General features: G+C 39.6%; 408 protein-coding genes, 1 tRNA gene, 1 other RNA gene, 24 pseudogenes and 1 riboswitch (1 of these 435 cut by a window edge). Of the genes and pseudogenes, 184 read left to right on the top strand and 250 right to left on the bottom strand.

Features of this window, described 5'->3' with window-relative positions:
- The 11 genes and pseudogenes from ISX45_RS06980 to ISX45_RS06930 all read left to right on the top strand — a co-directional run.
- Positions 1–50, top strand: partial view of an acyl-CoA carboxylase subunit beta gene (locus tag ISX45_RS06980; protein ID WP_194520360.1) — the final stretch only. The gene continues 1,513 nt to the left of window position 1, outside the view; only the last 50 of its 1,563 coding nucleotides appear in the window; its start codon lies beyond the left edge, outside the window; its stop codon occupies positions 48–50.
- 26 nt (positions 51–76) lie between these two features.
- Positions 77–766 carry a CoA transferase subunit A gene (locus ISX45_RS06975; RefSeq protein ID WP_194520359.1) on the top strand — a complete coding sequence of 230 codons (690 nt, stop codon included), beginning with the start codon at positions 77–79 and terminating at the stop codon, positions 764–766.
- A gap of 5 nt (positions 767–771) precedes the next feature.
- Entirely contained in the window at positions 772–1,425 is a 654-nt protein-coding gene (locus tag ISX45_RS06970) for a CoA transferase subunit B (protein ID WP_194520358.1), read from the top strand.
- A gap of 45 nt (positions 1,426–1,470) precedes the next feature.
- Positions 1,471–1,662: non-coding RNA, 6S RNA (gene ssrS, locus ISX45_RS06965), on the top strand.
- 181 nt (positions 1,663–1,843) lie between these two features.
- Positions 1,844–2,284, top strand: coding sequence for a MarR family winged helix-turn-helix transcriptional regulator (locus ISX45_RS06960; RefSeq protein ID WP_181556187.1), 441 nt, complete (start codon positions 1,844–1,846; stop codon positions 2,282–2,284).
- A 3-nt stretch (positions 2,285–2,287) separates the two neighbouring features.
- Positions 2,288–2,926, top strand: coding sequence for an HlyD family secretion protein (locus ISX45_RS06955; protein ID WP_194520357.1), 639 nt, complete (start codon positions 2,288–2,290; stop codon positions 2,924–2,926).
- 9 nt (positions 2,927–2,935) lie between these two features.
- Entirely contained in the window at positions 2,936–4,618 is a 1,683-nt protein-coding gene (locus ISX45_RS06950; RefSeq protein WP_194520356.1) for a DHA2 family efflux MFS transporter permease subunit, read from the top strand.
- A gap of 165 nt (positions 4,619–4,783) precedes the next feature.
- Positions 4,784–6,778 (top strand): transglycosylase domain-containing protein, encoded by a 1,995-nt coding sequence (locus tag ISX45_RS06945; protein ID WP_194520638.1) that lies wholly within the window; start codon positions 4,784–4,786, stop codon positions 6,776–6,778.
- 108 nt (positions 6,779–6,886) lie between these two features.
- The gene (locus tag ISX45_RS06940; RefSeq protein WP_181556184.1) at positions 6,887–7,039 is read left to right on the top strand and encodes a DUF2639 domain-containing protein; all 153 of its coding nucleotides are present in this window, start codon (positions 6,887–6,889) and stop codon (positions 7,037–7,039) included.
- Positions 7,040–7,142: 103 nt separating this feature from the next.
- A pseudogene (locus ISX45_RS06935) lies at positions 7,143–7,328 on the top strand (NETI motif-containing protein); the annotation flags it as partial.
- Between the two features lie 454 nt (positions 7,329–7,782).
- Positions 7,783–7,998, top strand: coding sequence for a DUF6501 family protein (locus tag ISX45_RS06930; RefSeq protein ID WP_181556182.1), 216 nt, complete (start codon positions 7,783–7,785; stop codon positions 7,996–7,998).
- A gap of 70 nt (positions 7,999–8,068) precedes the next feature.
- Here ISX45_RS06930 and ISX45_RS06925 read toward each other — a convergent pair whose 3' ends face one another.
- The 4 genes from ISX45_RS06925 to ISX45_RS06910 all read right to left on the bottom strand — a co-directional run bounded on the left by ISX45_RS06925 (position 8,069) and on the right by ISX45_RS06910 (position 13,189).
- Positions 8,069–9,259, bottom strand: a complete 1,191-nt coding sequence (locus ISX45_RS06925; protein WP_220129503.1) for an MFS transporter — start codon at positions 9,257–9,259, stop codon at positions 8,069–8,071.
- Positions 9,260–9,438: 179 nt separating this feature from the next.
- Positions 9,439–10,578, bottom strand: a complete 1,140-nt coding sequence (locus tag ISX45_RS06920; protein WP_194520355.1) for a Ger(x)C family spore germination protein — start codon at positions 10,576–10,578, stop codon at positions 9,439–9,441.
- Positions 10,575–12,101 (bottom strand): spore germination protein, encoded by a 1,527-nt coding sequence (locus ISX45_RS06915; protein WP_194520354.1) that lies wholly within the window; start codon positions 12,099–12,101, stop codon positions 10,575–10,577. Before ISX45_RS06915 ends, ISX45_RS06920 begins: the two co-directional genes overlap by 4 nt.
- Positions 12,102–12,103: 2 nt before the next feature.
- Entirely contained in the window at positions 12,104–13,189 is a 1,086-nt protein-coding gene (locus tag ISX45_RS06910; RefSeq protein WP_194520353.1) for an endospore germination permease, read from the bottom strand.
- A gap of 311 nt (positions 13,190–13,500) precedes the next feature.
- On the opposite strand from ISX45_RS06910, the gene ISX45_RS06905 reads away from it, so the two are divergent.
- From ISX45_RS06905 to ISX45_RS06895, 3 genes are all read left to right on the top strand, one after another.
- Positions 13,501–14,433, top strand: a complete 933-nt coding sequence (locus ISX45_RS06905) for a DMT family transporter (protein ID WP_194520352.1) — start codon at positions 13,501–13,503, stop codon at positions 14,431–14,433.
- Positions 14,414–15,346, top strand: a complete 933-nt coding sequence (locus ISX45_RS06900) for a DMT family transporter (RefSeq protein WP_181556176.1) — start codon at positions 14,414–14,416, stop codon at positions 15,344–15,346. Before ISX45_RS06905 ends, ISX45_RS06900 begins: the two co-directional genes overlap by 20 nt.
- Before the next feature lie 132 nt (positions 15,347–15,478).
- Entirely contained in the window at positions 15,479–16,156 is a 678-nt protein-coding gene (locus ISX45_RS06895; protein ID WP_194520351.1) for a YetF domain-containing protein, read from the top strand.
- Positions 16,157–16,203: 47 nt separating this feature from the next.
- Here ISX45_RS06895 and ISX45_RS06890 read toward each other — a convergent pair whose 3' ends face one another.
- Positions 16,204–17,460, bottom strand: a complete 1,257-nt coding sequence (locus ISX45_RS06890) for an ATP-binding protein (protein WP_194520350.1) — start codon at positions 17,458–17,460, stop codon at positions 16,204–16,206.
- A gap of 200 nt (positions 17,461–17,660) precedes the next feature.
- On the opposite strand from ISX45_RS06890, the gene ISX45_RS06885 reads away from it, so the two are divergent.
- The 5 genes from ISX45_RS06885 to ISX45_RS06865 all read left to right on the top strand — a co-directional run bounded on the left by ISX45_RS06885 (position 17,661) and on the right by ISX45_RS06865 (position 23,509).
- The gene (locus ISX45_RS06885; protein ID WP_181556173.1) at positions 17,661–18,050 is read left to right on the top strand and encodes a GntR family transcriptional regulator; all 390 of its coding nucleotides are present in this window, start codon (positions 17,661–17,663) and stop codon (positions 18,048–18,050) included.
- Positions 18,043–18,942 carry an ABC transporter ATP-binding protein gene (locus ISX45_RS06880; protein WP_181556172.1) on the top strand — a complete coding sequence of 300 codons (900 nt, stop codon included), beginning with the start codon at positions 18,043–18,045 and terminating at the stop codon, positions 18,940–18,942. Before ISX45_RS06885 ends, ISX45_RS06880 begins: the two co-directional genes overlap by 8 nt.
- Positions 18,917–20,908: a DUF6449 domain-containing protein gene (locus ISX45_RS06875; RefSeq protein WP_228485659.1), complete on the top strand. Its 1,992-nt coding sequence runs from the start codon at positions 18,917–18,919 to the stop codon at positions 20,906–20,908. The genes ISX45_RS06880 and ISX45_RS06875 overlap by 26 nt, the downstream gene beginning before the upstream one ends.
- A 140-nt stretch (positions 20,909–21,048) precedes the next feature.
- Complete coding sequence (locus tag ISX45_RS06870) at positions 21,049–21,414, top strand: ArsR/SmtB family transcription factor (protein WP_194520349.1); 366 nt, start codon at positions 21,049–21,051, stop codon at positions 21,412–21,414.
- Positions 21,404–23,509, top strand: a complete 2,106-nt coding sequence (locus ISX45_RS06865; protein ID WP_194520348.1) for a heavy metal translocating P-type ATPase — start codon at positions 21,404–21,406, stop codon at positions 23,507–23,509. Before ISX45_RS06870 ends, ISX45_RS06865 begins: the two co-directional genes overlap by 11 nt.
- 104 nt (positions 23,510–23,613) lie before the next feature.
- Here ISX45_RS06865 and ISX45_RS06860 read toward each other — a convergent pair whose 3' ends face one another.
- On the bottom strand, positions 23,614–23,847 hold the full coding sequence (locus ISX45_RS06860; RefSeq protein WP_181556169.1) for a YczF family membrane protein: 234 nt from the start codon (positions 23,845–23,847) through the stop codon (positions 23,614–23,616).
- A 130-nt stretch (positions 23,848–23,977) separates the two neighbouring features.
- Between ISX45_RS06860 and ISX45_RS06855 the strand changes: the two genes are divergently transcribed.
- The 8 genes from ISX45_RS06855 (at position 23,978) to ISX45_RS06820 (ending at position 34,190) form a co-directional block, all read left to right on the top strand.
- Positions 23,978–25,582, top strand: a complete 1,605-nt coding sequence (locus ISX45_RS06855) for a spore germination protein (protein WP_194520347.1) — start codon at positions 23,978–23,980, stop codon at positions 25,580–25,582.
- 19 nt (positions 25,583–25,601) lie between these two features.
- Positions 25,602–26,810, top strand: coding sequence for a Ger(x)C family spore germination protein (locus ISX45_RS06850; protein WP_267240203.1), 1,209 nt, complete (start codon positions 25,602–25,604; stop codon positions 26,808–26,810).
- Between the two features lie 16 nt (positions 26,811–26,826).
- Positions 26,827–27,915 carry a GerAB/ArcD/ProY family transporter gene (locus ISX45_RS06845; protein ID WP_194520346.1) on the top strand — a complete coding sequence of 363 codons (1,089 nt, stop codon included), beginning with the start codon at positions 26,827–26,829 and terminating at the stop codon, positions 27,913–27,915.
- Between the two features lie 283 nt (positions 27,916–28,198).
- Positions 28,199–29,668, top strand: coding sequence for a SpoIIE family protein phosphatase (locus ISX45_RS06840; RefSeq protein WP_228485658.1), 1,470 nt, complete (start codon positions 28,199–28,201; stop codon positions 29,666–29,668).
- Positions 29,669–29,680: 12 nt separating this feature from the next.
- Positions 29,681–30,100, top strand: coding sequence for an ATP-binding protein (locus ISX45_RS06835; RefSeq protein ID WP_228485657.1), 420 nt, complete (start codon positions 29,681–29,683; stop codon positions 30,098–30,100).
- Positions 30,101–30,106: 6 nt separating this feature from the next.
- Entirely contained in the window at positions 30,107–30,544 is a 438-nt protein-coding gene (locus tag ISX45_RS06830; RefSeq protein ID WP_181556166.1) for an STAS domain-containing protein, read from the top strand.
- 129 nt (positions 30,545–30,673) lie between these two features.
- Positions 30,674–32,413 (top strand): ABC transporter ATP-binding protein, encoded by a 1,740-nt coding sequence (locus ISX45_RS06825; RefSeq protein WP_194520345.1) that lies wholly within the window; start codon positions 30,674–30,676, stop codon positions 32,411–32,413.
- Positions 32,394–34,190, top strand: a complete 1,797-nt coding sequence (locus ISX45_RS06820) for an ABC transporter ATP-binding protein (RefSeq protein ID WP_194520344.1) — start codon at positions 32,394–32,396, stop codon at positions 34,188–34,190. Before ISX45_RS06825 ends, ISX45_RS06820 begins: the two co-directional genes overlap by 20 nt.
- 37 nt (positions 34,191–34,227) lie before the next feature.
- Here the strand turns inward: ISX45_RS06820 and ISX45_RS06815 are convergent, their stop codons facing one another.
- The 3 genes from ISX45_RS06815 to ISX45_RS06805 form a co-directional block, all read right to left on the bottom strand.
- On the bottom strand, positions 34,228–34,884 hold the full coding sequence (locus ISX45_RS06815) for an MOSC domain-containing protein (protein ID WP_194520343.1): 657 nt from the start codon (positions 34,882–34,884) through the stop codon (positions 34,228–34,230).
- 13 nt (positions 34,885–34,897) lie between these two features.
- On the bottom strand, positions 34,898–35,902 hold the full coding sequence (locus ISX45_RS06810; RefSeq protein ID WP_194520342.1) for an LLM class flavin-dependent oxidoreductase: 1,005 nt from the start codon (positions 35,900–35,902) through the stop codon (positions 34,898–34,900).
- A gap of 130 nt (positions 35,903–36,032) precedes the next feature.
- Positions 36,033–36,692, bottom strand: coding sequence for a hypothetical protein (locus tag ISX45_RS06805; protein ID WP_181556161.1), 660 nt, complete (start codon positions 36,690–36,692; stop codon positions 36,033–36,035).
- A 141-nt stretch (positions 36,693–36,833) separates the two neighbouring features.
- Between ISX45_RS06805 and ISX45_RS06800 the strand changes: the two genes are divergently transcribed.
- The 18 genes from ISX45_RS06800 to ISX45_RS06720 all read left to right on the top strand — a co-directional run bounded on the left by ISX45_RS06800 (position 36,834) and on the right by ISX45_RS06720 (position 52,204).
- Positions 36,834–37,394 (top strand): thioredoxin family protein, encoded by a 561-nt coding sequence (locus tag ISX45_RS06800; RefSeq protein ID WP_181556341.1) that lies wholly within the window; start codon positions 36,834–36,836, stop codon positions 37,392–37,394.
- Between the two features lie 247 nt (positions 37,395–37,641).
- Positions 37,642–37,842 (top strand): cold-shock protein, encoded by a 201-nt coding sequence (locus ISX45_RS06795; RefSeq protein WP_181556160.1) that lies wholly within the window; start codon positions 37,642–37,644, stop codon positions 37,840–37,842.
- A 290-nt stretch (positions 37,843–38,132) separates the two neighbouring features.
- Positions 38,133–38,528 (top strand): gamma-glutamylcyclotransferase family protein, encoded by a 396-nt coding sequence (locus ISX45_RS06790; protein ID WP_194520341.1) that lies wholly within the window; start codon positions 38,133–38,135, stop codon positions 38,526–38,528.
- Between the two features lie 270 nt (positions 38,529–38,798).
- On the top strand, positions 38,799–39,146 hold the full coding sequence (locus ISX45_RS06785; protein WP_194520340.1) for a GNAT family N-acetyltransferase: 348 nt from the start codon (positions 38,799–38,801) through the stop codon (positions 39,144–39,146).
- Between the two features lie 45 nt (positions 39,147–39,191).
- On the top strand, positions 39,192–39,908 hold the full coding sequence (locus ISX45_RS06780; RefSeq protein WP_228485712.1) for an ABC transporter permease: 717 nt from the start codon (positions 39,192–39,194) through the stop codon (positions 39,906–39,908).
- 81 nt (positions 39,909–39,989) lie between these two features.
- Positions 39,990–40,091 carry a MerR family DNA-binding transcriptional regulator gene (locus tag ISX45_RS19545; protein ID WP_228485655.1) on the top strand — a complete coding sequence of 34 codons (102 nt, stop codon included), beginning with the start codon at positions 39,990–39,992 and terminating at the stop codon, positions 40,089–40,091.
- Positions 40,092–40,475: 384 nt separating this feature from the next.
- Positions 40,476–40,748: a TipAS antibiotic-recognition domain-containing protein gene (locus ISX45_RS19540; RefSeq protein WP_233414517.1), complete on the top strand. Its 273-nt coding sequence runs from the start codon at positions 40,476–40,478 to the stop codon at positions 40,746–40,748.
- Positions 40,749–40,975: 227 nt separating this feature from the next.
- Positions 40,976–41,860: a sulfite exporter TauE/SafE family protein gene (locus tag ISX45_RS06770; protein WP_181556156.1), complete on the top strand. Its 885-nt coding sequence runs from the start codon at positions 40,976–40,978 to the stop codon at positions 41,858–41,860.
- Between the two features lie 784 nt (positions 41,861–42,644).
- Positions 42,645–44,009 carry a glutamine synthetase family protein gene (locus ISX45_RS06765; protein WP_194520338.1) on the top strand — a complete coding sequence of 455 codons (1,365 nt, stop codon included), beginning with the start codon at positions 42,645–42,647 and terminating at the stop codon, positions 44,007–44,009.
- A 275-nt stretch (positions 44,010–44,284) separates the two neighbouring features.
- Positions 44,285–45,064, top strand: coding sequence for a sugar phosphate isomerase/epimerase family protein (locus ISX45_RS06760; protein ID WP_181556154.1), 780 nt, complete (start codon positions 44,285–44,287; stop codon positions 45,062–45,064).
- Entirely contained in the window at positions 45,055–46,002 is a 948-nt protein-coding gene (locus tag ISX45_RS06755; RefSeq protein WP_194520337.1) for a sugar kinase, read from the top strand. The genes ISX45_RS06760 and ISX45_RS06755 overlap by 10 nt, the downstream gene beginning before the upstream one ends.
- A gap of 1 nt (position 46,003) precedes the next feature.
- Positions 46,004–47,302: an MFS transporter gene (locus ISX45_RS06750; protein WP_194520336.1), complete on the top strand. Its 1,299-nt coding sequence runs from the start codon at positions 46,004–46,006 to the stop codon at positions 47,300–47,302.
- Between the two features lie 79 nt (positions 47,303–47,381).
- Positions 47,382–48,023, top strand: coding sequence for a bifunctional 4-hydroxy-2-oxoglutarate aldolase/2-dehydro-3-deoxy-phosphogluconate aldolase (locus tag ISX45_RS06745; protein WP_181556151.1), 642 nt, complete (start codon positions 47,382–47,384; stop codon positions 48,021–48,023).
- A 137-nt stretch (positions 48,024–48,160) separates the two neighbouring features.
- Entirely contained in the window at positions 48,161–49,174 is a 1,014-nt protein-coding gene (locus ISX45_RS06740; RefSeq protein WP_194520335.1) for a LacI family DNA-binding transcriptional regulator, read from the top strand.
- A 48-nt stretch (positions 49,175–49,222) separates the two neighbouring features.
- A complete protein-coding gene (gene hxlA / locus ISX45_RS06735) occupies positions 49,223–49,855 on the top strand; it encodes a 3-hexulose-6-phosphate synthase (protein WP_194520334.1) in 633 nt (210 codons plus the stop codon).
- 2 nt (positions 49,856–49,857) lie between these two features.
- Positions 49,858–50,409, top strand: a complete 552-nt coding sequence (gene hxlB, locus ISX45_RS06730) for a 6-phospho-3-hexuloisomerase (RefSeq protein ID WP_181556148.1) — start codon at positions 49,858–49,860, stop codon at positions 50,407–50,409.
- A 202-nt stretch (positions 50,410–50,611) separates the two neighbouring features.
- Entirely contained in the window at positions 50,612–51,565 is a 954-nt protein-coding gene (locus ISX45_RS06725; RefSeq protein WP_194520333.1) for an MBL fold metallo-hydrolase, read from the top strand.
- 381 nt (positions 51,566–51,946) lie between these two features.
- The gene (locus ISX45_RS06720; protein ID WP_181556146.1) at positions 51,947–52,204 is read left to right on the top strand and encodes a YiaA/YiaB family inner membrane protein; all 258 of its coding nucleotides are present in this window, start codon (positions 51,947–51,949) and stop codon (positions 52,202–52,204) included.
- Positions 52,205–53,031: 827 nt separating this feature from the next.
- Here ISX45_RS06720 and ISX45_RS06715 read toward each other — a convergent pair.
- Entirely contained in the window at positions 53,032–53,370 is a 339-nt protein-coding gene (locus tag ISX45_RS06715) for a YmaF family protein (RefSeq protein ID WP_194520332.1), read from the bottom strand.
- Between the two features lie 422 nt (positions 53,371–53,792).
- On the opposite strand from ISX45_RS06715, the gene ISX45_RS06710 reads away from it, so the two are divergent.
- The 4 genes from ISX45_RS06710 (at position 53,793) to ISX45_RS06695 (ending at position 57,121) form a co-directional block, all read left to right on the top strand.
- On the top strand, positions 53,793–54,149 hold the full coding sequence (locus ISX45_RS06710; protein WP_194520331.1) for a hypothetical protein: 357 nt from the start codon (positions 53,793–53,795) through the stop codon (positions 54,147–54,149).
- A gap of 290 nt (positions 54,150–54,439) precedes the next feature.
- Positions 54,440–55,237 carry an SGNH/GDSL hydrolase family protein gene (locus tag ISX45_RS06705; RefSeq protein ID WP_194520330.1) on the top strand — a complete coding sequence of 266 codons (798 nt, stop codon included), beginning with the start codon at positions 54,440–54,442 and terminating at the stop codon, positions 55,235–55,237.
- Positions 55,234–56,148 (top strand): ABC transporter ATP-binding protein, encoded by a 915-nt coding sequence (locus ISX45_RS06700; RefSeq protein ID WP_194520329.1) that lies wholly within the window; start codon positions 55,234–55,236, stop codon positions 56,146–56,148. Before ISX45_RS06705 ends, ISX45_RS06700 begins: the two co-directional genes overlap by 4 nt.
- Positions 56,141–57,121 carry an ABC transporter permease gene (locus tag ISX45_RS06695; protein ID WP_194520328.1) on the top strand — a complete coding sequence of 327 codons (981 nt, stop codon included), beginning with the start codon at positions 56,141–56,143 and terminating at the stop codon, positions 57,119–57,121. The genes ISX45_RS06700 and ISX45_RS06695 overlap by 8 nt, the downstream gene beginning before the upstream one ends.
- 30 nt (positions 57,122–57,151) lie before the next feature.
- Here ISX45_RS06695 and ISX45_RS06690 read toward each other — a convergent pair whose 3' ends face one another.
- Positions 57,152–57,571 carry an FMN-binding negative transcriptional regulator gene (locus ISX45_RS06690; RefSeq protein WP_309505675.1) on the bottom strand — a complete coding sequence of 140 codons (420 nt, stop codon included), beginning with the start codon at positions 57,569–57,571 and terminating at the stop codon, positions 57,152–57,154.
- Positions 57,572–57,632: 61 nt separating this feature from the next.
- Positions 57,633–57,764 carry an FMN-binding negative transcriptional regulator gene (locus ISX45_RS20055; RefSeq protein ID WP_309505674.1) on the bottom strand — a complete coding sequence of 44 codons (132 nt, stop codon included), beginning with the start codon at positions 57,762–57,764 and terminating at the stop codon, positions 57,633–57,635.
- Positions 57,765–58,321: 557 nt separating this feature from the next.
- Between ISX45_RS20055 and ISX45_RS06685 the strand changes: the two genes are divergently transcribed.
- The 3 genes from ISX45_RS06685 (at position 58,322) to ISX45_RS19535 (ending at position 60,561) form a co-directional block, all read left to right on the top strand.
- A complete protein-coding gene (locus tag ISX45_RS06685; RefSeq protein WP_194520327.1) occupies positions 58,322–59,155 on the top strand; it encodes a pirin family protein in 834 nt (277 codons plus the stop codon).
- Positions 59,156–59,706: 551 nt separating this feature from the next.
- The gene (locus ISX45_RS06680; protein ID WP_228485654.1) at positions 59,707–60,345 is read left to right on the top strand and encodes an MBL fold metallo-hydrolase; all 639 of its coding nucleotides are present in this window, start codon (positions 59,707–59,709) and stop codon (positions 60,343–60,345) included.
- 21 nt (positions 60,346–60,366) lie between these two features.
- Positions 60,367–60,561 carry a hypothetical protein gene (locus tag ISX45_RS19535; RefSeq protein WP_228485653.1) on the top strand — a complete coding sequence of 65 codons (195 nt, stop codon included), beginning with the start codon at positions 60,367–60,369 and terminating at the stop codon, positions 60,559–60,561.
- A 628-nt stretch (positions 60,562–61,189) separates the two neighbouring features.
- On the opposite strand, the gene ISX45_RS06675 is transcribed toward ISX45_RS19535, so the two are convergent.
- A complete protein-coding gene (locus ISX45_RS06675) occupies positions 61,190–61,825 on the bottom strand; it encodes an FMN-dependent NADH-azoreductase (RefSeq protein ID WP_181556138.1) in 636 nt (211 codons plus the stop codon).
- Between the two features lie 309 nt (positions 61,826–62,134).
- On the opposite strand from ISX45_RS06675, the gene ISX45_RS06670 reads away from it, so the two are divergent.
- The 4 genes from ISX45_RS06670 to ISX45_RS19885 all read left to right on the top strand — a co-directional run bounded on the left by ISX45_RS06670 (position 62,135) and on the right by ISX45_RS19885 (position 65,374).
- Positions 62,135–62,359, top strand: coding sequence for a DUF4062 domain-containing protein (locus ISX45_RS06670; RefSeq protein ID WP_194520326.1), 225 nt, complete (start codon positions 62,135–62,137; stop codon positions 62,357–62,359).
- Positions 62,360–63,511: 1,152 nt separating this feature from the next.
- Positions 63,512–64,261 carry an oxygen-insensitive NADPH nitroreductase gene (gene nfsA / locus ISX45_RS06665; RefSeq protein WP_194520325.1) on the top strand — a complete coding sequence of 250 codons (750 nt, stop codon included), beginning with the start codon at positions 63,512–63,514 and terminating at the stop codon, positions 64,259–64,261.
- A gap of 176 nt (positions 64,262–64,437) precedes the next feature.
- The gene (locus ISX45_RS06660; protein ID WP_228485652.1) at positions 64,438–64,806 is read left to right on the top strand and encodes a GNAT family N-acetyltransferase; all 369 of its coding nucleotides are present in this window, start codon (positions 64,438–64,440) and stop codon (positions 64,804–64,806) included.
- A gap of 436 nt (positions 64,807–65,242) precedes the next feature.
- The gene (locus ISX45_RS19885) at positions 65,243–65,374 is read left to right on the top strand and encodes a hypothetical protein (RefSeq protein WP_267240202.1); all 132 of its coding nucleotides are present in this window, start codon (positions 65,243–65,245) and stop codon (positions 65,372–65,374) included.
- A gap of 93 nt (positions 65,375–65,467) precedes the next feature.
- On the opposite strand, the gene ISX45_RS06655 is transcribed toward ISX45_RS19885, so the two are convergent.
- On the bottom strand, positions 65,468–66,049 hold the full coding sequence (locus ISX45_RS06655) for a beta-class carbonic anhydrase (RefSeq protein ID WP_181556134.1): 582 nt from the start codon (positions 66,047–66,049) through the stop codon (positions 65,468–65,470).
- 627 nt (positions 66,050–66,676) lie between these two features.
- Here ISX45_RS06655 and ISX45_RS06650 point away from each other — a divergent pair.
- From ISX45_RS06650 to ISX45_RS20235, 3 genes and pseudogenes are all read left to right on the top strand, one after another.
- Positions 66,677–67,279, top strand: a complete 603-nt coding sequence (locus ISX45_RS06650; protein WP_194520324.1) for an NAD(P)H oxidoreductase — start codon at positions 66,677–66,679, stop codon at positions 67,277–67,279.
- A gap of 357 nt (positions 67,280–67,636) precedes the next feature.
- Positions 67,637–67,771: a hypothetical protein gene (locus tag ISX45_RS19880; protein WP_267240201.1), complete on the top strand. Its 135-nt coding sequence runs from the start codon at positions 67,637–67,639 to the stop codon at positions 67,769–67,771.
- A 23-nt stretch (positions 67,772–67,794) separates the two neighbouring features.
- A pseudogene (locus ISX45_RS20235) lies at positions 67,795–68,057 on the top strand (NAD(P)-binding oxidoreductase).
- Between the two features lie 848 nt (positions 68,058–68,905).
- Here the strand turns inward: ISX45_RS20235 and ISX45_RS06640 are convergent.
- Positions 68,906–69,817: a pseudouridine-5'-phosphate glycosidase gene (locus tag ISX45_RS06640; protein ID WP_181556132.1), complete on the bottom strand. Its 912-nt coding sequence runs from the start codon at positions 69,815–69,817 to the stop codon at positions 68,906–68,908.
- Between the two features lie 3 nt (positions 69,818–69,820).
- A complete protein-coding gene (locus tag ISX45_RS06635) occupies positions 69,821–70,918 on the bottom strand; it encodes a carbohydrate kinase (protein ID WP_194520323.1) in 1,098 nt (365 codons plus the stop codon).
- Positions 70,919–71,274: 356 nt separating this feature from the next.
- Here ISX45_RS06635 and ISX45_RS06630 point away from each other — a divergent pair, with 356 nt between their 5' ends.
- From ISX45_RS06630 to ybaK (ISX45_RS06625), 3 genes and pseudogenes are all read left to right on the top strand, one after another.
- A complete protein-coding gene (locus ISX45_RS06630; RefSeq protein ID WP_194520322.1) occupies positions 71,275–71,577 on the top strand; it encodes an ArsR/SmtB family transcription factor in 303 nt (100 codons plus the stop codon).
- Between the two features lie 118 nt (positions 71,578–71,695).
- Positions 71,696–71,814 (top strand): annotated as a pseudogene (locus ISX45_RS20230) (LLM class flavin-dependent oxidoreductase); the annotation flags it as partial.
- A gap of 391 nt (positions 71,815–72,205) precedes the next feature.
- Positions 72,206–72,688, top strand: a complete 483-nt coding sequence (ybaK, locus tag ISX45_RS06625) for a Cys-tRNA(Pro) deacylase (protein WP_181556129.1) — start codon at positions 72,206–72,208, stop codon at positions 72,686–72,688.
- 473 nt (positions 72,689–73,161) lie between these two features.
- Here the strand turns inward: ybaK (ISX45_RS06625) and ISX45_RS06620 are convergent.
- Positions 73,162–73,443: pseudogene (locus ISX45_RS06620) on the bottom strand (acetone carboxylase subunit gamma); the annotation flags it as partial.
- A 589-nt stretch (positions 73,444–74,032) separates the two neighbouring features.
- Here ISX45_RS06620 and liaG point away from each other — a divergent pair.
- From liaG to ybaK (ISX45_RS06600), 4 genes are all read left to right on the top strand, one after another.
- A complete protein-coding gene (gene liaG, locus ISX45_RS06615; RefSeq protein WP_228485651.1) occupies positions 74,033–74,896 on the top strand; it encodes a LiaG family protein in 864 nt (287 codons plus the stop codon).
- A 974-nt stretch (positions 74,897–75,870) separates the two neighbouring features.
- Complete coding sequence (locus ISX45_RS06610) at positions 75,871–77,010, top strand: AimR family lysis-lysogeny pheromone receptor (RefSeq protein WP_194520321.1); 1,140 nt, start codon at positions 75,871–75,873, stop codon at positions 77,008–77,010.
- A 70-nt stretch (positions 77,011–77,080) separates the two neighbouring features.
- The gene (locus tag ISX45_RS06605) at positions 77,081–77,236 is read left to right on the top strand and encodes a hypothetical protein (protein ID WP_181556902.1); all 156 of its coding nucleotides are present in this window, start codon (positions 77,081–77,083) and stop codon (positions 77,234–77,236) included.
- Positions 77,237–77,787: 551 nt separating this feature from the next.
- Complete coding sequence (gene ybaK / locus ISX45_RS06600) at positions 77,788–78,270, top strand: Cys-tRNA(Pro) deacylase (protein ID WP_194520320.1); 483 nt, start codon at positions 77,788–77,790, stop codon at positions 78,268–78,270.
- Between the two features lie 273 nt (positions 78,271–78,543).
- On the opposite strand, the gene ISX45_RS06595 is transcribed toward ybaK (ISX45_RS06600), so the two are convergent.
- Positions 78,544–79,962: an amino acid permease gene (locus tag ISX45_RS06595; protein WP_181556904.1), complete on the bottom strand. Its 1,419-nt coding sequence runs from the start codon at positions 79,960–79,962 to the stop codon at positions 78,544–78,546.
- Between the two features lie 634 nt (positions 79,963–80,596).
- On the opposite strand from ISX45_RS06595, the pseudogene ISX45_RS20045 reads away from it, so the two are divergent.
- The 3 genes and pseudogenes from ISX45_RS20045 to ISX45_RS06580 all read left to right on the top strand — a co-directional run.
- Positions 80,597–80,889, top strand: a pseudogene (locus ISX45_RS20045) (LysE family translocator); the annotation flags it as partial.
- Between the two features lie 227 nt (positions 80,890–81,116).
- A complete protein-coding gene (locus tag ISX45_RS06585; protein ID WP_194520319.1) occupies positions 81,117–82,523 on the top strand; it encodes an amino acid permease in 1,407 nt (468 codons plus the stop codon).
- Between the two features lie 820 nt (positions 82,524–83,343).
- Positions 83,344–84,667 (top strand): annotated as a pseudogene (locus ISX45_RS06580) (TIGR00366 family protein).
- 668 nt (positions 84,668–85,335) lie between these two features.
- Here the strand turns inward: ISX45_RS06580 and ISX45_RS06575 are convergent.
- Together ISX45_RS06575 and ISX45_RS06570 are read right to left on the bottom strand one after the other, a co-directional pair.
- Positions 85,336–86,226 carry a transposase gene (locus ISX45_RS06575; RefSeq protein ID WP_407649721.1) on the bottom strand — a complete coding sequence of 297 codons (891 nt, stop codon included), beginning with the start codon at positions 86,224–86,226 and terminating at the stop codon, positions 85,336–85,338.
- Positions 86,227–86,832: 606 nt separating this feature from the next.
- Positions 86,833–87,980 (bottom strand): IS3 family transposase gene (locus tag ISX45_RS06570; RefSeq protein ID WP_194520318.1). Its coding sequence is split into 2 segments (ribosomal slippage): positions 86,833–87,731 and positions 87,731–87,980, totalling 1,149 coding nucleotides; the frame shifts between segments, so codons are not numbered across the junction.
- Between the two features lie 1,199 nt (positions 87,981–89,179).
- Between ISX45_RS06570 and ISX45_RS06565 the strand changes: the two are divergent.
- The 10 genes and pseudogenes from ISX45_RS06565 to ISX45_RS06520 form a co-directional block, all read left to right on the top strand.
- A pseudogene (locus ISX45_RS06565) lies at positions 89,180–90,100 on the top strand (methyl-accepting chemotaxis protein); the annotation flags it as partial.
- Positions 90,101–90,318: 218 nt separating this feature from the next.
- Positions 90,319–91,524: a phenylacetate--CoA ligase family protein gene (locus ISX45_RS06560; protein WP_194520316.1), complete on the top strand. Its 1,206-nt coding sequence runs from the start codon at positions 90,319–90,321 to the stop codon at positions 91,522–91,524.
- 1,010 nt (positions 91,525–92,534) lie between these two features.
- The gene (locus ISX45_RS06555) at positions 92,535–93,308 is read left to right on the top strand and encodes an NAD-dependent protein deacylase (RefSeq protein ID WP_194520315.1); all 774 of its coding nucleotides are present in this window, start codon (positions 92,535–92,537) and stop codon (positions 93,306–93,308) included.
- Between the two features lie 443 nt (positions 93,309–93,751).
- The gene (locus tag ISX45_RS06550; protein WP_194520314.1) at positions 93,752–94,930 is read left to right on the top strand and encodes an acyl-CoA dehydrogenase family protein; all 1,179 of its coding nucleotides are present in this window, start codon (positions 93,752–93,754) and stop codon (positions 94,928–94,930) included.
- Positions 94,931–94,987: 57 nt separating this feature from the next.
- Positions 94,988–95,752, top strand: a complete 765-nt coding sequence (locus ISX45_RS06545; RefSeq protein WP_181556912.1) for a beta-ketoacyl-ACP reductase — start codon at positions 94,988–94,990, stop codon at positions 95,750–95,752.
- A gap of 21 nt (positions 95,753–95,773) precedes the next feature.
- Complete coding sequence (locus ISX45_RS06540; protein WP_194520313.1) at positions 95,774–96,223, top strand: MaoC family dehydratase N-terminal domain-containing protein; 450 nt, start codon at positions 95,774–95,776, stop codon at positions 96,221–96,223.
- The gene (locus ISX45_RS06535; protein WP_194520312.1) at positions 96,220–96,621 is read left to right on the top strand and encodes a MaoC family dehydratase; all 402 of its coding nucleotides are present in this window, start codon (positions 96,220–96,222) and stop codon (positions 96,619–96,621) included. The genes ISX45_RS06540 and ISX45_RS06535 overlap by 4 nt, the downstream gene beginning before the upstream one ends.
- 184 nt (positions 96,622–96,805) lie before the next feature.
- Positions 96,806–97,978, top strand: coding sequence for a thiolase family protein (locus tag ISX45_RS06530; protein ID WP_194520311.1), 1,173 nt, complete (start codon positions 96,806–96,808; stop codon positions 97,976–97,978).
- A 110-nt stretch (positions 97,979–98,088) separates the two neighbouring features.
- Positions 98,089–98,658 (top strand): TetR/AcrR family transcriptional regulator, encoded by a 570-nt coding sequence (locus tag ISX45_RS06525; protein ID WP_181556916.1) that lies wholly within the window; start codon positions 98,089–98,091, stop codon positions 98,656–98,658.
- A 357-nt stretch (positions 98,659–99,015) separates the two neighbouring features.
- Entirely contained in the window at positions 99,016–100,713 is a 1,698-nt protein-coding gene (locus tag ISX45_RS06520; protein WP_181556917.1) for a long-chain fatty acid--CoA ligase, read from the top strand.
- A gap of 464 nt (positions 100,714–101,177) precedes the next feature.
- Here the strand turns inward: ISX45_RS06520 and ISX45_RS19520 are convergent, their stop codons facing one another.
- From ISX45_RS19520 to ISX45_RS19510, 3 genes are all read right to left on the bottom strand, one after another.
- Positions 101,178–102,422, bottom strand: coding sequence for a right-handed parallel beta-helix repeat-containing protein (locus ISX45_RS19520; RefSeq protein ID WP_228485649.1), 1,245 nt, complete (start codon positions 102,420–102,422; stop codon positions 101,178–101,180).
- 917 nt (positions 102,423–103,339) lie between these two features.
- On the bottom strand, positions 103,340–103,879 hold the full coding sequence (locus tag ISX45_RS19515; RefSeq protein ID WP_194520495.1) for an IS630 family transposase: 540 nt from the start codon (positions 103,877–103,879) through the stop codon (positions 103,340–103,342).
- Positions 103,858–104,415, bottom strand: a complete 558-nt coding sequence (locus tag ISX45_RS19510) for a helix-turn-helix domain-containing protein (protein WP_228485543.1) — start codon at positions 104,413–104,415, stop codon at positions 103,858–103,860. The genes ISX45_RS19515 and ISX45_RS19510 overlap by 22 nt, the downstream gene beginning before the upstream one ends.
- Before the next feature lie 218 nt (positions 104,416–104,633).
- Here ISX45_RS19510 and ISX45_RS06505 point away from each other — a divergent pair, with 218 nt between their 5' ends.
- From ISX45_RS06505 to arsC, 3 genes are read left to right on the top strand one after another with little or no spacing between them, the layout of a single operon-like run.
- Positions 104,634–104,978: an ArsR/SmtB family transcription factor gene (locus tag ISX45_RS06505; RefSeq protein WP_194520310.1), complete on the top strand. Its 345-nt coding sequence runs from the start codon at positions 104,634–104,636 to the stop codon at positions 104,976–104,978.
- A gap of 15 nt (positions 104,979–104,993) precedes the next feature.
- Positions 104,994–106,289 (top strand): arsenic transporter, encoded by a 1,296-nt coding sequence (locus ISX45_RS06500; RefSeq protein WP_194520309.1) that lies wholly within the window; start codon positions 104,994–104,996, stop codon positions 106,287–106,289.
- A gap of 18 nt (positions 106,290–106,307) precedes the next feature.
- Positions 106,308–106,727, top strand: a complete 420-nt coding sequence (arsC, locus tag ISX45_RS06495; protein ID WP_194520308.1) for an arsenate reductase (thioredoxin) — start codon at positions 106,308–106,310, stop codon at positions 106,725–106,727.
- A 922-nt stretch (positions 106,728–107,649) separates the two neighbouring features.
- On the opposite strand, the gene ISX45_RS06490 is transcribed toward arsC, so the two are convergent.
- The gene (locus ISX45_RS06490) at positions 107,650–109,266 is read right to left on the bottom strand and encodes a glutamate/serine transporter AimA (protein ID WP_194520631.1); all 1,617 of its coding nucleotides are present in this window, start codon (positions 109,264–109,266) and stop codon (positions 107,650–107,652) included.
- Positions 109,267–109,773: 507 nt separating this feature from the next.
- Here ISX45_RS06490 and ISX45_RS06485 point away from each other — a divergent pair.
- The 4 genes from ISX45_RS06485 (at position 109,774) to odhB (ending at position 115,925) form a co-directional block, all read left to right on the top strand.
- The gene (locus ISX45_RS06485) at positions 109,774–110,475 is read left to right on the top strand and encodes a SatD family protein (RefSeq protein ID WP_181556922.1); all 702 of its coding nucleotides are present in this window, start codon (positions 109,774–109,776) and stop codon (positions 110,473–110,475) included.
- 2 nt (positions 110,476–110,477) lie between these two features.
- Positions 110,478–111,344, top strand: coding sequence for a DUF3307 domain-containing protein (locus ISX45_RS06480; protein WP_194520307.1), 867 nt, complete (start codon positions 110,478–110,480; stop codon positions 111,342–111,344).
- Positions 111,345–111,784: 440 nt separating this feature from the next.
- A complete protein-coding gene (locus ISX45_RS06475; RefSeq protein ID WP_194520306.1) occupies positions 111,785–114,625 on the top strand; it encodes a 2-oxoglutarate dehydrogenase E1 component in 2,841 nt (946 codons plus the stop codon).
- A gap of 49 nt (positions 114,626–114,674) precedes the next feature.
- Positions 114,675–115,925, top strand: coding sequence for a 2-oxoglutarate dehydrogenase complex dihydrolipoyllysine-residue succinyltransferase (gene odhB / locus ISX45_RS06470; protein ID WP_194520305.1), 1,251 nt, complete (start codon positions 114,675–114,677; stop codon positions 115,923–115,925).
- Positions 115,926–116,248: 323 nt separating this feature from the next.
- On the opposite strand, the gene ISX45_RS06465 is transcribed toward odhB, so the two are convergent.
- Positions 116,249–116,866, bottom strand: coding sequence for a TetR family transcriptional regulator (locus ISX45_RS06465; RefSeq protein WP_194520304.1), 618 nt, complete (start codon positions 116,864–116,866; stop codon positions 116,249–116,251).
- 180 nt (positions 116,867–117,046) lie between these two features.
- Between ISX45_RS06465 and ISX45_RS06460 the strand changes: the two genes are divergently transcribed.
- The 6 genes from ISX45_RS06460 to ISX45_RS06435 all read left to right on the top strand — a co-directional run bounded on the left by ISX45_RS06460 (position 117,047) and on the right by ISX45_RS06435 (position 123,081).
- On the top strand, positions 117,047–118,015 hold the full coding sequence (locus ISX45_RS06460; protein ID WP_194520303.1) for a quinone oxidoreductase family protein: 969 nt from the start codon (positions 117,047–117,049) through the stop codon (positions 118,013–118,015).
- Between the two features lie 670 nt (positions 118,016–118,685).
- Complete coding sequence (locus tag ISX45_RS06455; protein WP_194520302.1) at positions 118,686–118,856, top strand: hypothetical protein; 171 nt, start codon at positions 118,686–118,688, stop codon at positions 118,854–118,856.
- A 407-nt stretch (positions 118,857–119,263) separates the two neighbouring features.
- Positions 119,264–120,535, top strand: a complete 1,272-nt coding sequence (locus ISX45_RS06450) for a DNA polymerase IV (protein WP_181556929.1) — start codon at positions 119,264–119,266, stop codon at positions 120,533–120,535.
- Between the two features lie 246 nt (positions 120,536–120,781).
- The gene (locus tag ISX45_RS06445) at positions 120,782–121,252 is read left to right on the top strand and encodes a GNAT family N-acetyltransferase (RefSeq protein ID WP_194520301.1); all 471 of its coding nucleotides are present in this window, start codon (positions 120,782–120,784) and stop codon (positions 121,250–121,252) included.
- A gap of 255 nt (positions 121,253–121,507) precedes the next feature.
- Complete coding sequence (locus ISX45_RS06440; RefSeq protein WP_323744673.1) at positions 121,508–121,855, top strand: GNAT family N-acetyltransferase; 348 nt, start codon at positions 121,508–121,510, stop codon at positions 121,853–121,855.
- A gap of 629 nt (positions 121,856–122,484) precedes the next feature.
- A complete protein-coding gene (locus ISX45_RS06435; RefSeq protein ID WP_194520300.1) occupies positions 122,485–123,081 on the top strand; it encodes a VanZ family protein in 597 nt (198 codons plus the stop codon).
- Positions 123,082–123,146: 65 nt separating this feature from the next.
- Here ISX45_RS06435 and ISX45_RS06430 read toward each other — a convergent pair.
- The 3 genes and pseudogenes from ISX45_RS06430 to ISX45_RS06420 form a co-directional block, all read right to left on the bottom strand.
- A pseudogene (locus ISX45_RS06430) lies at positions 123,147–123,413 on the bottom strand (transposase); the annotation flags it as partial.
- 247 nt (positions 123,414–123,660) lie between these two features.
- Positions 123,661–124,893: an MFS transporter gene (locus tag ISX45_RS06425; protein WP_194520299.1), complete on the bottom strand. Its 1,233-nt coding sequence runs from the start codon at positions 124,891–124,893 to the stop codon at positions 123,661–123,663.
- Between the two features lie 54 nt (positions 124,894–124,947).
- Positions 124,948–125,340 carry a VOC family protein gene (locus ISX45_RS06420; protein ID WP_181556933.1) on the bottom strand — a complete coding sequence of 131 codons (393 nt, stop codon included), beginning with the start codon at positions 125,338–125,340 and terminating at the stop codon, positions 124,948–124,950.
- Between the two features lie 286 nt (positions 125,341–125,626).
- On the opposite strand from ISX45_RS06420, the pseudogene ISX45_RS06415 reads away from it, so the two are divergent.
- From ISX45_RS06415 to ISX45_RS06365, 11 genes and pseudogenes are all read left to right on the top strand, one after another.
- Positions 125,627–125,740: pseudogene (locus tag ISX45_RS06415) on the top strand (ISNCY family transposase); the annotation flags it as partial.
- Positions 125,741–125,833: 93 nt separating this feature from the next.
- Positions 125,834–126,659 (top strand): annotated as a pseudogene (locus tag ISX45_RS06410) (ABC transporter ATP-binding protein).
- Positions 126,637–127,026 carry a hypothetical protein gene (locus ISX45_RS20040; RefSeq protein ID WP_323744662.1) on the top strand — a complete coding sequence of 130 codons (390 nt, stop codon included), beginning with the start codon at positions 126,637–126,639 and terminating at the stop codon, positions 127,024–127,026. The pseudogene ISX45_RS06410 and the gene ISX45_RS20040 overlap by 23 nt, the downstream one beginning before the upstream one ends.
- Positions 127,027–127,447: 421 nt before the next feature.
- Positions 127,448–127,639 (top strand): DUF1572 family protein, encoded by a 192-nt coding sequence (locus ISX45_RS06400; protein WP_194520630.1) that lies wholly within the window; start codon positions 127,448–127,450, stop codon positions 127,637–127,639.
- A gap of 622 nt (positions 127,640–128,261) precedes the next feature.
- Complete coding sequence (locus tag ISX45_RS06395; RefSeq protein WP_194520298.1) at positions 128,262–130,019, top strand: ABC transporter ATP-binding protein; 1,758 nt, start codon at positions 128,262–128,264, stop codon at positions 130,017–130,019.
- Positions 130,016–132,034 carry an ABC transporter ATP-binding protein gene (locus tag ISX45_RS06390; RefSeq protein ID WP_194520297.1) on the top strand — a complete coding sequence of 673 codons (2,019 nt, stop codon included), beginning with the start codon at positions 130,016–130,018 and terminating at the stop codon, positions 132,032–132,034. Before ISX45_RS06395 ends, ISX45_RS06390 begins: the two co-directional genes overlap by 4 nt.
- Positions 132,035–132,591: 557 nt before the next feature.
- Entirely contained in the window at positions 132,592–132,858 is a 267-nt protein-coding gene (locus ISX45_RS06385; RefSeq protein WP_181556934.1) for a hypothetical protein, read from the top strand.
- A 467-nt stretch (positions 132,859–133,325) separates the two neighbouring features.
- Entirely contained in the window at positions 133,326–134,387 is a 1,062-nt protein-coding gene (locus ISX45_RS06380) for a PQQ-dependent sugar dehydrogenase (RefSeq protein WP_194520296.1), read from the top strand.
- A 131-nt stretch (positions 134,388–134,518) separates the two neighbouring features.
- A complete protein-coding gene (locus tag ISX45_RS06375) occupies positions 134,519–135,295 on the top strand; it encodes a hypothetical protein (RefSeq protein ID WP_181556935.1) in 777 nt (258 codons plus the stop codon).
- Between the two features lie 105 nt (positions 135,296–135,400).
- Positions 135,401–135,622: a hypothetical protein gene (locus ISX45_RS06370; RefSeq protein ID WP_194520295.1), complete on the top strand. Its 222-nt coding sequence runs from the start codon at positions 135,401–135,403 to the stop codon at positions 135,620–135,622.
- Positions 135,623–136,387: 765 nt separating this feature from the next.
- Positions 136,388–137,080 (top strand): DUF2278 family protein, encoded by a 693-nt coding sequence (locus tag ISX45_RS06365; RefSeq protein WP_194520294.1) that lies wholly within the window; start codon positions 136,388–136,390, stop codon positions 137,078–137,080.
- Between the two features lie 103 nt (positions 137,081–137,183).
- Here the strand turns inward: ISX45_RS06365 and ISX45_RS06360 are convergent, their stop codons facing one another.
- From ISX45_RS06360 to ISX45_RS06345, 4 genes are all read right to left on the bottom strand, one after another.
- Positions 137,184–137,438 carry a hypothetical protein gene (locus ISX45_RS06360; protein WP_181556938.1) on the bottom strand — a complete coding sequence of 85 codons (255 nt, stop codon included), beginning with the start codon at positions 137,436–137,438 and terminating at the stop codon, positions 137,184–137,186.
- A gap of 12 nt (positions 137,439–137,450) precedes the next feature.
- Positions 137,451–137,846 (bottom strand): hypothetical protein, encoded by a 396-nt coding sequence (locus ISX45_RS06355; RefSeq protein ID WP_181556939.1) that lies wholly within the window; start codon positions 137,844–137,846, stop codon positions 137,451–137,453.
- Between the two features lie 417 nt (positions 137,847–138,263).
- On the bottom strand, positions 138,264–138,425 hold the full coding sequence (locus ISX45_RS06350) for a hypothetical protein (protein ID WP_181556940.1): 162 nt from the start codon (positions 138,423–138,425) through the stop codon (positions 138,264–138,266).
- Between the two features lie 443 nt (positions 138,426–138,868).
- Positions 138,869–139,723 (bottom strand): LysR family transcriptional regulator, encoded by an 855-nt coding sequence (locus ISX45_RS06345; RefSeq protein WP_181556941.1) that lies wholly within the window; start codon positions 139,721–139,723, stop codon positions 138,869–138,871.
- Between the two features lie 123 nt (positions 139,724–139,846).
- On the opposite strand from ISX45_RS06345, the gene ISX45_RS06340 reads away from it, so the two are divergent.
- The 6 genes from ISX45_RS06340 (at position 139,847) to ISX45_RS06315 (ending at position 146,272) form a co-directional block, all read left to right on the top strand.
- Positions 139,847–141,274: an NAD-dependent succinate-semialdehyde dehydrogenase gene (locus tag ISX45_RS06340; RefSeq protein ID WP_181556942.1), complete on the top strand. Its 1,428-nt coding sequence runs from the start codon at positions 139,847–139,849 to the stop codon at positions 141,272–141,274.
- Positions 141,275–141,319: 45 nt separating this feature from the next.
- Positions 141,320–141,829 (top strand): FUSC family protein, encoded by a 510-nt coding sequence (locus ISX45_RS06335; protein WP_194520293.1) that lies wholly within the window; start codon positions 141,320–141,322, stop codon positions 141,827–141,829.
- Between the two features lie 289 nt (positions 141,830–142,118).
- Complete coding sequence (locus tag ISX45_RS06330) at positions 142,119–142,910, top strand: aminoglycoside 6-adenylyltransferase (RefSeq protein ID WP_194520292.1); 792 nt, start codon at positions 142,119–142,121, stop codon at positions 142,908–142,910.
- A 245-nt stretch (positions 142,911–143,155) separates the two neighbouring features.
- Entirely contained in the window at positions 143,156–143,863 is a 708-nt protein-coding gene (locus ISX45_RS06325; protein ID WP_194520291.1) for a Type 1 glutamine amidotransferase-like domain-containing protein, read from the top strand.
- A 593-nt stretch (positions 143,864–144,456) separates the two neighbouring features.
- Positions 144,457–145,101, top strand: coding sequence for a hypothetical protein (locus ISX45_RS06320; protein ID WP_181556987.1), 645 nt, complete (start codon positions 144,457–144,459; stop codon positions 145,099–145,101).
- 298 nt (positions 145,102–145,399) lie between these two features.
- Positions 145,400–146,272, top strand: coding sequence for an aminoglycoside 6-adenylyltransferase (locus tag ISX45_RS06315; RefSeq protein ID WP_228485709.1), 873 nt, complete (start codon positions 145,400–145,402; stop codon positions 146,270–146,272).
- A 597-nt stretch (positions 146,273–146,869) separates the two neighbouring features.
- Here ISX45_RS06315 and ISX45_RS06310 read toward each other — a convergent pair.
- The 5 genes from ISX45_RS06310 to ISX45_RS06290 all read right to left on the bottom strand — a co-directional run bounded on the left by ISX45_RS06310 (position 146,870) and on the right by ISX45_RS06290 (position 151,892).
- Positions 146,870–147,118 carry a hypothetical protein gene (locus tag ISX45_RS06310; RefSeq protein ID WP_194520289.1) on the bottom strand — a complete coding sequence of 83 codons (249 nt, stop codon included), beginning with the start codon at positions 147,116–147,118 and terminating at the stop codon, positions 146,870–146,872.
- Positions 147,119–147,941: 823 nt separating this feature from the next.
- Positions 147,942–149,357 (bottom strand): MFS transporter, encoded by a 1,416-nt coding sequence (locus ISX45_RS06305; protein WP_194520288.1) that lies wholly within the window; start codon positions 149,355–149,357, stop codon positions 147,942–147,944.
- Positions 149,358–149,927: 570 nt separating this feature from the next.
- Positions 149,928–150,287 carry a winged helix-turn-helix domain-containing protein gene (locus tag ISX45_RS06300; RefSeq protein WP_194520287.1) on the bottom strand — a complete coding sequence of 120 codons (360 nt, stop codon included), beginning with the start codon at positions 150,285–150,287 and terminating at the stop codon, positions 149,928–149,930.
- Between the two features lie 142 nt (positions 150,288–150,429).
- Positions 150,430–151,254, bottom strand: a complete 825-nt coding sequence (locus ISX45_RS06295) for a class I SAM-dependent methyltransferase (protein ID WP_228485708.1) — start codon at positions 151,252–151,254, stop codon at positions 150,430–150,432.
- Between the two features lie 32 nt (positions 151,255–151,286).
- Positions 151,287–151,892: a hypothetical protein gene (locus ISX45_RS06290; protein ID WP_194520285.1), complete on the bottom strand. Its 606-nt coding sequence runs from the start codon at positions 151,890–151,892 to the stop codon at positions 151,287–151,289.
- Positions 151,893–152,580: 688 nt separating this feature from the next.
- On the opposite strand from ISX45_RS06290, the gene ISX45_RS06285 reads away from it, so the two are divergent.
- The 9 genes from ISX45_RS06285 (at position 152,581) to ISX45_RS06245 (ending at position 161,370) form a co-directional block, all read left to right on the top strand.
- Entirely contained in the window at positions 152,581–154,023 is a 1,443-nt protein-coding gene (locus tag ISX45_RS06285; RefSeq protein WP_228485707.1) for a 4-hydroxyphenylacetate 3-hydroxylase family protein, read from the top strand.
- On the top strand, positions 153,992–154,363 hold the full coding sequence (locus ISX45_RS06280) for an NUDIX hydrolase (protein WP_194520283.1): 372 nt from the start codon (positions 153,992–153,994) through the stop codon (positions 154,361–154,363). Before ISX45_RS06285 ends, ISX45_RS06280 begins: the two co-directional genes overlap by 32 nt.
- A 21-nt stretch (positions 154,364–154,384) precedes the next feature.
- Positions 154,385–155,581 (top strand): M24 family metallopeptidase, encoded by a 1,197-nt coding sequence (locus ISX45_RS06275; RefSeq protein ID WP_194520282.1) that lies wholly within the window; start codon positions 154,385–154,387, stop codon positions 155,579–155,581.
- 5 nt (positions 155,582–155,586) lie between these two features.
- The gene (locus ISX45_RS06270) at positions 155,587–156,633 is read left to right on the top strand and encodes a PLP-dependent cysteine synthase family protein (RefSeq protein WP_194520281.1); all 1,047 of its coding nucleotides are present in this window, start codon (positions 155,587–155,589) and stop codon (positions 156,631–156,633) included.
- A gap of 364 nt (positions 156,634–156,997) precedes the next feature.
- Positions 156,998–157,675, top strand: coding sequence for an orotate phosphoribosyltransferase (pyrE, locus tag ISX45_RS06265; RefSeq protein WP_228485647.1), 678 nt, complete (start codon positions 156,998–157,000; stop codon positions 157,673–157,675).
- Between the two features lie 85 nt (positions 157,676–157,760).
- Positions 157,761–158,210, top strand: a complete 450-nt coding sequence (locus ISX45_RS06260) for a DMT family transporter (protein ID WP_194520280.1) — start codon at positions 157,761–157,763, stop codon at positions 158,208–158,210.
- A 103-nt stretch (positions 158,211–158,313) separates the two neighbouring features.
- The gene (locus ISX45_RS06255; protein ID WP_194520279.1) at positions 158,314–159,402 is read left to right on the top strand and encodes a quinone-dependent dihydroorotate dehydrogenase; all 1,089 of its coding nucleotides are present in this window, start codon (positions 158,314–158,316) and stop codon (positions 159,400–159,402) included.
- Between the two features lie 631 nt (positions 159,403–160,033).
- On the top strand, positions 160,034–160,600 hold the full coding sequence (locus ISX45_RS06250) for an LOG family protein (protein WP_194520278.1): 567 nt from the start codon (positions 160,034–160,036) through the stop codon (positions 160,598–160,600).
- A gap of 311 nt (positions 160,601–160,911) precedes the next feature.
- Positions 160,912–161,370: a GNAT family N-acetyltransferase gene (locus ISX45_RS06245; RefSeq protein ID WP_194520277.1), complete on the top strand. Its 459-nt coding sequence runs from the start codon at positions 160,912–160,914 to the stop codon at positions 161,368–161,370.
- Between the two features lie 703 nt (positions 161,371–162,073).
- On the opposite strand, the gene ISX45_RS06240 is transcribed toward ISX45_RS06245, so the two are convergent.
- Positions 162,074–162,598: a class I SAM-dependent methyltransferase gene (locus ISX45_RS06240; protein WP_194520276.1), complete on the bottom strand. Its 525-nt coding sequence runs from the start codon at positions 162,596–162,598 to the stop codon at positions 162,074–162,076.
- Between the two features lie 762 nt (positions 162,599–163,360).
- Here ISX45_RS06240 and ISX45_RS19505 point away from each other — a divergent pair.
- Positions 163,361–163,588 carry a hypothetical protein gene (locus ISX45_RS19505; RefSeq protein ID WP_228485645.1) on the top strand — a complete coding sequence of 76 codons (228 nt, stop codon included), beginning with the start codon at positions 163,361–163,363 and terminating at the stop codon, positions 163,586–163,588.
- A 92-nt stretch (positions 163,589–163,680) separates the two neighbouring features.
- Positions 163,681–163,974 carry a class I SAM-dependent methyltransferase gene (locus tag ISX45_RS19500; RefSeq protein WP_228485644.1) on the top strand — a complete coding sequence of 98 codons (294 nt, stop codon included), beginning with the start codon at positions 163,681–163,683 and terminating at the stop codon, positions 163,972–163,974.
- Positions 163,975–164,138: 164 nt separating this feature from the next.
- On the opposite strand, the gene ISX45_RS20395 is transcribed toward ISX45_RS19500, so the two are convergent.
- Entirely contained in the window at positions 164,139–164,693 is a 555-nt protein-coding gene (locus ISX45_RS20395) for a DUF6803 family protein (protein ID WP_228485643.1), read from the bottom strand.
- A gap of 744 nt (positions 164,694–165,437) precedes the next feature.
- Here ISX45_RS20395 and ISX45_RS06225 point away from each other — a divergent pair.
- Positions 165,438–165,788 carry a pyridoxal-dependent decarboxylase gene (locus ISX45_RS06225; protein WP_228485642.1) on the top strand — a complete coding sequence of 117 codons (351 nt, stop codon included), beginning with the start codon at positions 165,438–165,440 and terminating at the stop codon, positions 165,786–165,788.
- Between the two features lie 826 nt (positions 165,789–166,614).
- Here ISX45_RS06225 and ISX45_RS06220 read toward each other — a convergent pair.
- The gene (locus ISX45_RS06220; RefSeq protein WP_228485641.1) at positions 166,615–167,202 is read right to left on the bottom strand and encodes a hypothetical protein; all 588 of its coding nucleotides are present in this window, start codon (positions 167,200–167,202) and stop codon (positions 166,615–166,617) included.
- A gap of 102 nt (positions 167,203–167,304) precedes the next feature.
- On the opposite strand from ISX45_RS06220, the gene ISX45_RS06215 reads away from it, so the two are divergent.
- The 5 genes and pseudogenes from ISX45_RS06215 to ISX45_RS20025 all read left to right on the top strand — a co-directional run bounded on the left by ISX45_RS06215 (position 167,305) and on the right by ISX45_RS20025 (position 171,328).
- Positions 167,305–167,658, top strand: coding sequence for a carcinine hydrolase/isopenicillin-N N-acyltransferase family protein (locus ISX45_RS06215; protein WP_228485640.1), 354 nt, complete (start codon positions 167,305–167,307; stop codon positions 167,656–167,658).
- A 94-nt stretch (positions 167,659–167,752) separates the two neighbouring features.
- Positions 167,753–168,664 (top strand): annotated as a pseudogene (istA, locus tag ISX45_RS06210) (IS21 family transposase); the annotation flags it as partial.
- Positions 168,661–169,416, top strand: a pseudogene (gene istB / locus ISX45_RS06205) (IS21-like element IS5376 family helper ATPase IstB). The pseudogenes istA and istB, both read left to right, overlap by 4 nt.
- Positions 169,417–170,278: 862 nt before the next feature.
- A complete protein-coding gene (locus tag ISX45_RS06200; RefSeq protein ID WP_323744661.1) occupies positions 170,279–171,064 on the top strand; it encodes a molybdopterin-dependent oxidoreductase in 786 nt (261 codons plus the stop codon).
- Positions 171,065–171,079: 15 nt separating this feature from the next.
- Complete coding sequence (locus ISX45_RS20025) at positions 171,080–171,328, top strand: molybdopterin-binding protein (RefSeq protein WP_323744671.1); 249 nt, start codon at positions 171,080–171,082, stop codon at positions 171,326–171,328.
- Positions 171,329–171,442: 114 nt separating this feature from the next.
- Here the strand turns inward: ISX45_RS20025 and ISX45_RS06195 are convergent, their stop codons facing one another.
- Complete coding sequence (locus ISX45_RS06195; RefSeq protein ID WP_181556579.1) at positions 171,443–171,637, bottom strand: hypothetical protein; 195 nt, start codon at positions 171,635–171,637, stop codon at positions 171,443–171,445.
- 89 nt (positions 171,638–171,726) lie between these two features.
- Entirely contained in the window at positions 171,727–172,332 is a 606-nt protein-coding gene (locus ISX45_RS06190; RefSeq protein WP_194520275.1) for a DUF3298 and DUF4163 domain-containing protein, read from the bottom strand.
- Positions 172,333–172,483: 151 nt separating this feature from the next.
- Between ISX45_RS06190 and ISX45_RS19495 the strand changes: the two are divergent.
- Positions 172,484–172,719 (top strand): annotated as a pseudogene (locus ISX45_RS19495) (hypothetical protein); the annotation flags it as partial.
- A gap of 63 nt (positions 172,720–172,782) precedes the next feature.
- Positions 172,783–173,598: a lipid II flippase Amj family protein gene (locus ISX45_RS06185; protein WP_194520274.1), complete on the top strand. Its 816-nt coding sequence runs from the start codon at positions 172,783–172,785 to the stop codon at positions 173,596–173,598.
- Positions 173,599–174,033: 435 nt separating this feature from the next.
- Here the strand turns inward: ISX45_RS06185 and cyoE are convergent, their stop codons facing one another.
- Positions 174,034–174,951: a heme o synthase gene (cyoE, locus tag ISX45_RS06180; protein ID WP_194520273.1), complete on the bottom strand. Its 918-nt coding sequence runs from the start codon at positions 174,949–174,951 to the stop codon at positions 174,034–174,036.
- Positions 174,952–175,073: 122 nt separating this feature from the next.
- On the opposite strand from cyoE, the gene ISX45_RS06175 reads away from it, so the two are divergent.
- Positions 175,074–175,688, top strand: a complete 615-nt coding sequence (locus ISX45_RS06175) for a TetR/AcrR family transcriptional regulator (RefSeq protein WP_194520272.1) — start codon at positions 175,074–175,076, stop codon at positions 175,686–175,688.
- A gap of 709 nt (positions 175,689–176,397) precedes the next feature.
- The gene (locus tag ISX45_RS20225) at positions 176,398–176,601 is read left to right on the top strand and encodes a YppG family protein (RefSeq protein ID WP_181556582.1); all 204 of its coding nucleotides are present in this window, start codon (positions 176,398–176,400) and stop codon (positions 176,599–176,601) included.
- A gap of 429 nt (positions 176,602–177,030) precedes the next feature.
- Here the strand turns inward: ISX45_RS20225 and ISX45_RS19875 are convergent, their stop codons facing one another.
- The 9 genes from ISX45_RS19875 to hmpA all read right to left on the bottom strand — a co-directional run bounded on the left by ISX45_RS19875 (position 177,031) and on the right by hmpA (position 186,026).
- Complete coding sequence (locus ISX45_RS19875; protein ID WP_194520628.1) at positions 177,031–177,114, bottom strand: YjcZ family sporulation protein; 84 nt, start codon at positions 177,112–177,114, stop codon at positions 177,031–177,033.
- 57 nt (positions 177,115–177,171) lie between these two features.
- Positions 177,172–177,312, bottom strand: a complete 141-nt coding sequence (locus tag ISX45_RS19870) for a YjcZ family sporulation protein (RefSeq protein WP_181556583.1) — start codon at positions 177,310–177,312, stop codon at positions 177,172–177,174.
- Positions 177,313–177,986: 674 nt separating this feature from the next.
- A complete protein-coding gene (locus ISX45_RS06155) occupies positions 177,987–179,228 on the bottom strand; it encodes a DHH family phosphoesterase (protein WP_181556584.1) in 1,242 nt (413 codons plus the stop codon).
- Between the two features lie 49 nt (positions 179,229–179,277).
- Positions 179,278–181,197 carry a vWA domain-containing protein gene (locus ISX45_RS06150; protein WP_194520270.1) on the bottom strand — a complete coding sequence of 640 codons (1,920 nt, stop codon included), beginning with the start codon at positions 181,195–181,197 and terminating at the stop codon, positions 179,278–179,280.
- Between the two features lie 10 nt (positions 181,198–181,207).
- A complete protein-coding gene (locus ISX45_RS06145) occupies positions 181,208–182,050 on the bottom strand; it encodes an ATP-binding protein (protein ID WP_373367408.1) in 843 nt (280 codons plus the stop codon).
- Between the two features lie 190 nt (positions 182,051–182,240).
- Entirely contained in the window at positions 182,241–182,615 is a 375-nt protein-coding gene (locus tag ISX45_RS06140; protein ID WP_181556587.1) for a replication termination protein, read from the bottom strand.
- A gap of 162 nt (positions 182,616–182,777) precedes the next feature.
- Positions 182,778–183,680 (bottom strand): formyltetrahydrofolate deformylase, encoded by a 903-nt coding sequence (purU, locus tag ISX45_RS06135; protein WP_194520269.1) that lies wholly within the window; start codon positions 183,678–183,680, stop codon positions 182,778–182,780.
- A gap of 72 nt (positions 183,681–183,752) precedes the next feature.
- Entirely contained in the window at positions 183,753–184,703 is a 951-nt protein-coding gene (gene msrA, locus ISX45_RS06130) for a peptide-methionine (S)-S-oxide reductase MsrA (RefSeq protein WP_194520268.1), read from the bottom strand.
- 84 nt (positions 184,704–184,787) lie between these two features.
- Positions 184,788–186,026, bottom strand: coding sequence for an NO-inducible flavohemoprotein (gene hmpA / locus ISX45_RS06125; RefSeq protein WP_194520267.1), 1,239 nt, complete (start codon positions 186,024–186,026; stop codon positions 184,788–184,790).
- Between the two features lie 182 nt (positions 186,027–186,208).
- Between hmpA and ISX45_RS06120 the strand changes: the two genes are divergently transcribed.
- Entirely contained in the window at positions 186,209–186,646 is a 438-nt protein-coding gene (locus tag ISX45_RS06120; RefSeq protein ID WP_181556591.1) for an Rrf2 family transcriptional regulator, read from the top strand.
- Positions 186,647–186,941: 295 nt separating this feature from the next.
- A complete protein-coding gene (speE, locus tag ISX45_RS06115; RefSeq protein ID WP_181556592.1) occupies positions 186,942–187,811 on the top strand; it encodes a polyamine aminopropyltransferase in 870 nt (289 codons plus the stop codon).
- A 216-nt stretch (positions 187,812–188,027) separates the two neighbouring features.
- On the opposite strand, the gene ISX45_RS06110 is transcribed toward speE, so the two are convergent.
- The 7 genes from ISX45_RS06110 to treP form a co-directional block, all read right to left on the bottom strand.
- The gene (locus ISX45_RS06110) at positions 188,028–189,191 is read right to left on the bottom strand and encodes an acyl-CoA dehydrogenase family protein (RefSeq protein ID WP_194520266.1); all 1,164 of its coding nucleotides are present in this window, start codon (positions 189,189–189,191) and stop codon (positions 188,028–188,030) included.
- Positions 189,192–189,266: 75 nt separating this feature from the next.
- Positions 189,267–190,766: an aminotransferase class V-fold PLP-dependent enzyme gene (locus tag ISX45_RS06105; protein ID WP_181556594.1), complete on the bottom strand. Its 1,500-nt coding sequence runs from the start codon at positions 190,764–190,766 to the stop codon at positions 189,267–189,269.
- A gap of 520 nt (positions 190,767–191,286) precedes the next feature.
- Positions 191,287–191,709 (bottom strand): acyl-CoA thioesterase, encoded by a 423-nt coding sequence (locus ISX45_RS06100; RefSeq protein ID WP_181556595.1) that lies wholly within the window; start codon positions 191,707–191,709, stop codon positions 191,287–191,289.
- A gap of 169 nt (positions 191,710–191,878) precedes the next feature.
- The gene (locus ISX45_RS06095; protein ID WP_181556596.1) at positions 191,879–193,291 is read right to left on the bottom strand and encodes a Na+/H+ antiporter NhaC family protein; all 1,413 of its coding nucleotides are present in this window, start codon (positions 193,289–193,291) and stop codon (positions 191,879–191,881) included.
- A 134-nt stretch (positions 193,292–193,425) separates the two neighbouring features.
- Complete coding sequence (gene treR / locus ISX45_RS06090) at positions 193,426–194,142, bottom strand: trehalose operon repressor (protein ID WP_181556597.1); 717 nt, start codon at positions 194,140–194,142, stop codon at positions 193,426–193,428.
- A 23-nt stretch (positions 194,143–194,165) separates the two neighbouring features.
- Positions 194,166–195,857 carry an alpha,alpha-phosphotrehalase gene (treC, locus tag ISX45_RS06085; RefSeq protein ID WP_194520265.1) on the bottom strand — a complete coding sequence of 564 codons (1,692 nt, stop codon included), beginning with the start codon at positions 195,855–195,857 and terminating at the stop codon, positions 194,166–194,168.
- A gap of 77 nt (positions 195,858–195,934) precedes the next feature.
- Positions 195,935–197,350 carry a PTS system trehalose-specific EIIBC component gene (gene treP / locus ISX45_RS06080; RefSeq protein WP_194520264.1) on the bottom strand — a complete coding sequence of 472 codons (1,416 nt, stop codon included), beginning with the start codon at positions 197,348–197,350 and terminating at the stop codon, positions 195,935–195,937.
- A gap of 276 nt (positions 197,351–197,626) precedes the next feature.
- Between treP and ISX45_RS06075 the strand changes: the two genes are divergently transcribed.
- The gene (locus tag ISX45_RS06075) at positions 197,627–198,376 is read left to right on the top strand and encodes a MerR family transcriptional regulator (RefSeq protein ID WP_194520263.1); all 750 of its coding nucleotides are present in this window, start codon (positions 197,627–197,629) and stop codon (positions 198,374–198,376) included.
- Positions 198,377–198,650: 274 nt separating this feature from the next.
- Here the strand turns inward: ISX45_RS06075 and ISX45_RS06070 are convergent, their stop codons facing one another.
- From ISX45_RS06070 to ISX45_RS06050, 5 genes and pseudogenes are all read right to left on the bottom strand, one after another.
- On the bottom strand, positions 198,651–199,025 hold the full coding sequence (locus ISX45_RS06070) for a PilZ domain-containing protein (protein WP_194520262.1): 375 nt from the start codon (positions 199,023–199,025) through the stop codon (positions 198,651–198,653).
- A complete protein-coding gene (gene parC, locus ISX45_RS06065; RefSeq protein WP_194520261.1) occupies positions 199,022–201,466 on the bottom strand; it encodes a DNA topoisomerase IV subunit A in 2,445 nt (814 codons plus the stop codon). Before parC ends, ISX45_RS06070 begins: the two co-directional genes overlap by 4 nt.
- Positions 201,466–203,442: a DNA topoisomerase IV subunit B gene (gene parE / locus ISX45_RS06060; protein WP_181556603.1), complete on the bottom strand. Its 1,977-nt coding sequence runs from the start codon at positions 203,440–203,442 to the stop codon at positions 201,466–201,468. Before parE ends, parC begins: the two co-directional genes overlap by 1 nt.
- A 163-nt stretch (positions 203,443–203,605) precedes the next feature.
- Positions 203,606–204,025, bottom strand: coding sequence for a CoA-binding protein (locus tag ISX45_RS06055; protein ID WP_194520260.1), 420 nt, complete (start codon positions 204,023–204,025; stop codon positions 203,606–203,608).
- A gap of 132 nt (positions 204,026–204,157) precedes the next feature.
- A pseudogene (locus ISX45_RS06050) lies at positions 204,158–206,274 on the bottom strand (thioredoxin domain-containing protein).
- Between the two features lie 186 nt (positions 206,275–206,460).
- Here ISX45_RS06050 and ISX45_RS06040 point away from each other — a divergent pair.
- A complete protein-coding gene (locus ISX45_RS06040) occupies positions 206,461–206,619 on the top strand; it encodes a hypothetical protein (protein WP_158077348.1) in 159 nt (52 codons plus the stop codon).
- Positions 206,612–208,144, top strand: a complete 1,533-nt coding sequence (locus ISX45_RS06035) for a recombinase family protein (protein WP_194520259.1) — start codon at positions 206,612–206,614, stop codon at positions 208,142–208,144. Before ISX45_RS06040 ends, ISX45_RS06035 begins: the two co-directional genes overlap by 8 nt.
- 279 nt (positions 208,145–208,423) lie before the next feature.
- On the opposite strand, the pseudogene ISX45_RS06030 reads toward ISX45_RS06035, so the two are convergent.
- Positions 208,424–209,613: pseudogene (locus ISX45_RS06030) on the bottom strand (IS3 family transposase).
- A 180-nt stretch (positions 209,614–209,793) separates the two neighbouring features.
- Between ISX45_RS06030 and ISX45_RS06025 the strand changes: the two are divergent.
- Both ISX45_RS06025 and ISX45_RS06020 read left to right on the top strand, forming a co-directional pair.
- Positions 209,794–210,990: an MFS transporter gene (locus ISX45_RS06025; RefSeq protein WP_228485639.1), complete on the top strand. Its 1,197-nt coding sequence runs from the start codon at positions 209,794–209,796 to the stop codon at positions 210,988–210,990.
- Between the two features lie 254 nt (positions 210,991–211,244).
- Entirely contained in the window at positions 211,245–211,874 is a 630-nt protein-coding gene (locus tag ISX45_RS06020; protein WP_194520258.1) for a hypothetical protein, read from the top strand.
- 610 nt (positions 211,875–212,484) lie between these two features.
- Here ISX45_RS06020 and ISX45_RS06015 read toward each other — a convergent pair.
- The 5 genes and pseudogenes from ISX45_RS06015 to ISX45_RS05995 all read right to left on the bottom strand — a co-directional run bounded on the left by ISX45_RS06015 (position 212,485) and on the right by ISX45_RS05995 (position 216,443).
- Positions 212,485–212,730 (bottom strand): hypothetical protein, encoded by a 246-nt coding sequence (locus tag ISX45_RS06015; protein WP_228485638.1) that lies wholly within the window; start codon positions 212,728–212,730, stop codon positions 212,485–212,487.
- A gap of 197 nt (positions 212,731–212,927) precedes the next feature.
- Positions 212,928–213,713, bottom strand: a complete 786-nt coding sequence (locus ISX45_RS06010) for a PhzF family phenazine biosynthesis protein (RefSeq protein ID WP_194520257.1) — start codon at positions 213,711–213,713, stop codon at positions 212,928–212,930.
- A 288-nt stretch (positions 213,714–214,001) separates the two neighbouring features.
- A complete protein-coding gene (locus tag ISX45_RS06005) occupies positions 214,002–214,409 on the bottom strand; it encodes a GNAT family acetyltransferase (RefSeq protein WP_194520256.1) in 408 nt (135 codons plus the stop codon).
- A gap of 132 nt (positions 214,410–214,541) precedes the next feature.
- A pseudogene (locus ISX45_RS06000) lies at positions 214,542–215,117 on the bottom strand (DJ-1/PfpI family protein).
- 579 nt (positions 215,118–215,696) lie between these two features.
- Complete coding sequence (locus ISX45_RS05995; RefSeq protein ID WP_194520255.1) at positions 215,697–216,443, bottom strand: MFS transporter; 747 nt, start codon at positions 216,441–216,443, stop codon at positions 215,697–215,699.
- A gap of 424 nt (positions 216,444–216,867) precedes the next feature.
- Between ISX45_RS05995 and ISX45_RS05990 the strand changes: the two genes are divergently transcribed.
- On the top strand, positions 216,868–217,614 hold the full coding sequence (locus ISX45_RS05990) for an enoyl-CoA hydratase/isomerase family protein (protein ID WP_003250473.1): 747 nt from the start codon (positions 216,868–216,870) through the stop codon (positions 217,612–217,614).
- 300 nt (positions 217,615–217,914) lie between these two features.
- On the opposite strand, the gene ISX45_RS05985 is transcribed toward ISX45_RS05990, so the two are convergent.
- Complete coding sequence (locus ISX45_RS05985) at positions 217,915–218,424, bottom strand: LysE family translocator (protein WP_194520254.1); 510 nt, start codon at positions 218,422–218,424, stop codon at positions 217,915–217,917.
- Between the two features lie 143 nt (positions 218,425–218,567).
- Here ISX45_RS05985 and ISX45_RS05980 point away from each other — a divergent pair.
- A protein-coding gene (locus ISX45_RS05980) for an IS3 family transposase (RefSeq protein ID WP_194520253.1) occupies positions 218,568–219,736 on the top strand; the annotation gives its coding sequence in 2 pieces (ribosomal slippage) (positions 218,568–218,835 and positions 218,835–219,736; 1,170 coding nt in all).
- A 272-nt stretch (positions 219,737–220,008) separates the two neighbouring features.
- On the opposite strand, the gene ISX45_RS05975 is transcribed toward ISX45_RS05980, so the two are convergent.
- The 8 genes from ISX45_RS05975 to ISX45_RS05945 form a co-directional block, all read right to left on the bottom strand.
- Complete coding sequence (locus ISX45_RS05975; protein WP_194520252.1) at positions 220,009–221,589, bottom strand: SagB family peptide dehydrogenase; 1,581 nt, start codon at positions 221,587–221,589, stop codon at positions 220,009–220,011.
- A gap of 221 nt (positions 221,590–221,810) precedes the next feature.
- Positions 221,811–222,872, bottom strand: a complete 1,062-nt coding sequence (locus ISX45_RS05970; RefSeq protein WP_228485637.1) for an IS200/IS605 family accessory protein TnpB-related protein — start codon at positions 222,870–222,872, stop codon at positions 221,811–221,813.
- A complete protein-coding gene (locus ISX45_RS19485; protein WP_228485636.1) occupies positions 222,838–223,380 on the bottom strand; it encodes a transposase in 543 nt (180 codons plus the stop codon). The genes ISX45_RS05970 and ISX45_RS19485 overlap by 35 nt, the downstream gene beginning before the upstream one ends.
- Before the next feature lie 220 nt (positions 223,381–223,600).
- Positions 223,601–225,544, bottom strand: coding sequence for a TOMM precursor leader peptide-binding protein (locus tag ISX45_RS05960; protein WP_194520251.1), 1,944 nt, complete (start codon positions 225,542–225,544; stop codon positions 223,601–223,603).
- Positions 225,544–227,508 carry a putative thiazole-containing bacteriocin maturation protein gene (locus ISX45_RS05955; RefSeq protein WP_194520250.1) on the bottom strand — a complete coding sequence of 655 codons (1,965 nt, stop codon included), beginning with the start codon at positions 227,506–227,508 and terminating at the stop codon, positions 225,544–225,546. The genes ISX45_RS05960 and ISX45_RS05955 overlap by 1 nt, the downstream gene beginning before the upstream one ends.
- A 73-nt stretch (positions 227,509–227,581) precedes the next feature.
- Positions 227,582–227,809 (bottom strand): hypothetical protein, encoded by a 228-nt coding sequence (locus ISX45_RS19480; protein ID WP_228485705.1) that lies wholly within the window; start codon positions 227,807–227,809, stop codon positions 227,582–227,584.
- Positions 227,715–227,975, bottom strand: a complete 261-nt coding sequence (locus ISX45_RS05950; protein ID WP_407649751.1) for a heterocycloanthracin/sonorensin family bacteriocin — start codon at positions 227,973–227,975, stop codon at positions 227,715–227,717. The genes ISX45_RS19480 and ISX45_RS05950 overlap by 95 nt, the downstream gene beginning before the upstream one ends.
- Positions 227,976–228,176: 201 nt before the next feature.
- Positions 228,177–228,632 (bottom strand): hypothetical protein, encoded by a 456-nt coding sequence (locus ISX45_RS05945; RefSeq protein ID WP_194520248.1) that lies wholly within the window; start codon positions 228,630–228,632, stop codon positions 228,177–228,179.
- A 5-nt stretch (positions 228,633–228,637) separates the two neighbouring features.
- Between ISX45_RS05945 and ISX45_RS05940 the strand changes: the two genes are divergently transcribed.
- A complete protein-coding gene (locus ISX45_RS05940; RefSeq protein WP_194520247.1) occupies positions 228,638–228,814 on the top strand; it encodes a hypothetical protein in 177 nt (58 codons plus the stop codon).
- Positions 228,815–228,972: 158 nt separating this feature from the next.
- Here ISX45_RS05940 and ISX45_RS19860 read toward each other — a convergent pair whose 3' ends face one another.
- Both ISX45_RS19860 and ISX45_RS05935 read right to left on the bottom strand, forming a co-directional pair.
- The gene (locus tag ISX45_RS19860) at positions 228,973–229,107 is read right to left on the bottom strand and encodes a hypothetical protein (protein WP_258561078.1); all 135 of its coding nucleotides are present in this window, start codon (positions 229,105–229,107) and stop codon (positions 228,973–228,975) included.
- A 204-nt stretch (positions 229,108–229,311) separates the two neighbouring features.
- On the bottom strand, positions 229,312–229,740 hold the full coding sequence (locus tag ISX45_RS05935) for a GNAT family N-acetyltransferase (protein WP_194520246.1): 429 nt from the start codon (positions 229,738–229,740) through the stop codon (positions 229,312–229,314).
- Between the two features lie 340 nt (positions 229,741–230,080).
- Here ISX45_RS05935 and ISX45_RS05930 point away from each other — a divergent pair, with 340 nt between their 5' ends.
- Complete coding sequence (locus tag ISX45_RS05930; protein WP_407649716.1) at positions 230,081–230,719, top strand: DUF2238 domain-containing protein; 639 nt, start codon at positions 230,081–230,083, stop codon at positions 230,717–230,719.
- A gap of 98 nt (positions 230,720–230,817) precedes the next feature.
- Here ISX45_RS05930 and ISX45_RS05925 read toward each other — a convergent pair whose 3' ends face one another.
- The 11 genes from ISX45_RS05925 to ISX45_RS05875 form a co-directional block, all read right to left on the bottom strand.
- A complete protein-coding gene (locus ISX45_RS05925; RefSeq protein WP_407649749.1) occupies positions 230,818–232,488 on the bottom strand; it encodes a DUF6044 family protein in 1,671 nt (556 codons plus the stop codon).
- 168 nt (positions 232,489–232,656) lie between these two features.
- Positions 232,657–233,688, bottom strand: coding sequence for a C45 family autoproteolytic acyltransferase/hydrolase (locus tag ISX45_RS05920; protein ID WP_181556623.1), 1,032 nt, complete (start codon positions 233,686–233,688; stop codon positions 232,657–232,659).
- 2 nt (positions 233,689–233,690) lie between these two features.
- Entirely contained in the window at positions 233,691–234,467 is a 777-nt protein-coding gene (locus tag ISX45_RS05915; RefSeq protein ID WP_194520243.1) for a MerR family transcriptional regulator, read from the bottom strand.
- A gap of 625 nt (positions 234,468–235,092) precedes the next feature.
- Positions 235,093–235,632, bottom strand: coding sequence for a GNAT family N-acetyltransferase (locus tag ISX45_RS05910; RefSeq protein ID WP_194520242.1), 540 nt, complete (start codon positions 235,630–235,632; stop codon positions 235,093–235,095).
- A 751-nt stretch (positions 235,633–236,383) separates the two neighbouring features.
- Positions 236,384–237,370 carry a carbon-nitrogen hydrolase family protein gene (locus ISX45_RS05905; protein ID WP_194520241.1) on the bottom strand — a complete coding sequence of 329 codons (987 nt, stop codon included), beginning with the start codon at positions 237,368–237,370 and terminating at the stop codon, positions 236,384–236,386.
- Between the two features lie 376 nt (positions 237,371–237,746).
- On the bottom strand, positions 237,747–239,498 hold the full coding sequence (gene cydC, locus ISX45_RS05900) for a thiol reductant ABC exporter subunit CydC (RefSeq protein ID WP_194520240.1): 1,752 nt from the start codon (positions 239,496–239,498) through the stop codon (positions 237,747–237,749).
- Complete coding sequence (gene cydD / locus ISX45_RS05895; protein WP_194520239.1) at positions 239,498–241,213, bottom strand: thiol reductant ABC exporter subunit CydD; 1,716 nt, start codon at positions 241,211–241,213, stop codon at positions 239,498–239,500. Before cydD ends, cydC begins: the two co-directional genes overlap by 1 nt.
- Complete coding sequence (cydB, locus tag ISX45_RS05890; RefSeq protein WP_194520238.1) at positions 241,213–242,226, bottom strand: cytochrome d ubiquinol oxidase subunit II; 1,014 nt, start codon at positions 242,224–242,226, stop codon at positions 241,213–241,215. The genes cydD and cydB overlap by 1 nt, the downstream gene beginning before the upstream one ends.
- A gap of 1 nt (position 242,227) precedes the next feature.
- Positions 242,228–243,634, bottom strand: a complete 1,407-nt coding sequence (locus ISX45_RS05885; RefSeq protein ID WP_194520237.1) for a cytochrome ubiquinol oxidase subunit I — start codon at positions 243,632–243,634, stop codon at positions 242,228–242,230.
- A 749-nt stretch (positions 243,635–244,383) separates the two neighbouring features.
- Positions 244,384–246,015 (bottom strand): bifunctional metallophosphatase/5'-nucleotidase, encoded by a 1,632-nt coding sequence (locus tag ISX45_RS05880; RefSeq protein WP_194520236.1) that lies wholly within the window; start codon positions 246,013–246,015, stop codon positions 244,384–244,386.
- Between the two features lie 967 nt (positions 246,016–246,982).
- Positions 246,983–248,020, bottom strand: coding sequence for an LLM class flavin-dependent oxidoreductase (locus ISX45_RS05875; RefSeq protein ID WP_194520235.1), 1,038 nt, complete (start codon positions 248,018–248,020; stop codon positions 246,983–246,985).
- 252 nt (positions 248,021–248,272) lie between these two features.
- Here ISX45_RS05875 and ISX45_RS05870 point away from each other — a divergent pair, with 252 nt between their 5' ends.
- Positions 248,273–248,890, top strand: a complete 618-nt coding sequence (locus ISX45_RS05870) for a sulfite oxidase-like oxidoreductase (RefSeq protein ID WP_194520234.1) — start codon at positions 248,273–248,275, stop codon at positions 248,888–248,890.
- Positions 248,891–249,571: 681 nt separating this feature from the next.
- The gene (locus tag ISX45_RS05865) at positions 249,572–249,853 is read left to right on the top strand and encodes a hypothetical protein (RefSeq protein ID WP_194520625.1); all 282 of its coding nucleotides are present in this window, start codon (positions 249,572–249,574) and stop codon (positions 249,851–249,853) included.
- Positions 249,854–250,514: 661 nt separating this feature from the next.
- Here the strand turns inward: ISX45_RS05865 and ISX45_RS05860 are convergent.
- From ISX45_RS05860 to ISX45_RS05825, 8 genes are all read right to left on the bottom strand, one after another.
- Entirely contained in the window at positions 250,515–250,940 is a 426-nt protein-coding gene (locus ISX45_RS05860; protein WP_181556635.1) for an OsmC family protein, read from the bottom strand.
- 512 nt (positions 250,941–251,452) lie between these two features.
- Positions 251,453–252,232 carry an IclR family transcriptional regulator gene (locus tag ISX45_RS05855; protein ID WP_194520233.1) on the bottom strand — a complete coding sequence of 260 codons (780 nt, stop codon included), beginning with the start codon at positions 252,230–252,232 and terminating at the stop codon, positions 251,453–251,455.
- A 64-nt stretch (positions 252,233–252,296) separates the two neighbouring features.
- Positions 252,297–253,076 carry a fumarylacetoacetate hydrolase family protein gene (locus ISX45_RS05850; RefSeq protein ID WP_194520232.1) on the bottom strand — a complete coding sequence of 260 codons (780 nt, stop codon included), beginning with the start codon at positions 253,074–253,076 and terminating at the stop codon, positions 252,297–252,299.
- 13 nt (positions 253,077–253,089) lie between these two features.
- On the bottom strand, positions 253,090–254,286 hold the full coding sequence (locus ISX45_RS05845) for an NAD(P)-dependent malic enzyme (RefSeq protein WP_194520231.1): 1,197 nt from the start codon (positions 254,284–254,286) through the stop codon (positions 253,090–253,092).
- 82 nt (positions 254,287–254,368) lie between these two features.
- Complete coding sequence (locus tag ISX45_RS05840) at positions 254,369–256,549, bottom strand: malate synthase G (RefSeq protein WP_194520230.1); 2,181 nt, start codon at positions 256,547–256,549, stop codon at positions 254,369–254,371.
- Between the two features lie 166 nt (positions 256,550–256,715).
- Positions 256,716–258,194, bottom strand: coding sequence for an FAD-linked oxidase C-terminal domain-containing protein (locus ISX45_RS05835; RefSeq protein WP_194520229.1), 1,479 nt, complete (start codon positions 258,192–258,194; stop codon positions 256,716–256,718).
- The gene (locus ISX45_RS05830; protein ID WP_194520228.1) at positions 258,194–259,552 is read right to left on the bottom strand and encodes a (Fe-S)-binding protein; all 1,359 of its coding nucleotides are present in this window, start codon (positions 259,550–259,552) and stop codon (positions 258,194–258,196) included. The genes ISX45_RS05835 and ISX45_RS05830 overlap by 1 nt, the downstream gene beginning before the upstream one ends.
- 1 nt (position 259,553) lies before the next feature.
- Positions 259,554–260,879: an FAD-binding oxidoreductase gene (locus ISX45_RS05825; RefSeq protein WP_407649715.1), complete on the bottom strand. Its 1,326-nt coding sequence runs from the start codon at positions 260,877–260,879 to the stop codon at positions 259,554–259,556.
- A gap of 1,028 nt (positions 260,880–261,907) precedes the next feature.
- On the opposite strand from ISX45_RS05825, the gene plsY reads away from it, so the two are divergent.
- Together plsY and ISX45_RS05815 are read left to right on the top strand one after the other, a co-directional pair.
- On the top strand, positions 261,908–262,471 hold the full coding sequence (gene plsY / locus ISX45_RS05820; protein ID WP_220129533.1) for a glycerol-3-phosphate 1-O-acyltransferase PlsY: 564 nt from the start codon (positions 261,908–261,910) through the stop codon (positions 262,469–262,471).
- 165 nt (positions 262,472–262,636) lie between these two features.
- Positions 262,637–264,004, top strand: coding sequence for an RsmF rRNA methyltransferase first C-terminal domain-containing protein (locus tag ISX45_RS05815; RefSeq protein ID WP_194520227.1), 1,368 nt, complete (start codon positions 262,637–262,639; stop codon positions 264,002–264,004).
- Between the two features lie 39 nt (positions 264,005–264,043).
- On the opposite strand, the gene ISX45_RS05810 is transcribed toward ISX45_RS05815, so the two are convergent.
- The 10 genes from ISX45_RS05810 to ISX45_RS19460 all read right to left on the bottom strand — a co-directional run bounded on the left by ISX45_RS05810 (position 264,044) and on the right by ISX45_RS19460 (position 269,908).
- Complete coding sequence (locus ISX45_RS05810; protein WP_194520226.1) at positions 264,044–264,616, bottom strand: YpmS family protein; 573 nt, start codon at positions 264,614–264,616, stop codon at positions 264,044–264,046.
- Positions 264,613–265,404 carry an SGNH/GDSL hydrolase family protein gene (locus ISX45_RS05805; protein WP_194520225.1) on the bottom strand — a complete coding sequence of 264 codons (792 nt, stop codon included), beginning with the start codon at positions 265,402–265,404 and terminating at the stop codon, positions 264,613–264,615. Before ISX45_RS05805 ends, ISX45_RS05810 begins: the two co-directional genes overlap by 4 nt.
- 65 nt (positions 265,405–265,469) lie before the next feature.
- Positions 265,470–266,045 carry an SCO family protein gene (locus ISX45_RS05800; protein WP_181556646.1) on the bottom strand — a complete coding sequence of 192 codons (576 nt, stop codon included), beginning with the start codon at positions 266,043–266,045 and terminating at the stop codon, positions 265,470–265,472.
- Positions 266,046–266,065: 20 nt separating this feature from the next.
- A complete protein-coding gene (locus ISX45_RS05795; RefSeq protein WP_194520224.1) occupies positions 266,066–266,908 on the bottom strand; it encodes a DegV family protein in 843 nt (280 codons plus the stop codon).
- Between the two features lie 123 nt (positions 266,909–267,031).
- Positions 267,032–267,283, bottom strand: coding sequence for a YpmP family protein (locus ISX45_RS05790; RefSeq protein ID WP_181556648.1), 252 nt, complete (start codon positions 267,281–267,283; stop codon positions 267,032–267,034).
- Positions 267,284–267,403: 120 nt separating this feature from the next.
- Positions 267,404–268,675, bottom strand: coding sequence for a threonine ammonia-lyase IlvA (ilvA, locus tag ISX45_RS05785; protein ID WP_194520223.1), 1,272 nt, complete (start codon positions 268,673–268,675; stop codon positions 267,404–267,406).
- Positions 268,676–268,763: 88 nt separating this feature from the next.
- Positions 268,764–268,994, bottom strand: a complete 231-nt coding sequence (locus tag ISX45_RS19475; RefSeq protein ID WP_228485635.1) for an amidohydrolase family protein — start codon at positions 268,992–268,994, stop codon at positions 268,764–268,766.
- Positions 268,957–269,487: an amidohydrolase family protein gene (locus ISX45_RS19470; protein ID WP_228485634.1), complete on the bottom strand. Its 531-nt coding sequence runs from the start codon at positions 269,485–269,487 to the stop codon at positions 268,957–268,959. Before ISX45_RS19470 ends, ISX45_RS19475 begins: the two co-directional genes overlap by 38 nt.
- Positions 269,488–269,526: 39 nt before the next feature.
- Entirely contained in the window at positions 269,527–269,772 is a 246-nt protein-coding gene (locus tag ISX45_RS19465; protein ID WP_228485633.1) for a hypothetical protein, read from the bottom strand.
- Positions 269,750–269,908: a hypothetical protein gene (locus ISX45_RS19460; protein ID WP_228485632.1), complete on the bottom strand. Its 159-nt coding sequence runs from the start codon at positions 269,906–269,908 to the stop codon at positions 269,750–269,752. The genes ISX45_RS19465 and ISX45_RS19460 overlap by 23 nt, the downstream gene beginning before the upstream one ends.
- Positions 269,909–270,008: 100 nt before the next feature.
- On the opposite strand from ISX45_RS19460, the gene trhA reads away from it, so the two are divergent.
- Positions 270,009–270,626: a PAQR family membrane homeostasis protein TrhA gene (trhA, locus tag ISX45_RS05775; protein ID WP_181556650.1), complete on the top strand. Its 618-nt coding sequence runs from the start codon at positions 270,009–270,011 to the stop codon at positions 270,624–270,626.
- Between the two features lie 18 nt (positions 270,627–270,644).
- Here the strand turns inward: trhA and ISX45_RS05770 are convergent, their stop codons facing one another.
- The 14 genes from ISX45_RS05770 to ISX45_RS05705 form a co-directional block, all read right to left on the bottom strand.
- The gene (locus ISX45_RS05770; RefSeq protein WP_194520222.1) at positions 270,645–271,091 is read right to left on the bottom strand and encodes a YndM family protein; all 447 of its coding nucleotides are present in this window, start codon (positions 271,089–271,091) and stop codon (positions 270,645–270,647) included.
- 107 nt (positions 271,092–271,198) lie between these two features.
- Positions 271,199–271,687 carry a dihydrofolate reductase gene (locus tag ISX45_RS05765; protein ID WP_194520221.1) on the bottom strand — a complete coding sequence of 163 codons (489 nt, stop codon included), beginning with the start codon at positions 271,685–271,687 and terminating at the stop codon, positions 271,199–271,201.
- A gap of 14 nt (positions 271,688–271,701) precedes the next feature.
- Positions 271,702–272,496, bottom strand: coding sequence for a thymidylate synthase (gene thyA / locus ISX45_RS05760; protein WP_181556653.1), 795 nt, complete (start codon positions 272,494–272,496; stop codon positions 271,702–271,704).
- A gap of 51 nt (positions 272,497–272,547) precedes the next feature.
- Positions 272,548–273,243 (bottom strand): anthrax toxin lethal factor-related metalloendopeptidase, encoded by a 696-nt coding sequence (locus ISX45_RS05755; RefSeq protein WP_194520220.1) that lies wholly within the window; start codon positions 273,241–273,243, stop codon positions 272,548–272,550.
- Positions 273,244–273,791: 548 nt separating this feature from the next.
- Positions 273,792–274,958 carry an LL-diaminopimelate aminotransferase gene (locus ISX45_RS05750; protein WP_194520219.1) on the bottom strand — a complete coding sequence of 389 codons (1,167 nt, stop codon included), beginning with the start codon at positions 274,956–274,958 and terminating at the stop codon, positions 273,792–273,794.
- A gap of 499 nt (positions 274,959–275,457) precedes the next feature.
- Complete coding sequence (locus tag ISX45_RS05745) at positions 275,458–275,589, bottom strand: YuzL family protein (protein ID WP_181556656.1); 132 nt, start codon at positions 275,587–275,589, stop codon at positions 275,458–275,460.
- A gap of 43 nt (positions 275,590–275,632) precedes the next feature.
- Positions 275,633–276,415 (bottom strand): class I SAM-dependent methyltransferase, encoded by a 783-nt coding sequence (locus tag ISX45_RS05740; RefSeq protein WP_194520218.1) that lies wholly within the window; start codon positions 276,413–276,415, stop codon positions 275,633–275,635.
- Positions 276,416–276,472: 57 nt separating this feature from the next.
- On the bottom strand, positions 276,473–276,907 hold the full coding sequence (locus ISX45_RS05735) for a BrxA/BrxB family bacilliredoxin (RefSeq protein WP_194520217.1): 435 nt from the start codon (positions 276,905–276,907) through the stop codon (positions 276,473–276,475).
- Between the two features lie 486 nt (positions 276,908–277,393).
- Positions 277,394–278,524 carry a conserved virulence factor C family protein gene (locus tag ISX45_RS05730; RefSeq protein ID WP_194520623.1) on the bottom strand — a complete coding sequence of 377 codons (1,131 nt, stop codon included), beginning with the start codon at positions 278,522–278,524 and terminating at the stop codon, positions 277,394–277,396.
- A 20-nt stretch (positions 278,525–278,544) separates the two neighbouring features.
- On the bottom strand, positions 278,545–280,437 hold the full coding sequence (locus ISX45_RS05725; RefSeq protein ID WP_181556660.1) for an ABC-F family ATP-binding cassette domain-containing protein: 1,893 nt from the start codon (positions 280,435–280,437) through the stop codon (positions 278,545–278,547).
- Positions 280,418–281,080, bottom strand: a complete 663-nt coding sequence (locus ISX45_RS05720; RefSeq protein ID WP_194520216.1) for an HD domain-containing protein — start codon at positions 281,078–281,080, stop codon at positions 280,418–280,420. The genes ISX45_RS05725 and ISX45_RS05720 overlap by 20 nt, the downstream gene beginning before the upstream one ends.
- A 159-nt stretch (positions 281,081–281,239) precedes the next feature.
- Complete coding sequence (locus tag ISX45_RS05715; protein WP_194520622.1) at positions 281,240–281,722, bottom strand: glutathione peroxidase; 483 nt, start codon at positions 281,720–281,722, stop codon at positions 281,240–281,242.
- Positions 281,723–281,782: 60 nt separating this feature from the next.
- Entirely contained in the window at positions 281,783–282,310 is a 528-nt protein-coding gene (locus tag ISX45_RS05710; RefSeq protein ID WP_194520215.1) for a hypothetical protein, read from the bottom strand.
- Between the two features lie 17 nt (positions 282,311–282,327).
- Positions 282,328–284,016, bottom strand: coding sequence for a formate--tetrahydrofolate ligase (locus tag ISX45_RS05705; RefSeq protein ID WP_194520214.1), 1,689 nt, complete (start codon positions 284,014–284,016; stop codon positions 282,328–282,330).
- A 141-nt stretch (positions 284,017–284,157) separates the two neighbouring features.
- Between ISX45_RS05705 and metA the strand changes: the two genes are divergently transcribed.
- From metA to ISX45_RS20220, 3 genes are all read left to right on the top strand, one after another.
- Entirely contained in the window at positions 284,158–285,066 is a 909-nt protein-coding gene (gene metA / locus ISX45_RS05700; protein ID WP_194520213.1) for a homoserine O-acetyltransferase MetA, read from the top strand.
- Positions 285,067–286,208: 1,142 nt separating this feature from the next.
- Positions 286,209–286,337: a hypothetical protein gene (locus ISX45_RS19855; protein ID WP_258561079.1), complete on the top strand. Its 129-nt coding sequence runs from the start codon at positions 286,209–286,211 to the stop codon at positions 286,335–286,337.
- Between the two features lie 172 nt (positions 286,338–286,509).
- Positions 286,510–286,590 carry a YjcZ family sporulation protein gene (locus tag ISX45_RS20220; RefSeq protein WP_181556740.1) on the top strand — a complete coding sequence of 27 codons (81 nt, stop codon included), beginning with the start codon at positions 286,510–286,512 and terminating at the stop codon, positions 286,588–286,590.
- Positions 286,591–286,828: 238 nt separating this feature from the next.
- Here ISX45_RS20220 and ISX45_RS05690 read toward each other — a convergent pair whose 3' ends face one another.
- From ISX45_RS05690 to ISX45_RS05565, 26 genes are all read right to left on the bottom strand, one after another.
- Positions 286,829–287,509 carry a class I SAM-dependent methyltransferase gene (locus tag ISX45_RS05690; protein WP_181556666.1) on the bottom strand — a complete coding sequence of 227 codons (681 nt, stop codon included), beginning with the start codon at positions 287,507–287,509 and terminating at the stop codon, positions 286,829–286,831.
- A 513-nt stretch (positions 287,510–288,022) separates the two neighbouring features.
- The gene (cobO, locus tag ISX45_RS05685; protein ID WP_373367394.1) at positions 288,023–288,571 is read right to left on the bottom strand and encodes a cob(I)yrinic acid a,c-diamide adenosyltransferase; all 549 of its coding nucleotides are present in this window, start codon (positions 288,569–288,571) and stop codon (positions 288,023–288,025) included.
- Positions 288,549–289,334 carry a uroporphyrinogen-III C-methyltransferase gene (gene cobA / locus ISX45_RS05680; RefSeq protein WP_194520211.1) on the bottom strand — a complete coding sequence of 262 codons (786 nt, stop codon included), beginning with the start codon at positions 289,332–289,334 and terminating at the stop codon, positions 288,549–288,551. Before cobA ends, cobO begins: the two co-directional genes overlap by 23 nt.
- Positions 289,331–290,383: a nicotinate-nucleotide--dimethylbenzimidazole phosphoribosyltransferase gene (cobT, locus tag ISX45_RS05675; RefSeq protein ID WP_194520210.1), complete on the bottom strand. Its 1,053-nt coding sequence runs from the start codon at positions 290,381–290,383 to the stop codon at positions 289,331–289,333. Before cobT ends, cobA begins: the two co-directional genes overlap by 4 nt.
- Entirely contained in the window at positions 290,383–291,894 is a 1,512-nt protein-coding gene (locus ISX45_RS05670; RefSeq protein ID WP_194520209.1) for a cobyric acid synthase, read from the bottom strand. The genes cobT and ISX45_RS05670 overlap by 1 nt, the downstream gene beginning before the upstream one ends.
- The gene (locus ISX45_RS05665) at positions 291,887–293,251 is read right to left on the bottom strand and encodes a cobyrinic acid a,c-diamide synthase CobB (protein WP_194520208.1); all 1,365 of its coding nucleotides are present in this window, start codon (positions 293,249–293,251) and stop codon (positions 291,887–291,889) included. The genes ISX45_RS05670 and ISX45_RS05665 overlap by 8 nt, the downstream gene beginning before the upstream one ends.
- 12 nt (positions 293,252–293,263) lie before the next feature.
- Positions 293,264–294,337: a cobalt-precorrin 5A hydrolase gene (locus tag ISX45_RS05660; protein WP_194520207.1), complete on the bottom strand. Its 1,074-nt coding sequence runs from the start codon at positions 294,335–294,337 to the stop codon at positions 293,264–293,266.
- A gap of 1 nt (position 294,338) precedes the next feature.
- The gene (gene cobM, locus ISX45_RS05655) at positions 294,339–295,109 is read right to left on the bottom strand and encodes a precorrin-4 C(11)-methyltransferase (RefSeq protein WP_194520206.1); all 771 of its coding nucleotides are present in this window, start codon (positions 295,107–295,109) and stop codon (positions 294,339–294,341) included.
- Positions 295,106–295,807: a precorrin-2 C(20)-methyltransferase gene (cobI, locus tag ISX45_RS05650; protein ID WP_181556674.1), complete on the bottom strand. Its 702-nt coding sequence runs from the start codon at positions 295,805–295,807 to the stop codon at positions 295,106–295,108. Before cobI ends, cobM begins: the two co-directional genes overlap by 4 nt.
- Entirely contained in the window at positions 295,804–297,009 is a 1,206-nt protein-coding gene (gene cbiE / locus ISX45_RS05645; RefSeq protein ID WP_181556675.1) for a precorrin-6y C5,15-methyltransferase (decarboxylating) subunit CbiE, read from the bottom strand. The genes cobI and cbiE overlap by 4 nt, the downstream gene beginning before the upstream one ends.
- Positions 296,996–298,093, bottom strand: a complete 1,098-nt coding sequence (locus tag ISX45_RS05640; RefSeq protein ID WP_194520621.1) for a cobalt-precorrin-5B (C(1))-methyltransferase — start codon at positions 298,091–298,093, stop codon at positions 296,996–296,998. The genes cbiE and ISX45_RS05640 overlap by 14 nt, the downstream gene beginning before the upstream one ends.
- 3 nt (positions 298,094–298,096) lie before the next feature.
- Positions 298,097–298,744: a precorrin-8X methylmutase gene (locus ISX45_RS05635; RefSeq protein WP_194520205.1), complete on the bottom strand. Its 648-nt coding sequence runs from the start codon at positions 298,742–298,744 to the stop codon at positions 298,097–298,099.
- A gap of 5 nt (positions 298,745–298,749) precedes the next feature.
- Positions 298,750–299,535, bottom strand: coding sequence for a precorrin-6A reductase (gene cobK / locus ISX45_RS05630; RefSeq protein ID WP_181556678.1), 786 nt, complete (start codon positions 299,533–299,535; stop codon positions 298,750–298,752).
- Between the two features lie 20 nt (positions 299,536–299,555).
- On the bottom strand, positions 299,556–300,386 hold the full coding sequence (locus ISX45_RS05625; protein WP_194520204.1) for a sirohydrochlorin chelatase: 831 nt from the start codon (positions 300,384–300,386) through the stop codon (positions 299,556–299,558).
- Between the two features lie 17 nt (positions 300,387–300,403).
- Positions 300,404–301,966, bottom strand: a complete 1,563-nt coding sequence (gene cobJ / locus ISX45_RS05620; protein ID WP_194520203.1) for a precorrin-3B C(17)-methyltransferase — start codon at positions 301,964–301,966, stop codon at positions 300,404–300,406.
- Between the two features lie 16 nt (positions 301,967–301,982).
- Positions 301,983–302,789: an energy-coupling factor ABC transporter ATP-binding protein gene (locus ISX45_RS05615; RefSeq protein ID WP_181556681.1), complete on the bottom strand. Its 807-nt coding sequence runs from the start codon at positions 302,787–302,789 to the stop codon at positions 301,983–301,985.
- On the bottom strand, positions 302,790–303,524 hold the full coding sequence (gene cbiQ / locus ISX45_RS05610; protein WP_194520202.1) for a cobalt ECF transporter T component CbiQ: 735 nt from the start codon (positions 303,522–303,524) through the stop codon (positions 302,790–302,792). It lies immediately after the preceding gene.
- A complete protein-coding gene (locus ISX45_RS05605) occupies positions 303,521–303,805 on the bottom strand; it encodes an energy-coupling factor ABC transporter substrate-binding protein (protein ID WP_194520201.1) in 285 nt (94 codons plus the stop codon). The genes cbiQ and ISX45_RS05605 overlap by 4 nt, the downstream gene beginning before the upstream one ends.
- Positions 303,806–303,808: 3 nt before the next feature.
- A complete protein-coding gene (locus ISX45_RS05600; RefSeq protein ID WP_181556684.1) occupies positions 303,809–304,549 on the bottom strand; it encodes an energy-coupling factor ABC transporter permease in 741 nt (246 codons plus the stop codon).
- A gap of 13 nt (positions 304,550–304,562) precedes the next feature.
- Positions 304,563–304,943: a (2Fe-2S) ferredoxin domain-containing protein gene (locus ISX45_RS05595; RefSeq protein ID WP_181556685.1), complete on the bottom strand. Its 381-nt coding sequence runs from the start codon at positions 304,941–304,943 to the stop codon at positions 304,563–304,565.
- 142 nt (positions 304,944–305,085) lie between these two features.
- Positions 305,086–305,278, bottom strand: a riboswitch (cobalamin riboswitch).
- 76 nt (positions 305,279–305,354) lie between these two features.
- On the bottom strand, positions 305,355–305,837 hold the full coding sequence (gene rraA, locus ISX45_RS05590; protein ID WP_194520620.1) for a ribonuclease E activity regulator RraA: 483 nt from the start codon (positions 305,835–305,837) through the stop codon (positions 305,355–305,357).
- Between the two features lie 110 nt (positions 305,838–305,947).
- Positions 305,948–306,019, bottom strand: a tRNA-Gln gene (locus ISX45_RS05585).
- 193 nt (positions 306,020–306,212) lie between these two features.
- Entirely contained in the window at positions 306,213–306,686 is a 474-nt protein-coding gene (locus ISX45_RS05580; protein WP_194520200.1) for a tetratricopeptide repeat protein, read from the bottom strand.
- Entirely contained in the window at positions 306,646–307,176 is a 531-nt protein-coding gene (locus ISX45_RS05575; RefSeq protein ID WP_181556687.1) for a GNAT family N-acetyltransferase, read from the bottom strand. The genes ISX45_RS05580 and ISX45_RS05575 overlap by 41 nt, the downstream gene beginning before the upstream one ends.
- 443 nt (positions 307,177–307,619) lie before the next feature.
- The gene (locus ISX45_RS05570; RefSeq protein ID WP_194520199.1) at positions 307,620–307,904 is read right to left on the bottom strand and encodes a hypothetical protein; all 285 of its coding nucleotides are present in this window, start codon (positions 307,902–307,904) and stop codon (positions 307,620–307,622) included.
- 286 nt (positions 307,905–308,190) lie between these two features.
- The gene (locus ISX45_RS05565) at positions 308,191–308,649 is read right to left on the bottom strand and encodes a helix-turn-helix domain-containing protein (protein ID WP_181556689.1); all 459 of its coding nucleotides are present in this window, start codon (positions 308,647–308,649) and stop codon (positions 308,191–308,193) included.
- A gap of 173 nt (positions 308,650–308,822) precedes the next feature.
- Here ISX45_RS05565 and ISX45_RS05560 point away from each other — a divergent pair, with 173 nt between their 5' ends.
- Positions 308,823–309,254, top strand: coding sequence for a GNAT family N-acetyltransferase (locus ISX45_RS05560; protein ID WP_194520198.1), 432 nt, complete (start codon positions 308,823–308,825; stop codon positions 309,252–309,254).
- A gap of 285 nt (positions 309,255–309,539) precedes the next feature.
- Here the strand turns inward: ISX45_RS05560 and ISX45_RS05555 are convergent, their stop codons facing one another.
- The 3 genes from ISX45_RS05555 to ISX45_RS05545 all read right to left on the bottom strand — a co-directional run bounded on the left by ISX45_RS05555 (position 309,540) and on the right by ISX45_RS05545 (position 314,233).
- On the bottom strand, positions 309,540–310,976 hold the full coding sequence (locus tag ISX45_RS05555; RefSeq protein ID WP_194520197.1) for a DDE-type integrase/transposase/recombinase: 1,437 nt from the start codon (positions 310,974–310,976) through the stop codon (positions 309,540–309,542).
- Positions 310,977–311,145: 169 nt separating this feature from the next.
- A complete protein-coding gene (locus ISX45_RS05550) occupies positions 311,146–313,296 on the bottom strand; it encodes a DNA topoisomerase III (RefSeq protein ID WP_194520196.1) in 2,151 nt (716 codons plus the stop codon).
- 34 nt (positions 313,297–313,330) lie between these two features.
- Positions 313,331–314,233 (bottom strand): aldo/keto reductase, encoded by a 903-nt coding sequence (locus tag ISX45_RS05545; protein ID WP_194520195.1) that lies wholly within the window; start codon positions 314,231–314,233, stop codon positions 313,331–313,333.
- A gap of 147 nt (positions 314,234–314,380) precedes the next feature.
- Here ISX45_RS05545 and pepF point away from each other — a divergent pair, with 147 nt between their 5' ends.
- A complete protein-coding gene (gene pepF, locus ISX45_RS05540; protein WP_407649710.1) occupies positions 314,381–316,249 on the top strand; it encodes an oligoendopeptidase F in 1,869 nt (622 codons plus the stop codon).
- Positions 316,250–316,292: 43 nt separating this feature from the next.
- Here the strand turns inward: pepF and yidC are convergent, their stop codons facing one another.
- The 5 genes from yidC to ISX45_RS05515 all read right to left on the bottom strand — a co-directional run bounded on the left by yidC (position 316,293) and on the right by ISX45_RS05515 (position 319,386).
- On the bottom strand, positions 316,293–317,054 hold the full coding sequence (gene yidC / locus ISX45_RS05535; RefSeq protein ID WP_181556693.1) for a membrane protein insertase YidC: 762 nt from the start codon (positions 317,052–317,054) through the stop codon (positions 316,293–316,295).
- Complete coding sequence (locus ISX45_RS05530; RefSeq protein WP_181556694.1) at positions 316,969–317,361, bottom strand: hypothetical protein; 393 nt, start codon at positions 317,359–317,361, stop codon at positions 316,969–316,971. Before ISX45_RS05530 ends, yidC begins: the two co-directional genes overlap by 86 nt.
- A gap of 88 nt (positions 317,362–317,449) precedes the next feature.
- Positions 317,450–317,959, bottom strand: coding sequence for a metal-dependent hydrolase (locus tag ISX45_RS05525; protein WP_194520194.1), 510 nt, complete (start codon positions 317,957–317,959; stop codon positions 317,450–317,452).
- Between the two features lie 267 nt (positions 317,960–318,226).
- Positions 318,227–319,024, bottom strand: a complete 798-nt coding sequence (locus tag ISX45_RS05520; RefSeq protein ID WP_181556696.1) for a uroporphyrinogen-III synthase — start codon at positions 319,022–319,024, stop codon at positions 318,227–318,229.
- A 116-nt stretch (positions 319,025–319,140) separates the two neighbouring features.
- Entirely contained in the window at positions 319,141–319,386 is a 246-nt protein-coding gene (locus tag ISX45_RS05515; protein WP_181556697.1) for a hypothetical protein, read from the bottom strand.
- A gap of 536 nt (positions 319,387–319,922) precedes the next feature.
- On the opposite strand from ISX45_RS05515, the gene ISX45_RS05510 reads away from it, so the two are divergent.
- Together ISX45_RS05510 and map are read left to right on the top strand one after the other, a co-directional pair.
- Positions 319,923–321,221: an ATP-binding protein gene (locus ISX45_RS05510; RefSeq protein WP_194520193.1), complete on the top strand. Its 1,299-nt coding sequence runs from the start codon at positions 319,923–319,925 to the stop codon at positions 321,219–321,221.
- A 495-nt stretch (positions 321,222–321,716) separates the two neighbouring features.
- A complete protein-coding gene (map, locus tag ISX45_RS05505) occupies positions 321,717–322,463 on the top strand; it encodes a type I methionyl aminopeptidase (RefSeq protein WP_194520192.1) in 747 nt (248 codons plus the stop codon).
- A 170-nt stretch (positions 322,464–322,633) separates the two neighbouring features.
- Here map and ISX45_RS05500 read toward each other — a convergent pair whose 3' ends face one another.
- The 3 genes from ISX45_RS05500 to ISX45_RS05490 all read right to left on the bottom strand — a co-directional run bounded on the left by ISX45_RS05500 (position 322,634) and on the right by ISX45_RS05490 (position 324,881).
- Positions 322,634–323,758 (bottom strand): methyl-accepting chemotaxis protein, encoded by a 1,125-nt coding sequence (locus ISX45_RS05500; RefSeq protein ID WP_194520191.1) that lies wholly within the window; start codon positions 323,756–323,758, stop codon positions 322,634–322,636.
- A gap of 55 nt (positions 323,759–323,813) precedes the next feature.
- Positions 323,814–324,386, bottom strand: coding sequence for a hypothetical protein (locus tag ISX45_RS05495; protein ID WP_194520190.1), 573 nt, complete (start codon positions 324,384–324,386; stop codon positions 323,814–323,816).
- Positions 324,387–324,479: 93 nt separating this feature from the next.
- Positions 324,480–324,881: a secondary thiamine-phosphate synthase enzyme YjbQ gene (locus ISX45_RS05490; RefSeq protein ID WP_194520189.1), complete on the bottom strand. Its 402-nt coding sequence runs from the start codon at positions 324,879–324,881 to the stop codon at positions 324,480–324,482.
- Between the two features lie 94 nt (positions 324,882–324,975).
- On the opposite strand from ISX45_RS05490, the gene ISX45_RS05485 reads away from it, so the two are divergent.
- Complete coding sequence (locus tag ISX45_RS05485; protein ID WP_181556702.1) at positions 324,976–325,908, top strand: MBL fold metallo-hydrolase; 933 nt, start codon at positions 324,976–324,978, stop codon at positions 325,906–325,908.
- A gap of 82 nt (positions 325,909–325,990) precedes the next feature.
- Here ISX45_RS05485 and ISX45_RS05480 read toward each other — a convergent pair whose 3' ends face one another.
- From ISX45_RS05480 to ISX45_RS05445, 8 genes are all read right to left on the bottom strand, one after another.
- Complete coding sequence (locus ISX45_RS05480) at positions 325,991–326,839, bottom strand: TIGR03943 family putative permease subunit (RefSeq protein WP_181556703.1); 849 nt, start codon at positions 326,837–326,839, stop codon at positions 325,991–325,993.
- 14 nt (positions 326,840–326,853) lie between these two features.
- A complete protein-coding gene (locus tag ISX45_RS05475; protein ID WP_374058313.1) occupies positions 326,854–327,753 on the bottom strand; it encodes a permease in 900 nt (299 codons plus the stop codon).
- A 112-nt stretch (positions 327,754–327,865) separates the two neighbouring features.
- Positions 327,866–329,728: a PTS fructose transporter subunit IIABC gene (locus ISX45_RS05470; protein WP_194520188.1), complete on the bottom strand. Its 1,863-nt coding sequence runs from the start codon at positions 329,726–329,728 to the stop codon at positions 327,866–327,868.
- 17 nt (positions 329,729–329,745) lie between these two features.
- On the bottom strand, positions 329,746–330,657 hold the full coding sequence (gene pfkB / locus ISX45_RS05465; RefSeq protein WP_194520187.1) for a 1-phosphofructokinase: 912 nt from the start codon (positions 330,655–330,657) through the stop codon (positions 329,746–329,748).
- Positions 330,654–331,406, bottom strand: coding sequence for a DeoR/GlpR family DNA-binding transcription regulator (locus ISX45_RS05460; protein WP_194520186.1), 753 nt, complete (start codon positions 331,404–331,406; stop codon positions 330,654–330,656). The genes pfkB and ISX45_RS05460 overlap by 4 nt, the downstream gene beginning before the upstream one ends.
- 229 nt (positions 331,407–331,635) lie before the next feature.
- The gene (locus ISX45_RS05455; RefSeq protein WP_194520185.1) at positions 331,636–332,046 is read right to left on the bottom strand and encodes a GNAT family N-acetyltransferase; all 411 of its coding nucleotides are present in this window, start codon (positions 332,044–332,046) and stop codon (positions 331,636–331,638) included.
- A 71-nt stretch (positions 332,047–332,117) separates the two neighbouring features.
- Positions 332,118–333,950 (bottom strand): diguanylate cyclase, encoded by a 1,833-nt coding sequence (locus tag ISX45_RS05450; protein ID WP_194520184.1) that lies wholly within the window; start codon positions 333,948–333,950, stop codon positions 332,118–332,120.
- A gap of 179 nt (positions 333,951–334,129) precedes the next feature.
- Complete coding sequence (locus tag ISX45_RS05445) at positions 334,130–334,714, bottom strand: DUF5317 domain-containing protein (protein ID WP_194520183.1); 585 nt, start codon at positions 334,712–334,714, stop codon at positions 334,130–334,132.
- A gap of 771 nt (positions 334,715–335,485) precedes the next feature.
- On the opposite strand from ISX45_RS05445, the gene ISX45_RS05440 reads away from it, so the two are divergent.
- On the top strand, positions 335,486–335,956 hold the full coding sequence (locus ISX45_RS05440; protein WP_194520182.1) for a GNAT family N-acetyltransferase: 471 nt from the start codon (positions 335,486–335,488) through the stop codon (positions 335,954–335,956).
- A gap of 137 nt (positions 335,957–336,093) precedes the next feature.
- Here ISX45_RS05440 and ISX45_RS05435 read toward each other — a convergent pair whose 3' ends face one another.
- Genes ISX45_RS05435 through ISX45_RS05425 form a run of 3 tightly spaced genes read right to left on the bottom strand, consistent with a single transcriptional unit; the run spans position 336,094 to position 338,492 of the window.
- Positions 336,094–336,255, bottom strand: a complete 162-nt coding sequence (locus ISX45_RS05435; protein WP_181556744.1) for a FeoB-associated Cys-rich membrane protein — start codon at positions 336,253–336,255, stop codon at positions 336,094–336,096.
- A gap of 17 nt (positions 336,256–336,272) precedes the next feature.
- Positions 336,273–338,267 (bottom strand): ferrous iron transport protein B, encoded by a 1,995-nt coding sequence (gene feoB / locus ISX45_RS05430; RefSeq protein ID WP_194520181.1) that lies wholly within the window; start codon positions 338,265–338,267, stop codon positions 336,273–336,275.
- A gap of 3 nt (positions 338,268–338,270) precedes the next feature.
- Entirely contained in the window at positions 338,271–338,492 is a 222-nt protein-coding gene (locus tag ISX45_RS05425) for a FeoA family protein (RefSeq protein WP_181556745.1), read from the bottom strand.
- Positions 338,493–338,711: 219 nt separating this feature from the next.
- Between ISX45_RS05425 and ISX45_RS05420 the strand changes: the two are divergent.
- Positions 338,712–339,610 (top strand): annotated as a pseudogene (locus tag ISX45_RS05420) (bile acid:sodium symporter family protein); the annotation flags it as partial.
- A 403-nt stretch (positions 339,611–340,013) separates the two neighbouring features.
- Here ISX45_RS05420 and ISX45_RS05415 read toward each other — a convergent pair.
- Positions 340,014–340,262, bottom strand: a pseudogene (locus ISX45_RS05415) (endonuclease); the annotation flags it as partial.
- 113 nt (positions 340,263–340,375) lie between these two features.
- Between ISX45_RS05415 and ISX45_RS05410 the strand changes: the two are divergent.
- A complete protein-coding gene (locus tag ISX45_RS05410) occupies positions 340,376–340,630 on the top strand; it encodes an SDR family oxidoreductase (RefSeq protein ID WP_228485704.1) in 255 nt (84 codons plus the stop codon).
- A gap of 179 nt (positions 340,631–340,809) precedes the next feature.
- The gene (locus ISX45_RS05405) at positions 340,810–341,025 is read left to right on the top strand and encodes a hypothetical protein (RefSeq protein WP_194520179.1); all 216 of its coding nucleotides are present in this window, start codon (positions 340,810–340,812) and stop codon (positions 341,023–341,025) included.
- Between the two features lie 67 nt (positions 341,026–341,092).
- Here ISX45_RS05405 and ISX45_RS05400 read toward each other — a convergent pair whose 3' ends face one another.
- The 3 genes from ISX45_RS05400 to ISX45_RS05390 all read right to left on the bottom strand — a co-directional run bounded on the left by ISX45_RS05400 (position 341,093) and on the right by ISX45_RS05390 (position 344,169).
- The gene (locus ISX45_RS05400; RefSeq protein WP_181556714.1) at positions 341,093–342,583 is read right to left on the bottom strand and encodes a Na+/H+ antiporter NhaC family protein; all 1,491 of its coding nucleotides are present in this window, start codon (positions 342,581–342,583) and stop codon (positions 341,093–341,095) included.
- A gap of 118 nt (positions 342,584–342,701) precedes the next feature.
- On the bottom strand, positions 342,702–343,544 hold the full coding sequence (locus tag ISX45_RS05395) for a metallophosphoesterase (RefSeq protein WP_194520178.1): 843 nt from the start codon (positions 343,542–343,544) through the stop codon (positions 342,702–342,704).
- A 55-nt stretch (positions 343,545–343,599) separates the two neighbouring features.
- Positions 343,600–344,169, bottom strand: coding sequence for a YkoP family protein (locus ISX45_RS05390; protein WP_194520177.1), 570 nt, complete (start codon positions 344,167–344,169; stop codon positions 343,600–343,602).
- Between the two features lie 308 nt (positions 344,170–344,477).
- Between ISX45_RS05390 and ISX45_RS05385 the strand changes: the two genes are divergently transcribed.
- Positions 344,478–345,155: an MGDG synthase family glycosyltransferase gene (locus tag ISX45_RS05385; protein WP_194520176.1), complete on the top strand. Its 678-nt coding sequence runs from the start codon at positions 344,478–344,480 to the stop codon at positions 345,153–345,155.
- A gap of 185 nt (positions 345,156–345,340) precedes the next feature.
- Here ISX45_RS05385 and ISX45_RS05380 read toward each other — a convergent pair whose 3' ends face one another.
- The 6 genes from ISX45_RS05380 to ISX45_RS05355 all read right to left on the bottom strand — a co-directional run bounded on the left by ISX45_RS05380 (position 345,341) and on the right by ISX45_RS05355 (position 350,129).
- Positions 345,341–346,054: a GntR family transcriptional regulator gene (locus tag ISX45_RS05380; protein WP_194520175.1), complete on the bottom strand. Its 714-nt coding sequence runs from the start codon at positions 346,052–346,054 to the stop codon at positions 345,341–345,343.
- A gap of 125 nt (positions 346,055–346,179) precedes the next feature.
- Entirely contained in the window at positions 346,180–347,592 is a 1,413-nt protein-coding gene (locus tag ISX45_RS05375; protein WP_194520174.1) for a glycoside hydrolase family 1 protein, read from the bottom strand.
- A gap of 17 nt (positions 347,593–347,609) precedes the next feature.
- Positions 347,610–348,920 (bottom strand): PTS cellobiose transporter subunit IIC, encoded by a 1,311-nt coding sequence (gene celB, locus ISX45_RS05370; protein WP_194520173.1) that lies wholly within the window; start codon positions 348,918–348,920, stop codon positions 347,610–347,612.
- Positions 348,921–348,935: 15 nt separating this feature from the next.
- On the bottom strand, positions 348,936–349,268 hold the full coding sequence (locus ISX45_RS05365; protein WP_181556721.1) for a PTS sugar transporter subunit IIA: 333 nt from the start codon (positions 349,266–349,268) through the stop codon (positions 348,936–348,938).
- Entirely contained in the window at positions 349,269–349,580 is a 312-nt protein-coding gene (locus tag ISX45_RS05360; protein ID WP_194520172.1) for a PTS sugar transporter subunit IIB, read from the bottom strand.
- Positions 349,581–349,832: 252 nt separating this feature from the next.
- Positions 349,833–350,129: a MerR family transcriptional regulator gene (locus ISX45_RS05355; RefSeq protein ID WP_181556723.1), complete on the bottom strand. Its 297-nt coding sequence runs from the start codon at positions 350,127–350,129 to the stop codon at positions 349,833–349,835.
- A gap of 175 nt (positions 350,130–350,304) precedes the next feature.
- Here ISX45_RS05355 and ISX45_RS05350 point away from each other — a divergent pair, with 175 nt between their 5' ends.
- The 3 genes from ISX45_RS05350 (at position 350,305) to ISX45_RS05340 (ending at position 351,717) form a co-directional block, all read left to right on the top strand.
- Positions 350,305–350,481, top strand: a complete 177-nt coding sequence (locus ISX45_RS05350; protein ID WP_181556724.1) for a Fur-regulated basic protein FbpA — start codon at positions 350,305–350,307, stop codon at positions 350,479–350,481.
- Positions 350,481–350,618: a hypothetical protein gene (locus ISX45_RS05345; RefSeq protein ID WP_181556725.1), complete on the top strand. Its 138-nt coding sequence runs from the start codon at positions 350,481–350,483 to the stop codon at positions 350,616–350,618. The genes ISX45_RS05350 and ISX45_RS05345 overlap by 1 nt, the downstream gene beginning before the upstream one ends.
- A 715-nt stretch (positions 350,619–351,333) precedes the next feature.
- Positions 351,334–351,717 (top strand): FAS1-like dehydratase domain-containing protein, encoded by a 384-nt coding sequence (locus ISX45_RS05340; protein WP_181556726.1) that lies wholly within the window; start codon positions 351,334–351,336, stop codon positions 351,715–351,717.
- A 97-nt stretch (positions 351,718–351,814) separates the two neighbouring features.
- On the opposite strand, the gene ISX45_RS05335 is transcribed toward ISX45_RS05340, so the two are convergent.
- From ISX45_RS05335 to ISX45_RS19450, 3 genes are read right to left on the bottom strand one after another with little or no spacing between them, the layout of a single operon-like run.
- A complete protein-coding gene (locus ISX45_RS05335) occupies positions 351,815–352,996 on the bottom strand; it encodes an iron-containing alcohol dehydrogenase (RefSeq protein ID WP_194520171.1) in 1,182 nt (393 codons plus the stop codon).
- Between the two features lie 18 nt (positions 352,997–353,014).
- Positions 353,015–353,863, bottom strand: coding sequence for an AhlS family quorum-quenching N-acyl homoserine lactonase (gene ahlS, locus ISX45_RS05330; protein ID WP_194520170.1), 849 nt, complete (start codon positions 353,861–353,863; stop codon positions 353,015–353,017).
- Positions 353,864–353,877: 14 nt separating this feature from the next.
- Positions 353,878–354,114: an aldehyde dehydrogenase family protein gene (locus tag ISX45_RS19450; protein WP_323744669.1), complete on the bottom strand. Its 237-nt coding sequence runs from the start codon at positions 354,112–354,114 to the stop codon at positions 353,878–353,880.
- A 337-nt stretch (positions 354,115–354,451) separates the two neighbouring features.
- Here ISX45_RS19450 and ISX45_RS05320 point away from each other — a divergent pair, with 337 nt between their 5' ends.
- Entirely contained in the window at positions 354,452–356,161 is a 1,710-nt protein-coding gene (locus tag ISX45_RS05320) for a sigma-54 interaction domain-containing protein (RefSeq protein WP_194520169.1), read from the top strand.
- A 71-nt stretch (positions 356,162–356,232) separates the two neighbouring features.
- On the opposite strand, the gene ISX45_RS05315 is transcribed toward ISX45_RS05320, so the two are convergent.
- The 7 genes from ISX45_RS05315 to xylF all read right to left on the bottom strand — a co-directional run bounded on the left by ISX45_RS05315 (position 356,233) and on the right by xylF (position 364,870).
- Positions 356,233–357,261: an AI-2E family transporter gene (locus tag ISX45_RS05315; protein ID WP_194520168.1), complete on the bottom strand. Its 1,029-nt coding sequence runs from the start codon at positions 357,259–357,261 to the stop codon at positions 356,233–356,235.
- A 356-nt stretch (positions 357,262–357,617) separates the two neighbouring features.
- A complete protein-coding gene (gene xylB, locus ISX45_RS05310) occupies positions 357,618–359,117 on the bottom strand; it encodes a xylulokinase (RefSeq protein ID WP_194520167.1) in 1,500 nt (499 codons plus the stop codon).
- An 18-nt stretch (positions 359,118–359,135) separates the two neighbouring features.
- On the bottom strand, positions 359,136–360,461 hold the full coding sequence (xylA, locus tag ISX45_RS05305) for a xylose isomerase (RefSeq protein ID WP_194520166.1): 1,326 nt from the start codon (positions 360,459–360,461) through the stop codon (positions 359,136–359,138).
- A 163-nt stretch (positions 360,462–360,624) separates the two neighbouring features.
- Positions 360,625–360,885 (bottom strand): hypothetical protein, encoded by a 261-nt coding sequence (locus ISX45_RS05300; protein ID WP_194520165.1) that lies wholly within the window; start codon positions 360,883–360,885, stop codon positions 360,625–360,627.
- A 25-nt stretch (positions 360,886–360,910) separates the two neighbouring features.
- Positions 360,911–362,089, bottom strand: a complete 1,179-nt coding sequence (locus ISX45_RS05295; RefSeq protein ID WP_407649708.1) for a sugar ABC transporter permease — start codon at positions 362,087–362,089, stop codon at positions 360,911–360,913.
- Complete coding sequence (locus tag ISX45_RS05290; RefSeq protein WP_194520163.1) at positions 362,086–363,606, bottom strand: xylose ABC transporter ATP-binding protein; 1,521 nt, start codon at positions 363,604–363,606, stop codon at positions 362,086–362,088. Before ISX45_RS05290 ends, ISX45_RS05295 begins: the two co-directional genes overlap by 4 nt.
- A 193-nt stretch (positions 363,607–363,799) precedes the next feature.
- Complete coding sequence (xylF, locus tag ISX45_RS05285; RefSeq protein WP_194520618.1) at positions 363,800–364,870, bottom strand: D-xylose ABC transporter substrate-binding protein; 1,071 nt, start codon at positions 364,868–364,870, stop codon at positions 363,800–363,802.
- Positions 364,871–365,091: 221 nt separating this feature from the next.
- On the opposite strand from xylF, the gene ISX45_RS05280 reads away from it, so the two are divergent.
- Both ISX45_RS05280 and ISX45_RS19445 read left to right on the top strand, forming a co-directional pair.
- Positions 365,092–366,285, top strand: coding sequence for an ROK family transcriptional regulator (locus tag ISX45_RS05280; protein ID WP_181556736.1), 1,194 nt, complete (start codon positions 365,092–365,094; stop codon positions 366,283–366,285).
- Between the two features lie 697 nt (positions 366,286–366,982).
- A pseudogene (locus tag ISX45_RS19445) lies at positions 366,983–367,664 on the top strand (IS3-like element ISBth8 family transposase); the annotation flags it as partial.
- A gap of 539 nt (positions 367,665–368,203) precedes the next feature.
- Here the strand turns inward: ISX45_RS19445 and ISX45_RS05275 are convergent.
- From ISX45_RS05275 to ISX45_RS05215, 13 genes and pseudogenes are all read right to left on the bottom strand, one after another.
- The gene (locus tag ISX45_RS05275; RefSeq protein ID WP_194520162.1) at positions 368,204–369,274 is read right to left on the bottom strand and encodes an aldose epimerase family protein; all 1,071 of its coding nucleotides are present in this window, start codon (positions 369,272–369,274) and stop codon (positions 368,204–368,206) included.
- Between the two features lie 91 nt (positions 369,275–369,365).
- Positions 369,366–370,238 (bottom strand): annotated as a pseudogene (locus ISX45_RS05270) (aldo/keto reductase).
- Positions 370,239–370,278: 40 nt separating this feature from the next.
- A complete protein-coding gene (locus ISX45_RS05265; protein WP_194520161.1) occupies positions 370,279–371,301 on the bottom strand; it encodes a Gfo/Idh/MocA family protein in 1,023 nt (340 codons plus the stop codon).
- 346 nt (positions 371,302–371,647) lie between these two features.
- Positions 371,648–371,824, bottom strand: coding sequence for an HAD family hydrolase (locus ISX45_RS05260; RefSeq protein ID WP_194520160.1), 177 nt, complete (start codon positions 371,822–371,824; stop codon positions 371,648–371,650).
- Positions 371,825–371,826: 2 nt separating this feature from the next.
- A pseudogene (locus ISX45_RS20215) lies at positions 371,827–372,000 on the bottom strand (HAD hydrolase-like protein); the annotation flags it as partial.
- Positions 372,001–372,454: 454 nt separating this feature from the next.
- A complete protein-coding gene (gene araA / locus ISX45_RS05250; protein ID WP_194520158.1) occupies positions 372,455–373,945 on the bottom strand; it encodes an L-arabinose isomerase in 1,491 nt (496 codons plus the stop codon).
- A gap of 27 nt (positions 373,946–373,972) precedes the next feature.
- Positions 373,973–375,661: a ribulokinase gene (locus ISX45_RS05245; protein WP_194520157.1), complete on the bottom strand. Its 1,689-nt coding sequence runs from the start codon at positions 375,659–375,661 to the stop codon at positions 373,973–373,975.
- Between the two features lie 17 nt (positions 375,662–375,678).
- Positions 375,679–376,365, bottom strand: coding sequence for an L-ribulose-5-phosphate 4-epimerase (gene araD / locus ISX45_RS05240; protein ID WP_194520156.1), 687 nt, complete (start codon positions 376,363–376,365; stop codon positions 375,679–375,681).
- 95 nt (positions 376,366–376,460) lie between these two features.
- Positions 376,461–377,555 (bottom strand): GntR family transcriptional regulator, encoded by a 1,095-nt coding sequence (locus ISX45_RS05235; protein ID WP_194520155.1) that lies wholly within the window; start codon positions 377,553–377,555, stop codon positions 376,461–376,463.
- Positions 377,556–377,835: 280 nt separating this feature from the next.
- On the bottom strand, positions 377,836–379,041 hold the full coding sequence (gene mmsB / locus ISX45_RS05230; protein WP_194520154.1) for a multiple monosaccharide ABC transporter permease: 1,206 nt from the start codon (positions 379,039–379,041) through the stop codon (positions 377,836–377,838).
- A gap of 7 nt (positions 379,042–379,048) precedes the next feature.
- A complete protein-coding gene (gene mmsA, locus ISX45_RS05225) occupies positions 379,049–380,584 on the bottom strand; it encodes a multiple monosaccharide ABC transporter ATP-binding protein (protein WP_194520153.1) in 1,536 nt (511 codons plus the stop codon).
- A gap of 75 nt (positions 380,585–380,659) precedes the next feature.
- Positions 380,660–381,730 (bottom strand): multiple monosaccharide ABC transporter substrate-binding protein, encoded by a 1,071-nt coding sequence (gene chvE, locus ISX45_RS05220; protein ID WP_194520152.1) that lies wholly within the window; start codon positions 381,728–381,730, stop codon positions 380,660–380,662.
- A gap of 791 nt (positions 381,731–382,521) precedes the next feature.
- Positions 382,522–383,592, bottom strand: a complete 1,071-nt coding sequence (locus ISX45_RS05215) for a nitronate monooxygenase (protein WP_181556889.1) — start codon at positions 383,590–383,592, stop codon at positions 382,522–382,524.
- Between the two features lie 935 nt (positions 383,593–384,527).
- On the opposite strand from ISX45_RS05215, the pseudogene ISX45_RS05210 reads away from it, so the two are divergent.
- A pseudogene (locus tag ISX45_RS05210) lies at positions 384,528–385,602 on the top strand (IS1595 family transposase).
- 59 nt (positions 385,603–385,661) lie between these two features.
- Positions 385,662–385,874 (top strand): DUF6366 family protein, encoded by a 213-nt coding sequence (locus ISX45_RS05205; RefSeq protein ID WP_194520151.1) that lies wholly within the window; start codon positions 385,662–385,664, stop codon positions 385,872–385,874.
- A 392-nt stretch (positions 385,875–386,266) separates the two neighbouring features.
- Here ISX45_RS05205 and pcp read toward each other — a convergent pair whose 3' ends face one another.
- From pcp to ISX45_RS05160, 9 genes are all read right to left on the bottom strand, one after another.
- Positions 386,267–386,869 carry a pyroglutamyl-peptidase I gene (gene pcp, locus ISX45_RS05200; RefSeq protein WP_181556887.1) on the bottom strand — a complete coding sequence of 201 codons (603 nt, stop codon included), beginning with the start codon at positions 386,867–386,869 and terminating at the stop codon, positions 386,267–386,269.
- Between the two features lie 64 nt (positions 386,870–386,933).
- Complete coding sequence (locus ISX45_RS05195) at positions 386,934–387,302, bottom strand: DUF3899 domain-containing protein (RefSeq protein WP_194520150.1); 369 nt, start codon at positions 387,300–387,302, stop codon at positions 386,934–386,936.
- A 68-nt stretch (positions 387,303–387,370) separates the two neighbouring features.
- The gene (locus ISX45_RS05190; protein WP_194520149.1) at positions 387,371–389,005 is read right to left on the bottom strand and encodes a peptide ABC transporter substrate-binding protein; all 1,635 of its coding nucleotides are present in this window, start codon (positions 389,003–389,005) and stop codon (positions 387,371–387,373) included.
- 69 nt (positions 389,006–389,074) lie between these two features.
- Complete coding sequence (locus ISX45_RS05185) at positions 389,075–390,034, bottom strand: ABC transporter ATP-binding protein (RefSeq protein WP_194520148.1); 960 nt, start codon at positions 390,032–390,034, stop codon at positions 389,075–389,077.
- A 3-nt stretch (positions 390,035–390,037) separates the two neighbouring features.
- The gene (locus ISX45_RS05180) at positions 390,038–391,051 is read right to left on the bottom strand and encodes an ABC transporter ATP-binding protein (RefSeq protein ID WP_181556883.1); all 1,014 of its coding nucleotides are present in this window, start codon (positions 391,049–391,051) and stop codon (positions 390,038–390,040) included.
- 15 nt (positions 391,052–391,066) lie between these two features.
- Positions 391,067–392,011 (bottom strand): ABC transporter permease, encoded by a 945-nt coding sequence (locus ISX45_RS05175; RefSeq protein ID WP_194520147.1) that lies wholly within the window; start codon positions 392,009–392,011, stop codon positions 391,067–391,069.
- A 2-nt stretch (positions 392,012–392,013) separates the two neighbouring features.
- Complete coding sequence (locus ISX45_RS05170; RefSeq protein WP_194520146.1) at positions 392,014–392,940, bottom strand: ABC transporter permease; 927 nt, start codon at positions 392,938–392,940, stop codon at positions 392,014–392,016.
- Positions 392,941–392,972: 32 nt separating this feature from the next.
- Complete coding sequence (locus ISX45_RS05165; RefSeq protein WP_181556881.1) at positions 392,973–393,821, bottom strand: M55 family metallopeptidase; 849 nt, start codon at positions 393,819–393,821, stop codon at positions 392,973–392,975.
- 151 nt (positions 393,822–393,972) lie between these two features.
- On the bottom strand, positions 393,973–394,419 hold the full coding sequence (locus tag ISX45_RS05160; protein WP_181556880.1) for an Lrp/AsnC family transcriptional regulator: 447 nt from the start codon (positions 394,417–394,419) through the stop codon (positions 393,973–393,975).
- Positions 394,420–394,630: 211 nt separating this feature from the next.
- Here ISX45_RS05160 and ISX45_RS05155 point away from each other — a divergent pair, with 211 nt between their 5' ends.
- Entirely contained in the window at positions 394,631–395,785 is a 1,155-nt protein-coding gene (locus tag ISX45_RS05155) for an amidohydrolase (RefSeq protein ID WP_194520145.1), read from the top strand.
- Positions 395,786–395,974: 189 nt separating this feature from the next.
- Here the strand turns inward: ISX45_RS05155 and ISX45_RS05150 are convergent, their stop codons facing one another.
- From ISX45_RS05150 to gabT, 5 genes are all read right to left on the bottom strand, one after another.
- Positions 395,975–396,739 (bottom strand): enoyl-CoA hydratase, encoded by a 765-nt coding sequence (locus tag ISX45_RS05150; RefSeq protein ID WP_181556878.1) that lies wholly within the window; start codon positions 396,737–396,739, stop codon positions 395,975–395,977.
- A 123-nt stretch (positions 396,740–396,862) separates the two neighbouring features.
- Complete coding sequence (locus ISX45_RS05145) at positions 396,863–398,284, bottom strand: sodium:solute symporter family protein (RefSeq protein WP_194520144.1); 1,422 nt, start codon at positions 398,282–398,284, stop codon at positions 396,863–396,865.
- Between the two features lie 43 nt (positions 398,285–398,327).
- Positions 398,328–399,674: an aspartate aminotransferase family protein gene (locus ISX45_RS05140; protein WP_194520143.1), complete on the bottom strand. Its 1,347-nt coding sequence runs from the start codon at positions 399,672–399,674 to the stop codon at positions 398,328–398,330.
- Between the two features lie 395 nt (positions 399,675–400,069).
- Positions 400,070–401,509 (bottom strand): aldehyde dehydrogenase family protein, encoded by a 1,440-nt coding sequence (locus ISX45_RS05135; protein WP_194520617.1) that lies wholly within the window; start codon positions 401,507–401,509, stop codon positions 400,070–400,072.
- 31 nt (positions 401,510–401,540) lie between these two features.
- Positions 401,541–402,887 (bottom strand): 4-aminobutyrate--2-oxoglutarate transaminase, encoded by a 1,347-nt coding sequence (gene gabT / locus ISX45_RS05130; RefSeq protein ID WP_194520142.1) that lies wholly within the window; start codon positions 402,885–402,887, stop codon positions 401,541–401,543.
- A gap of 144 nt (positions 402,888–403,031) precedes the next feature.
- On the opposite strand from gabT, the gene ISX45_RS05125 reads away from it, so the two are divergent.
- From ISX45_RS05125 to ISX45_RS05095, 7 genes and pseudogenes are all read left to right on the top strand, one after another.
- Positions 403,032–404,426: a sigma-54 interaction domain-containing protein gene (locus ISX45_RS05125; RefSeq protein ID WP_181556874.1), complete on the top strand. Its 1,395-nt coding sequence runs from the start codon at positions 403,032–403,034 to the stop codon at positions 404,424–404,426.
- Positions 404,427–404,567: 141 nt separating this feature from the next.
- Positions 404,568–405,542 carry an agmatinase gene (gene speB / locus ISX45_RS05120; RefSeq protein WP_181556873.1) on the top strand — a complete coding sequence of 325 codons (975 nt, stop codon included), beginning with the start codon at positions 404,568–404,570 and terminating at the stop codon, positions 405,540–405,542.
- Positions 405,543–405,569: 27 nt separating this feature from the next.
- Positions 405,570–407,021, top strand: coding sequence for an aldehyde dehydrogenase family protein (locus ISX45_RS05115; RefSeq protein WP_194520141.1), 1,452 nt, complete (start codon positions 405,570–405,572; stop codon positions 407,019–407,021).
- 83 nt (positions 407,022–407,104) lie between these two features.
- A complete protein-coding gene (locus tag ISX45_RS05110) occupies positions 407,105–408,481 on the top strand; it encodes a purine-cytosine permease family protein (RefSeq protein ID WP_194520140.1) in 1,377 nt (458 codons plus the stop codon).
- A 3-nt stretch (positions 408,482–408,484) separates the two neighbouring features.
- Positions 408,485–409,303, top strand: a pseudogene (locus ISX45_RS05105) (carbon-nitrogen hydrolase family protein).
- Positions 409,300–409,956 (top strand): cyclase family protein, encoded by a 657-nt coding sequence (locus ISX45_RS05100; protein ID WP_194520139.1) that lies wholly within the window; start codon positions 409,300–409,302, stop codon positions 409,954–409,956. The pseudogene ISX45_RS05105 and the gene ISX45_RS05100 overlap by 4 nt, the downstream one beginning before the upstream one ends.
- Positions 409,957–410,304: 348 nt before the next feature.
- Positions 410,305–410,787: a GNAT family N-acetyltransferase gene (locus ISX45_RS05095; protein WP_194520138.1), complete on the top strand. Its 483-nt coding sequence runs from the start codon at positions 410,305–410,307 to the stop codon at positions 410,785–410,787.
- 317 nt (positions 410,788–411,104) lie between these two features.
- On the opposite strand, the gene ISX45_RS05090 is transcribed toward ISX45_RS05095, so the two are convergent.
- The 3 genes from ISX45_RS05090 to ISX45_RS05080 form a co-directional block, all read right to left on the bottom strand.
- A complete protein-coding gene (locus tag ISX45_RS05090; protein ID WP_194520137.1) occupies positions 411,105–412,454 on the bottom strand; it encodes a GntP family permease in 1,350 nt (449 codons plus the stop codon).
- A 74-nt stretch (positions 412,455–412,528) separates the two neighbouring features.
- Entirely contained in the window at positions 412,529–414,073 is a 1,545-nt protein-coding gene (gene gntK, locus ISX45_RS05085) for a gluconokinase (protein WP_194520136.1), read from the bottom strand.
- Positions 414,074–414,094: 21 nt separating this feature from the next.
- Positions 414,095–415,108 (bottom strand): LacI family DNA-binding transcriptional regulator, encoded by a 1,014-nt coding sequence (locus ISX45_RS05080; protein ID WP_194520135.1) that lies wholly within the window; start codon positions 415,106–415,108, stop codon positions 414,095–414,097.
- A 610-nt stretch (positions 415,109–415,718) separates the two neighbouring features.
- Here ISX45_RS05080 and ISX45_RS05075 point away from each other — a divergent pair.
- Positions 415,719–417,023 (top strand): globin-coupled sensor protein, encoded by a 1,305-nt coding sequence (locus ISX45_RS05075; protein WP_194520134.1) that lies wholly within the window; start codon positions 415,719–415,721, stop codon positions 417,021–417,023.
- A gap of 126 nt (positions 417,024–417,149) precedes the next feature.
- On the opposite strand, the gene ISX45_RS05070 is transcribed toward ISX45_RS05075, so the two are convergent.
- The 15 genes from ISX45_RS05070 to ISX45_RS05000 form a co-directional block, all read right to left on the bottom strand.
- Complete coding sequence (locus tag ISX45_RS05070; RefSeq protein WP_194520133.1) at positions 417,150–417,701, bottom strand: tetratricopeptide repeat protein; 552 nt, start codon at positions 417,699–417,701, stop codon at positions 417,150–417,152.
- 220 nt (positions 417,702–417,921) lie between these two features.
- On the bottom strand, positions 417,922–418,611 hold the full coding sequence (locus ISX45_RS05065) for a response regulator (RefSeq protein WP_181556863.1): 690 nt from the start codon (positions 418,609–418,611) through the stop codon (positions 417,922–417,924).
- Between the two features lie 16 nt (positions 418,612–418,627).
- Positions 418,628–420,208 carry an ATP-binding protein gene (locus ISX45_RS05060; RefSeq protein WP_194520616.1) on the bottom strand — a complete coding sequence of 527 codons (1,581 nt, stop codon included), beginning with the start codon at positions 420,206–420,208 and terminating at the stop codon, positions 418,628–418,630.
- 507 nt (positions 420,209–420,715) lie between these two features.
- Positions 420,716–422,242, bottom strand: coding sequence for a tripartite tricarboxylate transporter permease (locus tag ISX45_RS05055; RefSeq protein ID WP_194520132.1), 1,527 nt, complete (start codon positions 422,240–422,242; stop codon positions 420,716–420,718).
- Positions 422,243–422,254: 12 nt separating this feature from the next.
- A complete protein-coding gene (locus ISX45_RS05050; RefSeq protein ID WP_194520131.1) occupies positions 422,255–422,710 on the bottom strand; it encodes a tripartite tricarboxylate transporter TctB family protein in 456 nt (151 codons plus the stop codon).
- Positions 422,711–422,775: 65 nt separating this feature from the next.
- Positions 422,776–423,750 carry a tripartite tricarboxylate transporter substrate binding protein gene (locus ISX45_RS05045; protein ID WP_228485699.1) on the bottom strand — a complete coding sequence of 325 codons (975 nt, stop codon included), beginning with the start codon at positions 423,748–423,750 and terminating at the stop codon, positions 422,776–422,778.
- Between the two features lie 321 nt (positions 423,751–424,071).
- On the bottom strand, positions 424,072–425,229 hold the full coding sequence (locus ISX45_RS05040) for a mannitol-1-phosphate 5-dehydrogenase (protein ID WP_194520130.1): 1,158 nt from the start codon (positions 425,227–425,229) through the stop codon (positions 424,072–424,074).
- Between the two features lies 1 nt (position 425,230).
- The gene (locus ISX45_RS05035; protein ID WP_181556859.1) at positions 425,231–425,668 is read right to left on the bottom strand and encodes a PTS mannitol transporter subunit IIA; all 438 of its coding nucleotides are present in this window, start codon (positions 425,666–425,668) and stop codon (positions 425,231–425,233) included.
- A 6-nt stretch (positions 425,669–425,674) separates the two neighbouring features.
- Positions 425,675–427,765, bottom strand: coding sequence for a BglG family transcription antiterminator (locus ISX45_RS05030; protein WP_194520129.1), 2,091 nt, complete (start codon positions 427,763–427,765; stop codon positions 425,675–425,677).
- 199 nt (positions 427,766–427,964) lie between these two features.
- Positions 427,965–429,392: a PTS mannitol transporter subunit IIBC gene (locus ISX45_RS05025; protein WP_181556857.1), complete on the bottom strand. Its 1,428-nt coding sequence runs from the start codon at positions 429,390–429,392 to the stop codon at positions 427,965–427,967.
- Between the two features lie 253 nt (positions 429,393–429,645).
- Positions 429,646–430,593, bottom strand: a complete 948-nt coding sequence (locus tag ISX45_RS05020) for an aldo/keto reductase family protein (protein ID WP_181556856.1) — start codon at positions 430,591–430,593, stop codon at positions 429,646–429,648.
- A 129-nt stretch (positions 430,594–430,722) separates the two neighbouring features.
- Positions 430,723–431,796 (bottom strand): DUF871 domain-containing protein, encoded by a 1,074-nt coding sequence (locus tag ISX45_RS05015; protein WP_194520128.1) that lies wholly within the window; start codon positions 431,794–431,796, stop codon positions 430,723–430,725.
- A 48-nt stretch (positions 431,797–431,844) separates the two neighbouring features.
- Positions 431,845–433,206, bottom strand: a complete 1,362-nt coding sequence (locus ISX45_RS05010; RefSeq protein WP_181556854.1) for a PTS transporter subunit EIIC — start codon at positions 433,204–433,206, stop codon at positions 431,845–431,847.
- 25 nt (positions 433,207–433,231) lie between these two features.
- The gene (gene murQ, locus ISX45_RS05005; RefSeq protein ID WP_194520127.1) at positions 433,232–434,119 is read right to left on the bottom strand and encodes an N-acetylmuramic acid 6-phosphate etherase; all 888 of its coding nucleotides are present in this window, start codon (positions 434,117–434,119) and stop codon (positions 433,232–433,234) included.
- A gap of 177 nt (positions 434,120–434,296) precedes the next feature.
- On the bottom strand, positions 434,297–435,154 hold the full coding sequence (locus ISX45_RS05000) for a MurR/RpiR family transcriptional regulator (protein WP_194520126.1): 858 nt from the start codon (positions 435,152–435,154) through the stop codon (positions 434,297–434,299).
- A 192-nt stretch (positions 435,155–435,346) separates the two neighbouring features.
- Between ISX45_RS05000 and ISX45_RS04995 the strand changes: the two genes are divergently transcribed.
- Complete coding sequence (locus ISX45_RS04995) at positions 435,347–435,562, top strand: helix-turn-helix transcriptional regulator (RefSeq protein WP_181556851.1); 216 nt, start codon at positions 435,347–435,349, stop codon at positions 435,560–435,562.
- Between the two features lie 18 nt (positions 435,563–435,580).
- A complete protein-coding gene (locus tag ISX45_RS04990; protein WP_194520125.1) occupies positions 435,581–435,955 on the top strand; it encodes a hypothetical protein in 375 nt (124 codons plus the stop codon).
- A 183-nt stretch (positions 435,956–436,138) separates the two neighbouring features.
- On the opposite strand, the gene mngB is transcribed toward ISX45_RS04990, so the two are convergent.
- The 3 genes from mngB to ISX45_RS04975 all read right to left on the bottom strand — a co-directional run bounded on the left by mngB (position 436,139) and on the right by ISX45_RS04975 (position 441,545).
- On the bottom strand, positions 436,139–438,760 hold the full coding sequence (gene mngB, locus ISX45_RS04985) for a mannosylglycerate hydrolase (RefSeq protein WP_194520124.1): 2,622 nt from the start codon (positions 438,758–438,760) through the stop codon (positions 436,139–436,141).
- A gap of 13 nt (positions 438,761–438,773) precedes the next feature.
- Positions 438,774–440,687, bottom strand: a complete 1,914-nt coding sequence (gene mngA, locus ISX45_RS04980; protein ID WP_194520123.1) for a PTS 2-O-a-mannosyl-D-glycerate transporter subunit IIABC — start codon at positions 440,685–440,687, stop codon at positions 438,774–438,776.
- 129 nt (positions 440,688–440,816) lie between these two features.
- Positions 440,817–441,545 (bottom strand): MurR/RpiR family transcriptional regulator, encoded by a 729-nt coding sequence (locus ISX45_RS04975; RefSeq protein WP_194520122.1) that lies wholly within the window; start codon positions 441,543–441,545, stop codon positions 440,817–440,819.
- 388 nt (positions 441,546–441,933) lie between these two features.
- Here ISX45_RS04975 and ISX45_RS04970 point away from each other — a divergent pair, with 388 nt between their 5' ends.
- Positions 441,934–442,836: a DMT family transporter gene (locus tag ISX45_RS04970; protein ID WP_194520121.1), complete on the top strand. Its 903-nt coding sequence runs from the start codon at positions 441,934–441,936 to the stop codon at positions 442,834–442,836.
- A gap of 483 nt (positions 442,837–443,319) precedes the next feature.
- Here the strand turns inward: ISX45_RS04970 and shc are convergent, their stop codons facing one another.
- Positions 443,320–445,218: a squalene--hopene cyclase gene (gene shc, locus ISX45_RS04965; RefSeq protein ID WP_194520120.1), complete on the bottom strand. Its 1,899-nt coding sequence runs from the start codon at positions 445,216–445,218 to the stop codon at positions 443,320–443,322.
- Positions 445,219–445,334: 116 nt separating this feature from the next.
- Here shc and ISX45_RS04960 point away from each other — a divergent pair, with 116 nt between their 5' ends.
- Positions 445,335–446,465, top strand: coding sequence for a DUF2515 domain-containing protein (locus ISX45_RS04960; RefSeq protein WP_194520119.1), 1,131 nt, complete (start codon positions 445,335–445,337; stop codon positions 446,463–446,465).
- Entirely contained in the window at positions 446,392–446,847 is a 456-nt protein-coding gene (locus ISX45_RS04955) for a CBO0543 family protein (protein ID WP_181556844.1), read from the top strand. Before ISX45_RS04960 ends, ISX45_RS04955 begins: the two co-directional genes overlap by 74 nt.
- 731 nt (positions 446,848–447,578) lie before the next feature.
- Here the strand turns inward: ISX45_RS04955 and ISX45_RS04950 are convergent.
- Positions 447,579–448,349: a polysaccharide deacetylase family protein gene (locus tag ISX45_RS04950; protein ID WP_194520118.1), complete on the bottom strand. Its 771-nt coding sequence runs from the start codon at positions 448,347–448,349 to the stop codon at positions 447,579–447,581.
- Between the two features lie 810 nt (positions 448,350–449,159).
- On the opposite strand from ISX45_RS04950, the pseudogene ISX45_RS20020 reads away from it, so the two are divergent.
- A pseudogene (locus tag ISX45_RS20020) lies at positions 449,160–449,316 on the top strand (ISNCY family transposase); the annotation flags it as partial.
- Between the two features lie 255 nt (positions 449,317–449,571).
- Here ISX45_RS20020 and ISX45_RS04945 read toward each other — a convergent pair.
- Both ISX45_RS04945 and ISX45_RS04940 read right to left on the bottom strand, forming a co-directional pair.
- Positions 449,572–450,051: a GyrI-like domain-containing protein gene (locus ISX45_RS04945; protein WP_181556842.1), complete on the bottom strand. Its 480-nt coding sequence runs from the start codon at positions 450,049–450,051 to the stop codon at positions 449,572–449,574.
- 618 nt (positions 450,052–450,669) lie between these two features.
- On the bottom strand, positions 450,670–451,074 hold the full coding sequence (locus ISX45_RS04940) for a hypothetical protein (RefSeq protein ID WP_220129549.1): 405 nt from the start codon (positions 451,072–451,074) through the stop codon (positions 450,670–450,672).
- A gap of 121 nt (positions 451,075–451,195) precedes the next feature.
- Here ISX45_RS04940 and ISX45_RS04935 point away from each other — a divergent pair, with 121 nt between their 5' ends.
- Complete coding sequence (locus tag ISX45_RS04935; protein ID WP_181556841.1) at positions 451,196–452,221, top strand: trypsin-like serine peptidase; 1,026 nt, start codon at positions 451,196–451,198, stop codon at positions 452,219–452,221.
- A gap of 444 nt (positions 452,222–452,665) precedes the next feature.
- Here the strand turns inward: ISX45_RS04935 and ISX45_RS04930 are convergent, their stop codons facing one another.
- Together ISX45_RS04930 and ISX45_RS04925 are read right to left on the bottom strand one after the other, a co-directional pair.
- The gene (locus ISX45_RS04930) at positions 452,666–454,177 is read right to left on the bottom strand and encodes a glycosyltransferase family 4 protein (protein ID WP_194520117.1); all 1,512 of its coding nucleotides are present in this window, start codon (positions 454,175–454,177) and stop codon (positions 452,666–452,668) included.
- 2 nt (positions 454,178–454,179) lie between these two features.
- Positions 454,180–455,274: a CotS family spore coat protein gene (locus ISX45_RS04925; RefSeq protein WP_194520116.1), complete on the bottom strand. Its 1,095-nt coding sequence runs from the start codon at positions 455,272–455,274 to the stop codon at positions 454,180–454,182.
- 635 nt (positions 455,275–455,909) lie between these two features.
- On the opposite strand from ISX45_RS04925, the gene ISX45_RS04920 reads away from it, so the two are divergent.
- The gene (locus ISX45_RS04920; protein WP_181556839.1) at positions 455,910–456,284 is read left to right on the top strand and encodes a YmaF family protein; all 375 of its coding nucleotides are present in this window, start codon (positions 455,910–455,912) and stop codon (positions 456,282–456,284) included.
- 511 nt (positions 456,285–456,795) lie between these two features.
- On the opposite strand, the gene ISX45_RS19850 is transcribed toward ISX45_RS04920, so the two are convergent.
- The 4 genes from ISX45_RS19850 to ISX45_RS04900 form a co-directional block, all read right to left on the bottom strand.
- Positions 456,796–456,924: a hypothetical protein gene (locus ISX45_RS19850; RefSeq protein WP_258561086.1), complete on the bottom strand. Its 129-nt coding sequence runs from the start codon at positions 456,922–456,924 to the stop codon at positions 456,796–456,798.
- 255 nt (positions 456,925–457,179) lie between these two features.
- The gene (locus tag ISX45_RS04915) at positions 457,180–458,640 is read right to left on the bottom strand and encodes a sodium:solute symporter family protein (protein WP_194520115.1); all 1,461 of its coding nucleotides are present in this window, start codon (positions 458,638–458,640) and stop codon (positions 457,180–457,182) included.
- A complete protein-coding gene (locus ISX45_RS04910) occupies positions 458,640–458,837 on the bottom strand; it encodes a DUF3311 domain-containing protein (RefSeq protein ID WP_181556837.1) in 198 nt (65 codons plus the stop codon). The genes ISX45_RS04915 and ISX45_RS04910 overlap by 1 nt, the downstream gene beginning before the upstream one ends.
- A gap of 1,112 nt (positions 458,838–459,949) precedes the next feature.
- Positions 459,950–460,501, bottom strand: coding sequence for a DJ-1/PfpI family protein (locus tag ISX45_RS04900; RefSeq protein ID WP_181556835.1), 552 nt, complete (start codon positions 460,499–460,501; stop codon positions 459,950–459,952).
- Between the last annotated feature and the right edge of the window lie 872 nt (positions 460,502–461,373).

The raw sequence follows: 461,373 nt of genomic DNA, 5'->3' as shown, positions 1-461,373 counted from the left end.
CGAAATATATGACATTTTCAGAGAGAAAGCACGGCGTTTATCCGGTGTAAAAACAAAAAGGGGTGAAGAGGAAACCATGAAACCAGTCTACACCGATTTTGTAGAGGCAGTGAAGGATATTCAAGACGGTATGACCATCATGGTCGGCGGCTTTGGCTTATGCGGGATTCCAGAAAATCTAATTCTCGCGCTTGCGGAAACGGGGGTGAAAAACTTAACCGTTATTTCAAACAACTGCGGCATTGATGATTGGGGACTCGGCATTTTATTAAAAAACAGGCAAATCAAAAAAATGATTGGCTCCTATGTCGGGGAAAACAAAGAATTTGAACGGCAAGTTCTCTCTGGAGAGATCGAAGTAGAGCTCATTCCTCAGGGAACATTAGCAGAAAAAATTCGAGCGGGCGGCGCAGGAATTCCTGCGTTTTATACCCCTGCTGGAGTCGGCACACCGGTTGCCAAAGGAAAAGAAACGCGCGTGTTCCATGGACGTGAATATTTGTTAGAGGAAGCGGTGACAGCGGATTTTAGCCTCATTCGTGCCTGGAAAGCAGATAAAATGGGAAATTTAGTCTACCGAAAAACGGCGAGAAATTTTAATCCGATGATTGCCGCTGCTGGAAAAGTCACGATTGCCGAAGTAGAAGAGCTCGTCGACATCGGTGAGCTTGATCCGGATCACATCCATACCCCAAGCATTTACGTGCAACGCCTCATTGTCGGCAAGCAAGAAAAACGAATCGAACGATTAACGGTACGGGGGTGAGCGTGATGAGTATTCGTGAAAAAATTGCAAGAAGAGCAGAAAAAGAAATTCAAAACGGATATTATGTCAATTTGGGCATCGGCATGCCAACGTTAGTCGCAAACTTCATTTCTCCAGAGAAACAAGTCGTTTTGCAGTCAGAAAATGGACTGTTAGGAATCGGTCCTTATCCGACGCAAGAAGAAGTCGATCCGGACTTAATTAACGCTGGAAAAGAAACGGTTACTGCCATTAAAGGGGCGGCGTTTTTTGACAGCGCCGAGTCGTTTGCGATGATTCGCGGCGGTCATATTGATGTCGCCATTTTAGGAGGCATGGAAGTATCCGAAAAAGGAGACCTTGCGAACTGGATGATTCCTGGGAAAATGATTAAAGGCATGGGCGGAGCGATGGACCTCGTTCATGGCGCAAGAAAAATTATTGTCATTATGGAACATGTCAACAAAAACGGTGAACCGAAAATTTTAAAACAGTGCAAACTTCCATTAACGGGGCGACAAGTCGTGCATCGTATTATTACTGACCGTGCTGTCATCGATGTTACCGACAACGGCTTAAAATTGGTCGAAGTAGCGAAAGGCTATACGATCGAAGAGGTTAAAGCCTCCACAGAGCCGTCCTTATTCATCGACGATAACGTGAAACTAGACGCGTATTAAACTAACCCTCTTGCAAAAAAGCAAAAAATTAAGTATTATAGTGATTACCTGCTGCGTTGTACGTGAACGAATGAAGTTTCAACCGATGGCTGTAAAGAGGGAGTTCTATATCGAAACGGGAATGTCATGCCTCCCATTGATGATGGCAGAGGACGACAAGAACGTTTCTGCGAACACCCACCTAGTGGAGTGTGGTTGAGAAACTCCATTCAAACAACGGCAAATCGCGGCACTTTCATTGTAATGAAAAGCCGATCTCTACAGATAGAGATCGGCTTTTTTCTTTTTGTAAACATGTTTTTCTGATTTGTTGGAGCAATATTGTTGATTTCTCTTACAAACGTGTTATAATCATAATTCGTGTAGGAATAATTCGCATAAGAACTATTTGTAATGAAAATAAAAAGGGGGGAGGATCGTGGAGAAAGCTGGACGCGAAATCATGTATTCCGTGTTTCGGATTCAGAAGGCGCTGTACCGGCTCGTTCGTGAAGATGCGACTAGAGTCGGAATTACGGAAGTACAACTCATCGTTCTATACACATTGTTTAAAAAAGAGAATATTCGGTTAAATGATTTAGCTGAGAAATTAAACATGAGTAATAGCACTGTTAGTGGGACCATTGATCGGCTTGTCAGTGCCGGGCTAGTCATGCGGGAAACATCTAGAGAGGACCGACGTGCTGTCACGCTTCGTTTAACCGAAAAAGGAAGAGAAAAGCTAATAGAAGCCTTCAATCATGAATCCGTTCTCGTACAGCGGTTACGAAAAATAGAAAATGAAATAGAAGCCGCTGATATTGAGAAGTTATTATCGATTCACCAAACCATTAAAGACATTTTACTAGGGGAGGAATAGGACGTGAACGTAAGACGTTTGATTACCTTAAATATCATTGTGCTTATCTTATTAGTGGCAGGTGGATTCGCCGCTTATTATTATGTTAATGAAACAACGAACTATATTAAAACAGATAATGCTCGAATCGATGGGCAGGCGATTACGATTTCGTCACCGATTTCTGGAAAACTTATTAGTTGGTCTGGTGATGTAGGAAAAACATTTGACAGCGGTGATAAAATTGGGGAAGTGTCTGACGGGGAACATACTGTTCCAATTACGGTTCCTCACCATACAACCATCGTCCAACAAAATACTGTTACAAACTCTGTTGTCGCCGCGGGTATGTCTTTGGCACGTGGCTACGATTTAGATGATTTATGGGTTACAGCAAACATTGAGGAAACTAAAATTGAAGATGTGAAAGTCGGTCAAGATGTCGATATTTACGTCGATGCTTATCCAGATCGCAAATTTACAGGAAAGGTTGAAAAGCTTGGATTTGCGACAGCGAATACATTTAGTTTACTTCCAAGCTCCAATAATACAGGAAACTATACGAAAGTGACCCAAGTTATTCCGATTACGATTTCCATTGACAATTATAACGGGGCGGGGTTAGTACCAGGAATGAACGTCACCGTTCGCATTCACAAGTAGGTGATCGGTATGTCAACATTTTTAACCGCGTATATTGTTTTTTCAATTCTTGTTCTTGTTGTACTGAATTACGCAATAAGAAAAAGAAGAAACGCACCCGTCCTGCGCGAAGAAGCAGAAACGGCTGAACGTGTTCAACCGATAGATGAAGAGTCTCAAGCAGCACCGCCTCCAAATCAAGGAGGAATGATGAATATTGGCAGCAGCCGTATAAAAGTCGTTGCCACCATCATGCTCGGGGCGTTCGTAGCGATTTTGAATCAAACCTTAATTAACGTTGCTCTTCCACATATGATGAGCGATTTTAATGTTGAAACATCGACGATTCAATGGCTTGTGACTGGCTATATGTTAGTCAACGGCGTATTAATTCCGATTAGCCCGTTTTTAATTGCCAAGTTTCCAACGAAAAAGCTGTTCCTTTCGGGGATGACGCTGTTTGCGGCTGGTGCTCTCATTTGTTCATTTGCCCCTTCGTTCGCGGTTATTTTAACCGGTCGTCTCATTCAAGCCGTTGGTGCGGGGATTATCATGCAATTAATGATGGTTATTATGTTGAACATCTTCCCGCCAGAAAAACGTGGAGTGGCGATGGGGACAGTCGGGATTGCAATGATGTTTGCGCCGGCGGTCGGACCGACATTGTCCGGTTGGATTGTCGAACATTATTCATGGCGTTTACTCTTTTATATCGTGCTGCCGATTGCGATTGCCGATATTATCCTTGCTTTTCTTTGGTTAAAAAACACGCCAAAAACGGCGAATCCTACGTTGGATGTTCGTGGAGCGATTTACTCTACGATCGGATTCGGTGGAGTGTTATACGGCTTTAGTGAAGCGGGAAGTAACGGCTGGGGCAGTACAGAGGTAGCGGTATCAATTATTATTGGTGTATTGTTTTTAATTTTATTTACATGGCGCTGTTTAACTGTTGACAATCCAATTTTGAACTTACGTGTGTTCAAATATAACACTTTCACATTGACAACGATTATTGGCTGCGTCATTAACATGGCGATGTTTGCAGCGATGGTACTGCTTCCAGTATATTTACAAAACATTCGCGGCTTTACGCCGCTTGAGTCCGGGTTATTGCTATTACCAGGGGCAATTGTGATGGCAATTATGTCTCCGATTTCGGGAGCGATTTTCGACCGAATCGGTGCGCGTTTATTGGCCATTGTCGGGTTAACGATTACCGTTATCACAACGTGGGAATTCAGCCGGCTCACATTAGAGACACCGTATCGCCACATTTTATGGCTCTATATTTTCCGAATGTTTGGCATGTCTATGCTGTCGATGACGATTATGACCGCAGGATTGAACCAGCTGCCGCGTCAGCTATATAGCCATGGTACAGCAACAGCCAATACGTTGCGCCAAGTGGCTTCATCGCTAGGAACAGCATTTCTTGTTACAGTCATGTCAAACCGGGCAAAATTCCATGCGGAAAATTATACAAACGAAATGACAACGAATAACCCGGTCGTGACTGATATGATTGCGCAATTGAAACAATTGATTCCAAGCGACCAGGTGATTACGCAACTTCTGTACGGAATGGTTCAACAACGTTCTACTGTAGAAGGAATTAACGATTCATTTATTGTTGCAACAGGTCTTGCGCTTCTCGCGTTAATCTTATCGCTCTTTTTAAAAGGGAAAAAGAATGATATAACCTCTTCTTAATAAAAAACCACCTTTCATGAACCGCCTATGAAAGGCGGTTTTTTTGTTTATGTACGAAAAATAGCTGCTGCCATCGAATCGTATAAAAGCGACAGAATAGGGGGGATTCGGTTGGAAGAAAGTCGAGTATTGAAAAGAAAGAAACAAAAACGAAAAAAGGGAAAAATGTGGATTATTTGGACTGCGGCTGCTTTGATTGTTTGCAGTTTTGCTGCAATTCAATTCTATATTGCTACGCGTGATATTGGTGCTCTTGCAGAGCCGCTTCCAGCTCCTACGATGATTTATGACCGAAACGGAAAGGTGGCTAGTAAAATTTCTGTGGCAAAGATGGATCCGGTATCGATCGATCGCATACCAAATCATTTTTTAGAAGCGGTTGTTGCGACAGAAGATCACCGTTTTTATGAACATGATGGCATCGATTATCAAGGAATTTTACGTGCGCTCATTCGCAATATCGAAGCAGGTGAATGGGTCGAAGGCGGTAGCACGATCACCCAGCAACTAGCGAAAAACGTCTTTTTAACGAATGAAAAAACGTTGCGGAGAAAATGGGAAGAATGGTTCATCGCCAAAAAGATCGAACGAACATACTCGAAAAAAGATATTTTAGAGATGTATGTCAATCGAGTTTATTTTGGAGAAGGGGCGTGGGGTGTAAAAAAAGCAGCAGAGACGTATTTTGGAAAGGATGTTTCTGATTTAACTGTGAGCGAATCAGCGCTATTAGCGGGGCTCATTAAAGCCCCTTCTTCTCTTTCTCCGTTCAAACATTACGAAAAGGCGATGGCGAGGAGAAATATCGTTCTCGGTTTAATGAAAGAACAAGGATTTATCGATGAGAAGACGTTTTTACGTGCGAAACAAGAAAAAATTGTATTGCGAAAAGAAAAGACGGATCCATATCAAGGAAAATATCCGTATTATGTCGACCATCTCATCGATGAGGCAATATATCAATACCATTTGACGCAAAGCGAAGTGCTTTCTGGGGGATTGCGTATTTATACCGAACTTGACCAACATATGCAACAAGCATTAGAAGCGGTATACAAAAACGATGAACTTTTCCCGAAAGGAACGAATGACCAGCTTGTTCAAAGCGGGGCGGTGTTACTTGACCCGAGATCGGGTGGGATTACTGCTTTGATTGGTGGTCGAGGTGAGCATGTCTTTCGCGGATTTAACCGGGCGACTCAATTGAAGCGACAGCCCGGCTCGACGATGAAACCACTCGCTGTATATACACCAGCGCTAGAACAAGGGTATCACATCTTTGACGAACTAAAAGACGAACCGATGGACTTTAACGGTTACCGTCCAGAAAACTACGATCATACGTATCGTGGGCGTGTGACGATGTATGAGGCTGTCGTTCATTCCCTCAACGTTCCGGCGGTATGGCTTCTTGATCAAATTGGGCTTGAGAAAGGGGTAAACGCTGTTCAACGATTTGGGATTCCTCTTGAAGAAGAAGATCATTATTTAGGAATAGCTTTAGGCGGACTACAACATGGGGTGTCACCATTACAAATGGCCGAAGCCTATTCCGTTTTTCCAAATGAAGGAGTTCGAACAGAGGCACACATCATTACAAAAATTATTGATCAAAATGGAAACGAAATTGCTAAATGGAAGAAACACGCAGTGCGAGTGACAACGAAAGAAGCAGCACAAAAAATGACGTTTATGCTTCAAGGAGTTATGAAAGAAGGAACGGGAAAGCGTGCAAATATTCCTGGAAGAGCATTGGCAGGAAAAACTGGCTCAACCCAAGTTCCGCTTGGTAGTATCAACGGTGTTAAAGATCAGTGGTTTGTCGGATTCACCCCGCAACTTGTAGGGGCAGTATGGCTCGGATATGATCGGACAGACGAACATCATTATTTACAAACGACGAGCAGTCAAACGGTAGCGGTGATTTTTCGTGAAATTATGGAAAAAGCTCTCGAAGGAATACCGCCAAAATCATTTTCGTACTCCATGCTGAAAACAGAAAAACGTCAATTACAGAAATTTTATGAACAAAGAGAGAAAGAAAAAGAAGAGAAGAAGCGTGAAAAAGAGTATCCATCAAGACCGAGAAAAGTGAAGGAAAAGCTGCCACACCATCCCCATGAAAAGAAACAAAAAGAAAAAAGTCATAAGCATGAATAAGTAGAGAAGCGGATTGGTTGAATTAAGCCAATCCGTTTTTCTTATCGTTCTAACGAGAATATTTCGATCATATATATAGGACAAGTTCAGAGGAAAGGGGTTTTTCACATGGCGCACTTTGGTTCCAAAGGCTGGCTTGTGAAGCAACTGAAGGACGTCGGAATTCGGCGTCATCCGGTTGAACTGAAAAAATTAGAAACGTATAAGTCATCAATTTTGTATGGGCTATATAAAAAATATGTGATGAAAAAATTGAGTTAACCGGGCGAATTTTTCGTTCGGTTTGTTTTTTAGAAACAGATAGGTGATTATAATAGATAGGTAAGGAAGAAAGGAACGGTGGAGAAATGGATAAAAAAAAAAAAAGAAAACGTTTGAAGTAGGGGCGAATGAAACGATTGAACAATGTCTACAGCGCATGAAGGACGAAGGATATGCTCCGATACGACGTGTTGAAGAGCCGATCTTTCATGAAGTGGAAAGGAACGGAGAGCGGATCATTGAACCGTGCGGAAGAAAAGTAATTTTCGAAGGAATACGCAACGAATAAACCAGAATACCTCCTAGGGCATTCTGGTTATTCTTGCAAATCCCGTGTTTTTTGGCGATTCGATGCTCCCCGGTAGGGTTGCCGCTGGATGATTCATATCCAACTCGATATGCATAGTTTTTCGGCGCATGAACAGCGTTGTGCATGTTATATTGCTCTAAATCTTGTTGGAATTGGCGATCACTTAGATGTTTTTCTATCGATCATTATATGATGCGCCAATCGACAGTATTATGTGAACATTGTTAAACGAACATAAAAATACTCCTTTCCTTTCACTTCAAAATCAGTGTCATTCTCTCTTTTATTACCAAAGCAAATCATCCTTTTTTCGCTTTTTCTATTGTCTGCAAACATAAATATCGATAAAATGGGATTAGTTTAAGGCGGAGCGATTGTTCTTTCGCTCAGGCGTGAGCCTTTTGACCATCATAGCTGAAAAGGGGAGACAAATATGATTCATCACACTTGGTTGAAACGTCCAACCATGAAAAAAGTAAAATGTGTACATACGAATGCGGAAAAGTACATCGTTGACCATGTGTTAACACCGGGAAAAACGTATGAAGTGAAAAATGAAACGGAAGAATTTTATTTTATCATCGATAACACCGGCAAAGTCGGTGGTTTTTACAAAGATTATTTTGAAGTAGTAGAAGAGGCGAAATAAAATCGCCTCTGAAATATTTTGCTGTTATGAAACAAGGCTGTCTTTGTTCTTCACGGAGACAGTCTTTTACCTATTGAGAAACGAGTGCTTTCTCTTTCGGTAACCACCATGTGAGTACTCCGAGCAGCGGAAGAAAGCTGCACAATATCATAAGAATGTTCAAATTATACAAATCAGCAATTTTTCCAAGAACAACAGCCCCAAGCGCCCCCATCCCAAACGCGAGACCAACGATCAGCCCCGACGCCATACCGACATTTCCGGGAAGCAATTCTTGAGCATACACGACAAATGTGGAAAAACTTAATGATAAAATAAACCCAGCAAGAAAAACGACAGGCAGTATCCATGCAAGCGGAAGATACGGAAGCATGAGGGCAAACGGTGCAGTGCCGAGTGTCGAAAATAACATTAAATTTCGTTTTCCAAATCGATCTGCTAGAGGTCCGCCTACAAATGTACCGATTGCTCCGGCGATCATAAATACAAACAAATAAACCTGTGCTTCTTGAATCGGCACATGATAGTGTTTCATCAAATAAAATTGATAATAGTTTGAAATGCCAGCGGAGTACCATGACCGCGCAAACACTAAAAAGATTAATAGCGACAAAGCGAAGATGATATTTTGGCGTTGTCTTGGATTTGCTTTGTCGGCTTTCGCCTGTTTACGAATGGTTCCGTATTGTTTGAGGCGGTTAGAATACCATCGTGACACGCGAAACAAAAGGACGATACCAAAAGCAGCAATAACGGTGAACCAAACCGCGCCTTTTTGCCCAAACGGAACAAAAATCAGTGCCGTAAATAGTGGAGCAAGGGCATTCCCCGTATTCCCGCCCACTTGGTAAATGGATTGGGCAAATCCTCTTCTTGCTCCTGCTGCAAAATATACAACGCGTGATCCTTCCGGATGAAAAATGGCTGAGCCGAACCCTACAAACAAGACGGATAATAAGACAAAGAAAAAATGCGGTGCAAACGCAAGCCCTACCATGCCCAGCAAGCTCGCTGCCATTCCGAGCGGAAGAAAGTAAGGAGAAGGGGTTCGGTCCGTAAAAAAGCCGACAACCGGTTGCATCACCGAGGAAGTCATATTTAACGTAAATGCGATCCATCCGATGGCCGTATATGATAAATTCATTGATTTCTCCAAAATCGGAAACAGGGCAGGAATGACCGCTTGCATCGAGTCGTTTAATAAGTGACCAATACTAATGGCAATTAAAATGGGATATACCGTTGTATGTACTCCTGTCATACGTTGAAGATTTGTTTCCACGTTTCTCCATCCTCCTTATCGTTTTCAAAAAAAATCCCCTTCGTGGAAAGCGAAGGGAGGCATTTTATTCTTTATTCCATTATAACCCATTTGATGATGGTCGCAATAAAAAGGTTTTTTACAAATAGCATATGTTTCACAAACATAGAGATACATTATTATCTTAGTTTCTCTTTCCCAGATGTATCAATTGAAATTTCTACTTTAATCTTTTTTAAATTTTCGTCTGTTAATGGAATCTTTCCGTTTTCGGAAAACTTCTTCCAATCTTCTGAGTTTTTGCGATACATCACTTCAGAGAGATTAAGGATATCAATATCATATTTTATCCCTAACTTGTAGAGGCTTCTTATTTCATCTTCCACTGCTTTTTGTGCCAAGCGAATTAATTGTGTTTCTGTTAATTTTTCCCTTAACTCAAGCACACTTCCACTGCCGGATACCTCTATGTTAAATACAGGAGTATTTCCTTTGATTTGGTAGGAAATCTTTGAATTAGGATTAAGAACATTTATAGATGCAACTACTTTGTTTCCTTTTTTTACATAAATGGGAGTTCTGCTTATTTTTTTTTCAAGCCACCTGATTCCCAGCAACTTAGAGCGATCAATGCATTTTTGAAGCTCATAGTGATCAACAAAGCAAATTCCTTTTAAATTTAACATCGATTTTTCTTTATTATTTTCCTCCCAATTACGCGTAGTAATGTTGAGATAAGGGAGCCGCGCTGTTTTTGAAGCTTCATTGATATCAGCTATAAAAAGATTTAAGCGAATCGGCCGAATAAATGAACTTTGTTTAAAAATCTCTTCAGGATTTGATAATAAAGAATAGTATGGGGTTGTATGCAAAAATGGTGTTGTCTCAAAAAGTTTTTTTAATGGCTCATCTGTCGCATAAACCCATATTGTATGCCTAATTTCGTTATATCGGTTTAAAACATCTAAGACGTCTTGCAGTACTGCTTTCTTCAGCGCTCTTTTTGTAAACACGATACTTTTCGCATGCCCCCATGATACCCTTCGTTGAATCGAAGTATACAGCTTATCGGTTGCAATATTAAACGTTTCGCCTGTGGCTTTTCCAACGACAACGGATGTTTTTTCCTGAGTACCTCCAGTTTCCACTTTTGCTAATCCGGTGAAGCTAAAGAGCTGAACATAAACGATAAAATGATCATCTTTATAATCAACACCTATGGAATCAACATACACCAGATGATCAATATTTTGTGCTCCCCAGCACCCTGTCAGCAAAAATATAGAGATCATAAGGGGAAAGGCGGTTTTGAATTTCAATTCGCTCCCCCCTTCGATGTATCGTCCTGCGGTTTTACCAAACCCGCCCTTTTTTTGAATAGTTTCCAACCATTTGGGATTAAGGGTTTCAAAATATCCATGGTTGGTGGAGAGAATGGAGTAAGATATGGAATTCCAAATATAGTTAAATTTGCTGTATATGTTAAAAGTAAAAATAAAGAAGCGATAAACCCAAATAACCCTAGTACAGAAGAAGCGATTAAGACAATAAAACGCAACAATGTCACGGTTCCCGATAAGTTTTGATTCACTAATGTAAACGTGGCAATTACGGAAATAGCCGCTACAACAAGGCTTCCCGGTGTCGATAAGCCAGCGTTGACAGCCGATTGTCCAATAATCAATCCGCCGACAACCGATAATGTTTGACCGATCGCTAACGGCAAGCGCATGCCCGCTTCTTTAAAAATTTCGAACAACCCTACCATGATAAACATTTCGAGTGGAGTAGGTAGCGGTACTCCTTGCCTTGAAAGCACAATGGTTGCTAAGAGAGTGAATGGTATTTCGTCTTGATGAAACGATAATAAGGAGACCCAAAATCCGGGTAAATAAATAGACACAGAAACGCCCAACAAGCGAAGGAGTCTCTGAAAAATGACGAAGATAGGTAATGTAACGGTATCTTCCGATGTATTCAGTAAAAACAATAAGTTTCCTGGACCAATAATGACGGTAGGAGCACCGTCTAATAAGATGATAAATCTTCCATTTAATAAACAATTCGCTGCAAAATCCGGCCGTCCTGTGTATGCAAATAACGGAAACAGCGAGAAACTTTTGTCGCCAATCAGTTCTTCCAACTGATTGGTACTCGTAATGGAATCAATATTTACATGTAAAATTCTTTTTTTTACCTCATGAATCATTTCGCGGTTCGCGATATCATCCATGTACATTAATCCCACTTTTGTTTGACTTCTTGTTCCAACGATAAATTGTTCATAAAAGAGCTTATGAGATTTCACTCGCTTGCGGATGAGTGCGACGTTTTTCGAAATTTCCTCAATAAAACCGTCTTTCGGACCGCGGATTGACACTTCCGTGTTCGGCTCTTCCGGGTTGCGGTTCGGCGGATTGGCAAGCGTAAGGGAATATAAAACATCCGCTTCTTGAAAGTAGACTAATAAATCACCGTTAAAGAGAAGATAGTTCAGATCATCAATCAGCACTTCTTTTCCAATCAACTCCATTGGCATCAGTTTATTTGCTTCAATTTCCTCCACCGACTGGCAAGGATATTCGCGGCACATTTCGCGAAACATTGGAAATATAGCCTGTTTCATAAGCTGGGTATCACACAGCTCCTCACAATAGACAAACGCTAAGGTAAGTGTGCCGCTTGCGGTTTTTGCCGGTTGAATCGTCGAAGTAAGAATTGCGACATCTTTGCAATTAGAAAAATGATCGCGCAAAGTTTGCTCGGAAATGATGAGTGTTTCCTGTCCGCTATGATCATTTTTATTATTTCTGATTTGTGGTGCTCTTGAAGGAATTTGCATGATTAAGCTCTCCTCTTTTTTAAATATGAAATGAGTGCCAATATTCCAATGAATAAAGAGAGAGATAGAATGGATAGCAGCGAAAGCGGTAAAACAAATTTATATAGCAAATCTAAAAATTTGTCGTCGCTGATTGGAATCAATGCGGCTAAAAAAATGGTGATATAAATTACGATTAGAATCCATAATCGTGATTTTTTATCCGTTACATGAAATAGCTCTGGTATAAGCGCAGTAACCAGAGAAATGCGGATAAACGCTCCAGACATCCACTGATAAACAGAAAGAAAATCAAGATATTCAATGTACGTTCCTAATTTGATTAATCGCCATTGTTCAAACGCCGGGTAACGTAAATTCGCTGCTTCTTTCGGTCCGAATTCAATAATCGCACCAATCGTTGGACCAATGCATAAGCTTGCGGCGAGAACACTAATGATGAAAAGTGCTGTAAAAGAAAATCGAGCTTGAAGATGATGTTGCATGAATAGAATAATAAAAATTTCTACATATCCGGCACCGACATAAATCATCCCTTGTAAAACAGGAGTAAAGCCATTTTCCATGATTGGCTTTAATAATGAATAATCTTTATGCGGCGCGGTTGCGATCATCACTAAAATCCCAAAAAGAATGACAAACGGAAAAATAATGACCGCCGTCTTTGCGATGGATGGTATGCCATAATAGGCGTTATAAAAGCACATCGCTGTAATGGTTAACAAAACAGCCCAATCGGGTGTGCGCGTTAAGTAGGTAGTAGTAGTAAACGTAACCGTGTCACTGAGCGTAATATAGCCTATAACAAGTAATAATAGACTTCCAACAATAGACACAAAATATGCAATGGCACTTTTAAATTCGTTTTTTAACCATAAGAATAAATTCATTTGATTGGATTGCTTAATGACAAAGTACAAAAGCGGAAGCCACAATGGCAATGCAACAAGGGCTGTGAGTGCCGAAATCCACGCATCACGGCCGGCTGCGTCTAATAGCAACGGGATCACAATAACATGATTCATTAGCCCAATCGATAACATAAATATACAAACCAGTTGTACTGTACTTAACGAACGATTATTCACAGCGGACACCTTTCTTTGGCTAACTATGTTGCTATTTTTTCCAAAAGAGGCAATGCCTATTCTTTTTCGTAATATACATGAAATAATATACAAAAATAGTAATGTGTATTTGACGATAATTTGATACAATGAAACAAAATTCAGTGATATTCATATAGGGAAAGGATGGGAACGATGAGAATGTATTGCGATTTATTTGAAAACGATCAACCTGCTGTTCACTTTTAAGACGAGGTGAGCAGCTAGTAACCGCGCCTCGTCTTAGGGATGATGGTGTTTTTAAATCCCTATGAGGACGGAGGTTTGTTTCAATGAAAAATACATTTTTCGGCGCTTTATATTTATCGTTAGCAGCTAGCATCTGGGGCGGGATGTATGTTGTCAGCAAATATGTCCTCGATTTCGTTCCGCCATTTACGTTAGTGTGGCTTCGTTATGTCATCGCGTTCGTTGTTTTATTCGGGATATTAAAAGTCCATCAATATAAAACAAAAACGAGTATTTCCATTGGAAAACAAGATTGGTTTTTGTTAGGATGGATCGGCTTTATCGGCTATTTTGTTTCCATCTCATTGCAGTTTATCGGAACAAAATTATCTGATGCGCATACCGGAGCGTTAATCACGTCAGCAACTCCGGCGTTTATTATCTTGTTTGCAAGATTTGTTTTAAATGAGTTGATTACCTTGAGAAAAGCCATTGCTCTTTTGCTGGCTTCCATTGGAGTTATCATCGTCATCGGTTTTGACAATAGCGGTGGATCATCATTTTGGGGAAATATAGTGTTACTTGGGGCAGCGCTGACATGGGCGCTTTTATCTGTGTATGTGAAAGTGGCCTCCACTCGCTTTTCGGTCTTGACGATCACAACATATGCCATTTGGTTTGCCTTATTATTCACTACCCCGATTATGCTTTGGGAACTACATGAACAACCTGTTTCTTTTCCTAACATGATCGTTGTATTTGGAATACTGTATCTTGGAATTATTTCGACAGCAGGGGCGTTTTTTCTCTGGAATAAAGGAATGGAAATGATGGATGCGGGGATCGGCTCGTTATTTTTCTTTTTTCAGCCGCTCGTCGGCGCTGTTTTTGGCTTTTTGTTTTTACATGAACAGATGACCGCTTCGTTTTATTTAGGCGGGCTGCTGATTATCATAGGGGTGTTTATTGCCGTTATGTCTCCTATCCATCATCGTCAGTCAAAAGAAGGGAAGAATTATGGTCGCTCAAGTCTCTAATCGAATAAAAGGACTAATAATGGTCATCACCGGTGCAACGCTTTGGGGATTATCAGGGACAGCGGCACAAGTGTTATTTCAAGAAAAGCAAATAACCGCAGAATGGCTTGTCGTTGTGCGAATGATTCTTGCAGGAAGCGTATTACTATTGTTTGCGGCATACAAACGGATGGCAATATTTTCGCTCTGGACCGACATCAAAAGCGTAGTAAATTTATTATTGTTTGGATTTGTCGGCATGCTTGGAGTGCAATATACGTATTTTGCATCGATCGCCACCGGCAATGCCGCTACAGCCACGCTATTGCAATACTTAGCTCCTGTATACATTGTTATATACGTGATGGTTGTCCAAAAGCATCGTCCATCGAAAGAGGTGACGTTTGCCATTTTATTAGCCCTTCTAGGAACCTTTCTATTGATTACAAATGGTTCGACAGGAGAATTAAAAGTATCGCTCATTTCTGTCATTTGGGGGATTCTTTCGGGTGTTGCTTTAGCGTTTTATACGTTATCTTCGGCACAGATGTTGAAAAAATGGCACTCCGTCATCGTTGTCGGCTGGGGAATGGTCATCGGTGGGGGAGGCATGTGTTTTATTTTTCCTCCTTTTCCTTTGCCGTCGGTTCACTGGGATATGGAGACATGGCTACTTATCTTATTTGTCGTTGTATTTGGCACTTTATTAGCCTTTTTATTGTTTGTCGAAAGCATTCGCTACTTATCGCCGACGGAATCGAGCCTACTATCTAGCGTAGAGCCGCTATCGGCCGTAGTAGCCTCGATCGCTTTTTTACATGTCCCGTTCGGCCTGTTCCAAACCATTGGAGCTGTTTGCATTACTGTGACGGTTCTCTTGTTGTCTCAGAAAAAAGAGAGACAATCCTCACGTTCGACAACATCTATATTATAAAAAACGAGGGATGTTGACTAGGTCGACATCCCTTGTTTTGTTTATTCAACAAGTAAAATTCTCCTTAGAGGACATAATCAGACTTGCATCCGCTCATAATGAATAATAACGAATGTGCGCAGGAGGGCGGGTATGAAGCTCATTCATCTTACATTAGAACTCGTCACAGGGTTTGTTTTTTTGTTTCTCATTGTCAAAGTGATTGGAAAAAAGCTGATTAACCAGATGACCCCTTTTACGTTTATTTCTGCTCTTGTGTTGGGAGAATTGCTTGGAAATGCACTGTATGATGATCAGATTAGCGTATTTTATGTTATCTATTCAATGGGGATATGGGGACTGTTGCTTTTCCTTGTCGAATATATCGGGCAAAAATTTTTACGCTTTCGTGGCATTGCAGAAGGGAAACCATCAGCTCTGATTAAAAACGGCATTATCGATTGGGAGGAGTTAAAGAAAAATCGAATAACGCTCAATCAATTACAAAGTTTGCTTCGCCAAAACGAAACGTTTTCCATTCGTGAAGTAGCATTTTGTTATTTAGAGGCCAACGGCTCGATCAGCGTGATCAAAAAAGCGAAATATCAAAAAACGATCCGGGAAGATTTTCGTATGCCGCCACAACCTGTTCATGTTCCCGTCACGCTCATTCGCGATGGGGAAGTGCTTTTAGACGAGCTTCGCGATGCAGGAAAAGATGAAATCTGGTTACAACGCGAACTGCGCGCACAAGGAATTTCTAACTATAAAGACGTATTGATTGCCGAATGGCTTGAGGGAGACGGACTATTTGCGCAAACATATGAATAGTACAACAACAAATGAAAAGAGGGCATACATCCCTCTTTTTCTCATGATTAGTTCGTAGCCTTAGGAAACGTAATCGTTAACGTAGTTCCTTTATTTACCTCGCTTTGAATATGCAACATTCCCTGCATCGTTTGAATCATCTTTACAGCTACCATTGTTCCAAGACCGGTTCCCTTTTCTTTTGTACTAAAGTATGGCTCACCAAAACGGCTCACTTGTTCCGCTGTCATTCCCACTCCTGTATCTTTAATGGCAATGATGACATGATTCCCATGCAAGCGGGATGAAATCGTTAATGTTCCTCCATTTGGCATGGCTTCGATGCTGTTTTTTATCAAATTCAAAAAACATTGTTGAAAGTACTGAATATTTCCAACAATCATACCGGGCTGCAGTTCCTCAACAATTTCAATCGAGTTCATATGAGCCATTGGTGCTAACATCTGAACGACCTTTCGCAATTCCATATCTACCATGAGACGTTCCACCTTGTTCGATGCTGGTTTGGCAAAGGTTAAATAATCGTTAATAATTTCTTCCGCTCGATTAATTTCGTCTAAAGCAATTTGAATGTAACGATCTTTTGTATCTTGTGGAAGAGAAGGGGTTTTTAATAATTGAATAAATCCTTTTACAACGGTTAATGGATTGCGAATTTCGTGTGAAATGCTGGCCGCAAGCTGACTAACCACTTCCATTTTCTCGACTTTTACTAGTTTTGAGCGCATCATAATCGCTTCTTTTAATGTTTCCATAATATACACAACAAATAGCATCCCAATCGGAGGAAGCAAGATGAAATAAACAATATAAGAATCCGTTACTGGAAAATGAGCGATGATGATGGCAAGAAACGTGGTAAGAATCGCCAGAAGAAAGGTTAACCAAACCGACATAGAGAGCTTGTTTGGGCGTTTTAATGTCTTAAATGTTGGCGAAATGAGAGCCGTGACGCCAAACATGGTCATATACACTATCGCAGTAAGATGCTCAAACCCGTAAATCAGAAAGCGGGCAGCTAGCAAAATCAGCAGCAAAATAAAGCCGACGATTCCACCACCATACAGTGTGCCTAGAAGAAAAGGAATTTGTCGCAAATCATGAATGCAATGCTCATCAATGTAAATGGGAAATTTCATGCATAAAATTAACGGAAATCCCATGCAAATGGTAAGGAGAGCATTTCTGTATGATTTTCTCTTTTTAAATATCTCCCCGTGATCATAAATAAAGTAAAAAACAAATACGCTCACTAAAATATAAAACAAATTGTTTAATACATGTTGATTTATATAAGCCCCCATATAATATCTCCCATCTACGAAAATTCAACACTATTATTATACGGAAAGAATGCGTTTGAAAAAATAGCTTTTTTATTAAGGAAACAGACATTGCTGCAAAAAGAGAGTTGCTATCATTACCAATTTCTTTTATGATTATAACTGTAATATATGAAATAATACAGTTAGTACGCATGATACATCATGAAAGGAGGAGGGACATGTTCGAACTTGATCTTCGAAGCCGACAACCCATTTACGAGCAGCTGGTTGAAAAAGTGAAAGAGCTTATTATTCACGAAGTATGGAAATCTGACGAACAACTCCCATCTGTTCGTTGGCTGGCAAAAGAATTAACGATTAACCCCAACACCATTCAAAAGGCATACCGCGAACTCGAGCATCAAGGTTATATTTATTCCATCCCGGGGAAGGGGCATTTCGTTGCTCCTCAAGCGAAAACAATGACGAGGGAGAAGGTGGAAACAATGCGGAATGAATTACTTCGTCTCATTTCTGAAGCGTTATATTTAGGGATGAGCAAAGAAGATATTTTGTCCTTGATCGAGCTGGCCGAACAATCGGTGAAAGGAGGCATAAAACATGATTGAAATCATTAACATCGGGAAAGAATTTGATGATCTTGAAGCCATAAAAGGGATTAATATGCATATACAAAAAGGATCGATTTATGGCTTGCTTGGTTCTAACGGTGCTGGAAAAACGACGTTATTGAAAATGATTGCCGGCATTTATCGGCCTGACCGTGGAACAGTCAAGATTAGTCGAGAGCCGGTGTTCGAAAATCCAAACATTAAAAAAAGAGTTTTATTTTTACCAGATGCTCTTTACTTTTTTCCACATGCCACAATTCGACAAATGGCGGACTTTTATAAAAGTATATATCCATCATGGAGCGAAGAACGGTTTGCGCGGTTACAAGACGTATTTCCTCTTGATCTTCATAAAAAAATTCATCGTATGTCGAAAGGAATGCAGCGACAAGCGGCATTTTGGCTCGCCTTTTCCGTCATGCCTGATGTATTAATTCTCGATGAGCCGTTAGACGGGTTAGATGCAGTCATGCGACAAAAAGTAAAAAACTTGCTTGTCCAAGATGTAGCTGAACGTGAAATGACAGTGGTAATTTCATCCCATAATTTGCGAGAGGTTGAAGACCTTTGCGACCATATTGGCATTTTACATCAAGGAGAGCTTCTTATCGAAAAAGAATTAGATGATTTAAAGGCTGATGTTCATAAAATTCAAGTGGCATTTCACGGAGGCATTCCTGCTCGGATTCTTAACGGCCTAGAGATCGTTTATCAAGAACAGCGTGGAAGTGTGCTTTTATGCATTGTGCGTGGAAACAAAGAACAGATTATATCGTATATTAACAAGTTTGAACCAGTCATCTTTGATGTGCTCCCACTGACGTTAGAGGAAATTTTTATTTATGAAATGGGGGATGTCGGCTATGCTTTCGAAAACATTATCGTTTAATCGCGGTATCACCGTTCAAAATCTCCGCCATGTTGGATGGATTGGACTTGTTCATTTGCTCGTTTTATTGGCAGCTGTTCCGCTTCAACTCATTATGTTGTACACAAGAAGAGAGCAAAATGACGCACCTTTTTGGAATAATCTTTTTGAAATATCAGGCTCTTTCCAAGCGGTGGTTGTGTTTACTTTCCCGGTGTTGTTAGCGATCTTTTTATTTCGTTATATGCAGGTGAAAAGTTCTGCCGATTTTATGCATAGTTTACCAATTCGACGGAAAGCGTTATTTTATCAACATACGGCATTAGGAGCATTTCTGTTAGTCATCCCGGTGGTCGTCACTGCCCTTATTACTCTTATTCTTTATTATACACTAGGGATTGACGTGTTGTTTTCCGCCACTGATATTTTCCAATGGGCAGGAGAAATGTGCCTGATGGAGCTGTTCGTCTTTTTTGTCGCCGTATGGATCGGCATGATGACAGGGATGTCGGTGCTGCAAGGAGGGCTTACATATATTTTGCTTCTTTTTCCTGCGGGAATTTCCGTTCTTTTGCTCATGAACATGACATATTTGCTCACTGGGTTTGCCGCTGATTATTATTTGAATCGAGATCTCGAACATATCATTCCGTTTTTCCGATTTATGCGGATCGGCGCAGAACCATTTGCCTTCATCGAAACGTTCGTTTATCTCTTTCTGATCATCGTTTGTTACGTGCTGTCTTTATGGCTATATCAAAAACGTCATAGTGAAGCAGCAAGCCAAGCGCTTGCTTTCCCTGTATTGCGTCCGGTATTTAAATATGGAGTAGCGTTTTGTACAATGCTTGTCGGCGGTTTTTATTTCGGGGAAACACAGCAACAATTCGGCTGGATTATATTCGGATATATGACGTTTTCGATCGTTGGCTTTTTTGTCGCAGAAATGATTATTGAAAAAACATGGCGCGTGTTTGATAAGTGGAAAGGTTATCTCTATTTTTTCGTAGCGATGCTGATCGTTGGTACTTTGCTTCATTTCGATATTACAGGATACGAAAAACGAATTCCGGAGTTAGGAGAAATTGAGCAAGTGTATTTTGGCGATTCTGTTTATGATTTTATCGATAAGAAAAGCGAATACGTGCCTTACATCCAACTAGAACAAGTAAGTCAATTTTTAAAAGAAAAAGAGAATATCAAAAACGTCTACTTGTTCCATCAGCAGCTCATCGAAGATCAACCGATGCCTTCCTCCCGGTCTACAGAAACGAGATACGTTGTCATTGGCTATATTCTCAAAAACGGAGATCGCATGATTCGCTCGTATGAAGTTCCGGTAGAACAATATAAATCATTTTATCGCCCGATCATGGAATCGAAAGAGTATAAGAAAAACTACTATTTTCTTCTTCGTGACAAAGGGGTTTCGCCTGTTCGACAAGTGACAATGCGTAAGGCGGATTCGGGAGAAGAAACGGTCGTGTTAACCGAGCCGAAACAAGTCGAATCATTTTTAACCGCGCTGAAAGCGGATTTGCAAAATGAATCGGTCGATTCGATGCTTGGTAATGTCGGCGTATGGGGCGATATCGAGTTATTACAAAGCGATGGCGATATTCTTCACGTGACATGGAAAAAATCATATATGAACGTTGAACAATGGTTGAAACAGCAAAGATTGCTTTCCAAAGCAAGACTAACTGCAGAAGATGTCGATTACGCGATTGTCGTGAAAAATAAAAATATCGAAGGGAAACCGTTAACTGCTGATCCTCACTTCATACAACGATTATCAGCAAGAACTGATGTTGTACGCATCACCGATAAGAGGAAAATCGACGAATGCTTGCTCCAATCGTCATCGCCACTTGATGAGCGGCATTTGTATATCATTATATTTTATCGTTCTGACGGTTCTGATCCGCAATTGGGCGGCTTTGACGAAAAAAACGTTCCATCATTTATTCGTGAACAATTGCAATAAACCCACAAACGAGGTTAACGATGCTACGTTAGCCTCGTTTTTTTACCTATTATTCAAATGAATATTTGAATGAATTGACACATTTTTTATAATTGCACATAATATATTCAAATGAATGTTTGAATATTGAAGGTGAAATTATGGTTCAAGATATGTGCGAAGTTTTTTGTTTTGATGAAGAGAGAGTGAATGCGTTCAAACAGCGAATGGATGACATTCAAGGAGTGGAACAATTATTTAAGGCATTATCGGATGCGACGCGGCTAAAAATTGTCTATGCGCTGACGCTAGAAGAAGAGTTATGTGTTTGTGATGTCGCGAATATTATCGGTTCTACGGTCGCGACTGCTTCTCATCATTTACGTTTTCTTCGCGATATCGGCTTAGCGAAATATCGGAAAGAAGGAAAACTTGTGTTTTATTCTTTGCAAGACGAGCATGTTTACCAGCTAGTTTCGATTGCCCTTGTCCATGTAAAAGAAGGGGAGAAAAACGATGGAGAATAAACAGGTATACCGCCTTCAAGGTCTTTCATGCGCCAACTGCGCGGCACAATTCGAGAAAAATGTCAAAATGATTGATACGGTCAAAGACGCACAAGTAAATTTTGGCGCTGCAAAATTAACTGTGATGGGAAGTGCCACAATTGAACAGCTTGAACAAGCGGGAGCTTTTGATCGTATAAAAGTCATACCGGAGAAAGAACAAAAAGAAACTCCTTCCGTTCCGTTTTGGCGAAAACGAGCGAATCTATTAGCGATGATATCGGCTTTCTTCCTTTTATTTGGCTATATTGCTTCCATTTCCGTTGGTGAAAAAAGTGTTGTGACCATCGGATTATTTGCCATTAGTATCCTCATTGGCGGTTACGATTTGTTTAAAACGGGCATTGCTCATTTTTTCCGCTTTCAATTTGATATGAAAACATTAATGACGATTGCTATTATCGGTGCCGCGCTGATCGGAGAATGGCAAGAAGGAGCGGTGGTTATTTTTCTATTCGCCATCAGTGAAGCGTTAGAGCGGTACTCAATGGATAAAGCGCGTCGTTCGATTCATCGTTTAATGGAAATCGCACCGAAAAAAGCCATCGTTCGTCGAGGCGGACGGGAATACGAAGTGAATGTTGATGATTTGCAAATCGGTGATACGATCGTTATAAAACCGGGGCAAAAAATTGCGATGGACGGGATCGTCATTCGAGGAGAATCGTCCGTCAATGAAGCTGCGATTACAGGAGAGTCCATACCTGTTTATAAAACGGTTGGGGACGAAGTGTACGCGGGAGCGCTGAATGAAGAAGGAGCATTAGAAGTGCGCGTTACTAAGCGCGTCGAAGATTCGACGATTGCTAAAATCATTCATCTTGTCGAAGAAGCGCAAGCAGAACGCGCTCCATCCCAACAATTTGTTGATCGCTTTGCCCGGTATTACACGCCGGCCATTATGGTCATTGCTTTTCTTGTTGCGGTCATTCCACCGTTATGGTTAGCCGGAGAGTGGCAAAGATGGATTTACCGTGGTTTAACTGTATTAGTCGTCGGTTGTCCGTGCGCCCTTGTCATTAGTACCCCGGTAGCGATCGTGACCGCGATCGGCCAAGCGGCACGGCAAGGAGTGTTAATCAAAGGCGGTATTTATTTAGAGGAAATGGGGCGGCTTGCTGCGATGGCTTTTGATAAAACAGGCACGTTAACGAAAGGGATGCCGGAAGTCACGGACATTCGTTTATTTGGTTCCACAAGTGAAAAGGAATTGCTAGAAATGGCTGCCGCAATTGAAAAACATTCACAGCATCCGCTTGCTTCAGCCGTTTTGCGGAAAGCGCAACAGCAAAATCTCTCTCTTGACCGCTTACATGTGACCGATTTCCGTTCCATGACAGGAAAAGGAGCAGCAGCATGCATTCATGGAACAATGTATATGATTGGGAAACCATCTGTCTTTTCCGACCATCTTGTCCCAGCAGAAGCTCACGAAGAAATCCAAAAGCTCCAACAAGAAGGGAAAACGGTCATCTTGCTAGGGAATGAGGAGAAATTGCTTGGCTTAATCGCTATTTCTGACCAAGTGCGCAGCAGCGCTGCTTCCGTGATCAAGACATTGCGAAAGCTTGGCATTGAAAAAACGGTCATGTTAACAGGTGATAATGCCGCTACCGCCAAAGCAATCGGAGAATCTCTAGGGTTAACAGACGTCAAAGCGGAGCTGCTTCCAGAAGAGAAATTGACAGTGATCAAGGAAATAAGAAACGAACTGAACTGCGTTGCAATGGTCGGAGATGGAATTAACGATGCTCCAGCACTGGCGGCAGCGACAGTGGGCATTGCGATGGGGAAAGCTGGGACCGATGTGGCTTTGGAAACAGCCGATGTCGTATTAATGGCTGATGACCTTCGTCAATTGCCTTATGCTATTCGTTTAAGCCGAAAAACGTTGCGAATCATTAAAGAAAATATTACATTTGCCTTAGCGCTAAAGCTGTTTGCTTTACTTCTCATCATTCCAGGGTGGCTCACCTTATGGATGGCGATTTTTGCGGATATGGGAGCTACGCTACTCGTGCTTCTTAACTCATTGCGACTTGTCCGGTTACAATAAGAAAAGCAGAAGCAATACTCCCAACCTCCATAAGCAAATATATAGAGATGCGATTCACAAAAACAGTCTCTTGTCAAAAAAGCAACTCGGACAAGAGACTGTTTTTATGTTTGTTTTTTCTTTTGTCTTTGGCGAAACAACGTAACTAGGACATTAAGCACCCATAATAGTAAAAATGAAAATAAAATAAACAATTCAGGCGTTTCCATCACTCGGAAAGGATTGATGACATTATGGAGCGATTGCTGTAGCTTAAACCCCATTAATAATATATCGATCCCAATGATAACCCCCATTAACAATCCTCCAATAAGCAAAGAAACCCCAAGCAATTTCATGTTACCACACCTTTGGCAAACTACGATTTTTTCTAGTTTCTGTTTTACGAAGTTCCCTCATTCATGTTTGTATAACTTCTTCGTCATTTGTCCATAATGGCGAATAAATTAAGAAGAATGGGGGATAGTGATGTTATTTCAGTGGGGACTACGAAAAAAGCAGCCAGCTAATTCTGCGACAACGAAAGAACAAGAACAAAGTGGCCAAGCAAAAGATGTTCCCAACGGGAGCCTCGACACCATCGTGAATGTCAACATTGATATTGTTCAACGAACGACTGGAAATAGTTCTGATATTGTCATTCGTCGGTTTACGATCGGTGAAGAGAACCCTATTCATACTGCGATCGTTTTTACAGATGGACTTGTCGATGAGAAGATTATTTACGATTTTTTACTGGAGTCACTAATGACGGTGAATATTCCTTCCTCTTTTTCACCAAAGGATCTGTTTTTATTCATCGAGCAAAAATTGGCGGCTGTCGGTGGAGTCAAGCACGTTCAACAATGGTTTGATGTATTTTCATCGTTATTATCTGGTCAAACGATTATTTTTATTGACGGTATTCCTACTGCGTTAAGTGCCAGTACAAAAGGAGGGGAGTATCGCTCTATTGAAGAGCCGAGTACACAACTGGCCATTCGCGGTCCACGTGAGGGATTTACGGAGTCGCTTCGTACGAATACGGCGATGATCCGCCGTCGCATTAAAAATCTGAACTTATGGCTTGAAACGATGAAAATCGGTGAAGTGACACAAACCGATGTCGGAATTATGTATATAAAAGGAATTGCGAATGATGAAATTGTTGAGGAAGTAAAAAAGAGATTACGAAGCATTCATATTGATAGCGTGTTTGAGTCAGGATATATTGAACAATTAATCGAAGATCAAACGTTTACTCTGTTCCCAACTACGTATCATACGGAACGACCAGACGTTGTGGCCGCCAATCTTGTTGAGGGCAGAGTCGCAGTGATAGTGGATGGGACTCCGTTCGTATTATTGGCGCCAGCGGTATTTATTCAATTTTTTCAGGCGGTCGAAGATTACTATGCCCGCTTCGATATTGCTACAGCACTTCGCTTTTTGCGCGTATTAATTTTCTTTATCTCGCTTGTCGCTCCCGCTGTGTATATCTCAGCGACGACATTTCATCAAGAAATGATCCCTACTCCGCTTGTCATTGCGATTGCGGCTCAGCGCGAAGCTGTGCCGTTTCCCGCTTTTGTGGAAGCATTGATAATGGAAGTCACGTTTGAAATTTTACGGGAGGCAGGAGTGCGTCTCCCGCGCGCTGTCGGACAAGCGGTATCGATTGTTGGCGCGCTTGTCATTGGCCAATCAGCGGTGGAAGCAGGAATTGTATCTTCCGCCATGGTCATCATTGTATCAATTACTGCCATTGCTAGCTTCGCGACACCATCATTTGCGATTGCAATTTCTGCACGGCTCATCCGTTTTTTGTTGATGTTTCTTGCCGCTATGTTCGGATTTTATGGTGTTATTATAGGACTTCTTTTGATGACCATTCATTTATGTAGCCTCCGTTCGTTCGGAGTGCCATATATGTCACCGCTTGCTCCATTTATTCCTGCTAATGCAGGCGATACGATTTTCCGCGTCCCAACATGGGCATTTAAAGAACGACCGCGCCTCATCAACCAAGCAAATATCATTCGTCAAGGAGAAAACCAACGCCCGCAACCACCTGACGAAACGAATAATGAATGATAAAAGAAGGTGACCTAGGTTGAAACGCAAGGCTTTTTTTCTCATTGTTCTTTTCATGAGTATGACCGTACTTTCAGGGTGCTGGAGCAGAAAGGAATTAACGGATCTTGCGTTTGTCATTGCAGTTGGTCTCGATAAAACCAAAGACGGAAGGTATATGGCTACGTTTCAAGTCGTCAATCCCGGTAACGTTGCTGGGGCGACCCAGCGTGGGGGTGGAAGCGGAGGAGTCCCGATTACTTTGTACAAGGCAACAGGGGACAATTTAGTCGAAGCGAGCCGAAAAGGGTCACAAAAAATATCACGCTTGATCTATTATGCTCATACGAACTTAATTGTGATTGGAGAAGAGATGGCAAAAGAAGGAATTGGCCCTCTGTTTGATGCAATGGAGAGAAATCCACAATTCCGGACAACAGCTATTGTGGTAATTGCACGACATCGGACAGCAGAAGAGATGTTAAAAATATTAACTCCGATTGACAAGCTCCCCGCCAATCAAATGATAAAAACACTACAATTTACTGAAAAAACATGGGGACAAAATACTAGTGTCCACGTAGGAGAGGTGATTAATGATCTCACATCAGAGGGGAAAGAGCCTGTTATTAGTGGATTTCGTTTAGTCGGTGGTGTACAAGAAGGAGAGCGACAAACAAACGTACAGGAATCCGAACCGGATGCACAGCTGAGTGCTGATGACTTAGCCATTTTGAAAGATGGTAAATTAGTAGGGTGGATCTCTGGAAAAGCGGCACGTGGTGTCTTATGGGGGCTTGATAAAATCGAACAAACCGTGATTACGATAGATTGGAAACATAAACAAGAAGCCATCGCGTATAAAGTCGTAAGGGCAAAAACGAGCGTCAGTGCCGACATGAAGAAAGGAAAACCTGTTGTTTCTGTCCATATTGGAGCAGAAGGAGATATTGGTGAAGCACTCGTTCCTTTAGATTTCTCTGATCCCCAAGAAATTTTTGCGCTTGAAAAAAAGATACAAAAAGAAATCCGCCAAGAAATTATAAAAGCCATCGAGAGAGCTCAACAAGAAAAAAGCGATATTTTCGGATTTGGAGAAGCATTACATCGTTCCGATCCCCAAGAGTGGAAAAAAATAAAAGCAGACTGGAACGATACGTACTTTCCTCAATTAGAGGTAAAGGTGAGTGTAGATGCATCTATTCGGCGAACAGGATTGCGCAATAAGCCGTATATGTTCGGAAGATAAAAGGGGCGGTGAGACCGTGGAACAAACGAAAATCAATGCAAGACAGCTATTTGTATTGATCGTGTTATTTGAACATGGCAGCACGATGGTCATTCCGCTTGGAGTGGAGGCTAAACAGGATGTTTGGCTAGCCATTTTAATCGGAATGATTATAGGACTATTGTTATTTCTTGTTTATTATCGTCTTTATCTATATTACCCTGATCTTCCGCTTACCGGATATATTCAAGATATCACAGGACCGATTTTTGGAAAGATATTCGCGTTGGTTTATGTGTTGTATTTTTTGTACCTCGCTGCACGAGTATTACGAGATTTTGGAGAACTGTTGTTAACGTTTGCCTATCCAGAAACGCCATTATTTGTTCTAAATGCAATTATGATGTTGACGGTCATGTATGCCGTCTATAAAGGGATAGAAGTGTTAGCCCGAACCGGAGAACTCTTTTTTACGCTTCTCTATGTTCTTGCCATATCGGGGATGATATTAGTCGTTGCAGCAGGATTGATTGATATTCACCGGTTACAACCAGTTCTTGAAGAGGGATGGAGAAGGGTTTTTAAAGTCGTATTCCATCAAACACTATATATTCCATTCGGTGAGATCATCGTGTTTACGATGCTATTTCCATATATCAATAATCCAAAAAAGACAAAAATAGTTGCATTGTCGGCGATGACTTTATCAGGAATTAACTTGGCCATTATGATGACGGTGAATGTTGCTGTGCTTGGAGCTGATGCTGTCTCCCGTTCGACATTTCCGCTTCTCAATACGATTCGCGAAATTCAAGTCGCGAATTTTTTGGAGCGATTGGACGTCTTTTTTATGATTGCTTTAATTATTGGAGGATTTTTTAAAATTGGAGTCTTTTTTTATGCAGCAGTCATTGGCGCTGCTCATTTATTTAATGTAAAGGAACATCATCGTCTTGTGTATCCGCTGGGATTAGCATCTTTATTATTATCTATCGCTGTTGCTAGCAACTTCCCTGAACATGTTAAGGAAGGGGTAAACATTGCAACTGTGTATATCCATATGCCGTTACAAATCATTCTTCCAGTATTACTACTTGCTATTGCTTGGATTCGACAACGGATGTAAATCGTCAACGATATATGTCACTTTTATTTGATTCAAAAGAAGGAAAATAAATATGATTTTAGAAATAATAGGGAATAGAGAATTTCTAAGAGAAAAGAGGTGCCATGTGATGATCATCGATGTTATTGACAAATGCGGATCGGTGTAAGTAAGTTTGCAACGAGCAATTATTAATATCCAACAAGTTAAAACTTTTATCCTATGAAAAAAGATGGAGCCCCTTTGTCCATCTATCATTTATAATAAAATTAACCAATATTATCACAAAAAGGGTTGAAAACAAGTGAAATTGGATTTACATGTGATGGAAAAAACGTGCAGTCATTGTGCAACACAAGGCATTATCATTACCGACCACAATGAAACGATTGTTGCTGTCAATGATAGTGCTTTAAGATTAACGGGTTACTCAAAGGAACAACTCATTGGCCAACCGCTCCGCCTACTTACCTCAAACGAACACTATATTGCTGTCTATGAATCCATCTGGGAATCGGTAATAGAGAATGGGTATTGGGAAGGAGAAATTCGTAATGTTCAGTCGAACGGAAAGATATTTTTTATCAAGTTGACTGTCTATGCGCTAGCAAGCAGCATCGACAAAAGCGACCTCTATGTGTGGTGCTTTTCTGATTTGGAAGAACGCTCGAACGACGTAGAACCCAAACAAATGTTGGAAGCGATTTATAAAGCTTCACCGATGGCGGTCACGACGCTACATAAGGATATGACAGTCAAAGATTGGAGTGATACCGCACAAAAGCTGTTTGGCTGGAAAAAAGAAGAAGCGATTGGTCAGCCGCTGCTGTCATTATTAAGCTGCCACTCCCATTATATCGCATCATTTCTTCAACAAATCGCTAAAGGCGACATTCCCAGTCTTGAATGTACCGCTAGACGAAAAGACGGAACTGTCATTGACATTGCTTGTTCTATTGTCTCCATTGCTCGTCCAGATGGAACTATTACGGGATATATTGTGATGATCAATGACATTACTAAAACGAAGCAAAAGGAGCTTGAATATAAAAAACAGGTGGAGCTAGCGAAAAAAATCCAGCAGAGCGTATTAACGGCCCCCATTCAAAGCAACGTTGTCACAATGGATGCGATTTATATTCCATCAGAAGATTTGTCGGGCGATATGTATGCTTGTTACCAAATTGACAGTCATCGGTATGGTGTAATTATTATCGACGTCATGGGCCACGGGCTCTCTGCCTCTTTAGTAAGCATGTCTTTACGTTCATTATTGAGAGGGTTAATTCTTCGAGTTATTGACCCCGTTTATGTAGCGGCGGAGTTAGAGAAACATCTACAAAATTTATTTCCGGACCAAGCGAATGATATGCATTATCTTTTTTCAATGATTTATTTAGTCATTGATACAAAAACAAAGCAAATTGAATATACGAACGCAGGACATCCTGCTGGTCTTTTATTAATGGACGATGGGAACATTGTGGAACTCGATAAAGGGGGACTTGCGATTGGAAGCCCATTCTCCGTTCCGTTTGACAAAGGAGTCGTTCGCTATCATAAACGCACGAGATTGTTTTTATATACAGATGGTATCTTGGATGAAATAGACTCGTCCATTTTAAACAGCATGGCAAAAATTCGCGGCTACGTCAAACACAATCGTCATCTATCAGATCAACAGTTTTTGCAGCTGTTTGTCGAAAAACATTTATATCAATCTCGTCCAGCGGATGATATTTGTTTACTTTCAATTACGATTAATGAAAAATAGTAGGTGCAGAAGATGTATGAAATTACCGTCAAATGTCCAGCTACTATTGAAGCGATGGAGTTTTGTGATGCATTTGTTGAAAGCATCGCTCAGTTTTTTTCCATTCACGAACGTGAATCTCTTGTTTTATCGATCCATGAAGCCATCATTAACTCTATCGAAGCGATGAAACAATTGTATGGTGAGGATCATAACAACACCTTCTCGCTTTACATGCGTATTACCGAAGAAGAATTGATGATTCTTGTGATTGATCGTGCAAACGGTATCCCAGCGCATGAACATAAGAAATTGCATGTCAATAGTTTAGAAGATTTATTGCTAGCCGAATCAGGTCGAGGTCTTTTATTAATCAAAGAATTAATGGATGATATGTGGTTTGAGCAACGAGAAGACGGAGAGCATGCGATTGGGATGAAAATGAGGAGATGAAACAAAATGAATCGTTGGACATCTACTCTAGAAATGGAAGCAACGTCTATGGCTATCTATGAAAAAATCTCGTTTAAAGGGAAATTAACGTATAGCACCCAACAAATTGCCAGACAAAAGCTATACGATTTATTATCGAAAACAAACAAAGATTTTGTTCTTCTTGATGTGAGTGAGTTATCATTTATTGATAGTACCGGCCTTGCGGTTTTTATTCATTTTTTAAAACAAGAAGTAGACAAAAACAGAAAGTTTATATTTGTCTTTTCGAATAATGATGTATTGAACAAGCTTTTAATGATTGCTAAATTTCATAAACTGTTTCCATTTGCAAAAACGGAACAGGAAGTCAATCAATTTTTAGTAGAACAAGGCCACTTAGTTGCTAATCAAGAAGCGCTGTTAAACATTTGGGTTAAGCAGGGAAACGAAGAGAGCAAATAGCGGGAAGATTACTCCCGCTTTGATTTTTGTATCAGAACTAAAGTTTTCTTCCCCCGATAGCAAAAAATTGTAAAAAACTATCTTTAGGAGGTACAATATAAATTACAGCAAAAGTGTGGGGGAGTGAACATGCAACATGTATTATCATACTTAAAGCCGTATCGAAAATGGATGATCGTTGCCTGGATATTCATGCTCATTGAGCTGTTTGTTGAATTGTGGCAGCCGCTATTGATGGAAAAAATTATTGACCATGGTGTGATATCAAAAAATTTACACATCATATGGACATGGGGCGCAGTGATGTTGGGGACGTCGCTTTTGGCGTTTGCCTCAGGGATCGCTAACTCTTTCGTTGCTGCTCATGTCGGTCAACAGTATGGGTTTGATTTGCGAAAACATTTATTTGAAAAAATTCAATCGTTTTCGTTTGCAAACTTTGAACAATTTTCAACCGCCTCGTTAATTACGCGAATGACCAATGATGTAACACAAATGCAAAACATGGTGTTTATGAGCTTGCGAATAATGCTGCGAGCGCCGCTTCTTGTCGTTTTTGGCGTCGTCATGTCGTTATTCGTTCATGTTCAACTTGCGCTTATTTTTGTCGTTACCGTACCGCTGCTTTTAGTGTTTCTCATTTGGATGATGAATAAAGCTGCGGCATGGTTTTCCGTTGTTCAACAAGCGCTCGATCGTGTCAATAGCGTTATGAGAGAAAATTTGGCAGGCATGCGTCTCATTAAAGCATGGATGAGAGGAACATATGAACAAGAGCGGTTTACAAAAGCGAACGAAACGCTTATGACGCGGACGATAAGCGTATTACGCCTCATCGAGACGATTACGCCTGTTTTACTGTTCGTTATGAATATGGCCATCATCGTCATTCTTTCTGTCGGGAGAATGGAAATCCATACAGGCAGTGCCACGGCAGGACAAGTAGTGGCGGTTGTGAATTATACGACGCGGATTACAACGGCTTTATCGATATTTACCTTTATTACGATGGCGTTTTCCCGTGCCAGAGCGTCTGCCCAACGCATTTCCGATGTCTTCACCGCACAAGTGGATATTGTCGATGATGAGCGGGCACACGACACAAACATTCAAGAAGGAGAAGTACGATTCGATCATGTTTCGTTTCGTTACCCGAACAGTCATTCATTCGTATTGAAAGATATCTCGTTTGTCGTTCGTCCGCATGAAACGGTCGCGATTTTGGGAGCAACCGGGGCAGGGAAATCGTCGTTATTGCAGCTCATTCCTCGGTTATACGATGCAATCGAAGGGCGAGTGCTTATTGATGGAATCGATGTTCGGCAAATGAAACAAGAAAGTTTGCGGACCTATATTCGTTTTGTTCCACAAGACATCTTACTATTTTCTGGAACGATTGAAGATAACATCCGTTTCGGAAAAGAAGATGCCTCGATGGAAGACATTATCCAAGCAGCAAAACACGCGCAAATCCACGAGACGATTATGAAATTTCCGAAGGGGTATGATACGCTCATTGGGCAAAAAGGGGTCAATTTATCAGGGGGACAAAAACAGCGCCTTTCCATCGCCAGAGCTCTTGTTGGAACACCGAAGATTTTATTGCTTGATGACAGTACAAGCGCTCTTGACTTAAAAACGGAAGGTAAATTGTTACAAGCCTTAAAAACGTATACGTGCACGACCTTTATCGTGACACAAAAAATTCAAACAGCGATGGAGGCTGATACAATTTTCCTTTTAGACGATGGGGTATTGCTAGCGAAAGGAAGCCACAACGAGTTACTACAAACTAGCGATCTGTATCGCAAAATGGTGGAATCACAGTTTGGAAAGAAGGGACTTGGCGATGTTAAGACCGCGACATAGTGCGATGATGCTCACAGAAAAAAAGCGTCATGCCAAAGACAGTATCGGAACATTAAGGCGGATATGGTCATTTCTTTCCGACCAAAAAGGGCGTTTTGCTGCTGTGATGTTCATGGTTATCATGAGCTCCGGCTTGAGTCTTCTCGGTCCTTATGTCGTTGGCAAGGCGATTGATACATATATCGTCACGAAACAAACGGATGGTTTTGTTTTTGTATTAGCGATACTTGTACTCATTTACCTTTCTCTTTCGCTTTCTACGTTTTTACAAAACTATTGGATGATCCAGATTGCCCAAAGAACGATCTATTTGATTCGCAAACAATTGTTTTATCACTTTCATCAATTGCCGATTGCTTTTTTTGACAAACGGCAACATGGTGAGTTAATGAGTCGCATTACGAACGATATTGAAAACATGAGTCAAACGTTTAATAGCACTGTCATTCAAGTCGTCTCAAGCATGCTTACCCTCGTTGGTGCGGTATGCGTCATGCTTTGGTTAAGTCCGTTATTGACGTTTGTGACATTGCTCATTGTTCCGATGATGTACGGGGGCATGAAGTGGATTACGAACCGAACGCAAAAACGATTTAAAGAGCAACAACAAAATTTAGGAGAATTGAACGGTTTTATCGAAGAAGTCATTTCCGGTCAAAAAATTGTAAAAATGTTCTCTCAAGAAAAGAGAATGATTGCCCAATTTTTATCGAAAAATGAGCGCTTAAAACAGTCAGGGTTTTGGGCCCAAACGTATTCTGGATTTATCCCGAAACTTATGAACGTTTTAAACAACGTAAGTTTTGCGCTCATTGCTGGCGTCGGAGGAATTCTTGCTTTAAAGGGGATTATTTCCATCGGTGTCATCGTTATTTTTGCTGAATATGCCAGACAATTTACGCGGCCGTTGAATGATTTGGCTAACCAATGGAATACGCTATTATCAGCTTTAGCCGGAGCAGAACGAGTCTTTGAAATTTTAGACGTGGAAAAAGAAGAGCGCGATGAAACAGAAGCGATTTCCTTGCCTGAGATGAGAGGAGAAATTGCCTTTCGCCACGTCTTTTTTTCGTATGACAAGGAGCAGGAAGCAATTCGTGATGTAAGCTTTTCTGTATCACCGGGCGAAACGGTAGCGCTCGTCGGTCCTACCGGTGCAGGGAAAACAACGATCATTCAGCTGCTGACGCGTTTTTATGATCCCGATCGCGGCCATATTTTCATTGATGGGCATGATAGCCGATCCATCAAACGAGCAAGCCTTCGGCAACATATGGCATTCGTCTTGCAGGATACGTTTTTGTTTCAAGGAACAATTCGAGAAAATATTCGTTACGGGCGGCTTAATGCGAGCGACGAAGAAGTAGAAGAAGCGGCGAAATGGGCCAATGCCCATTCGTTTATTATGAAGTTGCCAAACGGATACGATACCGTTTTAAACCAAGATGGCAGCGGAATTAGTCAAGGGCAAAAACAGCTGCTTGCAATCGCTAGAGCGATGGTCGCCAATCCATCTATCTTAATTTTAGATGAGGCAACAAGCAACATTGATACGATGACAGAATTAAAAATTCAAGAAGCGCTCGGGCGGTTGATGAACGGACGAACATGTTTTGTTATCGCCCATCGCTTAAATACGATTCAAAACGCTGATCGCATTCTTGTCTTGAACGAAGGACAGCTGATTGAACAAGGAACTCACGAGTCCCTTTTAGAGGCGAAAGGGTTTTATTATGAGTTGTATCACAGCTACTTGAAAAAAGAGGAGATATCCTAAAAGACTTGTACGCGATGTGTGCGTACAAGTCTTTTTTCTATCTTTTTAGTTGATGTAATCTGTTAGAAAACCATTCTCGCCAATCTTTGGATAATGCTGGTTCTTCTATAATCGTTTGAATCGCTTCGACATTGCTCTTTTCTATGTAGGCGATTCGATTGATATATTGAACGGATAGGGGTGTTTTGCTGCGCTTGACGAGCCTCAATATATCACCTTGCGTGACGATCCCTTCTTGCAAGACACGAAAATAAAAACCCGTGTATCCCGTTTCTTGCATTTTGAGAGGGAGCTCTTTGATGCCGTGGCGTTTCGCCAATTTAAAACAAGGTTGACGCGGTTGAGATACTTGAACTACCGCCGTTCCGACTGCAAATACGTCGCCGATGCACACATGTTCTTCCGTTAATCCGGAAATAGTGAGATTTTCTCCGAATGCTCCAGCGGCAAACGAACAATGATACAGACGTTCCCATACGGAAAGATGTTCAGACGGATATACGCAAACCGCTTTATCAGGGCCTCCGTGATGCACAAGATCTGCTTGTCCATCTCCGGCGAAATTGAGTTTTGTTAGTGTGAGCGGCTCATCAACCGGTTGTTTATAAATTCCGGTTGTGAGCGGCTTTCCATCTATCATCACTGTTTTTGGTGTTCCGACATTCACCGAAACAACTTTGACTACATGGTTCATTTGATCTATCCCCCTAGGCGAATATTTCCTTTGCGATCAATTCAAACGATGTTAACTTGTCTTGAAAATCATAGGTAATCGTCACAAGCATGATTTCATCCGTTTCGTACGCTTCGCTCAAACGGAAAAGCTGTTCCTTTATTTGCCGCGGTGTTCCTACGATCATCCGCTTACGGTTTTCTTGAATTCGCTTTAATTCAAAAGGGCTATAGCGATATGCGGCCGCTGTTTCAGGGCTTGGTGTGCCGAACGACACAATGCCCTGTTCAATCCTTAATAGTGACAAATCGAGGCTGGAAGCAATGCGTTCCGCTTTTTCCTCGGTTTCTGCGCAAATGGCAAAAATCGCGACCATGTTGCGAGGCTTGTCAAGATATTTTGATGGAACAAAGCGCTCACGATAGAGCTTTGTATAATATTCGCCCCCTTCTCCGTTAATAAATTGGGCGAACACAAACGGTAATCCTTTTTGCGCAGCTAATAGGGCGCTCGACGCACTTGAACCAAGAAGCCATACATCCGGTGAGGTTTGGATGTTCGGGGTCGCCTTCAACCCGTAAAACGGGTGTTCTTCTTTCAAGTCGTTATGTAAATAGGCAAGCAAATCATCGATTTGTTCGGGATAGCGGTCGACATCCCTTCTCTTTCCATCATGAAGGGCAAGGGTGGCAATCGGCATTCCTCCCGGCGCTCTTCCAACACCTAAATCAATTCGTCCTGGATGAAGCCCCTCTAGTACTTTAAAATTTTCTGCCACTTTATAGGCGCTATAATGAGGAAGCATAACGCCGCCTGAACCGATGCGAATGCGCGTCGTTTTAGCACAAAGATGAGCCATCAACACTTCCGGAGAAGATCCGGCTAAACTATTCGTATCGTGATGTTCCGATACCCAAAACCGGGCATACCCTAATTGCTCCACAAACTGTGCAAGCTTTACCGTGTTTAACAGCGCCTCTTCTGCTGTCATTCCCTCTGAAATAGGAGATTGGTCAAGGACACTTAATGTGAGACCCATGAAAGAACATCCTTTCTTTTCAAAACATGTAAACAAAGTACAATTATTCTCTATTATGTTCTGTTTATGGAAAAATGTCCATTGGTTTGCCTGTTACTAAAAGCTGCAGCCCTTCACTTGAAGCGAAGGGCTACATATGGACTATCTCCTTCACCGGTTCTTCATGTTGTTCACGATCCTGTTTTTTTGAAGGAATCCGAAGCAATGAAGAACATAGTTGTTTTACCGCTGTTTCAATTTTTTCGACTACGTACGAACACCGCTCAAAAACAATTTCTTTCAAATTATCAAGTTGCCGCACTACTTTATGATTCACTGCTTCTTGGTCGTCTAAGCGCTTGATGATCGTTTCATGAAAAACGTCTTGAAGCTCTAATTTTTCCGCTAACGTTTGAAATAGTTTTTCTTGGCTTTCGAGACGAGCGAGAAGGTCTTGGTACAGTTGTTCTTGTGACGTCACTTGTTGAGCTAAGTTTTTCGTTGCTATCTCTTGAACAGTGAGCGAATCAAGAATGGCTTGCTTGAGTGTTTCATCCTGTTGGATTTGTTTCATCCATTGTTCGTAAAGATGATGATGTTGTTCTTCGTGAGAGGAAAAAGAAGCTTGTAACTGTTCGGACAGTTGCTCGACAGAAGAGGATAATTGTTTATGGAAAGTTTGTTGTTGTTCGAATAGTTTTTTTGCTGTGGAATGCCGAAAGTAAAAAACCGGATGGGTTTCATTCGGAAGGCGAGGAGTACCTTTGTATACGCTCGGCTTTGCTTTTGCATTAACATAAATGACTAACACGTTGTTCCACTCCTTTAAATAAAAAGTAAGAGTGCCATATCATATGCGGGCACATCTTAATATGTTTAGGCTCATTATTTGTTAAATATGGTGAGGTTTGCTATAATGAATAAAGCGAAAATAATGAAAGGATGTGAACGTATGCCGGCAGTTGAATCAACAATGTTTCCATTAGGCAAACAAGCTCCGTCTTTCGAACTTGTTAATGTAACAGATGGAAAAACGGTCCGTTTGGAAGATGTAAAATCAGATATTGCCACGGTCATTATGTTTATTTGCAATCATTGTCCTTTTGTCAAACATGTTCAACAGGAGCTTGTTCGTCTTGCAAATGACTACCAGCCAAAAGGGATTACCTTTATTGCGATTAACTCCAACGATGTGGAAAAGTATCCGGATGATTCGCCAGAAAATATGAAAAAAGTAGCTGAAGAACTCGGCTATCCGTTCCCGTATTTATTTGATGAAACACAAGAGGTAGCCAAAGCATACCAAGCTGCATGCACACCAGATTTTTACGTATTTGATGGCGACTTAAAATGCGTTTACCGCGGACAACTGGATGACTCTAGACCAAACAACGGTATCCCTGTTACAGGAGAGTCCATTCGTGCTGCTCTCGATGCTTTATTAAACAACGAGCCGGTACCAACACAACAAAAACCGAGCATTGGCTGCAGCATTAAGTGGAAAGAATCATAGATAGACAAAAATAGCGCATGATGATGGTTAATTGTCTTTATTGAAATAGCTGTTGACTTTTTAATGTCTATCCGTTATGCTGTAAAGGCACCATTCAGTTCGTTATTTCGTTATATCAAGAATCGTTATAAGTCGTGCCTCATGGAAAGTGCAGGCCCTCTTATGGCCTTTCTCCATGCGGGTACGGCTTTTTTGTTTCACAATGAGTAATGGAACGATGGTCAAAATTTGTTTTGGAGGAATCACGATGAACACAGGAAAAGTAAAATGGTTTAACGCAGAAAAAGGATATGGATTTATTGAAGTGGATAATGGCGGAGATGTGTTTGTCCATTTCACAGCGATTCAAGGAGATGGGTTTAAAACATTAGAAGAAGGACAAAAGGTCACGTTTGATATCATCGACGGAAACCGCGGTCCCCAAGCTACTAATGTACAAAAAGCATAAGGAATGAGGAAACACGGAAGGTGATATCGCTTTTGGCGGTATCACCTTTTTTTAACAGAAAACATCCTAGCCTTATCATCTGCTGCACTAGTCTCTCCAAGCATTTCCGCGGATGAAAAACATTTGCCCATCACGGTTAGACATTTTGCATTTGTTTTTTCTTATGGCGAAAAACGAATTCACAACGGCGCAGCCTCGGAGCTGTAAGGATGGAAGAGAGGCAGGGCTTCCATTGTTTTACGTTTTTCGTTATTTTGATTATATAGTCATAAAAAATGGAGGGACATTGCATGGGTGAGCGAATGTATCAAGTATTTGTTTATGGGACATTATTAGTGGGCGAAGAAAACCATCATATTGTCGCACCTTATTTACGCAAGGTACAACCGGGGAAAGTAAAAGGCTGGCTTTATGACGTGGGAGCATATCCTGCACTGGTTGTGAGCGGAGATGGATATGAGGTGATCGGTGAATGGCTTACCGTTACAGAAGAAGGATTGAAGCGAATGGATGAACTCGAAGACTATGAAGAAGGCGGACATCATAACGAATACGAGCGAATTTGGATCAAAGATAGCGAACAAGATATCGAAGGATACGTATACGTATATCCAGCTGATCAAGCAGCACACCTTCCTCTCATTCCATCAGGTTCATGGAGGAAAGATCGCAAAGAAAAATCATAATGGCGCTAAGAGAACGGTCATTTGCAGACAGTTCCCATTCTATTCTTGTAAATAGAACAAATCATTCCAAAAAATAAGAGAATTGTATAAAATAGTCTTATCATCCATTAAAAAGGAGTTGACAGTAAGATGATAACGCCTAAAACCGAGAGCAACTTATCGGCGGTATAACTTTGTTTTTATCAGCCTGGACATGTGCTGTTTTACAGACGTTTGATCTTACAAAAGGAAAAGCCAAGTTTACCGCTCTAACTATCTGGAGTCATTGATTTGTCAGTACGAGATCCATATCGTCATCCTGTTGTTATCCTCTATAGAGATACGACGGTTGGCTTTTTTGTTTTACATGAAGGGAAAAACATTGCCTCTTTTACGAATAATCGTAACACGATGTTAATCCGAGCATTTTCTGTTAATTTGATTCACCAAGGAAAACGATGCACAAAACGAGCCTTTCATCTTCTCACTGCGTTTGTGATGAAGCATTTCCCAAACATCAACGAGATTGTTTTGGCTGTCAATGAAACAAATAAGTTATATGAGAAATCGAGATTTCAAGATAAAGGAATAAGAAGAATGGAAAAAATCGGTCTACCGCTCATTTTACAACGATATTGAACTCATGATGTTGTCTCAAAAGAAAGGGTGTTCTCATTGAAAGAAGTGCCATATACAGCATTACTAGCTGTTTTATTGTTCATCTTTGTGCCCATCATTGTGTCATATCAACAAGCGTTAAAACTAGAAAAAGAAATTCTTTGGTCATCACTTAGGGGATTTGCTCAATTATTGTTATTGGGATATTGTATATCATACATTTTTTCTTTTGAACGATGGTATGTCATTACTGGATATGTGTTGGTTATGATCGTTATCGCTTCACTCAATGTATCGAAGCGGGGACTTGATATGAAACGAACATTTTTTCTTGTTTTTTCTGGAATGATAGTATCTGTGGGAATTCCCATCGGTTTATGGCTTATTTGTCATATCATTCCATTTGAAGCGCAATACATCATCCCTGTTGCCGGCATGTTTTCAGGGACGGCGATGGTCGCTGCGAGTGTCGTACTCGAAGCAATGAAAAAGGAGGAAGACAAGAAGGAGAAAGAAATGAAGCGCCATGCCATTAAAATTGCCATGATCCCAACGATCGACACATTAAAAACAATGGGACTTGTGCAAATTCCCGGCACGATGACAGGAATGATTTTAGCTGGAGCAGAGCCGATTGCCGCTGTCAAATACCAAATTTTCATCGTGTTCACGCTTCTTGTTGTTGCATCCATTTCATCAATGATCGTTTGTCTCCTAAATTACCGCGCGTTTTATCAAACGAATCATGTTCAGGAATACTATGAAAACAAGCTCTTGTCGTAACGATGGAGTGTTTGGGGATGGTTCCAAACACTTTTTTATGTTTTGGATTGACTGTAATGTTATCGAGTTGCAGGCAAAGAAATGCCGTATCGAGTCAAGGGAGTAGCGGATATGTCAGGGATTAGTGTACGTACATTGCATTATTATGATCAAATCGGACTTCTCATCTTAGATACGTTATAGCGTATGGTTATCGCCTGTATTCAAAGCGGAATCTTTAGTGATTACAACAAATTCTCTTTTTCAAGGAAATGGGCTTTCGCCTTCGAAAAATCAAACACCTTCTCGACCGTCCTCACTTTGTCAGAAAAAAGCGCTGCAAGTCCATAAAGAATGCTTATCAAAAAGACAGAGCGGCTCGAAGAAATGATCAAGACGGTAGAAAAAACACTTCAATCGATGGAAGGAGGAATAGAGATGGAGAGGAACGAAATGTTTGAAGGCTTCGATATGAGAGGAATCGAGGAACATTAGAAAAGGAGTAAGAGGGCAGGTAGAGAAGCGAACGTGGACGCATTCAAAAGAAGAGTAAAATAGAATCATATTTATCAGAGAATCATTGCTCGAATGGCGTATGGACCTGAAGATGCACAAGCTCAGGAAGCGGTTGACGAATTAAGACAATTATTCACCGACTATTTTTACGATTGCATCATCGAAATTTTCTGTGGAATGGCTGATTGGTATGTAAGTGATGAACGTTTTACCCAAAATATTGATCAGAATCAAAAAGGATTAACTGCTTTTTTGCATGAGCCATGCCTATTTATTGCAATCGCCATAAGAATTAACGCGCCCACTAGAGCAGCCACTCATCATAGTGAGTTGCTTTTTATTTAAAAAACACACTTGACAAGTAGGATTAGTTGGTATTAATGTAAGAATTAATAAAATGATTAAAAAATTCAAATATACGCATGCTGATCAGACAAACTGAAGGCATGAAGTCGTATTAACGATTTCATGCCTTTTTTTCTTATGGAGGGGGGGCACAAGGAATAAACGCGATAATAAACACAATAATAAACTTTTTTGTTATTCAGTAAAAAAATTGGAGGACTGGAACGATGAAAAAACTGTTGGTGTTTGTAATAATTGGCTTTATTGCTCAACTCATTGACGGTTCACTTGGGATGGCGTATGGAGTGACTTCCACGACATTATTGCTTACATTTGGGATCGCCCCGGCGGTCGCTTCAGCTTCGGTTCATTTAGCGGAGGTTGCGACAACAGCAGCTTCTGGTGCGTCACATTTAAAATTTGGGAACGTTGATCGTGAGATGGTGATGAAACTTATTATTCCTGGCTCGATTGGAGCGTTTGTCGGGGCATGTTTTTTGAGCAATCTTCCCGGAGACTTGATTAAGCCGTACGTTTCTCTTTTTCTATTAGCACTTGGATTTTACATCATATATCGTTTTCTTTTTCTTCATTCATCTCAAGAACAAAAACAGCCCCAAAAACTGTCAAAGAGTCAGTTGATTCCGTTAGGTTTATTGGCTGGTTTCCTTGATGCGACCGGCGGAGGAGGATGGGGACCGATCGCTACGCCTGTTCTTCTTGCCAAAAAAGGAATAGAAGCACGAAAAGTAGTAGGGACTGTTGATACGTCTGAGTTTGCCGTAGCAGTTTCGGCAACACTTGGATTCTTTATTTCCTTAGGATGGGAAGATGTCAATTGGTTTTGGGTTGGAACCCTCATGCTAGGAGGGCTCTTCGCCGCTCCTATCGCTGCATGGCTTGTCAAAATCATGCCATCCCATTTGCTTGGTGTTCTCGTTGGTGGGCTTATCATCTTCACGAATGTGCGAACATTGTTACATGCTTGGGGAATTGCAGAAAATTGGTATACCCCTATCTATGCCATCATCGTATTTGGTTGGGCCGCCGCTGTATGGTGGGCGATTCGCAATCATCGAAAAGCGCCATTATCCAACGATTTGGCTTCATGATGTCACAAGCCGCTCGTTCAAGAAGCGGCTTTCATTATGTTATACTCGATGTAGAGGCAAACAGAATGAAACGCATGATAGTTAAGACTTTTTCTTTTCTTAGCTGTCAACTCCCTACTCAGTCGAAGTTTCGTAACGACTGGAAGTGAGAGCTTGCGAGTGTCCAGCAGTACCAACGCACCAAGCACTATTGACTTTACTTGCCCCATGTATCAGGGCAGGACTGGAAGAGACATGATCAGACAGCCGCTCTTTTCGGAGGTCTTTGTCTGCTGACGGTACGTTTCTTTTCCGCCTATAGCAGACGCGCGACCTATGTTCAACGTTTTCGACTTTCGGCCACTGAGTTGGCAAAGAACGACTAAGAGTCCTTTATCAACGGTTTTTCCTTTTTCCTCATTATACAAAGAAAGGCGGAGTACAGAGGTGGGGGCTCCTGTGCAAGCAAGATGCCATCTACTTTTGATAGTAGGGTATTTTTATCTTCAAGTCATATTATTGAAGAACTTATTTGTATAAAAATGTTGAAATAATTCAAGAAAAAGCGGAGTTGGATAAATAGATGTCAATCTATAAATAAAAGCGATGGTTTATAAACCATCGCTTTTTATTTATAGATATGGGATGGGGCGCATAGATGCTAAAGAAAAACGCACAGATTACGAAAACGTTTTCTTATAAAAATGCAGAAATATTTATAAAAAAGGTATTGTCAAAACAAGAATGTTTCAATATAATAAACTCATGTTATAAAACTAAACATTTGAATGTGAGGTTATCTGACATGTCGAGAGTGGTTGCTTCTCAAGTAAATCATGATGTGGCGGTCCTTGAACAAATTAAAAACATCATCAAACAAAAACATGTAGAACTTTTACATCTCCAATTTGTCGACATCGAAGGAATTTTAAAGCATGTAACGGTTACTGCGGAACAGCTTGACGACGTTGTCGAAGGAAAAATCATGTTCGATGGTTCTTCAATCAAAGGTTTTTCTCCTATCAACCAATCAGATCTCTACCTTCTTCCTGACTTAAACACGTTTGCCGTATTGCCGTGGACAGAAGAAGAAGGATACGCTGAAGCTCGCTTTCTTTGCTCGGTTACAAATCCTGATGGAACATTATTTGAAGGGGATCCTCGCAACGTATTAAAGAAAACTGTTGAACGTGCAGCGGAAAAAGGATTCACGATTTCTGTTGGTCCAGAGTTGGAGTTCTTCCTATTTAAAGCAGACGAGAACGGAAATCCTACGACAGAACTGCAAGATAATGGTGGATACTTCGAACCGTCTCCTAAAGACCTTGGTGAGCGTGTTCGTCTAGAAATTTACCGTGCATTAAAGGCAATGGGCTTTACAATTGAAGCGTCTCATCATGAAGTTGCAGAGGGACAACATGAAATCAATTTTAAATATGCAGACGCATTAGGCTCTGCCGACAATGCGACAACGTATAAATGGGTCGTGAAAACAATCGCAAGCAAATACGGCTTACACGCAACGTTTATGCCAAAACCTGTATTCGGAATTAATGGTTCTGGTATGCACGTGAACATGTCATTATTCAAAGATGGTGAAAATGCATTCTTCGATCCTAGCGATGAAAATCAACTTTCTGAAGCAGCGTATCAATTTATTGCTGGCTTAATAGCGAACGTAAAAAGCTTTGCGGCTATTACAAACCCATTAGTGAACTCTTATAAACGTCTTGTACCGGGTTATGAAGCTCCTTGTTATATTGGGTGGTCGGCTTCTAACCGTTCAGCGTTAATTCGTATCCCGGCAAAAAGAGGTTTGGCCACACGCGTAGAGCTTCGCTGTCCAGACCCATCAGCGAACCCATATTTAGCGTTTGCAGTCATTGCTGCCGCAGGCCTTGAGGGGATTGAAAAGGGCTTACAAGCGCCGGCTCCAATTGACGAAGATATTTTCCATATGACAGAGGAGCGTCGCGCACATCTTGGTATCGAAAATCTTCCATCCAGCTTAGGAGCAGCGATTGAAGAGTTCGAAAACGGCACGATCGGCCGTAAAACACTTGGCGATCACGTTTTTGGTGAATACGTCGCCATGAAAAGAGCAGAATGGAACAGCTACCGTACTGCTGTGCATGCTTGGGAAATCGAAAACTATCAATCTAAATTTTAATTTCAAAAAGCGGGCATTTTTGCCCGCTTTTTCTTGTACAAATAATTAAACAGATTGCATTTTCTTTTTTAATGAATGAAAGAAAGGGGGTTTTGCCACCTGACACTAAATAAGTAAAGCGTAGTGTTTTGAATTGGAATTATAATATAGATTTAAAAAAATATAGATTATTCAAATAATTTATATTGAAAAAGCGCTTACATGATGTTATAATTTCTGTAAATCGATTTACTAAATCGATTTACAGAAATGCTTGAAGAGGGGGTGAGCTGTAAATGAGGAAAATTATCGTACCATTAAATGTTTTCCAAAGTGAGAGAGTAATAGAAAAAGGTCAGGAATTTTTTATTCCAATTATTTCGGAAACGGGCGCAGATGGTGTGGAGATTCGTAGAGAATTGCTTACACAAAACGATTATCCCTTGACAAGGTTAAAAAATATAATCATGGACTATGGATTATTTATTGTGTATTCCGCACCAATTCCCCTATGGAAACGATGTGGGGCTTTGAATGACGAAGAATTAAATTCCGTTATACACGAAGCGAAAGAATTAGGGGCAACGCTGATCAAAGTGTCATTAGGCTTTTATCAGCCAAACCGCTCTGATATCCATCATTTAAAACAACTGTTATATGAAAACGGGAATGAAATCCATTTGCTGGTGGAAAATGATCAGACTTCTTGCGGAGGATCTATTCATCATTTGCTTTGTTTTTTTAAAAGCGCTTCCATTTATAAACTACCAGTTAATATGACATTTGATATCGGGAACTGGAAATATAGTGGTGAAAATGTTTATGATGCGTTACATCAGTTCTATAAGTTTATCAAATACGTTCACCTTAAACATGTGGAAATAGATAATGGAAAATGGAGTACTTTGCCGTTGCCGCTAGACGAATCAGCAGAATGGAGAAGGATTTTGGATGTGCTTTCACAAGATTTACCTGTTGCATTAGAGTTTCCAATAGAAAACGCTCAAATGATACAACGTTATATTAGTATTTTCAGAAAATCAGAGAAAAAGAAAGGAGTAAATAAATGGATGTAGTCACATTTGGAGAAGCAATGGTCATGTTTATCGCAAATGAGGTAGGCCCCCTTCATAGCGTTCGTTGTTTTAGTCGATCGCTAGCCGGGGCGGAAGTGAATACAGCTATCGGATTTGCGAGATTGGGTTTGAAAAGCGGCTGGGTAAGTAAAGTAGGGGATGATATTTTTGGAAAGTATATTATCCAACATTTACAACAGGAAAACGTGAATATCGATCAAGTGATGATCGATAAGAAATTTCCAACCGGGTTTCAATTAAAATCGAAGGTGATGAATGGCGATCCCGAAGTACAATATTTTCGAAAAGGTTCAGCAGCTAGTCATTTAAGTATCGATGATTTTGATGAAGCTTATTTTCGATCAGCAAGACATTTACATATGACAGGAATTCCATTAGCTCTTTCTAACTCAATGAGAGAATTTGCAAAACATGTCCAATCATTTATGAAAATGGAAGGAAAGACCGTATCATTTGATCCTAATCTAAGGCCATCTTTGTGGAAATCCCACAAAGAAATGAGAAAAATAATAAATAAAATTGCTTTTGAAAGCGATTTCGTATTACCAGGCATTCAAGAAGGAGAATTTTTAACAGGATTCACCCAACCGAGTGATATAGCTTCCTTTTATTTAGAAAGAGGAGTAAAGCTTGTGGTTGTTAAATTAGGAAGTGAGGGAGCTTTTTACAAATCCCATAATGAAGAAGGATATGTAAACAGCTATAAAGTTTCAAAAGTAATAGATACAGTGGGAGCTGGTGATGGTTTTGCTGTGGGACTAGTCAGTGGTTTACTTGAAGGGATTCCAGTTCGTGAAGCGGTTTTGCGGGGGAACGCGATTGGAGCTTTAGCCGTTCAATCGGCAGGGGATAGCGATGGGTATCCTACTCGAACTGAATTGGAACAGTTTATAAAACATTCTGTAGGGAGGGAATAAAATGCAAAACACAATTGCAAAATCGCGATGGTATCGGCTTATTCCCATTTCTTTTATCACGTATAGCTTAGCTTACTTGGACCGTGCGAATTATGGATTTGGGGCTGCGGGTGGAATGGCTGAAGATTTACAGATTTCAGCAGCCATGTCCTCGTTATTAGGATCACTATTTTTTCTCGGATATTTCTTTTTTCAGATACCTGGAGCTCATTATGCGGAAAATAAAAGTGCTAAAAAACTTATTTTTTGGTCATTAATTCTTTGGGGAGGGCTTGCTAGTGCAACAGGGCTAGTGAGCGACATTAAATTATTAATTGTTATTCGTTTTTTGCTTGGGGTAGTAGAAAGTGCAGTGATGCCTTCAATGCTCGTATTTTTAAGTCACTGGTTCACAAGAGAGGAACGCTCACGAGCTAACACATTTTTAATTCTGGGAAACCCAGCAACTGTATTATGGATGTCCATTTTATCTGGATATTTAGTTGAAGCAGTTGGATGGAGATGGATGTTTGTTATTGAAGGTTTCCCGGCGGTTATATGGGCATTTATTTGGTGGAAGTTAGTCAATGATGAGCCGAAAGACGCGACATGGTTAACTGTAGAAGAAAAACAACAATTACAAGAACAATTAGCACAAGAACAACAAGATTTAAAACCAGTCAAAAATTATGTGGAAGCGTTTAAATCAAAAACTGTTATTTTATTAAGTTTACAATATGCTCTATGGAGCATTGGAGTATACGGATTTGTCATGTGGCTTCCATCTATTATTAAAGCTGCGCCTAATATGGATATCGTTACAACCGGATGGTTATCATCCATTCCGTACATTTTTGCCATTGTATTTATGCTCAGCTCTTCTTACTTTTCCGATAAAACATTAAATCGAACTGGATTTGTATGGCCGTTTTTACTGATTGGATCCGTTGCGTTTTATGCATCTTATTTAATTGGAACGAGCTACTTTTGGATTTCATTTATCCTGCTTGTTATCGCGGGAGCTACAATGTATGCACCGTATGGTCCATTCTTCGCGATTATTCCGGAAATCTTGCCCCGCAATGTTGCCGGCGGTGCGATGGCTTTAATTAATAGTATGGGTGCACTTGGTTCGTTTGTAGGATCCTACATTGTCGGTTATTTAAATGGGATAACAGGAGAATTTGGTGCGTCATACATTTTCATGGCTGGTTCTTTGTTCCTTTCATCTTTCTTAACGATTGCTGCTGTTAAAGGAGTAAATAGGCAAAAAATAAAAAATGTGCCTGATGAATGGGAAGTTCATCAAGCACAAAAATAGGGGATCTCTGAATTATTATTATACTATAAATATTTTAAGCTAGCATAGTTCATTTATTAAATCTATAGGGAGAGAGAATATGAATATTTATGATATAGAAAGAAAAGGAATTGTGGCCGTTATTCGCAATGCAACTTTAAATACAATTATTCCGATTGCCCAAGCATTGCAAGAAGGGGGAGTGACAGCACTTGAAATTACGATGGAGACACCGAAGGCATTGCAAATGATAGAAAAGCTGCGCTCCGAATTTGCCAATGACACAACAGTAGGAGCGGGAACGGTGCTAGATGCGGAAACCGCAAGAGCAGCTATTTTGGCGGGGGCACAATTTGTGTTTTCTCCAACAGTGAATGTAGAAACCATTCGTGCTGTAAAAAGATATGGGATACTATGTATATCAGGAGCAATGACACCATCAGAAATTTTAACTGCATATGAGCATGGGGCAGATGCAGTTAAAATTTTTCCGGCAAATGTTCTTGGTCCAGAATATATAAAAGCAATATCCGGGCCATTTCCTCATATCCCGCTCTTACCAACAGGTGGCATAACTTTAAAAAATGTAACAGATTATATAAAAGCAGGTGCCGTTGCAGTGGGGGTGGGCAGTACATTGTTAGATACGAATAAAGAAGTTACGAGTGATTATTTACTGAAAATTAAGGAAACAGCCCGCTGCTTTGTTGAGAAAGTAACAAATGCCAAACAACGCTGTTAATTTATTTTCTGGATGCAATTATTTGATCGAGATGAATAATCTTTATCCCCATATACTGGATAAACTAAATAATACTTGCTAAAATGGAAACACGAAAAATCTAAATCTAGCTAATAAAATTAAGAGGAAGATGTCCAATGAGAAGAGTAACAATGGCTGATGTAGCTAAAGAAGCTGGGGTTTCTAAAAGCACTGTATCACAGTTTTTAAATAAACGATATGAGCATATGGGGGACGAAACGAAAGAGAAGATAAGGGCGGCTATCGAAAAACTGGGATACCGTCCAAATTATATAGCACGGAGTTTGAAACAAAAACGAACAGCGATGATCGGTATTATTGTAGCTAATATCATGCATCGAGTTTCCACAGAAATAAGCAGGGCAATTGAAGACTATTGCCATGAACATGATATGCACGCTATTGTATGCAACGCTGATGATGATCCTGTAAAGGAAAGAAAATATATTGAAATGTTACGTGCGAGACAGGTTGATGGATTAATTGTTTTTCCAACGGGTGAAAATATCGAACTGTATAAGCAGATGGAAAAAGAGAACTATCCTATCGTTTTTGTTGACCGAAAAATTGATGGAGTGAATGTAAATACGATTGTAGTGAATAATAAAGAAGCGACGCATCAGGCTGTCTCTCATCTTATTCAAAAGGGGCATAGGAAAATTGCGATTGTAACTCCCCCTTTAACGATTTATCCACGTATCGAACGGGTAAACGGATATAAGCAAGCATTAAGAGACTATAGTATAAAAATAAAGCCCGAATACATGATATCAACAGACATAAAAAATATCCTTTCTCAACTGAAAACGGTGTTTACTTTGCCTGAAAAACCAACTGCATTAGTCGCAGGAAATGATTTGTCTTTTTTTGAAGTCATGACATTTATAAAAGAAAATCGTGTTTGTATTCCGCAAGATTTAGCTATTGTTGTTTTTGATAACATCCCGTTTGCCAACATTTCAAACCCAACTATTACAACAATTGCACAGCCGGCATATGAAATGGGAAAGAAAGCGGCAGAGCTTTTACTTAAGCAAATCAATAAGGAACGCGTTGGTTCAGAACTGTATACGTTTCCATGTAAGTTGATTATCCGGGAATCTTCTAGCGGGAAGAACATTATAAATTGATAAAGCTCCCCCGAAGAAGCGGGTAAATAAAAAATAAGGAGAATTACTATGTATATTCAGCTCGCCCTTGATCGAATGACAGTTGACAAAGCCATCAAAATAACAAAGGAAGTAAATTGCTATATTGATTGGATTGAAGTTGGTACATCGCTAATTAAAGAATTTGGTATCAAAAGCATTTATACCATCAAAAATGTATTTCCCGATAAACCGCTTGTCGCCGATATCAAAACAATCGATAACGCTAAGTACGAGTGTGAGCTATGCTTTGAGGCAGGGGCCGACATCATTACTGTTATGGGAGTGGCTCCATTAGTTACTATTGAAACATGCTTGAACGAAGCAGCAAAACGAAAGAGGAACATTATGATTGATTTATTGAACGTAAATGAAACAACGTTACGAAAATTAATAGAATGCAAGGATGCCATTTTCTGCGCCCATTTAAGCAAAGACGAGCAAGAGCTTTCTGTTTCGAAAGCTGAACATTCTTTCGATCGCTTTAACATTCTGGAGGACCGCACATTGGCGATTGCCGGAGGGATTTCTATCGATTCAATCGAAAAAATTAAGCCATTCAATCCCTTGATTATTATTGTTGGTTCTGCAATAACGCAAGCCGCAGATAAAGTAAAAGCAGCGAGAGAATTAAAACAATCTATTTTATTTATGGAGGATTAACGATGAAACATCCTATTCAAACTATTTTTTATGAAATGGAGCAGGTTTTTCAGGATTTTGATCATATGAATATTGAACATGTAGCCACTCTTCTTCAAAAAGCAAATCGGATTTTTATTGCTGGGGAAGGACGTTCGGGATTAATGGCAAAAGCATTTGCAATGCGGCTCATGCACCTTGGAGCGAACGTCTACGTGGTAGGTGAGACCATTACTCCCGCGCTTCAAAAAGGAGACACATTGGTTGTTGTATCTGGTTCCGGGACAACCAAAAGTACTGTCTGGATTGCTGAAAAAGCCAAACAGCTCGATTGCTACGTAATTGCTTTTACCACTGATGTTGCATCGGAACTAGCCGCAAATGCATCACTCACTATTCATGTTCCTGCAGCGACCAAATATCGCCGCGGCCATGAGAAAAAAAGCGTACAACCATTAAGTTCTCTCTTCGATCAATGTATGCATTTAATTTTTGATGCCATATGCTTGCAGTATGCAGCTGTACAAAATATCAAGCACGAAAGCGCATTAAAACAACATAGCAATTTAGAGTAATTAGTAATTTAGTATGGGTGACCTGAGCAATCTCTTTCTGTCAGGTCACCTGTGTGTTTTGGCATGATATCATATTGCAGCAATTTTTATGATGCTCACATTTATCATCAATCCAAAATTTAGAAGAATATCTATTCCTTATCAATCTGTTATTTGATAGAATATTCAGTAAGAATAGATGAGTAGGAGAGAAGAAAAAGATATGCAAAAACCGATTGATTTAGGTCATGGAATTTCGTTAATTGATGTTTTTGATTTAGGAGTTGCTCAACGAACAGGTACATATGTGCTTCATGAAGAGAAATTAACGATTATTGAAACAAGTGCAAGTCCCTCCATTCCGTATTTACTAAAAGGATTAGAAACGTTAGGGATCGCGGCAAAGAACATCAAAAACATTATTGTCACCCACATTCATCTTGATCATGCGGGCGGTGTAGGTCTATTACTTGACAAGTGCCCGAATGCAAATGTCATCGTCCACCCAAAGGGAAAACGACACTTAGCCGATCCTTCAAGATTAATTCAAGGTGCGCAAGCTGTTTACCGTGAGAAATTTGATGAATTGTTTAATCCAATCTTACCTGTTACAGAAGAACGTCTATTTACAATGGAGGATGGCGATATATTACAAATTGGCGAAAATCGCACATTGACATTCCTTCATACGCCTGGACATGCAAATCATCATTTTTCCATTTATGATTCTCGCAGTAATGGAGTTTTCACGGGAGATACTGTTGGAGTTTTTTACCCTCAATTGCTTGAGTACGGATTAGAATTTTATTTACCTTCGACATCACCAAATCAATTTAATCCAACAACGATGTTAGATTCTGCTGATCGTCTCGAGAGCTTAAATATCGAGCGAATTTATTTTGGACATTTTGGAATGTCGAACAACCCAAGTGCTGCTTTTGAGCAATTAAGGTACTGGCTGCCAAAGTTTGTGGAAGTTGGTGAAAGAATCACGAAAGACAATCCTAACGCTTCTTTTGAAGAAAAAACAGATGCTGTATCCAGAGATCTTTTTGAAATGATTAGCGCGTTTTTAGATAAACAGAATGTACCTCGAGAAGCAGATGTTTATGAGATTATTAGCTTAGATTTAAAGGTTTGTGCTATGGGAATTATCGATTATTTACAAAAGAGATAATAAGCCATACGGGAGCAGAAACATTTGGTTTTAGACGATTTTCCGTTTCCTGATTTTTAGAATCAGAAGAAAAGAATAAACATCTATGAGCAAATTTACTCCCAACCTAGTCAGGAAAATCAATCTTTCCATAAGGATACTAACGCAAACAGTTTCCAGGACGTGTCTTTTAGTGGTGGTTCAACTCTGTAGAATAAACTGTTTGAGTAGATTTGATGCTTAGTCCATTGTGAACCCTTTTCTTTTGGTGAGGAATTCTTTTTGGATGAAGGGTCATCTCTTTCTGATGCTCTACTTAAATGGTTGAAGTCATTGTCAATAAAATATGCGATATGGAATACATTATTATGAAAAAGACTGCATGAGGAGAGGGGATTTAATATGAATTATCGCCGCCGTAACACCCAGGCGTTTACGTTTCTTGCCTGGGCTTCTTTTGTACTGTCATGCGGGTTTATGTTTATCGGTTTGTACAACTTGGATGCGCCTTTAGTGGAAAAAGGATATTATGCCGTGTGCGCCTGCTTTTTAATTATGTCTTCGTTTGTTCTTCAAAAAACGATTAGAGACAATGCAGAAGATGATGCTTACGAAAAAGAGCATCTGCCTAAAAAGTTTGAAAAAGAGGATGCAAAATAGGTATAAAGATTTTTAGCGTCAAAGATTTATAATCAATAATGAACGGACTTTTTACAGTGCCAAGTAATGAAGTGGAGAGGGTTTAATGTGCCAAAAGCGAAATTCACATGTAACGAACCGTTTGAGTTCAAGGTTTTATAAATATCGACGTATTGATTGAAATGAAGAAAAGGGGTATTACTATTTTAGAGTTTAGTTTGATAAACAAGGAAAGGATTTATTCCATATCAAGAAAATATGATCGCAAACATCTATTACGTTAAACGAAGATTTGCCGTAAATGATTCGCTTGCTAAATAAAATAAATACCTTCTCAAAAAATTTTATTATTTTGAACCTAGCGTTGTTTATCCAATATTGGATAGTGAAAAAATACCGAACATCTCAAAATAGGCAACGTATAGTAACTTAGAAGCCTTAGCCCTAAATTCTATAGGGTTAAGGTGTTTAATTTTTTCTGAAATCATTTATCATTTTTATTTTATTTAATTAAACTATGTTCTAAATAAACATAATAAAACATGTACGACAACAACGAACGAAAAAGCTAGCTTATAATAATAGGTTTAATAAAAAATTATGTTATCTTATGATACAGTGGAATGTTTGGCTTGGGCGACTGTTTCATTTGTCTGAGCAGTTGGCTAAGATTATGAACAATTGGCCCCTTGGATATGTGTTTGAAAATATTATTCCAATACTAATTAGCAGTGACAAATAAACAAATTGATTTTATAATCCAGCTAAACTATTGGGAGAATAGCAATTAAAAAGCAGCCTTATTTATGGCTGCTTTTTTCGTGTAGATAATAGAAACAAAGGTGAGTTCAGCGGGTTCCGGGAGCGGGCTTATCAACACCTGTCACACGATGTCTATGACCGTGATCTTCTGTTGTGTAGAAATCGTAATAATGTACGTGCATGCCATCTCCAACTGGAATAGCTGGACCTGAGTATGCTCGATAATAATGTGTATGCCCATCTTCATATAACACATAACCTTCAGTATAGTGGATGTGGCTTCCATCTTCCGTAGGAATTGGTGGCGATGTGATATCTAAACATTGATGTACATGCCCATCTTCAACAGAAGTATAATCCACTGAACCGTGATTATGATTTGGGACAAAACCAGAGACAAAATCATCTTTGCCCACCCTTTTCATAACGACACCCCATTCAAAAAAATTATAAGATATCGCTAATATATATGAATGGGTGTAGGAAATAATCATAATTTATGAACGAGTTTCATTTGTGTAAAAAGGACAAGCATTTCTTTACTTACGACATGACACAGGTTCATTAACATAATTCCTTACGAAAAGCGAATAAACAGAGTATGAAAGTTTTCATGTTATGAAAGAGGAGAACATTTAATTTACATAATATATTTATTATAAATTTTTTACTTAGTTACTTGAAAACTTCGGATTGCCAAAATACTTATAATTAATAATGTAGGAAATCTATGTCCATATTTGTGTTTTCCCAATTGACATAAAGAGAAGAGGGAATATTATATACTCTATATAACATTCTTTTGGCACCTAAAGTTTTTCAACAAAGGAGTAGGAGGAATAAGGAAATGGAAGTAAATCAAACATTCTTAAGACGATGGTTGTATAGTTTGTCTATTACGCTAGGCGCTTTAATTGCAATTACAGATTATAATGCAGATGAACCTTTTAATGCGATTATTCTATTGTTCATATTTGGAGTATTTTTAGGGGGTATATATCCGAGCGGAGCATGGAAATTTAGTATTGCTTTAGCCGTATTTATCCCTATAATCAATGTTTTATCGGTTATCATTCACGGAAGACATGATTTGTTTATTTCACAAGGAATTGGCTCCTTCATAGCATTAATACCTTCCGTAATAAGTTGCTACATTGGAGCATGGATCAATAAATTTTTAACTATTCGCCATGCGGCTGAATAAAAGCATCACATCGCTATTAAGAAGAGATTAATTGTAAAAGAAATGTGTTACAATTAATCTCTTTTTTGTGACCTAACAATACTTTCAAAACATCCAAACGGAACCGCTTAGCATTAGACGTTTTGAACAGTCAGTACATTTCTCTCTTTTTAAATACCGAGCGGGCTTTTCACATTTTTAACATTTATCATGGTTGACCTGCATTATCATCGGCTCTTTATAAGTGCTTAATACGGACAGATGTTGTATGATGTAAATAATAAATGGGCTCTGATAGAAAGGATGGTACCGTGAAAGTAACTACAGTTAAGGTCATCACAATTCTCTCTATCCTTGCAAGCGGATTGTGGCTTGCCGGATTAGGAATGACAATCAAAGATCAATTTTTTCACGGAGCTGTATCCCCGGTAAAAGAATCACATTTGGGGGGAACGTCAAACGACAAAAAGGAGAGGTTCTATCTTGTTGCGCTCGGTGATTCATTGACCCGGGGAACGGGAGATGAAAGCGGGAAAGGGTATGTCGGCTATGTACTTGATGAACTGAAGGGAAAAACGAAGCAACCTATTTCGATGGCGAATTTAGCCATTAAAGGACAACGATCCGCTGGATTAGTCAAGCAGCTTCAACAAATAGAGGTGCGCCGACAGCTCCAACAAGCGGATGTCATCTTGATGACCATCGGCGGGAACGACTTGTTTCAAGGTGGGGAAACGCTAAGTCATTTTTCGATTGACCGAATTAATAAAGCGAAAGTCGATTACCTTCAAAATTTAGATACGATTTTCAAAACGATTCGCACGGTCAATCCGCAGGCTATTGTATTTTACATCGGTCTTTACAATCCGTTTAACGATCTTCGTGATGCCAAAACAACATCGGCGATTGTGCGCCAGTGGAATTTTGACTCAGCGGAAATCGCCGCCCGTTATCCAAACATCATCGCTGTTCCGACGTTTGATTTGTTTGAACTTCATGTCAATGATTATCTTTATAGCGATAAATTTCATCCGAATAAAGAAGGATACAAACGAATTGGTGAACGTGTAGCTTCCTTGATTACGCTCACAAAGGAGGAAGGCAAATGACAAAAAACGCTACCCTCGTCGTTACAGATTTGCGAAAAACGATTCGAAATAAAGAAATTATTAAAGGTCTTTCGTTTGAATTAACCGAGGGGGAAGTATTTGGGTTTTTAGGTCCAAATGGTGCCGGAAAAACGACGACCATTCGTATGCTTGTTGGACTGATTAAGCCGACATCCGGACATATCTCTATATGTGGGTATGATCTACATCGCCAATTTTCCAAAGCAATTCGAAATATTGGCTGCATCGTCGAAAATCCGGAGCTTTACCCTTATTTAAGCGGATGGGAAAACCTTGAACATTTTGCTCGAATGGTACCTGATATTCCCAAAGAGCGAATTGTGGAAGTTGTTGAATTAGTCGGGCTGCAAAATCGGATCCACGATCGGGTAAGAACGTATTCATTAGGGATGCGGCAACGCCTTGGTATTGCTCAGGCGCTACTTGGGAAACCGAAAATCTTGATTTTAGATGAACCAACGAACGGATTAGATCCGGTTGGGATTCGGGAAATGCGTGAGTTTATTCGCTTTTTAGCGGAGACAGAAGGATTAAGCGTGTTAGTATCTTCCCATTTGTTAAGCGAAATTCAATTAATGTGTGACCGTGTTGCGATTATGTCCAAAGGGAAGATGATTCGAATTGATACAGTCGAACATCTTTTAAAAGAGCAGGCACGTGTTGCTTGGAAAGTGAATCCTGTTGAGACCGCTAAAAACATTTTATCGAAAGAAACAGTGGTCATTAGTGTACAAGGTGGCACGCTGATTACCCCATATGAAGCAAAACAGCTTCCAAAATGGAATGAGAAATTGGTACAAGCAGGGGTGGAAGTAAGCGAAATTCAACCGAAACTGCCGACGCTAGAAGATTTATTTATCGACCTGACGGGAGGGGAGACGATTGATTAACCTCGTTCACAACGAAATGGTAAAAATTGTTCGGAAAAAGCGCCTTTTCATCATTGCTGCCATTATCGCCGTTCTCGTCGCTCTCTTTACATATGCCCAATTTAAACATGTTCAAGACTTGCAAGAGAGGCTAGGAACCAACGATTGGCGGACTCAACTTCAGCAACAAATTATTGATGCACAAAATCGATTAAATTCAAGCGGTCTGTCTGACGAATGGAGGAAATATTTACAAATTCGTCTCCAGCAACAGCAATACTATTTAGATCATGATATTAATCCATCAGCGCCGGGCGCGCCAACTTTTATGCGAATGTTTATCGAAAACTCCATTGACTTGTTTCTTCCGCTTATGGTTATGGTCATTGCTGCTGATTTAGTGTCTTCGGAAGCGAGCGGGGGTACCATCAAATTGCTTTTAACAAGGCCTGTAAAAAGGTGGCGAATTTTACTCAGCAAATACATAGCCATGATTTTATCGATTTCATTTATTTTGTTATCGGTAACGATCATCTCTTATCTTATCTCAGGAGCGGTATTTGGATACAAGGGATGGAATTTACCATTATTAACAGGATTTACAATTAACGGGGAAGAATTAAATACTTCAAACGTTCATTTACTTCCGCAATGGCAGTATTTGCTTATCGAATTAGGACTTGCTTGGTTTGTTTCTATTATTGTCGGTACATTAACATTCATGCTTTCAGTTTTGATGAGAAGCACAGCTGCTGTGATGGGAATTATGTTAGCAGCGCTCATTTCCGGGGCGATATTATCGAGCATGGTCTCTTCTTGGGAGTCAGCGAAATATTTGTTTATGGTCAATTTGCGCCTCACTGATTACATTAGCGGCACAGCACCGCCAATCAATGGAATGACACTCGGATTTTCTATGGCCGTTCTGGCGGTTTGGGGCTTCATTGGATTTGTTGTTTCTTTTGCTGTGTTTACGAAAAGAGATGTGTATTAAGGGGCAAGAAGGTAAGCGCATATTGTTTGCTTACCTTTTTAGATTTTCTTCCATCATTTTTGCAATTTCTTGCGAATGATATTGGTTTGTTGTTTTTAAACCATGGATCACGCGATGTTGTCTTTGGATCGAACGATTCTGACTTAACTTCCATTTCTCCTCTATTTCGTTAATGGAGATTTCAAAACCGACAATGCCATTTAGCAAACCATCTATAAATGGATCATGGGCATTCATATTCCAAGGATGAGGCAACGATGATTCGTAAACTTTCACTGTCTTTTCTATGGCTGTCACTAGCTCCTCTTTTGTCTCCATTAATGTAAATGTTCCATATACGTGAACAGATACATAATTCCACGTCGGGATAGTATTTTTTTCGTTATAACAGGATGCTGAAATATACGCATGGGGGTCAGGGAAAACGACAAGAACCTTTTTTCCATGCAATGATTCCAGTGCAGATTGTGTTTTGCCATATGCCTCAGCAATACACCGTTTTTGCCTTTGTCTACATCAAGTAGAAATGGGTCGCAAATGGTCCATTCTCATTTTGAGAACACAAAATGCCGAAACTATTGTTTTTTATAAAATCGAATAATTTTTCTTGATCATGAACTTCAAATGCTTTAGGTATGTACATCACTATTTCCTAGCTACTAAAATCTTATAAATATCGAGGTCATATCTCGATAGAACCAGCAAAACTGCTTGCCCTTGCCGCTTAGATTCTTATAGAGTTCCTTCCCATGTCATTCATCTGGCGTGAAAGATGTACCGTGGCTTGCTGTTAGCGACAGCATCGTGCATTTTTCCTTCCATCGGTCAGTACGTGGCAAAAGGGTCTACGCCTCCTTTAGTTAAGTTTGATATTGGTTCAGCCGACAATTTCTATGTTATTTCCATACAAAATAAAAAAATCCCAACTGCAACTAATAAAAGAATGATGGACTAGAGCAGTCACGTACCGCTATTTATTACGTGCGCATTTATGCATAATTTTGAGCTGTTGCTCTGGTTTATAAATAGTCTAGTTGTGAATCTATAACTCGATTGATCGAGGAGATGCATAAAATAAAATTTTGTATGCAACGTGAACATCTACACAAATACAAATGGTTGTAACTCTTGTTTGACATCAAAAATGGTGGAAATATATGATAAACTTATATAAAATTCGATTCATTATTAGGAGGTCCTATGCAAAACCAACGAGGCATTCGCCGTATAAAAACGGTACAGTATCAAACAAACAGCTCAATTCATCGGAATGGATTTGTGTTAGAACCTGGGAACTGGAAAGAGTACGATCCTTTTTTAATGTTAATGGAGGATTTTTTTCAAAGGGGAACGTTTGATTTTCATCCGCATCGTGGCATTGAAACGGTGACATATGTCATTGATGGTACACTGGAGCATTTTGACAACAAAGCCGGACACGGAAAGCTCGGACCGGGGGATGTGCAATGGATGACTGCCGGAAAGGGTGTTATTCATAAAGAAGACCCGGCTCCCGGTTCTACGGTGCACAGTTTGCAATTGTGGATTAATTTGCCGCGCTCAAAAAAAATGACAGAGCCGCGTTATCAAAATTTAAAAAGCAAAGACATGCCTGTGCGTAAAGAAGAAGGAGCCATCGTTCGTGTGTTTTCTGGTTCTTCAAAAGGCGTGCAAGCTCCGACGCTTAACCACGTGCCTGTCACCATGGTAGAAATTTTACTTGAATCCGGAGCGAGTGTTGTGCAAGATTTGCCTGGGAGTTATAATGGCTTTCTCTATATTCTGGAAGGTAGTGGGACTTTTGGTGTTCATCAAACGGAAGGAAGGGCTGGACAAGTATTATTTTTAGATTCAGCCGATGAAGCTCGAGAGAGTGAAATTACCATGACTGCCAGAGAAAAACTCCGCGTCTTGCTGTATGCAGGTGAGCCGATTAACGAACCGGTTGTCGCATACGGACCGTTTGTCATGAATACACAGGAAGAAATCCGTCAAGCGATGATCGATTACCAAACAGGGAAATTTGATGAATAGCCAATATCCAGTGAAGTTACCTAAACAGCTAAAAAGATTCTATTATCCGGTTTATAAACATCTTTCAGGGCAGCTTTATTAGATGCGTTCCTTTGTTGGAACGCGTTTCATTGTTTAGTCTGTAGTAAAAATCTACTAACCAATATTTTTGTACAGAGGGAGATCTTTTCATAAAGGATCAGCATCTCTCCGCCGCGCACTATCAAAAACGATTCGCTTTGCTCCGCGTCTGGTAAGAAATGAAGTAAGTCTGGCGAAATTTCTATCTAAGTGAATCGTTTAGTAGCGTTGACAAGGAGCTTATGGGGAAGGTTATGATCGGCGTGTGATTGGTATTAAGCATAGTATTTCAAGGGTAAATGTTTTTAATAAAAAGTGGTATTTATTCAATTGTATAGAAGATTGATTATTCGGAGTATGAGTTGGGCTCTTATTCGTACTTCCTCTAATTTATTGTCCAACAATTAAGTGCCAATTAAATGTTGTGGGAAATATTATAATAATCGTTAAAAAGTAGATAAAACTATTACAAGAAGAAAAGAGTGATAGGGTTGAAGATTGAATTTCTTGGAACAGGAGGGGCAATGACCATCCCGCGCCCACTCTGTCGTTGTCGAGTGTGTGAAGAAGCGAGAATAAAAGGTGTACCGTATAGTCGTTCAGGTCCTGGTTTATTTGTGCACGGACCAAATATATTGCTTGATACGTCAGAAGATATATATTATCAAATCAATCGTTCGAATATTAACGAAATAAACGCGGTATTCTATTCTCATTGGCATCCTGACCATGTGATGGGAAGAAGAATTTTAGAATCTATCAATGCCGATTGGAGAAACTACCCACCAAAAAATAAACAAACCAATGTATATTTACCTGAACAAGTAGCCGTTGATTTCAATCATCGTCTCGGAAGCGGAGAACATCTTAAATTTTTTTCTGAACAAGGATATATACGAATTCATGAAATAAAAGACGGTGATAGCGTTTGGATCAATGAGATAGAAATACAGCCATTCCGTCTGGCAGAAGCCTACGTTTATGCGTTTTTATTAAAAACGCAAGAGAAAAAAGTTTTAATCGCACTTGATGAACTTCATAACTGGAAGCCCCCTCAAACACTACAAGGTATTGACCTTGCCGTTTTACCTATTGGCATTTTTGAATATCATCCTTTTACAGGCGAATGATTAATATCTTCTGGACACCCTGTGCTAAAAGAGGAAGCGACTTTTTCAGAAACACTCGAAATTATTAAAGAATTGAATGCTAAAAAAACGGTATTAACACACATCGAAGAAATGAACGGGTTGAGTTTTGATGAACTAAAAGAAGTGGAAAGGCAGCTAAACAAAAAAGGTCTGGAAATTAGAATAGCGTATGACACCTTTATAGTAGAGGTGTAGCCCTGGATGTCAGTCAAACATCAACTATCTCTACTACTTAATTGAGGCTTCGTAACGAGTGGAAGTGGGAGCTTGTAAGTATCCAGCAGTATCAACGTGCCAAGCACCCCTGCCTTCACTTGACCTCTGCATCGACTGCAAGAGACATGCTGAAGCAGCCGACGTTCGTACTTTTCTTTTCCCCATACAACAGATATTACAACAGATATACGGTTATGTTCAACGTTTTACGGTGGCAGCAACTTCTTGCTACCAACCTCATATGTTAAGCGTCAAAGAACGAATAGGAGTGCTTATATGTATTCTAGACAAAATAGAGCGAACGCCTTCGAAAAGAAGAGAAGCGTAAAGCAGTTCTTGTATGTCGCTTATTGTTCGGATATCACAGACAAGTCGCATACAATCTACGATCCCTATTCAAACGTTAGTTAAGTGGGCAGGTATTCGTATTTCTTTCATAAGGCATTACAAGGAAACAATGACAAAAAGTAATCCAGCAAACGATAAGTACACAAATACAAAAAAGGAAAGAGTGACTGGTTAATTGTTACAGTCACTCTTTTTCTCTTCAATGAATTCAAGTGTCTGTTTTTCATACCCCTTCTCGAAGTAAAACGTGGTGAACGAATTAGAAGTTTTTCGCTACTTCCTCTGCTTGTTTAATTGCTTTTTCTTTAATGCTTTCTGCTTCATTTGGGAATTGTGCCATTCCTTCTACAATAATTGATTGAACATTTGTAATGCCGATGAAGCTGAGCACAGTTTTTAAATAACGGTCTCCAAACTCCATGTCTTTCATTGGACCTTCGGAATAAATACCTCCGCGGGCTTGGATATGTACCGCTTTTTTATCTGTTAATAACCCTACAGGTCCGTTTTCCGTATATTTAAATGTTTTACCTGCCATACAAATTGTATCAATATACGCTTTCATTTTTGGTGGAAAACTAAAATTCCACATAGGAGTCACAAATACATATTTGTCTGCTTCGATAAACTGGTCCGTTAATTGGTTAATGCGGCTGACTTTTTGTTTTTCCTCTGCGCTTAACTGATCAAAAGCATGTCCTTGTTGGAGTTTTCCCCAACCGCTAAACACATCTTGATCAATGTGCGGAATATCGGTCTGATAAAGATCCAATTCCACTACTTCATCTTGTGGGTTTTGTTGTTTGTAGGCATTTAAAAATGCTCGGCCGACAGATAAGCTGAACGATTCATTTTCCGTTTTTGGATTCGCCGTAATATACAATAATTTTGCCATGGTAATTCTCCCTTTCTTTGTTTGATGAAATCATCCATTATTTTTTTCAAAAAAGCGAATACCATACCTTTTGCAACGTGTTTGGTAGGAAGGGGTACTTCTAAACAATAAATATAATAAAGTAACTTACTTACTTTTGTAAAGTGATATATTCTCCATGAAACGGTAATTTTTTTCTACAGCGAATACGTATAGAAGGGCTGTTGAATCAAGTAATTCCATAGCTGTTGTCTCGATGACAACGAACATATATTCTTATTTATGTTATAATAATATTTAGAAAACAGTTTGAGGTGAGGCGGTGCTATCGTGTATAACACGACCATTTTTATCAGCTCTGTCGCCCAAGACTCTCTGTCTCCTATACGAAAAATTGTATTTGAAGAGCTCAAAAATATGGGACATGAACCAATTCGCTTTGAAGATACGATGCAATATATTCATCAGGATGCTGTCCGAATAATACGGCCACAAATTAAACAATCGCTAGTGAAGCATTTGAGTGAACGTAGAAAAGAGCCTGATTCGATGTAGGAGTTTATTCGTGAAACCATTAAAGATTTATCTCAAGCAGCTGAACATTATGTGTGGTATTTTCTGTATGATGCCGAACAAAAAGGCATATATTTTGAAAAATGCTCATTAGGTGTTGAAATTCTCCCAATATAAAGGGGTATCTTTCAGCACGACTCAAAGAAAGCCTCCACTACTTCAATATTCGTTCCGAAATCGAAAAAAGTAGTTATACGGCGATTTTTATGAACTTTCCCTTGAATTCATCAACTTATTGCATAACGGACAAATTACCAATTGGAGAAGACTGATGGTACTTTTGCGTTCAAATATGGTCAGATGCAATCGTTATGTGACAAACACCAAGTACCAGCAAGAAGCAATAGGGGCATTAATGGATTGTAGAGCGGTTACCCTTTATGAATAAAGGGGAAATCAGATGGTGTGTAAAGAATATGATGGGTTGATGACCCCTGAAATCAAAGAGTTTTTCCATTTGGGATAGACCGAACAGGGGACCACTGATATTATCTTTTGTAATCAAGAGTTTACAGTTTACAATTCATAATGAGTTAGCTGTAAAGATAACAAAAGCAAGGAATCAAGAAGGAGATATTGTAGAGGGCGTTAATTACAACATATTTGATTTTTTACACCAACTAAAAGGAAATGACAATTTATGATGAACATTTCCCTTTTGGCTTGCCCATGGAATAGATTATGTTACTAGGATAGAAAAAAATGCAATATTGCATTTAAACGCTAACTTTTAAAAAGAAAAAAATAGATTAAGGTAACATAATAAAATTATCGTAAACTAAAAGCCGCAATTCTAAATGAATCGTTTCATAACCAGAAAAGAAATGATTAAAAGAAGAGTTGTTAAAAAAATTACATTACAAAGAAGGACAAGCCATGGTATTGAACGCATCCTACGGGTATCGTTTAGGCATCGATCTGAAGAAGGAAAGAAATCGAGGGAGAATATCATTTTGTTCAACTTTATATAAAGAGTGCTCAAGAAGCAGATGAATGGTGACGAAAGTGATTTAGATCAAAAGAGTAGTGTATTTTTATCAATATTTGAAAGCTAAATATTTTTTGACCTTTTCTTTTTTGTTATGATGAATAACAAAGAAAAACTTTATCATTATTGGTGTAGGAGGGAAAGAAATGAATCAAGTCATTGAAACGATTTTACAGCACCGTTCCATTCGAAGATTTGAAGACCGCGCTCTATCCGATGAACAAATTCGTACCATTGTCGAGTGTGCCCAGGCAGCTTCCACATCCAGTTTTATTCAGGCATATTCCATCATCGGGGTGAAAGATAAAGAGACGAAACGGAAGCTCGCTGAGTTAGCGGGAAATCAGCCATATGTGGAGAACAATGGTCATTTCTTTATATTTTGCGCAGATTTGCATCGCCACGAGATTATCGGCGAAATGGAAAACGCCGATGTATCTGCGGCGTTAGAAAGCACCGAAAAGTTTATGGTTGCGCTCATTGACACGGCGTTGGCAGCGCAAAATGCTGTAATCGCGGCTGAGTCAATGGGATTGGGAGCTTGTTATATCGGCGGTTTGCGGAACAACTTACCCGAAGTGTGTGAGCTCTTAAAAGTTCCGAAACAAGTGATTCCGTTGTTCGGGATTGCAGTAGGGTATCCGGCGCAAAATCCTGATAAAAAACCGCGCTTACCTTTCCATCATGTTTACCATGAAGAAACATACGAACAAGATCGTTCCAAATTAGAATACCAACTAAATCAATATAATGAAACGATTTCGTCATATTATGAAAAACGTACAAACGGAGAACGCCGTGACACATGGACCGGACAAATGGCCAGCATGCTTAGTAAACAGGTTCGAATGTATATGAAGGAGTTTGTCGAAGGAAAAGGTTTCAATTTAAAATAGCTCATGAAAGGCAGATATACATGGCAGAAGAAGGAGTTCTTCTGTCATGTATGATCATTTTTTAGAAAAAGGTCTATAAAAAGAACAAGTAGCTTCTCGTCCATGTTGTCATGAAGTGATCAAGAATAAACTTTTTAATGTTTTGTATCGAAAAGCAAAAGCAGAGGTGTTCACGCATGACTGTCATTGAAACAGAGCGATTAATATTAAGGAAAATGGATTTTCGTGATGAAGATAATCTGATGAAAATTTTTTCTGATCCGATAGCCATGCGATTTTATCCTTCTACAAAGACCAGAGAAGACGCAAAAAAATGGATTCAATGGAATCTGAATAACTACGAAAAACATAGTGCCGGTTTGTGGATTTGTGAATTCAAGGAAAATGGCGATTTTGTTGGAATGTGTGGGATTGTCCCACAGATTGTTGACGAACAACATGAAATGGAAATTGGCTATTTATTAGTGCGCGAACATTGGGGAAAAGGTTTAGCAACAGAGGCAGCGAAGGCATCAAGAGATTTCGGATTCAATGTTCTTAAATAGACTGATTTCGATGATTTACAAACTAAACACACCATCTATCAGAGTTGCTGAGCGAGTGGGTATGACGTTTGAAAAAGAAACATTGATTCGCGGTAGGGAGACACTCGTTTACTCGATTGAAAAATCTGTATAATGTTTTGGTGGTAACAAGTTTCTTCAACTAAAGAGCAGTTAAGTTAAAAAACGAAATCACGTCTTTTAATCGTCGCAATTGTCATGATTATAAAAATTTAACAGGGGAGAATGTCGTTGATCAATTACAATAACCAGACACAAGAAGGAAATATAGTGATTGTTACATAATCGAGGGAAATAGTAAGTGAATATTTAGCAACGATGGAAGCCCAGAATTTAGATATAATCACGTTAATATCAAAAATGAGATTAATGGTGAAAAATGCAAGTCTATTCCTAATCTTTTGTCTGAATATAAAAAATGGCAGAAAGTGATTTTTTATCACGTAATGATTTTATAACCGAAAACAAAGTCATTCAGCAATCGGCTATGTATCATTATGAAGAATTTAAAGAGACTGAAGACCCTAAACAGAGAGAAGTAGCTGCATAGGCTCGGCTACTTCTCTCTGTTTAACGCGTGTCCATTTTTATGCCACACCGAATAAGAAGTTCGTTTTATGAAGGCAAGCAGCAGTGCGGATGATCAGGTGGTTGCCCGGCCAATGCGGTTAGCTTCAGGTACTTCAATCAGACGACCGTTTTTCACGTCGTAAATAAAACCGTAGATCGCAATGTTGTTCGGAACAAGAGGATGGGAGCGAATCCGTTCGACATCGTCGATAACGCTCTGTTCAAGATTGTTGATCGTTAAGAATTCCATGTATTCTCCTGCTCTGGAACCGGGGCCTCTTCCCACGTCATGCCAATTTTGTCCATCGAACTTGGCTGTTTCCAAGCTGTTGGCGAGCAAATTACGGATAATTTCATTGGTAAACGTCTCCATACCACAATCGGTATGATGAATCACGAACCATTCCCGTGTTCCCAACAGCTTGTACGAGATGACGAGGGAACGAATCGCATCGTCGCTTGCCCGGCCTCCTGCATTTCGGATCACATGAGCATCACCTTCCGCAAGTCCGGCAAACTTGGCTGGGTCGAGACGCGCGTCCATGCAGGTCAAAATCGCAAATCGACGCTTCGGCGGCATCGGCAAATTTGCTTTGTCCCCGAAACTGGCAGAGTACACCTCATTTGCGGCCAACACTTCGCTCAAAACGCTCATTTTCCGCCACCCTTCCTTAAATAATTCTTATAAATTTTATAGGTTTACTATGATTATAATACTCCGTTTTTTGGCCGTCAATTAGCTCTTGTTCCACATGTATTTTATTTTCTATTGAGTTATATCGAGTGTTATTCCAGAAATTGGACAGAGATGTATCTGATTATAAAAATATACGGGGACGGGGGATTAATATAATTAATTAAGTTTTTGTTATCATAGATTGGGACATCTACTTGTAAACCCAGTGGAGTTGTTGGGCGAATTATTTTCCGGAAACGCTTTTTACTCATGGCAGATTAGAAACTAGGGACAGAGTCTTGCTACAGGTAACGTTGGTGTTATAAAAAAGAATTGAAGATTACTTTTCTGTCCCCCTATATTTAGATGAACAGGAAGCAGGGGAACGGAAGGGGGATAATATGATATCCGGTTATGGACATACTGCTTCTCAATGATAAACCATCCCAAAACGAGAGTTTTAGCTGAAGCCAACGGATGAAATTAAATTTGTTATATGACAACTGGAGCAAGAATCTTAATCGTTTGATTATGAATGAAGATAATGGTAAATTTCAAGATAGTTACTCAAAAAAATTGTTGAAAATCTGTTTAGGAGCTGATTACATGAGAGTGCTAACGATTGTCTCGCATCCTCGAAGGGATTCCCTTACTTTTGCCGTTGCCGAACGTTTTGTTCAAGGGTTAAAAGATGCCGGACATGAAGTTGAAATAGCGGATTTATATGGTGAAGAGTTTAATCCACTGGTATATGAACAAGATGAACCTGATTGGGACAACCCTCATAAAAAATATTCCCTGCGTGTTCAGGCAGAAATGGAAAGGCTAAAGAGAAATGACGGATTAGCGTTCATATTTCCATTATGGTGGTATTCGTTACCAGCCATTACAAAAGGATATATAGACCGCACATGGAATTATGGTTTTGCTTATGGAGGAGCGCGCCTTCCACACAAAAAGGTATTGTGGATTCCGCTTGTCGGGGAGACAGAGGAAAGTCTTAAAAAGAGAAATTTTGATACCATGATTTCCCATTATTTAAATGTTGGTTTAGCTGGCTATACAGGCATTTCTCAGTCTGAAGTGGCATTTCTGTATAATACGTTAGCTGAAGATATGGAAAACGAAGATGAAATCAAAAAACATTATGACAGTCTGCTTAATCGGGCGTATGAGCTAGGGAATACGTATAGCCATTCATTATCATGATAAATCGTGCGTCAAACAGATTCGGGACGATGATATGAGTTTTTCGCCTGATTACATTGAACTCATAGTTCAATACAGGATAATTGTATGGGGGACTTTCGGTAAAGTGCGCATCCCACAGTGCAGAGGAAGTAAAAACTTGCATTTGAATGCGACTGTGGAACTATGGCAACGGCAGTATAAAGTCAATCTCCATAGCGAAAGGGATCTATGGTTAGAACAAAAAGGAATGGGAATATGAAAGTCCTTATCGCAGGTGCAAACGGTCACACAGGTAGATTGATAGTGGAGCTTCTTGGGCAAAGTAATCGTCATGAAGCTTATGCAATGATTAGAGAGGCAGCGCAAGCGTAAAAATTGAAACAGCTTGTTGCCAAAGAAGCTATAGTGGCTGATCTTGAAGAAGATGTTTCTCATGCCGTTAAAGGTATAGGATGTGGTGATTTTGCTGCTGGATCCGGCTCAAAAACGGGTCCAGATAAAACCATTTAGACCAAGAAGGAGCAAAACGCCTTATTGATGCTGCCAAGAAAGAAAGCATCGCTCATTTTGTTATGCTTAGTTCATATGGATCTGGTGATCCACAAGCTATACCCAAAATTGCACATTACCTGAAAGCAAAGGGGAAGCGGATAGATACTTAGAAGAAAGCGGATTAACATATACCATTGTTCGTCCGGGGTTTCTAAGCTTTGAACCACCGACGGGTAAAGTCGAAATAGCTGAGCATTTTGAAAGCATTGAAGGAATATTCCACGTGGAGATGTGGCGCAAGTAATTGTGTCTTGTGTTGATATTGAAAATGCCAAAAACAAAACGTTTGAACTCCTCAATGGTAATCAACCGATACAGGATGCACTCAAAGCTCTTTGAGGTAAGGAGATAGTAATTAACGAGAACGATTTTATCCTTATTCCGATTTTCTGCTTCAGTAGCTATCCCCACAGTCAGAGAGAGATATTATTGATTTTCATAATGCCTCTTTTTTCCGTTCTTTAGACAGTAGCGGCAAAATCACGCTGTCCAAAGTTTCGTCCCGGATCCCATGCCATAGCAGGCATTTTAACGGCACGGTCTCACACTGGTGTGTTTTTTCGAACGGCTACTTCTTCTCAATATCAACCTCTTTTGATATTTTAAGAGGGAAAGATTCACCTTCGTTACGAAATAAAAAAATGCGAAGGGACTGATTGCTTTTATTGATATCCTGAATCGTTGTTCCATAGTTTCATATAGATATTTTCAATAGCAATTGCTTTATTGTTGATTGACAGGGGGACAGGCTGAGTAAAGGCTTCGAAACAATTCCAGCGCATATTAGCAGCTTAGCTTTTACAAAGAACATGAATCTCTCTTCTAGGATCGAAGGAGAATCGACCGTGACGCCGGAGGCGAACGACCTCGAGTGACAGTATGATTTACCTTGTCCTGTAAATGAGAATGGTATGTTAAAAGACTGATTTGAACTAACCAAGCTGCACCCATGCAGAGTAGAAGCAAGGTATTGTCTCCATTCGGATCTGAGAAGAGAAGATTCATACATAATGTTTTCTGTCAGTTGTCTACTGCATATTATTCTAAATATACATGAGGTTTGTTCGGTAGTCACAAGCACCTATCCAATAATTATCGCAAGTGAGCCGCAATGTTCGCGGCAAGGATGGCATTGTTTTTTACCAAGGCGATATTGGCTTCTAGGCTTTTACCTCCTGTTAATGTCTTTACTTTATCGAGTAAAAATGGCGTGACCGCTTTACCAGTGATCTGTTTTTTCTCTGCTTCTTTTAGAGCTTCTTCAATGATAGAAGTAATGTATGCTTCTTCTAATTCATCCTCTTTTGGGATTGGATTGGCAATGACAAGTCCCCCGTTTAACCCAAGTCCCCATTTCGCTTTGATTAATTGTGCAATTTCCTCAGCTGTATCCATGCGGTAATTGACCTTGAAAGGGCTCATTCTCGAATAAAAGGCTGGCAATGTGTCTGTACCATAGCCAATCACCGGGACACCATTCGTTTCGAGATATTCTAACGTAAGACCTAAATCTAAAATTGATTTTGCTCCTGCGCATACAACCGCTACATTTGTTTGCGCTAGTTCCTGTAAGTCAGCGGAGATGTCCATGGTTTGCTGGGCTCCGCGATGAACGCCGCCAATTCCGCCTGTCGCAAATACTTGAATCCCCGCCATATTTGCACAAATCATCGTAGCGGCAACGGTAGTTGCGCCATGCTTTTTTGTTGCGATGATATAGGGTAAATCTCTCCGGCTCACTTTTTCAATGTCTTTGCTTGTTCCTAAAAACTCAAGCTCATCATCTGTTAAGCCAATTCGTATTTTTCCATCTAAAATCGCAATTGTTGCAGGAACCGCGCCGTTTTCACGAATGAGATGTTCCACTTCTTTTGCTGTTTGTATATTTTGTGGATACGGCATCCCGTGAGAAATAATCGTTGATTCTAACGCAACAATCGGTTGGCGATTTTCCATCGCTTTCGCTACTTCTTCTGAAAAAACGAGTACGTCTTTAAGTTTCATTGTTTAGGCCTCCTCAGAAAAATATTGCTTATATGTTTGATTTAATAGGTGTTCATTCAGTTGTGTACATACTGTCTCTTTCGTTTGCAAAGCGATGATCGAACAGCTCATTCCTAATTTGCAGGCTTTTTCAAATGATTCTCCGTTGTTCATGCCATATAGGAAACCTGATGTAAACGAGTCGCCTGCTCCCGTTGCATCGATTACTTTTAACTTTGGTGCAGATATTGTCCCGTGTTCTCCTTTTTTATTTTTATATACAATTCCTTTTTCTCCTTGAGTAATAATGACATTCTCCGCTCCGAGAGCGAGGATTTTTTCACATGCTTCTTCTACATTCCCGCTCTCAAGACCTGCTAACGTCATCGCTTCGTCTTTATTAGCGATGAGCCATGTCACACCGTTAAGATCTGCAGGCAACTTTTTCACTTTTGGCGCAGAAACGGGTGCAATGCATAGAGGAATTTTTTCTTGATAGCAGCGCTCAATGACCATTTGCAATACATCACTAGGAAAATTCGTATCGAGTAAAACCATCGATGCAGATGAAATATGACTCCATCTTTTTTGAATAAAATCTTGACTGACTGTGTCATAGATCGCCATATCAGCGAGCGCAATTACCATTTCTCCATCATGATCCAGTACGGCCGTGTATGTGCCTGTGTTCATTTTCTCTACTTTCATTGTTTGGCTCGTATCAACGTACGGACTTGTTATTGAAAGAAGCCATTCGCCTTCTTGATCATCTCCCACAACGGTTAAGAGAGAAACTGAACTACCAAGCCGGCCAAGATTTTCAGCGACATTTCTCGCTACCCCACCACATGATTGCGTAATAGTTACAGGGTTAGAGGTGCCGAATTGGACTGAAGATTGCGCTTGTGCCTTGCGATCGACATTTGCTCCGCCGATACACATAATTCTGGATGGTTCGGGCAACACATAAGCTCTTCCAATAATCTTTCCTTGTTTCGTTAGTGAGGAGATATAGCCGGCTACCGCAGACCGTGAAAGATCAAGCTCCTCTGCCAGTTTACTTTGTGTAATAAATGGGTTTTTTCTTATCAATTCTAATATTAACTTTTCTTTCTCATTCATCAGAATGCACCTCAGCATTCATTTAATTATAAACATTTGTCTATATAATAAACAAATGTTTTGTAGCTGTCAAAGAGACTTGTCTCCGCTTAAAAGAAATATGCATGTTCCGTAAGCAAAGAGCCATCTCTTTGGAAGAGGGATTTTGTAAAAACTTGATTCACGCCAAAGAAGATAAAATATTGTAGATTTCTTGGTGATATGCTAATCATGTTCATACATGAATTTCCTTGATAGGGGAGTTGGGTTGCATATCTTATCTAACTAGGGAATTAATTAATTTATGTTAGTTGATTTACTCAAGTACAGTAATGTAATATAAAAAATACGATTGATTGACGAACTTGGAGGTAACAATGGAACTTTTGGAAGTGTTTAAAGCCTTGTCCAATGAAACGAGGCTGCAGATCATAAAGTGGTTAAAAAATCCTGAAATCCACTTTCCAAAACCGCAACACGGGGATATACACGAAGATGGAGTTTGCGTGAGCGACATCCATAAAAAAGTGGGATTATCTCAATCTACAGTGTCCCTTTACCTATCGATGCTGCAAAATGCCGGATTGATAAAAGCAAAACGAGTTGGGCAGTGGACTTATTATAAAAGAGATGAGGAGAACATCAAAAAATTGATTGAACTGTTATCTAGGGAATTATAAGTTTAAATCCTCGCCTTAGATCGTAAGCGTCATTACCATTTTGAACTTGAATTTTTTTATATTATTAATATTGATAATTCTAGATATTTATAAATATAGAAAATCCGTAGGAACGATGATGAACCGATTTGATAAACATAAAGGATATGCATGTTTAAAGAAAACCATCTGACTCTTGGGTTATTCTTTCCTATAGAATCGTACGAGGGCAGCATTCCGGAGATGAACGTTGAACAATAAAGGATTTGGCAATTCAAAATGAAAATGTTGAAAAATTTGCGATTGCTGTCAGAGTAACACACGGACTCATAAGCAGAGTTACGAAAAATAAAAAGGACGCATAATCAGCCCTGAGATCGGAATGGGCGGTCTTGGGGTCGTTTTACGTAAGCACAATCCCTTGCAAAATCTACCGGCCTTAATGCGAGTCCAATGAAGTATTGACGCATTCTCGAGCCATGATTGTGATTCATTACGGCATATAAATACAAGGCAGCAGCGAATAGCCATTATCGTGTATGTAAATCTTGTTGAAACAAAACTTCCAAACAACGTCTCCCAAAATGAAGTATTATTGACATAACACCGGCAGATGTGGTTTATCTAAAACGAACATGGAGGGAGAAAAATGTCAAAAGCAAAAACCAATGCGATGCGTGTTCTTGATAAGAAAATGATTCCTTACAATGTCATTACCTACGACAGTCAAGATGGAAAAATCGATGGAATTTCTGTTACCAATAAAATTGGGAAAGACCCTCAATCGGTGTATAAAACATTAGTAACGCAGGGGAACAGCGGAAACATTTATGTGTTTGTCATCCCTGTGGAGTCAGAGCTGGATTTGAAAAAAGCTGCGCAAGCAACGGGTGAGAAAAATATCGCGCTGGTGCCGATGACAGATATACAAAAGTTGACGGGCTATATCCGCGGAGGGTGTTCACCGATAGGCATGAAAAAACTTTATCCGACCTTTATTGATTCTAGTGCTTCTCAACTTGAGCATATCGTCGTCAGCGGCGGAAAAATCGGTGTGCTAATTGAACTTAGTGTAGAAGCTTTACAAAACGTAACAGAAGCTGCGCTGCAAGAAGTGGTAAAAAAGCAATGAATTTTTGAGTATATTAAACGCTTAATCGCGAACCAATTTATTCCGCATTTGGTCTTAACACTCCGTGCGAATCTGAATAGGTTTACTAATCAGAGAAAAGTGGCTGTCTAAGCTAGAGTTTTCTCGCTATTTATCTTATCGTGTCCATTCTTTAGCATAGCACCAAGCGGGAAGGAAAAGGGGATTTGTTTGAACTACACAATTATGATTGGATTGGAGGAAGAAGGGGAGACGTTTACGTTATACTTTAATTATAAAGATAACGGAGGGATAGCCAGCTATGCCGACATGTAACAGTAGAGTAAAATTAGAGAACGAAAAAGGAAACCACCGATAAAATAGTGGTTTCCTCATGATCTATTATCGTTCCTTCTTTGTTGACATCAGCATCTCCAGCATCAGGGAGGTAAATGCTTACACTTCTTGATATGAAATGAAACAGCTGGAGGTAAAAAGCCGTCATCTGTTCATATTTATTTCGTTTGGGGCGGACGTTTCAGCCGTTCCTTATAAGAACCTATCGATATCAGGTTCGAAATCTTTTATGACCGGATACCAAGGAGTTACCGCTTCTGCCTCAAGCTGAGTCGCACAGCCAGGGCAGTAGTATTCGCGGAGTATCTGCCATTCCGGATTTTGCGCCAGCATTTTTGGATACAGCTCCGTCAATTTTTCCTCAGTATCACGAACATATACTCATGAAGTTTCCAGTTATCACTTGCCTCGCAGAATTCATGTCCGCAATCGTTCTTCATGAAGAGAGCAAAGAAAGTGCACGATGCAGAGGTCGTGCTAAAGATGATCAAAGAATTTTAGAACCGTTTTTAGATATAAGTGTTTTCCCTTCCAACGCCACTTAATAAATTCATCATAAATAAGTCTCAAGCCTTATTTGAATATACATTTCAGGTCTATTTCGGAGAATCTCTTTTCTTTGTATCGTTAAGATGGAAAAGGGAGAGAAATTTTGGTTGAAATGGGTTTAGGTTTATTCTTTAAGCCAATTTATCTCTATGCTGCTTGGAGTTTTTGAGAATTAGTTGTTGATAAGGCTCATCATCTTCTCTAAGAGGTGAGGATTTGGAGAAGTATTGTTAGAGTATTTGTTTAGGTAAGCTGCTTGTACTAGAGACTTATCAATATGGAGCAAGCCCGTTTTATTGGTAGATTTAAATGAAAAATTATTGTTTGGTTCAAGATATGGGGGGAGATCATGCAAGCTTCTAACGAAATATGTTTGTATAAAAATAGGAAGTGATATTTCTTCTTGCTGCAAGGAATGGCTAAAGGATAAGCAAAAGCTAATGATGGAAACTAAAAATACTATGGAAAGAAGGGAAAACATTGAAAGGATTTTTTATGATTCTATTGGGTGTCATTGGATTATATGTTATCTTTTTTAATCCAATTGACTTTAGTTGGTTGTCTTTTGGAAATCAAGCAACTCAGTCCGTTATATCTAAGAAAATTGATATGATTGAAATTGATGTTTCAGGTGTTAACACAACGATTATTCCGGAAAAACGAGAAGATTTAAAGGCAGATCTAGATGGAAAGGGAAAATTGATCGTTAAACGCCACGGGGACAAGGTAGAGGTAAGTGTGAAACGAACAAGGAAATGGTTTGACTGGTTTTTATTCAATAAAAAGGCGAGACTGAATATTTATATTCCTAAAGATTATGATCGAAATATGGCTATAAATCTAGGCTCAGGGAATCTGAGTTTTTCCGGCCATTCTAAAAATGAACCGATGAAATTAAATGAATTACTATTAGATGTAGGCTCAGGCAACATCAACCTAAAGAATTTATCGGTTAAATATTTTGAGCACAATGGTTCGTCAGGTAATGTCGAGATAGATTCATTAACGACAGAAACAGGATCATTTGATGTTAGTTCAGGAAGTCTCAATGTAAAGCATTATATTGGAGCTATTAAGGCTGAATTATCATCTGGAAATTTAAATGTACAAATGGACAAATTAATAGATTCAGTTGATATTGAAGTAAGTTCAGGAAAGGTCGATATTAATCTGCCGACCAATGCTGACTTTACTTTAAATGGAAAGACAAGTAGCGGTAATATAACATGTGATTTCCCGCTAACTAGTAAAAAAATAAGTAATAAAAACATTAAAGGTATTCATGGGTCTGGGAAGCATCAGATTGATCTAACCGTATCAAGCGGCAACATCAATATTTATTAAAATAACGCAAAAAAGAGGCAACTTATTTAGTTTTGTGTATCTAACTTCAAAAACAATGAATGATGTTCCCTAAGCTATAAAAATGACATATAGTTGTCGACTAACACTCGAAAGAAAACCAAAAGCAGCCTAAACCTTCTTTATTCAGGTTTCAGGCTGCTTTTCAAATAAAACTCCTAGTATAAGAGTGCTTATGCTTTCAAATAGGCAAGCCCCTAATTCATTTATTCCTCTCTGTTACTTGTCTAGCAATGCTTCAAAGAACATATCCTGTAATTCCACAGTAACTGGCCGTCAATAGTCAGTGAATCGTGTGCCTTTTTGTTTTAAAGTTGTAGAAGGATCTCTACGTTATCACCGGTAAAGAAGGGGCTACCAATTATGTAATTCAGTATGCATAATTTTTCCTGCATGTTCGTTAAGAATGTTAATTTCGCTTCTTTTTACTTTTGCTGTTGCGAAAAATGCAATAAATAAGAAAGAACTCACTAAAGGAGGTGAGTTCTAGTTTCAAAGGAAGTAATCACAATAAACGTATTAAGCGAGCAAGACATTCAAATATATCAATCAATATAGAGCAGGAAAAGTAAATGGTAGGAGATGTTAGTGGAATTTTTTCATGATTGAATTGTAAAGGTTTTTTCGTCTACAATATAGAAACTATATTCAAATGCTCAAATATTGACTATATAAATATTTTGTAATATAGTGTTGAGACATTTCCTTTTCTCATTAAATGGAAGGTATGTTTGTATTCTGTTTTTAGTCGGAAAAGGGGGAACGACGTAGTTTGAATAGAAAAGAAAATTTCCTGTAATTATCGAATCATGATAGGTATTGAATTTTTTATATCATGATATTATAAGAACTAAATCTTTAATAATGTTTCGCTCGGTTTCAATTAGATTAATTACCTCCTATTTAAGAATTATTGTTTCATAGAAAAATTTAAAAATAGTAGAGGGGGGTATATAGTGAGAAAGATAATATCACAAATCAGACAGGAGTTAGGGCGAAAAGAGATTTCACCATCATATTTGGCGAAAATGCTAAATGTATCACTAACATGTATCAATGAGTTTTTTAATGGCACAAGGCAGTTGAATTTTAGTGATTTTTTACAAATCATCAATCTTTTATTTGATAAAGATAACCAACAGCCATTAATTTTGGATTATTGTTTAAGCACAGAAAGCAAAGAGGATATTAGGGAAGCAATGGAATGGGCTTCCAATAACTGTTTTTATGAGCTATTATCCGATTTAATAGATATCTATCCAAGCAAATTTAGCGATTTATACTCTCTTTTGTTAAAACGAAATAAAAACGAATTATCTCCTATTCAATTATACAATGAATTAGAAATGATTAAATTTAAAATGGGAAATGAAACTGAGATACCCGAGGTTCAAGTTCTAGTAAGGATCGCTTCTTTGTATAGTTTTCTTAGTTTAAAATCATATGGATTGATTCTGCCTCTTGCTCAGGATGCCTTAAATCAGGCTGAATCTATTACAAACCGCTATATAAGAGAGTCTTATGTTATCCGGATAAAAGAGGTAATGGCCATATACTATATGAAACAACTACAGCTGGAAGAGGCTATCAAAGTGGCGCGGGGGATCATAAATCTATCGAATTTTGAAAAATTTCCGTTAACAGTGAATTCTATGCTATGTTTGTTAGCGGAAATATATGTATACAGTGATTACTGCAAAAGTATTTATTACATCGAAAAGGCGATAGAACATTTCAAAGAATTAGGGATGTCAGAGAAATTTAAAAACCGTGAGAACATGCTTTATGCAACCCATGATTTTATCAAAATCACGAATGGAATGTATAAAAATTTATATTTAACGGATAAGGCAGAAGAAGCCCATTATCTATCCCGACAACGGGATGAATCTTCCAAGGAAAGGGCGCTCTATCTTTTAGAGAAAATCGCAAAAGAAAGAGGAAAACTTTCGCCGTTTCAAATTTACTATAAGGCGCTTGCTTTGGGGGATGTACAATTGATGAGATTTGCGGAAGAAGAATTTTTAAAAGCCGGAGATTTATTTTACGCTCAATTGCCAAGAAGATATTTAGTGAAAGATAGTTCTGAAAATTAAGTGTTTTTGTTGAAATATATCATAAATATAGGTTAAAATGTAAATAGATATAAGAAAAGGAGGTATGATAATGAAGAGGAAATTTCTATCATCACTTCTCATTGCTGCTTTTGCATTAACATTAGGTGTGGCGAATGACTATGGGACAAAATCGGAAACAGCTTCAACTTCTAGTAGTGTTCAAACATTACCTGCTCCTACCGATCCAGGTGGCGGCGGACATTGATCAAAACCCCTCTAATATTTATTATAGAGAGAACAATAACGTACTAATGCATGGTAGTCTATTCGTTTTGAATAGGCTTTTTTGTTTGGTATAAATCCTTTGTAAATCATGTAAATAAATATATTATATTGTATAAATATTTTAAAGGTTTGATACCTCTTTAAGATTTGTTGAATCTTTCTAACTAAAGGCGAATGACAGGGACATCTATTTATTTCGGCAGGAACATACAAGAAGATTTAAAGAACGGATAAAAAATATTTATGCAAAAACGCAGAATGAATACATAAATGAACATAAAAAAAAGTCTGCTCTATTGGAAATTATTATAGTTACCAAACCATACGCTTCTAAAGAATGAACACTATCATGATTTCCAAACCTATTACAGAACATGTTTGTTCCATTGAAAATACTCCTCTTTGAGTGGTTTATAAAAAAGTTAATTTTAGTTCACAGCTTAACCGTTCGCCAGCTTGAGCTAAGTTGGGCTTAGCCGTAACATAAGAAGGGGACGCGGTTTATCAAAAACGAACATGGAGGAGAAAAAAATGGCAAAAGCAAAAACCAATGCGATGCGTGTTCTTGATAAGAAAATGATTCCTTACAATGTCATTACCTACGACAGTCAAGATGGAAAAATCGATGGGGTTTCTGTTGCCCATAATATCGGGAAAGATCCTCGATTCGTATATAAAACATTAGTAACGCAGGGGAACAGCAGGAACATTTATGTGTTTATCATCCCTGTGGAATCGGAACTGGATTTGAAAAAAGCTGCACAAGTAACGGGTGAGAAAAAAGTAGAAATGGTGCCGGTAAAAGATATACAAAAGTTGACAGGATATATCCGCGGAGGGTGTTCGCCGATAGGCATGAAAAAACTTTATCCAACCTTTATTGATTCTAGTGCTTCTCAACTTGAGCACATTGTTGTCAGCGGCGGCAGGATCGGCGTGCAAGTGGAACTTAGCGTGGAAGCTTTACAAAGCATAACAGAAGCTGCACTGCAAGAAGTGGTAAAGAAGCAATGAATAAATCGAGGGAGTAATGATGGGGACTTTGAGACCGAATAAAAAAATACATTTATGAAGATTACTTCACATGAGACGATGTGATTAAGTTTCTGTGGTCAATTCCCGGTAAAACAGATACTTTCACTCAAGAAACATGGGGCTGGTCCTACTTGTAGCAGACAGGAAAAAGCACAGGCTTGTACTGTTATACTATATGAGAAATCTAATTAGACGATGGAATGGTATACAAAAAGGGACCTTAGATGTTCTTTGGTCCCCTGTCACATGAAGTTATGCTGTTTTTGATTCCACTTGTTCATTATTGATAGGCTTTCTCATGATAAAAGGGTATAATACTAGCCCTAAAACGAATAATCCAATTCCTAATAAGAACGTGTTCCAATCTGCTGTTCCTGTCTTAACAACCCAGACAGAGTAAATCAGAGCTAGAATGGTAATAACTCCGTCGTAGATTCGCAATCTCTTTGTTGTTTGATATGTCTCTCCTGTAATGATCAATTTGAGTTGATAAAGAACAGAAACAAGGTACGGAACTAAATAGGCAAGTGTTGCTACGACAATAGCAAAGTTGTAAGCTTGGTTTACCGTTCCAGACACCGTTGAAAATAAAAAGAGCTGTGTCATGAAATTCGTAATAAACAAGGAACGAACAGGACTCCCTTTTTTATTCGTTTTAGCAAAGAAAGCTGGGAATAATCCTTCTTTTGCCGCTTGATAAGGTACCTCAGAACTAACAACAATCCATCCAATTGTAGACCCAAATAATGAAATGAGTGCTAAAATAGCCATAATATAAGCTCCATTGTTACCAACGACTGCACGCAGAGCATCAACAAGCGGTTTTTGCGATTGCTGTAATTCTTCTTGAGGAATAGCTCCCATTGTCAATAACGTAATACCGACATAAATGAGTACAGAGATTACTAATCCGAGCAGGGTAGCTTTTTTTACATCCTTTTGTGATTTGGCACGATTGGAAAGCATAACAGCTGATTCAATTCCAATAAATGCCCACAGCATTGTAATGGCTGCCCCATTAATCTGGCTTGTAAGAGATAAAGACTGTCCTTTCTTATTTACAAAATGAAATCCATCTCCTAAATTAGAAGCATCAAATATCCAAACGGTTAAGATAATAAAAATAAGAAAGCCAACTACTTTTGTTCCTGTTGTTAAAATATTAATGTTTCCAGCATAGTTGAAGTCGCGAGAAAGAATCCACTGAATTCCCCATAAAACAACGGTGCATACAGTAAATGTGAGAGCTTTTCCTACTTCTAGTTGAAAAGACCCAATTGTCAGTAATACTTGTTTACTTTGCATAACCGGAAAAAAGGTACTTAAATAGCCTGCAAAGGAAATAATGACAGAAGCAGTTGCTGCCCAGTTCGCTGCCCAATATCCCCATGCCATGCTGTATCCTGCTACATTCCCAGCTTTTGGTGAAGAAAACATCGCTTGTGCATAGCTTTGCGGTCCTGCTTTTAATTCAGGTTTCCTTATAGCTAAATTTCCAAATACAAGAGCAATCATCCATACACCAAATCCCGTTGCAATCCAAGCAAGGGTTGATCCCATCGGGCTTGCTACTTGAGCTAAACTAGCTGGAAGCATAAATATGCCTCCGCCAATCATATTTCCAACTACAAATGCGGTTAAAATCCATACGCCCCATTTTTTCGTTGCCATGCGATTTCCTCCTTATATAAAACTCTAGATGTGGGTTTGTTAAACAATAGTAGGAATGCGTTAGCTGATTTTTATGTATTACAGTAAGATAATATAATATTATTTTAGTTTGGTAAAGTAATAATATATTAAAGAAATAAAGATTATTAATTCTAAATAATCCTTATTATTTCAAAACTTAATTATTTAGAATGTCCAAACAAGTCTAAAGAGAAAAGTAGGACATGTTTCATTTGACGCTGGAGGAATAAGAAGTCTATCAAAAACGTCCGCTCCCGAAATATTGTGACTATGGACCGGATCATCGATTGACGATGGCCGAGAAATCGAGAGCGTAAGGAATGAAGAAAATAAAAATCCAAGAGATTCATCACTATTATCACCATGCGGAGAAATTCTAGTGAGTAGAAGGGCGCAAGAATTGCAAATTGATATAAACATATAACGGTTTTGCATTCGGTTGTTTTTGGTCCAGAAAGGCAAACAGATATCGATAAATTCTTAGAAGCAGTAAGAAAACAAAAGAAAAAGGAAGAAAACTTTATTTTTCTTCCTTGCTCCTATTCTCCAGGTTTCTAGCAATCTCTTTTAAAATTTGAACCTTCTTCATTACAGTATTTGGAATCAGGGGAGATATATGCAGGGAGTCATAACAAATGTTACAAATCCAAAAGTAGCTTTATTCTTTATTTCTTTTCTTCCGCAATTTATTATTACAGACAATCCTTATGGTCCCATTCCCTTTATTATTTTAGGAATTTCGTTTATTACTACTGGTACTCTTTGATGTTTAATTGTTGCATATTTTGCTTCATTCGCTACTAAAAACTAAGAGAAAATACAAAAATAGCAAACCTATTAAACAAATTAACGGGCATTGTTTTTATAGGGTTAGGTATAAAACTATTCCAAACAAAAGCGTCTTAATAAATATCATTTTTCCTTGTTCAACTAGTAGGTGCGATAGTTGAATAAGGCAAAAGACCAACTGCGTGGAACAAGACTAACAAAAAGTCTGATTTATTCGTGTTTTTTATTATTTTCATAATATTGGATATTTATTTTACTTTTGCAACACGCCCCATTATGATAAAATAATCTAAAACTTGTTTCTTTTTAGATTATTAAAAGGTTACAATAGGGAGGAGACATCAATGAATGCTTTTTTCAGAAAAAAGTCTATTGACCAATTGCAACGAGAGGGTGCCAAAAACACAGGGCTAAATAGAGTCTTAGGATTATGGCAACTTACTGCAATTGGTTTAGGTGGTATTATTGGGGTGGGTATCTTTGTATTAACGGGTGTAGCCGCTGCTGAACACTCGGGACCTGCAGTTATCTTATCATTCATTATTGCTGGACTGGCTAGTGCAGCGGCTGCACTGTGTTATGCAGAATTTGCTGGTTTAATACCTGTCGCTGGAAGCGCTTACACTTACAGCTATGCTGTATTAGGAGAAGTAGCAGCGTGGCTGATTGGATGGGATTTATTACTTGAATATACCCTAGTTGTTGCAGTAGTAGCTATCGGGTGGTCTGGTTACATGCAAGAAATTCTCCAACAAATTGGAATACACCTTCCTGCATGGGCACAAGGCGCTCCGGGCACTGGAGCTGGTCACAAAGTAGACTTGATTGCGATGTTAGTTAGCCTTGCCATTGCTGGTTTGCTTTACTTAGGTATCGAATGGGGTTCTAAATTTAATAACCTCATGGTTGTTATTAAGTTAAGTATTATTCTAGTGGTGATTGCTGTAGGAAGTTTCTATGTTGATTCTGCTAACTGGCATCCTTTTATGCCTTTTGGCTTTCATGGTGTAATGAGTGGGGCAGCTCTCGTATTTTTTGCTGTATTTGGCTATGACACCTTAACTACAGCGGCAGAAGAGGCAAAAAATCCGCAACGTGATCTGCCGATAGCTGTCGTATTGTCCTTGGCCATTGCCCTATGTCTGTATATCGGGATGTCTCTCGTTATTACAGGTATGGCTCCGTATCATACACTCAATGATGCAGCGCCAGTAGCCAAAGTCTTTAGTGATGTCGGGTTGAAGTGGATTACGATCATCATTTCTGCTTCTGCTATTGCGGGTATTCTGTCTGTGTTATTTTCCTTTATGCTGGCAGGTTCACGCATATGGTTTGCCATGAGCCGCGACGGCTTATTACCAAAATGGTTTACGAAGGTACACCCTAAATTTAAATCACCTTATCGTCCGACTTTAATAATTGGTGTGATTACCGCATTCGTTTCAGGATTTACTCCGATTGCTGAGGTAGCTGAACTAGTCAACATTGGAACACTGTCAGCGTTTATCTTAATTTGTGCATCCATCATTGTGCTGCGAGTGAAACGACCAGAACTTGAAAGAAAATTTAGAACGCCGTTTGTTCCGGTAGTTCCTTTGATTGGAATCGGATTTTCAATCTACCTTATTATCAGCCTGCCTGAAATTACTTGGATTCGTTTTATAGTTTGGATGATTATAGGTTTGATTATTTATGTATTTTACGGTAAGAGAAAGAGCAACTTAGCGAAAAGTTTTCCAAACGAACAGTAAAACTTAAGGAAACATTTGTTTCCCTATTTGCAATGATACGGGATCACATCAATAATATGATAAGGCTATATTGTATAAGAAAAAGGGGAATTCCTTATTATATAGGAATTCCTTTTTTAATCGCTATCTACCCTAAAAATAGGGGAAAGCCAAAAAAGATAACTTGCGCTCAGCTGTCATTTTATCTGGAGGAAAGAGGAAAAGAAAAAGGAATCATTTCTCTGGTTCAATTTTATTATAAAGTGCATTTTCATCTAATATACAACTGATGCGGTTTGCGGAAGCGGAGTTTTTTATTTATTTCATACCGAGTTATAGATGGGGAATTAAGGATAATAACATAATTTCGGGTATTTTTGTTATATATAATATATGTGGATGTGATGAAAGGGAGGAGATTGTTGCTGTTACTTGTTATTGGTATTGAGTGGAAAGTGGTGATGAGAGGAAAACTGTAGAAGACACGATATCTACTAATGTTCAAACACTATCGGTTAGTGACCCAAGTAGTGGCGGACATTAATTCCAATTCTACAGATAAGGTGCCAAACAGCTGTCGTTTTATATAAGACTAACTTGGAGACACGACTTCTCAGACATAAAACGATCTACTTCGCGTCTTTGCAATAATTATGTTCTTTTTTGTTATTAATGCACTAAAAAATAAAAACATGAACTAGCGGCATATGTACATCCTTAAAAATTGGTTCGCTTCATTCCTATTTTAGTCATAAGAGATAGGAGGAGGTATACCGTTAAAATTCGAAATATTATGTTTATTTATAATTATAAAAATAATTTTATAAGGGAGGAGAATGATATGAAATTATTATCTAATTTTTTTACAGTGATCGTACAGAGATTTTTGCCTGATCCTTTTGTATTTGCGCTTATTCTAACGGCTATTTTGTTTGTGGCTGGAATTGTCTTTACTCCCCATAGTCCAATAGATATGATTCATTTTTGGGGAGACGGATTTTGGGATTTATTAGCGTTTGCTATGCAGATGAGTTTAATTTTAGTTACGGGGCATGCTCTAGCTAGTTCACCGTTTGTTAAACGCGGGCTACGAAGCTTTGCAAGTATTGCAAAAACTCCTGCTCAAGGTGTTGTCCTAGTGACATTAGGTGCAGCGATCGCATCTTTAATCAATTGGGGATTTGGTTTAATTGTTGGTGCCTTATTTGCTAAAGAAGTGGCCAAAAAGGTTCCAGGCTCTGATTATCGGTTGTTAATCGCAAGCGCTTACATAGGCTTTTTAACTTGGCACGGCGGACTTTCTGGATCGATTCCTTTATTAGCAGCAACGCCAGGCAATCCGATGGAGAAAATATCTGGGGTTATCCCATTAACGGAAACTATTTTTACAGATTTTAATCTATTTATTACTATATCATTTCTTATTGTTTTGCCTATTATGACAAAATTAATGATGCCGAAGCCTCATGAAGTAGTAACGATTGATCCGAATTTACTTGCTGAAGATAAAAGTGATGTATCATTGGCTATATCGGATGAGAAAAGTTTCGCAGTGCGTATGGAAAACAGCAGAATCTTAACATTTCTCATTGTCGCTATGGGATACGCATACTTGATTTATTACTTTGTGACGAAAGGATTTAAAATTGATGTGAATACAGTTAATTTACTTTTCTTTTTTACGGGCTTATTGTTGCACGGTACTCCTCTATCGTATATGCAAGCAATCACAAACGCTGCACGTGGTACAGCTGGCATTTTGATTCAATTTCCTTTTTATGCTGGGATTCAAGGGATGATGGAGCAATCAGGATTAGGTGGTATTATTACAAATGCCTTTATTTCTATTTCTAATGAGCATACTTTTCCGATTCTTGCCTTTTTAAGTTCAGGAGTCATATAATTTCTTTGTTCCATCTGGAGGAGGGCACTGGGTCGTTCAAGGACCTTTCATTATGCCTGCTGCTGCTTCTTTGGGAGTGAATCCGGGTATCGCAGCGATGGCGATTGCTTACGGTGAGGCATGGATGAATATGGCTCAACCGTTTTGGGCGCTCCCCGCTCTCGCAATTGCGGGTTTAGGCGTGAGAGATATTATGGGATACTGTGTCACTACGCTATTAGTATCTGGAATTATTTTTATGATTGGGCTGTCGTTTTTCTAGATTTCCGGCTTGAGTATTATAACAAACTTGACATATCTTCAAAAAAACAAAAGCATAAATTACTTCTGAGTTCTGGTGAAGAAGGATGGTTAATTCCTCCTTCAGTTCTTGATTACAACGGCATAACTCACTGATTTCTTGATTTTTTTGGCTTGATGCTGCCTGAGCTTACAAAGTTCGTGCCATTGCTTTCTTTGTATTCGGTTACCCAACGGTGAAGGGGGGATAAGAGGGCCCAGTTCTCTTGCCGCTTGATCAATCGATTTGCCTGTCCTCTAAGCACAACTCAACGGCTTGAATTTTGTATTCTTTATATCATTGAACACCTCGAACGTATCTTATTCTCTGTATCCATTTTTTAGACAGAAGTGAGATAACGTCCTTGTTGTGTATTCTTTATATTAATATAGATGAGATCATCTTTTATGATGAGTACTTGCGAAATCATTTTTTTATGTTTCTTTTTTGTATAATGATGTTGAACATTCTATAAAGAGTTATATAGTCAAATATGGTCGCATCACAATACCTTATATTTCTCTAGATATTCCATTTTTGGTATATTTTAGATTATTACGCAGATATACTATCGATCTCATTTATTGGCTATGTTAAATCACCTTGTTGGTATTTACTGAAAATATAATAATGAAGATGGTGTTGCAAAACTAGAGTAAAAACTCAAAATTGTGCATAAGAATGCATAATTGTACATGCAGTAAATAGCGATTAAACCCATACCAACGTGGCTGTTCTAGTCCATCATTCTTTAATTGATTGAATGTCTGCTCAATCGAGTTACGGAAACGAAACAACCACTTTCCGAATTCTGTTTTCAAAAACGAAGGAATCACCCGGCCGTAGGCATCTTTTCGTTCATCACCATTTCGAGGATTAATCGGTGAAACGAAAAAGATCCCTGTTTGTTCCGCCATTTGACGGACTTTTTCACTGTCATAGGCAGCATCTCCAAGGGCAAACTCAATCTCCCATTCCTTTAAAGATGGAAATAATTCAAGCGCAACGGCTGCATCATTTCGATTCGCAGTCGTGAAGACATGGGATAAAATGACTCCCTCTGCCGTTGTACAAAGATGTAATTTATAACCTTTAAACCAGTTATACCGAGTGGAGATTCCCCATCTCGCTTGAGAATCATAAAGACTGCTTCGGAGCGCTGTACTGTCGATCATGACGATTTTTGGATATCGAACGCCTAAATCTTTGAGAAGTTGAGCATTAAAAGCGGAAAATCCTTGTTCTCGAAACCACTTACCTGCACGTGAAAACGTAGAAAGATGTGGAACCTCTTTAAGTCCACAAATACGCCGGAAGCAGCCAAAGCGATTCAGTGTGTCAACTAACTGACGTAAAGAATCAATGGAAAAATAGGTTTTTAAAAAGAAACATTTTAACAATGATTTTTTCGGAATCGGTGGTCGTCCTGTCACATAAGGTGTTTCTGGTAAAGAAAGTTGGTCGATGTATTGAAATAAAGCTCGTAAAAGAGGATCCATTTCGCTATTCATTGCATGTTCGATAACAAAATTGGAAATCATGATAGTGTCCACCCCTTGGAAATGTGTTTTTTAGGTCACTGTATATGATTTCCAAGACGGGTGGATTTTTTGTGTACATTTATGCATTCACTATGTGTTTTGCAACACGTTCTAATGAATAAAAGCAATCTTAATATGGAGAGAAAAAAGGAGGAAAGAATTTGGAAGAAACTAAGTATATAAAAATAAACTTTTATTTGTTACTTGCGATATTGCCGCTTTCAATAGTTGGTTATTTATTTGCTGTTTATAAAGAGAATTTGTTTTTCTTGTATGAATGGTCTCTTACACTTTTAATCATAGCTTCCATCATATTATCAATAATTGGAATCATAAAAAATGAAGGGAATTCAAAGTGGATTTCACTTTCTTACTTTGCTTTTTTTGTACAATTTTCTGTTCTTTGTCTATTTTTAGGCCCACTTACGTTTTACAGTGTAATTTTTGTATTTTATGTTACTACCTTCATTACAATCTTAATCTTTGTTATAGCCATTAGAAAGATTGACAAGTTCAAGTTTATACCTTTACTGCTTTTAACATTGTCTGTAATCTTTACGATTTACTGAATTTGAGTCAATATTTTGGACACAAAAAAGTTAAGTTCTACGCTGATTGTTTGATTTGATCTTCTACAGATTGGGGAGTTTTGTACCCCAAACTGCTATGTATTCTTTTTCTGTTGTACCAACCTTCAATAAACTGAAACATCGCTAGTTTGGCAGAGTGGTAGTCTAGATATTGCACATGGTTTACTTCTTCTTTCTTTAAAATGGCGTGAAATGACTCGCAGGCATTATCATAAGGGCAGCCTTTTTGGCTAAACGATTGAATGATGCCATGAGATTGAACATATTGTGTAAACTCAAAGCTTGTATATTGTGAACCTAAATCCGTGTGCAGGAGTAAACCTTTGGTTGGTTTCTGGACTGAGTAAGCGTTTTCTAAAGCTCTTATTACCAAGTCTGTTGTCATCGAACGTGAAAATGAATAGCCCACCACTTTTTTAGAGTGTAAATCCATGACGGAAGCTAAATAACACCAGCCATCTTTCAGCGTATGGATGCAGGTGATATCGGCTGCCCATTTCTCATTGATGGTTGTGGTAGAGAAGTCTCTTTCCAACAGGTTTTTACGTTCAAGTACTTTTTCCCGACTGGAGTGTGGCCGGTATTTTTTCCTGGTAATCGAGCGAATCTCTGCTTTTGCCATTAGACGCTGCACACGCTTCAAACTCACTGAACATCCGTCTTTAAGCAGCGTTTGATGAATTTTCGGAGCTCCATATCGTTCTTTACTCTCTTGATGGATCTGAATGATTTTCTTGGTTAACTCTCGGTTTTCACGCTCACGGTTTGACTCTGTTTTGTGTAATGAGTGATAGTACGTACTTCTAGGAACAGACAGCACGTCACACATCATCTGAACCGGGTACTGTTTCTTGTATTCATCAATAAAATCGATAAGCTCTGTATCGTTTACTTTTTCGCGAATATGGCCATAGCCTTTTTTAGGATTTCAATCTCCTGTTTTAACCGAAGGTTTTCCTTTTGAATAGCTGCCAGCTCTTTGGGAGTGAGGAATTCTTCCCCCGTTCCAATAGGAGTAAATTTCTTGATCCATTTATAGATTGTCACCTCAGAAACGCCATATTCGTTACTTAATTCTTTCACAGAGGTACCGGAATGATATAAGTCTACCACTGTTTTCTTAAAATCTTTATTGTATTTTTTGCCTGTATTTTTACGTTCCATACGGACACATCCTTCCTTGAACTACATTGTAAGGACTTAACTAAGATGTGTCCATAAAACTATACTAACTCCATACGTTATATTTCTAAATGCTTTATGGGGAACCAGTTGGATTTAGGCTTTTTGGCGGAGTTTATCTAATATCGTTCTTCTTTCAGCTAACAATTAAGCAGATGAAAGACCTTCAATTTGTGAAGGTCTTTCATTTATTTTTAGAAGAGTCTTAGAGAATTACATTGTTAAATTGTTCGATAAAAGGTGTTTTCATATAGCTCCTTGCTTGAGGAGCGTCTTGATTTCAAGCGGTCAAAAAGAAAGTCGATGCATCTTCTTTCTAACCCTTAGTCTCAAATGTATTCATTTTCACTTTTTTTACTGCTCTCTGTTCTCCTAAAGGATTCCAGATGTTGTTTGGAGATTAGATTTATATTTCAAATCAGTCTATATTCATCAAAATTTCCCTCGTTTTATTCGTAATATTAAATAGAAATGATCATGATTGGGGAGAGATAAAGCGAGTGGAAAAAAATCAGAAAGAAACCAATTTGTTTGAAGATTTTGTCAAGAGGAGAAAAGAACAACTTTTGGTTCAGCACTTGATCCTGATATGTCTAAAAAGAAGAGGTTATTTATAAATATAAAGAAAAACTGTTAGTTAAAAAAATAAAGCTGCGAAGTACAACGATTCCTTCCCTTGAGCAATCAAGGGATCTTTTTATCTTAACAGAAAAATGACGAAAGTTTTTTTACTTAAAGAGGTGGCATGATAACGCACAATGATGGTGCTTTTTTATCAAAGTAACATCAGTGAATAGAGGTGTTTGAATGTCTATGAATCTAAATAAAGTTAAATCTTAAAAAAGAACATTTAGCATATAATCTCTTATTTTGAAATAGGGTATTTTTCCTATATAAATGATAATTCTTAAGTCCGATATTAAGTGTGTAAGAATATAAAATATAAGGAGAAAATTTCGAAAATCACAGCGGTGAGAAGTCGTTTATAGTTGCATCAGGAATTCTTTTCATATTTATGTGAGAGATTTTTTAGAAAGATGGATTGGAAAGACCTCGATAATATATAGTTCTGATTTTGTACAACTTGGGGGGATAAAAAGTGTTGTGGAAGAGTTTCACTTAATTTATTTCATCAGACACATAACGATACGTTCACTTAAAAAGAAAAAGGGAGTAATTGTATGAGTATGAAGACTAAAATGAACGGGCTTTTAAGTATATCATTTTTCTTACCTACTATTCTTTTATTACTTTATTTCGTAAAACATTCTTTTAACTGGCTGATTGGATCTGCTATCTTTTCTTCCTTTATTTCTATTTTAGTTACTGTGGTTCTCTTTAATCGAAAGTTTTCGGTTGAATCAATGCAAAATCGTAAAGAAGATCAAGATCTATCCAATGAGAATGATGAAACGGTGGTTCTTTTCCAGAGCCTTGAACAAGATACCGAAGAATTAAAGGATTCTTTACAAACACTTTGTGATGAAATGAAAAATATATCAAAAATAGCGGCGGATATTTTGCAAGGGGCTAACATTCAATCCGAAAATGTAGAAAAAAGTACCGAAGCCATGATGGATATTTCAGCTGGCATCCAACAAATCGCCTTAAATGCCCAGAACGTATCCAATACGTCCACGACAACTTTACAGGCTGTTGCAGATGGATTTAAGGCCATTGAGACGATAATTGGTCAAATGGAATCGATTCATCAAAAAGTCGAAAATCTTTCGAAAGTTGTTACCGATTTGTCTAAGTATTCTCGGGAAATAGGAAATATCGTCAAAACAATTACGGAAATTTCAAGTCAAACGAACTTATTGGCATTAAACGCGGCTATTGAAGCAGCACGCGCTGGAGAGCATGGAAGAGGTTTTGCAGTGGTTGCCGATGAAGTAAGAAAACTGTCTGAAGAGGCGACTGCGTCAACAAATCAAATTAGCGAAATTGTTTCTTCCATCCAAGAAAATATTTCAAAATCCGTGGAATTTATGAACGAAGGAAAAGTAGAAGTGACGAATGGTATTCGTATCGTAAATGACGCAAAACACGCTTTTGAAGTGATCCAATCAGACATGAACAATGTTTCACAACAAATTATAGAGGTTTCAGCTGCTGTTCAACAACTTTCAGCCGGTTCTGAAGAAATTAGAAATATTACAGAGTTTACCAAAAAAGTTCAAAAAGGCGGTGTAGAAAAAATACAAAATATGAATGAACTTTTTGATGAATTAATAACAGCAGCGAATAAGATCCTTTCGTCCACTCACCGTTTGTATCAAAAAGTGAATAATGCGAATCAACAGGGGGAGAATGACTGATGAAAAATCAATTATTCATCGAGGCTGCAATGCGATCCAAGCTATACCAAAAAAAGTTGAAAAATATTCATCTCGAGGATTGGAGCAGTATTCCTTTTACAACGAAAGATGATCTTAGAAATGCCGATACATATGATGTACTAGGTGTACCCTTACATCAGGTTGCAACTTATCATGAGACAAGTGGAACAACTGGTACGCCGACTCCAAGCTGGTTCAGTCATAAAGATATTGAACAGGAAGCTCAGGTAGTTCTTCAATCTTCTTTGAATCTAAATGAACATGATATCGTCTTAAATCGGTTCCCTTTTGCGATGGCAATCCCTGCTTTTATTGTATATTGGGCATCACAAAAGGTTGGAGCTGTTCATATCGGTGTTGATAAAGCAAGTATGGTGACTCCCGATAGACGTGTTGTAGAAATTATGAAACGAACAAATCCCACTATTTTGACATTACTTCCATCCGAAGCCGAAAAACTATACCATGTCGGTATGCAAATGGGAGTTCGTTTTCCTACCAAAGGTTTACGGGCATTACTTTTAGCAGGTGAGCTCGTTTCACCGGCAAGAAAAAGATATATTGAAAAAATGTGGGGTGTTCCGGTTCACTTGCTGTTTGGAAGCACGGAGACGGGCGGATTATTTATGACATGCGAAAATGGACATTACCATATTGATCACCCAAATGTGAAAATCGAGGTAGTAGATGATTCGGGTATCCCTGTCGAAAACGGAGTGAAAGGGAATTGTGTGATTTCTTCAGCAAGGGAAGGAATGCCGCTCTTGCGATATGCTAATCAAGATATTATTCAATTAATTGATGGGGCACAATGCAATTGTGGAAAAACGGAGCCAATTATGATTCACTATGGTCGAAAAGAAGATGTGATAGAATATCAAAACAAGTCTGTAAACTTTTATGAATTGCAGGAGGCTGTTTATACACTTAGTAAGGTTCCTTTTATGTGGAAAGTGAAAATCTCAAGTAATCGAGTTCAATTTCTATGTCAGTTTATTGAACCAGCAGGAGAAGCAATCATTTCTACTATTAAACATGAATTAAGTGAAAAATTAGGTTTTGAGGTAGATATTCAACAAACAGAGATTATCCCGCTTGAAAAGCTTACTGAAAAACCTGCTTATGGGAAGTATGCATATATTGAACACGAACTTATCAATGAGCCTGAAGTGCTCGTTAAGTAGGGTACAACGATTAAAAGGATAATCTTTTGGATAACAAGGGATGAATAAAAGTCAAGTAGCCATTTTTGAAAAAGCATTCAGTATCCGTATTTGAACGCAACACCTAAGTTAAGGTGTTGCGTTTTTATTCATAGTAAAATCATACATGAAGCTATACGTTATCATCTATATTTTTACAAAAAAAAAGACCTTCGACTTTACGCTACAGCAAAGACCAGAAAATTCAAGAAGCTCTCTCTTGAAATTCCTGTTTTTACGATTCTATCTTCACATAAATTGGTGTTTTCTACTCAAACAATTTCTGTATTTTCGGCGCATTTGCGGGTTCACAGAAGTTCCATGCCTTTCTAGTTATCGTGAGTTGCTTCATGGTTTTGAAGGGAAGGTTTTTCTTTCTTTAACGCCCAACTCCTATAAGACTTAGGTATCCAATGTCTGAAAATCATGGTGATTGATCGCACTGCTCTCAGAAGGCAGAAGTAGTCTCTATGATTCTTAAACTCGGTAAACTTTTACATTACAAGGGATATAAGTTCCATTTTGTATGGGATGATTTTTTTACTCTACTGCTAATCGATAGACGTAGTCTAAAAGACTGCGGGATTTGTCATCGTCGATTAAGCGTAATAATAGTAGAACGTTCGTAAAATAGAGGAACAGGTAGGAAGCCTCTTCCTTTCATCGATTTATCCACGAAAGAAATTATGCACGTAGTAAAGAGACTTGACTTATGAATGTGTAATACCTACTAGTCCTCTTGGTAAGGAATTTCTCAAACTCCGGAATACGATGAGCGTCAGTTCAATGAGTTGAAGGACGTTGGACGGACTGAAACAGCTGTGATAATATTGGATTTCATCGATATCTGTTGTATGTACAACTATACTTCTCATCTTATTCACAAGATTGCGTATTTATTTTAGTTCTGCAACACCATCAGAGTGTGTAAAAAACAATTTTATAAAAAATAGAGAAAAAATATATAATTAAAAGAGAAAGGGGGAGTATCCATGGAAAAAATAAAGGAACTTGCACAAATCATTAAAAATGCAAAAAACATTACAATATTCACTGGAGCAGGAATGAGCACAGAATCGGGAATTCCTGATTTCAGAAGCGATAATGGTATTTATTCACAAGAAGAAGATGTAGAGAATTATATATCAGAATACTATTTTAATAGAAATCCGAAAGATTTTTGGGCAAAATTTAAACGAATTTTTTCTTTGAAATTAATGGGGAATTTTGAACCAAACAAAGGACATCTATTTTTAAAGAAATTAGAAGATATGGGTAAAAATATAACGGTTTTAACACAGAATATCGATGGATTGCATCATAAAGCAGGAAATTCCAACATTATTGAATTACATGGAACCCTTCAAACTGCTACATGTCCAAAATGCCAAACAAAATACGATTTAAAGTTCATTAACGAACATGATGTTCCAAGATGTAATAAAACAAACAAAAAGGGAGAAGTTTGTAATTTTATTTTAAAACCTGATGTTGTGCTGTTTGGCGGTATGGTTCAAAATTTCGACGAAGCATTAAATAAAGCTTATAACAGTGATCTTTTTATTGCAATGGGAACGAGCCTTGAAGTATCTCCCGTTAATCAAATTCCTGTTTATTTATCTTATCAAGCTCCTAAAATCAAAAAAGCAATGATTAATAAAACGCCAACAAAAATGGACCATTTATTTGATATTGTTATTCATGAAGGAATAGGAGATACAGTTACAAAAATAAATAAATATCTAAAAAATCAAACGAACTCATAAAGAGTTCGTTTGATTTTAGGGGATATTATGAAAAAAACATACAGGGATCGTTCAAAATTATTTGATACAAAAAACATTTATGTTTAAAATGTGAACCTGTTGCAAAACTCATAAGCATGCATAAATGAACGTAGAAAATCCATCATCTTGAAAATAATGTACAGTGACTAAGCATACACTTCTGGATGGATATATCGTCATCTACAACATACTTTTTCTGATGAGAGTGATCGCATTTTTATATATGTTATTAGCACTTGGTATAATTTGTATGAAAAAGCTCAGATACAAAGCACGGACAGTTTTGTTAAAATTGAAATAAGTCTTGTATTTTCTGAAATTTCTTAATAAAATAAAATTAACATACCAACCGGTTGGTATATTGTTAAATAACATGAATATTCATAAGATAGAAGAATTTTTATTTGAATGGAGAGGATAATATGTTCTTGCGCCTCACAGATGAACAGAGAATGGTCCAAAAAGCCATCAGAAAGTTTGTAGAAAAAGAGCTCATGCCTCTGGAAAATGAAGTGCTGAGAAATGAGAGAGAAGGAAGATCAAGCCTCCCGCCAGGTAAACTTAAGGAACTTCAATTAAAAGCAAAAGAAGCGGGGTTCTGGGGAATCAATACACCTGCGGAATACGGCGGAGCTGATCTCGGGAATGTCATGATGGCGATTGTAATTATGGAAGTTTCGAAAACGTTTGTTCCTTTCCAATTTGGAGGATCGGCAGATAATATCCTCTATTACGCCAATGAAGAACAGAAGAAAAAATACTTAATTCCTACCATCAACGGCGAGAAAAAATCATGCTTTGCCATGACTGAACCTAGTGCAGGCTCCGATACAAGAAATATTAAAATGACAGCAGTAAAAGACGGAAATGAATGGGTGCTAAACGGAGAAAAAACGTTCATTACTGGCGGAAATGAAGCAGATTTTGTCATGGTGATTGCCATTACTGATAAAGAAAGGCATAAGGCGACTTTAGGACGTGAAGGAGTCACATGTTTTATTGTTGACCGCGATATGGGCTGGAGATCCGAGTATATACATACGATGGGACAGTCAGGACCTGCCAGCTTAATATTTGAAAATGTCCGCGTTCCGGAAGAAAACATTTTAGGTGAATTGCATGGCGGTTATAAACTCGGATTAGAATGGATTGGATATGCGAGATGGGTTGTTGGAGCGCGAGCAGTCGGAGCTGCAGAACGTTTGCTGCAAATGGCGATCGATTATTCAAAAGAGCGCATCACCTTCGGAAAACCGATTGCAGAAAGACAGGCTATTCAATGGCAGATTGCTGATTCGGCGGTGGAAATCGAGGCGGCAAAATGGCTCGTGCTCAATGCAGCTTTTACGCTGGATCAAGGGGAGGATAACCGGCATTTAGCATCGATGGCGAAATTGTACGGTGCGAATATGGGAAATAGAGTCGTAGACAGAGTTCTACAAATTCATGGTGGAATGGGTTATACGAAGGAGCTGCCAATTGAACGCTGGTACCGCGAAGCAAGACTTTGGAGAATTTACGATGGTACGGATGAAATTCAGCGCATGATTATTGCTAGAAATCTATTAAAAGGGCATGTAAAAATCGGTCAATTTATTTAATGTTGAAAGCGCTATCTAATGGATATTGGAGTATATATATTTCAGGAGGAATGGAAAATGGGTGGAAGATTTGAAGGAAGAGTAGCATTTGTAACAGGCGGAAGCCGCGGAATCGGAAGAGCGATCGTTGAGCTCTTTGCAGAAGAAGGAGCAAAAGTGGCTATTATCGATTTGAATGAAGAAGCGTTGAATCAAACGACAAGCGAATTAAAAGCAAAAGGGTATGATGTTTATTCTAGAGTGGCAAATGTCACCGATGCGTCCCAAGTGGAAAGCGTGGCGAAAGAAGTAGTCGACACGTTTGGATCGATTGATATTCTCGTGAACAATGCAGGGGTGATTCGTGATAACCTGCTCTTTAAAATGACAGACTCTGATTGGGAAACCGTGATGGATGTTCATTTAAAGGGATCGTTTTATTGCGCTCGTGCCGTCCAAAAATATATGGTAGAGAAACAATATGGCCGCATCATAAACATTTCTTCCACGTCGGCTCTCGGTAACCGCGGTCAGGCCAATTATGCCACAGCAAAAGCAGGGCTGCAAGGATTTACAAAAACACTTGCCATCGAACTTGGGAAATTTGGGATTACTACTAATGCGGTAGCTCCTGGATTTATCGAAACGGATATGACAAAAGAAACGGCAAGACGAATCGGTATTTCATTCGAGGAGCTCATCAATATCAGTGTTTCACAAATCCCGGTTGGAAGAAGCGGAAAGCCGTCCGACGTTGCTCATGCTGTTGCCTTCTTTGCAGACGAGAAATCTTCCTTTATCAACGGCCAAGTCTTATATGTAGCTGGAGGCCCAAAAAATTAAGCGAAACGGGGTGACCATTACATGTTCACGGAACACATTGGAAAATGTTCTAATAAGGTTAAGAATATTGTTGAAAGAAGCGCTGTAAAAAAGTTCGCGGAAGCGATTGGTGATCCGAATCCAATCTATTGGGATGAGGAAACGGGAAAAAAATCAAGATATAAAAACAATATCGCTCCTCCAACATTTCCAAGGGTTTTTGATTACGGCGTGATTGATGAATTGAAACTTCCAAGTAAGGGGCTTATTCACGGTGAGCAAATCTTCCATTATGAACGTCCTCTTCTCGTAGGAGAAGAAATTATCTGTTACTCGAAAGTGGAAGATTACTATGAGAAAAAAGGAAGCATCGGTAAGTTAGGATTTTTGGTCATAAAAAGCTACGGGGAAGATCCGTCAGGTCAAATCATCTTCACTTCTACACAAACTATCATCATAACAGAAGCGGTAAGAAAGGCGATGATCGTGTGAAAAAGCTCATAGAATTACAAGTGGGAGATTCACTAGGAGAGGTGCAGCTCAATCCTGTTTCTCGGCTGGACTTAATTAAATATGCCGGAGCTTCCGGGGATTACAATCCTATTCATACCATTGATGAAGAAGCAAAAAAAGCCGGTTTACCGGGAATTATTGCACACGGAATGTGGACAATGGGAAATCTCTCAAAGCTGTTCACCCCTTATTATGAAGAAGGTTTTATACAGGATTATTCGGTCCGGTTCAAAGGAATGGTTTTTCTTAACGATGTCATTACACTAAAAGCAACTTTGAAAGAAAGAATTGGGAATAAACTGCGTTTTAACGTGTTGGCGGTGAATCAAAGCGGAAATGAAGTGGTAAAGGGAGAGGTAGTGTTTTCTCAATATTAAACTCTCTGCAGATCAGACATCCACTAATCACTTTAGGGATGAGCACGAAAATAATGTAATAGCATTTGTCATTGGAAGGTTTCTTAGCTGTGAAAGAAAGCCCGGTGACAAGAGGAACCTCTTTGTTACTGGGTTCACACTATTTTGTTTTCATTCATTTTTAAAATAAGGAGCGAGGAAAACAGTGAAGAGAGATGCTGTCATTGTTTCAGCTGTCCGTACCGCAATAGGTAGACAAGGGGGTGAGCTTGCGCCTATACCAGCACATATATTTGGAGCGGAAGTGATAAAAGAAGCAATTCAACGGGCAAACGTCAGACCTGAAATGATCGATGATGTGATTTTAGGAAATGTTTTGAGCGGCGGCGGAAATATTGCAAGATTAACAGCGTTACAAACCGGTTTGTCCATTGAAATTACAGGATTAACTGTTGATAGGCAGTGCGGGTCAGGAATCAATGCGGTAAACCTAGCAGCACAGGCGATTCGTGCTGGAGATGGCGATATTTATATAGCTGGAGGGATTGAGAGCATGAGCCGGGCGCCATATTTAATGGACCGTCCGGAAAAACCATACAGTTCTACCCCTCCAAGTTTCCGGAAGTCACAGCTGTCACCGAAAGAAATTGGCGATCCACCCATGGGAATTACGGCGGAAAATCTCGTGAAAAAATATAACATTAGCAGAGAGGAACAAGACGAATTTGCGTTCAGAAGCCAGCAAAGAATGGCTGCTGCAATGGAGGAAGGCCGGTTTAATGAGCAAATTGTTCCTATTACCATTCCAGTCAGAAAAGGGGAGCCGATCGTATTCAAAACCGATGAACACCCTCGGCCCCAAACAACTATGGAAGCACTGTCAAAGCTCCAGCCAGCTTTCCTAGAAGGAGGTACCGTTACAGCCGGGAATAGTTCCGGTTTAAATGACGCTGCATCGGCATTGGTAATCATGTCAAGAGAAAAGGCAGAAGAGTTGGGCTTAACCCCGTTAGCCGTTGTCAGAGAGTATGCCGTAGCAGGTGTAGACCCTAATATTATGGGGATCGGACCTGTTCCGGCGACAAGAAAAGTGCTGAAAAAAGCGGGGCTTTCCTTGGAAGATATCGATATCATTGAAATTAATGAAGCATTCGCCGCGCAAGTTATTGCATGTGACAGGGAACTGAACATGGATCCGAAAAAGGTAAATGTGAACGGCGGTGCGATCGCCCATGGGCACCCGCTCGGTGCAACCGGTGCCATCCTTATCACAAAGGCGGTATACGAATTAAAACGCTCTGGAGGAAGATATGCTCTGATTACGGCTTGTATTGGAGGAGGACAGGGGATTGCCACCATTATTGAACGTGAACAATAACACTGTTCAGTTGGCAAGAAATTATATGAACAACGTCTAAAATTTTTAGTAGAGCTTTGAAATGTGCCGTAATTTAATTAATGAAAACTTCTACAGAAAGGAACGAACACATGAAGGAAAAAATTATCGAAACAAGCATTGAACTATTTGACCAGAAAGGCTTTAAAGAAACATCCGTACAAGATATTGTCGAATCTATCGGGGTGACAAAAGGAACATTTTACTATTATTTCAAAGGTAAAGAGGAATTGTTAGGAGATATTTGTTTGACCTATATTGAGGATCTCGTAAGGCAGCAGGAACAAATTTTAGAAGATCCTAATAAGGATTGTACAGCAAAGCTATATGATATTGTTTATATGCTGATCAATAACATTAAAACTCAGCGGAGAAGTGCGAGAATTTTCTTCCGTGAAATGAGACACTTAAATGAGTTGCACTTGCAGGAAATTAAAGCAAAGCGAAGAGTATTTCGTGAAAATTACCAAAAGTTAATTGAAGAAGGAATAACAAAACGAGAATTTAAAAATAATCCTAACCCAGATATGCTGACATTTGGAATTTTAGGGATAACAAACTGGAGTTATTACTGGTTTAATCCTGAGGGAGAAGTATCGGAAGAAAAGCTCGCTGAAATCTATGTGGACTTGATATTAAACGGAATTAAAAAATCAGATTAATCCTTTTTAGGTGAAGATCCAGCAAAATTTGATTTAAGTATTTAAAAAATATTCGCTTCATATAAATCATACTAACTTAGTTAGTGTCAAGCGGTAAGACGAGCGCCGCTACTTTTTTGTCATGGAAAGAGATACATGGCACCGATTGTGCATTCTCTTTTCATGCCCTTCCTTGAAAAAATAGGTAAACTACCGCCGCTTTACTTCGGGTTGAAGTAGGAGAAGACTTTTTTCGGAATTATGTTAAAGGGGGTTACATCTTCCAGCTAACACGCTGTTGCAAATTCGCAGATAATTTTTCGATTCAGTGAATGGATTATTGGGTGTCATCATCTGAATAAAGAAGGAGTGATTAATATGCTTACCCTCCACCATAAATTCTGGCCGAAAACGACAAAGTCTTTAATAGTCCCACAAACCTCAATGTACGATAACCTCAAAGTTTCGGCCAATCGTTATCCTGACCATGAGGCAATCTATTACTATGGTCAAACAATGAGTTACCGTCAGCTAGATGATGAGGTTCATGCACTGGCTGGATATTTACAGCAAAAATTAGGCGTATCAAAAGGGGATAGAGTTTTACTATTGATGCAGAATTCTCCACAGTTTATTATCGCTTACTATGCGATTGTGAGAGCCAATGCCGTTGTTGTTCCCATCAATCCCATGCTGACAACCAGTGAATTAGCGTTTTATATAAAAGATGCTGAAATCAGAACTGCCATTATAGGACAGGAATTGTATGAAAAAGTGGCCCCGCTGCTTAACACAACCTCTCTCGATCATCTTCTTATAGCTGCTTACTCAGATTATATTAGGACCGATTTTGAAGGAAGTTTACCAAAAGAAGCAGAAGCTCCGCGGATCATCTTTGACAAGTCAAATCATTTTCTATGGATGGATGCGATAAACGCCAAATATTCACCTGGAGAGCATTTGTCTTATGCTGATGATCTTATCGTTCTTCCCTACACTTCCGGCACTACCGGGCTACCAAAAGGATGTATGCATACAAACAGAACCGTTCAAGCAAATACGGTTGGCGCTTATCATTGGTCAAGGGTTACACCTAATACGGTTCATTTAGCGACATTGCCGTTCTTTCATGTTACCGGTATGGTTCACAGCATGCACATGCCAATCTACAGCGGCAGCCGGATGGTCATCATGACAAGATGGAATCGTGATACGGCTATCGAGCTGATTAAGACACAAAAATGCACCCATTGGGTTACAATCAGTACGATGCTGGTCGATTTCTTATCCAATCCAACATTAAAACCGGAAGATCTCTCTTCTTTAACATCTATTTCAGGGGGAGGAGCTACGTTTCCGGAAGCATTGGGAGAAAAGCTTTATCAATTGACAGGGTTACACTTTGTGGAAGGATATGGACTTTCCGAAACGATCGCCCAAACCCACACTAATCCGCCAGACCGACCTAAAATGCAATGTCTCGGTATTCCAACATTTGATGTAGATGCACGTATCATTGACCCTGTAACGCATCAGGAGCTTGGGGTTGGCGAAGTCGGAGAAATTGTTGTCAATGGTCCGCAAGTGATGGTTGGCTATTATAACAGGGAGGAAGAAAACCGGAACGCCTTTATTGAACTCGATGGCAAATTGTTTTTCCGGACAGGGGATATGGGTCGTTACGATGAAGAAGGCTATTTCTTTATTGTGGACCGCGTAAAACGAATGATCAATGCTTCCGGTTTCAAAGTGTGGCCAACTGAAGTAGAGTCCTATCTTTACAAGCATCCAGCTGTCCAACAGGCATGTGTCGTTGGAGTTCCTGATCCAAAAAGGGGCGAAACGGTAAAAGCATTTATCATCTTACACGAAGGTTATGAAGGAAAAGTGAGAGAAGAAGACATTATCGAATGGTCGAAAAAGCATATGGCTGCTTACAAATATCCGCGTTATGTTGAATTCAGAAAGGAATTCCCGATGACAAGCAGCGGGAAAATACTGTGGAGAAAACTTCAGGAAGAAGAATGGGAAAAAGTAAAAACGAATCCAACGGCTGATCCACCTAAATCTACTTAAAAAAAGGGGAGAACGGATGGAGATTTTCATACAGCAGTTATTAATGGATTAATATTTGGAAGCGTTTTCTATAAATTGTCACTCGTTATAGATTATAAGCAAATCTACTTGCTGTTTTGGGATTGTCTTTAGTTTTAGATGTCCGTACCGAAACGATCTCGTTCTTTAAAAAATAATACAATAAATGAGAATTGTCTTCACTTCTGCATATAGACGTGAATTTTATAATTATCAAAGACATAAATTTTTATGTTGCATTGTATCGGATGCCTTAAATGCAGATAAACACCGTTCGAATTTTTCGAACGGTGTTAAAAATAGTTGTTTAATATCTTGGAACAGTAACTAATCTTTTCACATAAGAATAACAATAAAGTGGTTTAAAAATCTCTATCTTCTTCAACGTAACTAGATTTGTGCTGATGGAATTTATAGTTATCAATCTTTATGGGTTACTCTTATAATTATCTTTGATCTGAAATGGTCGCACCATTATTTGCTGCACTTAATGCAGTCAGGTAGTTGTATGGAGGTCCTGTAGTGGTTCCAGCTAGCAGAACGATATCAAACTCATTTATAGGGATCCCCCACGAATTACCACTAAATGTTGTGAATGCCCGATCCACTAAAAAACCACCTTTAGTGTTGTAAACGACATTGTTATTTATCGCTCCTGTCGTATTCGGGTTAATATACATTCCTGTTCTCAGTGAATAAAAAGTATTATTTTCTAGTAATATATTAGAAACATTGTTCTGAGAAACAACTGCTCGATTGACAACCCATCCTGACATAGGGCCTGGCTGTGGTGGACCGTAGATTGTATTATTAATAATATTTACATTGGCTCCTCCCACTTGAATAAACTCTACCGCATATGGAATATCACTAGTCATGGTTAAGCCGTCGATCGTCACATTGTTGGCTGATACCAATAAAGGAATCACATTTGCTTGTAATAGTAGCAGCGGGTCGGATTCACCTAATAAAGTAATACCCGATTTATTGACGTTAATCTGAGATGTTATTGGATAGGTGCCTTCTAATATATATACTGTGCCTCCAACATTAACTGCAGCTATCCCTTGTTGAATGGTTCCAAATGGATTCGCTCTACTTCCATCTCCTCCTACTGAGCCTGCACGGACAAATATATTGTTAGGATCTACGATCTGGTCAATTGCATCATCGAGCGCCTCTTGTACACTAGCTACGGTAGGATATCCTGAAACAGGTCTATTAGCTAACACCGTTCCGGCTACCTGATCTTTTTGTGCCTCTGTAAGACTATTGTATGCTGTGAGATCTAGCCCCAGTTGCGGGTCTTCGATAGCAGCACGCATCTCAGCTATAGTTTGGGCCTCATTTACAGCATCTAAGCCGCTGTTGTTTCCGGATATTACGTAGTCTGTTAGTTCCTTTGTGATCGTAATAACATTGTTTGTATTGAGAAGGTTGTCAAGTTCACTTCCACTTACGGTTACAAATTGCATTTTGCTGTAGAGGTCTCCTTGGAAAATCGTAAAAAGTAAAATCCCGTTTAGGAAGCTGTTTTGATCATTACCATAGGTAATGGTTTGTGTTTCTTCTGGATTTAGAGTAAATGAAACTGTCCCATCTTGATTGATTGGATCATTTCCTTCACGAATAAAGAGAGTGATCTGTAAAGTTGCTAGACTAGTGTTAATAAATGTTTTTGTACCTGCCATCTTATTTCCCCCCTCTTTCTTGTCTAGTAGATGCAATATACTATTAATAAGTTTGATGCATATACAAGACTTATTAGGAAAGAGTAGAATCTCTTTCTTATTACATAATATGTACAAGTCGACAAATCAGTGATATAAAAAAGAGCCCTTTTTATAGAAGGGCTCCTATAGTTCTATTATGATTTTAGAAAAACAAATTTTGATTGGAATTTTTTCTTGAACATAAAAATCCCTCGTAGCCAAACTGATAATGTAAGTGACTCGTTCTTACATGGGAGACAACCATGCCGCATAGTTGCGACACCATCAGAAGAATGAAAATATTATTTTTCAGGATAGTTGAATAAGAAAAAACAGTATTTTTCTACTAAAATCTTTTTTATATAGAAGTGATAACTAAGTGGAATGAAGAGGAAAATTTAAAAATTGCTTTAACAAAAACGAAAGTTTCAATAGGCTATAGCATTGATGAGGAGTCAGGACTGTATTTTAAAAACGTATACTTTGACATTAGCAATCATTATAAAAAATGATGATATCCATGAGCGGTTGGAAAAGGATTATCCAGAAGCTGTTCATCTCACTAAAAGAGTGGGGACAAATTAAGCATCACATAGCACAACATTCGTGAAATGAGATAAGAGTGATTTACTCATGATTCATATATCAAGAACGTTCACTGCGATTAAGAACGAAAGATATTGTTTTGTTTGTATGAATATGTACCGGATTTCACAGTTTTAGTGTCAGATAAAAAAGAAAACCCATGTATGTTTATAAACCAAGCTCCAAACACAACTAGAAACATTTTAGTATGAATTAGATAACATAAGTAGAATTGTAAATTTTAAAAGATGAAATCTTTACAATTTATTCATTGAACTTATTATATAAGTTTTTTATTATATAGATTCAGATTAATTTTCCGACATAACCACCTGTCCGATGCGTTGGAGCACTTTTTCTGGAAATTCAGAAAGGTACTCTAAGAACGAAACAATCGATTCTCGCAACTCTTTTCGATTGGGATGAAACCGATTGGCAATGACACTCTCTTTCAGCCAACCCCAAATTCGTTCAACTAAATTTAAATTCGGCGAATAAGGGGGTAAGAATACAAAAGTTAACTGTTCTTCGTGCTCCTGTAAAAAAGGCTGAAGAACTTTGGCATGATGAATTTTTGCGTTATCCAAGACCATCACGACATGTTGATCTGGATACTGGTCCAATGTGTATTGGAGAAACTGCAGAAAAGCCTGTGCATTACATTGGTCCGTTTCCATACAGAGAAATTCACCCGTTTCGATATTCACACCGCCTAATAAGCTAACCGTTGCGTGATGTCCATACGTAGGGATTTGTTTTTGACGCCCTTTGACACTCCATGTGGTACGAAGAGCTTGGTAGTCGCGAATATGACTTTCATCTTCATAGATTATGACTGTGTTGTCGGACAAGTTTTTTTTATGAGTTCCATTTCTTGTTGAAACTCTTTTTGTTTTTGAGGATTCGCCCGTTTGAGGGTATACGTAGGGTGTGTATAGCGAAATCCCCATCGGTGGAGCATATCACAAATCCCACCGCGAGACATGGTGACAGAAAATTTCTCTTCTAACACATGTTGAATGATTCGTGTATTCCAGCTGGTTTCGATGCCATATCCTTCATTGGCAGGGGTGCTTTCTTCCAACATCTTTCTTAATTCGCGTTCTTCGTCTGGAGACAGATACGGCTTTCTACCGGGAGCATAATGGCGTTCTAATAGCGCATCCATGCCACCTTGATTAAACTTTTGAACGTAAATCGAAACGGTTTCACGATGGATGTTCAACAGCTCAGCGACTTGGATTCCCAAATAGCCTTGCATAATCAGACGAATCACCGCCATTCGTTTCGCCATGTTCGCATTTTTCATTCTGCGTTCCTGTTCTTGAAGACGTTCGATGGTCCAACCATGATTGTTCGTAATTTGTAATCCTTTTTTCTTCATCATTCATCCGCTCCTTTGATTCATCTGTTTAGGAGCAGTATAGACAAGAATAGGCATTGGTTAAACATGTCGGAATTTCAAACTGAATTTATATATATAATCAGTTACTAATATTCTTTTATTACAAGATAAGAGGGGAGAGAATCATCTATTTCTTATGTTCCGGTAATTCTATTTGTTATTATTTTTATTTAATGATTGACGGATAAGGGGGAGATAGAATGAAGCAAGTTGTTGCAAGTGTGGAAGAAGTCGTGACAGTCTTGAAATTATTGGGCGACAAAACAAGACTAACCATTATGGCACTATTAGATAATAATGATTGTTGTGTGTGTGAGTTGGTTGAAATTTTTCAAATGAGTCAACCTGCCATTAGTCAACATCTTCGCAAGTTAAAAGATGCTGGTTTAGTAAAAGAAACGAGAAAAGCTCAATGGATCTTTTATTCCATGAACAAGGAACATGAAATGTATTCATTAATCAAAGATATTTTGGCTCATATTCCAGACCAGCAAGAAAGATTAAAGGAGCTTGAAAAAAAAGGAACAAAAATCTCGTGTGAGTAACGGAGAGGTGATAGTTTGCTTTCGGTCATACTGGCAGCATTGATTTTCCTCGTGACTTTAGTGTTTGTCATTTGGCAGCCAAAAAACTTATCCATTGGTTGGTCTGCATGTGGAGGGGCACTCCTTGCTTTATTAGTAGGTGTAGTTGATTTTAAAGATGTTCTCGATGTGACAGGCATCGTCTGGAATGCGACCCTTGCTTTTATTGCGATTATTATTATTTCATTAATTTTAGATGAAATTGGCTTTTTCGAATGGGCAGCATTACATATGGCGAAAGTGGCGAATGGGAACGGAGTGAAGATGTTCATCTTTGTTTCCGTTCTAGGAGCCTTAGTATCCGCATTTTTTGCCAATGACGGGGCAGCTCTAATTCTGACACCGATTGTTCTTGCGATGGTGCGAGCCTTACAGTTTGATGAAAAGAAAGTGTTACCTTTTATCTTGGCGAGTGGTTTTATTGCTGATACGACTTCGTTGCCGTTAGTAGTTAGTAACTTAGTGAATATTGTATCCTCCGATTATTTTGACATTGGGTTTGTTGAGTATGCATCACGTATGATTATTCCTAACTTTTTCTCATTAGGAGCTAGCATTTTAGTATTATATCTGTATTTTAGAAAAGATATACCGAAACAATATGATTCATCGCATTTAAAGAAACCAAATGAAGCGATTAAAGACCATAAATTGTTTAAGCTTTCTTGGATTGTATTAAGCATTTTATTGATCGGTTATTTTGTCAGTGAATTTACAAAGGTTCCTGTGTCTCTCATTGTAGGAGTTGTAGCGCTGTCTTTCTTATTCATCGGAAGAAGAAGCTCGGCTGTTCACGTCAAACAAGTATTAAAAGGCGCACCGTGGGCGATAGTGTTTTTCTCTATCGGTATGTATGTGGTTGTCTATGGTTTAAGAAATGTAGGATTGACCAATGTATTAGCCGATGTGATTCAAGCAGCTGCCAATCAAGGATTATTCATTGGAACGATTTCCATGGGCTTCATTGCGGCGATTCTTTCATCGATTATGAATAATATGCCAACGGTGATGATTGATGCTTTAGCGATTGCTAATACAAACACAACCGGTATCATTCGTGAAGGATTGATTTACGCTAATGTGATTGGTTCCAATTTAGGACCTAAGATTACCCCAATCGGTTCTTTAGCAACTCTCCTTTGGTTACATGTATTATCAACAAAAGGAGTCAGGATTACATGGGGAACCTACTTTAAAAACGGGATTATTTTAACCATTCCAACCTTATTCATTACACTTGTTGGACTTTATATATGGTTACTCATTATCTAAGAAAAGGAGTAGATACACATGAAAAAGAAAATCATTTACTTCTTATGTACTGGGAACTCTTGCCGCAGTCAAATGGCAGAAGGATGGGCCAAAAAATATCTTGGCGATGAGTGGGAAGTTTATAGCGCCGGCATCGAAGCTCATGGATTAAATCCGAACGCGGTAAAAGTCATGAAAGAAGTAGGGATTGATATTTCGAACCAGACATCGGATGTCATTGATCCGAAAATTTTAAATAAAGCAGATTTAGTAGTAACATTATGCGGTCATGCGGCGGACCATTGTCCAGTAACCCCGCCAAATCTGAAACGCGTCCATTGGGGATTTGATGATCCGGCAAAGGCAAAAGGAACAGAAGAAGAAAAATGGGCTGTATTTCAGCGTGTTCGCGATGAGATTGGTGAAAGAATTAAGCGTTTTGCTGAGACTGGTGAATAACTCACTTCATGTGAATGATTTATAAACCATCATATCATTTATAGTTAAAAGCCGGTGAAAACTTTCGCCGGCTTGCCGTTTATCTTGTACAGTATGAATAAGATTGGCTAACGGAATAAATGGAACCTAAAAATCGTCGAAAAAAAAGGAAGTTTTTTCTTATGTTATTTATTTGCAAAATGAAATAATTTGGTATGATGCCATTAAGGGATGAAAAAAATTCTGTTCACGTTGATTACTTACTATGTCATTTACTATACGTTTCTTATTCAAAGAGAACGGCATTTGGAAACTAAGGAGCAAGGAAGTGGAGGAAGATGACTCCCTTTTTCAAATAATCTGTTCCAACGAAGCTAGGAGCTTATCCGCAGCAAAACGGATTAGCGTAGGAACGGACTACGGGAAGTTACAAGTTCTACAGGACGAAGACAAAAAACAAGCCGGCCCCCTGTACACTAAGGGGGCCGGTTATTTTGTGTTCAAAATGTGTCTAAACGTACAATTTGCTCGAATTGGTATGGTGACTCGATTTGTTACTCCATCGGATTTTATTCCTAAACTTTGAGTTTTCGGACGCTATAAAAAAGAAATAAGGGATAGGTAATTTATCGATCCCTGTGTCGTGTTTTGCGACATAAGGTGATGGAGATGAGCGAAATATTACTCCGGTCACTTATGGCTCGAATGAGGTAACGAGAGGGTGTTTCAGAAAATTACTGTTCCAGCAGGTTAAATAAACCAGATTATCGGCAGTTCTATATGAAAAAGCCGACTGATGAACACCATCTCTTCTTTACAACATACCTTGGAGTATCCAAAGTAATTGTACCATTATTAGTCACAACCTATAGATCAATAGCCCCCTCTTACAATCTTGGCATGATATCCTGACAATTAGAGAGTAGTTGCTTTCTGGCTTGAATCAGCCACCATAACCACGTCTCTGTTTCTCATCTCTCATCTCTTCATTTACTTTATTAGCTTCTTGTAGGTATTCTGTTTCAAATCCGCTTTTTACGGCCCAAGCATAGAACCCAAGGGATAAGCATGCAATAATAATCATATCCCAACCATATGGGATAATGTTTATGCCCCCGAACTTTTCACTTCCCAGATAGGAGATACACATCATAGATAACAAGTACATAACCATCCAAATCCCTGCTAAGAAGTTCTTTCGAAATCCCTTCCATTTTATTTTTGCTTGATAATAGAAATAAATAGGAAGCCCGATCATAATAATGAGCAACACCTGTCCTGTAAGCGGCCAACGTGCCCAATACAGAGTTAAAGAAGCAAAGATAAATCCGCATGGTGCAATAATACGCAGTCCCTTGAGACGAAGAGGGCGGTACAGATGCTTTCCTGTTCGTCTTAATGTCATTACGGTAACAGGCCCCGTAATATAAGATATTAGGGTAGCAACGGAAATTACCTCTGCCAATACGCCCCAACCTTTAAACAAAAACAAAAAAATAAAACATACAGCCAAATTAAAAAACATAGCTGGACGTGGAACCCCGTAAATAGGATGTAGTTTACCTAAAACACCCGGCAAATATCCATTCTTTTGCATTCCATATATCATCCGGGCGGTTGTAGCAGTATAGGTTATTCCTGTACCGGAAGGAGAAACAAAAGCATCAAGGTATAATAAGATCACTAGCCAATTTATATTCAAAGCAATTGCTAAGTCGGCAAATGGAGAATTAAAGTTTAAATGATGCCAACCGTGTACAAGCATGGAAGGATCGACAGAACCGATAAAGGCAATCTGTAACAGGACGTATATAACCGTTGCAATCAGAACAGAACCCACTACTGCAATAGGAATGGATCGGCCTGGTTTTTTAGCTTCTCCTGCCATATTAATTGGACTTTGAAATCCATTAAACGCGAACACAATGCCGGACGTAGCCACTGCTGTCAACACACTTGACCATCCATAAGGCGCCATACTGTGCCCGTAGGTAAAGTTTTCCCCGTGAAAGCCAACGAACAAGAGTGCACCAATTGTCGCGCCGGGGATGATAATTTTAAATATTGTTATAAGTGAGTTTGCTTTTGCAAACAAACTTACGGTCCAGTAATTGAGGAAAAAGTAAATAAGAATTAACACAGAGGCAATACCAAGACCTTTTGGCGTAAGCATTCCGTTTTCTACTAAACTATGTGTCCATTTTGCCCAGTCCCATGGCCACGAGCTCATATATTGTACAGAAGCGATTGCCTCCACCGGAATGACGGAAACAATAGCAATCCAGTTTGCCCAAGCAGCAAGAAATCCTGCAAAAGATCCATGAGAATATTGTGTATACTTTACCATTCCCCCGGCTTCGGGAAACATGGTACCCAATTCACTATAAGAAAGAGCGATGCATAGGATAACAACCATCCCAATAATCCAAGAAAAAATAGCGGCTGGACCGGCGATTTGGGAGGCCTTCCAAGCACCAAATAACCAACCGGATCCTATGATGGATCCAAGACCCGTCATAGTAAGCGCGAAAGTTCCCATCTTTCGATGCATAGTATTCATCATTTTACCCCTTTCATAAGTATTGTAATAACTTAGAGAGACAAAAGGTAGATTCCATAGACCAATTTCAGAGGGGGATAAGCCAATGCATTTATTTTAATAAATATATCAAATAATTTCAAAAGGTTATAAAATACAAAAAGCACTGGTCAATCAGTGGCTTTTACAAGACGAAGCGACAAGTTAGCGACAAGTTAACGAATTGCGACAATTCGCTTACTACGCTAACCAAAGAAAATTGCCTAGGTTCAGCTATTCTTTCTGTTTAACGTGTCCATGTTCTTGACATACTCTCATAAGTATTTATGTCAAGAAAATGGACACGTTAAACGGAGAGAAAAACTCTTTCCATGGCACTTTGATGCATCTTGAATCCTGTTCACACTAAATTTGTTGTTGAAAATGTGTCGAATTTTTACTATCCTTGTGTCAGTAAATATTATGTTGATATTTTTTCGACAACAGATAAAAACTTGATATATATACATCAACAAAAAGAGGGGTATTATGAAACCAACACCAGCAATCTGTTTTGCAGCAGATGTCAAACAGTCCAAACGGATGAAGAAAGACCATTTAATTTACGCACTGGAAGAATGCCAACAGACAATCAACAAACAATTTGAGCATGACCTGCTTGTTCCGTTTGCTATTCGGAATGGCGATGAACTCATTGGCGTCATGAAAAACTTTTCTAATGCCTATTCGCTAATCATCCATATTTTCCAACAGTCACAGCTCCATCGTTGTCCCTTTTATTTAGGCATTGGGATTGGCGAACTGGAAACGGATGAAATAAACGTTCATACGATGAATGGAAGCGCTGTGTTACATGCATTTGCCGCAAGGGACAAACAACTAAAGGAAAAAGGTGAGAAAGCGAAAATTTGGAATGATATTGAGACTGAAACAAGCTTTTATTTTTCAGCCGAACTTGTCCCCCATGAACCACTTAACGCATTATTAAATTTTATTGTAACAACAAAACGAAAATGGACGGATAAGCAAAAACAAGTTATCGAATTAATTGAAAAATTTCCCGAATGGACGTATGAAAAAATCGGAAAACATTTAGGATACAAATCACCCATTTCCACCGTCAGTTATTTATTGAAACGTGCTGATTACCAAAAAGTAAAAGCGGTAGAGGATAGCTTTACCCAATTGCTATTGTTGTATGAAAATCTTTTGAATCGTAGGGAGCGATAAATTTGTGGATTTATTTTTACGCTGCTCATTTGTTAGGGGATTTTATTTTCCAATCGGATCAATTAATAGAGCAGAGAAAGGACAACCTTATAGCTACACTAGTCAAGCATGTTGCCATTCATGCTATTTTAATGGGAATGGCTTGTCTCTTGATTGCACTTGCCAGTCCATCCATTACTAGTGCGACCCTTCGCTCATTTGGACAAGCCGTTTTTTTGATCGCTATTTCTCATTATGTCATTGATTACGGAAAAATGAAATTAAGCAAAAAAATAAATGGAGTAGGTAGTCAAGCATTGTTGTTTCTCATTGATCAGGTTCTTCATTTTTTGTCAATTATTTTGGTACTTCGTTATTTCGCGGCCGCTACGTCAAATATCCAAGCATTTTATGTGATGTTTACAGGTAATGCTAGTATTTATGAAAAGGTTACCGCTACTATTTGTATCTTTATCTTAGCCACCTATGGAGCTGGTTATTTCCTTGGAATTCTCTTGCAAAATATTGCTCCAAACAACGAATTACAAGAAGGAATATACCGCTTATCAGATGAAAAGACAGAAGTAAAAACGAAATATGAAAGTGATGGAAGAAAAGAAACAGAAATTATCACTATCAAAACGGAACAGTACTTTCATGATTCACCAGCAAAAATTGGTCAAATCATCGGCATGTTAGAGAGGACTCTCATCGTGATCCTAATGATGATTCATTTACCACAGGGACTTGCCTTTTTAGCAGCGTTAAAAACATTAACCCGATTTAAGCAATTTGAACATAAACAATTTGCCGAATATTATCTGATTGGAACACTATCAAGCTCTATGATCGGAATTTTACTGGGAGTAGTTGCTTCAAATATATGGTGAAAATGACTGGTATAATCGAGTGGAGTATTATTTAAAGTTTTTATAAGGGGATAAAGCCATGACAGCTTTCTCTTATTCTAGTCAACTTTGATTCTATCAAAGAGGAAGCGGCATGGCTTTTTCTATACTTTGTTTTTACGCAATTACGTAGACGAAAAAGTGAGAAAAAGAATATTATTTTGACTTTTATCAAGATAGTAGTAAAATGGAAATGTAATCGTTTTATCTTTCATGAACGTGTTGCAAAACATATCATCCGTGCATATATAAATGCAGTGGCCTTTAGAGAACAACCGCGTTGGTTAGGTTTCTCGCTGTTCTGCATTCTTGTGCATACTCTAGTTTTGCAACATCCTTTTTAACACTAGAACTGGTGTGGACAAAAGGGGATCAATCAATTATGTAAGGCGTATTTAATTAGCTTTGGAGGGTATTCAAAAATGAACACGCTTAGTGACAGCTTCAGAAATCCATGGGAAAAGTTTCACGGTCCAAATCTTGGATATGTCATGGAAATGTACGAACAGTACTTACAAAATCCAAGTCTGGTTGATCCAGAATTGAAAGAGTGGTTTGACCGATGGGGGCCTCCCGAGTTTCAGGGCACTAACAACGATGATGACCCGAAAGACGTTGTACATCACACAAATGTACCTGCAAACTTGTTAGAAAAATATGTTCAGGCAGTCAAATTAGCCGACTATATTCGTACTTTCGGTCATTTGGATGCCAAAATTAATCCATTAGAAACGTCTGAAAAAGATTCGTGTCATATTGATATTCAAAGGTTCGGATTAACAGAAGATGATTTAAAATCTATCCCTTCTTCCATTATAAGTGTGTATTTGCCTAACCATATTAAAAATGCGTTTGAGGCGATTCAATATTTAAAAGAGGTCTATACATCCAAACTAGCGTTTGAATTTGGTCATGTTCAAGATGTAGAAGAAAAAAAATGGCTATTACAAATGGTTGAGTCAGGCAGCTATCGACCTTCTATCTCTAATGAAAAGAGAATGGAACTACTAAAACGGTTGACCGAAGTAGAGGTATTTGAACAATTTTTACATCGGACATTCGTTGGGCAAAAACGTTTTTCTATTGAAGGCATTGATATGTTAGTTCCATTACTCGATGAAATGATTTCAGAATCTGTACAAAAAGGAACAAAGCTGATTAATATTGGAATGGCCCATCGGGGTCGGTTGAATGTACTGGCGCATGTATTAGGAAAGCCTTATGAAATGATTTTCGCGGAATTCCAACACGCACCAAATAAGGAATTGATTCCATCCGAAGGTTCTATCGGCATTACATATGGATGGACGGGCGACGTCAAATACCATTTAGGATTAGATCGAAAAATTAAGAAAGAGAACACTGTCCGGGCCGTTATTACCTTAGCTAATAATCCAAGCCATTTGGAATATGTCAACCCTGTGGTTGTCGGCTATACGCGGGCCGCTCAAGAAACTCGCAACAAGCCTGGTTTTCCTGAACAAGATGAGAATAAGTCATTTGCCATTTTAATCCATGGTGATGCGGCATTTCCAGGACAAGGGGTAGTGGCGGAAACGTTAAATTTAAGCCGGTTAAGAGGCTATCAAACAGGCGGCACGATCCATATCATTGCGAACAATATGATTGGATTTACGACGGAAAGTGAAGATTCCCGTTCTACGAAATACGCGAGCGATTTAGCAAAAGGATTTGAAATTCCAATCGTTCATGTTAATGCAGACGACCCAGAAGCGGTGCTCGCAGCCGCTCATTTAGCCGTTATTTACCGACAAACATTTAAGAAAGATTTTTTAATTGATTTAATTGGATATCGTCGTCACGGTCATAATGAAATGGATGAACCAGCCGCGACCAATCCATTAATGTATCAAACTATTCGTAAACATCCGACTGTTCGCCAGCTCTATGCCACTCAACTGGAACAGCAAGGGATCATCCAGTCAACGGAGGAAGTTGATCGCTTTGCCAAAGAAGTGGAGAAGAAACTGCAAGCAGCTTATAGAAAAGTGGCGGACTTAAAGGAAGAACTCGATTATGAAATGAATCCACCGGAAGTAGCGGAAAAAGGCATTCCGAAAATCAATACAAGCGTACCTGTTAATGTGCTCGAACAAGTAAATCACGAACTTGTGCAATGGCCAGATGGGTTTCACGTATTTAATAAATTGGAACGAATTTTGAAGCGGCGCATTACCGCTTTTCAAGAGAACAAAATCGATTGGGCGCATGCCGAAGCGCTAGCATTTGCCACCATCCTTCAAGATGGAATTCCAATTCGACTAACAGGACAAGATTCAGAAAGAGGAACGTTCGCCCAACGTCATCTTATTTTACATGATGACAAAACAGGAAAAATATTTTCGCCGCTGCATCAGCTATCAAACAGTAAGGCGTCTTTTGCGATTCATAATAGCCCGTTGTCCGAGACGAGTGTGCTGGGGTTTGAATACGGTTATAACGTATTTGCTCCCGAAACGTTAGTGCTGTGGGAAGCGCAATTCGGTGATTTCGCGAATTCCGCCCAAGTCATCATTGATCAGTTTATCGCATCGGGAAGAGCGAAATGGGGACAAAAATCCGGTCTTGTTATGCTGCTCCCACATGGGTATGAAGGACAAGGACCTGAGCATTCAAGTGCCCGTTTGGAACGGTTTCTTTCATTAGCTGCTGAAAATAACTGGACAGTCGCCAATATGACGAAATCATCGCAATATTTCCATATTTTGCGTCGTCAAGCATTGATTTTACAAAAAGAAGAAGTGCGGCCGCTTGTCATTATGGCTCCAAAAAGCTTATTGCGTCATCCATTGGTCGTATCAGGAGCATCGGATTTGAGTAAAGGAAGCTTCCAACCGGTGTTGCCACAACCAGGGTTAGGACATGATGCCGAGAGAGTCGAACGCTTAATCCTATGTTCGGGTAAAATCGCGATTGATTTAGCGGAAAAATTAGAAGAAGTGAAAGACAAGGATTGGTTCCATATTTTACGGGTAGAAGAATTATATCCATTCCCAATGGAGGAAATTTCTCGTTACATCAAGCAGTTCCCGAATGTAAAAGAAATAGTCTGGGTGCAAGAAGAGCCGAAAAATATGGGAGCTTGGAACTTTGTAGAGCCTCGACTGCTTACATTGGCGCCTGCGGGAGTTCAAGTCTCTTATATCGGTCGCAGAAGACGCTCTAGTACGGCGGAAGGCGATCCGATTGTTCATAAAAAAGAACAAGCACGAATTATTAACCAGGCATTCACACGTTCGTAACTCTTGAATGACCAAAATACAAACGAAAATGGCGAAAGGGGATATAACAGTGGCAGAAATCAAAGTACCAGAATTAGCAGAATCGATAACGGAAGGGACTATTTTTCAATGGCTCAAACAACCGGGAGATTTTATTCATAAAGGAGAGCCGATTGCGGAGTTAGAAACCGATAAAGTCAATGTCGAATTAATGTCTGAAGAATCAGGGGTCATCACTAAATTACTATTTAATGAAGGGGATACAGTCAGAGTAGGGGATACAATCGCCATTGTGTCAGAAGAAGCAGAAGCAAACGTTCCACAAGAAGAGGAACCACCACAGCAACCGGAAAAGGAAGAACCAAGCCAACCGATAGCTGTAAAAGAGGAGCCCGTTAAAGAAGAATCTGTCACAAGACCAACTCAACGACCGGTTGCTTCACCAGCTGCGAGAAAACTAGCCCGAGAAAAAGGAATTGACTTATCCAAAGTGACGCCAGTTGATCCGTTTGGCCGTATACGTAAACAAGATGTAGAAGCGTATTCAAATCAACCGGCTAAATCGGCACCAACTGTGGAAGCAGTCAAACCGACGATACCTGATATGTTTGAACCGGAAAAACCAGTGGAACGAATGAAAATGTCTCGACGCCGTCAAACGATCGCGAAACGGCTTGTGGAAGTTCAACACACAGCGGCGATGCTTACAACATTTAACGAAATTGACATGACAGCGGTTATGGATTTACGCAAACGTCGAAAGGATGCGTTTTATCAAGAACATGATGTACGGCTCGGCTTTATGTCTTTCTTCACAAAAGCAGTCGTAGCGGCATTGAAAAAATATCCGCTGTTAAACGCGGAAATTCAAGGTGACGAAATCATTGTGAAAAAATACTATGATATCGGGGTAGCCGTATCGACAGACGAAGGCTTAGTGGTTCCTGTTGTGCGCGATGCGGACAAGAAAAATTTTGCTGAAATTGAACGAGAGATTTTGCACTTAGCGACAAAAGCGCGCGAAAACAAATTAAGCTTAAAAGACTTGCAAGGCGGTACCTTTACCATTACCAATGGCGGGGTGTTTGGCTCGTTAATGTCCACACCAATTTTAAACGGACCGCAAGTCGGCATCTTAGGAATGCACAAAATTCAACTTCGTCCTGTTGCCATCGATGAAGTGCGCATGGAAAACCGTCCAATGATGTATGTAGCATTATCATATGATCACCGCATTATTGACGGGAAAGAAGCAGTTGGTTTTTTAGTGAAAGTAAAAGAACTTCTCGAAGATCCAGAGCAATTATTATTGGAATCATGAGGGAATTTTCCCTCATGATTTTTTATTGAAATAATATGAACTCTTCAAACTCTTAAATAATTAAAACCCCAAAAACAACAACCTTATGTAATTATCGGGCTAGTTGTTTTTGAGGTTTCTACATTCTTAGAAAGTAAAAGGATCAATAGCCCGGTTTGTTTATACAGGTAGTTTTTTATCCGCTTTTGGCGTTTCGATTCCAACCATAAAATAATTGTCTTTTACTTTTAGACAGAAGGGAGTAAGAGAATTTGGAGATCCGTCTTTAAACAAATTCCCTAAAATCACTGCCAGCGTGAGGTCAACAACTGTTTTCTAAGACCTCATTTTCTCTCATCATAAGTACCAACAATAATCCTCAGCCCGTCATTAAAGAGATCATCAACCGTACGTCCTGAAGTAAAATATTCTTCTATGCCTGCCACCATAGTAGGGTGATCTTTTTTAAACTTCTCCAGATCAAAATGTTTAAGTCCTTCCGGAGAGAGAGGAGTTTGCTCTTCAATTACATACCCAAAGGTGTAGTGAGTAGCAGTCAGAACAATCAAGCGGGATTTCCGAAGACTGACACCGGCACTATGAAGTGAGTGTATAGCCACTTCAGATATTTTAGCCATCGTTAATGATAAATGCGCTCCCGCGACAACACGACCGCCATCGGTATACGAGAGCATTGCTTTACGCAAACGGTTAAGAGTATGGATAAGCCACTCTTGCCAAGGATCGCCATCGCCTCGTGGCTGTAAATCGGCAAATTCCGTCTGCAAAATAGCTTCGGCCATTTCGTTAACCAGAGCAGCCTTATTGTTAAAATGCCAATACAAAGCTGGAGCCTGAACTCCCAGTCTTTTAGCCAGTTTTCGCAGTGTTACGCCCTCAAGACCACTTTCATTGAGCAATTGCAATGCTTCTTCTATAATTTGTTCCTTTCTTAATGCCATCGTATTTCTCTCCTCGACAGTTTCATCTTCAAGACTGCTTTTTGTTTTAGCAATCGAAGAGTTCAACTAAATTATCAATTTATTCTACTTGGCATTGTACCACAAAACACTTGACAAGTTTACTTAACACCGTTAAATTTAACAGTGTTAAGTAAACTGCAAACTGAAAGGAGAAATGTTATGAAAGCAGCAGTATTACACAAATTCGGAGAAGTGCCCCGGTACGAAGAGTTCCCTGATCCAGTTCCCGGTCCGGATGAAGTGCTCATCCAAGTCAAAGCGGTCGCATTAGAAAATGTGGATAAAATGATGGCAGAAGGGAAACATTTCGCCAGCCGTCAATTCCTCTCCCAACTTCCAGCTATAGTCGGTTTTGACGGAATAGGCGAGCTTCCCGATGGCAAAATCGTCGGCTTCGGCGGCATAAAACCGCCGTACGGGGCAATGGCTGAAAAGGTAATCGTTCCGAAAGCGAATACGGTTCCCGTTCCCGAAGGCATTGACGCCGTGACGGCCGCAGCGCTTCCGGCTTCGGCATTATCGTCTCTCTTTCCGCTGAAATGGGGGGCAAAGCTTCAACCAGGCGAAACGGTTCTGATCAATGGGGCGACGGGAGTATCCGGTAAGCTGGCTGTCCAGATCGCCAAGCTTCTAGGCGCGGGGCGGGTCGTTGGAACAGGCCGCAATCCGGAGTCAATGAAACGGGTTTTGGAGCTGGGAGCGGACGCTGTCATTGATCTCAAGCAGTCCGATGAGGAACTGGCAGATTCATTTATAAAGGAAGCAGGAGAGGGTTATGATGTCATCCTCGATTTTTTGTGGGGACGTCCGACGGAAATACTGATCAAAACGTTCGTTCCTCATGAACTCGTTCCGGTGTCGCGGAGGGTGCGACTAGTACAGATTGGAGAAAAGGCTGGATCGACCATCTCACTTTCTGCGGATGCATTGCGAACCTCGGGGCTTGAGATTTTCGGAGGAGCTGCCGGTTGGACACCTGAGGCGATCAATGAAGCCACCAATCAAGTGTGGGCGTGGATAAAGGAAGGAAAGCTGAGCATGGACATTGAAACAGTCCCTCTTAAAGATATAGAAAGCGTTTGGAAGCGCACGGATTTTCAAGGCCAAAGGATAGTGATCGTGCCTTAAGCGTAAAAAGTATGGTGTAGTTCAATTAAATAATAGAAGTAGTTAACTTGATAGCGTCCAAACAGGATGAAGCTACGACTCCCGTCACCAGTTTAGAAGGAAAATCAAGTGTTACCAAAGATCAAAATATGAAGCAACCGAAGATCGAGCTATTATATAGCGATAGTACAAAATGTTCTTGGAATCAGTGTATTTCCTGAAATGTTTTTGTTTCGTGGATCAAATAATTCATTTAGAAGGAGATCGTTATTCGTACTATAGAGATTGCGGACAACATCTCTGAAAAATACTTTTCCAGCCGCCAAAAAGCTTATTGATTGTGTTAAATCATGGTTGAACAATCAAAACCTATGAGGTTTATGAATTGCAGTTCATCTATTCTATTTTGGGAGATCATAAAAAATAGAACTATGTGCTAAATAATCAAAAAACTAATAAGATAAAATTACAACTAATTCATATTACTAAAATGATTGCTATTTCTATTTACCATTCAAGATGTCACATGGATGGCTTGCAAAGACTAGGCATCACCAACAGAGAATCTACTCTAAATGATATAATCTATTTAAAAAATCATCCTGCAAATTACAGGATGATTTTTTTATGATGATATTGGGATTTAATGTTAAAATTTCTTTAGGAACCATTCGATAGGTGGTGGTAGGAAATGACGAAATTACTTTTAACATCTTCTGGTTTTTACACGGAGTTCATAAGAAATGAATGTAATCAATTATTAAATCAAGAGCCAAGCAAGATGAAAGCAGGAATTATCACTACTGCTTCTATTGAACATAAATCATTGCCATTAAAGCTAAGAGAGATTTTCTATCAATGAATTTTGCTAAAGTCGATTTTATAGATGTTGAGTTTGATGGAAATGATTGTTTGAAAAACTACGATACTATTTACATTAACGGTGGTAATCCGTTCTATTTATTCCGTCATCTAAAAAAGAGTGGTAAAAGAACTATTTGAAAATAACGTAATCATTGTTGGCGTATCTGCTGGTTCAATGATTTTAGGACCCGATGTCATGTAACTAACAAGATTGACTGATTCCCAAGCAGAAATCATCAATAACAACGTCAAATTCAGAGTAAGTACTATTTTAGACGATTTTTCTTTTCCCTCCTTGAAATGAACCTGTTAATTTAATTTGTAATGATCTTCCCTATCTTGGGATTTTACTGATGCGAAAAAATCAATGTAGTGTAAAAAAACGAATGGAAAGGAAGAAAAGGCATGAAATCCATGTACCCGAAGAATGGCCGTGTTATTTTCCATGTTGACTGTAATGCCTTTTACTGTAGCTGTGAAATCGCGCGGGATCCATCATTAGAAGGAAAAGCGGTAGTAGTGGCTGGAGATCCGAAAGAACGCAGAGGGATCGTTTTGGCAGCAAACTATATAGCGAAGAATGATTTTGGGATATATACGACTATGCCTTTGTGGGAAGCGAAGAAAAAGTGTCCTCACTTGGTGATCCTGAAACCTGATTTTGACCTATATCGAGAAATGAGTACGAAAGTTTTCAATTTTTTAGCCACCTTTTCGCCTATTTTAGAACCTGCTTCTATTGATGAAGGATACTTGGATATAACAGATTGCTATTCGTTGGGTTCTCCTCTTGAAATCGCTCATCAAATTCAAAAAGGGTTGTTAGAAACATTAAAAATTCCCGTCAGCATCGGGATTGCTCCTAATAAATTCCTAGCAAAAATGGCGAGCGATATGAAAAAACCATTAGGAATTACGGTTCTTCGCAAACGGGATGTGCCAAAAGTACTTTGGCAATTGCCTGTTCAATCGATGCATGGGATTGGAGAAAAAACAGCTGAAAAGTTAAAAGGCATTGGTGTTTTTACTATTGGTGAATTGGCAAAAACGGAAAAAGGAGTATTAAAAGACTTACTTGGCATCAAAGGCGTTTACTTACAGGAGCGAGCAAACGGAATAGACCACCGTCCGGTTGATCCGGAAGCCGTTCTTAAATGGAAAACCATCGGCAATTCCACCACCCTTTCTCATAATGTAACTGAGGAACATACTCTCATTGAAGTGTTGCGTAGACTGTCTGATTCAGTCAGCAGCCGAATGAAAAGGAAGCGAGTGGTTTCCTCCACTCTTCAAATTACTATTCGTTACGCTAATTTTCAGACGGTTACTCGGAGTAAAACATGGCTGAATCCGTTTCAGGAACAAGAGGAAATTTTTAGGTATGCGGTGCAGCTATTGAAACAGCATTGGAACGGAGATCCGGTGAGGTTGCTGGGGATTACTGCTTTGGATGTATTGGATAAAAAAGAATCTACCAAACAATTAGATTTGTTCAGCTTTGAAGAAGATGCGAAAGATGAACCATTGTTGAATGCCATTGAACAGTTAAAACGAAAATTCGGTGAAGGAATTATTCAACCTGTGTCTGAACTTCTTCACAAAGAAAAAAGTCTGAAAGAAAAGATACGATTACGGTACGATACGAAACAGAAAAAAAAGGACGGTGAATCTATGTAAGTATTGATATGGATCATGTACCGTAGGCTGCTAAAAGTGTAATGATACACGGAAAATATAAGTAAAACCAAAACAATTAGTTATTTATGTAGAGGAAGATGGCGGACTCATTTATTCCATTCTAAAGACATAAAGACCGAATCAAAGTAGAGCGTTACGAAAAGAAGAGCAGTTTAGTTGAAGAGGGTATATCAATTTGGATAGAGAATTTGTTTTTATATGTATATAATGAAAGGAATGTTTATAATGAATTGGCAATTCGAGATTCGTAAGGCAACAGTTCAAGATATAGAAGAAATTGTAAGGTTGCGTTTGGAACTTTTTAAGGAATTAGGAGAAGTACGGTCTGGACAAGAGGAAACTCTTGTCCTAACAGCTACAAAAAAATATTTAGAGGAAGCACTTTCTAATAATGAGTTTATTTCCTTTTTAGCTTTATCAAATCATAATGTTATAAGTATTAGTGGGATGGTTTTATTTAAACGCCCACCTTACTTAGCTAATTTAAAGGGACTTGAAGCTTATATACTGAATATGTATACGATTCCTCAATATCGGGGGAAAGGTTTAGCAAGAAAATTGTTAGAGCATTGTATGGAGGAATGCAAAAAAATCGGGGTAAAACGAATTTGGTTACATGCATCTGATGATGGAATACCATTATATAAAAATATGGGATTTATTTTTAAAAACAGTGAAATGGAATTATTTATTTAAGTAGTACTTTTATCTTTTATAATTAGAGATAAGAAATAGTGCTTGTCTTGTTTGAATAATAGGATTAGATCAATGCAATTATTAACCAATAATGTTAGTGTGATACTATAAAGTTTATAATGTAAAAAAAGGGGGAGGAATTATGAAGGTTACTCAAACTACTAATTATGAGATAATTGCAAAATTAAATAAACCCGTGCACGATCTGCATTTTGAATTGTACCCTAAATATTTTAAGGATATAACTATGAGGCAATTAAAGAATTTTTTAAAAGTATTATTCATAACGACAGTTTTATTTTTCTTCTGTTAGAAGATAACGGAGAAGCACTCGGTTATGCTTGGATAGAGATTAGAAAATATCCAGAAACTGCTTTTAAAAAGGCGTATAAATCTGTATATGTTCATCAGATTAGTGTAGCAAAATCCCAAAGGAAAAAGGGATATGGTTCAAGATTAATGGAAGAGGTTTATGAAATTGCCAAAAACAACGAAATAGATGTAATTGAATTGGATTATTGGTTTGAAAATAATATTGCAAAAGACTTTTACAAAAAACATGGATTTACGAAGTACAGGGAATTTGTTTATAAAAAACTATAAATTCAATAATTGGTGGCATTTGTGTATATTTTGATTTTGTGCTATCGAAACTATTGTTATATGAACCTTTAGATACTGATTGTCATTGCAATTGTTGAATAGTGCTTTTCGATTTCGTTAACAAAAGAAAAGGATAAAATGAAACACGCTCCTTTAATTGGTGGAACGGGGATGTTAAAGACGTTACGCCTTTGGCTGGTGAAACAGGAATATCACGTTTTTTGCGATTTGATATTAGATTGCAACTCGAAAATAAAGAAAGAATCGCCGATCATGTTTAAAACATGATGTACAGCTAGGATTTATTATCGAAAATGGCTATTCAAGATGGTTACCCCATGAAGAACAAGATCCGAAGCAAAAGGATTTTGAACATTCCTGTTTTATTCACAGACTAAACCATCTATCAAATTGATTCGTTTCTCCTCGTGTTTATTTATTAGAGTGTTTTAGTGGGAACGGTTTACTATCATTGTTTAGCTGACGATACCAGCATTTTCACTAATGTAGGTGCAGGTGATGATTGTTTCCATTTTTCTAAATCAAATGATGGGATTAATGTAACAGGTAAGGTTATATGGATGCTGGCTAATCCTCGTGATTTGTCTTGAAAGGAGCAAGTTTATCTTATGATTAATATCAAACCTGTATATTTTATTCTAGCTAGTATTTTATTTGTGATATTTCAAGCGTTTGTGATCATAAGAAAAAAGGAGTTTAATTTTTGGAGTGTATTAGCAAAATACATTTTTTTAAACTATTGTCTATACGCTATTTTCTTACTCTTTTTCCCTATTTATATTGATCCGAGAGCAATAGATACAAGTCAAGCGGTTTCTAGTAATATTAATATTATTCCCTTCGCTTCGTTAATAGATATGGCAATATTCGATACAAAGTACGGTTATTATACATCCTTAGTCAAGAACATTATGGGGAATACTCTGCTACTTTTGCCATTGTCTTTTTACCTAACAGTAATCTGGGATAAACTTAAAACTGTTAAAACAGTATTGATTACCTCTATTTCCATCCCGATTTTAATCGAATTGATTCAACTAATAGAAAATATTTTTCAAGGAACTGGAAGAAAAGTAGATATTGATGATGTGATACTAAATGGAGTCGGCTTTTTTATGGGATACTGGATTGCAGTTAAACTTTACTCACCAATCAAAGAAATGCTTTCACAATCGAATGTTAGTTTAAAAAAACACAATTTATAAGCAACCAGCTATGGTATCGACACTCGGATCTACCAATCCATGTTGAAAGGATATGCTCAATATCCGAAAAAAATCTGATAGAACAAATCCGTTCCAACGAAACGACGCGTATAGTTTTTACTTGGCGTCGAGTAATGGGGAACGGGATGTCCCAGAAACCAACAGTAGGTGACGTTGGTTCGGATTTGTTCGATAGTTTCGCGCATCGAGCGAATCCTAAATACATTTTAAACAACATCACTGGATCTATACTCAGACATCCATGATCAGGAGAATAGAGATTTTTCACCATATCAATAAATGGCTGCATCTAGTTTTCTTACCAAGTGATCCTATAGGACCAGATCATCCAATTTCACTGTCGTTTCGGTATAGAGCACATTATCTTGGTGTCGCTGGTCGAAGCATCGTTCTTTCCCTCCATTCGTCCTGCCTCCATAATAAAACAGCTTGCCGACTTTATCGACAAGCTGAAATAAGCATAATATGTCAAACAGCTTATTTATATTTTAATAGACACAAATTATCATCTGAGGTACTACGCCGCGGCACGGCTAGTTAATGGGCTTTGTTAATTATTTATTCGGCTTCAGCCGTTTTAAGCATTCGAAACATCGGGAGCATGACCAGAATGCCAATGACAAAGAGTGCGGCAGAGGTCTGATAGATCGTGACTAGGGAGAATTGTTTTTTCAACAGACCAGCCAAGCTCATCGTGATGACCATCGAACCCATGAACAGAGGGGTCAATATGCCGTTAACACGTCCTACGAACGTTTCGTCGGTATTGTTCAGTATAATCGTATTAATACCGATATGGAGAGCAGGCATGAATAGACCGATGATAAACTCAGCCAGCAAAGTAAGCCAGAACATGGTAGACCAACCCATCACAAAAATTCCTACAGCCATCGCACCCATCCCCAGCATCAGTAGGATGTGCGGCGCAATCCGATTGGAGAATACCATCGCCACAGCGCCACCGATGATCATCGCTGCCCCATGAGCGGTGAACAGCCATTGCAAGTAATCCTTTTCCAGACCAAGGCGCTCTGTTACTAGAAAGATGGCCAACGGGTGGATTAATCCAAGCCCTAATCCGGCAGCCATGAAGCCGCCTCCTAAAGTCACAAGAATCTTGCGCGACCACACATATTGAAAGCCGAGCTTTATTTCATGCCAGATCGATGTCTCGCTTTCGTCTTTCTTTTCTATCCGGTCGGGAGGCAATAAGGTCAGTACGAGAGCAGATAATAGGAAAGCTATACCTACTATCGCCATAGAGATATAGATACCGAATTGTTGAAAGACGAAGGTGCCTAATATCGGACCGATGATCATGAAAATGGCCATCATTGTCTGGAATAATGACATACCCGCCTGCATTTGTTCTCCTGGAACGTGTACTTTGAACAACTTCATCCCCGAAGGCTGAGAGAACTGCGACAGGATCGCGGAGGCGAATGTTGCGAGGAAAACAGCCTTCCACGTGCCAAACAGAAGCGCCATTAATATGACAAATATCGATATAGCGCTTAAGAGGTCGCACCAGATCATCGTTCGTTTTGGCCGCCAACGGTCTGCGAACGTACCCCCAATAAAGGAAAAGATAAAAATCGGTGCAAATTCAGCCACCGATATGAGTGAGACGGCAAGCGCATCCCCATTTGTCTTCTCGGTGACAAACAATAGAATCGCAAAGTTACGTACCCAAATGCCAACCTGAATAAACAAGCCGGCTGTCATAATCGTTTGGATAAAACGATTACGTAATAGGGAAGCCATGGATGGATTCGAGTTTGTTGATGACATAAAAATAACCTCTCTAATCTTGTATTTGTTTCAAAATGGGACGTCAACTAACAGTTAGCTTTTTGCAAGGTTTAATTGCCATGAAACACCATATTTATCTTCCACCCAACCAAACTTTTCGCTAAATGGATAAGCGGCTAATGGCATTAGAACTTTGCCACCTTGCGATAACTGCTCAAAAACTCTATTTATTTCTTCTTCGGTATCACATGTTACAAACAGTGACATTGCAGGAGTAAAAGGGTGCTCTTGCTTGTTGCTATTATCAATAGCCATAAACGTTTGTCCTTTTAATGTGAATGTAGCATGTAATACTGTTCCATCTTCATGACGGAAAACACTATTTATTTCTGATTGATCAAATACAGAGGCGTAAAAATTCATTGCTTCTTCAGCCTTGCCATTGAACATGAAACACGTAGTAATTTTTTGATTTGAATTTCTCATTTCAACCAGCTCCTTTTATCGCATGTAAGAACGACATAAATTCTAGTCTCGACAAACGAGCGAATGTACGTTCCTATTACTGTATTATCTGTGATTAGAAACAGATTGTCAACTGTTACAATTTTATCTTTTTAAATAAGAAATCCTTGTTTTTGGGACTGATTATCATAACACAAAAATATATACATATATAGAACTTACTGGAGTTCACAAATGCGACGAAATTAGCTAAACCGATGGAGAATTTTTACTCACCAGCTATCACAGAAAAGTATGGGCTTCATAAGATGATGCGGCAGTGGCGCTAGAACTTCTTGCTTCTTTGCAGCAGTCGGATATCGAATTTGTATTGGGCGATGCCGCGTATGACAACGAAAAGGTTCGCCACACAGCGGAACAATTGAAATCAACACTTTTCTTATATGAACTTAGGATATTTGATAATATTGATTGATTTGTTATAATATTCTTAAAAATAGAGGTGTAGTATAAAATGGAAAATATTATAAACATGAAGAATATGTCCTTGATAAGAGAAAATCGAGTTATTTTAAAGGATATAAACTGGGAAGTCAAAGAAAAGGAACAATGGGCCATATTAGGTTTAAACGGTTCAGGGAAAACGTCCATATTAAATATCGTAACAGGCTATCAATATCCGACAAAAGGTGAAGTTTCTGTTTTAGGACATAAATTCGGACAAACGAACTTGCCTGAGCTTCGAAAGCAAATCGGGTTTGTTAGTAGTTCTCTTGACCGTTTTAATCAAACTTTAAGATCCGGAAACGGTAGAGGATATTGTGATAAGCGGTAAATTTGCTACGATAGGATTAGACGAAAATGTGACCAATGAGGATCGAGAGCAGGCTGAACAGCTAATGACATCTTTTCGAATCGATCACTTAAAAGGGAAAACGTATGACACATTATCAGAAGGAGAAAAAAGAAAGGTACTTATCGGAAGAGCATTAATGGCAAAACCGAAATTGCTTATATTAGATGAACCGTCTATAGGATTAGACATTTTAGCAAGGGAAGATATTTTATCATTAACGAAAGAAATTATTGCACATCAACAATGTCACGTACTATATGTCACTCATTATATTGAAGAAATTATAGAAGAGATGACCCACGTATTATTGTTAAAAGAGGGACAAATTGTAGCTGCGGGACAAAAAGAGAAAGTATTAACAGATGAATTTTTATCAGAGACATTTCAATTGACGATGAAAGTTCATTGGGAAAATAATAGACCATGGGTTTCCATACATAAAAATATTAGTTGTAAAAAATTTGCGAAGGCAGAATCAAAATAATATAGAGGAAACTTGGCACTCCCAAGTTTCCTCTATTGCTTTATGGCAGAAGGACGACAAAAGATGGCTCAAGAATGGTTTAGGTTTAAAAGATGCGAAGGGATTTGAGAAAAGGGTGAACAATTTATGGGTACTATTATTGATTATTACTCATCATTTGATGAATGGGGGGCTTGACCGTGAGCCTCTAGAATTCCAAATAAACTGGCATTACATAAAAAAGCACCTACCAAAAACATGGGGAACTCTAGATAATAGGGCTGAACCAGGTAAATATGCCATCAGATTGGGACAAGATGGATATAAGGTAACACTCACAGACCTTATACCAAAATTAGTTGAAACGCTAAGGAAAAAGCTAATGTGATAGGATTAATAAATCAATTTGATGGATTTTATGTTGCAGATGCAAGAGCCCTAAGTGTATTAAAGAGTGACCAGTTTGATGCTCTACTAATGATAGGACCGATTGTATCGTTTGCAATTAGAGCACGACCGTGATACAGCGGTTAAAGCGTTATATAGAGTAACAAAAAAGATGGAATTGTTTATGTAGGTTTTACTTCTGTGCCAAAAATTAGACATGTTCTTACATCATTGTTATCCCCTCAACATTGGAAGCCAAACGACAATATAAAATCACGTGGCTTTGCCACGTTAAATCTGATTGGCTCGACCAACATTGGTGCTGCTTTGTCACAGAACAGTGGGAAGATATTGAAAAAAACGTTAACTCAACTTATTGATCTACTAAAAAAAACAGCGACAAACCCTTATGTTTTGAGAATATCCACTCATTTGCTTTACATAATAATCCGGTTGTCAAGCACATAAGCGGCAACACGATTTCACGTTGTACCGGCTTTTTTATTTCAGACGGCGAAAAAACGAATAGAAACCGTGAAGATGGAATCCCCCTGATTGCTGAAAAAAGATGGGGAACATTTTTTTGTTTATTTTTAGAAATTATAAAAAAATAGAACTATGTGCTAAATAATCATCAAAACAATACAAGAAACAGAAAAGCAACCCGTAACATGTGGAAGAGCATAAACCTGAAATAGCTGATGGTGCAAAATAAACCAAAATTTGTTCAACTAATAAGTTTTTAAAAAAAACAGTTTACAAGTTAATTTTTTTTTTTTGGATATAATTTACTCTATAACATGATTTAGGAAGGAGGACGAAGACAATGACAACAATGATGAAAAGTGTAAAGCGTACAAGTGAACAGGTACGAACGATTCGTCCTTCCGATTATGTTATTGCCTTTATTCTTTGAAAGAGGTAGCCAACGCCGCAGGGGGGAGATCGTTTCCCTGCGGCTTTTTTGTGCCTTAAACCGCAGGGAGATTACTTTTCCTTGCGGTTTTTGTTATGGAAGGAGGTGAAAAACGATGACGATTTATTAATAAAATAGTGGATAATCACCATTTGTGTTCTTACAGGTTAGGTCGACTGTTATCTTTCCGTCGTTCAATAAAGAAAAATGTCAAGGGAGGAATGAGAGATGAAAGTGATATCAGGGACGTTCATGTTGTCTATTGGAGAGATGGAAAGCGGTTAGTAATCGTTGAAAAAAAGAAAAGGGGATGACTTATTGTGTTTTCGGTATTGTGGAAGCTGGGGTGGTTTTTTAAGCAACATTGGAGGCGGTATACGGTTGCTATTATGCTTTTAATTTTGGGTGGCGCTTTAGAAATGATTCCGCCCAAATTAATTGGAATAGCAATTGATGATATTTATATCGGCGGTTTAACAAAAGAGAAACTGTTTCTGTATGCGCTTTTGTTATTAGGATTAGCGTTTGTTATTTACGGTGTGAATTATACATGGATGTATCAGCTGTTCGGTGGTGCGTTTTTAGTAGAGAGAATATTACGCTCGCGCTTCATGAGACATTTGCTTAAGATGACACCAACCTTTTATGAAAAAAATCGCACTGGAGATTTAATGGCGAGAGCAACGAATGATTTAAAAGCGATTTCGACGACAGCAGGCTTCGGTATTTTAACGATGGTTGACTCAAGCGTATTTATGCTCGTTATTTTGTTTACAATGGGCGTTCTGATTAGCTGGAAGTTGACATTTGCGGCATTTTTGCCGCTACCAATTATGGCGGTTGCCATGAATATTTACGGAAAAAAAATTCATGAACGCTTCACAAAGGCGCAAGATGCGTTTGGTGAAATGAATGACTATGTGCTTGAATCGATTTCCGGTGTCCGTGTCATTCGTGCGTATGTGCAAGAAAAAGCGGATGAAGCGAAGTTTCAAGCATTGACAGAAGATGTGTACAACAAAAATATGAAAGTGGCGAAAATTGATTCGTTATTTGATCCAACGATTAAAGTGCTTGTTGGAATGAGCTATTTAATCGGATTAGGATACGGCTCTTATTTGGTGTTTCATAAAGAAATCACTCTTGGAGAACTCGTTTCTTTTAACGTGTATTTAGGGATGATGATTTGGCCAATGTTTGCCATTGGCGAATTAATTAATGTTATGCAGCGCGGCAGTGCTTCGCTCGATCGGGTGAATGAAACGCTCGCCTATGTTCCCGATGTGCAAGATCATTCGCAGCCGCTTTCAGTGAAAAAGCCTGAATCTATTGTGTTTGACAATGTTACATTCCGTTATCCGTCATCCAAAGTAAATAATTTAGAGAATGTGTCATTTTCGTTAAAACGAGGGCAAACGCTTGGAATTGTCGGACGAACAGGAAGCGGGAAAACAACGTTAGTGAAGCAATTGTTACGGGAATACCCGTTAGGTGAAGGAAACATTATGATTTCCGATGTACCAATTGAGCGGATTCCGATTGAGGATATTCAAGGATGGATTGGTTATGTTCCGCAGGATCATGTATTGTTTTCCAAAACAGTAAAAGAAAATATTTTGTTTGGTCGTAAAGATGCATCGGACGAAGAACTGAATAAAGCGATTGATTTAGCATCGTTCCGCAAAGATGTAGGTATGCTCCCTGAAGGGCTAGATACGTTAGTAGGAGAGAAAGGAATTGCATTATCAGGGGGACAAAAGCAACGGATTTCGATTGCCCGTGCCCTGCTAATGAATCCAGAAATTTTAATTTTAGACGATGCTCTTTCAGCTGTTGATGCAAAGACGGAGGCGGCAATCATTAATAATATTCGTCTCAAACGTGCCGGCAAAACAACTATTATTACAACGCATCGTTTATCCGCTGTTTGCCATGCGGATTGGATTATCGTTCTAGAGAACGGAAAGATAGTGGAGGGAGGCACACACGAACAGCTAATGGCACAAGATGGCTGGTACAAAGAACAATTTATTCATCAACAAGTAGAGGAAGTGGAAGAAAGCGAGGTGCTTATATGAATGTAGGAATGCGGTTATTTGCGTATGCCCTTCAGTATAAAAAAAATATTATTGTCGCGCTGCTTATGCTCTCAGTTTCAGTTGCTGCCGAATTAACAGGACCATTTATTGCTAAAAAAATCATTGATAAGCATATTTTAGGGATTGAGTTTTCATGGTACGAAACAAAAAAAGGAGAAGATACCATTTTATATAGAGATAAATGGTATAAACGCAAGGATCATTTCGAAGAAGAAGAACAGAAAGGAAAAGAAGTGCGCATTTTGCAAGTGGGCCGAGATTATTACTTTATTGATCGTGCAATAAAGTTTGATGGAGAGCGATCCATTCAAAATGGAACGCTAACAATTAGCCGCGGTGAGCAAAAAGCAGTATATCCAGCGAGAAAGCTATCCATCCAAGAGCTCCTAGGTTTTTATCAGCCAGAAATAGATCGTATCGTTTATTTGTTGTTCATTTACCTAGGATTATTAATTGCCGCAACGATTTTCCAATACGGACAACGCTATTATTTGCAAACGGCGTCGAATCGGATTATTCAAAAAATGCGAAATGATGTATTCGCACACATTCAAAGGGTGCCGATTCGTTATTTTGACAGTTTGCCAGCAGGAAAAATCGTTGCCCGCGTCACCAATGACACAGAGGCGATTCGCGAGCTATATGTAACCGTATTAGCGACGTTTTTTACCAGTGTCATTTATATCACCGGTATTTTTGTCGCTCTGTTTCTACTAGATATTCGCTTGGCGCTTGTATGTTTATTCCTAATTCCAATTTTAGTAATATGGGTAAAGATTTACCGCAAGTACGCTTCTAAGTACAACCATATCATCCGTTCCCGTATAAGCGGTATTAATGCGATGATTAATGAATCGATTCAAGGGATGACCATTATTCAAGCATTTCGTCGGCAAAAGGAAACGGAGCGGGAGTTTGAAGAGTTAAACCAAGATCACTTCACGTATCAAAATAAGCTCCTTAGTTTAAATGCGTTAACATCGCATAATTTAGTAGGAGTATTGCGCAACTTAGCTTTTATTGTGTTAATTTGGCATTTCGGAGGTGATTCCCTAAGCAATCATACGGTTTCTTTAGGGGTGCTTTACGCCTTTGTTGACTATCTAAACCGCTTGTTCCAACCAGTGACAGGGATGGTCAATCAGCTGGCCAATCTGGAACAAGCGCTTGTTGCTTCAGAGCGGGTCTTTACGCTTCTCGATGAAGAAGGCATCGATGTGTATGAAGGAGAAATGCCGCGTTATCAAGGGAATGTCGTTTTTGAAAATGTGTACTTTGGCTATAAAGAAGGCGAGTATGTATTAAAAGATATTTCGTTTTCGGCTAAGCAAGGGGAGACCATCGCGCTTGTCGGTCATACCGGCTCTGGAAAAAGCTCGATTATGAATTTGCTTTTCCGCTTTTACGACATTCAGAAGGGGAGAATATTAATTGACGGCAAAGATATTAAAGAAATTCCAAAACAAATGTTGCGAAAGCATATGGGCATTGTTTTGCAAGACCCATTTTTGTTTACGGGAACAATTGCTTCAAATGTGGGTTTAAATGATCCGCACATTACTCGCGAAAAAGTAGAGAAAGCGCTTCGTGACATTGGTGCAGAGGAACTGTTGAAAAACTTGCCTAGAGGGTTTGATGAACAGGTTATTGAAAAAGGGAGCACGTTATCGTCGGGACAGCGTCAGTTAATTTCATTTGCTCGGGCATTAGCGTTTGACCCAGCGATTTTAGTGCTTGATGAAGCGACAGCTAACATCGATACGGAGACCGAAACAATTATTCAGGAAGCGTTAGATGTATTAAAGCAAGGACGAACAACTTTTATTATCGCACATCGTTTATCTACGATTAAAAATGCTGATCAAATTCTTGTATTAGATCGCGGCACCATTGTAGAACGCGGCACTCATGAGGAATTAATGAAAAAGCAAGGAAAGTATTATCAAATGTATCAACTACAGCAAGGGAAAAATCAAACAACAAAGGTGAGCTAGCTGGTTGTGTCGTTCGTGCATTACTTTTGCTTCTTTCTTTCATGGGATAAAAAACAGCAAACATGGCTTAATTTTTACTATAAATGCTACATTTGGACATACTGTAAATGACGATGCTAACGGATGAAAGGTAGAAGTGATATGACAAAGGAAAACGACATGATCAACTCCACGGATGCTCCTTCCGTACAGGAAACAATGGAAGACATTTGGCGCAAAACGTGCGGGACATAGAAAAACTGTAATGAATCGAACGTTGAATCTTTCTTATCCAAGTGCTTGAAGCACAATATTGACCCGCAGTACTGCATGAATTGGATTACACAACATAGTGATCAAATTCCAAACCAATCGGCAGTTTTGAATAAAACTCGTGAATGGGTACATCAACATACTTCTACCGATTCACCTATCTCCGCATTAAATCAAATTACAGACTAAATACTAGGGAGCCACTTTGCTCCCTCACATTTTCTTACTGTCTCTCCCCATTGGAATTTAAGATATATTACAGTAAAACAGTCTATAAGTATAATCGACAAGAAGGAAGTGCTTTTATGTGGATCATTAAGACTCAGCATAAAAACGAGGATGGGGCAACAGTTGCACTTGAATTGGAAAGTGAAGACGGCCAATTCGATGCGAATATCAGATGGGACGGATGTATGGAAGTTCATGTTTATTCGGTTACTGAAGAAAAGCGTGAACTGCATGATACTTTTCATACCTGTGATGTAAAGGGATTTATAGAAAAGCTACAGTCTCTAAATGGAGTGTGTACGGAGTTTTTTGGAGAAGGAAGCTATTGGGAGGCAAAAAACTAACGATAAATCAGACGGTAAAAACGAACCATAACGTGTATATAGCGTCCGCTTATATTTACAGACCACTGCAAATTAAAAAGCGTTAGGCATGCTAACGCTTCCTTCTTTTTACAATCCACTTATTTAGAAATGTATACAATATAGAACTATATTCTAAATAATCAACCACATAAAAAAAATGAGGATAATAAGACTATAATTATACAAGTTAGTCTTAGGTGGTAATGCCATTAAACCAGAAAGTGTCAAACTGCCGCTTTACAAAATAATGGCAAAATGAATAACTTACGATGAAATATTTTCAAAGAAAATTTGTTATCCATAGTTAATGGAAGGAAATAAGATTAATTTAAGTAGAAATTCATTTTTATCGTAGCAGCCAAGTTCGATGCAGATGATTGATGGCTCTTAATTTTTAGCGGAATGACAAAAGTTGAAGACTCATCTTTATCGGGAGGGAAAATTTGATGAAGAAATATCCTCTTATCATGATCAGCATCGTTTTTCTGCTAACTGGCTGTTTAAAGCAAGAAGAAAACAGTTCTCAAAATGAACAACAAACAAGTAACAACGTCAATATGGAAATCGTTGCCCAAGATTTAAGTGTGCCATGGGCAATCGACTGGGACGGGACATCTTTTTATATTTCAGAGCGGACTGGCTCAATTGTAAAAATTACAGGCGACAGAAAAAATAGACAGAATCTCCATTTAGAAAAGAAGCTTTCAACGGCATCTGAAGCTGGTGTATTAGGTTTTGTGCTTCATCCTGAGAAAAAGAATTATGCCTTTCTTTACTATACATATGAGGATAAAAAAGGACAATTTAATCGTGTTGTAGAAATACGAGAAGAAAATAATGAATGGTTTGAAGAAAAGGTTTTGCTTGACCAAATTCCAAGCGGAAACGTTCATCATGGTGGAAGAATAAAAATCGGACCGGACAAAAAATTGTACATCACAACTGGAGATGCTACAGAACCGATGCTTGCCCAAGACAAGACATCTCTTGGGGGAAAAATTTTGCGTATGAATCTCGACGGCACCATACCGGACGATAATCCTTATTCCAACTCCCTTGTCTATAGCTATGGACACCGCAACCCACAAGGCTTGGCATGGGATGAAGCAGGTCAGCTTTATAGCTCTGAGCACGGCTCAAGTGCACATGATGAAATTAACCTGATTAAACCGAAAGGAAATTATGGCTGGCCTTTTATTCAAGGAAATGAGAAAGAAGACGGGATGATCGCACCATTGTTCCATTCAGGAGATCATACTTGGGCGCCATCTGGAATTGCTTATCATAATGGGATTTTGTATGTTGCACAGCTACGGGGGGAAGGTGTTTTAGCGTTCGATTTAAAAAATAAAACATATAAACAAATCGTTTCCAACGTAGGGCGCGTGCGGGATGTATTCATATTGAGAGATCATTTATTTTTTGTCACAAACAACACGGATGGAAGAGGGGTTCCATCCAATCATGATGACAAATTCATCAAAATGCCCATTCCGAAAGCTTTTTGATGCAAAGAAATACTCATTTTTCCGGATCGATAGTCCACACTGATCGAAGTTATCGAAATCGATAGGAAATAGTCATCAAGACATAAGTCAAGGAATCGATTAACCAATATAACAGGAGGTGATCATATCACATGCAAAAACAATTATTCACGGCTTTTCTTTTAATTCTTCTATTGTTATTAGTTTCTTGTTCATCAGAAGAAATGGTACAACGAGAAGGAAATCAAGTCAAAATGGCGACTGTTCAGAGCGAAAACATTGCTAATCAGAAAAATGTTGATACGCAAGCAGTAGCGGAACCGAAAAAAGATACTCCACAGCAAAACACTCAATCGCAAAAAGATCACAAGGTTACTACCGCTCCTGCTGATAAAACGAAAAATCTAACAACAAAAGAAGACGCAGCCAAGTCAATTACAAAAAGCGAAGCGCAGAAACAAGAGGTAAAAGACGTTAAACAGCCACAAGAATTCAAGAGTTCGACTAATCAACATCCAGCCAATAAAAAATCATCTACCAATGAGCAGAAGCAAACGAACACAGCAATCACTTATGATCAAGTGAAAAGAACTCTCCATAAAGGCATGAGTAAAGAGGAAGTGGAAGCGTTCTTAAAGGTTACAGGAGTGAAAATCGTCAGTGCGTTGGACGAGAAAACAATGTACCGATATGATATAGCTTTTCCTGACCATTATCAGTTTACCGCAAGCTTAACGGAAGATGGAACGCAATTAGATGACGTAGACATTGATGGGGTCAAAAAATATAAAGGGTCCATCGTCTTTGTGGAATATGATGAACAAGCCAATATAAAAGGATACTCTATTATCTATGTGGATGAAAAAACACAAAAAGTCCATGCCTACTATCATTACCCAACCTTTGAAAAAACGGATATTCTAGAATAATCCAAAAAACGACCGGCACAATCGTTGGTCGTTTTTTGGAGTGCAATCATAGCGTACCAAATTTGGATATGGACTCCACGTCATCAACTTTCTGAGAAGGAGATCATGGATTTGGAACAATGTCTAGAAAGTTACTCAAATGTTCGCCCCATCTATGAAATGGTGCAAGATGATCACGAAGCGATTCGTCAAGCAGACTACCAATTCGTTTTTACGTTGGCTTTTCCATCAGCTTTCCGATTCAAAACAGCCGTTTTATCAATATGCTCGGCGCTTGCGCAGCGATTTGCAGGCAGTAAAACATGCTTTTCTTCTCCCATACAGTAGGGGTACTAGAAGGGTAAATAAACCGGTTGAAAACTATTAAACGAATGATGTATGGCCGAGCTGGATTAGCTCTGTTAGAAAAACGTATTCTCTATAGGCTGTACTCATTATTTTAATAAAACAATAAAAATCCCCAATAGGATGATAGGTAATCATTCACCAAAAGAACGTAAGAACCAATTTTAAATCGTTGTTGACAATGACAGGAGAACGAATAAAATTTAATGCTAAAATTCACAACATATATATCATCTATAAAAAAACAAAAAGGAAACGTAAGGGAATACCCAAAATAGCGAAATCTTGATAGAAAATGTCAATAATACAAAGAACTTAAATATATACATTTCGTTCATCATACTTAAACGCATCCAAATGTTTAATTTCAAACCGAGGTGGGGAAACAGGGAACAGTCAAGCTATTTTGATGAAAAATCAATGATTAAAATATTGCTTTAGCGTGCTTTTATAGCTAATAGAATACTTTTATTTAAAACATACTAGTTAAAAAAGTAAACAGACTATCTCCGTTCATATTCAGATAGCCTGTTTAATAATTTTTTATAATATTTTTTCAATCGGTTTGCTTAGCAAAGATGAATGAAGAGCGTCTCTGTTTTTTAGAATTTTTTGAAGGTTTATTAGATGTAGATGTCGAATTCATGAGTAGGATTGAATAATTTTAGGAAGATTATTTGTGTATGTATTTAAGTTTTAAGCAATAAATGCATTTAATCATTATAAATGAACAGGAGATGACGGAATTTGTCTTTAAAAAATTATGGAGTTTTAAAAGGGAAACCGGTCGACTCTATGATGGGAAGAGGACAGAATTCTCATTATCAAGTTCTTATCAAGGATGATGAGGAAGGTATTCAATATCGAATAGCCATTAATATTAAATCTCAATCTTATCCTTCAGAAGTATTATATTTTGTTGGGGAGGATTTCCATTCAGAAGACATTACAAAGTTACCTGACTTAGAGTTTGGTTTTACTCCTATAAAAAATAATAACCCAGACATTGGGCTTGATTATATCAGAGGAAATTTATTCGATCCTGGAAAGATGATTCCTCTCCCAGCTGATGTAGAGGGACCAGATAACGATTTGAACGAAAAGATTCAATATTATATTAAGCAAGCTATTGATAAGAAGGCAATTATATACGCTTTTGGAGAGAGATGGGGCCCAGAGCAAAATAAACCTGATAAGTATTTTGGTTTTTTACCTGGTAATGGTATACATGATATTCATATGAACCAAGGAAATGTAGGGAGATGGAAAAAAGATAACGGGATATGGCAGGATGGGGGAATTCTAATACATTTTGAACAAGAGAAAAGGTGGGTAGCCATTTTTCTAGCTTTCCAATCTCAATCTTGGTGTACAGATGAAAAAGGAAATGCAATCAAAACAGTAGAAGAATGCAACCATAAAAATGTGAATAATCAGTAAAAAATGTTTTATACTGGACATTAACAATAAAAAAGTGTTTACCTTAGAGTAAACACTTTTTGTCGTATTTGTATTTAAGGTTTGTAAAATAAGACACAGTGTTCTATAACTGAACATTAATGTTTAATAGTTGCCGTTTAATATCCCACCCTTTAGGTTTCATATCTGGATTGAACCATTTTCCTCCATCTTCAATCCATTTTTTACGGTATTCCTCAAATGAAAGTCCTTCACTGTCATCATCAAATCCAAATTCAAAACCGCAACAATCACATATTTCATAAGAAGGATTACCATCATGATCATAAGGCATTTCTTCTAACCCATCATAACCACAAACCGGACAGATATTTTTCATTTTTATCATCTCCTATTGCTTCTTAAAATACTTAATTCCTTCTTTAGGTTTGAAATAAGTCCTTATAACACCATCTTTTGTAACTACAGCAAACTCATTAGTCGATTTATTATAGAACAGTATATCTCCGTTTGAACGAGTTTTTGTTAAGATATTCCCACCTGGTTTTGAGTTAATTAGATTCCTTGCTCTTTCTAAGTATTCATCCATTGTTATATTGCCAAATTCCTTTTGTTTAACTACATGTTTAATATAATGACTTCTTAGAAGCTTTTCTGATGCAAAATTAGCATTTTTAAAATCACCAATACCTTTACTAAAATTTTCTTCGTATGTTTTAGAGCTACAACCAATAGTAAGTATGAATACTAATAAAAATAGTAATAAGCTCCAAAGTGTTCTTTTCATCCTTATTCCAACCCCTCGAATCATTTTCTTTGGAAAGGAATACGAATTTCACCCTTTTAGGGTAGGAAAATAGTTACCTATATGTGCCTATTCTTTTATCGATATATTTTGCTGAATGAATAAAAGGTCAGAAACTCTATCATATTTTAGCGAAAACTAGAAGAGAAAATCAAGCTGCGCCCATTTTGGTGATGGGCTTTTTTGTTTGATGAACAAGAAGTTCTATCATAAAAATAATCTCAACACCAAATAAATCGTTGGATGTAAAAAGTGACTAAAAATAAAAAAGAGCCACTTCTTTTTAGAGAGTGACTTTGTATGAGTACAATTATTACAGGTTACAGGGCTAGTATATAAGTAAATTCATTACTTCATGCATATTGCTTTATCTAAGAGAAGAACCGTGTTTGATTTTTATTATTTGCCCATAAGCCTCGTTAAAGCCATCCCAAGAAATCCAACACCCATTCCTATGAGCCATCCGATTTGGGGACTTCCTAACCAAGCTCCCAATCCTCCACCAAGAAACATGCAGCCAACAAACACTAATCCTCCAGCTCCCCATTTTTTCTGCTTCATTATTCAATCACCCCCTTTTAATTAAAACATATGTAGCTAACTAACCTTTCCTGCACATAATATGTTAGATATTAGAGACTTTTAGATCCCTTCAGCAACAATTCAAAATTCCAAAATTTTATTCGTGAAATCATATTATTTTTGTGGACATCTAACAATCTATTGTTCTTGGTTTTCCTGTTAGTCCTGATGTTAAACATTCAAAAAATGAATTAGCAGATTGAAAATAATTAACATTGATAAAATAATCTCGGATCGCTGCCTGAGACATTATGTACAGTTAAGATTTATTATTGAAAATAGCCATTCAAGATGGCTAACCCATGAAGAAATATCAGCAGGTGTGATTTTAAAAATTTTTTGAGAGTAAAAGAATTCAATGGCATATAAAAATTTAAAGTAAGCCCCAGTTTATAGATGATCGATACTTTCATAAAAGATTATTAATTAAAAAATAAGGTAAATAACAATTTTCCTATATCCGGATTTCGGGCGATAAGTGAGATCTGTCTCTTTATGTTGAAATCTGCAATCGGAAGAACCTTAATAATGGATCGATCTATATTATAGGTGAAAATTTCCGGAAGAATAGATATGCCTAAATTTGCTGAAATAAACCCAATAATACTTTGGCCAAAGTCAATTTCAAAAGAAATATTCGGTTGAGAATGATGAAGTCTATATGCTTCTTCTATTAACATGCGAACATCGCATGAAGAAGGGAGAACAACAAGAGGTTCATCTTTGAAATCCTTAAAATAAATTATATCTTCATGCCTAGCCAGTGGATGAAGATGATTGACAAACAAATAAAAAGGTTCTTTAAAAAGAGGCTTAGACCAGTATGAATGTTGAATTTCTCGATCATCTAATAGCGCAGCATCGATGTCTCCAGTATGCAGGTTATTTAAAATATCATAAAAGCTATAAGAAATTTTAATACTCACTTCCCGGTTGTGTTCCTTAGCGGTAGCTAATTTATATGGGAGATAAAAGCTGGCAATACTTGGCCACGTTCCAATTTTAATTTCTGATGTTTCTTGTGTAGATAGAATTTTTCTCTGTATAGAACGAATTTTATGTAAAACAGGTTCAATTTCTCTAAATAAAATATCCCCAGCTTCTGTTAATTCTACTCCTTTTGCAGAACGTGTAAATAAAGTTGCTCCTAGATCTTCTTCTAATTTTCTAATTTGTTTGCTTAATGCTGGCTGTGTCATATGAAGCTGCTCACTAGCTTTTGTTAAGCTTTTTGTCTTCGCTGTTACCAAGAAAGCCTCTAGCCACTCTGTTCTCATTTTTATCCCTCATAACTTTTTGTTATACCCATAGTATATAAAGGAAGTACTCCTAATGCAAAAATCATGATAGTCTGTGGATGAGTTCAAAACAACAGCAGTGTATCTAAGGGGGACAATCTTATGTATCCAAACAGAATGTATGTGAATGGCCAGTGGATTGATGCAAAAGAAACCATTGATGTCATCAATCCAGCTACAAAGGAGATCATCGGAACTATTCCAAACGGCGGCAAGAAAGAAGCGAAAATGGCAGTAGATGCGGCATATTCTGCTTTTAAGGAGTGGTCTAAAAAGACTGCCGAAGAGCGTAGTAAACTTCTATTAAAATGGTATTCCTTAATTGAAGAACATACGGATGAACTGGCGGAAATCATCACCACTGAACAAGGAAAACCTCTTTCCGAAGCAAAAGAAGAGATTTTCTATGCGAATAGCTATATCTCTTGGTTTGCTGAAGAAGGAAAACGAATTTATGGAGAAACTATTCCGGCATCCTCTCCTAATAAACGTATTATAGTAAAAAAACAGCCTATAGGTGTTATTGCAGCCATCACTCCATGGAATTTTCCAGCAGCTATGATTACACGAAAAATTGCCCCAGCTCTTGCTGCTGGTTGTACAACCGTTTTGAAACCATCTGAACAGACGCCTTTCACTGCTTTGAAACTGGCGGAACTCGCTGAACAAGCCGGGATTCCAAAAGGGGTCATTAATATTGTAACAGGTGATGCTGAACCGATTGTAGATGTATGGCAAAAGGATGAACGTGTGCGCAAGCTCACTTTTACCGGTTCTACACGCGTAGGGAAAATTTTAATGCGCGGGGCTGCTGACACTGTGAAAAAGTTATCTCTCGAATTAGGAGGGCATGCTCCGTTCATTGTGACAGCTAATGCAGATATAGAGAAAGCCGTAGAGGGCGTTATAGCTTCTAAATTTAGAAATGCAGGCCAAACATGTATATGTGCAAACCGTATTTTTGTAGAAGAAGGGATTGCTGAAGAATTTTCTAAAAAACTAGCAGAAAAAGTGGCAAAATTGAAAGTAGGTAATGGATTTGAAGAGGGCGTAGATATAGGTCCACTCATTAACGAGGCAGCAGTTCGTAAAGTACAGGCACAAATTGAAGACGCAAAGCAAAAAGGGGCTAAAATCCTTGTAGGAGGTAACTCCATAAAAGAAGAAGAAGGCTTTTTTATGGAACCAACTGTTATTATGAATGCTACTGACGATATGTACTGCATGTATGAGGAAACATTTGGGCCGCTTGCTCCTATCGCAACATTTAAAACAGTAGAAGAAGCTATTGAACGTGCTAATAATAGTCCTTATGGATTGGCCGCATACGTATTTACAGAGAATATGAAAGAGGCAGTTTATATAACAGAGGCATTAGAATATGGAATTATAGGTTTAAATGATGGTTCTCCTTCGGCTGCCCAAGCACCATTCGGTGGATTTAAAGAGAGTGGGGTGGGCCGTGAAGGTAGCCGCTATGGAATTGAAGACTATCTCGAAATTAAGTATATTTCACTCGGATTGAAATAATTTACCTCTAATAATAACAAAAAGGATAATAACGGGGAAAGACCTATGAACACCAAAGTATTTATAAAGCATCTTAGTAGAGAATTAAATCGTGTAGGAATCACTTTACAGACTTTTAAAATATCGATAGCAGCAGGAATTTCATGGTGGCTAGCGACTTTAATTACTCCCCATTTCTATCCTTTTATTGCTCCGTTAACAGCAGTTTTAATTACTGATACAACTTTTAAAAAGGCTGTAACCAAAGCGATTAACCGTTTTTTAGGGGTTGCAGGCGGAGTGGCATGCAGTCTGTTTATTTCTCAGTGGATCATACCGTCAGGAATAGCAGTCTTTTTGAGTATTTTTGTAGGGATGGCAATTGCGAAAACTCTTAAACTTCATCAAGATAGTATCACACAAATAGGTGTAACTGTCGTAATGGTTTTGGCTTTTTTACATTCAGGAGGTTATGAATGGGCACGTATAATTGAGACAGTCATAGGATCAGTCGTTGCCATTTTTGTTACTATTTTTCCACCTCACAGGAGAGCTGGTAATTATGATACCCCTTGATCTTGATTTGGTATAATATTCCATTAACAGGAGGCGTTGGTTCAAGAACGGCTAAATAAAAATCTAATCTCTAAAGCCACGTAAATATAAAGTGATGGATAATAATTGAGTTAGTAAATATTAGCGCATGTGCTTTTATTTGTCTGGACATAAAAAAGGAATCAAATGTTTAAATATCTAATATATAAAATCAATATGGATTTATATTCTAAAAATATATTTTACGAGGAGTTGTCATTCAATGTGTGGGATTTGTAACTAGACACAAAGAAAGAGTTTAGAAATTCCGATGCACCGTCAAGAGTTAATGACTGCAATTGAAAAAGATTTGTTCAATGACGATGATGTATTAGCGGCTTTTTATGGCGGTTCAATCGGAAATGAAAATATGGATTTATATTCCGACATTGACCTCCGCATCGTTGTATTACCTGAAAAATTTCAAGTATTTATCTCGAACAAAAAAAATCGCCCTAAAAAATGGGGAAATGTTCTTTATTTTGAGGACTTAGGTCCGTTTGTAACTTATTCCATCGCTCACTATGATTGTTTTGTTAAAGTGGATACATTTTATTATAAGCCTGAAGACATTCATCCTTCCGTATGGTTGAAAAATATAAAAATTGTAAAAGATACGGACGGAATGTTGGCAGATATTTTAGATAAATCCATGGCTTTATCCTATGAACCAACAATGGAAGAATTTGAACTTTGGCGAACAAAGTTTTTTGCGTATTTTCATGAAGCTTATCGCAGAGTAATGAGAAAAGAGTATTATTATGCTTTGAAATGTATTGACAGCTTACGTTTATCAATGGCAACAGCTTGGTATATGGAAGCAGGAATCCAACCCAATACGTTTGGCGATTGGGCAAAATACGAAGGTGAAAGGAGTAAACTAGAAGCCTGGCAACGATCCCTCCTTGAAAGTTGGGAATGTGGCAGAAATCCCCTTGAAATGATGAATGTGATGAAAAGGATAGTTCCAGAATTTAAAAGGGTCCATAACAATCTTTGTCATAAGCTCGGGATCGAAGAAAGCCCTGAGTGGGTTAATGGAATTATTGATATGGTTATTTGAGCAGAAACACCCGCAAAAAGTGCGGGTGTTTTTAACTATCCCGAAAATTTGTATTTTCATTATTTGCTGATGCCCCATAATTGCGGTATGGTTGTCCCCCATGAAAGAAATTTTTGCATAATCTGTGGTGCTGTGAAATGCGACATGGGTGGCTAATGGGGAAGGTTAGTTGAAAAAGGATTTGATTTTAATTTGTAGAAATTATCGGTGTGGAAAATAGTTCTTTTTAGAAAGGAAGGAATAAGATGCGACAAATCATTGCTCTAGGTGGCGGAGGGTTCTCAATGGAACCGGATAACCCGTTATTGGATTTGTACATATTGAAACAAACAAAAAAAACTACTCCAAAGATTTGTTTTATCCCCACTGCCAGCGGGGATTCAGATCATTATATATCAAGGTATTATAACTTCTTTAATAAACAAAATTGCAAACCTTCTCATTTATCTTTATTTAAACCGCCAACAAGGGATTTAGAGGGGTTTATACTGGAGAAGGATATTATATATGTCGGTGGGGGAAATACAAGAAACTTATTAGTTTTATGGAAAGAGTGGGGGTTAGATGATATTTTAAGAAAAGCTTGGAACCAAGGGATTGTTTTAGCTGGCATTAGTGCTGGTTCTATATGTTGGTTCGAGGAAGGCGTCACAGATTCATTTGGAGAGGAATTAGAACCAATGAAATGCTTAGGCTTTCTAAAAGGCAGTCATTGTCCGCATTATGATGGAGAGTTAGACATAAGGCATTCATATCATAAACTAATTTATTCTGGAGCCATACAAGCTGGTATTGCAGCAGATGATGGAGTTGCCATCCATTATATTGAACAAAACATAAGTAATATAGTTAGTTCTAGACCAAAGGCAAAGGCTTATAAAGTTTATTTGGATAACAAGGTGATGAAGGTGATAGAGGAAGAGCTTCAGACGAATTTTTTAGGTTCCTGTTAAGCCGATATGGAAGAACGAATTAACTCCAACATCTGTGGTGAAGCTCACTTTATGGTTGGCTAACGGTTAGTGTTAGTTGAACAGGACATACAAAAAAGACCGATTGATGATATTATCCCCTTTAAGTAGACAGTGTAAAAAGCCCATTTTTAATAGTTGGGTGTTACACTATATTTGGAGGGGATTTTTTATGGCACGAAAAGGACAAACATTTCACCGTTATACGGAGGAATTCAAACAAAGAGCTATTCACACGTATGAGAATGAGGGAATGAGTTATCAAGAATAATGTAGAGGAAATAAGAACTTAAAGTCAAAGTGAACACACATTGAGAAAGAAACAGTAAGATAAAAAAGAATCGATACTTCTGCCACAAAAGGAATCAAAAAGAGACATCATTCTTTTCTTACTCAATTCCCACCACCGTCTTTGGTGTCGCGAAATACGGTATGGGTGGCGAACGAGAGCATTACTTCAATAAACAGGAAGTAATGCCTTTTTTATTGAAGTGAAGAGCAGTTTAATTTAAGAATAAATATCAGAAAAATGGAAATTATGTTATAATTAACAAAACAATTCAAGGAGGATTATTATGAATAAAAAAATAAAAATTGGTATCGGTGTATTCGGCATATTCGCATTAGGTATAGGGCTTTTTGCTTTCGCATTTGTACAAAGCATGAAGCCAGATGAGGATGAAGTGAAAAAGGTAAAAATACAAGCACAGGAATATATAAAAAATACATTTAAAGATGAAATTGTTATTTATGACACACTATTTGATAATATGGGCAACTTCCCAACATTTGATTACGCTGCTAAAGCAGAGAACAAAAAGGATCATACACAGTTTTTAGTCTACTACAATGAAGAAACAAAACAGATGGAAGACTCCTATATTGCGGAGAAGTGGGAAAAGGAATTAGAAAACAATATACGTCCTTATATTGAGCAAAAACTTGGAGCGTTGGACAAATTGTGGGTAGATTATGACGAAAGGACCGGAATAACATATAACGTTAATCCAAATGAGCCAAGTAGTTATAAAGAATACGATGCGGCACCTACTATTATCATATCTGTACCTAGAAAGCCGGCTAAAAAGGATGAAGAAATTTTTAACGAGATTGTATCATTTATTCAAAAGAACGCTGGATTAAAACATGGAATGATTTCCATTAGTTATGTTAAAAAAGGTGTACCATTAGATGATAAAGAATGGCACAAGACCTTTTAACAAATTCTAAAGAGCATATTTATAAAAAGTCAAGTCCAAATTATTTTGTAAATTTCCCTTTGATAGACATCATGGGCCTGATGATTTGACGTATGGTAGGTAAGTCTGAAAATTAGCATTTTCATCCTTCTGATGGTGCCGCCGATGCATGGGTGGCTAACGAAGCAGTTTAGTTCAATAAAAAATATAATCTCTAGATGGTATAATTAGGATATTACTTCTTAACTTTGGGGGATAGGAATGCTAAAAAGAAAATATGGAGACCGTTCGTATCGAAGGAAGGGGGACATATGTGAAAATGAGAACAGAACAAGAAATGTTGGATTTAATCATAACATTTGCTAAGCAAGATCATCGTATACGTGGAGTGCTAATGAACGGTTCTCGAGTAAATCCCAACATAAAAAAAGATATATTTCAAGACTATGATATTGTATATTTAGTTACAAGTGTTGAACCATTTAAAGATGAAAACTATATTTTGTCTCACTTTGGGGAAGTAATGCTTATGGAAAAACCTGAAGATAAAATTTTTCCACCTCCCATTGGCGATGGCCGTTATACATATTTAATGCAATTTATGGATGGAAACCGAATTGATATGCAATTTATTCACATCAGTAAAGTGGATGAACTAATTAAGGATAGTTTGACAAAGGTTTTATTAGACAAAGACCACAATATTCCAGATATCCCACCTCCAAGTGAACAAAGTTATCTTATAAAAAAACCAACGGAAAAATTATATAACGATTGTTGTAATAGTTTTATATGGGGATTAGGATCTCATATTCCAAAAACCATTTGGAGACAAGAATTACCATTGTTAATGCGTTTAATAGATGTTGTTTTACGTGAGCCATTAATTCAAATGCTTGAGTGGCATATAGGAATTAAAACAGATTATAAATACTCAATTGGAAAAGGGGGAAGGCATTTAAAAAAGTTTTTAGAGCCTGAAATTTGGAATGACTTTGAGAAGACGTATACAAATGCGAATTATGATAATATTTGGGATTCGTTATTTTTATTTCATGACTTATTCAAAAAAACAGCTGAACATGTTGGGCAAGTGCATGGTTTTCGCTTTCCTGAAGAAGAATGCAAAAGAGCATTAGAGTTTCTAAAACACGTAAAAGACTTGCCGCAAGATGCAAAATCAATCTTTTAAATAAAGATACGATGGAGGGGAAAAGAGATGGGAGATGTAGCGATAAGAACAGCGAATCAAGAAGATATTCCGCAGCTTTGCAATTTATACAGATAATTGTTTTTGGCAGTTAAAAAATGAATGTATCAAATGACAAATAAGAGTATCCGTTTCATTGAATATTAACTCATACGCCACATTACTTGATATGGAGCATCTGCGGTCATGATTCTACGTAAAAGGGGAAATAAATTATATATGGTTTCACAGGCAAGATAGTCTATCATGACCGCCTATGCCTATAAAGTTATAAATTTATAACAGAAATAGATGCGTATGCTTAATTGCTAAATTGTGCTCCTTATCCCGCAGAAAACATCTCTTTTGATGAGAGTTTAATGTTTTCATATTTAGAAAATCCAGAAATTCTTTAATTTCTGTTCCTTTCTAACACGCCGGTTTGCGGCTTCTTTTTCTTTATGAGTCTCGTTCTTTGTGAATACGTTACGATAGAAGTAGGGTTCACTGTTTTTATCTTCAGTTTCCGTCGTTAGATAATGAAAAGGGATTTGAGCGCATGGATGGAACGCAGCTCACTATCATGAGTACGTCCCGATTTTATTCATCATCTTTAAAATAATAATCAAAAATGCTTTTTAATACACTAAATAACGTATACCAACCACCAAGAATATGTACAACAATATAAATTGGTACAGTTAGTTTAAAACCGAAATTATATTCTTGATTAAATTCTTCAATAGTTTCAGGTATTTCTTCTTTATAAAACAAATAATCAATAATGGATGCAATAGTTCCTGCAATAAGATGTGACCAAAGAAATAAACCTAGATAATACATCGTCATATTTGTCACCTCATGTTACTTTTCTAAAACCAACAGGAATATGTCAGAAAAATTTCCTTAGATAAAATCTGTGTGTAAGATCGAAGGGAGTTTCACCCGTCATTTCCTCGTACTATTGTTGAAATTCTTTAAGTACGGTTCTGTAACGTCGGATGGTAGTTCACTTTTTCCCTTGTTGCCGTAGCCAACGGATATACTTTTCAAAATTTCCTTCTCTCCTTTTCAAAAACAATAAATTGCAATCAGACTAAGAATAGTGATTTGATTATTGGTACAAGTGCCACAATTATTCCTAGAAGAAAGAATTCAAACTTAGATTTCATCTTTGAATTGGCCTCCCTAAAACCAGTAAAAGATACTCTGTAAAAAAATCGTTTTTCACCAGTCCTTTGAACATATTTATGAATCTGCAGACGTTGTCTCAGCTGGCCATCCAAAAACAATTTACCGAATTATCTTTCGTTTTTCAATCATTTTCAATATTTAAATACTCTTATCAATATAAAATTTTGCCATTTCTACACCGACATAGATTTATATTGATTGGTGACAGAATTTTCTTTGGTAGTTGCCTCATAATTCGATATTTTGTTCTCTCATAAAAAATGTTGGTGGAAATCTTATTTAGCTATAAAAATTACCATTTAATTGTATCGAGAGTGTAAAACCTCTTTTCTAAAAGCAACAATCTTAGAAAAGAATCTATAAAAGATAAAGGTTCCTTTTAAGCTTAATTTCTATTTGTTGAAGTTAAGTTAACAGCTTAATACAACAGGCTCCCTTGATTTGTCTTTTTCAAAAACTTCATAAAAACTCCTTTTTTCTATTGATCAATTTTTGTTTCCTGTATATAATGAATCGGTTCATACAGTTGTCTTATACATAGTAAACCAACAATTGTAAATGTTAATAAACCAAGTAAAATAACGGTCCAATGAAACCCTATCCAATCAAGCAATACTCCTGTGCACAATACAGAAACCTGTTGAACAAAACTTTCCAGCATCCTTCTCAAAGAGAAAAACCTTCCTAGATATTCGTCTGGAATTAATTCCTGGCATACCGTGTTGGATAAGGGCATGAAAATACCAACAACATAACCGAATAGAGCAAAAGAAACAACAGGAAGCCATCTCCATTCTGCTAAGAATAAAGACATTTGAGCAACACCAATGAGGAGGCACGATATCAATAATAATGGGACGGAATTTTTACCTTTCTTGAGCCGACTCGCAGTTAAACCAGCAATAAAAATGGATAAACCTTCTGCTCCGTACAACAATCCTTTAATCAAAGATGAATCTTGCAATTGACTTATATTGATCACCATCAGATTAAATCCGCCAATAAAAATAAATGGGAAAACCGTTAAGATCAGAATCATCTTAATTATAGGGAGACGATTAATTACCGACAATATTTCATGAAATGATCGATGACCTTTTATATTGCGACCTGTTTGTTCTGATGAATGACGACTGGTTATGGAAGGTTCCTCTATACGTAAAAATAATGTAGACATTAGTAAGAGGAAATAGGCAATAATCGCGATTATAAACAAAGTAGTCACAGAAACATATACAAGCAAAACACCGGCTAGAACAGCCCCAACTTCAAGCATTGTTAAAATTTTATTGCCGCTGCTTGATGAATCCGTTGGAATCTCCGTTTTCGCCAAATCGTTAATCAATGCCGTCATTATCGTTGATAGGGCATATAGCCAAAAAGTCAACCAAAATAAACCAATCGAATGGAGGAAAGCTGCTAAAATACCCCCTACAGCCCAACCACCTAATTGAACGCATTGGCTTAAAGTTGATAAAAGGCTGTTCGCCTTCGTCAGCTTGTCATCAGGAACTAGTATCGGCAACAATGCACCGCTAGCAGGGTTTGCCCAACCATCTAAAAAAGAAATAAGAAAAACAAATAGATAGATAATATGAATGGTTTGGTCTGACATGAAATATGAAGCATAAAGTGTAATTATTAAAAGTATCATCGTTTTGCATAACTGAGAATAAACTAGTATTCTTTTTAAGTTATATTTATCAATTATGAAAGGAGCCAATATACTACTAATTGTTCCAGAAACCATATTGATAAGAGGGACAAACGAGATGTAAAAAACGGATTGTGTTTCTTTGTAAATAATGGAGATCAGAACTAGGATATAAAAAACATCACCTGCATTTGCCAACGTCTGTCCAGTCGCTAATAAGTAAAAGGACTTATTTTTCAATGAAGTAACTCCCTTTTATTTAGTTTTTTAATCGGCAAAAAAAGGGGAGTATCACATTGGCTCCACTCCTTATTAAAGATTATTTAATTATGTATTTCAGTTAATTTACGAAATATTAATAATATTCGTTTATTTGCAGGAGGTGAGAATTCATGTCTGATATTTAGAAACATTAAATGTTTTGCCGAGAACCGTTTTGATGTGGGCAGACCAAAAATAAATTTAAGTTCCATAAAAGTAAATATAATCCACATACCAATATAAATTATCTTTCCTTATAAGGCTTGACATGGAGCCTCTGCGTGTATGAATTCTTTTGCGAAGGACGCATCACAAAAAGAGTTCGCAGAGGCAACCAGCTATCATGCACGCCACTCCATGTAAAGCTGTGTCTCTGAAATTATATTTTATGAGAAAACTGACCTGTTTTGTTTCCAGTTTAGTGCATAATTTTTATCTTGTATTTTGCATTAAACAAAAATAAAATTCAGTTGTTGGTTTGGATGTTCCAAAAGTGGAAGTCAGATTCAAGCATTTTTAGATAAGATACAGTCGAAGTTCATAGCTTGTTTAATGCTTTTTCAACAGGTCTGTATCTTTTACTCTTTGAAACAATATATAGCCATAGCCACGAACCGATAACAAATATTTTGGTTTTTTAGGGTTATCTTCCAGCCGATTTCTAATACGATTGATGTATACATATAATTCGTCTTTGCTTACTAGTGAATGTGGCCCCCATGCATATGTGATTATTTCTTCGCTTGAAACGGGTCTGCAAATATCCTGAGCAAGACGTTCTAAAATGCGAAATTGAATTCTTGAAAAATGGATACGTAATCCTCTTTTAACTAGTACTTCTTGGCTGACGTCTAAATAACAATCTTTATCTAAGTAGATATAGTGTTGTTTGTAACCAAATTTATCCAAATGAATCGCATCCCTTTTTGAGGTATATAGAGAAAAGGGGTTTTTCTAACTTAAAATGCAACTTATTGGCACATGAGTTTTTACTTTAACTCCTATTGATTTGAGTCTCCAGATTTATAAATTTAGGTGTGTTTTTTAATGTCTAACATCTTTGTGCTTTAACTCTTTGTGCCGGCCATCTCATAAACAGCTCTTCTTTTGGAAATTTGTTACAAACTTCACGCCCTCTTTTTTTTAGAGTTTCAATGATCTCTTGACGTGCTCGCCAAGGAAGTTCTCCTAGTTCTTCTTGAAACCAGCCTAACCCTTGCACATAGTGCTGGACTACTTTTTCAGGCTGATTAAAAGGTGCAGGTGAGATAATCTCCTCGTGCTGCACTTGCTTAAGACCTACCCTTCTAAAGTGTTCAGGTACTTCTTCAGGATGAAACAGGAAATCTTTAGGTGGCTCTTTTCTTTTTGCAGCAAGTTCCAAAATCGGGGAAAACCATTCTTGGAAAAAAGGTGCATTCAAGTTTACTTTCAATGGATGAAAACTCGCTATTGTTCCACCATAACGTGTGACTCTACGCATTTCTTCTAGAGCAGATTTGCAATCTGTAAAATGTAAAAAAGCAAAACCAATTACTGCATCAAAACTTTCATCTTCAAACGGTAATTCTTCTGCTTTTCCCTGATAAAATTCTACCCAATCAATGCCTAATTCTTTACGCTTCGCTTCCGCTCTTGCAATCATAGCAGGCGAAGGATCAATGGATATGACTCGGCCTTCAGGTCCAACACGATCGGCTAATTCACCTTCAAAAGTAAGTAAACCGTTTGCACAACCAAGTTCCAGTACTTTCATGCCTGGTTTGATCCCGGCGAAGTCGATGAAACTTCTTCTTAGCATCATGGATTCTGGCCATAGTTCCTCAGCTAACTTCTCGAAATCATCAAAAAGATTGAATTGAAAGAGATGCAGCATGTCCAAACGATGAGCAAGAAACCCAGATTCTTTTAATATTTTTTTGTATTTTTGAGATTTTCTTGCCCTTGGCCAGTCAACTTCACATAACGGCGGCCTTCTTTGATCACAATTTGATAGTTTCCCATTAAAACACCAAGCAACAATTCATCAGATAAGTTGTAATCAATCCAAGGTCTGTGCCAACTTCCAAGTAAAAACTCTCTTTCGGGCATCAAGCCGTAATAAGCTAAAGCATTTTGGTTTTCGTAACTCGTTACGAGCCCATAAATTTGCAGGAGAGTGGCAAAATCGTATTTTTGAATAAAATTGTTGACCATTTGGATAGCTGTTTTCGCATGTTCCTCATTTACTTCTAATTGTCCGGTTTGTTCATGTGCTAATAATACTGCGGTAGATGACATGATTTCATAAAGCGCTGTTCGAAACAACCTCTCAGGGATTGGAAGGGTTCCAAAAATTTTAATTCTGTCTTTTTCAAAAATATTTGAGGCGGCGTATTCCCGTGCTTCTAAATCTAAAATTTCAAAAATTGCTGGATCAAATCGATCACCTGTTTCGATTAACCAGGGACTTATCGCTAATCTAGATTTACAAAAATCTCGAAGCTCAACTGTTAAATCTGGGAAAAGATTCACTTGCTTCTCACCTTCCTGAAACTTTTGATTAATCAGTAATTCTTCAACTTAATTTTAATTTCCAGATTGTAGACATGGCAAGTATATAATTTTACATATAAATGAATTGTTTCAAAAAATAGGCTTTAATCTGTGTAAAAAAACTATTGGTTTTTATCTATTATAGTAGAACTTAAATAAGCATAAAGTCCTGGTTATCTTAATGAACTGTAAGGTTTTCGACAACAAAAATTTGATAATTTTTTATTAAGAGATAATTTTTGGAATTAGGGGAACGAGAGATGGAACTAATAGCAATTGATATGGATGGAACATTACTAAATTAGAAGTTGGGTTATGAGTAGGAAACTAATTGAAGAAATTGTGATCATTGCAACTGGAAGAGCTTACTAGATAAAGTGCCAACGGTGCATTCCTATACAACGAGGACGGGGAACATATCTTTGATTGTACTATGAAATTATTCGACAGTGGAACAGATTGTATCGTTGTTACAATTTAGCTGTACGAAAGAATCTCAATCCTACCTAACATTTAGGAATTTGAGGAAGATGGAAAGTATAATATTTAGACATTTAGATCTGACTATTGGAATTAATTGGTTTAGATAGGTGCTAATTCTCTGTAAAGTTAAAATTCTGCTAATCATTTATCAATGCTAGAACATTTAGGGAGGGGATTTAAAGTGATGTATCGAGAGCGGATTAAGGACAATAGAGTAGTCTATTTAAACGGAAAACTTGTTAATGATGTTACACAAGAACCGGCTTTTAAGGGAGCTATAGATTGTATACAAGAATATTATACCCTTCAACATAAACATCCACAGATGTACACCTTTGTAGATGAGAACGGAATTAGAACACACATTAGCTTGCTCATTCCTAAAACCAAAGAAGATCTTCGAAGAAAAAGAAAAGCTTTTAAATCTATAGCAGATATTTCATATGGAATGTTAGGTAGAACACCTGACTTTATGAATTCAGCATTGGCTACAATATCAGCTCACTCTAAGGTATTAGGTAGTGGGAAATATACCGATTATTCCAAGAATATTGTAGAGTACTATAATTTTGTGAAAAAAGAAAATCTGTTTGTAGGTCACGGTGCCATAAATCCTCAGATCAATCGGTCTATTCCATTAGGTGAACAAAACAATGACTATGCTGCTGTTCGTGTAATTAGTCATGACTCAGATGGAATTGTGGTAAAAGGAGCAAAAATGATTGTAACTCTAGCTCCCATTGCCGACGAACTCCTAATATTTAACATGCCAGGCTTAAAGCCAGGGGATGAGGACTATGCGGTAGCTTTTGCTTTACCGGTAAATCACCCTGGAGTGAAGATCATATGTAGAAAGCCTTTAGTAAAAGAATCCTTTAGCGACTTTGATTATCCAATTGCAAATAGCTTTGATGAGATTGATGCCTATTTATTACTAGATAATGTTCATATTCCTTGGAATAGAGTTTTTGTGTTTAAGGATGTACAAAAGTCCAACATCTTTTACGATAAGACTTTTGCTCGAAATCATACTGGTCACCAAGGAATCGTAAGAGGTCTATCTAAAGCCGAATTTCTTACAGGTACTACTATTAAGTTAGCAGAAGTATTGGGGTTAAATGGATTTATAAATGTTCAAGAGAAATTAGGTGAACTCACATCCTATATTGAATTACTGAAAGCAAGTATTCTCTTAAGTGAGGAGGAAGCTTCCATGAGTGAGGAAGGTGTACTCAATCCTAGTATTAGTGCTATTCAAGCTATTAGATATAACTTCCCTAAAATGTATGAACGAATGGTCAAACATATACAATCACTGGCAGCCGGATCTATGCTTTCCACACCACATTCAGGAGATTTCTCAAATGAAAATAAGGAAGTTTTGATGACTTCACTCTCAAATGATATGGTTGATGCTAAAGATAGATCAAAACTTCTAAATTTGGCTTGGGATGTTTCTGGTGATGGATTTGGGCAGAGACAGCTCATGTATGAATATTATCACGCAGGTGATCCAATGCGCATTGCAGCCGTCCATTATCTTACATATCAAAAGGATCACATGTTAAACATGGTAGAAAGGGCGTTAGCAAGAAATGAAGATAATAAAGTGTTCCTGTCTTGTTAATAAAAAAGAAGATAAGTTATTGTGTGTTAGAGTTAGGGATAATAAGCTTTGGTACCTACCTGGTGGTAAGATTGAACATGATGAGACACCTGAAGAAACTTTGGTAAGAGAGTTATATGAAGAACTCAGCATAAGAATTGAGCGTTCAAGTATAAAGTATCTTTGCAATATTATAGGTCCTGCTTATGGTGAAGAAGCTATGGTGGAGTTATACTGCTATACAGCTGAATGGACAGGGGAAATAAAACCTCATGCTGAAATTAGTGAAGTTTCTTGGATCGACATTAACCATAAAGAATTACTGGCTCCCGCCGTTATCGAACTCCTCAACCACTTATAATGAAGGAGGTTATATAGTGTCGTGTTTTACAATGAGAATCGATTAGTTGATAAAATGAAACAATATGATCTTGATGCCATAGTGGTCTCAACAAAAGAGAACATAAGATATTTTACAGGTTTTGAGCCTGTAATAAAAACCTTAAGTCCATACTTAGGTGAATGTTACATTGTTATAACAAGAGACAAACCTAATCAAGTTAACATCGTGCATTCAGTAGGGGAAATAGATCAAGTACTTGATGCTAAAGTAGCAATCGGTAAAGTTCAGACATATGGTACTTTTTATAGGGAGTATATGAATGGAGTTGAGCTTACTCACGAAGAAAGAAGGCTTAAGGAACTATCTGATCTTACTCACAGCGCTACTAGTGCACGAGAGGCCTTATCATCTTTGTTAAGAGAACTAGGATTAGCAAAATCAAGATTAGGGATCGATGAAGATGGCATGACAATGGCTTGTTTAAGTCATATTAAAAGTAGATTTCCAGGTATAGAATTTATATTTTTTTCTAACAAAATTAGGCAGATAAGGGCTGTTAAAACACCACATGAGATAGATGCGCTTACTTACGCGGCAAATTGTGTGGAAAAAGCCATTGAAGATGTTATCAGTAATCTCAAAGAAGGCATTAGTGAATTAGAAATAGCAAACATGTTTAATACATCTATAGCCAGTCAAGGAGCTATCGCTGCTTTACCAATGATCAAAATAGGTAGACACGCGGTTGGAGGACAACGTAGACAAAAATCTGAAATTAAGCTCCAACCTGGGGACTTAATATGGTTTGATTGCGATGTGGTCTGTAATGGGTATTGGGCAGATATTGCACGGGTGTTCTCATATAAATATATGAAACCCGAGTATGATAAATTTAATGCATTGTACAAGGGACAGCTTGTGGCAATTAATGAAGTAAAGATCGGTATGAAGGGAAAAGATGTATTTAATTTAACAATGAGTGCAGTTCATGATGCCGGGTTTACGGAATACAGACGCCATCATGTTGGACACGGAATAGGTTTAGAACCTTATGAGTTGCCTATTCTTGCTCCAGATAATGAAGATATTATTGAGGAGGGGATGGTTCTTTCCATTGAAACTCCTTACTATGAATTTGGGTTGGGAGCTCTACACGTAGAAGATCCGGTACTAGTCTCTAAAACTACAAACACAGTATTAACAAAAACAAGCGGTAAAATAAAAATAGTGGGGTGAATCTTTTGGTAATATATAACAATATTACAGAATGCATTGGATGTACACCTGTAGTAAGCCTAAACGATAAACTTATACCTAAGGGCAAAAAACTGTATTTAAAATTAGAATATTTCAATCCCAACTTTAGTGTGAAAGATAGAACAGCTCTCGGATTAGTTAAAGCGGCGCTTTTAGAAGGACGCTTGAAGCCGGGAGGAGTTCTAATTGAATCTACGTCAGGAAATCTAGGTAAATCCTTATCAATGCTGGGGGCTGTCTACAAATTTAAAGTGATTATAGTTGTAGATCCAAAGATTAGTCCCAGTCTCCTTAGATGGTACAGAGCTTATGGAGCTGAGATAGAAATGGTTACAGAGCCAGACAAAAACGGGGGGTACCAAACATCTAGGATAAAACGTGTGCAAGAGCTTCTTGAAAAGTATCCAGATGCTTACTGGCCTAATCAATATGATAATCCCCATAACCCTTCTTATCATTTTGAGACAACTGGACATGAAGTTCTGAACCTTCCAATTGATTCTGTCGTAGGAGCTGTTAGTACAGGAGGCCACCTTTGTGGTATTGGTAAATTAATCAAACACCAAAACAAGGATATACAAGTTATAGCTTGTGATGTAAAAGGCTCTGCTGTCTTTAATAACTGTTTTAGTCCATATCTTATTAATGGGGTGGGCTTAAGCTGGAGAAGTAAAAACACAGACTTGTCAGTAATTGATAAAATAGGCATTGCCAGTGATCAGGAAGCCATTTCTATCTGTCATATGTTAGCTAAAGATCATGGAATTATGATAGGTGGTTCGGGGGGGCTTTCTGTCTTCATAGCCTTATCTTGGCTTAGAAATAGTGATTCAAGAGCTACTTTAGCAATTATCCCAGACACAGGGATCAATTACTTAGATCAAATTTATGACCATGATTGGCTCGAGTCACAAGAAATAGAAATCATGAGTAGAGAAGATCTAAATAAGGCTATCAACGAAAGAAAGTTTATAACTGCTTCTGACTTACAGACAAAAGAAAGAAATAGTAGGACATCTGTAACAAGTTGATGAAGAAGAGCAATTGACACCTGGTCCACATCAAGATTGCTTTAAGCTATCTCCAGAGTGTTTAATTCAAGATAATAATTTAGCAAAACGCAAGATAAAAATCAAGCACTAAAAAATATAGGCTTTGCATGGAGTGGCGTGCATGGTAGGCTGGTTACCTCTGCGAACTCCTTTTGTGCTGCGGCCTTCGCAAAAAAATCCATGCACGCAGAGGCTCCATGCCAAGCCTTAATATATTGGTATATGGATTATATTAACTTTTATAGAACGTAGATGTTAAACTTTTTCATTGCCCTGCGCTTAAATTTTTAGTTGCAGAAAACACTCTAGATTTAAAACTTCCATAAGGACAAGGAGGTGAGTCATGATGATAAAAAATAACAAACAAGACTTTGTAAATTTTATATTTAATAAGGGAATAATTAAGTTCGGAAAGTTCAGACTAAAGTCGGGTAGGCAAAGCCCATACTTCTTTGATTTTGGTTCTTTTAATGACTCTTCGAAGATTATTTCCTTAGGTAATTTTTATGCTAACAGCATTATAGAAAACAAATTGGAATTTGATGTCATTTTTGGACCAGCTTACAAAGGAATCCCTATTTGTCTTTCCACTGTTATTGCCCTTTCTAACAATTATGACATAAATGTTAACTTTGCGTTTAATCGTAAAGAGAAAAAAGGTCATGGTGAAGGCGGAAACATTATTGGGGCTCCTATTAAAGGAAAACGGGTATTAGCTGTAGATGATGTATTAACTTCTGGAAAGACAATCAAAGAAACTAAGGAGATTGTCGAAGATCAAGGTGGGATACTTACCTCGTTCTTAGTTGCTCTAGATAGAAAAGAGAAAGCTGTTAATTCGCAGCTATCAGCTTTAGAACAAGCTGCTAAGACTTATAACGTAAATATTTATGCAGTAGCGAGTATATCTGACGTTATGGAATACATAAAGGAAACATATGGTGATTCTTATCCTTATTTCTCCTTGATTAAGAGTTACTTACAAGAGTATGGATGTGAGGACATAAAAAACATTAAGTAAATTAAGATTAATTATTGTGTTACAGGACTGGTGTGTATTTCTCATCAGTCCTTTGAATCTGTATTTGCAGAAAGGATGGTTTTAGATGTGGATTGTGTTCATTGTATTTGCCTTCTTAGCGGGGGTTGCACTTCCTTTTCAGTTTGGCATCAATGCTCAACTTCGAAATTTTATAGGATCCCCTTACCTAGCTGCGGTCGTGTCGTTTAGTGTTGGTGCACTAACATTGTCTATATTCTCTATATTTTCTATATTGATGACAAGTTTCAGCTTTAATCGCAATATTACTGAAGCGCCTTGGTGGATATGGATAGGTGGGGTTCTGGGAGCATTTTATGTGTTAGCTACAATTATCCTTATCCCCAGAATCGGTGCTGCTACTACAGTAGCATTTGTACTTACGGGTCAAATAATAGCCTCTATACTTATTGATCATTTTGGGTTGCTTAACGTACCTGAACATGCTTTATCTCTCCCGCGTATATTTGGAACATTATTAATTGTAGCAGGAGTGATCTTAGTTCAGAAATTCTAAGACGGTTAGTATTAATTAAGATTTTTATACTAGGTTGTAAAAGAATTTGTAGAGGATATGATACGCTATCATAAAGTTTCTTAGATTGAAAGGAGGCTGTAATATGTCCTATGCACTCTTTCGAAACCTGTTATTTAAAATGGATCCTGAGAAGGCACATATATTCACAATTTGGTTTTTAAAAATGATGCAATCAACTCCTTTATTAATGGAGCAATTTAGTAGAAAGGGAAAGTTTCATGATAGACGTCTACAAATAGACTGTCTAGGGCTCACATTTCCTAATCCTATTGGGTTAGCTGCGGGATTTGATAAACACGCAGAAGTTTATCCAGCTCTTTCCTCACTAGGCTTCGGTTCGATTGAAGTAGGGGCCATTACCCCAAAGCCACAAGAAGGTAATCCAAAACCTCGCTTGTACCGGCTACAAGAAGATAAAGCAATCATTAATCGCATGGGTTTCAATAGCCATGGGATTGAGGAAGCCAAAAAGCGGTTCAGAACTCTCCCACGACCAGAAATTCCGATAGGTATTAACTTAGGAAAAAACAAACTTACCCCGAATGAGAATGCAGCATTAGACTATATCAAGGGGCTAGAACAATTATATAACTGGGGGGATTACTTTGTCATTAACATAAGTTCACCCAATACTAAGGGGCTCAGGGATTTACAATCGTCGAATATGCTAGAGCCGTTGTTATCCTCAATTTTAACAAAAAGAAACGAACTAGCATCTAAGCATGGTTTTTATCGACCGATTGTTTTAAAGATTGCTCCTGACTTAAATAATAATCAATTGGAGGAGATCATTTCTGTTTGCCTTGATGTCAACATTGATGGAATCATTGCTACCAATACTACTGTCTCACGTGATGGTCTAACTTCGCCGCATAGGAATCAAACAGGGGGATTAAGCGGAAGACCTCTAGCAAAACGATCTACAGAAGTAATTTACCGCATTTTTCAGTTAACGAAGGGTAAGATCCCTATAATCGGTTCAGGTGGTGTGTTCAGTGGTCAAGATGCCTATGAAAAAATTAAGGCAGGAGCTTCTTTAATTCAGGTATACACAGGGATGATTTATAGAGGGCCTTTTATAGCTAACAAAATCAACCACGAGTTATTACAGCTCCTGAATAGAGACAAGCTTTCAAATATCAAAGAAGCAGTTGGTTTATCACATAATTAGGTAACCTTAAATATTAGGTAATCCAATGATGTGCGGGTAAAACGTTTGTGGAAGAAATCTCGATGTAACGAGATTGTCTCAAAAAATGTTTACATAAGCGTTCGCTTTTAGGCGACTCTTTTTTTTGCAAAAAATTAAGAACACCATTCCTATTGCTAAATGTTTTTTCTCCATTTCTGATCGATGTGTATGGATGTGATCCTCTCAATGATCTTGTGATGATCAACGAGAACGGGGCGCCAGGGATTACCCGTTGTCGGGAGTGCTTTGACCAATGAGGATGGTTCCAGATGGAACGCTTTCACGTGACCAAGGATTTACTGGTTCGTTGTCCCATATCATCCCTTGGCCTAATGAGACGAAGAAGGGAAGTTTACCGAGTTGAATAGAGCCGTCGTTACATTATACATTAGGGGATGAGGAGAAAAGGAGCGGCCGGCCTCACTTATGAGCCAGAAAGCTCTTACTTGACAGATTGAAAAATGATTTTATATCCTCTAATCATTAACTTTCTGGGATGAACGGTCTGAAAAAATTTCCATAAAGTCTTGACTTACTCTCCAATGCCGCTTAATATGTAGAGTGTTCCTGTAAGTAATTGGAATAATAATCAACGGGGAAGGTGAGAAAGATGAAATCCATTTGTGTATTTTGTGGTTCAAACTATGGGAATGACATGGAGTATAGGCAAGCAGCCAGAGAGCTTGGAAAGTTCCTTGCCAATAAAAAAATATCCCTGATTTACGGTGGAGGGAAGGCGGGGCTAATGGGGGAAATTGCAGATGCTGTCTTAAGCCATAAAGGCCATGTTATTGGGATCATACCTAAGTTTTTAAAAGATAAGGAACTAGCACATGAAAATATAAGTGAACTCTTTATTGTAGACACAATGCATACACGCAAAGCGAAAATGTATGAGTTAGCAGATGGATTTATTGTCATGCCTGGAGGTTATGGAACTTATGAAGAACTTTTTGAAGTGCTCTCTTGGTTGCAAATAGGCATACATAATAAGCCAATTGGTCTGCTTAATGTCAATGGTTTCTTCGATCCTCTCATAAAAATGTTAGAACATACTGTCGATAAAGGTTTTGCAAAGCCTGAAAATCTAAAGTTAATTATAAGTGCTGGCAATGTGGCTACTCTTTATCAATTGATGGAGAATTTCAAACCTAATTTGGTAAATAAATGGACATGATACCTCAGCTATAAGAATGATCCAATAACTAATTTCTGCAAAAAATCAGGTACATCTTGTGGTGGTGAACATTTATGGCTTCTTCGCCACAAAATGTACTTGGCCACAATTTTTTTATGATAATAAGATGGTACAAAAAACGTGAATTTCCTGTATGGTAAAGGTGCATCAGCCATGGGGAAATTTCGCATGCAGCGTGCAATGTTAGGTAAAATCCTATCTTGCTTCATGATTGGCTAACGGGACAGGTTAATTGAAGAAGGTGACCTCTAAATGTAAAATAAAGGGAAAAAGGTGATATGGTGATACGCATGTTTAAATTAGAGGACGCAGATTACATAATTAACTCATATTATGAGATATACAATAGAGAATACCAGTACGACTTATCTTTCCGGGATTTCATTGCAGAAAGTGTGAATGGTTTTATAAAAAGGTCTGATAGCAAAGAAAATATTTGGATTTTAGAAATTGAAGGAGAGCCAAAAGGTTCAATAAGTATTAAAAAAGTGAATGACAAAGTTGCTCAGTTAGGATTATTTCTTGTTGAACCTGATCTAAGAGGTTCTGGTTATGGAAAGCAATTGTTACAAACAGCAATTGCTTTTTGTAAAGAAAAAGGCTACCAGACTGTCATACTTTGGACAAATAGTGAACTTAAATCAGCAAGATGTATTTATGAGAAAAATGGATTCCAACTAAAAGAGACTCGAATCCGAAATTTGTCTAACAAAGAACTTATAGAAGAAAAATGGGAATTATCTATTTAGGTTAGAAAATGAATTTACTAATTCAACTGTCCCGAAAATTTGTGTTTTCATCATTTGTTGGTGTCATATCACGGCATGGAGGTCTATCATGAAAATTTCTAAACCCAAAATAGCAATACTAAATGCTCCTTGACTTAAGCCATAAGAACAGTATCGACATATATTTTACATTTTCATCCTTCTGATGGGGTTAACATAGATGCGATATGGTTGTCTCTCATGGAAGAACGAATGAACTCCCATCATCTATGGTGAAACTTGTTTCATGTTTGGCTAAGGGAAGGGTAGTTGAAGAATTATATTGGAAGAAGGAACTTTTGGTGCTAGAAACAGTTGTACCAATTACAACAGATAATTTGAAACAATGTATCGAATTAAAGTTTTTAATAGTGAGCCTTGGAATAAAAGTTAGACGTATGAAACTGCTAAAGAAAGGCTTACGGATTTGTTTCATGCTCCTAAATTTGCGGGATTTTTTGGAAAAACAATGAAACTCCAATTGGTTTCATAGCAGGAAACAGCAAAACAACATATCCAAGGAATAACTTTGTATTTGGAAGAATTAAGACCACCTATAAAAAGACGCTAATTAACTCCTAAATTATACTATTGTATCTTTTGTGGATTTGCCCAGATTAAATAAAGATATCCCAAGAACGCACGTTCATGCTTGTTAATTATCAAATTGGATTGCTTGACTATATTAAGATATCCCGATTTTGATGGCATCCAATAGCTTTAACGTAGCTTTAACGGCAAAATTATCAAGTTTCTTTTGGAGCCAAGCCAGTGCAGGGACAGAAAATAATCCATGCTCTATAAGTAATATCTGGCCATCTTCCTTACACCATTGATTAAAAAGATTTAGAACATGGACTGGATCTTCATAACTACATAAAGAACCCGATGATACAATGGTATCAAAGGAATTCTCAGGGAAGTTAAGACTTTCCACATCAGATATGATAAATTTAGCATTAATCCCATATTCTCTTGCTGCTTCTTTAGCTTGTTCAATCATTTGGGGGCTGAAATCTACACCTATGTACTCAATGTCTTTAGGATAAAAGGCGAAATTCATCCCCGCTCCAACAGCCACCTCTAGAGTTTTTCCTTTAACTGACTGGAAAATTTGCTTTCTCCATTTATTTTGTTCTTGTTTTTTACGTTTTTTTGCATATTTGGCAGCTTGTTTATTGAATTTTTGTATCAATTGCGTTTTCTCCATGAACCAATTACCTCCTGATCCTTATACTTATTACTACCTTTCAATACGGTATAATGAACGAATTGTTTCTATTTTTTATATATTTTTTGTTACACTCCGGAAATCGATAATGAAAATGTTCCTCCAAATGATATACAAAAGCTTCTTATTGTACCGGAATCTGTTTTTTGAAAAATTTCGTTAGTATTGTAAATCCGCGTTTTTCTGGCATTCCCTTTTATTGAGGTAACAGGTAGAGATAATGTAAAACGGCATCCCTTTTTCTCTTGTTCAGTACAAACTAGAAATCCAGAAGCAAACGGTAGCCATGATGGGTGATGGAATCAATGATGCCCTGGCACTTACGCAAGCAGATATCGGAAATGGCAATTGATGCCGATACGGATGTAGCCATTGAAGTGATATTACATTGGTAATGCAGGCGATTCAAAATGTGGGTGATACCTTCAACCAAAGGTATCCTTTTTTCATTATGCTAACAGACAGCATTAGTTGAAGAAGGAAAAGGGTAATATATGGCGTAGTATATCTTAAGGGTAAGATGGCTGGTTTAATTAAGCTGATTAACATTGATTGGATTGGCCGATCATGTGAAACGACAATTGTAATTAAAGAGGGGGAATATCGCAGATAAGGATTATAAATCCGATGCTATTCGAACTTCTCTTAGAGTAGCTTTTGATACTCTAAATTTACGTTAAGAAGTCTACCTTTTTATATATAGAAAACAATTTTTAGAATCCATTTTAGAGGAGGTTTTTAATGAGTCGATTCTTGATGAATTTATTCGGTCGGCCATCTGGTTTTTTAGGAAACATCGGTGGGAGGATTATGGCAGCTACCAATAAAGAAATCAACGAATGGACCGTGTCATTATTGGATATACGAAGCAATGATACGGTATTAGAGATTGGATTTGGTCCCGGAATCGCAGCTGAGAAGATAAGCAGCATCATTAAGGAGGGGATGTTCGTAGGAATTGACCCCTAAGAAGTAATGCTTTCACAAGCACAAAAAAGAAATGAGGCCGCTATACGGGAAGGAAGAGTAAAGCTACAGCTTGCGGCTATTGAGGATATCCTGTGTTTAACGAAACGTTTGATAAAATCTTTTCGATCAATTCGATTATATTCTGGGAGCAACCTATTGAACGATTAAAAGAGTTACGGAATTTGCTGAAGCCAAACGGGCTGATTGCAATTACACTCCAGCCTCGCTCCAAGGGTGCAACTAATGAAATGGCACGCCAAGAAGGGGAAAAATTAGTACAGTATCTCAAAGCGGCAGGGTTCACATCAATTCGACTTGAAGTGAAAAAAATGAAGCCGGTTTCAGCTGTATGTGCTATCGGTGTTAATCCATCGAGTGGCAAATAGTTTTATTTCCTTGGTCTTAGTGAAAATCCAGCTATAACTCACTCAATAATAAATTAGCTTTTCTAAGAAGTAAGAAACTAATTAAACAAAATGTGAATTAAATTGTTCCTTGATTGACATTTTATTTCTTACACAATCGAGAATTGTTTCTGCAATATGTTGAATTAGAAATGTGGGGAGGGTGGCCCAAAAGCAATCATTTTTGGGACACCCTCCTTTACTTTTACATATGCATATGATGGGAATGGTTGCCGCCAATCGATGGGTCGAGCATTCCAAAAATCATGGCAATATGGGCTATTACTAAAAATATACCAACGAAAGTGGAATGATATTTCAATTTTTGCTCCTCGCTCCATCTTCGCCCGACTATGGACTATGCCTAAATCGATTAGACTTAATCCCAATAATGGAAGGACTCCCATTAAATAAAATCCTACTGCAATGATATCAATCCATCCGCGCCACTCCCCATTCAATGTAAATAGAATGACGGCATTGACAAATAAGTAAATAAAAATTCCTAAAAAATAGACACCAGCAAGGATACTGCATATTTTGTTGACTTTACGGATCATTCCATCGAAACGTCGAGTAAAAAGAATGGCTAGCTCCGTTATCGCGATCGTTTCGGCAAGAGCAATGGGAATAGCCATAAATAATATTAAATTCCAAGGTTGATTCACTGCTAACAGTTCCATGTAATGCGTCATGTTCATCCAATCACCCCCTGTATTTGTTTACACATCTACTAACATTAATCACAATTTGTGCATTTTCTTTGGAAATTTTAAGAATGATTTGTGACAAGATTCACTGAATATAATTTTCTTTTGCCGCAGACGTAAATGAATAAATATATGATGAAGCAACGAGAAGCAGTGATATTGGTGTGATTACCTCCTAGATGCCCCGTATTAAACAACTTGGATATTGGACGACGGCTGCCTTGGTGGTGCCATCATACGTTCAAGCATGATATGTAGGGTTCACTTAATTAAGAACTTCGTAAACAAATGAAAGAGGATGGTTTCATTTGTTGGGTCCAAGATTGTATTAAAATTATTATTATATGGAAAGAAAGCAGTAATGGCAGGTGATGATAATCAATTATCCTTGAAAGTATTGGAATGGATTTTATACGAAATTCATTAGCGAGGCAGCACTAGTTCGAAAAAGGGTTAAAACGATTTGTTTAGAATATATTTCTTATAAATTTTTGTGTTGGGGGGGAGATTGGCAAAACATTGGAGTGAGGAAGAACAGATTCATCTGCTTAACTTCATTCCTTCTTACCGTCTTAGCTATGTATTTTGGATGAAGTGCAGAATGTTTTTAAGTTGGAATTTGTACTCCGTATGTGGAGAATGATGTTTCACTAACGAGAGGCGTTAAATAAAAGCAAGGCAATGTTTGAATGGCGGTAAGTCATAAATTTGTAACAACAATGCCTTAATAACAACATGCTGAGTCTTGAAATGTCTCCTGTATTTTCCCAAATGGAAGTGCAAGTGCTGCGGAACATTGCCCGAATGTTTGGTTACGATGAACAGAGTGGGGGAGTAATGGTAAGCGGCGGAAGTCTTGCAAATTTACAAGCTCTTGCAGTGGCGCGTAATCACTGCTTTTCAGTTAAAGAGGAAGGATTAACTAGGTTAATGGAACAACCAGTTATCTTGGCTTCAGAAGCTAGCCACACTTCCCTTCATAAAGCTGCAATGTTACTTGGTTTAGGAACATCTAGTGTAATCGCGGTTAAAACTAATCAAAATTCTCAGATGGATACTTCAGATTTAGAGAAAAAGAAAGATTAATAAAATGATTGAAGAAGGAAAAGCAGGAGGGATTTGATGACTAGTGATTTAGAAAGATCCAAGGTGATTCAACTCTTTGAGTATTAGTATTTATTGGCAGTAAAAAGTGAGGAAAAAGCCGTTCCTTATTATTAACTTTTTCATATATTTGGATTGTTTTATTGTTAAAATCAACCTTCTCCCGCTTCAAATCAACAACTTTCTGTCTGTGCATTCCAGTCGCAGCAAGCAATTAAAAAGCAGATGATATCGCCAGCTTTAACATGGTGTATTGCAATGAGTTCTTAGGATGCCTACGAGGGAAGACGGTGTACCTTCTATATGTGCTGTATTAGCAGGCATATAGTGTCCTCCGTAAGGGACACTTTGGACATCCCTATATGGCTACTTCTCTTGTTGAACAGAGGAGGGCGGCTTGTTTCCTTTGAGCAACAACGGCCAAAGGAAACAAACAAGAATCCCCCACTTCCATTGTCCATTAGCCGGTAAGTGGGGGTAGTTCGATCCTTTTTGTACAGGAGGTGTTTGAATAATTAATGCGTTCCTAAAAACCCGTACATAAATAGAAAAGTAAAGATAAAGGTTAATACGGCACCTAGTATTGTTTGATTAAGTGTGTTTCCATTACTGTGTAAATTTTTTAAAAAGCTTGCTAAATTTAAAAACCACAAAACACCTATTATTGGTAAAACAAGTAAGTATATATATTCCATTTAAAGAACTCCCTTTTACTTGTTAAGTATAGATTAATACAAAAGTTATTAAAATATTTTAATTTTTATTCTTTTCTCTAACAAGATAACAAATGTAGGAAGTATAAGATCTACTAATAAGTTAGTGTTAAAGCGTAAGAAGCAGTATCTGAAGATGTTGGGGTTATTGATAATCCTGCTGGATATACTGATACACTAGGTTGACCGGAATATAATTTGTGTCCATATTGAATTTTAATATTAATTGTACCATTTTTTGATGTTGGTACATAAACATATTGTCCCATATATCCTTTGTGTAAAGTAAATTCTGTAGAGCTTCTTAAGTCAAATTCACCAGCAACTCCAGCATTTGGTTCCCAATCACTAGGAGTGTAATCAATTGCATAATCTACCCAGTTCCCATTACCTTGTGGATCTTGACTATATCTATGTTGATGTTGTGTTACTGATCCATTACTAGTTGGAAGATAAAATCCTGCACTCGAAGGAAAACAGAAAGTCATTTTATCAACAAGTTCGTAAAAAGGTGATTTCAGCCATTGAAAATTAGCGTAGATATAAAATTTATCGTTGTTTGCCCGATCAGAGGTTACTTTATAAACTGTACCCCATAATTTCATCGTGGAGGAAGAAATTGTACCCATCGTTGTGAAATCACCAGAATTATTCCCTTCATCTTCAAACGAAATAAAAAACATGAATATTTTCCCTTATTTTAATATTCAGTTATCAAATTTAAAATAGTTATAAGTATTTCTATCAAATATGATTTAGCATATCCTTAATAGGATGAGTTTTTATTGGAAATAGGTATTTCGTTTGAACTCGATGAAACAGAAGAGTTGAAACAAAAAAATAGAGTAGAGATACAAGGATCTGTTCAACGTAAACAATATCTTCAAGCATTATTGAAGGAGAACCTAGATCCTTTGTCTGCTTTTCATCACTTTAATAACGAAAAATCACCTTTATTTTTCAATGATTATAAAAATTATTTTGGCACGTTGCATACGGTCTTATATTTGCCAAAGGATTTGAACGTCATTATTGGTGTAGGAAAAAATGGTGATCCTTTTATCTTTTCTTTTAAAGAATGGTTACAGGGGACATTGAATCTCTCAAAAACGATATGTGGAACAATTGAACAAGCCTGATGGTTTAAGTCTCAGTAATTTTCTTAATTGACCAATATTTTCCTCAAAAATCAAGGAGCATTTAGTCCTATCTCTAGTACTTTGCCTTAAATAATTAAAACCTTTCCGGGAGACGGCGAAAAAGAAATACACCGTTCGTTATGAAACGATTCCTGATGAACAAATGCAAGTCGATTGGAAAGAAGTCGGGGAGGTGGTAATCAAAGGGAGAAAAGTCAAGTTATCGCTATTTGTGGCCACATTAGGCTATTCGCGGATGAAATACGCGGTATTTACGACCAGCTAGGACCAGGAACACTTAATGGAATGCCTGATTCAGAGTTTCCAATACTTTGGCGGAGTTCCGAAGAAGGTGTTATTGGACAATATGAAGACCGTTACAGACGGCGGGGAACGAGGAGTGGTGAAATGGAATCAACGGTTTTCCGAATTTGCGGGTTACTACGGATTTATTCCAAAAGTATGCCGGCCCTACCGGGCCCAGACAAAAGGAAAAGTGGAACGAGCCATTCAGTATATTATGGATCACTTCTATGTAGGTACATCCTTTGAAAGCATCGAAGAATTAAATTTCCTTTTACATCGCTGGCTCGATCAAGTGGCGAATCGGAAACCAAACGCTACAACCGGCATTCCTCCACAAGAACGTTGGGCCGAGGAGTCACTCAAACCTCTTCCGTGGAACGATTACGATACGAGCTATCTTTCCTATCGGAAAGTGCATTGGGATGGCAGTTTCTCGTATAAAGGGGAACAATGGCTTCTATCGGCGGAGTACGCGGGGAAAGAAATTCTGGTGAAGGAGCGATTGAATGGAGATATTCGGTTGTACTATCGAGGGGAGGAGATTTCTTACTTGAACCAACAGAAAAAAGTAATGGCATTCGCCGAAAAAATAAAAAAGAAACAGATGGAAATGGCGGCCACCATTTCGCCTGTTTCAGTCGAAGTGGATACTCGTCCATTGTCCGTTTATGACGCATTCCTGCGAGGGGAAAGCTCATGAAAGAACGAATACACGAGTATTGCCACCGACTCCATTTGCCTGTCATGACGGAACGATGGTCCGCCATGGCAGAATACGCAGCTACTCATAATATATCATATTCGGAGTTTTTATTCCGCTTATTAGAGGCAGAAATCGTCGAAAAACAGGAACGATCGATCCAAACGCTCATCAAGCTGTCCAAACTGCCATATCGCAAGACGATCGATACGTTTGATTTTACCGCATAGCCTTCAGTGGAGGAGCGCCGGATTCGAGAGCTGCTTACCTTGTCGTTTATTGATCGCAAGGAGAATATTCTTTTTCTCGGTCCGCCGGGGATTGGAAAGACACACTTGGCGATTTCGATTGGAATGGAGACGATCGCAAGAGGATATAAAACGTATTTTATTACCGCCCATGATTTGATCACTCAGTTAAGAAGAGCCGACCAGGAAGGTAAGTTGGAAAAAAAGCTTCGGGTCTTTGTAAAACCAACGATTCTGATTATTGATGAAATGGGGGACTTAAAACTGAACCCGAACAGCGCTCATTACTTATTTCAAGTGATCGCCCGACGGTATGAACATGCTCCGATTATCCTCACCTCCAATAAAAGCTTTGGGGAATGGGGAGAAATCATGGGAGATTCGGTTCTAGCGACAGCGATGTTAGATCGATTACTGCATCATTCCATCATTTTCAACTTAAAGGGGGAAAGCTATCGATTACGGGAAAAGAGGCTCCAACAAGAAAAGCAGAAGGATCCATGAGGTCCTTCTGTGGGGAATTTTAAACCGGCGATTTTGAGGAAAAAATAATCGGCCTTGACAGCAAGCAAGCAGAAAGAACAAAAAGAACAATAGACTCACCTAATTCGAAATAAGTATATAAAGGGCCTGTAAGATTATTTACAGCAGTTCCCTCTGTCAGAAAAAAGTTATATTCTGCCGTTTTTTAAAATTAAGCGTAACATTCTGAATATAAAAGGTGGACAAGCCATGGATTTAAAATCACTTGCTGAAAGCAAATAGTAATAAATTGCATAATACAAGCCTGTGAGAATATTAGTAATGCTTCTGTTGTACCGTGTAAGTATGTAAACTAACTAAATAGCAAAACTTTATTATGTTAACTAGTACAGTATTTCTTATTTTCTGCTAATAATGGGGAGTTAGAGCAAGATTGTCTAGTGTTTTTGCTGAAATCAGTAATTATGAAAGCGCCCCGGTGCATAAATACACTTTACTGTTTCTTTTTTTCGATTTGTTGCAGCAAGAAAAACAGCTTTTATCGATGGAATACCGAAAAAGTTATTGCGTTCATCAAGCGTGTGAAACAGTTGAAATTGCATTGGGAACGTAATTATACATGGTCAAAACGTGACAAATCATTTAGTGAATAGTAGGAAAGTTAAGTGCCAATAACTGCTTTGCATTTAAGTTTACATAATATAAATTATAGGAAGTTATTGATTTAAAGAAGAATTTTATCTCAATTCAAAAGTAAACTTATTATATTGAGACAAAAAAGAAAAAGAAAAATAAAATTTAAAATTCAACTCAGTTTATTTGTCAAATATACATAATACAATACATAAAATAAAAATTGATTATTAAGGAGTTGTTTGCTGCATTGAAAGTACGTCCTTATTTGACGACGCGAAGTCTTATGCCGGAAAATCAAGAAACGCCGATTCATTTTTTGGTGCGGGAATCAGTGTTTCCGGCGCGTTATTTCTTTCGACGTAATCATTTTCCATTTCCGGAACTGGAATCAAGTGATTTATTCATTCATGGTCAAGTGCAGCGTCCTTTTTCCATCAGCGTATCTCAACTAAAAATGATGCCTTCCAAAAAATTACTTGTTCCCTTGGAATGTGCAGGAAATCAACGCGCGAAGTTTACTCCTCCTATATTTGGTGAACAATGGAAAGATGGTGCCATTAGCCAAGCTGTCTGGACGGGTGTTTCGTTGCGAGAGCTTCTATCGTTAGCATACATACAAAGCAATGCTAAAGAAGTTATATTTATTGGAGCTGATTTTGGAAAACGTCAAGATATGGATGGTCTTTTTTATTACGCAAGAAGTTTGCCGCTTGAAAAAGCGCTTCATCCAGATACGATCATTGCATACGAATACAACGGAACCCCTCTTCCCTTCAAACATGGTTTCCCGCTTCGTCTTATCGTTCCACAATGGTACGCCATGGCGTCGGTCAAATGGTTGAAACAAATTATTGTCACCGATCAACCTTTCACTGGCCCGTTTCAAACCATTGATTATGTATATTACCCTTACAAATATAGCGATGAGGATAAAGAACCGGTCACTACCATCAATGTCAATTCACTCATTCAATCTCCTCTCGATTACTCGACTCATCGTGCCGGCACTCTTCTTATTGAGGGAATTGCATAGACTGGAAGCGGAAGGATCAAAAAAGTTGAAATTAGCGTGGATGACGGAAAAACATGGGAGAAAGCGGCGCTTATGCTCTGTGAACAAGAACGTTATGCCTGGATACATTGGCATTTTGCATGGAACGTACGTGAAAAAGGAGAATATACGATTTTAGTTAAAGCGACAGATTCAAGCGGCCGCACACAACCATCTGTTCCTATATGGAATCGAAAAGGTTATGGATACAATGCGATACAAAATGTACACGTAAAAATCGAATAAAATAAAAATGTGTAGCGGTGTTTTTCTTCTTTTTTTCAGTGAACCGCTACACATTTAATCATAATATCCAAGTTGTTGCAGTAGGGAAATCATGGTACCATCCTTCCGTGCTAGTTACGCGATATCAATGTGGCGATAACATACACCTTTGTATTGAACGCGGACAGGGGCTCCCTTTTCTTGTTTGTATTTTTTCATAAGCTTTTTTGCTTTCAAAAAAGCATCCATCATCCCTTCAGCCAGAATAGCCTCTTCCCAAACAACCGGCTTGGCTTGCTCTGTGTAGAAAGAAAAGACATACTGTTTCACTCTTCTCACCTCCTATTCATAATTATAAAGAAAAACTGTGTCTATTCAAATATAAAAACTGTTACAATTGTGTTAACTTTTTATGAGTATTATGGAAGCATTTTCCCTAAAGGCGATTGCGGATCAACGACTTTTTCTATGGCGTATACGGAAATCGGAAAATACGGGAATCCAAATGCATAAGCCGTTAACTTATACAATTGATAAAATAGCACAAGTGCTTTATCAGCAATGTAGAAATCTTGTTCTGGTGAGACGCTTTTGAACGGAGGATTTAAAAGAAAAATGTCTCTCTCTTTAATTTGAGTTGACACCATCGACGATAGTACTTTCACGTAATCACTGTCGTCTAAAAATAATTCAGAAAGCAAATATTTTTTTCCTGTCGAAACATCAAATGTTACCCCTTTCATGAGTGTAAGCCCATGGGCACCGCCAGAATAAGCGTAATTGATAATCGTTAAGCTTAAAACATCTTTTTCATTTGTTTTCAGCTCAAAGTGTCCTGTGATTTCAGTCAACGGATTTTCGTAAAACCCTTGGTCCATGAGAATTTGTTGAACAGAAGCTAGTATCTCATAGTTTATTTTTTTCTCCGCTTCTTTGTTCGGTAATCCATAAATAACAGGATAATAAAGTTCAAGACGTTTTTGTTTTACATATTCCGTATGAATGTTAACCGGTAGCGTGACCATATTTTCCTCCCTCCCCCCTTCACGATATTCGATCATGATCAAAGCCGTGCACTCAATTTGCAACGCTATTTTGGACGATTAGGACGAATCATAGAATAGCGTAGCAAACGAAGCAGATGTAGCAGAAGCAGCATAAACTGCGTGAGCGTATGAAACCTTGCGTCAACAATAAGCACAAGCCCTACTGCCAAACAGAAAAAGCGTGAAATGAGTGAGAGCAACAAAGACACTCTCATTGAATCGTTGATTTGAAACGAAAAATTAGAAGACGAAAACAAAGAATTGAGAGAACAGTTGAAAGAAGCATACGCGGAGGTTTATAAACTATTGGGTAGCAGGAAACATTATTCTCCTCCTTATTCAACAAACAGTCAGGATATGCAATAAAATTTTGTGAATTTTTGGATTATAAATTATAATAGGAGTATCTTCGAAAAGGAAGGGAAGAATATGGACTTCATCAATGAAAAAGTTTTATTTATATCTCTGTTCATTTTGATTATTCATAGCATAGAGACATTGGCTTATGCAGTAAGGTTATCAGGTGCGAGAGTAAAGTTAATCGCTTCTGCTTTATCTTTATTTAACGTAATGGTGATAGTTTCAAGATTAGCCAATATGCTGCAACAGCCATTTACAGGGAGTTTGATTGATACAGCTCCAAAGCATGGCGCTCTGGAGTTTGTAAAAATGGAGTTTCGGGTACTCATAGGTTCATCTACCCTTGGTACGTTATTAGGAATATTACTTCTCCCCACTTTCATTGCCATCTTCTCGAGAGCCATCATTCATCTTTCAAACAACCGAGGCTCCATATCAGCGTTGATGAAAAAAGGAACAAATATGGCTTTTTTCAAAAGAGGCATAAAACATATACACTTACCAAGATGGTCTTACATAAAAGACATAAACCTCAGCAATGTACCTAAACAATTGTTTTTCTTTAATATGGCAATTACTGCCATATATACAGTAGGAGTGTTCGCTGCTTTGTATGCATCTCTAATGGCACCTGAACGGTCTACAACTGCAATTAACGCTTCTGGTCTAATCAACGGCATAGCCACTATTCTATTGGCTCTGTTCGTTGACCCTAAAATTTCAATTCTTGCCGATGATGTGGTGAATCGAAAAGGAAATTATACAACACTAAAAAGCATTTCTATCATGATGGTTACTTCAAGGCTATTCGGAACTATCTTAGCGCAACTTTTATTTGTCCCCGGAGCATACTATATAGCATGGCTTACTAAGTTCATAGCCTAACGTTATTCTCCTAACGGAAGTGATGCTTAAGGAGAACATATTTTATCCATTCCCTAAGTGTTTTAAAAACGAAAATCCTCTGTTTTTAATCAAAAATCAGGGGATTTTCCATGTGTATCTGTGTTTGTAAAAATCCTAAAGCACTTAACACTACATTGAATAAGAAATATCAAAGGTAGGTACATATTTATAAATAGCGGAACCCCTATTTTCAAAATAAACACACCTTAGGAAGGTCAAAGAATAGCTGTTTTTTCTTGACATGTTTAAAGAGATTAGCAACAGTTCCACATTTTGGGCAATATGAAGGAGGTGGAATTTACTGTCTCTACTAAGAATCGATAATCGTCCTCATTTTCTTGCATATTAAGAACCTTAAAATTCGGGAGGTTAAGCATATTAATTTTCATCATTCCCCCTTTCCATAACACCATTTTATAAATTAAAAATAATACCCATAAGAGAATATATAATTACAGTTGAAAAGAGAATCGTCATATGAATTAAGGAATAAATAAACATTGATTTTGCCCATCTCTCTGAATCCATCCTCTTATAACCGAAAACACTTAAAATAAGCCATATAACACTTAAAAGAAGTGCCACTAACATAAGTCCAATGCTTAAAGAACTAAAAAGAAAACTTATTGCAATTAATACAATTAAATAAATGTTAGTTTGTATATATGTCCTTTTAACTCCTTTTACAACAGGAAGCATCGGAACTTTTGCAGCCTTATATTCATCGTGTTTTCGAATAGCTATAGAATAGAAATGTGGCATTTGCCAGATAATAGCTATAACAAAAAGGCCAAGGATAGCAGGATGTGTGATATCTGGATAAATAGCAGCCCAACCAATGAGAGGTGGCATCGCTCCTGAGATACTTCCAATCTCCGTATTATAAACTGTTCTTCTCTTACTCCACATTGTATAAGGGAAAATATAAAAAAATAAACCTAGTAATCCTAGAAATGCCGCTAAAGGAGTAGTTAATGCAAGAGCTAGTATTCCGAAAAAAGACATGAAGACCCCAAGCCAGAATACTGCTTTCGGTTTTATTTCTCCTGTTACTGTTGGTCTCTTTTTAGTTCTCTGCATGATAGAATCTATATCTCGATCATATAAATTATTAAAAGCTCCTGCTGCCCCTATTACTAGAGTAGAACCAATAAACGAAAATATTATTTCAGGTAATTTCTCAAATAGGCTGATTTGATATGTATATAATGACAATGTTAATCCTGCGAACATTGGAATCAGGTTTGACTTAATAATCCCTGTTTTAATTGTTTGTGAAAGTATTTTTGACCAAGGTTTGTTTTGCTTTATATTGATTTCTTCCTCTCTCATTGTTCTTCCCTCCCCTTATCATCTATATCGATTATAATGTAAAATAGATACTATGCAGGATATAAATACTATATGGTATATTAATGCTATATGGTATGATTGTCAAGAGAAGGAGGAGAAGAATGGTTAGACGAAGATTAACGCAAAAGGAGCGAAAAGAGGAAACAAGGAAATTACTCTTAGACTCAGCTGTTGAGATCTTTGCCGAATTTGGTTTTCACGGTGCTTCTGTGGATAAAATTGCAGAACATGCTGGATTTAGTAAAGGTGCAGTTTATGCTAATTTTAATTCCAAAGAAGAGCTCTTTCTGGCTCTATTGGAACGGCAAATGAATTTGCATGTAGAGAACATCCATCGAGTAATAGACCAACAATATTCACTTTCGCATTTTATTGAAAAAATGGATGAATACTTTAATTTGGTTAGAGAGGAAAATCGAACGTGGAGTATGCTTAATATGGAATTTCTTCTTTATGCGATGCGTAAAGAGTCAGTCCGTAATAAATGGTCTAATATGATAAGGCAATCAGTAGAACAAATATCCAAATCTATTGAAATATTAATGAAGAAAGAGAATCATGAGTTTACTCTTTCATCGGAAGAAATTGCATGGACAATTCTTTCGTTAGAAAATGGCATGGCTATATTCCATTATATTAATGAAGATAGTGTTCCCTTTGATCTATATGGAAAAGCATTAAAAAAATTGCTTCTTTCCCCACAAAAGGAAAATTAAAATAACTCTAATTCTACGGTTTTTAAATATATTAATCAAAAAAACTTTTAATGAATTGAATAAGTGGAATTGTTCAATTTGCTAATACTCAGTTATTAAAAATATTAGCTGTTAAAGGAACAATTCCACACCTTTATCCGATTTATAAAGTAAATAACAATATTTAGCAGTTTAGACTTTCAACTCGATAATCCGAATACCCAATAATTTTAACAATGAGTGACAATAAAGTTGTTTAATTTACAAAAATGTTGTTTAAAAACTTCATCTATATTGTTCCATTAAAGTAAAGGGTCAGTATAGTTTAACTATAGAATGATGAAAATACGTACTACCGTACGATCTTTAAAAAATGAAAGATTCATCTCGTTTTTCTATTTTAGAAAAAGACACTAGAGCTACTTATAAAGATGGCAATTAAGAATTGTCACTCCTAAAAGAAATCTAAACAGATGGTTTTATTGACATTGAATAAAACTCTAAAATTAAAGGACCGAGGGTATTTATGCTCTATGCTTGTTGTCACTCTTTTTCTGATCATCCTCATTATTTTTAGAGGGCAATCATTTATGTATGATTGCTTTTTTATTATGTATAGGAATAGTAATTAATTATGTGTTTTTAGGGACATGTACCTTTCCTTAAAGGTTCAATTTTTCATATATCTATTAAAGAAAAGATATGTAACTCAAAGGAGGTTTTTCATTTGATGCCTAGAAGATCCATGCCCCCTATTTTTCCTCGTGCTCCATTACGGCGCCCCCCAATAAAGCAAAATAAACAAGATTTCATGTCTTATTTTCGTACATCAGAAGGAAATTTAGATTTTATAAAGATTGCAGGAACGGCTCAACAAGCTAAGAAAATGTTTGATCAAATAAGTCCTCTAATTACAAAATTTCTTAAAAAATAGCCTATTATAAAAACATAAAGAAACCTACAAAAAAGTAGGTTTCTTTTGGCTTGTCGACAAAATTGCCAATCTGAAAAGAACCTATAGGCTCTTTAAAGATGTGTTGATTAAATCATTCATTGATCATTTATTCATTTTGCGAATCGAGAAAAGAGGATTCAAATAATGAATCAAGGATTTTTGGTTTTCTTTTTTAGAAAACGCGCCGTAGCGATCTATTACCTCAACAGGCTTTCCCTGATATCTTCGAACTAAATTTTGTATTTTATCTCTCCTTTCTGGCACAGTAAATGTTTGTACCAAGTGGATCTTTTAAAAAAGGACAGATCATTCCAATCTGTCCTTTGCCTTTCTGAAAATAAGCGAAACTAGCCATTCCGATTAAATGAGGAATTTAAGAAGGTAATTTAATGTTAACTTGTGGAGGAATTAATAACCGCCTAGACCTGTACAAGAACATCCTACAATGATAAGTAAGATGAATAAGACAACAACTAAGGTAAAAGCGCTCATATCTAACACCTCCTATTTATTGTTTATGTTTTTTATAAGAACGTTAGGCTTTATTAGTTAGCTCCAACTCCAAATAGAAGTTCCTACAATAATTAATAAAATGAACAATACAACAATCAACGCAAAATTGAAGCCACCGCCACCGTAGCCACCGTAGCCATATCCTGCACCGCCATATCTTCCACATCCCCAACACATAAATGTTTCACCCCCCCTATTGAGTATGAAGGGATTACTAAACTTCAATCCCTACTTTTAAATTATGCTCTCAAAAAATAGTTGGATTGGACAAACTCACTAATCGATAAGAAAATTCAATATTTACCCTATTAATGTTATTGGATTGCATTTCTGATCATTTTTTTAGATTCAACAAAGGCTAAAAGCGCATGTTATGACATGCGCTTTTAGTAAAGATGAAGGAGGTGCATATATTTATCGGTGGCTACTTAGGAGACTTTTGTCTCCCATGTTATAAGATATGCAAAATATCATAAATGATAATGGACAAGGGTGGATGTAAACGCGGAATTTTTAGCAATGAATTATTAAATATCTATCATATTGGATGTATTCCTTTCGAGGATGAGGACGGATATTACGAATATTATTCCACTCAGACAAAAGAATAATAACTGTGAGAATAGATGATTGAGAGGCTTCACCATGAGCATCAAGATCCACAAATGAAGGGCTTGAATCTATAGAAGCAGTAAAAATCGAACCATACCCGTGTTCGCTTATATCACTATTCATCCCTGGTGCGATATTGGTGACTCATTAATTCACCAAGACAATTAAAAAGACCAAATCAGTATGCGATTTGGTCTTAGAATTGATATGCTATTTTTAGGTCTTGATAATCATCAACATCAGCTTTTTTGTTTATGTTTATATTGTTGCACAGCTTCTGAATAATGGTTGAGAATCGTTTCTTTCTCTAGTGAAAGGTGTTCGTGCAAATAATCAATGACTGCGGCGTCTTCCGCTAATCCCGCAGCAAATTGGCGTTTTAAAAATCGCTCAGCTTTTTCTAGACTTTGAAATGACTCGTTCTTACCATCTTCGTAAGAAATCACCCATTTATGTTCGTCGTTCGCAAAAAGGAAAAACCATTTTTCTTCATTGTTTTTAAAAAAGAAGCCTCTTTCTTGTTCTTTTGTATTGTATTGATTTTGTTCGACATCATGGTAAATGGGCGGTAAGCCAAAAGCATTTACAACAAAGAGTGGAAACGTTTTATCGTCGACAAAACAGCCAGATGCTTTCGGATGGCCGCCTCCGCCAAATTGCTTCGCAAACTCTGCCACATTGATCGTATCATGAATCGTCCGAAATCCGATATGTTTCGTGCCGAGGTTGACCATTGCGACAAGGTCTAAATGCGGACACCGCTTTGATAAGGCATTCCCTAACTCCGATATATACCGCTCTGCAAACACAACACCGACACAATGGTCATTGATCCAAAGTTGAACCATTTGTTTTTGTTTCATGCGAATATACCGATTGATTTTCTTTTCTTCCAAATTAAGAATAAGCTCTTCCGTCTCCGTTAACGAAAATGGAGCATTTGCAGTTAGGCGCTCTTTCATTTGATCAAAAAATTCATCAATTCCTAAAATCGAAAACAAATCATTGAGCCGTTTTGCTTGCACATTATTCGTTTCTTCCCATTCCCATGTATCATATTGGCGAACGAGGTCGACAAACTCGTCAAGCGTTTCGTTACGCTCTAATTTTTGTTCGCGAACAAGGTATTCATAAAATAATGACGTCGCACAAGTCTTTTTTCCAGACTCATCAGTAGGTTGAACCCATCCCCACGGGTATTCATTAAAATGCAAAGCGGTAATGTGATGATCAATCACCTGTACATGTTTCCCGGCCGCAAATCGTTCCGCCAGTTTTTTTTCAACATCTGCTCCAACCGCTAAATCTGTAATAAATATGTGTGCTTCGTCATGTTCTTCGTTTTCAATAAATTGCTGCACTCGTTCGTCTAAGTTCCGATATGAACAATAAGAAATGCTTACCTCATCCTCAAAGGCGATTTTCGCCAACAGTCCACAACCAATTCCATCTAAATCGCTGTCCGTAAACAGTTTAATCATCGCCGATCCTTCCTTTTCTTTATCATCATTCCCATTCTTTGATGATTTGTTACAAACTTTTGTACAACAATTTTTTTAAAAGCGGAAACAATATGTCAGGCAATTGTTCTACGTTCGGAACGAGAATGCTATGTTTTCCATAAATATTTTGAATCGTTGTTTGTTGGCCTTCGTCGATATCTCCGTTAGCCAAAAAGACGTTAATGACTTCAATTCCATGTTTTCGCGCTTCTAGCACCGCTTCATGGGTGTCGATAATTCCGTTTTGTTCGTATCCAAATGCCGCTGGTTCTCCGTCGGAAAACACAAGTAAAAATTTTTGCTTTTCAGTGCGCTGCAACAGCTGTTCTGTCATGATGCGAATTGCAAAGCCATCACGGTTATCTTCTTCTGGTTCCAGTTGCATAATTTTTGCACCGCTCTGTTTTTTTAGTGACTCAGAAAATGAAATGACCGTTTGAAAATAATTTGGCTGCTTTGTTTCAGTTGCTTCGTTCGGATCTTCCCAAAACCCGACAATTTGATGGGGAACAAACACGGATTTCAATGCCTCATGAAACAAAATAATCCCCCGTTTCGTTTCTTCCATTTTATCGTGCATGGACGCAGAACAGTCTACAAGCAACGTAAACACCGCATCAATTTGTGCAGACGGCTCATGCTTTTTATAAAATAGTCGTGGCTGTTCATCGGTCCATAATCGAAGCAATTTTTTATGCAAGCGGCCAAAATGTAAGTCGGTGCGCGGTAATGTCTTTTTATGCTCTAATGTTTTTTCGATCATTTGTTTGAGTTTTTTCTGGTACGGTATAATTTCTGCTTTCTTTTTCTCGTACTCAGCCATTTGCTGAAAAGAAGGGGGATTTGGAGATAAAAAGATCGCTTGTGCATAGCGATTTTCTTTTCCATAAACATAGCCCTCTCCGCTTTTACGAACGTCACGTTTTTGCTCGTATGCGCTTCGTTTTGCATAATCGTTTTGTGTGCTTTTTCGAGCGGAACCTTGAACAATCGCTAACGCTTGATCCCCTTCTTCCCCCTCGCGCACCCCTTCTCCTAATAAATCTGTTTGTGAGCCTTGTTCAAGCTCAAACCGCAAGAAGCTTTTTGTCATGTCACTTGTTTCCCGATGCCATGTCGGTAACGTTTCTTCATGAATGTCTTCGTCTCCCTGTTTCTCTTTATCGAGCACATCGCAATTGTTTAGCGGATCTTTTCGTTTAAGGTCATCAATTGTAAATGCCGGTTCTTCAAGTTCATAGCCATGCTCGGGAAGATAAAAATACGTATTCAACATATCATTTTCTAACACCCCATCAAGTGCATCGATGAGGGTGAATGTCACACGAGCTATGTCTTTTGTAGAAACGGCATCAAAAAATTGGCTGATCGTTTGGCGAATCCAAGGCATCATACGGTTGATGTTTTCGTGAATGGACGGTACATCTTCAAGTGGTGATTCTGATGTTAATAATAAGTACATAACATTAAATAAGGCATCGGTATGAACGCTTTTGACAAGGTTGACGTTTGCTTGACTTTGAAAATAGCGTCGGTACACTTCGCGGCGAACACGAAACCACTTTTTTGTTCCCGGGCGTTCTTTTTTACAAATTTCTTCGAGACGTAAATCTTCGGCAAGCATAAATAGTTGTTTGGCAAAGTTGGGAAGAGATGTGGCTTTGACTTGCTCGATGAAGGCCACCACTTCGGAAACATCCGTATGAAAAAGGTTCCCGATTGCCCGCAAGCATACATCGCTTTTTAAACCGTTTACTTTTTCTTCGATTGGTCGATTGTCCCAAAAATAGCTGACGTACAGTTTGCGGTTTCGGAAATCAAGGTAGGATTGATAACCGAATTCGACTTCCCAATCGCTTTGTTTTGTCAATGTTTTCGCTAAATCTGATAGCTGCATGAACAAAAATGAATCGATTTTTTTGTCATTAAATTGGATGAACCGTTTCATGGATGATCCCTCACTCAAAGAGCGTTTCCGCGATGTTTTGCACCGCCGCTTTTTCCCGTTCATCCTCTAGTTTTTCGATAATTCCGCGCTGAATAGCACGAAGCGGTGGCAAGTACACGGCTAAATCACACGTATCGATGAGCGCTCTAATGGAAGCGGCTTCCTCAGAAATGTGTCCATGTTTGGCTTGCGTAATTAAGTCGGCGGATAGTGTCACAAAGCGATCAATGAGCGTTTTGTCCGTTAATTTTGTCTGTGCCATTAACACCGATTTTAATGTATCTCCTTGAATATACGGAACATCGATAACAACAAAGCGGTTTTTTAGCGCTTCGTTCAGCGGCACCGTACCGACATAGCCTTCATTGATGGCAGCAATAACTCCAAATGTCTCTTTTGCCTTGATGACTTCCCCTGTAAATGGGTTTGTGATCATTTTTCGATAGTCTAATACCCCGTTTAAAATCGGTAATGTTTCCGGTTTGGCCATATTAATTTCATCAATATATAACAAATGCCCTTTTGTCATTGCCTGAATAACAGGACCTGGAATAAACTCAATGGTCGTTTTTCCGTCGCGATTTTGAATCGTCTTAAAGCCAAGCAGTGCTTCCGCATCTAAATCGACGGAGCAGTTAACACTATGCATCGGTTGGCCGAATAAAAACGATAACGTTTCCGCTAGTTTCGTTTTTCCAGAACCCGTCGGCCCTTTTAATAATACATTTTTCCCAAGTGACAGCGCCACGATGGCGTCGTATAAAATCGATTCATCGGCTGGAGTATAGCCTCCTTTTCCGATGAGATCGGCATTTTCGCTATTAGAAAATTGCTGTTTTCTATGTTGAATGATTTGTTCGATGTCATACGGCAGTGATGTAAGCTTCACGATGTATTCGTCCTTTCTCTTGTTTTCATAAATACGTTATTATTCTACTAGATAAATGACAGTGACGCAAAAAAAGATGATTGTTTTATATAAAAATATTATGTAAACAAAAAGAAAAAGGAGAGCTTTGCAAATATGTAAAAATGCTCTCCCATTAGCTGAAATTGTCCTTAATCGCTTTTCGAATGAGCGCTTCACAGCGGTCTAATTCCGCTTTTAATTGCCTTTTATACAACTTCGCTTTTTCATAGCCGCCATCGGCAAACCGATAATACACTACCTCTTGATATTTCATTCCTTCCTTCTTTTGTTTGACTTGTTTTAAAATCCCGTCTTCGATTAAGTCATGGAGCGCTTTATATACTTCAGAGTGGTTCGGCTTGTAGCCATATGGCTTAAACTCTTGCCGAAGCACATCTAATATTTTGAGTCCGTATAGACGTTCTTGTTCTGTCAATGTGATTAAATACAATTTTAAAAACGCACGTTGTTTTAAAAGAAAACCGCTGGATGTTCGTTTTTCACCCATTGATTGATTTCACCTCTTTCGAACAAAGATTCTTTTCTTTTATTGTACTAATTCCATTGTATTAATGAAAATCCTGCTTTTTGTGTTTGTTTTTTATTTAGAACATAGTTTTATTAGTAGGATACAGTAAAAAAAGGAAGAAAGAGTTTCCCCTTTCTTCGTTCAATGAAAGACGATCGTTTTATTGCCGTAAATAATGACGCGATCTTCTAAATGCCATTTTAACGCGCGGGAAAGTACGGTTTTTTCAATAATTCGTCCAATTCGTTTTAAATCTTCCGGATGATGTCGATGGTCAACCCTCGCCACGTCTTGTTCGATAATCGGGCCTTCATCTAAATCATCAGTTACATAGTGCGATGTCGCGCCGATTAACTTTACGCCACGTTCATAGGCGCGTTCGTATGGTCTGGCTCCGACAAAAGCCGGCAAAAAGGAATGATGAATGTTAATGATTCGTGACGGGAACTCAGCGACAAAATTTGGCGACAAAATTTGCATATAACGAGCAAGAACAATAGTATCAACTTGATATTCTTTTAATAATGATAATTGTTTCTGTTCTGCTTCCGATTTATTTTCTTTTGTGACAGGAATGCAGTAGTAAGGAATCCCAAGTGATTCCACACTATTTCTCATATGTTCGTGATTGCTGATGACAAGTGCAATATCAGCAAGCAACTCCCCTGCCTGCCATTCCCATAACAACTCTAGCAAGCAATGTTCTTCTTTTGAAACGAAAATCGCAATTCGTTTAATATCGTTATGTAAATGAAGTCGCCAGTTCATTTGAAACGACTGAGCAATTGATGTAAATCCGTTTTCGATTTCTTGCTTTCTTTCCGCAATGTTTGGGCAATCGAATTCAATTCGCAAGAAAAACGTGCCACCTTCAGGATCGGTGGAATATTGACTAGATTCTACGATATTTGCACCTTGTTCGTATAAAAAAGATGTAACTGCTGCAACAATTCCCGGTTTGTCTGGGCATGAAATTACTAAACGGGCGCGATTTTGGTAGTTTTGTAAAAACGTTTGCCAACGACGTTCTCGAAATGTGTGCATGTTTGCTGTTCCTCCTATTATGACAATTTTTTATTCATCATACAAAAAAACGGTCGGAATTCCAACCGTTTTTTATTTAAACAAAGACAAATATTGTCCGTATCCTTCTTTTTCTAAATCTTCTTTTGGAATAAATCGCAATGCCGCCGAATTAATACAATAACGAAGTCCCGTTGGTGCCGGACCGTCGTTAAAGACATGACCAAGATGAGAATCGGCTTGGCGGCTGCGGACTTCGGTACGAATCATCCCGTGACTAAGATCTAGCTCAGTTTTAATATTTTCCGGATGAAGCGGCTTAGTAAAACTTGGCCAGCCACAACCGGAATCAAATTGGTCCAACGAACTAAATAGCGGCTCTCCTGATACAATATCGACATAAATCCCTTCTCGTGTATTATTCCAATATGGATTATCAAATGGCGGTTCGGTTCCGTTTCTCTGCGTCACCTCGTATTGCAGAGGAGTTAGTTTTTTTCGCAACATCTCATCCCGTTCTTTATCAAGCCAGTGCTTTTTCAAAAAAGCGTCGCGTCCAGAACCGACTCGGTAAAGCTTATAACGAATCGGATTTTTCTTATGATAATCTTGATGATAATTTTCTGCTGGATAAAACGTTGAAGCAGGCAAAATTTTGGTTACAATCGGTTTGGAGAAACGACCGCTTTCTTCTAATTCGCGTTTCGATTTCTCCGCTAAGCGGCGTTGTTCCTCGCTATGGTAAAAAATCGCTGTTCGGTATGATTCACCGCGATCATGAAACTGCCCGCCCTCATCGGTTGGGTCAATTTGTCGCCAGTAAATATCGAGCAGTTTTTCGTAAGGAAAAATGTCCGGATCAAACGTAATTTGCACTGCCTCATAATGGCCGGTTGTTTGTGTGCACACTTCTTCGTACGTTGGGTTTTCTTTGTGGCCGCCTGTATATCCCGATACAACTTTGATAATCCCCGGCTGTTCTTCAAATGGCGATACCATGCACCAAAAACAGCCGCCGGCAAACGTGGCTAATTCGTATCCCATCCGTCACCATACCTCCTTTTCTTTATAATACCCGAAAATAACGAAAAAGGCATCTCTTGTGAACGGGAGAGATGCCTTTTCAAGTTATTTCGTTAAATCACCAGCTGGTCCAAAAAATTCATAGTGAATTCGTTCTTCCGGTACGCCCCATTCTTTTAAGGCGTGATAGACCGTTTTCATAAACGGAATCGGACCGCAGCAATAAAAGTTTGCCTTTTTCTCATGAACAACTGATTGAAGCCAAGGCCAATCAATGAATCCTTCCTTCGCAAAATAAGGATTTTGTCGATCCTTATCAGAAGGAGATTGATAGCACACATAATAAGAAAGTGTTGGATGTTGTTCCGCTAAGCGGCGCATATGCCCATCAAACGCATGAACATTTCCGTTGATTGCCGCGTGAATAAATGTCACGTTCCGCTTTGGTTGCCGCTCGACAAGCGTATTGACCATGCTGAGTAGTGGTGTAATTCCAACTCCGCCGCTTATGAGAACTACCGGCGTATCATCCGTTATATCAAGCGTGAAAACGCCTGCTGGGGCGCTTAATTCTAATATATCTCCTGCATGGATATGTTCATGTAAATAGTTGGAAACAATTCCTGCTGGTTTTTCCTCGGTCGCTGCTTCTCGTTTTACACTAATGCGATAATACTCTTTTCCTGGTGCATCCGACAAACTGTATTGGCGAATATGCGTGTATGTCTCGCCAGGAATGCGAACTTTGACACTAACATATTGCCCCGGTAAAAACTCGCTAATATCGCCACCGTCTTCCGGCACTAAATAAAAGGACGTAATTACATCGCTTTCTTTCACTTTTTTCTGTACAACAAACTTGCGGAAGTCTTTCCATCCTCCGCGTTTCGTCGCCGCTTCGTTGTACATTTGTTCTTCTATTTGAATAAACACATCAGCAATCACTTCGTATGCTTCTTTCCACGCTTCGATAATGTCATCGGTCGCCGCATCACCTAATACATCCTTAATCGCTAATAGTAAGTACTTTCCGACAATCGGATAATGTTCCGGCTTCACTCCTAAGCTTCGGTGTTTATGAGCAATTTGTTTGACAACCGGTAAAATCATCTCCAAACGGTCGATATGTTGGGCTGCCTCATATACTGCGGCTGCGAGCGCCTTTTGTTGCCGCCCTTGTTTTTGATTGACATGGTTAAAAATGTTGAGTAGTTCTGGATGATTGGACAACATGAGTTGATAAAAATGCTTTGTAATCTGTTCTCCGTGCTCTTCAAGAACAGGAACGGTAGATTGGACGATTTGAATCGTTTTTTCACTTAATAGTGGCTTTGTCGTACTCATTCCTATATCCCCTCGCAAAAAAAGATGTATTTTATATACATCTTTATTGAAGCATATAGTTTATCTAAAAGCAATATTTCAAATACATCTTTAATGAATTGTTCACAATTGAATGATTTTAAAATTGAAGCTTTTTTATGCTAAAATGAACGATAGAACAAGACTTTAAAGGTGTGAATATCATGCAGTTAACAAACTATACAGAGTATGCCCTGCGCGTACTCCTCTTTTTAGGAACGCTCGAAGCCGGGGAAAAAACGAGCATTAAAGAAATTTCCCAGGCATTTGCAATTTCAGAAAATCACTTAAGCAAAATTGTGTATGAACTTGGGAAGCTGGGATTTATCGAAACAATCCGCGGACGAAACGGGGGCATTCGCCTTGCTATGCAGCCAGAAGAAATTCGAATTGGTGCGGTTGTTCGAAAGACAGAAGATAATCTATCCCTTGTGGAATGTTTTGCTAGTCACGGAAACCATTGTGTCATTACTCCTGTCTGTCAATTAAAACACGTGCTACATGAAGCGCTAGAAGCGTTTTTGTGTGTACTTGATTCATATACATTAGCGGATTTACTTCATAATAAACAAAGCTTGCAAACAATTTTCAAACAAGTTTGAGGTTTGCTTATCATTTAGGAGCAAACCTCTTTTATTTTTCCGTTTTTTATACATACTAATAAAAATAGGTGATACAATGAAACAGGTAGAGAAAGCCACGTGCTTACAGCTTCTATAGGGATTCCAGCTGGTCAATAATGAAAAAAGAAGCAATCCCAATCCGAACGTGTGGAGATATTCGACACAGACCAATGGCTCTCTGTTTAAATGAATCTCCTTCGTTTGTCACATTTCGCAAAATATATTAATATTAGAAAGGTATGAGAAAAACTAGAGATTGTTGAAGGAGGTTACAATGAAGCACGTATCAAAGCCATTACCACCTTATATGAAAACAGAAAACGGTGAACTTTGGTTAACAGAAGATGATCGTGAAAACTTAAAAATCAGCTATCGGATTAAAGACATCATTTTTTCCGAGCAGTCTCCATTCCAACATGTAATGATTTTGGACTCCTACGATTTCGGAAGAATGCTCGTTCTTGATGGAGTTGTACAAACAACGTCGATTGACGGTCATATTTATAATGAAATGATTTCTCATGTTCCACTTCAATTCCATCCAGCACCGAAAAAGGTATTAATTATCGGCGGTGGAGATTGTGGTGCAGCCAGAGAAGTGGCGAAATATGAACAAGTCGAGGAAATTCACCTCGTTGAGATTGATGAGATGGTCGTTACTTCATGCAAAAACTATCTTCCAGATGTTTCTGGTAATCTTTCGGATCCACGCGTCCGTTATGTATATACTGATGGAGTTGCTTTTGTGAAAGAGCATGTTAATACGTATGATGTGATTATTATTGATTCCTCTGATCCAGTTGGACCAGCGAAAGAACTGTTTTCATATGACTTTTATGCAAGTGTCCGTCGCGCATTAAAAGAAGACGGGCTTATGGTTTGTCAAAGCCAGTCTCCGATTTTTCATATGGATGTATTAAAACAAACGTACGCAAATATTTGTCAATTATTCCCGTATGCGTCGATTTATACCGCAACCGTACCAACATATCCTGGTGGGTTATGGAGTTTTACCATCGGGGCAAACATTCCTCTTTCACTTCCGGAAACGACGTCCTTACCATCTGATACAAAATATATTAATGAAGCGGTGCTTAAACAATGCTTCCAGTTGCCGCAATTTATGCGGAAGGAGCTTGTTTAATCCTTCACAAAAAAAGAGCAGTCAGATATCTGACTGCTCTTTTTGAATAAAAAGTACATTTCATCTAAATGGCGACCATCTCCTCACGACGCTTCAATCCCACTGCAGCGGGAGGATATGCTGCCGGACATTCGGCCGGCCACAAAACGTGACAGAGCCGAATTCAATGAACCCTTCCTCGCTGGCCCTCTGAAACGCTTCGAGGATAGGAGATCATCACCCATCCAAAGTATGATTGGCAACAAGTGAAAGCGTGATATCATCAGCAGGCGGATTATGTAATCCGGCACGTACATCACGATAATAACGTTGGAGCGGATGAGATGAAAATAAACTTTGTCCTCCGACTACGCGCATCGCTAAATCAACAACTTTCACTGCTGTATTTGTGGCGACATATTTAACAACGGCGAGTTCTTGTTTCATCTCGGCTCGTTTCTCTGGATTGCGATCCCATTGATCGGCGATCGAATACATAAAATGACGTGAGGTCATGAGGTTAATGTCAATCTCTGCGATTTTTCTCCGCACTTCCGGCACGTTGGCAATCGGGTGGGGCAAGCTGTTTGGCTGATACGTTTTTGCAAATGCAATCGCTTCATTGCGCGCCGCGATGGCAATGCCTAAATAACAAGCAGGAATATGCAATAACCACCCTTGTGGCTGGCCTTTTTTCTGTGGTGATAATCTTTCCACAAGGGCCTCTTCTTCCACTTCTACATACTCGAGTATTAAGTCATCGCTCCTTGTTCCTCTCATCCCGAGAGTATTCCATGTTTCTTCAATTTTGAGGCCATCAGCGGATTTCGGAATAAGGAAATTAGCTACTTCCCCCGTTTCTTTAATGGTGGCGGACACGATAAAATAATCAAGCGCCGGAGCGAGCGATGTATACGTTTTCCGACCATGAATCACCCAGCGGCCATTTCGCTTTTCTGCTGTCGTTTCCGGCTTTCCGCCGCGCGCAGGACTTCCTGTTGCTTTCTCCGATTGAGCGCTGTTAAGTAGCCGTTGCTCTTCAACAATTTCTTTGCACACACGCGCAAACAAGGATGGATTCCACTTTTTCTCTTCCGCAAGATTCATGACGAGTCCTAAGTGCCAACCAAGCGATAAAGCCGTAGCTCCGTCTCCTTGCGCAATCGTCTCTTGAACTAGTAAAAATTCATAGAGAGAAATTTCTTCCCCTCCGTATTGTTTAGGAACGGTAAGAGAAAGAAAACGCGCTTTTTTTAGGTCGGTAAAATTTTCGAATGGAAATGTTGCCTGTTCGTCATACCAATGAGCGCGCTTCCGAAACTGTTCTGCTAGCTGTGCTGCTTGTTCATGCAGTCGTTTCTCCCGTTCGGTGCGAAGAAATAAATGATATAACTCGCTCATGACTCTCCCCTTTTCTTTTTTTCATTTGTTCTTCATTTTACCCGTTATCCAAGAAGAATGAAAATGATATGCAGCTTAAAGCGCAAATAACTGACGAACATCTCTGTCATCTTGATGATGATAAAACTCATTTTTTGTTTGATCATACATATATTCTTGTTTCCACTCGCCTTTATGCCGCGTAATGAGTCGAATGGCACGAACGATTTCGTATATTTCTTCGTTTGTCATAATCGGATGAACAGAAATCCGCACCCATCCCGGTTTGTACAACAAATTACCCGCTTTGACTTGTTTCATGATTTCATGTGATGTTGCTTGGTCAATATTCAACAAATAATGACCATACGGACCTGCGCATGAGCATCCTCCACGCACTTGAATGCCGAAGCGGTCATTCAATACTTTGACAACTAAGTTATAATGCATTCCTTCAATAATAAATGAGACAATGCCAAGCCGGTCTTCCCTCTTTCCTTCTAAAATACGAACCCCGGGAATTCGCTTCATATGCGATAAAAGTAATGTCGCTAATTCTTTTTCCCGTTGCAAAATACGATCAACGCCCATTTTTTCTTTCAGCTTAATGGCTAATGCGGCCTTAATCGTTTGTAAAAATGGCGGTGTCCCTCCATCTTCACGCGATTCAATATCATCGACATATTGATATTCTCCCCATGGATTAGTCCATAGTACAGTTCCGCCCCCCGGATGATCAGGAATACGATTTTTATATAAGCGTGCATTAAAAATGAGCACGCCAGCACTACCTGGCCCTCCTAAAAATTTATGGGGCGAAAAATAAATGCCGTCTAATTGTTCCAGTGGATCATCTGGATGCATATTGATGGAAACGTATGGAGCTGAAGCAGCAAAATCGATAAAGCAAATCCCTCCATGTTCGTGCATGACTTTTGCTAGCGTATGATAAGGAGTTTGAATACCTGTGACATTCGAGCAAGCAGTAAATGCGCCGATTTTTAACGGTCGATGGGCGTATTGTTGCAACAGTTCTTGTAAATGATCGATATCGACATCGCCGTTTGCTGTTGGCCGAATCGTGACGACATCTCCGATCGTCTCCATCCATGATAACATATTGGAATGATGCTCCATATGAGTGATAAAGATGATCGGTCTTTTGTCTTCAGGGAGTTGTATATAGGACTTGAGTTGTTCAGGTACACGTAACCCAAGTAAGCGTTGAAGCTTATTAATGGCACCGGTCATTCCTGATCCTTCCATAATTAATATATCATCTTGTCCCGCGTTAACATGATGTTTGATAATTTCTTTCGCTTGTTTGTACGCTAGTGTGATTTTTGTACTTGCAATATTCGATTCCGTATGCGTGTTGGCAACATACGGACCTAATTCTTCTATGATTTTTTGTTCAATCGGCTTATAAAGACGTCCGCTTGCTGTCCAGTCAGCATAAATCATTCGCTGTTGTCCGAAAGGGGAGGTAAACGGATAATTCGTTCCAATGGTCGCCTCACGAAATGGTTGAAAGTACGCTTCTAACTCTCCACGGCATATAAACGTCGTATCTCCAATAGTTGCTTTGATTTCCATTGTGGTTCCTCCTTCCTGTACTTTTTACTCATACAGTATGTGAGGAGCGGAAAAATGGTCAATAAAAAAAGCTGTCATAAATAAGGAACAGCTGTACAGACGGCGGAAAATTGTTTATTTCTTACGATATAGGAAACTCATCATAGAGCTAACAAAAAATATTATTTTTGATCAAGACAATCGCTTATCAAGTGTGTTTCATAGTGAAAAAACAAATAAAAACGGAAAAGAGCTAGAATATTCTATACAAAAACAATTAATGAAATACTGGTGTTTTTTATGAGCATTGGTGCAATCAGTTTTTATTCAGCATAATGGGAACAAGAAAAGTTGTCCATATGATTTTGAACAACAAAACAAAAAGGAATTAGAGCGGTTTTTCTCTAGTTCCTTATTGATATTTGTAATTATTAAAAGGGATGTTCAATATCATACCGTTATTAAAACATTCGGATTGTAAGAGGCGGCTGGCGTCGTAGGGGACTGACTATTTCCAACAGTTAATCATATATTCGTTGTGCTATTTCACTTGTTCTGAATCGGAGAGAACATAACATTGCAGTCTCTCTCGTAAATCGTCGGGAAGGTATTCGCTTTGCTGTGTCTCGAAATTAAAATAAACAACGGCTGCTTCGCCAAGAGCAATCAATGTTCCTGTTTTCGCATCCAAAATGCGATGAACGAGCTGAAAACTTTTATTGCCGATTTTTGAGACGTTTGTTTCGATTTTCAGTGTTTGCCCGAAATACGCTTGATTGACGAAATCACATTTCGCAGAAGCAAGAATAAATCGCCATGTTGTAACGTCTGTTCCGTAGCCTAATTGCTCAAACAGACGAATCCGCGCTTCTTCTAGATAAACGAAATAACTCGTATTGTTCACATGTCCAAGCGCATCTGTCTCACTAAAACGCACTGTTACGTTTGTAACATGGGTTGCCATACGATCACCCCTTCTTTTATTGACTAGTCAGTATGCAATAGTTATTTCTTTTATCATAGCGAGAATGGTTTCTTATTTCAATAATATTTTGTAAATTTATATTTGGTTATTTAGAACATAGTTTGTATAAATAATATAATAACCGATGGAACAAACCATCGGCTTTTATTTACGCCAAAAATATCGGAGCGATCACGTAGCTAATTAAAGAAAGACCGCCGCACAATAAAGAAATTTTTAGTTTATACTTTGCATATTCCATTAAGTCTAAATCCATGATTGAAGCAGTTGTAATCGTCGTATCCCCTAATGGAGAAGCAAAAGCGCCGAATGTCCCGCTTGCAAATACTGCGCCAATCGTCATGGGCAACGATGCTCCTGTCGCCGCTGCTAATGTAACACCAAGCGGCATAAAGAGCCCCCATGTCCCCCAAGATGTTCCGATAAAATAGGAAATTGATGAACCAAGAGCAAACATCGTAGCCGGAACAATTTCTTTCGGAAGCAATGTCCCAAACGTAGACGAGATATACCGCGAGAATCCCAAATCCTCCGCTGTCAGCGACAACGCCCAAACAAGGAGAAGCATGCCGATCGGTGCCATGAGTTGATTTCCACCATCAAAAAAGTGATAAATGAGCTCATGAAGCGGCTGACGACGAAATAAATAAAACAGCGTGGTGATGATGATCGTGACAAAAAGCGCAAGCAGCATCGCTAACGTTGCATCTGCTGTGGAAAAGGCTGCTAAAATTGTATTTGCTCCTTTTTTACTTCCGTCATACCAAAAGAAAAATATCGTCAATACAAGAACGAGAAAAAGCGGAAAAAATAGATGAAGCGGTTCACCGACGACTAATGCAAGCTCTTTTTTCAATCCTAATCGGTGAAATTGATTCGTTTCCCCTTCTGCTCTTTCCCTCCCTTCTTTCCCGATCCGAATATTCATAAATGTTGTCACTAATCCTACGATAAGAGCAATGATCGCAAAAAAATTATATGGTAAGCTGGCAAGAAAAAGTTGATACGCTGACGTCTTCACTCCATTTTGGTTGAGCGCTCCTTCAACAACAGACGTCATAAAGCCGACAAATGCCGTTGCGGCCGGTAACAACACGATAATCGGTTCAGTTGAAACATCGATAATATACGCCATTCTCCGTTTATCGATCCGAAACTTTCCGAGAATCGATTTCATGACTGGACCGATTAACATAGTGCGAAACATCGGAGTAAAAAATGTAAATGGAACAGTAAGCCATATAAACAATAACATACGATGCTTCGAATGAAGCTTTTGACTAATCCATTGAACAAACCCTTTGATTCCACCAGTAATTTGCATCATACCAATCAGCGCGCCGAATAAGTACAGAAACATGACAACTTTCACATGTTCGATATCTGTTATCGTCTGTAATAATGCATTTACAGCCCTTTTAATCGCATAGAGCCAATGCTTCTCTAAGCAAAAAGCTCCAACAATCAGCCCTATTACGAGCCCCGGCAATATTTCGCGAAGCCAAATCGAGAGTGGAATGACAATCAGAAATGGCAATAACGAAATCCATGTTCCTTGCAACGTATTCACCACCTTTGTCGTTACAAGGATAGCCATAAATGAGAAAAACTATTACAGTTCTTAATTTGATTATTTAAAACATAGTTTAATTAAATAAAATACAAAAACAGCACTTGCCCGCTTGCAAGTGCTGTTCAATGATTTCTTCTCGCAAAATCAACAAAGCGAAATTTATCTAGTCGGTGTCGTGATTCCGTAAATTGAAACAAACTGGCATCATCTAAATAAACAAAATTTTTCACGACAACGACATGATCATACCCGTTTAAGTCTAAATATTTTCGGTCCTCGTCAGTCACTTTGTCGACAAACATTTCTTTTTTTGCAAAGCTGATTTTCAATTTTAATTTATTTTCAATATACTCGTATATGGAATCCTCACAAATCGCCCGCGTCAAAACAGGAACAAATTTTTTATGAAAAAAATCTTTGTCTAAAATAATGTGTTCTCCATCGATTTTTCGAGAACGAACGACTTTCCATATCTCATCTTTGTTCGTTACATGCAAATGCTTTTTTAAATATTCTCCCGGCTTGATGACCTCTAATTCATGAACAATCGTTTTCGCCGGCGTTTTCATTTTTTGTGCCAACTCTTTAAAGCTGACTAAGCCCGATACAGGAAAATCGTATTTTCCAACATCAAGAACGATGGAACCTTTTCCCTTCATTTTTTGAATATACCCGTGTTCAGATAACAGATTGAGCGCTTTGCGAATCGTTTCCCGCGATGTTTCATATTGCTCGGCTAATTCGTTTTCCGATGGAAGTTTATCATAGGGTTTCCAATGTCCTTGGCGAATTTTTGAGACAATATCATGATAAATGGATAAATATTTGTTTTCATACATATCGATCACCGACATGTATTGTATCATGATTTCGTTAAGTAATAAACAATCGCTTCATACGGGCGCAAGACGATTGTTTTAAACTGCTCTGGTGAATCCTCATAGTTCGAAAGCAAAATTTGACTTGTATATCCGCTCACATCTACTTCGCTTGGAAGAATAAACGTCGTCTCTTTTCCATAAAAGTTATTGACAACAAGAAGCTTCTCATTTTTCCCGTTTCGTATATAGGCAAAAATGTCTGGATGATCTTCAAGTAATAGTTGATAATCACCTGTTGTAATAATGTCATATTGTTTTCGTAATTGGATAAGGAGTTGGTAATGATAAAAAATCGATGTCGGATCCGCAAGCGCATTTTTGACATTAATGTCTTTGTAGTTTGATGCCACACGAATCCAAGGCGTACCCGTTGTAAATCCTGCATGCTCACTGTCATCCCACTGCATCGGGGTGCGTGAATTATCGCGTGACTTTCGCTTTAAAATGTCAAGTACTTCTTCTTTTGATTTTCCTTTTTCTTGTAAAATTTTGTACATGTTTAACGATTCGACATCCCGATAATCTTCAATTCGCTCGAATTTCGGGTCGGTCATGCCGATTTCTTCTCCTTGGTAAATATAAGGTGTTCCTTGCATCATATGAATGACCGTCGCGAGCATTTTCGCTGATTCCTTATGATACTTCCCGTCATCTCCATACCGTGACACAATGCGCGGCTGGTCATGGTTGCACCAAAATAGTGCGTTCCATCCGCCGCCTTTATGCATTTCCACTTGCCATGTCGATAAAATTCGTTTTAAAGCTAGAAAATCAAAATCGGCTACTGCCCATTTTTCCCCATTCGGATAATCGACTTTTAAGTGATGAAAATTAAATGTCATATTTAATTCTTTGCGCTCTGGGTTTGTATATTTGATGCAATGGTCAATCGTTGTCGATGACATTTCCCCGACCGTCATAATGTCGTATTTCGAAAACACTTCCCGATTCATTTCTTGCAAAAATTCATGAATGCGCGGCCCATCAGTATAAAACTTTCGCCCATCTCCCGGAGGTACAGAACCGTCATCATCTAAAAATCGCTGATCTTTCGACAACAAATTAATGACATCTAAGCGAAATCCATCAATACCTTTTTGAAACCAAAAATGCATCATCTCATAAACGCGGCGGCGAAGTGCTTCGTTCTCCCAGTTCAAATCCGCTTGCGTCACGTCAAATAAATGCAAGTAATATTGTCCTGTTTGTTCATCGTACTCCCAAGCCGATCCTCCAAACTTTGATTCCCAGTTCGTTGGAGCACTACCATCGGCTTTTCCATCTTTCCAAATATAAAAATCACGATACGGATTGTCTTTGGAAGAGCGAGCCTGTCGGAACCACTCATGGTCAGTCGAGGTGTGATTGACGACCATGTCCATAATGATTTTCATGTCGCGTCGATGTACTTCCGAGACTAACCGTTCAAAATCTTCCATCGTGCCGTACTCATGATGAATTTGGAAATAGTCGCTAATATCGTAACCATTGTCGCGCTGTGGGGATTGATAAATCGGCGTTAACCAAATGACATCGACTCCCAGTGTTTTTAAATAATCAAGTTTTTCAATAATACCTTGTAAATCACCGATTCCATCACCATTCGTATCGTTGAAGCTTTTCGGATAAATTTGATAGACAACAGCTTTTTTCCACCATGGTTGTTTGTTCATTGCTGACACCACCTCTATATTTATTGATAAAAACGATACCATTGGCGAAACATCCCCCACCAATGGTACCTTCATCGTTATTGCTTTTCTCTTCGTAACTTACCGAACACAAATGTCAATGCGAACGGAACGACAATCGCAATCGCCATACCGATAAAGAATGGCGTCCATTTTTGCGGAACGATGGATAAAAATCCTGGCAACCCACCGACACCAATCGATGGCGCTAATACTTTATTAATCGTAATAAACATTCCCGCAATTGCCGCACCGGTCATCGCCGAAATGAACGGGTAACGGAAGCGCAAGTTCACACCGAACATCGCTGGTTCCGTAATACCGAGATAAGCAGAAACCGCCGATGTAAAAGAAAGTCCTTTTACTTTCTCATCTTTTGCTAAAAACATTATTGCCAATGCCGCCGAACCTTGAGCAATGTTCGACATGACGAGAATTGGCCATAAGAATGTTCCGCCTGTGCTTGAAATAAGCTGTAAATCCACTGGCAAGAACGTATGATGCATTCCGGTGACAACGAGCGGCGCATATAAAGCACCGTATAAAAATCCGCCAATCGCTGGGACGTTATGGAAAATAGCAACAAATACACTAGTAATCGCATTACCAATCGCAAACGTGACAGGTCCGATGGCGATAAACGCTAAAAACCCAGTAATTAATAAGGAAAGCGGTGCAACAAGCAACAATTGAAATGCATCAGGAATGCGCTTACGAAAGAATTGCTCAATTTTGGCTAATACATAAGACGCTACTAATACCGGTAATACTTGACCTTGATAACCGACTTTTTGTACTTCAAGGCCAAATAAATTCCAAACAGGAATATCTCCTTTCTCCTTCGCAGCCCCCCATCCCCACGCATTTAACAGGTCAGGGTGTACAAGCATAAGTCCAAGCACAATACCTAATAATGGGCTACCGCCAAATTTCGTGACTGCCGACCAACCGATGAGTCCCGGTAAAAAGACAAACGCCGTATTAGCAATTAAATTAATCATGTTTGCAAGGTCTGCCCATTCTTTATGGACTTCAACAAATGATTTCCCGTCATAAAAAATATCAGGCCCTGTTAAAATATTGTTAATCCCCATTAACAAACCAGCTGTGACAATTGCCGGTAAAATTGGAATGAAAATATCCGCTAATGTTTTAATGGCGCGTTGTAATGGATTTAAGTTCGCTTCCGCTGCATCCTTGATTTCCTGTTTCGTCGCTCGGCTAATACCAGTCATTTCAATCATTTCATTATATACTTTATCGACAAGTCCTTGACCGATAACGACTTGGAATTGACCGTTAGCAGAAAACGAGCCTTTCACAATGTCAATGTTTTCTAATGCTTCCTTATTCACTTTCCCCTCATCTTTTAATGCAAATCGCAAACGTGTCACACAATGTGTCGCTGCGACGATATTGTCCTTTCCTCCAATTGCTTCGACAATTTGTGCAACTGATTGATCATAAGCTCCCATAATTATAATGACCTCCCCTGTCTTTTCGCAAAATCCCGCGCCTTGTTAACCGCTTTCAAAAAACTTGTATATACAAGCTAATTTTATTTTATCTTGTATATACAAGTTCGTCAACAACAAATTTCGACACTTTTGGATTGACGTTTAAGTTGTAGGTTTTTGTAATTTTCTATCCAAATCCATCTTTTTTTGTAATGTTTTGTATCTCCGCAGGAAAATGGATGATTAGATTGGAAATAAACATATAGCCATTTTACAAGAAAGGATGACACATATATGGAATCGTACACCCTTCGCGAAGCAGCTAAAAAACTTGGTATCCCGCCGCGAACATTAAAACAATGGGAAAAAGAATATGCTGAATTTCTCGTTATTCCTCGAACTAATCAAGGGGCGCGCATTTATACAAATGAACTATTACACAAATGTTCTATGATAAAGGAATGGTCTTCAGAAAAGCGAACAAAACAAGAGATTCACCACTATTTGAAAACAGAACAAACAACATCCAATCACGAGGATACTAAAGTTGTAACGTCAAAGCCAAGGCATAGTCCAACGCAAAGCATAGAAACAAAAGTGATGGAAGGGGAAGTCATTGACGCATCTCAATTGCCGTGCAACGACACACATTATATGGTAGAGCAAACTATTGAACAAATTGCCAAGCGGGTGAAAGAAGAATTTGCCGGTGAAATGAAGCAACAAACGGCTGAAGCACTCCAACAAATCATTGCTTATATAGCAGAAATAAAAGAAGATACCGCTTCCGTCAAACAAAATATCCACCAATCAATAAATGAATGGACGGGATCTCTAAAACAAGAGACTCATCATATGTGTGAACAGCTTGAGGAAATTATGGAGTTTTTGCACGATGAATACGAACGACGAGAAAAAGAGAGAAAACAATATGAAGAACGCATTATGGAACGCGAAAAGTCATTTCGCGAACTTGTGCTCTCCTTCCGACAAGCGGCAAGCGCCAACGGAAAACGGTCAAATAAGTGGTGGAAATTTTGGTAAACAAAATCTCAATCGGTTTGTAAATCGCTCAATAAGAAAAAGCGCTCCGCTAAGTGCGATGAGCAAATATGTCTTCATCGGATGCTGTTGCTATCCCAAGAGACTAGTTTTCCCCTGACCTGTTTAAAACATCTCCTATCTGCTTTACACAAATTTTGCATGAATGTTGACTCTAGAAGCAAACGGGTTGGTCGCTGAGCTAGACAGTTCTCCTTTACTAAAAAAACCGGCTGATGTCGTGCAGTACGACGTCAAGCCGGTTTGTCTTCTCCCCCTACCTTCGAAAGCCGTGACGGAGCGCCGCATGCTGTTTAATTTCGCGGACAAGCATCTCTTCCTGCACATCGGAAAGCATAAGGCGTACTCCATAATAATAGTGACTGGCCAACGGTTTTTGCCATACGAGCATTCCTAAAAAGCGAAATACAATGTCGTTTAATGCAAACGTTACTTGGATTTCAATTTCTTGTTGCTCAGGTGGAATGTGTAACCATGTTTCAATTTTCATCCCACGCGGGCTAATATCATGAATGTGCGCTCTCCCTTCCTCGCTTTCTACACTTCTTCCGTCAATGCGCACAAGGCGAAAGGTGCAAGGAAGTGGCTGCCCAAACTCGTAACGAAACGCTTCTTGTCGCCTAAATCTCACCGAATCTCCTCTTTCCCTGAATCCGTTATCGGTTGTTTCCACATATCGATGACTTCTCCCGCTTCTTCGCTATCGACGACAAATGAACCGTTACTATATCGATCGGTCACGCGCAGTTGAGAGGAACGAATCGTTTCTATCGCTCCTGTTGCTGTTTGTATAAACAGAACGTCTTCCTCGTTTTCTGTTAGCACCGAGCTTACAATGCGATGAGGGTTTGTTTTCAATTCTCGAAGCATGACGACCCCTCGTTTGGCGCGAGATGTTCGTTCAAATTCGTTTATCCGCATTTTCTTCACCGCACCTCGCTGTGTGGCAATAATAAGATACGAAACTTGCTCCTGTTTGACTTGGTGTGCGGAAACAACGTAGTCGCCTTCTTTTAAGTTAATCCCTTTTACACCGGCTGCCCGTACACCAACGGTACTAATTTCATTCTCATGAAACCACAGCCCATATCCTTGGTAGGTAACGAGGAAAATGCCGTGCTGTCCATCCGTCATATAAACGGTGACGACTTCATCATCTTCTTTTACATTTAAAGCGACGAACGGCCGCGTGTAACGCTGCACTTTATATTGTCCTAATTCTGTTCGTTTGACCATTCCTTGTTTCGTCACAAAGATGAGGTCTAACGGCTCATCGAAATTGGATACCGGAATCGCTGCAATAATCTCGTCTTCACGATCTAACGCCACGAGATTCGAAATGTGTTGCCCTAGCTCTTTCCAACGAATATCCGGCAATTCATGCACAGGACAATACAAATAGTTACCGCGGCGGGTGAATAACAGCAACACATCGGTTGTATTCATTTCTAGCTGCGCTAATAGATGATCTGATTCTTTCATCCCGAAGTCTTGTCCGTTCGAGGCTGTGTACGAACGAAGACTTGTTCGTTTGATATATCCTTCCTTCGTCACCGTGACAATGACATCTTCAGATGGAATCATCACTTCAAGGTTAATTTTAATCTCTTCAATCTCGTCTTCAATGACCGTTCTTCGTTCATCAGCATACATTTTTTTCATTTTTTTCAATTCTGATTTGATCACTGACAATAATTTCTTTTCGCTCGCTAGAACGGCCGTTAGTTCACTGATGGTTTTCTCCAGCTCTTCCGCTTCTTGTTTCAATGCAGTAATATCCGTATTCGTCAAGCGGTATAATTGCAGAGAGACAATCGCTTCTGCTTGCGCTTCCGTGAAGTCGTATTTCGCCATTAAGTTATCTTTTGCATCACGCTTGTCGCTAGAAGCACGAATCGTCGCAATGACATCATCAAGAATCGACAAAGCTTTCATTAATCCTTCAACAATATGCTGGCGGTCGTACGCTTTTTTCAATTCGTATTGCGAACGGTTTGTGACGACTTCCTTGCGATGCTCAATATACGCGTCTAACAGTTCAGGAAGGCTTAACAGTTTCGGGCGTCGTTCGTGGATGGCAACCATATTAAAGCTATATGGCACTTGCAAATCCGTATTTTTGTATAAATAGTTTAAAATTCCTTCTGCATCGGCATCTTTCTTTACTTCAATAACGATACGAAGACCGGTACGATCCGTTTCATCGCGAACATCGGAAATCCCCTCTAACTTTCGATCAAAGCGAAGTTCATCAATTTTTTTGACAAGATTTGCTTTATTGACTTCATACGGGATTTCCGTAATGACAATTTGTTGCTTGCCGCCTTTTAATGACTCAATCGTCGCTTTGCCGCGAATGATAATTTTCCCTTTTCCTGTTTCATACGCTTTTTTTATCCCGTCTTTTCCTTGGATAATGCCACCGGTTGGAAAATCAGGACCATGCAGTACGGTCATCAACTCATCGACAGTGCAATTCGGTTTGTCAATGCGCATGATGACAGCATCAATGACTTCTCCTAACGAATGCGGCGGAATTTCTGTCGCATATCCAGCCGAAATTCCGGTAGAGCCGTTTACCAACAAGTTCGGAAACATCGCTGGTAACACAGCAGGTTCTTTCGTTGTATCATCAAAGTTTGGAACGAATTCTACCGTTTGTCTGTCGATATCCCGCAACAATTCAGAAGCAATCGCGGATAGACGCGCTTCCGTGTACCTCATCGCTGCGGGAGGATCGCCATCAATGCTGCCGTTATTCCCATGCATTTCAATTAAAATGTTCCGCAGCTTCCAATCTTGGCTCATCCGTACCATCGCTTCATAGACGGAAGAATCCCCGTGAGGATGGAAGTTCCCGATGACGTTTCCGACCGTTTTCGCCGCTTTGCGAAAGCCTTTATCAGCCGTATTGCCGTCTATGTACATCGCGTATAAAATGCGACGTTGCACCGGCTTTAAGCCATCGCGCACATCCGGAAGCGCGCGCTCTTGAATAATGTATTTGCTGTAACGCCCGAAACGGTCGCCCAATACGTCTTCTAACGGTAAATCTAGCAGTCTTTCTGTCATCAATAATCCCCTCCTGCGACCGATACATGTTCATTGTCTAAAATGTTTGGATCGTCTTCTAATCCGAAGGCGACATTGGCTTCAATCCATTTACGACGCGGTTCAACTTTGTCACCCATAAGCGTAGTAACACGCCGCTCTGCTCTTGCCGCATCATCAATCCGAACGCGAATGAGCGTACGAGTTTCCGGATTCATCGTCGTATCCCATAATTGATCGGCATTCATTTCACCGAGACCTTTATAACGTTGCACTGTATAGCCTTTGCCAAACTTTTTTACCGTTTCTTTTAATTGTTCATCGGTCCACGCGTATTCGACGATTTCTTTTTTTCCGGTACCTTTACTAATTTTATAAAGCGGCGGAAGAGCGATATACACTTTTCCCGCTTCAATCAATGGTCTCATATAGCGATAGAAAAACGTAAGCAACAACACTTGAATATGAGCGCCATCCGTATCCGCGTCCGTCATAATAATCACCTTGTCATAGTTGACGTCTTCTAAAGAAAAATCTGGTCCGACTCCTCCGCCAATCGCATGAATAATCGTATTAATTTCTTCATTTTTAAAAATGTCAGCGAGCTTCGCTTTTTCCGTGTTAATCACTTTTCCACGCAATGGCAATACCGCTTGAAAACGTCGGTCGCGCCCTTGCTTGGCCGAACCGCCTGCGGAATCTCCTTCGACTAAATAGAGCTCATTTTTCTTCGGATTGCGCGACTGCGCCGGCGTTAGCTTCCCGCTTAATACTGCTTCTTTTCCTTTTTTCTTTTTCCCACTTCTCGCTTCCTCGCGCGCTTTTCGTGCCGCTTCCCGTGCTTGATAGGCTTTGATTGCTTTTTTCACGAGCATTGCACTGATGTCCGGATTTTCTTGAAGAAAATACGTAAGATGCTCAGACACCACGGAATCAACGGCAGAACGCGCTTCGCTTGTTCCTAGTTTTCCTTTTGTTTGCCCTTCAAACTGCAATAAATGTTCCGGTATGCGTACAGACACAATTGCGGACAATCCTTCGCGAATATCGGAACCTTCTAAGTTTTTATCTTTTTCTTTTAATAGGCCCACTTTTCGCGCATATTCATTAAATACGCGCGTCATCGCAGTTTTGGCACCCGCTTCATGCGTTCCGCCATCTTTTGTGCGCACGTTGTTCACGAAAGAAAGCACATTTTCCGAATAACCATCGTTAAATTGGAACGCAAATTCAACTTCGATTCCGTTTTGTTGTCCTTCAAAATACACGACCGGATGCAAAACGTCTTTTTCCTCGTTTAAATACGAGACAAACGCTTCAATGCCATTTTCATAATGAAAAACGTCACGCATTCCTGTCCGTTCATCAACTAATTCAATTTTTAATCCCTTCAGCAAAAACGCCGATTCCCGCAGCCGCTCGCTTAACGTTTCGTAATGAAATGTCGTCGTGCTGAAAATCGTTGGATCGGGTTTAAATTGAATGATCGTTCCCGTTTTTTTTGTCGTCCCGATTTTTTCTAATGTCGTTACCGGTGTTCCGCCATGTTCAAAACGTTGTTGATAGATGAAACCGTCGCGATGGATCGTCACGACAAGCCATTCCGATAAGGCATTGACAACAGACGCACCGACTCCATGCAAGCCGCCGCTCGTTTTATAGCCACCTTGTCCAAATTTCCCGCCGGCATGAAGCACCGTTAAAATGACTTCCGGCGTCGGCTTTCCAAGTTTATGCATTCCGGTCGGCATGCCCCGGCCTTCATCCAACACGGTAATGCTATTGTCTTTATGTATTTTGACAAGAATATAATTTCCGTACCCTGCTAACGCCTCATCAACGGAATTATCGACAATTTCATACACAAGATGATGCAACCCACGGCTATCGGTACTTCCGATATACATTCCCGGACGCTTCCGAACCGCTTCAAGTCCTTCTAACACTTGAATCGCATCATCGTTATATTCATATACTTGTTTATTCGTCACGCACATACCCCTTTCAACGTAAAACAAGAACGTTTGTTTCTATTTGTTTATTGTAACATAAATTTTTGAAACGTCTATGCCTATTTTAACGATTCCTGCAAAATAAGCAAATTTTCTCTCTAAAAATGGAAATGACCATCTTTATAAAACAAAGATGGTCGAATCCGTTTTACCCCTTTTTCGTTAATGCATGTTCGACTTTAATGCAGCGATCCATCACAACGGTATACCCTTTTTCTTTTAGAAACTCGTAAGCTTCCTCATTGACAACGCCTAATTGAGCCCAAAATACATCCGCATCGATTTGCACAAATTCACGGGCGATTTCAGGCAAATGCTCCGGACGACGAAAAACGTTGACAATGTCGACATGACCGTCAATGTCTTTTAACGTTTTCACCGCTTTAATTCCTTCCCATTCATCAATCGTCGGGTTCACCGGAATAATCTCATATCCTGCGTCTTTCATCGCTTTCGCTACCATGTAAGACGTGCGCTCAGGATTATTGGATAAACCAACGACCGCAATGCGTTTTGCTTTTTGCAAGATTTGTGCAATCTCCTCGCGGCTTGGATTTGTGATCGGCATTCCTTTTCTCTCCTTTTGTTTGTTCTTTTTTCTAGTATTTCTTCATCAAGAAAAAGAATCCTGCTGTCTATTTTAAAAACATTCTCTTTCTTTGACATTTCGCAAAACCATATTGAATTAATACAACCACTTTTACTCAAGCAGCTGCTTCAACACTTCTTCAACATCAGTCGTCGGTTGTAAACAAGCAAAATTTTCACATATATAGATAGTAGTCTCGTCTCCGATTTGTTGATATTCCGCTGCAAAGGGGGCAATTGCGGAAAAATCAGATGGATGTTCCGCAACCAATACGGAATAATTCGGAACAAATGCTTTTTGCAATAGCTTCAATAGTTTCTCTCTTTTTTCGTCGCCCTTTTTCCCAAAAATCACAATTTCCTTTGTCGGCATCTCGAAAAGCAACAAGCCTTGAAGGAAAAACGTATGACCGCTTTCATACGCTTCCACTTGACGTTTGAAGGTCGAATACATCTTTTCCGCCTTGTCTAATAGTTGTAAGTCACCGGTGAGTCTAGCAAGGCGAATCATTTGCACAGCCGCAACACTATTTCCTGATGGCAAAGCCCCATCATAAATTTCTTTTTCGCGAACAATTAGCCGTTCTGCATCTTTTCCTGTAAAGTAAAAACCGCCGTTTTCCTCGTCCCAAAATAGCTCGATCATCTCTTGAGTACGTTCCATTGCTCTTTTTAAATATGATCGTTCAAATGTCGCTTCATACATCTCGACATAAGCCCAAATCAAATAGGCGTAATCGTCAATAACCCCTTTATTTTTTACTTCGCCTTCACGGTAGCGCACCATCACTCTTCCATCTTGAATGATATGTGTTTCAATAAATGCCAGCGCTTGCTTTGCCATGTCAAGGTAGGAGCCAGTTTCATATACTTTCGCCGCTTTTGCTAAACCTGCAATCATTAACGCATTCCAAGCGGTTAAAATTTTATCGTCAACATGCGGGTAAACGCGTGACGAACGCTCGACAAACAGTTGTTGTCTCGCCGCTTCGAGCTTTTCTTTTAGCCCTTCTTTCGCCAGTCCATATCGTTTTGCAATCTCCGCCAAGTTCGTATGAATTAAATTAGGTACGTTATGTCCTTCAAAATTCCCTTCTTCTGTAATGTCGTACACTTCACAATACAATTCACCCAATTCCGTTCCGAGCACGTTCAACACTTCATCTTGATCCCATACATAATATTTTCCTTCGATTCCCTCTGAATCTGCGTCAATCGCCGAGTAAAACGCTCCTTCCGTCGATGTCATCTCTCGTTTCACAAACTCGATAATTTGCTCGCTTATTTCTTTGTAGCGTTCATTGTTGGTAAGCTGGTATGCCTCTGTATAGGCTATTAAAAGCAGGGCATTATCATAAAGCATTTTCTCAAAATGCGGCACAAGCCACATCGCGTCGGTCGAATAACGAGCAAAACCGTATCCAATATGATCGTAAATTCCTCCGTTAGCCATGCTGTTCAACGTTTTTTCTGTCATGAGCAGCGCGTGTTCTTGTCCTTTCCATTTGTAATAACGCATTAAAAACATCAGCATATGCGGAATGGGAAACTTCGGAGCATCGCCAAAGCCGCCATAAATCCCGTCAAAACTGTTCGCCAACTGTCGGTATGTTTGATCTAAAGCGGTTGATGGAAGCCGATCTTTCTCATGAGCTTGAACAGATTGATGGAGGCTTTTCGTGATTTGTTCTGAAATCTTTATGATTTCGTCCGGATGTTTTTTAAATTTCTCATATAACTGTGTAAGTACTTCAATAAATCCCGGGCGTCCATACCGGCTTCGTTTAGGAAAATACGTTCCTGCATAAAACGGCTTTTGATCAGGAGTTAAAAATACACTTAGCGGCCAGCCGCCATGCCCTGTGAGCATTTGACAAACACGCATATAAATAGAATCAATATCCGGTCGTTCCTCCCGATCCACTTTAATGGACACATATTTTTCATTTAATATCTTTGCAACTTCTTCGTCCTCAAAACTTTCATGTGCCATGACATGGCACCAATGACATGTAGATATAAGCATCCTCACTTTCATCTTCATCTATTGACCCCGAAGGGTCAGGAATAGCCAATAGATACGAACACTGGCTTACCTTCCCTTTTGGCTCTTTGGAAAGCTTCAGGTCCCCAAGGAAACCAATCCACCGGATTATGTGCATGTTGCAAAAGGTAAGGTGATTTTTCATGAATTAATCGATTCGTGTATTTTTTCCCATGTACTGACATCTCTCAACACTTCCTTTTGAATTTTTTTCATTATTTAATTATTGGTTCAAACTAAAAGGAATATTACCATACTTACCTCTAAATTTCACCTGACAATATTCTGAAAATAATAACTTTTAATCAAGAACTTAGAATATCAAAAAAGCGCTGGTATCATCTTTGAAATTATTCAGAGGTGATACAAAGATGATTAATTTAACCAAAAAGCAAGAAAAGACTATAACATCAAAATCTGGATACAAAATAAAAATCATTTCTAATAAACCAACTTTAAGTTCTATTAAAAACTTTTCTCTGGCTTTAAGTACCTATTTAGAAAAGGAAAGTGATAAAAACCATGTATAACTATAATATTGGTGAAATAATAAACGCTCTTTCCATTGAATTTGTTGCTATTTATTTACGTAAAAGCAGAGATGATAAAAGTGAAGAAGATGTCCTTGCGAATCATCGTTTAGAACTAGTAGAATTAGCCAAAAAATATAATCTTAAATATGTAATTTATGAGGAGATTGGTACCAGTGACAGTATTGAATTTCGACCTGAATTAAAAAAACTGTTACGCGAAGTTAAAAACGGTGTATATGATGCTGTTTTAGTGATTCATCCTGATAGATTAGGACGTGGAGATTGGGCGGATGTAGGTGAAATCAGAAAAGCTTTTAAAGCTTCTAATACTGTCGTTATTACCCCACAAAAAGTCCTTGATTACAATGATGAGAACCAAGAATTGGCTAATGACATGGATGCATTAATGGCAAAACATGAATACCGTTTAATAAAGGGTAGGCTAAAAGCAGGAAAAATTAGGGGTGCAAAAAGAGGTAGATGGACAAACGGTGTACCCCCTTTTCCATACTTTTATGATAGAAATACAAAAAGTTTAGTAGTTGATGAGGCAAAACTACCGATCTACAGAATGATGGTAGAAGAATATTTAAATGGAGCATCCTTAAAAGACATTGCTGTTAAAGTTAATAAAATGGGTGTAAAAACAAATAGAGGTAAATATTGGTCCGAAGTTAAAGTTGAGCGTGTAATTTTTAGTGAGATTCACTTAGGGAGAATCATCTATGGAAAAACTAGTGGAAGTGGCCATAAAAATAAGCCAACTAAACCTTTAGAAATTAAGGATAGAGATGAATGGATTATTGTTGAGAATTGCCATACGGCAATAAAAACTTTAGAAGAACACTCACGAATGTTGGCGATTAAAAATGCAAAACAGAAAGTTCCAAAACGCGCTAGAAATGGTGTCTATGCCTTATCAGGACTAATAAAGTGTAGTAAATGCGGCTATTCGATGAGAATGAATAATAAGAAAACTGTAACCAAAGGATTAAAGTGCTACGTGGTAAAGTGCCAGAAAACCGATCCATTTGGTAACCAATGTGGTCATCCCGGAATCGATGCTGACATCTTACTTGAAGCAATCGAAAACGAACTCTTACTATATTTAAATGAAATTAAATCTTTTGATAGCCCGCAACCTTCCAATCAATACAAATTGGACGATTTACTTGCTGAGAAAAGAAAAGAACTAAAAAATGCGGAAGATGGTTTGAATAGAATTTATAATTTGTATGTAATGGGGAAAATTAACGAAGAAGTAATGAATAACATGTCAAAAGAACAAGAAACGATGATCATAAAAATTAAAAATGAACTAAGAGAGATAGAAGAAAACTTTAAAGAAGTCAAAGGTATTTCTAAAGAAGAAAGAAAAGAGAGAATTGAAGCAGCTCTTAGAGGGTTATCAGACAATACCATTGAAACTAAGGAACTCAATCGATTATTAAGATTAATAATTAAAGAAATTAGCTATAAAAAAGTGCAAAATGAAGTGTCGGTTGAAATATCTTTCTATTAACATCTTATATTTATCTCAACTTGTATTCCTATCGAGATAAAATACTCCTATATATAAAGCGGGCGCTCAATGCGCCCAATATTCTTTTATAAAAATCACTCAAAGTGAAATACCTTCAATCGAGAAGCAAAGAAAGACCTCCTACACTGCATAAATATTTTTGACCCAATACACAATGAAAACGGATTGACCCCCTAAATTTGGACACATCCTATCTTATTTTAGGTTATTCTCAAAATTTCTCGTTTTTTCTTGGCAAGAAGACAAAATCCTCTTGCCTTATACGCGAACTTCTTTGATGATTAACGATTCCATTTGCGCTTTTTTGTAAAATTCATGCGGTGGAAGATCGAGAATACTCGAATGAATCCTTCGCTCGTTCTAAAATTTCATGTACTCCATCACGGCTTGATAAGCTTCTTCATAGCTGTCAAACGCCATTCTTCCTAGACATTCCTCCTCCAGTAAACGATGAAACGCTTCAATATGCGCATTCATATTCGGCGTCCGTGGTGGAATCCGTTCATCTTCGATTCCAAATCGCTCACAGGCAGCTTCAAAGGCATGAGAAATAAATTGCGGGCCGTTGTCTGTCCGAATCACAGGTTTATTTGCCTGTTCAAATTGCTGACGCTTGAATAACGCTCTTTGAAGCGTCTTTACGGCATCGCTTCCTGAACAACTCAACCCAATATGGTAATCAATCACCGAACGGTCATACACATCGATGAGCGACAAAACCAAGAAAAAGCGTTCTTCTCCTTCGATATACCCATATTTCACATCCATTTCCCATAACTGATTTGAGCTTGTAAGGATGCGATTCCGAGCGATTTTCTTCGGATATGGAATCCGTTTCTCTCGCTGCGGACGCAGTAAGTCCATCGCTTTACACAATCGATATACTTTTTTCTTACTGATCACAAGCTGATGGTCTCTTCTTAACTGAATGGTCAGCTTGCGATATCCGTAGGTAAATCCTTCTCCCATCACAAGCTCAGAGAGCCATTCTTGGATTTGTTCGTCTGGCACTTTTTCGCCAGTTGCCGTTAGAGAGTAGCCGGGTGTTGGACGTCCCCCACCTACTGTTTTCTTCTCGACTTTTCCGTTCTGTTGATAATAGTAGGTTGAGCGATGGATTTCTAGAATCTCCAATACTTTTGTAATCGGATATCCTTTCTTGATCCACTGCTCAGCTACTTCCAATTTTTCAGTAAGTGAGGGTTCTTCTTTTTTATCAAATCACGCAAAATCGCGATTTCTAAATCTTTTTCCCCTAATAGCTTCTTGAGCTGCTCGTTTTCTTCCTCCAGCCGTTTGATTTCAGCTGAAGAGGGAGAGGAAACCATTTCTTGTCCTAGTTTTCCTTCTTCATATGCCTTCACCCATCTTTGCACAAGATTCGGGCTAAGCTCGTATCTTCTAGCTACCAATGCTTTATTTCCAGCTTCTAATGCTTCTTTCACCACTTGCTTATATTACAAAAAATTCTTTGTATTACTTTATTTTTTCAATACAATTATTGTATATAATTGTAATATATTGAATTTTTAGCTATATTACAACATCCCCTTACCCTATGCTATGATTTTGTTCTGTTTCACAAGTGCATTACATGCCTAATCTCAATCTTTCTAGGGGTGATCATTTTGAACGCTACGAAATTTTGTATAGCAACATTTCTTTCAAATTTGGGGGATGTCATATACAGTGTTGTTATAGCTTGGTATATTGCTGACGTTTTGCAATCAGGTTTTTTGATGGGAGCAGTTTTATTTTCCCTAGGTTTGTCGAGATTTATTGCTGCGCTTCTTTGTGGACCGGTTATTGATCGAATAGGGGCAAAGTTATTTATGTGGTTGTCAGACATGATAAGGGCAATCATTGTGTTAGTCTTGGCTATTCTGTTATGGGATCATACTATCTCTTTTGAAATTCTCATAATGGTCTCCGTTTTGTTTGGAGCGATTGATGCTTTTTATTGGTCAGCCACAGAATCAATAAAGCCAAGATTAGTCGCTACTGAATATTTGAGTCGTCTCAATAGTCAATACTTCACTGTTGTAAGAACAACCATCATTTTGGGCCCTTTAATCGCCGCTTGGATGGTTGAATCAAATTCAATAGAACGTTCCTTGATAGCCATCTCTATGTTATATGTATTTTCAACTTTTTTCATTTTGTTTATTGACTCTAAAAATAGTCATCTTGAAAATGTGAACCATAATAATGACAAAACTTCTTACTTTTCGGATTTAAAACTTGGTTTTAGATTTTTGAATAGGCAAAAAATGATTTTTTCTTTGATTATAACTATGTTTTTTGTAAATATTGGAGCAAACGGGGTTAATGTATTGTTCCCTTTTTTGGCTAAAAATATTAGTGATGATGCTAAGTATTTAGGATATATATATTCATCAATGTCAATGGGAAGTTTGTTAACTGGTTTAATCTTTTCAGTTAAAAGCATTTACAAGGTTGAATTGAAGATTGTCTATTTATCTTTTCTTTTACAAGCTACTGGTATTGCCGCATTATGTTTTATTCAAAATTTTGTAATTATTCTAATTTTTATTTTCGTAATTGGCTTAATTACTGGTTTTATAGGAGTCCTTATTCCTACTTTTGTTCAATATTCTGTGCCTATTCATTTATTAGGAAGAGTTAATAGTATTATGATGGCGATTTCAATGCTTTCAACACCAGTAGCCCAATTTATTTTTGGGATCAGTGCAGATTATTTCAATATAAAATATCTTTTCTTCATTGCAGGTGCTTTGGGTATAGTTACGAGTTTATCTTCGTTATTAATTAATGAAAAAAAGGTACGCCAAGAGAAACTGTAATGTAAAGGAGTTATTAAGCTTGAATATATTAGTTGGTGTAACAGGTTCTTCAGGAGTTGTTGAACTACCTGTGTATTTTGCATGCAATAAACAATTATGCAGTGTTTGTCACTGAAAACTTAATGAATTTCCTATAATTTTAATTACGTAATCGTAAATCCACGAATTTTATCGTGGTTTTTTTATTTTTTTGTTTACATTTCTGTTAACAAATGTGTATAATATTGTTAACAATGTAGGAAGGAGCTGGGATAATGGAAGATTATCGAAAAAGATTATTTAGAGGGGCAAAGATAGAAGATTGTATTTTATTTTTTGAAGAAAACGAGTTGAAAGCGAAAGAACGTAAAAACGAAGCTTCTAATGACTATGAGAAGGGATTCTGGGAAGGAAATAGGTTAGCTTATCAAATGGCAGCACAGAAGCTCAGATGGGATTTTGATTATAAAACGGAAGAATGGGAACAAGGGATTATAAAAAAAGTTGAGGAACTGATTAAACAAATTGAAATGATGGAACAATCCTCTAGAAATCAAACAGATACAAGCATTTCACAGTTTTTAAAGCAAGTAGAACCTAAAGTAAGTTCAGCCTTTATGGATAATGTACAAGAAATTCCTGAAGAATATATGAAAGGTATGTTTGAAGGTATGGCTATTACTTATCGTTTAGTCATCTCCAAACTACGTTCAGAAATAGAGGCTAGAGAAGGCACAGAAGGTATAGGGAATATAATCAAAGATTGTATTCAGGATTTTGAAAGAGCAGCAGGTATGTATAAATTGAATGCTGAGAAGACTCAAGATACCTTCAGTAAAGGATTTCTAGAGGGAGCACATGCAGCTTATCAGGTTGTACTTAAACAATTAAAGTTAGAATTATAACAAGAGATTTTTTGATGTGAACTTCCGGTAAGAAAAAATAAAAAGGAGTACTTTCACTAAACATATCCCTGTCAAGTAGACAGTGTTTAATAATCCCCTCTCATCAGCTTCATCAATCATAGTTGATCGGGCTTTGCCAGTGTCAAGGAAACCACTTGACACTGACAGCCCATCAACTAATTGGTAGATGTGACATCTTTTGTGTTGCATCTCAAACTTCTCAATGAATCAGCCCCCCTTGAAACATCAGGGGCGAGTATATCATAAAATCATCATTTTGAATTGCGTATAATATACATTATATGCTTGGTATAATATTCCCTATGTTGTTTAACGGGTACCTTCACTTCACCAACAGAGAAAGATACTATTCTCAGAATATTCAGGTAGTAAATTCGATTTTTCAAAATATTTGTCTTATTATTTTGTTTCCCGGATCTCCATTATAGATAGGTATCTATGGTAATTAAATAAAAACGTCTAGGATTTATTGTATTCCTAGACGTTATTTATCACTGTTTTAAATAGTCTTAAATCTTTGTAATATCGAAACACTCGTATATCTCTCTATCTCTCCAAAAATGTTCAGCATCATCAATTTTACAAAATTTTATAGATTTGTTTCTTTTTCAGCTAAATATTTTTGCAAATCATCTGTAACTGATAGTGTATCCAACGCTCGTTTAATTAAAGCATCAATGAGCCAGTCTTGTTGAACGTTCAATAGTAATCTTTGCAACGCTTTTACCTGAGTCCAAATTGCTTTTGAAGGCTTATATAATTTTGCTTTTTCTCTTTCAGTAGCCATAAATTCACGAACCTCAAAGAAAAGCTGTTCTAAATCTGACTTACCCACTTCTTCTGATTTTGCCTCCCGTTTTCTATAGACATTATATATTCTGTCACTTAGCCGTTTGTTCAAGGCTTTATCAGAATTGGCAATATATATTCCCACTTCATTTTGAGTAATGCCAGCATTACATCACTTCGCTGCACCACAGTGATGGGAGGTAATTCGTTCTTCCATGGAAGTTCAGTAAGGACTACTTAATATTAAACTGTTAGATTGCCTTCAAAAATGGTTATTGCTTTTCCTGATAGTAAAACTTTGTCATCTAAAACCTTAACTTTTAAAATCCCCCCTCTTTCTGAAGCTTGGTAAGCAGTAAAATCGGTTTTATGTAACTTACTTTTCCAATATGGACCTAAACAACAATGTGCTGAACCAGTTACATAATCCTCACTGAGACCTTGAGCTGGCGAAAAGAAACGTGAAATAAAGTCAAAATCTTTTGAATTAGATTGACTCGTAACGATAACACCACGGACTGGTAATTTTGCAATCAGGTTTATATTTGGCTTTAAATTTCTTACAATATCTTCTGATTTTACTTCTACTAAATAGTCTAATTTGCTTTTTCCAACATATATAGGTTCAACACCTAAAGCCTTAATCAGTAAATCAGGAGCAATTGTCTTCTCCTCAAGAATAGAAGGAAACTCTAATTGAACCCATCCATCTACAAACTGTGATTTGAGAACGCCGCTTTTTGTATGATAGGCAATGGATTTCTCTCTTTCAACATATCCTTTTTCCCACAAAAAAAACGAACTTGCCAGTGTTCCGTGTCCGCAAATAGGTATTTCGGTAGAAGGGGTAAACCAGCGTAAATGGTACTCATTTTTAAAACGATTTATAAAAGCAGTAACTGGTAAATTTATCTCTTTTGCAATACTCTGCATCCAACCACTATCTTTTTCCTCACTTAACAAACAAACAGCAGCAGGGTTTCCTTTAAAGGCTTGTTCTGTAAAAGTATTTAAAATAGCAAAATTCATCTAAATTACCTCCGCTAAGCACCATTTTTTTGAGTATCTTAATACCTCTTCTAAAATCGCAAATCGTGTTGAATTGACCTACCCCTTTAGTCACCCATGAAGCGAGCTTCACCACAGATGATGGAAGTTCATTCGTTCTTCCATGGAAGTTGAACAAGAACATTTTTTATATTATTTTCTTATCTTGCAAAAAAGCTTGTGGAATTTTTCCTCAAACTTTTAAAGTCATTGCCACTATTCAACTACAGAACCCCATTAGCGGAATAAACATACTTTCACAAAAGATAACTAAATCCACTTTTCCATGAATATTAATTCATCCGTTTTAAAACCCAATTTTTCATAAAATCCTTGAACTTTACAATTATCCTTCTCAATCAATAGATTTACTTTCTCACACCCAAGTCTCTTAAACCGTTTTTCAAGTTCCATCATGATTTCCTTGCCTATATTTCGCCCTTGATATTCTGGGTCAACAGCTAAATGATTTATCCATCCTCTTCTACCATCGTAACAACCCATTACTGCACCTATAATTCGTCCATCTTCCTCTACCACAAAAAACAATTCAGGATCTCTTTTTAATTTTTTTTCAAATCCTTCTATCGTATCAGAACGCGATAAAATTAAACCTGCTCTTTTCCATAAATCAATTACTGAATCAAAATCATTCAATGTAAAGTCGCGATATTTCATAAAACATTCATCCCCTTTTTTAGATAAGTATATAAATTCAACTAATCAGAATGATGGTATTATTGAATGTTACTACCCGTTAGTACAACAAAAAGGCTTTACTCCTTATTGAAGTTTGAAGTAAATCATCTGCTAACTCAATAACTTATTAAAAGTTAAACCTTTACCAACAGGCTGAATCGAATTTAATACCGCATGTCTAACTTTCTTACTAACTAACCTTTCAATAAACCAGCCAACTAAATCTTGAGCATCAAGGCAACCAGCTGCGGTTGCAATATTACCTTCAACCACAAATGATTCTTCAACAACGTTAACATTAAACTTTTCTAATTCCTTTTTTGCTGTTGGATAAGTGGTTGCAGTCTTACCGTCTAATAAACCAAGAGCTGCTATGATGAGAGCTCCTGAACACATAGAACCTATTAATTGCTCCGAACTATTTAATTTAAGTCTTTTGAGGTAATTTTCATCTTTATAAAGCTTCCTTGTTCCCGGACCACTCGCAAACAGAATGGCATCTGCATTTCCTAATTCATCAATTTTAGAGTGGACTGGTACTGTTAAACCTGTGACAGACCGATGAAAATCTTTCGTTCCGTAAATTTTGACGGTCCATCCACGTTCTTTAACGCGATTTAATAAATCTCAAGGCAAAAACACATCAATATCGGTAAAATCATCAAAAGCTACAATTGCAATTTCCATTAAATACCCTCCTCTAAATCTTAATCCTTTTACTTAATCAACCTGTCCTGTTAGACAGCCATAAAGCGATCTTCACCACAGATGAAAGAAGTTGAATAAGAAAATCAACATTGTTCTTTAACAAAGCTTAGAGGGAAAATGACTTTCTTGACTCCACTGACCGGCTGATTAGAGCATATGCAAGCCCAGAAAATATGCATACGAAACCCATTAGTAATAAAAATTGGAATCCCTGTCTCATATCAAAAAAGTACCCGGAAAGAGCAGGACCAATCATGACTCCCAATATCATGTGTAGATTGGAAACGCCCGAGTAGGTACCACGTAAACTTTTTGGAGCTAAACGTAGAATGAACGTAGATTGAACGGGAAGCAAAATCATTTCTCCAAAGGTATAAAGGGTATATTCAATTAGCAGAAATGTGATCATGACGGACCAGTTTGATATCAAGCTGTGAAAATAATGCGTTACGCAAACAATCTCGATTATACCCAATCCAAACATGATGCTTCCTACCAGCATCATAGATCCCATTGGGCGTGGGGAAGCCCATTTGGAAACTACATATTGCAGGGTAGCTACAAGAAGACCGTTATAAGCCATAAGATATGGATAAGGATTTTCAGGCCCCTTAAACCAAGGCATTTCCTTATCAAAATAGAGTGGAAGCATCCCTTCAGTTTGTGAAATACTAAAGCGATAGGTAATCCAGCGATAATAAAGGAGAACAGAACTCTGTCGCTTAACAAGGTGGTGAAAGTTTTTGATGCTCCTTTGGTAATAGTCTTCTTTGCCTCCTCTGCTTTGGAATTTCTATGAAGGGTTTCTTTAAGTAGGAAAGCCAGCGTAATACCATATAGAATTAGGGAAGTAGCTGCAAGAATGAAAATAAGGCTTTTAGAAAAAAACAAGACCGAGGTGCCTAACATAGGACCAACCGCAACTCCAATATTCATGCCCATTCTCAAAAAAACGAATACCTCAGTTTGTTGGTTGTCTGGTGTTACGTCAGCTACCATGGCGGATGCTGCGGGATGAAAAAAAGCATTGAAGAATCCTGCACCAAAAGAAATAAAACAATAGGCAAGAAAATGGTCAAAAATGACATACCCAAACAAAAAGAGACCATTTCCGACCATGGATAAAACCATGACAGGTTTTCTCCCAATCGAATCTGAAATCCTTCCTCCCAAAAATGAGCCTATAATCATTGCAAGAGGAGATAGAGACATCACCACTCCTACTTGCCAAGCGGTTTCCATTTTTTCATTCATGTAGATTGCTAAGAAAGGCATCAACATAGCAAAAGTGATACTATTAACCATTTCACCAATAAATCGAATCCAGACGCTTCGGTAAAATCGAGGAAATTTTGAAAAATTTTAGCTCTAAACAACAGAATATTCCCCCTTTTCTGAATCAATTCTTATGTTATATTATATTATAAAAAATAAATACTAAATTGAAATCATTTTGGTATGTATCTCTTTGTCAATGGTTAGCATCCCAGTGAAGAGAGATTAACGATATTTGTTTTCTATCAATGGAGCAGGGAAAAAGCGGTGTCCTATGCAAAGAGTCAAGGGTATACAGTAACCTGTTCTCGTCGAATAATAGGGGTACCGCCAACAAAATGCGGATTTCGCACGTTAATTGCGGATTTGAAATTGTCACGGGCACAGGTGGTATCCGTTACAATGGAAATCTGGAAAAGGTGCCAGATATGACCTTCGAATGGAGGGAATGGAATTGGAATTCAACCATATTATCGCAGAAATAAATAACAGGGTCGGCATTATTACATTAAATCGTCCCGAAAAAAAGAATGCCATATCCATGCAAATGAGAGAGGAAATCTCAGAATGCCTAAATGCTTGGAAAACAAGCGACGATGTGATGGCTGTGATCATTACGGGTTCATCTTCTGCATTTTCCGCCGGATTTGATTTATCCGAATTTAACAATCCTGAGCAATTTGGCCGTTTATTACAATCATCGTCACAATACCATAAGGATATCTGGTTATTTCCCAAACCAACCATTGCGGCGGTCAACGGCGTTGCACTCGGAGGCGGATTTGATTTGGCGGCCTTTTGCGACTTTAGAATTTGTACGGAGTCCGCTTTATTCGGCCATCCTGAAGTTAAATTTGGGGCACCCCCGCTCATCACACCACTTCGATGGATTGTGGGAGAGGGCATAGCGAGAGAACTATGCCTGACGGGCCGTACAATTGATGCAAATGAAGCTTTACGCATCGGTTTGACAAATGAAATTGTCATAGATAAGAACATTTTAGATCGTGCTATAGAACTGGCCGAGACCATATTAGAAGCCCCAAATGATACGTTGCTTTATTTAAAATCATTTATGACGAGCAGCAAGCAAAAAGAATTTGAAACCTGCTTCTCCATCGAGCATGATGAAGCTTTTCGGAAGCTGCTGCTCCCCAAAGCAGAGGCAGGGTTAAAAAAGAATCACGGCTCCAAATCATAAATCAATGCAATATTTCTACCGTTTTTAGTCAATGGGATACACTAGAAGTAAAAGAAATCTTAAACGCACGTCGTGCTGGTGACAACAACTCATGGGTCGGCAATGATTCCCCTCCTTTTCTTTTGCCAGTATTTCCGCACTCTAACGAGGATTTTACCACTGTCTTATAACCTTGATTCGAACAATACGAACCAGTATCAAAAATAATGAGGATAAAAGACAAAAAACGGTCTTCCTATTTTCTCGGAGGCCGTTTTTTTATTGAGGGATGAGTAACAACTTATCTTAGTCGCCATCTACCTAAAAATGTTTCAGATCAAGAACAGCGATTCCTGTGACAATTAAATTGATCGCACCGATTCGGTATATCCATTTTTGAAAGTTATTATTTAGAAATTGGGACACTCTGTCGGCAACTATAATATAAATGATACCTGTGAATATAACTAAGCTAAGAAATGTTAAACCTAAAATTAAAATCTGATAATAAAACGGCTCCCTTTTACTTATAAATTGAGGCATGAACGAGACAAAAAAGAAGAAGCTTCTTGGATTTAAAACGGTAACCCAGAAGGCTTGAAGTGTAGGTTGTTTAGAAATAGAGTCCTTATTGGTTTGTATCGGTTTACCTGTTTTAGCCCACATTTGAACACCAAGGTATACAAGATAAGTTGCTCCAACTAATTTTATTACATCATAAAGGGTTGGATAAGTTAGGAATAGAGTTCCTATGCCAGCAAATGAGAAAATCATAGCTATTAAGTTACCTAAAACAATACCAGATATCATAAAAAAAGGCTTACTAAACACAACATGGGTAATAGTACTTCATGGATAATAAAGCCTTAAAGGAGAAAATTTATGAATGAAATTTGATGTTAGTCTAAAAAGTGGACACAGAGAACAGAGAGATTATAATAAACTTAATTACAATCGGTTCGAGGTGTCCAATCATGAAAAAGAGAACATTTGATCAAGAATACAAGATTCAAGCCGTTGAGTTATGCTTGGAGGGGGACAAGTCCATCGCCCAAGTGGCAAAAGAATTAGGATTGGCATACAACACTCTTCACCGTTGGGTCAAAGAATACAAAGAAAGCAATGGCACAAGCTTTGTAGGTTCAGGAAACATCAAGCCACAAAATCAAGAAATCATCGAGCTACGCCGTCGCAATCAAGAGCTGGAAGAGGAATTAGCGATTTTAAAAAAGGCGTTAGGCATCTTCACCAGAAACCAGAAGTAATTTACGCGTTCATTTTTCAACATCGAAATGAATTTCGCGTGGTGAAGATGTGCCAAGTTCTCGGTGTTTCTAAAAGTGGGTATTATGCATGGCTGAAACGCCCAAAAAGCAACCAAAAAGAGAAAAAAGAACAACTGACCCAACAGATTCGGAACGAGTATCTCAAGTCACGCAAGATTTACGGAAGTCCGAAAATTACGCAAGAACTACGCAAACAAGGAATTCGTGTGTCTCAAAAGACAGTCGCTCGTATCATGAGCGAAGAAGGATTGAGATCAATTACAGTGCGTAAATACAAGGCAACGACCAATAGTAATCACCCTTACAACGTGTATGCGAATCTGTTGGAACAGAACTTCCAAGCAACGGCTCCAAATGAAGTATGGATGGCCGATATCACGTACATTCCTACTGATGAAGGATGGTTATATTTAGCGAGCATCATGGATTTATATACACGAAAGATCGTAGGTTGGTATATCGATACACGAATGACCAAAGAGTTAGTCATCAAAGCCTTACAACGAGTGTTAAACAACGAGAAACCAACAGGAAGAGTGATTCACCACTCGGATCGTGGAAGCCAGTATGCGTCGAATGATTATCAACAACTGTTACAAGAGCATCATTTCCAAGTCAGTATGTCGAGACGTGGGAACTGTTACGACAACGCTTGTATGGAGTCGTTTCATAGCTTAATCAAGAAAGAATGCATCTATCCAAATCGATTCCGTACGCGAAAAGAAGCGAAACAAGCCATTTTTGAGTACATCGAATGCTTCTACAACCGAAAAAGGAGTCATTCCGCTCTTGAATATGTATCGCCATGTGAATTTGAGGCTGCTTACTACGCTAACCAGAGAAAAGTAGCTGCCTAAGTTCAGCTATTTCTCTCTGTTTAACGTGTCCATTTTCTTGACATAATACCAGGGACTTCACAACGTTTACTTTGTATTCTTTATAATTAAGAATGTAAGTAGTTGATATTCATCTTTGGTACAAAGCACATGCTACATAACCTAAGAAAACCTTGCTTCCGAAATAGTATATAAAAGCATTTTCGTTTACCAAAAAACTGTCGAGTCATTCCTTAAAACGTTGAATAGGAATATCCTTTCCTATGTTAGTAATAAACTATAAAATGTTTCTTCTAACTACGCAAACTCCCTTTTAACCAGGCGCGAGGACGATAGGATCCGACAGGGATTTGGATTAAGCTTGTTTTCCCTTGCGAATCGATCTTGTAAAGTTTATCGCATAAGTTCACATCAAATCCAAGGAGTGGATGCCCGCCCATCCCCATGGCAGACGCCGCCAAGAGCAGTCGTTGCACGAGCATGCCCGCCTCCATCTGTTGAATGCGATATCCTCTGTATCCTAATTCCGTTTTGAGGTGATCCTTGTCTCCTACCACATGTAGACAGAGCGGCACTTGGAATAGATTGACATTATCCATTGACATTCCGTATTGCAGGACGTGTCGATAATCCCCGAAACGTATCCGTTTTAACGCATGAGTATCACTGTCATAACAGTAAGCCCCATTGGGAACGTCTTCAACGTTATAAAAACAGCCATACAGTGAGACACGAGACTTCGGCTCCTCATGCTCTCCATCTAAATCATTTCGATACGAGAAAGAAAGCGTTGCTTCTTGTAGCAAAGTGGCCAATTGTTGTTGGCTTACCTTTCCCAAAATAAAATCCATATCTGGTGAATGCCGCTTCTGGCAGATTGACGCCAGATCATACGATAATCGCTTCACGCAAGGCAGAACTACCGCTTGCATCCCACAAGTAACATTCTTCTCTCCCTTAATCTGTCGAAATGATCGTGGTGATTCTAGCATGGATGCTTCATTCATTTTTCTCAGCATCGGATAGTCAATGATCCTCCGTGACCGAATATAATAATGATGCTGAACTGCTGGCACTTCTCGGCATAATTCAGCGGCAGAGGCACTTTCTTCTAAGTGATTATCGTTATCAAACCCAGTGGTTGAAGACTCCACAGATAATGGAATAACCGCATATACACTCTCTTCCTGTTCGGATAGTCCAAGCAGATGGTTGATGGCCCTATCAAGAAATTGGAAATACACTGCCGATGCGAAGTCGAACCGTTTCGCCACTTCCAACAGTTGCCCGATTAGCACGCCAGCATCCAGCCCTTGCAGACGATAGGCAAAATTATTGTATTTAAAGAAATTCTTCCAAAACATTGTCGATACAAAAACAACACCGAAACAAGCCGACACGTCACATCGATTGCCCAGGGCCCCAGTTAGATAGGAATCGAAATTGCCTTCCCGCAACAATATCAAGCGATGATGTGCCACATCGTAATGGTACACTCCATCTGGAACATCCTTTATTTTCAAATAGACGTATAATTCGTTTGGATACAGCGCCCCTCCGGAGGGAACAAACCGCCGGTACAAGTGCATTAGGTTTGCCGCCTGTTCGGTGGAATCCAACGCAAAGTCCGCTTGGCAAAATTGGGTAAGGCCGAAAACATACCAGAGAAAATGACCTATTTCTTCTAGGTCGGGCTTTTCAGACGCTTCCCTTCCCTCGAGCGTTAACGGTATCTCTGGAGAAAGCGGAATCACTGGCAAGCTACGGTACAGCTTATACGCAAGCGGCGCATCTTCCCAGTCTACCTCCCAATCTGGCGGTACAACCTTATCGACATCAAAATGAAGATGGTGTAAAAACGTCTCTAGCTTCATCCTCCTGCCTGGTTACTAAAATCTATAAACATCTACAAAACGCGATGGAACCAGGAAACATCACTTGCCGCTCGGATTTTCACCGAGTTCCATCGGGAAGGGAAGTCCCTTGTCATTCACCTATTGTGAAAGACACCCCGTGGCTCGCTGTTAGCGACGGCATCTGTCGCGCACCATTCCTTCCATCGGTCAGTACACGACAACGATTTTAATAACCAAGTCTACACCTCCTTCAGTTGAATTTGGTACTGATTCAGCCAACAGAATTTATGAAACATGTTCCATAATGACCATTCATGTTCCTCTTTGAAGTTCTCTATTTTTTTCAGCATCATACCTAGATATTGTCGTTGTTTTTTTCCGCTTTTTGATTGCTTGTAGGATTCTTCCATCGACCCTAACACGGCAATCAAATGGCGTTTCACTTTCGCTTTTATGGTGTCAATGAGTTCTTTTGGCAACCGTTCACGATATCCTAACCCTCGTCTGCCAATGACAAATGCAGCACTTTCATGAACGGATAACCCATACTTTTTCATATACTTGAAACGTCCGATGACGCTTGTATACGCCGGATTCACCTTTTTGATGCGAACCCCAAGCCGTAAACCCCGACGAAGGATCGTTTCCGTCAGCTTTTTCTTTTTGAAATGGTGTGTCAAGCGATTGAATCGTCTGTCCGTATCATGTTGTTGTCTTAGTTGGATGTTTTCGATGACCACTGCGCCCACGTTTTCTTGAAGCAACCAATTATACATATCGCGAACCGTTTCGTCGATGAGGTTGTTTCGTTTATTCTCTTTCGCATATTCCAGTTCATGACAGTAAAACACTTTTGATTTAAGAAAGTTCCCTTGCTTCGAAACAATACTTACAGCGATTCGGTTGATATTAATGTCAATCCCAGCAATTCGCTCCGTTTGAATCGGTTCATCGCAGGTAAGTTCCCTTCCGTATATCTCTTCTTCATAAATGAGATGGATGTAATATTTCCCGTTCTTGCGTTTGATTTCGAAAGTGTACGGTTGATATTCGATGATGGGCTTACCTTTTGAATTCACGCCCACCTGCTCGCCCATGATGACATCGATAATTTCCTGTTCATATTTTTCAGGAACATAGACCGAAAACCTCAAACAGGGAGCTTGTTTTCCTTCTTGTTGTCCAAGTGGATTCGCGATTTCTACATAACATTCATACGTGTGGTCGTCATACACTAGACGAATATTCAAATTTCCTTTTTTGCTTTTATCGCCTCTGGCATACAACTGATTCGATCGCAAATCTTTCCATTCTTCGTTCGTGATGTTTCCTTTCAGGCGCTTGTAAAAGTTTTGTTTTCCGCCAAAAATCACTTTTGGAATGGTACCGGCATTCAAATGAATCCTGCAGCTCAGCTTCTGTAGCTTTTAGCTTTTCTAACCGTTGGTGCAATCCGTTGAGACAAGTTTTTATATCGACATTCTTCGGTGTTTTTCGTCCATGTTGGTATTCATCCATTTTCTTCGCTGCTTTTTCCATTTTCACCTGCACATCCTCCAGCCGCATTGGAAGTAACTCACGTTGAAAAGAAATCAGCGATTGAGCAAGCAAGACCGCATCTTCAGCATACCGTTTGTTGAGCGGAAATTGGTGCCGAAGGTGTTTGATGATGTCTTGGGCGTTCATTCCCTCCAGCAACCGGTTGAACGCATATCGCTTGGCTGAACAAAAGACACGCATCAACTCGTCTAATGAGTGAAGTTGTGTTTCATCATCGGAAACGATTTTTACCACCCGAACCGTTTTCATCCCCTTGCCGTCCCCCTATGTTTGGATTCTTAAGAACATATATTCGCCAAATATTCTTCATTTCCTTTTTACATGAGGAAAGGGAGTTCTAATTTTCTCAGCATGACCTAGGGGGGAAGGTTCAGAAGATAGTCGAAATCCATAAATTCAGGTAAAAAACAAGAGATATTTAAATGATTTCACACATTTTTGTAGATTCGGAATGAACTGGCTATACCTCCTATGGGAACGGATGGGGATGTGGATTAAGCTGTTCAAGCGTGAGCGGTTGTTTTGTATACCCGAGTTCCATTGGTACCCGGAGCACCCTCTCCAGACCTGTCACGCGGGTAAGGTGATGCCCAAATGTCATTGGTAACATTCCTGGAATCAGTACTTTCACGCAATATAAACCGTTTCGTTTGATTACGGGAGTTGTCTGGTCCACCACAATTACCTCAAGGTTCAATCGTCGGAACTTCTGAAGAATGTCCTGCAGGTCATCGGTCAAGTCTGCGCTCTTCGTTGGCCGCTTGAATTCCTCTTCAAATGTTCGCAACGGACGATGATCATCCAGCAAAAATTGCAGGCGCTCCTCTGCTTCCGGCAAACCGTACAGCATGCCATGGTCCTCCATCTGCTGCACTAAGAACGGATCGTGTAACATTTTCTCATATTTCTTTCGGTTTGCTTCAAATTTCTCGTCAAGCGTGAGCATCATGCCTGCCAACTCGTGAATCGCGCTTTTCACCGCCCGTATAGGGTCCGGATGAGCTCCGGCAGCACAGATGAGATTCATCCCTTCTTGTTTTCGGTTTTTCGCCACTGCCCAGACGCTTGGAATCCCGTGCTCCATCGTCGAGTTGAAAAAATACAAATCATATCCCGCCACCGCACGTACACGGTCAACCATCAACTGTAATTCTTTATCGTTAGCGGAACTAAGGTCAAGACGCGGAAGAGGCAACCGTGCATACCAAGTCATCAAGAATGAATCACGCTCCACCACCTCCAAAATGGCATGGAAAATCGCTTCCTCTAAACTCCCGCCTAATGCACATCCGTTGGAAGTTTCATAGACAAAGCCATCCCCACAGCCCAAACTGTAATATGCAAGCAGTTCTGGGACCAAAATTGGACGCTCTTGTAAAAACGAATAGCCCCATACCCAATTCATTGGACGATTAGGATGAAACGGTTTGAACGGAAAATCAGGTCGCTCATACTGTTCCTTCGCATGCACTCCTACCTTTGCAGGGTTGAGCGCTTTATCTTCCAGATTTAGGTAACTATCATAAATCGTCGTCCGTTTGCCACGAGGTTCGATACCGCAATATCTCTCTAAGCCCTCCAAAATGGCGGTTAACTCGCTAACCTCATATGAATGAGTCCGACCTGCTACTCCCTCGTCCCCTATAAACAATGGCATATTTACAATGACATCCGCGAACGGTGGCACGAAATTATGCATTTTACCATTCAATAATCCAGTTCGGTAATCGAGATAGTCTTTGACCAGAACTTCTTTCAAATCCTCTATCGGACGACAACGGTAACTGTCAGCGCTGATCTTCGGACTTGATTGCAGCGATATTCGGGCTGCTGTCGGTGAATCTTCGGGTAATTGACCGCATACTGGACATAACGGGTCGGGCAGAAAGAAGTGACATGAGTTCTTTAAAGTTTTCAGGTTGATTAGGAACAACCTTTCTTCTAAGTGGGCACGACTTCCTTCTAACACCCTCTGCGTCTCCGTAACAATCAGGTGAGTCATCTGCAAAAGTCCTGTTCGTGATGCCCATGCATCACGCTGTATTCCTCCTTGCACTGCTATCCTCCGTTGCAGTTCCCACATCTCCTTGCGGTCGTACCCCGCTATAAGACGTCGATTGTCAGCACACTGAGAGCATCCTGAGGTATTAGGACGGACTAGCGGACCGATCACGCCCTCACCAAATGAAACGAAGCCCCGAAGCCATGGAATGCCTAACGGTCGTAACACCTCTTCCGCCTTGTAATGAACGGAGGGATACCAGGCATCGTGTAACACTAGAGCAAAATTCGTTTCTTTCGGAACCCCTTCCTCGAAATCAATTTGGCGAATGACCCGATACTGGACGGATAATTTTTCACACATAAAATCCGCCAATATTCCTTCTCCAACAATTAATACGCAAGTATCCATCAGGCTTTCTCCTCTCTTAACAGCACTCCAAACACCCCTGCCAATTCCTCTTTCAAAAAAGGTTCTATCGTTAAATCAAAGACGAAGAGCTGCATTCTGTTTTGTTTCAAGATCTGCATGGCAGACTGCAAGAACTCCAATTGTGTTTTCTCTTCACAATTGAGAATTTCAAGTCTTAATGGTGCCTCTTCATTTAGAAGAACGGACGATTCCTCCAGCGCTTGTGTTCGGAATGAAGCCGCTTGATTTTGTGAATCCATAAGCGCCTGCTCTAGCGCTTTCTGAAACGCCATTGTGATATTCAAGCCTGCGCTGCCATACCAGCGACCGCTCGTGCCGACCCATACCACAGGAAAACCCGACACCTTCTCCCCCAAGCCGATCGTCGGTGGCCCATGCATCGTAGTCAGCGCCTGCAAATAAAATCTGCAGCGTTCATCCTCTACCGCATCCAACCGTACCCGAAAAATAGATTCCCTTTGATTAACCTGTCGTTTGTTCAGCTCTTCGTTTAAACACCTTTGCAATCCCCGACAAATGCCTTCCGCAATCGTTTCCCCTGCTCCGACACCGATAAATTCCTGTGATGTTATCACATCAACATCCTCTTCGTGGTTTAAGGATGCCGTAACAAGTAAATCTATCATTGGCGATACATACGATTCAATTCCAGTCAATCCCGCTTCCCGCCGTGCCTCTTCATGTGTCAGACCTGCACAAATAACTTCTGGAAGCAGCTCAGCCGGTCCCTCCGATAATGGGTTAACAGCTTGAACGCAGCACTGCGCCAACGGAAGCTGCTTCAAGTCCCTTTCCTCCCATATATGGAAAATTCCAGATTCCACGGATGTCAATTGACTAAAATAATGAAACAATCTACTCGGATCATCGCAGCTCGAATTCTGTTTAAGCCTCAAATCAAGGTCTTGAACCAATTCAGCCGCCACACATTCAGTCGTCACCAGCGGATGTTTGATGAACGAATGCCAGTTGCCTTCCAACGTTTCCAGATCGAGAAGAAAAAACTGATTTCTCTGTTCTGATTTTGTCACTCCTGTCACTTTTTTGAATAATTCAAACACAATCACATTCGCCAACATCGCTCCCGATGTTGAAGAAAAAGTTTGCAATGGCCGGTCTTTGCGAAGCGCGGATCGGTGTATACGACGCCATGCGGACTCCCAACATCCCTCAGAGTCCGGATGCACTAATGGCCCCGCTAAACCCACCTGTTGCAGAGATATGGCGGGGAGAAACCCCTTCTTTTCCTCCCTGCAAATCGCATGAAGAGCCCGTAGTTCCTCTACATTGCCTTCCTGTGAGACATATAAAATCCACTCAAATGGCTGCACAACTTCTCGCCAAGAACTCCCGTCAGCTCCCCCTTGTAAGTCTATCTCCTCTATTGCCACTTCGGAGTCCATTTTGCGGGCATTGTCCACCAGTTCCTTCAACCGCAGTCGATTAGTAGGCATCGAGTCTGTAACAAGAACATGGAACTTAGGCAATCCTGATTCGATCAACGCAGAAACCAATGAGATAAAAAAGGGGCCAGAGCCGATTGCCAATACTTTAGATTGACGATATACTTGAAAACGGAACGCACCGGAATCAACGAAATTTTCTATAAATTCAATTTGTGAAGCATACTTTTTAAGAATCCTGCTATCCAATTGATGCGGTTGATCTTGGCTCACATCTCGAACAAAGCCGTTCTGGTACAGAATTTTTGCGATTTCATACACCCTGTTCCGATATGAGACCGGTAATCCATCTGTCAATTCTCCCAATGTGTGCTCTCCGTTGAACATTGGCATCAGTTTTTCAATCCACTGATAGATTGTACTGCCTTTCATACGAAATGAGCTGGAGTTATTCCTAAAATACACACCACCGTTTGGATCAGGGATAAAAAACGTGTCTCTTTTCACTTTCAGACGCGAGGAAGCGTTCAGATTTGCCATTCTACTCCTCCTTATCCGTGAGTTGTTCCTAAATGCGTAGTATCATTTTATGTACTTCTATTTGTCCCTTATGTTAATTTCGTAAAGAGGGACCCCTGCAGCAGATTATGCAGGGGCAGTCCTTTCTTCTTAGGTAATCACCTTTTTGTGCTAGGGAACTAGAGATTTCCTCCAAAACCACTATCCCAGCAATTGAAGCAGATAAATCAATGTCCACCACAACGTCCACCACAACGTCCACCACAACGTCCAAAACAATGTCCAAAACATTGTCCAAAACATTGTCCAAAACATTGTCCAAAACACTGTCCAAAACACTGTCCAAAACAATTTCCTCCACAACGATGACCACCAAATCCACCGCAACGTCCTCCACAACGTCCACCGCATTGACGAGCATCATCAATCAAATAGGTCTGGGTTTGAGGATCCCAAACCATCACCTCATCCGCCACGAAATCATCCATACCTAACATTTGAAGTTCATTTTGGAAATTATACATTTTACACCATCCTATTGTTATAAATTTGTTGTTTCCAGCGACGTAACTAGAAACGGAAAGGAGGAGTAGAACGAAGGTAATCAGCAAGATATCTGTGGAGCAGATAAATCCACCAACTACTTCGAGTCCTCTCCTCAACAAACTATGAACTCTGTTAGGCTGTTGTTACTGATTGAGGTGCCTATTTTCATTGAGACTTCGTAAAACCGTATGAACCTCTCCTCCCCTCATTCCATGAAGAGGTGAGAGTTTCTTATCACTTCGCTTCTGCGTAGAAGAAGGTGGTCTCCTTCCATCGATGACTGTATCGAAAACCTTCTCGATGAATTCTGTAAGCAACAGTGGCATCATACCGATGGAGAGTTTCACCCCTTCTACCACTTTTTGCTTACGCAATCCGTAGCAACATTCGATTTCTTTGATCGTTCCCTTTGGCAGATGAGACGCATACACGACGATCGGCTTTTCTTGTTTTCCATGATAAATGCCCATGGAGAGTTCGATTTTTTCGTTTTCATATACTTTGAATCCGTCTTTCGCCCATTTTGTGTTGAAGTACTTCTTTTTCTTGTAAGGATAACAAGCAGGCTGTCCGTCCTTGTTGAATGGCTCGGTGATCAAGTTTCTTGTGCGGAGATATTGGTAGCGGACCACTGGAATCGATTGGCTGTGAAGATGGAACTTTCTTTTTGCTTGTCTTTAGTGATCCAGCGGCCGTATTTGAGGAGATGTTCCTTCGTCAATCGAAGACATCCGTTCCAAACACGGGCAGACTTTCGATTACAAGTGTACAATCGATCTAAATCGGCTTTGGATGATCGAAACTATCTTTTTTATTTACATTGATTATTTAGAACATAGTTTAGTTAAAAAAATAGCCGTTCGAAAACCAAATGTTAATTTTTGCTTGCATTTCGTCAGCTATTTGAAACAGTACAAGCAACATCTTTGTTAATCACCTTTACTCGATGTTTCCTACATAAGCATCTTTTAAGATTTTCACAATTGCTTCAGGTGGTTCTGTACCAATTGAGCAACCAGCTACCATTAACAACATCATTGTGGTTAAAGAAAATAAAAACTTTTTAATTCTCATTGATTCCCTCCCTATCTCATAAAGTCGTAGACCATTTAGAAAGCTCCATTAAAACTCTTATTAAATTATCCTGCTCCTTTATATGAATAAAAAAACGATGCCTTATTAAGCATCGTATTTGTTAGCCACCTATGCATCGCTTTGCGGCACCATAGATTAAGGAGGGGATTCTTTTCATAGGGGCTGTAAAACAGAAAATGTCTATTAAAGACTTTTTACAAACCCTTTACTTTTCTCCTGATACCCCATTCGAAGATAAAATTGATGTGCCTTTTTTCGTTCATCACGATTTCCACTATTTAAGCCAATTGAAATCGCCCTTTGTTTTCTTGCCCATCTCTCTGCTTCTTCTATTAGCCTTTTCCCAATCCCCCTATTTCGATAATTTGAATCCACAACTAAAGCGACAATTCTAACGTAAAGTCCATTTTTTTCATAAAAGTAACCAGAACATAATCCAATCATACCAACGACATCTTCATTATATTCGGCCACCAAAGTACAATAGCTTGAACTCGATTCAATTTTCTTAAATCTGATACTCATTTCTTCAATAGAAGTTGGGTAACCTAACTCTCCCATCAAATAAGCCAATTTGGGGATATCCCTTGCATATGCTTTTCTAATTTTCATAAAACATTTCCCCCACTTGATATTCTTTATATCGAGTACAATTCCTTGTTCGATTAAAATGCTCGTTATTAAAAAATTAACAACACTCTTTAACAAAACCTAACTTTCATTAAAATATCCAGCGACCTATTCTTATGCAATGTCTGGGACAATTGGTCCTAAACACCGTGCTATGTGGAATACAGTTACTTATCGTATGAACCCAATTACGATATTCTATGTTTAAAGTGGGAATTCCTTGTAATTAAAGTCGTTCGTTCTTCGCGTAACGAGGGAGATTATTCACTGTATGAAAATGATCTGTTGTGAAATACTGTAAGTAAAGCATCTCCCTGAAGGAGTGAATAAAGTGAGAACAGATGGAAATATAAGAATTCATCTATTTTTACTATTGGTTGTTATTGCCGTTTTTATTTGGTCAGCGATCAAACCAGCAAGTTATCTGACATGGCTGTTGGAGGTTAGTCCTGCCGTTGTCGGTTTGATCATCGTCATTGCAGCATATAATAAATTCCGTTTTACTACTCTCTCTTATGTCATTATTGCTATTCTAGCCATTATTATGTTCGTCGGCGGTCATTATATCTATTCCAAAGTTCCACTTTTTAACTGGATCAAGGACGCTTTTGACTTAAAGCGAAATCATTACGACCGATTTGGGCATTTACTTAAAGGCTTATTCGTGATTGTGCTGAGAGAAATCTTATTACGAAAAACTCCATTAACGAAAGGACCTTGGTTATTTGCCATTGTTGTAAGTATGTCGCTGGCCATCGCTGCGTTGTACGAGATTATCGAATGGTTAGTTTCTAAAATATCAAAGGGAGGAGAAGCGTCTAAAGACTTTTTAGGAATCCAAGGGGATATTTGGGATACACAATGGGATATGTTATGTTGCTTGATCGGTTCGGTTATTGCATTATTCGTCTTCTCTAAACTACATGACAGACTGTTAAAAAAAGAAATCATAAAAGAATAAAAAAGAAGACGCTCCCCTTACTTCATCGTTTCGGTTGAAATAAGGGGATTCGTCTGGATAAATGAAACTCATGCAAAAACGAAGAAGTTCTTCTAAGCCTACATTGCTTTGTACAAATAAATTTTCCAAGCGGACTCTTTTGATTCAAAAACTTTCTCAAGAAACAAATTGTTTTCTACCGCATTTTCGATGGGGACAGCAGAAAAAATATAACGGCCCCCCATTTTTTTAAATTGCTCCGTATTTAACTGCAGGTGTTTTAATCGTTTTTTCGAGTTTTTCGTGAACATATAGTGTTTTCCCAATTCAGCAGTAAAAGTATAGCAGCGTCCGCCCCACTCATCAAAATACGTACGAATCAATTTATTCTTCGCCAATTCTTTCTCAATGATTTTCCGAAATTCGTGTTTATAAGAAAGTGGATAAAAATTGTTATATGTATCTAGAGTGTAGAAACCGTTATATTGCGCAATAGCAGGATGTATGCCAATACTTACGACACGATAATTTTCTACGGGCAATCCTATGTATTTTTTTATCTCCTGAAATTGTTTTTCTGCAAAAAATTCCTTTACTGAAGGTTCGTTTTGGAAAATAATTTCCTCATTGATAAGACTTAATAAAACAACCTGAGCTACAACAAAACCTTTTACAGCCTTCCTCCATTTTCCTCCTTGAGACCATAAAATCTTTAATCCCAGAGCAAATAAAACATAAATAACTAACGGTCGCAAAAAATGATAGCGGGCAAAATTAAAGGTATCCAAAAAATGAAAGCGTTCCGTTAACGGAAGCCACCCTTCATAAAACCAAAAAGCATACCAGAATGATAACGCAAGGTTTAACCAAAACAAAAAGACAAATCCCTTTTCTTGCCTCCAGAGCTTTTTGGAGATGACAAAGTACAGAGCGATTAGCGTGACAGGCAAAATGATAAACGTGTGAACTGTCATGACATGGTGATGCCCCAAGAGAAAATTTTTCAATGTAAGAAGCAGGCACCGCCATAACGGCAATCTGGCGTGAAAATACTCGTCCCTGCTGGTAGGTTCATCATTCAATAAAAAAGAATATACTAATCGGTACTCGACTATTAAATAAATGAACATCATATATCCGATCGAAAAAAGAAATCTGAAGTTCCATCCCTTTCCTTTGACAATATCCACAAGCCAAAGAATTGCCATACCGGTTAAAAAGAAAAAGAAACCTAAAACAATGCTTGAATACAGAGGAAGAAGAGTTAATACTAAATAGTTCTTCCAAGACCTTTCCCCTTTTCGGATATTTAAAAACGCCCAGAGCGCAAGCGGCATTCCTAGAGTGCTGAGCATCCCAGGCGGCCAAAAAAGAGTAAGAGAGAAAGCCAATGCAGCTCCTACACGAATGATCATCCATTCTCGATTGGGCAAAAAGTGCTTTTTTAATAGGAGGTACATGCCTATAAAAGCAAAAACTCTTGTAATCGCTTGGCTCAAAGCATAGGCGATCATCGTTGGAAAAAAGGCATACAGCCACACAATTCCGCTGAATTCAGAGCCAAGTGCATTTCTTGACAGTTGGCCATTAATCACCTGGGGAATAGTAGCATTAACTGAACCTGTCATCTCTCCGCTTCTTGCCAGGACTCTATACCAGGCCACATTGGAATCGAGATTATCATGAACGCGAATATGAGCATTTTCTCCTAAAATAAACAAAGGAGATAAATAAAGAATTAGTACAATAACAGCGAAAGCTATTAACTTTTGTTCCTTTTTGTTTCGGATTGAAGCCACTCTCTTTCCACCCCAAGGAAATTCTTTTAAAGACGTTATAAGCAACCATGCTGAGCAAAAATAGGAAAAGCTCTAAAAAATCTCATTTATAAGGTCTGCAATATGGAGGAAATTATTCCATTGGATATGAAAAGCCTTAGGGCGGCGATTATCTCATATTTACTCTCCTTGCACAATTGTTCCACTTATCATTTTAGGAAGGGTCAGTGAGCCCTGTAACCATTCTTTAAAAGAAAAGATGAACGGATCACTATTTCTTCCTACACCAATAATGACGTTCAAATCTGTTGGTGAATATAAAACCGTGTGCAAGGTGCCAAAATAATTTTTGTAATCATCGAAAAATAAAGGTGATTTTTCACTATTAAAGTGATGAAAAGCAGACAGAGGATCTAGCTTCTCCTTTAATAATGCCTGAAGATATTGTTTACGTTTAATAGAACCTTGTATCTCTACTCTATTTTTCTGTTTCAATTCTTCTGTTTCAAAATGATTGGTACATATAAGCGGATGGGTATATTTTATCATTTGTTGTTGTGGGGATGCCTCGACAATGACGCTATTTCCATTAACATCTGTAATGGAATAATTATAGCAAAATCCATGTGGAACTTTAGTAATGAGTTCTATCGCTTCTTCCGTGTTAGCACATTGATCAAGGATCATTCTAACAATCGTTGTAGCTATAAATCCTTCTTGACTGTGCATAGAATTAACAAAATGCAATCCTATTACAAGCCCTTTTTCGTTCATTCCATCCAGTCTACCTATAATTTGCTGACTAAAACCTACACTCGCATAGCCATCTACAGGCTGCATAAATACAAGTCTTGCATCATATAATGTTGGACTAAAATCATAATTGCGTACATAATATGAGTCTTGTACCAATGTAGTACATCCCATTTCTGGGAACGATACATCGTAACCACTATACTGTTCTATTGCTGCATTTAGTGACATATTTAAACCTTTTGCTAATCCTCTTAATTCTTTTAACAAATTAGGTGAGAACTTCTCTAATAATTTCTTCACTTTAAGAAATTGGGATTTTCCGTTACTAACACGATCTTGATCATTTACATGTGTAAATATTTTAGATTTTAATTGACGTCCTTGCTCAAGACCTATTTGATCATAACTGCCTTTCAAATCAATTACTTTTATGATTAACTCCTCTCCTCTATCCACTTTTATCCCCTCCCTTTCATCCTTGGGATGTGAGCAACGGGCATTAATAAATCCAAATCCTTAAAATCCTCTCTTCTATACCATTCAATAATCGGGCCTGCGGGAATCAACTCATGTTCAATTGCATAATTCATTAATTGCGCATATCCTTTTTTTATTTCTGTTATAGGAGAAGTGTACGATAACGCTATACATAGACATGGAGACATTATTTCAATAGAGTCTATTTCAGATACCCCCTCTATTTCTACATCGTCAGATACACCAAATCCAATTTGGGCTTTAATTGATTCCCTGCCAGATAAATATCTTAAGTAACCATTATTAATGGGAATGTTCAAGCGCTCCAATTCTCTTTTTCTTTGTCTAAAATGATTCCCAAATTTACCGGGATTCGCTTCGGCAGCAAACCATACAATTTTCTCAGCGTTTTTTTCTAACAGGTAAACCTGGCCACTTTCTTGGTAACTTTCTAAAAAACGTAAACTTACACTTAAAAGATGATGTTTTTGCCTTAAAGTTTTCATCCAATTTTTTATCATTTGTTGACGGACTACTTCGTTTTCTTTTAAATATATCTGAATCTCCTTTATTGGTACACCGGCCAAACGTAAACTTGAAATCAATCTTACGGTTGCTATCTGATCTTCCGAATAAAGCCGGTAACCATTTTTGCTTCTTATTGGATGCAGTAAATTCTCTGACTCATAATACCTCAAAGCGCTTTTGGAAATGCCGGTCCTTTTAGAAAAAGTTTGTATCGTCATTAACTCACTCATCTCATTCACATCCCTTATAATCAAAGTTACACCTTAAAGTAACTTTAAGGTCAAGAATGAATTTCAAAATAAAACTAATCTGGCTGTTAATCGAATAACGAAAAACAATATCGTTATTGAAGTATGGCATTTGTTAGTTTAACAAGAGAATCATTAGTATTCATAAACTTATTTCGTAAGGACAGTAAAATGAAAGATGTTTTTTAAATTCTTGTTGGATTTCAGGATTATTTAATCATTTTTTATATTTCTCTCAAAAAAATTAGATACCATCAAGAATTTTGTTCATGTAAGATTAGATAAGCTATCTCTGAAATGGATTTAGAATAGAGTGAGGGGCTGTTTGGAAAAGGGGGGAATCTCTTTATTTTGTTGATTTACAATATATACCGTTTTTCAAACATTCGCTGGAAGGCTTCATGAAATACTCCCTTTTTTCGATACGCTTGCCTGTATAATATTTCTAAACTCCAGCTATTTCATTATACTTTTAATCGAACAAAAACAAGACTGATCCTAAGCAAAGTGTCAGCCTCCACAACCATCATATATAGGACATAGCACTGGATAAAGAACATTGTTCATCCCAGTCGTTATCATGATTTCTATTTGTTGCTCAACCGTTTCATTTCCATTCCGTTCTTAACAGAGAAAAAATGAAAGCATCATGAGAGCGATTTTTTTGATAAATATAACCTCGCAATAGTCCTTCTTCTTTAAACCCTAATTTCTTTAATAAAGAAGATGAAGCAATGTTTTCGGGATATGTTACAGCTCCGATTCGATATAAGCCTAATTCTTCAAAAGAATAGCGCAATACTTCTTTAACAGCTTCAGAAGTAAAACCTTGTCTCCAATAATCTGGATGTATTTCATAGCCAATTTCCGCCCGTTTATTGGGAAGGCTCAAATTATTTAATCCTACTGTTCCAATAAATTCCTGATTTTCTTTTAGAATGATCCCCCAACGAGTGCCACGGTTACTTAAGAAATTGTTTTTAAAAGAATCAATCATTTTCGCTGCTTCTTCTATACTCTTAAGATTTTCCATACCATAGTATCTTGTTACTTCATCCAATGACATAATCTCGTAATATTTTTGACTATGTTGTTGACCGATTTCTACTAGATGTAGCCGTTCTGTTTCAAGTGTTGGAAATAACATAATTTCCCCCCATAAAATTTATTAAGTAAACCTTCTCTCTTTATAAAAAAGTTCTTTTTAATCAGTATAGCAAGACCGTTCCTCTTATTGTGCTAAACCGCCCATCTTGTTATAAAGTCATCCAGATTTTTCTTATATCAAGTTAAAGATCAAAGAAGAAACTTTCATTAAGTAATTTAATATGCCAATAAACAGAGCTGCTGAATTCTCTTTCAGCAGCTTTCCCCATTATGTTATATAAACTGCCGATGCACCTTTTTTCCATCATATGTGAACACCACTGGTCTGTTCTCTGCCACCGTTTCCATATATAAAGAACAAAATCATCTTATTTTCTCCTTTAGCAAAGTAATCCAAAAATTATCATTTGTTAATCATTATAAATAATCACAACTGCCTCTTTGCTGAACGGAAACTCCTTCAAATTTCTTTGGTACTACCACAAAACCGAACCATTAAGCTTGTCTATTAAGTACCAACTAATCTACTCTTTGATCAATGGAAATTTACAGTCATAAGAGTAACCAGGTGACTTTCGGCAAAATGAAAAACAAGAGGTTCCCAACGAAACAAACCGAATTGAATTGTACTGCGCTCATTTAAATCAATCCTTGCAATATAATTAAATTGATAATCCTGCTCAACCGGAAATATCGATTCCTTAGTTGTAAAGAAAATTATTTGTTTAAACAATTCATTGCCTCGTTTAAAACAATAATGGATGCCTCGAAAGTTTTTTAGTAATGAAAAGTCAAGCATCCTCATTTCGTATTAAAGTCGTTGATTTTACCCATTTCACGCTATCCTTCTTCTCCTCATTCACGAACAGTTGGAACACATCAGGTCTTGAGTAATGGCCGACCACATCAAAGTCAAATTGACTATAGGCGATATCACGCAAATCCAGATCGGCTATAAGGATGTCCTCCTTACCATAGATAGGTCCCTTAATATACTCTCCCAGTGGACCCACAATGGCACTTCCTCCAGGGCACATCTCGTCCGGTGCAGACGCTAATTCTTCATAGCATGCTAAATCAGTGGGATACATATCCTTTGTAACATACTGATTGCAGGATAACACGAAGCATCTTCCTTCCGCTGCAATATGGCGAATCGTAGACTGCCAGAGTTCTCTAGAATCTGCCGTCGGAGCGATATAAATTTGAACCCCTTTGGCATACATCGCTACTCTAGCTAATGGCATGTAGTTTTCCCAACAAATCAACGCCCCGATTCTTCCATATGGCGTATCGAAAACAGGCAGCGTGCTTCCGTCCCCCTCGCCCCAAATGAGCCGTTCAGAGGCTGTAGGTTTTAGCTTCCTATGTTTCCCAAGCAAAGTGCCATCTGGTCCAAAAAATAAAACAGTACAGTAAAGGGTGCCTCTGCTAAACTCATTGTCTCTTTCAATTACACCGATCACGAGATAGACTCCGGCCTTACGGGCTGCTTCTCCTAACATTTCTGTTGTTTCACTTGGTACGGTTACAGAATTTTCCCAGTAGCGAAGCCAGTCTTTTCGTCCTTCTGGTGAACGACTGCCGACCGTCGTTCCAAAAGTAAGCCCTCTCGGATAAGCTGGGATAAAAGCTTCTGGAAATACGACGATATTCGCCCCTTTTTCTGCCGCGTGTAGAGTTAATGAAATCGCCTTTTCCGTACTTGCTTTTCGATCCATAATCACTGAAGCAGCTTGTACAACCGCTACACGCACATTCGATTGTTTGTTCGTCATTTGAAACTCTCCTCTTTAAGTGTGTTTTTTTCTAATATTTCTTCATCGAGGAAAGTAATCCTGCAACCGCTTTGCAAACATTGTCTTTCTCAAAATCAATAAGTTAATTATTTAAGTTAAACTTTCTTGCTCAAAATTCCTTCTCGTATTCCACTAAAGCCTTTACTTCAACCAAAAAGCATTACTTCCTGCTTATGAAGTAATGCTCCCATTAGCCAACCATGCCTCACTTCGTGGCACCATAGATTATGAAAGAAAATTTGTTCTTCTATAGAAGTTTGGACAAGAATTAAGGAGTATTAAGCGCATCTTTCTAACTTTCTCTCGTTAGAGGCTGAATAGTTACCAAAATTGATGAATCACAGCCACCCATTACCTACGACTCACTTCTGTAAAGCGGACGATCCAGTGCATATAATCGTCGATATCTTTCCTCGCTTTTAAGCAGTTGTTGATGACTGCCATCCATGGTGATTTTTCCTTTTTCAAGGAAAAGGATGCGATCCATTTTCTCCACCCCCATCAAATGGTGCGTTACCCAAATGATAGTTTTCCCCTTCAGTGTATCGAAAATGGTAGCCAATAGGTTTGCTTCTGTGATTGGATCGAGCCCAACTGTCGGTTCATCCATGATGACTATTGGAGTTTTTTGCAATAATATCCGTGCCAGTGCGATTCTTTGCCGTTCACCACCGGAAAAGCGCTGTCCTGTTTCATGCATGTTCGTCTCATATCCTTTAGGCAATTGCATAATCATCTGATGCAATTGGACCATCTTGGCTACTTCGTATACTTCTTCATCCGTCGCTTCCGGGTTGCCAAGGCGGATATTGTTCATGACGGATGTATTAAATAAATAAGGCTTTTGGTTGAGAACAGCCATTAATTTTGGAATAGTCGAAGCCAGTTCATGTGCATTGATCCCATTTATACGGACTTCTCCACGAGTCGGTACAAGTGCACCCTGAATTAATTTTAACAGCGTCGATTTTCCGGATCCGCTGCGCCCGATAATGGCAATTTTCTCACCCTGTCCTATTTTTAAGCTAAAATCGTCCAGCAGTGGTGTTTCAGAAGTATATCCAAATGATAAATGGTTGATTTCAATCGTTACTTGAGCTTGAGATAAATCTAGCGAATCTTTCCATCCATCTGTTTCTATCCATGGGAGAGAGGACTCTGCTTGAATAGCTTCAAGACGCTTTAATGAATCTTGGTAGGTTGATGTTTCACTAACTGCCCCTGCAATCGGTAAAAAGGATTCCACTAAGGACAGTGCTACAAGACCACAAGCAGCGATCATCGTTGGCGGGAATTCTCCTCTTAGCGTTTGCTCATTGGCCCAATAGATGGCTAAGATCACAATAGCACCAAGCACAACCTGATTTGTAACGTCCCGCCAGTTCACAAAGGCATATTTCTTCGTTTCAAGTTCAAGCAACTTTTGTTCTTGTGTTTCATATCGCTGAATAAAAGTCGCGTATTTCCCGCTAAATATCCAGTCGCTTATGCCAAAAATCGTATCGGTAAACTGTTGATAAAGTTGGTGTCTTCCCCTTTTCAATTGTTCATTTTTTGTTTTCATATAAATGTATGAAATAATTGGACCGACAAAAATCAACAGCCCCATGAATACAGCCAGGAGAATTGCGAATGGAATCGAGAAAAGTCCTGTACAAATAATAATCACTGTGTAAATAACTAAAGAAACAAGCGAAGGAAACAGTGTTTTTAAGTAAAAATCCTGCAAATGTTCAATATCATCGGCGAGTACGCCAAGAGCGTCACCTGTGCGTAATCGAGAACGAAGAAACAAAGCTTGTGGCTCAATGATTTTATATAAACGGACGCGCATTTCCGAAAGTATTTTCAAAATGAATTGGTGTCCTGTCAGTCTCCCCACATAGCTAAGCACAGTTCGACCAATTCCGAATGCACGAACACCAACAATCGGCACATAAACCATTAAAATTGATTCAGGCTGTGTCGCCGCTTTAGAAATTAAATAACCCGAAGTAAACATCAAGGCTCCGCCAAAGAGAATGGTTAGCGAACCAAGAAGAATAGCCAGCACAAACAAACCGCGATATTGACGCAAATATGGGAAGATCCAATTATCCTTGTCCATTAGAGGCCCTCCATTTGTGTTTTAACAAGCTGATAATAAGTAGAATTCTGCCCGATTAACTGTTCGTGTGTTCCGATTTCCACTATTTTGCCTTGATCAAGAACAATGATCTGGTCCATATCAAGCATCCAATGCAAGCGATGTGTAGCAAAAAATACGAGCTTGCCGTTAAACAATTGTAACATCGTCTCTTTTAATTCGTATTCCGTTTCAATATCAAGATGGGCAGTTGGCTCATCCAGCATGATAACAGGACGATTGCTTAAAAATGCACGTGCGAGGGCGATCCGCTGTTCTTGTCCGCCACTTAGGCTCCGTCCACCTTCCCCTATGATTGTCTCAAACCCTTTCGGCAACGAATGAATCACTTCAGTGAGACCCGCTCTCTCTGCTGCCTCCTCTACTTCTTTCATTGTTGCCTCCGGATTATAAAAACGAATATTGTTTAAAACGGTATCGTGAAATATATAAGGGTGTTGGGGAATATACGTTATTTGACTTTGCCAATTCAATTGAGATAAAGTTGTTAGCCTTTTGCCGTTTACCTGAAATTGACCTGATGAAGGTGTTAAAAATCCACTTAATACATCAATCAAAGTAGATTTTCCTGCACCACTGGCTCCAATAATTCCAATTTTTTTGGAGCCTGAAACAGAAAATTGGATATCTCGCAAAGCTGGACGATCGCTGTCAGCAAAATGTACACTTACTCCTTCAACAGAAAATGTACTTGTTGGTTTCCAAAGGGGGATAGGATCCTGTTTTTGCTGCAATGATTCCTTATTAAGGATTTCCTGAATCTTTTTGCCCGCTTCCTTCCCATCAAGCGTCGCATGGTAATCGGCCCCCACCTCCCTGATTGGCAGGAAGTACTCCGGCGCCAGGATCAGAATCGTCAACGCTTGATGCAACTCCATCTTCTCATTTATTAAATCCATTCCAAGGAAAACGGCGACGGTCGCTATGGAAAGCATTGTAAAAAAATCCAATGCAAACGAAGATAAAAAGGCAATACGCAAAGTTCCCATGGTAGCCCGTCGATATCTTTCGCTTACTAAAATAATTTTGTTGATGTGCTGCCGGCTTAATCCCAAATATTTGAGTGTCTCCAATCCTCTCAATGAATCAACAAAATGATTGGACAGCATTTGATAGGTTTTATATTGGCGATCAGCTTTCATTTTTGCCGCCAATCCAAGCAAAATCATAAAGACAATAAGTATCGGAACGGCTAGGCCTAAGATGACAGCGGAACGGATATTTACAAAAAAGATAAACATGCAAATCATGAAAGGGATAATGGCCGAATTCATCAATTTCGGAAGAATAAGCTCCAAATATCGGCGGAATTTCATCATTCCTTCCATAACCAAGGTGACTGTCTGTCCGGAGCCTTCTTCTTTTACAAAACGAGGGCCGAGTTGAAACAGCTTTTGCAACAATGATTCCCGGAACTCTTTACTCGTTCTGACAGCAAAGTGGTAGGCTATATTTCTTTTCCAAACGGTAAGCAGTTGGCGAACAACTAACGCAAGAAAGAAAATGATCAACTTTTTAAAGACATTGGCAAACAAATCTCCCCCGAACAGGGAGGAGATTGCGTCTGCCAAAAAATAAGCCTGAATAATAATGATCGCACCTTGAATAGCTGTTAATATCGCCAGCCCAGCTAAAACCGGCTTAATTCCTTTGTAAGAGAACAACGCTTTATCCATCAGTATGTTAAATGCTCCTTGTCAGATACTCGTTTCCGGAATACATAATAGCTATAAATAGTATACCCTAATACAAATGGTAAAATAGTTAAAGCTACAATTGTCATTACTTTTAGGGAATATGCTCCACTGGATGCGTTGTAGACCGTTAAATTAAAGGCTTTATTCAAGGAACTCACCATCACTCTTGGGAACAGTCCAACGAAAATCGATAATACCGTTAACCCGATTCCAAGTCCTGTCATGGTAAATGCCCTTCCTTCACGTTTATTGGAAATGAAAAAGTATGATAATCCATAAGCAAGCACAATTAATGCGACAATAATCAGTTCAGGAATGAAACGTACCTCAAAAATATCTGTCATAAACCAAGAGAACCCTACAAAAACGATAAGTGATCCAATTACGGTCAACACCAATTTTTTAGCCAATGCAGCCGACCGTTGTCTGATCTCTCCTTCTGTTTTTAAAGACAGGAAAGTCAAACCGTGCAATAAACACAATAATGTAATCGTTAAACCGCCCCAAATGGAATAAATATTCATAACATCAGAGAAGCTGGCTTCCATATTCATATCTTCATGGATCGGCATACCTTTAAGCATGCTTGTAAACAGAACACCTAGAAGGAACGGCGGCAGCAAGCTTCCGAAAAAGATCACCCAGTCCCACACATTCGTCCAGCGTGCGTCTTCAACCTTGCGGCGATATTCAAAAGCGACACCGCGTCCAATTAGGCTCAGCAAGACGGCCAGCATCAGCAAGTAATAGCCACTGAACATCGTTGCATACCAGTGCGGAAAGGCCGCAAAAATGGCGCCCGCTCCAGTGATTAGCCATACTTCATTCGCGTCCCAGAAAGGACCGATTGTATTCACCATAATAGTTCTCTCTTTTTGATCACGAGCAAGGAAACGAGTCGACATTCCTACGCCAAAATCAAAACCTTCAAGAAAGAAAAACCCAATAAAGAGTACAGAGATTAAGACAAACCAAATTTCACTCAATTCCATCTTAAGCACCTGCCTTATTGAATGGATCTATTAATACTGTTGAATTTGCATCTTGATGCTCTACCGGTCCTCGTTTAATTTCACGGACCATTAAATAAACCATCACACCTGCAAGAATGGTGAATATCAGTGCGTACATAATGATTGAAAATAAAATGGTCCCTGAAGAAACATTTGGTGATACAGCATCAGCTGTTGTCATCAATCCAAATACTGTCCATGGCTGACGGCCCACTTCGGTCATGATCCATCCGAAAGTGTTTGCCAAAAACGGAAATGAGATAGCCGGAACAAGGATTTTCAAGAACATACTGCTTTGCTCAATTCGTCCCCTTTTCCACAAATACAAACCAATCATCGATAATAAGATCATCGCCATACCAAAGCCAATCATTAGACGGAAGCTCCAATACGTCGTTTTGACCGGAGGGATATAATTCGTACCTTCACCAACGATTGGATCGTATTTTTTCGCATATTCGGCTTGGAGAGTTTTCATTCCTTTTAAACTGCCTTCAAATTTAGAATAAGATAAATAGCTTAATGCATAAGGAATATTTAACTCAAACTTATTTTCTTGATTCTTTGTATCAATCCAAGCAAATGCTGACCATGGCGCAGGATCGGGAGTATCTTCCCAAATACCCTCTGCAGCTGCCATCTTCATTGGCTGTGTTTTTACAAGATATTGTGCTTGGGCATGTCCGCTGAAGGCAGCACCCAAACTGCCAATGAAACCAATGATTAAGGCGATATTCATGGATTTCTTGTAAAATTCGATATGTTTCTTCTTTAATAAGTTATAAGCACTTACACCAGCAATGAAGAATGCTCCGGTAGCTAATGCACCTGTGATGACATGCGGAAACTCCACCCATAATTGTCCATTGGTTATAAGCGCAAGAAAGTCAACCATTTCCGCCCTGCCATTTCTAATTTCATAACCAACAGGCACTTGCATGAAGGCGTTTGCCGTTAAAATCCAAAAACCAGAAATCATAGTTCCAATAGATACAAGCCAAATGCTTGCCAAATGCACTTTTTTAGGTAAACGATCCCAGCCAAAAATCCAAAGGCCGATAAAAGTGGATTCCATAAAGAAGGCAAGCAATGCTTCAATGGCCAGAGGTGCCCCGAAGACGTCACCGACAAATCTAGAATAATCCGACCAGTTCATCCCAAATTGGAATTCCTGAATAATTCCTGTTACAACCCCTACAGCAAAGTTAATCAGAAACAAATGCCCCCAGAATTTCGCCATTTTTTTATAAATCTCTTTTTTCTTCACAACGTATAATGTTTGCATTAAAGCGATAATAAATGCCAAACCAATGGTAAGCGGCACGAAGAAGAAGTGGTAAATTGTAGTCAATGCAAATTGTATTCTTGCCAACATGACTGGATCCATAGTAGTTCCTCCTTTAAGTATTCGCCAGAATTCGATCTAGGTTGCATCATGCTCATAATTTCACATAACCAACTATATGTTCATGATTTCACATAACTATGCATCTTGATTCCTCCCTTAAGATTTTCATCAGAATTTGACCTCAGGTGATATCATGTTCATTATTTCACATAACTATCCAGCTTAATTCCTCCCTTAATAATTTCATCAAATTTGACCTGAAGTTATACCATGTTCACAATTTCACAAAATGAAACATAATTAATATAGGAAACATGAAAACTCCCTAAAGAACTGGCACTTTCTGGGTAACGAAAACAATTTCTATTTAGAATCTCTATTGAATGAGAATCTCGCTAATACTATAACAAAAAAACGGTCATAATTTCTTTGACAGTTTGACAAATATGTTACAAAATTACGACGAAATTCGTAAAAAATCTTATACATATAATCAAAAATGGCTAAAAGAGGAATAAATTAGCTATATATGAGGATCATATATCCATTAGAGGAAACAAACGTAAATACTAATTGGAATAAACTAAATTCATATGTAAGATCAGTATTACTCATCACCATTTTTAGATTTCTATTATTCCACTAATATAAAAAACAACGCCTTAGAGACGTTGTTTTTCTTCCTTGCCTTGATAAGATATCCCTCTTGTTGAGAACACCGCAACAGAAAACGCTGCGGTGTAGATGAAAATGGTCTCTTGTTGTCTTTATTGCGCGATATGTAAAGCTTAAGAAATCTTTTGAATTCGACCTTCAGTGTTAGCGTCAAATGGTTGAGGGAGCTTTTTAATGTAGTTGATAAGAGCATCAAGATCAACAGGACCGACTTCGCGGTTCTTCCCTTCTGTTAATACAGTAAAGTTATCTCCCCCATCAGCAAGAAAACTATTAACAGTGACGGTGTATTCTGCGTTTGGATCAAGTTTTGTTCCATCCGACAAGTAAATATCGACGACTTTCTCTCCGATCGGCTTTTTCGCATCCCATGTATACTTCAGTCCTGAAATTTGAAGAATGCGGGTTTGGTTCGACTGCCATTGCTGATTAAGAAGACGACGCACTTGCTCACCCGTCAATGTCATTTTCACTAGCTGATTGCTGAATGGCTGGACGTTATATAATTCTCCCCATATTACTTCTCCTTGCTCAATATCTGCTCGAATGCCGCCCGGATTCATGAAAGCAAAATCGGTCTTCATCGAATCGCGCTGTGCATCAGCGATGAGGTTGCCTAAAGCTGATTCGCCACTTGCGCTTTGCTCATCTGTAATCGTCTCTTTCGCCGTGCCAATGACTTGATTGATAATTGGCGCCACTTTTTTCTCGTATTTTTCGATCAACCGTTTAATTTTTTTGTCAGGTTTCATCGCATCTTGATATGTTGTGACGATTTCGGCTTTCTTGGACACCACGTCTTTTGTACGCGGATCAATTTGTAAATCGACATCAGAAAATGCCGTTCCATATGAATACGATTGAACAAGAAGTTTTCCATCCACTTCTGCATTTAAATAAGAATGGTTATGACCAGCGAACATCACATCTACTTCGTCATCTACGTTTTTGGCGATGTCCACGATTTCTCCGCTTGCGTTCGAACCATTTGTACCAGAAATTCCTGGGTTATGCGCAAGTACAACGATCGTCTCTACTCCTTTCTTTTTCAATTCCGCTACCGCTTTGTTAATGGCCTCTGCTTCATCGGTAAATTCAACGCCAGCTACTCCGCTTGGGGTCACGATGTTCGGTGTATCAGATAAAACGACTCCAATAAACCCGATCGGAATACCGTTAACTTTTTTAATCACATAAGGTGGTAAAATCGGCTTCCCTGTTTCTTTATCGATCACATTGGCTGCTACATATGGAAAATTGGCTCCTGAAAAATAGCCTGTCACCGGATGCGTTCCACCATAGATGAGTCGTAACATTTCGTCAACACCTTCGTCAAACTCGTGATTTCCAAGAGTTCCAACATCAAAACCTAACTTATTTAAAATTTCGATCGTTGGTTCATCCTGAAGAAGAGCAGATACAGGAGAGCTTGCTCCGACGACATCGCCCGCATGAACAAGAAGCGTATTTTTATTTTCGGATTCACGCTGCTTTAAATAAGCAGCAAGATAATCCGCTCGACCAACCGCTCTTCCTCCGACTTTCCGAGTGACATCAATTTGCCCGTGAAAATCATTGATTCCTAACAACTGTACGTTAATATAACGGTGTTGATAGGAATCGGCTTGTTTTGGAATTCCCAGATTTTCTGATCGTTCGGATGCGAATGCACTTCCAGAAGAAAAAGCAACCGATAACGCAAGCATAGGTATCGCCTTTTTCATCAGTTTAGATGGAAACTCCATTCTCATATCCCCTTTCATAAATCTTTTACACTCAATTACAATAATAGAGATGAAATACTTATTTTTTGATACATTGTTGTAAATTTTCTGTAAATTTATATCGTAACGAATCTCGAAATCGCTTACAATTCCACATATAATCTATGGAAATAGTAATCTTCTTCATAAAAAAGACGCTGATTTGAGCCGCGAATGATTCAATTTTATATAAAATTTACACATAAAACATAAATATGATGAAAACGTTTTCCATTTGTTTTACAAAAGAGTTAAACTAGATTAGTCCCCTAATTACTTCACGTTTAGTTTTTCGTCTTGTAAGAGTAAGATGGTGAGTATAAGTGATTATCACTCACCGTCTGCTCGTTTTCGTTTGGTTCCTTCAAATCCCCACATTTCGGAATATCTGCATGAATGCTTCTATTCGACTAAGGAATTTTGTCTCCTCACTGACTAAAAACATGACCATGCGTGGTATGCAACTAGCTGTCCAAATGCAGCTGATTTAGCAAGTTAATGGATTCTATCTTTTCCTTTGTAAAAAATTCTTTATAACATAACAGGTTTCGGTACAATACAGTTAATATTAATTTTTTTTGATCCTAATGCTCTTTTTCCCGAGTTGGTTTGTAAAATTGTTCTATCGATCCTTTTGCGCCTGCATATAAACTAATATTTGTCCCGTAACAGAAGTGAAGAAATTCATAATTTTTCTTCCCTTTTTCATATGCTTATTGTTTATGTTGTAACGCAAATCTTATCGCAAAATTCCATTCTGTTGTTTTTCTGCCCTAATCTCTCATAACTGCATTTTTTTCTTTGGTGAGATTATACATAAATTTGTTTTTATGAGGAAAATGGCATGCGAATCAACTTGGGCATCCCATTTTCCTCTATTATGACTGTTATTTTAAACAATCATCTCAAAACAAATAGCTGGATACAGCCGCTCATGAAAAAGACCAGCTTATTTCCCCATGACAATTTCAGCAAGAATTTCATAAGAGCGTAAACGCGCCTTATGATCAAAAACTTGCGTATGGATGATCAATTCATCCGCCTGAGTAACATCTAAAAATGCCTGCAGTTTTTCCTTGACAGTCTCCGGATTGCCGGTGATCATGGAGCGCAATTGCCGTTTCACAGCGACCTTTTCGTAATCATTCCATATTTCATCCATGTTTTCTACCGGTGGATTCAACGGAGTCGGCTGATTGCGTAATAAATTTAAAAATTGTAACTCCTGTGAGGTAGCCAACCATTGTGCTTTTTCATCCGTATCGGCAGCAACCACATTAACACCGACCATCACATATGGCTCATCAAGCACCTCTGAAGGCCGGAAACTGCTACGGTATATTTCTAAAGCTGGAAGAGTGTAGTCTGGAGAAAAATGACTCGCAAAAGCGAAAGGTAATCCGAGTTCGCCGGCCAATCGAGCACTAAATCCGCTCGAACCTAATAACCAAATCGGAATGTTTAGCCCCTCACCAGGAATCGCCCTTACGCTCGAGCTGCCAGATGAAGATGGATTCAAGTAAGAACGCAGTTCGGCTAATAGTTCAGGGAAATCGTCACCGCTGCTTTGAAAATCGCGTCTTAATGCACGGGCAGTGAGCGGATCGGTGCCCGGAGCACGTCCTAACCCAAGATCGATGCGGCCGGGATACATCGACTCTAAGGTACCGAACTGTTCGGCAATCACCAATGGAGCATGATTCGGCAGCATAATGCCACCGGAGCCTACACGAATTTTGGAAGTCCCGGATGCTATATAGCTTATAACTACCGATGTCGCTGAACTGGCGACACCAGGCATCCCGTGGTGTTCAGCCAGCCAATAACGATGAAATCCCCACTTTTCAACGTGTTGAGCAAGATCGAGACTATTTCGAAAAGAGTCGGCCGCTGTACCTCCGACTACAATCGGGACAAGATCGAGAACCGACAACGGAATATCACGAAGCTGTTTTGCTCCTTTATTCACACTCTTTTCTTTGGACATACTCTTTCATCCTCTTTCTCTTGTAATAGAACTTAGGCATTTGATCTCAATGATAAGCATCCTTTATCTGTTAGAATATAACGTTCTTCCACAACCATGCAACAAAATTGAACTTAACTTCGGCAAACAACAAAAATGACCGTCATATCCATTAGATATGGGACCTATCTCGTCCTTTCCATCCTTGCATAACCATGAACAAAACAGTATCATTATTTTTAAAATAACTGCCGAAAGAAAGGATGAAAAGAAGTGGGAAAACAACTGCCTCCCGGCCAATTTGAAACAGAAAAATGGCCAGTTCTTCATGAAGGGGATGTCTACGAATTTCAAGAAGAGACGTGGAACTTTAGACTGTTTGGCGACGTAAAAAAAGAAATCACTTTATCCTATAAAGAAGTCATGAATTTACCGAAAACAATCGCAACTATCGATATGCATTGTGTTACTACATGGTCCAAATTCGACACGACATTTGAAGGCATTGCGTTCCGCGAATTTTTAAACTTAGTGGAAATCGAACCGGATGTCAAATATGTTAAAATTTATGGATATTTAGATGGAAATCGATTCGGATATTCGGCCAATTTGCCGATTGAACCTTTGTTAGGAGATGACGCTTTGTTTGTATACCGGTGGAAAGACAAGAATCACGACTGGCAAGAGATTTCTCCTAAGCACGGCTATCCTCTTCGTTTCATTCCTCCTGCTTCCTTTTATTTATGGAAAGGAGCAAAATGGGCATCAGGAATTCGATTTATGAAAGAGGATGAAGCAGGATATTGGGAACAAAGAGGCTATTCTATGACGGCGAATCCTTTTAAAGAAGAGCGCTTCGCTGATACAAATTTTATTTTCGGAAAATTTTAGAATGAAAATCCTCTGAATCATAACTATCTTTCGTATCATGATAGAAAAGACGCTGTCTTTTAATCGGGGGCGCAATGATAAAAAAACTTTTGACTCATTCACACGTTCACTACAGATCCAGCCCCCCTCACCTCCCTTAATCATGGTCTTATCCTTTTTGATTTAAAAATAATGGTTTCGATAGTACGAGAAAGCAATGATACTGCTGATCATAAAGCTGATCCCCATTCCGAGAGAAATTCTATTTTTTCCAACCGCTGAGCCAAGAAATGTTAATGAACAGCAAAGAATCCAAAAGGAAATTAGATTCAACACTAATACATGACTCCTATGGTCTCGAACAATTCCGTTTAAGATATGATAGTACTTACCATCGCGGCAGTCCTTAGCAAAATAAGCCCCATTAAATTTTCAGCCCAAAAACTGTCCACAAACTGATCAGATCCTTGCCATAATTGGCCAACATATCCCTCTGAAAAAGTCATCAGCTGCATCGATATATTACGTTTCATCCGGAATCACCTTGTTTAATAATTTTACTGTTTCAGGTGATCGAAATATACTGCGAGCAATTTAAAAGTATATTCCCTCTGCATATCTCCTCAAATATCTAATTTTGTCCTCGAAAAATTAGGGTAAACTAATCATAAATATGTTGCTTATATAGAGGAGTGATAAATGGTGCCTTACATGAATGGACACATTATTTCAGGGGAATTTGATGAGAAGCTGAACATTTTTTATATACAAAAAATAAAAAATTTCTTCGTTGAATCTGTTTTAAAGGAAAATCAATTAAGAAAACTATACGATTATTTGAAAAAACATAAGCACGAAACAGATGGCCAAATCATTACCCTTTATGACCAAATGCTTGTTCGTCTCTCCCAAGACGAAATAAAAGCATTGTTACACGATTTAGAACAAATTCAGCCAATGTACCGCATTATGGGCAAGGAATAAATATAAGCATGATCTATAGGCTTACCACAGTCCCTTTCCGTTAATAGAGAGCAAATCCCCCCTTTGTTCAACCAAGGGGGATTCGATCCAGTTTACCCCCAGCTGCCTAAAGAGCCGTGTAACCAGATCAAGTTATTCGCTTCAATCCTTCAGTTCGTTTCTGTGATTCGCCCGTTTTTCCTTTTGCATTGATGGTTACATTTCTGAAAATATGGCTCCACATTCGGATCGCCCATGAATCTTCTTGGAGCTAAAATTCCTTCCTTGCAAGTCAATGTTCAATTCTTCCGCCACTAGGTTGGCTGCCACATTTTCACATCCAGCAAGAGAACTTAATAATGCTATCTTGTTCACCCATAACTGGAGGCTTATCAATCATGATCGTATGGTTCTTGGGTTTTGCAAATGTCTGCATTTCCATACGAACTAGTTAAAAACTTTGTATTCAGCCTTAAATTTTATCTAATGTCGGTTTGCAAGTGCAGCACTACCTAATTCCTTATTTGTAAAGATCGATCGCGAAGGCATTTTACAAGTTTTCCCGAAACAGCCGCTCCATCATCAAAGAGAGAACGTTCCATGCGGCGAGTTTTTGTTATACAATAAATTTCCTACAAATGACGAATTTTTAACGGTTTTCACCCATATCGTGCTTGCTCGCTTATAAATTTTTCTTTCCGGCAACGCCGTTAATTGAATAGCTCACCGTAATCTTGGCATTTAGTGAATGAGCAACTGAACAATACTTCTCTTTCGACAGCTGAATGGCGCGAACCACTTTATCTTCAGGTAACTCTCCTTCTAATGCATAATGAATGTGAATATGTATAAATCGTCTCGGATGGTCTTCTGCGCGTGTTCCTTCTACTTCCATATGAAAAGAAGTAGGCTCTAAACGCATCTTTTGCAAAATCGAAATAATATCAATTCCTGTACATCCTGCAACTGCATGTAAAAGCAATTCCGTAGGTCTTGCTCCACGATTTTGTCCTCCTACTTCCTCCGCCGCATCTATTTTGATTTCATGTCCTGATGGAGTGGTACCGGAAAAAGCCATTTGTCCCGTCCATGTTACTGTTGTTTTCATTGATTTCAATCCCTTCAATTTTTGATGTCACTACTTATTCAGCATTCTTACTTTTCATGCTTTTATACAGATTATTTTATTTGAATCGACACCAATGCCAATTTCTAATAGTATTCTCCTAAAATCAAAGAGGAAGGTTGTCACAGCCCCATTTCTGAAGACGGTTCATTAATATTTTCTCCGCTGCTGCCTTCCTATAAGCCCCTATAAGAGAAACTGAATCTTCTTTTGCAAAAGAAACCAATTATTTGTATCAATCTAAGGCCGACTTAGAAAAATTACAACGGTGATATATAAAAGCTAACATTCCAGAACTCATAAAACATTTTTCGCTTTCTGTTTCATAATGCAAAAATAATTATGGTTGTGAATAAAGCAATTTTATTAATATAAGAACCAAAACCATTCAATCGCGACTATACACATTATTTTGTAAACATTGTAAATGATATTGATTAATTATTACAAAAAATTTACTCGATATATCTTTTTTCAAAGAAATCGAGTAAATCTTATTCATTAATTTCGCTCATATATCCAAGCCTTGCTGAAATTTGTTTGCCGATTTGCAACATCCGCGTTTGAAGTTGTTCGATTCGTTCATCCGTCATACGAATTGTTGGCCCAGAAACACTAACAGCCGCAATGACTCTTCCTAAATGGTCAAAGATAGGTACTGCAATACATCTAATTCCGTATTCATTTTCTTCTAAGTCAAGCGCATACCCTTGCTGCTTCACTTGAATCAGTTCTTTGAGGAACTCATCCTTGTCAGTAATGGTTTTATCTGTATGCATCGGCATTCCCTTACGTTCAAGAATATCTAACACAACATTATACGGTAAATGAGCAAGGATAGCTTTTCCCACTGCGGTGCAATGCATCGGAGCCCTTTTTCCAACTTTAGAATGCATGCGTAAGGTTTCGGTTCCTTCTAATTTTTCGATATAGATAACTTCCCCTTGATCATATACAACAAGATGGATAACTTCATTCGTTTCACTTTCCAGCTCCTGCAAGTATGGTTTTGCCTCTTTTCTCAGATCGATTGATTCCAGCAACTTTGAACTAATCTCTAAAAATTTATAGCCAAGCTTATAACGATCTGTTTCTTTATCTTGCTCAATATATCCATACTGAACAAGAGTTGACAGGATTCGATAAACAGAGCTTTTATTAATATCCATTTGTTTGGAGATTTCTGTAACTCCTAAACCGTCCTTTTTCGAACTTACTATACTAATTATATCCAATGCTCGGCTTACAGACTTTACCATATTATCTCTTTCCATAATCCGCTCACCTCTAGGTTATTTATATATTATAACACATCGTCACCGAGCATTTGATAGGTCACTAAAAAATTTTGGCGCTTTCCTTCGCAGCTACAAACGTATTTCGAAGAATTCCAATCTCTTTAATCTCGCATTCAATTACATCTCCTGCCCCTACGAACTCTGCTCCCACTGGACTTCCCGTTAAGATGACATCTCCCGGCTTCAGTGTCATTACATTCGTAAGATAGGAGATCATTTTATGAATTGGTATAATCATTAATTCAGTTGGACTGTTTTGTTTCTCAACGCCGTTAAGCGTTGCTGTAACATTCACATTAAAGGGATTAAGCTCTGTTTCAATAACAGGGCCTAATGGAGTAAATGTGTCAAACGCTTTACCGATTGTCCAATGGCCATCCTGATGGAAATATTGAGGGGCAGTCACGTCGTTTCCGATGGTATAACCAAACACATAATCTAAAGCCTCAGATTCAGGAACATTTTTTGCTTCTTTCCCAATAACGATTGCTAATTCCGATTCGAACTTAACTTGATCAATACCTCTTGGAATGACAATTTCTTCTTCAGGTCCAATCACTGACGATGTTGGTTTAAAGAAAAATACTGGAATTTTCGGGAATTCATCAGGAAGATCTTCAACTTTTGAAACGTAGTTTGCACCGATCCCAATGATTTGGTTCGGCTCTAAAGGTGCGAGAAGTTTTACCTCGCCTTTAGGGAATGTTTTTCCCGTATACTCCCAATCCCCAAAAATATCCCCCTTAATTTCTCTTATAGTGCCATCTGCTATTACACCTGCATAAATTTCAGCATTTACGGTGAATCTCGTAAATTTCATCTAACGACTCCTCTCAAACTGGTTCTAAATCTATTTTACGGGCAACTCCCGTTTTTATAGCTGCATCAGCAACAGCATATGCCACTGCTTCTACAACTCTTTTATCAAGCGCATGCGGAATCACATAATCACTGCTAAGTTCTTTAGGCTCGATTAAGTTGGCAATTGCATAAACAGCCGCCAACTTCATTTCTTCATTAATTTCAGAAGCCAATACCCGCAATGCTCCTTTAAAAACCCCCGGGAATGCAAGCACATTATTTACTTGATTCTGCATATCTGAGCGGCCTGTTCCAACGACAGCTGCTCCGGCTGCCTTTGCAACCTCTGGCATTATTTCTGGAACCGGGTTTGCCATCGCAAAAACAATCGCGTCTTTGTTCATCGACTTCACCATCTCTGGCGTTACCGCTTCAGCTACAGATACACCAATAAACACGTCAGCACCTTTTATTACTTCATGTAACTTTCCTTTAACGTTGCTTTTATTAGTGATTTCAGAAACAAATTCTTTCATTGGATTTATCCCATTTTGGCGTCCCTTATAAATAGCTCCCTTTGAATCACACAGGATGATATCTTGGACACCCATATTTACAAGCAATTTAGCAATTGCGATGCCAGCAGCGCCAGCCCCATTTACAACAACCTTCGTGTCTTCAATGCGCTTGTTCACAACCTTTAACGCATTAATTAGCCCAGCCGCTGTCACAATTGCTGTTCCATGCTGGTCATCATGAAAAACAGGAATATTCATTTCTCTTTTTAATCGTTCTTCAATAATGAAACAATTCGGTGCTGAAATGTCTTCTAAATTAATTCCACCAAAAGTTGGTTCTAGTGATTTTACAATTTGAATGATTTGTTCTGGATCATTGGTGTTTAAACAAATCGGGAATGCATCAATGCCAGCGAATACTTTAAATAAAGCTGCTTTTCCTTCCATTACCGGCATCGCCGCTCCACCACCAATATTCCCTAAACCTAATACCGCAGACCCATCGGAAACAACCGCTACTAAATTCCCTTTAATGGTATAATCATAAATCTTTTCAGGATTCTGGTAAATTTCTTTACAAGGCTCTGCTACCCCTGGAGAATAGACTAAACTCAAATCATTCACATCTTCCACAGAAACCTTAACACCTACACTTAATTTTCCTTTAAACCGCTTATGAAGTTCTAGCGACTTTTCCCGAAGGTTTTGCATAGCCACAGCTCCCTATATAAAAAAATAATTTTATAACAGGGCACCCTAGCTGATTAGAATGCCCTGTTATATACAGATACGGCTACTGTTTTACAGCAAATTTAGCCTTTGCCTCTAAGCGGCGACGGTGCAGTATCGGCTCAGTGTAACCATTTGGCTGCTCATAACCTTTGAAAATCAAATCGCAAGCAGCCTGAAATGCCACCGAGTTATCAAAGTCTTTAGACATTGGTTGATATGCTGGATCGCCGGCGTTTTGCTCATCGACCACTTTTGCCATACGCTTTAATGTCTCCAGCACTTGTTCCTTCGTACAAATTCCGTGGTGAAGCCAGTTAGCAATGTGTTGGCTAGAAATTCTCAGTGTAGCGCGATCTTCCATCAGTCCCACATTATTAATATCAGGCACTTTTGAGCAGCCAATTCCTTGCTCCACCCAGCGAACAACATATCCTAATATGCCCTGAACATTGTTGTCTAGTTCCTGCTGAATTTCTTCAGGGCTCCATTGAGGATTTTCAGCAACTGGAATTTGGAGAATATCATCTCGGAAATCTTTAAATTCTTTTCCTAATTCGTTTTGTACTTTTGTTACATCGATTTGATGATAATGAAGAGCATGCAATACTGCCGCAGTTGGCGAAGGTACCCATGCCGTATTGGCACCTGCTTGAAGCTGGCTGCCTTTTTGTTTCAGCATCTCTGCCATCATATCCGGCATCGCCCACATTCCTTTTCCAATTTGAGCACGGCCTTGGAAACCGGTGGCAAGGCCAATATTTACATTGGATTTCTCATAGCCTTGCAGCCATTTTGATGTTTTCATATCATTTTTGCGAATCATCGGTCCGGCTTCCATGGAAGTATGGATTTCATCGCCAGTTCGATCTAAGAAACCAGTATTAATAAACACAATGCGGTCTCTTACTTCGTAAATGCAGTTTTTCAAGTTCAGCGTTGTGCGGCGCTCCTCGTCCATGACGCCGATTTTAATTGTATTTCGCTCCAGCCCAAGCATGTCTTCAACACGATCAAACAACTCATTGGCAAAAGCTACTTCTGCTGAACCATGCATTTTCGGCTTAACAATATATATTGATCCTTTAGAAGAATTTTTATAACGGCCATTTCCTAATAAATCATGTTTTGCAATTAAACTTGTGACAACCGCATCCAAAATTCCTTCAAAAATTTCCTGTCCATCCTGATCTAACACCGCATTATTCGTCATCAAATGTCCAACGTTGCGGACGAACATGAGTGAACGGCCCGGCAATGTCAATTCTTCTCCATTCGGCGTTGTATAAATGCGGTCAGGATTGAGCGTGCGCGTTATTGTTTTATTGCCTTTTGCGAATGTCGCTGTCAAGTCTCCTTTCATTAAACCCAGCAAGTTACGGTATACATGCACCTTGTCCTCCGCATCGACGGCAGCGACAGAGTCTTCGCAGTCTATAATCGTCGTCACCGCTGCTTCCAATAAAATATCTTTCACACCCGCCGCATCTGTCTTGCCGACAGGATGACTGCGATCGATTTGGATTTCAATATGCAATCCGTTATTTCTCAGCAAGATTGCCGATGGGTCTTCCGGATTTCCTTGATAGCCGACAAATTTTTCCTCATCTTGAAGGCTCGTCGTCTGGTCTCCCTTGACCGAAACAGACAATTTTCCATCGACGACGGCGTACTTGACAGCATCTCTATGAGAGTATTCGTTTAACGGTACAGCTTGATCAAGAAATTGCTTTGCATAGGCAATCACTTTCTCGCCGCGGACTGGGTTGTAATGATCCTTGCGTTGGGCGCCATCTTCTTCGCTGACCGCATCCGTCCCGTAAAGCGCATCATAAAGACTTCCCCAACGCGCATTCGCTGCGTTCAGCGCATAGCGGGCATTGCTTGCCGGGACAACTAACTGTGGACCAGCTTGTAAAGCGATCTCATCGTCTACCCCTTCAGTCGTAATTTGAAAATCTTCTACTTCCGGTTCTAAATAACCAATCTCCTGCAAAAATGATTTATACTTATTGAAATCCAAATTTTTTCTATGCTTCCGGTGCCATTCGTTGAGCTTTTCTTGAATTTCATCGCGGCGGGCAAGCAGTGCCTTGTTTTTCGGCGTCAACTCTTTTACTAACGTTTCTAAATCCGCCCAGAACTGTCCGCTGTCTACTCCGCTTTGAGGAAGAACCTCCGTATTGATAAACTCATAGAAAATGCGGGCGACTTGAAGGTTGCCTACTTTCATATAGTCTTGCATAAAAACATTTCCTCCTTTTCATAATGATCAATTTAGTGAGAGTGCTTGTTTGTGCGGCAGAAAAAATGGTCTTTGTTTGTTATTACAAAACACTGTTTTGTAATTTGTTTAAAAAATAATATCACGGAGCCGAAATTATTTCAATAATTTTCTTAAAATTAATTTTTTATAAAATTTTATGCTTTGATGATGTTATCACTTCTTTCATCCCTTTCTTTACTTCTACACAGCGTCCCGGTGTCGGAAATAATTTTCCGGCGTTTAATAGATTTTTAGGGTTGAACACATCACGAATATCCGTCTGCGCGATAATTTCTTCATCGTTGAAAATAAAGAGCATTTCTTCTCTTTTCTCAATTCCAACCCCATGCTCACCTGTAATCGACCCGCCAACATCAGCACATACTTGCAAACATGCACTTCCAGCCTCTAGTGCCTTTTCGGTTTCGCCCGGTTTTCTCGCATCAAAAAGCACAAGCGGATGAAGATTTCCGTCTCCGGCATGAAAAATATTAGCGATGCGCAGACCATACTTTTCACTAATTTGGTTGATTCTACTCAACACTTCAGGCAGTTTGCTTCGCGGAATAACCCCGTCTTGTACTAAATAGTCCGGAGAAATAGCTCCCATTGCCCCAAATCCTGTTTTGCGATTCGCCCACCATCTTGCTCTTTCTTGCTCATCTTGGGCTACTTTCACTTCACGAACATTTCTACTTTTACATACTTGCAAAATTTGATGAATCTGCTCATCGATACCGGCAGAAATTCCATCAACTTCAATAAGCAATAGCGCTTCGATGTCCTTAGGGTGACCTACAGGAAACGCAGCAGCTTCAACACCTTCAATGGCTATTTTATCCATCATTTCAAGGGCAGCCGGAACAATACCTGCTGAGATGATGTCAGATACGGCTTGGCTTGCATCTAAAACCTTATCAAAATAAGCCAACACCGTTTGTTTTGCTTCGGGATTTTTCAAAATTCGAACCGTTATTTTTGTAACAATCCCCAGCGTCCCTTCTGATCCTGTTAATAGTCCCAGTAAATCATATCCAGGCGGATCAAGGATCCCATTTTTTCCAATTTCAATGATTTCTCCGTTTGGCAAAACAACCTCTAGCCCTAGAATATGGTTCGTGGTAACGCCGTATTTAAGGCAGTGTGCTCCTCCAGCATTTTCAGCGACATTTCCACCGATCGTACAGCAATACTGGCTCGAAGGATCTGGTGCATAATAGTATCCTTTATCAGAAATGGAGTTCGTCAGCTTAATGTTGACAAAACCCGGTTCTACCACAGCACGTCTATTCTCTAGATCAACACTTAATAAACGCTTCATTCTTACTAAACTAATAATAACCTCGCCATTTAGCGGAATAGCCCCGCCACTTAGACCTGTACCGGCTCCACGAGCAAGGAAGGGCAAATTATTTTCGTGGCAATATTTCACAACATTTGCGACTTCTTGTGTGTTTTTTGGAAAAACAACCGCTTTAGGCAAATGCCTATGAATCGTAAATCCATCACAATCATACGCCAGCAAATCTTCTTTTTTGTAAAGAATCGACTGAGCCCCACCAACAATATTTGCTAGATTTTTTATATGTTTATCTTTTGTTTTGGCCTCTTTTGCTACCGCCATTACTTAACCTCCTTTAAGCTGTCCTCTTTTTGATATGCCCAGTCTAGTAACTGAACGGTATGAACAATTTTTTGATTTCTTCCGTATTTTAGGACTCCCATTGCCATCTGAAGCATACAACCGGGATTGCCCATTGAAATGATTTCCACATCTTCAGGAACATTCTGCATTTTACTTTGGAGTACGGCTCCAGCCATTTCCGGATGGGTAATATTGTAAATACCAGCACTTCCACAGCAGCGGTCAGCATTTGGCATGTGAACCATTTCCACCCCAGGAATGCTAAGCAGGATGTCGCGCGGCTCCTGACGCACTCCTTGACCATGTGCTAAGTGACACGCATCATGATACGTAATCCGCGTCTTTATTTCTGCTTTTGGCTTTTCATATCCTGTTTCATGAAGATATTTGGAAATGTCTTCCACCTTTGAAGAAAACTTTTCTGCTTTCTCACGCCACTTTGGATCTTCACGGAACAATTCTGGATATTCCTTCAACATACATCCGCAGCCAGCTGCGTTAACAATGACTCGATCAACATCTTTAAACGCTTCAATATTCTGCTTCGCAAGCTTTCTTCCCGTTTCACGGTCACCCGCATGAACATGCAGTGCTCCACAACACGTTTGATTTTGCGGGATGATAACGTCATTTCCATTACGTGTTAATACATTAATCGTAGCTTCATTAATATCACTGAACATCACATCCATCACACAGCCGGTTAAAAGTGCAACAGTCCGCCTTGTTTCCCCTTTTGCTTTAATGACACCCGCATGTTTGTATTTTTTGCGCACTGGCTGCTTGACTTTGGGCAAAATCGCTTCCATCTCCACTAAATGTTTCGGTATGATATTGATAAGCCGCGTTTTGCGCGCCACCTTTTGCAATCCGCTCTTTTGATAAAATTTCAACAAACTGCTTAATAGATGCAGACGATTTGGATGCGGAAATACTCCTTCAAGGAAAAATCTGCTTACAGCTCCTTTCCAGCCGGTTAATGGCATCGCTTGGCGAATTTGGCCTCGTGCCTCTTCGATGAGCCCTCCGACATCGACATCAGCAGGGCAGGCGGTGGTACATGCACGGCAATCGAGACAGGCAAAAACCGGATCTGCAAAAGCTTCATTGACTTCAAGCTTTCCTTCAGCAACCGATTTAATAAGATGGACACGTCCGCGGGGAGAATGCTGTTCCTGACCTGTTTGCTCATAAGTTGGGCATGATTCCAAGCACATTCCGCAATGAACACAATCTGCCCATTTGTTTTCATCCGGCGGGTCGCTCCAAAGATAGTTTCCTAATCTATTGATTGTACATGCTGGTTCTTGCTTTAAATCACTTTCTCTTAAACTCACGTCATATCCCCCCTACAAACCGTTTATGATTAAGAACTCTGTTTGGATCTATCTTCGATTTAATTCCTTCTAATAGGAAGAAATACGATGGTTTTTCTCCCCAAACATCTACTTTCTGACGGAGCGAAAGAGGCAAATGTTTCACAATCACGTATCCCCCCAGTCGTGTAACAAAATCTCTTAGCTGATTGATTGCGGATACGATATCTTCGCTTGCGCCTTTTAAATATACTTGACACAATCCGTGACCTAGTCCACCATGAGCTGAGACCGCTACATTGTAGGAATCTTGTAAGATTTGGCTTTCCTTTATGACTTGGAGAACATCGAGATTGACAACACCTATTTTCAAGGCTGCCTCTATTTCTTCACTAACAACATACTTTGTACCATTCGGCCCGATTCTATAAAATTGCTCCCAAAACGACTGGGCTTCTGTTTGTTGAAAAATCGTCATTTTTGTTTTCGCAGGTTGAATGTTTTTTACAAAATCCTCTTGATAATGGACAGAACTTTCGACATCTTCAAAACTAATCGCCAATGTATAAAGATTTTGCCCCATTACCCTTTCTGATAAAGATGGACTTAACAACTCAAGAGATGTAGGCTCCATCATTGAATCTAAAAATTTGATGGCAAATGATCGAATCTCGTCAAGATTCCCTTCTAGGAAAGATAGTAAAATAAGGCTTTCATACTTTGGCAGCGGCCGAAGCTTCAGTGTCACTTCCGATATGACTCCTAGCGTACCCATTGAACCGATAAATAGTTTGTTCATATCATAACCGGCAACATTTTTTACCACCCTTCCACCTGTCCGAATCACTGTTCCATTCGGATAAACCACTCTCATTCCTATCACTGCGTCTCGGGCAGATCCATAACCAAGGCGTTTGGGACCGCTTTCATTCGCTGCAATGATTCCTCCAATTGTTGCATACTCCGGCCAGGCAGGGTCTAGTGAAATTTTTTGATGATATTTTGACAAATACTCTTGCAATTCTTTAAAAGGTGTACCTGACTTAACTGTTAATGTCATGTCGCCAACTGTATGTTCTACAATTCCTGTATAATCCGCTAATGAGAGTAAGATGTCAGCAGATTCAATCAGCCCGCCGAACCCTCTTTTCGTTCCGCCTCCAACAATCGAAATGGTTTTTCCATTATCGTTGGCGTATTTCAAGACGGTTGCGATTTCCTCTTCTGATTTCGGATATACAGTCACTCTCCCATCATTTCCTAGCGGGTGATTTTCACTTCCGGATGCTTGAATTTGTTGTTCAGGTAAAATAGACATTAATTCTGTTAAAAGTTCTGTAACGATCAACACCAACACCCCTAACGTTTCGTAATAAGAAACACCGTTTCTATAAATCTACAGAAATGCTCGAACTATCCCCTCTCTAACCGATTTAATACAGATATTTCCGCTATACCAGTCTTTATTTTCTACATTGAAAAAGCTCATTAATATCTCTAGAGTTCGGAAGCAACATATGGTTATAGTTTTCTCGAATCAAATCCACCAATAACGCTCCCTTCCCCTATTTCACATTCACACCAACCGATCCTTTTCTCTTTATCGAATAAATGACAAAGCTCACGGACGGAAGGGAATTTTTCACCTACCTGAAGTGCTCCATACTTTATCATTTTTTCAGTTTTTTACAACTGATCCTGACGCTTTTTTTGTGGAGATTTTTTACATTCACAAATCCACCACCTTACTTTTCTAATATTACACATCCGATATGTTATATATTTACATTTATTATTAAACCACTCATTTGAGTATTTTTCAATTAATTTTTAGAATTTAAAAAATAATAAAAATATACAATCCGTTTGATATATGAAATTAGAACTATAGATTGCTCGTAGCAGATAACAAAAGAAATATTTGCAAAAAGGTATATTTGAAAACAGTTGGCTCGTTAGTTCGAGAGGAAAACATCGACATCGTGATCGTCAAAAACAAAACCTATCAAATATCTATCCAGTACGAAGGGGCTTTGAATGATTTCGAATACGATACAATCTTATTGTGTTGAAATGTAGAACATCCGATGAAACCGAGTGCATACAAAAATAAAACGATCACAACAAATCCAGTTAACAGCATCGACTTACAGCATCTCGCCATGTAGATTGTTGCTAGTACACATATATGTCATCAAACGTCGGATGAGTCCCCTTTCCTTCTTTATGCCTCCTTTCACCAAACGACTATTACTCCTTTAGCACGGATACTATTTTCGTATCTAGCGTTTTTTATAATGCATGGTAAAATAAAATCATGCGGGAATTTGATGAGTAAAGGGTGTGTGAAGATTGATTACAAAAACGTTGATACTTATGTTAGCTTACCTTCTTGGGTCGATTCCGTTTGCACTTGTTGTCGGGAAAGTTGGATACGGAATCGATATTCGCGAGCATGGAAGCGGAAATTTAGGAGGAACAAATACATTTCGCGTGTTAGGGGTCAAAGCGGGATTACTTGTAACAAGCGGAGATATTTTAAAAGGAACATTGGCGGCAAGTCTGCCGGTGTTGTTTTCTGTTCATGTCCATCCGCTATTAGCCGGACTGTTTGCCGTCCTTGGGCATACGTACCCGATTTTTGCCGGGTTTCGCGGCGGAAAAGCGGTTGCTACATCGGCAGGAGTTTTGCTTTTTTATTCACCATTTCTGTTCATAACGCTTCTTGCTGTATTTTTTCTCGTTTTGTATATTTCTAAATATGTATCCCTATCTTCAATGCTAGCGGGAGTGTATGCAGTCATTTATACCATTTTCTTTACCGACGATATTCCATTGATGGTTGTCGTTTCTTTATTAGCCGCGTTTATTTTCTACCGCCATCGCGCCAACATTAAGCGAATTATTAATAAAACAGAACCAAAAGTGAAATGGTTATAAGAAAACGAATCGCTCTCAAATCCAAATGCTTTTCACCCGCAGAAATGCTTGTCATCTTAGAAGGGCTTATTTAACAAAAGAAAAACCTTTATTTAAAAGGCTGTCCAGTCGCAACAGGGGCAGCCTCTTTTACCGGCCAATAAAACAAAGAAAGGAGCTCGTTCATTGAAGTTACCTAGTGAATTTGTTGAAAAAATGAAAGGAATTTTACAGGAAGAAGCTCATCGTTTTTTCGCCACATATGAAGAAGAAAAAGCAAGCGGATTGCGGTTCAATCCACTTAAAATTGATCGCAATACCTTTTTAGACATCGTCCCGTTTGCACTTTCTCCTGTGCCGTTTTGCCCGACTGGCTTTTATTACGATGCTCATGAACAGCCGGGAAAACATCCATATCACGCAGCAGGGCTTTATTATATTCAAGAACCGAGCGCGATGTTTGTCGCGGAAACGTTGCAGCCGAATCCGGGAGAGAAGGTGCTTGACCTTTGCGCGGCACCTGGAGGAAAAACAACACAGCTAGCGGCAATGATGAAGAATTCCGGTTTTTTACTGGCAAACGAAATTCATCCGAAGCGCGTCAAAGCATTGTCAGAAAATATTGAACGGCTTGGCATTACAAATACGCTTGTGACAAACGAAACGCCGGAAAAGCTTGCAAGCCGTTTTGAAGGATTTTTCGATAAAATTTTAGTCGATGCTCCTTGCTCTGGAGAGGGAATGTTTCGGAAAGATGATGAGGCAATTCGCTATTGGAGCGAGGAACATGTTCAACAGTGTGCTCGCCAGCAGCAGCATATTTTAGAGTGTGCGTATCGAATGTTAAAAGAAGGGGGCATCCTTGTTTACTCAACGTGTACCTTTTCCCCTGAAGAAAATGAACAAACGATTGAAGCGTTTCTCCAAAAACATGATGATATCGTGTTAGTCCCGATTGAAAAAGCAGCTGGGATTCAATCAGGAAAGCGCGAGTGGACAAATACCGGTTTGGAAACAATAGAGCGGACAGCTCGGCTTTGGCCTCACCATCTTCAAGGAGAAGGCCATTTTGTTGCGAAAATGAAAAAAATCGGCCCCTCACCTGTATGGAAGGGGAGATACGCTTCTTCCAATGTGTCTAAGCAGGCATTACGCGATTACCGGAACTTTGAAAAAGCAACATTGCAAATTGAAATTACAAAAACAATGTATGCATTCCAACACCATCTCTTTGCCTTGCCTGAGGACTGTCCGAGCTTTGACGGCCTTAAAGTCGTGCGCGCCGGCTTACACTTAGGCGAGCTGAAAAAACAGCGCTTTGAGCCGAACCATGCCCTTGCTTTGGCGCTACAACGTCATGACGTTCAGCAGTCGCTCGATATAAAAAGCGATCATATCGAGTGCATGAAATATTTGCGCGGGGAAACGTTATCGACTGGCGAAGACCGCGGCTGGCTCCTCATCACCGTTGACGGTTACCCGCTCGGCTGGGGAAAGGAAGTAAAAGGAACGGTCAAAAATTTTTATCCGAAAGGCTTACGGATTAACATGTAAAGCAATAACAAAGAGGGCTTCAAACGAGAAAAGCCCTCTTTACTCATTGCCGACCGGAACCGTTAATGTAAACTCGATTTGATTATGCTGTAAATCAAATTTCTTGGCGGAAAGTTGATATCCATTTGCAAAGCGGAATTCGTTAAGTGCCACATATATGCGATTATAGTTCGGATCGATGATAACCCCTTCCGGCAGGAGCGCATGCTTTTGTAAATATTTGAGCACATACGTAACAGGAAGCTGCAATTCACCTAATGACATATCCGGGTCACGTAATTCTAAATTCCCCCCTTGCACGACGTTTGGAACGAAAGAAACCGTTAAATCAACGTCCCGGCCGAAGACGGGCAGTTTGCTCGCGACATAGACACGGTCACTGAGCCAAACGCGGTACTGTAGCGGATGGTCTTTTGTCTTTTTGCGAATATAGTCATTGATGACGGCATTCACATGCTCCTTCGAAGAGTAGACCGTGAACATAGCCCCTTTCATTTTCTTCTCGGGTGGCAATGTGGACGGTTGAGAAGGTTGAAAGATCAAAAAAAAGAACAAGCTGACAATCACAATGTTAATTGTTAGTAAAACAAAAAACCACTTTTTCCAATTCATTGTTCGATTCTCCCTAGCCATGTCTTCTCCTTCTGTAATTTTTCATAAACACGTGTAGCAATAAGCTCATATCCCAATTCATTCGGGTGGAATTGATCACTATAAAGTACATCATCACGGTTATCAAACAAATCTTTCACATCAACAAAAATCGTATGATCATACCGACTAATTACTTCTTTACTTCCATTATTCCACAAATCGATGACGTCGTCGATTTCTGGGATCGCCTGAAGCGAGCTTGAAAATGGATTATATAATCCAATAAGCACGATCGTCGCATCTTCATTCCATGTACGAATCGTTGCCATGAGTCGATCAAGCCGCTTGACAAATGTTTTTTGTTCCCGTTCAAATAACGAATATGACAAATCGAATAAATGAGAGCGGACGATTTTCATGACATCATTACCGCCAATCGTGATAAAAATGATATCAGCTTCTTTGACCGCTTGCGGATGGGTTTCAACGACATCGTCTAATTGCGAAAGGCGCAATCCTCTCTTTCCTAAATTCGTCACTGTTACCGCTCGTATCCCTTTATGCTGTAACATTTTTTTTTGCAGCCGGGAAACATAACCACCTTGATAATCATTGTCCCCGACTCCTTCTGTCAATGAATCACCGATCGCTAACACATTAACATCTCTCGGGAAAAAATAGCGATCAATCGTTAGAGGATACAAGTGAACTTGTCGTAACGGACTATCCGCTATATTCATCGCTTCTGTAGAGGAACAACCTGCACAAAAAAGAATAAACCATATACATAATCCCCATTTTTTCATGATTCCATTTACACCTACCCTATCGAAACGCGAAAAGGCAAAAATGCGCGAACATTTTTGCCCCTTTATGACGATTGTAAAATTTTTATATGCTCTAAAATTTGCTCATACGGAACATCTTTGAAACCATTATAATATTGAACGATATTTCCTTTCTGATCGACAAGGTAAATATCGGTGCCATGAATGACCTGATCTTGGTTCTGCGGCTTTTGAACGATCGCTTTAAAATTTTTTTGCGCAAATGTTTCGATGTCTTGTTGACTATAGCCTGTGAGCAAATGCCAATGGCGAACATCCGCGTGAAATTTTTCGATATATGATTTTAGTTGTTGAGGATGATCATTTTCTGGATCGACGCTAAATGAGACAAATTCAACGTCCACCCCTTCTTTTTTGGCCATCTTTTGCAGTTTTGCCACATTCGCTGTTATTAGAGGGCATACATCCGCACATCGCGTAAAGATGAAGCTAGCTACCCACACTTTTCCTTTTAAATCAGCTAATCCAAATGGTTGGCCGTTTTGGTCTGTAAACGTAAAATCAGCAATCGGCCAATTTTTGGCGTCTGGGATGGTTTTTCCACATGCGGAAACAATGAGTAATACACATATTAGTAGCATGATTCGTGCTTTTTTCATGGATACCCCCCGTTTTCCGTTTATTCAGCATAGTACATAAATCCAATTGCTCCAGGGCCTGTATGCGTCGAAATCACAGGAGTCGTATAGACGATATTAATGTCGTCGTAACCGGTGGCAGATACGATCGATTGTTTGAGATGTTGAGCAAGCTCAAACGCATCGGCATGAGCGATGGCTACTGTACGAATCGTTTTTTCTGATACATCTTCTATAAATCGGTTGGTTAAATATTTAATTAGTTGGGAATAGCTTCGCACCTTCGCAACCGGGGTGTAGAATCCATCCATAAGCGCAGCAATCGGCTTAATGTTCAACAACGAGCCAATGAGCGCTTTTCCACGCCCAATGCGGCCCCCTTTCACTAAGTTTTCCAGCGTGTCTACTGTTACATATAAGTGCGTATGACGGCGAATCTCCTTCAGCCTCTCAGCGATCTCATTGACGTTTTTTCCCTCTGCCGCCCACTTTGCTGCTTCGACGACTTGAAACCCCATCGCTAGCGAAATAAATTCGGAATCAATGACGGTCACCTTCGCCTCGGTTAGCGTAGCAGCATGTTGCGCAGAACGAACAGTGCCGCTGAGCTCACTCGCCATATGGATCGAAAGAATATCATATCCGTCCTCACCAAGACGATTATATACTTCGAGAAACTCTCCTACGGAAGGTTGAGAGCTTTTCGGCAATTCGCTTGCTTCCCGCATTTTGTTCATAAACTCCTGTGGAGTAATGTCGACTCGATCGGTATAGGTGTCGCTTCCTATTGTAAATGTTAATGGAATCACTTCGATTCCATACGTTTGTAATGTCGCTTGCGGTACATCGACAGTTGAATCGGTGACGATTTTTACTTTATTCATATATTCACTTCCTAAATAACGCCTTGGTAACTATTATACAATTAAATAAAGAAAATTCCTATAAAAATCTAGGATATATACAAAAAAGTTGTTTTGCCGAAGCAAAACAACTTTAGACATGATTTATGCGTTGTTTTTCAAAATATCCGTCTTAAAAATCTGCTCATAAACAGGCCATTTTAATGTTTTTTTCAAGTATTCTCGAAACGAGTAAACAGAACGAACGTTACGGGATCGATATACTTTTGCGATAAACGTTTCTAAACACATTTGAATCATAAATCGATACGTGTTATCTTCCTCCAATACAGGGATTTCGATAATCTTTACCTTCTGTCCATAAGCATTTTTGAACTCTAGGCTTTTGAATAGCAAAATATCAATCCTCTTTTTTCACCGATTTACTATTATTATACACGAAATCTGCGAAGAAGTATGTCGGATTGCGCGAAATATTTATAAATTTTTTGACGTTTTTTGTATGCGGGAAACTTTTTAGATAAGCAAATGGAATAAATTTGGATCTTTATTCACTTCTTGGAACGGAAATCCTTTTTTCTTCATTCGCTCAATGAGCGGTGCGTAATCTTCGCGGCGCTTTAATTCAATTCCCACTAATGCTGGTCCATTTTCTTTATTGTTTTTCTTTGTGTATTCAAATCGAGTGATATCATCGGTTGGACCTAATACTTCGTCCAAAAATTCGCGCAAGGCACCAGCGCGCTGCGGAAAATTGACGATAAAATAATGTTGCAGCCCTTCATAAATCATCGAGCGCTCTTTAATTTCCTGCATGCGGTCAATATCGTTATTTCCGCCGCTAACAACGCACACAACTGTTTTTCCGCGAATATGGTCTTTATAAAAATCAAGTGCAGCAATCGGAAGTGCTCCTGCTGGTTCGGCGACAATCGCGTTTTCGTTATATAATTCTAAAATCGTCGTACATACTTTTCCTTCAGGAACAATGACAATGTCATCAATCATCTCCTTACAGAGCACGTACGTTTTCTCTCCGACTGTTTTGACCGCTGCCCCGTCAACAAATTTATCAATTTCTTCAAGCGTTACGACATTTCCTTGCTGCAAGGCAGCCTTCATCGATGGAGCTCCTTCCGGCTCAACTCCGATAAGCTTTGTGGTTGGGGAAATGCTTTTCACATAAGTGCCAAGCCCCGCCATCAATCCGCCGCCACCGATACTAGCGAATACAAAATCAATTGGTTCTTCGCAATCGTTTAACATTTCTACGCCAATTGTTCCTTGTCCGGCGATGACATACTCATCATCAAACGGATGAATGAACGTCCGGCCTTCTTGTCTTGCACATTTTATTGCTTCATTAAACGAATCATCGAACGTATCCCCGATTAACACGATATCAACCATTTCTTTTCCGAACAATTGCACTTGGGAGACTTTTTGTCGCGGTGTCGTGGCCGGCATATAAATTTTTCCATGCACTCCTAACGCCCGGCATGAGTAAGCCACTCCTTGAGCATGATTTCCGGCGCTCGCGCAGACGATCCCATTTTTTTGTTCTTCATCGGTTAAATGTTTCATCCGGTTGTAAGCACCGCGAATTTTAAAAGAGCGCACGACTTGTAAATCTTCCCGTTTTAAATACACATGACAACCATACCGCTCCGATAGCAATGGATTTTTTTGTAAAGGAGTATGGTAAACAACATCTTTTAACGTATGGTGCGCAATTAAAATATCCTCTACGTATACGGCTCCTTGTTTTCGTTTAAGCTGTTGTTCCATGTTCTCGTTTCCTTTCTTTCTATGTTGTTTTTTTAATTTGAAAATTATATCACAAATTCAGAAAAAAGAAAGAGAATTTTCGAAAAATTTATAAAAGCGTCCCTTTTACTACGATATTTTGCTGTTCAACCATGATCTTTCCTTTGGAAATGACCGTATCAATTTGCAAGTCTTTTTGATTGACAAGGACAAAATCAGCGGTGCAGCCTTGTTCGATATATACTTTTTGTGTTAACTTTAAGAGATCAGCAGGATTAGAGGTAATGACGCGAATCGCTATTTCAATCGGAATTTGTTCTTCTAGAATCGCGGCACACACTTCTTCGTAAAGGAATGAAACACGCCCGACTTTGTAATCCAGCGAATTCTCCTCGTTCGTTAAAGCTCGGCAGACTTGCTTGACCGTCGGATGTAAAAGTAATTTGTTCGATGGAAACACCTGTTGCTAACATTTCTTTTAACCCTTTGCTGCGTTTGATTTCTCCTTGTTCTAAAAAGGTTGGAATCGTGCTCGTTGTGAAATCGACATATCCCCTTGTTTCGCGTAACGAATCCCGCTTCAAACAAATCACGATTACGATTGGTATGAGTTGGATGAAATTAGCAAATGGGATATCTGTATACTCCACAACCTCTTCTAATACTTTTAATTTTGATTGACTATCGCCAACATGAACGTTGACAATTCCTGCTTTTCCAGAAAGCAAGCCACCGATCCGAGCAGCTGCTGCAATTTTCGCCATCTCTTGCCACGTTGATTGGGAAGAACGATGATCGGCAATGGCAATTTCACCGACATCGATAGTTGTCAATTAACATAAGATCATCTTCAATTTTTCCTGTTAGCGTCTTTACTGGCACTTGATACGAACCCGTATGGACATAAAGCTGATTCCTTCTTCTTCAAGAGCATGCGCTTTGGCAATTAGGTCAGGCATCGGGCGCGTAGTTCCATCTGTACCAATTACGCCAACGATCGTTGTCATTCCAGCTGTCGCGCCGGTAAGCGTTAGCTCCGGCGTGCGTGTTTTATCGCCTCCTTCTCCCCCACCACTGATAATGTGAATGTGCGAGTCAATAAATCCGGGAAAAAGCAAGCTTTCCGTCAGCATCAATGACGTTAATATCGACGAGCTGTTTTGGAACATCAATATTGTCTTTGATATAACCAATTTTGTCGCCAGCTATTCCCGAAGGGGCATAGACTTCTGATTGTTTAATTAACGTCAACATATTCTTACGTCTCCTTTGCCGGCCGATATGAATTTTTATTGTTTATTATGCTGTAATGAAGTAGAATGAAACTAATATTTTATGAAAATGAGGGAAGAAAATGGAATGTTCTTGGAAAGAGGAAGTTGCCAATGCCCTGACTCATGGACTCGGGGTGCTGCTCAGCATACCTGCATTGGTGATTCTCCTTATATCGGCATATGGAGATGTTTCACGTATTATTAGTTTTGCGATTTTTGGAGCGAGCATGATTGTTCTTTATGTTTGTTCGACGCTGCTACATTCGTTGTTTTGGCATAAAGGAAAACGGCTCTTACAAATTTTTGACCATTCAGCAATTTTTTTGCTCATTGCTGGCACGTATACGCCGTTTACGCTTTTATTATTGCGCGGTGCACTTGGCTGGACATTGTTTGGTATCGTTTGGGGGCTTGCGGTTGTTGGCATCGTCTTTAAAATTTTTTTCGTCGATCGGTTTGTCATTGCCTCGACTGTTGTTTATATTTTTATGGGGTGGCTTGCGGTTATTGCAATCCGGCCGCTTTATGAATTATTGAAGCCGGCCGGCTTTTCCTTATTGTTAGGCGGTGGAATATTATATACAATTGGCGCGATCTTTTTCTTATGGAAAAGACTTCCTTATCATCATGCGATTTGGCATGTATTTGTTCTCGGTGGCAGTGCGATGATGTATTTTTGTGTACTCTTTTACATTTAGAAGAAAGCGGCGATTCGCCTACGAGCGATCGTCGCTTTCTTTTCTTTCTTCGTATTCTTCGGCAAATTCTGTCGCCCATCTCCCTTGACCAAACCATCGCGGCGTCTTGTGTTCGTCCGTTTCATCGAGCACGCGTTTTTCCATAAAAACATGGAAAAACGCTTCAATCGCCGCAATTGCCAACGCTGCAAAAAAAGAAGCATACGCCATATTGATTGTCGGCTCAATGAGAGCATAACTGCATAACCAAATAGCGGCGAAGGCCAACGGAAGATCAGCAATGACGGCAAAAAAATTTCCAAACCGTGGCAATATGAATAAGTCACCGAGCACATAAGAAACGACTGTTGTTGCTAAAACGATGAAAAAAATGAGAAGGAGCGGCGGATTAAAAATCGTGAAAATCGAAAATAAGACCGTGCTCCATAAAACGAACTTTAGCGCTAATGGAACGACATGTTTCATCCATATTCCTCCATTTCCTTGATCGTATAATTTTATCGTTCCTTTTCTGTACGGTCTCTATTCGATTTTTCAAAAGAAAAAAGTGTTCCACATCAAGTGAAACACTTTTAACACTTGCGTTCATACACAAGAAAAAAGTAATCGTATGGATTTTTTTCGTCTTTTTGTCCCTTCTCACAGGAAATCAAGCGCCATTCCGCTTCGTTAAATACCGGAAAAAACGTATCACCAGGGAAGTTCGCTTCAATTTTCGTGATGTAGAGGCGATCCGCCAGCGGCAATATCGCTGCAAATAGTTCCGCCCCGCCAATGACAAATACTTCATCGCTCCGTTTCGCTGCGATTTGTTTAATGCCTTCGACGGAATGAATGACAGTACATCCTTCTGGTTGAAACGAGCGATTTCGAGTGACGATAATATTTTCCCGTCCCGGCAAAGGGCGACCGATCGATTCAAACGTTTTTCGTCCCATTACGATCGGATGCCCCATTGTCACCTTTTTAAAATAAGCCAGATCCGCTGGCAAATGCCACGGCAATTTGTTATCTTTCCCGATGACGCGACTGTTATCCATTGCAACAATGAGAGAAATCATCGTATCTCCCCTTTTTACACCGCTACTGGCGCTTTAATATGCGGGTGCGGATGATAGTCCACGATTTCAAAATCGTCAAATTGATATTCAAAGATCGAAGCCGGTTTTCTTTTAATCACGAGCTTTGGAAGCGGACGCGGTTCCCTTGTTAATTGCAGTTTCGCTTGTTCGATATGATTCATATACAAATGAACATCTCCGCCCGTAAAAATTAACTCGCCAACTTCCAAATCGCATTGTTGGGCAATCATATGTGTTAATAATGCGTAGCTTGCGATATTAAACGGCAATCCTAAAAACGTATCGACAGAGCGTTGCTGCCACATGCATGATAATTTCCCATTAGCGACGTAAAATTGGAACGCGTAATGACAAGGCGGGAGTTTCATTTTATCAATTTCCGCGACATTCCATGCGCTTACCAATAAACGGCGCGAGTTCGGATTTGTTCGGATTTGTTCAATGACCTCGCTAATTTGGTCGACTGTTTTTCCGTCGGCGCCTTTCCACGAACGCCATTGTGCTCCGTAAACAGGACCTAATTCCCCGTTTTCATCAGCCCATTCGTCCCAAATCGTGACCCCATTTTCTTGCAAATAGCGAACGTTTGTATTGCCGCTTAAAAACCATAATAACTCGTAAATGATCGAACGAATATGTAATTTTTTTGTCGTTAACAACGGAAAACCTTCTTGTAAGTCAAATCGTAGCTGACGTCCAAAAACGGATAACGTCCCGACCCCTGTACGATCGTCTTTTTGGACTCCATTTTCTAAAATATCTTCTAATAATTGTAAATATTGCTGCAATGTTCTCACCTCACTCTCTATCATAAACGAAAAAGAGCCCATTTTCGAGCTCTATTTCACTAAGTGATCAATAAATTGATACGTTTTCGGTGCCGTTGCTTTCAAATAAGCGCGTGTTTTGTCATTATAATAGTAATAGGCAAACGATTCGGCGAAATATTCTTCAGGATAGTGTAAAAGATAGTAGTTATAAGGAAATAAGCGGCCTGCTTCTTCCTGCCAAATCGTTAAAAATGCCGGAGTTTCGTGAATGCGGTCAAATACAATGTAATCAACAGAATGAGCCAACTCGTGCAACTCCAAGTTAACTGAACCGTGCCCTCTTCCTTTCTCACTATGGCCGATTTTCGCTAAGACAAGATGAGAACCGCCAAGACCCGGAACATCATCCCACGTGACGGAAGAATATATGTATCCACGCGGCGTTTTCCCCTGCAAATGGCGTGCTGATGGTTCATCAGTAAGTTTTCCGTTAAAAAGTTTTACATAAATATGCTCATCAGCAATCTTTTTTAATAAAGGGGGATCGATATGCGAGAGCGTTTTAATCATTTTTTTTGCTTCTGAATGGTTAAATGATGTATCTGGTAAAATGATGATTTGTTTCAATGTTTCATAGGATGGTATGTGTTTCAAACGAAGCGAACTAGCACTTAACAGTACACCGTGAGTTGCTGGATAAGGCGAAAAAGAAAGAAGTGGAACGACAAGCATAATCATTCCTACGAATAAAGCCAACCGTCTCATCTATCATTCCCCCGTCTTACTCGCTGTCTATCATGATGATCGATAGTTTTAAAACATTATAGCATGCAAGGAAAGGCGGAGAAATGAATAAAATTAGGAAAACGTTGAAATGCATGGACATGGCTACTTCTTTTACCGTTCTCTTTACCATTTCAGTGACGCATTTTTATCCCATCAATTTTTCCTGGCTTATAATGAGTTTGAAACGCATTGCGATACGTATAGTAGTGAAATGCGAACGAATATCCACTTGTGGCGGATGTTCCTGTCTAGCATGGAAGCGGATATTGTCTTTTCCAGTATCGGCATTATAAATACAACTCAACGTATGAGATTGAAGTCGTTGCAGCCGTAAAACGTTGAACCTAATCGTGTATCTTTCTTGCAGACAAAGACCGTCTAAGCGTCTTGTAGTCGGAGCTGTCAACCTGCCCCTAATGCAGAGGGCAATTGAAGGCAAAATTACGTACACATTCGAACTGTTGGACACTCGCGAGTCCCCCTCTTCAAATTTCTGCTACGTAGTAGTCGGTTGGCACTTTATCACCTCATCCTGTAAAAATTCCGCTCTTCTTCATATTCTCTACCGCTTGCATAAGCCTCTCTTCCTCTTGAACAAGAGCGATGCGTACAAATCCCTCCCCATTTGGTCCAAACGCTTGGCCAGGCGTCACGACGACATGAGCACGGTCCATGAGAGCATAAGCAAATTCAACAGATGTCCATCCTTTCGGAATTTCTGCCCATATAAACATGCTCGCTTTTGGGCGCTCGACATGCCAGCCCATCGAAATGAGCCCATCAATGAAGCGATCGCGACGAGATTGATAGATTCTCCGATTTTCTTCACAAAACGATGCTCCCTTTGTCAAGGCAGCCACTGCTGCTTTTTGAATCGGTAAAAATACGCCGTAATCTAAATTAGATTTAAAATGGGTAAGCACTTCAATCACTTGTTCATTTCCGCATACATAGCCAATTCGACAACCAGCCATATTGTAACTTTTCGAAAGCGAGTTCATCTCAACACCGACTTCTTTTGCTCCCGGTATCGATAAAAAGCTGATAGGTTTCTGCCCATCATAATAAAGCTCACTATAAGCAAAATCGGAAACGACGATGATTTCGTATCGTTTGGCAAACTCAATGACTTCTTCAAAAAACGATTCCGTCGCCAATGCAGGAACAGGATTGCCCGGAAAATTTAAAAACATGAGCGCTGCCCGTTTCGCTATTTCTTCTGGAATGGCTTGAAGATCTGGAAGAAACGAATTTTCTTTACGAAGCGGCATAAAAAAAGGAACAGCTTGGGCCATGGCAATTCCCGTCGCATACGCCGTATAACCCGGATCAGGAACAAGAATCACATCACCAGGATTCGCAAACGCCATCGGTAAATGAACGAGGCCATCTTGAGAGCCCATTAAACAAGCAATTTCTTTGTTCGGATTAAGAGATACATGATGATTCATTTCGTAATAACTTGCGACCGCTTCATGAAATTCGTGCGTTCCCTCCAACGTATAACCATACGTATCTGGATTGTTCGCGTAAAAAGCAAGCGTTTTCCTTATAAAAGAAGGTGGGGGTAAATCAGGGCTACCGATACTTAAATCAATCATGTCATAACCTTGGGAAATTTTCGACTGTTTATATGCCGCTAATTGACTAAAAACCGATGTGCCAAATTCTTTCATGCGCTCTGCTTTCCTCATGACTCCATCCCCCTTATCTTGCTGTATAAAACCGTTTTCTTTTTTTCTTTTATATGGTATATACTATGGGTGTATAAGTAGTTTACCATATTTTCACCTATGTATATATAAGAAAGGCGGGAAACAAACATGAATGCGATCTTTTTTGCGGCAAGCTTACTGACATTGATTTATTTTATTTATAGTTGTATTGCGGAATCATAAAAAGGAAAGCATTCACGTATCCGTAGGATGTGAAAGAGATCATAAGCACAGCGTAAGTGCCTCTAATTTCGCCACCTCGGCTCCTGCGATGGGCAAATGTTCTTCTCCCTTAAGCCAGCTTGACCCCGGAGCTCTCAAGCACCACGCTTCAAAGTCATGCTTTGTGCAAATGTTGCATCAATGTCGATTCAACAAGCAAACTTCTTGGGCGCTTGCGCTAGACAGTTCTCTTTAAAAATCGCAGTCAAATTCTGATATGATAAAAAAACTCGCAGTGAAGCTGCGAGTTTTGTCATTAGCGCGTCTTTGTTTTTTTGCGAGCGGAGTCTAATTCATATGTTCCTGTTTCTGTTTCAGTTGTTCCTTGCCCTTTCACGTTGGGAGCGCCTAGGCCGGCTTTAGATGGGTCTTTTCGCCGTTTTGTCATGTCGTTTCACCTCCGCCTTTAACGTTCCCTTCCTCTCTTTTTTCTATTCTTCTGTAAGCTCTATCGTCGCAAAATGAAATTTCGCTGTTTTGCGCACATACACAAAAAAGCCAAACCGTTGAAATCGGGTGCTTTGCCAATGATCCTTAAGTACAACTCGCTGACGTGCGACTCGCTTTGCCTCGCGAATCACTTCTTCCGTTAACTCTGTATAAATTGCAAACGATTTGATTCCTTGGATACCATCGGATTCGATAATGGGTTGCTCAAACATCGGATCGAAATAAACGACGTCAAAAGAGCGATCTGGAAGGGAAGATAAAAAGGAACGATAATCGGCATGAACCACGCGGATGCGCTTCATCGCTTCATTCATTTGCGCAATGCCGGAATCCCACTGGTGTAACCCTTGTTCAACTAAATAAGCGATGTAACGATTTCCTTCCACTCCAGTCACATTGCCGCTTTCACCGACAACGACACTCGCAACGATACTATCCGCGGCAAGTCCAAGCGTACAATCTAAAAACGACATCCCCTTTTGTAATTTTGTCGCTTCTAAAAACGGCTCTGATTCCCCGCGCAACACCCGCTTGACACGAAACATCGCCGAATTCGGATGGAAAAAGAACGGCGGAGCCCCGTCAGCAGAATACATTTCAAGACGTTTTTTACCGACAACAAGAACATCATCGTGTTGCTGCTTTTGCAGCTCTTCCACCGACATTTTCCTCCTTGCTACATACGGGATGCGGAGTTCCGCAGCGATTTGCTTTGCTTTTTCGATCATTTCTTTGTTCGTTCTTCCTGCTGTTGTGACAATCATACCACCATAAATTCCTTCCTAACGTATATAAAAAGGATGCCTGTATAAGACATCCTATTAGCAATATTTTTCTAATGCCGTCATAATAGTTTCCATAACTGCTTCCATCGAGTTTCCCTCAATTTCGTGGCGCGGAATAAAATGAACGACCTCTTTTCCTTTCAACAGCGCCATCGATGGAGAAGACGGTTCAATACCGACAAAGTATTCGCGCATTTTCGCTGTCGCTTCTTTGTCTTGTCCAGCAAACACAGTAACCAAGTGATCCGGTTTTTTCTCGCTTCGTAAAATCGCTTGTGTCGCTGCCGGGCGAGCTAATCCCGCGGCACAGCCGCAAACGGAATTGACAACAACAAATGTCGTTCCTTGGACGTTTTCCATAAACTCTTCTACCTCTTCGCCCGTTCTTAACTCTTGAAACCCTGCACGAACAAGCTCATCGCGCATCGGTTGAACGAGCTGACGCATATATTCTTCATAAGCCATAGACATCAATACATCCCTCCAAACCATGCTCAATGTCAACAGAATACTATTTTATGCCCGAAAAATCAACCAAAATAGCAAAGGGCTTGCAAAAATAAGCAAGCCCTTCAGACTGCAAACAAAATAGAACCCACACCATAGCTCTGAGCCCTATTTTGCTGAAAAAAGAGCCTAGATATAGAAATTTTGAGTCACTCTCCACAGACATGCAGCTAGTTCTTTCGATTCATAGCAGCACAAACAAGCATCGTCCTCATATAAAAAATTCCCCCTAGATAGACCGCCCAACACAGACCATGTCCGCAAACACTCGTTCAATCATTTCTTCCTCCACCTTCGTTTTCACAGGATTCGAGGAAAAACTTTTGTAGGATCATTTTACAAAAGCCAAAACGTTTCTTTACTATATACATACTTACAGCGAAAACGCCAGCAATATCTTCTCTGTTTTTTTGTTAAATCATAATATCCTTTACGCTAAAAAATTCATTGCTATTTCTCTTGTTTCCTGCTTTCCGTCATCTGCTTCCACACCGAACCTTTCGCTTCCTCGCCACCTTCGATGCGTTCAATTGCCATTTTTACTTGCATGCTTACTTCAAACTCTGGATCGTTTTCTGCCGCTTTTAAGGCTGGGAGCGCTGATTCATCACCGACTTCATATAAAAACATAGCCGCACGCCAACGCACGAGTTTGCTTGGGTCTTTGAGCGCTTCGATCATTACCGGAGTTGCTTCAGGATCGCCAATATCGGACAAACAGTCACCGGCCGTACGGCGAACGGAAACAGCTTTATCCTTTAACGCCTCGTATAAATAAGGCAATACTTTTTTTCCGCCGATCATGCCTAAATAGGCGGTTGCCAAGCGGCGAATCGAAACTTTTTCATCTTTGAGCGCTTTGGCTAGTATCGGCAAATCTTCTTCGGTTGGCTCTGCCATTTGCTCTAGTACGGCGTAGCGTTTTGTCCAATCCGGATTGTCTAACATTTCTTCTGTTACCTTAACGCTTGTGCGCTTTTGCGTTTTTCCCTGCTCTCCGCGGCGAAACATTTGCACGATGCGTTCCAGCCGCTCCGGTGGATACGCAGCGGAAAGCTCTTCAACGATTTCGTTGCCAATTTCTTCGAACGTACCGTAACGAACACCTTTTTCGACCCATTTTCGCTCCAGAACGACGTTTCCAGCATATTTTTGCGCTTCGATGACGGCATCCATAAACGGCTTTGGCAAACCGACACGTCGCTCTTGTTCACCGTCCGTTAATTTCACTTGCATTGGCAAACCGTACAGCATTTGCACATATACTTTCACTTCGCCAAAATGTTCGTTATGCTGCCGCTGTTCACCTTGAACGCGCTCTACATCTTCACCGAACACTTCACGCACTTTAGTTAAAATCTCTTTCCAGTCGTATTTTGGATTTCGTTCAATCGCTAAAAAATCAGCAACATGATAAATGCCTTTCACCCCATCAATTTTCATTAACTGCTGAATGATCGGGGGAGCGGTATGAACATTGTCCGGCTTATAATTATGGCTTGTGCCGAATGGAAGTTCTTCATCTAACAGCACTTTCATCGTATTAGGACTAGGTGTTGGTTCAATTGATTGGATTCGCAACATGTACCCCTCCTTCTTGCTTAAGATTGCAATGATTCAACAAGTTCAGATAGCTCCGCCCAGCGTTCAAGAAGCAAATCGAGTTCCGCTGTGAGTTTTTCGTGTTCGTTCGCTAGCTCTCGCACTTTTTCGTAGTCGCTAGCGTGTTTCTCCATTTCTTCGGTCAATTGCTGTAGTTTTGTTTCTAAAGCAGCAATTTTGTCTTCAATTTCTTCCCACTCTTTTTGCTCTTTGAAGCTAAGACGACGTTTCACTGTCTTTTTTGGCGCTGTCGCTTCTTTGGCCGGTGCCTTTTCTTGTTTTTGCATGGCTTGTTTAGCTATTTGTTTTTCTAAGTACGCAGAATATTCCCCGACATATGTTGCGATTTGTCCGTTCCCTTCAAAAATGAAGAGTTGCTCGGCGATTTTATCTAAAAAGTAGCGATCGTGAGACACCGTGATGACAACGCCAGGAAACGATTGTAAATAATCCTCAAGAACGGTCAATGTTTGCGTATCGAAATCGTTTGTCGGCTCATCCAGCAATAAAACATTTGGTTCTGTCATCAACAGCCGCAATAAATATAAGCGGCGCTTTTCTCCGCCTGACAGCTTACGAACCGGCGTGCCGTGCATGCTCATAGGAAAAAGAAAACGCTCCAGCAATTGCGCAGCTGAAATCGTGGCACCGCCGATCGTGCGAACGGCTTCCCCTGCTTCGCGAACATATTCGATCACTCGCTGCTGCTCATTCATATCGATATGTTCTTGGGTATAGTAGGCGATTTTGACCGTTGGCCCGATGTCAATGTCTCCCTCATCCGGTTGAATCCGTCCAGCCAACAAATTTAATAAAGTCGATTTTCCGCTTCCATTTGGTCCGACGATGCCGATTCGGTCCCCTGGTTTAATGAGAAAGCTAAACCGATGGAGAATCTTTTGATTTCCAAATGATTTGCTGACTTGCTTCAGCTCGATGACTTTTTTTCCAAGGCGGCTGCCCCCTAAAGCTATTTCTAAACTTGCTTTTTGTTCGACATGAAGCGATTTTTCCAGTTCTTCAAACCGCTCTAGGCGCGCTTTTTGCTTTGTTGTCCGTGCTTTGGCTCCCCGCTTCACCCAAGCGAGCTCGCGACGATATAAGTTTTGCCGCTTCGCTTCCGAAGCGCGCTCTTGCTCTTCCCGAATCGCTTTTGCTTCCAAAAAAGAAGCATAATTGCCTGTGTACGTGTAAAGAGTGCCGCGATCAAGCTCAAAAATGCGATTTGTGACACGATCTAAAAAATAACGATCGTGTGTGACAAATAGCACCGCTCCTTGATAGCGGGCCAAATATTCTTCCAACCAACGGATCGCTTCATAATCGAGATGGTTCGTCGGCTCATCTAAAATCAACAAATCCGGTGCTTCGATTAACGCTTGTGCCAGCGCGACGCGTCTCTTTTGTCCTCCTGATAGCTCCCCTATCCGTTTCGTCATATCATCGATGCCGAGTTTCGTCAAAATCGCCTTCGCATTGGCATTTGCCTCCCAAGCGTTCATCGCATCCATTTGTTGTTGACAGAAAAACAGACGCTCTTGTCTTTTTTCATCAAGCGGATGCTTTGTGAGCTCTGCGAGCGCCAACTCGTAATCGCGCAATAAGCGAATAAGCGGTGTATCGCGATGAAATACTTGTTCAAGCACAGTGAAATGCTCTTGAAAATCCGGATGCTGCGACAAATAGCCAATCGTATAGTCTTTGGAATGAGTGATTTGTCCTTCATCAGCCGCCTCCGCACCGGCAATGATTTTTAATAACGTCGATTTTCCGGTGCCGTTGATGCCAATGATGCCGATGCGTTCCTGTTCTTTAATCGTAAATGAAAGATGGCGAAACAGTGTCTTTTCTCCATAGCTTTTTCCAAGGTTTTCAACGGTTAACATCTTCATCGTGACCATCCCACTCTCGATAAAACTGTTGTAAAAACTGCTCCATAAATCGATGGCGCTCCATTGCCAGTTTCCTAGCGCTTTTTGTATTCATCAGATCTTTTAGCTTCAGCAATTTTTCGTAAAAGTGATGGAGCGCCGTACTGCGACCATAACGATATTCTTCTTTTGTCATCGTTTCACGAACAGGAATCGCCGGATCATACATGGAATGTCCGCGGCTGCCTGCATACATAAACGTGCGTGCAATGCCGATCGCTCCAAGCGCATCAAGGCGGTCAGCATCTTGGACGACCATCCCTTCCTGCGTAAGCGGCTTTTTCCCGTGCCCGCCTTTATAAGAAACGGTAGAAATGGCTTCGATTATTTGCTCGATTTCGTCCGTTGATAAAGGCAGCTGGGTAAGCCACGTTCTCACCGTCGCCATTCCTTTTTCTTCGCTTCCGGTAATTTTTTCATCGGCGATATCATGAAGAAGTGCAGCCATTTCCACGATAAATGGGTCCGCTCCTTCTTGTGTCGCAAGCATTAGACTCAGGCGCCGAACGCGCTTGATATGCCACCAATCATGACCGCTTGTGTCATGTTCCAATAGCATTTTCACATAGTCCGCTGTCCGTTGAATGCATTCTTGTTTGTTCATACAATCCCTTCCGTTTAGAAAAATGGAAAAACTCGTCCTACTCGCGACAAGCACATGTTCTTTCTTTCCGTTTGAAGAGGAAAAGAAGATTCGGCACAAGAAAGCTAGCCTTGTGTCACAAAAAACCGTCCTTCCTAAGCGGAAAGACAGTTTCTATCGCTACGCGTCCAACAGTTTTTCAATTTCGGCTTTTAAATCGCTCGGCTTCGTTTTTGGCGCAAACCGTTCAACAACGTTTCCGTATCGATCGACTAAAAACTTTGTGAAATTCCATTTAATCGCTTTCGTTCCGAAAACGCCTGGCGCTTTTTCTGTTAAATATACGAAGAGCGGGTGTGCATGTTCTCCGTTGACATCCACCTTCGCAAACATCGGAAACGTCACACCGTAATTCACTTGACAAAACTGTTCGATTTCTTGCTCTGTTCCCGGTTCTTGTTGACCAAATTGATTGCAAGGAAATCCAAGCACAACAAACCCGCGATCACGATATTGTTCATACAGTTCTTGAAGTTCCTTATATTGTGGAGTAAATCCGCATTTGCTTGCTGTATTGACGATCAATAGCACCTTTCCTTTGTAGTCCGCTAACGATTTCTCCTCGCCACGAATCGTTTTGACAGTAAAATCATAAATGCTCATCATTCTCACCTCTCTTTTTCATCATAAGAAATTTTCCGGCGTTTTTCCACTTCGGCGCTTTTACATCCCGTAAAATGGTTGAAGCTGTTGAAGCGATTTAAGCATGTACGGAACCATTGCCTGTAAATCAGTGACATTCTCTTCATGAATCAGTCGGCCGAATTCGATTGTAATTTCATTATCGTACGCTTCTGTTTTGCTTTTATAATCACGCCGTAACGTTTGGCGAATAAGGCGGTTAGCTCCCCAAATGCCTAACAATGTATCTTCGACGAGCGGACATGTTGTTTCAATTTGCTGTATCGGCATATAAAACGTAATTGTTAACATGCAGCCCGGCTTAGTTGGGTTTTGCTGAAGCAACTCTCCGGCAATTTGTTCTAATTTTGTTTGTAGCGTCACTGTGCATAGAACGCCTGTCTCTTCGCTCTCCTGCAATCGAAACGTAATGTGATACGTCCGCGAAAAATGAGCCAAGTCGACAAAATCGTGACGATCGGTGATAACAATGGTTCCATCTAGATCAAGATCGTAAATCGCTCCTTCGAGTACAGTTTTTAAATTATCAAATACGGTTGGGTCAAACATACACTCCCCCCCTTTTTCTAAAACAGTCCGATCGCATTTCCGTTTTCGTCTACATCCATACGTAACGCGGCTGGTCGCTTCGGTAAACCCGGCATCGTCATGACATCACCAGTTAACGCGACAAGAAAACCTGCTCCAATCGATGGTTTTAATTCGCGTACCGTAATCGTAAAATCGGTCGGTCGGCCAATCTTTGTCGGATCGTCAGAAAGAGAATATTGCGTTTTGGCCATGCAGATTGGTAAATGCCCCCATCCGAGCATCTCAAGCTGGGTCATTTGTTTTTTCGCTTTTGGCGAAAATTCCACGTCTTTCGCTCCGTAGACGATTTGTGCGATCTTGCGAATCTTATCGGGAATCGGTTCGTTGACATCATATAAAGGTGTGAACTTGCTATTGCCGCTTTCCATTGCGTCAAGCACTTTTTTCGCTAAATCAAGTCCACCTTCTCCGCCTTTTTCCCATACTTCTGCTAATGCGACCGGATAGCCGTGTTTTTCACAAAAATTTGTAAGCGTTTCAATTTCTTGTTCTGTATCTGTTATAAAGCGATTGATCGCCACAACAAACGGCAATCCAAATGCTTGAATCGTTTCAATGTGCTTTTGTAAATTCGCCAATCCTGCGCGTAACGCCTCTGCATTCTTTATATGTAAATGTTCCTTTTCCACTCCACCATGCATTTTTAAGGCGCGAATGGTGGCGACAATAACAACCACTTCCGGCTTGATTTGTGAAAAACGCGTTTTAATATGTAAAAACTTTTCCGCTCCTAAATCAGCGCCAAACCCTGCTTCTGTCACAACGTAGTCACCGAGCTTTTGTGCCATTTTCGTCGCAATAACGCTATTGCAGCCATGTGCGATATTGGCAAACGGACCGCCATGCACAAGCGCCGGTGTATGTTCGACCGTTTGGACAAGATTCGGTTTGAATGCATCTTTTAATAAAAGCGTTAATGCCCCTTCAACACCTAAATCTCTTACCGTCACTGGCTGCTTGTCTACATTGTACGCAACAACAATGCGGGCAAGACGCTGTTTTAAATCTTGTAGATCACTCGCCAAACAAAAAACAGCCATGATTTCCGATGCAACGGTAATATCAAATCCGTCCTCCCGCGGCACACCTTGTGCCGGTCCTCCCAAACCGACAACGACGTGACGCAGTGCCCGATCGTTTAAGTCAACAACACGTTTCCAAACGATGCGGCGTGGGTCAATCCGCAATTCATTGCCATGGTGAATGTGGTTATCGATAAAGGCCGCTAAAGCGTTATTGGCAGCCGTAATCGCATGCAAGTCTCCCGTAAAGTGAAGGTTAATTTCGTCCATCGGCAGCACCTGTGAATAGCCGCCGCCCGTCGCTCCGCCCTTGACTCCCATCGTCGGTCCAAGCGAGGGCTCACGCATGGCTACAATCGCTTTTTTACCAAGGCGATGGAGAGCCTGTCCTAATCCTACCGTAACTGTTGATTTTCCTTCTCCTGCCGGCGTTGGGTTGATAGATGTGACTAAAATGACTTTCCCATCAGGCTTCGTTGCAAGCCGCTTCATGATGTTTAAGGAGAGTTTCGCCTTATAATGACCGTACGGTTCCCATTCTTCCTCTAAAAGTCCAAGATCACCAGCGATGTCTTCAATTCGTTTCAACTTTGTTTGTTGTGCGATTTCTAAGTCAGTTTTCCCATTTGCCGTCACTGTCATTGCTTTTCCTCCACTATAAATAAAAAACTGAATATATTTATTGTACCATTCGTATCGTCCGAAAAAAAATTCGTTGAATAAAATTTATAATATTTTTATAATTGAATTATTTAAAAAATAAAGGAATGGAGGATGAGACCGTTGCCAATTAATATTCCAAAAAATCTCCCTGCCAAAGAAATACTAGAACAAGAAAATATTTTCGTTATGGATGAAGAGCGGGCGTATTCTCAAGACATCCGTCCGTTAAATATAGTCATTTTGAATTTAATGCCGCAAAAAGAAAAGGCGGAAACACAATTATTGCGTCTGCTAGGGAACTCTCCGCTTCAAGTAAACATCACCTTTTTGCGTCCAGAAACTCATGAAGCAAAAACGACAAGCAAACACCATCTTGAACAGTTTTATACGACATTTCCTTATATTCGTCATCGTAAGTTTGACGGAATGATTATTACAGGGGCGCCTGTCGAGCATTTGCCATTTGAACAGGTTACATATTGGAACGAACTAGCGGATATTATGGAATGGACAAAAACCCATGTCACTTCTACCTTGCACATTTGTTGGGGGGCACAAGCGGGGCTTTACTATCATTACGGCATTCCGAAATATATGTTGCCGCAAAAATGCTTCGGCATTTTTGAACATTCGTTAGAAGTAAAAAATGTAAAATTGTTACGTGGATTTGATGATGTGTTCCGCATTCCACATTCGCGCCATACTGATGTACTGCGCGAAGATATCGAACAAGTTCCCGATTTAACGATTTTATCTGTTTCTGAGAAAGCCGGAGTTTGTCTAGTAGCCTCTAACGACGGGAAGCAAATCTTTTTAACCGGCCATCCTGAATACGATGCGACTACATTAAAAGAAGAATACGAGCGCGACGTAGCGAAAGGACTGCCGATCCAAATGCCGGAATCATACTTCCCTAATGACGATCCGACAAAAGCGCCGTTGAACACTTGGCGGTCTCACGCGAATCTATTATTTGTGAACTGGCTCAACTATTACGTCTATCAAGAAACACCGTATATTTGGGAATAAATATATTCTGTTTTCTTTAAAATAATTTAATTTGAATAGAACGCCTATAAAATCAACGTCTTTCCACTTATTCCTCCTAACATTTTTATTGATTTTAACCCATTTTTATTTAATTGTGTGGTCAAAAATGTGGTCAAGAAGGCGGAACTCCCACTCCGCCTTCTTTTTAGGTTCTTCAGATTATATAGGAACATATTTGTGTAGAGAATGATAATAAAACCGCCTAAATCCCCATTACCCATTAATAGAAAGTTTATTCAGGTAAGCTGGCATATCCCCCCTTTCCATTAACGAATTGGATAGCCTCAAACCATATGCTTTAAACAAATAGAAGAATAGAAGAAGTAACCAACCATCATTGGAAGGTTAGGGTATATCATTACAATGCGTTCAGTAATAAAGCGAACAAAGGCAATCCAGCAGCTATCGTAAATAGAGATAGTCTAACTGAAAAAAATGCAAGAAATAGCTCAACAAGTAAGGTTTAATGAGACTGCTTTCCCATAAAATCAGATAAAGCCGATATTCGTTACTTGACTCTATCATTCTCCTTGTTTAACTTTCCGTCACCTCTTTGTCTCATCCTCGTTGCTGTTCTGTTGCCATTCATCCATACCTTAATTCATCACTTCTAGTTTATTTATCATTTTATACTCTATTGTTAGCAATATATCTTTTTTTCGTGACATCTCTGCCTTTACGCTTTTGCTTCCACTTGTTTTAGCAGGATGTCTTCAACGTTTTTATTTTTGGTAATTTTTACTTTTCTATTCTAAATGTCCATTCAATTATCTTTTTTGGACAATGCTTCCGACAATTTCTTTTGAATTTCCCCTACACCCAACACATAAAATGAGTATAATTAATACAGGAGAAAAACAAAGAGAATCATTTTCTGTTTGAGCTTCTCCCCTTCTATCGTCATGTATTTCTTTCTATTTATTCGGTTTGATACACTAACTCCCTTCGCCTAGGTTGGTCAAGCCCATACTTTTATCCCGTTGTGAAGAAATTTGCCTAATGCTTCGTCTATCCCCAAAACTTTCTTTTTCCTCGACAAAAAAAGTCAAAGGGTTCGACAGCGGGAAGAACGAAAAAGAGAATATGGAGAAACTTACGCAACTAGAAAGGATGAAGGACAAGTGAGAGCAGAACGAAGAAAGCAATGGAAAACTCATTGGCGAAAGTATAAACATTTGTATAAAGGTTCGCGAATGGAGCGGCGCAACAAATGGCGGCATAAATGGGAAGAAAAATATGTAGCCAGTTAAGCTAAAAATTTATGAATCGAAAAAAAAACCTTGGTTTCATACCAAGGTTTTTTTCGTTTTTCGACAGGTATCTTTCTCATTTTGTTGTTTCCCTACAGCTGTCCAGCGCATCTCTTATCCCTTTATCATACATACGATAGCTTCGGCATAGGAGGTGAGTACAAGATGAGTTATAGCTGGTAACCGTTTTTCATTGATTGTTGTGTTGTTTATTTTATTAATTATCGTTCGTTGGATACGGCTATTAATGTAGGAAATAGAAATCAAACATAGGGAACTGTCTTCATCAAAACAACTCTTTTTTAAAGAAAATCGCTCAACCGGTTTGCTTCTTGAACAAGCATTGCTGCAACACTTACGCAAGGCAGGTTGGGAGCAAACTATCCCTCTACGAAGTGTAAGTACTTCTATGGGAAGAGACATTTGCACTTACGCTTTTCTTATTTTAGTTTATGCAAGAAGCCGCTGTTGTGCGCATACACCCTAAGTTGTCATTTTTTTCGCAACATAAAGAGCCACATAAATGTGAGCGCTTGTTTTAGCTCGGTCGGCAAGGAGCGGATCGTATCCTCGTGCACTCCTCGCTTGTAAACTCCTTGTCCATCGATGATGTCCCATCCGTTTTCTTGTGCCAATTGTTCAAACTCCCATGGCATCATCGTATTGCAAATGACCGGTTTTCCGTACAGGCGCAGATAACTGTTTTTGCGCGGCGCCGCCGTAGGACCGAGCAGGCCAACACATAGATAATGATCGCGCTTCAGCACTCGTCTCATTTCATTGAGCGCTTTCAATGGTTCTTCCGTCCATTCGAGCGAATTAATCGCCATGGCGCCGGAAAACGTTTCATCAGCAAACGGCAATTGGGTCAAATCACCTTGGATAAAGCGCAGCCGTTCATGCTCTCCGCGTGCTTTTGCTTTTTCAATCATTTCTCTTGATAAATCAACCCCAATAACGCGATAGCCTGCCTGATATAGCTTCCACGAACCATAGCCATCGCCGCATCCAAAATCGGCGACTTCTCCTTCTTTTGGTATGTATGTAGCCAAAAACGGGACGATCGTTTTCCGACTTCCGTGCTCCCACATGTCTTCACTGCTCTTGTGCCAAAAGCCCGCTTTTTTGTCCCACTGTTTTTCTGCTTCTTCATGCCAATCGAACGATTTCATTTCAACACCTCTTTTGCATAAAAGTAATGACATCGGAAAAGCTAATGCTGTAAAAAAGAGTATTTGCCGATGGATCAACGGGAAACATTTGTCGCTGTACCAAAAATAAAGGCAATATATCAAATTCAACACTTCAAGCGGTCGTGTGTTATCGTACCAAAAAGCGTTAATAAAAGGTGAAAACGGCACGATTGCCCGGGGAAATATTTTGGCCTAAAAAGACGGAGAACGATATATTCGTGCCAATACCGACGGCGACGCGACAAGCATTTTAAATTATCATCTTCCTACTTTTTTCTAAAATTTGATGAAGAAAGGACGTTAGGTATGACAAAAAAATATAATAAAGGAAGCAAAAATCAAAATTCGCCAACACAAAATCAGTCGTTGTTCGCTACCGAAACGATAAGCGGTGATAACAGCAAAGGCAATAAGCGAAATAAATCACAAAACGACAAAACTGATTTATATGATTAAAAATGAACATTTTATTGCACGAACGAAATAGTTTCACTAAAATTCAATACCTTTCATAGCGCAAATCCCCTCTTGATAGTCATGTTTCACAAGCTTCATTTCTGTGACAATATCGGCAAGAGCAATCAATTCTTTTTTTGCCGAACGGCCGGTAATGACGAGATGAAGCTGAGGAGGACGCGTTTGAATCAATTGAATGACATCATTGATCGAAACAATATCATCGACCGAAAAGCGGTCAATCGCCAGCGCATTGTTCAATTCATCTAATACGATGAGATCATATTGCCCGGATAATACTTTCTCTTTTGCCAAGCTCCATGCGTTTTTCAATGCTTGGCGATGTTCTTCGGGCGTTTTCGTCCACGTAAATCCGGCGCCCATTTGATGCATTTCGATGCTTAATTTTTCACACACGATGTGCTCACCATACGTGCGTTGTGGTGATTTAATAAATTGAATAATGGCGACCTTTTTTCCTCTTCCCGCCGCTCGCAAAGCAAGTCCAAGGGCGGCGGTCGTTTTTCCTTTTCCGTCCCCTGTATATACAATGACTCGTCCTTTATATTGACTCAACCGTCTCACCTTCTAAACAATACGCTTCCGGAAACCATTTGATTTTCTCCCGTAACTTGACAACTTCTCCGACAAGGATAATCGAGGGATGAGAAAGACAGGCTTTTTTCACTTTTTCTTCAATATCTTGTAACGTCCCTACGACTGTTCGTTGCCGCTCGGTCGTCCCCCATTCAATGACAGCCACTTTCGTATCGGAAGATTTGCCGTATTGGATGAGTTGTTGGCAAATATATGGCAAGTTCCCGACTCCCATATAAAACGCAATCGTATCGCTTCCTTTCGCAAGCCCCTCCCAATGCAAACGATCTTCCCCTTTTTCCCGCCGACCATGGCCTGTCACGATGGTTAACGAAGCGGCATAATCTCGATGGGTAACAGGAATGCCCGCATAGGCAGCGGCAGCAATTCCTGCGGTGACTCCTGGAACGATTTCAAACGGAATTCCGTGCTGCGCGAGCACTTCCGCTTCTTCGCCCGCTCGGCCGAATACACACGGATCTCCTCCTTTTAATCTTGTCACGATGTTTCCTTGCTTCGCTTTTTTGACTAACAACGCATGGATCGTTTCTTGAATCAACGCATGGTTCCCTGGCTCTTTTCCGCAATAAATCAACTCCGCTCCGTCCTTTGCATGCTTCAATAAGTTTCGATTGATTAACCGATCGTAAACGATGACATCCGCTTTTTGAATGCATTTCATTCCGTAGATGGTAATAAGCTTTTCGTCACCTGGACCTGCCCCTACTAAATATACTTTTCCACTGTTCATCCCTGCTTTCCTCCCGCTTCCACTGAATTTGATACGTGTGCCGAAGTAAATGTCGCCATTTCCCGCACCATATTCGTTGCAAATTGTAAAAGTGGAAACGCAACTGCAGCTCCGCTTCCTTCTCCAAGCCGCAAGCCTAAATCAATAAGCGGCTTTTTTCCTAACAGTTCAATCGCGACTTTATGACCGATTTCTTTTGAACGATGGCCAAGAATCATATAATCAACGACACATGGATGAATGAGTTTCGCCAGCAGCGCAGCAACGGTACAAATGAATCCGTCGATAAGGATCGGGATGCGCTTTTCAGCTGCCGCTAGCATCGCTCCTGTCATCGCCGCAATTTCCAATCCACCGATTTTCTCTAAAATCTCTATCGGATCGGAAGGATTCGGGGCATGAAGCATCAATGCACGCCGAATCACCTGTCGTTTATGAACGATTTTTTCTTCTGCAATACCCGTGCCTCCTCCGACAAGCTGTTCTACTTCTTTTTTGCTTAATACCGCAAGAATGGCACTGCTTGTCGTTGTATTGCCAATGCCTATTTCACCAACAATAAGACAGCGAATTCCCTGTTTGATCATCTCGTTTGCTTGTTCGTATCCAACCAAAATTGATTTCTCTGCTTCTTCTTTACTCATCGCTTCTTTTTCACAGAAATTGTTCGTTCCATATCTTATTTTCTGATGGATGACTTCTTCGCTTTGGATATCGGTTGCTACCCCAACATCTACAACCGCAAACGTTGCGCCGATTTGCCTGCTGAATACGTTAATGGCTGCACCGCCGTTTACAAAATTCATGACCATTTGCGCTGTCACTTCTTGTGGAAACGCAGATACCCCTTCTTTCACAACACCATGATCGGCTGCAAACACAAGCACACCTGGTGGAGTCACTGTTGGAAACGAAGAGGACGTCATTTCCGCTAGTTCAATCGCTAACTGTTCTAAGCGACCAAGGCTGCCGACTGGCTTCGTTAGCTGGTCGACATAGGCACTTACTTCTTTCCCGATTTCTTTATGTAACGCTGGAATAGTAAACATTACCTTCCCTCCTTTTGAAACTCGGCCATTTTCCGCTCAATCTCCTCGACTCGGACATGGCGCTTTACATGGTCAGCAAGTCGATCGAAAGCTTGCTCACGCAACGTGCGAAATGACTTACGTCCGTAAATGGGCATAATCCCTTTTCGTCGGCGAATCTCGTTTAATAACGCTTCGCGAAAGGCATCGTTATGAAACACATCGTGAAAATACGTGCCGATGATGCGCTCGTCTTCGCTTTGGCTTCCTTCACTCCTCCCATTGACATCAATAAGTGGGACGTAGCCATCAAGCGCGTGCGAACGTCCCATATGAATTTCGTATCCTTTCACATGAAATCGTTCACCTGCAAACATCAATACACCTTCAGAGAGAACTGTCGTTTTTTCCCGCTTCAACGTCGTTTCAATTGGCAGCAACCGCAATCCATCCGTCTGTTGCAGCGGGGTTTCCACGCCAAACGGGTCGCTGATGCGGTGGCCTAACATTTGATATCCGCCGCAAATGCCAACGATGGTCACGTTACTAGTTTCATACAAATGGAAGATTTTCTTCGCTAGCCCGCTTTCTTTGACATAAAGCAAATCTTCAATCGTATTTTTACTTCCCGGCAAAATGAGAAGGTCGGGTTGTCCGAGCTGATCGGCGGTGGTCACAAAACGAATATGACAATCCGGCTCGATAAAAAACGGATCAACATCCGTGAAATTCGATATTTTCGGATAACGAATCACTGCAATATCGATTTCTTTGTCGGGATTGACGGTAGTCGAGACTTGATCCAAGCTGACCGAATCTTCGGCATCGATATGTAAGTTCGGCAAATACGGAACGACACCTAACACCGGAACTCCGGTATATTGTTCAAACCAGTCTAATCCCGCTTGTAACAGAGAAAGATCACCGCGAAATTTATTAATAATCACACCAATCACCCGCTTGCGATCTTCCGGCTCCAATAATTGAAGCGTGCCGACAAGGCTGGCAAACACGCCGCCGCGTTCGATATCGCCGATTAAAATGACTGGGGCATTCGCCATCCGGGCTACACGCATGTTGACAAGTTCGCGGTCGTTTAAATTAATTTCCGCAGGGCTTCCTGCCCCTTCAATAACAAGACGTTCGTACTCATTCATTAAGACGTCCAGTGATTGTCGGATCATTTGCAAGCCCGTTGCAAAAAATTCGTTACGGTAAGCAAAAGCTTTCATATTTCCGTACGGCCTTCCGTGTACAACAATTTGTGCCTCATTGTCACGGCTTGGCTTAATTAAAATCGGATTCATATCCGTTGTCGCGACAACGCCTGCCGCTTCCGCTTGAATTCCTTGGGCACGGCCAATTTCTTTCCCATCAACCGTCACATAGGAATTGAGCGACATGTTTTGCGATTTAAAGGGGGCCGTTTTCCATCCGCTTTGCGCAAAAATGCGGCAAAAGGCAGTTGCGATGATGCTTTTTCCCGCATCGGAATGCGTCCCTTGAAACATGATGGGCAACGCTTTAACCATTTTCCTTCACCTTCTTACACCGTTCAAGCCAGCATTCCACCATCTCTGGACAGGAAGCAAAATGAAAATGAACATAGCCTGCCACAACATTTTCGTTCATATATCCGTCTTTTCTTGTGCCGCGTAGACCCGTTGTTTCGTAGGCAAAATCGATTGCTTTCCTCGCTTCAAACGTTGAATAATGAAATTCATGTCCCCTTGCCTGCAGACCTTCCGAAAGTAAAAAGTTTCCCTGTTCTCCTTTCACTTCACGATAGCCAAGCGCCACTAACTTATGGTGCATTTTTACGTTCCCTGGAATGACACCAACCATGTCATAATACTCTCCATCCGTCGTTTCAATTCCTTCCGTTAAAAACATAAATCCCCCACATTCTGCTAATGTCGGAAGCCCACGCTCAATAGCGGCTTTGATCGACTGCTTCACTTTTTGTTGTTGAGATAATTCTTTGGCAAACTCTTCCGGAAATCCGCCGCCAATATATAAACCGTGTACCCGCTCCGGAAGCGGCTCACCATGAAGCGGAGAAAAAAAGACAAGCTCTGCCCCGTACGCTTCAAGAAGCTCTAAATTTTCCGGATAGTAAAAATGAAACGCAGAATCTTTGGCAACGGCGAGGCGCACATCATACATTTTGTTCGTCGGCAAAAAAGAACGCTGGACTTGCAGTTTCGGAGCTTCGGCTAATTCAAGCAATGCTTCTACATCTACCGTCTTTGTGACAAGTTCACCTAGTTGAGCAAAAAACTCATCAAGCTCCCCCCGCTCAACCGATGGAATTAATCCTAAGTGCCGTTCAGGGATGCGCAATGAATCCTCCTTTTTCAGAAAGCCGATGACCGGAATGCCGCATTCTTGTTCAATGGCTGTTTTCAGCAAGCGAAAATGTCCTTCGCTGCCAACGCGGTTGGCGATGACTCCGGCAATGCGAACACGCTCATCAAACCACTGAAAACCTCGGACAATCGCCGCTGCGCTCCGGGCCATCCCGGCACAATCCACGACTAATAAAACAGGGCTTTGCGTAAGAACACTAATTTCCGCGGTCGTTCCTTCATTCGTCGTTGGCCGTTTTCCATCAAACAGCCCCATGACCCCTTCAATAACGGCAATGTCGGCTCCTTCACATCCTCTGGCACAAATGTCTTTGACCGCTTCGTGTCCGACCATCCAGCTATCGAGATTGCGCGATGGCCGTCCTGTTACCGCTGTATGGTAAGTCGGGTCGATATAGTCCGGACCGCATTTAAATCCTTGCACGATATAACCTTTTTGCTTTAATGCCGCCATAATGCCGATCGTCACAGTCGTTTTTCCGACGCCACTCCCCGTACCGGCGATGACGATTCTTCGCATATTGCCTCCCCCTTAATGTCTCAGCAGTGCAACGGAAATCGTTACATTGCCTGATTTTTTCTTAACAAGTTCCAGATTCTCAGCACCGCTATATAACTTTGCCGCAGGTTCGCTCACTCCGTAAGCCCCCGTATAGCGAAAAACCGTTTCTGAAGGTTGTTCGATGTGCACATGATTGAGCTCTTCTGGTGAATAATACACAAATTCCCATCCATACTTTCGCACAACTTCGAGTAGCCCCGGCTCGTCCTTTTTTAACGCAATCGTGCATACCGCTTTGACACTTTTGACTGAAAAGCGAAGTTCCGCTAACGTTTCGTCAATGACTGCTTCGATTTCTTCAGCCGATGTACCGCGATTGCAGCCAATGCCTAGCACAATCACTTTCGGACGGTACAGCACACCATTTTGTAAAATCGCTTCTTCTTCTTTCGATAATAAACGGTGGGTAACAACGAGGGCAGCGTCTGGCTTTTCTGCTAATGCTTCTGGAATAGAAGAATAGACGCAAATATGGCTCGGCAATGGTGTATCATAGTTCCACCATTCTCGCTCTCCCGATTCTTGGACAACGGCAACGTTTTGTTCATTCACCACCGCAGCGCTCACAGGAGTCAGCTTTTCATCCGATTCCCATACCCAGCCGAATTGTCGGCCAAATAAATCAACGGCAATCGTTTTTTGTACATCGGAAGCGGTTGTAATGACAGGACGAGCTTGTAATAGAGCAGCTACTTGTCGCGTTAGTTCGTTGGCGCCGCCGAGATGCCCGGAAAGAACGCTAATGACATGCTCGCCTTTATCGTCAACGACAACAACGGCCGGATCTGTCTTTTTATCCTTCAATAGCGGGGCAATCATGCGAACGACCGCGCCAAGTGAAATAATGAGAACGAGTCCGCGATAGGTCTGAAACAGAGACGGCAACAGCAAGCGAACATTCCCTTCAAACACATGAATGCCTTTTTTCGCTTCGTCTCCTCTTGCAAATTTATTTGTGTAATACACGTGAGCGTTCGGCAACTGTTCTCCCACTTTACGTGCAATGTCCACTCCGTGTTTTGTAATAGCAACAACGGCATACACCTTATTTCTCCCCCCACCGATATCCGTGTGTGAACGTTTTATCGTACAGCTTCGAGCGATAATCGCGCTCGGCAATGGATGAATCAAGCGCCCATCCAGCTAAAATCAAGGCGTGTTTCCGAATTCCGTTTGTTCTCATATCTTCATCTAGCGTCCCGACCGTGGAACGAACAATTTTTTGATCGGGCCATGTCGCTTTGTAAACGACAACAACAGGAGTGTCATCGCTCCAACCAGCCGCCTGCAAAGCGCTTTTCACTTTTTTCGTTAAGGTCGCACTTAAAAAAAGCGCTAATGTACAATGGTGTTTTGCTAACTCTTCTAACTTTTCCCGCTCAGGAACCGGCGTTCGTCCTTCTGCTCGTGTTAAAATGACCGTTTGCGTCAAATCAGGAACGGTCAATTCCGCCTGTGCGACAGCAGCAGCGGCAAATACAGAGCTTACTCCAGGAACAATTTCGACGTTGATTCCTTGCTTTTTTAATAGAGATATTTGCTCCAGCGTCGCTCCATAAATAGACGGATCGCCCGTATGAAGACGCACGACCGTTTTTCCTTCTCTCACTCTTTCTACTATTTCAGTCACGATTTCTTCTAAATGCATGCCGGCGGTCGGAACGATTTCCGCTCCCGGTTTCGCGCGGTTCACTAACTGGTCATTCACGAGAGAATCAGTGTAAAAAATCGCATCCGCTTCCTCTAGCAGTTTCAATCCTTTGACCGTGATTAAATCCGGGTCGCCCGGGCCCGCTCCGATGATATATACTTTCATTTTCTCACCACCATTAATGTTAGATATTCCAGTTCAGCCCCTTCGAGTTGCTCGACATTCCAAATGATTTCTTCATTTGAGGTGACTTTCGTAACGACAGCGGCGTTCTGTAATAAATTGAGTTCGCGTAAAAGGCGAATCATTGTATCGATCACTTTAGCAACTTTAATAAAGACCACACAATCATGATCTTCAATCGCTTTTTTCATTGTTTCATAATCATCGCACGCCGGAATAATCGCCACATGCTCATCGCCATCGGCAAGCGGAAGCTGCAATCTAGCCGCAGCGGCATTAACGGATGAAACACCTGGAACCACTTCGATGCGAGCGTCGGGATAGCGCTCTTGCATCATCCGCATTAAATGAATGAACGTGCTATATAAAAGCGGATCACCCTCTGTGACAAAGGCGACATCTTTCCCAATGCGCAATTGTTCCCATATAGCGTCCACCGTTTCACTCCATTTTTCCGCAAGCACATTCACATCTTTTGTCATCGGAAACACAAGTCCGAGCATCTCTTTTTCCGCTGGTGAAAAATATGCTTCAACAATTTGTTGGGCGTAGCTTTTGCTGCCGCGTTGCTTCTTTGGATAAGCAATCACTGCCGCTTCTTTTAATCTTCGAAACGCTTTAACCGTCATCAGCTCTGGGTCGCCCGGGCCAACGCCGACACCGTATAATGTTCCTATCATTCGTCTCCCTCTCTCTTTGCAGTGATGATATAAATCGGATTCAGTGATGCAAATCTTGTTAGCTGCAAAATCGGCTTGCTTCTTGAAATTTGCGCGAGAGTAATGTCTACGTAAAATCCTCGTTGTTTGAGCCCCTCTACCGCCTGCGATAATGTTTCGATCGTAACAGCATTGATCACAATACGGCCATTTCTCTTTAAGCGCTGGCAGCAGACATCAAGCAACGCTCCCATTTCCCCTGATGTCCCTCCGATAAAAATCGCATCAGGTTCAAGGAATTCGTGCAAATGATCAGGGGCTTTTCCATGCACAAGCGTGATATCGACGCGAAATTTTTTTAGATTTTCCTTGCAAATCTCAATATCATGGGCATTTTTTTCAATGGCAAATACCGCTCCTTCGCGCGCAATTTTGGCCGCTTCAATTGCCACCGATCCAGTGCATGTTCCGATATCCCAAACAACACTGTCTTCACGGAGACGAAGCGCGCTTATGCTGAGCACACGAATTTCTTTTTTCGTAATTAACCCTTGTTCTGGTTTCCGCTGTAAAAACTCCTCATCATCAATGCCTAATATCCAAAAGGGTCCGTTTTTCGTTTTTTTCAAAACGACAACATTTAATGGTGAGAATTCTGCTTGAATCATGTCTTCTAATTCAAAGTAGCGGCAGCGTTCATCCGCTCCCCCTAAGTTTTCGCCGACAAAGGCCCGGTATTCGGTCATCCCATACGAAAGCAAATACTTCGCAATCTCATTCGGTGAATTCGTGTAATCGGTCAATATCGCGACCGTTTCGCGTCCATCAATCCGTTGTGCCAGTCCTTTTATACTTCGACCGTGGAGGCTGACAAAATACGCATCTTGCCATTTCTCTCCCATTTTCGCAAACGCCCATTGAACCGAACTGACCGATGGATACACTTCTATCGGAATTTTGCTAGATAAATAGCTGCCAATCCCGTAAAACATCGGATCGCCAGAAGCTAAAATGACGGTGCGCTTCGTTTCATGGCGCAACCGGTCGACAAGCGATGAAAGGCCGCCTTGAATAATGACTTTTTCGCCTTGATAGTCAGGGAAAAACTCTAAATGACGCTCCCCGCCAATCAATACTTCACTCTCATCAATCCAACGTTCATAAAGGGAAGGTAAATTTGCTTTCCCATCCGCACCAATTCCAATGAGTTTAATCGACTGCATCGTTTCGTACCGCCTTTCCTAAAAGTTGACCGCCCATCGTATACAGCGACGTTTCTATCACAAGCCCGCCACCAACTTCGTTTAACGCTGACAAACAGCAGTAGTCACACAGTTTTTCGAAAAATAGATGATTTCCAGCCGCTTGCATGAAATCACCGACTTGCGACGCGGTATTCGCTTCTTTAATATTGGACACCAACTCAGGTGGGGCACCAACCTCTTCGGCAATCGACGCTAAAAACTGAAAATCTACAGGGGCACTCTTTGAATGAACCATCATAATGCCTTGCGCGACTTTTGAAAATTTCCCCATCATTCCGACCATCGATACTTTTTGGATTCCGTGTTTTTTGCATTGTTTTAACGTGAAACCGATGAAATCGCCCATTTCAATAAACGCTTCTTCCGGAAGATCAGCATATTGCTGCATCGCATATTTTTCACTTCGACCGCCCGTTGTAATGACGACATGATCACACCCGTTCGCTCTCGCCACTTGAATCGCTTGAACGATGCTCGCTCGATAAGCAGCGGTTGAAAACGGAACAACAATGCCGCGTGTTCCTAAAATGGAAATGCCACCGATAATGCCGAGACGGGCGTTTAAGGTTTTTTTCGCAATTTCTTCTCCTCTGGGAACCGAAATGATAATGCGGACACCTTTTTTGATGCTGTATTGCTCGAGTACGTCCCGCGCGGTTTCATACATCATTTGACGGGGAACAGGATTGATGGCCGCTTCTCCAATCGGAACTGGCAATCCAGGTTTTGTAACACGCCCCACTCCTGCTCCACCGTCCAAATGAATACCGGATTGCTCCGTCCACGAAACGGTGGCGACAATCGCAGCACCGTGTGTAGCATCCGGGTCGTCTCCGCCATCTTTAATGACCGTAGCGGTTGCCGAGTTCCCGGTGATCTGGCAATGTTCTACAGTAAACGTGACAAATCGCCCAATCGGCAAATAAATTGTTGCCTCTGTTTGCGGTATGCCTGTAATCAAAGCGATTAATGCCGCTTTCGTTGCAGCTGTCGCGCACGCTCCTGTCGTGTATCCTTCACGCAGCGTCTTTTTCTCTGCCATCATCTACCCTCGCTCTGCTAAAAGTGAAAGTGCATTGAGTGCAGCAACAGTAACCGTACTCCCTCCTTTTCTACCTATATTTGTAATAAACGGAACATCTAACTTTGCTAATTCCGCTTTCGATTCGGCTGCGGAAACAAAGCCGACAGGCAAACCAATCACTAATCCCGGGCGCGCCTCTCCTTCTTTAATTAAACGAATGAGTTCAAGCAACGCCGTCGGGGCATTGCCGATCGCAAAAATTCCTCCTTCCGCTTCTTTCACCGCTTTTCTCATCGCGACAATCGCTCTCGTCGTATTCAGACGTTTCGCCTCTTCTACTACGTCTGGATCGGAAATATATACGTTGACACTCCCGCCATATTTTTCAATGCGGGATTTGTTAATGCCGACTTGAACCATCTGCACATCGACCACGACCGCCTTGCCGCTGCGAATCGCTTCTACTCCAGCGCGAACGGCATCGCGATGAAATAATAAACTTTTTCCTAACTCAAAATCTGCCGAAGCGTGAATGATGCGCTGAACAATCGGATATTGTTCCTCCGTAAATGAATGCTCGCCAATTTCTTCATTGATGATTTGAAAACTTCTCTCTTCGATTTTTTGCGGTTGAACGGTAATTGGCCGAAATTCCATACGAAAATCCATCGGTTTTAACCCCTTTCATTGATTGGTTGTGGCACCAGTCGATAAAGAGTAGTGATAACACCAGAAAATTCCGAATACACCGTACCGTAGTCGAGTGTCGGACGACGAATGAGAATTGTCTCAATCCCAAGTTCTTCAGCTGCGGCAATTTTTTCGTCGACTGCTCCCTCTTTTCCGCTTTCTTTCGTAATAAGCAACGTCACGCCAAATTGTTGAAAAAGCGCTTGATTAAATTCCTTTGTAAACGGCCCTTGAATGGCAACAATATTTTTTTGCGGAATACCAAGTTGCTCGCATTTTTCGATATTATCTTTGCGAGGAAGCATGCGAGCAATGAGACGTACATTCGGTAAATGAAGAAGCTTTTCGGCAAAAATGTGCAATGTTTTGCTTCCGGTGGTTAATAAAATGACCCCTTTCTTTTCAGCGGCAAGCAAAGCCGCTTCTTCGTAATCCTTCACAACGGTTAATTTCTCGGAACGAAACGACTGCGACTTTCGCTCATAGCGTATATACGGAACGTTGGCACTATGAGCGGCGCTTATTGCATTTTTCGATGCTTCTTCGGCAAACGGATGGCTTGCATCTACCACCGCTTTGATATCCTGTTGTTGAATTAACGCTTCCATGTCAGCGGCAGTTAAACGGCCAACATACACCTCTAACCCTGCTTGCCTCAATTCATTTGCGGCATGGTCTGTCACAACCGTTGTTAAGACGGGGTATCCCACTTCTTTAATTCGCAAGGCTAACGCGCGCGCATCGCTCGTTCCTGCTAACACCAAAATCATGAACGTTTCCTCCCTCTGACTTAATGGTGATGGTGGTGGTGATCGTGGTGCTCTGCGAGATGAAGGCGATATTGACATACATCACAGTTCATCTTAACCGCTTGACCGAGCGCTTCTTCGAGACGATCGAGCACAATCGTTTGCAGCTTTGGATGAAATCCAAAGTACCCAGCTAATTGAAATTCTATGTTCGGATATTGTGCACGGAACTGGATGATTTTTTCCTCAAGCCGCTTTATTAGAACACCTGTAAAGAGAAAGTATGGTAAAATCACGATTTTCCGAGCCCCTAACTTCACACAACGCTCTACTCCTTCTTCCAAGAGCGGAGCAGTCACCCCCATAAACGCTGGCTCCACCAATGAATAGTTCGTTTGCTCCCAAAATAAGCGGGTAATTTTGTATAAATCGCTGTTCGCATCAGGGTCACTTCCCCCGCGTCCAAGCAGCAATACCGCTGTTTCCTTATCAGGAGCTTCGACATTTTCACCGATCTCTATTAATCTCGTTTTTAAAATGGCAAACGTCTGTTCATGAATGCCGATTGGGCGGCCGTACGTCAACGTAACATGCGGGTATTTTTGTTTTGCCTCATCAATAGCTGCCGGAATATGAAGCTTGGAATGACCAGCAGCTAACAGAATAATCGGAATGACGATCACTTCATCAGCTCCTGCGTTTACGCATTGCTCAATTCCTTCGATGATAGTTGGTAAGCCAAACTCTAAAAAACACGTTTCTACATAAAAAGTTGGATGGATTTTCGGTCTTAGTTGCTCAACAAATTGCCGAACTTGTTCATTTCCTTCCGGGTCGCGGCTTCCATGCCCGACAAATAAAATAGCTTTCATTCTAGTTCCCCCCCTTTCTACTCCCCACATGCCGGCACTTCAATTTGTACGACCTTTTCGTCTTCCTTGTATTCGAATCCCCCCACTTGTTTCACCCTCTGAAAAAACTTATGGAACCGTTCATTTGGATGCCCTTTTTCCTTGTATTCTTCGATAACGCGGGTAACGACATCGATGATTTCGCTAGGCGGAACTCCCTCGGCAACAAGTCGTCCTGGATGCGCGTTTCTTCCTATCGTCTTTCCACCTAAAAACAAATCAAACGCTCCTTTTCGGTATACGATGCCAATATCCTCTCTAACCGCACCATAACAAGCCATTCCGCAGCCATTAAAGCCGATCTTTACTTCTTTTGGCAGCGATATTCCGCCAATTCGTTTTTGCAACTCTTCTGCATACGGAATCGCTTCTTTTTTCTCTCCATCACAAAAATCGCACGCCTTTAATGTCAACACATTGCCGACAGGGAAGACGATGAATTGAGCACTTCTCAACTTCGCAATGACTTCTTCCGGCTCAGAAGTGGGAATCTCTAGCTTCATATAATGGTCTGGCGTATACATCATCGTCCCTTCTTCGCCGACAATTTCCGCCATCACCATCATTTGCTTCGGAGTAAACGTTTTATTGGCAACTCCGGGACTGACAGCCACTTCAAGAATTGAAGGGGCAAAAGTCGTTGCTTGGTGGTTTTGAGCAGCGATTTTTTGTAACGCTTGTTCTGCAATATCTCGCGCACGCGCTCCTTCACTTTGGTCCAACGCCCACGGCTCAGCTTCTTTCCGTAGGCGTTCATGCGGCTTTAATGGCTGTTCGAGCGCACTTAATGTATACTTTCGCTGATATCCACGCGGAGTAATCATGAAACCGTCATGGATAAATGTCGATGAATTCCCGATAATGACAGTCGTTAACATCCCGATTTCGTGTTCAAGCATATGTTCTAAATCAGTAATGACAATTTGTTGGCGCTTGCGATAGGCACTTTTCACTAAACCAACAGGTGTTTGCGGCGAACGATAGCGTAATAAAATCCGCTGCGCTTCGGCGATTTGTCGCGTTCTTCTGCCGCTTTTCGGATTATAAAGAGCGATGACAAAATTGGCAGCCGCTGCAGCTTCGATCCGCTTTTCAATGAGCGACCAAGGAGTTAAATGGTCGCTTAAGCTAATCGTACATGCATCATGCATTACCGGCGCTCCCAATAAAGACGCACACGAGTTGATCGCGGAAATTCCCGGAATCACTTCCACTTCAATGCCGCTTTCTTTCGTCCATCCTTTCTCGATTAATACTTCATACACAAGTCCGGCCATTCCATACACACCAGCGTCCCCACTGGAAATCACCGCCACTTTTTTACCTCGCTCTGCCCATTTCACTGCTTCCTGAGCACGGCTTACTTCCTCCGTCATTCCGGTGCTAATGAGTTGTTTTCCCGTGATAAGATCCGATACGAGTTCAACATAAGTCTTATAGCCAATGATGACGTCACTTTCTTCAATTCCTTCGCGCGCCCGTTTTGTCATGTGATCCACACTTCCCGGACCAAATCCAATGATTAACAACTTTCCTTTCATTTCTATCACCTTTCTTTTACACTTTCATTCTTGCTTTTATTTCTTCTATGCTGCGCGGAATGCGACGCTCATTAGGAAATAAGGTGTTCCATACAGCCGCTAACAAAGGAACTCCAATTTGAAATTGTTTTAGCCTTTCACCTTGGACAAAGACTTCTTCCGGCTTCCCTTGCATCACAATTTGTCCATCGTGCATAACGAACACCACATCTGCCCATTGGAAAACGAGATCAAGATCGTGCGTCGCCATAAACACCGTAACCCCTTTTTGATGAATATCGTTTAATTTTTCCATAAAACGCTCCACTTGTAAGCGATCTAAGTACGCTGTTGGTTCATCTAATATTAACAAACTTGGTTTCATAATCATGACAGAAGCGAGCGAAAGCCACTTTTTTTGTCCTAGGCTTAAATGATGGATCGGCTTGTCCCTCCATTTGTGTAAGGAAAAATCATCCATCGTTTCTTGAAGGAGCTGATTTATTACACTTTTTTCTACACGCAAGTTATGCAAGCCAAATGCCAGCTCTTCTGTTATGGTGGGAGCGATTAGCTGATGCTCAGGATTTTGAAATACAATGCCAACTTCTTGCCGCCATTTCTGCAATGTCTTCTGTTTATAGTCGATTTTCTTTCCTTTCCAATACACTTCACCACTGTCCGGTATCAATAATCCATTCGCATGTAAAAATAACGTTGTTTTCCCACAGCCGTTATGACCAATAAGGGCGCACTTTTTCCCAAGTGGAACATGCAGTGACAACCCTTTTAATACACATTGCCCGTCTGGATACGTATAATAAACATCCTGAAATTTCAACATTTATAACAGCTCTCCCCCTATTACTCCCAATAGTACAATCATAACCACTCCGATAATCGCTTCGAATAAATAGCGTTTACATAACACGTCCCCTTCTTTTTGCACATAAGTGATTTCGCCAGAAAAGCTGCGGGCACGCAAAGCAAATGATAATGCTTCATAATATAGCCATGTTTTTTGTATAAGTTGAAATATAAGCATCGCTGCATGACGCCAATGATTTCCACCACTTCGCGCTTTCATAGCAACATGAAGTTCGTCGGCTGCTCGGGCAAAAACAAAAACAAATCGGTATGTTAAAAACAACAGCTCAATGATAATTGATGGAACTTTCATTCGCTTTAACGTATAAAGAAACTCTGTAAACGGTGTTGTTACAAGAAGAAAAAACAGGCACGACCAAGCTGCAATGGATCGAAAACATAGTGTGATCACTAAACTGATATTGCTGCTGTTCACAGAAATATGAAAAGAATGATCGATCGAAACAATAAGAAGGGGGAAACTAACACAAAGAAAAGTCAAAACAAGCAATAACGCTTTCACATACACCTGCCATGAAACACGCGCATACCAAACAATCCATACCGCCAGCCAAATGATAATAACGGTTTGCATGTCACGATTTCCTAACATGACGATAAAAAGCAGAAGAAAAGAAAAGAAAACTTTTTGTTCAGGAGGTACCTTTCGTAATCGATTGTTGTAGGCAATTGTATCAAACCGGCTCATCATTTTGCTTCATCTCTTCGATCAGCACGTCCTTTATATACGCCGATAATATACCCGATCACTCCTGCTCCAATTGCTGCTTGTACTGAAAATAACAGCGTTTCTATTTCTCCACCAGGCGGCTCAAATATCGTTTCAAACCAAGGTTTATATTTTGGATCAATCGCTTGAATAGCTTTTTCTGCCTTATCATCGGTGCCACCGAACTCAGAATGGCGAATAAACGATAATGGTGCTGCAACAAGAATGACAGCGAGAAGGAGAAGGAAGACATTTCGTTTCAATTTTTACACCCCTTTACGCAATTGTTCTAATTCATGGCGGCTATACGTACAAAGGAAATTCCAAACAATCACGGTTAACAGTCCTTCTGTAAGTGCAAGTGGTATTTGAGTGATAGCGAAAATACCTACAAACTTTAAAAACGAAGCGCTAATTCCGCCAGTAGCATCAGGGAAGGCTAATGCTAATTGAAATGATGTGACAACATAGGTCGCCAAATCAGAAAAAAAGGCAGCCAAGAAAATGATAAGACGTTGAGAAATACTAGTCTTCATACCAAAGCAATAAATTCCGTAAGCCACCAACGGACCAACAACTGCCATAGAAACAGCGTTTGCACCTAGTGTCGTCAGCCCACCATGAGCAAGTAACAGCGCCTGAAACAGTAAAACAATGCTCCCCATTACCGTCATCGCAAGCGGACCGAACAAAACAGCACCTAACCCAACTCCTGTTGGATGAGAACTGCTTCCCGTCACAGACGGAATTTTTAATGCCGAAAGAACAAAGGTGAATGCTCCGGACAGAGCCATGAGCAACTTCAATTCAGGATTTTTACGCGTCACACGCAATAAAGAACGCAGTCCTAAAATAAAAAAAGGTAAAAAAATGATCCACCAAAAAATAACCCACTTAACCGGTAAAAATCCCTCCATGATATGCATTGCAAACGTAGATGTGGAGCTGCTAAATGTAAAATAAATGCTCAAACAACATACCAAAAGTGCTAATTTCCATTTATTCATTTTTCTCACCTTTCTACTTTCTAGAAACTTTCAAAACACCAATGGGGGCAGTCGATTTCTCTGACATCGTCAACCCGTTTTTCGCATCATATCGATATGTCATCACCTCTTCTAACAGCTGACCATCTCGCAAATGTTTTTGCACAAGTTCTCTTCCCTTTTCCGCGTTCATGGCTTTGTACCATACTCCTTCAGGGTAGACGATGACAACACAGGCATCTTCACACCGGCCGTTGCAGCGTGTTCGAGATGTATGTACTTCGCTGTCCAATCCCAAACGCTCAATTTCCGAGCGAATCGCTGTTGTCACTTCCTCACCCCCTTTTCGCATACAACTGCCTCCATTGCAAATAAGAACGTGATGTTTCATTCCGATTAAATTCCATGTCGCCACTTTTTTCCTCTCCTTTTTCGTCCAAATAAAAAAGCACCTCTATACGTAGAGGTGCAGAAAAAATGCATATAATAAGCCAGCCGTTAAAAACCGATATAAAGGCACACTTTTCCCAGCACGTCTACCTATAATCCCGTAGGTATCCGTCTGAACAAATAAGGCAGGTCTCCTGACTTAGGATCTTCATTTCATTGCGTCTTCCCGAAAATTGCTTTCAGTGACATGATGCAATGAAACTCCCCATCACAGTGGCGGGTACCGTGACGGCTTTTCACCGTGCTTCCCTTTTAAGCCTATCCCTTTATGAGAAAGGCACCTTACTTGCTTTGACGAGTCATTCAGTTTTCAATGGAACAAGCTTCCTTATCCATAGTATTATAAATTTTCGAAAAACGTCAACAACTTTTTTCATCATTCTGCTTCAGAAAGCTTCGTTTGCGAAATGACGATCCCATCGCTGTCGGCATACACATAAGCGCCCGGCTCCCAGCGCACACCGCCAAATTCGAGCACAACATCACGCATTCCTTTTCCTTCTTTTTTGCTTTTCACCGGACAGGTGCCGATAGCCATGACCCCAAGCGGCATCTTCGCTATTTCAGCCGAGTCGCGAATGCAGCCATGAATGATGACACCTGCCAGCCCGCGATCGCAGGCGATTTGCGCAAGCCGATCCCCCAATAACGCGCAGCTTCGTGATCCTTTTCCATCGACAACGAGGACAGATCCTTTCGGAATCGTTTCAAGTGCTTGACGCACAAGCACATTATCCTCGAATACATCAACAGTGGCAATCGGTCCAGAAAATTCCTTTTTCCCCCCGTAAGAATGTAGCGATAATTGACAAACTTGAAGTTGTTCGAAAAATTGGTCGCATAAATCCGCTGTTTTCACACCAATCCCCTTCCCTGTATGTCCGTTTTTTATATCATTTGACACTTTTGTCAAAAATCCTTCCAAACAAAAGAAAAAGGCCAAGCGCCATTCGCTTGCCTTTATAGGAACTGGGCTAGCTGGATTCGAACCAGCGCATCACGGAGTCAAAGTCCGTTGCCTTACCGCTTGGCTATAGCCCAATGAATTAACTTCATGAGTTACTTCTTTGACTGTACTACGTGAGCTGACACCGCAGGACAATTTCAATAATTTCTGTAAGGGAATTTGGGAAATCAGTTGACATGAATTTGCACTTCGGTATACCTTTTTTGTCTGTTCATTGATAGTTATGCCCTGTCTTCAACAAATTATACAAAAAGTCCACGCCCTTTATCACTCTAAATGGTCGGCATAATACTTTAGAGCTCTCTGGTAACTATGCAATTCTTCATCATCAGTCGTATCGATTAGATTTTTTAACACAATTTCCATCGATTCTGAATATCGTTTCAGACTATATAATGTTAATGCTAAAAATATTTGGATCGGCCTATAATCGGGAAACTGTTGCTGTGCTTTTGTTAAAACTTCCAATGATTCGTCATACTTACCCAAAACGCGATAAGTGCTTCCTAAACAAACAAATGCATCTTTTAAACTTTCTTCTTTCAGTCCTAAACGAACCGCTTTTTCATAAAATTCAACCGCTTCTTTTTCCAATCCCATCGAATCATGTACTTGCCCGCAATAAAAATGAATTTCACCATCATTCGGATAACGTTTGACCAAATCTAAAAGAAGTTCTCTTGATTGTTCTAAATGCCCTTCATTTCGCAGCTTGATAGCCAGCGCTAACGGAACGCTCATCCCCGTTTCTTCCCCCATCCTGTAAATGTTTGACGAATAGCACTCGATGGCCTCCCCTGCCATCATAATTCGTGAATACAGAAACTCCTTCGATTTCCTGATCTCCCTTTTCAATGTCAAACCCCATGCGAGAGTGAAAAGCGATTGATGTACGATTGACAGGTGAAGTAACACAACGTACAAGCCGGCAACCTTTTTCTTTTACTGTTTCGAAAAACCGCTCATACAACCTTGAAGCAATTTTTCTCTTCCGGTAATCCGGATGAACTCCAACAAAATGAATATACGCTTCCTCTGGATATGTTTGGGAAACAAAACCAATCAAAAAGCCTATAATTTGTTCTTGCTCGATGGCAACAAAACTAGTGTTTTGAAAGTGAATGAAAAAGAGCTTTGGCAGCATGTCAACCATTTGTCTCCCGCCCCACCAGTCATTTAACACACTAATAATATCGTTGTAATCATGAGGAGATACATGACGAATCTGCATGTCAATCTTCCTTTCACTCAATTTTTTTCTAATATCAAAAAAGAATCATCCCTTTCCGTTCCAAAAGACACTGCAGGGATATTGGCACACACGAAAACGATATTAGGAACCAATCTTCAGACGCACGTTAAATGACCGTCGAGCGTGAACAACCATGCATCCTAGATATGCGCAAATCAGGGAACCACATTTTAGTAGCCGAAGAGAATGAAATCGTTCTCCGCCTACTAAATTCAGCGTAAAAAGAAACAACGGCTCTGCCGCATCGCCTCGTTTGGTATTAGCATTCAAGAAATTTACTGCAACAAATGATCGAATGGACCCCCTTACCATTACGACAACAAACGGACGAGCGATTCATGCCGATAAAAAACTAGGCCTTCGAGAAGAAAGACGCTTCAAAAATCAGTTAAATTTAGGAAACAGCGTATATATCGGCGATATTACTGTTTTTGTAAACGTCTCTCCAAATAATCAGCAAACATGACAAAACTAATAGCACAAATGACGGCCACGTACGGGCTAAGATGGTGCTTCTCTAACTCTTCTACCGCCACCAGTTTTCCTTTCCCCAACTCATCGATATCGGATTTGTAAGCGGCAGCGGTTTCGTAAGCGAGCAGATTCCCAGAGCCCCCGTATCGCCATGCTCGTAAACAAGATCGTCCCTCACGATCCGCAATCCTCTCATCAAAGCCGATATAAACGACAACATGCGTTTCGTTCATTCTTCTTCACGTACGGCCGACTGAAAAGATCACCACACGCATCCCCCGGTTCGTTTCTTTTTGTTTCACACGTACACACGACTTCTCCCGAAAACACGCTATTCGCTTTTGCTGAACTCTTCCGCCGGTGAACGAGGAGGAACCACGAACAGGCGTAAATCGGTGTTTCTCGGCGCGCAAAACAAAATAAAAAGATGACACTCTATAACAACATCACACTCGCTTCACCGAATCACCCTTTTTTTCTAGTTAGTCGCGCAAAAGGAATGATTCGTTACAAGCAACTTTACATGGCTCCTTTGGCTAATTCCTCAAGCCGCTTTAATGCTTCTTCTTTATCAAAAGAGCTATACCATCGATCATTATACTCGTCTAAAATACGATAATGCTTGCTGATGATGTTTTGCTGCAGGCGAAACGGCCCCATCCGCTTAATTTCTTTCCACCATACTTTTCCACCTAGCGTTTTTCCTTTCGGCACATCGATTTCTTCATGGGCAACCGTTTCAATCACTTCAAGTGGCGTGTCGCCAAGAAGCGATTCAATAATTTCGCTGTCGCGGAATAACGCGCATAGAGCGACCACTTGCGTCCAACTTGCCTGCGTCCGTCCTTTTTCAATTTGGACGAGCGTTTTTTTCGAAATCCCTAATACTTCTGCCATCTTATCTTGTGTATATCCCTTTTCCGTGCGAATCAGCTTCATTTTGCTTGAAAGAAGGTCGATTAATTCTTGTTTATCCATGTTTCTCCCCTCTTTTGTTGACATAATAAAATTATTGTTTATAAAATAGATGTTCTTTTATAAGTGTAATATTACAAGTTTTGTTTATACTCGTAAATATCATGATTTTTATATTGTCTTTTGTGTTCATGTTGATTATAATTCATTGAAAACTAGAGAGGAGAAAACAGGACTTGTTTCAAATCATCGAATATATACAAGAACCTTTTACTCTTTCAACAGATCAAACAAAAATACAGATTGATCGTGTATGTGAATTTCTCGCACAATCGTATTGGGCAAAAACAAGAGGCCGCGACACCATAATAAAGTCGATTGAACATTCACTATGCTTTTCTCTCTTTCACGAACAGACACAAATTGGATTTGCAAGGGTGATCACAGACGGAGCAACGTTTGCCTATTTGTGCGATGTATTCGTCGATGAAGCATATCTCGGAAAAGGGCTTGGAAAATGGATGTTACAATGCCTATTACAGCACCCTGACCTTATCAACATCCGCCGCGTTTTACTAGCCACCCAAGACGCCCATGGACTTTACCGGCAGTTTGGATTTCAGTCATTGCAAGAACCAGAGCGGTTTATGGAAAAACTGCACGAGTAGTAAACACCCCCTCCGTTTGATGGTAGCGTCAAAAGTTTTATGAAAACTCCACATCCGCCATCCCATGGAGCATCGTAAGGCATCCTTGGAGCCGGATTCGCCCTTGACCAACACCCGCCAAAGGAGTGAAAGGGACGTCAAGGGCGACGGGGACAAAAAAGAGGGCATAGGAAAGCCGCCCTTGCCCTTACCGAATTTTACCTTTGACGAGGTTCGGTTGGTCAAGGGTTCGCTTCGCCGAATCCGGCTGTTCTTCTGATCCATGGGCTCCGGCGGACAAAAAAGTTAGGCTGCCTCTTGTTGGAGGAAATCTTGAGCCATGGCGATCAGCTTCGTCCACCGGGCCGGCATATGGGGCAGATCGGCGAGCTCCGGGATGACGACAGGAACCCGGCCTTCGAGTGCACCGTGCGGGCGCAGGAAGTTGAAATACGCCACAAACAGCGTGACAAAGGAGACCGATCCTTCTTCCGCGCCAAATCCGTGAGTCGGCCGATAGTTGCCTTTAAACGTCCGGTTGAATCGCTCGATGATTTGTTTGAGCGCGCGGAACTCTTCGGACACCGGATCCTCATTGGTCAGTCCGATCACTTGGCGGACGTCAAACGGAATCCCGTGCTGGGCAAAAAAGTGCTGCGCCAGCAGGTAAATGGGATTGCCGTCGACGACGAACGACAAATCGTCCGGGATGGACGACAGCTTTCGCAGGACGTCATCGATGGCCCGGATGGCCGACAACGCATCCCGGTGGGGCGAGACGCGATACGAAAACACCACTTTTTTCACGGCATCAAACATAAAAAACAGGTAATGCCAGCGTCCTTTCACGCGAATATACGTCTCATCCCCACAGAACGAGCCGGACAGCTCGTACGGGAACTGGTCGACAAATGGCTGAATCATGAGCGCGACGCTATTGGCGTAGTTGAGTACCGTCTGATGGGAGATCGACACGCCATGCACATCCTTCATGATTCCGGCTGTCTGTCTGGAGGACATCCCATAGTTAACGTAGTACGTCAACACGAGTCCGAGGGTGTGCGACGACACCGCCAGACGAGACAAATCGACCTTTGGCTTTTTCGGCGACGATGGGGCCAATGGTTGAAAGTCAAACAAAAACTCACGGAACAGATACCGCACCTTGAAGGCTTGAGGGTTCTGCTGGAACCGTTGGCGTTCTTTTTGGCTCATCCGGCGAAGGTTCTTTTGGTAAAACGGGCAGTCGTTGTTCTTGCATTTGTAGATGTAGTAGTCCTTGCGTTCTTTGATTTTCTCAAGCGTTTGGAAGCAGTGCGGGCAACGAAAGACCGCTTGCTTTTTGAACCGATTTCGATGGTTGAACCGGCATTGGCACACTTTGCATTGGTACTGCCCTTTTCCGCCGTTGTTGGTGTACAGGTAGGATGACGGCGCCTGGCAACGGGGACACGTCAACGAATCCGGAACACGGTGTTTAGCGTTGTCCCGGCGTTGGATCGGCGGCAACGGACGGCCGTGCCGGGCTTCGTAGTCGGCTAAAAGCTGCCGGTAGTCGAGTGTTTCTGGGACATCGATGATGGGAAGGTCATCGACTTGAAGTTTTCGGTACGGTTTTCGAACCGGTTCGTCCATGTCTTTGCGGCTTAAGGATTTTCCTAATAAGGCACCAATTAAATAGACAATGATTTGATGTTGGGACTTGATTATTTCGAGCAAATAGGCTAATAATTGAGGTAACAAGCTTGTCACTCCTTTGTTTTGGGTGTTGGGTGTGGGGTTACCTCAATGATGGCCTAAAACAACGGGGGTGGCAAGCTTTTTTTATTCTCACCGTTGAAACTCAATGAAAAACAGTGAGTGTGGAGGATAAACTTTTGACAATACCCGTTTGATTGGAGGGGGTGAATGATTAATTTGGAAACGAAAAAGAAAGTTTTTTCTGTTCGTTATCCCAAATTAAGTAAGCATCAAACATTTTCTCTCCTTTTTTAAATCCTTTGATTACATCTGTCTTACCATGTTGCAGCAGCTTTTTCACATTCGTTTGAGAAATCCTTTTACCGAGAATCTTTTTGGAAATGGTGAACGGACATTTCGTTTTGGCATAATTCGTGCATCCGTAAAATTCTCCTTTATCAATCACTGTTCCATCACATAGTTTGCATTTGCCAATCGGTTTTCCAAGCGTCGCTTTTGACGTTGTGCGCTGTATTGTCTCGGTATTCAATCCGGTAAAGTCCCAGCTCTTTGACATTTCCAGCGCATCCTCAATGATTTTCGTCGATAGCTTCTTCACTTGTTCCATAAAATGAGCCGCTGACGCTTTTCCTTCACCGATTTCGCTTAGACGCTGTTCCCATTTCGCCGTCATTTCCGGTGAGGCTAAAATTTTATTACCAATCGCTTCGATTAACACTTTCGCTTTATCTGTTGCATATACTTGATTTTTCTTTACTTCGATATACTTTCTCTCTTTTAGCATCGTAATGATCCCTGCGCGAGTCGCTTCCGTACCGAGCCCTTCTGTTTTCGCAAGCACTTTTTCCAATTCTTCATTGTCGAGAAATTTCCCCGCTGTTTTCATGAGCGTAATGAGTTGGCCTTCCGTATAACGTTTCGGCGGCTGCGTTTTTCCTTCTTTTACGTCGACGTTTGCAACATAACCTTGCTCTCCTTCGTAGAGAAGAGGGAGAGCCGTGACATCGTCATCATCGCGCTGAAAGATCACTTTGCGCCATCCTTCTTGCACTTCTTGTTTTCCTTTCGAAACAAATTCCGCCCGTTGATCGACGAGAGTAATCACAGTTGTATAGTCAAAGATCGCCTGTTCATAATGGGCAGCAATGAGACGGCGCACGATTAAATCATAGATTTTCCGTTCATCATTTGATAATTTCTTAGGGTCAGTCACTTGTTCCGTTGGGATGATCGCATAGTGATCCGTCACCTTTTTTTCATTCACATATCGCTTATTGTGAAGAATCGAAGCATTCGGAAGCGGGAAAAACGGTTGATAATCAGGAAACGCGCTTAATTTTTGCAAAATCTCAGGAAATGTCTCTGCTTCTCCCCTTGTCACATAGTTGGAATCGGAACGGGGATATGACACAATCCCTTTTTGATATAGGCTTTGCAGTACATCAAGCGTCTTTTTCGGCGAAAATTGATAGAGCTTGTTCGCCGTTGCCTGAAGCGATGACAAATTAAATAAGAGCGGCGGCTGAAACGTTTTTCGTTCCGTTTTTACCTCTTTCACTTCTGCTTGTTTGTTTTGGCAAAATTCGGCGATTTTCTGAGCTAATCGTTCATCCTTTAAGCGAGATTCACTCTCTTTTACCCATTTTCCTTCATATTGCTTCCCATCGATATTGAAGGTAGCCACTACTTCCCAAAATGGCTCTGATTGAAAATTTTCAATCTCTTTCTCACGTTTCACGATCAACGCCAATGTTGGCGTTTGAACTCGCCCAGCGGAAAAGACGTCATTCATTCCTTTTTGTTTTAATAAAATGCTGTAAATGCGCGACGCATTCATGCCGACGAGCCAATCGGCACAGGCGCGTGCGTATGCTTCCTCATATAAGTTGCGCGTCTCTCGTTCATCTAATAGTTGTCGAAATCCTTCGTAAATCGCCTTTGGAGTCAATGAGGAAATCCACAGCCGTTTCATCGGTTTTTTGACGCCGCTCATGTGAATGATATTGCGAACGATTAACTCTCCTTCACGCCCAGCGTCTCCGGCATGAATGATCTCCGTCACTTCCGGCTTTCTCAGCAGCTCTTTAATAATGTGAAATTGCTTTGCCTTTGCTTTTTCAACTTCGTATTGAAACCTCTCTGGAATGATTGGAAGCGTATCAAGCTTCCATTGTTTCCACTCCGGACGATAACGTTCAGGCGGGGCGAGTTGAAAAAGGTGACCAACTGCCCATGTCATGTATGCACCTTTTGGAAAGAGCTCATTCGGAAAAATTTCAATATAACCCTGATGTTTTTTCGTTTGAAAAATCGAAGCTAATGTCGCGCCTTGATCTGGCTTTTCAGCAATAATGACTTTCATCGCTTGTTTCTCCTTGTTGTTCATTCCTGCTTTTTTACGGCACCTCATGTCCCATGGAGCTATGCAAAATATCAAACCATTGTTGACGATCCATCGATAATTCAAGAGCGCGAATCGCACTGAGAATGCGCTCTTTTTTCCCTGATCCGACAATCGGCATAATCCGCGCCGGGTGAACGAGCAGCCATGCATATAACACTTCGTCAATATTCGTTGCATTGAGCTCCTCTTTCACCTTTTCCAGCGTGTTTCTTAAACGAATCGCTTTTTCATCGTCAGCTGTAAAAATTTTTCCACCAGCAAGCGGTGACCACGCCATCGGTGGAATCCGTTTTTCTTGGCATAAATCTAACGTACCGTCTTCGATATTTTCAAGATTGTAAGCAGACACTTCGATTTGATTCGTCACTAGCGGGAAATCTAAATACGACTGCAACATATTGAATTGCGAGCGTTTAAAGTTCGAGACGCCAAAATAGCGGACTTTTCCTTCTCGTTTTAGTTGCGTAAACGCTTCTGCCACTTCCTCCGGATTCATAAACGGGTCAGGCCGATGAATAAGCAATACATCTATGTACTCAGTTTGAAAGTTTTTTAATGATTGATGAACGGACTCAATAATATGTTGTCTGCTTGTATCATAATGTTTAAGGCGATGCTCCGGACGGTTTTTCGCTACTAACTTGATGCCGCATTTCGTGACGATTTCGATTTGGTCGTGCAGCTCAGGCTTTAACGCCAACGCCTCTCCAAATAATGCTTCGCACGTATATCCTCCGTAAATATCAGCATGATCGAACGTGGTAATTCCTTGTTCTATACAAAACTCAATGAGTTGTAAAATTTCTTCTTTTGAATAATTCCATTCCGCTAACCGCCATAAACCATGAATCACTCGCGAAAATGTTAAATCTTCCGCTAAACGTATGCGTTCCAATTTATTGTCCTCCTTTAGTTTATTACCGTTAATGATGATGATATTTGACACGTTCCTCGATATTCCTGCTTTCGTTTCGAGTAAGCTTCCTGTTTTTGTACATACTACCTATAACAACGGTAAAAACAGGAAAGGAAGTTATGACAAATGAGAACTATGTGTTGTGTATTGCTCGCAACATGGATGAGCATCGTCCCTCTTCATACCCAAGCAGCCAAAGCAAACATTGAGCCAGAATATACATGGAACATTGCCGATATTTACCCTTCTCAAGCCGCTTTTCATAAAGATTATAAAGCTGTCGAGGACGCCTTACCCCAATTATCATCCTATCAAGGAAAGCTCCATGATGAAACAAATGTGGCAACCCTGTTTGCATTAAACGAAAAATTGTCACGGAAGCTCGAAAAGCTATCTCTTTACGCCCATCTACAGCAGGATATAAATATTGAAGACAAAACGGCAGCGCACTTAAAAGCGAAAGTTGAAACCCTTGCATCACGGTACGCGGCAGCAACCGCGTTTATCGAGCCGGAACTTTTAGCCCTTCCTAAAGACAAATTAACAGCGATCAAAAACAGCAAACATCTCAAACAATACAAGCGGTATTTTGACGAGCTGCTTGAACAAAAAGCGCATACCCTTTCGAAAAAAGAAGAGCAGCTACTTGCTAGGATCGCTCCGATCACAAACGATCCAGAAAACATTTATAACAATGCCTCTCGCGGAGATTATACACCGCCTGTCATGCACACGCCAGACGGAAAAACGATTCAGCTAACGGAAGGAAACTATGTAAAAGCGCTGGAGCATCCGGATCGAGACTACCGGAAACGGGCGTTTCAGACGTTTTTTCATAGCTACGAGTCGATCAAAAATACGTCTGCTGCTACGCTATACGCCTCTGTCAAAGCGGACGAATTGTATGCGAAAGCGCGACGATACCCATCTGGGCTTGACGCAGCTTTATCTTCCGATGATGTGCCAAAGCACGTCTTTACGAATCTCATCACTTCCGTCAACAACCATTTGCCTTCCCTACATCGGTATATTGAGCTGCGCAAACAAGTGTTACGTGTCGAAAAGGTACATAGCTACGATATGTATGTTCCACTTGTGAGCCAATCGGTAGCAAAAACAATGAAATTTTCCATCAGCGAAGCACAAGAACTCATCCTCAAAGGATTACAGCCGCTTGGGAAAGAATACGTATCCAATGTCCGGCATGCCTTTGAACATCGTTGGCTTGATGTATATCCGCGTCCGAAAAAATATACAGGCGCGTATAATACAGGAGCCTATGACACTCATCCATTTCTTTTGTTAAATTACGATAATTCCCTCGATGGCATGTTAACGATTGCTCACGAAATCGGTCACGCGATGAATTCCGTATATACGAATCAAAAGCAACCTTATTACTATTCTGGCCAGTCGATTTTTACCGCCGAAGTCGCCTCAACAGCCAATGAATGGCTAATGATGGATTACCTTATGCAGCGAGCGAAAACGGATGAAGAAAAGCTGTATTTATTAAATCAACAAATTGATCAAATTCGCGGAACGGTGTACACACAAGTAATGTATTCTGAATTTGAACGAGCGATTCACAAGAAAGTGGGGCAAGGCGAAAGTTTAACGGCGGAGGAACTCAATACATTGTGGCTCAATTTGCTCAAAAAATATTATGGTCCCGCCTATGCAGCGGACCCGGAAGCAGCGCTCGGCTGGCTGCGCATTCCCCATTTTTACGACGCCTTTTACGTCTATAAATACGCTACATCACTCGCCGCTTCGTTTGAACTTGTGAAACAAATAAAAGAAGATCCAACAGGAACAGCAACAAAGCGCTATTTGCGATTTTTAAGTGCCGGGACATCCGATGATCCTATTCCATTATTGCAAAAAGCAGGCGTTGATATGACGTCGCCTGAGCCGCTAAACAACCTGTTCACCTACTTCGACTCGCTTGTCAATGAAATGGAGAAAATTCTTCGCAAACAAGGGAATTTGTAAAACGAAGTAAGCCGCTTCCAACGTGGTGGAAGCGGCTTACTCTTTATGACGCTTGTCCGTTTTTCGCCACTATCACTGATTTCAACTGCATGCGCAAAATCAGTGATTGAATGATCGAAAAACAACCGCCGACAACCCAGTAAAGCGATAAAGCTGATGGGACAGAGCTCGCGCCAATGAAAATCATCACAGGCATAATATATGACATCATCATCGTTTGCGGCGATTTTTCCGCAGTCATCGACGGTGAAATACGCAATGAAATAAACGTCGTTACGCTAGCAAGAATCGGCAAAATGAAATACGGGTCCGTATGACCGAGCTGTACCCATAAAAACGAATGAAGCTTAATTTCTTGCGTACGCGAAATCGCATAATAAAGGGCCATAAAAATCGGCATTTGAATAAGCGCTGGCATACATCCGCTCATCGGATTAATTCCATGCTTTTGGTATAAAAGCATCATTTCTTGTTGTAATTTTCTCTGTGTCTCTACATCGTTGCCTTTATACTTTTGTTGCAACTTTTGAATTTCTGGACGAAGCTTTTGCATCGCTACCGTTGTTTTAAACTGCTTTAACATGAGCGGCAATAAGCAAAAGCGAACGATTAACGTCAACGTAATAATCGCTAATCCATAATTATTTCCAAAAAAGTGCCCCAATGTCAAAAGAAGCTTCGACATTGGATACACAAAATAATGATCCCATACTCCTTGGCTATGCTCCGTAATCGGCGCATTGCGGTTGCAACCACTCAACAATCCCACGATCCCTAGCAAAAAGAAAATCCATTTTTTCTTCATATGCATCTACGGCCTCCTTGTTAGTTTCATTGATGAATGAACAAACAAGGAGCCTACTTCCTTCTTCATCGGAAACGTGCGATCGTTCACGCGCTGGGATTTTCCGTTGTCGCGATGTAAAGAAGCGACGAGCCGGGAAAAACAAGCAGAAGCGGTATCCGCTATCAACCTCCTGCTCAAAGTAACCAAGCGCGACATCATATAAAAATGCTTTTGTTTGCCGGTGCTGAGTGATATAGCACTTCATCGCGACAAACAAAGCACTGACAAGCGGCAAATACGTCAGTATGTCGACGGGCGTCTCCATGACCCCACCTCTTTTCTATCATCAAAGATCTCTCGTACATAAACATAGCAGATTCTGCAAGGAAAGAAAAGAAGAATGTGCAGAATGACTAGTGAACAAAGCCGCTAATCGATTGCAACCATTCCGTAAATAATTCGTATTTCATGCCGACATAAATCAGCAACGAAAACGCTAGATAAAAAATCATCGTTTCCGAAAAACTTCCTGTCCGATATAATGGAATTTTATACCGCTTCGTTTGAAAAGGCCATAAAAGCGGTACCCCCTGAACAGAAAAAAAATCTTCCATAATATGAAACAAATACCCAAGCACAAAGCCAATGGAAAATAAAGAAGACGACTCAAACGTAACAACAAGCGCTATCACTGCCCACACGAGAAGCGAATGCGTCATGCCACGGTGGCCAAACGCTTCCTTCACTTTGCCGGACACTCCAAAGGAACGCCGGCCAACATATGAATTCGGTTCATCGATATCCGGAAGTAAACTTCCGATGACAATGCCTGCTGTATAGCTTGCTGTAAACGAAAGCGGCGTTTGTGACGCCACCGCCGCTCCTATTAGTAACGATGTGACAATATGACTATGGTAGCGCAATAACCATCACCTACGTGTTGAAAACTTTTCTTTTTAATTATAGCACACGCAAAAGAATATTTGTTCGTTTTTTCTTAAAAAGACTTTCGCTCTCTATGACACTTAGTGTCGTCTCCCGCGATGTATATGCAACAAAGACATTCATCTCTTTTTGCCACTTTTGGTACGAATTTATGCCTCCAAAGGTTTCAAATTGATATAGTCAATGATAAAAAGCACGACTTCCCGTTTTTCTAGGGAGTCGTGTTTAACTTTTTACGTAAGATATTATTTCCCCTTAAAATATCGCGACAATTCCACAATCATTGCCCCCATCCGTTCCAACTCAGGGGAGACGACGCGAGCTACTCCTTCCTCATGAAGCGCTTCTGCTGTTACTTTTCCCACCGCACATGCGACGACTCGTTCCGCAAACGCGCGGCGGAATTTGTCGATATCTTTTTGCTCCTTCACAAACGAGAATAAAAAGCGAACTTGCATCGCTGCTGTAAAACAAACAGCGTCAACTTTATGATCAATAATTTCTTCAGACAACTGCTCAAGAACATCGGAATCCGGTGCAACGTGTCGATATGGGAGCAACTCCGTATACACCGCACCATTTTCGTAAAGAAACTGCTTCAACGTCGGTGCAGTGTCCCCATGCAATTGTACGACAACATTTTTCCCAGTAAAAGAAAACGGCTGAAGTGAACGAATCAGTCCCTTTGTCGTGCCATCATCACTTGCGGCAACAGGGGAAATACCGATTTTCTTTAGCGCGGCAACTGTCTTATATCCTCGCACTGCTACATTCGCTTGACCAATCGTCTCCAGCCACTCCTCTTTCACTCCCTCGCGTTCCGCCGACTCTATTAACGTCTCCACTCCAACACCCGTCGTGAAAATCATCCAATCTGGGCGCATCGCGATGACCGTACGGATTTCTTCTCCTAACTCATCTTCTTTCGAAAACACCGTTCCTTGTGCCGAACGAACAAGCGGGATGCCTCCTTGCTTTTCAATGAGGGCTTTCATTTCCTCTAATTTTCTTGAGGCGCATAGTACAATTCGTTTCCCTTCCAATGCTTCTTCCTCCCCCTTACAGCTAGTGATTTCATTCTAAAATACAATCCTATCATTCGGCAATAAGAAAAAGGAACGGTCTCTCCTTCGTCGGTAGAGTCCGCTCCCTTCCCAATCTAATGTGTATGTACGAATTTCTCATCTCTTATATCAAAAGAACCGTAAATACGCGTTGGCCGAATCGAAATAATGTCATCTAAGCAAATGTTGGTCAATCTCATCTTTCGGTTATAGACAAACAGCTTTCGCGTATCTTTATATAACTTGACAGGTAAAAATGTCGCTTCTCCTTGATGTGTCTTAATTTTCACCGGTTGTTTTTGTTGAATCCACGTCATTAATTGCTTATATGTCTCCCTCATTATATGACAATCCCCCTTCTACATGACGTTACATTAAAAATTATAAAAATAAAACAGGGGAAGAATAAACGAAAAAAAATCAACAAATTCCTAACGAAATCGCGCATTTGTCGTTTATTGAATAAAGTTGAGCACGAGGAACTTTTCTCGTGCTTGATATCGTATTATCGATATAACAACACGCATGCAACTGTTCGGTCAGCACCTCACCAACACTGCGAAATTTCAATCCATATCTTATTATTAGAACGCTACAGACCTTCACCAGCGATTGCTTTCGTAAGACTTGCTATCGTCAAACAGCGGTACGTTGTTGTTAAAAACTAACTATGCTTTCTAATTTTAAATAGTTTTTATTGATGAGATAAAAGCAGGATAGCAAACCTATCCTGTTTGTGTTGAAAAATAAAGATTTATGTCAAAAAAACTCTAATGATTCACTCTTAACATCCGACATGTTTTTTGTTTACAATGTAATATATTAATCAATCATTGTTAAAACTTTTTTATTGCACCAAACGAAAGAAGGTGTGTATATGGTTAATATTCTCAAAGACTTCCTGCTCAATTTATTTTTTATTCTTATTCCGATTTTCGTCGTTCCGTTATGGATTGAAGAGAAAAATGTCCCGGAAACAATCAAACAACATGTTTTATCTTTTTGTTCTGCTTTCGTCATTATCCTATGCATGATATTTCCTATCAGAATGGACACACACTATGTTTACGATTTACGTCAAATTCCACTCTGGTTAGGAAGTTTGTATAAAGGACCTGCTGCTAGCGTACTCCTCTGTTTCGTCACAATTGGTTACCACTTCTTTTTCGGAGGGCGTGGTTTTACGATTACGGCCATTACATCGATTTTTATTACGCTCACTAGCATGATGTTATCAAAAAAGTTTTTGTCGCTATCCTCTAAATATCGTATTTTTCTAGCATGTTCCTTATCGGTTTTTTCGGGGGCGTTATCCGTCGCTTTAGGTCATCTGCTTTATGGGGTCCCGCCTACCTCTTTTTCTCTTTCACTCGTTTATTTACCGATTCAATCCATTTGCATGTTACTTACGTGCTATTTAAAAGAAATGTTATATAAAAATATTGCATTACGAAAACGGATTATTCGCGCAGAAAAAATGGAAGCCGTTAGTCATTTAGCAGCCTCGATTTCCCATGAAGTTCGAAATCCTCTTACTGCGGCGCGCGGATTTATGCAGCTTCTTGAGCAAGGGCAGCTATCAGCGGAAAAGCGGAAACAATACGTGCAAATTGCGATCGAAGAGCTTGACCGGGCTGAAGCGATTATCACTGATTATTTGACATTTGCGAAACCAGCTCCAGAATCTGTCGAAAAATTAAATGTAAAAACAGAAATTGAGCGCGTCATCGACCTTTTACGCCCGTTTGCTAACATGAATAGCGTCGAGTTTCAAACCTTGCTAGCTCCCTTCAACGTAAAAGGGGAGCGCGAAAAATTCCAACAATGTTTAATCAATATTATAAAAAACGCTATTGAAGCCATGCCAAATGGTGGCACATTGCAAATTTATGTTTCTATCGAAAATGGACGAGTGCTCATCCGCGTCTCCGATACGGGCATTGGCATGACCAAAGAGCAAATGGAACGGCTGGGAGAACCTTATTTTACAACAAAAGGAATTAAAGGAACGGGGCTTGGGATGATGGTAGTTTATCGTATTATTGAATCAATGAATGGAACCATTCACATTACGAGCGAGGTCAACAAGGGAACCGAAGTGTCCATCTATCTTCCGCTTGCACAATCTTGGAAAAATACAATCGCTAACGAACAAGAAAAAGTGTTTGCGACATAACAAAAAATGAAATACAGGAAAACTTCCGTTTTATTTATGTTATGCTGTTGTTCGAATTGAATACATATTGATCTAAAAAAATCCGGCTGTTTGAACCTGTTTCGTTTCGAACAGCCGCTTTTGTCCATATACCATCCTTGTTTCTTGAATTGCTGGGCATATGCGGTCCCCGACGCCTCATCTACATCAGCGAGTACCACCTTCGTTCCTTCACGGGCAAATAGAGCTGCTGTTTCTAATGCTGTTCCATTGTCCTCTTCACAGTAGTGATGTCGACATTTGCCTGACCGCATTGCTTATCTCCCCTGTTCAAGGGACTATTCCCTTGATTGCCTTACTTTTTTGCGAAATAACATTATGATTGTTTATTTCTCCAATTTTTTAATATTTCTTATTTTGGGCTTTAATTGAACATCATCTTTTTTGCTTCTCCTGCGCCATTATATTAAAATGAAAAACAACGAATACATCAAAAAAAGGAGAAGAAAAACTTCGATGATTAACTTAAAAACAGAAAGAGAAATTCAGCTAATGCATGAAGCGGGAAAATTGTTAGCTGCTTGCCATCAAGAAGTCGCAAAGCTCATTCATCCGGGAATCATGACGCTTGAGATTGACCGTTTCGTGGAAGAATTTCTGGCTCAACACGGCGCTGTCCCTGAACAAAAGGGATACAGAGGCTATCCGTATGCGACATGTGCTTCGATTAATGATGAAATATGCCACGGCTTTCCACGTAACGAACCGCTAAAAAATGGCGATATTGTTACCATTGATTTTGTAGTCAATTTACATGGAGCTCTTGCCGATTCGGCATGGACGTATCCAGTTGGCGAAATCAGCGAAGAAGTCAAAACGTTGCTTCATATCACAAAAGAATCCTTATATAAGGGCATTGAACAAGCCGTCGTCGGCAACCGAATTGGCGATATTGGCTATGCGATTCAGACATATGTGGAAACAAACGGTTTTTCTGTTGTTCGCGATTTTACTGGTCACGGGATCGGTCCAACCATTCATGAGGAACCCTTTATCCCTCATTTCGGGGAAAAAGGAAAAGGAATGCGGCTAAAAGAAGGCATGGTCATTACGATCGAACCAATGGTTAACATTGGAGATTGGCAAAGCAAAATGGACGACAACGGCTGGACGGCAAGAACCGTCGACGGCTCCTATTCCGCCCAATACGAGCATACGATTGCGATTACGAAAAATGGACCATTGATTTTAACAACACTTTGATAGTTGAAGATCATAATGATACAGGGCTAACCAAAAGAGAAAAGGTTAGCCCTAATCATTAGACTGCTGTTTATTTTCTTGCTGTTGTTCTAATATAAGTTTACATAATATAATTCCTGTCATTAAAATCATCGGTAGAAACAACGTTTCCTCATTCATTTCCACCTATCTTATAGTCGAAAACTTTCTACCGCTTTTTCCAACTTTTCCGTCACTCTTCCTACTTGCTGTGTGGATACTTCGATTTCTTCCATTGCTTTCATTTGTTTTTCGACGGCTTCCATGGCTTTTTGAATAGTTTGTGCCGTTTCTTTTGTTGAAGCGGCCGATTGCTCTACAGAAGCGGCAATTTCTTCAGAACCTGCCGACATTTCTTCCGTTACCGCTGATACTTCTTGAATCTCACCATTCGTTCGCTGCATGGCTTCTAAAATGGATCGGAACGTTACCCCCGCTTCATGTACAGATTTTGTTCCTTTTTCCATTTCATTCATGCCTCGTTGCATTTCGCTAACAGCTTCTTGAGCTGTTTGTTGGAACTGTTGAACCATTTGAGCGATCGTTTCGGTAGAACGCTTTGATTGCTCCGCTAGTTTTCGTACTTCATTGGCAACGACAGCAAATCCTTTTCCATGCTCTCCTGCACGCGCTGCTTCGATATTGGCATTCAAGGCTAGCAAGTTCGTTTGTTCGGCAATGGCAGTAATTACATCGAGAATTTTGCCGACTTTGACTACACGCTCGCCTAATTCAGCCATTTTACGGGATGTTTGTCGAACTGCATCGCTCATATGTTCCATTTGCTGCACAGCTCTTTCGATTTGCTCGTTACCTTGTTCCACTTGTTTCATGACATCATTCGAAAATTCAGCAACTATAGCAGAAGACTCCGCGATTTTTTGAACACCAATCGTCATTTCCTCAATCGCTGTAGCAGATTCATCCATGCTCACTTTTTGATGCTCAGCATGAGTAGACACGATGTGCATCGCTGCCATGATATCTTCATGACAACGTCGAACGTCCCCTATATTTTCGCTCAGCTTTTCGAATGATTGAACGGTTTCGTGCATGCTACGCGTAATGTCCTGTAACATTTCATCCATGCGACGAACCATTCGCTGAAATGAATGAAATAAACGAGCAATTTCATCTTGTCCTTTTACATTCACTTGATTAAGAGCATACTCAGCATGTTGAAGATCGCCTGACGCAATGTTTTCGGCTACCTTATCTAACAAGGCAAGCGGTTTTAGCCGTTTGCGAATCATCAAAAAGGAAAGGCTGCTCACCATCACAATTCCTATCACAAAAATGACGATAAATATTGGCAGTTGCCCCTTCAGAACTTTACTTTGAATGACACCGACTTTTTTTTGCAGAAATATCGACTCCTAATATACCGATGACTTTTCCATTATAGATAATCGGAGCGAACGCAGATAAGTAGTCTCCGTACTTTGGATCGTGAACGATGTTCGTACTGCTTGATCCCCCTTTTAAAACAGGTACAATATCGTCATACTTCACAGTGCTTGCCGGTTCGCCAATCTTAGAAGCGACCTTAGAGTCTTTTGGCTGTCCGTCGATTAAAAGAGACAATTTCTTCGTTTCTTCATCTGCCTCTAACGTATACACATACAGCGCACCTGCTTTTTCGCGCAAATCATTTAATTCCTCACGTAATGACCAGTATGTATCATTTTCTTTTTTTTCCTGTAAAAACGCATAATAATCATCTGCGTTGAAATGTGAAACAAGATTTTGGGCTGTTTCAATGCCATATGAAGAAATAGTCTGTTCTACGGTTCGCTTCGTCATTTGAAAAAATAAGCCGATGTTAAAAATGAATAAAATTAGCATAAGACCAGCAATTAAAAAAAATAATTTGAATGCTAAATGTTTTTGTATCTTTTCCTTCATATATAAACCTCCTCACACAAAAATAATATATCTTTTTTGAGTATCAGCAACAATTTTTTTTCAAAGAAAAAAGCTGACTGATGATGTCAGCTTTTATCCGTTCCACACTTTAACAAAGAATGTTCGCTGGCGCGGACCGTCGTATTCGCAAAAGTAAACTCCCTGCCATGTTCCCAACAAAAGCTCGCCATTTGTAATAATGACGTGTTGTGAAGCGCCGACCGTACTTGCTTTCATGTGCGCCGCCGTATTTCCTTCCGCATGCCGGTCAAGCGGGTGTTCCCACGGATACGTTTCATCGAAGCGTCGCATCATATCCCGCTTCACATCCGGATCAGCGTTCTCGTTAATTGTAATACCTGCCGTTGTATGTGGACAATACACAATGGCAATTCCTTCTGATACACCCGCTTCACGGATTACCTGTTGGACGAAATGAGTAATGTCGATCATTTCATCTCGCTTTGTTGTTCGAATCGTAAATGATTGTAACATCTCGCTTCCTCACCCTGTATCAATGATTTGTCAAGAAAAAACCGTTTTTGCTACTCTTAAATTATAATCCAAGCGAAAAAAAGGATGAAGTGCAATGAGACAAAAACGGTATGAAAATTTGGACAGCGTCTCGACGAAAAAAACGTTTGCCGATTTTCGTCGATGGCAAAAAGAACGAAAAAACAAGAAAAAAGATCTTTCTTATCAAGTGCCTCACGCCGGTACGCAAGAGTACATACAGCTTCATACTAATCGTTCACGCACGCTACTGGCATGGGTTGGACATTCAACATTCGTTATTCAGCTAAACGGCATAACGATCGTCACTGATCCCGTTTGGGCGATGCGAATGGGAACAGCAAAGCGACTAACCGCGCCGGGAATTGCGATAGATGATATGCCAAGTATAGATGTAGTGCTGATTTCTCATGGACATTACGATCATTTGCATTTCCCAAGCATCCGGAAGCTTAAAGGAAACCCTCATATTTTCGTTCCGGTCGGGCTTGGCCGCTTGTTTTTACGGAAAGGATATGAACACGTCACCGAATACTCTTGGTGGGAAGAAATGAAGTATCGCTCTGTGACGTTCACCTTTGTTCCGGCGCAACATTGGACAAGACGCACGTTATTCGATACGAATACATCCCATTGGGGAGGATGGGTCATTCAAGCGGACGATAAACCAACATTTTATTTTGCTGGTGACAGCGGTTATTTCCGCGGTTTTCGCGAGATTGGCGAACGCTTTTCCATCGACTATGCACTCCTGCCCATCGGTGCTTATGAACCAGAGTGGTTCATGGGACCGCAGCACGTCACTCCCGAAGAAGCGGTACAAGCGTTTCTTGACTGTCAGGCGAAAACATTTATCCCTATGCATTACGGAGCATTTCGTCTCGCTGACGATACGCCAAAAGAAGCACTCGACCGTTTGCTTAATGAATGGAAACGACGCCAACTCGAAATGGAACGTCTAAAATGTGTAAAGCTTGGCGAAGTGCTTGATTGCGACTTTCGTGATTAGACATATTTCCATTGAAAAAGCACCCGCTTTTTGCGGGTGCTTTTTCATAATAATATGGGTATGTCGAATCTCTTCTGCTTTTCTAATTATCATACCCACGAAACACGTACGGTTCTTTCGGCTGTTTTATTGGATGCCATGATTCTACTTCAACGTATGGAATCGTTGCATTATACGGTTGATAGTAAATCGTTGACAATTTTCCCTTTACATGAATCCATTCATCGTTGTTCAAATGGGGCGTTTCTGAAAATTCCGTTAACAGTCCATAGACTCCTGAATCCGCTACACAGTGAATAATGCCGAATCGAAGCAGGAATAATTGGTTGTTCTTCGTTGTTTGGTCATGATAAACAAATCCATCGAATTCAATCTCTTTATCACTGAACTGCCCCGGAAATTGATAAATTGTTTCCATCGCTTTTAAATAATTTTGATCATTCAGCACAAGATGAGAGTAATTCGAAAACTGTGCCAACTCTTTTCTCATCAGGGCATCATAGCCATCTTTGCCGTAATAAATACTTGTATCAGGGCGAAGAAATTGTCGTTGCACAAATGGGTCTTCGCTTTTTGTATCAAATCCCGGTATATGAAACCCTTTTGCCTTTACCATCTCTGAATCTAGCGTCGCAATCGGGAAAAGCAACGCGGAAACAATCGGAAAAATAAAGACGGCATAATTGAGCGCTTTTTTCCATCTTGCTTGTTCTTCATGATGATGGTGATGACAGCACGATTCATCGTGACACTGATGCTTCTCGGCTCGATTCGCAATCACAAATTGAATAATGGTTAAAAAAGCAAAGATAAAAATCGCGCTGAATGATAAATATGAATATCGCATATTAATATATCTGCTTATATCACCGGTTACGTGCAAGTGAAAAAACAAAAATGTAAAACCAAGTAAAATGTATGTGCGCAGCATTCGGCCTCCCCCCCTTAAATAAACAGTGAACCAACAAATACAAAAATAGTAATATAAGCAATTAACACGATCACAAAACGCGTTTTAAACGACTGCAACAACATCAGCGTATTTTTTATATCTAACATAGGACCATACACTAAAAACGCAGCTAGTGCCCCAAATGAGAATGTGTTTTGAAAGGAAGAGGCGATAAACGCATCAGCTTCCGAACATAATGATAACACAAAAGCAAGCGCCATCATCACAAGAGAAGAAGATATCTTCCCTTGTCCGATCGCAAGAAGCGTCGACGTTTTGATATGCGTTTGCATCACCGCAGCCGTAAACGCACCAATGATCAAATATTTTCCTGATGAGAAAAATTCTTCAATCGTATGTTCAAGCGTCCCCATCCACTTTTCTTTTAACGACCGGGCAGGGGCCGCTTGAATAACTTCTTTTTTCCGTAATTGATCATCTTTGTATTGTATTGATAACAACAAGCCGATCGTCACCGCAACGATACATGAAAAAATCGAACGGTAAAGCACCATTTTGATATTGCTACCAAACGCGATATACGTCGAAAACAACACGATCGGATTGATGACAGGACCTGTTAGCATAAACGGAACCGCCGCATACAACGGCACCCCTTTTGCTACTAAACGGCGTGTAATTGGAACAATCCCGCATTCACAGGCAGGAAATAACGCCCCAATACACGTTGAATACACAACCGCTAAAACTTTATTTTTTGGTACCCATCTTTCTATCATCTCTTCGGTTACAAACATTTGAATAATCCCGGAGATAAAGACGCCAATTAATACAAAAGGCAATGATTCTATTAAAATACTAACAAAAATCGTATTGAGCTGAAGAAATGATTTCATCAAGACACAAGCTCCTTTAGTAATATTTACAACCATTTATTTTACCATGATTGAATCCATCCTTTCATGAAAATTTAATGAGATTTTGTTATTAAAAAAAGAAAACCGAGCAGGAAATATCCCACTCAGTTTTTGCTGACTTTATTTGTTATTCTTTCACTTCCTTTTTCCACAATCCAATCATAAGTGCTGTAACAATAGAACCGATCAAAATCGCCAGCACATATAACCACGAGCTTCCTTTCACGATTGGAATGACGAAAATTCCGCCATGCGGAGCTGGAAGACCGATTCCAAACAACATCGTTAACGCTCCCGCAATAGCAGAGCCGACAATAATAGAAGGAATGACACGCACTGGGTCAGCAGCGGCAAATGGAATCGCTCCTTCTGTAATAAACGATGCTCCCATGATATAGCATGTTTTTCCTGCTTCACGTTCTGCTTTTGTAAATTTGTTTTTAAAGAACGTCGTCGCAAGCGCTAATCCTAATGGCGGTACCATCCCTCCTGCCATGATCGCTGCATGCGGTGCATAATTGCCGGCATCAATCATCGCAAGTCCAAATGTAAACGCTGCTTTATTAATCGGGCCACCCATATCCACCGCCATCATTCCACCAAGAATTGCACCTAATAAGATCAAGTTGCCTGTTCCCATATTTTCAAGCCAATGTTTCATTCCGTCATTTAACGCTTTGACCGGATCGACGACAACATACATCATGATAAGTCCCGTAATTAGAACACCAAATAATGGATAAAGCAATACTGGTTTAATTCCTTCAAGCGATTGTGGCAAGCGACTAAACAGTTTCTTTAGCCCAACGACTAAATAGCCAGCGAGGAAACCAGCAATTAAGCCTCCTAAAAAGCCGGCTCCACCGTTTGCTGCCATAAAACCGCCCACCATTCCCGGCGCAAAACCAGGGCGATCGGCAATACTCATCGCAATAAACCCAGCAAGAACCGGAATCATCAACGCAAACGCGCTGCCGCCACCAATATCCATCAATGCTTTCGCAATCGGGTTAAACGATGGGTCTTTCGGGTCAAATGCTTTAATACCGAAGATGAACGAAATCGCAATGAGAATACCGCCGCCAACAACGAACGGAAGCATATTGGATACACCGTTCATCAAATGCTTATAAAAACCGGTACGAGGCTTCGCTTGTGGCGTTTCTACTTTTGTTCCGCTTCCTTGGTAAATCGGCGCATCTTGTTGTAATGCTTGTTCAATGAGTTGTTCCGGTTTGCGAATCGCTTGTGCGACCGGTACTTGAATGACATGCTTGCCTCTGAACCGCTCCATTTCAACTTGTTTATCAGCCGCAACAATAACTGCGACTGCTTCTTCGATATCTTGTTCCGTTAATTTGTTTTTCACACCACTTGAACCGTTTGTTTCTACTTTGATGTCGACGTTCATGTCTTTCGCTTTTGCCTTTAATGCATCTGCTGCCATATACGTATGAGCAATTCCTGTTGGACAAGCGGTAACAGCTACAACTTTTTTCCGTGACGACGCCGTTTGTTGGGTTTCTTCTTGTACTTCCGCTTCTTTTCGAGCAATCACCTCAATGACTTCCTCATCAGTTGAAGCGCTTTCAATTTGTGAACGAAAAGACGCGTCCATCAGCATCGTTGACAAGCGGGCTAACGCCTCTAAATGCGTATTGTTTGCCCCTTCTGGAGCGGCAATCATAAAAAACAAATAGCTAGGTTTCCCATCTAATGCATCGTAATCAATTCCGCTTTTAGAACGACCGAAGGCAACAGCAGGAGTTTTGACCGCTGCTGTTTTCGCATGAGGGATGGCAATGCCATCACCTACGCCTGTCGTGCTTTGCGCTTCACGAGCCAAAATCGATTCTTTAAATGCATGAGAATCGTGCAACACTCCCGCTTTATCCAGCTGTTGGACAAGCTCATCAATCACTTCCGCTTTCGTTCTTGCTTTTACATCAAGAACAATCGTTTCTTTCGTTAATAAATCCGTTATTTTCATATACACCAATCCCCCTTTTATAGGTGAGTCACTTTGACTTCACTCACTAATTGCTCTACCTTTTCTTTGGTACATAAGTCCTCGGAAAACGCCGTTGCACTCCCCGTTGCAACACTATAGGCAAACGCTGTCTCCAAACTTTTCCCGCTTGTATACGCTGCCAAAAATCCTGCCACCATCGAATCACCTGCGCCAACCGAGTTTTTCACCGTTCCTTTTGGCGCTTCTGCAAACAGTGTCATCTCTTTATTAAAAAAGAACGCACCATTTCCAGCCATGGAGACAATCACGTTTTCCGCGCCTAATTCGATTAACCGACGTCCGCATACGATGACATCTTCTTTTGAATAAAAGGATGTGTCGAATAATTCACTCAACTCTTTATGATTCGGTTTGACGAAAAACGGTTGATTTGTAATCAGTCGTTTTAACGCAGGTCCGCTTGTATCAACGACCACTTTTACATTCGCTTTTTTCGCCTTATCCATCATTCGGTGATACACGTCGGCGGAAAGCGATGACGGAATGCTTCCGGCTAATACAAGAATGTCGTCTTCTGATAATGCACTTATTTTTTGCATTAACGCTTCTTCATGTTCAGGAAGAATCGCCGGACCTTGGCCGTTAATTTCCGTTTCTTTTCCGTCTTTTAATTTAATATTAATGCGCGTATCTCCAGGTACTTTGACAAAATCAAACTGAATATGTTCTTGACGTAATTGTTGTTCAATAAATGCCCCCGTGAATCCGCCGATAAATCCTAAAGCAGTATTGTCAACATTGAGCCGCTTTAACACGCGGGACACGTTAATCCCTTTTCCTCCCGGGAATGTAGCCGTTTTCACCGCTCGGTTCAGCTCGCCAATTCGTAACTCATCGACTTGCACAATATAGTCAACAGAAGGATTCAACGTACATGTATAAATCATCTTTTCACAACCTCTATCGCTGTTTTTGCTTCGTATAGTTCCAAGAGCTCTTCATCCAATTCATCAACAATAAGCGTTGCTTCTTCTAAATCAGCAATTTTCGCAAACGTACTTTCATTTAGCTTCGAATGGTCTGCAAGAATATAAGCGTGCTGCGACAGTTTCATCGCTAATCGTTTCACCATCGCCTCCTCAGGATCCGGTGTCGTATAACCATAATCGAGATGAATGCCGTTTGCGCCGATAAAACATTTATCAAAACTATAACTCTCTAATGCATTCAACGCACCACGGCCAATAAGCGCTTTCGTTTTTTTCTTAATGAATCCGCCAAGTAAATACGTGGGGATTTCATGTTCAAGCAATGCATCGACATGCATGATCCCGTTTGTGACAACGACAATATCCTTTCCACGCAAATGCGCAATCATTTCAAATGTTGTCGTTCCCGCATCTAAATAAATACAATCACCGTCTTGAACAAGGCTTGCGGCATATTCGGCAATCATTTTCTTTTCCTTCATGTTTTTCGTCGACTTTTCAAGGACGCTCAACTCTTCTCGTTTTTGATGCAGCAACGCCGCACCCCCATGGACGCGTCGCAATTTTTTTTCCTTTTCTAACTGCGTTAAATCGCGGCGAATCGTCGACTCCGATGAATGTGTCGCCTCGACTAATTCTTGCAGTTTCACAACTTCCTTTTCAGCAAGAAGCTCTAAAATAATCCGGTGCCGCTCTGCCGTCAGCAAATCCTCACCTCCCATCAAGGGATGTTTCGCTTGTACTATTATCATAATCGAAAGCGCTTTAAAAATCAATCAAAAACATTTAAAAAATATCAAAATCAATCAAATTATATCTATAAAACAACCAAAATCAATCAACTATATAAAAATGTAAGTCCTTCTGCTTCCAGGCAACCGATAATCAAAGCATAAAATAAAAAAACGCTGTTCACTTACAAGAGAACAGCGTTTTTTATTCATAGCGCTTATACATTCCATATGAGGTTGGATACGTATAAGCAAACCCAAACTGCTTATACAATCGATCCGCTGGCGGATCAGCAATTAAACTGACGTACGCACCCTTTGGGGCATGCGTGTCTAAATAATGCATAATCTCTTTCATGATTTGTTTGCCAAGACCTTTTCCTTGGTAGGCAGGATCTACAGCAATATCAACAATTTGATAAAAGCACCCCTCATCGCCAATGACCCGTCCCATTCCGATAAGCGTTTCACTGTCGTATATACTGACCGCAAACAAAGAATGTTTTAACCCTCGTTCAGCCGCTTCGATACTTTTTTCACTTAGCCCTGTTTTTTGGCGTAGATGAACATATGCTGAGACCGTCGGCACATCGTAAACGATGCGATATCGTTCCATTTATCCTCTCATTCCTTTTCATCTCGATTTTTTTAAAAGACAAGATTGCTAGTTTATCCTTTCATTCAGAGTTATGTAGCAGCAAAACGATGTTTTTTCAAATAATTTTCTTCAATCATCTCAATAAACATTTCTGCATATATCGGGTCAAATTGTTTTCCTTCACAGCACCGTATTTCTTCAATCGCCTCTTCAAACGTTTTCGTCGGCTGATATGGCCGTTCGGTTGTCATCGCATCAAACGAATCAATGATACATAAAATGCGGGCAAGTTTCGGAATCTCTTCCTCTTTTAATCCATACGGATACCCTTTTCCGTCATACCGTTCATGGTGAAGTTCAACAAGCGGAATCAAATCGTCAAAGCGCTTTTCTACTGCTAAAATTTCTTTCCCCCATGTCACATGCTTTTTTACAATTTCCCATTCATGGGGAGCTAATTTTTCTTCTTTATTTAAAATATCGCGCGGCACTTCGATTTTTCCGATATCATGTATTAACGCTCCTAAAATGAGGGTTTGTTTTTCATGGTCCGCTAAATTTAATTTTTCGCTAAATTCTAACGCATACTTAAATACGCGCTTGCTATGACGATATGTATATACATCTTTCGACAAAAAAATTTTAAGCTGTTGTTCCAATGTGTCTAAATCTTCTTTAAACGTAATGGCGTCCAAAGAAATATTTTTGTCATCATATACTTGTACATTGTTTTTCCCTTGCGCTTTCGCATAATACAGCGCTTGATCCGCTTTATGAATTAACTCACCGCTATCATACGTTCCCTTTTCATATTCGGCAATGCCGCACGAAAACGAAAGACAGCGGTAAGGAACATGCTCAACCCCTGCAAAATACGTGTCATTGACTTTTTTGCGCAACCGGTCTAAAAAAGAAAACGCCTCTTTTTTCGTCGTATTGGGCATCAAAATGGCGAATTCCTCTCCACCGTATCGCGCAACAACATAATTGGTCCCTTTCGTCTCTAATTTCAACAAATCCCCAAAAAACTGCAATAGTCTATCCCCTTGAAGATGGCCATTGCGATCATTATATTTTTTAAAATCATCTAAATCAAGTAGCGCCAAACAAAACGGCTGCTTCAATTTTTTCGCATCAGTAAACTGCTCGCTTAACGTTTCCTTAAAAAATCCATGATTATACAAACCTGTCAAATGATCTTTATTGGCTCGTTCTGAAATATCTTGATATAAATATAGAAACTTACGAAACGCAAACGATAATAGTACTACTAAAACAGTGAATAAAAATAGACCAAAATATCTTTGTTCTTTTAGTAAAATAGTTAAAACTAAAGAAAGTAATAAAGTGACGAAGTAGCTAACAACTGATTCAAATAGAACTCCCATATCAAATGTGCCTTTAAATATTTGACCGGAAATAAAAAAGAATATCAACATAAATGCAATATTTAAACTAAAATATACTACTAAACTAATCATATATGGGAGCAAGTTGTAAGTGTTAACTTTACCTATCGTTCCTCCGAATAATATGAAAGAATAATAAGCTCCCACAAGCATTAGACAGTACATAGAAAAATTAAAAACATGTTTCCACCAAGCCATTTTGCGTTTATACATTAACTCAATAACACTGCTAATTAACAAAACATTTATCGTTAAGTCAATCCCGTACAAAAACATCGAAGCTAAATAAATCGCTGAATCCATCGAAAATGAGTTATCTTTCGGAGGAAGATGAATTAAAAAATTGTTTAACAAAAGAATAGACCCTGATAATACATAAATTAAAACCCAATCCTCTAAGGATTGAGCACGAAAATTCACTTTCCAAATAAACGTAACTATTCCTAAAAGACAAATCATTACAAGATAAGCTTTCACATAATTTTTTGAGCGTAAATATGTAAGAAAAAACATGTAAACCACTCTCATTTTATAAAAAATTTTAAGGAGAAGTACTAAAAAGGACTTCCCCATAAATGAAGTACCTATAAATTAGCTTCCAAATTTGTACCCCGAAGTCAACGCTACGATAATAGAGCCGATGATGAATAGATTAATAAGTGCCTGTTTCACTTTTACGTTCATCATCTTTTTCACCTCCCTTCATGGAGCGTTTGGACAGAAGTTGCCTCCTTGTTTGTTCCGTGAAGCATAAGGTGTTGAATAAAAATGAACGCTCCGACATTCATCACGACATCGCCGATGCTGATGACTTGTCGTCGCGGGTATGGCGGTGAGAGCGGAATAATGTCACCTAGAAACGGTAACCATGTCGACCCTGTAATGGCTTCGTGCTTGCCGTATACTCCCGCTTTTAATGCCTCTATGTATTCTCGTCCAAGAAATTGCGCTGCTTCGATTGATACAGGCATTCTTCCCCCGTTTACAGCCATAACAAAAAAATTTAATAGAACACCAGCGAAAATGACGATAAATCCCGGATGATGCCGATTCATCCATAGAAAAACAAGACCAATTACATAAATAATGATAAATAGCGCATTACTGAGTTCGCCGATCATGCTCACTTTATTTTGCAATAAAAAGATGCAAACTTCAATTCCCAGCAAGATTGGAAACAACCAGCCGCCACGCAGCTTCATATATGCAAGTCCTTTCAAACTTCCCCCGCGAAAAAAACCAATTAATAGCGATAATAGAATGCCGTCATAGACCATCGTTTCGTCTCCCTTTGTCCATGCGGACGATCACATATTATTATATAATTAAGAGAAAATTCGTTGTTTTCAAACATTACATTGTCTATAATCCATTAATATACATTTTTTGCTATAATGTAAATAGGTCTTTACGACTAATTAGGACAAATTTTTTCTACTTTTACTAAAATTAATCAAAAATCTACTTTATCCGCCATTTGCATACTACTACAAGAAAAAATAGAAAAAGAGAAACTGAAGAGGCCAATCGTAAATCGCCCAATTAGTAACTCCTTCATTTTTTTGCTTATGAAATGCCATCTTTATCTCACATTGTTCACGCCCAACGCGTTAGTAACGGTCTGTAAATCTTTATCGACTAATCCGTCCGTATAAATGATGCTTAACTATCCCCCTCGTCCTCTTTACCTCTAATCGTTCGAATGATGGTACAGATTTCATGCCGAATCTCTGTTATGTTGTCATGATAGAAATAGATAACGGCTTTTTCTCACGAGACTATTGTTCAACTATGCCTGTAAGCTATATCGCTACGTAAAAAACAAGAGCTCTTCTAAATTAACTATACTATAATGATTAGAAAATGAACGATAACAAACAAAGACGCTCTCATTAAGTCGTTGAAATAAAAAACAAGCAATCACACAGGAACAGTTGAAAACGGTTTACGCAGAAGTTTATAGAAAATTATAAACGAGTAAACATAAGGGAAGACTGTTTCCTTTCTTATGAATGAACGGACAGAATTAAAAGAGAAAGGATGAGAATATGATACGGAGATTTAAACCTGAAGACGCAGAATACATAATTAACTCGCATTACAAAATTTACAATAAAGAATACAATTATGATTTATCTTTTAAAGAATTTATTAAAAAGGGGTTAAACAACTTTATAGAACGTTCTGATACTACAAAAGAAGAAATCTGGATTTTAGAAATTAATGGTGTCCCTAAAGGTTCCATTGGAATTACAATGGTTGATGAAAATGTAGCACAGTTACGTTGGTTTCTTGTGGAGCCGGATTTAAGAGGGTCTGGTTTTGGGAGTAAATTAATACAAAAGGCAATCGATTTTTGCAGAGAGAAAGCGTATAAGACTATACTCCTTTGGACAAATAATGACTTTAAAGCTGCAAGAAACTTATATAAAAAATTCGGATTCAGATTAATGGAAACACGGATACAGACTTTATCTAACCAAATTCTCACAGAAGAGCGATGGGAATTATCGCTTTAGTATAATTCTTCAATTAACGTGTGACTCAAGTTGAATACAAATAAAAGGTAAGCAGACATATTAAACACAACTAATATGTGCTTACCCTTATTCTTTAAAAATTTTAGGTCTTGATAAGGTACCAGAACCTTGTTTTTTTATCCCTTATGACGATGTTCGTAAGTCCCACATGAACCGTGACAACCGTCTGCCATCGAACAACTTGCACACGTTCCTTGGGAGCTTTTTTTCACGTGACGAACAAACATCCAACCAGCATAAGCAAAAATCGCCCCACCGATAACAACATTAGCAATCATCATATTTCCCCTCTTTTCTATGAAAATCCCAGCAACTTTCCACCTTCATAAATCGAAAACGAAACTAAATAAGCGATACATAATGCACAGCTAATCGAAATGAATGTCCACTTTCGTGAATTTGTCTCCTTGCGAATCGTCGCCACCGTAGCCAAGCAAGGAATATAAAGAAGCACAAACGTCATAAAACTAATCGCTGATAATGGTGTAAAGTAATGGACCATCAGTCCTTGCAAAGCGTCCATGTTTTTCGCATGATAAATAATATTCATCGTTGAAACAACGACTTCCTTCGCTAAAAACCCTGTTATCAATGACGCTCCAGCTTGCCACGTTCCAAAGCCGAGCGGAGCAAGAATGGGCGCAAGCACGCCGCCAATGGCAGCGAGAAAACTATCATCCATGCCAACACCGATCCCTTTTGGCCCGATATACGTTAACAGCCAGATGGCCACAGACCCAGCGAAAATAAATGTTCCTGCCTTGCGCACAAATCCTTTTCCTTTATCCCATGTACTGCGCCATAACGTTAATGCTTGCGGCATTCGATATGGCGGCAGCTCGACGACAAAGATAGAGCTTTCATTTTTTAATAACGTCGAAGAAAATAGTTTGGCTAGCAGCAACGCGACGACAATCCCTAACACATAAAGCAAAAACACAACAAGCGCTTCGTGCTTCGTAAAAAACGTACCAACAAACAGCGCATACACCGGAAGCCGTGCTGAACATGACATAAACGGTAGTAACAAAATCGTTAACAACCGCTCTTTTGGTTGTTCGATCGTTCGCGCTGCCATCACCCCGGGAACATTACAACCAAATCCGATAATCATTGGAATAAACGCTTTTCCGTTCAAGCCGATCGCTTCCATAAAACGATCCATGACCATCGCTACACGTGCCATATATCCCGAGTCTTCTAAAAACGAAATAAAAAAGAACAAAATGAAAATTTGCGGGACAAAAACAAGCACACCGCCGACGCCGGATACAATTCCATTTAACACAAGCTCTTTTATAAATGGCGAAGCTCCAACGATCGATAACAGCTTCGATAATCCGTCCGTTAACGGCCCTGAAAAAAACTGATCAAGCAAGTCTGCAAGCGGCGAACCCAGCCAATCAAATGTCAACATAAACATGATATACATGAACAATAAGAAAATAGGAATGCCCAAATATTTATTGGTGACAATTGCGTCAATTCTTTCTGTTATCGTCAATGGTTGTTTTTGAGCAATGATAGTCGTTTTTTCGATAACATCAACGATCCATTTTTCACGCACATCATGAATATATTGAGGCAGTGGACGCCCGATTAATTCTTGAACACGGTTACGAACCTCTAGAAGCGGCCCAATATCAACACTTGCCTGCAAATATTCATGAACCCGTTGATTTCCTTCAAGAAATTGCAAAGCAAGCCAGCGTTTAGAAAGATTGAGCTCGGTCGGTAGCTGTTCGCTTATTCGATGAATAGCCGTTTCTACTTCTATGCCATAATTGAGAAAAAAACGTTGTGCCTCTTGTTTTGAAGTAGACAACACGGCATGAACAAGCCCATCAATCCCTTTTCCCGTTCGCGCAATAATGGGAACAACTGGAACGCCTACATATTGCGATATCTTTTCCACATCCACTTTTACTCCACGACGCTCGGCAACATCAATCATATTTAACGCAATAATAAGCGGCTTGCCAAACTCCAGCAATTGAACAGTCAAATGTAAATTTCGCTTTAACTGGGAAGCATCAACAATATTTAAAATTGCTGAAAAAGACTCCGTCAGCAAAAATTCTGTGGCAACCCCCTCATCCCGAGAAAGTGGATGAAGCGAGTATACACCGGGTAAGTCGACGATATGTATATGTTGATGACGTAAAATCCCTACTTTTTTTTCAACCGTTACTCCGCTCCAGTTCCCGACATATTCATAAGAACCTGTTAAATTGTTAAACAATGACGTTTTCCCGGTATTCGGATTCCCAAATAGAGCAATTTGTGACATCGCTTATTTCACTCCAATACAAGCGGCATCTTTTCGTCGCAAACAAATGCACTGTCCACATACTTCGACCATTAGCGGCCCTCCAAATGGCATAACGCATTTTAGACAAATTTCTTCCCCTTCTTGTAGTCCCATATGTATTAAACGTTGTTTTACCACTTCATTCATCATCCCTAAATTCGTAATCACTGCCTTTTTTCCTTGTTGAAGGTCAGTAAGGAACATTTCTTTATCCCCTTGAGCAATAATGATTATTCTTCTCAATTTATTATAATACGATAAAAACGATTCGCCTAGCAGTGAATTTAGGCACATCCTCTCCATAACAACAAACGTTCACAAAATATTAATTCTTTCTAGGTTTCTTTATAAGAAATATAATTAAAATTTTCTGAATAATAAAATATGATAACATTCATATCACAAAAGAAAAGGAGTGAAAAAATGGGGCGTTTAGTAAGTGTTAGCAACTTTGTTGGTAACACGTTTGCAGTTTGGGTGTTGTTATTTGCCGTTTTATCTTTTCTGTATCCTCAAGGGTTTACATGGCTGGGAACATATATTGTTCCATTGCTGGGAATTGTTATGCTTGGTATGATCAACTAATGGGTGTTGCAGCTCAATTTATCATTATGCCGCTGCTTGCGTTTGCACTAGCAACGTTATTACCGATTTCTCGAGAGGTCGCACTCGGGGGCATTCTTGTTGGCTGTTGTCCAGGCGGTACGGCTTCGAACGTCATGACATACCTAGCCAAAGGCGATACAGCGCTTTCTGTGGCGGTCACTACCGTGTCAACGTTGCTTGCGCCGATTTTGACCCCTTCGCTTATTTTGCTGTTGGCAGGAAAGTGGCTATCCGTTTCCGCTGCATCGCTATTTTGGTCTATCGTCAAAGTTGTCATCGCTCCGATTATACTTGGGCTTCTTGTAAAACTGCTGTTGAAAAAGCAAGTGGAAGCCAGCGTTCAAATTCTTCCGCTCATATCGGTTATTGCGATCGTCGCAATTGTTGCAGCGGTCGTTGGCCTTAATAAAGAAGCGATCGCTAAAAGCGGATTGACCATTTTCTTAATCGTTGTTGTACATAACGGACTTGGGCTTTTGCTTGGGTTTTGGTTTGCCAAACTGTTTCGCCTGTCTGAGCCAAAGCAACGGGCCGTTTCGATTGAAGTGGGGATGCAAAATTCCGGACTTGGTGCTGCATTGGCAACCGCTCACTTTTCACCGCTTGCCGCCGTTCCAAGCACTATTTTCAGCGTTTGGCATAACATCTCTGGACCGATTATCGCCACATATTTTCGCAAAAAAAGCGAAACACAAGAAACGGGCGATCCAAATATCCCTAAAAGGCAAGCTGATTTCTTCGGAATCAGCGGGATTCTTGCGAAAGGCCATTCAGGTATCTGTAGTTCCCCAAAGTTCAGAGTGTACGATCACTTCTCCCACCACAACAATCCGTGGGCTGGCAACTATCACTTACACTACATCATCTACCATAGGTGTTTCATTGCTCCCACCGTTTTAGCGTCTTGTTCATGACGACTTCATAGATTTTATGTTCAACAATAGTTTAGTTGCACAATCTTCTAAGCTATGCTGATTTTTAATTCATCATAGTATGATTTCGTGTGTTGAACCATTAGGCTGTCTTGCCCGAATCCAATTCAGCCGTGGTTAGGCTTTCTCTACTGTTGTCTGTAATCATAGCAAAAGGCTGGCTCCATGTTGTGAACCAGCCTTCTTTTTACGAAAGTGTTAGCGGAAATATCATTCGTTCCGCCAGCTCAGGAACATCAATAAACGGATTGCGGTTCCCTTGAATGAAAAAAATAGCGTAGTTGCGATGTTTTTCATAAATCGTGGCAGGAAATTCTTGATGCCAACGGATCAATAGTGGAATATCAATTTTTTTGCGAAATGATTTTCCGATTTCGTTTGGATAGCGCAGCAAGAAATAAAGCATCGCTCTTGCGGCTGTCCCTTTTCCATACTTATGAGGCGAACGTTCCAGGAACAAAGCATGTGAACGATTGCTGTTTTCCCTGCAACACCTACAGCGATATATATTTTAGTACCATTTACGTTTCAGGTACGTGACATGGAACAATTTTAGAAACGGAATTAGACATGGGACAGTCGCTTAAAAACCATTATGAAAAAACAAAATACGAAGCAGAAATCGCCGTTCGTAAGGTTGCTAAGCAGCGTCCAACGACCATCATTCGTCCCGGAATTGTCGTCGGTCATTCGGAAACAGGAGAAACTGCGAAATTTGGCAGCCTTTACTTTATGTTGAATTTTTTTACCGTTCATCCCGTATCTCGGAAACGGACAGGCGGAAGGAAATTTTATACCTATTGAATTGATTACATTATCAAAATCACTCTTTATTCAGCCCGCTTTGATGGAGCTATCGGAAAAACGTATCATTTAACCGACCCAAAGCCGTATAAGATGAAGGAGGTGTACCGAATGATGATGAAAGGAATACTTAGGAAAGGGACCAAAAGGAATCCCTTCCTCTTTCTATTGCAAAGTGGATGGTGTCCATTCCGTTTCTAAGAAGATGGCTGCATACTGAAAAAGAAGGGCTTGACTATTTTACCTGTGCATCAGTTTATGATTCAAGTGAAGCCCAACGCACATTACAAGCTTCCGGCATTATTTGTCCAGATTTTCGTCACGTCATTCAAACAATGATTCGCTATTACCGCAATCATAAAGATAATGTGGCAAAACAAATTCCGATACAATAAGAATACGTTTTATGAACGAAAAACGGGGCTCGATTCCCCCTTACAGAAAATGAACCCCGTTGGCGTATTATCTCATCACAAATGACATGACACCGAAAAGAACGGCTGCCAGTCCCGCTGCAATAAATGCAGGTATGAGTTTAGTCCGTGAATATTCCATCACCGGCAAATCTAAAATGGTACATAATGTCACCGTATTGTCGCTGAGCGGCGAAGCAAACGCCCCAAACGTTCCGCTCGCAAATACCGCCCCAATAACGAGTAAAATATTTGTCCCTGATTGATGGGCCAGCGTCACCCCTAGCGGCATTAACAATCCCCACGTTCCCCATGACGAGCCAACAAAATACGAAATCACTGCCCCTAGCAAAAACAAAACGGGGGCGACAAAATAATGGGGAATCCATCCTTTCACATGGTCTGTAATATACTCCGAAAAACCTAAATCTTCGGATACGGCTGATACCGCCCAAATAAGGGCTAACATTAAAATGACCGACATTAATTCATTGCCGCCTTTGACAAAATGAGTCAACAAATCGGCAAGCTTAAACTTTTGAAACAGAAAATAAATAACAGTGATAATCATGGTAATCATCAGCGACTCTAACATAACACCAAGCGCATCGCTACGAAGAAACGCATCAAAAAAGTTTTTTGCTCCTCGATGTCCATCCCACCAACTGAGAAATAACGTTAACACTAGCACAATCGAAAGCGGAATGATTAAGTTCCATGGTCTTACCGGCGTATCTTTTTCAAACGCTCGCGGACACGATTCCAACCCTTCTTCTCCTTGTTCTTCGTTCGGATTGGTTGACTCCTCACTGGCAAATTCGACGGCTTCCTGCTGATTCCATCTTCGGATTCCAGCAGCTGCCCTTGCTCTCTCCTTGCTTGCTTTCGCTTTTTTCGAATATTTAAAAAAGCTGTAATACAGCCCTACAATAATGATTGTAAACGAAAAAAAGTTAAATGGAATGCTTTTGACATAAACCGTATACGCCTTCGCGTCAATCCCCGCTGTTTTTAGTGCCTTATCAATGACCGATACCATATAGCCGACAAAAGCCGTCGCTAACGGAATAAGGGCGACAACCGGATTCGATGTCACTTCAATCGTAAATCCAATTTGCTGGGAAGACAAATGCAGACGTTTTTTTAACGCCTTCATAATAGGAGCGATAGTCACAATACGAAAATCAGGATCACTAAAGGTTACCATCGTGGAAATCCACGTTAATAGCAGCGCGCTTCTCGCCGTTTTTACTTTTTTGCCGACGAGATGAACAAACCCTTTAATACCCCCTGTATATTTAATCATACTAATAAGTCCAGCAAATACATAAAGAAAGATGATAATGCGAATATTATTCGTTTGCATGACATTATCAACTGTATACGATAACATTGTTTTAATACCACCTAGCAAGCTAGGCTCGATTAAATAACTGCCAAGTAACAAAGCGACAAACAACCCCGGAATCACTTGCTTCGTCCATATCGATAATGGAATAACAATTAAAAAGGGGAGTAGTGCTTTCCAAGAAGGTTCCATCCTGCCACACTCCTTTTCTTCATACATCTACCCCTTAATATGCATAAGAACTGTATCATCTATTCCCCTTTGTCCTTAGAAAAAAAGAAGGCTGTCTTTTTCAGACAACCTTCCCTCCTTAGCTGACGTGTTGTTTTGCTTGTTTTAGCGGCATTAGCGACAGTGTATGAATAGTAATTTCCGGCTTGGTACCAACGCGAATGTTCACTCCTGTTTGCCCTAGCCCTTCGCTAATATAAAACGGTTTCCCATCGATTTCATGATATCCTTTAATCATATTCATCCGTACTAGTTTCCCCATCTTAACAAGATGGTATGGCTTCGGCCAATGAATTTGTCCCCCATGAAAATGGCCGGATAACAAGTAATCAAAATGATAGTCATGCATATGAAGAACGATATTCGGGTCATGCGTTAACACGAGGTTCAACCCATCTTTTACGTTCGCATACGCTTTTTGTAAATCGCTTCGTTTCGTACTAAAATCGTCAATCCCGATGATATTGACCGTTTTTCCGTCCACAAAAATCGTTCTCGTCTCATTTTGTAATAGAATGCAGCCATGTTGCTCTAATGTTTTCTTTAATGTTTGAAAATGCTGTCCCCGCAGCACATAATCATGATTGCCGAATACCGCATATATGCCGTAAGCCGGATTTAGTTGTTGAAACACGTTCAAGTACGGAACTAACTTTGGAATGCTTTTCTTCCGATCAAGAAAATCTCCCGTTAAAGCGATAAGATCAATGTGTTCGTCCTTTAACTTATTATATAAATAGTCAGGAGAAATCGATAAATTTTCTAAATGAAGGTCTGACAAGTGTAAAATACGAATGACATCTTGATCGTTTTGACGTACATTCACAGTCACTCTATTTAAAACCGCTTCGTACGTATTGCGGTTTGCTCTATACACAAAATATACAAGAATGCTAGAAACTAGAGTAAAAAATAATACCATTGTTCTCCCTCCCTTTTACCATTATAGTAAACAGGAAGAGAGAAAACATTGGGAATTACTGGGTAGGTTGGCAACCGTACAACCGCAACAATTGTTGTTTCGACATAAATAAATATTTCGGTGGCCTCCGCATACTATCGAAACGAAATTGAGAAATCCAATATATCGGAAGAAACGCCGTTTGTTTGAACCATTGATAGAGCGGATTCACAATAGAAAACGTCTCGAACCCCAGACGCTCGCAACCTTTATTTAATGCTGTAATTCCAACAATGCCTTTAATTTGAGCGAATTGTTCATGATTCCGAAGATATGTCGCCAGATGAGGCAAGCCATTTTTTACTTGTTTGTAAATGTAGCGTCCCTTTTTAATTTCACTTTCGAAACGAATAAGCTCGCGAATTAAACAAACATTATGCAAATGAATCTTTAAAAGAAGATCGTTTTTTTGAAATTTCGTACCATCCGATAAAATAACGTCCCTTCCTTTATATTTCGTTACACGAACGCGAAAAATATGCCGATTTTGATCCGGGTCTTCAATATATTCTAACCTTGAGCAAGCATAGTAAATCGGGTCGAATATCCCCCAAACAGCAACAAAACATTGCCTCACCTTTATCATAACATGTTCTCCTTTTTTCTTCCTCGTTATTCGTTTACATTATGAAACAAAAAAGGGCAATTTATGATTGGTAAAATGGAGCATAAAAAACACGCTTACCGCTACGCTATTACAGGGCATCATCAAACGGGCGACGCGTTAAAAAGAAGGGCTGCTGGCGCTTGATTCACGCCTTCAATACTAATCTTATCATCGTGGTTAGGAAAAGGAGAAACGATCATTTCCATGTTTTATCTACAGTGGATTCATCGCTTTCCGAAGACATACAGCGTATTATATGTCGTTCGTGGAAAAATCCTTTTCACAGTATGAGATGCTTTTTTCTTCGTCATATCAAAAGCATCGTTCATCATCCAAAGCCAAATGCCATTATTTGTACTCACTCTTCTCCCCTCTTACTTAGTAAACCAGTTAAAAATGAACAGAACATTACCGTTCCCGTTGTCAATGTATACACTGACTATTTTATTCATCACCTTTTGAGAACGGAAGCAATCGACTATCATTTCATCGGCTATCTATATATAAAAACACAACTGCAGGAAAAAGGGCTCCAACCGAACGAATTTTTATCACCAGCATCCCGATTCATCCGTCCATTGTCAAAGGTGCTCCCAAAAACCGTCCGCATCACCTCGTTACCATGGATTAATTGCCAGCAGCAGCCTTGGAATCGGCACATTTCAGCACATAATAAAAAAATTTCCTCTGACGCCCCGATTGACTACTATATGCTGTGTGGAAAAAACAGGCGATCATACGAGCAATTAAAAGTCCTTCACCACCCGCGCATCATTCCGATTTTTTATATTTCGTCATGGGAGGAAATGAACCAGTTATATAATGAAGTTGATTTTACGAACTGTGTTCCCATTAGAGAAGGTTTATTTAAAAGATTGCCGATCTTTATTTATCATACCCACCTCGGTCAAGAAGATGAAACTTGCCTCTGCTTAATCAACTGCAAATCATTTTTGATTCCGTAAATGGGTGTATATAGAAAACATTTCCTTGGCACTCATAGATATTCTCCATTCATCAATATTGGCTCACGACTTTAACAAAGCAGAGGAATACCATAGCCATCTTGTTCCGCTAGAACAAGCAAAATTAATTTATGAGTGGCTATTATGAAAAAAGGGCTGTCCAACCGAAAGGACAAGCCCGCGTTTTATCGGCGAATATTGACCGTTGTGAACACAAATTTATCATAACGGTGCCTTGAAAACGAATATTCAAAGGGCATCCCATTATTTAAAAAACCGACTTGCTCTACTTCCAAAACCGGATCATCCAGTGCGCATTGCAAATATATTTGATCCAGTTCATTCGGTTTCGCTGCACGAATTTTCCGATGTGATCCAGCAATGGTCAGCCCTAGCTGATGCGTAATGTAATTGTAAATGGACGAATGAAGCACATCTTCGTTGAGGCCTGTAATTAAGTTCGTCGGCATATATGTTCGTTCAATAACATAGGGCTTACCATCGACATTACGAAGGCGAATCAAATGATACACAGGCGTATTCATATCAATCGATAAATGAACCGCCACTTCCTCTGGCGGAAATAACACCTCAAATGTAATGATTTTGCTTGTAATCTTTCTTCCTTTTAAAAGATTCGTTAATCCAAGTGTTTCATTGCTGACGACGTTCACTTGACCGTTCAAAATTGCTGATTTTACAATAAACGTTCCATGTCCGCGCTTGCGATACAGCAATCCTTCCGATACAAGCACATCGAGCGCACGCTTCATCGTCATTCGGCTGCAACCGAATTCTTGAGATAACGATAACTCATCCGGAATCGGCTCATCCGGAGAGTAAATCCCCTTCCTAATTCGATTACGAATTTCATTGGAAATTTGTTCATACTTCGACATATTGGTCATCCTCTACATCACAGTTTTCACAATCCTATTTTTATTTTAATTTTTCCTTGTCACAATCACAAACCCTTTGCAAAAAAGAGGTTATCCCTAAGATGAAGGGATAACCTTATCATCATTTAAAACCCATTGTTCTCCGAAAGCTCTTTAAACCAGTATCCGCTCTTTTTAATTGTTCGTTTTCCATTTTGCTCAAGGTCAACGGCGACAAGCCCATAACGATTTTTATACGCATTCGTCCAAGACCAGTTATCCATAAATGTCCATAGATGATACCCTTTCACATTCACGCCTTCTTCAATCGCTTTATGCACCCATTTTAAATGTTCGCGAATAAATTCAATTCGGTAATCGTCTTGGATCACCCCGTTCTCATCGCGGAACCGCTCTTCCCCTTCAACTCCCATGCCGTTTTCGGAGATAAAACATTCAATATTATTGTAGTTTTCCTTTATATTGATGAGAATATCATAAATTCCTTTTTCGTAAATTTCCCAGCCGCGATACGGATTCATTTTCCGTCCCGGCATCACGTAATAATCGAAAAATCTCTCCGGCATAAATGGTGCTTCTGGATTCGGAAGATGTTCCTTCGCTTTTACCCGTCTGGGTTGATAATAATTAATTCCGAGAAGATCAATCGTATTTTGTTTGATTAATTCCTTATCTTCTTCTTCCGTTACCGGCAAATGCCCATGTTCGCGTAAAAGTTCGACTAAATCTTGCGGATATTCCCCTGTTACTGCCGGATCTAAAAAGCTCCGATTGAAAAATAGATCAGCAATATGCGCAGCTCTCACATCAGCAGGATGAGCGCTTCTTGGATAAGAAGGAGTTAAGTTTAAAATAATGCCAATTTTTCCATCTTGGATATTCATCTGTTTAAACGTTTGAACCGCCTTGGCGTGAGCAATGATCGTATGATACGCCACTTGAACGGCTCTTTGAAAATCAACGACATTTGGATAATGAAAATCGTACAAGTACCCGCCTTCCACAGGAACAATCGGCTCATTATGCGTAAACCATTTTTTTACCCGATCACCAAACAACTCAAAACATATTTTTGCATACCGCACATACGCATCGACGACGTTACGGTTTTCCCATCCGCCAATTTTTTGCATCGCCAGCGGCATATCAAAATGGAATAAGTTCACAAACGGTTCGATATCATGGATAAGCAATTCAGTAATAACATCATGATAAAATTTGACCGCTTCCTGATTCACTTCTCCGACTCCATCTGGAATGAGCCGCGACCATGAAATGGAAAACCGAAACGAATTATGTCCTACTTCTTTCATTAGAGCAATGTCTTCTTTATAACGATGATAAAAATCCGAAGTCACTTCAGGACCGACACCGTTAAAAAAACGGTTCGGTTCTTTTTCATACCAATAGTCCCAAATGTTCGGCCCTTTGCCACCTTCTTTCGCCGCTCCTTCAATTTGTGTCGCAGAAGTTGCACTTCCCCACCAAAATCCTTTTGGAAAACGGAAAGAGATTTCCTGATTCGTCCGTTGCTTCATCTTCATCCCACCTTCGTTTAAGATGCCTGTTTCGCTGACTCTTCTTGTTCTTTTTGCACATTCATCCGGTCAATAAATTTTAAGAACGGGAACCAAATGATCAATACAATTGCAAAGTTCACAATTTGTAAGAGTCCTCCTGCTAACGAGTTGGTCGCCATAATACCATTGATAAAGATCGGTACCGTCCACGGAACCGTCACTCCTGTTGGCGGCGGTACAAGACCGGAAGACATCGCCAAATACGTCACAAAGGTAACGACCATTGGTGCAAAAATCCAAGGAACAAGAATGAGCGGATTCATCACGACAGGTAAACCGAAAATAATCGGCTCATTGACGTTAAAAATTCCCGGTCCAAGTCCTAGTTTTGCCACTTGTTTCATTTGCTTACTTCTCATAAAAAATAGAATCGCAGCAATAACAGCAAGGGTCATCCCTGTCCCGCCCATGCCAACTGTATAAATTTCAATAAATTGTTTGCTAATCACATGAGGAACTTTTCCCGTTTCCGTATACGCGTTCAAATTTTCAAGAGAAAGTGTATTCCAAATCGGGTCCATAACAGAGTTGATAATAATTTGACCATGCAAACCAAAAAACCATAAAATTTGTGTAACAAAAATCGCAATGAGCGTTGGAATAATACCGCTTCCCAGTCCAACTAACGGCGCTTGAACAAGCTTATAAATGACGTCATGCATATTTGTATGGAACGCTTGCGTAATCACAATATTTACAACAAGAAAAAATGTCAGTGTCACAACGGCAGGAATGAGAGCGGAGAACGATTTCGCAATCGCTGGCGGCACCCCTGCCGGCATTTTAATCGTAATGTTTTTTTGCACAATTGCCCGATAAATTTCTCCGGCAATAAACGCTGTAATCATCCCTAAAAACATTCCTTTTGCCCCTAATCGGTCAAGCGGAATCACATTTTGTACCGCTTCTTTCCCTTCCACATTGAGGATAAATGGTGTTAAAATAAAGAACGAAGCCAAGGCAATGGCGCCGCCAAATATCCCTTCCACATCATAACTTTTTGACAAGTAATAACCGATCCCAAACACAACAAAGATGGTCATAACTCCCATTGTTGATTGCGGAGCGACGTTTAAAATCGTTCGTAATGTATTTAAGCTGCCTTCGCTCATTACTTTGTCAAGAAACGGCAAGTTTGCAACAACAACCGCAATTGAGCCGAAAATCGTAAGCGGAAACGCTAACATAAACGCATCACGTAATACTTGCAAATAGCGGTTATTATTTAATTTTCCAGCAATCGGCAACAGTATTTTGCTCATTTTCTCAAATAACGATTGATTCATACGACCCGCCCCTTTTTAAAGGTTTCTTTCTTTCAATAACTCAATCAGCTCTTTCACTAATTCTTTCATTGATAACGTCGACATTAAGTGGTCCTCGGCATGCATTAATAATAACGAAAATTCCGTCTTTTCCCTGTTCGCTTCTTTTTGAACCAATTGAAAATGAATATGATGGGCGACACTCAAATCCGCTTCCGCTTCTTTCAATAGTTGCTCTGCTTCTTCTCTTTTTCCACCGCGGTATTCACGAAGCGATTGAATTACTTTGCTACGGGCATTTCCACTATGAAGAATCAATTGAAACGCAATTTGTTCATTTGTTAAATTTTCTAGCTGTAACTTTTCCATCTATTCTTCCCCCATTAATGTTAACGCTTGTTCATACGCTTTTTTTCCATCTGCCATGCCATATGCCATCATATCAATCACATCAACAGGAATCCCATATTTTTCTGCTTCTTTTTGGAGCTCACCTTTCAAAAAGCTCATCTGCGGGCCAATTAATACCACATCCGCTCTTTCCATTTCCTTTTTCGCCTGATCTTGTCCTACCGCCCAAATTTCCACTTCATCCCCGATTGATTTTGCATACTCCTGCATTTTGGTAACTAGTAAACTAGTAGACATTCCTGAACTGCAAGCAAGAAGAATTCGTTTCATCTTCATTCAACCCCTTTAACATGCATTTTATGATACCGCTTACAAAATAAATTATTATACATATTTTAAAAAATGTCTAGTCATTTATGTAAAAATATCTAATTTTTCATTCTATTTATCTATATTTTTACAAACATATCTTTACATGTCTCCTCGATAATTACTGATTGAAAATCCTAGGCATTATCAAAGCGCACATCCCATCATTCATAAAATAAAAAATCCCCACCTAATATAAGGGATGGGGAGCACCTATGCCCGAAACCGAAAATGGGCATTCATCTGCCCTTGTAACATCTTTTGGCGAATTTCCTTTGTCATTTCGTTGCGAATCTCTCGCGTTGTTACTCCTTCTTCTCGCTTATTCGCAATATCCATTAACTGCTCGACATCCGCAAACGAGTATTTGCGAATCCCTTTTGAACGATCAGGAAAAATTAGTTTCCGTTCCTCATAATATCGGATTTGCCGTTGTGATAGCCCCGTTAATTCACTCACAATGCCAATGGAAATGACTTTCTTAAATTTGTATGAATCATCATAAGCCATATGCTTCACCTCTTTGTTATTTTTTCTAACATAATTATACGGAATTTTTTAAAATTCCGTTACCGTTTTGTCAAAAAAATTAACAAGTTTTATATTTTTGTGTAAGAAGATATAACAAAACAGATGCCATACCAAACAAAGCATCGTATACTTAAAAATAAAAAGGAGTGAAAAAATGGGGAAACTCATTCGAACCGCGATTATCAAACAGAAACAATTTTATATTTATAAGCTCCTGAAAACAGGCCTGTTTCCAGATGCCAATGCACTTCGACAGTGGACGGTTAGCGAATTGCGCCGCGAATATGAGCGATATGGATTACAACAAAAAAAGAAACGGGGGAATAATTGATGGATCCAAAAGCTCTTGAACTGGCAAAGCGAATTGTTGAACTCGACTTACAGCGCGATGCTGTTTTTGAGCAACTGATTTGTTTAATCGGCGACCGTGCTTATGAAGTATTGAGAACGATACAAAATCATGTATAGTGTGAAAGGGCAGTTTTACGCTGTCCTCTTTTGTGCTCTCACTTTCCTGTATTCTCTCAGGGAATTAAGCTCTTGTCGACGTAAGATCGACACAAAAGCTGATTATAAGAATTGTTCCATTTTTATCCATAAAAAACAAGCTCTTCTACTCAATAAAACATAATTACACAATATCTTAACAGGACAATAAAGCCGCCGGATGACAAAAATCGCTAAGTTCCCTTTACCGACTGCATTTGATCATTTTTGATGATCTGCTTACAACATTCGATTCGCTCTTCCAGCGCTAATATAATCGATAGTCTCGTGTACTCTTTTTATGTTTGCGTTCGATTTGTTGCAGTTCCCCACCTGACCAAAAGCACACGCTGAATCATTTCCACAGTTAACTCACCGGATCTGACTGGGATCCAGTCCCATTGAAACAAATTTTCACATTCAATCACAACACCATCGTATGGCTGTCGTGTTCTTTGATCCACGTTTTAAACGAAGGAACTGTCATTTTCCGAACAAGTGCTTTTTTCACTTTGGGCCCAAATAGGTTCGCTCGTAGTCCCCCCTACACCCCTTTCTATTTATATAACAGCTCTTATTTTTATGAGAGGACGTTGTCGAACAATCCAAGATTCTAATGGTTACAGTTTTTGTTGTAAAATAGGATTGTATAAATATATTGAATATTCAAATATTTTTGGTTAGGAGGGAAAACATTATGGATCTCAAAGTGGGCGATGTCTTTACATGGAAACGAACATTTATCGATAAAGAAACGTTGCAATTCGCCGGACTCTCAGGTGACATGGGAAGACATCATATAGAACGTGATGAAAAAGGGCGGCTTATGGTTCACGGATTGTTTACCGCCAGCATCGGCACAAAAATCGGTGGGGATTTGAACTACATTGCAAAAGAAATGAACTTCCAATTTCTTCGACCTGTATTTACGGGGGACACCATTACATGCGAATTAACAATTACCGAAGTCGAAGAGAAAGAAAGATACAAACAAGTCGCTGTAAAATCGGTATATCGAAACCAAGACGGAAAAGAAGTGCTAGTTGGAACAAGTAAAGGAATCATTAAAAACGAAATGTAGCTCCTTCAAATGTTTCCAACAATAAAGGTCTGTTCCCCTTGTCATTTCACCGTAAAGGAGCAGACCTTCTTAATTATTATTTATTTAAAATGTCCTTTTATCTTGGTTCCGCTACAACACCATCAAAAGCGGCTCGATAAATCGCTCTTATATCGTCTTCTAACAATGGCAAAGGACTGCGCGCTAACAGCCGTTTTTGCTTCACCGCATCTTGTGTTAAACGCTCTAAAGCTGTTTCCGGTATATGAAAACCGCCAAGCGTTCTCGGAATCCCTACATCACGCACAATTCTTTCAAGTTCCTCAACACATCGATAAGAAGCTTCCTCCTCAGAAAGATAACTAGAATTTCCACCTAAAGCATTCAAAATATCAGCCATCCGCTTCGCACAACTCTTTCGAATATATCCCATTACATATGGAAGCAATACCGCATTCGATTCACCGTGCGGAATATGAAATTGCCCGCCTAACGGATACGCAAGAGCATGAACACCGGCGACACCGGCATTGAAAAACGACAAGCCCGCTAGATAGCTGCCGTTGCTCATGTCGATTCTTGCTTGTTTGTCATTCCCATTTTCGACAGCCTTTCGTAAGGAGCGCGCAATAAGGCGAATGGCTTGAAGCGCTAGGCCATCCGTCGTCGGACTTGCATTGACGGAGACATATGCTTCCACCGCATGAGTCAATGCGTCAATTCCCGTTGCCGCGGTCACGCGAGGCGGAACAGAAACGGTCAACTCCGGATCAACAATCGCCACATCGGCTAAAAGATAATCATGTGTTACAACATCTTTCGTTGTATCTAAAGAAAGAACGGAAATGTTCGTCACCTCAGAACCCGTTCCTGAGGTAGTTGGAATCAATATTTTCGGCAATCCTTTTTTATGCACTTTTTTCGTTCCGGTCAAATTCAGGTAATCAGCAGCCGGTCCCTCATGTACCGCTAAAACCGCCGCTAATTTCGCCAAATCCATGGCACTTCCCCCACCGACGCCAATAACCATATCAAAACGTCCTTGGCGGGTAAATGAAACTAATTTCTCTCCAATTTCTAATGGTGGTTCTGGAACGACATCCGAATAAACATAGACATCATATCCTTGTTCTGTAAGAGGACGGATAACCCGTTGAACGAGACCGATTTTCTCAAGTACCGGATCTGTTACCACTAATATTTTCTTCGGGGAAAATTGTTCGACTTCAGGAATCAATTGCTCCAATGATCCCCATCCTACATAGTTCAGCGGTGTAAATACAATTCGTGAAACACTCAATTCGCTCCCTCTCCTTTCTTACTCGTAGTATCCTTCCGTAGATTTACGGAACTTCTTAAATTGTTCAGAATCATGACCAAACCAAACTTGCGAATTCGTTTCTTTAGCGATTTGACGTATTCTTTCCACTGTATTCATATAGCCGAGAGAGTCATAAATAATGCCCGGCGGCTTAATCGGTGGCCCATAACTTTCCGCTGTATAAATCGCATCAGATGCAAGAATAATCCCACCTGTTTCAGGCAATTCCACATGCAGTCCAATCATTCCCCATGCATGCCCGCTTCCAAAATTCAGAACCTTAATTCCCTCTGCAAGAATAATATTGTCCTCATGCCGCTTCACTGTACGCCATTGAAGATTATTTTTAATCCACGCATCAATGTCTGCCCAAATATATGCGCCTTCCTTTTGATTGCGAGCGTAACATTGAAGTGTACCGTTAAGCTCATCTTCATGTACAATAATCGTTGCATTTGTAAACATTTCTAAACATCCCGCATGATCTAGGTGAAGATGGGAAGCAACGACATATTTAATATCTTCCGGTCTTACTTTTAACTCCTCTAGCCGATTGTGAAGATAGCACTCTTCATTTGCCGTCCACGGAAACATTTGCTGTGTAGATTCTGCCCACCGGCCTTGTGGTCCCATCGAATTCGGATTACAAGCAGTATCAAAAAGAATTTTTCCTTCCGGATGATCGATCAAAACCGTATAAATCGGAAATTCTACGAATTCGGTTTGCGCATTCGGATTGTGAATTGTCGCTGGATTATGCATTGCAATCATCCAGTTTTTATCCATTCTCATCCGTCCATTATCCATGACATAAAGCCTTGGACGCGGTTTTATAATATTTGACATTAAAAACTCCTCCCCTAATCGATTTTTGAAATAAACTTTAATTCTGTCATTTCTTGTACAGCATATTCCCTCTCATACCCGTAACCGCTTTCTTTTACTCCCCCATAAGGCATATAGTCGACGCGAAACGTAGGGATGTCATTGACAATCACAGTGCCAGATTCAATCCGCCGCGCTGCATATAAAATATTGGCTGTATAAACCATGTGCAGAAGCATTGAGCATTTCGATAGCCTCTTGTAATTCTCAATACGGAACGACGAAACAACCGGTGCAAAAACTTCCTAGCACGAAACCGCCGTATCCTTCTTTACATCAAGCAAATCGTTGGAGAATAAATCGAACCGTTTCTTTGGGTATTCACTCTCGCCCCTTTCTTTTTTATTCATCCAATAATAATGCAAATACCGTGCCAACACCAATAATATTCTTAAAATATGAAATTTTAGAAATATATATAATAAATATGGTGAAAAAAATCACCATAAAAAGGAGAATCCTAAAAGAACACCGAATAGGCTTAGTAGTGATTTTTTTCACCACATGTTGAATTTTTTCACCACCAACAAAAATAAGGAGGGCCTCTATATGAAGCAAATAATCATAGATCCTCATATATGGGAAAGCATTTTTTCCTCTATCCATAACGCGGTCATTGTTGTAGATCGAAACAGGAAAATCTTATTAATCAATTCCTCTGCCAAAAAACTTCTCCAGATAGAAAACGAAAATTGGGAAGGAAAAGATATACGTGATCTGATTCCAAGCACCCAGCTTCCTCATGTGTTAGAGAGTGGGACAAGTTCGATCGGGGTAAAAATGAACATCGCGGGACGCCAATGTCTCGTCAATCGAACTCCATTGTACCGAAACATCGAATTAATCGGAGCGATCGGTGTCCTCCAAGATATATCGCAAATGGAACACTACCATTCTCTGTTTAAGCAAATGGAAACGATTATCGAATTTTCGACAGATGGCATTTATGTCGTCGACCAAAACGGTATTACGATCATGGTAAACTCCGCTTACGAAGCCATTACAGGGTTCCGACGAGAAGAACTTGTCGGAAAGCATATGTATGATTTGGTGAAAAAGGGATATTTTGATCAATCCGTTTCTCTTCTCGTTTTACAACAAAAAAAGCGAATTTCCATCTTGCAAAAAATCGGCCGAAAAAAGGATTTCATTGTCACTGGAAACCCTGTTTTCAATGAGCAAGGTGATATTGAAATGGTCGTAACAAGCGTTCGGGACATCTCTCATCTCATTCAAATGAAAACAGAACTAGAAAAGGCAAAAAGTTTCTCGAAAATGAGCCACCACCGCTATACGTTCTCCGTTGACGGCTCAGATGAGCAAATCGTTTTTCACAGCCCCTCTATGAAACAACTTTTTGACAAAGTTCAACAAATTGCTCCTTACCCTACTACTGTTTTATTAACCGGTCCATCTGGTGTAGGAAAAGAAGTCATCGCTAACCTTATTCATAATCTAGGTCCGCGAAAGGACAAGCCGTTTATTAAAGTAAACTGCGGGGCTATACCAGAAGCATTGCTCGAATCCGAACTATTCGGTTATGAAAAAGGGGCATTTACAGGAGCGCGGCAAGACGGAAAAATCGGCCTATTAGAATTAGCAGACAAAGGGACAATCATGCTCGACGAAATCGGGGAAATGCCATTATCGCTGCAAGTAAAGTTATTGCGGGTGCTGCAGGAAAAACAAGTGCAACGAATCGGAAGCCACAAAACGAAAAAGCTGGACGTGCGCATCATCGCGGCAACGAACCGAAATTTAAAAGAGCTGATTTCCCAAGGAAAATTTCGCGAAGATTTATATTATCGGCTGCAAGTCATTGAAATGTATATTCCTCCATTAGCTGAACGCCCTGAAGATATCGAACCGCTGCTTGACCATTACTTTTCCTTTTATTGCAAGCTCTACCGCATCGATAAACATTTATCTCCAAAAACAAAGGAAATTTTGCAGCATTACCACTGGCCGGGAAATGTAAGGGAGCTGAAAAACCTGATGGAAAATATGGTCGTTTCCGTCCCATCCCAACTGATCGAACCGCACGATCTTCCTTTACATATTTATGACCAAACGACCTCCACATTTCCGCTCACGCTCAAAGAACGGGTCGAACAGTTTGAAAGACGCCTCATCTATGAAGCAATCGAAAAACATACATCGCTGCGAAAAGCAGCACAGCAGCTAGGGATCGATCATTCCACGCTCGTGAAAAAACTAAAAAAGTGGAAGAAAGCTGAAAAAACGCCGCGCCGGCACTAATGTACCAGCGCGTTGCGTTCTTTCGCTTATCGTTCTAAACCTTCTTGAACGGCTTAAATCCATATTCACACTTATTCATCATCGTCATCCCGTTTTCCCTGCACTGTCTTTACTCCCAATACATCAAGAATAAATACAAATACAGGAATCCCTAAAATCAACCCCCATACACCAAAAAAGTGCTCTGAAAAAATCAAAACGATAAACGTATAAAAAACGGGCAAATTTGTCTTCGAGGACATCAATTTCGGATTTAAAACATACGCTTCCAGCGCGTGAACAACGGCGATCATAATGAGAATGTAAACGACTTTCATTACTCCGCCTATACTATAAGCAATAAAGCATAGCGGAAACAACGAAATGATTACGCCCGCAACAGGAATCAAACCGAGAAAAAAGATTAGTATCCCCAGCCCGAATAATTGTGGGAATTCCATCATCCACAAGCACGCTACCGTAATCGCCATATTAATTGTTGCGATGATGAATTGAGCCTCAATGACTTTTCCAAACGTACGGGCAAATTTTTTCCCGAAATATTCCAACTCATCATAAAAAGGGCTGATTTTGCTATATTTAAAACGATTCGTGAACGAAATAATCCGCTCTTTTTCCAGAAGGAAAAATAAACTTAAAATTAACGCAAGCAAAATTTGCAGACCGACGCTGCTAATATCGCTGAAATATTTGATTAAATACGTCATTCCAAAATTCAGATAAGTAGTAATTTCATATTGCTTCAGTTGCTCGATAATGTAATTAAACACAATATTATCTTTGGGCTTCGAATAAAATTCTGTAAGCTGTTTGATCAGCTGCGAAATCTCGTTAATAACGACCGGCAAATATTTGACGACGCCGTAGACAAGGATAGAAATGACCGCGGCATACAGTAGCAGCACAATAATTTTCCGATTGATGCGAATCCTTTTAGAAATAAAGTCAACAAGACCATTCATTAAAAAAGAAAAAATAAAGGTAAGCAAAATAATATTTAAAATACTTCGAACTAAATAGAGAATAAAAATTAAAATAGAAAAAATAACAATTCTCTTCCACGTCGATCTCTTGAAAAATTGCATGATTTCTGATCCCACTCATCCATCTCCTCATTACTAAATAGAGTTTTTACCACTATTGATTTTACCGTACACTCACAAAAAATTTAATAAAAATTTCTGCTATATCGAATTTAAACAAGCCTCTTTATTATTATCGATACACGAGAGGAAGAAAGCAAGCGGACGAATTCACTGATTTGCAGTTTTTTCTGCATCAGTGCAAGAACAAGGAGCCAATTTGCTTTCAAGATGACCTATGAGCGATGCACCCGCCTGTTCATATAAATTGTTTGCTCGAAAATGATCGTTTTCATAATGCCCTAACTTAAAGAGGAGTCCATCACTGACATAACAATGCGCCGGCACGAAATGCACCGGCGCGCATAGAAAAATTAGTTCCGAAATGCTTTTAACTTTTTTGTCATCTCTTTTGTTTGTGGATAAATCTCGCGGTAAATAGCAAATAACTCCTGGTAACGTGCTACCGCTTCTTTTTGCGGCTCAACAACAAGCTCTACCTGCTTAAACACATCCGAACATTGCTCGAGCGAATCAAACCAGCCGCAGCCATACGCAGCAATCATGGCCGCTCCTAATCCTGGACCTTGCTCATTTTTTAATTTTTCCACTGGAATCACAAATATGTCTGCCTGCAATTGCAGCCATTCCCTGCTTTTCGCTCCCCCGCCGATGGAAACGACTGACTCAACCGTTTTTCCGCTTGCCTTCATTATCTCTACCGATTCATTTAGCGAAAAGGTGATTCCCTCCATTACTGCGCGCGCAAAATCCCACTTCGTTTGCGAAGAGTCGATCCCGATAAAGGAGGCGCGGATATCGGCATCGGCATAAGGAGTTCTCTCCCCGACCAAATATGGGGTAAACAACAAGCCATTGGCACCAATCGGTGATTCATAGGCCCGTTTGACAATATCGGCAAACGGGACATTTTCCATAAACATGCGCTTCCACCAGTCAAAACTATACCCGGCGGCCAATGTCACCCCCATAATATAGTAGGCATTCGGCTTGGCATGATTAAAATAATGAACTTTTCCAGCAAAGTCTTTTTCTCCTGTTTGCTCGTACGCCAAAACGACACCGGATGTACCGATGCTGCACATCATACGCCCTTCCGATAAAATTCCAGCGCCAACTGCACCGCAAGCATTATCGGCACCGCCGGCAAAAACTTTTACATTCGTAGATAGTCCAGTTTCTTCCGCGATTTCTGGAAGCAACGTTCCGACATATGCCGTTGATTCGACTAAAGGAGGGCACAGCTGAACATCAATGCCAAGGACGTCGCAAATAGGCTGGCTCCATGTCTTATTTTTAACATCTAACAACAACGTCCCCGCCGCATCGGAATATTCCATCGCAATGTGTCCCGTAAGACGGAAACGGACGTAATCCTTTGGCAGCAAAAACGTATACGCACGCTCATAAAGATGCGGTTCATGCTTTTTCACCCACAACAGCTTCGGCAGCGTAAATCCTTCTAACGCACGGTTTTTCGTAATCGATAATAACGCTTCTTTCTCCACTTTCTCCTCAATTTCCCGGCATTCTTCCGTTGTCCTCGTATCGTTCCACAGAATCGCATTTCGCAGTACGTTCCGTTCCTTATCTAAAAGCACAAGTCCGTGCATTTGGCCGGAAAAACTCAATCCACCAACAGAGTCAGGAGAAACATGGGAAACTTCTAATAACTTTCTTAAAGCAACAATCGTTTTTTCTACCCAATCCTCAGGATTTTGTTCACTATATCCGGACTGGGGCTGATATAAGGGATAAGTTTCTGTCCACTCTCCCTTTACATTTCCATTCCGATCCACAAGCAGCGCCTTTACTGCACTTGTCCCTAAATCCACACCAATGACATGATCCAAGACTATTCCCTCTTTTCATCAACGGATTGCACAAACTTCAAGCAAGTATTGATTCAACAACGTTTTCAATCGTTCTTGTCTACCCGATTGATTTTGGATTTCCTCTAGCTGTAAAGCATATTCTTCCAATTTACGAAAATCCGCCGTTCCTTCCACAATTTCACGTCCAATTCCTTCTGTATAACTTTTGTACCGTTCTTCAATAAACTCATCAAAAACACGGTCTTCCATCAATCGATGAGCGACTTTTAATCCAACGGCAAAACTATCCATTCCAGCGATATGAGCGTAAAACAAATCTTCTGGTTCGAACGATCCTCTTCTTACTTTAGCATCAAAATTCAAGCCGCCACGGCCAAGGCCGCTGTTTTTCAAAATTTCATACATTGCTAGAGTCGTAGAATATAAGTCTGTCGGGAATTCGTCCGTATCCCATCCTAATAATGTATCTCCCTGATTCGCATCCACAGATCCTAACATTCCGTTAATTCGCGCCAATCTGAGTTCATGCTCAAATGTATGCCCAGCAAGCGTTGCATGGTTCGCCTCGATATTGAACTTAAAATAATCTTGTAGCCCGTATTTTTGCAGAAACGCTAAACCCGTTGCCACATCAAAATCGTATTGATGTTTCGTCGGTTCTTTCGGTTTTGGTTCAATTAGAAATTGGCCGTCAAATCCGATCTCTTTTGCGTAGTCAACCGCCATATGTAAAAAGCGCGCTAAATTATCAAGTTCCAGTTTCATGTCTGTGTTTAAAAGCGTTTCGTATCCTTCCCGTCCGCCCCAAAATACGTAGTTTTCCGCTCCTAATCGTTTCGCAATTTCCAATCCTTTTTTTACTTTAGCCGCTGCATAGGCAAATACATCAGCGTTGCAAGAAGTGGCGGCACCATGGACAAAGCGAGGATGGGTAAATAAATTCGCCGTATTCCAAAGCAGTCTCGTTTTGCTTGTTTTCATATATTCTTCAATCATGTCTACGATAATATCTAAATTTTTGTATGTTTCTTTTAATGTTTCTCCTTCTGGTGCGATATCCACATCATGGAAACAGAAGAATGGGACATTTAATTTTTCAAAAAACTCAAAAGCAGCCTCTACACGCGCTTTGGCTAAGTCCATTCCGCTGTATTTGTTCCATGAACGGATCATATTGCCTGCACCAAACGGATCCGATCCATCTCCCGTAAACGTATGCCAATACGCAACCGAAAAACGCAAATGCTCCTCCATTGTTTTATCGCCGACTTTTTCCTCAGAGTTATAGTATTTAAAAGAGAACGGATTTTTTGATTTGGGACCTTCATATTGAATCACATTGATGTTTTTAAAATACGACATGCTTCATTCCTCCTACATTTTATATTTCTAAAATAGCTGTCCTTTTTAGAGCATCGATTTGTGGCCAACTACTTTTTGAAACGACTTCGGCAAAAGAGTAGCCAACTAGAATCGCATCCTCTGATTTCGTCCCCCGATTAATGGATTCCAGGCAAACGGTCGATCATGTTCGACTATATAACGATTGATAGGTGTAATTAATCATCGCGATTTTGATATCCTCATCCGTCACCAACAAAGCACATTCGCCCAATTCACTGTTATAAAAGATACCATTATGACCACCGCTCGTGAGCCAACCAAAATTATCCTGTCGCTCAAACAACAAGGCATCATACTTATTTGTTGCCAAAAACCTCTTCTCCGCTGCAAATCCACCCCGATATCTTGAATTCCTTTTCACAGTATTTTCTTGAAACTCCATCCCCCTCCTTTTGAATGAAAGGTAATTACGCTTGTTGACTTTTGCTTGATATGTCAATCCAAACAGCAATAATGAGAATCAACCCTTTTACAATAAACTGCCAAAATGTTTCAATATTCATCATACTCATTCCATTATCAATACTCGCCATAATAAGGGCACCAACAATCGCACCCACAATATTTCCTTTCCCGCCCATTAGGCTCGTGCCACCAATAACACAAGCGGCAATCGCATCCAACTCATACATTTCTCCGCTACTTACAGCCGCCGCGTTAAGTCGGCTCGTTAAAATAATTCCAGCTACTCCTGAAAGCGCCCCCATTAAAACAAACACAGATAAAATTACTCTCTTAATGTTAATTCCTGAAAGTGCCGCGGCTTCAATGTTTCCACCAATCGCATAAATATATCGGCCAAATGGAGTTTTCAGGGTGATAAAAACGAAAATCGCAGCAAACAAAACAACAACGAGCATAGGAATCGGAATACCGTAATAGCGGTTTAACATGTAAACCAAAACAAGAATACATAACGAGTAAATGGTTACCTTCCCATAATCATTCATTTTTGTACGTACAGTTAAGCCTGTCGATTGCCTTTTTTTGCGATTCCAAGCCGTCCAAACATATAACAAAACCATACTGATGATAGCTAGTACATATCCTGGTACGTAAGGAAGATAACTATTACCAATTATTTCAAAACTCTCTTCCAATGGGGCAATTGTTTGTCCTTTACTTATCCCTATTAAAATCCCCCGAAAAATTAACATTCCTCCTAAAGTAACAATAAATGCGGGTACACCGCGATAGGAAACCCACCAACCTTGCCAAAGCCCTGCAATAGCACCGATAGCAATGGCGACAATAATAACCGAAACTGTTCCCCATCCATACCAGACTTGTAGAATCGCCACGATTCCACCTGTTAATCCGACTAGCGATCCTACCGATAAATCAATATGTCCAGCTATAATAACCAGTGTCATACCGATAGCAAGGATTGAGATCACCGACATTTGCATAAATAAGTTTGATAGATTCCGAGAAGATAAAAACTCACCTTCCGTCAACATACCAAAAATAAGGGCGATGAAAATTAACGCAATAACAAGCGTGTAAGAACGAAAGTCAAATTTCACGCGCAAGCCACCTCGTTCATTTGAACGAGCAACCGTTTGTGTAGAGACTGTACTTTTCACCTTTGTTTCCCTCCCGTTGCACAAGCCATTATTTTTTCCTGTGTTGCGTCTTCCCTAGAAAACTCTCCAACAATCGCTCCTTCCGACATCACTAAAATGCGATCTGACATTCCAAGAACTTCTGGTAGCTCGGATGAAATTAAAATAATGCCGACCCCTTGTTGCGCTAATTCATTGATAATTTTATATATTTCGTATTTCGCCCCAACATCAATCCCTCTAGTTGGTTCATCTAAAATTAATATTTTTGGGCTATTTAACAACCATTTACTTAAAACTACTTTTTGCTGGTTTCCCCCACTTAGCTGAGACACTTTTACTTCAAGGTCCGGTGTCTTTAATTTCATTCTTTTTGTAATTTCTTCAGCGCTTTTTATTTCTAATGCATGATCGATGATGTTCAATTTGGTAAGTTTCCTTAATGCAACAAGTGTGGAATTTTTAATAATATCCATTCCTAGCACAAGACCATATTTTTTACGATCTTCTGAAACATAGGCCATACCAACTTTAATGGCATCTGCCGGATTCCGAATAATCGTCTCTTTCCCATCAATAAAAACCGTTCCTTGTTTTTTTCCTTTATATCCGCCGAATAAGCTAGTGAAAAGTTCCGTTCTTCCCGCTCCCATTAACCCTGAAATACCGAGAATTTCTCCTTTTCTCAAAACAAACGAAACATCATCAATCACTTTCTTTCCAGTATCTACATTTATCACGGAATAATTTCTCACTTCCAGAACTGTCTCAGCAATCGGACGGGGTTCATACGGAAAAAGTTCATTTAACTCTCTTCCGACCATTTTCGTGATAATTTTATCTTCTGAAAGTTCCTCAATAGGATCGCTACTCACTGTTTGACCATCCCGCAAAACAGTAACGGTATCGGCTAACTCCATCACCTCGTTAAGCTTATGAGATATATAAATACACGTAACACCTTTTGCCCGAAGATCTCTTAAAATCGCTTTCAAAATATTGACATCACTATCTGTCAATGCTGCTGTTGGTTCATCTAAAATAATGATCTGTGTGTTCTTTGTAAGCGCTTTGGCAATTTCGATCAGTTGTTGTTTTCCAACCGTTAAATCACCGACTTTTGTTTCTGGATCAATATTTAAACCAATTTGTTTCAACCATTTTTGAGCTTCTGCATAAAGACGGTTCCAGTCAATCAATGTACCTCTCATGAACTCATGACCAAGAAACATATTTTCAGCAACCGTCATTTCTTCCACAAGCGCCAATTCTTGATAAATAATAGCGATCCCTGCATCTTGTGATTCTTTTATATTTCGAAACCGTACTTCCTCTCCATTGATCAAAATTTTCCCTTCGTACGAACCATACGGATATACACCACTTAAAATTTTCATTAATGTAGACTTTCCTGCACCATTTTCCCCGCAAAGTGCATGAATTTCGCCTTTACGCACCGAAAATGTAACGTTATTTAACGCACGAACACCCGGAAACTCTTTTATAATCCCTTTCATTTCTAAAATATATGGTTGCATACATCCCCACCCTACTAACAAAATTTTTAGCAAATGCTCGATTTTCCCTATCCGACTAATAGCTATACATGAACGACAACATAAAATAGATCTATCGATTACTGAGCATACCCATGATAAGCAACTTAATTTACATGCCATGGATACCAAAACATAAGTCGCTCAACTTCGAATAAAGTATGGTCTTGATGTATCACGGGCGCGGTGGGCGTTGGCTTTCCGGAACATTTTTATACACGTCATCATAGGAGTGAAATCCATCTTTAACGACAGTGTCGATAACATTCTCTTTATCTACCATAATCGGGTCCAGTTTAATAAATGGTACATCAACTTTACCATTGTTAACCGTTTGATCGGTGTCAGTACTTTCTCCTTTAGCGAGCTGAACTGCAACTTCCGCAGATTTTGTCGCAATACGCTTAATCGGTTTATAAACGGTCATCGATTGCGTTCCTTCAACAATTCGTTGAACGGCAGCTAAATCAGCATCTTGACCAGAAACCGCTACCTTTCCTGCCAAACCTTGAGCAGCCAAGGCTTGGATTGCACCACCAGCAGTACTATCATTTGATGCAACAACGGCATCAATCTTGTTGTTATTGGCAGTTAACGCATTCTCCATAATTTTTAACGCTTCAGATGCTTGCCAGTCTTTTGCCCATTGATCACCGACTACTTTAATGTCACCTTTATCAATAAGTGGTTTCAAAACATTCATTTGTCCTTCTCTGAACATTTTAGCGTTATTATCTGTAGGGGAACCGCCTAATAAGAAATAGTTTCCTTTCGGGACCTTTTGCACTAAATACTCCGCTTGCATTTCTCCTACGCGCACGTTATCAAAAGAAACATACGCATCGACATCAGCATTCATAATTAAACGGTCATAAGCCAATACTTTAACCCCTTCTTTTTTCGCCTGCTCTACGACTGGAGACAACGTCTCCGTATTGACCGCTATAATAACAAGTACATCTATCCCTTGAGATAACATATTTTGAATTTGTGATAATTGTTTCGCGCTATCGCCATTCGCAGACTGAACCAGTACCTCCGCTCCAAGTTCCTCTGCTCTTTTCACAAAAATATCGCGATCATGTTGCCATCTTTCTAGTGTAAGATCCGATACAGAAAATCCGATTCTAACTTTTTTATTTTTTCCAGATTCGTCTTCACCATTTTTGTTACCGTTTACATTTTGATTCGCAACATCCTGCCCACAAGCAGTCATCGAAAATACCAATACAAACAATAACAACATAGAAACAATAATTTTTACTACCCTTTTCAATTCAATCCCCCTCCAGAACAAATCTAAATTTTTTGAACTTTCGATTAAATTATACCATTATACACTTTGTTTGTCTAGTGAATAAACAAAGTGTATAATGAGTATATGGTAATCACCGTATAAAATATTGAACGGTTTAAACGGTTAGGTTACATTTATAAACAAGGTAAATAATCAATAAGGTGATGTAGATGAGGAAAATAACGGGAAATCAACATTTAATTAAGAAAATTAATAAGTCCCTTGTTCTTGACATGATAAAAAAACAAGGGCCTTTATCCCGAGCAGATGTAGCTCAACGCTCCGGATTAAATAAAGGTACTGTTTCTTCCTTAGTAAAAGAGCTAATAGATGAGGAATTCGTCTATGAAATAGGACAAGGAGAATCCAGTGGTGGACGACGACCTGTTTTATTATTATTTAATGAAAAAGCTGGGTATTCGATTGGTATTGACTTAGGTGTTCATTATATTTTAGGTGTACTAACCGATCTTCAAGGAAACATTATCAAAGAAAAAAGTATCACTTTCAATGATAAAACGTATGAAACTGTCATTTCGCTTGTAAAAGATACCATTCAATATTTGTTAAATGAAATGCCTGATAGCCGATATGGGTTAATCGGCATCGGAATTGGGGTACCAGGAATTGTCGACAAAGCTGGAAACATATTATTTGCTCCTAATTTATCATGGAAAAACATACCTCTTAAAAACGAAATTGAAAACATTTTTCATGTTCCTGTCATTATTGATAACGAAGCTAACGCAGGAGCGTATGGAGAAAAACGCCTCGGCGCTGGACAGGAATTTGATAACATCATCTATGTAAGTGCCGGGATTGGAATCGGGGTAGGTTTGATCCTCAAAGGAGAATTATACAGAGGATTAAACGGCTTCTCTGGAGAAAGTGGCCACATGATTATTCAAGTAGATGGAAAGCCGTGTAGCTGTGGAAGCAAAGGATGCTGGGAATTATATGCTTCTGAACAAGCTCTTCTTCAAGGAGCAAAACAACTACATACCCTTCCTTTAAAACAAGAGGAGCTTACATTGGAAAAATTACTAGAGTTAGCAACCAAACCACATAAAGAAGTGATTCAATTATTCAATCAAGTAGGCAGTTATTTAGGAATAGGAATCAATAATCTGATCAATACATTTAATCCCCAACAAATCATTATTGGTAACCGTCTATCTATGGCAAAGAATTGGTTAGAAAAGCCTATCAAGCAAGTAATCGAAGCATATACTTTACCATTTCATCAAACCAATTTAAGAATTGACTTTTCAAAATTATCGATTTATTCCACTGCATTAGGAGTCTCCTTTTTTGTCATTGAGAATTTTTTAAAGAGAGAAGAAGGGGCTGCTCTGTTCCTTTAAGTTAGTTAACTAACAAAACGGTGTGGTAAAACTATAATAAAAAATCAAAGTTGCGCATGAAAATATACATAATAAATAGCGGTTAAACCTATACCAACATGGTGTTTATCCGTTTAAATGATTGAATGTTTGCTCAGTCATTTTCCGAATTCCGTCTCCAGAAACAGTGGAATCACTCGACTATAACCATCTTTTCTCTCCTCACTATTCCGAGGATTGATGGGGAAAATAAAAAATTCGCATCTTGACAGACATTTTTGGTGTCATGCGCAGTGTCTCCGAGAGCAAACCAAACTCAATGCTCCATTCTTTCAATGATGGAAACTTACGGCCTGTAGTAGGCACCCTTTCGATTCGCTGTTATAAAGATATGCGGTATTGTGCTGTTGTACAGAGATATAATGATAGGCTTGGGAGTGAGTTTTTCCATCTGGCTTGAGAATCACAAAGACTGCTTCGGAGAGTTTGTACTATCGGAGATGACGACTCTCGAATACTGAGCTCTTAAGTCTTTGAGAAGTTACAGAAAGAAGCGGAAAATCCTTTTTCGTAAAACCAATATACTGGCATGTGAAAACACAGAAAAAGATAGTATGATCCCCTACAGAAAAAAGAGAACATTTGATATGATGTTCTACCTGTGAGGGGATTTTTATGGGCTAAGAACTGAAAAAACTTTTGCTCATATTCAGAAGAGCTGAAACGTGAAGTCGTTCGTTTGAAATTGGAGAAGGACTGGTCTTGTCGGCAGCTCAGTGAACGTTTGGAAATGAAGAGTGGTATGCCGACTGCACAATGGGGCAAAAAGTTCAAATGGCGAGTCTTTTAAAGATCAACGAAGTGTGGAATCGTAAACTTTTTTCGAGTTTAGAAGAGAAAAATTCTTATTTGAAAGCGCAGGTGGAATACCTAAAAGGGCGCCATCCAAATCTACATGGGAAGAAGGATCCTAAAAGCTGAAAGGGTTCCTATTATTGATGAACTACGAATAAAATATCCACTCTATTAAAAACAAGTAGCACAAGAACCGATCGAGAACATCAAAGAGCCTGGCAGAAGACCTTTTGTTGAAAGGGCATCTATTAGCCATTCATAAGTTACACCCGTACTTTGGATATAAACGCATGCGAGGGCATACTGATATAAGGTGTGTGGTGTTTTAAGTATCAAATCGGTGATTAAGTATCAAATCGGTGATTCGCAAGAAACGACTTTTCTGCAGACGAAGAAGTTCGGTAGTATTTCCTAATGTCCTAAACAGCGAATTCTATGCTGAGAATCTGTTCCAAAAACTTGTAATGGATATTACTTATATGCATGTGGGAAATATGTCTGCTTATTTGTTTGCAGTTTTAGATTTATATAACAATGAACCTGTATGCTCTCCCCCATAGTTGGGGCTCACCAATTGTAGTAGCATGTTCTAGTCTTCACTCCTTCATTCCATTGAACTTCAAGATACACAAAACGTTAATAAATTATATTTGTATACGGCCACGTTGGTTGTTGGAAAGACGCTCAACCTTGAATAAGTGAACTTTTGATTCCCTCGAATACAATACGGAAACAATAATTCGTTGAAATTACTTTCAGCAAGCAAAAAACACTGGGCTTGGATCAATATCAAACCCATCATGAACAAGCGATCATCAACTCACGTATATCTATTGAAGGATGGACCATTTGAGTAACTTGTCAATCGGTCTCGCGAGCTGAGATCGAGAAAATTTCACGATCTCATTGAGTTTATTTATGCGGAGTTCAACGAGGAATATGCCACTGGTTTCTGTAAAAAAACAGATACAAGTGGCATAAAGGTACCTTCGTTTGCTCTTTTGAAATGGTAATTAATACAATGAATTTTGCTCATCTACTTATTAACACCAAAGCCTCTAGCAATGAAATTTAAGAAATATGATTAAGGAAGTACATGTTCATCATTTTTAATAATTCCAAACTTATACTTCGTTACCGAAGAATATTCCTTATCTTTTTCTAAGATATAGGAAGGAAAATGAGGATGATGAATCGCATCCGGCAATCCTTGTGTTTCTAAACAAATTCCCAAGTACTTTCGCGACGGCACTCCGCGAATTTCATAATCATCTTTTAATTGATTTCCTGTATATACTATGACACCCACCTCATCTGTTTCAATTGTCAAGGTGCGGCCATTCTCCGGATCCCATAATATAATCTCATTATCATGATGAACGTTTAATAAAAAGGGATGATCATATCCTTGTCCCACAAGTTCTATTTGTGGATGACCAGAAATAACTCCTTCCTTTATCGTTCTTCCATCTCGGAAATCAAAAGGAGTATTTGTTACATCTAAAATGCTGCCGGTCGGGATAAATTCCTTATCTAACTCTAAAAATCGATCGCTTTTTATTTTTAAGAAGTGATTTAAAACATCTCTTTTTAAATTGCCACTTAAGTTAAAATACGTATGATTCGTAACATTCAGCAACGTGTTTTGATCGGATTTCGCGTAATAAGAAATACAAAGTTCGTTCTCATTGTTTAATGTATAAGTAACTCGTATGTGTACATTCCCTGGATACCCTTCCTCTCCGTCCGGGCTTACGTATAAAAATTGAATACCGATTTCATTCTCTGTTTCAATGACAGCTGCTTCCCATACAACATTACTAAACCCTTTGAAACCGCCATGCAAATGATTGTTGTTTTCATTTTTATATAATAAATACGTTTTGCCATCCAGTTCAAAGCATGCGTCTTTGATTCTGCCAGCCACCCGTCCAACAACAGCGCCGAAATAAGGAGAATACTTTAAATAGTCATCTAAACAATCAAATCCTAATACTATATTTTCATAGTTCCCCTTATTATCAGGAGCTATGATCTTTGTAATAATACATCCATAATTCAGACAAGTTATCTCGATGCCATTATCATTTATAATAGTAAAAGCAGTCACTAGCTGACTATCAATCTCCCCAAACTTTTCCTGCATAACCTTCATTCCTATCCCCTTCTCTTTTTAATAATCTCCTCAAATAAAGATATGAACTTCCTTTTTATAAAACTCTCTTAATCTCTCCATTTCCTCTAAACTAAAAGGAAGAAACATGTATCGCCTGTAAGTTATCTTCTACTTGCTGTACCGTCTTAAACCCTGGAATCACACATGTGACAGAGTCATGGTCTAAAATCCAGTGAAGAGCTGCTCTTGTCATATTTCCTCTGCCGTTTGCTATCCACTTAAGCTGTTCACTAAGCTCTACCCCTTTATGAAACTCAAGGCCTGCAAATGTTTCTCCTACATTGAAATGTTGTCCGTCGCGATTGAAACTACGGTGATCGTTTTCTTCAAATTTTTTGTCTTTTTTGAACTTTCCTGTCAGTAATCCGCTTGCAAGAGGCAACCGTGCAAGTATACCAACTCCTTGCTCTTTTGCTTGCGGAAGTAACTGCTCTAGAGGTTTTTGACGAAAAATATTAAAAATTACTTGCAAAGCCTTCACATTCGGATTTGTTAGACAAAATAACCCTTCTTCACCAGTCTCCACACTAACACCGTAATAACGAATTTCCCCTTCTTTCTGCAATTTATCCAAAACGTCAAACACTCGACCATCCTTCAACACTTTAAGCAGAGGACAATGAATGAGTCTGATTATAAATCGATCCACTCGAGCTGTAGCCGCTTCAAATTCGCTTCGCAGTACCGTCTAATTGCTTCCTCGGAATACTTCTTGAAAATCATTAATGTTTCCTGCTCGACAAAACTTCGTTGCAATATAAATTTCATCTTCCTTACCCTTTATAGCTTTTGCCAGAAGTTCTTCACTACGTCCATCACCATACACATCTGCCGTATCAAAGAAATTTACTCCTGCTTCAATCGCTCGATGGAGTCCTTTTAGCGATTCTCTTTCATCTGTTTTTCCCCATGATCCGCCGATCGCCCATGTGCCGAAGCTCACCTCGCTAATTCCATTTCTGTATTTCCTAAGCGACGATAATTCATGAGAATCCTCCTTTTTCCCTATGGTTCAACATTATCACTTTGCCGGTTTCGATAGATATACGGCACGCATCAATAACTCGCGCATTTTGTATAATACCATTCTCTGAATAGAGCGGTTGTCGTCCTCTTATAATACAATCAGAAAAATGTTCAATTTCTAATACATATTGATCAGCTGAAATCACTTCTTCCTTAATTTCTCCATCATCCGTCCGAATCACGATTACTCCCTTTCCTTCATGTAAATCTGGTCGATATGCCCGCGGCACCTCAATTTTCCCTTTCGTGCCAATAATGTCGTACTCATTTCTAGGGAACATCTCAAAACTACAGTCGAATAATGCATGAACACCATTTTTCATTCTCATCCATCCGCTTGCAGACATGTCAATTTGATAACGTTCATGACAGTTAGCTTGAACATACAATTCAATAGGTTCCGTACTTAACAAATTTCGAATCGAATGGACACAGTAACACCCAACATCGAATAAACTCCCTCCACCTAACTTTGCATCCATTCTAATATTCGTCTCCCGGTCATGCAGATAAAAAGAAAAGCTCGAACTCATCAGTTTTACATCACCAATTTCGCCTGAGGCGAGGATCTCCTTGACCCTCTGATGCTGAGGATGAAACTGATACATAAATGCTTCCATAAAAATCACATTATTTTCTTTACAAGCTTCTATCATTCGTCTTACATCCGCTTCACACAAAGCAGCTGGCTTTTCACAAAGTACATGCTTCTTATGTTCGGCCGCTTTGATTGTCCATTCGACATGCATACTGTTAGGAAGAGGAATATATACAGCATCAATATTCGGATCTGCAAGCAATTTTTCGTAACTGTTATAAGCTGTAGGAATACCTAATTGCACAGCCGCCTCATGCGCTTTTCCACTTCCACTCGCAATCGCTACTACCTCCGCATTCTTAGCACGTTGAATAGCAGGAATTATAGTCTCTCTAGCAATATTAGCCGTACTTAAAATCCCCCAACGAACTTTTTGTTCCATATTTCATTCCCCATTTTATTTATTATAATATTTTTCAAAAAATTTAAATTTATCTGTATAATCATACTAAAAGCAAACAACCAACTAATTTTGTACAAATAAAATAAACTTAAAAGATAGAGCTGAAAAAATTAATACCTACTATCCATCCTCTAAAAACCAAAAATTTGCATGTATAAAATTAACTAAATCTTACCATGGATCTCCTTTTTCTCAACAAAAATTTTCATCCCCTTAATAAAATGCATCTCCTATTTTGATAAAAATACGAAAATATTATTATATAAATATCCCCCTCTTCAACACCTCTACAATGGAGAACAGCCGTTCAATTTCTGCTAACGGTTTATGATTTGTGTCCGCGCTGTCTCTTTCGGTGGTTATACCAAATAGAATGCCATCCCGCTTCAGAGGTTCCAATAATATCATTTGTCCAAGAGCCCCAGACATAGAGAAGATTTTTAGGAGAACAGTTTACTTTTTTGGAGACCTCATGGAAAATTTGCGGATTCGTTTTTGCCATTCCTACCTCATCCGATAGGAAAGTTCCTTTGAAATATACTGTGTCAGCCTGAGAGACTTAATTTTATTGGACTGATGTTCGACAGGACCGTTCGTAATAATTCCGAGTTTAATGCCCATTCTTGCAAGTTTCATCAAGAGCTTTGGTACCACTGGAAACAACTGTATAAAATTAAGGGCCGATTCATATTGGAGTTGAAACCGCTCGGCTTCTTTATTGAAATAGTATTATAGTGCGAGTACAATTCCTTCGATTCGAAGCTCTTCTAAAGTTAATCAGCTTTGACTATATCTCTCCTAAAAATATTACAAAAATATCTGAATTTTTATATACCGATCCGATAGGAAGAGTCCTATGATGATAGATCGGAAATATTTTCTGAACCGAATCAGAAAAAGGCTTTTGGTGATCGTATAAAGTATCATCTAAATCGAAAAAATCGCTTTAATAAACATTTCTTCGTTCTCCCATCCCAGTACTAAAATATTTGTTGCCCCAAATCACTTCTTCATCTCAATCTAAGGTATCGTTTCCGTTTCGTTCCCTGATTGATAATATAGAAGACATGGACCATCAAAATTTTAGCCCATGTCTATTTTTCAATACATGTAAGTGATAAACCTACGTATTTTATCGATTTCTCCAAACCACTTCATTCCATCTTAATTCATTACGTATTGATTGCAGAGATGTGTTTTCATTGATTACTACACATTCAATCCCAGTCATTTCCGCCCAATCTTGTAACTGCTCTGTCGTTACAGCAAACGAGAAGCAAGTATGGTGAGCACCTCCTGCTGAAATCCAAGCTTCTGCTGAATCACGGAGAGACGGACGTGGTTTCCATAGAACTCTTGCAACTGGGAGTTTAGGCATGCTTTTTTCAGGTTTTACCGCGTCAACTTCATTCACGAGTAGACGGAAACGGTGTCCTAAATCAATCAATGAGGCATTCACTGCCGCACCGGCATCACCATCAAAGACCAGACGAGCCGGATCGGCCTTTCCGCCAATGGAAAGAGGATGAACTTCAAGTTTCGGACGAGTAGCTGCTATCGTTGGGCATACTTCTAACATATGAGCACCAAGCACTAATTCGTTTCCTAGTTCAAAATGGTAAGTATAATCTTCCATAAACGAAGTTCCTTTTCCATCAGCGATGATTTTCATAATCCGAACGAGTGCAGCTGTTTTCCAATCCCCTTCGCCGCCAAAACCATACCCTTCAGCCATAAGACGCTGAACGGCAAGTCCTGGAAGCTGTTTCATCCCGTGTAAATCCTCAAAGGTAGTTGTAAGCGCACTAAAGTTCCCCTCTTTTAAAAATGCTTTTAAGCCAAGCTCAATGCGGGCCTGTTCGCGAATGGATTCCCGCACAGGTCCTTCGTAAAGACCTTCAGGAACAATATCGTATAACTCGGCATATTCATCTAAAAGTTCATTCACCTTATTCTCCGGTACGTCCTTAATATACTGAACAAGATCTCCTATCCCGTAACCGTTAATCGACCAGCCGAATTGAATCTGAGCTTCGACCTTATCCCCTTCTGTTACGGCTACTTCTCTCATATTATCGCCAAAGCGGGCAACCTTTAAATGACGCCCTTCTGTAAAAGCGACAGCTGTACGCATCCATCCGCCAATCCGATGACGAACACTAGGATCTTTCCAATATCCTACAACCACTTTTCGCGAAATACTCATTCTCGCACCGATAAAACCATATTCACGGTCACCGTGAGCAGATTGATTCAAATTCATAAAATCCATGTCAATACTGTCCCACGGAATGTCACGATTAAATTGCGTATGGAAATGTAATAATGGTTTTCGCAGCTCGGAAAGACCACCAATCCATATTTTTGCAGGAGAAAACGTATGCATCCAAGTAATGATACCCGCACAATCATCATTGGCATTTGCTTCTATACAAAGTTTCCGAATCCCGTCAGGTGTTGTTACAACAGATTTAAAAACGACTTTAAACGGAATCACAGCATCACGGTCTAATTCTTCTGTTATTATTCTCGAATGTTCTTCTACTTGTTTCAATGCTTCCTCTCCGTACAAATGCTGGCTTCCGGTCACAAACCAAAATTCATATGGTTTTAATTCTAACATTAAAATCCCCCTTACAATCACAATGTATTAAACTTTCAATTGTTCTTCTAATTCGACCTTCTCTTTAATAGATTTTAGACGTTTCATCACGTTGTTTTCGCCGCGTCCGAAATAATCATGTAGCTTTGTATACTCTTGATATAATTTTTCGTAAATCGCAACGTTTTCAGGTATCGGTTTGAACGTTTCATCACGGACTTTTCCCATTTTTTTTGCCGCTTCCACAATCGATTCATACCCCCCTTTTTCTTTTCCGGCTGCAACGGCAGCGAACATGGCCGCTCCAATGGCAGGAGTTTGTTTGGAAGCCGCTACCTTGATTTCACGATGCGTGACATCCGCATATATTTGCATTAGTAATTTATTTTTTTGTGGAAGTCCGCCACAAGCATATAGTTCGTCGACCTTGACACCGCTTTCAACAAAAGCATCGATAATTTTCCGAGTACCAAACGCAGTGGCCTCCAGTAAAGCCCGATAAATTTCTTCTGGTTTTGTCTGTAAGGTGTAACCAATCATCAATCCGGTTAAATCGGTATCGACTAATACAGAGCGGTTGCCATTCCACCAGTCCAGCGCCAACAATCCTGTTTCTCCCGGTTTATACGCAGCGGCCCTTTTTTCCAACCATTCATGAACACTCACTCCTTCTTTTTCGGCCGCTTCCTTGACATAAGCTGGCACTCCATGTTCTACATACCATGCAAAAATATCACCAACTGCCGATTGCCCGGCTTCATATCCAAGATATCCTGGGATGATTCCGTCTTCTACAACACCACACATTCCTTCGGCGTGTTTCTCTTCTGTACCTAAAAGCATATGACAAATCGATGTTCCCATCGCCATCACTAATTTTCCTGGTTCTACTACTCCTACCCCCGGAACTGCCGCATGGGCATCAACGTTTCCCACGGCTACAGCCGTTCCAGGTAGAAGTCCCATCATCACAGCCATTTCTTTCGTTAGCTCTCCTGCTTTCGTTCCAAGCGGAACAATATCGCCGCGCAATTTCGTTTCCGTCAAATTTTCTAATCGTGGATCTAACGACCGAAAGAAATCTTTGCTCGGATATCCCTCCTGTTTATGCCATATCGACTTATAACCAGCTGTACAACTGTTGCGAACGATGTTTCCTGTCATTTTGAATACAACCCAATCTGTTGCCTCTAGAAAAAGATCAGTTAGATCATAAATTTCCGGGGCTTCATTTAAAATTTGCCAAATTTTCGCAATCATCCATTCAGATGAAATTTTGCCGCCATATCTAGGTAAAAATGCTTCCCCTCTTTTCGCTGCAATTTCGTTAATTAAATTTGCTTCATCTTGAGCAGCATGGTGTTTCCATAACTTCACCCAACTATGAGGATTATTTTTTACATCATGTCTAAAACAAAGAGGCTCACCAGAATCGTCAACTGGAAGCATCGTGCACGCAGTAAAATCGATCCCTATCCCAATGACATCTGCTGGATTTACTCCTGATGTTTCTAATACGGAAGGGACAGCCGTCGCTAACACCTCAATGTAATCTCCAGGGTGCTGTAAAGCCCAATCCGGCTCCAATGTCACATTAGATTCCGGAAGCTTCTCGTCGATGACACCGTGAGGATACAGAGTTACATGATCGGCAATTTCGTTCCCCTCAAGATCGACAAGGACAGCACGCCCGGATTCCGTTCCATAGTCAACTCCAATCACATATTTTTTCCCCATGTTAACTCCTCCTCGCCTCACTGTCCGTAGTAAGCGTTAACACCATGTTTTCTAAGATAATGTCTGTCTAATAAAGACTGATCAATAGGCTGAGTATCTGGATTTAGGTTATACGTTCTCGCTGCCATTTTGGCCACCTCTTCAAGAACGACCGCATTATGAACGGCATTATCTGGATCTTTTCCCCAAGCAAACGGCCCATGACCATTGACAAGCACTCCAGGTATTTGCATTGGGTCAAGGAGACTAAACGTTTCCACAATCACCTTACCAGTCTCCAGTTCATACGCTCCTTTAATTTCAGATTCCGTCAATTTCCGCGTGCAAGGAATTTCTCCGTAAAAATAATCAGCATGCGTTGTACCTAAAGCTGGAATTCCTTTTCCTGCCTGTGCCCAAATGGTTGCCCAAGAGGAATGAGTATGGACAATACCTCCGATATAAGGGAACGCCTTGTATAATACTAAGTGCGTCGGCGTATCAGAGGAAGGTTTTAACGTTCCCTCTACAACATTTCCCTCTAAATCAACGACAACCATATCGTCCCTTGTGAGTTGATCGTACTCTACCCCGCTTGGCTTGATGACAACGAGACCTTTTTCGCGATCAATTCCACTTACATTTCCCCATGTGAATGTAACTAACCGATTTTTCGGCAGCTGTAAGTTTGCCTCCAGAACAACTTGCTTTAATTCCTCAAGCATCTCCTCAACTCCCCATAAATAAAAATTCCCTCACCCCTATTATAATTTTGTACGTACAATTTTTCTACGATTTTTTTATATTGTTTGAACATTTTTTATATTCTTTTGGCTGACTCTCTGACAATTAATTCTGGCTTATAAATAATATCCTTTATCCCATCATCTTTTTGCTTCTCAATCATTTGGATCAACATTTCTGCTGCCTTTATACCCATTTCCTCTTTCGGATGGCGAATCGTTGTTAATTTTACTTCTGTGGCCGTAGCGAATGTGGAATCATCAAATCCTACTACCGAAATGTCTTCGGGCACAACCAGCCCCTGTTGTCTAATCACATCGAGTAATTTGATCGCTAATTCGTCGTTATAGCAAACAAATGCAGTCGGTCTTTCATCCTCTGGTTGCTGTAAAAAAAATCGAGCTATTTCTAAAGGTTTTGTTTCCTTTTCTTCTGTCGTATAAGAAATGAGATTATTGGTCGATAATGAAACCCCATGTTCCTGATGTGCCCGAATAAATCCTTTTAACCTGTTAACCCCTTGTAAATCGTCCGTTTTAAAAAATCCGGCAATCCGACGATGTCCTAAGTCAATGAGGTGATCAGTCAATAAAAATCCACCACCTTCATCATCCATTTTTATGTACGGACAACTCATTTCTAAATATCGTTCATTAATCATCACATAAGGAATATTCAAGTTATTGAGCGCTAAATAATACCCTAGGTTAGGATTTCCTTGGGCGCTTTTTGTCGGTTCAATAATTAGTCCACTCAAAGGTTGATTAATCATTGCCTCTAAATGTTCTCTTTCTCTTTCCTTGTTATTGTCTGTACTAGCTAATAATAACCTATAGCCTTTCTCTCGCAACGTTTCCTCTGCTCCTCGAACAATATGAGGAAAAATATAATCGGAAATATAGGTTGTCAATATTCCTACTGTTTTTATCTCTATTTTTCCGATCTGTTTCGGTTTAGAAACAAACGTTCCACTTCCTTGAATTTTATATAGCCATCCTTCCTTTTCTAATTCTCCTAATGCTTGTCTAACCGTATGTCGACTTAATTGGAATTGGCTTGCAATTTCATGTTCTGTCGGTATCTTTTCATCCGGACTCAATTTCCCCGAATGTATCCAAGATAAAATTTCCTGTTTTAGCTGAAGATATTTCGGAATATTTTTCTCTTTCATATTTCACCTCAAGCACAGAATAAGATATATAAATTTATTATAGCAGTTTTTATTTGTACGTATATATTTTGGTGAAAAATAATGATAGATATAAAACAAAGTAGTCCATTCAATCTCTAAACGTCTCATGTTCAACGTTCTCCCTGTCATGTCATTTTCTTAACGCTCGTTACCCAGTAAGTAAGAAGTGCTGATAAAAGAAGACCAAGACGATTGATCTTGGCCTCCTTTCTAAGAAATCGCATTGTTTTAGTTATGAATTATTGGTTTTAATTTATGTTTATGCAGCTTTATTTTTATTATAAATATCGAAAGCTACAGCAGCCAGCAGTACTAAACCTTTAATCGCTTGTTGCCAATCAATGCCTAATCCAAGTAATGACATACCATTATTCATGACTCCCATGACAAGACCGCCGATAATAGCACCGTTAACAGTACCAATTCCGCCGTAAGCTGATGCTCCACCGATAAAGCAAGCGGCAATCGCATCTAGTTCAAATAAATTCCCTGCCTTCGGTGTAGCCGCATTTAGTCGGGCGGCAAAAATGAGACCAGAAAGTGCAGATAAGACTCCCATGTTCACAAACACCCAAAACGTAACGCGTTTCGTCTTAATCCCTGATAGTTGTGCTGCTTTTTCATTTCCACCAATAGCATAAATATGTCGACCTATTACTGTTTTATTTGCTACAAACGAGTAAACGATAATGAGAGTAGCTAAAATAATCAAAATATTAGGAATTCCTTCATAAGTCGCAAGTACATAAGAAAATATATTAATGATCGCAACAATGGCGATTAATTTGGCAACAAAAGCCACTCTAGGACTTACATCAAATCCGTATTTTGTTTGAGTGTTTCTCTTTTTTATTTCAAGCCATATGAACACCACCGATAAAATAAACCCAACGACAAGAGTAAAAATATGAAGACTGGTCCCATGAAACAAATCAGGAATAAATCCTGAACTTATATTTTGAAATGATTTTGGAAAAGGAGCAATCGATTGACCTTCCAAAATCACCATCGTCAAACCTCTAAACAACAACATCCCTGCAAGCGTAACAATAAACGCTGGGATTTTAACATAAGCAACCCAAAATCCTTGCCATGCTCCTATAAAAGCTCCGAGTAATAAGGAAATGATGACGGTTACATACGTAGGTACATGATGCTCAACCATGAGAATGGCAGCAAGGGCACCTACAAACGCTGCGATAGAACCGACTGATAAATCGATATGCCCTGTAATAATCACTAGCATCATACCTATGGCTAATACTAAAATATAACTATTTTGTAGTATCAAGTTAGTGATGTTTAAAGGTCTTAATAAAATACCTTCCGTTAAAATCTGGAATAATAACATAATCAATACTAACGCAACAACCATACTATAGCTTCTCATGTTATTCTTAAAAATTTGTGTAAATGGTTGTGTTTTTTCCTCGTTTAGAACCATCTTCTGCATCGGTAATTGCATAGAGACACTACCCCCTCACTGTACTTTTTGTCATCAACTTCATGATATTTTCTTGTGTTGCTTCTTCCTTACTTAACTCACCCGTTATTCTTCCTTCGCTCATAACATAAATGCGATCGCACATTCCAAGGATCTCAGGCAGCTCAGACGAAATCATAAGAGTCCCTTTTCCTTCTTGAGATAGTTGATTCATAAGCGTATATATCTCATATTTAGCACCAACATCGATCCCTCGCGTTGGCTCATCTAAAATGAGAATATCAGGCTCTGCAAAAATCCATTTGCTTAAAACGACTTTTTGTTGATTTCCACCGCTTAATTTTTCAGTTTTTTGAAAAACACTCGGGGTTTTAATCTTTAATTTTTTTAGAAATTTTTCCGCTTCTATAATTTCTTCATTTTCATTGACAACAAATTTGTTCGATATTTTACGTAAATGAGCTAATGTGATATTTTTTCGGATATCTTCCATTAAAATGAGTCCATTTCCTTTACGATCCTCTGTAACATACGCAATTCCATGCTCAATCGCTTTTCCGACATCTTCTAAATATATTTCTGACCCATTTTTTAAAATTTGTCCGCTGATTTTTCTTCCATAAGACTTACCGAAAATGCTCATCGCTAACTCTGTTCTGCCCGCTCCCATTAAGCCAGCAATCCCTACTATTTCGCCTTTCCGAATGTAAAAACTTACATTGTTAATCACCTTACGATCATTATGAAGAGGATGATAGACATTCCAATTCTTCACTTCAAATATAACCTCTCCAATGTTAGGTTCTCTCTTCGGATAGCGATTCGTTAAATCTCGGCCTACCATTCCTTTAATGATGCGATCTTCCGTAACATTGTCCCTTCTCATATCTAAGGTTTCAATCGTCTTTCCATCACGTAAAATGGTAATGGAATCAGCAACTTTAGAAATCTCATTTAATTTATGAGAGATAATGACCGCTGACATTCCCTGCTCTTTAAACTCCAATAACAAATTTAATAAGTTCTCGCTGTCATCTTCATTTAAAGCCGCAGTAGGTTCATCTAAAATTAGCAATTTCACTTTCTTTGACAACGCTTTTGCAATTTCGACTAATTGTTGTTTACCGACACCAAGGTTCGCAACTAATGTATTAGGAGACTCATCTAGCCCTACTTTTTGCAGCAACTCTTTCGTTTTTACAATGGTTTCATTCCAGTTAATAATTCCTTTCTTCGCCTGCTCGTTTCCTAAAAAAATATTTTCTGCTATTGATAAATAAGGGATTAACGCTAATTCCTGATGAATAATAACAATTCCTAATTCCTCACTTTGTTTAATATCTTTAAATTTACATATTTCTCCTTTGAATAGGATATCTCCGCTATAGCTACCATAAGGATATACGCCACTCAATACTTTCATCAACGTCGATTTTCCTGCACCGTTTTCCCCGCAAAGCGCATGAATTTCTCCTTCTCTTACTTTCAAATTGACGTTGTCAAGGGCTCTCACACCTGGAAATTCTTTGGTAATTCCTCTCATTTCTAATATAAATTCAGACATTGTCCCACCACACCCCTACAATTGCAATAAATGATATAGTGATAGTCTTTTGAACTACCACTATACCCTTTATCATTATTTAGAAAGCTCTTCTTTTGTGTAATAGCCACTATCTACTAGTACTTTTTCATAATTTGAAGCATCGACTGAAACCGGTTCCAACAAATACGCTGGTACAACTTTTACACCATTGTTATATGTTTTAGTATCGTTAACTTCAGGTTTTTTTCCTTTCAGAACCGCATCCGCCATTTTGACAGCTTTCTTCGCCAATTTTCTTGTATCCTTAAATACAGTTTGTGTTTGTTCACCAGCTATAATCGATTTCACTGAAGCTAATTCAGCATCTTGACCAGTAATAATCGGCATCGGCTTATTCGAAGTTCCGTAACCAACCCCTTTAAGCGAAGAAATAATACCAATACTAATCCCATCATAAGGTGACAATACAGCATCTACTCTTTCGGTCGTATAATGAGCGCTTAATAAATTATCCATTCTTGCTTGGGCAGTAGCCCCATCCCATCTTAAAGTGGCAACTTGATCAAATTTTGTTTGCCCACTTCGTACAACTAACTTCCCAGAATCGATATAAGGTTTTAAAACTGACATCGCGCCATTAAAGAAGAAATATGCATTATTGTCATCTGGAGAGCCTGCAAACAATTCAATGTTAAATGGCCCTTTCCCCTCTTTTAAACCTAACTTTTCTACAATATATGAACCTTGCAAAACCCCTACTTTAAAGTTGTCGAATGTTGCATAGTAATCTACATATTTACTATTTCTAATTAAACGGTCATAAGAAATCACTTTAATTCCCTGCTTATGCGCCTTTTCCAAAACGTCCGTTAAAGCTTCCCCATCAATCGGAGCAATAACCAAAACATTAACCCCTTTTGTAATCATATTTTCAATTTGAGATACCTGATTTTCTACTACATCCTCAGCATATTGTAAATCTGTTTTATACCCAAGTTTCTTAAATTCTTTTTCCATATTTTTACCATCACTAATCCATCTTTCTGATGATTTTGTAGGCATTGATATCCCTACAAAACCAGCTTCTCCATCGCTTTTCCCATTGCATGCTACTAATGAAAAAATCATCGCAAATAAAACAATCACAGATAGAAATTTCCTCATTCTCGAATTCCTCCTTTTTACACTTATTATGCAAAATGATAGCGATTACAAAATTGTAAATGCTACTGATATCATAAAAAAATGCAACATGTTATGACCGATCCCCCTAAAAACGTCCGTCTTATTTTATTAGATAACACCTCCTAAAATATACGTACAATTTATAGTTTCACCTCCTTGTTTTATAAAATCATTAGGTTTTTCTTTCAAACTCCAGATTACTTCGGTCTGTATTTCCCTTATTAAATCAGCGTTGTAATCACTATTTTTATATTTAAATATGTATGTCTTTCATTTTATCATCAAACAAAATTTGTACGTATGATTTTTTAACTACATTTTAACACGTATTTTATTTTTTGCAATACATTTTTTCGGAAATTTCAATCTTTTGATGAATAGCGGTGAACGAAACTAACCATAGAAGTTCGATATTCAATTCATGTTAAATCCAATGATAAAAATTCCAATATATCAGTCTAATTTTTGTGTACATTTAGGAAAATAGATTTTTTGCTTTATGTAGAACAAATTTGCAGAAAATGATAAAAAGAGACATGAATAGATGCCTTGGTTGGTATACCAAACTACCCAAACAAGGAGATTCATGTCTCTCGTATTGATCAAATTGACAATATATTATCTTCTTAGTTATTCCAAGTCTGTGATGAACCATCTCATTGAATGTATTGATTACGAAGTTTACCGAGGAGTATCTGGATTCCACTAAAAGTGAGATTCGAATGGCATAAGGATACCTCGTTTTTTCTTCTAAATGTAAATGGTCTTGCTTATCTACATTCTTTTCCCCTATCTAATCGCTTTATTACATTCTTTACCGCTTCGTGAGTCTGTTTCATCAGTAAATTAACAAGCTCCGCTGCCGGCATTTCTGTCGAGAAACGATAACCTTCTCCGGCCCATAAAGACATAACATGCGGATCGTTCGCCTGCGCAGCAGCTTTACGAAGCCCTTTTGTCATATGATGAACGTGCGGGTATGCCGCTGGGGCTTCGCTATCATATTCAGTAAGAAAGCGGTTCACTAATCCTCGAGCGGGACGCCCCGTGAAGGCGCGCGTTACAGCTGTTGCACCAAATTGCGGATCCGTAAGAGCAGCCTTATGCACCGGATGTGCACCGCTTTCCGGACAGCGCAAAAATGCAGTTCCTAATTGGGCTGCACAAGCTCCTGCCGCAAGAACAGCAGCGATATCCCGGCCATGCATGATGCCACCGGCAGCAATAAGCGGTAAGTCCACCTCTTCGCTAATTCGTCGTAAAAGGACAAGAAGGCTTATGGTCTCATAACCGGAAGCATGGTTAGAAAACGTTGCACGATGACCACCAGCCTCCGGACCTTGCACACACAGCGCGTCTGCCCCGGATTGTTTGGCTATAACCGCTTCTTCCAGTGTCGTAACTGTCACTATAACATAAGAACCACGCTTTTTGAGGTCATTAATCACATCGGATGAAGGGCATCCAAACGTAAAGCTTACTACTGGTACTCGCTGTTCGCAAAGAACCTCAAGCTTATCTTTCCAACCATCGTCGTCCCACATTGGCTGACCAAGATTTACATCAAGCCGATCGGCTTCTTTCTCCAGCTTCTCCTTATACCGAGAAATTGCCTCGACATTCACCTCTTCATCATTAGGGACAAAAAGATTCACACCGAACGGAGCGTTTGTCAACTTTCTAATTGCAATGATTTCCTCACGCATCTCCGCAACCGTCTTATATCCTCCAGCCAAAAACCCAAGCCCTCCTGCCTGCGATACAGAAGCAGCAAGTAACGGAGTTGATACGCCTCCAGCCATAGGGGCTTGAATAATCGGAATCGAAAGGGAATGCAACATAGTATGTCCACCTCTCTAGTTTTTTACATCTTACCTATATTTTCATGATGAACAACAAAATTTCCTGCAAAAAAATGAACAGCTATATACGCTGTTCGTTCAATCGTTCTCGTTTTTTACGTGCTTCCCTCTGTTCACTTGAGCACCCAATGGTTGCCCATTCGAGAACCATGATCCATTCATACGTCCATACTAGACTTTAAAATATTCGCCATATCTAGGATCGGTTAAGTCAGAGAGAAAAGCGATAAGTCCTGCCATATCGGATCAGATCGGTTCATCACCATAGTTTGTCATTTAAGAGAAACGATCGGAAGTCTGCAGGGTGCACACCACAGAAAAAAGTAGTAAAGATACTTATCCTGATTTTGTTGATTGTCTTTCTACTATCTTTTTATAGATTGTAGGTTAAGCAATATGTTTCTCTTTTTCTCTCCAAAAAACAATCAATATTGTAGTGAATAATCCTAATGTACCTGCAAAGTAAAAACATGCGACAATTCCGATCGCCGAATTCAACATTCCAGTAAGAAATGGCCCAGAATACAGAGTTTGCAAAGGGAAGTACAGAGAATTGTGACCTGACCAAGAGACTCTGTGAGCATGACTACCAAGCTAGAAACCCAGCAATATCAAGGGCTGGCTTCGCACAAACGAGGCTATCGCGCTTACCTCTCCATGTAAAAATCTCTGAACTTTTATTTTGTAATAAATAGAATACAAAAACAAATTTAAATATAGGGCAAATAGATTTTTATCCAAAACAATTTATCAAAATAAATTTTTGAAAAATACGAGCAGATTGGTGCCATATATGTATCACTATCCCAGAAGATTTTTCAATTAGGCTCTGTTCAATTAAACTGTTGATATTTGACTTTTACGAACATTAGTTCTAAAATGCTGATAAGAATATATGTTCGGAGGTGTTTGTTGTGAATGTATCTGATATTATTCGTGAGATTCAAAAACTACCGTCTGCTAATAAAGAACGTGTTTTAAATCACTTTAAATATTTGTTAATGCCAATGCACGATACAAGACCAATCTTTCAAGAAGTTACAGAGCGCAAAGCAAAAGAAGGGCTTTGTTGTATTCATTGTGGCGAAAAAAATGTCGTTCGCTTCGGAAAATTTGAAGTAAACAATGGACTAACAAAAATCAAACGTCAACGTTATCGTTGCAAAGATTGCAAAAAGACATTCACTGAAACGAACAAAACACCTATTTACCGAGTAAAGAAAGTCAATCGTTGGTTAGAATTTATTGAGTGTATGTTAAACGGATTAAGCCTTCGAGAATCGGCTAAAAAACTGAAAGACATTACACATACAACACTGTTCTATTGGCGACATAAAATCCTGTCTGCTATTGCTCAAATTGATGTTGCTTCCTTTGAAGGCATTGTTGAAATGGATGAAACATACTTCCTTTATTCAGAGAAAGGAAGTCGTTCTATTCAAGGTCGTAAGCCTCGCAAACGTGGTGGAACATCGCAATTTAGAGGGATTAGTCATGAACAAGTTTGTGTCTTAGTAGCCCATGACCGAACGAAAAATACTTTCGTTAGGTTACTTGGTCGTGGGCGTATTCAGAAAACACAATTAGATAATGCTATTGGTCATAAACTAAATGATACGACTGTGCTGCTATGTACAGATGCTTGGCGAGCGTTTAAAGCCTATGCAAATGAAAAAGGTCTTACTCACTATCGTTTCAAAACGGGAAAAGAACGCACAAAGGGAGTCTACCATATCCAAAACGTGAACAACTATCATCAACGATTGAAACAATGGATACAACGATTTAAGGATGTTGCAACAAAATATCTGCAACACTATTTGGCATACTTTAATTTCTTGGATAAGATTGCATTTGATACAGATGAACGTAGTATTCGCATTTGCAGTAGAGAGTTGTCTATATCCAATCAATGAAAAAATACAACAATTCCAGCATAAAAGGGTTTTGGGAATAATTGTCGAAATTAAATCTATAATAAGTAAATAGAAAAAAGTTGTTCATATTGAATAATTGGGCAAGATAAATTTAAAGTGGAAGGTGTGTTCATGTCAAATAGAAAAGAAACTCCAGAAGAACAGCGTGAACGTTTACGTCAAGAAGAATTAAAAAATAATCCTTCGGGCACATTTAGAGATGGCTTAAATCGAGCAGATAATACGAATTTAGCAGATTTAGTCGGAGGATTAGGGTGGAAAGGAACGGGCATTTTAATATTAGTTCTTATAGGTGGATATTTTTTATACAAATTATTATTTTAACAGTAGGGTACAATTTTAATTTATTCGTTTTTTGAAAAATAAGCGTATTCAAAGTTAATTTTGAGTACGCTTATTTCTTTCTAATAAAATCAACAATCAAGTTAAACAGAACCTTCAATTATTATGTTCGATAACTACGATTTTTTCTATCTTTTCACGATTCCACCTACACCCGAAAGGTAACAAGAAAATAATTATGTCAACAATAAAACCCTTGACGAAAGCGCTACCCAATTTTTGATCCACCAAAACTTATCATTCGGATTCAGCATCAATAATAGATATAAAGGATAACTATTCGCAAAAAGAAGACAGGAGATTCCCTTTTTATATCAACTAGTTATTTGCATTTTTAGATGCTTGAAAGCAAAAACTACTAAATCTCACATCATCTAGTCTAATGATTCAATCATACATATAACCGCTTGATATAAATCGTTTTGTGACCAACTTGGAATGTTTGGGTGTTGAATCGCCAATTCATGTGAAGCTGGAATATGAACAAAACCGGCTCTTACGTTTCGATTTTCACTATAAATTTTATGTAAGATTGAATACATCACATTGTTACACAAATAGGTGCCTGCTGTATTAGAAATTTGCGCTGGATATCCATTTTCGTTTAACACATTAACGAAACGACGGATTGGTAAGGTAGAAAAATAGCCAGCCGGTCCATCGATTTCAATCGGTTCATCCTGCATCCGCACCCCGCGATTATCAGGTCCTCCATCTTTACAATTAATCGCAATGCGTTCCGGCGTAATTTTTGTACGTCCAGCCGCAAGACCAAGAGAAATGACAACTTCCGGTTGTATATTTTCAAAGTATTCAATGCATTTTGTTGCCGATTCTGAAAAATCAACCGGCAATATCCGTCCATAAATTTCATAGCCTCCGATTGTGGTACCATCGAGATTTTTTACAATTTGTTCCGTTGGATTCACGGAAAAATCTAAAAACGGGACAAAGCCCGTTACCAACAATTTTTTCATACATGTTTCCCCCCTAAAAACGAATAGAGAATCCAATTTTTCGTATCATTCTATCAATAATCTTTTAATAGATAAATAAATATGCGATGGAAAGAAAAATAGAGCCTGTACCGATACCTAATAAAATCATTTTTAAACCATTCATCGTCGAGGTGCGCCAATGATTTATCAAGGCGTCATTGGCTAACCTTTTTTCTTCCTGAATTAATGCTCTTGGCTTTGGCAGAACAAAATGATAAACTTGTCGAAATCCTTTTAGAAACGAATCTAAAAAACCTGTCTGATAGACAAAAATACTTATCCCCGCAACAAATATCGCTAAACCATATAAAAAGCATTGATTAATAAAAGTTAATGTATTCACTTCATATATGATTTTAATCATTAGTAAAACGATAACTGTAAAAAGGGTAGAACCTAAATAAGCAAACATAAAAAACTCCCCTTTTAGCTGAGAGGGAAGATCTATTTCGGATGAAATAAATCTTCCCTCAAAGGCGATTAATCAGCTATTTTCTTTGCCCAGCGTACGTCTGGATAACGATTAATAGGATAAACGATGCCTTTAAACTTTTTAGAAGTTAGATAGTTTTGCGAATAAAAGTAAACTGGCATAAATGGCATGTCTGCCATTAATACTTTTTCAGCTTCATGAAGTAATTGAAAACGCTTCGTCTCATCCTGTTCCACTTTTGCTTGTGCCATTAGGTTATCAAATTTCTCATTTACCCATTTTGTTCTATTATTCGGGCTGTCACCCAAGTAATAGTCTAAGATAACGGTTGGGTCAACAAAGATTCCAATCCAGCCCATACGCGCCATTTGGAAATTAGATTGGGCTGTTGTTTCTAAATACGTTTTCCACTCTTGGTTAGCGAGCTTGATTTTTACCCCAAGAGTATTTTTGATCATTTCCTGCACTGCTTCTGCAACCTTTTTATTATTTTCAGCAGTATTATACATTAGAGTTACTTCAGGTAACTTATTCCATCCTTCTTCCTTCATACCTTCTTGTAATAGTTTCTTCGCTTCTTTTGCGTTTTCTTTGAAATATGTGCCGCCAACCTTGCGGAAATCACCGTCCGGAGTATTTACTCCATATGGAACAAATGCATATGCTGGAGTTTCCCCTGATTTTGTAATATTATTCACAATCGCTTTACGGTTAATAGCCATTGCAAAAGCACGGCGGATCTTTGGATTATTAAACGGCTCTTTCTCTACGTTAAACATAAACATATAGGTCCCAAAATAAGGTACAATTTCAAACTCTTCACTATCTTTTTCTTGTGCAATCACATCAGTAGGTAAAGTTTGAATTAAATCAAGTTCACCTGTTTTGTACATTTGATAATATGTTGTTGCATCGTTCACCATTTTCCATGTAACTTTTTCCATATTAATTTCATCTTTGTTCCAATAATGCTCATTCTTTTCAATTACAACTTCACTATTGTGTTTCCAAGAAGTTAATTTGTAAGCTCCGTTACTTACATACCCTTCAGCTTCGGCGGCCCATTTTTTATTCGATTCAACTAAAGATTTCTTGACTGGGTAGAACGTCCACATTGTTAATAGCTTGTCAAAATAGCTAAGCGGCGCATCTAATTGAACTTGTAGCGTCTTATCGTCTAATGCTTTCACTCCAACCTCATCTACACTAGCTTTTCCTTTGTTATACTCCTCAGCTCCTTTAATATAGTACATATAAAAAGCGAATGCGCTGCCGGTTTCAGGGTTTAATACACGTTTCCAAGCATATTCAAAGTCTTGTGCTGTCACTGGATCACCATCGGACCATTTTGCATCTTCACGAATTGTAAAAGTATATGTTTTACCGTCATCAGAAACTTTCACATCACTTGCGGCCCCTAATACGGGCTCACCTTTTTTGTTTTTTGTGTAAAGTCCTTCAAACAAGTGATCGATTACCCAGCCAGATGTTGTATCTGTGGCAAGAGCTGGATCCAGACTCGGAGGCTCACTTAGAGCATTTAAAGTAATTTCTTGTTTAACATTTTTAGTTGCTTCCTCCTTCCTCTCCGCATCCGAGGAAGTCTGATTGCTGCTGCAACCTGCTAAAATAGTTGAAACTAATAGAAGCAATGCTAATAAATTCGAAAAAGCTTTTCTCACTTTTTTATCCTCCTTAATAAAATATTTTTATTTTAAATCGTATTGAGGAACACTTAGTAAATCTAAAATCTATTTGCTATACAAATGACAAGCAGTCCAATGATTTTCCTTTACTTCCTTCCAGCTCGGTTCAACTTTCGCACAAATATCCATGGCATACGGACATCTTGTTCGGAATCTACATCCACTTGGAGGATTAACAGGACTAGGAGGATCTCCTGACAAGATGATTCTCTCCCTTTTTTTTGCTAATCTAGGATTAGGTAACGGGATAGCTGACAACAATGCTTCTGTATATGGATGAAGGGGCTCCTCAAACAACTGTGAACTTGTTGTTAATTCCATCATTTTTCCTAAGTACATAACACCGATACGATCGCTTATATGCTTTACCATTCCAAGGTCATGAGCAATAAATAAATATGTTAAGTTTTCTTCGTGTTTTAAATCTTCTAGTAAATTGATAACTTGAGCTTGAATGGAAACATCTAAAGCAGAAATTGGCTCATCAGCAACTATAAATTTCGGTTTTACTGCTAGTGCTCTTGCAATACCAATTCGTTGCCTTTGTCCTCCACTAAATTCGTGAGGGAATCTTTGCGCATGTTCAGGTCGTAATCCTACTCTTTCAAGAAGGTGATAAACTAATTCTTGTCTCTCTTTTCCCTTTGCTAAACGATGTGCATCAATACCTTCTGCAATGATATCCTCCACCCTCATGCGAGGGTTTAATGACGCATGAGGATCTTGGAAAATCATTTGCATTTCCCGATTTAGCTTTTTTTGTGTCTTTTTGTCCAAGTCACCGAATTCATGGCCGTCAAAGCTTACTCTCCCAGAAGTAGCTGAATAGAGTCCAACAATTGTTTTTCCTAAAGTTGATTTTCCGCTTCCGCTTTCTCCTACTAAACCAAATGTTTCCCCTTTTTTAATTGAAAATGAAATACCGTCTACCGATTTTACTGTTTGGTTCGGACCGATTTTAAAGTGCTTTTTTACATTTTCTACTTGAAGGATCTCTACTGACATCGACTACTCCCTCCCTGCTGCAATTAGCGCTTCCACTTGGGGAGCTCTAGGATCGTTCAACCAGCACTTTGCTATATGTTCGTTTGAAATTTTGAATTCTCCCGGCATTTTCTCTACACAAATTTCCATGGCATACTTACATCTAGGGGCAAAAGGACAGCCTTTTGGCGGAGAAAAAAGGTCTGGAGGTGACCCTTCAATAGGTATCAATCGTTTCTTCTCCTTTACATCTGGCTTTGGAATCGATTCTAATAGTCCCCATGTATACGGATGCTTAGGTCGTTCAAATATATCGAAGACAGTTCCAGTTTCAACGACTATCCCGCCATACATGACAATCACCCGTTGAGCCATTTCTGCTACTACTCCCAAATCATGCGTGATTAAAATAATGGCAGTATTCATTCGTCTTTGTAAATCTTTCATTAGATCGAGAATTTGAGCTTGAATAGTAACATCCAATGCGGTTGTCGGTTCGTCTGCGATTAATAACTTCGGGGCACATGCTAGGGCAATGGCAATAACAACTCTTTGCCTCATTCCGCCGCTGAATTCATGAGGATATTGATTGTATCTCTCTGCAGCATTAGGGATGCCTACCAATTTTAAAAGCTCAATAGCTTTTTGTTTAGCTTCTGCTTTTGATAGTTTCTGATGTTTGATTAGACCTTCCGCAATTTGTTTTCCAATCTTCATTGTCGGATTCAATGATGTCATTGGATCTTGGAAAACCATGCCGATTTCCGATCCTTTTAATTTCCGCATCTCTCTTTTTGATAGATTTGTAATATCTTTTCCGCTAAAAGTGATTTTTCCCCCTTTTATTTTTCCAGGAGGAATGGGGATTAATCCCATAACCGTTTGAACGGTCACACTCTTTCCACTTCCACTCTCCCCAACGATGGCGACCACTTCCCCTTGATCAACGTGAAACGAAACGTTCCGAACTGCTTGAACTTCTCCTCCGTATGTTTTAAATGAAACCTGTAAATTTTCTACCTTTAATAAATGACTCATATGGAAGATCACCTCCTATTTTCGAATTCTTGGATCTAATGCATCCTGTAACCCGTCTCCGAAAGCATTAAAGGCAAACATTGTAAGCGAAATCATGAAACCGGGGAAAAACAATCTCCACCACTGACCGCTTAAAATAACACCTAATGCGTCATTAGCCATCGTTCCCCAACTTGCAAATGGTGCTTGTACACCTAATCCTAAAAAGCTTAAAAATGATTCAGCAAAAATTGCCTGGGGAATTGTAAATGTTAAGTTTACAATAATAATTCCTAATGTATTAGGAAGTAAGTGACGGAAAATAATTTTTGCGTGTGATGTCCCTAGCTTTTGAGCAGCCATTACATACTCTTGTTGCTTTAGTTGGAGTATTTGACCTCTTATAATTCTTGCCATACCTACCCATCCCGTAATAGAAAGGGCCGCAATGATTGTCCATAACCCTGGCTCCATGATTACCATCAGTAGGATAACGACTAATAGATATGGAATCCCATACAGTATTTCAACAATCCTCATTAAAATACTGTCGATACGGTCTCCTAGTTTTCCCCGACCTGCCATATATCCAGACACTCCACCAACGAGAATTCCCATTACTAAATCAATGAATGCTGCAACAAATCCGATGGTTAAGGATATACGTGCCCCATACCATGTACGAGACCACATATCTCTTCCTAAATCATCCGTTCCAAACCAATGTTTACTAGAAGGTGGTTTATTGCTATTCATTAAATTCTGATCTGAATAGTTATAGGGAACTAAATGCGGACCAATAATTGACATTAAAACAATTACAAGTAAGAGAGAAAATCCTAACATTGCTAGTTTATTTTTGACAATGTTAATAAGGACACCTTTCCAGAAGCTAAGACTAGGTCTTTGAATCGTATCCGGCCGAATCCTATCAGGATCAACTGGACGAAATAAAGCATCTTCTTCCTTGTGTGGAATCATTATTAATCCCCCTTACTTGTTAATTTGATTCTAGGGTCAATTAAACGATAGGAAATATCAACGATAAATAAGGTAATTACAAGAATAGTACTAAAAAAAACCGTTGTGCCTAAAATAACCGGATAATCACGATTAAAAATGCTATCAACAAAATATTTACCGAGCCCTGGTATCGCAAAAATTTTCTCAATGACGAAAGTGCCTGTAATTAAAACAACAAATAACGGGCCAATAAATGTAATGACTGGTAAAATTGCATTCCTTATCCCGTGTTTCACTACAATAGCAATAGGTGATAAACCTTTCGCCTCTGCTGTCTTTATATAATTTTGTTTCATCACTTCAAGCATACTTGATCTGATAAAACGGGCAATCACCGCCATGGGAGTAGTAGCCAAAGCAACAGATGGTAAAACGGAATGGGCCCACGTTCCCCAAGATGCTACAGGTAGTAACTTCCATTCAACGGCAAAATATTTAATTAATAAAGGAGCTAAAATAAAACTTGGTACAGAGATACCAATAATGGCAAGAAACATTGCTGCATAATCAAGAAAGCGATTATGATTTAATGCAGCGACAATTCCTAATAGTAAACCAAACACAAGAGCGATTATTAAAGATTGCAGGCCAAGAAGGGCTGAGACGGGAAAACCATCAGCAATTAATGTATTAACATCCCTTGTTTCAGATTGAATAGAAGGTCCTAAATCAAACATCAACAAATTTTTCATATATAACGCATATTGTACAGGCAAAGGTTTATCGAGGTTATATTTTGCTCTAATATTTTGTAATACTTCTTCTGGTAATACGTCTGCGTCAGAGGCAAAAGGATCCCCAGGAATAAATTTCATAATAATAAATGTCAAGGTTGCAATAATCCAAATTGTTAAAAACATAGTAAGTACCCGTTTGACAATATACATACCTACCCTCCCTATATAATCTTTATTTTTATTTAGGCATTTACACTTCCTAGCACTCCATTGGTTGCCGTCATAGCAATAATGACACAGCCCCACATATGTTTGTAAGCTGTAACGATGTCATCACAAGTAAAAGTAATAGTTCTAGGGCCAATTAATTTTACAGTTGGAAGAGTTGTTGTCATCAATGCTTGGTTTGGTCCTTTAAATTCAATTTCAAATGTTACAGGTCCCTCTACTTTAAGAGGAGGAATGTCTTTCGCCTTTTTCACGGCCCGTTCTGCTTTTTCTTTAATTAATTCTTGCGCTTTAACGGGATGAAGCAATTCTGCCGCAAAACGGTCAATTCCACGCTTTACCACTGCCGCTTCAATGTCTGGCAATGTTTTTTGAACCTCTTTTACATAAGCATCGTCACCAGTAATGAGAATAGCTGGCACATTGTAGTAACCCGCTACTAGAGCATTCATTTCTGTTTCCCCAACTATATGACCATTAATCTTTATTTCGTTTACACAAATTCCTGCTAAGCTGTGGCTAATAACCGTTCTTTCAGACCCGTTTTCACGCCCATGGTGCCCAACGAACATAATGCCGTCAAAGCTATCATCAAGTCCTTCCAGTTGACACATAACGCGGTTATTGCCACATATTAATCGGGCGCGAGGATCTAAATCTTCAATTAAAATATTGGACATATTACCGTGCCCATCTGCCACAACAACTTCTGTTGCTCCTCCAAAAAACGCACCTTCAATGGCTGCATTGACATCTTGAGTCATTAGTTTACGAAATCGTTGATACTCACTATTCGTTTTTAGTTGTTGGTTAGTTGCTACACCTGAAATTCCTTCCATATCCGCTGAGATAAAAATTTTCATAGTATTCACATCCCTTTACTCAATATTTAATGATAAAAAAAGTTGGATGCTCATTAAACGATAGAAACAATCGTTTACTATAGTTGCTTTCCAATCTCTTAAATCAATGACTTTCACAGGGAGAATGACAATATTCTAGACGATAGCGATATTAAATGTAATCAAACGTATTTTTATACACTTCTAATTGTATAATCGTATTCATTTCAATAATTCCTTGAATGCTATTTAACGTCTTCACTATATCTGTAATTTCATCTTGGCTCGGAACCGCAATTTGGATTAAAAGCTGATAACATCCAGAGGTTAGCGTAATATAGCGAACCTCCTTCAGTTCTTGCAATTGATCAATGACATCGAACAATTTTTGCCCCTCTACTTTTAGCTGAATGATGGCACCTGCCCGAATTCCTAGCGCAATCGGATTGACCACTCCCACTACTTCGAGAATTCCATGATCAATAAGATTTTTATATCTGGTGCGAACTGTTTTCTCTGTGACATTCAATTTATTAGCAATTTCCGTAAACGACATTCTTCCATCATTAGAGAGTAACTTAATAATTTGTCTATCTAGCTCGTCGATATCGTACTTCATAATTACTCCTTTTCTATACTATTTTTTGATTTTTGTATCTTAAAGAGTTAGTAAAGTCTAATTTAACTACCTGTTTACAATACAAAAAATATAATTTATTATCTTAATTGGAACTATTTGATTTTTTATTATAATTACAATTATTAAAAAATTCAACATTGTTTTTGTACTTATTAGAAAAAATTTTTTATAAAAGGAGAGATAATTGACGATGATTGTCATTCATGGCGGAACACTGTTAGTAGGGAATGGGCAAAAAATCGAAAATGCTTGCATTATAGCAGAAGAAGGGAAAATTAAGGAAGTCACGACACAACTACAAGATCCGTCTTTGTTTGAGCATGCCGAGATTATTGATGCATCTGGAAAATTTGTTACACCTGGATTGATTGATGTTCATACTCATCTCGGCATTCATGAAGAGGGAATTGGCAAGGAAGGCCGCGATTTTAATGAAGTTAGTTTCCCAGCTACTCCCCATGTTAGAGCTATCGATGGAATTAACCCAGAAGATAAAGGGTTTGATGATGCAAGAAGAGCAGGAGTAACAACTGTACAAGTTATGCCGGGAAGCGCCAATGTCATTGGCGGAGAAATGGTAGTTATCAAAACAGTGGGGCAAACCGTCGATGAAATGGTCGTGAGAAATCCGTCAGGAATGAAAGCCGCTTTTGGGGAAAATCCAAAACGGGTCTATGGAGACAAAGGAAAACTACCAACAACAAGAATGGGAATTGCCGCACTGTTTCGCGAGCAGTTTATTCAAGCACAAACGTATCTGCAAAAAATAGAGAGCGGAAAAGAAGTAGAGCGGGATTTAAAACTGGAAAATCTAGCAAAAGTATTAAAAAAAGAAATACCGCTGCGCGTTCATGCACACCGCGCGGATGACATTATGACCGTAATTCGTCTGGCGAAGGAATTCGGTTTTGATTATACGATTGAGCATTGCACAGAAGGACATCATATTGCCAATTATATTTCCGAAAGCGGAATACGGGTATCTGTCGGTCCAACCATGTCTACCCGTTCAAAAGTCGAACTTGCCGATAAAGGTTGGCATACACTGCTTGCTTTACGCGATGCCGGAGTGCCCTTTTCGATTACCACTGACCACCCTGTTGTCGGTATTGAACATTTGATGACGAGCGCGATTCTTGCGGTCAAACACGGATTAGAAGAGTCTCTTGCCCTTCAGGCGATTACATTAAATGCCGCAAAGCATCTAGGTATAGAAAATCGTGTCGGCTCGGTGGAAGTCGGGAAAGATGCGGACATTGTCATTTGGAGCGGCGATCCATTCGATTTACGTCAAAACGTAGAAATGACCATTATTAATGGTCATGTCGTATTTCAAAAAGATTAATCGTACGAATGATGACGAACTATCTTTATGCAGTGAATCATCTATCCATCTCATAAATGCCTTTGTAGCTCGTAAAAGTAATATTGAGCCTCCACATCATTAGCATTTCACCAAAGAGATAACCTACGTTTCATGAAAACAGCCCTTGTCTAAGAATCTTGATAATGATTTTAGACAAGGGCTTCTTGATTATCTCCCCTGAAACTTCGGCTTCCGTTTTTCTAAAAAGGCGCGCACGCCTTCGCGGTGGTCTTCCGTTTGCCGCATTTTTTGCTGCGCTTCTATTTCGAGCTGAAGCACTTTTAACAATTCGTCTTTTGTCAACTTGGCGTATAACGTCTTCGTTGCAATCATTGCTTGCAGCGGTTTTGCCTGCCATTCGGCGATTTTTTGTTCGACTTGTTGTTCGTCTTCAGCAACGAAGTCAACGATGCCAAGTTCATACGCTTCGTCAGCGTTCATCGGTTTTCCTTCCCAAATGATATGCTTCGCTTTCACTTCGCCGACCCGTTTTGCTAACAGATAATGGCCTCCGCCGTCTGGAATCAGACCGATGCCGATAAAGTTCATCGCCAGGCGCGCTTCTTTCGTGGCGATGACATAATCGCTCGCTAAAGCAAAACTTAGCCCCAGTCCTGCCGCTGGCCCATGAACGACCGAGACAACAACTTTCGGCATCGTATACAACGCCATGACCACTTCTCGGATCGTATTCATTACACCGTGAAATTGGCTTGGGTCATCGACGCTGAGCATTGTCTTAATATCACCGCCAGCGGAAAAACCTCTTCCTCTTCCACGGATCACAATGATGGATGCATTGCTTTTTTCAATTTGCCGCAACGCTTCAACCAGTTCGTTTAGCATTTGCACATTCATCGCATTGAGCGAATCTGGACGGTTCAATTCCAATACCGCCACATTTTCCAAAAATGATAGGACGACCGTTTCCATGTTTATCCCCCTTGCTTGACCAAATTTCCTATATTAAATTCCTTATTTTATTACAAAACTCCTTTATTTTTCGAAGAAAAAACCGTATCACCCAAAAGGGATACGGTTTTAACATAAAATACATCAAAGTGCACTTTGCTCATCTTCCCATTCTTCTACTGCAATATTACCTTGTTGTATGTTAGAAGATGATTGGAGATAAGAAAAGGCAATCATGGAAATCATGCTGGCTGCAATCCCATACATAATCGGATTCGTAGAACTTAATCCTTCCACCGCCAAACCGACAAGCACGACCAACGAGCTAATAATAATCGAATAAAAACCAGCTTTCGCTCTTTTCCAGAAGAAACCAAGAACCACAGGAACAAAAATTGCACCTGATAAAATCGCATAAGCCACATCCAATGCGACGAGCACATCTTGAATCCAAATGGCAAACGTAATCGCGATAATTCCAATGGTTAATGTGATCATTCGTGACAGAAAAACAAACTTTTGATCGCTAATATCTTTTAACCAATACTGCTTCAAAATATCGTGTGAGATAAGAGTAGAGGAAGCAAGCAACGTTCCCGAGGCAGTAGACATGAGCGCAGAACATACACTTGCCAAAATGAGTCCTAGCAAACCGTGCGGCAAGATCGTCAGCGACATTTTTGCAAATACATTTTGCGGATCGTTGATAGTTGGGAAAATGATGACTGCACACATACCAATAATACTTAATGCCAATGCATAGGCAAAGCTGTATAGCCCAGCGTATACCGCACCACTCCGGGCAATTTTGGTTGTACGCGCCGTAAATACCCGCTGCCAAATATCCTGTGATACAACCATTCCTAAAGTATATAGTAAAAAGTATTGAAAAATGTTCGCCCATCCCATTGACGTCAGATCAAAATGCGTGGCAGGCAATTGTTCAGAGAGCGATTTCCATCCGCCAACATGGGATAAACTCATCGGCAGCATAACGAAAAAAATGCCAACTGTCATGATGATAAACTGAATAATATCTGTCATGGTAACGCTCCACATTCCCCCGAGAATCGTATAAAACAGCACGATTCCCCCGCCGACTAACATTGAAACAGCCATATTCCAGCCTAGCACGGCATGAATAATGGTGCCCATTCCTATTACTTGCGTAACGGAAACCATCATCGTGTAAATGGCTGCTACAAGCGCGCTGATCAAGCGTGTTTCTTTATTGTACCGACGTCCAAGCAATTCACTAATCGTAGTAACATTCGCACCATAAATTTGATTCGTAAAAAACAAACCGAGTACGGTAATTCCTAGACCAATCATAAATACAAACCATATGCCTGAAAGCCCGAACTGATACCCTAATTTAGCTGTTCCAATCGTCGAAGCGCCGCCAAGAATGACCGCAGACAGACAGCCAAGATAGATAAACAATCCGAGATTTCTGCCAGCAAGCGCATAGTCTTCTACTGTTTTCGCTTTTTTCGCCCCCAAAATTCCTACGATAATTAAAAGAAGAAAATAAAATAGAATAACCCCTGTATCAAGCGTGCCCATGAAAATTCCCCCATCCTCTTATTTTTAAGTAAATGAACGGCTGCTATTTCCCAGGCATTTTCGTCATTAGTGGATGTTCGCCAGTTTCTATTTCGTATTCTGTCAGTGCCTGATCTAGCATGTTTAACCCCTCGTCGATCTGCTCTTTTGTCACAGTCAGCGGCGGGATCATGCGAATAACTTCTCCTTTATTCCCACATAGATAGAAGAGAACTCCTTTTTGTAAGCAGCGGTTCAAAATATTCATCACTCCCTCTCCATTCGGTTCTCCAGTATGTGGATGAACAATCTCGATACCGATCATGAGCCCAATCGAACGCACATCTCCAATTGCTGGGTGCTTCGCTTTTAGCACTTCTAGCTTTTCGCGGGCGTATTTCCCAACTACCCGACAATTTTCCAGCAAATTTTCTTCTTTGAATACTTCTAATGTGGCAAGCGCTGCCTCACATGCGATGGGATTGCCGCCGAACGTCGTGCCATGACTCCCTAGCGGCCATTGCTGCATCAACTCTTTCGAGGCAACCGTCGCGCTTAGTGGAAGGCCGGAAGCAATCCCTTTGGCGATCGCCATAATATCCGGAGTGACGCCGAATGTTTGGGCCGCAAACCATTCACCAGTGCGGCCAAAACCCGTCTGCACCTCATCGAAAATGAGTAAAATTCCGTGGCGGTCACAAATTTCTCTTATTTTGCGCAGCCAGCCTTTAGGCGGCACAATATACCCGCCTTCTCCAAGCACCGGTTCCAAAATCATGCATGCCACTTCTTCCGGAGTAACTTGGTGAGCAAACAAAGAAGCCGCATCTTTTTCAAGCTGATTCGCAAAATACACATCCGGGTCTTCCCCATCCGGACAATCTTTTGGATTGGCATACGGCAGTTGATACGTCAATCCGTTTGGCTGTAAATATTTTCGGTATTTGCTTTTGGACGTACTTACACTAAGCGCCCCTAAAGAACGGCCATGAAAACATCCCGTAAACGAGACAACATACGGCCTTCTCGTCACATGCTTTGCCAGTTTAATAGCACCTTCGATCGCCTCCGTTCCGCTGTTCGCAAAAAAGAAACAGTTCAAACCTGTCGGCATAATATGCGTTAATTCTTCAGCTAAACGAAGGATCGATTCATACATGATTACTCCGCTTGGCCCATGCATAAGGCGGTCTGCGGCATCTTTGATAGCTTGTACGACTTTCGGATGGCGATGCCCTGTATTGGCAACTGCAATACCGGAAGTAAAATCAAGATATTTTTTTCCATCCAATCCGTAGTAGTAGCATCCTTCTTCCTTCACCACCGGCAAGTTCGGATGGTCTTTGGCCATCGTTGGTGCAAGTAAATCCGACATTTTGTGAAAGAGACTCATCCAGTTGTTTTCCTTCATGCACATTCTCTCCTTTTAGCAAATCAGTTTGCTCATAAAAATAAAATGCAAATATCATACCAATATTTATATAATTATAAATTTTGTAAATTTAAAAATAAATATTAAAATATCTAGCTCATTATGCCTTTTGCTATTTCTGACGCTGTTTCATTCTCATAATAACCTTGTTCTTATTCTCTAAAATTTTAGAATCACTTTAGAGAAGATAAAGAATAGCTAATTCCTCACTTCCATAATTCCATTTGTGCGTACCTCATCTCTCATCCGCCTTCCGTGTTATTGGTTATTTTTAATTCATTTTAGAATTTAAAAAATTCACTTTTGAATTAACCAGCGATTCCTTTTTTTAATAAAAGAAAAACCGTACCACCAAAAGGTGATACGGCTCATGATTATCGATTGCGGTTAAAAATAACGAGTTTCAATTCCGTCATTTCTTCAATCGCATACCGAATCCCTTCACGGCCTGTGCCGCTTTCTTTTACGCCGCCGTACGGCATATGATCGACGCGGAAGGTCGGGATGTCATTGATCAACACGCCACCGACGTGCAGTTTTTCTGCCGCTTCCCATGCGACATGTACGTTATCTGTATATACGCCTGCTTGCAATCCATAGCGGGAGTCGTTGACGAGTGCAATCGCTTCTTCGATCGAACGAACGCGGTTAATCAAGACGATCGGCGCAAACACTTCCTGGCACGATACTTTCATCGTTGGCTGTGCGTCTAAAATCACGGTTGGAAGCAGGATGTTTCCGTTTCGTTCACCACCAAGCGCGACTTTAGCTCCATCTTGTTTCGCTTCTTCGATCCATGCGAGCGCCCGGTCGACGTCTTTTGGCGTGATTAACGCAGAAACATCCGTATTTGGATCCAGTGGATCTCCTACTTTTAGTTGTTTCGCAGCGGCAATAAATTTTTCAACAAACTCGTCATACCGCTTTTCATGCACGTAAATGCGCTGAAGCGAAATACATACTTGCCCCTGGAAAGAAAACGCGCCAAAAACGCAGCGTGGAATAATGCGGTCAATATCCACTTGTTCATCAACAATAACGGCAGAATTGGAACCAAGCTCGAGCGTGACCCGCTTTAAACCCGCTTTATTGCGGATGCCGATTCCGACTTCCGGGCTTCCGGTAAAGGTGATCATGCTGATGCGCGGGTCTGTCACAATTTTATCGCCGACCGTTCGGCCGCTTCCCGTTACGACGTTTAACGCTCCTTTTGGCAGCCCCGCTTGTTCAAACAGCTCCGCGATAAAGTAGGTGGAAAGCGGCGTTTGGCTTGCCGGCTTTAATACGACTGTATTGCCCGAGGCGATTGCTGGACCGAGTTTATGCGCCACCAAGTTCATCGGGAAGTTAAACGGCGTAATCGCGCCGATGACACCGATTGGTTCGCGCACGGTAAAAGCAACGCGATTTTCCCCTCCTGGCGCCGCATCAAGCGGAATCGTTTCTCCATGAATCCGTTTTGCTTCTTCGGCGGCAAATTTGTACGTTTGAATCGTCCGCGCTATTTCCCCTTTTGCCGTTGTAATCGGTTTGGCTGCTTCAAGCGCAATGATCCGCGCCGCTTCTTCTGCGCGCTCTTGCAGCTCTGCGACTACTTTTTCCAAAATCTCCGCCCGCTTGTATGCCGGAAGGCTGGCCATTGCTTTTCTCGCTTCATACGCTGCGGCAATCGCCCGTTCGACTTCCTCTTCCGCCGCCACAGGAATCTCCGCCAACGCTTCGCCCGAATAAGGAGACGTTAATGTGGCATATGATTTCGCTTCGACCCACTCGCCGTTAATGTAAAGCTTCTTTTTCTCAACCGTCGTTTTCATCGTGTTCCCCTCTTTCTTCATTGTTACCTCATCACGCCAATTCATGAATAACTTCCTCGATCACATCCAATGCTTCCGTTAACTGCTCATCGGTAATCACAAGCGGTGTTAATAGACGAATGACGTTGCTGTATATGCCAGCGCTCATGACAATGACGCCGCGTTGATGGCATTCTTGCAAAATTGCCGCTGTTAATTCTTTATTCGGTGCTTTTGTTTTAGAGTCCTTCACAAATTCAACTGCCACCATTGCTCCAAGTCCACGTACATCACCAACTGTTTCGTATTTCTCCTGAAGCTGTCTGAACCGTTTTATTACCGTTTGCCCGATGGCATTGGCACGCTCGACTAACTGTTCTTGTTGCAGCATATCAATGACTTGCAGCGCCGCGACACAACCAAGCGGGCTTCCCCCATACGTTCCCCCGATTTCCCCTGGGTTCGGCGCATCCATTACTTCCGCTCTTCCAGTAACTGCACTGATTGGTACACCTGCTCCAATGGACTTCGACATCGTTATTAAATCTGGTACAACATCAAAATGTTCAATAGCAAACATCTTTCCAGTTCGTCCAAATCCTGTTTGAATTTCATCTGCTATAAATAGAATACCATATTTTTCACAAATCTGTTTTACTCCTTGCACAAATGTTTTGGATGGAACAATGAAGCCACCTTCTCCTTGTACCGGTTCCATGATGATCGCCGCTACCTCTTCTGCCGGAACTTCGGATACAAAGAAGTCTTCCAAACGTCTTAAAATCTCTGTATCTAATTCCTCGTTTGTCATGCCGGATGGCTTGCGGTAATAATATGGATACGGCATTTTGTACGTATCTGGGGCAAATGGTCCAAATCCAAATTTATATGGCTTTACTTTACTTGTGAGCGACATCGCAAGAAGTGTACGTCCGTGGAATCCTCTTTCAAAGGAGATAATCGCTTTCCTTCCTGTATATTTCCGGGCAATTTTAATAGCGTTTTCGACCGCTTCCGCTCCGCTATTTAGGAAAAATGTTTTTTTATGATGAGTGCCTGGAGTAATTTCATTTAATTTTTCTGCTAATTGAATATACGGCTCATACATCATCACATGGAAGCAAGGATGAATATATTGGTCAACTTGAGCTTTAATCGCTTCCACCACTTTCGGCGGGCAATGACCGACATTGAGACTTCCAATCGCCCCGGCAAGATCAATAAACGTGTTTCCGTCCACATCTGTTAAGAGTGCACCTTCCCCTTTGACAGCAAACGTAGATAATGTATTAAACGGTCCACGAGGAACATTCTGTTCTTTTTTTCTTAGTAATTCTGTCGCTTTTGGCCCCGGGATGTTGGTTTTTAGCTGTATAAATTTTTTCACTTCAGCCTTCATCTATTTCTCCCTCCATCATTTTGTATTCACTTTCTTAATAGATGCAAAAAACATGCCAAAGACGTTATGAGAAAGAAAAAGGGATTTTACGTTTTTCTGAATAATTAATAATGTAAGTTCTGATAAACAGCTGGGAGGGAGAGCATGCAAAGTGCAACGGATGTGTTGGAATTAGAGTTAGGTGCCATATTAAAATCTTCTAACGATAATATTGTCATTACAGACGGAAACGGAATGGTTCTCCGCGCTAGCCCCAACTGTCTTTCCATTTATGGAAAAGAGGTCTCTTATCTTATTGGAAAGTCCGTATATCAATTAGAAAAAGAACATATATTTTCTCCTTCTGTGACGGCCAGAGTACTAAAAGAGAAAAAGGAAGTTCAAATCATGCAGCGAACACCGACAGGCCGTGTCGTCATGGCAACAGGCGTACCTGTATTTGATAAACAAAATAACATTATTCGCGTGATTAGTTTTTCGCATGATTTAACAGAGCTAGAACGTTTAAAAGAAGACTATGAAAAGCTAAGAAGACAAATGGAACACTATCAAATCGAAATGGAAGAATTAAAGTACGAAAACATTGTGATCCAAAGCAAGGTCATGCAGCGTATTTGGAAGCTCGTGCATCGGGTTGCCAAATCAGACGCAACGGTTCTTTTTCTTGGCGAGTCCGGAGTTGGAAAAAATGTATTTGCCCATGCCCTCCATCAAAATAGCCCGAGACGAAACCAACCATTTATAGAAGTGAATTGCAGCGCGATTCCTGAATCGCTATTTGAATCGGAAATGTTCGGATATGAAAAAGGGTCGTTTACCGGCGCACAAAAAACCGGGAAGCCCGGGCTTATCGAATTAGCAGATAAGGGGACTCTTTTTCTTGATGAAATTGGCGAACTCCCACTTTCCATGCAAGCGAAGTTACTAAAAGTTTTACAAGAGAAAAAAGTAACACGCGTTGGAGGAATTAAAGAAAGAACGATTGACTTTCGGCTTATTGCCTCGACCAATCAGAACTTAGAGGAAATGGTGAAACAAGGAAAATTCCGCCAAGATTTATTTTATCGTTTACATGTTATTCCCATTTACGTACCTGCTTTACGGGAGAGAAAAGAAGACATTTTCATGTTGGCACAATACTTTTTAGAAAAATTCAATCAAAAATACCATACAGATAAATATTTTCATCCGTCCATTGTTGACCATCTTGTCGATTATGATTGGCCTGGTAATGTACGGGAACTAGAAAATATGATGGAAAGATTAGTCATTACCTCCGAAACAAAAGCCATTTATCCTGAATATCTCCCTTTTTCTATCCAAAAATACCCCCAATTTACACGATCAAATCAATGGTTAGAAAAAGAGAAAGAACCCGCTACATTGAAAGAAGCGATTGAACAGGTAGAACGACAATGGCTCTTGCGCGCAGCAAAACAGTGCAAAACAACTTATGAAATGGCAGATTATCTTGGAATTAGTCAGCCAACCGTGGTGAGAAAGCTAAAAAAATACGGCATCAATTCAAAAGTGGATTAAAATCCATTTTTGAATTGATTTTTTATTTTTCATTCACTTTTGAATTAATTCATCGTATTTTTTGGCAAAAACCTCTATTCTTTTTTGGCACACTTTTTGCATGTTATAAAAAGCAGAATATTTTTGAAGGAGGTTTTTGCGGTGTATAAACCAAAAGATTCATCCCAATCTCCCCGCTTTTGCGGAGTTCGAACATTTATGCGTTTAGAAAATATCAAAACAACGGACAACGTTGATTTTGTCGTACTCGGTGTGCCGTTTGATACTGCCGCTTCTAACCGAACCGGGCAGCGGTATGGCCCGCAGCACATTCGAAATTTTTCCGTATTGCTTCGACCCTACAATCCAGATATGGATATTAATATTTTTGAATATTGTTCTGGAGTAGATTATGGTGATATTGACGTCATTCCAGGAAACGCGCTGCGAACGTACGATCATATCGTGAAAGAGTTGCGGCCAGTGCTGAAGAAAAATATCGTTCCGATTATTATGGGCGGCGATCATTCGATTACGTTAGGAAATTTACGGGCATTTTATGAGCGCTTTGGGCCAGTGGCTCTTGTTCATTTCGACTCTCACGGAGATACTTGGGATCATTACTATGGTGAAAAATATATGCATGGCACGCCATTCCGCCGTGCTGTCGAGGAAGGATTGCTGGATGTGGATCATTCCATTCAAATCGGCATGCGCGGACCGCTTTACAGCGCGGATGATATAGAAGATGCACGACGGCTTGGTTTTGAAGTGATTACCATGAAGGAAGTTCGACAAATTGGATTTTCTGAAGTAATCAAACGCATTCACAACCGTGTGGATGATAAACCTGTTTTCGTTTCCTATGATATCGACTTTGTCGATCCTGCATTTGCTCCCGGCACTGGCACACCGGAAGTAGGAGGACCAACTAGCTATGAAGCACTGGAATATGTAAGAGGACTCGATGGGCTAAATATTGTCGGATTTGACCTCGTTGAAGTATTACCTTCTTATGATAGCGGAGAAATTACAGCTGTATTAGCATCTTCCATTATGTATGAGATGATCACGCTGGTTGCATTAAAGAAAAGACGATCCCTACAAAAAAACTTGTCTGCCACAACCACACAATAAGAACATCTCACCAAAAGGAGAGTTTTTATGTCCAATTACCATGTGTACATAAACGGTACATGGCATAAAGGAAACGGAGAAAAAAGACCGATTATCAATCCTTCTAATGAACAAGTTATAACAGAAATTAATGAAGCGTCCTCGCAACAAACATTGGAAGCGATCGAAGCAGCCCGCCATGCTTTTCAATATACAAATTGGCCGGCGAATCCAAGTTATCGAATTTCCGTTCTTCGTCAATTAGCAGATCTACTAGAGAAAAACGCCGAAAAATTTGCATATATCGAAACGATCAATACGGGAAAGCCGATTCGTGAATCACGTCTCGATGTGAGCGATTCTGTACAATGCCTTCGTTATTATGCCGGCTTTCTCGAACAACAAACCATTAAGGAAAAGAAAATGGCTGATGGAACAATAAGTAAAATCATCGCAGAACCAATCGGAGTTTGCGCACTCATTGTTCCTTGGAATTTTCCGCTTTTATTGGGAATATGGAAAATTGCACCTGCACTTGCTGCGGGGAATACCATCGTTTTTAAACCATCAGAGTTAACTCCATTATCTTTACTAGAACTAACAAAACTTATCGATTCCATCGGTCTTCCACCGGGGGTGTTTAATCTTGTTCCTGGAGGCGGTTCTCCTGTTGGGGAAACGTTGGTGACACATCCTCATGTGGAAAAAATATCATTTACCGGTGGAACCAAAACAGGGCGATGGATTTACGAACAATGCGCTGGCAGCTTCAAACGGGTTTCCCTGGAACTCGGCGGAAAATCTCCGCTTCTCGTTTTCGAAGATGCTGATCTGGATAACGCAGTAGAGTGGGCGATGTTTGCTTCTTTTTTGAATCAAGGAGAAGTGTGTGTTGCCGCTTCACGAATTCTTGTCCATGAACATCTTTATGATTCATTGATAGATAAACTGATAAAAAGACTAGATTCCCTTCGCATCGGGGATCCTTTAGACGAGAAAACGGAGATGGGACCATTAATCAGCTCCTCTCATTTAGAAAAAGTAGAAACGTATATCCAGTTCGGATTGCAAGAAGGAGCTGTCCTGCTCCGAGGCGGCGAACGCATCAAAGAACAAGGATATTACCTCTCCCCCGCCGTTTTTGTCAATGTTCACCAAGACATGCGCATCGTACAAGAAGAAATCTTTGGTCCTGTCATTACCATACAGCGTTTCCAAAATGATAAAGAAGCGATCGAATTGGCAAATGATACGATATATGGGCTGGCAGCTGGCATATTCAGCCGCGATCTCAAACGGGCAGAACAAATCGCTGGGAAGCTGAGAACAGGAACGATTTGGATTAACAGTTATCACACTCCTTATGTCGATGCGCCTTGGGGCGGCTTTAAACAAAGCGGAATCGGCAGGGAGCTTGGCCCACAAGGATTCGCTGCTTTTACGGAAACAAAACATGTGAATATAAGCGAAAATGGAAAGCCACTCGGGTGGTATCAATAACTTTTCGATTTCGTCCTTGCGACGAAATCGATGTATACAAAAATTATTCTGAATATTCAAAAATAATCAAGGAGGAGTTGTTGATGGCGAAATGGACAGAATGTTTTGGACATGATGATATTCGACCAACATCAATGAACGAACGGAGTATGAATTTTTTTAGTACCTTTACTCTTTGGATTGCTGCCAACGTCGTCATTACTACCGTGATGACAGGCATGATGTTCGTTCCCGATATTTCCTTTACCAATGCGATGCTTGCGATTATTGTCGGCTCCGCGATCGGTGCCATTCCGCTCGCTCTTACCGGAAACATTGGCATTCGAACCGGGCTCCCCACCATGGTCATTACCAGGGCTGCCTTCGGACAAAAGGGTGCGATCCTTCCAGCCCTTGTCAATACGGTTATTTTAATTGGCTGGAGCTGGATTCAAGCGTATATGGCTGGCCTTAGTCTGAATTATGCGGTTCATTACGCTACGGGATACAGCAATATTAATTTATTTGTAATTTTAACAGAACTGCTTGTCGTGATGATGACGATTTTCGGCCACCGCGGGGTCGAACGAATCGAAAAATATATATCGATCGCCATGTTACTTTTATCTTTTCTCGTTTTTTATAAAATTTTTACGACGTATCACATCTCCACACTATTAGAAATAAAACTAAGCAAGCATCCATCGGTCACAACGATCATCGCGTTTGATATCGTCGTTGCAACGGCATTTTCATGGATGTCGACCGTTTGTGATTTTAACCGAAACTGTCAGTCGGAAAAAAGCGGATTTTGGGGAACCTATTTTGGCTATCTTGTCGCTTCGATTGTAGCGATGGGGCTCGGTGCTGTCGTCAGTGGGTTTAGCATTGCTTCCAACACGGAACGAACATACGACCCTACTATTCTCCTTGCCGCTTACGGGTTTGGATTAATCGCATCCATTGTCGTCTTCTTTTCTGTACTATCTACCAACGTCATGGCATTATATAGTGCGACGATGTCCTTTATGAACGTATTCCCACGCGCAGGATTTTGGAAGCCGACATTGATCATGGGAATCATTTGTACTCTCGGTGCCTTGTTAAAAGAAGCACTCATGTCCCATTTCTTTAATTTTATTATGCTCATTGCGACACTGTTCATTCCTGTATTCGCCATTGTTCTCGTCGATTACTTTTTGATCAAAAAAGGAGCGTATGATGCAGAAGATATTCTTTTTGATACAAAAGGACGGTATCGGTATCAAAAAGGCGTCAATGTGGCCGCATATGTGACATATATCATCGGAGCCGTTTTCGCCTATTACTTTACGTATGTTCATCCGCTTGCGATCGGCTCAACCATGTTAACGTTTCTCTTATCAGGAGCAGGCTATTGGGGACTGATGAAAATCACAAAACAAACATCGAGCAGAGCGAATGCCGTGGAACTCCACGCTCCCACTAGCATGGAGGGATAATTCATGGCAACATCGTATGAAATAGCACTGGCGCAAATGACATCGGTAAATGGCGATATTTCTGGCAACCTCGCAAAAATGGAAGCCATCGCAAACGAATGCAAACAAAAATTTCCCGATGTCCGTCTTCTTCTGTTCCCAGAACTTTGTATCACTGGTTACATTTTGTAAGAAACGCTGAAAGACGTTGCGCAAGCATGGGATGGTTTTATCTTTCAGCGAATGAGCAGGCTTGCACAAAAACTTCAATTATATATTGCTTACGGATACGTCGAAAAAGATGACGAGGTAAATCTCTATAACTCTCTCGTCCTGATTCATCCAAGCGGACAATGTGTAGGGAATTATCGAAAAATCCATTTAACCCCGTTAGAAAAAGCGTGGTTTACTCCCGGATCAAAACCAATCCTAGTAGATACAGATCTCGGCCGCATCGGTTTGATGATTTGTTGGGACTTAGCTTTTCCAGAACTAGCAAGGTATTTGGCTGTTCATGGAGCCGAGCTTCTTCTCGTTCCGTGTGCGTGGGAATCCCCGTTTCACGAGCCTTTTCAAAAATTTGCGATGGCACGCGCGATCGATAATACCGTCTATGTCGCTGCATGTAATCAAGTGGGCCGGTCTTTTCCTTTCTATTTCTTTGGTTTATCCTCTATTTATGGACCAGATGGAAACGAAATTGCCGCCGCCAACATGGATGATCAAGAAACAATCATACGAGCAATGATAGATGAGAACTGGCGTCAAGAATTAAAGCAAACCTTTTACACGATGATGAATGAGCGGCGAACAGATGTTTATGAAGGAGTGGAATGGACATGAACATCAAAAAAATCGTGGATCTATCGATGCCAATAACTTCACAAACCCCGGTTTCCCCAGGGGATCCAAAACCATATATTGAGCCGGCGGCAACATTCGCCCAAAACGGCTATCATGTCAGCCGCCTTGTTCTTGGTTCGCATACTGGCACACATGTGGACGCACCCTTTCATTTTCGCGAAGATGGCCTGCGAATCGATGAGGTTCCGTTAACGTATTTTCTTGGCAAAGGAATTGTCATCGATGTGACGAAAAAAAACAATGGAGAAGCGGTTACACTAGACTATGTCACTGCTTATTTGCCGCAGCTGGAACCGGGAATGATTGCCCTGTTTCACACTGGTTGGTCCCAATATGCGGGAACGGAGCGCTATTTTCGCCACCCGTACGTTGCCATCGACGTCATCCTGGCAATGTTGGAACGAGGAATCCGCACGTTTTTCATCGATGCGTTAAACATCGATCCGCCTGACGGTTCTTCCTTCCCTGCACATGAGGCAATTACCGCTGCAAATGGAGTAATTGGGGAAAATTTTACGAACTTCGATAAAATCGACTTTGCCAATCCGTACATTATCGCGCTTCCCCTTTATTTGCCGGAATGTGACGGCTCGCCGGTAAGAGCGGTGGCAGTGGAATTGGACTCATGCTAATTGAAGCCGTAAAAAATATTCTGTTCATTGGTTAAGGAAGCCGTTCAACTGCCCAACGGCTAAAGCGGAGGGCTTACAGCGGATGTTCCCGTGAACCTCTCATGGTACTTGCCCATTCTCTATTCGGCGCTTCACCTTTAAAATTCTGCACTAATTTCGCCTGTCCGCCGCCTTAAATTATTATTATCCAAACAGAACCGTATATGTTAAATGGTGAGTCGCCACTTCTTCATCACTAGCGCCATCCTTCACATTTTTGGTGGCACTAGGCTTTTTTATGAACAGACAAAGAGCACTTATTCTTGTATGAGGAATTTAAGTACAATTATGACAAGGAGTGCTAGAAACATGAACATTATTCCTATCCATCTCCTAGACCGCTCAACCGTGCAGCAATTTTTTACAATCCATTGGGGGGGGAGCCCGCAAATGGTCGTTTCGACGGGAGTGTATGATTGCAGCGAGCTGGATGGGTTTGCCGCAATCCAAGACAGCGGAGAAATAGTGGGGCTCATTACTTATATCTTCAAAGCAGAAGAATGCGAGATTATTTCGCTAGACAGTGTGATCGAAAATCAAGGAGTCGGCAGTGCCCTGTTGCAACAAGTGGAAGCATTTGCCGCGCAGCATGGATGCGTCACGATCCGCTTAATCACGACGAACGATAATTTGCACGCTCTGCGCTTTTATCAAAAACGGGGTTACCAGATTGTTAAGGTTTTCCCGAATGCTGTGGAAAAAGCAAGACAAATAAAACCAAGCATTCCGCTCGTCAGCTCAGACGGCATTCCGATCCGTGATGAACTGCTGCTTATCAAACAACTTTTGTAAACAGCTAGGAATGTACGTCTACTGCTTTCCCCCCCTTTCAAAATTTTATGTAATATTTCCTAATGTTATATGTTAATTTTATAAACAATATTATATTTTTATAAAACGATAAAAAATCTAAAAATATAATAAATACTTAAAACTTTGTTATAAAACCTCACATAAATTTATAGTGTCAATCACAATTTTTAAGTTTATAAGAAAAAATTTAGAGACTTCGATGTATTTCAGTGATAATTTTTCGTACTTTAAATAATAAAAACAAAACGTCAGGAACTTGCCTCAACAAGTCCTGACGTTTTTTCGTTTTACTATCTTTAAAGTACTAGACTCAACAATGCAATAAACCCTAGGGCAACTACCGAAATAATCGTTTCCATCACGGTCCACGTCATTAATGTTTCTTTTACGGTCATTCCGAAATATTCTTTAATCATCCAGAAGCCGGAGTCGTTGACGTGGGATAAAATTAATGAACCGGCTCCGGTGGCCAGCACTAGCAATTCTATGTTCGTGCCTGGGATGCTAGCGGCAATCGGCGCGACAATGCCGGCTGCCGTCATCATCGATACTGTAGCTGATCCCGTCGCAACACGAATGAGTGCCGCAATCCCCCAACCTAAAAACAGAGGGGAAATATGAGAATGTTTCGCTAAATCGGCAATTTGCGTACCAATGCCAGAATCGAGTAACACTTTATTGAATGCCCCGCCTGCACCGATAACGAGTAAAATATTCGCTACTGGTCCAAGGCAGTCATTGGCAAATTTCAATACTTGATCGCGATTGAATCCTCGTGCATAACCAAGGCTGAAAAACGAGTAGACTGTAGCGATTAATAGAGCCACAACGGGATCACCGATAAAGTGCAATACTTTCGCTAGCTCCGTTGTTTTATCTAACGTGACATCCGCAACGGAAGCAATAAGCATTAAAAGAACTGGAAGTAAAATCGTAAATAGGGTGTTTGCAAACCCCGGAAGTTCTCTCTCTTCCTTATGTTGAACCAGCTGTTCGGCGATTTCCGCTGGCACAGTTTTATGCAGACGCGTTCCAATCCATTTTCCGAACAATGGTCCTGCGATAATCGCTGTTGGCAATCCAACAATTATCGAATACAAAATCGTCCGACCTACATCGGCTTTGAAAATTCCAACAGCTGCCATCGCTGCTGGATGAGGTGGCACAAGACCGTGCACGACCGATAATCCAGCTACAAGCGGAATGCCGATTGTCACAAGTGAAATTCCTGTTTCCATAGCGATCGTAAAAACAAGAGGAATTAATAAGACAAATCCCACTTGGAAGAATACCGGAATCCCCACTAAGAAAGCAACGACCATCATTGCCCAATGGACGCGTTTTTGACCAAAACGGTCAATAAGTGTTTTCGCAATTCGTTCTGCTCCGCCTGACTCAGCCATCATTTTCCCAAGCATCGTCCCAAGAGCTAAGACAATAGCTAAAAATCCAAGCGTGTTTCCAAGTCCTGCTTTAATGGAATCAATGATTCCAGGCGTTTCTGGAGAAGGTGCGACAAGCGGCATTCCCATTGCCAGTCCGACACCAACCGCTGTTAAAATTAAGGCAACAAATGGATGCATTTTCGCAATCGTAATAAGCAAAAGCAACACAACAATAGCAGCAATTACAATAGCAATTCCCATACTTCTCGTTCCCCCTCTGTTGTACTTCATGTGAACTAAACCGATTTAGTAATGATGTATAACTATGAATCTAGCTATGAGTCCTTCCGTTGAAACGAAGCAATAACATCAAATTCATCTTTCAATCGATCGTATAACCGCATATACATATCAAACAGTTCTGAATAAATAAGAGTATTTTCTTTATTTGGCACATGGCGTGATGTAATTTGGATCCACGTTTTCGCCGTGTCTAGTGACGGGATATCACCGAGAGCATACAAGGCAAGTGCCGCCGCTCCTAACGCTGAAGCTTCGTGCGTTTCCGGAACAAGCAGTTCTTTTCCCATCATATCGGCCAGCATTTGCCGCCAAAACGGTGATTTCGCAAATCCGCCTGACACGCGAATTTCGGATAACGGCCCAGTTACATCGCGAATTGCTAGAGCAACAGAAAATACGCTCATACATACCCCTTCCATGACAGCGCGAATAAAATGCTCCCGTTTATGATGAAGGCTGATGCCAAAAAATGTTCCTCTTGCGTTCGCATTCCAGTACGGCGCGCGCTCCCCTGATAAGAACGGAAGAAATAGCAACCCTTCAGAGCCAGCAGGGACATTTTGCGCATATTGAGTCAATAAGTCATACGGGTCAATCCCGAGCTTTTTCGCCACTTCGCGCTCTTGACCGCCGAACTCGTCGCGCAACCATCGTAAAAGAATGCCGCCATTGTTTGTTGGTCCACCAACAACCCAATGATGTTCCGTAAGCGCATAACAAAATGTTCGCCCTTTTTCATCGGTTTTTTGCACGGGAGAAATGGTACGAACCGCGCCGCTTGTTCCAATCGTAATCGCCGCCTCTCCCGGTAAAACGGCTCCAACTCCCACATTGGCAAGCACTCCATCGCTCGCTCCGACAATTACAGGCACATCCGGATGAAGCGCCATTTGTTCCGCCCATTCTCTCTTCATCCCCCGCACTATATGCGTCGGCGGAACAAGTTCGGACAAATGCTCGCGTGTAATACCAAGAAGATGTAAAACATCCACATCCCAATCAAGCGTATCAAGTCGAAACAAACCAGTTGCGGAAGCGATTGAATAATCGACAACGTATTGAGAGTACAGCCGATACAACACATATTCTTTTATTGAGACAAATTTATAGGCTTTACGAAATAATTCAGGCATTTCTTCTTTCAACCAAAGTAATTTGGGAAGAGGTGACATCGGATGAATCGGTGTTCCTGTTCGTTTGTAAATATCCAATCCATTCATTTCTTTTAAAAGCCTCTCCGATTGTTTGCCGCTTCGATTGTCCGCCCAAATAATGCAGCGGGTAAGAGGACGGCCTGACTCATCAAGCGCAATAAGCGAGTGCATCGCAGCACTAAACCCTAACGCTTTAATTCGTCCATGACCAATATTCGCTTTGGTAATGACAGCGTTTACACTTTTGACTACAGCAGAAAAAATAACATCGGGATCCTGTTCGGCCCAGCCAGGATGCGGCTGCACAATTGGATAATCAATTGCATGAGACGAAAGCACATGACCTTGTTCCCCAAATGCTACTGCTTTTGTACTTGTTGTTCCAATATCGACTCCAATGGCAATGTCTTGACTACTGTTCACCGTACTTCCCCCTCTTTTCTCTTACATTCGTTGTTTCACAGACCCTCGTTGGATTAGCGTCGGCGGAAAGCGCAAAATTTGCTGATGGTGTTCATTTTTTTGATCTATCTGCATAAACAATCGTTCGGCTGCTTTTTTCCCCATCTCAAACGTTGGCTGAGCAATCGTCGTTAACGTGGGTGTGTAAATATTGGAAAACGGTACATCATCAATGCTAATTAATGCTAGGTCATCGGGAATCCTAATGTTATTGTCTTTGACAAAATTCAAGATTTCCATCAGCGTTAAATCGTTAATCGCAAATAGCGCTTCTGGAGGGCAATCAGAGGAAAACAGTTGCGTTAGCCCCTCTTTTATGCGTGAAATCTCCATTCCAACCATATATTCTTCCATGACTGGAAGCCCTTTTTCAGCAAGCGCGTGTTTAAATCCTTCGATCCGCTCAAGCCTTGGAATAACATGTGGTACGATCGGCGGTGCCACGATGCCAATTCGTTCATAACCATGTTCGACTAAATGATTGACAGCTAATGCGGCTGCTTTGTGATTATCAAGAAGGATGGCATCTGCCGGGATGCCTGGAACCATCCGGTCAACAAATACGAGCGGAAATTGTTCCTCTGCCATTTTTTCATATAACTCAAGGTTTTTCCCTGTCGGAAAAATAATCAAACCGTCCACTTGCTTGGCCCGTAACATCTCTATATATTTTTTTTCTTTCTCCGGGTCGTCATCGGTATTGCAGACGATGACATGAAAATCCCGTTCTTGGCACACATCTTCAATCGCCCGAAGCACCTGCGTCGTCAGCATATGCAAAATATTGAAAACAATGACCCCTATCGTCGCGGTCGATTTTTGCTTTAAGCTTCGTGCAATAAAATTTGGCTGATATCCTAATTCATCAATCGCCTTTGCAATCCGTTTCTTCGTTTCTTCACTCATGTAGTCATATCGCTTGTTTAAATATTGAGAAACGGTACTTTTTGAAACATTGGCTAATTTCGCGACATCAGCCATCGTTATTTGTTTCAAGGATATCCCCTTCTCTCTTTACTAAATCGATTTAGTAAATACGTAAAAACATTCATAAACCGGTTTAGTTGAATTATACAACAATTGTAAGCGCTTTACAACATTTTTTAACTCTTCCCACTGTCAAATCATTAATAATATTTTTCTAATCATTTATTAAAATGGTAGTTCAAACTTATGTTATAAGCCCAACCTGATTTTCCAATACGATAAAAAGAGATTACGTGGTGAATCATATTGGACAAGAAAAGTAATTCGAAAAGTTATGCCTTTTACGTCCTATTTATATAGTAAAAACAGTTACTATTTGGATTTGTTTTTCCAACAATCGAAGAAGTAAGCCACAATACTCCGCCAAATAACATTTGATAACCGCTTAATCAGCGATGATATAACGATTCTTGAATAAATCGTGCCAAATGCATAAAACCTTTCGACAATATTAATCACCAAGATGGAGGAAAAAATATAGTACTCTAGCTTGGTCTATTATTGGATGTTAACAGCTATGAACTAGGATGATCTTCTCATTCCTTTTTTCTTCAATGTTCAATAAGATATTTGTGTTGTTTTTATTGTTGAAAAAACTAAAAAGGGGAGCGAACAGCAAATGAACTTCTCAGTTTTTACAAAAAAAAGAGAACACTCCACTGCCACCATTACTAAAATACCGGATGTTCCGGCTGCACCCATTCGCCTGCAGAATGCCATCATCAATAAGCAGCTTGAAATGATTAACTTAACAAAGCAGGATTTAACACTATTAACACAATTAAAACCGTTGATTGAAGAAAAAATCGATTGGATTATGACGCACTTTTACGATACACTCCAAAAAGAGCCGTCCCTGCTCGAAATTATTAATCGCCATAGCTCTGTCGATCGGTTGAAACAAACGCTCAAAATCCATATCATCGAAATGTTTAACGGGAAAATCGACGAGGAATTTATTTCAAAACGTACGCGCATTGCTATGGCACATTTACGAATCGGCCTAGTGCCAAAATGGTATATGTGTGCGTTTCAACAATTGCTTTTAGACATTGTCGAAGTTATTTCACCACACATTCACGATCCTTTTCTGTTAATCGAAGCAATAAAGTCTGTAACAAAAATATTGAATTTCGAACAGCAGCTCGTTTTAGAACAATATGAAAAAGCAAACGAAGAAGCTCGCCTGCAAGTGGATCGATTGAAGAATGAGCTAAAGGAGCAGCTGAAAACAACGGTTCAAGAACTTTCTAGTGTATCCAACCAAGTGAGCTCTTCTGTTTCACAATTGACAAACCAAGCGACTGATATTTTACAATTCGCTGAGGAAGCCTCGGCAATTGCCCATTTGAGCGAACAGCAGTCAATTGAAGGGCAGCAAAAATTACAACATCAATTATCAACCATTCATAATATTCAAGCCATGATGGAAAAAATCCAAACGGACATGCACAGCCTACATCAATCCGCTCATAAAATTGAAAACATTAATAGCTTAGTGACTTCTATTGCCGATCAAACAAACATGTTATCGTTAAATGCATCTATTGAAGCCGCACGTGCGGGAGAGCATGGGAAAGGATTTGCAGTCGTGGCTAACGAGGTACGCAATTTAGCGTCACAAACGAAGCAGTCCATGTCTGGTGTGACTGATATCTTAAATGAGCTTAACCAAAAAATCGATATCATTTCCGAATCATTGCGATCAATGGTAACGTTAGTTTCTGAAGGAACTGCTGATATGGAAAAAATTCAGCAATTTTTTGAGACATTTATGTCGTCTCTCAAGCAAATTCGCGAACAAAACCGCCACATTGATGAAGAAATGAAACGATATGTTCACGTTGTAACAGAAATTAACGAGACTGTTTCTAGCGTAGTAATGTCAGCAGAACAGCTGGAAAAAATGACTTATCAATTGTAAAAAATCCCCTTTGCCACGAGTTTATCAAGACCTACAATGTAAAACGATTAAGAAGGTAAGCGCATGTTAATCTTGTTTAATATGTTTGCTTACCTTTTGTATTTCTCATTTTACTGACGTACTCGTTCAATACCTCATGAGTCTTTCACATAATTCTATTGCCTTTGCTGTCGAAACAATTAAATCTTCCTCTCCCTTCTTTTCTCGTAAAGCTAATGCCATGTTAAATTGAACTAATGCCCCACTACACTTACCTTGGTCAAGGAGACATTTCCCATAATGTTGGTAGATAAAATCTAAGTATTTACTATATTTTGGGTTTATAAGAGCTTGCTCCCTCAATGATTCAAATAGTTCAACCGCTTCTTCAAACCGCTTTTTCCAATGAAAAATATGAGCTAACCTTATCTTATTCACAAATGCTGAAAGTTCATTTCCATGTTCTTCGTACAAAGAAATAGCTCTTTTCAAGTAATATTCCCCATCATTATAAAAGCTTAATATACGGCTGTAGACCCCAAGTAATCCAACAATTCTAGCTTTATGCATCCCAGAACTCTTTTCAAACTGATCTATTAAATATTGCACACCAAGCTCCATCTGCTCTGTTGATTCTGGAACTTCTCTTAATATGTCATTAAAAAAATAGTTCATGTTAAATGGAATTTGAATATCCATCCAATCCCCCTGTTTGAATGTCATTATTACTTATCCGCAATCTTTCATTTAACTTTGCTGAAAGTGATCTTATTTCGTTAAACAGGGAGAGAGAACATTGTCCTCTCCTATCCAACAGTTTATAAATTTTTTATAAACCTCTACATAAGCCGCTTTCAACTGTTCTCGCCATTTTAGTCCGCTATTTACTCTTAAAGATGATAAAAGTTTGTTGACTTTCTCACCTCTTCAATCGATAAAGCCGCTCAGGTCTTCCGACGGAGCCATACGAAATGTCAGCTGTTACCTTTGAAATGGAGACAAGATATTCTAGATACCGTCTTGTCGTTGTTCTGCTTGCTCCAATGAGCTTGCCCACTTCTTCTGCCGTCACTCCGTCCTTATATTTCTTCACAGCCGCAAGAACTTTGTCAAGAGTCAAACGATTAATTCCTTTTGGAAGTTCACCTTCAACATCGATGAATTTATAGTCCCTTCGAATCAATTCATCAATTTCATCTTGGCCAATGATTTCTCTTTCACTTATCAATTCATTCATTTTCTGATAATATTCCTTATATCGATTTAATGTTTCTACAAACCTTTCGAGCATGATGGGCTTGATAATATAATCAAACACTCCTCTATGCATGGCTTGCTTTAGCGTTTCTACTTCTCTCGCCGCTGTAATCATAATCACATCGATGTTGGCAAAATGCTCTCGAATCCATTTAAGAAAATGAATCCCGTTCATATCAGGAAAATAAATGTCAAGAAGGATAAGATCGGGTTTTAACACTTCAACTAGTTCCTTCCCTTCTTGTTCATTTATAGCAATTCCAACGACTTCGTAGCCTGCTACTTTTTCCACAAATCGCCGATTAATCTCTGCAATTCGCTTGTCATCTTCCACAATGAGAACACGGATCAAATTGGAAACACCTCTCTCATCTCTGTTTTGGAATCATAATGGTAAAAAGAGTACCTCGTCCTAGCTCAGTTTGATACGTGATATGTCCGTGTAGCGCCTCTAGTGACTTTCTCACTAAATCAAGACCGTAACCTCGATTGGCCGCTTCCTTTGTAGAAAACCCTCTTTCAAACATTTTTTCTCCGACTTCCTGAGGAATCCCCGTTCCCGTATCTTCGACTTCAATAATCAAATCTTCGCCAAGATCGGTCAGAAAAACCGTCACTTTCTTCTCTTTCCGCTGATTTCGTAAAACCGATTCCATGGCATTATCGATAATATTACCGATAATCGTTACGAGATTATCCCGATTCATGCGTTTCGGAATATCCTTAAAACTGCTTTCTCGATCAATATCAAACTCGATTTTTAATTCATTTGCACGATTAAATTTTCCAATTAAAAGTCCTCCAATAATCGGATCAGGAATTTCACTCATAATAAAGCGGACAATATCTTGCTGAAGATTTGATTCTTTCGTAATGATGTCCAGTGCTTCTTCATATGACTCCAATTGAATAAGTCCAGAGATTAAATATAACTTATTAGAAAATTCGTGCGTTTGGGCTCGAAGCGCATCAGCGTAACTTTTTAACTGTGAAAGTTCTTTTGTTAGTCGATATAGCTCTGATTTGCTTCGAAACGTAGATACTGCTCCAATCACCTTTCCTCTCTGGTCTACAATAGGAATTCGATTGGCAATGACCATTTGTTCCCCTAACACCATCTCAGCATCGCATTCTGGCTTTCCGGTTCTCATCACTTCTAGCAATCTGGAATTTGGTATAATATGCAAAATGTATTTTCCTAAAACATCATTTTCGTTCTCATATCCTAACATCGACATGGCTGCTTTATTGATCATCGTAATGAACCCATCACTATTCACTGCAATCATACCTTCACGAATTGCTTCAAGTATTGCTTGTTTTTCTTGATAAAGTAATCCAATCTCTCTCGGTTCCAATCCGTGAATGGCTTTTTTTACCGCTTTCGCAATCACAATTGCTCCTGCTACTCCAAACAATAATGCTAGTATAGACAACAAAAAAATTTTTACTTTATATGACCAAACAATTGTTTGAATGTCCTCAATCAGAAACCCTACAGAAACAATGCCAATGACGTCTCCGTGCTCGTCAAAAACGGGTGCCTTCCCTCTAATCGCAGGACCGAGCGAGCCAACCGCCTCCGAAATAATCGGCTTTCCTAGAAGAACCTCTTCATTATCTCCTCCAACCATTTTCTTCCCAATACGATCCGGAAACGGATGAGAATAACGGATCCCCTCTTTATTACCGACAACTACATATTCCGCTCCTGTCTTACGACGAACTTCTTCCGCGAACGGCTGGATTCGTACATGTGGCTCTTTTTGCTTAAACGCATCTCTTAACATTGGAGTAGAAGCAACCGTCTCAGCCACATTTAAAGCACGCATTCCCATTTGCTCCTTTAACGTAACCGCCAACATATGCTGAAAAAGAAACGACAAAAATAAAATGACAAAAAGGATTAGAGAACATATTATGAAAATGAGTCTCGTTTGTAATTTCATCTTGCTTTGCACAGGAGCCCCCTCTTTTAATACATAAGGGTAAATCTCTATGAAAGTGAGGGGGAATGTGCGTGTTGCGTTAACAAAACACTCCTGTACTTCCTCCTTTCGCGGGATTAATGAGGAAAAGAAGAAATAGTTGATAAAGGGCACTCCTATTGTTCTTTGTCAAACTCAACGTAGAAGGTTGGCGGCACGAAATCAGCGCCACCGTAAAACGCGTTGAATGTAATCGCATGTCTGCTATACACGGAAAAGAAAGATACGGTCAGCAGACAGAGACCATTGAAAATCGATGACTGCTTGAACATGTCTCTTTCATTCGGGTAATCTCGTTAATTCATTCCTGATGCAGAGGCAGGAGTGCTTAGCATGTTAGAACAGCTAGACACTCATAAGCTCCGGTCGCTACGAAGTTTCAACCAAGCGGAATTATTCATATATAAGTAAGTATAAAAATAGAGAAAGACTAACCACCGCAAGCAGCAGGTCTTTCCATCCATTCCACTACATATCTTCGTTAATCACCACGTTTTTCCCTTTTAATTTCATGAACAATGGAACAAGCACCCATAAAACGGCGGCGATTATAAGCACAAGGGAAATCGGTTTTTCGAAAAAGATCATAAAATCTCCATTCGAAGAGGTAAGGGCTCTTCTCATGTTATTTTCAATCATCGGACCAAGAACAAGCCCCAATACAAGAGGAGCAAGTGGAAAATCGTGTGAAGAAAGCAAATATCCGAACACCCCAAAGGCAATAAGCAGCAAGACATCGAACGTCGTTACTTGCACCGCATATACACCGAAAATGGAAATCGCGATAATCAACGGAAGTAAATATTTCGAAGGTGTTTCAATGATTTTCGCAAATATTTTTACTAACGGCATATTTAAAATGAGAAGCATAATATTGCCAATAAACATACTGGCAATTAATCCCCACGCGACATCCGGATGTTCATCGAAAAGGAGCGGCCCTGGCTGTACGTTGTACATGATTAAAGCTCCCATTAAAATCGCAGTTGTTCCAGAACCGGGAATCCCGAGTGTTAAGAGCGGAATCATTGCCCCTCCTGAAGCGGCATTATTGGCGGATTCCGGCGCTGCTACTCCGGCAATCGTTCCTTTCCCAAATTTTTCAGGTGTTTTACTTAATTTTTTTTCCACGATATATGAAAAGAATGAAGCAAGAGTAGCACCAGCCCCCGGCAATACCCCAACAAAAAATCCTAGCAATGATCCTCGGGCAATCGGTCCAGCACTTTCCTTTAAATCCTCTTTCGATGGGATAATCCTTCCAATTTTCGCAATCTCCCCATCGTTTTTTTCTTTATGAAGGATGGCTTTAAATACTTCCCCGAGGGCAAATAACCCGACAGCGACGGTTAAAAATTCTAATCCTCCATAAAGAACGGAAATATCATACGTAAATCTAGCTACCCCTGAAACACTGTCCAGTCCAATGGTAGAAAGTAATAGACCAAAAACAGTCATCATCCATGCTTTCGTCATTGAATTCCCGGCTAATCCGCTTACTGCTGCTAATCCAAGAAGCATTAAGGAAAAATATTCTGCCGGACCAAACTTCAATGCCAAGTTCGAAAGCGGTTGGGCAAGAAGCACAAGAGCAATGAGTGAAACAATCCCAGCGACAAACGAACCAATCGCAGCAATCGCTAGTGCAGAGCCTGCCCTCCCCTGCTTTGCCATCTGGTATCCATCCAATGTTGTGACAACGGATGAAGATTCACCGGGCGTATTCAACAAAATTGAAGTAGTAGATCCACCGTACATCGCCCCATAATAAACACCTGCAAGCAAAATGATCGAACTGGTCGCCGCCTGAGCAGGATCTAATCCCGTTGTCATCGAGGCAGTGACTGGTATCAAAAGGGCAACCCCACTCATCGGACCAATTCCCGGTAAAACACCTACGGCCGTGCCAATGAGCACGCCAATAAAAGCAAATAACAAATTGTGGGGCTGTAACGCCGTTTGAAACCCATCGAAAAGAAAAGTAATCGCTTCCACTTTACTCCCTCCTTAACTAAACCAGACCGGCCAACTCGGCAACGTACCTTGCAGTAGTTTTACATATACAACATAAACACCAAATGAAAAACACGCTGAAATGATTATTGATTTCCATATATCTCCTCTTTGGATCGTTTGAAATCCAATTATAAGAAAGAGAAACGTTGTAATAATGTAACCAACATGTTCAAGCAACATCGCATATAATATAGAAGAAATGAGAATGACGAAAAATTTCTTATATTGCAATTCTCTCCTAGATGTATTCGCAACATCATAGCGCAATGTTTCTAGTAATAGCTTTATACTTAGCAAAGCGAGAACAAGACCTAACAAAAAAGGAAAGACATTGGGACCTACGGCACTTCCGTATGCACTTTTAGAGATTCGTAGACTTTCTAACATAAATAGCCCCCCAATCGCTAAGAAGGCTACTGCTGCAAAGCGGTCGAACGTTTTGCTCATTCCCACACCTCCGTTTGTTTTTCGGATTATCTTCTCTTTAAAAAGGCAAGGCAGAACCCATTCACTTACTTATACATTCCTAACGACTTTAACATATCCCTAATGAGCTTCTCCTGTTCCTGCAAAAATTGCACAAATTCATCGGAACCTTTGTACTCAGGCTGCCACCCTTGCGTTGTCAGCTCCTCTTTCCATTTCTCGTGTTCAGATAACTTTTTGAACGTGTCCTCCCAAAACCTTTTCGCATCGTCAGACATTTGTTTTGCTCCAAATACGCCTCTCCAGATGGTAAATTCCGCATCAATTCCAAGTTCTTTCATCGTAGGAACATCTTTTAAATTGCCACCAAGACGTTCAGGAGCAGAAACGGCAAGAACCCTCACTTTTCTAGCTTTGACATACTCCTCAACTGAAGAAGCATCTGTCGCAATCACATCAGCATTTCCTCCGAGAAGAGCAGCCATCGCCTCTCCACCACCGTCATATGAGACATACTTTACTATCTTCGGGTCAATTCCAGATTTATAAATCGGAAGAATCGCAATTAAATGATCCATTGAACCAGGTGCAGATCCGCCCGCTATCGTTACAGACTTAGGCTTTTTCTTAATCTCGTCGATCAATTGAGGCAAAGATTGAAATTTCGAGTCTGCCTTGACAACAATGGCTCCAAAATCTTTCGTAAGCTGAGCCAGCGGAGTAGTATCTTTATAACCGAATGGGCTGTTTCCTTCTGCCTTTAAGTTGTTAATGATAATCGGCGGTGAACTCACAAACAACTTATAATCATTGTTTTTATCTTGTGTCGCATATTCCGCCATAAACACAGCTCCGCCACCGCCCGGCTTATTTTCCACCGTCATCGTTTGTTTAACGAGTTTCGTCTCATTCAACACTTTCGTAACCGCCCTTGCCGTTAAATCCCAACCTCCTCCAGCCCCCGAAGGAGCTACGAACACAATCGGCTTTGTTGGATAATTCGAATGTTGATTAGACTCTTTCGTAACATTGCTGCTTCCACAAGCACTAAGCATGAACATCGCAACTCCCATCACAATGAAACTCATCCACTTTTTCACCTTTTCTCCCCCCGCAACATTGTTTTTGATAACGTTTACATATTTGAAAGTAATTATATTAGCAATTTCCTGAATGATGAGTTTTTGAAAATAAAAACAATTTTGTTCATTTTGTTTACTGAAAATCCGATCAATTACAGCAAGTAAACAAATATGCTTCTTGCTCCGAAAAGCTTCAGCCACATTTAGATGAAGCACGCGAAAATTTTGGCAAATCAGCTATAAAAAAACACCTGCCATCTTCCGATAACGATCGGTTAATGGCAGGTGATAAATTTCTGTTTACTGTTCTTTTTTTAACAACTGCACTTGCTTCTTGACGGCATCAACAAGAGGATGGTCTTTTTCCAACTGAGAATATTGTAAAAGGGCACCTTCTATTCCCGCTGTCTCTATTGTCTTTTGCAATTCCAACGCTTCATGGTCTTCTTTATAATCAAACAATAACAGCGCTGCAATTCCTTTTATCAAACCAGCCGGTACTTCCGTAAATAATTCATAATATTGCTTAGCCGGACCAATGAGACGGTCATTGGCTCCAAGCTTGCGAATCGGTGAACGTGCCACTCTTACCACTTCATCCGAGATGGAAGGATTTGTGAATCTTTGAACAATTTTTTCTATATATGACTTATGTTCATCTTCATTCCATTTATATTTCTTCACTAACACAGCTCCTGATTCGTGTAGTGCCTTGTAAACATCGGAACGAATTTCTTCATCTTCCATTGCTTCTTTTATCGTTTGGAACTGCTTGTAATAACCTAAGTAGGCAGAAATTGCATGCCCCGTATTCACAGTGAAAAGCTTTCGCTCAATATAAGGCAGTAAATCATCCACAAACTGGGCGCCTGTTACGGTTGGAATCTCTCCGACTAAGTTTTGTTTTTCGACAACCCATTCAAAAAACGGTTCAACTACTACTGTTAACGGATCACTATGTTTTTGATTCGGTACAATGCGATCAACTGCGCAATTAGGAAAACCGTAATGCTTTTCAAATAACTTTGCTTCTTCTTCTGAAATCTTTTCAAAAACTTGTTCCTTTAGAAAAGCACTTCCGCCGATCATATTTTCACACGCGATAATATTCAGCGGTTTTTGATTCACTGATAATCTCTTACGAAGCCCTTCCGCAAGCACAGACGAGATGGCTGGCAAAACATTCGGTCCAACCGCTGTTGTTACTAAATCCGCTTTTGTCAAATAATCAATGACCTTATTGTATTCTTTCTGACTATTAACAGCGGAAACATTGCGAATGAGCTGCTCTTTGCTGGATTCATCAGCAATAAGAACACGATACTCCTTTTTCTCATTTAACAAACGAACAACTTCATCATTGACATCGACAAATACAACCTCATAACCAGATTGAGAAAGTAAGCTGCCAATAAATCCTCTTCCAATATTTCCTGCGCCAAAATGAATCGCTAACATATTAATTCACCCCGCTCAAAAGGTGAAGGATATCTTCTTCACTTGCTGCTTTTATCATTTTTTCCACATTTTCTTCCTCTGAACAAACAATCGCGATTTTTGAGAGGATTTCTAAATGCTCATCATTTTTCCCGGCAATCCCAATCAATATTTTCGCTATATTTCCATCCCCAAAATCAACTCCATCAGGGATTTGCACGATAGAAATTCCTGCATGTTTCACGAGATTTCTCGCATCCTCTGTGCCATGAGGGATAGCGACAAAGTTGCCCATATACGTAGATGTCAACGCTTCTCGTTCAAACATTTTATCAATATAAGAAGTTTCTACATAACCTTGATCGGCTAAAACGGTTCCCGCTAAACGGATAGCTTCTGTTTTATCTGCTACTGATGCTTGTAACACAATATTTTCTTTCTTTAAAATTGGCATCGACAATGTCATTCACTCCTTGTGATATTGAATATGTTCGTAAAAAAATTTTCCTAAATGATGGCTCAAAAAAGAGTAAAGTCGATCCTTATTTCCTGATACAAATACGTCCATACTTTCTTCATCTTTAACCACTAAAGAACTAATGTGGCTTAAAACAGAAATCGTCTCTTGGGCAGCCGACTCCGGTGCTAAAAGTAATAAAATTTTGTTCACCTTCATCTGTTTTTCATGCATTCCTTTTACCGTTTGCCATTTCGTTAATGTATAAATAGTAAAAGAAGGAAGAAGAATCTCTGAACTTCGAGTATGGTACAAAGCAAGGGAGGTTTCTGGTATTCCCAAACCGCCCATTTTTTCTCTGTTTAACAATTCAGTAAGAACTTGCTCCGCATTGCAAATAATTCCTCTTTCATATAATTGGCGGCACGCTTCGGATAACGCTTCTTGAATGGAACCGCTATCTAATTCTTGTAAAGTAAAACCATTTAAAATCTGCACAATCGTTTCACTCATTTTTTGAATCGAACTGAGATTCTCAATCACTTTTGCTGCACCTTCGCCCAAATGCTGAGTACGCGCTTTCGGAAATACCAGTCTCCGATTTTTAAGAAACTGTTTAATAGAGGCAATCTCATCTTCTTGCAGCATCGGACTAACGACAAAATACGGTTCTGTGAAGTTATGAATTGGCACTGTCGAAACAATGAGATCGTATTGATTCGTATCTACCTTTCCTAATTCAAAGACAGATATTTGTTCAATGTGTGCAATATCAGGAATTTCATTTTTCAATCTCGTTGCTAATATTTTGGCAGTGCCTAAACCGCTGGAACATATAACTAATGCATGCAGTCCCTGCTTTTCCCTTAATAAAGCGGAAGCAAAGTGAAGAACTAAATAACCGATTTCCTCCTTCGGAACTGTTAAATCAGGAAATACTTTTTTGACTCCTTTTTCTAGTGTAGAAAAAAGCTCAGAATAATCTTGAACAATTTTTTCCAAAAGCGGGTTAGCAATTCCCATGTTATGTCGGATGCGATAAAGGGCTGGCTTCAAATGAATGACCAAATCTTCATATAAAGGATAATCGTTCGTTAAATCTATGTTTAGTTCATCACTTACTACACGAATCAATTCTTGTGCCTTTATGCCCACTTCAAAACTCGCTTCTTCTAACATATGGCCTTGGCGATCTCGAAGTTTTGCTCCCATTAAATGCATCGTCATATAACCGATTTCTTCATTCGGTATCGTTATATGGAATGCACGTTCCAATGAGCGGGCAATTTTCTCGGCCGTTTCGAATTCCTTCGTCGCGCGAATCGTTTCCAAGTATTGTGGATCGAAATTAATCGGTTCTCCTTGAATAATCCGCTCAATGGCTAAGGCTAGATGGACAACTAAAGCAATATACGAACTATCAGCAATCGTAAAAGGAAGCTCATCTTTCATGTCTTCAATTTGCTTTTCAATGGTTAATAACTTTTTCTTATCAACGAGTCCGAGAAGTTTTTCAGTAACCGTATTAAGGGTATCTGCCGACTTTTTTTGAATCGATTCTTTCATTAACGAAAGAAACTCGTATTCATTAAAATGATTTAATAATAACTCACTCATCATCGCCCGTTTCGCTAATTCAGCACCTGCGATCTCAACCCCATATCCTCTTTTACGAATAAGAGAAAGCCCGTGTTTTTCGATTTTTTCACTTATTTTATCTAAATCATTGCTAATGGTTGCTACAGTAACATTTAAGTCATTCGCGAGAGATAAAAGCTTTACGGGCTCTATTGCTTCTAGTAAAGTAATGAGGATAATAATTTGGCGCTCTTCCGGTGTGTACTCAGTATGGGACAAATGAAATAGATGAATTTGCAACTCTTTCTTCCTGTCTTCGTCTCCAGTTACTTGAATGCCAACCCCTGCCTTTTTTATAAGTTGCAAATTGTAATCTCCTAAAATGCACTCTATCCCTTTTAAATCCCGATGAACAGTACGATTGCTGACATTCAGCTGTTGTGCAAGCTCCCCTACTGTGATTCCTTTATCATGAGATAATAAAATATCGAGTATTTTTCTCTCTCGCGCAGATATATACATCGCTTCTTCACCCACCGTCTCAAGCAACCATTGTTGACATGATTTAGAATGAAAAATTATCTTTCAAAAGGGATTTTAGAGTGTTTCTCTCTCTATTACAACAAATAGATATTCCTTTTTCGTCTTCCTTATTGTTGCCATTTTTTAATAAATCATGAACGGCTAAAAACATAACGAATAGGGGAAGCCTTTTTCTCCCCTATTCGCGACTTTCTTTCAAACTTTCGATTAACTCATCATATTTCGGGCTATTTAGGAAATTTTCAACCGAAACATGGAAAGCGTTTGGTAATTTCTCTTTCGCACGTTCTGTTAAATTTTTATGGGTAATCACAATATCAGCATCTCCCGGAAGTTGGTTGATAGCGGTATTCGTTACTTGAATGTCCAATCCCGCTTTCTGTACCTTATTTCGCATAATCGAAGCTCCCATAGCACTTGAACCCATCCCTGCATCACAAGCAAAAACAATTTTTTTCACTTTTGATGGGACAGTCGCTTCTTTTTGTTGTAGCGAAGCCACAACATCGCTCTTTTTCCCTTTTAATTGCTGCATTTTTTCAGCGGCTTTATTCAAATCTTCCTCTTCTGTATTTTTAGTAGATTTCAAAAAGATAGATGCCACAAAGAAAGAGACAGCTGCCGCGACAAATACTCCTGCCAATACTCCGAGATAATTTCCTCTTGGCGTCATCGCTAACAAGGCGAAAATACTTCCAGGTGATGGAACCGCTACTAGCCCTGCATGGAAAACAGTAAACGTTAAAACACCGCTTACTCCCCCTGCCATGGCTGCTAAAATTAAAACCGGTTTCATTAAAATATATGGGAAGTAAATTTCATGAATACCGCCGAGAAAATGAATGATCGCAGCCCCTGGAGCCGACTGTTTAGCTGTTCCTTTGCCAAATAACCAATAAGCAAGCAAAATACCAAGACCTGGGCCCGGGTTTGTTTCAAGTAAGAATAGAATCGATTTGCCTGTTTTTGTTGCCTGCTCGATGCCAAGCGGGCTTAAAATTCCGTGATTAATCGCATTATTCAAAAATAAGACCTTCGCAGGTTCAATAAAAATATTTGCTAACGGCAATAATTTGAGATTGATAATTGTCTCAACACCAGCAGCTAGCGTTTTGTTCAATCCTAAAACAATCGGCCCAACTCCTTTGAAAGCCACTAACGTTAAAATTCCACCAATAATTCCGGCTGAGAAGTTGTTTACTAACATTTCAAATCCTTGTTTGACTTTCCCTTGAATAAGTTGGTCAAATTTTTTAATGAGGTAGCCACCAAGTGGTCCCATAATCATAGCCCCAAGAAACATGGGAATGTCAGAACCGACAATAACCCCCATCGTCGCAGTCGCACCAACAACACCGCCGCGAACATCATGAATCATTTTACCGCCTGTATAACCGATTAATAATGGCAGCAAATACGTAATCATCGGACTGACAAGCTTAGCAAATGCTTCATTCGGTATCCATCCTGCCGGAATAAATAATGCAGTGATAATTCCCCAAGCAATAAACGCACCGATATTCGGCATGATCATTCCGCTTAAATAACTTCCAAAGCGTTGAACCTTTACACGAAAACTAGACTGATTTTCTGTTGTATGAGTCATGTTGCATTTCTCCTTTTCTATATACTGTACCTCTATCTTAAAGCGCTTACATCATATATTCAATAAAAAGTAAATATCATTTTGTCCGACACATTATTGTCATTTTTTAAAAAAGGGGACTTGCCATCAATATGCCGGGGAAACATATATATGGAATGAACGAATAGCGATACATATGAGATAGGCTCATGCCATTAAATATTCTATCCTAAACATAAAAAGAGGCAACCATTAGGTTTGCCTCTTTTTATGTTTACGCAAGAATCTCTTCAATTTTTTCAATGACTTCATCTGATAGTTCAACATCCACTGCTTTGACATTTTCTTCGACTTGTTCTGGTTTGCTTGCCCCAATTAATGCACTGGCAACGTTCGGCTGACGCAACACCCACGCTAGTGCTAATTGTGAAAGCTTAATCCCTAATTCGTTCGCAAGCGTTTGTAATTGTTCGACCTTTATTAATACGTCGTCTTTCAACAAATCATTGATAAACTTATTAGATTTTGGATCGCTCGCACGGCTTCCTTCAGGAACTTTTTCGCCTCTTTTATATTTCCCCGTCAGCACTCCTTGAGCTAATGGCGAAAACACAATTTGACTAATGCCATTTTGTTCGCAAACAGGGATGACTTCTTTTTCAATATAACGGTTTAACATATTGTAAACAGGCTGATTGACAACAATCCGGTCAAGTAAATATTTATCTGCCGTGCCTAGAGCTTCTTGGATTTGTTGAGCCGTCCATTCGCTGACACCGACATACAATACTTTTCCTTGACGAACAAGATCGTCAATCGTTCGCAATGTTTCGTCAACTGGCGTTTCTGTGTCATAACGATGGCAATAGTAAATATCGACATAATCTAAATTTAGGCGTTTTAAGCTTGCATGAAGCTGCTCGAACACATGCTTTCTTGAAAGCCCACGATCATTCGGGCCGTCTCCCATAGGCCAGAATACTTTCGTTGCAATAACATAAGATTCTCTTGGGTATTTTCGCAATGCTTCGCCGACAATCTTTTCTGCTTCGCCGTTTGCGTACACATTTGCCGTATCAAAAGAATTAATTCCGAGCTCATACGCTTTATCAATCGTTTTTATTGCTGCTTCTTTTTCAATGGAGTTTCCGTATGTAAGCCAGCTTCCTAAGCTAATCTCACTTACTTTTAACCCCGTTCTTCCGAGTTTGCGATATTTCATCTACCCCTCTCTCCCTTCCAAATTTATCTAAAATAATAGACAAAATTATTATAAAATTTTTATGATTTTTTGGGAAGGATTTTGCTTGATTATTTCAAATATTTAACATCAGCGTATACATAGAACCATTTATTCTACCCTCACTAGTCGAAACGCTTGACCTTCTTTTACATAGGAAAGAAGAGGCAAATCCTCTTCTATAATGCAGCCGACAACATTAACTTTTTCATCTTGCGGCAAATCGGCTAACGTAATTTGTAATTCTCCTGCATACCTTCCGTATAACGTATTATCAATCGTAACACTTCCTTTCCGCCTTCTTACCGTATTCGAAGGTGCTAATAGGTCATCCGGCCACAATATAGATGAACGTGATTCGATCGAACGAATTACATCTCTAGCAGGGTCAAGGCGGTTCGTATGAACGGTTTCGATCATCGATAACATGTCCTCTTGCACAACTCTCGGCTTATATCTAAGCGGGATGATTCCCTTATGCACTTCAGACATTCGTCTCAATGTTTCATCGGTCATGCTTATATCGCCAATCAATACTTTATCGATATCGCAGTCTCTCACTAATTCTAAATAAGCATAAACCGGTTCTATATTACGATGTTTTTCTAATGTAGGCAGTCCTTTGTATAAAGGCCCTCTCTTTTCCTTGTTTCCCGGGATAAATGCTGCGATCGTTCCGATTCCAAATTGCCGTAAACGCTCATTCTTTCTTATCATGTAATCTTTCGATAGCCCGGTTTCCGGACGAGGATAAAAATTATGCCACGCCTCCACATTGTCCCAATGCAAGCGATGAGATTTTAGTAATTGCAGCTCTTCTTCTGAAATCGTGCTAGCGTTCAACGCTACTTTTATTATTTGTGAAAACTGAGCCACTTCCTCAGCGGAAAAGCCATCATCTAGCCGCAAACCAGATACTCCCCAGTCTACTAATATACTAAGGTCGCACGGACGGATTCCTACATATTGAAACGACTTCGGAGAAACATCGGCTATCAATTCCATTCCATGCCGTTTCGCTTCATTTCCAATCGTTCGCAGAAGATCTTTATACACCCCCGGATCATCTTCAGGAATATGAAGAGAAGTAAAAATTGCCCGAAATCCAAACGTTTTGGCTTTGTGAATCCATACTTCATTCTTTTTCATCGTTTGGCTGGATAAATAAATAGAGATTCCAAGCATGAAGCCTCCTCCATTCGCAGAAATAGGAGGGAGATGCCCCTCCTCCCGCTACATGTTTTCTGCCATTTCTTCTTTAAATCCGAAGAAATAAGTGAAGATGAATCCAAATGTATAGGCAATCAACAACCCTATGAAATAAATAATATATTTATTTTCTGCAATTAATGGAATCAGTGATAAACCGGAAACTCCGATTCCGAGCGCAGCTGTTTTCATTACTGCTTGGAAAGCGCCTCCTACCGCCGCTCCAAGACACGCTGTAAGAAATGGTCTTCCTAACGGTAACGTCACCCCATACAATAATGGTTCTCCGATTCCTAAAAATCCTACAGGCAAAGCTCCTTTAATAATATTGCGTAACCGTTTATTTTTCGTTTTCACAAAAATGGCAATAGCCGCCCCCACTTGGCCGGCTCCGGCCATGGCTAAAATCGGGAGAATCGGTGTGACTCCTGTGCTATTAATAAACTCCATATGAATCGGTGTCAATCCATGATGCAGTCCTACCATCACAAGCGGTAAGAAAGTCCCCGCTAAAATCGCCCCGGCGACAGCACCTCCAATATCAAGCACCGCTTTGATTCCGCTAGTAATCCCTGTAGATAATAATCCGGCGACAGGCTGTACCGCAACAATGGTTAATAGACATACTACCAATACGGTAATCAATGGTGTCACAATAATATCTACAGCATTAGGAACCACTTTGCGGACATTTTTTTCTACGACTGTCATTAGCCAAGCAGCAAACATCACCGCAAATAATCCGCCACGCCCAGGTGTAAGCGCTTCCCCAAATAGTTTAATATCTGCAAGCGCTGGATTAAAAATTAAAATTCCTGCAATCGCTCCTAATACCGGGGTACCCCCAAACTCTTTTGCCGTATTGAATCCGACTAACACTCCTAAAGAAGCAAAGATCCCTCCGCCAATGAGCAGCAAAATTTGTAACCATGTTTCCGTTGGAGCAACACCTGCGTTTTTCGCAAAGTTCGCAATCCCATTAATGATTCCTGATGCGACTAATCCGGGAATAAGAGGGATAAAAATGCTACCAATCTTGCGAAGCAAACGTTTAAATGGGGCTTGATTTCTTTGCTGAAATTCTGCCTTTTTCTTAGCTGCAATGTCCATTTCTTCCTCGACCACTTCTCCAAGATGTAACCCTGCCAATTGGCCAATTTCCATAGCGACTTTGTTGACAATGCCAGGACCGATTACAATTTGCAGAGTTTCATCCTCAATGACTCCCATAACTCCTTTTACCTGTTTCACTCCCGCTACATCCGCTTTTGTTTCATCACGTAAGGTCATACGAAGACGTGTCATGCAGTGGGCTATACTAGAAATATTGTTCGCACCTCCGAGTCGCTCCACAATCTCAACGGCCATTCGTTGCTCATGTTTCATGTGAATCCTCTCCCCCTAAAAATAATTAGATTAAAGCTTTGCGAACAAACCCATTTGCTTTCTGCAATTTTTGAAGCGCTTCTTCATAGCTGCACTTCAGTAAAATCATAATAATGGCTGTTTTGACATGACGGTGGGCAGCTTCATAATAGTGCGTTGCCGTTTCGTAATCCACATTCGTTGCTTGCATGATGATGCGTTTTGAGCGTTCTATTAATTTACTATTAGTAGATTGTACGTCTACCATGAGGTTTTTATACACTTTTCCAATCCCAATCATAGATGCAGTGGAAATCATATTTAACACGAACTTTTGGGCTGTGCCTGCTTTCAGACGCGTCGAACCTGTTAAAATTTCCGGACCTGTCTCTACTTCAATACTGACATCGGCATACTTGCTTATTTCAGCATTTTTATTACAAGCAAGGCTTCCTGTCGTTGCACCTACTTTTTTTGCATATTTTAATCCGCTGATAACGTACGGTGTACGCCCGCTTGCTGCGATACCAATAACTGTATCTTTTTCCGTTACACCAATAGCCTGTAAATCTTCTACGGCCATCTCCTCGTTATCTTCCGCTCCTTCAACAGCGTTTGCAAACGCTTCCAAACCACCCGCGATTAATCCTTGTACCATGCTTTGGTCAGTCCCGAACGTCGGCGGGCATTCCACCGCATCCAAAATGCCAAGCCGCCCGCTTGTACCAGCGCCCATATAAATGAGTCGCCCACCTTGCTGAAAAGAAGCAATCACTTTGTGAACGAGTTTTTCAATTTGGTCAAGTTCTTTGGAAACAGCCACTGCTACCGTCTGATCTTCTTCATTCATAATTTGTAAAATTTCTTTTGTCGTCATTTCGTCTAAGTTCCATGTTTTTTTGTTACGTTGCTCTGTCGTTAAGTGTTCTAACATGCCGTCACCTTCTCAGATTGAAATTTTATTTCATATTTTTATTTTATCAACACGAAATAAAAAAACAATCTTTTTCTTATCTTCCCCGAAAATTCTTTCATCCAGAAAAAAAGAAGGGAAATGTAAATTACTCCCTTCTCGTGCTAACCATATCGGCCTTTTTGAAATAAAATTTCATTATCTTCGCAATCGAACAACTTCCTCTCTTGCTTCATGGAACTTTTCAATCACGCTACTGCCCATCTGGTGAAATGTAATTAAATATAGCGCATCAATTATGTTCAGTTGCGTCATTCTTGATGCCATACTTCCGATTCGGTGGTCTTGTTCCACATCAGGTACACATAATTTAATATCTGCTTCTTTATATAATGGAGAGGATGGATCGAGTTTTGTAATCGCAATGACTGTTGCGCTTTTCTTCTTCGCAAATTGAACAATCTCCAATACATCCTTCGTTCTTCCCGATGTTGAAATCGCCACTAGGACATCATTCGGTTCCAAATTCGTAATGAGTGGAATCATCATATGAAAATCGTGAGACATCATTGACACATACCCAAGTTTTGTAAACTTATAACAAGCATCTAACGCAGAGGCTGCCGACCCACCCACTCCGTAAAATAAAATCTTTTTTGCCTTTACCATCGCTTCCGCTGCTTTTTCTAATTCCTTTCTATCTATTGTCGCTGTTGTTGATTCAACAGCTGCTTTATTGACATACGTCACCTTATTAAACAAGTCGAACGGTGTATCTTTCTTTTCAATAATGGAAAAGTCGTTAATGTTCATATCCGCGATCGTTAACTCACGGACAAGGGTTAATTTCAATGCTTTAAAGCTGCCTATGCCGATCGTTTTGCAAAAGCGAACAACACTTGCCTCACTCGCCCCAGCATTTTTCGATATATCCTTCGTTGTCATATTCGGAACGAGCTCTGCATGTTCCATAATATACATCGCTACCTTTTTTTCCGCCGGAGAAAATCGCTCCATATGATTTTGAATTTTTGACAGAATACTTAGCTGCTTCATCCCTCTCCCCCTTCCTAGCTGTCGTTGCCAATCACATTCAAACCAATCATACCATTCATAATCGGAAAAACAAACCAGATGATGCTTTTGATACTTATTTACCTTTCGTTTCTTTTCCATCCTCACAATATGTAATATATAATTTACATATGTAAAAAATATGTTACAATCAATATAGAGGTGATTGTTTATATGCAAGAACCAATCATTAGAAATAAAGTGAAATTAGCACGAATTGAAAAAGGAAACTTAACACAAGCAGAACTAGCGAAAAAGGCCGGTATTACAAGACAAACGTTACATTTAATCGAAGCTGAAAAATATAATCCTTCCTTAAAAGTATGCTTATTGTTAAGCAAATACTTAGAAAAACCGCTGGATGAACTCTTTTGGCTTGAAGAACATTGAAAAGGGGAGTAAGGCTTAGTGAAAAAGGTCGATATTCGTATTTTCATTAGTTTTTTGATTTCTTTTGGTATTTTAAGTCTCGCTGTTAGAGAAATTCAATGGCTAAGCTTTTTAGCCGCATTATTGGGATATGGAATTTCTCGTTTATTAAAGGCGAGGAAAAAGAAATTAAGCGGGGAAGAGATAGAATACGATGAAAGAGTCAATGACAATATAAGAACGTTAATTTTGATGACTTTTTTATGTTCCAACTTTTTATTACTATTATATCTAGTCATCAATGATTGCGTATTGCACAAATCGTTTATCAAGATCAATTATTTAACATTATATATTATTGCCACCTTTTTTATCGGGCTTTTCATTATGCCTACAATTGCAAAAAGACGATAATGATTTCGCGCGCAAAAACAAGCTCTATGAAAGCTTGTCAAAAATATTCCATTTTTTCTTGGAACATAGGTGATTTTATTTCCCTCTTTCAACTTACAATGGGTTTGTTGTAATAAGAAAAGCGAAATGCACGTAATTACGATCCATTTCGCTTTTCTTTTGAATCATTGTTTGGCTTTACGATCATAGTTGAACCAAAACGGTTTGGACTTGATTGCGTTTAACGTTCACTTCAAATTCTTTATGTGGATGGTATGCAATAGAAGCAATGATCTTCTCATTTAAGTTCGTTTTTTGAATTTGGGTAAGCGGGCCCTTCCACTGAAATATCGCTTTTTTCTCTGCTTCAGAAGGATTGTAAAAGCGAACGATAATGCCCGAGTCGTCTTCGCTTCGTTTGACGGCACTTAAGACGATATACGGATCTTTTTGTTCAAATAAACTATACTGATATGGCACATGAAAGTCGACATTATTCATCTTCATGGCATCATACGGCATTTTATTATACGTGTATAACGGGGTTAAAAATTCTTTAGCTCTCTTTGCCACATTCGCTTGTACCGTTGTCCCTTGATGAGTAGTGATCGCAAAATGCACTTTATTGCTTCCTATCATTTGAGAATCCGGTGTTTCCATTTTGATACCCGATGGTCGTCCCGGTCTTCTCACTATGTCTTCCTTTCCAAGATAGCCGATACTTCTAAAAAGCGTAACCGCTATTGTGTCGTAGTGCTCTCCTACAATTTCATACTCTCTCGTACTGTTGGTTAACACCGCTACTCCATAATGTTCATTTGACAAGCCCACATAGCTTAACATTGGATAAATCGAATCAGGTCTTTCATCCCAATTTTCTATTTCCCAAACTTCGATAGCTGGATCGACAACTCGTCTTTTTATATTTCCGAATTGATTATCCGCTATTGCATAGGTTGATGAGATTCCAGTTGGAATGTATGCTCTTACTCTATGGTCTTTCGCAATATTTTCAATATCCATTTTTACATCAATGATCGGTTTATTCATCGGGACCGTTAATTGAATATTGACATCAATAAAACTATCACGCCGCTTTGCTTTACGACTTTCGATATTGGCTGGTACAGGTAATTGGTAATGAATATCCACATAAGCAAAGTACTGATTCTGCCGCATGGAGTACTGTGCTTTTACATCATCACTGAGCACGATAAAATCGTTCAGTAAGGGAGAATAGTCATATTCGTCTCCATCGTCCGCCATATCTTCTATCAATAGTACATTATCAAACGTACGCTGTAATGTTTTATCATAAATCTTCAACGTACCATTTTCATTCACCGTTAAAGAATAGAACTCCGTGTCGATTTGATTTACTTCTTCGGATACATTCTTGATCATTATATCCGCTTCTTTTATGAAATAGGCTCTGTATCCCATCGCCGGAATGTCGTCTTGAAACTGAATGGTATATCGAACAAACGGATCATAGTTTCCATAATGAACAATTTGTCTATCGACCAGTCCCGGATCTATCGTTTCTTTTTTCACAACCTCGAAATCAATTTCATTTTCGTTTTCATCCACTAACTTGAAATTTGCTATTTTTGTTGTAATTTCCGCCTGAATCGGTTCATTTCTTTCATAAGGAAGAAAATTATATACAACTAATTTATCTAATGATTGATCACAAGGCATCGCGTCCGCTATTTTTCTCATATAAAATGAAATGAGTTGATCGGCTTTCTCCTCCGCTATGAAAAATCGAGACATAATGTCATGATGCACTTTATCGGAGCAGCAACAGCCTATACTATCATGAGCGTGATTTTTCATCATCTCTTTCCAAATTAACTCGATTAATTTATGGTGATACGCAAACCCAAGAATCGACGCGATGGAAGCTAACGGTTCTAAAATATTCGTTATCTTATTTTCGATTCTTGTATTTGCTGCTTTAATATCCATCCTTGTTGAGTAAATGCTTCGATGTACTCGCATATATTTTCCGTCTAAAAACTCTCCTTTTATCGTTGCCAGCCCCTCTTGTTTTTCTAATTCGTCAAAGATATGTTCGTAACGACTTAAAAAGAAAATTCTTTCCGGATATAATTTCCGTAATACTTCTATTACGTCAAAAATGTTCTTTTGAATCGGCATTTGATCATGTCCGTTTGGAATAATAATATGGTCGGTAGTCGCTCTCCGATCTAACACCGAAAAGTACGTATCCATACGCTTCTTTAATTTTGCTTCATCTGTTGGAAGATATTTTCCTATCGCATATCCCAGTGGAAATACTTGAACAAGTACCCTTGACCCTTCATCGCTTGCCCAATAAAATTCCGTTTGATCGGTCCCGTGTCTTTCCGAAATTCCCCGCCAAAAAATTGCCCGCTGAATGCCAAATCCATTTAATAGTTGCGGCAGTTGGGAAGATTGCCCGAATGAATCCGGAAGATAACCTATTTTCATCGGCTCTCCAAACTCTTCGCAATCCTTTAGTCCGTATAAAAGGTTTCGAACAATCGACTCCCCGCCAACGACCATTTCGTCCGTCTGTGTATACCAAGGGCCTATGATTAATTTGCCTTGTTGGACTAACTTTTGGATTCGCTTTTTATATTCTGGTTTTACGGCAAGATAGTCTTCCAACACAACCGTTTGCCCGTCCAACACATAATGGGGGTAGTCCGGATTTGTTTCAAGCATATCTAAAATTTCTTCCATATTATTTACAAGAAGAATTCTCGATTCTTCAGCCGAAAAATACCATTCTCGGTCCCAATGCATATGCGGAACAATATGAACATACTTTTTCAAAACATCCACCTCACTAGCCTTGCAGTTGTTGTCTTTTTAATTTATGAATACGAGTGACCACTAAAAGTACCGTAGAGATAAACGCACCGATGAACGCAGCTCCTAGCCAAATCATCCCCGCTTTCAGCAACGGAGCTCCTTGCAAAACAAATAAGGAGAAAATGCCCGCTCCCGGAACATTTAATCCAATTTTTGAAACGGTTACAATTGCACCTGTTACAGCTGACCCGATACAAAGGGATGGAATCACCCGGAGTGGATCCTCGATCATAAACGGTATAGCCCCTTCCGTAATCCCTGCTAATCCTAGAAGCCAAGTCGATTTCCCTACTTCCCTCTCATACTCTTCAAAGTAATGTTTAAATAATAATGTTGCCGCGGTTACAGAAAACGCCGACACCATTTTTACCGAAGCAAATGCCGCATATGGAATAAAATTCCCGCTAGCCATCGCTCCGATACAAAACGTATAGGCAGCCTTATTAACAGGTCCCCCCAAATCGAATGAGACCATAATTCCTAAAATTGTTCCCAGTACAACCGCATTGTTTCCCGAAAGGTTGTCTAACCAATGTAGCAATATATTGTTTAATCCGGCAATCGGTTTGCCAAATACTAAAAGCATTAATGCTCCTACGACAAGAGAACCTACAACCGGATAAACCCAAAAGCTAATAAAGCCTGAGAACGTACCTTTAGGCGGCAACTTTTTCTTCAAAAACTTAATGATATAACCGGCTAAAAACCCCCCTAGCATTCCACCTAAAAATCCGCTGTTAATCATGGTCGCTGCGATTCCCGCCGCAAATCCCGGTCCTAGCGCCGGTTTGTCAGAAATGGAATAAGCCATATAAGCAGATAATACTGGAATCATCAATGTTCCCAACATATTTCCGCCCAATTTTCGGAGCATCCATAACCATGAGTTTTCCGTATCATACAATTCCTGCAAATGAAATGCTTGGGCAACTAAAACCGTAAAAGCTAAAATCATTCCCCCAGCAACAATAATTGGTATAATATGAGAAATGCCTGTTAAAATCGAATTCTTGATTTCCGTTTTCCATGACGTCGTATCTTCACGAGATTCCCTTTTTTGTGGTTGATACTCCGTTTTCTCCTTACTTTTCGCTGTTTCGAGCGCCTTTTGGATCACTCCTTTTGCGTCTTTTAGCGGCACGGCTACCGTTGTTCGATAGATTGGTAGATGAGCAAATCTTTCTTCGTTTTTCACCGCCACATCAGCAGCAAAAATCGCTACATCTGCTTTTCTTAATTGCTCGTCTGTGTGAGAGTCTTCAATTCCATTTGCCCCTTGCTTTTCCACATATACGGTAACCCCCACTTCATTTCCAGCCCTTTGAAGAGCTTCGGCTGCCATATACGTATGGGCAATCCCTGCCGGACAAGCCGTGACAGCAACAATCATAGTTGATTCGCTTATACTGTGATTTTCCTCATCCGTTTGATGAAAGCCATCTAAGTTTTCATATAATTCCTTTGCACTTGTACAGTTTTGTAATCGCTTTCTATATTCCGGATTTGAAATTCTTTTTGCCAATTCAGCAAGCAATTGAATATGTGTTGATCCCGCTTCTTCCTTAGGAATCGCTAACAAAAAGACAAGATCAACTTTATTGTTTTCATCAATGCTCTCCCAATTTTCAATCGGCTTTTGTAACTTAGCCACAGCGAAAGAAGCCGTTTTGACAGCGCTTGACTTTCCGTGCGGAACCGCAAGCCCTGCTTCCAATCCAGTTGGAGATAGCTTTTCTCGAACCATGACATCACGATAAAACTCCTCTTCTGAATACAGTTTTCCTTCGTGCGCTAATTTCGTTACTAAATGTCGAATGACTTCGTCTTTATCGGTTAGCACCACATCTACATCAATTAAGTTCACGCTCGTTAACTTCTTTAATTCCATTTGTTTTCACTTCCCTTCATCCATCGTATTGTTTTTATTATAAATAAAAAAAATAAGAAGATTTGAATCTTCTTATTTTTTCACAAAATTCACAAATATGGTGACTATCCGTGTGTATTTATGCACATGCTAACGATACCCGTTCCAGTAATGCTCGCTTAATTTTCTTAATACAATCATCAACGACGTGCGATCCGTAATTTCGTACTTGTTGATAAACTGTTTAGGAGCCCAACAATAGAGGCGAAGATTCGATAAGGCGGCGAGCGAATTTTCGTTTAAATGAGTGAGACTGACAATAAACACTTCCTTTTGCTTGGCAATCGTAACCGCATCTAATACTTGCTTTGTCTCTCCAGAAACACTGATCACAAATATAAGATCCTTAGGCTGAATATGTTCGGCACTGTAAATCATCTCATGCCGCTGTGTAAAAAATTCTGCTTGTTTCCCAACACATCGCAAGTTTTTTGCCATCATTTCACAAAAATAAGCAGAATCCCCCACACCGTAAAATAGGGTTCTTTTTGACTCGTAAATTTTTCTTGCAGCCATATCTATCGTATCCATATCGATCATGTCATACGTTTTGAATATATGATCGGAAATTTTCGTGATATCGAACGTTTTTAAACGATCTTCTAACACCAAAGCCGTTTTTAACTCAGAGAATCCTTTATACCCTAACTTTTTCGCAAGTCGCACGATTGTATTCGGGACAGTATATAGATTTTGCGATAATTTCTGTATCGACATATTTACTATTTCCTGTCGATGACTAAGGATATAGTCAACAATTTGATCATCGGTCTCATTCAACTTATGAGCATAAATTTGCACTCTCTCTTCAAACTTCATCGCCCTCATCCTTCACCACAATGTTCTACTGTTTCATCACAGGGGTTCCGTTCTTAATGTTACCTAATAACGCTCATAAACAAAAAATTCCCTCCCCCTTAGTAGCTACCACCATCAGTAAACGCTTCCATAAAATCCGTTATAAAACTAGTTTTATTATAACGCCTCAACCTTTTCCCTCCAACCATGAATTCTTCTTAAACTTTAAACTTTAACACCTTTTCCGTAAAAATCACTTAAACTTTCTTGTTATGTCCAAGAAATATAAACCAAAATCGGTATTTAATGCATTATTATACTCTTCACCATCCCATGCATTTCATAACACATTATGGCAGTTATTTGGTAAAATAGGGAATATCATTAAAAATAGATAGGGGATCTTGCTATGAGGGAGAGAATATTTTTAATTTTGGCGAATTTATTTTGGGCAGGGAACTATGTATTTGGAAAATACGTCGTTTCCGAGATGAGTCCACTATGGATTACTTTTACTAGGTGGTTTTTGTCCTTAGCTTTTCTCATTCCTATTTCTTATTTCGTTGAACGGCCTAATTACCGCAAAGTATTGAAAAATTCTTGGTTATCATTAAGTTGCATGGGGCTTCTTGGTGTTATCGGATACAACCTCTTGCTTTACGGCGCATTAGAATACACATCGCCGATGAATGCTTCCTTGGTAAATGCACTGAATCCAGCTATGATGGTGTTTTTTTCTTTTCTTATATTGAAAGAAAGAATGAGCTGGACTAATGTTGTAGGGTTTGCTCTTTCCCTTATCGGAGTGCTTTTCATATTAACGAAGGGACATTTAGAATGGATCTTTCAAACAACATATAACCGCGGGGATTTAATGATGATAGCGGCTAATTTATGCTGGGTCTTTTACTCGATTATCGGAAAAAGATTAGCTGTTCCTCCTATTACAGCAACAGCCAGTTCTGTTGCTCTTAGTGTCATTTTTTTATTTCCATTTCTTTTCTTGCAACCGATGGATATGACCCAATTAAGTGTGAAAGGGATTACCGGAATCATCTATATGTGGCTATTTCCATCGGTCTGTTCCTTTGCTTTTTGGAACATGGCTGTAAAAAAAGTTGGTCCTAGCCATGCGGGTGTGTATTTAAATTTGATTACGGTGTTTACTGCCATCATCACATTAATTTTAGGAGAAAAGATTCTCGTATCACAAATCATTGGCGGTACTCTAGTGCTCATCGGAGTTTATTTTGCTACAAAAATACCTAAACCAAAAGAGAAAGTCATAAAAAAAGTGCACGCACAGTTGTAAATTTTAATCTCGAGTGATAGATAAAAAAAGAAGAACCCTTACTGGTTGAAAAATAGAAGGAGCCGGCGAAAAGATCCGTTGGAAAAGAAAAATCGTTTTTTTTTTCTGTTTTTATCGGTTATTTTCTCCTTACTTCATTAGAAAAACAATTTACTTAAACATAAAGTTCATTTTCAATCGAGGTATTCTTTCAACATGAGAATCTTCCTTCCAAAGGAAATAGAGATTACGAATCTGCCCCAAAAGCAAAATATCAAATCTCACATGTAGGACATAGCATGGACGAATAAACGATATTGTGAGATGTACGTAAGGTCAAACACTTATGTAGCAGCCCATACAAACAAGATCGAAAACAACATTTTTCAATCAATTCTGTTTGCACTAAAGATGGAGAGCTTGTGACCGTTACGGTGAAGCTCCCCATCGTGTACCTGATTTTACTCCATTACTAAGGACCGTTCTGGGAAACAACATATAAAATCAAACATGGGAGATTTCATATTTCTTCTGATAATGACTTAATGTTAGTAAAGGAAATATATACTGGTAACTGTGATAATGAATATAAAATCCCCCTGCCATTCCCTGCCCTGTTGGATAAGAAGTTGTCCAATCTTTCCTTTCAGCAGATTGGAGAATAAATTGGACTCCGGCTTGAATTTCCGGTATCGGTTCATCAAAAACAGCAATCAGTGCATCCAATGCCCAAGCTGTATGTATTAACGTACTTGCTCCTAACGGAACGTACGCTTTCGCTATATCGCTTTTACATGACTCTCCCCACCCGCCATCGTTGTTTTGGATGTTTAACAACCATTTTACCGCTTTTTGAATGGCTGGATGTTTCGGAGAAATCCCCACTGAAATCAGCCCGGTGACAGCAGCCCATGTTCCATATATATAACAAATCCCCCATCTGCCGTACCAAGACCCGTTTTTTTCTTGATGATCCACCAACCACTCTACTCCACGTTGGATAGCTAGATGTTGTTTAGATAAATTGGTGAAATTTCCGAAAAACTCTAACGTTCTTCCGGTTAAATCTGCGGTAGACGGATCGGTTAATAAGAACTCCGCTCCTTGAATCGGAATATGGTGTAAAATGCGCTTATTGACATTCTTTTCAAATGCTCCGTAACCTCCATCGTCATTTTGCATTGAGAACAGCCAATTGATCCCTCTATCCCATGCCTGACGAAATAAAGGTTCTTTCATCACCAATTTGTGAATTGCTCTTAAAGAAGCGGTTGTGTCATCAACATCGGGATTTATTGTATTAATGTTTGAAAACCCCCATCCTCCTGGCAAGCTGTATGGATTATGAATGGCCCAATCGCCATATTGATAATGTTGACGTGAAAGAAGATAGAGATTTGCTTTTTCAACCACGGGATCTGTAGAAGACATCCCTGCTTCTTGTAAAGCATAACTCACTAAGGAAGTGTTCCAAACATTTGCCGTTGTATATTGCATGTGAGGATAGCCATTAATTTGGCAGACAAAAGACTTTAATCCATTAATCGCTTTGATAATGATTGGATGACTTTTTGGATACCCAAGCGATAACAAAGCAAAAATCATAAGGAAAGTAGAACTAAAATAACTATAGAATGTTCCATCTGATTCTATACGGCTTAACATATATTGTTTGGCATGATGAATGGCTGTAGTGTGAATATATTCCGGTAAACCAATGAAACTTTTGATTCCCTGTTTCATATAAGAAAGAAAAGACCGATCCATTTGTAACCATCTCCAGTAATCGTCTTCTTCACATCTCGAAACAAATAAATCCGAAAGATCTGGACTTCTCCTCGTTTTTATACGATATTTGTTGTCAGCTAGAATGAAAATCGGTGTAAGATTGGCTCTTCCAGAGACGGAAAAATCCCAAAAGTTGATCGGAAACGAAGGCGGCAAAAGGACGATTTCCACAGGAATAGGAAAAAATTTCGGCCATGGATATTGCCCTGTTAAAGAAAGCATAAATTTGGCAAACATATGCACGTTTTCTATTCCACCCATTTCCAAAATCCGCCGTTTTGCAGCTTGCATGTTTTTATCGTTTTTCTTGCGATATCCGGAATAGAGAAGCGCATAATATGCTTCAACGGTTGCCGTTACATTTCCTTCGCCTTCGTCATCAAAAAGTTTCCACGCTCCGTTCCCTTGCTGCTTACTTTCGATTCTTTCTACTAACGCTTTGATTAAGTCCTCATCATTTATTTCCAACGTACGTAATAAGATGATCATATAAGCATCTGTGGCAACGCCAGTTTCAAAAGGGTAACGCCATGATCCATCCGGGGATTGTTCTTTTTTCAATTGATTCACGATTCGGTTGATTTCGTTTTGAATGCTAAACTTCACGCTCGCCATCCCTTTCATTTAAAAAAATAAGCACTTACCTAATACTTATTCCCGCATATTGAAAACGATTCGTATAGGGAGGGGTAGATATTTTTTGGCTAATAAAGAAAAAGAAAAAACCGGTTATGCCTCCATTTCTTCTGGAAATAAATGAGGAGTTAAAGAAAAAGTGCAAAGGTTTCAAGATAACAACGATGAAAAAGTCCGATTTAACCAAAGAGGAAAAAAGGTTGGTCCAAAAAATACTCACTCACACAAAAATAAAGAATGAAAACAACATCACAAGAACACAAGCATACTTTGATTTTTATCAGCGTCATCCGGAAATTCATTGGGCACTTTTGGGACATATGGTATCAAGAAATGGTGGATGGAATATGACCGACTTAAAGGGAGAGCTGCTATCCAATTTGTTAAACGAACAGGAACAGCAGTCTTTCTTTTCCTTTTTAGAGCGCGGAAATTGGCTTATTTTTCAAGATGTATACCCGCAGTTTTTGCTTTATGAGGAAAGTATAAAAAGGAAAAGACCACTTTTTTATCTTCTTTCTATTTTTCATGTATCAACATTTATGGAAACGATTTGGAACCACTTTTGGAAATATGGTGACCCCTATATACTGGCCATTGCTCTTGTAATTAATGAACAAAGCTATTTAGAAAAACGAGTCATCCAAAATCCCCTTTTTCAAGAGAACGTATTTCATACAATTGAGTTTAAGCTTCAAGATATCCTTAGCTTAAATCATATTCTTTTTCCTTACTATGACAAATATGAGAAGCGAAGTATAGGACTCATCGGGCAAACGTTGCATCATTTCAGTTCGCTTCATGAACGGATATTATTAGGAAAGCGGTTATATTCCTTACTTTTTCATAAAAAAAATATGTTAGACAAAGTGGTGCAATGGGCCGCTTCTTGCCCCCATACCGGAACTCGTAAAGATTACTGGCCTCACCTATTTAATGACGTTCATGAATCGGTGCCAAGACACCCCTATAGACGCCGCATCAAAAATTGCCAAATACAGCAAGGGGTACCTCGAATATATAGTCCAAGATTAGAGTATGCATGGAAAAACGTTACACATGAAGAAGCAGATATAGGAGATTGGTTCAATGACTGGACCATTACCGATTATTTCAACAAACAAGAGGAAGAGATAAATGGAGAGATTACCGATGAATATTGTGAAACACTCGAAAAAATTGAGCTTGCGGTTATCGCGAAAAAAGCTATTTTCCACTCGAAGTAAACATATTTCTGCTTATATTTCTACAGCCTTATTTGCCTCATGGATTGGAACTTATTTAGATCTTTATTTCGTTGGAAAACAATGGTATAGTTTTCCTGCTAGGCCGTATCCAGCTATTTTCACCATTAACATTATGTTTACGCTGATCGGCCTACCAATCCTAACGACTTTTTTTCTTTACTTTATGGAGAAGATAAAAACGTGGAAAAAAGGTGTTTTTATCGGCACAGCAAGCCTTATAATGACACTTGGAGAAAAACGATCAGAAGCACTCGGATGGTTTGCCCACAATGATCAGTGGGAACATATTTATTCCTTTTTTGGATATCTGATTTTTATGATAATCGTTTGGAAATTCTATCGATGGATGAATTCAATCTAGGGCATTGAACATTATGAGACAGGGGGGTTAGTGCGAATCTTCTTCTGCATTCGATATTGTTGCTGTTGTTAATCTTCTTCCATACACCACCAGCAATCAAATGCGATTTTCAAAGTATGAGCCAATTCTTTTGATAGTCATGCATGGTAACCGAATCCGTATGTGTCAATCATGAACGAATCAGTGTGATCCCCCACTTCACACTAAACTTTGTCATGTTTTTGAAGTGGGAGGCTTCTTTCGGAATGATGTAAAAATTGCAAAGGAAATCATTAATGTTGGTGCATCTGTAACAGTCATCATCCGTAGCCTCCTTGTTACAAGGGAGTAGCCACTGCCCCTATCTTTATTTATGCCATAAGCCACACTTGCCTCTAAATGAATTACTCCTCGAGCACAAATCCTCAAGCCTGAACGGCACGAACCGATGAACGAATTTGGCCAGTTGACTTTGACTTCACTTTTGTTTTGCTCTCAAAACAGCTTCGCAAAACTTGCCGCAATATCAGAACACACAGCGATTTTTCGCCAGTAAATCGTTAGCGTTTAAAGATCAAACAATTCCCCATTTCGGAACTATCACATAGTTATGATTGTTCGGCGCTACACGTTCGCCCCATAATTATTGTCTCTTTTTTCAAAAAAGAGCCTGCCACATCCCGAATGTTCGCAGGAGCATTCAGCCAGCTTCGAGTGATGACAGGCAATTTTTCTATCCAGTTGTTTATCATTCATCCCGATACCCCGTTGAGATATCTATAGTTTGGATGCATTTCTAGCAATTCTGATACGGTGACAAATTTGTATCCTCTTTTTTTAAGTTCAGGCAAAATTTTTTTTAGAGCTTCGATAGTTTGCCGACGATCCCCACCGTAATCGTGAAATAAGACAATATCGCCATTTCGGGCATTCAACAAAACCTTTTTTACAATATTGCTGACTCCCGGCTGTTTCCAGTCATATGTATCTTGATGCCATGACCACATCACTACTGTATAGCCTTCTTGGTTAGCAACATTGATGATGGTTTCATTATAATATCCTCCTGGCGGGCGAAATAATTTAGGAGAGAATCCAGTCAATTGAATAATGGTTTGCTTTGTTTTTCTTAACTCTGTTCTGATTTCTTCTTCGGTAAGCCCTCTGAAATTTAAATGATTGTATGTATGATTAGCTAATTCATGGCCATCCAAAATTTCCCGTTTTGCTAAATCGGGATGATCTTTTACACGAGAACCAACTACAAAAAAGGTTGCCTTTGCTTGATATTGTTTTAAAACATCTAGAATTTGTGGAGTATATTTTGGGCTCGGTCCATCATCGAATGTCAATGCAATAACTTTTTCTTTCGTTGGTATTTCCCAAATTGCTTTTCCTTGTTCTTCATAAAACTTTCGTCCTTTATTATTGTCCGCTGTTATGGGCAATACACAAATAAACATCAGAACAACAGAGCAACCTATGATAGAGATTAACCATTTAAAAAATTTTTTATTTATCATCAAGCACCAACACCTTTTGTGTAATTTTATTGCTTGTGTTAGAATACTTATTTCTCAATTATGCTTCCGCCCAATATGGATCATTAGAGACCTCTCGGCAGCAGATCGGGATTCTCTCCACGCTTATTTTCGTCTGTTATTGTAGCCACAACTCTAGCGTAGCCCTATTCAACCAACTTCTGTCAACGTTTCCTGTTGAACGGGCTGGACCTCCATCTGCTCCAATTCTTTTCCTTTCTCCATGCCCTTTTTTATTTTCATGAAAAACCTTTACGGAGAGGCTAAATTTCATACAAATCCGCTATGTTTCTTCCTGTGACAGACCCAGGAATTTGATTGTAAAGAATGACAGTCTGTCCTTCCTTCCCATTTTGACGATTTTTCAGATAATCTGACAGATAATCCGGTGTGGAGGGAGAACAAATTGACCGAAAAACTGTTTTAACTTTTGGATGATAAAGACGTTCATTTCATTGTCGTATTCACCGGAAATAATGCGTCTTTCGATCCATGGCATGCCTACTTTTTCCCGTTTTTGTTTTCATTAGTGTTTCCCGAAAATCAATTTTTTATCAGAAATCATGTCACACCACTACGTCTTGTTTTAACAGAACATTGTAAGATAAGTCTGATTGACAAGTTCAGGGAATAGGAAAAGATCACGCACGAACCACAAAAAAGTTCTTCAACAGATAAAAGGCAAACAAGAACCCATAGAATCACCGGACTCTTGTTTGCTTGTATTAGCTTACAGCGCAAGAGAGCCATTCTGTTATGCGAATATTTCATATTACAAAATAACAGATCGGTGGCCAATGGCTGCTTAGATTTCGCTAGCGAGATTGAACAGGTATTTAACGAGTTAAAGAATAACAGGCTGGAACTGCCAAGATGATATGGATTTCATCGATATGTACTGCATGTGCTATGCTGTATCCTTATGTATAACTTCGAGTTTTTACTCTAGTTTATATTGAGCTAAAGGTGCCGTTTAGTTGCATAAGGGGGAACATCAGGAAAGCGCAGATTTACAACGTTAGTCATTATTTCCGAATATCTATCTGTTATTTGGATTAAAGCTGTTAAGGGAGTATTTGATATAATGAGCGATTAGCGTGATTTTTTGTCATAATGTGTTTAGTAGTCATCATATTTTATACAAACAAATACCCTTAAAAATATAAGGGCATTTGTCATTAAATAACTTTCCAGAAGTTTCTGTTTATTTTACTGGTATCCAGATTTCAGAATAACAATCGGGACTGGAGGGATCTTCGTCTGTATATACTTCTAATGCTGGTGTGCCTGCATGCTCATAACCACTGGATGGAAACCATTCTGAAAAAATTTGTTTCCATACTTTTTGCATAGCATCTGGCATCGGCCCGTGAACTTCAAATACAGCCCATTTGGATGCGGGTACTTCAAATTTTAATAATCCGTCGGGTGTGTCACCATCATATTCTGTGGCTACCCAATAATCCATTACTTGCTTCTGTGTATCGTTATTAGCGGCACATACACCTAATACACCTTTAATCTGACCATTGTTCAACTTCAATAATAAATCGACTGTTCCATCCTCATTCACTTCATCCCACAGTTTGGGAATACCCACAAGATTCTCCTCATTGATTAATGAAAATTCTCGCTTGATTCCTACTACTTGAAAACTATCTCTTTCAACAATTTTGTATTTCATTGGTTCTGCTCCTTTCGGACTCACCTGTATAATCAGGCGGTAATAAGATTTGAGCTTTCCAATAGACTCTCATGCTTCACCTGATGTTATGCCATGTTGCCTACAAAAAGCTTTTGAATGTATTCGATTAAATGAACTAACGGGAGCTATAATTCATTAAAATTGGAGCTTTTAAACAACATTATTACTATTATGAGTGAATTAAGTACAGTTTTACGAATATTACTTAATTATCAGTGATCACTATTCTACGTTTTAACCCTCTCTACAACAACTCCTCTTTCTCTACAGGATCTAAGAGGTTTTTAGTAACTAATCCTATTTATAATTTACATCTTAAACATTTCAAACCAAATCATCAACCTATATTTTTATGCTAATAAAAAAGGATAGCTTGCTCTTATATTGAACTAACTATCCTATAAAGCAGTATCTATATTTAATTGCTGCACCCTCGATCTTATTTTTTGTTTACACTGAATATGGAATTTCTACTATTCTTCAAATCTATAAGCTGCGTGAGAATTAAAAAAGATTTCAAACTTCGTGGCAAGGACAGATTTGGGCACTGAGCCACATTTTACTCTCTTTTTTGTCGGTTATGTTACCGCTTTAATATCATTCTATGGAAATAGTTAATTTATTATTTTTTAGACTAGGGATGAATTGTATTTTGCTTGTCGGTAAATTTTCATCTTTGGCAGTCTCCCCTAGCGCTTTCTTCGCTTTTAAATACTCATCGATAGTATCGTATTTAGTCGGGGAGACTTGCAAAGTATATGTAATTCCAACATATAAATTCAATGTAAAAGATTTTTTGTTCACAATCATAATTTTATCTTTAGGAACATAGGCAATTTCCTTCGTTTGATATCCTTTCGAGGCAATATTCACTAAGAACTTAGAATATTTGCCACTCTTATCTACTATGTGTATGGTTACAGGTATTTTATTAGGAAGTTGATTGACCGTATCTTTTTTATTGGAGCAAGCGACTAGCAATACAGTAATAGTAATAATCAATAAAGATATTTTTTTTATTTTAAAAACCTCCTTTAAAAAAATTACAAAAAATACTTTATTTACATTTAATGTTATATTATACTAAATTTTAAGAAAATTCAATGTTAAGGAGGGGGACAAATTGAAAAAAGCAGGAATTGTTTTATTTTCATTCGTCTTGTTATTTTTAATTCCTAGTATAAGCTTAGCGAACAAAGCCCTTGCAGCAACGTTCAACGAAGAGACTTCCAAAAATGATATTTACGAAAAAATCACGTTCCCGAAAATAGGAAAGGAACGCACTGAAAGATTATTAAATTATATCAAGAGCACTAAAAAACCTGTAAAAAATTTAAGTAGTGAAGATATTAAAAAACTTCAACAAGACCCGTCATTCACCTCTTTTAGTTCTCAAGGAGAGATACTAAAACTTCCTTTTACTTTAGAATCAAAGAATTCTTCAGCAATAAGTCCATTACAAAGTGAAGCTGCAGCAACTGATAATAGAGTTCGGATAAACCCAACCACAACTTACCCTTATAACGCTATAGCTCAAATAGATTTTACAGATGGCACATATGGTTATAGTTGTACCGGTTGGTTTGTTGACAAAAATACTGTTGTTACTGCAGCACATTGCGTGTATGATACTTACAATAATAAATTTTATCAAGCATGGTATGTGTATCCTGCAGAAAACGGGACTCAACTACCTTATGGAGGGATGGCATCAACGACAGCATATGTTACTAGCTCATGGCAACAAGCCACTCCGCCAGATGAAGAAAGTATCTACTATAAAGATGTACAATACGATTTTGCCGTGATTAATTTGTCATCAAGTACAAATCATCCAAACTATTTAACTATTAATACTAATCCACAAGTTAATAATAGCATCTTTTCAGTGGGGTATCCTGGCGATAAAAGTTTTGAGTACAATGGCTCATATTACTATTACATGTACGGAAGCTCCGGTCAAATAAGCAAAATTGAAAGTAATACCATTACACATACCGCTTATGTTACATCAGGAATGAGTGGCGGGCCAATTATGTTAACCAGTAATTGGAATGCTGTATCTTTAAATAGCACTTCTAGTTGGGGAGTTGCCTTTTCAACAGTTTCTAAAAACTTTATTTTAACTTGGGGAGCTCAAAATAACTAGGAGTGTTAGCGAAATAAGAAAAACAAGCGGTAAGCACATATTAAAATTGACTAATATGTGCTTACCTTTATTTATGGCTTTTTTAAGTTCTTGATAAACTAGCTCTCTTCTTCCTTTTTCAGCACGTTTTATTTCTCGGGTGTCCTTATTATCTTCGCGAACAATGTTAGGCTGTTTTATAACTTGCTCCTTCGTTCACTTTCATTTTTCAGTAACATTTACTAACATTTCTTTTGATGCTTTGTCAACTTTTTCATTAGATTCTTCAACGATTTCCATACGTGCCTCAACTAAATTCGCTTGAATTTCAATTTTTTTAACTATCGCTGTATTCTTTTTCTCTAGCTCGGCGATTTTTCCTTCGCCTTTAAGCTCTTTTCTTCACGTTTAGTGTTTTCGATATTTTCTCAAGAACTTCTTTCGCCTTAAGATTTTCGATTTGTTCTAATGACCACTTGTAATGATAAAATATTTTCCGTGAACTTTGCCTCTAATTTTTTCACGAGTTGAACCCATTTCAGTTTTTCTAACGCCGCTTGTAATGATAAAATGTTTTCCGCGAACTTTGCTTCTAGTTTGTTCATGAGTTGAATCAGTTTCAGTTGATGGATCTTGTGTTTGTTCTTCTGTGCCTTTTTCCAGTTGCCCCTCTATTATGTTATCATTTTCCGATTCAAATTCAGCTGCATGTTCAGCAACAGATTCAGTAACAGGTTCAATAACATGTTCAGCAACAGGTTCAGCAACAGATTCAGCCACAGGCTCAGCAACTGGTTCAGCAATATGTTCTTCATTCGTTTTTTCTTGTTTAACTTCTTTAGCTTGTGCCCAAACTTCGAGCAGCTCAGAGGCTACTCTGTCCCACTTATAACGGGAAACAGCAAGTCCTCTTCCTTTTTCCCCCATTCTCTTCATCAATGACTTGCCTGATAATATTTGTGAAATCTTTTCTACAAAACAGTTTGGGTCCTCCGGGTTCTCCACTATAAGACCGTTTTCGTTTGAAAGAATAACTTCTGGATTGCCTCCCCTTGCTGTTGTTACAATCGGAAGACCTGCTGCCATTGCTTCATAGTGCACCCGCGCCAACGGTTCTTGCCATTGCGAAGTACATACAAATAAATCAGCGGCAGCAAACCAATTTTGTATTTCATCCGGTGCAACAAAGCCTGTTGTCACAACTGGAATTGGCAGCTTTTTTGCCAATGCTCGTACGTAGGCGACATAATCGGTTACGTCATTTTGGCTAAACCATTTACTTCCTACTATTACTAACGCTAAATCTTTAAATTTTTTTGAAAGCTCCGGTAACGCTCTAACTAGCTTATCGACCCCTTTATTATTCGAAAGCCTTCCTGCATATAAAATAACTGTTTTATTCTCTAAACCATGTGCTTGACGAATTTCATTGCGTATTTTTTGCATCTTTGGATGGCTTCCAGGTAAAAATCTCTCGGTATCCACCCCGGAATAAATAGTGCGTATTTTTGGTGAGGCTTGTGGATATAGATCACGTATTACATTTCCAACATAATTACTGACTGTTACAATATTTGACACTTCTTCTAATGCCGCCTGTGCTTCTTCTGGATCAATTTTTTCTGGATTGAACATATCATTGTGCATACTTAAGGTAATTTTTGATTTTGGAGCTACATTTCGAACAGGTATAACGAGGCGCGGACGATTAAAAATGTGGATAAGATCAAAGTGATTTGCTTCAACATAACGAACAACATTTTCTCGATATATTTCGAATACTTTGCCGGGTACGCGTACATAATGAACTCCATTTATAGTTTCTTGGTCTGGAAGTGATGGATCACTAATCCCCAAAACTGTAATATCATGAAATTTACTTAAATATGGAAGAACACCAGAAATGTAAGTTTGGATCGCTCCTCCTAATACAGGAGGAACAGGAAGTTTTTCAGTACAAATCATTAAAATTTTCATGTTTATTCCACCTCCTTCCAATCATCTTGAATTTCTTCCAATACAGGCCACTTGGAATGTTCGGTTTCGACAATCGTTTGAATTAATTGTGTCGTTTGTTCATTGAGAAATATTTCAGGCTCATACACAACTTCTTTTATATTTTTATAAAATTCGTTTGGCATTGACAAATCAATCATTAAAATCTCATATAATTGAGCTGTTATCGGATTTGCTTCATGATACGCCTTAATCATTTCCCGTACCCACGTCACATCCCATCTATATAAATCCGCCATTGTACCGGTAATGAGCTTTCTCAAATCACGAATCGGAAGATCAAACGCGACACCGTCAAGGTCAATAATCCACATCCCGTCGTCTCCCATTTGCCCATTGGACCAACCATAGTCCTGATGAACTAATCCCCAATACGCATTTCCTAGTTTTATCAATTCAAAATAGCTTGATTGATTGAGCCTTTCTAGTCCTCTTCTTGCTTGCTCTTCAAATTCATCTATCACATCCAATAAATATGAACTTGCCGGCATTTCCTCATAAGCTTTGGCAATGTTTCGAAACCAATCCATTTTAGTTATGACCTTTCCATAGTTTTTTGGCCACTTGTGCAATCTTGAAGCAATTTCAGCTTGTTCAGGAGGAATATATCCCTTGCTTAAACGATGGAATTCACCAAGAGCATAACAAAGTTGCTTCGCTCCTTCCAAATCTTTTGTAACCGGTGCCAATGGTTCGATCCATTCTGCAACAAACCATAACTTTCCTCCTGCTTCAACGTAATTTTTTCCGTCCTTTGTTTTTACAATTGGCGGCACCCTTGCCTCCTGGACATCAACTAAATATTCCTGAGCCCCTAGGCTGAACAAACTTCTGGTTGGTCTTCGATGTAGCAGCTTTAAACTTTTGGGGCCTAAATTTGTCTCAAGCTTCCAAATAGCTCCGCCTTTGTCCGGCTTGGTTGTAATTACTTGAATGCTCTTAACGGATAAATCGTAACTTTGAAGAACTTCTTCTGCTAATTGATTAATATAGTCAGGTACAAAAAATTCATCAGTAGACTCATCGACTATCCATGGTTCAATTACCGTCTTCTCCACACTATCCCTCCTATAAAATAGAAAAGTATCAGCCCTACGCAACCATGCTTAGACAAAACATTATTGTTGTAGTTCATTCATCTAATAAACGTCAGTGTTGGGGTGATGGGTACATAAACAGAATTTTATAGGTTTAGTCATCGACAGAAGCCTCAAACAACGTTAGGTCACTTTTTAGCACATAGTTCGTAGAATGAGCGTCATTTTAAACATATCAATAAGGTAGGCTGTATTTTTAATAAGGTATGCCTGCATTTTTAATAAGGTATAGACAAATATAATGGTAATTTAGCAAAATTTGTTTTCTGATTATTCAGTTATTTATATGTGTATTTATAATATTTAGTTTTTTAAAAGGTGCTGTCAAACGGTACAGACATAATAAAAGCCAGAAACCATTTAACTTCTAGTTTTTATAGCTTTCAAACAATACTAAGGTTTTTGTATTTAGATAACATCTCGTTTAAATCTCAATACAGCATTACAACCGTTCCATCAATCATTCTTGTAAAATGTGCTCATAAAAATGGAAAATTTGGCTTCGGTACGAAATAAATTAAATTTTGATACTAACCCATACATCTATCCCCCCGCCATCATATGATATATAGAAAACGAATGAAAGGAGAAAAACGATGGAAATACCTGTTAACGGATATTTGGTTCACTCCGATGATTCAGACTCGTCTCACTCACATAACTTGTATATTACTACTTGGGATGGTAGGCCTGTGCATGTTCACAAATTCTCTGGAGTTACTTCTTATGACGTAGGTCATAGACATCAATATGTTGGAGTGACAGAACCTGCGCCAAGTGGTGTTCCACATACACACCGTTATTTTACATTTACCTCCTTCGACGATGGACATAGGCATGAGATAAGGGGAGTTACCGGACCGGCTATTCCACTTCCAGGCGGGGGACATTATCACGAATTCTCCGGCGTTACAACAACCAGCGGACGAATTCCTCACTCACATCGATATAGCGGAAAAACAAGTGGCTGAATAAAGCTTGATGTTAACCATGTATCAATGTTTGCTTTAATATATGTATTAATGGTGTGGCCAGTGAGCATCTGTATGCTTTCATTCTCCCGGCTCTGATTCTGTGCTTCCTAACTAAATAGTTGGAAAAATCACTAAAAGAATAAGAAAAGAGAAACAAAAATAAAAAATAGTCCACCTACGCTAATGCTGATAGGCGGGTTTCTCGGGGAATCGCACCTAGCAGTACAAAATGGACTTTATGAACGATTCTTTCTGTTATCGTACAAAGATAGAGTTATTCCCTTTGTACGTACCAGTCGAGTCAATTTCCCTGCTTGAGAATCATAGAGACGACTGCAAAGTGCGCGGTACTATCGATTAAGATCATCTATACGATTAGGGCTTCTTCGCTTTGTCCATGGGTGCCCATTCCAAAAAGATCGTAGGCTCGTACGACGACAACAAGATTGGGCATCAAGCGTATTAGAAAACGCTTGCGTACATAAAAACCAGTGAAAGGATTGCTTCTTCACACGTATTTATGTTCGTAATATACAGACCAAGAGTTCGCCCAGTATAGAATGTAAGAGACAATCGGTGTATCCATTTTAAACCGGCTTGGCAACTTGATATCTCCATCCCGCTCAAACCACTCCACCAAACCTATCTCTGAGTCGCAAGAGACATGATCAAACGACGAATTTTGAGCGTACAAAGCGCTGTTGCTTACAGGCTTATGAAACCATAAACTCTGTGTAAAATGAAAGTGCTCTTGTCCCTTAAAAATGTTGAGGCGGACCGCTTTCATTTTGATGAATGTCTAGGCAAGAGCTATTTTTCGGCACTATTTAATTAAGATTTATTTATACTTTCAAAACAACCTTTTCCTTATTAAGTAGCACTTCTTTTTTCCTTATTCACAATTTACATTCACAGTTCTTGTGGTGACTAAACTTACAACTGTCATTACAACAATGTTCGCAATCAACGCAACGATTCCTACATTCAAGTCTTGAATCGCTTGAGGCAAAGAGGGGAATAGTGTTCCGATCGTTGTGCCCGAGATGGTAATATACGCCACTGTTGCAACACCCGCGATAATACCAGCAAATGCCCCTTGCCTTGTCACAAAGTTATTTTTTGCTAAGCTGAATACGAAAGCCGGGAACAATTGTGTGACTAGGCTATATCCCATCAGAAGTAATGTCACAATCGTATTTCCGCCTTGAAACGTAAAATACAAAGAGACAAGAGCAATAACAGGAACAAGATATTTAGCCAATGCAGATATTTGAGCATCAGTTGCAGAAGGAGAAACCGCTTTATAGACGTTTTTCGCCAATAAAGTGGAAGCTGTCATTAAAATCATCGACCCAGGAACCATTGCGGTCAAAAGTCCAGCTGCCCCAATAATTCCAACAAACCAAGGATCAAAAGTTTGAATAGAAAGCCGCAACAAGGCAAGATCGGCCTGCGAACCTTCTAAGTTCGGAACTTGCAAAATAGCAGCAAAGCCAACAAAGAATACAAACAGTAACACTAGCTGATATAATGGCATAATCATTGCATTTTTACGGAACACTTTTTCATTTTTTGCGGAATAAATAGACCCAAATGTATGCGGCCACATGTAAAAACCTAGCGTGGTCAAAAGAACAGTCGACACAAACCACGAAACACTCATTCCTGTTTCAGGAAGAACTAAAAATCCAGGTTTAGCTTTGTCAATGGCTTCGAACATTGGTTGAATGCCGCCATAATAATGGAAAGGAAGATAAATCCCTAAAAACACAACCACCACCAGAATCATAATGTCTTTCACTACCGATGTCCAAGCCGAACCATGAATCCCGGAAACCATTACATAAAAAGTGACAGCTATAACTCCGATCCATATAGCCAACGTCGGCGAAATAGATCCATAAGATGCCTCAGAAACAATGATTCCTAATCCTTTTAATTGAAGGACAAGATAAGGAATGAGGGCTATCACACCAACAAGGGAAACAAGAATCCCTAGAACAGGGCTTTTGTATTTACTTACAAAAAAATCAGATTGTGACATGAGATGATTTTCTTTTGCATACTTCCACACTGCAGGAAGTAACCAGTAAGAGATAATGTAAGCTAAGCAACCGTAAGAAATAATGTAGAAAGTAGGAGCTCCTTTATCGTACGCCCAACCACTTCCTCCTAAGAAAGTAAATGTTGTATAAATTTCCCCAGCCATTAGAAGAAATACAAACAAAGTCCCAAAACCACGTCCACCGATTGTCCATTGTTCCAAATTCATATCCTTGCCTTTTCTTGCACGAATCCCTAAATACAAAGAAAGGAGCAAAAACGCGAAAATGATCAATAATGCCACATTCACTAGGAATCTCCCCCTTGGTTTGACGGATCTAGCTTAAATACAATGGCCATAATACCTGACGTTAAGACAACCCACATAACAATCCAAAATAGAATAAATGGCATTCCTAATACATAAGGAGTCACTTGATTAACGAAAGTGATTCCTCCCAATATACCGATAAAGGGAAGTAGGGCTAATAAACGGATCATCTTCATCACATCAACCTCCTTATTCATTTTTTCTTAATGTTTATGTCAGATGTAAATATCTAATGCCTACTTATCTATAGCACTGAAAGGAAACAAGTCATTTTTCTTTCATAACTTGACTCATAAAAGAAAGTTCCCCCTTAGGCATCTCGTTAATTATCAATTATCATCTCTATGTATTTGGACAAAACAATCCAATTTATATTACTGAACATGAAGAATATTTCATGTAAGAAAAACATGTGTTATGTTATACAGACTAGGAAAATCTCATCACCATCTTATAGATGCGGTTTTTATTGTCTTTTTTTGCAATACTAATTTGTTTGAGAGTATCCCCTTTCGTCGACTGGGCATAACGAATTCACACAAAAAGAGCTTTATGCATCTCTTTTCCGATCAACAACATGGATTTCATACACACTAACATTAACGGTTGAGCTTTTTCTCATTTAAAACATCAACAGTCAAGATTGTCCTTATAACATATATCGCCTTCCCTCTCTATCTTTAACATCACGGGCATTCTTCCTTATCAAATTGGTAGGATCAATAAAGGATATGAAAAATGGACTCACGTTTCTGCTTCCCTGCAGGCTTCTCCTGAAGAATATTTGCGCCGTTTTTGGTTTGACACCGTGCTTTGGAATCATGCAAGTTTAAACTTTTTAGTAGAAGTCGTAGGGGCTGATCGAGTCGTTCCCGGCTCAGATTTTCCATTCGATTTATGCGCTTGGCCTCCTGTCACTTGTAAGGAAGAGGCCGTAACATCTCTTCTATCGATATAGCTAGAAAATAAATAGGAGGTGTTTGTGAAAAAACACCTCCTATTTGATCTTTTGCTTTTATTAACGATAAACAAGCAGCTTTTTGTTATTCCCCAATCAGAAGTAAAAGGCGAAATATTTCTACAAAAAGAAAGCATCACTTTTTTGAATAATCCTGTCCTGTTTTCAGCATCAAGAGCATCCCGCACGACGTGAATCCAACAAGCAGAACAACTGCTCATCACAAAAAAATGGTTAACATCCATCAATTCCACAAGTCATACCTTTCGTGAAAAAAGGAACTAGAGTACTATCGGCTCTAGTTCCTTCTTGGACAGCTACCTAGTATATTTACTTCTTCAACAACTTAATAAATTCTCGCATCAATGCAGGTAAGTCTGGCCATGCATGGGCGGATACGAGGTTGTTGTCAACGTGAGTGGCTTCGGATACATAGGTCGCGCCTAACGCTTCAACGCCTGGTTTGCAAGCAATATAGGCTGTCATGCTGCGCCCTTTCACGACATCTGGAATCGCTTCAAATACTTGCGATGCATGGCAAATCGCCGCGATTGGCTTGTTCGCTTCGAAGAAATGTCTAACGATTCGTTGGACATTTTCATCAAGGCGGATGTATTCAGGAGCACGGCCCCCTGGAATGAAAAGAGCGTCATACTGAGTTGGATCGATATCCGCAAATGCAGCATGCGCATCAATGAGGTAGCCTTGTTTTTCTACATATGTGTCCCAATCCGCAAAATCGTGCACCACAGTATGTAACTTCTTTTTCTTCGGTGCCGCAATCGTCACCTCAAAGCCTTCCTCTAAAAAGCGATAATATGGATAATACACTTCCAGTGCTTCCACTGCATCCCCTGTGACAATTAACACTTTTTTACTCATTTGAAAACCTCCTCGCTCCTTTTTTTACACTTTGATCATATCAGAATATCCAAGAAATAAGAAATAAAATGCTTATTTTTAGGTTCTTTACCATGAAATGTGCGTGGCAAACGGTCATTTTCGTGTCAGAAGAGTAACAGCCATTTCACCACGTCTTGAATTTTTTCTCCAGAAGATAAAACGGCTGACTGATAAACATGCTCCCATCAAAAAATCAACGACAAATTACAGCGATGAACGTATTTTTGAATAAATAACCGATTAACGTGAATGGATATCTAAGTTCATAGTGCGCTCAAACGATTTAAGGTAATATTCATAAGGACAGCCGATCGAAACTGTCTATCCATATATTTTTATGTCAGATTCATGCATAATATTATCATCAATATTTTTCTTGTAGATAAATTACGGCTCTTTGATAATGGCTTCGTTTGTTTTGACAAATATACAAAGGCAGTCTTTCATTTATATCATTTCGTAACGACCAGCTCTTCATCAATGAACGATTGGACAGATAAGCTAAAATAGTTGACTCTTTCCTCCTCCGAACACAATGCTTCCTTTATAATAATCGTTCCGCCTATTCGGGTAGTACGTTCGGATAGTCTTGTAAAATGTGAAACTTTTGAACGAGGAAATTCCCACTGATTACATACTATCTAAAAAGTTCGCCATAACACGACATTTACTTAGACAGAAGGGATATTCTTAAACTCCTTTTACATCGTTTTCGCCATATTTTTCACATACTAAATAAATACCTTCTTAGGAAAATCAAAGTAGTAGACTCAAAACTCTCTTTTGTTCTTATTGATATCTTTGGTATTCTATAGTAAATGATCATACGCATGTTAGTGGTAGAATTGTTA

This window comes from Thermaerobacillus caldiproteolyticus (genome assembly GCF_015326725.1).
Taxonomy (GTDB): Bacteria; Bacillota; Bacilli; order Bacillales; family Anoxybacillaceae; genus Thermaerobacillus; species Thermaerobacillus caldiproteolyticus.
The sequence above is the reverse complement of the archived record's forward strand: the minus strand, read 5'-3'. Positions and strand labels throughout refer to the sequence as shown.

Coding starts and splice junctions, on each gene's coding strand:
- ISX45_RS05720 (WP_194520216.1), bottom strand. CDS start 281,080: ATGAACAAACAAGAATGCATTCAACGGACAGCGGACTATGTGAAAATG.
- ISX45_RS06100 (WP_181556595.1), bottom strand. CDS start 191,709: ATGGCAACCCATGTTACAAACGTAACAGTGCGTTTTAGTGAGACAGAT.
- ISX45_RS05745 (WP_181556656.1), bottom strand. CDS start 275,589: ATGACAAAACGGCGAAAAGACCCATCTAAAGCCGGCCTAGGCGCTCCC.
- ISX45_RS05090 (WP_194520137.1), bottom strand. CDS start 412,454: ATGGGAATTGCTATTGTAATTGCTGCTATTGTTGTGTTGCTTTTGCTT.
- ISX45_RS05665 (WP_194520208.1), bottom strand. CDS start 293,251: ATGCGAAGAATCGTCATCGCCGGTACGGGGAGTGGCGTCGGAAAAACG.
- ISX45_RS05510 (WP_194520193.1), top strand. CDS start 319,923: ATGGTTAATATTCTCAAAGACTTCCTGCTCAATTTATTTTTTATTCTT.
- ISX45_RS06755 (WP_194520337.1), top strand. CDS start 45,055: ATGGATGTAGTCACATTTGGAGAAGCAATGGTCATGTTTATCGCAAAT.
- ISX45_RS06320 (WP_181556987.1), top strand. CDS start 144,457: ATGAATAAAAAAATAAAAATTGGTATCGGTGTATTCGGCATATTCGCA.
- ISX45_RS05245 (WP_194520157.1), bottom strand. CDS start 375,661: ATGGGGAAAAAATATGTGATTGGAGTTGACTATGGAACGGAATCCGGG.
- ISX45_RS06385 (WP_181556934.1), top strand. CDS start 132,592: ATGTGGATCATTAAGACTCAGCATAAAAACGAGGATGGGGCAACAGTT.
- treP (WP_194520264.1), bottom strand. CDS start 197,350: ATGGGAGCTTATGATCAATCAGTTGCACAAATTGTCGAAGCAATTGGA.
- ISX45_RS05095 (WP_194520138.1), top strand. CDS start 410,305: ATGAACATTATTCCTATCCATCTCCTAGACCGCTCAACCGTGCAGCAA.
- ISX45_RS06885 (WP_181556173.1), top strand. CDS start 17,661: ATGTTCGAACTTGATCTTCGAAGCCGACAACCCATTTACGAGCAGCTG.
- ISX45_RS06660 (WP_228485652.1), top strand. CDS start 64,438: ATGACTGTCATTGAAACAGAGCGATTAATATTAAGGAAAATGGATTTT.
- ISX45_RS05355 (WP_181556723.1), bottom strand. CDS start 350,129: ATGGCTTATGATGATTCATACAAATTTAAGAAAGTCATTTCCATTGGC.
- ISX45_RS06140 (WP_181556587.1), bottom strand. CDS start 182,615: ATGGGTGAAAAACGAACATCCAGCGGTTTTCTTTTAAAACAACGTGCG.
- ISX45_RS06350 (WP_181556940.1), bottom strand. CDS start 138,425: ATGAAGCAGAAAAAATGGGGAGCTGGAGGATTAGTGTTTGTTGGCTGC.
- ahlS (WP_194520170.1), bottom strand. CDS start 353,863: ATGTCAAATATTATAAAACCGCGTCCAAGGCTTTATGTCATGGATAAT.
- ISX45_RS05060 (WP_194520616.1), bottom strand. CDS start 420,208: ATGAAATTACAAACGAGACTCATTTTCATAATATGTTCTCTAATCCTT.
- chvE (WP_194520152.1), bottom strand. CDS start 381,730: ATGAGGAAATTTCTATCTGTGATTGTTTTATTTGCGATGATTTTTTCA.
- ISX45_RS06560 (WP_194520316.1), top strand. CDS start 90,319: ATGAAAAATCAATTATTCATCGAGGCTGCAATGCGATCCAAGCTATAC.
- ISX45_RS05495 (WP_194520190.1), bottom strand. CDS start 324,386: ATGAAGGAAAAGATACAAAAACATTTAGCATTCAAATTATTTTTTTTA.
- ISX45_RS06120 (WP_181556591.1), top strand. CDS start 186,209: ATGCAGTTAACAAACTATACAGAGTATGCCCTGCGCGTACTCCTCTTT.
- ISX45_RS06595 (WP_181556904.1), bottom strand. CDS start 79,962: ATGGCAACGAAAAAATGGGGCGTATGGATTTTAACCGCATTTGTAGTT.
- ISX45_RS05600 (WP_181556684.1), bottom strand. CDS start 304,549: ATGAATAAATGGAAATTAGCACTTTTGGTATGTTGTTTGAGCATTTAT.
- ISX45_RS05750 (WP_194520219.1), bottom strand. CDS start 274,958: ATGAGGAAAGCAGAGCGCATGAAAGAATTTGGCACATCGGTTTTTAGT.
- ISX45_RS05340 (WP_181556726.1), top strand. CDS start 351,334: ATGGATCTCAAAGTGGGCGATGTCTTTACATGGAAACGAACATTTATC.
- ISX45_RS06575 (WP_407649721.1), bottom strand. CDS start 86,226: ATGATTTCCAATTTTGTTATCGAACATGCAATGAATAGCGAAATGGAT.
- ISX45_RS06915 (WP_194520354.1), bottom strand. CDS start 12,101: ATGCAAATTCCTTCAAGAGCACCACAAATCAGAAATAATAAAAATGAT.
- ISX45_RS05185 (WP_194520148.1), bottom strand. CDS start 390,034: ATGTCAGTAGAGATCCTTCAAGTAGAAAATGTAAAAAAGCACTTTAAA.
- ISX45_RS05515 (WP_181556697.1), bottom strand. CDS start 319,386: ATGAGGGAGACATATAAGCAATTAATGACGTGGATTCAACAAAAACAA.
- ISX45_RS19460 (WP_228485632.1), bottom strand. CDS start 269,908: ATGTTGACGTTAATTAAACAATCAGAAGTCTATGCCCCTTCGGGAATA.
- ISX45_RS06315 (WP_228485709.1), top strand. CDS start 145,400: ATGAGAACAGAACAAGAAATGTTGGATTTAATCATAACATTTGCTAAG.
- ISX45_RS06525 (WP_181556916.1), top strand. CDS start 98,089: ATGAAGGAAAAAATTATCGAAACAAGCATTGAACTATTTGACCAGAAA.
- ISX45_RS06490 (WP_194520631.1), bottom strand. CDS start 109,266: ATGAATACTATGCATCGAAAGATGGGAACTTTCGCGCTTACTATGACG.
- cydB (WP_194520238.1), bottom strand. CDS start 242,226: ATGGAATTGAGTGAAATTTGGTTTGTCTTAATCTCTGTACTCTTTATT.
- ISX45_RS05040 (WP_194520130.1), bottom strand. CDS start 425,229: ATGTTAGCGATTCATTTTGGCGCAGGAAATATTGGAAGAGGATTTATT.
- ISX45_RS05885 (WP_194520237.1), bottom strand. CDS start 243,634: ATGGATCCAGTCATGTTGGCAAGAATACAATTTGCATTGACTACAATT.
- ISX45_RS06925 (WP_220129503.1), bottom strand. CDS start 9,259: ATGACAGGAGTACATACAACGGTATATCCCATTTTAATTGCCATTAGT.
- ISX45_RS05365 (WP_181556721.1), bottom strand. CDS start 349,268: ATGGAAAAGTTACAGCTAGAAAATTTAACAAATGAACAAATTGCGTTT.
- ISX45_RS05910 (WP_194520242.1), bottom strand. CDS start 235,632: ATGTTATTTCCAACACTTGAAACAGAACGGCTACATCTAGTAGAAATC.
- ISX45_RS04970 (WP_194520121.1), top strand. CDS start 441,934: ATGAGGGAGAGAATATTTTTAATTTTGGCGAATTTATTTTGGGCAGGG.
- ISX45_RS06815 (WP_194520343.1), bottom strand. CDS start 34,884: ATGAACCATGTAGTCAAAGTTGTTTCGGTGAATGTCGGAACACCAAAA.
- ISX45_RS06860 (WP_181556169.1), bottom strand. CDS start 23,847: ATGAAATTGCTTGGGGTTTCTTTGCTTATTGGAGGATTGTTAATGGGG.
- ISX45_RS06390 (WP_194520297.1), top strand. CDS start 130,016: ATGAATGTAGGAATGCGGTTATTTGCGTATGCCCTTCAGTATAAAAAA.
- mmsB (WP_194520154.1), bottom strand. CDS start 379,041: ATGCAATTACCGATGCAGAAGATGGTTCTAAACGAGGAAAAAACACAA.
- ISX45_RS05960 (WP_194520251.1), bottom strand. CDS start 225,544: ATGGATACTTGCGTATTAATTGTTGGAGAAGGAATATTGGCGGATTTT.
- ISX45_RS06020 (WP_194520258.1), top strand. CDS start 211,245: ATGGAAGATTATCGAAAAAGATTATTTAGAGGGGCAAAGATAGAAGAT.
- hxlA (WP_194520334.1), top strand. CDS start 49,223: ATGTATATTCAGCTCGCCCTTGATCGAATGACAGTTGACAAAGCCATC.
- ISX45_RS06810 (WP_194520342.1), bottom strand. CDS start 35,902: ATGGGTCTCACATTAAGTGTCCTTGACCAATCTCCTATTTCAGAGGGA.
- ISX45_RS05075 (WP_194520134.1), top strand. CDS start 415,719: ATGAACTTCTCAGTTTTTACAAAAAAAAGAGAACACTCCACTGCCACC.
- ilvA (WP_194520223.1), bottom strand. CDS start 268,675: ATGGAACAACAGCTTAAACGAAAACAAGGAGCCGTATACGTAGAGGAT.
- ISX45_RS06185 (WP_194520274.1), top strand. CDS start 172,783: ATGGACTTCATCAATGAAAAAGTTTTATTTATATCTCTGTTCATTTTG.
- ISX45_RS05045 (WP_228485699.1), bottom strand. CDS start 423,750: ATGTTCATGCTTAGTGCTTGTGGAAGCAGCAATGTTACGAAAGAGTCT.
- ISX45_RS05145 (WP_194520144.1), bottom strand. CDS start 398,284: ATGGGCACGCTTGATACAGGGGTTATTCTATTTTATTTTCTTCTTTTA.
- ISX45_RS05000 (WP_194520126.1), bottom strand. CDS start 435,154: ATGAAGCAGCTAAGTATTCTGTCAAAAATTCAAAATCATATGGAGCGA.
- xylF (WP_194520618.1), bottom strand. CDS start 364,870: ATGTTGTTATTGTTTGTATTGGTATTTTCGATGACTGCTTGTGGGCAG.
- ISX45_RS06325 (WP_194520291.1), top strand. CDS start 143,156: ATGCGACAAATCATTGCTCTAGGTGGCGGAGGGTTCTCAATGGAACCG.
- ISX45_RS06380 (WP_194520296.1), top strand. CDS start 133,326: ATGAAGAAATATCCTCTTATCATGATCAGCATCGTTTTTCTGCTAACT.
- ISX45_RS05490 (WP_194520189.1), bottom strand. CDS start 324,881: ATGTTACAATCATTTACGATTCGAACAACAAAGCGAGATGAAATGATC.
- ISX45_RS05875 (WP_194520235.1), bottom strand. CDS start 248,020: ATGTCCAAAGAAAAGAGTGTGAATAAAGGAGCAAAACAGCTTCGTGAT.
- cobA (WP_194520211.1), bottom strand. CDS start 289,334: ATGAACAGTGGAAAAGTATATTTAGTAGGGGCAGGTCCAGGTGACGAA.
- cbiE (WP_181556675.1), bottom strand. CDS start 297,009: ATGCAGTCGATTAAACTCATTGGAATTGGTGCGGATGGGAAAGCAAAT.
- pfkB (WP_194520187.1), bottom strand. CDS start 330,657: ATGATTTATACATGTACGTTGAATCCTTCTGTTGACTATATTGTGCAA.
- ISX45_RS19860 (WP_258561078.1), bottom strand. CDS start 229,107: ATGAGAATTAAAAAGTTTTTATTTTCTTTAACCACAATGATGTTGTTA.
- ISX45_RS06150 (WP_194520270.1), bottom strand. CDS start 181,197: ATGAAACGGTTCATCCAATTTAATGACAAAAAAATCGATTCATTTTTG.
- ISX45_RS06880 (WP_181556172.1), top strand. CDS start 18,043: ATGATTGAAATCATTAACATCGGGAAAGAATTTGATGATCTTGAAGCC.
- ISX45_RS05070 (WP_194520133.1), bottom strand. CDS start 417,701: ATGGATATTCAAATTCCATTTAACATGAACTATTTTTTTAATGACATA.
- ISX45_RS05740 (WP_194520218.1), bottom strand. CDS start 276,415: ATGATTGTCACAACAGCAGGAAGAACGAACAAAGAAATGATCGAAAAA.
- ISX45_RS06760 (WP_181556154.1), top strand. CDS start 44,285: ATGAGGAAAATTATCGTACCATTAAATGTTTTCCAAAGTGAGAGAGTA.
- ISX45_RS05905 (WP_194520241.1), bottom strand. CDS start 237,370: ATGACGAACAAACAATCGAATGTGCGTGTAGCGGTTGTACAAGCTGCT.
- ISX45_RS05450 (WP_194520184.1), bottom strand. CDS start 333,950: ATGTTTTTTCTTACATATTTACGCTCAAAAAATTATGTGAAAGCTTAT.
- ISX45_RS06505 (WP_194520310.1), top strand. CDS start 104,634: ATGAAGCAAGTTGTTGCAAGTGTGGAAGAAGTCGTGACAGTCTTGAAA.
- ISX45_RS04945 (WP_181556842.1), bottom strand. CDS start 450,051: ATGAAATACAAAATTGTTGAAAGAGATAGTTTTCAAGTAGTAGGAATC.
- ISX45_RS04900 (WP_181556835.1), bottom strand. CDS start 460,501: ATGAGTAAAAAAGTGTTAATTGTCACAGGGGATGCAGTGGAAGCACTG.
- ISX45_RS05975 (WP_194520252.1), bottom strand. CDS start 221,589: ATGAAGCTAGAGACGTTTTTACACCATCTTCATTTTGATGTCGATAAG.
- arsC (WP_194520308.1), top strand. CDS start 106,308: ATGAAAAAGAAAATCATTTACTTCTTATGTACTGGGAACTCTTGCCGC.
- ISX45_RS05025 (WP_181556857.1), bottom strand. CDS start 429,392: ATGACTCATACAACAGAAAATCAGTCTAGTTTTCGTGTAAAGGTTCAA.
- ISX45_RS05755 (WP_194520220.1), bottom strand. CDS start 273,243: ATGAGACGGTTGGCTTTATTCGTAGGAATGATTATGCTTGTCGTTCCA.
- ISX45_RS19505 (WP_228485645.1), top strand. CDS start 163,361: ATGAGTCGATTCTTGATGAATTTATTCGGTCGGCCATCTGGTTTTTTA.
- ISX45_RS06540 (WP_194520313.1), top strand. CDS start 95,774: ATGTTCACGGAACACATTGGAAAATGTTCTAATAAGGTTAAGAATATT.
- ISX45_RS06255 (WP_194520279.1), top strand. CDS start 158,314: ATGTCCTATGCACTCTTTCGAAACCTGTTATTTAAAATGGATCCTGAG.
- celB (WP_194520173.1), bottom strand. CDS start 348,920: ATGAATCAATCGTTATTTGAGAAAATGAGCAAAATACTGTTGCCGATT.
- shc (WP_194520120.1), bottom strand. CDS start 445,218: ATGGCGAGCGTGAAGTTTAGCATTCAAAACGAAATCAACCGAATCGTG.
- ISX45_RS06485 (WP_181556922.1), top strand. CDS start 109,774: ATGAAACCAACACCAGCAATCTGTTTTGCAGCAGATGTCAAACAGTCC.
- ISX45_RS06355 (WP_181556939.1), bottom strand. CDS start 137,846: ATGAAAAGAACACTTTGGAGCTTATTACTATTTTTATTAGTATTCATA.
- ISX45_RS05995 (WP_194520255.1), bottom strand. CDS start 216,443: ATGGTTAATAGTATCACTTTTGCTATGTTGATGCCTTTCTTAGCAATC.
- ISX45_RS06770 (WP_181556156.1), top strand. CDS start 40,976: ATGAAAAAACTGTTGGTGTTTGTAATAATTGGCTTTATTGCTCAACTC.
- cobI (WP_181556674.1), bottom strand. CDS start 295,807: ATGATAGGAACATTATACGGTGTCGGCGTTGGCCCGGGCGACCCAGAG.
- ISX45_RS05725 (WP_181556660.1), bottom strand. CDS start 280,437: ATGAAGATGTTAACCGTTGAAAACCTTGGAAAAAGCTATGGAGAAAAG.
- ybaK (WP_194520320.1), top strand. CDS start 77,788: ATGGCAAAAGCAAAAACCAATGCGATGCGTGTTCTTGATAAGAAAATG.
- ISX45_RS05880 (WP_194520236.1), bottom strand. CDS start 246,015: ATGGAGTTTCCATCTAAACTGATGAAAAAGGCGATACCTATGCTTGCG.
- cobK (WP_181556678.1), bottom strand. CDS start 299,535: ATGATTTTGGTGTTAGCAGGAACGAGCGATGCGCGCGCGTTAGCCTTG.
- speE (WP_181556592.1), top strand. CDS start 186,942: ATGAAGCACGTATCAAAGCCATTACCACCTTATATGAAAACAGAAAAC.
- ISX45_RS06075 (WP_194520263.1), top strand. CDS start 197,627: ATGGAATCGTACACCCTTCGCGAAGCAGCTAAAAAACTTGGTATCCCG.
- ISX45_RS06445 (WP_194520301.1), top strand. CDS start 120,782: ATGAATTGGCAATTCGAGATTCGTAAGGCAACAGTTCAAGATATAGAA.
- xylA (WP_194520166.1), bottom strand. CDS start 360,461: ATGTCGTATTTTAAAAACATCAATGTGATTCAATATGAAGGTCCCAAA.
- ISX45_RS05860 (WP_181556635.1), bottom strand. CDS start 250,940: ATGAAAACAACAGTAACATGGACGGGACAAATGGCTTTTTCCGGTACC.
- ISX45_RS05165 (WP_181556881.1), bottom strand. CDS start 393,821: ATGAAAATTTTTATCTCAGCGGATATGGAAGGAATTTCAGGTGTAGCA.
- ISX45_RS05140 (WP_194520143.1), bottom strand. CDS start 399,674: ATGAAGGAAAACAACTGGATGAGTCTCTTTCACAAAATGTCGGATTTA.
- ISX45_RS06865 (WP_194520348.1), top strand. CDS start 21,404: ATGGAGAATAAACAGGTATACCGCCTTCAAGGTCTTTCATGCGCCAAC.
- ISX45_RS05715 (WP_194520622.1), bottom strand. CDS start 281,722: ATGAGCATTTATGATTTTACTGTCAAAACGATTCGTGGCGAGGAGAAA.
- feoB (WP_194520181.1), bottom strand. CDS start 338,267: ATGTCACAAATTGCTCTATTTGGGAATCCGAATACCGGGAAAACGTCA.
- ISX45_RS06795 (WP_181556160.1), top strand. CDS start 37,642: ATGAACACAGGAAAAGTAAAATGGTTTAACGCAGAAAAAGGATATGGA.
- ISX45_RS05280 (WP_181556736.1), top strand. CDS start 365,092: ATGAGGAAAATAACGGGAAATCAACATTTAATTAAGAAAATTAATAAG.
- ISX45_RS05400 (WP_181556714.1), bottom strand. CDS start 342,583: ATGGAACCTTCTTGGAAAGCACTACTCCCCTTTTTAATTGTTATTCCA.
- ISX45_RS06975 (WP_194520359.1), top strand. CDS start 77: ATGAAACCAGTCTACACCGATTTTGTAGAGGCAGTGAAGGATATTCAA.
- ISX45_RS06475 (WP_194520306.1), top strand. CDS start 111,785: ATGAACACGCTTAGTGACAGCTTCAGAAATCCATGGGAAAAGTTTCAC.
- ISX45_RS06970 (WP_194520358.1), top strand. CDS start 772: ATGAGTATTCGTGAAAAAATTGCAAGAAGAGCAGAAAAAGAAATTCAA.
- ISX45_RS06640 (WP_181556132.1), bottom strand. CDS start 69,817: ATGAAACTTAAAGACGTACTCGTTTTTTCAGAAGAAGTAGCGAAAGCG.
- parE (WP_181556603.1), bottom strand. CDS start 203,442: ATGTGCGTGACGAATAAACAAGTATATGAATATAACGATGATGCGATT.
- cbiQ (WP_194520202.1), bottom strand. CDS start 303,524: ATGATGAGCCGGTTTGATACAATTGCCTACAACAATCGATTACGAAAG.
- yidC (WP_181556693.1), bottom strand. CDS start 317,054: ATGAAGAAAAAATGGATTTTCTTTTTGCTAGGGATCGTGGGATTGTTG.
- ISX45_RS06585 (WP_194520319.1), top strand. CDS start 81,117: ATGAATGCTTTTTTCAGAAAAAAGTCTATTGACCAATTGCAACGAGAG.
- ISX45_RS06250 (WP_194520278.1), top strand. CDS start 160,034: ATGAAATCCATTTGTGTATTTTGTGGTTCAAACTATGGGAATGACATG.
- ISX45_RS05010 (WP_181556854.1), bottom strand. CDS start 433,206: ATGAAACATGAGCAACGAATGGCCGTTGAGATTGTGGAGCGACTCGGA.
- ISX45_RS05135 (WP_194520617.1), bottom strand. CDS start 401,509: ATGAAAACGACGGTTGAGAAAAAGAAGCTTTACATTAACGGCGAGTGG.
- ISX45_RS05800 (WP_181556646.1), bottom strand. CDS start 266,045: ATGAAAAAAGCACGAATCATGCTACTAATATGTGTATTACTCATTGTT.
- ISX45_RS06460 (WP_194520303.1), top strand. CDS start 117,047: ATGAAAGCAGCAGTATTACACAAATTCGGAGAAGTGCCCCGGTACGAA.
- ISX45_RS05635 (WP_194520205.1), bottom strand. CDS start 298,744: ATGGATTTTCGTATGGAATTTCGGCCAATTACCGTTCAACCGCAAAAA.
- ISX45_RS06105 (WP_181556594.1), bottom strand. CDS start 190,766: ATGGAAATCAAAGCAACTATTGGAGATACGACGTTTATATGCCGTGGA.
- ISX45_RS06820 (WP_194520344.1), top strand. CDS start 32,394: ATGTTAAGACCGCGACATAGTGCGATGATGCTCACAGAAAAAAAGCGT.
- ISX45_RS05160 (WP_181556880.1), bottom strand. CDS start 394,419: ATGAAGTACGATATCGACGAGCTAGATAGACAAATTATTAAGTTACTC.
- ISX45_RS04995 (WP_181556851.1), top strand. CDS start 435,347: ATGCAAGAACCAATCATTAGAAATAAAGTGAAATTAGCACGAATTGAA.
- ISX45_RS06655 (WP_181556134.1), bottom strand. CDS start 66,049: ATGAGCGTTTTGAGCGAAGTGTTGGCCGCAAATGAGGTGTACTCTGCC.
- ISX45_RS05770 (WP_194520222.1), bottom strand. CDS start 271,091: ATGAAACATGTCGTTCCATTAGCGCTAAAGTTCGTTTTATGGAGCACG.
- ISX45_RS05955 (WP_194520250.1), bottom strand. CDS start 227,508: ATGGCAAATCTGAACGCTTCCTCGCGTCTGAAAGTGAAAAGAGACACG.
- ISX45_RS05565 (WP_181556689.1), bottom strand. CDS start 308,649: ATGGATAAACAAGAATTAATCGACCTTCTTTCAAGCAAAATGAAGCTG.
- ISX45_RS05155 (WP_194520145.1), top strand. CDS start 394,631: ATGATTGTCATTCATGGCGGAACACTGTTAGTAGGGAATGGGCAAAAA.
- ISX45_RS06435 (WP_194520300.1), top strand. CDS start 122,485: ATGATTAATATCAAACCTGTATATTTTATTCTAGCTAGTATTTTATTT.
- ISX45_RS05100 (WP_194520139.1), top strand. CDS start 409,300: ATGAACATCAAAAAAATCGTGGATCTATCGATGCCAATAACTTCACAA.
- ISX45_RS20395 (WP_228485643.1), bottom strand. CDS start 164,693: ATGAACATGACGCATTACATGGAACTGTTAGCAGTGAATCAACCTTGG.
- ISX45_RS05345 (WP_181556725.1), top strand. CDS start 350,481: ATGGATCCAAAAGCTCTTGAACTGGCAAAGCGAATTGTTGAACTCGAC.
- ISX45_RS05615 (WP_181556681.1), bottom strand. CDS start 302,789: ATGTTGAAATTTCAGGATGTTTATTATACGTATCCAGACGGGCAATGT.
- ISX45_RS06110 (WP_194520266.1), bottom strand. CDS start 189,191: ATGAGCGAGTTATATCATTTATTTCTTCGCACCGAACGGGAGAAACGA.
- treC (WP_194520265.1), bottom strand. CDS start 195,857: ATGAACAAACAACCATGGTGGAAAAAAGCTGTTGTCTATCAAATTTAT.
- ISX45_RS06155 (WP_181556584.1), bottom strand. CDS start 179,228: ATGATTAAACTGTTTACGGACAGCGATTTAGATGGAATTGGTTGTGGA.
- ISX45_RS05425 (WP_181556745.1), bottom strand. CDS start 338,492: ATGTTCCTTACTGACCTTCAACAAGGAAAAAAGGCAGTGATTACGAAT.
- msrA (WP_194520268.1), bottom strand. CDS start 184,703: ATGGGATACGAATTAGCCACGTTTGCCGGCGGCTGTTTTTGGTGCATG.
- ISX45_RS04960 (WP_194520119.1), top strand. CDS start 445,335: ATGCCTCCATTTCTTCTGGAAATAAATGAGGAGTTAAAGAAAAAGTGC.
- ISX45_RS05405 (WP_194520179.1), top strand. CDS start 340,810: ATGGTGTCCATTCCGTTTCTAAGAAGATGGCTGCATACTGAAAAAGAA.
- ISX45_RS05850 (WP_194520232.1), bottom strand. CDS start 253,076: ATGAAATTTACGAGATTCACCGTAAATGCTGAAATTTATGCAGGTGTA.
- ISX45_RS06875 (WP_228485659.1), top strand. CDS start 18,917: ATGCTTTCGAAAACATTATCGTTTAATCGCGGTATCACCGTTCAAAAT.
- ISX45_RS05300 (WP_194520165.1), bottom strand. CDS start 360,885: ATGGAGTTTCAAGAAAATACTGTGAAAAGGAATTCAAGATATCGGGGT.
- ISX45_RS05710 (WP_194520215.1), bottom strand. CDS start 282,310: ATGTTTGACCCAACCGTATTTGATAATTTAAAAACTGTACTCGAAGGA.
- ISX45_RS05475 (WP_374058313.1), bottom strand. CDS start 327,753: ATGGTTGTAAATATTACTAAAGGAGCTTGTGTCTTGATGAAATCATTT.
- cyoE (WP_194520273.1), bottom strand. CDS start 174,951: ATGAGAGAGGAAGAAATCAATATAAAGCAAAACAAACCTTGGTCAAAA.
- ISX45_RS06930 (WP_181556182.1), top strand. CDS start 7,783: ATGATTCATCACACTTGGTTGAAACGTCCAACCATGAAAAAAGTAAAA.
- ISX45_RS19485 (WP_228485636.1), bottom strand. CDS start 223,380: ATGAAAACGGTTCGGGTGGTAAAAATCGTTTCCGATGATGAAACACAA.
- ISX45_RS06280 (WP_194520283.1), top strand. CDS start 153,992: ATGAAGATAATAAAGTGTTCCTGTCTTGTTAATAAAAAAGAAGATAAG.
- ISX45_RS06700 (WP_194520329.1), top strand. CDS start 55,234: ATGACAAAAAACGCTACCCTCGTCGTTACAGATTTGCGAAAAACGATT.
- ISX45_RS05845 (WP_194520231.1), bottom strand. CDS start 254,286: ATGCAAAACCTTCGGGAAAAGTCGCTAGAACTTCATAAGCGGTTTAAA.
- ISX45_RS19540 (WP_233414517.1), top strand. CDS start 40,476: ATGGCGTATGGACCTGAAGATGCACAAGCTCAGGAAGCGGTTGACGAA.
- cobJ (WP_194520203.1), bottom strand. CDS start 301,966: ATGAAAGGAAAGTTGTTAATCATTGGATTTGGTCCGGGAAGTGTGGAT.
- ISX45_RS19545 (WP_228485655.1), top strand. CDS start 39,990: ATGCCGTATCGAGTCAAGGGAGTAGCGGATATGTCAGGGATTAGTGTA.
- ISX45_RS06245 (WP_194520277.1), top strand. CDS start 160,912: ATGTTTAAATTAGAGGACGCAGATTACATAATTAACTCATATTATGAG.
- ISX45_RS06830 (WP_181556166.1), top strand. CDS start 30,107: ATGAATCGTTGGACATCTACTCTAGAAATGGAAGCAACGTCTATGGCT.
- ISX45_RS04950 (WP_194520118.1), bottom strand. CDS start 448,349: ATGATAAATAAAAAATTTTTTAAATGGTTAATCTCTATCATAGGTTGC.
- ISX45_RS05175 (WP_194520147.1), bottom strand. CDS start 392,011: ATGATTCCACACAAGGAAGAAGATGCTTTATTTCGTCCAGTTGATCCT.
- ISX45_RS05500 (WP_194520191.1), bottom strand. CDS start 323,758: ATGGTGAGCAGCCTTTCCTTTTTGATGATTCGCAAACGGCTAAAACCG.
- ISX45_RS06555 (WP_194520315.1), top strand. CDS start 92,535: ATGGAAAAAATAAAGGAACTTGCACAAATCATTAAAAATGCAAAAAAC.
- ISX45_RS06450 (WP_181556929.1), top strand. CDS start 119,264: ATGAAATCCATGTACCCGAAGAATGGCCGTGTTATTTTCCATGTTGAC.
- ISX45_RS05435 (WP_181556744.1), bottom strand. CDS start 336,255: ATGATTGCTAATGTTGTTATCGGTGGGGCGATTTTTGCTTATGCTGGT.
- mmsA (WP_194520153.1), bottom strand. CDS start 380,584: ATGTCTGAATTTATATTAGAAATGAGAGGAATTACCAAAGAATTTCCA.
- ISX45_RS05390 (WP_194520177.1), bottom strand. CDS start 344,169: ATGATAAAGGTGAGGCAATGTTTTGTTGCTGTTTGGGGGATATTCGAC.
- ISX45_RS06420 (WP_181556933.1), bottom strand. CDS start 125,340: ATGAGAAATTCAAATCAAAAAATTACTACGTGTTTCATGTTCAATGGC.
- ISX45_RS05265 (WP_194520161.1), bottom strand. CDS start 371,301: ATGGAACAAAAAGTTCGTTGGGGGATTTTAAGTACGGCTAATATTGCT.
- ISX45_RS05625 (WP_194520204.1), bottom strand. CDS start 300,386: ATGAAAGCTATTTTATTTGTCGGGCATGGAAGCCGCGACCCGGAAGGA.
- ISX45_RS06605 (WP_181556902.1), top strand. CDS start 77,081: ATGAAGAGGAAATTTCTATCATCACTTCTCATTGCTGCTTTTGCATTA.
- ISX45_RS05030 (WP_194520129.1), bottom strand. CDS start 427,765: ATGTATATATCTGCGCGAGAGAGAAAAATACTCGATATTTTATTATCT.
- murQ (WP_194520127.1), bottom strand. CDS start 434,119: ATGTTAGAACACTTAACGACAGAGCAACGTAACAAAAAAACATGGAAC.
- ISX45_RS05470 (WP_194520188.1), bottom strand. CDS start 329,728: ATGAAAATAACGGATTTATTAACGAAAGAAACGATTGTTCTTGATGTA.
- ISX45_RS06455 (WP_194520302.1), top strand. CDS start 118,686: ATGACGAAATTACTTTTAACATCTTCTGGTTTTTACACGGAGTTCATA.
- ISX45_RS05670 (WP_194520209.1), bottom strand. CDS start 291,894: ATGGTTAAAGCGTTGCCCATCATGTTTCAAGGGACGCATTCCGATGCG.
- ISX45_RS05840 (WP_194520230.1), bottom strand. CDS start 256,549: ATGCAAGACTATATGAAAGTAGGCAACCTTCAAGTCGCCCGCATTTTC.
- ISX45_RS05530 (WP_181556694.1), bottom strand. CDS start 317,361: ATGGAGACGCCCGTCGACATACTGACGTATTTGCCGCTTGTCAGTGCT.
- ISX45_RS06835 (WP_228485657.1), top strand. CDS start 29,681: ATGTATGAAATTACCGTCAAATGTCCAGCTACTATTGAAGCGATGGAG.
- ISX45_RS06190 (WP_194520275.1), bottom strand. CDS start 172,332: ATGGTCACGCTACCGGTTAACATTCATACGGAATATGTAAAACAAAAA.
- ISX45_RS06520 (WP_181556917.1), top strand. CDS start 99,016: ATGCTTACCCTCCACCATAAATTCTGGCCGAAAACGACAAAGTCTTTA.
- ISX45_RS05375 (WP_194520174.1), bottom strand. CDS start 347,592: ATGAAGCAACGGACGAATCAGGAAATCTCTTTCCGTTTTCCAAAAGGA.
- ISX45_RS05640 (WP_194520621.1), bottom strand. CDS start 298,093: ATGGCAGAGAAAAAGACGCTGCGTGAAGGATACACGACAGGAGCGTGC.
- ISX45_RS05735 (WP_194520217.1), bottom strand. CDS start 276,907: ATGTCTATGGCTTATGAAGAATATATGCGTCAGCTCGTTCAACCGATG.
- ISX45_RS05380 (WP_194520175.1), bottom strand. CDS start 346,054: ATGTCGAAGTATGAACAAATTTCCAATGAAATTCGTAATCGAATTAGG.
- pepF (WP_407649710.1), top strand. CDS start 314,381: ATGAGAACTATGTGTTGTGTATTGCTCGCAACATGGATGAGCATCGTC.
- ISX45_RS06550 (WP_194520314.1), top strand. CDS start 93,752: ATGTTCTTGCGCCTCACAGATGAACAGAGAATGGTCCAAAAAGCCATC.
- ISX45_RS06855 (WP_194520347.1), top strand. CDS start 23,978: ATGTTATTTCAGTGGGGACTACGAAAAAAGCAGCCAGCTAATTCTGCG.
- ISX45_RS05020 (WP_181556856.1), bottom strand. CDS start 430,593: ATGAAATATCGCAAACTCGGAAGAACGGGGTTAAAAGTAAGTGAGATT.
- ISX45_RS05215 (WP_181556889.1), bottom strand. CDS start 383,592: ATGTTGCATTCCCTTTCGATTCCGATTATTCAAGCCCCTATGGCTGGA.
- ISX45_RS05855 (WP_194520233.1), bottom strand. CDS start 252,232: ATGGAAAGAGATAATATGGTAAAGTCTGTAAGCCGAGCATTGGATATA.
- ISX45_RS19520 (WP_228485649.1), bottom strand. CDS start 102,422: ATGGCAGGTACAAAAACATTTATTAACACTAGTCTAGCAACTTTACAG.
- ISX45_RS06005 (WP_194520256.1), bottom strand. CDS start 214,409: ATGAAATATCGCGACTTTACATTGAATGATTTTGATTCAGTAATTGAT.
- ISX45_RS05810 (WP_194520226.1), bottom strand. CDS start 264,616: ATGAATTGGAAAAAGTGGTTTTTTGTTTTACTAACAATTAACATTGTG.
- ISX45_RS06685 (WP_194520327.1), top strand. CDS start 58,322: ATGCAAAACCAACGAGGCATTCGCCGTATAAAAACGGTACAGTATCAA.
- ISX45_RS05440 (WP_194520182.1), top strand. CDS start 335,486: ATGATACGGAGATTTAAACCTGAAGACGCAGAATACATAATTAACTCG.
- ISX45_RS06035 (WP_194520259.1), top strand. CDS start 206,612: ATGTATAACTATAATATTGGTGAAATAATAAACGCTCTTTCCATTGAA.
- ISX45_RS06905 (WP_194520352.1), top strand. CDS start 13,501: ATGAAAAATACATTTTTCGGCGCTTTATATTTATCGTTAGCAGCTAGC.
- ISX45_RS04955 (WP_181556844.1), top strand. CDS start 446,392: ATGAATATTGTGAAACACTCGAAAAAATTGAGCTTGCGGTTATCGCGA.
- ISX45_RS06940 (WP_181556184.1), top strand. CDS start 6,887: ATGGCGCACTTTGGTTCCAAAGGCTGGCTTGTGAAGCAACTGAAGGAC.
- ISX45_RS06825 (WP_194520345.1), top strand. CDS start 30,674: ATGCAACATGTATTATCATACTTAAAGCCGTATCGAAAATGGATGATC.
- ISX45_RS06055 (WP_194520260.1), bottom strand. CDS start 204,025: ATGCCGATCACAAATCCAAGCCGCGAGGAGATTGCACAAATCTTGCAA.
- ISX45_RS06330 (WP_194520292.1), top strand. CDS start 142,119: ATGCACCGTCAAGAGTTAATGACTGCAATTGAAAAAGATTTGTTCAAT.
- ISX45_RS05115 (WP_194520141.1), top strand. CDS start 405,570: ATGTCCAATTACCATGTGTACATAAACGGTACATGGCATAAAGGAAAC.
- ISX45_RS06720 (WP_181556146.1), top strand. CDS start 51,947: ATGAATTATCGCCGCCGTAACACCCAGGCGTTTACGTTTCTTGCCTGG.
- ISX45_RS05580 (WP_194520200.1), bottom strand. CDS start 306,686: ATGAGCGTTCCGTTAGCGCTGGCTATCAAGCTGCGAAATGAAGGGCAT.
- ISX45_RS05765 (WP_194520221.1), bottom strand. CDS start 271,687: ATGATTTCTCTCATTGTTGCAATGGATAACAGTCGCGTCATCGGGAAA.
- ISX45_RS06010 (WP_194520257.1), bottom strand. CDS start 213,713: ATGAATTTTGCTATTTTAAATACTTTTACAGAACAAGCCTTTAAAGGA.
- ISX45_RS06310 (WP_194520289.1), bottom strand. CDS start 147,118: ATGACGATGTATTATCTAGGTTTATTTCTTTGGTCACATCTTATTGCA.
- ISX45_RS06740 (WP_194520335.1), top strand. CDS start 48,161: ATGAGAAGAGTAACAATGGCTGATGTAGCTAAAGAAGCTGGGGTTTCT.
- ISX45_RS05395 (WP_194520178.1), bottom strand. CDS start 343,544: ATGGTATTATTTTTTACTCTAGTTTCTAGCATTCTTGTATATTTTGTG.
- ISX45_RS06340 (WP_181556942.1), top strand. CDS start 139,847: ATGTATCCAAACAGAATGTATGTGAATGGCCAGTGGATTGATGCAAAA.
- ISX45_RS05935 (WP_194520246.1), bottom strand. CDS start 229,740: ATGAAAATTAGAAAAGCATATGCAAGGGATATCCCCAAATTGGCTTAT.
- ISX45_RS06750 (WP_194520336.1), top strand. CDS start 46,004: ATGCAAAACACAATTGCAAAATCGCGATGGTATCGGCTTATTCCCATT.
- ISX45_RS05805 (WP_194520225.1), bottom strand. CDS start 265,404: ATGAAAAAATGGGGATTATGTATATGGTTTATTCTTTTTTGTGCAGGT.
- ISX45_RS05235 (WP_194520155.1), bottom strand. CDS start 377,555: ATGAAAGAGAAAAATATTCCGAAATATCTTCAGCTAAAACAGGAAATT.
- araD (WP_194520156.1), bottom strand. CDS start 376,365: ATGCTTGAGGAATTAAAGCAAGTTGTTCTGGAGGCAAACTTACAGCTG.
- ISX45_RS06335 (WP_194520293.1), top strand. CDS start 141,320: ATGAACACCAAAGTATTTATAAAGCATCTTAGTAGAGAATTAAATCGT.
- hmpA (WP_194520267.1), bottom strand. CDS start 186,026: ATGAGTACGACAAAGCCACTATTAAGTGAAAAAACGATTCAAATCGTC.
- ISX45_RS20055 (WP_309505674.1), bottom strand. CDS start 57,764: ATGTACATACCTAAAGCATTTGAAGTTCATGATCAAGAAAAATTATTC.
- ISX45_RS05705 (WP_194520214.1), bottom strand. CDS start 284,016: ATGACAGTGACGGCAAATGGGAAAACTGACTTAGAAATCGCACAACAA.
- trhA (WP_181556650.1), top strand. CDS start 270,009: ATGGAATGTTCTTGGAAAGAGGAAGTTGCCAATGCCCTGACTCATGGA.
- ISX45_RS05320 (WP_194520169.1), top strand. CDS start 354,452: ATGAAGCAAATAATCATAGATCCTCATATATGGGAAAGCATTTTTTCC.
- ISX45_RS05385 (WP_194520176.1), top strand. CDS start 344,478: ATGAGATGCTTTTTTCTTCGTCATATCAAAAGCATCGTTCATCATCCA.
- ISX45_RS04910 (WP_181556837.1), bottom strand. CDS start 458,837: ATGAAGATGATCCGTTTATTAGCCCTACTTCCCTTTATCGGTATATTG.
- ISX45_RS05570 (WP_194520199.1), bottom strand. CDS start 307,904: ATGAACGAAACGCATGTTGTCGTTTATATCGGCTTTGATGAGAGGATT.
- cydC (WP_194520240.1), bottom strand. CDS start 239,498: ATGGACAAGGATAATTGGATCTTCCCATATTTGCGTCAATATCGCGGT.
- ISX45_RS05795 (WP_194520224.1), bottom strand. CDS start 266,908: ATGAATAAAGTAAAAATCGTCACCGATTCAACTGTCGATGTACCGCAA.
- pcp (WP_181556887.1), bottom strand. CDS start 386,869: ATGAAAAAATTGTTGGTAACGGGCTTTGTCCCGTTTTTAGATTTTTCC.
- ISX45_RS06370 (WP_194520295.1), top strand. CDS start 135,401: ATGGATTTGGAACAATGTCTAGAAAGTTACTCAAATGTTCGCCCCATC.
- ISX45_RS05575 (WP_181556687.1), bottom strand. CDS start 307,176: ATGCAGATTCGTCATGTATCTCCTCATGATTACAACGATATTATTAGT.
- ISX45_RS06890 (WP_194520350.1), bottom strand. CDS start 17,460: ATGGGGGCTTATATAAATCAACATGTATTAAACAATTTGTTTTATATT.
- cobM (WP_194520206.1), bottom strand. CDS start 295,109: ATGAAAGTATATATCATCGGAGCGGGCCCGGGCGACCCGGATTTAATC.
- plsY (WP_220129533.1), top strand. CDS start 261,908: ATGTTAGCTTACCTTCTTGGGTCGATTCCGTTTGCACTTGTTGTCGGG.
- ISX45_RS06360 (WP_181556938.1), bottom strand. CDS start 137,438: ATGAAAAATATCTGTCCGGTTTGTGGTTATGATGGGTTAGAAGAAATG.
- ISX45_RS05170 (WP_194520146.1), bottom strand. CDS start 392,940: ATGTATATTGTCAAACGGGTACTTACTATGTTTTTAACAATTTGGATT.
- ISX45_RS06745 (WP_181556151.1), top strand. CDS start 47,382: ATGAATATTTATGATATAGAAAGAAAAGGAATTGTGGCCGTTATTCGC.
- mngA (WP_194520123.1), bottom strand. CDS start 440,687: ATGGAATTAAAGAAGTTAACGAGCGTGAACTTAATTGATGTAGATGTG.
- ISX45_RS06635 (WP_194520323.1), bottom strand. CDS start 70,918: ATGAATGAGAAAGAAAAGTTAATATTAGAATTGATAAGAAAAAACCCA.
- ISX45_RS20225 (WP_181556582.1), top strand. CDS start 176,398: ATGCCTAGAAGATCCATGCCCCCTATTTTTCCTCGTGCTCCATTACGG.
- purU (WP_194520269.1), bottom strand. CDS start 183,680: ATGCACACATTTCGAGAACGTCGTTGGCAAACGTTTTTACAAAACTAC.
- ISX45_RS05150 (WP_181556878.1), bottom strand. CDS start 396,739: ATGGAAACGGTCGTCCTATCATTTTTGGAAAATGTGGCGGTATTGGAA.
- ISX45_RS05485 (WP_181556702.1), top strand. CDS start 324,976: ATGAGACAAAAACGGTATGAAAATTTGGACAGCGTCTCGACGAAAAAA.
- ISX45_RS06800 (WP_181556341.1), top strand. CDS start 36,834: ATGCCGGCAGTTGAATCAACAATGTTTCCATTAGGCAAACAAGCTCCG.
- ISX45_RS06295 (WP_228485708.1), bottom strand. CDS start 151,254: ATGCTGCATCTCTTTCAATTCAATCTTTTTGATGATTTCGAGAAGTTA.
- ISX45_RS05480 (WP_181556703.1), bottom strand. CDS start 326,839: ATGCTGCGCACATACATTTTACTTGGTTTTACATTTTTGTTTTTTCAC.
- gabT (WP_194520142.1), bottom strand. CDS start 402,887: ATGAAGGCTGAAGTGAAAAAATTTATACAGCTAAAAACCAACATCCCG.
- nfsA (WP_194520325.1), top strand. CDS start 63,512: ATGAATCAAGTCATTGAAACGATTTTACAGCACCGTTCCATTCGAAGA.
- ISX45_RS06650 (WP_194520324.1), top strand. CDS start 66,677: ATGAGAGTGCTAACGATTGTCTCGCATCCTCGAAGGGATTCCCTTACT.
- ISX45_RS06725 (WP_194520333.1), top strand. CDS start 50,612: ATGCAAAAACCGATTGATTTAGGTCATGGAATTTCGTTAATTGATGTT.
- ISX45_RS19870 (WP_181556583.1), bottom strand. CDS start 177,312: ATGTGTTGGGGATGTGGAAGATATGGCGGTGCAGGATATGGCTACGGT.
- ISX45_RS06040 (WP_158077348.1), top strand. CDS start 206,461: ATGATTAATTTAACCAAAAAGCAAGAAAAGACTATAACATCAAAATCT.
- ISX45_RS06285 (WP_228485707.1), top strand. CDS start 152,581: ATGTATCGAGAGCGGATTAAGGACAATAGAGTAGTCTATTTAAACGGA.
- ybaK (WP_181556129.1), top strand. CDS start 72,206: ATGTCAAAAGCAAAAACCAATGCGATGCGTGTTCTTGATAAGAAAATG.
- ISX45_RS06790 (WP_194520341.1), top strand. CDS start 38,133: ATGGGTGAGCGAATGTATCAAGTATTTGTTTATGGGACATTATTAGTG.
- ISX45_RS06950 (WP_194520356.1), top strand. CDS start 2,936: ATGTCAACATTTTTAACCGCGTATATTGTTTTTTCAATTCTTGTTCTT.
- ISX45_RS06465 (WP_194520304.1), bottom strand. CDS start 116,866: ATGGCATTAAGAAAGGAACAAATTATAGAAGAAGCATTGCAATTGCTC.
- ISX45_RS05195 (WP_194520150.1), bottom strand. CDS start 387,302: ATGTTTGCTTATTTAGGTTCTACCCTTTTTACAGTTATCGTTTTACTA.
- ISX45_RS05690 (WP_181556666.1), bottom strand. CDS start 287,509: ATGAAATCGTTCGATTGGCATGAAGAAGCAGAAAAACAGTGGGACAAA.
- ISX45_RS06345 (WP_181556941.1), bottom strand. CDS start 139,723: ATGAGAACAGAGTGGCTAGAGGCTTTCTTGGTAACAGCGAAGACAAAA.
- ISX45_RS05290 (WP_194520163.1), bottom strand. CDS start 363,606: ATGCAACCATATATTTTAGAAATGAAAGGGATTATAAAAGAGTTTCCG.
- ISX45_RS06675 (WP_181556138.1), bottom strand. CDS start 61,825: ATGGCAAAATTATTGTATATTACGGCGAATCCAAAAACGGAAAATGAA.
- ISX45_RS06220 (WP_228485641.1), bottom strand. CDS start 167,202: ATGTTTTTTATTTCGTTTGAAGATGAAGGGAATAATTCTGGTGATTTC.
- ISX45_RS06630 (WP_194520322.1), top strand. CDS start 71,275: ATGGAACTTTTGGAAGTGTTTAAAGCCTTGTCCAATGAAACGAGGCTG.
- ISX45_RS06900 (WP_181556176.1), top strand. CDS start 14,414: ATGGTCGCTCAAGTCTCTAATCGAATAAAAGGACTAATAATGGTCATC.
- araA (WP_194520158.1), bottom strand. CDS start 373,945: ATGTTAGAATTAAAACCATATGAATTTTGGTTTGTGACCGGAAGCCAG.
- ISX45_RS04920 (WP_181556839.1), top strand. CDS start 455,910: ATGGAAATACCTGTTAACGGATATTTGGTTCACTCCGATGATTCAGAC.
- ISX45_RS04930 (WP_194520117.1), bottom strand. CDS start 454,177: ATGAAAATTTTAATGATTTGTACTGAAAAACTTCCTGTTCCTCCTGTA.
- treR (WP_181556597.1), bottom strand. CDS start 194,142: ATGTATGAAAACAAATATTTATCCATTTATCATGATATTGTCTCAAAA.
- ISX45_RS06375 (WP_181556935.1), top strand. CDS start 134,519: ATGCAAAAACAATTATTCACGGCTTTTCTTTTAATTCTTCTATTGTTA.
- ISX45_RS06765 (WP_194520338.1), top strand. CDS start 42,645: ATGTCGAGAGTGGTTGCTTCTCAAGTAAATCATGATGTGGCGGTCCTT.
- ISX45_RS06225 (WP_228485642.1), top strand. CDS start 165,438: ATGCTGAGTCTTGAAATGTCTCCTGTATTTTCCCAAATGGAAGTGCAA.
- pyrE (WP_228485647.1), top strand. CDS start 156,998: ATGATGATAAAAAATAACAAACAAGACTTTGTAAATTTTATATTTAAT.
- ISX45_RS06710 (WP_194520331.1), top strand. CDS start 53,793: ATGGAAGTAAATCAAACATTCTTAAGACGATGGTTGTATAGTTTGTCT.
- ISX45_RS05275 (WP_194520162.1), bottom strand. CDS start 369,274: ATGAAGGTTATGCAGGAAAAGTTTGGGGAGATTGATAGTCAGCTAGTG.
- parC (WP_194520261.1), bottom strand. CDS start 201,466: ATGACAGAAAGACTGCTAGATTTACCGTTAGAAGACGTATTGGGCGAC.
- ISX45_RS05015 (WP_194520128.1), bottom strand. CDS start 431,796: ATGCTTGGAATCTCTATTTATTTATCCAGCCAAACGATGAAAAAGAAT.
- ISX45_RS05835 (WP_194520229.1), bottom strand. CDS start 258,194: ATGGCGGTAGCAAAAGAGGCCAAAACAAAAGATAAACATATAAAAAAT.
- ISX45_RS06260 (WP_194520280.1), top strand. CDS start 157,761: ATGTGGATTGTGTTCATTGTATTTGCCTTCTTAGCGGGGGTTGCACTT.
- ISX45_RS05950 (WP_407649751.1), bottom strand. CDS start 227,975: ATGGATGATTTCGTGGCGGATGAGGTGATGGTTTGGGATCCTCAAACC.
- cobT (WP_194520210.1), bottom strand. CDS start 290,383: ATGTTTACTATTCCAGCGTTACATAAAGAAATCGGGAAAGAAGTAAGT.
- ISX45_RS05550 (WP_194520196.1), bottom strand. CDS start 313,296: ATGAAAGTCATTATTGCTGAAAAGCCAGATCAAGGCGCGACATTAGCT.
- ISX45_RS19510 (WP_228485543.1), bottom strand. CDS start 104,415: ATGATGAAGAAAAAAGGATTACAAATTACGAACAATCATGGTTGGACC.
- ISX45_RS19875 (WP_194520628.1), bottom strand. CDS start 177,114: ATGAGCGCTTTTACCTTAGTTGTTGTCTTATTCATCTTACTTATCATT.
- ISX45_RS05455 (WP_194520185.1), bottom strand. CDS start 332,046: ATGGAACGATATCGCATCGTTTACGATGTGCCGACGGTCTCAGCATAT.
- ISX45_RS06870 (WP_194520349.1), top strand. CDS start 21,049: ATGGTTCAAGATATGTGCGAAGTTTTTTGTTTTGATGAAGAGAGAGTG.
- ISX45_RS05915 (WP_194520243.1), bottom strand. CDS start 234,467: ATGAGTGAGTTAATGACGATACAAACTTTTTCTAAAAGGACCGGCATT.
- ISX45_RS05260 (WP_194520160.1), bottom strand. CDS start 371,824: ATGGCAAAAACGAATCCGCAAATTTTCCATGAGGTCTCCAAAAAAGTA.
- ISX45_RS05050 (WP_194520131.1), bottom strand. CDS start 422,710: ATGAGCAAAACGTTCGACCGCTTTGCAGCAGTAGCCTTCTTAGCGATT.
- ISX45_RS05445 (WP_194520183.1), bottom strand. CDS start 334,714: ATGGTCTATGACGGCATTCTATTATCGCTATTAATTGGTTTTTTTCGC.
- hxlB (WP_181556148.1), top strand. CDS start 49,858: ATGAAACATCCTATTCAAACTATTTTTTATGAAATGGAGCAGGTTTTT.
- ISX45_RS06425 (WP_194520299.1), bottom strand. CDS start 124,893: ATGTCATCAACAAACTCGAATCCATCCATGGCTTCCCTATTACGTAAT.
- ISX45_RS05360 (WP_194520172.1), bottom strand. CDS start 349,580: ATGAAACGAATTCTTCTTGCTTGCAGTTCAGGAATGTCTACTAGTTTA.
- ISX45_RS06945 (WP_194520638.1), top strand. CDS start 4,784: ATGTGGATTATTTGGACTGCGGCTGCTTTGATTGTTTGCAGTTTTGCT.
- map (WP_194520192.1), top strand. CDS start 321,717: ATGATTAACTTAAAAACAGAAAGAGAAATTCAGCTAATGCATGAAGCG.
- ISX45_RS05180 (WP_181556883.1), bottom strand. CDS start 391,051: ATGAGTCATTTATTAAAGGTAGAAAATTTACAGGTTTCATTTAAAACA.
- ISX45_RS05110 (WP_194520140.1), top strand. CDS start 407,105: ATGGCGAAATGGACAGAATGTTTTGGACATGATGATATTCGACCAACA.
- ISX45_RS06895 (WP_194520351.1), top strand. CDS start 15,479: ATGAAGCTCATTCATCTTACATTAGAACTCGTCACAGGGTTTGTTTTT.
- ISX45_RS06240 (WP_194520276.1), bottom strand. CDS start 162,598: ATGGAGAAAACGCAATTGATACAAAAATTCAATAAACAAGCTGCCAAA.
- ISX45_RS05205 (WP_194520151.1), top strand. CDS start 385,662: ATGTCAAATAGAAAAGAAACTCCAGAAGAACAGCGTGAACGTTTACGT.
- ISX45_RS06175 (WP_194520272.1), top strand. CDS start 175,074: ATGGTTAGACGAAGATTAACGCAAAAGGAGCGAAAAGAGGAAACAAGG.
- cydD (WP_194520239.1), bottom strand. CDS start 241,213: ATGGATAAAGCGTTGTTCTCTTACAAAGGAATTAAGCCGGTTTTAGCT.
- ISX45_RS04975 (WP_194520122.1), bottom strand. CDS start 441,545: ATGAAGTTTGAAGAGAGAGTGCAAATTTATGCTCATAAGTTGAATGAG.
- ISX45_RS05125 (WP_181556874.1), top strand. CDS start 403,032: ATGCAAAGTGCAACGGATGTGTTGGAATTAGAGTTAGGTGCCATATTA.
- ISX45_RS05350 (WP_181556724.1), top strand. CDS start 350,305: ATGGGGAAACTCATTCGAACCGCGATTATCAAACAGAAACAATTTTAT.
- ISX45_RS06545 (WP_181556912.1), top strand. CDS start 94,988: ATGGGTGGAAGATTTGAAGGAAGAGTAGCATTTGTAACAGGCGGAAGC.
- ISX45_RS06715 (WP_194520332.1), bottom strand. CDS start 53,370: ATGAAAAGGGTGGGCAAAGATGATTTTGTCTCTGGTTTTGTCCCAAAT.
- ISX45_RS19885 (WP_267240202.1), top strand. CDS start 65,243: ATGGCAGAAAGTGATTTTTTATCACGTAATGATTTTATAACCGAAAAC.